371 protein-coding genes, 1 tRNA gene, 1 other RNA gene and 1 pseudogene (2 of these 374 running past the window's edge) are annotated in these 461,373 nt (G+C 35.4%); 201 read left to right on the forward strand and 173 right to left on the reverse strand.

Annotation, left to right across the window (positions count from 1 at the left end):
• Positions 1 to 23, forward strand: the 3' portion of a protein-coding gene (locus K6T82_RS02810; RefSeq protein WP_223704488.1) for a CAP domain-containing protein. The gene continues 481 nt to the left of window position 1, outside the view; the window shows 23 of its 504 coding nt (coding positions 482-504); its start codon lies beyond the left edge, outside the window; its stop codon occupies positions 21 to 23.
• Positions 24 to 146: 123 nt separating this feature from the next.
• Here the strand turns inward: K6T82_RS02810 and K6T82_RS02815 are convergent, their stop codons facing one another.
• The 4 genes from K6T82_RS02815 to K6T82_RS02830 form a co-directional block, all read right to left on the reverse strand.
• Positions 147 to 2,090, reverse strand: coding sequence for an OmpA family protein (locus K6T82_RS02815; protein ID WP_223704489.1), 1,944 nt, complete (start codon positions 2,088 to 2,090; stop codon positions 147 to 149).
• A gap of 12 nt (positions 2,091 to 2,102) precedes the next feature.
• On the reverse strand, positions 2,103 to 3,014 hold the full coding sequence (locus K6T82_RS02820) for a PorP/SprF family type IX secretion system membrane protein (protein WP_223704490.1): 912 nt from the start codon (positions 3,012 to 3,014) through the stop codon (positions 2,103 to 2,105).
• Between the two features lie 147 nt (positions 3,015 to 3,161).
• A complete protein-coding gene (locus K6T82_RS02825; protein ID WP_223704491.1) occupies positions 3,162 to 9,743 on the reverse strand; it encodes an HYR-like domain-containing protein in 6,582 nt (2,193 codons plus the stop codon).
• Positions 9,744 to 9,759: 16 nt separating this feature from the next.
• On the reverse strand, positions 9,760 to 10,161 hold the full coding sequence (locus K6T82_RS02830; protein WP_223704492.1) for a hypothetical protein: 402 nt from the start codon (positions 10,159 to 10,161) through the stop codon (positions 9,760 to 9,762).
• A 650-nt stretch (positions 10,162 to 10,811) separates the two neighbouring features.
• On the opposite strand from K6T82_RS02830, the gene K6T82_RS02835 reads away from it, so the two are divergent.
• The 5 genes from K6T82_RS02835 to K6T82_RS02855 all read left to right on the forward strand — a co-directional run bounded on the left by K6T82_RS02835 (position 10,812) and on the right by K6T82_RS02855 (position 15,605).
• The gene (locus K6T82_RS02835; protein ID WP_223704493.1) at positions 10,812 to 11,300 is read left to right on the forward strand and encodes a SixA phosphatase family protein; all 489 of its coding nucleotides are present in this window, start codon (positions 10,812 to 10,814) and stop codon (positions 11,298 to 11,300) included.
• 2 nt (positions 11,301 to 11,302) lie between these two features.
• Positions 11,303 to 13,381 carry a polyphosphate kinase 1 gene (gene ppk1, locus K6T82_RS02840; protein WP_223704494.1) on the forward strand — a complete coding sequence of 693 codons (2,079 nt, stop codon included), beginning with the start codon at positions 11,303 to 11,305 and terminating at the stop codon, positions 13,379 to 13,381.
• Between the two features lie 33 nt (positions 13,382 to 13,414).
• Positions 13,415 to 14,305, forward strand: coding sequence for a Ppx/GppA phosphatase family protein (locus tag K6T82_RS02845; RefSeq protein WP_223704495.1), 891 nt, complete (start codon positions 13,415 to 13,417; stop codon positions 14,303 to 14,305).
• A gap of 105 nt (positions 14,306 to 14,410) precedes the next feature.
• Positions 14,411 to 14,971: a Crp/Fnr family transcriptional regulator gene (locus K6T82_RS02850; protein ID WP_223704496.1), complete on the forward strand. Its 561-nt coding sequence runs from the start codon at positions 14,411 to 14,413 to the stop codon at positions 14,969 to 14,971.
• Between the two features lie 55 nt (positions 14,972 to 15,026).
• The gene (locus K6T82_RS02855; protein ID WP_223704497.1) at positions 15,027 to 15,605 is read left to right on the forward strand and encodes an NAD(P)H-dependent oxidoreductase; all 579 of its coding nucleotides are present in this window, start codon (positions 15,027 to 15,029) and stop codon (positions 15,603 to 15,605) included.
• A gap of 6 nt (positions 15,606 to 15,611) precedes the next feature.
• Here K6T82_RS02855 and K6T82_RS02860 read toward each other — a convergent pair whose 3' ends face one another.
• Together K6T82_RS02860 and dnaX are read right to left on the reverse strand one after the other, a co-directional pair.
• Positions 15,612 to 16,028, reverse strand: a complete 417-nt coding sequence (locus K6T82_RS02860) for a DNA polymerase III subunit gamma/tau (protein WP_223704498.1) — start codon at positions 16,026 to 16,028, stop codon at positions 15,612 to 15,614.
• A gap of 248 nt (positions 16,029 to 16,276) precedes the next feature.
• The gene (gene dnaX / locus K6T82_RS02865) at positions 16,277 to 17,362 is read right to left on the reverse strand and encodes a DNA polymerase III subunit gamma/tau (protein ID WP_223704499.1); all 1,086 of its coding nucleotides are present in this window, start codon (positions 17,360 to 17,362) and stop codon (positions 16,277 to 16,279) included.
• A gap of 187 nt (positions 17,363 to 17,549) precedes the next feature.
• Here dnaX and K6T82_RS02870 point away from each other — a divergent pair, with 187 nt between their 5' ends.
• The 4 genes from K6T82_RS02870 (at position 17,550) to K6T82_RS02885 (ending at position 19,622) form a co-directional block, all read left to right on the forward strand.
• Positions 17,550 to 18,149, forward strand: a complete 600-nt coding sequence (locus tag K6T82_RS02870; RefSeq protein WP_223704500.1) for a hypothetical protein — start codon at positions 17,550 to 17,552, stop codon at positions 18,147 to 18,149.
• Between the two features lie 18 nt (positions 18,150 to 18,167).
• Positions 18,168 to 18,650, forward strand: coding sequence for a hypothetical protein (locus K6T82_RS02875; RefSeq protein WP_223704501.1), 483 nt, complete (start codon positions 18,168 to 18,170; stop codon positions 18,648 to 18,650).
• Between the two features lie 113 nt (positions 18,651 to 18,763).
• Positions 18,764 to 19,243 carry a BON domain-containing protein gene (locus tag K6T82_RS02880; protein WP_223704502.1) on the forward strand — a complete coding sequence of 160 codons (480 nt, stop codon included), beginning with the start codon at positions 18,764 to 18,766 and terminating at the stop codon, positions 19,241 to 19,243.
• Between the two features lie 7 nt (positions 19,244 to 19,250).
• Positions 19,251 to 19,622 carry a LysM peptidoglycan-binding domain-containing protein gene (locus K6T82_RS02885; protein WP_223704503.1) on the forward strand — a complete coding sequence of 124 codons (372 nt, stop codon included), beginning with the start codon at positions 19,251 to 19,253 and terminating at the stop codon, positions 19,620 to 19,622.
• A gap of 98 nt (positions 19,623 to 19,720) precedes the next feature.
• Here the strand turns inward: K6T82_RS02885 and K6T82_RS02890 are convergent, their stop codons facing one another.
• Positions 19,721 to 20,014 (reverse strand): SH3 domain-containing protein, encoded by a 294-nt coding sequence (locus K6T82_RS02890; protein ID WP_223704504.1) that lies wholly within the window; start codon positions 20,012 to 20,014, stop codon positions 19,721 to 19,723.
• A 126-nt stretch (positions 20,015 to 20,140) separates the two neighbouring features.
• Here K6T82_RS02890 and rnpB point away from each other — a divergent pair.
• Together rnpB and K6T82_RS02900 are read left to right on the forward strand one after the other, a co-directional pair.
• Positions 20,141 to 20,473, forward strand: an RNA gene (gene rnpB, locus K6T82_RS02895) — RNase P RNA component class A.
• Positions 20,474 to 20,504: 31 nt separating this feature from the next.
• On the forward strand, positions 20,505 to 21,755 hold the full coding sequence (locus K6T82_RS02900; RefSeq protein ID WP_223704505.1) for a cation:dicarboxylate symporter family transporter: 1,251 nt from the start codon (positions 20,505 to 20,507) through the stop codon (positions 21,753 to 21,755).
• A gap of 120 nt (positions 21,756 to 21,875) precedes the next feature.
• Here the strand turns inward: K6T82_RS02900 and K6T82_RS02905 are convergent, their stop codons facing one another.
• Complete coding sequence (locus tag K6T82_RS02905) at positions 21,876 to 22,070, reverse strand: hypothetical protein (RefSeq protein WP_223704506.1); 195 nt, start codon at positions 22,068 to 22,070, stop codon at positions 21,876 to 21,878.
• Between the two features lie 202 nt (positions 22,071 to 22,272).
• On the opposite strand from K6T82_RS02905, the gene K6T82_RS02910 reads away from it, so the two are divergent.
• Positions 22,273 to 22,815, forward strand: coding sequence for a hypothetical protein (locus tag K6T82_RS02910; RefSeq protein WP_223704507.1), 543 nt, complete (start codon positions 22,273 to 22,275; stop codon positions 22,813 to 22,815).
• A 33-nt stretch (positions 22,816 to 22,848) separates the two neighbouring features.
• Here the strand turns inward: K6T82_RS02910 and K6T82_RS02915 are convergent, their stop codons facing one another.
• A complete protein-coding gene (locus K6T82_RS02915) occupies positions 22,849 to 23,538 on the reverse strand; it encodes a response regulator transcription factor (RefSeq protein WP_223704508.1) in 690 nt (229 codons plus the stop codon).
• A gap of 10 nt (positions 23,539 to 23,548) precedes the next feature.
• A complete protein-coding gene (locus tag K6T82_RS02920) occupies positions 23,549 to 24,907 on the reverse strand; it encodes a sensor histidine kinase (RefSeq protein ID WP_223704509.1) in 1,359 nt (452 codons plus the stop codon).
• A 137-nt stretch (positions 24,908 to 25,044) separates the two neighbouring features.
• Here K6T82_RS02920 and K6T82_RS02925 point away from each other — a divergent pair, with 137 nt between their 5' ends.
• Positions 25,045 to 27,159 (forward strand): outer membrane beta-barrel family protein, encoded by a 2,115-nt coding sequence (locus K6T82_RS02925; RefSeq protein WP_223704510.1) that lies wholly within the window; start codon positions 25,045 to 25,047, stop codon positions 27,157 to 27,159.
• A 74-nt stretch (positions 27,160 to 27,233) separates the two neighbouring features.
• Here the strand turns inward: K6T82_RS02925 and K6T82_RS02930 are convergent, their stop codons facing one another.
• A complete protein-coding gene (locus tag K6T82_RS02930) occupies positions 27,234 to 27,839 on the reverse strand; it encodes an RsmD family RNA methyltransferase (protein WP_223704511.1) in 606 nt (201 codons plus the stop codon).
• The gene (locus K6T82_RS02935; protein ID WP_223704512.1) at positions 27,836 to 28,657 is read right to left on the reverse strand and encodes a DUF3822 family protein; all 822 of its coding nucleotides are present in this window, start codon (positions 28,655 to 28,657) and stop codon (positions 27,836 to 27,838) included. The genes K6T82_RS02930 and K6T82_RS02935 overlap by 4 nt, the downstream gene beginning before the upstream one ends.
• A 550-nt stretch (positions 28,658 to 29,207) precedes the next feature.
• Between K6T82_RS02935 and K6T82_RS02940 the strand changes: the two genes are divergently transcribed.
• The 4 genes from K6T82_RS02940 (at position 29,208) to K6T82_RS02955 (ending at position 32,856) form a co-directional block, all read left to right on the forward strand.
• Entirely contained in the window at positions 29,208 to 30,617 is a 1,410-nt protein-coding gene (locus K6T82_RS02940) for an ATP-dependent DNA helicase (protein WP_223704513.1), read from the forward strand.
• A gap of 87 nt (positions 30,618 to 30,704) precedes the next feature.
• Complete coding sequence (ygiD, locus tag K6T82_RS02945; protein ID WP_223704514.1) at positions 30,705 to 31,535, forward strand: 4,5-DOPA-extradiol-dioxygenase; 831 nt, start codon at positions 30,705 to 30,707, stop codon at positions 31,533 to 31,535.
• A 52-nt stretch (positions 31,536 to 31,587) separates the two neighbouring features.
• Entirely contained in the window at positions 31,588 to 32,322 is a 735-nt protein-coding gene (gene kdsB, locus K6T82_RS02950; protein ID WP_223704515.1) for a 3-deoxy-manno-octulosonate cytidylyltransferase, read from the forward strand.
• 51 nt (positions 32,323 to 32,373) lie between these two features.
• A complete protein-coding gene (locus K6T82_RS02955; RefSeq protein ID WP_223704516.1) occupies positions 32,374 to 32,856 on the forward strand; it encodes a hypothetical protein in 483 nt (160 codons plus the stop codon).
• Positions 32,857 to 32,919: 63 nt separating this feature from the next.
• Here the strand turns inward: K6T82_RS02955 and K6T82_RS02960 are convergent, their stop codons facing one another.
• The 9 genes from K6T82_RS02960 to K6T82_RS03000 form a co-directional block, all read right to left on the reverse strand.
• A complete protein-coding gene (locus tag K6T82_RS02960; RefSeq protein WP_223704517.1) occupies positions 32,920 to 35,340 on the reverse strand; it encodes an alpha-ketoacid dehydrogenase subunit alpha/beta in 2,421 nt (806 codons plus the stop codon).
• A 188-nt stretch (positions 35,341 to 35,528) separates the two neighbouring features.
• The gene (locus tag K6T82_RS02965; RefSeq protein WP_223704518.1) at positions 35,529 to 38,276 is read right to left on the reverse strand and encodes a gluzincin family metallopeptidase; all 2,748 of its coding nucleotides are present in this window, start codon (positions 38,274 to 38,276) and stop codon (positions 35,529 to 35,531) included.
• Between the two features lie 300 nt (positions 38,277 to 38,576).
• Positions 38,577 to 39,305: an LOG family protein gene (locus tag K6T82_RS02970; RefSeq protein WP_223704519.1), complete on the reverse strand. Its 729-nt coding sequence runs from the start codon at positions 39,303 to 39,305 to the stop codon at positions 38,577 to 38,579.
• A 338-nt stretch (positions 39,306 to 39,643) separates the two neighbouring features.
• On the reverse strand, positions 39,644 to 40,552 hold the full coding sequence (locus tag K6T82_RS02975) for a hypothetical protein (protein ID WP_223704520.1): 909 nt from the start codon (positions 40,550 to 40,552) through the stop codon (positions 39,644 to 39,646).
• A 112-nt stretch (positions 40,553 to 40,664) separates the two neighbouring features.
• Positions 40,665 to 43,496 carry an excinuclease ABC subunit UvrA gene (gene uvrA / locus K6T82_RS02980; RefSeq protein ID WP_223704521.1) on the reverse strand — a complete coding sequence of 944 codons (2,832 nt, stop codon included), beginning with the start codon at positions 43,494 to 43,496 and terminating at the stop codon, positions 40,665 to 40,667.
• A 130-nt stretch (positions 43,497 to 43,626) separates the two neighbouring features.
• Entirely contained in the window at positions 43,627 to 44,595 is a 969-nt protein-coding gene (locus K6T82_RS02985) for a tetratricopeptide repeat protein (RefSeq protein WP_223704522.1), read from the reverse strand.
• Between the two features lie 104 nt (positions 44,596 to 44,699).
• Entirely contained in the window at positions 44,700 to 46,484 is a 1,785-nt protein-coding gene (locus K6T82_RS02990; protein ID WP_223704524.1) for a chloride channel protein, read from the reverse strand.
• A gap of 72 nt (positions 46,485 to 46,556) precedes the next feature.
• Positions 46,557 to 48,245 carry a gamma-glutamyltransferase gene (gene ggt, locus K6T82_RS02995; RefSeq protein WP_223704525.1) on the reverse strand — a complete coding sequence of 563 codons (1,689 nt, stop codon included), beginning with the start codon at positions 48,243 to 48,245 and terminating at the stop codon, positions 46,557 to 46,559.
• 33 nt (positions 48,246 to 48,278) lie between these two features.
• Positions 48,279 to 48,863, reverse strand: a complete 585-nt coding sequence (locus K6T82_RS03000; RefSeq protein WP_223704526.1) for an acyl carrier protein phosphodiesterase — start codon at positions 48,861 to 48,863, stop codon at positions 48,279 to 48,281.
• A 418-nt stretch (positions 48,864 to 49,281) separates the two neighbouring features.
• On the opposite strand from K6T82_RS03000, the gene glmM reads away from it, so the two are divergent.
• A complete protein-coding gene (gene glmM / locus K6T82_RS03005; protein ID WP_223704528.1) occupies positions 49,282 to 50,670 on the forward strand; it encodes a phosphoglucosamine mutase in 1,389 nt (462 codons plus the stop codon).
• A 70-nt stretch (positions 50,671 to 50,740) separates the two neighbouring features.
• Here glmM and K6T82_RS03010 read toward each other — a convergent pair whose 3' ends face one another.
• Both K6T82_RS03010 and K6T82_RS03015 read right to left on the reverse strand, forming a co-directional pair.
• A complete protein-coding gene (locus tag K6T82_RS03010) occupies positions 50,741 to 52,225 on the reverse strand; it encodes a glycosyl hydrolase (protein ID WP_223704530.1) in 1,485 nt (494 codons plus the stop codon).
• Positions 52,226 to 52,420: 195 nt separating this feature from the next.
• Positions 52,421 to 53,296, reverse strand: coding sequence for a lysophospholipid acyltransferase family protein (locus K6T82_RS03015; protein ID WP_223704532.1), 876 nt, complete (start codon positions 53,294 to 53,296; stop codon positions 52,421 to 52,423).
• A gap of 111 nt (positions 53,297 to 53,407) precedes the next feature.
• Between K6T82_RS03015 and K6T82_RS03020 the strand changes: the two genes are divergently transcribed.
• The 4 genes from K6T82_RS03020 (at position 53,408) to K6T82_RS03035 (ending at position 55,934) form a co-directional block, all read left to right on the forward strand.
• Positions 53,408 to 54,046: a rhomboid family intramembrane serine protease gene (locus K6T82_RS03020; RefSeq protein ID WP_223704534.1), complete on the forward strand. Its 639-nt coding sequence runs from the start codon at positions 53,408 to 53,410 to the stop codon at positions 54,044 to 54,046.
• Positions 54,047 to 54,097: 51 nt separating this feature from the next.
• Positions 54,098 to 54,787, forward strand: a complete 690-nt coding sequence (locus K6T82_RS03025) for an SIMPL domain-containing protein (RefSeq protein WP_223704535.1) — start codon at positions 54,098 to 54,100, stop codon at positions 54,785 to 54,787.
• A 112-nt stretch (positions 54,788 to 54,899) separates the two neighbouring features.
• Positions 54,900 to 55,469, forward strand: coding sequence for a Crp/Fnr family transcriptional regulator (locus K6T82_RS03030; protein ID WP_223704536.1), 570 nt, complete (start codon positions 54,900 to 54,902; stop codon positions 55,467 to 55,469).
• A 75-nt stretch (positions 55,470 to 55,544) separates the two neighbouring features.
• Complete coding sequence (locus K6T82_RS03035) at positions 55,545 to 55,934, forward strand: RidA family protein (protein ID WP_223704537.1); 390 nt, start codon at positions 55,545 to 55,547, stop codon at positions 55,932 to 55,934.
• 73 nt (positions 55,935 to 56,007) lie between these two features.
• On the opposite strand, the gene K6T82_RS03040 is transcribed toward K6T82_RS03035, so the two are convergent.
• Positions 56,008 to 57,246 carry a sensor histidine kinase gene (locus K6T82_RS03040; protein ID WP_223704538.1) on the reverse strand — a complete coding sequence of 413 codons (1,239 nt, stop codon included), beginning with the start codon at positions 57,244 to 57,246 and terminating at the stop codon, positions 56,008 to 56,010.
• 388 nt (positions 57,247 to 57,634) lie between these two features.
• Between K6T82_RS03040 and K6T82_RS03045 the strand changes: the two genes are divergently transcribed.
• The 5 genes from K6T82_RS03045 (at position 57,635) to K6T82_RS03065 (ending at position 70,271) form a co-directional block, all read left to right on the forward strand.
• Positions 57,635 to 61,333 (forward strand): two-component regulator propeller domain-containing protein, encoded by a 3,699-nt coding sequence (locus K6T82_RS03045; protein ID WP_223704539.1) that lies wholly within the window; start codon positions 57,635 to 57,637, stop codon positions 61,331 to 61,333.
• Positions 61,334 to 61,509: 176 nt separating this feature from the next.
• Positions 61,510 to 64,479 (forward strand): SusC/RagA family TonB-linked outer membrane protein, encoded by a 2,970-nt coding sequence (locus K6T82_RS03050; protein ID WP_223704540.1) that lies wholly within the window; start codon positions 61,510 to 61,512, stop codon positions 64,477 to 64,479.
• Positions 64,480 to 64,495: 16 nt separating this feature from the next.
• Positions 64,496 to 66,238 (forward strand): RagB/SusD family nutrient uptake outer membrane protein, encoded by a 1,743-nt coding sequence (locus K6T82_RS03055; RefSeq protein WP_223704541.1) that lies wholly within the window; start codon positions 64,496 to 64,498, stop codon positions 66,236 to 66,238.
• A 269-nt stretch (positions 66,239 to 66,507) separates the two neighbouring features.
• A complete protein-coding gene (locus K6T82_RS03060) occupies positions 66,508 to 68,301 on the forward strand; it encodes an alkaline phosphatase (RefSeq protein WP_223704542.1) in 1,794 nt (597 codons plus the stop codon).
• Between the two features lie 185 nt (positions 68,302 to 68,486).
• The gene (locus tag K6T82_RS03065) at positions 68,487 to 70,271 is read left to right on the forward strand and encodes a mechanosensitive ion channel family protein (RefSeq protein ID WP_223704543.1); all 1,785 of its coding nucleotides are present in this window, start codon (positions 68,487 to 68,489) and stop codon (positions 70,269 to 70,271) included.
• Between the two features lie 77 nt (positions 70,272 to 70,348).
• Here K6T82_RS03065 and K6T82_RS03070 read toward each other — a convergent pair whose 3' ends face one another.
• A complete protein-coding gene (locus K6T82_RS03070; RefSeq protein ID WP_223704544.1) occupies positions 70,349 to 71,749 on the reverse strand; it encodes an alkaline phosphatase in 1,401 nt (466 codons plus the stop codon).
• Between the two features lie 262 nt (positions 71,750 to 72,011).
• On the opposite strand from K6T82_RS03070, the gene K6T82_RS03075 reads away from it, so the two are divergent.
• From K6T82_RS03075 to K6T82_RS03105, 7 genes are all read left to right on the forward strand, one after another.
• Positions 72,012 to 74,750, forward strand: a complete 2,739-nt coding sequence (locus K6T82_RS03075) for a substrate-binding domain-containing protein (RefSeq protein ID WP_223704545.1) — start codon at positions 72,012 to 72,014, stop codon at positions 74,748 to 74,750.
• 229 nt (positions 74,751 to 74,979) lie between these two features.
• On the forward strand, positions 74,980 to 76,335 hold the full coding sequence (locus K6T82_RS03080; protein WP_223704546.1) for a sugar porter family MFS transporter: 1,356 nt from the start codon (positions 74,980 to 74,982) through the stop codon (positions 76,333 to 76,335).
• Complete coding sequence (locus K6T82_RS03085; protein WP_223704547.1) at positions 76,301 to 77,911, forward strand: glycoside hydrolase family 32 protein; 1,611 nt, start codon at positions 76,301 to 76,303, stop codon at positions 77,909 to 77,911. The genes K6T82_RS03080 and K6T82_RS03085 overlap by 35 nt, the downstream gene beginning before the upstream one ends.
• A 140-nt stretch (positions 77,912 to 78,051) precedes the next feature.
• The gene (locus tag K6T82_RS03090) at positions 78,052 to 79,668 is read left to right on the forward strand and encodes a glycoside hydrolase family 32 protein (protein WP_223704548.1); all 1,617 of its coding nucleotides are present in this window, start codon (positions 78,052 to 78,054) and stop codon (positions 79,666 to 79,668) included.
• Positions 79,669 to 79,671: 3 nt separating this feature from the next.
• Positions 79,672 to 82,776 (forward strand): SusC/RagA family TonB-linked outer membrane protein, encoded by a 3,105-nt coding sequence (locus K6T82_RS03095; protein WP_223704549.1) that lies wholly within the window; start codon positions 79,672 to 79,674, stop codon positions 82,774 to 82,776.
• 15 nt (positions 82,777 to 82,791) lie between these two features.
• A complete protein-coding gene (locus K6T82_RS03100; RefSeq protein ID WP_223704550.1) occupies positions 82,792 to 84,483 on the forward strand; it encodes a RagB/SusD family nutrient uptake outer membrane protein in 1,692 nt (563 codons plus the stop codon).
• Positions 84,484 to 84,531: 48 nt separating this feature from the next.
• Positions 84,532 to 85,434, forward strand: a complete 903-nt coding sequence (locus K6T82_RS03105; protein ID WP_223704551.1) for a carbohydrate kinase family protein — start codon at positions 84,532 to 84,534, stop codon at positions 85,432 to 85,434.
• 63 nt (positions 85,435 to 85,497) lie between these two features.
• Here K6T82_RS03105 and bioB read toward each other — a convergent pair whose 3' ends face one another.
• A complete protein-coding gene (bioB, locus tag K6T82_RS03110; RefSeq protein ID WP_223704552.1) occupies positions 85,498 to 86,487 on the reverse strand; it encodes a biotin synthase BioB in 990 nt (329 codons plus the stop codon).
• 340 nt (positions 86,488 to 86,827) lie between these two features.
• On the opposite strand from bioB, the gene K6T82_RS03115 reads away from it, so the two are divergent.
• The 4 genes from K6T82_RS03115 (at position 86,828) to K6T82_RS03130 (ending at position 92,891) form a co-directional block, all read left to right on the forward strand.
• Positions 86,828 to 89,551 carry an alpha-L-rhamnosidase gene (locus K6T82_RS03115; protein WP_223704553.1) on the forward strand — a complete coding sequence of 908 codons (2,724 nt, stop codon included), beginning with the start codon at positions 86,828 to 86,830 and terminating at the stop codon, positions 89,549 to 89,551.
• A gap of 580 nt (positions 89,552 to 90,131) precedes the next feature.
• Positions 90,132 to 91,256 carry a sensor histidine kinase gene (locus K6T82_RS03120; protein WP_223704554.1) on the forward strand — a complete coding sequence of 375 codons (1,125 nt, stop codon included), beginning with the start codon at positions 90,132 to 90,134 and terminating at the stop codon, positions 91,254 to 91,256.
• A 144-nt stretch (positions 91,257 to 91,400) separates the two neighbouring features.
• Positions 91,401 to 91,796, forward strand: a complete 396-nt coding sequence (locus K6T82_RS03125; protein ID WP_223704556.1) for a ribonuclease E inhibitor RraB — start codon at positions 91,401 to 91,403, stop codon at positions 91,794 to 91,796.
• A 282-nt stretch (positions 91,797 to 92,078) separates the two neighbouring features.
• On the forward strand, positions 92,079 to 92,891 hold the full coding sequence (locus tag K6T82_RS03130) for a formate/nitrite transporter family protein (RefSeq protein ID WP_223704557.1): 813 nt from the start codon (positions 92,079 to 92,081) through the stop codon (positions 92,889 to 92,891).
• A 42-nt stretch (positions 92,892 to 92,933) separates the two neighbouring features.
• Here the strand turns inward: K6T82_RS03130 and K6T82_RS03135 are convergent, their stop codons facing one another.
• Positions 92,934 to 93,455: a hypothetical protein gene (locus K6T82_RS03135; protein WP_223704558.1), complete on the reverse strand. Its 522-nt coding sequence runs from the start codon at positions 93,453 to 93,455 to the stop codon at positions 92,934 to 92,936.
• Between the two features lie 354 nt (positions 93,456 to 93,809).
• On the reverse strand, positions 93,810 to 95,072 hold the full coding sequence (locus K6T82_RS03140) for an MFS transporter (protein WP_223704559.1): 1,263 nt from the start codon (positions 95,070 to 95,072) through the stop codon (positions 93,810 to 93,812).
• A gap of 274 nt (positions 95,073 to 95,346) precedes the next feature.
• Between K6T82_RS03140 and K6T82_RS03145 the strand changes: the two genes are divergently transcribed.
• Complete coding sequence (locus K6T82_RS03145; protein WP_223704561.1) at positions 95,347 to 95,508, forward strand: hypothetical protein; 162 nt, start codon at positions 95,347 to 95,349, stop codon at positions 95,506 to 95,508.
• Positions 95,509 to 95,612: 104 nt separating this feature from the next.
• Here the strand turns inward: K6T82_RS03145 and K6T82_RS03150 are convergent, their stop codons facing one another.
• Together K6T82_RS03150 and K6T82_RS03155 are read right to left on the reverse strand one after the other, a co-directional pair.
• Entirely contained in the window at positions 95,613 to 96,212 is a 600-nt protein-coding gene (locus K6T82_RS03150; RefSeq protein ID WP_223704562.1) for a hypothetical protein, read from the reverse strand.
• 301 nt (positions 96,213 to 96,513) lie between these two features.
• Positions 96,514 to 96,975 carry an Lrp/AsnC family transcriptional regulator gene (locus K6T82_RS03155; RefSeq protein ID WP_223704563.1) on the reverse strand — a complete coding sequence of 154 codons (462 nt, stop codon included), beginning with the start codon at positions 96,973 to 96,975 and terminating at the stop codon, positions 96,514 to 96,516.
• 170 nt (positions 96,976 to 97,145) lie between these two features.
• Here K6T82_RS03155 and K6T82_RS03160 point away from each other — a divergent pair, with 170 nt between their 5' ends.
• Entirely contained in the window at positions 97,146 to 98,186 is a 1,041-nt protein-coding gene (locus tag K6T82_RS03160; protein WP_223704564.1) for a bile acid:sodium symporter family protein, read from the forward strand.
• A gap of 123 nt (positions 98,187 to 98,309) precedes the next feature.
• Here K6T82_RS03160 and K6T82_RS03165 read toward each other — a convergent pair whose 3' ends face one another.
• The 3 genes from K6T82_RS03165 to K6T82_RS03175 form a co-directional block, all read right to left on the reverse strand.
• Positions 98,310 to 99,392 carry an alkene reductase gene (locus K6T82_RS03165; protein WP_223704565.1) on the reverse strand — a complete coding sequence of 361 codons (1,083 nt, stop codon included), beginning with the start codon at positions 99,390 to 99,392 and terminating at the stop codon, positions 98,310 to 98,312.
• Between the two features lie 89 nt (positions 99,393 to 99,481).
• Complete coding sequence (locus K6T82_RS03170) at positions 99,482 to 100,528, reverse strand: methionine synthase (protein WP_223704566.1); 1,047 nt, start codon at positions 100,526 to 100,528, stop codon at positions 99,482 to 99,484.
• A 29-nt stretch (positions 100,529 to 100,557) separates the two neighbouring features.
• Positions 100,558 to 101,598: a DUF1852 domain-containing protein gene (locus K6T82_RS03175; RefSeq protein ID WP_223704567.1), complete on the reverse strand. Its 1,041-nt coding sequence runs from the start codon at positions 101,596 to 101,598 to the stop codon at positions 100,558 to 100,560.
• A 557-nt stretch (positions 101,599 to 102,155) separates the two neighbouring features.
• Between K6T82_RS03175 and K6T82_RS03180 the strand changes: the two genes are divergently transcribed.
• The 5 genes from K6T82_RS03180 (at position 102,156) to K6T82_RS03200 (ending at position 108,382) form a co-directional block, all read left to right on the forward strand.
• The gene (locus tag K6T82_RS03180) at positions 102,156 to 102,908 is read left to right on the forward strand and encodes a carbonic anhydrase family protein (RefSeq protein WP_223704568.1); all 753 of its coding nucleotides are present in this window, start codon (positions 102,156 to 102,158) and stop codon (positions 102,906 to 102,908) included.
• Between the two features lie 9 nt (positions 102,909 to 102,917).
• Positions 102,918 to 103,688 (forward strand): DUF2490 domain-containing protein, encoded by a 771-nt coding sequence (locus K6T82_RS03185; RefSeq protein ID WP_223704569.1) that lies wholly within the window; start codon positions 102,918 to 102,920, stop codon positions 103,686 to 103,688.
• Between the two features lie 571 nt (positions 103,689 to 104,259).
• Positions 104,260 to 105,441, forward strand: a complete 1,182-nt coding sequence (locus K6T82_RS03190; RefSeq protein WP_223704570.1) for an IS3 family transposase — start codon at positions 104,260 to 104,262, stop codon at positions 105,439 to 105,441.
• A complete protein-coding gene (locus tag K6T82_RS03195) occupies positions 105,438 to 105,890 on the forward strand; it encodes an IS3 family transposase (RefSeq protein WP_223704571.1) in 453 nt (150 codons plus the stop codon). The genes K6T82_RS03190 and K6T82_RS03195 overlap by 4 nt, the downstream gene beginning before the upstream one ends.
• An 887-nt stretch (positions 105,891 to 106,777) precedes the next feature.
• Complete coding sequence (locus K6T82_RS03200) at positions 106,778 to 108,382, forward strand: arylsulfatase (protein WP_223704572.1); 1,605 nt, start codon at positions 106,778 to 106,780, stop codon at positions 108,380 to 108,382.
• Positions 108,383 to 108,894: 512 nt separating this feature from the next.
• Here K6T82_RS03200 and hemH read toward each other — a convergent pair.
• From hemH to K6T82_RS03225, 5 genes are all read right to left on the reverse strand, one after another.
• A complete protein-coding gene (hemH, locus tag K6T82_RS03205) occupies positions 108,895 to 109,908 on the reverse strand; it encodes a ferrochelatase (protein WP_223704573.1) in 1,014 nt (337 codons plus the stop codon).
• 92 nt (positions 109,909 to 110,000) lie between these two features.
• A complete protein-coding gene (locus tag K6T82_RS03210) occupies positions 110,001 to 110,891 on the reverse strand; it encodes an AraC family transcriptional regulator (protein WP_223704574.1) in 891 nt (296 codons plus the stop codon).
• A 47-nt stretch (positions 110,892 to 110,938) separates the two neighbouring features.
• On the reverse strand, positions 110,939 to 111,490 hold the full coding sequence (locus K6T82_RS03215; protein WP_219071217.1) for a YceI family protein: 552 nt from the start codon (positions 111,488 to 111,490) through the stop codon (positions 110,939 to 110,941).
• A gap of 46 nt (positions 111,491 to 111,536) precedes the next feature.
• Positions 111,537 to 112,076, reverse strand: coding sequence for a YceI family protein (locus K6T82_RS03220; RefSeq protein WP_184160478.1), 540 nt, complete (start codon positions 112,074 to 112,076; stop codon positions 111,537 to 111,539).
• 14 nt (positions 112,077 to 112,090) lie between these two features.
• Positions 112,091 to 112,459, reverse strand: coding sequence for a hypothetical protein (locus K6T82_RS03225; RefSeq protein WP_184160480.1), 369 nt, complete (start codon positions 112,457 to 112,459; stop codon positions 112,091 to 112,093).
• Between the two features lie 171 nt (positions 112,460 to 112,630).
• Between K6T82_RS03225 and K6T82_RS03230 the strand changes: the two genes are divergently transcribed.
• The 5 genes from K6T82_RS03230 to hemA all read left to right on the forward strand — a co-directional run bounded on the left by K6T82_RS03230 (position 112,631) and on the right by hemA (position 116,589).
• Complete coding sequence (locus K6T82_RS03230; RefSeq protein WP_223704575.1) at positions 112,631 to 113,020, forward strand: OB-fold protein; 390 nt, start codon at positions 112,631 to 112,633, stop codon at positions 113,018 to 113,020.
• A 27-nt stretch (positions 113,021 to 113,047) separates the two neighbouring features.
• A complete protein-coding gene (locus K6T82_RS03235) occupies positions 113,048 to 113,887 on the forward strand; it encodes a DUF5777 family beta-barrel protein (protein WP_223704576.1) in 840 nt (279 codons plus the stop codon).
• A gap of 128 nt (positions 113,888 to 114,015) precedes the next feature.
• Entirely contained in the window at positions 114,016 to 114,450 is a 435-nt protein-coding gene (locus K6T82_RS03240) for a hypothetical protein (protein ID WP_111290880.1), read from the forward strand.
• A 20-nt stretch (positions 114,451 to 114,470) separates the two neighbouring features.
• Positions 114,471 to 115,061, forward strand: a complete 591-nt coding sequence (locus K6T82_RS03245; protein WP_095955078.1) for a globin family protein — start codon at positions 114,471 to 114,473, stop codon at positions 115,059 to 115,061.
• A 223-nt stretch (positions 115,062 to 115,284) separates the two neighbouring features.
• Entirely contained in the window at positions 115,285 to 116,589 is a 1,305-nt protein-coding gene (hemA, locus tag K6T82_RS03250) for a glutamyl-tRNA reductase (RefSeq protein WP_223704577.1), read from the forward strand.
• 858 nt (positions 116,590 to 117,447) lie between these two features.
• On the opposite strand, the gene K6T82_RS03255 is transcribed toward hemA, so the two are convergent.
• Positions 117,448 to 118,236, reverse strand: coding sequence for an anti-sigma factor (locus K6T82_RS03255; RefSeq protein WP_223704578.1), 789 nt, complete (start codon positions 118,234 to 118,236; stop codon positions 117,448 to 117,450).
• Positions 118,236 to 118,766, reverse strand: a complete 531-nt coding sequence (locus K6T82_RS03260) for an RNA polymerase sigma factor (RefSeq protein WP_223704579.1) — start codon at positions 118,764 to 118,766, stop codon at positions 118,236 to 118,238. The genes K6T82_RS03255 and K6T82_RS03260 overlap by 1 nt, the downstream gene beginning before the upstream one ends.
• Positions 118,767 to 119,213: 447 nt before the next feature.
• On the opposite strand from K6T82_RS03260, the gene nhaA reads away from it, so the two are divergent.
• Positions 119,214 to 120,407 (forward strand): Na+/H+ antiporter NhaA, encoded by a 1,194-nt coding sequence (gene nhaA / locus K6T82_RS03265; RefSeq protein WP_223704580.1) that lies wholly within the window; start codon positions 119,214 to 119,216, stop codon positions 120,405 to 120,407.
• On the opposite strand, the gene K6T82_RS03270 is transcribed toward nhaA, so the two are convergent.
• Entirely contained in the window at positions 120,404 to 121,714 is a 1,311-nt protein-coding gene (locus K6T82_RS03270) for a DUF389 domain-containing protein (RefSeq protein ID WP_223704581.1), read from the reverse strand. The genes nhaA and K6T82_RS03270 overlap by 4 nt on opposite strands.
• Before the next feature lie 125 nt (positions 121,715 to 121,839).
• A complete protein-coding gene (locus K6T82_RS03275) occupies positions 121,840 to 123,624 on the reverse strand; it encodes a chloride channel protein (RefSeq protein WP_223704990.1) in 1,785 nt (594 codons plus the stop codon).
• Between the two features lie 511 nt (positions 123,625 to 124,135).
• On the opposite strand from K6T82_RS03275, the gene K6T82_RS03280 reads away from it, so the two are divergent.
• Positions 124,136 to 124,690, forward strand: coding sequence for a fasciclin domain-containing protein (locus K6T82_RS03280; RefSeq protein WP_149207817.1), 555 nt, complete (start codon positions 124,136 to 124,138; stop codon positions 124,688 to 124,690).
• A 220-nt stretch (positions 124,691 to 124,910) separates the two neighbouring features.
• Here K6T82_RS03280 and K6T82_RS03285 read toward each other — a convergent pair whose 3' ends face one another.
• The 4 genes from K6T82_RS03285 to K6T82_RS03300 form a co-directional block, all read right to left on the reverse strand.
• Positions 124,911 to 126,125 (reverse strand): DUF6596 domain-containing protein, encoded by a 1,215-nt coding sequence (locus tag K6T82_RS03285; protein WP_223704582.1) that lies wholly within the window; start codon positions 126,123 to 126,125, stop codon positions 124,911 to 124,913.
• Positions 126,115 to 126,471: a YciI family protein gene (locus K6T82_RS03290; RefSeq protein ID WP_149207815.1), complete on the reverse strand. Its 357-nt coding sequence runs from the start codon at positions 126,469 to 126,471 to the stop codon at positions 126,115 to 126,117. Before K6T82_RS03290 ends, K6T82_RS03285 begins: the two co-directional genes overlap by 11 nt.
• Positions 126,472 to 126,941: 470 nt before the next feature.
• Positions 126,942 to 127,385: a response regulator gene (locus K6T82_RS03295; RefSeq protein ID WP_223704583.1), complete on the reverse strand. Its 444-nt coding sequence runs from the start codon at positions 127,383 to 127,385 to the stop codon at positions 126,942 to 126,944.
• Complete coding sequence (locus K6T82_RS03300; protein ID WP_223704584.1) at positions 127,375 to 130,737, reverse strand: PAS domain-containing sensor histidine kinase; 3,363 nt, start codon at positions 130,735 to 130,737, stop codon at positions 127,375 to 127,377. The genes K6T82_RS03295 and K6T82_RS03300 overlap by 11 nt, the downstream gene beginning before the upstream one ends.
• A 507-nt stretch (positions 130,738 to 131,244) precedes the next feature.
• On the opposite strand from K6T82_RS03300, the gene K6T82_RS03305 reads away from it, so the two are divergent.
• Positions 131,245 to 131,715 carry a DUF1016 N-terminal domain-containing protein gene (locus tag K6T82_RS03305; RefSeq protein WP_223704585.1) on the forward strand — a complete coding sequence of 157 codons (471 nt, stop codon included), beginning with the start codon at positions 131,245 to 131,247 and terminating at the stop codon, positions 131,713 to 131,715.
• A 325-nt stretch (positions 131,716 to 132,040) separates the two neighbouring features.
• Here the strand turns inward: K6T82_RS03305 and K6T82_RS03310 are convergent, their stop codons facing one another.
• Both K6T82_RS03310 and K6T82_RS03315 read right to left on the reverse strand, forming a co-directional pair.
• The gene (locus K6T82_RS03310; protein WP_338083343.1) at positions 132,041 to 133,051 is read right to left on the reverse strand and encodes an SDR family oxidoreductase; all 1,011 of its coding nucleotides are present in this window, start codon (positions 133,049 to 133,051) and stop codon (positions 132,041 to 132,043) included.
• A 231-nt stretch (positions 133,052 to 133,282) separates the two neighbouring features.
• Positions 133,283 to 134,233, reverse strand: a complete 951-nt coding sequence (locus tag K6T82_RS03315; RefSeq protein ID WP_223704586.1) for a hypothetical protein — start codon at positions 134,231 to 134,233, stop codon at positions 133,283 to 133,285.
• 284 nt (positions 134,234 to 134,517) lie between these two features.
• Between K6T82_RS03315 and K6T82_RS03320 the strand changes: the two genes are divergently transcribed.
• The gene (locus K6T82_RS03320) at positions 134,518 to 134,910 is read left to right on the forward strand and encodes a response regulator (protein ID WP_223704587.1); all 393 of its coding nucleotides are present in this window, start codon (positions 134,518 to 134,520) and stop codon (positions 134,908 to 134,910) included.
• 95 nt (positions 134,911 to 135,005) lie between these two features.
• Here K6T82_RS03320 and K6T82_RS03325 read toward each other — a convergent pair whose 3' ends face one another.
• Positions 135,006 to 135,431, reverse strand: a complete 426-nt coding sequence (locus K6T82_RS03325) for a response regulator (protein ID WP_179005243.1) — start codon at positions 135,429 to 135,431, stop codon at positions 135,006 to 135,008.
• A 273-nt stretch (positions 135,432 to 135,704) separates the two neighbouring features.
• On the opposite strand from K6T82_RS03325, the gene K6T82_RS03330 reads away from it, so the two are divergent.
• On the forward strand, positions 135,705 to 135,950 hold the full coding sequence (locus K6T82_RS03330) for a hypothetical protein (RefSeq protein WP_149207808.1): 246 nt from the start codon (positions 135,705 to 135,707) through the stop codon (positions 135,948 to 135,950).
• 92 nt (positions 135,951 to 136,042) lie between these two features.
• On the opposite strand, the gene K6T82_RS03335 is transcribed toward K6T82_RS03330, so the two are convergent.
• From K6T82_RS03335 to K6T82_RS03350, 4 genes are read right to left on the reverse strand one after another with little or no spacing between them, the layout of a single operon-like run.
• Positions 136,043 to 137,362, reverse strand: coding sequence for a PcfJ domain-containing protein (locus tag K6T82_RS03335; protein WP_223704588.1), 1,320 nt, complete (start codon positions 137,360 to 137,362; stop codon positions 136,043 to 136,045).
• Positions 137,359 to 137,748, reverse strand: a complete 390-nt coding sequence (locus K6T82_RS03340; RefSeq protein ID WP_223704589.1) for a PcfK-like family protein — start codon at positions 137,746 to 137,748, stop codon at positions 137,359 to 137,361. Before K6T82_RS03340 ends, K6T82_RS03335 begins: the two co-directional genes overlap by 4 nt.
• Before the next feature lie 27 nt (positions 137,749 to 137,775).
• The gene (locus tag K6T82_RS03345) at positions 137,776 to 138,135 is read right to left on the reverse strand and encodes a DUF7222 domain-containing protein (RefSeq protein WP_223704590.1); all 360 of its coding nucleotides are present in this window, start codon (positions 138,133 to 138,135) and stop codon (positions 137,776 to 137,778) included.
• 44 nt (positions 138,136 to 138,179) lie between these two features.
• Positions 138,180 to 138,566, reverse strand: coding sequence for a single-stranded DNA-binding protein (locus tag K6T82_RS03350; RefSeq protein WP_223704591.1), 387 nt, complete (start codon positions 138,564 to 138,566; stop codon positions 138,180 to 138,182).
• Between the two features lie 320 nt (positions 138,567 to 138,886).
• Between K6T82_RS03350 and xseA the strand changes: the two genes are divergently transcribed.
• Positions 138,887 to 140,323, forward strand: coding sequence for an exodeoxyribonuclease VII large subunit (xseA, locus tag K6T82_RS03355; RefSeq protein WP_223704592.1), 1,437 nt, complete (start codon positions 138,887 to 138,889; stop codon positions 140,321 to 140,323).
• The gene (gene xseB / locus K6T82_RS03360) at positions 140,298 to 140,507 is read left to right on the forward strand and encodes an exodeoxyribonuclease VII small subunit (protein ID WP_379786629.1); all 210 of its coding nucleotides are present in this window, start codon (positions 140,298 to 140,300) and stop codon (positions 140,505 to 140,507) included. Before xseA ends, xseB begins: the two co-directional genes overlap by 26 nt.
• A 214-nt stretch (positions 140,508 to 140,721) precedes the next feature.
• On the opposite strand, the gene K6T82_RS03365 is transcribed toward xseB, so the two are convergent.
• The 5 genes from K6T82_RS03365 to dinB (K6T82_RS03385) all read right to left on the reverse strand — a co-directional run bounded on the left by K6T82_RS03365 (position 140,722) and on the right by dinB (K6T82_RS03385) (position 148,697).
• On the reverse strand, positions 140,722 to 143,040 hold the full coding sequence (locus K6T82_RS03365) for an ATP-dependent helicase (protein WP_223704593.1): 2,319 nt from the start codon (positions 143,038 to 143,040) through the stop codon (positions 140,722 to 140,724).
• 291 nt (positions 143,041 to 143,331) lie between these two features.
• Positions 143,332 to 143,649: a DUF3606 domain-containing protein gene (locus K6T82_RS03370; protein WP_223704594.1), complete on the reverse strand. Its 318-nt coding sequence runs from the start codon at positions 143,647 to 143,649 to the stop codon at positions 143,332 to 143,334.
• Between the two features lie 124 nt (positions 143,650 to 143,773).
• Complete coding sequence (locus K6T82_RS03375) at positions 143,774 to 144,394, reverse strand: alpha-ketoglutarate-dependent dioxygenase AlkB family protein (RefSeq protein WP_223704595.1); 621 nt, start codon at positions 144,392 to 144,394, stop codon at positions 143,774 to 143,776.
• 61 nt (positions 144,395 to 144,455) lie between these two features.
• The gene (locus tag K6T82_RS03380; RefSeq protein ID WP_149207799.1) at positions 144,456 to 147,512 is read right to left on the reverse strand and encodes a DNA polymerase III subunit alpha; all 3,057 of its coding nucleotides are present in this window, start codon (positions 147,510 to 147,512) and stop codon (positions 144,456 to 144,458) included.
• A 3-nt stretch (positions 147,513 to 147,515) separates the two neighbouring features.
• A complete protein-coding gene (gene dinB, locus K6T82_RS03385) occupies positions 147,516 to 148,697 on the reverse strand; it encodes a DNA polymerase IV (RefSeq protein WP_149207798.1) in 1,182 nt (393 codons plus the stop codon).
• A gap of 398 nt (positions 148,698 to 149,095) precedes the next feature.
• On the opposite strand from dinB (K6T82_RS03385), the gene K6T82_RS03390 reads away from it, so the two are divergent.
• Positions 149,096 to 149,545 (forward strand): response regulator, encoded by a 450-nt coding sequence (locus tag K6T82_RS03390; protein ID WP_223704596.1) that lies wholly within the window; start codon positions 149,096 to 149,098, stop codon positions 149,543 to 149,545.
• A 75-nt stretch (positions 149,546 to 149,620) separates the two neighbouring features.
• Here the strand turns inward: K6T82_RS03390 and K6T82_RS03395 are convergent, their stop codons facing one another.
• On the reverse strand, positions 149,621 to 149,866 hold the full coding sequence (locus K6T82_RS03395; protein ID WP_219071282.1) for a DUF6965 family protein: 246 nt from the start codon (positions 149,864 to 149,866) through the stop codon (positions 149,621 to 149,623).
• Positions 149,867 to 150,594: 728 nt separating this feature from the next.
• Here K6T82_RS03395 and K6T82_RS03400 point away from each other — a divergent pair.
• The gene (locus K6T82_RS03400) at positions 150,595 to 151,050 is read left to right on the forward strand and encodes a hypothetical protein (protein WP_223704597.1); all 456 of its coding nucleotides are present in this window, start codon (positions 150,595 to 150,597) and stop codon (positions 151,048 to 151,050) included.
• A gap of 533 nt (positions 151,051 to 151,583) precedes the next feature.
• Complete coding sequence (locus K6T82_RS03405) at positions 151,584 to 151,793, forward strand: hypothetical protein (protein ID WP_044047735.1); 210 nt, start codon at positions 151,584 to 151,586, stop codon at positions 151,791 to 151,793.
• A 443-nt stretch (positions 151,794 to 152,236) separates the two neighbouring features.
• On the opposite strand, the gene K6T82_RS03410 is transcribed toward K6T82_RS03405, so the two are convergent.
• On the reverse strand, positions 152,237 to 152,995 hold the full coding sequence (locus tag K6T82_RS03410) for an SDR family oxidoreductase (RefSeq protein WP_219071280.1): 759 nt from the start codon (positions 152,993 to 152,995) through the stop codon (positions 152,237 to 152,239).
• 234 nt (positions 152,996 to 153,229) lie between these two features.
• Positions 153,230 to 155,413 carry a hypothetical protein gene (locus K6T82_RS03415; protein ID WP_223704598.1) on the reverse strand — a complete coding sequence of 728 codons (2,184 nt, stop codon included), beginning with the start codon at positions 155,411 to 155,413 and terminating at the stop codon, positions 153,230 to 153,232.
• Between the two features lie 605 nt (positions 155,414 to 156,018).
• Between K6T82_RS03415 and K6T82_RS03420 the strand changes: the two genes are divergently transcribed.
• The 7 genes from K6T82_RS03420 (at position 156,019) to K6T82_RS03450 (ending at position 162,774) form a co-directional block, all read left to right on the forward strand.
• The gene (locus tag K6T82_RS03420) at positions 156,019 to 157,185 is read left to right on the forward strand and encodes a zinc-dependent alcohol dehydrogenase (RefSeq protein WP_223704599.1); all 1,167 of its coding nucleotides are present in this window, start codon (positions 156,019 to 156,021) and stop codon (positions 157,183 to 157,185) included.
• Positions 157,186 to 157,364: 179 nt separating this feature from the next.
• A complete protein-coding gene (locus K6T82_RS03425; protein ID WP_219071278.1) occupies positions 157,365 to 157,652 on the forward strand; it encodes a hypothetical protein in 288 nt (95 codons plus the stop codon).
• Positions 157,653 to 158,066: 414 nt separating this feature from the next.
• The gene (locus K6T82_RS03430; protein ID WP_223704600.1) at positions 158,067 to 158,690 is read left to right on the forward strand and encodes a YciE/YciF ferroxidase family protein; all 624 of its coding nucleotides are present in this window, start codon (positions 158,067 to 158,069) and stop codon (positions 158,688 to 158,690) included.
• Between the two features lie 324 nt (positions 158,691 to 159,014).
• Positions 159,015 to 159,248 carry a hypothetical protein gene (locus K6T82_RS03435; RefSeq protein WP_149207790.1) on the forward strand — a complete coding sequence of 78 codons (234 nt, stop codon included), beginning with the start codon at positions 159,015 to 159,017 and terminating at the stop codon, positions 159,246 to 159,248.
• A 267-nt stretch (positions 159,249 to 159,515) separates the two neighbouring features.
• Entirely contained in the window at positions 159,516 to 160,682 is a 1,167-nt protein-coding gene (locus K6T82_RS03440) for a PQQ-dependent sugar dehydrogenase (RefSeq protein ID WP_219071277.1), read from the forward strand.
• 104 nt (positions 160,683 to 160,786) lie between these two features.
• On the forward strand, positions 160,787 to 161,644 hold the full coding sequence (locus K6T82_RS03445; RefSeq protein ID WP_223704601.1) for a beta-propeller domain-containing protein: 858 nt from the start codon (positions 160,787 to 160,789) through the stop codon (positions 161,642 to 161,644).
• A gap of 29 nt (positions 161,645 to 161,673) precedes the next feature.
• Positions 161,674 to 162,774 carry a catalase family protein gene (locus K6T82_RS03450; RefSeq protein WP_223704602.1) on the forward strand — a complete coding sequence of 367 codons (1,101 nt, stop codon included), beginning with the start codon at positions 161,674 to 161,676 and terminating at the stop codon, positions 162,772 to 162,774.
• A 96-nt stretch (positions 162,775 to 162,870) separates the two neighbouring features.
• On the opposite strand, the gene K6T82_RS03455 is transcribed toward K6T82_RS03450, so the two are convergent.
• The 3 genes from K6T82_RS03455 to K6T82_RS03465 all read right to left on the reverse strand — a co-directional run bounded on the left by K6T82_RS03455 (position 162,871) and on the right by K6T82_RS03465 (position 164,395).
• A complete protein-coding gene (locus K6T82_RS03455; RefSeq protein ID WP_012024726.1) occupies positions 162,871 to 163,095 on the reverse strand; it encodes a hypothetical protein in 225 nt (74 codons plus the stop codon).
• Positions 163,096 to 163,401: 306 nt separating this feature from the next.
• A complete protein-coding gene (locus K6T82_RS03460; RefSeq protein ID WP_223704603.1) occupies positions 163,402 to 163,557 on the reverse strand; it encodes a hypothetical protein in 156 nt (51 codons plus the stop codon).
• Positions 163,558 to 163,825: 268 nt separating this feature from the next.
• On the reverse strand, positions 163,826 to 164,395 hold the full coding sequence (locus tag K6T82_RS03465; RefSeq protein WP_219071273.1) for a hypothetical protein: 570 nt from the start codon (positions 164,393 to 164,395) through the stop codon (positions 163,826 to 163,828).
• 980 nt (positions 164,396 to 165,375) lie between these two features.
• Here K6T82_RS03465 and K6T82_RS03475 point away from each other — a divergent pair.
• The 5 genes from K6T82_RS03475 to K6T82_RS03495 all read left to right on the forward strand — a co-directional run bounded on the left by K6T82_RS03475 (position 165,376) and on the right by K6T82_RS03495 (position 169,734).
• Positions 165,376 to 165,978, forward strand: coding sequence for an HAD hydrolase-like protein (locus K6T82_RS03475; RefSeq protein WP_223704604.1), 603 nt, complete (start codon positions 165,376 to 165,378; stop codon positions 165,976 to 165,978).
• A 10-nt stretch (positions 165,979 to 165,988) separates the two neighbouring features.
• Positions 165,989 to 166,594, forward strand: a complete 606-nt coding sequence (locus tag K6T82_RS03480; protein WP_223704605.1) for a hypothetical protein — start codon at positions 165,989 to 165,991, stop codon at positions 166,592 to 166,594.
• Positions 166,595 to 166,627: 33 nt separating this feature from the next.
• Positions 166,628 to 167,629 (forward strand): DNA-processing protein DprA, encoded by a 1,002-nt coding sequence (locus K6T82_RS03485; RefSeq protein ID WP_223704606.1) that lies wholly within the window; start codon positions 166,628 to 166,630, stop codon positions 167,627 to 167,629.
• Positions 167,630 to 167,891: 262 nt separating this feature from the next.
• Entirely contained in the window at positions 167,892 to 169,025 is a 1,134-nt protein-coding gene (gene tcmP / locus K6T82_RS03490; RefSeq protein WP_223704607.1) for a three-Cys-motif partner protein TcmP, read from the forward strand.
• Positions 169,006 to 169,734 (forward strand): DUF5131 family protein, encoded by a 729-nt coding sequence (locus K6T82_RS03495; protein WP_223704608.1) that lies wholly within the window; start codon positions 169,006 to 169,008, stop codon positions 169,732 to 169,734. Before tcmP (K6T82_RS03490) ends, K6T82_RS03495 begins: the two co-directional genes overlap by 20 nt.
• A 14-nt stretch (positions 169,735 to 169,748) precedes the next feature.
• Here K6T82_RS03495 and tcmP (K6T82_RS03500) read toward each other — a convergent pair whose 3' ends face one another.
• Positions 169,749 to 170,879: a three-Cys-motif partner protein TcmP gene (tcmP, locus tag K6T82_RS03500; protein WP_223704609.1), complete on the reverse strand. Its 1,131-nt coding sequence runs from the start codon at positions 170,877 to 170,879 to the stop codon at positions 169,749 to 169,751.
• A 563-nt stretch (positions 170,880 to 171,442) separates the two neighbouring features.
• Between tcmP (K6T82_RS03500) and K6T82_RS03505 the strand changes: the two genes are divergently transcribed.
• The 4 genes from K6T82_RS03505 (at position 171,443) to K6T82_RS03520 (ending at position 177,943) form a co-directional block, all read left to right on the forward strand.
• Positions 171,443 to 172,333, forward strand: a complete 891-nt coding sequence (locus tag K6T82_RS03505; RefSeq protein WP_223704610.1) for a HamA C-terminal domain-containing protein — start codon at positions 171,443 to 171,445, stop codon at positions 172,331 to 172,333.
• The gene (locus K6T82_RS03510; protein ID WP_223704611.1) at positions 172,330 to 174,849 is read left to right on the forward strand and encodes a DEAD/DEAH box helicase; all 2,520 of its coding nucleotides are present in this window, start codon (positions 172,330 to 172,332) and stop codon (positions 174,847 to 174,849) included. The genes K6T82_RS03505 and K6T82_RS03510 overlap by 4 nt, the downstream gene beginning before the upstream one ends.
• A 332-nt stretch (positions 174,850 to 175,181) precedes the next feature.
• A complete protein-coding gene (locus K6T82_RS03515; RefSeq protein WP_223704612.1) occupies positions 175,182 to 177,290 on the forward strand; it encodes a DEAD/DEAH box helicase in 2,109 nt (702 codons plus the stop codon).
• Positions 177,287 to 177,943, forward strand: a complete 657-nt coding sequence (locus tag K6T82_RS03520) for a DUF2290 domain-containing protein (protein WP_223704613.1) — start codon at positions 177,287 to 177,289, stop codon at positions 177,941 to 177,943. Before K6T82_RS03515 ends, K6T82_RS03520 begins: the two co-directional genes overlap by 4 nt.
• A 194-nt stretch (positions 177,944 to 178,137) precedes the next feature.
• On the opposite strand, the gene mobC (K6T82_RS03525) is transcribed toward K6T82_RS03520, so the two are convergent.
• Genes mobC (K6T82_RS03525) through K6T82_RS03535 form a run of 3 tightly spaced genes read right to left on the reverse strand, consistent with a single transcriptional unit; the run spans position 178,138 to position 181,784 of the window.
• Complete coding sequence (mobC, locus tag K6T82_RS03525; RefSeq protein ID WP_223704614.1) at positions 178,138 to 180,126, reverse strand: conjugal transfer protein MobC; 1,989 nt, start codon at positions 180,124 to 180,126, stop codon at positions 178,138 to 178,140.
• 15 nt (positions 180,127 to 180,141) lie between these two features.
• A complete protein-coding gene (locus tag K6T82_RS03530; protein WP_223704615.1) occupies positions 180,142 to 181,407 on the reverse strand; it encodes a relaxase/mobilization nuclease domain-containing protein in 1,266 nt (421 codons plus the stop codon).
• The gene (locus K6T82_RS03535) at positions 181,392 to 181,784 is read right to left on the reverse strand and encodes a plasmid mobilization protein (protein WP_223704616.1); all 393 of its coding nucleotides are present in this window, start codon (positions 181,782 to 181,784) and stop codon (positions 181,392 to 181,394) included. The genes K6T82_RS03530 and K6T82_RS03535 overlap by 16 nt, the downstream gene beginning before the upstream one ends.
• Before the next feature lie 291 nt (positions 181,785 to 182,075).
• Here K6T82_RS03535 and K6T82_RS03540 point away from each other — a divergent pair, with 291 nt between their 5' ends.
• The 3 genes from K6T82_RS03540 (at position 182,076) to K6T82_RS03550 (ending at position 184,489) form a co-directional block, all read left to right on the forward strand.
• Positions 182,076 to 182,366: a hypothetical protein gene (locus tag K6T82_RS03540; protein ID WP_223704617.1), complete on the forward strand. Its 291-nt coding sequence runs from the start codon at positions 182,076 to 182,078 to the stop codon at positions 182,364 to 182,366.
• A gap of 217 nt (positions 182,367 to 182,583) precedes the next feature.
• The gene (locus K6T82_RS03545) at positions 182,584 to 184,104 is read left to right on the forward strand and encodes a DoxX family protein (protein ID WP_223704618.1); all 1,521 of its coding nucleotides are present in this window, start codon (positions 182,584 to 182,586) and stop codon (positions 184,102 to 184,104) included.
• 100 nt (positions 184,105 to 184,204) lie between these two features.
• On the forward strand, positions 184,205 to 184,489 hold the full coding sequence (locus tag K6T82_RS03550; protein ID WP_223704619.1) for a DUF6520 family protein: 285 nt from the start codon (positions 184,205 to 184,207) through the stop codon (positions 184,487 to 184,489).
• A gap of 60 nt (positions 184,490 to 184,549) precedes the next feature.
• Here K6T82_RS03550 and K6T82_RS03555 read toward each other — a convergent pair whose 3' ends face one another.
• From K6T82_RS03555 to K6T82_RS03565, 3 genes are all read right to left on the reverse strand, one after another.
• Positions 184,550 to 187,192, reverse strand: a complete 2,643-nt coding sequence (locus K6T82_RS03555) for a S9 family peptidase (RefSeq protein WP_223704620.1) — start codon at positions 187,190 to 187,192, stop codon at positions 184,550 to 184,552.
• Positions 187,193 to 187,223: 31 nt separating this feature from the next.
• The gene (locus K6T82_RS03560; protein WP_223704621.1) at positions 187,224 to 188,555 is read right to left on the reverse strand and encodes a RagB/SusD family nutrient uptake outer membrane protein; all 1,332 of its coding nucleotides are present in this window, start codon (positions 188,553 to 188,555) and stop codon (positions 187,224 to 187,226) included.
• 64 nt (positions 188,556 to 188,619) lie between these two features.
• A complete protein-coding gene (locus tag K6T82_RS03565; protein WP_223704622.1) occupies positions 188,620 to 191,589 on the reverse strand; it encodes a SusC/RagA family TonB-linked outer membrane protein in 2,970 nt (989 codons plus the stop codon).
• Between the two features lie 554 nt (positions 191,590 to 192,143).
• On the opposite strand from K6T82_RS03565, the gene K6T82_RS03570 reads away from it, so the two are divergent.
• Entirely contained in the window at positions 192,144 to 192,377 is a 234-nt protein-coding gene (locus K6T82_RS03570; protein ID WP_223704623.1) for a helix-turn-helix domain-containing protein, read from the forward strand.
• Positions 192,378 to 192,478: 101 nt separating this feature from the next.
• Here the strand turns inward: K6T82_RS03570 and K6T82_RS03575 are convergent, their stop codons facing one another.
• Together K6T82_RS03575 and K6T82_RS03580 are read right to left on the reverse strand one after the other, a co-directional pair.
• Entirely contained in the window at positions 192,479 to 192,655 is a 177-nt protein-coding gene (locus tag K6T82_RS03575) for a histone H1 (RefSeq protein WP_056253890.1), read from the reverse strand.
• A 71-nt stretch (positions 192,656 to 192,726) separates the two neighbouring features.
• A complete protein-coding gene (locus tag K6T82_RS03580) occupies positions 192,727 to 194,424 on the reverse strand; it encodes a helix-turn-helix domain-containing protein (protein WP_223704624.1) in 1,698 nt (565 codons plus the stop codon).
• A 315-nt stretch (positions 194,425 to 194,739) separates the two neighbouring features.
• Between K6T82_RS03580 and K6T82_RS03585 the strand changes: the two genes are divergently transcribed.
• The 21 genes from K6T82_RS03585 (at position 194,740) to K6T82_RS03685 (ending at position 212,037) form a co-directional block, all read left to right on the forward strand.
• Complete coding sequence (locus K6T82_RS03585; RefSeq protein WP_223704625.1) at positions 194,740 to 195,420, forward strand: hypothetical protein; 681 nt, start codon at positions 194,740 to 194,742, stop codon at positions 195,418 to 195,420.
• Between the two features lie 296 nt (positions 195,421 to 195,716).
• Positions 195,717 to 196,601 carry a helix-turn-helix domain-containing protein gene (locus K6T82_RS03590; RefSeq protein WP_223704626.1) on the forward strand — a complete coding sequence of 295 codons (885 nt, stop codon included), beginning with the start codon at positions 195,717 to 195,719 and terminating at the stop codon, positions 196,599 to 196,601.
• Positions 196,602 to 196,630: 29 nt separating this feature from the next.
• On the forward strand, positions 196,631 to 197,833 hold the full coding sequence (locus K6T82_RS03595; protein WP_223704627.1) for a hypothetical protein: 1,203 nt from the start codon (positions 196,631 to 196,633) through the stop codon (positions 197,831 to 197,833).
• Positions 197,834 to 197,849: 16 nt separating this feature from the next.
• Positions 197,850 to 198,416, forward strand: coding sequence for a hypothetical protein (locus K6T82_RS03600; protein ID WP_223704628.1), 567 nt, complete (start codon positions 197,850 to 197,852; stop codon positions 198,414 to 198,416).
• A gap of 344 nt (positions 198,417 to 198,760) precedes the next feature.
• Positions 198,761 to 199,144 (forward strand): hypothetical protein, encoded by a 384-nt coding sequence (locus K6T82_RS03605; protein ID WP_223704629.1) that lies wholly within the window; start codon positions 198,761 to 198,763, stop codon positions 199,142 to 199,144.
• A gap of 203 nt (positions 199,145 to 199,347) precedes the next feature.
• Complete coding sequence (locus K6T82_RS03610) at positions 199,348 to 199,611, forward strand: DUF4134 domain-containing protein (protein ID WP_281631635.1); 264 nt, start codon at positions 199,348 to 199,350, stop codon at positions 199,609 to 199,611.
• Positions 199,612 to 199,622: 11 nt separating this feature from the next.
• On the forward strand, positions 199,623 to 199,931 hold the full coding sequence (locus K6T82_RS03615; RefSeq protein WP_223704631.1) for a DUF4133 domain-containing protein: 309 nt from the start codon (positions 199,623 to 199,625) through the stop codon (positions 199,929 to 199,931).
• A gap of 34 nt (positions 199,932 to 199,965) precedes the next feature.
• Positions 199,966 to 200,616, forward strand: coding sequence for a DNA cytosine methyltransferase (locus K6T82_RS03620; RefSeq protein ID WP_223704632.1), 651 nt, complete (start codon positions 199,966 to 199,968; stop codon positions 200,614 to 200,616).
• Positions 200,597 to 203,065 carry a TraG family conjugative transposon ATPase gene (locus tag K6T82_RS03625; protein WP_223704633.1) on the forward strand — a complete coding sequence of 823 codons (2,469 nt, stop codon included), beginning with the start codon at positions 200,597 to 200,599 and terminating at the stop codon, positions 203,063 to 203,065. The genes K6T82_RS03620 and K6T82_RS03625 overlap by 20 nt, the downstream gene beginning before the upstream one ends.
• A 39-nt stretch (positions 203,066 to 203,104) precedes the next feature.
• The gene (locus K6T82_RS03630; RefSeq protein WP_476702580.1) at positions 203,105 to 203,761 is read left to right on the forward strand and encodes a conjugal transfer protein TraI; all 657 of its coding nucleotides are present in this window, start codon (positions 203,105 to 203,107) and stop codon (positions 203,759 to 203,761) included.
• Positions 203,762 to 203,776: 15 nt separating this feature from the next.
• Positions 203,777 to 204,394 (forward strand): hypothetical protein, encoded by a 618-nt coding sequence (locus K6T82_RS03635; RefSeq protein ID WP_223704635.1) that lies wholly within the window; start codon positions 203,777 to 203,779, stop codon positions 204,392 to 204,394.
• Between the two features lie 11 nt (positions 204,395 to 204,405).
• Positions 204,406 to 205,041 carry a TerB family tellurite resistance protein gene (locus tag K6T82_RS03640; RefSeq protein WP_223704636.1) on the forward strand — a complete coding sequence of 212 codons (636 nt, stop codon included), beginning with the start codon at positions 204,406 to 204,408 and terminating at the stop codon, positions 205,039 to 205,041.
• A gap of 55 nt (positions 205,042 to 205,096) precedes the next feature.
• The gene (traJ, locus tag K6T82_RS03645) at positions 205,097 to 206,254 is read left to right on the forward strand and encodes a conjugative transposon protein TraJ (RefSeq protein ID WP_223704992.1); all 1,158 of its coding nucleotides are present in this window, start codon (positions 205,097 to 205,099) and stop codon (positions 206,252 to 206,254) included.
• 24 nt (positions 206,255 to 206,278) lie between these two features.
• Entirely contained in the window at positions 206,279 to 206,890 is a 612-nt protein-coding gene (gene traK, locus K6T82_RS03650) for a conjugative transposon protein TraK (RefSeq protein WP_223704993.1), read from the forward strand.
• A gap of 80 nt (positions 206,891 to 206,970) precedes the next feature.
• Complete coding sequence (locus K6T82_RS03655; RefSeq protein ID WP_223704637.1) at positions 206,971 to 207,339, forward strand: hypothetical protein; 369 nt, start codon at positions 206,971 to 206,973, stop codon at positions 207,337 to 207,339.
• 4 nt (positions 207,340 to 207,343) lie between these two features.
• Positions 207,344 to 208,630 carry a conjugative transposon protein TraM gene (gene traM / locus K6T82_RS03660; RefSeq protein WP_223704638.1) on the forward strand — a complete coding sequence of 429 codons (1,287 nt, stop codon included), beginning with the start codon at positions 207,344 to 207,346 and terminating at the stop codon, positions 208,628 to 208,630.
• Positions 208,631 to 208,647: 17 nt separating this feature from the next.
• A complete protein-coding gene (traN, locus tag K6T82_RS03665; RefSeq protein ID WP_223704639.1) occupies positions 208,648 to 209,478 on the forward strand; it encodes a conjugative transposon protein TraN in 831 nt (276 codons plus the stop codon).
• Between the two features lie 27 nt (positions 209,479 to 209,505).
• On the forward strand, positions 209,506 to 210,309 hold the full coding sequence (locus K6T82_RS03670; protein WP_223704640.1) for a hypothetical protein: 804 nt from the start codon (positions 209,506 to 209,508) through the stop codon (positions 210,307 to 210,309).
• A gap of 27 nt (positions 210,310 to 210,336) precedes the next feature.
• Positions 210,337 to 211,368 carry a hypothetical protein gene (locus K6T82_RS03675; protein ID WP_223704641.1) on the forward strand — a complete coding sequence of 344 codons (1,032 nt, stop codon included), beginning with the start codon at positions 210,337 to 210,339 and terminating at the stop codon, positions 211,366 to 211,368.
• Between the two features lie 22 nt (positions 211,369 to 211,390).
• Positions 211,391 to 211,678: a hypothetical protein gene (locus tag K6T82_RS03680; protein WP_223704642.1), complete on the forward strand. Its 288-nt coding sequence runs from the start codon at positions 211,391 to 211,393 to the stop codon at positions 211,676 to 211,678.
• 83 nt (positions 211,679 to 211,761) lie between these two features.
• Positions 211,762 to 212,037, forward strand: a complete 276-nt coding sequence (locus K6T82_RS03685; RefSeq protein WP_223704643.1) for a DNA-binding protein — start codon at positions 211,762 to 211,764, stop codon at positions 212,035 to 212,037.
• 348 nt (positions 212,038 to 212,385) lie between these two features.
• On the opposite strand, the gene K6T82_RS03690 is transcribed toward K6T82_RS03685, so the two are convergent.
• Positions 212,386 to 213,693 carry a site-specific integrase gene (locus K6T82_RS03690; protein ID WP_223704644.1) on the reverse strand — a complete coding sequence of 436 codons (1,308 nt, stop codon included), beginning with the start codon at positions 213,691 to 213,693 and terminating at the stop codon, positions 212,386 to 212,388.
• Between the two features lie 188 nt (positions 213,694 to 213,881).
• Here K6T82_RS03690 and K6T82_RS03695 point away from each other — a divergent pair, with 188 nt between their 5' ends.
• On the forward strand, positions 213,882 to 214,106 hold the full coding sequence (locus K6T82_RS03695) for a hypothetical protein (RefSeq protein WP_223704645.1): 225 nt from the start codon (positions 213,882 to 213,884) through the stop codon (positions 214,104 to 214,106).
• A gap of 489 nt (positions 214,107 to 214,595) precedes the next feature.
• On the opposite strand, the gene K6T82_RS03700 is transcribed toward K6T82_RS03695, so the two are convergent.
• The 8 genes from K6T82_RS03700 to K6T82_RS03735 form a co-directional block, all read right to left on the reverse strand.
• Positions 214,596 to 214,868 (reverse strand): hypothetical protein, encoded by a 273-nt coding sequence (locus tag K6T82_RS03700; protein WP_144219267.1) that lies wholly within the window; start codon positions 214,866 to 214,868, stop codon positions 214,596 to 214,598.
• 124 nt (positions 214,869 to 214,992) lie between these two features.
• The gene (locus tag K6T82_RS03705) at positions 214,993 to 216,279 is read right to left on the reverse strand and encodes an Ig-like domain-containing protein (RefSeq protein ID WP_144219268.1); all 1,287 of its coding nucleotides are present in this window, start codon (positions 216,277 to 216,279) and stop codon (positions 214,993 to 214,995) included.
• Between the two features lie 269 nt (positions 216,280 to 216,548).
• Positions 216,549 to 217,286, reverse strand: a complete 738-nt coding sequence (locus tag K6T82_RS03710) for a T9SS type A sorting domain-containing protein (RefSeq protein ID WP_144219269.1) — start codon at positions 217,284 to 217,286, stop codon at positions 216,549 to 216,551.
• A 276-nt stretch (positions 217,287 to 217,562) separates the two neighbouring features.
• A complete protein-coding gene (locus tag K6T82_RS03715) occupies positions 217,563 to 219,743 on the reverse strand; it encodes a T9SS type A sorting domain-containing protein (RefSeq protein WP_144219270.1) in 2,181 nt (726 codons plus the stop codon).
• A gap of 118 nt (positions 219,744 to 219,861) precedes the next feature.
• Positions 219,862 to 221,442 carry a hypothetical protein gene (locus tag K6T82_RS03720; protein WP_144219271.1) on the reverse strand — a complete coding sequence of 527 codons (1,581 nt, stop codon included), beginning with the start codon at positions 221,440 to 221,442 and terminating at the stop codon, positions 219,862 to 219,864.
• Between the two features lie 19 nt (positions 221,443 to 221,461).
• Complete coding sequence (locus K6T82_RS03725) at positions 221,462 to 223,192, reverse strand: RagB/SusD family nutrient uptake outer membrane protein (protein ID WP_144219272.1); 1,731 nt, start codon at positions 223,190 to 223,192, stop codon at positions 221,462 to 221,464.
• A 20-nt stretch (positions 223,193 to 223,212) separates the two neighbouring features.
• Positions 223,213 to 226,260, reverse strand: a complete 3,048-nt coding sequence (locus K6T82_RS03730; protein WP_222104893.1) for a SusC/RagA family TonB-linked outer membrane protein — start codon at positions 226,258 to 226,260, stop codon at positions 223,213 to 223,215.
• 630 nt (positions 226,261 to 226,890) lie between these two features.
• Entirely contained in the window at positions 226,891 to 228,573 is a 1,683-nt protein-coding gene (locus tag K6T82_RS03735) for a tetratricopeptide repeat protein (protein WP_144219274.1), read from the reverse strand.
• A 492-nt stretch (positions 228,574 to 229,065) separates the two neighbouring features.
• On the opposite strand from K6T82_RS03735, the gene K6T82_RS03740 reads away from it, so the two are divergent.
• The 11 genes from K6T82_RS03740 (at position 229,066) to K6T82_RS03790 (ending at position 246,397) form a co-directional block, all read left to right on the forward strand.
• Entirely contained in the window at positions 229,066 to 231,609 is a 2,544-nt protein-coding gene (locus K6T82_RS03740; RefSeq protein WP_223704646.1) for a glycoside hydrolase family 2 TIM barrel-domain containing protein, read from the forward strand.
• Positions 231,610 to 231,632: 23 nt separating this feature from the next.
• Complete coding sequence (locus K6T82_RS03745; protein WP_223704647.1) at positions 231,633 to 232,883, forward strand: glycoside hydrolase family 117 protein; 1,251 nt, start codon at positions 231,633 to 231,635, stop codon at positions 232,881 to 232,883.
• Positions 232,884 to 232,907: 24 nt separating this feature from the next.
• Positions 232,908 to 233,924 carry a zinc-dependent alcohol dehydrogenase gene (locus K6T82_RS03750; protein ID WP_144219275.1) on the forward strand — a complete coding sequence of 339 codons (1,017 nt, stop codon included), beginning with the start codon at positions 232,908 to 232,910 and terminating at the stop codon, positions 233,922 to 233,924.
• A 120-nt stretch (positions 233,925 to 234,044) separates the two neighbouring features.
• Complete coding sequence (locus K6T82_RS03755) at positions 234,045 to 234,815, forward strand: SDR family NAD(P)-dependent oxidoreductase (protein ID WP_144219276.1); 771 nt, start codon at positions 234,045 to 234,047, stop codon at positions 234,813 to 234,815.
• 25 nt (positions 234,816 to 234,840) lie between these two features.
• Positions 234,841 to 236,295 (forward strand): aldehyde dehydrogenase, encoded by a 1,455-nt coding sequence (gene aldA, locus K6T82_RS03760; RefSeq protein ID WP_144219277.1) that lies wholly within the window; start codon positions 234,841 to 234,843, stop codon positions 236,293 to 236,295.
• A 16-nt stretch (positions 236,296 to 236,311) separates the two neighbouring features.
• The gene (locus tag K6T82_RS03765; protein ID WP_144219278.1) at positions 236,312 to 237,859 is read left to right on the forward strand and encodes a sulfatase family protein; all 1,548 of its coding nucleotides are present in this window, start codon (positions 236,312 to 236,314) and stop codon (positions 237,857 to 237,859) included.
• Between the two features lie 85 nt (positions 237,860 to 237,944).
• Positions 237,945 to 240,077, forward strand: coding sequence for a glycoside hydrolase family 3 C-terminal domain-containing protein (locus K6T82_RS03770; protein ID WP_223704648.1), 2,133 nt, complete (start codon positions 237,945 to 237,947; stop codon positions 240,075 to 240,077).
• Positions 240,078 to 240,093: 16 nt separating this feature from the next.
• Complete coding sequence (locus tag K6T82_RS03775; protein ID WP_144219280.1) at positions 240,094 to 241,185, forward strand: mandelate racemase/muconate lactonizing enzyme family protein; 1,092 nt, start codon at positions 240,094 to 240,096, stop codon at positions 241,183 to 241,185.
• A gap of 450 nt (positions 241,186 to 241,635) precedes the next feature.
• A complete protein-coding gene (locus K6T82_RS03780; protein WP_144219281.1) occupies positions 241,636 to 242,682 on the forward strand; it encodes an aldose epimerase family protein in 1,047 nt (348 codons plus the stop codon).
• Positions 242,683 to 242,714: 32 nt separating this feature from the next.
• Entirely contained in the window at positions 242,715 to 243,731 is a 1,017-nt protein-coding gene (locus K6T82_RS03785) for an L-rhamnose/proton symporter RhaT (protein ID WP_144219282.1), read from the forward strand.
• A gap of 113 nt (positions 243,732 to 243,844) precedes the next feature.
• Positions 243,845 to 246,397: a glycoside hydrolase family 2 protein gene (locus K6T82_RS03790; RefSeq protein ID WP_223704649.1), complete on the forward strand. Its 2,553-nt coding sequence runs from the start codon at positions 243,845 to 243,847 to the stop codon at positions 246,395 to 246,397.
• 268 nt (positions 246,398 to 246,665) lie between these two features.
• Here the strand turns inward: K6T82_RS03790 and K6T82_RS03795 are convergent, their stop codons facing one another.
• From K6T82_RS03795 to K6T82_RS03805, 3 genes are all read right to left on the reverse strand, one after another.
• Positions 246,666 to 247,157, reverse strand: coding sequence for a hypothetical protein (locus tag K6T82_RS03795; protein WP_223704650.1), 492 nt, complete (start codon positions 247,155 to 247,157; stop codon positions 246,666 to 246,668).
• 11 nt (positions 247,158 to 247,168) lie between these two features.
• The gene (locus K6T82_RS03800; protein WP_223704651.1) at positions 247,169 to 247,504 is read right to left on the reverse strand and encodes a hypothetical protein; all 336 of its coding nucleotides are present in this window, start codon (positions 247,502 to 247,504) and stop codon (positions 247,169 to 247,171) included.
• A 120-nt stretch (positions 247,505 to 247,624) separates the two neighbouring features.
• Complete coding sequence (locus K6T82_RS03805; RefSeq protein WP_144221583.1) at positions 247,625 to 248,503, reverse strand: AraC family transcriptional regulator; 879 nt, start codon at positions 248,501 to 248,503, stop codon at positions 247,625 to 247,627.
• A gap of 158 nt (positions 248,504 to 248,661) precedes the next feature.
• Between K6T82_RS03805 and K6T82_RS03810 the strand changes: the two genes are divergently transcribed.
• The 5 genes from K6T82_RS03810 (at position 248,662) to K6T82_RS03830 (ending at position 253,499) form a co-directional block, all read left to right on the forward strand.
• Positions 248,662 to 249,777 carry a Zn-dependent alcohol dehydrogenase gene (locus K6T82_RS03810; protein WP_144219286.1) on the forward strand — a complete coding sequence of 372 codons (1,116 nt, stop codon included), beginning with the start codon at positions 248,662 to 248,664 and terminating at the stop codon, positions 249,775 to 249,777.
• 11 nt (positions 249,778 to 249,788) lie between these two features.
• On the forward strand, positions 249,789 to 250,583 hold the full coding sequence (locus K6T82_RS03815; RefSeq protein WP_144219287.1) for an alpha/beta hydrolase: 795 nt from the start codon (positions 249,789 to 249,791) through the stop codon (positions 250,581 to 250,583).
• Between the two features lie 176 nt (positions 250,584 to 250,759).
• Entirely contained in the window at positions 250,760 to 251,911 is a 1,152-nt protein-coding gene (locus K6T82_RS03820) for a cytochrome P450 (protein WP_144219288.1), read from the forward strand.
• A gap of 17 nt (positions 251,912 to 251,928) precedes the next feature.
• Positions 251,929 to 252,237 carry a 2Fe-2S iron-sulfur cluster-binding protein gene (locus tag K6T82_RS03825; protein WP_144219289.1) on the forward strand — a complete coding sequence of 103 codons (309 nt, stop codon included), beginning with the start codon at positions 251,929 to 251,931 and terminating at the stop codon, positions 252,235 to 252,237.
• Between the two features lie 14 nt (positions 252,238 to 252,251).
• Positions 252,252 to 253,499 carry an NAD(P)/FAD-dependent oxidoreductase gene (locus K6T82_RS03830; protein WP_144219290.1) on the forward strand — a complete coding sequence of 416 codons (1,248 nt, stop codon included), beginning with the start codon at positions 252,252 to 252,254 and terminating at the stop codon, positions 253,497 to 253,499.
• 109 nt (positions 253,500 to 253,608) lie between these two features.
• Here the strand turns inward: K6T82_RS03830 and K6T82_RS03835 are convergent, their stop codons facing one another.
• From K6T82_RS03835 to K6T82_RS03895, 13 genes are all read right to left on the reverse strand, one after another.
• Positions 253,609 to 254,274, reverse strand: a complete 666-nt coding sequence (locus K6T82_RS03835) for a bifunctional 4-hydroxy-2-oxoglutarate aldolase/2-dehydro-3-deoxy-phosphogluconate aldolase (protein WP_144219291.1) — start codon at positions 254,272 to 254,274, stop codon at positions 253,609 to 253,611.
• Positions 254,275 to 254,281: 7 nt separating this feature from the next.
• Positions 254,282 to 255,304, reverse strand: a complete 1,023-nt coding sequence (locus K6T82_RS03840; protein ID WP_144219292.1) for a sugar kinase — start codon at positions 255,302 to 255,304, stop codon at positions 254,282 to 254,284.
• A gap of 17 nt (positions 255,305 to 255,321) precedes the next feature.
• Entirely contained in the window at positions 255,322 to 256,578 is a 1,257-nt protein-coding gene (locus tag K6T82_RS03845; protein WP_223704652.1) for a LamG domain-containing protein, read from the reverse strand.
• Positions 256,579 to 256,628: 50 nt separating this feature from the next.
• Positions 256,629 to 258,830, reverse strand: coding sequence for a CRTAC1 family protein (locus K6T82_RS03850; protein ID WP_223704653.1), 2,202 nt, complete (start codon positions 258,828 to 258,830; stop codon positions 256,629 to 256,631).
• A gap of 1 nt (position 258,831) precedes the next feature.
• Positions 258,832 to 260,082 (reverse strand): T9SS type A sorting domain-containing protein, encoded by a 1,251-nt coding sequence (locus K6T82_RS03855; protein WP_223704654.1) that lies wholly within the window; start codon positions 260,080 to 260,082, stop codon positions 258,832 to 258,834.
• A 467-nt stretch (positions 260,083 to 260,549) separates the two neighbouring features.
• Positions 260,550 to 261,575, reverse strand: coding sequence for a LacI family DNA-binding transcriptional regulator (locus K6T82_RS03860; protein WP_144219296.1), 1,026 nt, complete (start codon positions 261,573 to 261,575; stop codon positions 260,550 to 260,552).
• A 764-nt stretch (positions 261,576 to 262,339) separates the two neighbouring features.
• Positions 262,340 to 264,007, reverse strand: coding sequence for an RNA-directed DNA polymerase (locus K6T82_RS03865; protein ID WP_144219301.1), 1,668 nt, complete (start codon positions 264,005 to 264,007; stop codon positions 262,340 to 262,342).
• A gap of 29 nt (positions 264,008 to 264,036) precedes the next feature.
• On the reverse strand, positions 264,037 to 266,157 hold the full coding sequence (locus tag K6T82_RS03870) for an ATP-binding protein (protein WP_144219302.1): 2,121 nt from the start codon (positions 266,155 to 266,157) through the stop codon (positions 264,037 to 264,039).
• Positions 266,150 to 267,616 (reverse strand): SIR2 family protein, encoded by a 1,467-nt coding sequence (locus K6T82_RS03875; protein ID WP_222104894.1) that lies wholly within the window; start codon positions 267,614 to 267,616, stop codon positions 266,150 to 266,152. The genes K6T82_RS03870 and K6T82_RS03875 overlap by 8 nt, the downstream gene beginning before the upstream one ends.
• 175 nt (positions 267,617 to 267,791) lie before the next feature.
• On the reverse strand, positions 267,792 to 269,114 hold the full coding sequence (locus tag K6T82_RS03880) for a DUF2971 domain-containing protein (RefSeq protein ID WP_144219303.1): 1,323 nt from the start codon (positions 269,112 to 269,114) through the stop codon (positions 267,792 to 267,794).
• Between the two features lie 259 nt (positions 269,115 to 269,373).
• The gene (locus K6T82_RS03885) at positions 269,374 to 270,228 is read right to left on the reverse strand and encodes a restriction endonuclease (protein ID WP_144219304.1); all 855 of its coding nucleotides are present in this window, start codon (positions 270,226 to 270,228) and stop codon (positions 269,374 to 269,376) included.
• A gap of 275 nt (positions 270,229 to 270,503) precedes the next feature.
• Positions 270,504 to 272,855 (reverse strand): DEAD/DEAH box helicase, encoded by a 2,352-nt coding sequence (locus K6T82_RS03890; protein WP_144219305.1) that lies wholly within the window; start codon positions 272,853 to 272,855, stop codon positions 270,504 to 270,506.
• The gene (locus K6T82_RS03895; protein WP_144219306.1) at positions 272,852 to 273,547 is read right to left on the reverse strand and encodes a Hachiman antiphage defense system protein HamA; all 696 of its coding nucleotides are present in this window, start codon (positions 273,545 to 273,547) and stop codon (positions 272,852 to 272,854) included. Before K6T82_RS03895 ends, K6T82_RS03890 begins: the two co-directional genes overlap by 4 nt.
• Positions 273,548 to 273,777: 230 nt before the next feature.
• Here K6T82_RS03895 and K6T82_RS03900 point away from each other — a divergent pair, with 230 nt between their 5' ends.
• Together K6T82_RS03900 and K6T82_RS03905 are read left to right on the forward strand one after the other, a co-directional pair.
• Positions 273,778 to 274,248: a hypothetical protein gene (locus K6T82_RS03900; protein WP_223704655.1), complete on the forward strand. Its 471-nt coding sequence runs from the start codon at positions 273,778 to 273,780 to the stop codon at positions 274,246 to 274,248.
• Between the two features lie 61 nt (positions 274,249 to 274,309).
• On the forward strand, positions 274,310 to 274,699 hold the full coding sequence (locus K6T82_RS03905) for a hypothetical protein (protein ID WP_144219308.1): 390 nt from the start codon (positions 274,310 to 274,312) through the stop codon (positions 274,697 to 274,699).
• Between the two features lie 10 nt (positions 274,700 to 274,709).
• Here K6T82_RS03905 and K6T82_RS03910 read toward each other — a convergent pair whose 3' ends face one another.
• The 10 genes from K6T82_RS03910 to K6T82_RS03955 all read right to left on the reverse strand — a co-directional run bounded on the left by K6T82_RS03910 (position 274,710) and on the right by K6T82_RS03955 (position 284,019).
• Complete coding sequence (locus tag K6T82_RS03910; protein ID WP_144219309.1) at positions 274,710 to 275,135, reverse strand: hypothetical protein; 426 nt, start codon at positions 275,133 to 275,135, stop codon at positions 274,710 to 274,712.
• Positions 275,136 to 275,145: 10 nt separating this feature from the next.
• Positions 275,146 to 275,772, reverse strand: a complete 627-nt coding sequence (locus K6T82_RS03915; RefSeq protein WP_144219310.1) for an SOS response-associated peptidase — start codon at positions 275,770 to 275,772, stop codon at positions 275,146 to 275,148.
• Positions 275,773 to 276,063: 291 nt separating this feature from the next.
• Positions 276,064 to 279,117 carry a DNA polymerase III subunit alpha gene (locus tag K6T82_RS03920; protein WP_144219311.1) on the reverse strand — a complete coding sequence of 1,018 codons (3,054 nt, stop codon included), beginning with the start codon at positions 279,115 to 279,117 and terminating at the stop codon, positions 276,064 to 276,066.
• Positions 279,118 to 279,120: 3 nt separating this feature from the next.
• Positions 279,121 to 280,302, reverse strand: coding sequence for a DNA polymerase IV (dinB, locus tag K6T82_RS03925; protein ID WP_186296647.1), 1,182 nt, complete (start codon positions 280,300 to 280,302; stop codon positions 279,121 to 279,123).
• A 169-nt stretch (positions 280,303 to 280,471) separates the two neighbouring features.
• On the reverse strand, positions 280,472 to 280,711 hold the full coding sequence (locus K6T82_RS03930) for a DUF6965 family protein (RefSeq protein WP_144219313.1): 240 nt from the start codon (positions 280,709 to 280,711) through the stop codon (positions 280,472 to 280,474).
• 58 nt (positions 280,712 to 280,769) lie between these two features.
• Positions 280,770 to 281,240: a JAB domain-containing protein gene (locus tag K6T82_RS03935; RefSeq protein WP_144219314.1), complete on the reverse strand. Its 471-nt coding sequence runs from the start codon at positions 281,238 to 281,240 to the stop codon at positions 280,770 to 280,772.
• A 267-nt stretch (positions 281,241 to 281,507) separates the two neighbouring features.
• Positions 281,508 to 282,824: a PcfJ domain-containing protein gene (locus tag K6T82_RS03940; protein WP_144219315.1), complete on the reverse strand. Its 1,317-nt coding sequence runs from the start codon at positions 282,822 to 282,824 to the stop codon at positions 281,508 to 281,510.
• Positions 282,821 to 283,201: a Cas9 inhibitor AcrIIA9 family protein gene (locus K6T82_RS03945; protein WP_144219316.1), complete on the reverse strand. Its 381-nt coding sequence runs from the start codon at positions 283,199 to 283,201 to the stop codon at positions 282,821 to 282,823. Before K6T82_RS03945 ends, K6T82_RS03940 begins: the two co-directional genes overlap by 4 nt.
• Positions 283,202 to 283,225: 24 nt before the next feature.
• Positions 283,226 to 283,585, reverse strand: coding sequence for a DUF7222 domain-containing protein (locus K6T82_RS03950; RefSeq protein ID WP_144219317.1), 360 nt, complete (start codon positions 283,583 to 283,585; stop codon positions 283,226 to 283,228).
• Between the two features lie 44 nt (positions 283,586 to 283,629).
• A complete protein-coding gene (locus tag K6T82_RS03955) occupies positions 283,630 to 284,019 on the reverse strand; it encodes a single-stranded DNA-binding protein (RefSeq protein ID WP_144219318.1) in 390 nt (129 codons plus the stop codon).
• A gap of 316 nt (positions 284,020 to 284,335) precedes the next feature.
• On the opposite strand from K6T82_RS03955, the gene K6T82_RS03960 reads away from it, so the two are divergent.
• A complete protein-coding gene (locus K6T82_RS03960) occupies positions 284,336 to 284,770 on the forward strand; it encodes a DUF1810 domain-containing protein (RefSeq protein WP_144219319.1) in 435 nt (144 codons plus the stop codon).
• A gap of 473 nt (positions 284,771 to 285,243) precedes the next feature.
• Here K6T82_RS03960 and K6T82_RS03965 read toward each other — a convergent pair whose 3' ends face one another.
• The 9 genes from K6T82_RS03965 to K6T82_RS04005 all read right to left on the reverse strand — a co-directional run bounded on the left by K6T82_RS03965 (position 285,244) and on the right by K6T82_RS04005 (position 298,735).
• On the reverse strand, positions 285,244 to 286,962 hold the full coding sequence (locus K6T82_RS03965; protein WP_144219320.1) for a hypothetical protein: 1,719 nt from the start codon (positions 286,960 to 286,962) through the stop codon (positions 285,244 to 285,246).
• A gap of 52 nt (positions 286,963 to 287,014) precedes the next feature.
• Positions 287,015 to 289,993 (reverse strand): type I restriction enzyme HsdR N-terminal domain-containing protein, encoded by a 2,979-nt coding sequence (locus K6T82_RS03970; protein WP_223704656.1) that lies wholly within the window; start codon positions 289,991 to 289,993, stop codon positions 287,015 to 287,017.
• A gap of 319 nt (positions 289,994 to 290,312) precedes the next feature.
• Entirely contained in the window at positions 290,313 to 291,308 is a 996-nt protein-coding gene (locus K6T82_RS03975; protein ID WP_144219321.1) for a DUF4238 domain-containing protein, read from the reverse strand.
• A gap of 288 nt (positions 291,309 to 291,596) precedes the next feature.
• On the reverse strand, positions 291,597 to 292,415 hold the full coding sequence (locus K6T82_RS03980; protein WP_144219322.1) for a gasdermin: 819 nt from the start codon (positions 292,413 to 292,415) through the stop codon (positions 291,597 to 291,599).
• 11 nt (positions 292,416 to 292,426) lie between these two features.
• Positions 292,427 to 293,182, reverse strand: a complete 756-nt coding sequence (locus tag K6T82_RS03985; protein WP_144219323.1) for a CBS domain-containing protein — start codon at positions 293,180 to 293,182, stop codon at positions 292,427 to 292,429.
• Between the two features lie 490 nt (positions 293,183 to 293,672).
• Positions 293,673 to 294,785, reverse strand: coding sequence for a hypothetical protein (locus K6T82_RS03990; RefSeq protein WP_144221590.1), 1,113 nt, complete (start codon positions 294,783 to 294,785; stop codon positions 293,673 to 293,675).
• Between the two features lie 315 nt (positions 294,786 to 295,100).
• Positions 295,101 to 297,089, reverse strand: a complete 1,989-nt coding sequence (mobC, locus tag K6T82_RS03995; protein WP_144219326.1) for a conjugal transfer protein MobC — start codon at positions 297,087 to 297,089, stop codon at positions 295,101 to 295,103.
• An 18-nt stretch (positions 297,090 to 297,107) separates the two neighbouring features.
• Entirely contained in the window at positions 297,108 to 298,358 is a 1,251-nt protein-coding gene (locus K6T82_RS04000; protein ID WP_144219327.1) for a relaxase/mobilization nuclease domain-containing protein, read from the reverse strand.
• Positions 298,343 to 298,735: a plasmid mobilization protein gene (locus K6T82_RS04005; protein WP_144219328.1), complete on the reverse strand. Its 393-nt coding sequence runs from the start codon at positions 298,733 to 298,735 to the stop codon at positions 298,343 to 298,345. Before K6T82_RS04005 ends, K6T82_RS04000 begins: the two co-directional genes overlap by 16 nt.
• A gap of 400 nt (positions 298,736 to 299,135) precedes the next feature.
• On the opposite strand from K6T82_RS04005, the gene K6T82_RS04010 reads away from it, so the two are divergent.
• The 3 genes from K6T82_RS04010 (at position 299,136) to K6T82_RS04020 (ending at position 301,494) form a co-directional block, all read left to right on the forward strand.
• On the forward strand, positions 299,136 to 299,426 hold the full coding sequence (locus K6T82_RS04010; protein WP_099719111.1) for a hypothetical protein: 291 nt from the start codon (positions 299,136 to 299,138) through the stop codon (positions 299,424 to 299,426).
• 221 nt (positions 299,427 to 299,647) lie between these two features.
• Entirely contained in the window at positions 299,648 to 301,132 is a 1,485-nt protein-coding gene (locus tag K6T82_RS04015; protein WP_144219329.1) for a MauE/DoxX family redox-associated membrane protein, read from the forward strand.
• Between the two features lie 77 nt (positions 301,133 to 301,209).
• Positions 301,210 to 301,494 (forward strand): DUF6520 family protein, encoded by a 285-nt coding sequence (locus K6T82_RS04020; protein WP_144219330.1) that lies wholly within the window; start codon positions 301,210 to 301,212, stop codon positions 301,492 to 301,494.
• Positions 301,495 to 301,539: 45 nt separating this feature from the next.
• On the opposite strand, the gene K6T82_RS04025 is transcribed toward K6T82_RS04020, so the two are convergent.
• From K6T82_RS04025 to K6T82_RS04035, 3 genes are read right to left on the reverse strand one after another with little or no spacing between them, the layout of a single operon-like run.
• Positions 301,540 to 304,179, reverse strand: coding sequence for an alpha/beta hydrolase family protein (locus tag K6T82_RS04025; RefSeq protein WP_223704657.1), 2,640 nt, complete (start codon positions 304,177 to 304,179; stop codon positions 301,540 to 301,542).
• Positions 304,180 to 304,188: 9 nt separating this feature from the next.
• On the reverse strand, positions 304,189 to 305,571 hold the full coding sequence (locus K6T82_RS04030) for a RagB/SusD family nutrient uptake outer membrane protein (protein ID WP_144219333.1): 1,383 nt from the start codon (positions 305,569 to 305,571) through the stop codon (positions 304,189 to 304,191).
• Positions 305,572 to 305,581: 10 nt separating this feature from the next.
• On the reverse strand, positions 305,582 to 308,608 hold the full coding sequence (locus K6T82_RS04035; RefSeq protein WP_144219334.1) for a SusC/RagA family TonB-linked outer membrane protein: 3,027 nt from the start codon (positions 308,606 to 308,608) through the stop codon (positions 305,582 to 305,584).
• Between the two features lie 475 nt (positions 308,609 to 309,083).
• Between K6T82_RS04035 and K6T82_RS04040 the strand changes: the two genes are divergently transcribed.
• Entirely contained in the window at positions 309,084 to 309,461 is a 378-nt protein-coding gene (locus K6T82_RS04040) for a helix-turn-helix domain-containing protein (RefSeq protein ID WP_144219335.1), read from the forward strand.
• A gap of 44 nt (positions 309,462 to 309,505) precedes the next feature.
• On the opposite strand, the gene K6T82_RS04045 is transcribed toward K6T82_RS04040, so the two are convergent.
• Both K6T82_RS04045 and K6T82_RS04050 read right to left on the reverse strand, forming a co-directional pair.
• A complete protein-coding gene (locus K6T82_RS04045; RefSeq protein WP_144219336.1) occupies positions 309,506 to 309,682 on the reverse strand; it encodes a histone H1 in 177 nt (58 codons plus the stop codon).
• A 77-nt stretch (positions 309,683 to 309,759) separates the two neighbouring features.
• Positions 309,760 to 311,433: a helix-turn-helix domain-containing protein gene (locus K6T82_RS04050; RefSeq protein ID WP_144219337.1), complete on the reverse strand. Its 1,674-nt coding sequence runs from the start codon at positions 311,431 to 311,433 to the stop codon at positions 309,760 to 309,762.
• Between the two features lie 330 nt (positions 311,434 to 311,763).
• Here K6T82_RS04050 and K6T82_RS04055 point away from each other — a divergent pair, with 330 nt between their 5' ends.
• The 17 genes from K6T82_RS04055 to K6T82_RS04140 all read left to right on the forward strand — a co-directional run bounded on the left by K6T82_RS04055 (position 311,764) and on the right by K6T82_RS04140 (position 326,813).
• Positions 311,764 to 312,372, forward strand: a complete 609-nt coding sequence (locus tag K6T82_RS04055) for a hypothetical protein (RefSeq protein WP_144219338.1) — start codon at positions 311,764 to 311,766, stop codon at positions 312,370 to 312,372.
• Positions 312,373 to 312,706: 334 nt separating this feature from the next.
• A complete protein-coding gene (locus K6T82_RS04060; RefSeq protein ID WP_144219339.1) occupies positions 312,707 to 313,576 on the forward strand; it encodes a helix-turn-helix domain-containing protein in 870 nt (289 codons plus the stop codon).
• 56 nt (positions 313,577 to 313,632) lie between these two features.
• A complete protein-coding gene (locus tag K6T82_RS04065; RefSeq protein ID WP_144219340.1) occupies positions 313,633 to 314,826 on the forward strand; it encodes a hypothetical protein in 1,194 nt (397 codons plus the stop codon).
• Positions 314,827 to 315,023: 197 nt separating this feature from the next.
• The gene (locus K6T82_RS04070) at positions 315,024 to 315,485 is read left to right on the forward strand and encodes a hypothetical protein (RefSeq protein WP_144219341.1); all 462 of its coding nucleotides are present in this window, start codon (positions 315,024 to 315,026) and stop codon (positions 315,483 to 315,485) included.
• Between the two features lie 179 nt (positions 315,486 to 315,664).
• A complete protein-coding gene (locus K6T82_RS04075) occupies positions 315,665 to 315,949 on the forward strand; it encodes a DUF4134 domain-containing protein (RefSeq protein ID WP_223704658.1) in 285 nt (94 codons plus the stop codon).
• 12 nt (positions 315,950 to 315,961) lie between these two features.
• On the forward strand, positions 315,962 to 316,276 hold the full coding sequence (locus K6T82_RS04080; RefSeq protein WP_144219343.1) for a DUF4133 domain-containing protein: 315 nt from the start codon (positions 315,962 to 315,964) through the stop codon (positions 316,274 to 316,276).
• Positions 316,277 to 316,308: 32 nt separating this feature from the next.
• Complete coding sequence (locus K6T82_RS04085) at positions 316,309 to 318,780, forward strand: TraG family conjugative transposon ATPase (protein WP_223704659.1); 2,472 nt, start codon at positions 316,309 to 316,311, stop codon at positions 318,778 to 318,780.
• Positions 318,781 to 318,789: 9 nt separating this feature from the next.
• Complete coding sequence (locus K6T82_RS04090) at positions 318,790 to 319,473, forward strand: conjugal transfer protein TraI (RefSeq protein ID WP_144219345.1); 684 nt, start codon at positions 318,790 to 318,792, stop codon at positions 319,471 to 319,473.
• Positions 319,474 to 319,488: 15 nt separating this feature from the next.
• Positions 319,489 to 320,103, forward strand: a complete 615-nt coding sequence (locus K6T82_RS04095) for a hypothetical protein (protein WP_144219346.1) — start codon at positions 319,489 to 319,491, stop codon at positions 320,101 to 320,103.
• Between the two features lie 11 nt (positions 320,104 to 320,114).
• A complete protein-coding gene (locus K6T82_RS04100) occupies positions 320,115 to 320,750 on the forward strand; it encodes a TerB family tellurite resistance protein (RefSeq protein ID WP_144219347.1) in 636 nt (211 codons plus the stop codon).
• A gap of 3 nt (positions 320,751 to 320,753) precedes the next feature.
• A complete protein-coding gene (traJ, locus tag K6T82_RS04105; RefSeq protein ID WP_186296649.1) occupies positions 320,754 to 321,965 on the forward strand; it encodes a conjugative transposon protein TraJ in 1,212 nt (403 codons plus the stop codon).
• Between the two features lie 12 nt (positions 321,966 to 321,977).
• Positions 321,978 to 322,598 carry a conjugative transposon protein TraK gene (gene traK, locus K6T82_RS04110; protein ID WP_144219348.1) on the forward strand — a complete coding sequence of 207 codons (621 nt, stop codon included), beginning with the start codon at positions 321,978 to 321,980 and terminating at the stop codon, positions 322,596 to 322,598.
• A 6-nt stretch (positions 322,599 to 322,604) separates the two neighbouring features.
• On the forward strand, positions 322,605 to 322,853 hold the full coding sequence (locus tag K6T82_RS04115; protein ID WP_144219349.1) for a hypothetical protein: 249 nt from the start codon (positions 322,605 to 322,607) through the stop codon (positions 322,851 to 322,853).
• 4 nt (positions 322,854 to 322,857) lie between these two features.
• Positions 322,858 to 324,147, forward strand: coding sequence for a conjugative transposon protein TraM (gene traM / locus K6T82_RS04120; protein WP_144219350.1), 1,290 nt, complete (start codon positions 322,858 to 322,860; stop codon positions 324,145 to 324,147).
• An 11-nt stretch (positions 324,148 to 324,158) separates the two neighbouring features.
• A complete protein-coding gene (traN, locus tag K6T82_RS04125) occupies positions 324,159 to 325,025 on the forward strand; it encodes a conjugative transposon protein TraN (protein WP_144219351.1) in 867 nt (288 codons plus the stop codon).
• Positions 325,026 to 325,039: 14 nt separating this feature from the next.
• The gene (locus K6T82_RS04130; RefSeq protein WP_144219352.1) at positions 325,040 to 326,191 is read left to right on the forward strand and encodes a hypothetical protein; all 1,152 of its coding nucleotides are present in this window, start codon (positions 325,040 to 325,042) and stop codon (positions 326,189 to 326,191) included.
• Between the two features lie 343 nt (positions 326,192 to 326,534).
• A complete protein-coding gene (locus tag K6T82_RS04140) occupies positions 326,535 to 326,813 on the forward strand; it encodes a DNA-binding protein (protein ID WP_144219354.1) in 279 nt (92 codons plus the stop codon).
• Positions 326,814 to 327,155: 342 nt separating this feature from the next.
• On the opposite strand, the gene K6T82_RS04145 is transcribed toward K6T82_RS04140, so the two are convergent.
• From K6T82_RS04145 to K6T82_RS04170, 6 genes and pseudogenes are all read right to left on the reverse strand, one after another.
• The gene (locus K6T82_RS04145; RefSeq protein WP_144219355.1) at positions 327,156 to 328,463 is read right to left on the reverse strand and encodes a site-specific integrase; all 1,308 of its coding nucleotides are present in this window, start codon (positions 328,461 to 328,463) and stop codon (positions 327,156 to 327,158) included.
• A gap of 291 nt (positions 328,464 to 328,754) precedes the next feature.
• A tRNA-Tyr gene (locus K6T82_RS04150) sits at positions 328,755 to 328,835 on the reverse strand.
• A 487-nt stretch (positions 328,836 to 329,322) separates the two neighbouring features.
• Positions 329,323 to 329,709: pseudogene (locus K6T82_RS24660) on the reverse strand (TlpA family protein disulfide reductase); the annotation flags it as partial.
• Between the two features lie 18 nt (positions 329,710 to 329,727).
• Positions 329,728 to 330,489 (reverse strand): DUF4369 domain-containing protein, encoded by a 762-nt coding sequence (locus K6T82_RS04160; protein ID WP_223704660.1) that lies wholly within the window; start codon positions 330,487 to 330,489, stop codon positions 329,728 to 329,730.
• Between the two features lie 261 nt (positions 330,490 to 330,750).
• Entirely contained in the window at positions 330,751 to 331,191 is a 441-nt protein-coding gene (locus K6T82_RS04165; RefSeq protein WP_095931645.1) for a KTSC domain-containing protein, read from the reverse strand.
• Between the two features lie 428 nt (positions 331,192 to 331,619).
• Complete coding sequence (locus K6T82_RS04170; protein WP_223704661.1) at positions 331,620 to 331,865, reverse strand: hypothetical protein; 246 nt, start codon at positions 331,863 to 331,865, stop codon at positions 331,620 to 331,622.
• Positions 331,866 to 331,950: 85 nt separating this feature from the next.
• Between K6T82_RS04170 and K6T82_RS04175 the strand changes: the two genes are divergently transcribed.
• The 9 genes from K6T82_RS04175 to K6T82_RS04215 all read left to right on the forward strand — a co-directional run bounded on the left by K6T82_RS04175 (position 331,951) and on the right by K6T82_RS04215 (position 340,856).
• Positions 331,951 to 332,493, forward strand: a complete 543-nt coding sequence (locus K6T82_RS04175) for a hypothetical protein (protein WP_223704662.1) — start codon at positions 331,951 to 331,953, stop codon at positions 332,491 to 332,493.
• Positions 332,493 to 332,642 (forward strand): hypothetical protein, encoded by a 150-nt coding sequence (locus K6T82_RS04180; RefSeq protein ID WP_223704663.1) that lies wholly within the window; start codon positions 332,493 to 332,495, stop codon positions 332,640 to 332,642. The genes K6T82_RS04175 and K6T82_RS04180 overlap by 1 nt, the downstream gene beginning before the upstream one ends.
• Before the next feature lie 93 nt (positions 332,643 to 332,735).
• Entirely contained in the window at positions 332,736 to 332,969 is a 234-nt protein-coding gene (locus K6T82_RS04185) for a hypothetical protein (protein WP_223704664.1), read from the forward strand.
• Positions 332,941 to 333,339 carry a YchJ family protein gene (locus tag K6T82_RS04190; protein ID WP_223704665.1) on the forward strand — a complete coding sequence of 133 codons (399 nt, stop codon included), beginning with the start codon at positions 332,941 to 332,943 and terminating at the stop codon, positions 333,337 to 333,339. Before K6T82_RS04185 ends, K6T82_RS04190 begins: the two co-directional genes overlap by 29 nt.
• A 106-nt stretch (positions 333,340 to 333,445) precedes the next feature.
• A complete protein-coding gene (locus K6T82_RS04195) occupies positions 333,446 to 334,564 on the forward strand; it encodes a vWA domain-containing protein (RefSeq protein WP_223704666.1) in 1,119 nt (372 codons plus the stop codon).
• Positions 334,565 to 334,700: 136 nt separating this feature from the next.
• Positions 334,701 to 336,164, forward strand: a complete 1,464-nt coding sequence (locus tag K6T82_RS04200) for a MoxR family ATPase (RefSeq protein ID WP_223704667.1) — start codon at positions 334,701 to 334,703, stop codon at positions 336,162 to 336,164.
• A gap of 380 nt (positions 336,165 to 336,544) precedes the next feature.
• The gene (locus K6T82_RS04205) at positions 336,545 to 337,399 is read left to right on the forward strand and encodes an EamA family transporter (RefSeq protein ID WP_223704668.1); all 855 of its coding nucleotides are present in this window, start codon (positions 336,545 to 336,547) and stop codon (positions 337,397 to 337,399) included.
• A gap of 642 nt (positions 337,400 to 338,041) precedes the next feature.
• Positions 338,042 to 339,328, forward strand: coding sequence for a Glu/Leu/Phe/Val family dehydrogenase (locus K6T82_RS04210; protein WP_223704669.1), 1,287 nt, complete (start codon positions 338,042 to 338,044; stop codon positions 339,326 to 339,328).
• Between the two features lie 304 nt (positions 339,329 to 339,632).
• The gene (locus K6T82_RS04215) at positions 339,633 to 340,856 is read left to right on the forward strand and encodes a sterol desaturase family protein (protein ID WP_223704670.1); all 1,224 of its coding nucleotides are present in this window, start codon (positions 339,633 to 339,635) and stop codon (positions 340,854 to 340,856) included.
• A 119-nt stretch (positions 340,857 to 340,975) separates the two neighbouring features.
• Here the strand turns inward: K6T82_RS04215 and K6T82_RS04220 are convergent, their stop codons facing one another.
• A complete protein-coding gene (locus K6T82_RS04220) occupies positions 340,976 to 342,574 on the reverse strand; it encodes a DUF6377 domain-containing protein (RefSeq protein WP_223704671.1) in 1,599 nt (532 codons plus the stop codon).
• Between the two features lie 481 nt (positions 342,575 to 343,055).
• On the opposite strand from K6T82_RS04220, the gene K6T82_RS04225 reads away from it, so the two are divergent.
• The 6 genes from K6T82_RS04225 (at position 343,056) to K6T82_RS04250 (ending at position 352,793) form a co-directional block, all read left to right on the forward strand.
• Positions 343,056 to 343,577 (forward strand): DUF5004 domain-containing protein, encoded by a 522-nt coding sequence (locus K6T82_RS04225; RefSeq protein ID WP_223704672.1) that lies wholly within the window; start codon positions 343,056 to 343,058, stop codon positions 343,575 to 343,577.
• Positions 343,578 to 343,584: 7 nt separating this feature from the next.
• Complete coding sequence (locus K6T82_RS04230) at positions 343,585 to 344,667, forward strand: hypothetical protein (RefSeq protein ID WP_223704673.1); 1,083 nt, start codon at positions 343,585 to 343,587, stop codon at positions 344,665 to 344,667.
• A 29-nt stretch (positions 344,668 to 344,696) separates the two neighbouring features.
• A complete protein-coding gene (locus tag K6T82_RS04235) occupies positions 344,697 to 347,711 on the forward strand; it encodes a SusC/RagA family TonB-linked outer membrane protein (protein WP_223704674.1) in 3,015 nt (1,004 codons plus the stop codon).
• A 28-nt stretch (positions 347,712 to 347,739) separates the two neighbouring features.
• A complete protein-coding gene (locus tag K6T82_RS04240; RefSeq protein ID WP_223704675.1) occupies positions 347,740 to 349,242 on the forward strand; it encodes a RagB/SusD family nutrient uptake outer membrane protein in 1,503 nt (500 codons plus the stop codon).
• Between the two features lie 263 nt (positions 349,243 to 349,505).
• Positions 349,506 to 350,747, forward strand: coding sequence for a glycoside hydrolase family 99 protein (locus K6T82_RS04245; protein WP_223704676.1), 1,242 nt, complete (start codon positions 349,506 to 349,508; stop codon positions 350,745 to 350,747).
• Between the two features lie 27 nt (positions 350,748 to 350,774).
• On the forward strand, positions 350,775 to 352,793 hold the full coding sequence (locus K6T82_RS04250; RefSeq protein WP_223704677.1) for a glycoside hydrolase family 97 protein: 2,019 nt from the start codon (positions 350,775 to 350,777) through the stop codon (positions 352,791 to 352,793).
• Positions 352,794 to 353,119: 326 nt separating this feature from the next.
• Here the strand turns inward: K6T82_RS04250 and K6T82_RS04255 are convergent, their stop codons facing one another.
• Complete coding sequence (locus K6T82_RS04255; RefSeq protein WP_223704678.1) at positions 353,120 to 354,034, reverse strand: hypothetical protein; 915 nt, start codon at positions 354,032 to 354,034, stop codon at positions 353,120 to 353,122.
• 173 nt (positions 354,035 to 354,207) lie between these two features.
• On the opposite strand from K6T82_RS04255, the gene K6T82_RS04260 reads away from it, so the two are divergent.
• Positions 354,208 to 354,684: a MarR family winged helix-turn-helix transcriptional regulator gene (locus K6T82_RS04260; protein WP_223704679.1), complete on the forward strand. Its 477-nt coding sequence runs from the start codon at positions 354,208 to 354,210 to the stop codon at positions 354,682 to 354,684.
• A gap of 61 nt (positions 354,685 to 354,745) precedes the next feature.
• Positions 354,746 to 356,167, forward strand: coding sequence for an MATE family efflux transporter (locus K6T82_RS04265; RefSeq protein WP_223704680.1), 1,422 nt, complete (start codon positions 354,746 to 354,748; stop codon positions 356,165 to 356,167).
• A 401-nt stretch (positions 356,168 to 356,568) separates the two neighbouring features.
• Here the strand turns inward: K6T82_RS04265 and K6T82_RS04270 are convergent, their stop codons facing one another.
• A complete protein-coding gene (locus tag K6T82_RS04270) occupies positions 356,569 to 357,003 on the reverse strand; it encodes a DUF6526 family protein (RefSeq protein WP_223704681.1) in 435 nt (144 codons plus the stop codon).
• Between the two features lie 302 nt (positions 357,004 to 357,305).
• Positions 357,306 to 357,791 (reverse strand): DNA-deoxyinosine glycosylase, encoded by a 486-nt coding sequence (locus K6T82_RS04275; protein ID WP_223704682.1) that lies wholly within the window; start codon positions 357,789 to 357,791, stop codon positions 357,306 to 357,308.
• Between the two features lie 172 nt (positions 357,792 to 357,963).
• On the opposite strand from K6T82_RS04275, the gene K6T82_RS04280 reads away from it, so the two are divergent.
• Positions 357,964 to 358,989 carry a helix-turn-helix domain-containing protein gene (locus K6T82_RS04280; protein ID WP_223704683.1) on the forward strand — a complete coding sequence of 342 codons (1,026 nt, stop codon included), beginning with the start codon at positions 357,964 to 357,966 and terminating at the stop codon, positions 358,987 to 358,989.
• A 229-nt stretch (positions 358,990 to 359,218) separates the two neighbouring features.
• Positions 359,219 to 360,169 (forward strand): bifunctional helix-turn-helix transcriptional regulator/GNAT family N-acetyltransferase, encoded by a 951-nt coding sequence (locus K6T82_RS04285; protein ID WP_223704684.1) that lies wholly within the window; start codon positions 359,219 to 359,221, stop codon positions 360,167 to 360,169.
• A gap of 157 nt (positions 360,170 to 360,326) precedes the next feature.
• Here K6T82_RS04285 and K6T82_RS04290 read toward each other — a convergent pair whose 3' ends face one another.
• From K6T82_RS04290 to K6T82_RS04325, 8 genes are all read right to left on the reverse strand, one after another.
• Positions 360,327 to 361,526 carry an NAD(P)/FAD-dependent oxidoreductase gene (locus K6T82_RS04290; protein WP_223704685.1) on the reverse strand — a complete coding sequence of 400 codons (1,200 nt, stop codon included), beginning with the start codon at positions 361,524 to 361,526 and terminating at the stop codon, positions 360,327 to 360,329.
• Positions 361,527 to 361,567: 41 nt separating this feature from the next.
• Positions 361,568 to 362,023, reverse strand: a complete 456-nt coding sequence (locus K6T82_RS04295) for a low affinity iron permease family protein (protein WP_223704686.1) — start codon at positions 362,021 to 362,023, stop codon at positions 361,568 to 361,570.
• A gap of 2 nt (positions 362,024 to 362,025) precedes the next feature.
• The gene (locus tag K6T82_RS04300; RefSeq protein WP_223704687.1) at positions 362,026 to 364,848 is read right to left on the reverse strand and encodes an AsmA family protein; all 2,823 of its coding nucleotides are present in this window, start codon (positions 364,846 to 364,848) and stop codon (positions 362,026 to 362,028) included.
• Between the two features lie 158 nt (positions 364,849 to 365,006).
• Entirely contained in the window at positions 365,007 to 365,852 is an 846-nt protein-coding gene (locus K6T82_RS04305) for an MlaD family protein (RefSeq protein ID WP_223704688.1), read from the reverse strand.
• Positions 365,853 to 365,880: 28 nt separating this feature from the next.
• Positions 365,881 to 366,657 (reverse strand): ABC transporter ATP-binding protein, encoded by a 777-nt coding sequence (locus K6T82_RS04310; protein ID WP_420828325.1) that lies wholly within the window; start codon positions 366,655 to 366,657, stop codon positions 365,881 to 365,883.
• A gap of 5 nt (positions 366,658 to 366,662) precedes the next feature.
• Positions 366,663 to 367,421, reverse strand: coding sequence for an MlaE family ABC transporter permease (locus tag K6T82_RS04315; RefSeq protein WP_223704690.1), 759 nt, complete (start codon positions 367,419 to 367,421; stop codon positions 366,663 to 366,665).
• Between the two features lie 267 nt (positions 367,422 to 367,688).
• Entirely contained in the window at positions 367,689 to 369,959 is a 2,271-nt protein-coding gene (locus K6T82_RS04320) for a glycosyltransferase (protein ID WP_223704691.1), read from the reverse strand.
• Complete coding sequence (locus K6T82_RS04325; protein ID WP_223704692.1) at positions 369,940 to 370,998, reverse strand: glycoside hydrolase family 130 protein; 1,059 nt, start codon at positions 370,996 to 370,998, stop codon at positions 369,940 to 369,942. Before K6T82_RS04325 ends, K6T82_RS04320 begins: the two co-directional genes overlap by 20 nt.
• Positions 370,999 to 371,268: 270 nt before the next feature.
• On the opposite strand from K6T82_RS04325, the gene K6T82_RS04330 reads away from it, so the two are divergent.
• The gene (locus K6T82_RS04330) at positions 371,269 to 371,430 is read left to right on the forward strand and encodes a DUF1328 family protein (RefSeq protein ID WP_008467744.1); all 162 of its coding nucleotides are present in this window, start codon (positions 371,269 to 371,271) and stop codon (positions 371,428 to 371,430) included.
• 177 nt (positions 371,431 to 371,607) lie between these two features.
• Here the strand turns inward: K6T82_RS04330 and K6T82_RS04335 are convergent, their stop codons facing one another.
• The 13 genes from K6T82_RS04335 to K6T82_RS04395 form a co-directional block, all read right to left on the reverse strand.
• Positions 371,608 to 372,075, reverse strand: a complete 468-nt coding sequence (locus K6T82_RS04335) for a DUF1440 domain-containing protein (RefSeq protein WP_223704693.1) — start codon at positions 372,073 to 372,075, stop codon at positions 371,608 to 371,610.
• A 30-nt stretch (positions 372,076 to 372,105) separates the two neighbouring features.
• Positions 372,106 to 372,612 (reverse strand): DinB family protein, encoded by a 507-nt coding sequence (locus K6T82_RS04340; protein WP_223704694.1) that lies wholly within the window; start codon positions 372,610 to 372,612, stop codon positions 372,106 to 372,108.
• A gap of 179 nt (positions 372,613 to 372,791) precedes the next feature.
• Positions 372,792 to 373,001, reverse strand: a complete 210-nt coding sequence (locus K6T82_RS04345) for a hypothetical protein (RefSeq protein WP_223704695.1) — start codon at positions 372,999 to 373,001, stop codon at positions 372,792 to 372,794.
• 13 nt (positions 373,002 to 373,014) lie between these two features.
• Positions 373,015 to 373,395 (reverse strand): DoxX family protein, encoded by a 381-nt coding sequence (locus K6T82_RS04350; RefSeq protein ID WP_223704696.1) that lies wholly within the window; start codon positions 373,393 to 373,395, stop codon positions 373,015 to 373,017.
• A gap of 347 nt (positions 373,396 to 373,742) precedes the next feature.
• The gene (locus tag K6T82_RS04355; protein WP_223704697.1) at positions 373,743 to 374,471 is read right to left on the reverse strand and encodes a GNAT family N-acetyltransferase; all 729 of its coding nucleotides are present in this window, start codon (positions 374,469 to 374,471) and stop codon (positions 373,743 to 373,745) included.
• 70 nt (positions 374,472 to 374,541) lie between these two features.
• On the reverse strand, positions 374,542 to 375,147 hold the full coding sequence (locus tag K6T82_RS04360) for a Crp/Fnr family transcriptional regulator (protein ID WP_223704698.1): 606 nt from the start codon (positions 375,145 to 375,147) through the stop codon (positions 374,542 to 374,544).
• 388 nt (positions 375,148 to 375,535) lie between these two features.
• Entirely contained in the window at positions 375,536 to 376,954 is a 1,419-nt protein-coding gene (locus K6T82_RS04365; protein ID WP_223704699.1) for a TolC family protein, read from the reverse strand.
• 317 nt (positions 376,955 to 377,271) lie between these two features.
• Positions 377,272 to 380,436, reverse strand: a complete 3,165-nt coding sequence (locus tag K6T82_RS04370) for an efflux RND transporter permease subunit (RefSeq protein WP_223704700.1) — start codon at positions 380,434 to 380,436, stop codon at positions 377,272 to 377,274.
• A 12-nt stretch (positions 380,437 to 380,448) separates the two neighbouring features.
• Positions 380,449 to 381,666, reverse strand: a complete 1,218-nt coding sequence (locus K6T82_RS04375; RefSeq protein WP_223704701.1) for an efflux RND transporter periplasmic adaptor subunit — start codon at positions 381,664 to 381,666, stop codon at positions 380,449 to 380,451.
• Positions 381,667 to 381,913: 247 nt separating this feature from the next.
• Positions 381,914 to 382,507: a TetR/AcrR family transcriptional regulator gene (locus K6T82_RS04380; RefSeq protein ID WP_223704702.1), complete on the reverse strand. Its 594-nt coding sequence runs from the start codon at positions 382,505 to 382,507 to the stop codon at positions 381,914 to 381,916.
• 459 nt (positions 382,508 to 382,966) lie between these two features.
• Entirely contained in the window at positions 382,967 to 383,890 is a 924-nt protein-coding gene (locus K6T82_RS04385) for an SMP-30/gluconolactonase/LRE family protein (RefSeq protein WP_223704703.1), read from the reverse strand.
• Positions 383,891 to 384,146: 256 nt separating this feature from the next.
• Entirely contained in the window at positions 384,147 to 384,446 is a 300-nt protein-coding gene (locus K6T82_RS04390) for a type II toxin-antitoxin system RelE/ParE family toxin (protein ID WP_223704704.1), read from the reverse strand.
• On the reverse strand, positions 384,436 to 384,663 hold the full coding sequence (locus K6T82_RS04395) for a hypothetical protein (protein WP_223704705.1): 228 nt from the start codon (positions 384,661 to 384,663) through the stop codon (positions 384,436 to 384,438). The genes K6T82_RS04390 and K6T82_RS04395 overlap by 11 nt, the downstream gene beginning before the upstream one ends.
• A gap of 131 nt (positions 384,664 to 384,794) precedes the next feature.
• On the opposite strand from K6T82_RS04395, the gene K6T82_RS04400 reads away from it, so the two are divergent.
• The gene (locus K6T82_RS04400; protein ID WP_223704706.1) at positions 384,795 to 385,232 is read left to right on the forward strand and encodes a cupin domain-containing protein; all 438 of its coding nucleotides are present in this window, start codon (positions 384,795 to 384,797) and stop codon (positions 385,230 to 385,232) included.
• A gap of 232 nt (positions 385,233 to 385,464) precedes the next feature.
• On the opposite strand, the gene K6T82_RS04405 is transcribed toward K6T82_RS04400, so the two are convergent.
• The 5 genes from K6T82_RS04405 to K6T82_RS04425 all read right to left on the reverse strand — a co-directional run bounded on the left by K6T82_RS04405 (position 385,465) and on the right by K6T82_RS04425 (position 393,126).
• Positions 385,465 to 388,566 (reverse strand): efflux RND transporter permease subunit, encoded by a 3,102-nt coding sequence (locus K6T82_RS04405; RefSeq protein WP_223704707.1) that lies wholly within the window; start codon positions 388,564 to 388,566, stop codon positions 385,465 to 385,467.
• A 31-nt stretch (positions 388,567 to 388,597) separates the two neighbouring features.
• Positions 388,598 to 389,686 carry an efflux RND transporter periplasmic adaptor subunit gene (locus K6T82_RS04410; protein WP_223704708.1) on the reverse strand — a complete coding sequence of 363 codons (1,089 nt, stop codon included), beginning with the start codon at positions 389,684 to 389,686 and terminating at the stop codon, positions 388,598 to 388,600.
• A 30-nt stretch (positions 389,687 to 389,716) separates the two neighbouring features.
• Entirely contained in the window at positions 389,717 to 390,952 is a 1,236-nt protein-coding gene (locus K6T82_RS04415) for a TolC family protein (protein WP_223704709.1), read from the reverse strand.
• 144 nt (positions 390,953 to 391,096) lie between these two features.
• Positions 391,097 to 392,452 carry a sensor histidine kinase gene (locus K6T82_RS04420; protein ID WP_223704710.1) on the reverse strand — a complete coding sequence of 452 codons (1,356 nt, stop codon included), beginning with the start codon at positions 392,450 to 392,452 and terminating at the stop codon, positions 391,097 to 391,099.
• The gene (locus tag K6T82_RS04425) at positions 392,449 to 393,126 is read right to left on the reverse strand and encodes a response regulator transcription factor (RefSeq protein WP_223704711.1); all 678 of its coding nucleotides are present in this window, start codon (positions 393,124 to 393,126) and stop codon (positions 392,449 to 392,451) included. The genes K6T82_RS04420 and K6T82_RS04425 overlap by 4 nt, the downstream gene beginning before the upstream one ends.
• A 757-nt stretch (positions 393,127 to 393,883) precedes the next feature.
• On the opposite strand from K6T82_RS04425, the gene K6T82_RS04430 reads away from it, so the two are divergent.
• Positions 393,884 to 394,432 (forward strand): type 1 glutamine amidotransferase domain-containing protein, encoded by a 549-nt coding sequence (locus K6T82_RS04430; RefSeq protein ID WP_223704712.1) that lies wholly within the window; start codon positions 393,884 to 393,886, stop codon positions 394,430 to 394,432.
• Positions 394,433 to 394,879: 447 nt separating this feature from the next.
• Positions 394,880 to 395,113 (forward strand): hypothetical protein, encoded by a 234-nt coding sequence (locus K6T82_RS04435; RefSeq protein WP_223704713.1) that lies wholly within the window; start codon positions 394,880 to 394,882, stop codon positions 395,111 to 395,113.
• Positions 395,114 to 395,178: 65 nt separating this feature from the next.
• Here the strand turns inward: K6T82_RS04435 and K6T82_RS04440 are convergent, their stop codons facing one another.
• The 6 genes from K6T82_RS04440 to K6T82_RS04465 form a co-directional block, all read right to left on the reverse strand.
• Positions 395,179 to 395,868: a hypothetical protein gene (locus tag K6T82_RS04440; protein WP_223704714.1), complete on the reverse strand. Its 690-nt coding sequence runs from the start codon at positions 395,866 to 395,868 to the stop codon at positions 395,179 to 395,181.
• Between the two features lie 93 nt (positions 395,869 to 395,961).
• Complete coding sequence (locus K6T82_RS04445) at positions 395,962 to 396,648, reverse strand: hypothetical protein (protein ID WP_223704715.1); 687 nt, start codon at positions 396,646 to 396,648, stop codon at positions 395,962 to 395,964.
• A gap of 508 nt (positions 396,649 to 397,156) precedes the next feature.
• Positions 397,157 to 398,071 (reverse strand): DUF6731 family protein, encoded by a 915-nt coding sequence (locus tag K6T82_RS04450; protein WP_223704716.1) that lies wholly within the window; start codon positions 398,069 to 398,071, stop codon positions 397,157 to 397,159.
• A gap of 314 nt (positions 398,072 to 398,385) precedes the next feature.
• On the reverse strand, positions 398,386 to 399,474 hold the full coding sequence (locus K6T82_RS04455; RefSeq protein ID WP_223704717.1) for an efflux RND transporter periplasmic adaptor subunit: 1,089 nt from the start codon (positions 399,472 to 399,474) through the stop codon (positions 398,386 to 398,388).
• Between the two features lie 244 nt (positions 399,475 to 399,718).
• Positions 399,719 to 403,009, reverse strand: coding sequence for an efflux RND transporter permease subunit (locus K6T82_RS04460; RefSeq protein WP_223704718.1), 3,291 nt, complete (start codon positions 403,007 to 403,009; stop codon positions 399,719 to 399,721).
• Positions 403,010 to 403,021: 12 nt separating this feature from the next.
• Complete coding sequence (locus tag K6T82_RS04465; RefSeq protein WP_223704719.1) at positions 403,022 to 404,521, reverse strand: TolC family protein; 1,500 nt, start codon at positions 404,519 to 404,521, stop codon at positions 403,022 to 403,024.
• A 59-nt stretch (positions 404,522 to 404,580) separates the two neighbouring features.
• Here K6T82_RS04465 and K6T82_RS04470 point away from each other — a divergent pair, with 59 nt between their 5' ends.
• The 3 genes from K6T82_RS04470 (at position 404,581) to K6T82_RS04480 (ending at position 406,894) form a co-directional block, all read left to right on the forward strand.
• Positions 404,581 to 405,618, forward strand: coding sequence for a sensor histidine kinase (locus K6T82_RS04470; RefSeq protein WP_223704720.1), 1,038 nt, complete (start codon positions 404,581 to 404,583; stop codon positions 405,616 to 405,618).
• A complete protein-coding gene (locus K6T82_RS04475; protein ID WP_223704721.1) occupies positions 405,615 to 406,319 on the forward strand; it encodes a LytR/AlgR family response regulator transcription factor in 705 nt (234 codons plus the stop codon). The genes K6T82_RS04470 and K6T82_RS04475 overlap by 4 nt, the downstream gene beginning before the upstream one ends.
• Before the next feature lie 170 nt (positions 406,320 to 406,489).
• A complete protein-coding gene (locus K6T82_RS04480; protein ID WP_223704722.1) occupies positions 406,490 to 406,894 on the forward strand; it encodes a hypothetical protein in 405 nt (134 codons plus the stop codon).
• 313 nt (positions 406,895 to 407,207) lie between these two features.
• Here K6T82_RS04480 and K6T82_RS04485 read toward each other — a convergent pair whose 3' ends face one another.
• From K6T82_RS04485 to K6T82_RS04510, 6 genes are all read right to left on the reverse strand, one after another.
• Positions 407,208 to 407,972, reverse strand: coding sequence for an SDR family NAD(P)-dependent oxidoreductase (locus K6T82_RS04485; RefSeq protein WP_223704723.1), 765 nt, complete (start codon positions 407,970 to 407,972; stop codon positions 407,208 to 407,210).
• A gap of 98 nt (positions 407,973 to 408,070) precedes the next feature.
• The gene (locus K6T82_RS04490; protein WP_223704724.1) at positions 408,071 to 408,799 is read right to left on the reverse strand and encodes an SDR family oxidoreductase; all 729 of its coding nucleotides are present in this window, start codon (positions 408,797 to 408,799) and stop codon (positions 408,071 to 408,073) included.
• Positions 408,800 to 409,140: 341 nt separating this feature from the next.
• Positions 409,141 to 410,064, reverse strand: coding sequence for a helix-turn-helix domain-containing protein (locus K6T82_RS04495; RefSeq protein ID WP_223704725.1), 924 nt, complete (start codon positions 410,062 to 410,064; stop codon positions 409,141 to 409,143).
• A 289-nt stretch (positions 410,065 to 410,353) separates the two neighbouring features.
• Positions 410,354 to 410,914 carry a 2'-5' RNA ligase family protein gene (locus K6T82_RS04500; protein WP_223704726.1) on the reverse strand — a complete coding sequence of 187 codons (561 nt, stop codon included), beginning with the start codon at positions 410,912 to 410,914 and terminating at the stop codon, positions 410,354 to 410,356.
• A gap of 24 nt (positions 410,915 to 410,938) precedes the next feature.
• A complete protein-coding gene (locus tag K6T82_RS04505; protein ID WP_223704727.1) occupies positions 410,939 to 411,253 on the reverse strand; it encodes a hypothetical protein in 315 nt (104 codons plus the stop codon).
• Between the two features lie 492 nt (positions 411,254 to 411,745).
• Entirely contained in the window at positions 411,746 to 412,777 is a 1,032-nt protein-coding gene (locus K6T82_RS04510; RefSeq protein ID WP_223704728.1) for an AraC family transcriptional regulator, read from the reverse strand.
• Between the two features lie 107 nt (positions 412,778 to 412,884).
• Here K6T82_RS04510 and K6T82_RS04515 point away from each other — a divergent pair, with 107 nt between their 5' ends.
• The 3 genes from K6T82_RS04515 (at position 412,885) to K6T82_RS04525 (ending at position 418,071) form a co-directional block, all read left to right on the forward strand.
• Positions 412,885 to 415,278 (forward strand): TonB-dependent receptor, encoded by a 2,394-nt coding sequence (locus K6T82_RS04515; RefSeq protein WP_223704729.1) that lies wholly within the window; start codon positions 412,885 to 412,887, stop codon positions 415,276 to 415,278.
• A gap of 23 nt (positions 415,279 to 415,301) precedes the next feature.
• Positions 415,302 to 416,540, forward strand: a complete 1,239-nt coding sequence (locus K6T82_RS04520) for a DUF4374 domain-containing protein (RefSeq protein WP_223704730.1) — start codon at positions 415,302 to 415,304, stop codon at positions 416,538 to 416,540.
• A gap of 145 nt (positions 416,541 to 416,685) precedes the next feature.
• On the forward strand, positions 416,686 to 418,071 hold the full coding sequence (locus K6T82_RS04525) for a PepSY-associated TM helix domain-containing protein (protein WP_223704731.1): 1,386 nt from the start codon (positions 416,686 to 416,688) through the stop codon (positions 418,069 to 418,071).
• Between the two features lie 86 nt (positions 418,072 to 418,157).
• Here K6T82_RS04525 and K6T82_RS04530 read toward each other — a convergent pair whose 3' ends face one another.
• Positions 418,158 to 419,096, reverse strand: a complete 939-nt coding sequence (locus K6T82_RS04530; RefSeq protein ID WP_223704732.1) for an alpha/beta hydrolase — start codon at positions 419,094 to 419,096, stop codon at positions 418,158 to 418,160.
• A gap of 408 nt (positions 419,097 to 419,504) precedes the next feature.
• Between K6T82_RS04530 and K6T82_RS04535 the strand changes: the two genes are divergently transcribed.
• The 8 genes from K6T82_RS04535 to K6T82_RS04570 all read left to right on the forward strand — a co-directional run bounded on the left by K6T82_RS04535 (position 419,505) and on the right by K6T82_RS04570 (position 429,534).
• A complete protein-coding gene (locus tag K6T82_RS04535) occupies positions 419,505 to 420,971 on the forward strand; it encodes an MFS transporter (RefSeq protein WP_223704733.1) in 1,467 nt (488 codons plus the stop codon).
• 98 nt (positions 420,972 to 421,069) lie between these two features.
• Positions 421,070 to 421,909 (forward strand): 5-dehydro-4-deoxy-D-glucuronate isomerase, encoded by an 840-nt coding sequence (gene kduI, locus K6T82_RS04540; RefSeq protein ID WP_223704734.1) that lies wholly within the window; start codon positions 421,070 to 421,072, stop codon positions 421,907 to 421,909.
• A 1-nt stretch (position 421,910) separates the two neighbouring features.
• Positions 421,911 to 422,702 (forward strand): gluconate 5-dehydrogenase, encoded by a 792-nt coding sequence (locus K6T82_RS04545; RefSeq protein WP_223704735.1) that lies wholly within the window; start codon positions 421,911 to 421,913, stop codon positions 422,700 to 422,702.
• Between the two features lie 24 nt (positions 422,703 to 422,726).
• Complete coding sequence (uxaC, locus tag K6T82_RS04550; protein ID WP_223704736.1) at positions 422,727 to 424,127, forward strand: glucuronate isomerase; 1,401 nt, start codon at positions 422,727 to 422,729, stop codon at positions 424,125 to 424,127.
• Positions 424,128 to 424,321: 194 nt separating this feature from the next.
• Positions 424,322 to 425,344, forward strand: coding sequence for a sugar kinase (locus K6T82_RS04555; RefSeq protein ID WP_223704737.1), 1,023 nt, complete (start codon positions 424,322 to 424,324; stop codon positions 425,342 to 425,344).
• Positions 425,345 to 425,357: 13 nt separating this feature from the next.
• Entirely contained in the window at positions 425,358 to 426,026 is a 669-nt protein-coding gene (locus K6T82_RS04560) for a bifunctional 4-hydroxy-2-oxoglutarate aldolase/2-dehydro-3-deoxy-phosphogluconate aldolase (protein WP_223704738.1), read from the forward strand.
• A gap of 222 nt (positions 426,027 to 426,248) precedes the next feature.
• Positions 426,249 to 427,694 (forward strand): tagaturonate reductase, encoded by a 1,446-nt coding sequence (locus tag K6T82_RS04565; RefSeq protein WP_223704739.1) that lies wholly within the window; start codon positions 426,249 to 426,251, stop codon positions 427,692 to 427,694.
• A gap of 217 nt (positions 427,695 to 427,911) precedes the next feature.
• Positions 427,912 to 429,534 carry a UxaA family hydrolase gene (locus tag K6T82_RS04570; RefSeq protein WP_223704740.1) on the forward strand — a complete coding sequence of 541 codons (1,623 nt, stop codon included), beginning with the start codon at positions 427,912 to 427,914 and terminating at the stop codon, positions 429,532 to 429,534.
• A 277-nt stretch (positions 429,535 to 429,811) separates the two neighbouring features.
• On the opposite strand, the gene K6T82_RS04575 is transcribed toward K6T82_RS04570, so the two are convergent.
• Positions 429,812 to 430,840, reverse strand: a complete 1,029-nt coding sequence (locus tag K6T82_RS04575; RefSeq protein WP_223704741.1) for a LacI family DNA-binding transcriptional regulator — start codon at positions 430,838 to 430,840, stop codon at positions 429,812 to 429,814.
• Between the two features lie 301 nt (positions 430,841 to 431,141).
• Between K6T82_RS04575 and K6T82_RS04580 the strand changes: the two genes are divergently transcribed.
• The 13 genes from K6T82_RS04580 (at position 431,142) to K6T82_RS04640 (ending at position 449,486) form a co-directional block, all read left to right on the forward strand.
• Positions 431,142 to 432,575, forward strand: coding sequence for a glycoside hydrolase family 28 protein (locus K6T82_RS04580; protein ID WP_223704742.1), 1,434 nt, complete (start codon positions 431,142 to 431,144; stop codon positions 432,573 to 432,575).
• A 126-nt stretch (positions 432,576 to 432,701) separates the two neighbouring features.
• Positions 432,702 to 433,640, forward strand: coding sequence for an alpha/beta hydrolase (locus K6T82_RS04585; RefSeq protein ID WP_223704743.1), 939 nt, complete (start codon positions 432,702 to 432,704; stop codon positions 433,638 to 433,640).
• A gap of 51 nt (positions 433,641 to 433,691) precedes the next feature.
• Positions 433,692 to 434,915: a glycoside hydrolase family 88/105 protein gene (locus K6T82_RS04590; protein ID WP_223704744.1), complete on the forward strand. Its 1,224-nt coding sequence runs from the start codon at positions 433,692 to 433,694 to the stop codon at positions 434,913 to 434,915.
• Between the two features lie 22 nt (positions 434,916 to 434,937).
• Positions 434,938 to 436,164, forward strand: coding sequence for a glycoside hydrolase family 88/105 protein (locus K6T82_RS04595; RefSeq protein WP_223704745.1), 1,227 nt, complete (start codon positions 434,938 to 434,940; stop codon positions 436,162 to 436,164).
• Between the two features lie 226 nt (positions 436,165 to 436,390).
• Positions 436,391 to 437,980 (forward strand): glycoside hydrolase family 43 protein, encoded by a 1,590-nt coding sequence (locus K6T82_RS04600; RefSeq protein WP_223704746.1) that lies wholly within the window; start codon positions 436,391 to 436,393, stop codon positions 437,978 to 437,980.
• A gap of 238 nt (positions 437,981 to 438,218) precedes the next feature.
• Positions 438,219 to 440,219: a pectate lyase gene (gene pelA, locus K6T82_RS04605; protein WP_223704747.1), complete on the forward strand. Its 2,001-nt coding sequence runs from the start codon at positions 438,219 to 438,221 to the stop codon at positions 440,217 to 440,219.
• A gap of 61 nt (positions 440,220 to 440,280) precedes the next feature.
• Entirely contained in the window at positions 440,281 to 441,636 is a 1,356-nt protein-coding gene (locus K6T82_RS04610) for a glycoside hydrolase family 28 protein (protein ID WP_223704748.1), read from the forward strand.
• Between the two features lie 147 nt (positions 441,637 to 441,783).
• On the forward strand, positions 441,784 to 442,527 hold the full coding sequence (locus tag K6T82_RS04615; protein ID WP_223704749.1) for a rhamnogalacturonan acetylesterase: 744 nt from the start codon (positions 441,784 to 441,786) through the stop codon (positions 442,525 to 442,527).
• Positions 442,528 to 443,540: 1,013 nt separating this feature from the next.
• Positions 443,541 to 446,258: a collagen-like domain-containing protein gene (locus K6T82_RS04620; protein ID WP_223704750.1), complete on the forward strand. Its 2,718-nt coding sequence runs from the start codon at positions 443,541 to 443,543 to the stop codon at positions 446,256 to 446,258.
• A gap of 274 nt (positions 446,259 to 446,532) precedes the next feature.
• Positions 446,533 to 447,039, forward strand: coding sequence for a hypothetical protein (locus K6T82_RS04625; RefSeq protein WP_223704751.1), 507 nt, complete (start codon positions 446,533 to 446,535; stop codon positions 447,037 to 447,039).
• Between the two features lie 16 nt (positions 447,040 to 447,055).
• Positions 447,056 to 447,439 (forward strand): hypothetical protein, encoded by a 384-nt coding sequence (locus K6T82_RS04630; RefSeq protein ID WP_223704752.1) that lies wholly within the window; start codon positions 447,056 to 447,058, stop codon positions 447,437 to 447,439.
• A 187-nt stretch (positions 447,440 to 447,626) separates the two neighbouring features.
• Positions 447,627 to 448,916: a DUF4861 domain-containing protein gene (locus K6T82_RS04635; protein WP_223704753.1), complete on the forward strand. Its 1,290-nt coding sequence runs from the start codon at positions 447,627 to 447,629 to the stop codon at positions 448,914 to 448,916.
• 393 nt (positions 448,917 to 449,309) lie between these two features.
• Entirely contained in the window at positions 449,310 to 449,486 is a 177-nt protein-coding gene (locus K6T82_RS04640; protein WP_026729959.1) for a histone H1, read from the forward strand.
• Positions 449,487 to 449,590: 104 nt separating this feature from the next.
• On the opposite strand, the gene K6T82_RS04645 is transcribed toward K6T82_RS04640, so the two are convergent.
• A complete protein-coding gene (locus tag K6T82_RS04645) occupies positions 449,591 to 450,631 on the reverse strand; it encodes a GntR family transcriptional regulator (RefSeq protein WP_223704995.1) in 1,041 nt (346 codons plus the stop codon).
• Between the two features lie 384 nt (positions 450,632 to 451,015).
• Between K6T82_RS04645 and rhaT the strand changes: the two genes are divergently transcribed.
• From rhaT to K6T82_RS04685, 8 genes are all read left to right on the forward strand, one after another.
• Complete coding sequence (gene rhaT / locus K6T82_RS04650) at positions 451,016 to 452,065, forward strand: L-rhamnose/proton symporter RhaT (protein WP_223704754.1); 1,050 nt, start codon at positions 451,016 to 451,018, stop codon at positions 452,063 to 452,065.
• Between the two features lie 27 nt (positions 452,066 to 452,092).
• A complete protein-coding gene (locus K6T82_RS04655) occupies positions 452,093 to 454,234 on the forward strand; it encodes a bifunctional aldolase/short-chain dehydrogenase (RefSeq protein ID WP_223704755.1) in 2,142 nt (713 codons plus the stop codon).
• 385 nt (positions 454,235 to 454,619) lie between these two features.
• Positions 454,620 to 455,894, forward strand: coding sequence for a sugar isomerase (locus tag K6T82_RS04660; protein WP_223704756.1), 1,275 nt, complete (start codon positions 454,620 to 454,622; stop codon positions 455,892 to 455,894).
• A 97-nt stretch (positions 455,895 to 455,991) separates the two neighbouring features.
• Positions 455,992 to 457,353 (forward strand): FGGY-family carbohydrate kinase, encoded by a 1,362-nt coding sequence (locus K6T82_RS04665; protein ID WP_223704757.1) that lies wholly within the window; start codon positions 455,992 to 455,994, stop codon positions 457,351 to 457,353.
• A 95-nt stretch (positions 457,354 to 457,448) separates the two neighbouring features.
• The gene (locus K6T82_RS04670) at positions 457,449 to 458,189 is read left to right on the forward strand and encodes a (Fe-S)-binding protein (RefSeq protein WP_223704758.1); all 741 of its coding nucleotides are present in this window, start codon (positions 457,449 to 457,451) and stop codon (positions 458,187 to 458,189) included.
• 184 nt (positions 458,190 to 458,373) lie between these two features.
• A complete protein-coding gene (locus tag K6T82_RS04675) occupies positions 458,374 to 459,774 on the forward strand; it encodes a lactate utilization protein B (RefSeq protein ID WP_223704759.1) in 1,401 nt (466 codons plus the stop codon).
• Positions 459,767 to 460,354, forward strand: a complete 588-nt coding sequence (locus K6T82_RS04680; protein WP_223704760.1) for a LutC/YkgG family protein — start codon at positions 459,767 to 459,769, stop codon at positions 460,352 to 460,354. The genes K6T82_RS04675 and K6T82_RS04680 overlap by 8 nt, the downstream gene beginning before the upstream one ends.
• A 143-nt stretch (positions 460,355 to 460,497) precedes the next feature.
• On the forward strand, positions 460,498 to 461,373 hold the 5' portion of the coding sequence (locus tag K6T82_RS04685) for a two-component regulator propeller domain-containing protein (protein ID WP_223704761.1). Its footprint extends 3,153 nt past the window's final position; the window shows 876 of its 4,029 coding nt (coding positions 1-876); the start codon lies at positions 460,498 to 460,500; the stop codon falls past the right edge of the window.

Consider the following 461,373-nt stretch of genomic DNA (forward strand, 5'->3'; position numbering starts at 1 on the left):
CTAACATTTTTGCTAAGCTGTAAACGAAAAATTGAACTGGTTGTTTTTTAGAGATCGTCGTATTTTGCAAGAATTACGACGATTTTTTATATAAAAAAAGCTGCCCAGTTTAGACAGCTTTTAAAGATTGGTTGTGTTAGTAATGTCTACAAAGCAGTTATAATAAACTCACTTCGTCTATTTGCTTGATGTTCTTCTTCTGTACATGAAACGCCATCAGAACATTTGTTTACAAGTTGGGTTTCTCCATAACCTTTTCCTTTTAATCGGTTTGGAGCTATGCCATTTTTAATAAGCCATTTGATAGTAGATTTTGCTCTTCTGTCAGATAAAGCGGCATTGTACTGATGCGTTGCGCGACTATCTGTATGAGAACGAATATCTAATTTCATTGTTGGGTTTTCATTTAAAACGACTAATATTTTTTCTAAATCTACAGCGGCTTCAGTCCTAATATTAGATTTGTCTAAGTCGAAATAAATCATTTTGATTCCGAAACAAACTCCTAAATCGTCACCGATAGTAACTTTGCAACTTGATTTTTCCAATGCAATTGGCAGATTTGTTTTACCACTTGTTTTAGAAATGGTAACACTCACTTCTTTTGTATTGTATTCCGGTTTTTCTGCTCTCACAAAATAGATTTTTCCACATTCAACAGGAAAAACATATTTTCCCGATCCATCAGAAACAGTTGAATTTTTGATACTATTCTGGTCATCAAATAAAGTAATTTTTGTTCCTGCGAGAATACTTCCTGTTTCTGCGTCTGTAATAATTCCTTCTAACTGCTGTTCGCATTTTAGTTTTCTTGTTTCTAGGAATTTGTAAATATCATCAGAACCTTGACCTCCATCTTTATTTGACGTGAAATATCCTTTTCTGGAAACGGGGTCAATAATATATGCGAAATCGTCTTTAGGCGAATTTACATCACTACCAACATTTTGAATGTTACTAATTTTTCCATTTGAATCAATGTTTGCAACAAAAACATCTAAACCGCCTAGTCCTGGATATCCGTCTGATGAAAAGTATATTTCATTCTCGCTAGTTACAAAAGGGTATGTTTCCTTTCCTTCTGTATTGATATCTTTTCCAAGATTTTCAGGAGTTCCAAAATCACCGTTTGGATTTATACTCACTTTATACAAATCGGATTGACCAAGCGATCCAGGCATGTCCGAAGAAAAGTATAATGTTTTCTCATCAGGACTTAATGCAGGATGTGCCGTACTGTAATTGTCGCTGTTAAAAGGAAGTTGAGTGATATTGCCCCATTTATTGTCGGCACCTAAATTTGCTTTGTAAATTTTAATTAAAGTAATTCTGTTTTCATCTTTTCCTTTCTTACCGTTGATGTAGTTGTTTCTAGTAAAATATACTGTTTTACCATCTTTAGTGAAAACTGGAGATGCTTCATGAAATTTGGTATTGATAGCCGATTTGAATTTTTTTGCTTTTCCGGCAATCCCATTTTCAGGATTAAGATCGGCATTGTAAATATTAGTAAAATATTCTCCAGTCCATTGGTGTTTACGTTGCATAAAATTACCCGTGTCTCGTGCTGAAGCAAAATATATTTTGTTGTTATAAACAAATGATCCATAATCAGAATATTTGCTATTTATTCCTGCATCTTCAATTTTATATCTTCCAGAATTAGCTTTAATTTCATCCAAATAATTAACATCATCTTTGTACAATTTACCTCTAGTGTCACTTTTTGATTTGGAATAAAAATCATCAAGAAGTTTATTGGCTTTGACAACTTCACCGGTTGATTTTAATGACTGCGCATATCTATAATAGTATTCTGGTTCTACGGTTGTATTCATTGCAAATAATTCACCGTACCATTTTGCCGCACCCGAAAAGTCTGAATTAAAATAATAAGAATTACCTAGTTTTTTAAACATGTCTTCAGACTTGTAACCCTTATTGGCTACTTTTTCATATGTTTTTATAGCATCAACATAAGCATAACTATCATATTTTTTATCTCCGGAAGCTATTTTTGCCTTTTGTGCATAACTGCTAAATGAAAAAGCACTTATAATTGTTAAAAGAAGTAGTGTAAAGTTTTTCATGATGCAATGGTTTTAAAAGAAACGAGGGGTTGTCATTTTATTATTGTATTTGAAAAGTTCAAAACGAAGGAAGATTTCGTGCGAGCCAGAATTGTAGTTTTTCAATCTGGTTGTTTCATTATCATATCCATAACCAATAAACAAGCCTTCTGTAATTTGAAATCCTGCCATTGCACTTACTGCAGCATCCCATCTGTAAGCAGCACCAAGAGTTAGTTTTTCAAAGAATAAAAAGTTTGCAGATACATCAACCTGAAGAGGAGCGCCTTCAACCATTTTTGTCAAGACCGCTGGTTTGAATTTTATTTCTTGAGACAAATCGAATACATAACCTGCCATTAAATAATAATTGATTTTATCTTTATAAATGGCTACATCATTATCATCATAACGATTTGTTTGTATAAAGTTTGGAACCGATAATCCTACATATGCTTTTTTAGAATGTAAATAGATACCAGCACCAACATTGGGAGAAAAATCATTTTGTAGATTTTGAAATTGAGGGTCACCCGAATTTTCAGGATTAAGTTTCGTGATATCCAGATTAAAAATATCTGCCGTACCTTTTATACCAAATGAAAGCTTCCAGGATTCGGATGTTGGCACTGTATAAGAAAGGTCTACAGAAAATTGATTTTCAGTAGTAGGTCCAATTTTATCATTGACCAAAGATACACCCAGACCTATATTGCTATTGTTTATTGGTGTATTAATAGAAATTGCATTGGTTTTAGGAGCACCGTCAAGTCCTACCCACTGATCACGATGTAATGCAAAAACACTCAATGCACCACGAGAACCAGCATAAGCAGGGTTTATGTTTATCGTGTTGTACATATATTGTGTAAACTGCGCGTCTTGTTGAGCGTAGCCACTATAGGTAACTAACAGAATGACGAAGAAAAATAATTTTGTTCTCATAGTAAATGGATTATTTTTATTGTTGCTACTGATTTTTAAAGTATTGAAAATCAGCATGGATTTAGTGTAAAAGTGCATGTGTTTTTTACATAAAAGTGAGAATAATACGCTGTAAATTGCTATTTTACAGCATATTATGTTGTTTTGTTACTTTGATAGGTATAAATAACCGCTCAATTTGTTATCCTGAAGATTGTTATTACCATCTAACGACTTGTAATTAATGATATAAAAATATGTTCCAATAGGTAGTCCATCAGCTTGTTTTACGGTAGTTCTTCCTCTTGAAATTCCATCAAAAAAGTTTGTAGTATTGTTGTAGTTTTTAGTCTCAAAAACTAAAATACCCCAACGGTTATAGATTTCCACAGTATTCTCCGGATAACAGGTTACGTCGTCGATATTGTCAATTTTGAATGTATCATTGAAGTTGTCTCCATTTGGAGAGAACGCATTACGAGGTAAGACGTCTCCGCAAGCCAAAACTTTACAATCATCATTTACTTCCATGTTTAGTATAATACTTCTCGGACATTTTTCATCAGCAATTAAATATTCTAAAACATAATTGCCTAAGGCCAATCCAAACGGATTGAAGATATTTCCTTGGAGTGCATTTGTATTGCTTTTATCAACCCAGGTTCCGCTAGTCGGACTTCCTTCAGGAAGCAAACTAGTTAGGTTAAGAAGTGATGAATCGTCTGTACAAGCTGTACTGTTAAATTGAGTTGTACCATTTGGAACTACCGTAATGGTTACAATTGCAGTATCGCAATTTTCTGAACTTAATTTGTCACAAATTCTATAACTGTACGTGTAAGTTCCAGCCGGCGTCAAACTTGAAACAGTTACATTTCCAGTACTACTAATTATAATATTCGGATCTGTTTTACCATTGCTTTCGCTAAGTAGCGTAAAGTTTATCAGTTCTAATGTTACAGGAGTTGTTCCTTTCAAATCATTGCTGAAAACATTACCAACTATTCCGAAAGTATTACAGCCAATATTACTATAAGTGTCATCATTTGCAACAACCGGAGTTGGTGGAGCAGATGGAGTAGTAACAGTTATGGTTACTATAGCAGTATCGCAATTTCCAAAATCAGCTTTTTCGCAGATCTGATACGTTAATGTGTAAGTACCCGCAGGTGTGTTTGGTGCAATATTTATTGAACCATCAGGATTTAAAGTTAAAGCACCTTTTGGATCAGGAATAGTTGTCGTTAGCGTTACGTCGTTTATAGTAACAACTGCACCATTCAAAGTATCATTAGTTAAAACATTGATAATATTTGTTCCTCCTGTAGTTCCGTTTATTGGTCCCGCTGTATCGTCATTTGCGATGATTGTAAATGTTGGTCGAGAAGTACAATACGGATCCGAAGGTGGGTAATTTACCGTAATAATCTCCGTTGGATTTAATGAGATGATTAAATTAGCTGCTGGACGTAATTTTTCAAATCCATCATTACCCTGAATCCATTTATTATTTTCAAAAATCCATCCTGGCCAGTCGATTCCTTTTCCGGTTCCGTCTACTACCGCTCCAGACCATAGAATACGTCCGCTTAAAGGAAGATCATTTACGGTAGTAATTACATTATTAGCGCTATCAGACCACGCAATTGTTACACCATTTGCAGGAGTAAAATTTAAAGGAGTTACAACATAATCCAAATAAGGAACATCATTAACGCAGATTGGCGTTGCAGTAACTGTCATCGCAGGTGCTACAATTGTGATAGTAACAATTGCAGTGTCACAATTATCAGGATGCGCTGCCTCGCAAATTTGATATACCAAAGTCAATGTTCCCACTGGTGCATTAGCTAATACATCTATAGAACCATTTGGATTTAGTTGTAAAAAGTTATTCGGAGTTACTGTTGTTAAAATAACATCTGATGGAGTTATGCCGACACCATCAAGAGTATCATTTGAAAATATATTTAAAACATTTGTGGTCGCATGATTAACCCCCGCAATTGGTCCTGCTGTATCATCATTCGCAATAATAGGTTTTTTGCAGTTTACACTAAAAGTTTGTACCAATTCTGTTTTATTTCCGGCACAATCTGTTAAAGTATAAGTTCTAGTGATAACATAAACGTTACCGTCACATCCACTGTTTGTATCGGCTACAGTGATATTTACCGTCGCACTACAGTTATCAGCAGCATCTTTAATATCACTTGGATTTCCAGCAGGAATCAAATCAATACTTGCTAAATTAAGTACATTAGCAGGAGCAGTTCCAGTTGGAGCAGTTGTGTCTCTTACAGTAATAATTTGAGTATAAGAAGCTGTATTTCCTGCACAATCACTAGTTTTCCAATTTCTGGTTAACGTATAATTTGAAGCACATCCATTTTGTATATCTGATTTTGTTTCAGAAAATACTATTGGTAAATTTCCATTACAATTATCTGAGGCAGTCATTTCTGCAGGATCAGGAACAGCATCACATGAAACTGTAATATTCTGAGGAAGAATTCCAGTAAACGCTGGAGCAGTTGTATCCTGAATGGTGATCACTTGCGTGAAAGTGCCAGAAATATTTCCGCAGTCGTCTTTTACAGTCCAAGTATTCGTGTAAGTTCCTGCATTTCCGCAAGTGGCAGAAGCTGTAAACTGACCACTTACTTTTACGATATTTGTTACATCAGCATCGCAAGAATCTGTTGCTAGAGGAAATAACGCTTGAGCAGTTGCTAAACCAGCCGCATCACTGCATTCTATAGTTTTATCTAAAGTTCCGATTGGAGTTGTCCAAGTTGGCGCAGTACTATCCTGAATGGTAATCACTTGCGTGAAAGTGTCAGAGATATTTCCGCAGTCGTCTTTTACCGTCCAAGTATTCGTGTAAGTTCCTGCATTTCCGCATCCAGCAGAAGCCGTAAACTGACCGCTTACTTTTACGATATTGGTTACATCAGCATCGCAAGAATCTGTTGCTATAGGAAATAACGCTTGAGCATTTGCTAAACCAGCCGTATCGCTGCATTCTATAGTTTTGTCTAAAGTTCCGATTGGAGTTGTCCAAGTTGGTACAGTACTATCCTGAATGGTGATCACTTGTGTGAAAGTGTCAGAGATATTTCCGCAGTCGTCTTTTACCGTCCAAGTGTTTGTGTAAGTTCCTGCATTTCCGCATCCGGCAGAAGCCGTAAACTGACCACTCACTTTTACAATATTGGTTACATCAGTATCACAAGAATCTGTTGCCGTAGGAAATAACGCTTGAGCATTTGCTAAACCAGTCGTATCGCTGCATTCTATAGTTTTGTCTAAAGTTCCTATTTGAGTTGTCCAGGTTGGTGCAGAATTATCCTGTACAATTATGGATTGAGAAACAGGAAGTGAAACGTTTCCACAAGCATCTGTTGCAGTCCAGGTTCTGGTTTTTGTGTAAGATCCTGCGCAATTTCCAGGAATAATGCTGTCTACATAAGTTAATGCAGAAACTGTTCCGCTGTCATCTGTGGCTGTTGCTTGAGCAAAAACGGGCTCTTCCAGACAATTGATTGTGCTGGTTTGCGGTAAAGAAGTAACAATTGGTTTGACAGCATCGCCATCTAAAATTGTAAACGACTCATTTATTTCGCATCCGTTTGCATCTGTAATTTTAACACTGTAGTTTCCGGCAGTAAGATTATTGGCAGTTGCAGTTGTTTGTACAGGAACAGTGCTCCAAGCATATGAATACGATGAAGTTCCTCCAGAAACGGTTACTGTTGCAGAACCATTAGTTCCGTTGCCACAAGAAACATTTGTTTGAGATTTTATAGCACTTAATACAGCGGAAGGTCCTTCAATTATAACCGAATTAGAAATTGAAGAACAATCGTCAGTTACAGTTAAAGAGTATGTTCCGGCTGGCATGTTTGTAACATTTGCAAGAGTTGAAACTTCATTATTTAAACTGTTTTTCCAAGAGTAATTTACTGTTCCCACGCTATTTGTCACTAATCCGGCAGTCAGTGTTCCGGTACTTGTTCCAAAACAAGAAACATCGGTTTTAGAAGAGGCGGTCAAAGCAAGAGCTGCAGAAGGTTGTAAAATAGTAATTGTTAATGTTCCCTGACATCCATTTGCATCTGTTGCGGTTACTTCATAACTTCCAGATCCAAGATCTGTTAAAGTTTGAGAAGTACCTGCATATAAATAGCCATCCTTTTTCCATGAATAAGCATAAGGAGCGATTCCACCAGAGGCATTATTTATAGTAATTGCCCCCGTTGTTTTATTGTAGCATTTTACATCGATATGTGATGCTGTCACTTCTGTTAAGACGATTGTACTTTTGGTAACTACAACTGGTTTTATATCAAAACAATTAGAAGTATTTGTCCCTTTAATGTAATAAGTTCCAGGAACAGCAGCCGTAAAATTCGCTAAAGGAGTAGTTGCGGTTGCATCAGTCCAATAAGTATAAGTTAATCCTGATGAGCTTCCATCAGTTATACTTGCAGCAGTTAAATCCGAAGAAGTAGCTGGTGAGCAAACAGGAAGTGGATTGGTTATAGTAACAGTTGGTTTTTCATTTATATTAACCACTATCGCTTTTTTAGGACCAATGCAAGCATTTGTTTTTCCTTCCGCAACATAGTAAGTAAATTGCCCCGCAGTTGCAGTAGAAGGAGTCAATGATTGCTGACCTGTCGAATTCAAAGTTTCGTAGTAATATAATGTATATTCAGGTTTGGTTGGTACAGCGGTAAGTGCGACTGCAGTATCGCCAATGCAATAATTTATTGGACTTGTAACATTTGGTGTTGTGGTAATGCTTTCAATAGTAACTGTAAATTCAAAATAACATCCACTTGCTGCTCCCGGTGGAATTGCATAATAGGTTGAGGTTCCAACGGTTGCCGGAAATGGATTATTGATCGTGTATTGTGTTGTCGTTCCTGCCACTACTGGATAGGCACTATAAAATGTGGATCCTGTAGGGAATGAACCCGTTACATCTGTTACAGGAATCGAGGTCGCAGTATTACAAAACGTAAAAGAAATTACTGATGGAGTAGCCTGACAATTTGCAGTTGTATAGTTTGCAGAATCTATAGTAGTTTGAAGCGGTGCAGCTATTGAAGTTCCCATACAGCTTCCTGATGTTGTATAACCTAAAATTAAAGATTGATCATTTACTGCAACGGTTGAATTTGCACCTTTCCCACTTAATTTCCCATTTACCTGAATAACATTGCTACAATTTGAATTTTTCAGCAAAGCGCAATTCTCAGTCGCCTTCAATGTAAATGTTAATTCTCCTAAAACAGTATTCGGATCAGTAGGCAGTGGTAATGTTCCTAAATCCCAAACTATTGATCCGTTTGCTCCAATGGTTGGCTCGTAAGTCAATGCATTTGGAGTAGGACGGGGTGTGAAATTTATCGTTTTTGCTAAACTTCCGGTTACAAATGTAGCATTGTAAGGAATCGGAATAACAAGTTTACTGTTTTGAACAGCTTCAGTACCACGGTTTTTTATTTGAACTTTATAACCTAGTTCCTGACCAGGCATAACGGTATATGGTCCTGCACCAACAGCACTTCCATTGATTGTGGTAGCGCTCAAAACACCTTCAATTTCTGGTACGTAAGCATCAACAGCCATTACAATAGAAAAGATAACATAACTATCAACCGTAGAACCATATTTAAAAGAGGTCGATGTCTGATTGTTTCCAATAATATCCTTATTGTCATTTGGAAGTTTAAACATACTGATGTCCATTCCAGAATTATTGATCAAATTCGGATTTCGACTGTTTCCACCGGTATTGATGGATGAATTGAAGAAATTATTGACCGAATTTCCAGGTCGGCTCAAGCTTCTATAATTGCCGCTATTCAATTCTTCAATCTGAAAATAATCACCATCATAATTCACATCACCCTCACCGGCCATAATTCCAAGTTTTACATCAACCGGTCCTGATGTTACAGAGTTAAATCCGGAAACAGGAAATGTATGGTCTGCGGTTATGTTATTTTGTACAAAAGCATGACCATCAAAAACTGTAATATCTCTGTTTTTCATGGTAGAATTTTCATAAATTACAACCAAACCCCATCCAGCATATTTTCCAATATTACCACCGTCAGCTCCTTCAGTTGCTGCGATATTGGCTGCAAAATATTCTCCAACACCATTTGCTCTTACATAATTAGTAACTTCTGCGTAAGCAGTAAACATATTATTGTCAGAATTTGTTGGAAAGTAGATATCTGTTGCTGTAAATTCATCATAAGAACTGTTGTTCGGACCTTTGAATAAAATTTTTCTTTTATCTAAAGTCTGAGTTACGCCATTTTTTGTTACCGTAAATGAGTTTGGACTAAAAGCGTCATCAGAAACTCTTCCTGTCCAGTATAATCCTGCGTAAACTATATTGTAGCAGTTTGTCAATTTGGTACCACTGTCATTTAATAAATCTAAAGTTGCAGCAGATGAGTTAAGAGTTTGACTGTCATTGTCTTTGTCGATGTAAGCCATTGGAAATGATCCATTGGTTTCGTAATCGTCATAGTTTTGGGTAGACAAATTGGTATTTCCAATCATCGTAAAATCTCCTTTGATTTTGTAAATTGTTTTCGTCGGAGAGTAAGTAGATGTTCTTTCTTTAAATGGTACAATTACTTGGGCGTTTACTTCATTAATTCCCATAATAAGCATTACGAAGAAATAAAAAGCCGTTAAATGTTGAGAGTAGATTTTTTTCATAATAATAGCTTTTAAATTATCCGCCTATAGAGATTTTATAAAGTAAGACATATTTTGAAGTATCATTTTTAATCAAATTATTGATGACAGATGGACTAGTCTCAACTTTTGAAATAATGAAAATGTATTGTAATTTTTCAAAACCAGAGAAAGAATTCAAATCAATAGATTTGTTTAGATCTGCCGCATTGCTAATTTTAATGGTTACAATTTCAATGTCACTTTTTGATGATACTATGCTGTTAAGGCTGTTAATAGAATTAATATCTGCAAATATGGCTGTAGGCTGGTCTCCATAAACTTTTGTTCCTCCTTTAGAAGAGTATACAGCAGATTGTAAATCGTATAAAAGATGTTTGAGATGGCTAAGCTTAGAATTTTGTCCTGATTTTTCTAAGTTTGTTAAGTACGAATCCACATTTTCACTTTGAGCAAATGAAAAAGACGTCACCAAAAAAAACAATATGAAAAAAATGTTTTTTTGAAAGATATTCCTCTTTGAGAAAAAAATAAACTTACAATTTGTAATAAATTTTACTGCTTTTTCAAGAGTAGATTTAGTTTTCATAACTTATGATTTTGTTTAAAAGTATTTATGAAATTTTAACAGAATCAAAGTTATATTAGAGTTTTTCTAATTGATTTTTTTTATCTACAACTAACCTAAAAACTCGTTGAAATGTATTTTTTCTACAAAAAAAAGCGATAAAAAGATTATTTTTTAACATAAAAATGCAAAAAATGTAAGTCGTTTTTTTGCTTTTTTAGTGAAATTTTGAAGTTTTAAAATGTTTTAAATACTTAATAATCAGTTATTTGGTTAAAATTTTAAAAATTAAGAGAATCTCGATTAAGTACTAATTTCCTAGACGAAGTACACTAATTGTATTTTTTTTCGAATCTCATTTTTTTTGAGATTAAGATATTATGAATTATTATTTCTTGTTAAAATTTCATTATAATGTTAACAGAAATAAAAAATAGAAAAGGTTTAAAATTTCTTTTGTAAATTAGAACTTAATTAAAAAATAGTAATCTCCAAATCAGGTTTTTAAAATTTCACAGCTTATGAAAAATCTTATTTTAATACGTCATGCAAAATCAAGTTGGGAGGCGCCGTTGAAAGATTTCGACCGTCCTTTAATGAAAAGAGGAATTTTAGATGCGCATGATGTTTCCTTACATATTTCGAAATACCTTCCTAAAACATATATTATATGGAGTAGTACCGCAGCAAGAGCGTCGGAAACGGCTTTAATCTTTGCTCAGAATATTTCATATCCTATAGAAAGTATCGTTTACAAGGATGATTTGTATACTTTTGATGAAAAGCAACTCGAAAAAGTTATCAAATCGTGTGATAATAGTTTTGAAAGCGTTATTCTTTTCGGACATAACGAGGCTATTACAAATTTTGTTAATAAATTTGGGGATGTATTTATAGAAAATGTCCCAACTTCTGGTTTTGTATCATTACAATTTGATGCCGAAAGCTGGGATACGATAAATAAAGGTAAAACACATAAAACTATTTTCCCCAAAGATTTAAAATCATAACAGTGTACGAACAGAAATATATCGATAGAGAAAAAAGCTGGTTAGCGTTTAATGCGAGAGTACTTCAGGAAGCCGGAGATAATACGGTTCCACTTTTAGACAGACTCCGTTTTGTTGGAATTTTTTCAAACAATTTAGACGAATTTTTTAGAGTTCGGTATGCCGCAATTCGAAGATTAAGCCTTTCTGGTATATCTGGCGAAAAATATTTAGGCGGAATTTCTGCTCATCAATTAATTAAGGATATTACAGATATTGTAATTCAGCAACAATCTGAAAGTTTGCGTATTCTTGGAAATATAGAAGCGGAGCTGGAAGCTGAAAATATCTTTATTATTAATGAAACCCAGATTACACCAAAACAAGAGTGTTTTTTGAAGGACTTTTTTATGCAAAAATTAAGTCCTGAACTGGTTACCATTATTTTGAATGACCTTGCTGTATTTCCTGTTTTAAAAGATACTTTAGGATATCTGGCTGTTCGTTTAGAACTTGCTAATGATGAAATTCGTTATGCTTTAATCGAAATTCCTAAAAATATCAACAGATTTGTGGTTCTTCCTTCAGAAGGAGAGAGACAATATGTTATTTTGATTGACGATGTAATTCGATTTAAATTGAAAAATATCTTCAACATATTTGATTACAAAAGCGTTTCTGCCCATATGATCAAAATTACTCGTGATGCACAATTGGAGATTGATAGTGATTTGAGTAAAAGTATGTTGGAGAAAATTGCTTCATCTGTAAAAGATCGTAGAATTGGTGAACCTGTACGTTTTATTTACGATAGTTTAATAGAAGATGATACTTTACGTTTCTTCCTTGATAAAATGAAAATTGAAGAAACAGATAGTATCATTCCGGGAGGAAGATATCACAATCGTCGCGACTATATGGGATTCCCTAATTTAGGACGTTACGATTTATTATATAAACCCAATGAACCATTACCAGTTCCAGGATTGAGTTTGGATGGAAGTATTTTAGAAAAAATCAGTAAAAAAGATTATTTAGTAAATGCACCATATCAGTCTTTTTCTTATTTAACAAAATTTCTTCGTGAAGCAGCTTTAGACCCAAAAGTAACGAGTATCAAAATAACGTTGTATCGTCTGGCAAAGAATTCGCAAATTATCAGTTCGTTGATAAACGCGGCTAAAAACGGTAAAAGAGTGGTTGTTCAAATTGAACTTCAAGCACGTTTTGATGAGGCTTCTAACATTTCGTATGCAGAACAAATGCAGATGGAAGGAATTGAACTTATTTTTGGAATGAAAGGTCTTAAAGTACACAGTAAAATATGTGTTATAGAAAGATTGGAAGAGGGTAAAAATCGTCGTTATGGATTCGTTTCAACAGGAAATTTCAACGAATCTACAGCTAAAATTTATACAGACGTAACGCTTTTAACCTGTCATCAGGGAATTTTAAAAGATATTTCAAAAATATTTGAATTTTTTGATGTCAATTATAGAGTGCACCGATACAAACATTTGATTGTATCGCCACATTATACAAGAACCAAGTTCGTAAAACTGATAGATCGTGAAATTCTTCATGCTTTAGCAGGAAGAAAAACACATATCAAGCTTAAAATGAATAGTTTGTCAGATTTTAAAATGATCGATAAATTATATGAAGCAAGTAATGCAGGTGTGAAAATTCAGCTTCAAGTAAGAGGAATTTGCAGTTTGATTCCTGGAATTCCTGGAATGAGCGAAAATATTGAAGCAATAAGTATCGTAGATAATTATTTAGAACATTCGAGGGTCTACATTTTTGGAAATGCTGGTTTAACCGAAGTTTATATTTCATCTGCCGATTTCATGACTAGAAATCTTGATGCAAGGGTAGAAGTGACATGTCCAATTTATGATCTTGAAATTAAGAAAGAATTGATCGATAACTTCAATATAGGTTGGAAAGGAAATGTGAAAGTAAGATATCATTCTTATAAATTGGATAATAAATATAAGCCGAAAAATCATCATGCCCCATTTAGAGCCCAATTTGAAACCTATAAGTATTACCAAAATAAAGTGGCACTACTAGAAGAGGTTCCTCAAAAAGTAAATTAATAATAAAAACCAATTTCAAATCATAAAGTGAGCATGATTAATATAAGGAAGTTTGCAGCAATAGATATCGGTTCAAATGCCATGAGGCTTCTGATATCGAATGTTGTAGAACAAGACGGAAAAGAACCACAGTTTAACAAAAGTTCCCTTGTTCGTGTGCCAATTCGTCTAGGTCAGGATGCCTTTACCGTTGGTGAAATTTCGCCAGAAAATATAGATCGAATGGTTGATGCTATGAAAGCATTTAATCTCTTGATGAAAGTACATAAAGTAGAGCGTTATATGGCGTTTGCAACTTCTGCAATGCGTGAAGCCTATAATGCCAAAGAAGTTGTAGCTTTAATAAAAAAGAAAGCCGACATTAAAATCGAAATTATCGATGGTAAAAAAGAAGCCGCAATTATTGCTTCTACCGATTTACATCATTTAATTAAATCTGACGAAACCTACCTTTTTGTGGATGTTGGAGGTGGAAGTACAGAATTTACCTTATTTTCAGATGGAAAATTAATCAATTCAAGATCTTTCAAAGCAGGAACGGTTCGTTTATTGAATAATATGGTTCACGATGTAGTTTGGGATGAAATCGAAAAATGGATTAAAACCAATACTGCAGATTACGATGAGGTAACTCTAATAGGTTCTGGAGGGAATATCAATAAATTGTTTAAAATGTCAGGAAAACAGCAAGAGAAGCCGCTTTCTTATATTTACATCAATTCACAATATGCCTTTTTAAATTCATTGACTTACGAACAAAGAATTGCCGAATTAGGATTGAACTCTGACCGTGCCGACGTAATTATCCATGCCACAAGAATTTATCTTAATGCCATGAAATGGAGCGGAGCACGCCAGATTTATGTTCCTAAAATCGGACTTTCAGATGGTATCGTAAAAGCAATGTATTACGGTAAAATTTAATTTTTTTAGTCACGAATTACACGAATTTTCACGAATTACTTATTTTAGTTTAGCTAATAAATTAGTGTCAATTTGTGTAATTCGTGGCAAAAAGAAACAATAAATATGAAATCTGTTTTCCAATCCATTCAAGATTTTTCTGCGGATGAATTAAATCTTTTAGATGATTTAATTACTTTTCGTACGTTGAAAAAAGGCGAACTTTTATTGACGGAAAATCATGTTTGCAACGAAATAGTTTTTATAAAAAAAGGAATTCTCCGTTCTTTTTTTGTGAATCATAAAGGGGATGAAATCACCAATTGTTTTGCTTTTGAGAATGAATTTATGGCTTCTTTTGCCAGTTTTATTACGCAAGAAAAAGCAGAAGAAAATATCCAAGCTCTTACCGATACAGAATTACAGATTCTCGATCGCAAAGCTTTAGAAAAACTCTACAAATCGGGATTCAATTGGCAGGAAACTGGCCGAAAATTGACCGAATTAGAATTCGTAAATCTGCATAAAAGAATGGTTTCTTTTCAAAAACTTTCAGGTGCTGAACGTTACGAAGAATTATATCAGAATCATCAAAAATACATACAGTTAATTCCACTTCAATATTTAGCTTCTTATTTAGGAATTACACCAAGACATTTAAGCCGAATTCGTAAAGCTGTATTATAGGACATTTGTCTAGTGTAACAAATTGCACGAATAGTATTTTTGAAAAAACTTCGATATGAAAAAAATACTAATAATAAACGGCCATCCCAACGGTAAAAGCTTTAATTTCGGAATAGCAGAATCGTATAAAAATGGAGCAATTTCATCAGGCGCGCAAGTAGAAACTATTACAATTGCCGATTTAAAATTTAATCCAAATCTTCAATATGGGTATCAAAAACGAACAGAACTAGAAGCAGATCTTCTAGAAGCTTGGCGGAAAATACAAAATGCAGAGCACTTAGTTTGGATTCACCCTGTTTGGTGGGGTGGGCTTCCGGCTATAACTAAAGGTTTTATTGATCGTTTGTTTTTGCCTGGAATGGCATTTCAATATCGTGAAAATTCGGTTTGGTGGGACAAGTTGCTAAAAGGCAAAACAGCACATATTATTACAACTTTAGATCAGCCTAGCTGGTATTATAGATTTGTTTACGGCAGACCGAGTGTGAATCAATTAAAGAAATCTACTTTAGAATTTTGTGGTATAAAACCGGTAAAAGTAAGTTATATTGGAATTGTAAAAGGTTCGACTGAAGAACAAAGAAAAAAATGGCTTGAAAAAGTGTATAATTTTGGCTTCAGAAATAAATAAAAAATCTTAATCCTTTAAATCCAATCCAAATGTAGAACGCAAAAGTTCAATGTTTGGATTGATTTCAAGAAAACGATTGTATCGATCCTGATTATTGTAGCTTCGTTTTGTTTCGACTTGTTCGTTTACAATCACTTCAATAGTAATGTCGTGATTGTGCAAATGACCTTTTAAATGGCCTAATAAACCGTTAACCTGACTTTCAAATTCCAGTTTAGAACCTTCATTAGGCAACTCATAAAAAATTTTGGTTCCGTCCAAAACGGGATCGGTGATCAATAAGATCGACTCCATAATCTTTAAACCTTTTTGACCTAAACGTTCCGCATATTTGTTCCAATGTAAACGCATGTCGGTTTCGTTAAATTCTTCGGTAGGTAGAACAGAAGAAGGTTTAACATATGTTTTACTGTTTTCCTCCATTTCTTTTTTCTTGCGAATACTGGCAAGTGAAAAAGCAGAAACTTTTGGAGTGCCATCTGATTCTGTTCTTGGAGGTTGTGGAGTCTGAACTTTTGGTGCTTCAGCAACTTGTTCTGGTTGCGAAACAACAGTTTTAGTTTCAGTTGCAGTAGTTTGATTTTCGGCAGCTGAAGTGTTGTCAGTTTTAGGGTTTGAAGTTTGGACTTCAACAATAGAATATCCGCCGTTTTTAAAGTAAACGGGTGGAATTATGAATTGCTCAGCTTTTTTTTTTCTCCATCAAAGTTGATAGAGGCCAATTGCATCAAGCATAATTCAACTAAAAGACGTTGATTTTGACTTAATTTATACTTTAAATCACAGTCGTTTGCGATATCAATTCCTTTTAATAAAAATTCCTGAGAACACTTTTGAGATTGAGTATGATACATTTGTTGTGCTTGTTCTCCAACTTCTAATAGAGCAATTGTAGAAGGTGTTTTACTTACCAATAAATCTCTAAAGTGAGAAGCTAAACCAGCAATAAAATGATGTCCGTCAAAACCTTTTGCAAGAATGTCGTTATAAGCTAATAAAAGGTTTGGAATTTCATTTTCTAAAAGTAAATCTGTAATCGTGATATACGTTTCGTAATCTAAAACGTTTAGATTTTCGGTTACTGCCTGACGTGTTAAATTGGTTCCGCAATACGAAACCACACGGTCAAAAATAGACAATGCATCACGCATTGCACCATCTGCTTTTTGAGCAATAATGTGCAGTGCATCGTCTTCAAAATTGATTCCTTGACTTTCAGCAACGTCTGCCAAATGTTCTTTAGCGTCTTTTACCGTAATTCTTTTGAAATCGAATATCTGGCAACGAGATAAAATCGTTGGAAGAATTTTGTGTTTTTCTGTTGTTGCTAAAATAAAAATAGCGTGTTTTGGCGGTTCTTCTAGCGTTTTAAGAAAAGCATTAAAAGCGGCCGAAGACAACATGTGGACCTCGTCAATGATATATACTTTGTACTGTCCAGTTTGTGGCGGAATTCGAACCTGATCGATCAAGCTACGAATATCATCAACCGAGTTGTTTGAAGCAGCATCTAACTCAAAAACGTTAAAAGCAAAATCTTCAGTTGGATCGTCATATCCAGGCTGATTTATTTTTCGAGCTAAGATACGTGCACAAGTTGTTTTACCAACTCCACGTGGTCCTGTAAATAAAAGAGCCGAAGCCAAATGATTGGTTTCAATAGCATTCAACAAAGTGTTGGTAATGGCTTTCTGTCCCACAACATCCTTAAAGGTCTGCGGGCGATATTTACGAGCCGATACTACAAATTGTTCCATATTCTCTTTTTATTGGATAGCAAATATAGAGTATAATTTAATGATTTAAAAATTTAAAAATTGAAAGATTTTTAAGTGGTTGAATCATCGTTGTTTCCATATTCAAAATAAAATCATATTTTAATTTAATAGTATTTTTAATATTTTTACAAGGAAGAAAAAGTCTCTGATTTTAAAGTCTAATGAAATGAAAAAAACACTTGGTTTATTTTTGATGTTATTTTCCGTGTTGAATTATGCGCAGAATAATTCAACTTTGAAGAACCAAAAAATAGCTTTGAAAGAGGCTGAAAGATTCTTGAACAGGAATGACTTAGAAATGGCCGCTGATATTTTAAAATATACAATTGCATTAGATCCAAAAAGCAAAATAGGTGAACTTGCAGGTTCTAAATATGATTTAATAATTAAAAATAAGGTTCTAAAAGATATTCTAGGAAAATGGGTTTTATTTGAAAGAGGATCGAATTGGGGATTTACAGAAGAAAAGGATAATCTAAAAAGAAAAGTATTGATAATTACGGAAACTGAGTTTCAATTTTATGAGGAAAATATTCAGTCTAAAGAACTGAAAACTATCAAAACTGAAAAAATTATTCTTACAAAGCAAGAAGATGGGAGTCGTTCAAGTTTTGATTTTGTATTTTCCGATAAATCACTCTGGAGTTTCTTTTTTGATGAAAAGTTTGGTTTTTTAAGACAGTTTAATACAGGTGAAGAAACTAATGAAGGCAGAACTGAAATATTTTGCGGAAATAGTGAATTAAGATATAAAAGATATAATTAAAAGGATAATATTATTTTCATGCAGCAGTACCACTTTCAAAACAATACTTTACACTTAAAAGTAAAAAAATCACCATTTTTAGTTAGAGCAACAATGTTTGTAGTAGCTTTTTCATTTTTTATTTTTCCAGTAATTGGTTTAATTTTTTCTGTAATCGGTGGTTTCGGTTTGAATTTTAGCTATTTTATCGCAATCGGAATATTTTCTTTAATTGGATTTTATACACTTCGGGTTTCATTATGGAACACTTATGGCGAAGAAACGATTCAAATTTTTGAAAATAAAGTTATTTACGAAGCCAATTATAAATGGTTTAAAGACGCAAAAAAAGAAACACTAATTTCAAACCCGAATTTTTATGCGGCACCTGCCGGCTATGAAGAAGATAATGAAGGAGTTTTAATTATTGCTTCTGATGAAATTAAAATTGAATCTGTTGTTAAGATGAAAATGAACCAATTGGAAGATTTGATTTCAATTTTGAAAAATTCTAAAAGCTAATTTAATGCTCTCTTTTAACTGGAAAACATATAATAAACATAACATTATAATATAATCATTTGATAATTAATCTGTTTAATTTTAAAACAGTCAAATCATTAAAAGATTATATTATGAAAATGAAGTCAATTTTATTAGGAATGGCACTTGCTGTTTCTTTAGTTGCCTGCGCTCCAAAAGATGCAGACATAGAAAAAGCAATTAGCGAAAAACTTGCAGATACTCCCGGAATCCAAGTTACAGTTCATGATGGTGTTGCCACAATTACCGGAACTTGTGATGATGAAGCTTTCAAAAAGAACATTGAAAAAACAGTAAGAGCTACAAAAGGTGTAAAATCTGTTGTAAATACCTGCGAACTTGCCAGAGCCAACCAAGAACCTGCTGCTGCAGCGGTTGTCATTAATCCAGATACTGAATTGGATAAATCGGTACATAAAGTTGTAGATGCTTACGAAGGTGTAAGTGTTACTGTAGTTGGTGGTGTGGTTACACTTTCGGGTGAAATCAAAAAAGACAAATTACAGCCTTTAATGCAGAGTATTCAGGAATTGCGTCCTAAAAAAGTAGACAACAAATTAATCATAAAATAAAGATGTTATGAATTTACAAGATAAATACCAAGAAGTAGCAAATTTAGCATCTGAATTAGGAATTGAAAATTTGCAAATAAGAGAACAAGACAATGTACTATATATTGACGGAACAGCGAAATCTGCCGCAGACAAAGAAAAATTGTGGAATGCTTACGAAAAAATAGATCCAGAATACAGATCGGCAGATGTTGTTATGAATATTGATGTTAAAGAAAGTGTTTCGAGAGAATATACTGTTGAAAGAGGTGATTCTCTTTCTAAAATTGGAAAAGCTTACGGCGTTTCTTGGCAGGATATTTTTGAAGCCAATAAAGATATTATTTCAAATCCGGATTTAATTCAGCCGGGATGGAAATTGAAAATACCGACAACTTAAGAGTTGTAAATTCCAATAAAAAAAATCCAAATTCCAACTTTTATTTAATTGGAATTTGGATTTTTTATTTCCCAAGTTTAAAGATTGGGGTTTAAAATTTACCTTCCTCTAATGCTTAGATCAAATAAAAACTTTGAAGTTTCCTGATCTGAATCTGCTGAAAAACCAGCAACATAAACTCCTTTTTTTCCTGAAGTTGATCTAATTCCGTAAACAACTGCTTCATCTGCTGGGTCTGATTCCCCTTCGTATCGATACACATGAACAATTTCAAATTTGTCAGGATTTCTCTTAATCATTTCTGCATTTCGATTAAAATCGCATGTAAATCCTTTTTCATTCAATTGATCTAAAGCCTTTGAAACAGTTGCGTAATGATACATTCTTTTCATGATAAACTGAATTTAATAATTATATAATTTTAAAGATAACTATTTTAAAATTAAAAAGTTAAGATGGAAGTCATAAAATGGGAAATTTAAAATGATTATTGTTAGTTCTTAAATTGCTACTTTTGCACGGCAGACCGCCTTATCGTCGTTCCGATTTATCGGGAGGGAGGAAAGTCCGGACACCATAGAGAAGCATAGCGGGTAACGCCCGTCGGCTCCGATTTTATCGGAGTTAGGACAAGTGCAGCAGAAAGTATGTACAGGTAATGCTGTAGTGAAACCAGGTAAACTCTATGCGGTGAAATACCAAGTATATCGGCATTTAAGGGCTTCTCGTTCGTTGCCGAAGGGTAGGTAGATTGAGTCCATCAGTAATGGTGGATCTAGATAAATGATAAGGTATTGTTTTGTTGCAAAACGAGACAAGAACAGAATCCGGCTTACAGGTCTGCATTTTTTATATATTTGTGAAACTAACTAACCCAATTTCATGAATATTCCCTCTCCAAATTCTTCTTCAAATACCAAGAAAAGCCTTTTCAAAACAGTTGTAACCAATCTTACGTTTTGGGTTTTGATTTCGATTATCGTCGGCGTTGTACTGGGACATTTTTCTCCAGAAAATGGAGTAAAAATGGAAGTATTAGGCAAGAAGTTTATTCAGCTTATTTCTGTTTTTATCGGGCCAATTATTTTTCTCACGATTGTTTTAGGGATTTCTGGAATGGGAAACCTAAAAAAAGTGGGACGTATTGGTATAAAAGCATTAACCTATTTTGAAGTCGTTTCGACGGTAGCTTTAGCAATTGGTGTTACGGTGGCTTATGTCTTTAAACCAGGAAAAATAGACAAATCTAGTTTGACTTTTGGCGATGCAAGTCAATATACAAATGGGGCAGCGGAACATTTTTCATGGATGAAATTTTTCCTTTCCAATTTTACACTTCAGGTTTTATTAGCTGCGATTATCTGCGGAATCGCACTGAACTTTTATAAAAAAAGAGAACAGACTATCTTGGTTTTAGAACGTGCCTCAAAAGTGGTTTTCTTCGGTTTAAAATATGTTATGTATCTCGCTCCAATAGGTGCTTTTGGCGGAATGGCTTATACGATTGGTAAATTTGGTTTAGCGACCTTAATTCCGTTGGGGAAATTGATGCTTTGCGTTTATTTGACAATGGCTTTGTTTGTTTTTTTAATTCTGGGAAGTATGCTGAGATACTACAAAATCAGTATTCTTTCAATTTTGAAATACATAAAAGAAGAACTTTTATTGGTTTTAGGAACATCATCATCAGAAGCGGCTTTGCCAAGCATTATGGTAAAACTGGAAAGAATGGGGTGTAGTAAATCGGTTGTAGGATTGGTAATTCCGACGGGGTATTCTTTTAATTTGGATGGAACTTCTATTTATCTTTCGATGTCGGTTATCTTTATTGCGCAATTGTACGACGTTCATTTGAGTTTCTTCGAAATTATGACCGTAATCGGAATTTTGATGATTACTTCCAAAGGTGCAGCAGGAGTAACAGGAAGCGGTTTTATAGTTTTAGCATCGACTTTAACAGCATTGCATAAAATTCCGGTGGAAGGTTTGGCCTTTTTATTGGGAGTTGATAAATTTATGAGCGAGGCCAGAGCCATTACCAATTTGATCGGAAATACTGTAGCAACCATTATCATTTCAAAAACAGAAAGAGATTTTACAGAACTGAATTTGAATCCGGTTTTAGAAGAATAAAATTTTTCAGCTGCAAAGGCTCGAAGGTTTTAAGTTTTTATTTTAATCTCGCAAAGACGCAAAGTCGCAAAATATATTAATTCATTAAGCTCAGAAAAAACTTTGCGACTTTGCAATAAACTAAGATTCGTCTTTAGTTGCTTTAACCAAACTGATTCCCGACATAAAAAAGACAATTCCTAAAATCCCGTAAATGATCAAAGATTTAATATCTCTGGTTTCTCCAGATGTGCCAGCGAAAATTACCGCAGTATAAATAAGTCCTACAATTCCGAGGATTGTTAGTAATCCTCCGAAAAATCTTTTTAGGTTCATGATTTTTAAATTTAAAGTTCTCTAACAAATTTAAATTCAGAATCTTTAATTGCTGTTATACAATTGTTTGATGAAATTATATGATTTTAAGGGCTAAAACATGTTATTGTACTATGAGTATGTTTTGTAAGAAAATAATTTTAATTTGAGTAGTTTCCTATACTTTAAATACTATTTTTGCTTCACTAATTTATAACCATATATGAAGAAAAAATACTTGTTTCTGTTCTTATTTTTTAATGCATTTTATTTGATTCACGCGCAAGATGAAGCTCCAGTTTCTGTCAAGAATCAGTTTAAAATCAATATGCTTTTTCCATCTCTGGTATATGAACTTGCTCTTTCAGAAAAAAACACGCTTTATTCGGAAGCGGGTGTAGGACTAGGGTATCGTTATAATAGTTATTATGGTGAAGGAAATGTATATTTCTTTCCTTTAATAAACGAGCAATTTCGTCATTATTACAATTTGAAAAAAAGAGCCAATAAAGGAAAAAGAACAGCATTTAATTCAGGAAACTATCTTGCGGCAAATGCACTTTATAATTTTCGCTCGCTTTCTACAAATGATAAATACGGAAATTACTCAGAATCGTTTACCGTTGCAGCACTTTGGGGTCTGCAAAGAACTTATAAAGGAAGATTTAATTTAGAGTTTAATATTGGACCAGGAGTCAATTTTGATAAATATGATACAGAATTTGTACCTGTAGGAAACTTTACTTTAGGTTGGGTTATTAAATAATTATTCAGCATAAAGTAGAAAAACCTTGAGAAATCAAGGTTTTTCTATTTTAAATTCTAAGCCAATATTTCGAACGCTTTCAATCTTGATTTTCGGATCTGAATTGAAATATTTTCTAAGTCTGCTAATGAAAACATCCATACTTCTTCCAGAGAAATAATCATCTTTTTTCCAGACAGACATTAAAATCTGGTCTCTTTTTAATAATTGATTATGATTTAAATATAAATACTCAATAAGAGAAGCTTCCATTTCTGTAAGCTGTTGAACATGGTTTTTGTTGTTGAGAGTTAAACGTTCGTTGTCAAAAACATACGAACCGATTTCAATTATATTGTTTCCGTCTAAACTTCTTTTTTGTTCAATTCTTTTTAGGATATTTTGCAATCGCAGGACCAGCTCGTCGACTTCAAAAGGTTTTGCAATATAATCGTCTGCACCTAATTTTAAGCCAATAATCTTGTCTTCTTTTAACTTTCTTGCTGTTAGAAAAATAAAAGGAGTTTCGGGATTGATTGTAATTATTTTTTCTGCTAGAGAAAACCCGTCCAGTTTGGGCATCATTACATCAAAAATACAGATATCAAAAGTTTGGTTTTTAAAATAATCTAAAGCGATTTCGCCGTTTTCTGCCCAGATTACTTCGAAATCGTGCAATTCTAAATATTGTTTTAAAATCGCAGCAAAATCAAAATCGTCTTCGGCTAAAAGTAATCTTTTCAAAATAAGGGAATTAAACTTTTAATAAAATAGTAAACTGAGTTCCTTTTCCTAAATCGCTCATAACACTAACAGAACCCTGATGTGCTTTTACGATCTGATCCACATAATACAATCCTAAACCTAAACCTTTTGTGTTGTGCAGGTTTCCTTGTTCTACACGATAAAATTTCTCAAAAAGCAGCGATTGTTTATTTTTTGCAATTCCGATTCCATCATCTTCAAAACTCACAGAAAATTGATTGTCAACGATTCTTGTTTTTACTGTAATCGTATTAGAACCGTATTTTACAGCATTTTCTAAAACATTCAAAAAAGCGGTCGTTACATGAAATCTGTCCAGAACTAAAATGGTTTTCTGAGTCTGAAAATCGGTTTTTAGATTGATTTTTGGGAAAGTAATTTTAAAATCATTTACAATTGAAAGCAGAAATTCTTCGGTTTCAATTTTTTCTTTTTTTAATTCAATTTCATTTTCGGCCAATGAATTTGCCATAACCTGATCTATCAAATTCTGAAGACGATTGTTCTGTCTCGAAATCGTATTAACAATGGAATTGAAATTTTCATCGTTTTCACGAATATTTTTCTGTTCTAAAATTTTAGTAGAAATTCCTAAAGTGGCCAAAGGTGTTTTAAGTTCGTGTGTAATATTATTGATGAAATCTGTTTTTACATCGCTCACTTTTTTTTGTTTGATTAATGCTTTAATGGCAATTACAAACAAACTAATCAAGGTTAAAATAGAAAAGAAAGACAAAGCGAGAATGAATGTCATACGTCTCAGAATAATCATTTCCCAGTCTATAACAGAAACATACATCGAATCTTCTGTCAGTAATTTATAATCCTGATTTTCAAAAGTTCCGTTAGTGGTTCCTACATAACTTCTCACTAAAAAAGCATGATTTAAAGACAACAGATTTCCGTATAGTTTGTTTTGAATAAAAGGCTTTTGAGAAAAAATAGTATCTGCTTTCTGTCTGTTTTTATAGAGAATAAATTTATTCAACACAATTGCAAAATCAATTTTAAAATTGGGTAAATCTCTTTCGAATTTACGTTGTATTCTTTGCGTGACAGCGTTTTGATATTCAGCATTTAAAACCCCGTTTTTAATATCTGATCTGTTTTTTTTCCCTTTAATGTAATTTTCAGAAAGACTTTTGTAAAGTGCTTCTTTTCTGGAAACTATTGCCGAATCGATGTCACTGTAATTGTTTGAAATCTTTCCAATTTCGTTTTTAATCTGCGTATGAAATTCGGCTACTTTATAATCGTAAGCCGTTTTTACCAAATAACATTGTACGGTAGTCAAAACAATAAGGGCGACAACCGAAAAAGCTATTAATAAATTGATTCTTTGTTTCATAACACGTTTAAATCTGTATCAAAAATAATGCTTTTATGAGACAAAGTGCAGATTAACGCTCCATTAACCTTCAATTAACTTTCAGAACTACTTTTTCAGGTCATTTTTGCATCACTAATCGAAATTTATTTTAAGAAATGAATGTTTACCTGCCTTTAAAACTTCTTATTGCATTATTGCTATTTTGTCTTTCTGTAATTGCCAATGCTCAAAACGAAACTCCGAAAGATTCTATTTCTAAAGAGTTGAAGGAAGTTGTTATTATGCAAAATAAAAAAACGTTTACCAATTCAAACGGAAATATAAAAGTGGATGTGGCTAATTCAGTGTACGATGCAGTTCCTGATCCTGTCGAATTGCTTTCGAAACTTCCTTTGGTTCAGGTGAGTGCTGATCGTGAAAATATTTCAATTGTAGGAAAAGGAAATCCGTTGATTTACATTGACAATCAAAAAGTTGGAATGAACGATCTGAATGCATTAGCTGTTTCAGACATTAAAACAATTGAAGTCATTCAAAATCCTTCATCCAAATATGAAGCTGAAGGGCGCGCGGTTATCTTAATTACCAGAAAATTGAGTAAAAAAGATAGTTTTAAAACTGATATTACAGAAACGGCTTCGTTTAAAAAGAATTTCAATAATTATCTGGGTTTTAATTCGAGTTTTAAAAAAGGCAAATTGGAATGGAAAGCCAATTTTAATTACAATCGTCGTAATCCTTGGGAAAATCATAGTATAGAATATCAGATTCCTGAAGCAAATATTGTTTCAGATTATGATGTTACGGCGGTTTCAAAAGTAAAAGATTATATTTTTGGTGGAGGCTTATTTTATAAAATAAATGAGGAGGATTATATTTCTGTCAATATAAATGGGAAAATGCGTAATGATACTTTTGATATCAATACGTTTACTTTTAATCAAAATCAGAATGACATAAATAACGTTTTTACTTTTAGTGATAATTCTAGTGACAAGAATTTCATTAATTCATTTATAAATTATTCTAAGAAAATAAAAGCTATTGATACTAAATTATTTGTGGGTTTGCAAGGCTCTAACTTCAATCAGCATTTATGGAGTCTGGTGCAAAATAATTACAACAATACCGAACTCGAATTATCACAAAATCGAGATCAAAAATTTAATGTTGATGTTTTTTCTGGTAGAATTGATTTAGAGAAAAAGTTTAAAAACGAAATGATCTGGGAGTATGGCGGATTGTATTCTGGCGCAAAATCGAAATCGAATTATGATGTTTTTGATTATGATAAAAATGACAATACAATTTTCGATTATAATTTTAAAGAAGCCAATACAGCAGCTTATTCTCAACTTTCCGGCAAAATAAAAAAAGTCGATTTTTCAGTGGGACTAAGAATTGAAAACACCAATGTAACCGGAAAATACAGTACAGAAAACACCGCTTTAGTGGATAAAAATTACACCAATCTTTTTCCTAAAGCGCAGTTTTCTTTTTCTATAGACAGTACAAAAAACATCAATGTCGATTATTCCAAAAGTATTTCAAGACCGAATTATTCTTCGCTAAGTATGATTGCCACTTATATCAATCCGTATTTTATTTATGGAAGTAATATTAATTTGGGACCCACTTTTATAGACGTTATTTCGACTACTTTTCAATATCATGATAAATCTTTAAAACTGACTTTGTATCAAAATAAAAATCCCATTTATCAAGATTTTGTTTTTAATGATCAAACCAATGTGTTGACTTTTACAGAGAAAAATTTCCAAAAAGAATCAGGTTATAATATCGAATTTACGCTTCCATTTCAATATAAAATATGGACAAATACCAATTCTCTGGTTTTTGCAACAAACAAGATTGTAGATGAATCGGCATTATTTAATTCATCGAAAACCTATCTGTACTATTATTCCAATAATACTTTTAATCTGCCAAAAGATTTCACATTCGTTTTATCATTTTGGGGAGCCACGAAACAAAAAGAAGGTGTTTTTGAACGAAATGCCAAATTGATTTTTGATATGTCGCTGGCAAAAAAGTTAGGCAAAAACTGGAATTGTACTTTAAATTACAATGATGTTTTTAAAAACACGAGATATGTAGAACGATTTACCATTAACAGCATAGGTTCCAGAGCGAGATATTTGGTTGATGCCAATGAAATTTCGATTACACTTCGTTACTCTTTCGGAAAAATAAAAGATTCTGAATTTAAGCAAAAAAGTGTGAATGAAAGTGAAAACAGAATCAGATAAGATGAAAATTCCAAATCCCAATCTCGCGCAGAAATTTGAATTTGGAATTTAAAATATTGAATATTAAATAACAACTAACCTTCGTCGTCTTCTACTTCTTTTTTAATGCTATCATGAGGCAATTCTTCATCATCATCGGTAGAATTCAGTTCGAAGAAACTAAAGAAAGAACCGCCATAACTTTTCTGAAAAGAAAAATTACTCATATGATCCAGTTTGGTATATTTTGAATGTTCGATAATCATCATGCCATCGTCTTCCAATAATTCTTTTTCAAAAACCGTTAGAACAATTTTTTCAAAAGTGGCCTGATCTAATCCGTAAGGCGGATCGGCAAAAATGATATCATAAGTTGTTTTAGAATTTTCTAAAAATTTAAAAACATCACTTTTGGTTGCTGCGATATCAAAATCATATTCTGAGGAAACTTGTTTGATGAATTTTACACATCCGAAATCGCCGTCAACCGAAGTGATTGGAGCGCTTCCGCGTGAAGCAAATTCATAACTAATGTTTCCTGTTCCTGAAAAAAGATCTAAAACCTTTAAACTGTCAAAACTAAAATGATTATTCAAAACATTAAATAATGCTTCTTTACTCATATCAGTAGTGGGTCTTACAGGTAGATTTTTCGGCGGAAAAATTCTGCGTCCTTTGTATTTTCCTGAAATGATTCTCATGATTGAAATAAGATATAATGTTTTTGATTTTGAGCTGTTGTAAAGCTATTTTTTTCCTGAAGTTTTGATACGTCCATGAATGAAATATGGCGCACATATTTGTATGCAATCGCATAATACGGATCATTTTCTGTAATGGTTCCCAACAATTCCAATTTGAAACTTTCTGGGTTTAAACTCAATTGTTCCGCCGTAAATAAGATGTAATAAATAAAATCTTCCGGAGTATTATATTCAAATGAATTGAACAATAAAAGTTTCTGATTCTGAACTACGATGATTTCGAAATTATCAGGATTAAAATTCACGATCATTTTTTTATCGTCGTCATTACGCGAATTATCCAAAATCTTTTCTACCAAAATGCTATTTGCATGTTTGTAATCAAAAGAACCCACGTTGTCTATCAGGAAATTATTGATGTTTACATAAGGAATGTAAACCGAATTCATTTGGTAATTTGAAATTTGATCGAAAGTGAAAAAATCCGTTTCAAACACTTTTGTAGTGTATTGAAGGTAACTTCCCATGTAATTCTCATCAAACAAAGCAGTTGGAACAAAAGTCGAAAGATTGTTCGTGTGAATCACCATTACTTCGTCGTAAATGTCTTTTAATTCAGGATTATTCTTAAATGCAGTGGCAAAAGAATCTTCAATTTTTACGGTCTTATTAGAAGTGTCAAATTGAATTTCTTTAAATGAAGTAATTACATTATTTAAAGTATCAAAACAGCAATAAGAAAATCCCGTCAGCGAAACCTGAATCGAAAGTTTTTTATATTTTTTTGAAGTAATGTTAGTGTTTTGTAATGACATAGTTGATTTACAATTCGTTACCTGTTTTAAATCAAGAAAGAATTTAAGCGACCACAAACTTACAAATTTAAAAGGAACAATAATAATTGCAATTTCAAAAAACAATTTGAGTTAAAGTTTAAACGAAGGTTAAGAAAAAGTTTAGTTTGCTGTTTTTGAACCATATAAGTCATATAAGTTCATGTAAATATTAGTTTCTATGTTAAATGAACTTATATGACTTATATGGTTTTTAATTTATTTTTTTAAATTGATTTTGGCCATTGATTTTTGATATTGCTATTTGAAATTGAATTTTGATATTGAAATTGATTTTTGCCATTGATTTTTGATATTGCTATTTGAAGTTGAATTTTGATATTGAAATTGATTTTGGCCATTGATTTTTGATATTGCTATTTGAAATTGAATTTTGATATTGAAATTGATTTTTGCCATTGATTTTTGCCATTGATTTTTGATATTGCTATTTGAAATTGAATTTTGATATTGAAATTGATTTTTGCCATTGCCATTAAAAAAAGCGAACTTTGTATTTCAATATCACGTTATGAATTCTGCACAGTTTTACGGTACTTTACAAAAACGATTTCCATTTGCGCCAACCTACAAACAGGATATATTTTTTCAGAAAATTGCTATTTTTCTAACCGAACCTCAAAATGATACCATTTTTGTTTTGAAAGGTTACGCTGGAACGGGAAAAACTACCGTTATTTCTACGATTGTCAATAATTTAGGTGATATCAATAAAAAATATGTTTTATTGGCTCCAACGGGGCGTGCTGCAAAAGTGATTGCTAATTATTCTAATAATCCGGCATTTACCATTCATAAAAAAATCTATTTTCCGAAGAAATCGTCAGGCGGGGGAGTAGCTTTTACAAAACAAGTCAACAAGCACAAAAACACGATTTTTATCGTCGACGAAGCCTCGATGATTTCGGACAGTACTTTAGACAGCGATTCGCTTCTAGATGATTTGATTAATTATGTCTATTCTGGCAATAATTGCAAAATGATTCTTTTAGGAGATACTGCTCAGCTTCCTCCAGTAAATTTGGATATTAGTCCCGCACTAGATATTCAAACGCTTGGTGTTCATTATGATAAAGAAATTGAACATATCGAACTGGACGAAGTAATGCGTCAAGAAGAAAATTCTGGGATTTTATACAATGCTACGGAATTGCGAGAATTATTAAAAGAGAGTTTTATTACCGAATTCAGATTCAATGTAAAGAAGTTTAAAGACATTGTAAGATTGACAGATGGCTATGATATTCAGGATGCAATAAATATGGCTTACAGTAATTACAGTATTGAAGATACAGCCTTTATTGTGCGTTCTAATAAACGTGCCAATCAGTACAATGAACAAATTCGAAGCCGTATTTTATTTAAAGAAAGTGAACTTTCGGTTGGTGATTTTTTAATGGTGGTAAAAAACAATTATTTCTGGTTGAAAGAAACCGACGAAGCCGGATTTATTGCCAACGGAGATATTATTGAAGTTTTAGAACTTTTCGGAATCAGAGAATTATACGGATTCAAGTTTGCCAAAGTGAAAATCAGAATGGTCGATTATCCGGAACAAAAACCTTTCGAAACAGTTTTGATTTTAGATACCTTGACAAGTCAATCTCCTTCTTTAACGTACGAAGAATCAAATCGTTTGTACGAAGAAGTGATGAAAGATTATGAAGACGAACCAACCAAATACAAAAGATTTCAGAAGGTAAAAGAAAATGAATATTTTAATGGTTTACAGGTTAAGTTCTCCTACGCCATAACCTGTCATAAATCCCAAGGAGGGCAATGGAATACTGTTTTTATCGAACAACCTTATTTGCCTGACGGAATTGACCGCGATTATATCAGATGGCTTTATACGGCAATGACACGTGCTAAAAATAAGTTATATTTGATCGGATTTAAAGACGAAAGTTTTGAGGAATAAATTTTATTAGCCACGAATTCACGAATTAAATTAATGCGAATGTTTAAAAATAAAATTCGTGAATTCGTGGCGGAATTTTTTTTAAATATGACAACACTAAACGACTTACATTCGATTTCATCAACGTTTTCGAATACCGATAAAATGCCGGTTCTCTTTTTAGGACACGGTAGTCCAATGAATGCTATTGAAGAAAATCAGTTTGTGGCTGGATTTCGTGATTTGGCGAAGACTTTACCACAGCCCAACGCTATTTTATGTGTTTCGGCACATTGGTTTACTAAAGGAACAAAAGTAACTGCGATGGAAATGCCAAGAACTATTCATGATTTTGGAGGTTTTCCGCAAGCCCTTTTTGATGTGCAATATCCCGCAAAAGGAAGTCCAGAATTAGCAATTGAAACTAAGCAGATTTTAGATCCAGTTATGGTCGAATTAGACGAACATTGGGGATTGGATCACGGAGCTTGGAGTGTAATTAAGCATTTATATCCAAATGCAGATGTTCCGGTAATTCAGTTGAGTATCGATTATACAAAATCAGGACAATATCATTTTGAATTGGCTCAGAAATTACAAGCTTTACGTTACAAAGGGGTTTTAATTATCGGAAGTGGTAATATCGTTCACAATCTTAGAATGGTCGATTTCAGAAATTTTGATAAAGACAATTACGGTTACGATTGGGCGATTGAAGCGCGTCAAACGGTAAACAACTATTTATTAGATGGGAATTTTCAGCCTTTAATTGATTTTGAAAAATTAAATAAAGCTGTTCAATTGGCAGTTCCTACTCCGGAACATTATCTGCCGTTGCTTTATACTTTGGGATTAAAGGACAAAACCGATGAAATAGAACTTTTTAATGATAAATTGTTAGCCGGTTCTTTGAGTATGACTTCGGTAAAAATTATGTAATAAAAACTTAAAAGAGGAATGAAATTACTTCTTCCTCAAAATGATATAAAAAATGAAAATAATAGCAGTAATTCCGGCGCGATATGCTTCGACACGTTTTCCAGCAAAGCTAATGCAGGATTTGGGAGGCAAAACAATAATTTTAAGAACTTACGAAGCAGCACTTTCAACAAAATTGTTTGATGATGTTTTTGTAGTAACCGATTCAGATTTGATTTTTGAGGAAATTGTTTCCAATGGAGGAAAAGCAATTATGAGTATCAAAGAACACGAATCTGGAAGCGACCGAATTGCAGAGGCCGTTGCTAATCTTGATGTTGATATTGTAGTAAATGTACAAGGAGACGAACCTTTTACAGAAGCAGGTCCTTTAGAACAGGTTTTGTCGGTTTTTAAAAATGATCCAGATAAAAAGATTGATTTGGCTTCGTTAATGCGTGAAATCACAAATGAAGAAGAAATCGACAATCCGAATAATGTAAAAGTGGTTGTGGATCAATCGCAGTTTGCGTTGTATTTTTCTCGTTCTGTAATTCCGTATCCAAGAGAGAAAAATGTTGGTGTGAGGTATTTTCAGCATATCGGAATTTATGCTTTTAGAAAACAGGCATTATTAGACTTTTACAGCCTTCCAATGAAATCTTTAGAAGCTTCTGAGAAGTTGGAACAATTACGTTATTTAGAATTCGGAAAACGTATTAAAATGGTTGAAACGACTCACGTCGGCATCGGAATTGATACGACTGAAGATTTGGAAAGAGCGAGAGCTATTTTAGCTTCTAGATAGATTGCAAAATACAGAGAGAAGGAAATACATTTGAATGTTTAAATAGTTTTAATGAAAAAAAGCACAAAAAATTATGTCGTTAAAAAATTGAAATGGCCTCTTGGTTTTTTTTATTTCTATTCAGGAAATTTTGTTATCTTATCTATGCCTTGTGTGTTGATTTATTTAGGTACTACTAATTATGAAAAAGATGGGGCTTTTTTAATATTAACGGGATTTGTTTTTTTAATTGTTTTGATTTTAAGAATGGAGATGGAACGCCGATTTAAAGAGTTGACTTTGGTTAAAGATTATTCTACCGATGAGATTGGGAAATTATTACAAAAAAATAAATGGATTTTATCTGATCAAGGCGATGGAATTTTAGAATTTTATACAGGTTCAACTTTGTTTTCTTGGGGTCAAAAAGTTACCATAGTAAAAGTTTCGAAAGATAAAATATTAATTAATACTTTACCAAATGGAAGAGCTCTGTTTACTTTCTTTAAAGAGATACTGAATTATAAAATAATAAAGAAAATATTAGAAGAATAATTGAATTTTAAAATAAAAAACGCTCCATCAGGAGCGTTTTTTATTTATGTAAAAATCTAAAATCTAAAATCTCGTATACAAAGCAGGATATTTAGAAGGATTAACTTCATGCATCATATCATAAACTTTTTCGTAGATGTCTTCTGCTGAAGGTTTAGAGAAATAATCGCCATCAGTTCCGTAAGCTGGTCTGTGTGCTTTTGCGGCTAAAGTCTGTGGTTTGCTGTCTAAATATTTATAAGCGTCTTGCTCTTCCAAAATTTGTTGTAAAATGAAAGCTGAAGCTCCGCCAGGAACGTCTTCGTCGATTACTAAAAGACGATTTGTTTTGGCAATACTTTTTACGATATCCTTGCTAACATCAAACGGAAGCAAAGATTGAATATCGATAACTTCGCACTCAATTCCTTTTTCTGCTAATTCATTAGCTGCTTGCTGAACCAATCTTAATGTAGATCCGTAAGAAACTAGAGTAATATCAGAACCTTCTCTTAAAGTCTCTACGACTCCAATTGGGGTTTTAAATTCGCCAAAATTCAGCGGTGTTTTTTCTTTTAGACGATATCCGTTAAGGCATTCAATCACTAAAGCAGGTTCGTCGCATTCTAACAAAGTGTTGTAAAAACCAGCAGCTTGTGTCATATCTCTCGGAACCAAAACATGAATTCCGCGAATAGCATTGATAATCATTCCCATTGGAGAACCAGAATGCCAGATACCTTCTAAACGGTGACCACGAGTTCTAATAATTAACGGTGCTTTTTGTTTTCCAACTGTTCTATATTGTAAAGTAGCTAAATCGTCACTCATGATCTGAATAGCGTACAATAAATAATCTAAATATTGAATTTCAGCAATCGGGCGTAACCCTCTCAAAGCCATTCCAATTCCCTGACCAATAATGGTCGCTTCACGAATTCCAACATCAGCAACACGAAGTTCTCCGTATTTTTCCTGCATGCCTTCTAAACCTTGATTTACGTCTCCAATGTTTCCAACATCTTCACCAAAAATCAAAGTTTCAGGATATTTCGCAAATAAAGCGTCAAAGTTATCACGAAGAATCATTCTTCCGTCCAAATCTGGTTTTGCGTTTTCTGCATATTTTGGAAGCACTTTTTCTACTGAGAATACATTTTGAGCAGATTCTGAATGCTGATTACTGCTGAATTTTTCCTGAGTTTCATTCAGAAATTTTGTGATCCAGTTTGAAAGAATAACTTTGCTGTTTGGAACTTCAATAAAACGAAGAATCTTTCTGGCATAAACCAATAATTCCTTCTTTAAAGGCGCTTTAATTGCAGCCAATTCAGAAATTAATTTTTTGATTCTTTCTTTATGATTAATGCTTGCTTCAGCAATTTCTTCCAATAAAATAAGAAGATTTTTTTGATCCTCAATAATAGGATTGATGAAAGAATTCCAAGCCTCTTTTTTAGCATCAAGAACCTCTTTCTTTAATTGGAAATCTAGTTCTGCCAATTCTTCTGGAGAAGCAATATTAATGGCAATCATCCAAAGACGCATTTGACGAATACAATCAAAATCCTTTTCCCAAGCCAGTCTTTCTGCACTTTTGTAACGTTCGTGAGAACCAGAAGTTGAATGACCTTGTGGTTGTGTTAATTCGTTTACGTGAATTAAAACCGGAATATGTTCTTCACGTGCGATTGCTCCGGCTCTTTCGTAAGTCGAAACCAATTCGGCATAATCCCAACCTTTAACTCTAAAGATTTCGTAACCTTTAGCATCTTCATCACGTTGGTATCCTTTTAAAATCTCAGAGATATTTTCTTTTGTAGTTTGATGTTTAGCATGAACCGAAATTCCGTATTCGTCATCCCATACACTCATAACCATAGGAACCTGAAGAACTCCTGCAGCGTTTATCGTTTCAAAAAATAAACCCTCAGAGGTACTTGCATTACCAATAGTTCCCCAAGCTACTTCATTTCCGTCAACAGAAAATTTATCTTTAATAGTGATACCGTCAACTTCTCTGTAGATTTTAGAAGCTTGAGCCAAACCAAGTAATCTTGGCATTTGTCCTGCAGTTGGAGATATATCTGAGCTTGAATTTCTTTGTTTAGTAAGGTCTTTCCAGGAACCGTCTTCGTTTAAACTGTGCGTTACAAAGTGTCCGCCCATCTGTCTTCCCGCAGACATCGGATCAAAAGCTAAATCGGTATGACCGTATAGACCGGCAAAAAATTGTTTAGCATCCAATTCACCGATAGCCATCATAAAAGTTTGATCGCGATAGTATCCGGAACGGAAATCTCCGTTTTTAAAAGCTTTTGCCATTGCCAGCTGCGGAACTTCTTTTCCGTCGCCAAAAATTCCAAATTTAGCCTTTCCTGTTAATACTTCCTTTCGACCTAAAAGACTACATTCACGGCTAGTTACAGCAATTCTATAGTCATTCAATACCTCAGTTTTGAAATCTTCAAATGTCAGTGTAGTATTGTTTTTTTCTTTTATCATAATCTTGAAGGGTCATGTTTACGACGCGAAATTACTTAAAAACAATCAATAATCATAATTCTTTGAACTAAATATAATTTAATTATTTGTATTTAAATTCGAAAAACTACGTATTTTTTTTAAGTTATTTTGATGTAAAATTTAATTTTGTTGATAATTTCGCAAGTTTTTGTTTAATTTTTATTTGATTAAAACCATTTTCGGGTAAAAAGTGTGAGTAATGTTTTTGGTGAGAAAGTGATTATAAATCGTATTTTTTCATTGTATTTTGTTTGTGATATTTCCCAGCCATTATTAGAATAAACAGGGAAATAAAGTTCGAAGTAATCGGGTACTAGATTTAAACGAACTCCGGTATCATAAGCAAAATACTCTTTTTGATGTTTGTTTTTTAAGAAACCAATATCTCCGTAAAGCTCAACCCAGTTCCAAACCGCATAACTCGCATTTACGGTTGTCATCCACTGATTGGCATACGAAGGCTCTAATTGCGATTTAAAACCTCCCTCTGCAATTACATACTGTTGGCTAAAAATACCGGTGCTTTCAGATCTTCCAAACAAATTATAATCAAATAAATAATCGGTTGGACGGTCTAATCCAAAACTGAAATAATCGGAATTTGTTGTGTTGTACAAGAAACTTCCAGCGAATAATCTCAAATTAAGTTTTCTGTTGTTTTGAAATAATCTTCTGTATTCGATTTCTCCTGAAAATTTACCGAAACCTCCTGAAAATTGCAAATCGGTCATGAAATTCACATGATTAATAAGCTCTGTTTTTGTATTAGAGTAACGGACATTAAAAATAGAATAATTAGGCTCTGAATTGTCCGTAATGTATTCGCTCGCTTCTCGATTTACAATAACGTGACGAAGCAAGAAAAGCTGTTTTCTATTGTCTCTGAAATCTTTTTCGCGAATACGAAATTGTACCATGGGGTTCAATCTCAAATAAGTAGCGTCGGGAGCATAATGATAGTAATTTTGACTCAATGAATAACGTACATTATACAATGTGCTATTTCTATAATATTGATTCCATGAAAAAGCAGAAGAACCCGAAAGTGTTCCTGCATTGATGGAATAGGCCGGATTAATATCAAAGTTGAAAGGTTTGTCTAGAATAGTTTTGTTGTGAAAACGAATTCCAGGAGTAAGACCGTCATATAAATTATAGTTCAATGTCGGAATGTATAATATCTGATTGTAATTTGGATCTTCTAAATCTTTGGCAAAATTAAATTTGATAGGACGATTTAATGCAACTTGTTTCAGTGATTTCCAGTTATTTCTCTGATTGTATTCCGGAACTTCATTGTCAAAGTTGATTACGATTTTGTCTGCATTTTTTCTGGCAAATTCGTAAACAGAATCGTTCTTCACGGGTTCTATCCATTCTTTAAAAACAACAGTATTTTTTTTGGTTCCGTAAACGGGAATTGGAGCGTAAATACCGGTTTTGTTTTTTATAGAAAACCTAATGCTATCTGCGGTTCTTGAAACATTCGAAAATTTATAATCGATGATGTCTCTGGAATCAATTATTGTCTTGAAAAACCAATCTATATTTTTTGGACTTTTCTTGATTAATATTTTTTCAAAGTCGTAACGATTCGATTGGCCAATCTGATTGAGATTGTAAAATTCTTTGACACTTTCAGGAACGATATCATGATTTAAATAATCATCTAAATAACTTAAACTTAAACCTGCGCGATATTTACTCGCAATTTGTTCGTTGAATTTAATCAAAGTGTTTTTAGGGTCTCCCAACGGCTGATCTAAATTTTTACGAGCCATCAGCATATAATAATAACTATACTGCTCATTGAAAGTCAGATTAGTGATATTATAGCTTTTGAAAAGTTTCATGTTCGAAAGTCTTCCCAACATTTTTTGATCCTGATGATGTTCTTCCATGTATTTCATCATGGCATAAATCTGGATTCCATCGTAAACCCAATTGTCTTTTCTAGGGTCTAAACGAAGGCTATTTTTTAGATAATTGTTTAAAAATGTTTTCAAGAATTGTATCTCAAATATAAAATCATCTGAAAACGGACTAATAAACGAAGGAAGCTGATTTAAACCATAAAATGGATTTCTATCATAATCAATTTGAGAAACGGTAATTTTTTCGTGCGGATATTTACCAATAAAATGCTCTGCAAAAGTAGCAACCCTGTCAATGATTATTGCCTTTTGAATATCATCTATTTTTTTGCTTTTTAAATCAGTAAGAACCTCTATAGATTCGTTGGCATATGATTTAAATCCATTTTGCTTTTCAATGAAAAAACTAAAATCGGTTCTGTTTTTTCCCGAAAAAGAATAAATGCTGTAATCGTTGTTGGTTATGTCTTTGGAAACAGTGTTTAAATCGGTAGTAATCGAATATTGATTCGGGATCTTAACAGCAACCTCATAATCTGATACTGCGTTGGCGATATCATCTAAATTGAAGTTGTTGTAAGTTATAAAGCGATCATTTTCAAAACGGGCAGGAGTTATGAACCAGTTTTTTAAAGCCATACCGCCATTTTCATCGAAACCAAAACGAGTAAATCGATCGTTGGGTATTTTTGTGATGTAAGTAAGATGTAAATATAATTTTTCATTGGGAGCCAGTTTTTTGCTTAATCTCACCACAATGTAATCCGGATTTTTTTCAGTTCTTTCCCATTCCAAAGCTTTAAAATTCGTATCGGTAAGACTTAGAATTGTAGTAGCTCCGCGATCAACTGCTTTTGCTAAATGAAAGCCGCGATAAAATTCATCAGAAAAGCGTTTGGCTAAAGGAGTATTTTTACCAACAAAAGCATTGTTCCAGTCATTTAGGACAATTAGATTTAATGAATCAGAAGAAGTGTTGTAATACGCAATATCCTGTTTAATATTTAGAGTTTTAAGCTCAAGATTTACCGCCACTTCCATCTTAGACTGATGTTGTGCAGCTAGTTTTACTGATGTGGATAAAACTAAAAGGAGGCAAATAATTTTATAATGTGCTTTCAAATAGAGGCTTAAAAAATTATAGGTATATTTAATTTACGTACATATTGAAACTTCGGATTTTTGTAAAAATAGCATAAAAAAAGCTGTTTAAAAAAACAGCTTTCAATTTTTACGATATTTAATAAAATTTAACCATATAAGTCATGGAAGTTCATGTGAAATTAATACTTCAACCTCAAACCTGTAATTCTTTATATCTCTTATAAGGTTTGAAATTTTTTAGAAATTCGGACTCAAATCGTATTTTTTGTAGAATTTATCTAATACGTCAACCACTTCGTCTTCTGTATCAACGATTTTAAATAAATCTAAATCTTCTGGGCTTACAGTATGCATTTTTTCTACCAAAACAGTTTTGACCCATTCGATTAAACCAGACCAGAACTCTACACCAACCAGAATAATTGGGAATTTTCCAATTTTCTTAGTCTGGATCAAAGTAATTGCTTCAAACATTTCGTCTAAAGTTCCGAAACCACCTGGCATAACCACAAAACCTTGAGAATATTTAACGAACATAACTTTTCTCACAAAGAAATAATCGAAATTCAGGTTTTTATCGTGGTCGATATAAGGGTTAAAATGCTGCTCAAAAGGAAGTTCGATGTTTAAACCAACTGAAATTCCGCCTCCTAAATGCGCGCCTTTGTTTCCAGCTTCCATAATTCCGGGACCACCTCCTGTAATCACACCGTAACCTGCTTTACTGATTTTATAAGCGATTTTTTCAGCCAATTGGTAATACTTGTCATCTGGCTTTGTTCTTGCAGATCCAAAAATCGAAACGCAAGGACCAATACGTCCCATTGCTTCATAACCATTTACAAACTCAGACATAATCTTAAAAATTGCCCAGCTGTCATTGGTTCTAATTTCATTCCACGTTTTTTGTTTCAAACGGTCCTGAATTACTTTATCTTCATCATTATCAAAATCTTCTAATCTCATTTTAGGTATTTTAATTTATTATTATGTTTTTAATTTTATCGGAAGAAGGAGCTGGTTCCTGCTGTTCCTTCCAATCTTTTGTACCGAACCCCGGTACAAAAGGATTTTCCCTCCCATCAGGGCTAGGGCAGTTGTTTTCAAATAAACAATTGGTTTAATTGAAAGATCTTTCTTTAAAACTTGGAATTTTTCAGAAAAAGCGGATACTAAATTAACGCTTTTTTCTAGAATTGTTACAGAAAACACAAATTATAATCCAAAAGTAATCTTCTGATAATAATCAATTTGAGTTTTTTGATTCATTATCAGTTTGTTAGGTGAAGTAATTCCTTAGATAACTATTTTATATTTTCAATTGTTAAGGAACGATACGTATCACAATAAGTATTTTGTGGGTTTCCGTTCCTTTTTCCAGGAATTATTACTTGAGAAAACGACTGAATTACTCGATCGATTTCATCTTTTATGATTTGGTTTGGAGCTATAGAATTTACATGAACTATTTTTCCTTCTTCATTAATTGTAAAACGTGGATTAAAAATAACTTCACCTCGTAACTCTTGATTGTTAAGTGTTTTTAGCGAAAGGTTCTTAAGTATATGTTCATATAATTTGTCATAAAGACATTTGTTTATTTGCCAATACAGTTCAGCATTTTCGCAGTCTTTTAGAATTGGAGGTGTGTCTACTACAGCAAATTTATTAGCTTTTATAATGACATTTTTGTCTTCTTTAGCAAACAATTGTACGCTGATTTTTCCAAGTTTGTCACTTTCTTTTAATCCTAATTTTTCTAAAGGATATTTTTTGAAAATTTCGATAATTTTTCTGTCTCTCTCTTTGTTTCCAGTATTGATACGGCAATTAGTTGCTTTGTTTGTTTTGCTTATTTCAAATGTTAAACGAATGGTATAACTATAAGCGTTTTTTGAGGGATGTTTATAAAAAGAAGACCATCCAATAGTGGAAAAATCAATGTTTTGCAAAAGTTTTTTCTCCAGATATATCTTGAAATAATTGGCTAGATCACTGTCCTCAGTTGGTTGAGCCAAAGCTTGAAATGTAGTAACTTCTTTGGCATATCCCTCTCTTTTTTCTTCTTTGGTATAATAAGGATTGTCAGATTGGCTTTGTTTAATATCCTTAATTCGTTTTTGAACTACTTTATTAAGACTGTCTTTTTGCGATTGTGTAATCACAGTGAAATGAAATGATATTATCGTAACGAATAATAGGATCTGTTTCATATTTTGTCTTTTTTAAGCTAAAATATAAAATAATTACTATTAAATAATAAGAATCTTTGATGAAAATTTTGAAGGCAAACCCGACAGGTTTTTAAAACCTGTCAGATTTCGTTTACTCCAATTCTTTTTTCAAAAACTTCGCTGTATAACTTTTTTTGTTCTTTGCTACTTCCTCAGGAGTTCCTTTGGCAACCAATTGTCCACCGCCTTTTCCGCCTTCCGGACCGATATCGATAATATAATCTGCCAATTTTATAACATCCATATTATGTTCGATAACCAGAATTGTGTTTCCTTTATCTACTAGTTTATTGATTACTTCCATCAAAACACGAATGTCTTCAAAATGTAATCCTGTAGTAGGTTCGTCTAAAATATAAAAAGTATTTCCAGTATCTTTTTTGGATAATTCTCCCGCTAGTTTTATACGCTGTGCTTCACCACCAGAAAGTGTTGTACTTTGCTGTCCAAGTGTAATATAACCTAAACCAACATCTTGAATCGTTTTAATTTTTCTGTAGATTTTTGGAATATTTTCAAAAAATGGAACCGCTTCATCAACTGTCATATCCAAAACATCCGAAATAGATTTTCCTTTATATCTGATTTCTAAAGTTTCTCTGTTGAAACGTTTTCCCTGGCAAGTTTCGCATTCTACATAAACATCTGGTAAAAAGTTCATTTCGATCGTTCTAACACCTGAGCCTTCACAGGTTTCGCAACGTCCGCCTTTTACATTAAAACTGAAACGACCCGCTTTGTAACCGCGAATCATACTTTCAGAAGTCATGGTAAACAAGTTTCTGATTTCTGTGAAAACTTCTGTATACGTTGCCGGATTCGAACGAGGCGTTCTACCAATCGGACTTTGGTCAATATCAATTACTTTGTCGATATGTTCTAAACCTTCAATTTTTTTATAAGGCTGTGGTTTTTTTACGCCATTAAAATAATACGCATTAAGAATTGGATATAACGTTTCATTAATTAAAGTCGATTTTCCACTTCCAGAAACTCCAGTTACACATGTTAACTGACCTAAAGGAATTTCGATAGAAACATTTTTTAAGTTATTTCCAGTTGCTCCAGTTAATTTCAAGAATTTGCCATTTCCTTTTCTTCTCTCTTTTGGAATTTCCAATTTCATTTTACCGTTCAAATATTGAGCGGTAATGGTGTCTGAAGCCAAAGTTTCTTTCGGAGTTCCAATACTAATGATTTCTCCACCGTATTTTCCGGCTTTCGGGCCGATATCAATTACATAATCGGCAGTTTCGATCATGTCTTTGTCATGCTCCACAACAATTACAGAGTTTCCAATGTCTCGTAATTGTTCCAATGACTGAATCAGTTTTTCGTTATCTCTTTGATGTAAACCAATACTAGGCTCATCCAAAATATATAAAACCCCAACCAATTGCGAACCGATTTGTGTCGCTAAACGTATACGCTGTGCTTCACCACCAGAAAGTGATTTTGAACTTCGACTTAATGCCAGATAATTCAAACCAACATTCATCAGGAAGTTCAAACGATCTTTAATTTCTTTTACAACTTCAGAAGCAATTAAAAGCTGTTTGTCAGTCAAATGATTATTTAAATCTAAAAACCACGCTGTCAAATCTGAAATGTCCATATCACACAGTTCGGTGATGTTTTTTCCATTCACTCTAAAAAACTGCGCTTCTTTTTTAAGACGAGAGCCTTCGCAAACTGGGCAAGGAATTTCATCCATAAAATCTTTTGCCCAACGTTTTATGCTAGTTGTCGCACTTTCGTCGTATTGATTTTTTATAAAATTAGAGATTCCCTCAAAATCAATTTTATATTCTCTGGTTACGCCAAGATCTTTTGAATTGATGGCAAATTTATCCTTTCCACCATATAAAATCATGGTCATGGCTTCTTCGGGAATTTTTTCAATCGGATCAGTAATTTTAAATCCGAATTTTTCTCCGATAGTTTCCAATTGCTTGAAAATCCAAGACGATTTATAGTCGCCAAGCGGAGCAAAACCACCCGCTTTTATTGATAATTTCGGATTTGGGATGATTTTTTTAACATTGATTTCGTGAACAGTTCCCAATCCGTTACAATGCGGGCAAGCACCTTTTGGAGAGTTAAAAGAGAACAAGTTCGGTTCTGGATTTTGATAAGAAATTCCAGTTGTCGGACACATTAAATTTCTACTGAAATAACGTACTTCATTTGAATCCTGATCCAGAATCATCAAAACATTTTCACCATGATGCATGGCAGTATTAATGCTTTCAGCCAATCGTTTTTGTGTATCAGGATTGTCTTCGATAACCATTCTATCGACAACAATTTCAATATCGTGTGTTTTGTAACGGTCTAATTTCATTCCCGAAACCAAATCCTGAACATCGCCGTTTACACGAACTTTCAGAAATCCTTGTTTGGTAATTTGTTGAAATAATTCGGCATAATGTCCTTTTCTGGCTTTAATTACGGGCGCCAGAATATTGATACGTTTTCCTTTGTAATCCTGAATAATCAAATCTTTAATTTGTTCATCAGAATACGAAACCATTTTTTCGCCTGTATTGTAACTGTAAGCATCGGCACCACGAGCGTACAAAAGTCTTAGAAAATCGTATATTTCTGTAATGGTTCCAACCGTAGAACGCGGACTTTTACTGGTTGTTTTTTGTTCAATTGCAATTACAGGAGAAAGTCCATCAATTTTATCTACATCGGGACGTTCTAATCCTCCAAGAAATTGTCTAGCATATGCTGAAAAAGTTTCAACATAACGACGCTGACCTTCAGCATAAATGGTGTCAAATGCCAAAGAAGATTTTCCCGAACCTGATAAACCGGTAATTACAACCAATTTTTCACGCGGAATAGAAATGTCTATATTTTTAAGATTATGAACTCTTGCGCCAAGAACTTCAATAGTATTGTCTTTATCTAACATAATTTTGAGCAAAACGCAAAGTTACCACTTTGATTTGTTCTTTTTGTGCTCGATTGCAAAAGTTTATGTTACAAATAGTAACAAAAAACGCTGATTTAAAATCAGCGTTTTTAATTATTTCATTTAAAAATTAGTTAGAGCGAATATTATTGTCAGCTAATATTTTATTGAAAGTCTCTTCTTTTCCATCTTTTTTCATCTGTGCATAAATCATCTGAATTATTTTTTCAGCGTCTGTTCTGTATGGAGATTTTAGTTCGATATAGATATTATAGGCCTTGCACATATTTTCAAGTCCTTTTTCTTGATCATTTAAATGCAAAGCATACATTTGTCCGATACCATAAAATACCTCTGGATTATTGGGTTCAATTTGAGATAATTTCTCATACGTTTTAACTGCTTTTTTATATTCTTTTTTATACGAATAAACTACTGCAATGTTTTGGAGAGGCATAAGTCCGTTCGGATCTATTTTTAGTGATTTTTCGTAAGCGTCAATTGCTAAATCGTATTGTTCTAATCTTCTGTAGCAAATTCCCATATTGTCATAAGCAAAAGCAAAATTAGGATCTATTTTTACTGCTTTTTTATAAAACTCAATTGCTCCTTTATAATTTTGTTTTTTTGATTCATCAATTGCTAAATAATAATTTTTTAAAGCTTCTTCATTTTCAGAAATGGAATTCTTACTTAGTTTATCATTAGTTGCAATTTTTGTTTTTAAAGAACTACAATTTGCCATTAAATAGCGTTCTATTTTATAATAGGATTCTTTAAATTCGTTTGAATCAGGGTTAAAATTCATGTCAATATTGATTTCCTTTTTTCCTTCTGCATTTTGTGTAGCTTTAGATAAGTCTAGGTTAGCAAATTTTTCACTCATTTGATAAGCTCCGACTTTAACACTAATACACGAATGTATGTCGGCTGCTACAGAATCTCTTACTCTGTCTAGAGTCGGAATAGAATCAATACACTTACAGGCACCGTCTGCGATTTCTTTCAATAGTTTTTCGGTGTCAATTTTTGGGTTTTCTTGAGCCTGAACATTTTGAAATCCGATAAATAATAGAAAAAGAATACAATAGTTTTTCATCTCTAATGGTTTTGTTTTTGGTTGTCTTTTTGGGTTATAAAGCAAAACCAAATATAGTATATATTCTGTATGAATATATCTATTAATTTAAAACCTAGAAAAACTTATTCAATTGTCATAGAACGCAGTTTTGTTCTATATGCTTCAAGTGCAATCGACTTAGAAATGAAACCATGATATTTTCCGTCTCGCAAAACAGGAAGGAATGCCGATTTTGAAATTTCAAATTTCTTCATCACTATTTCCATGCTGTCAAGAGAAGAAATCGTAGTTAAAGGTGCTTTCATAACATCTTTAATCTGAGTGTATTTAACGCGATACGAATTGAAAATAATTTCACGAATATCATTAAAATGTACTACTCCAATTAGATCTTTATCATGATTGACAACTGCAAAAACAACTTGATTGGAATGTGAAATAAGATCAACCAGTTTGCCTAAATTTTCATCAGGATGAACCGTCAAATAATCACATTGAATGATGCTGTCAATATCTAAAGTAGATAAAATGTTAGAATCTTTATTGCTGGTAAAAGCGTGTCCTTTTTTAGCTAATCCTTTTACATCTAGCGAATATTTTTCGTAACGCTTAGAAATAGCAAAACTAATAGAGGAAACAATCATAAGTGGAATCATTAATCCGTAGCCACCGGTAATTTCGGCGATTAAGAAAATAGCAGTCAGTGGTGCATGAAACAAACCGCTTAAGATACCAGCCATTCCAACCATAGTGAAGTTTGTAATTGGAAGTTTGGATAAACCGATTAGCGTAACAAATTTTGAAAAGAAATAGCCCAAATACGAACCTAAAAATAGAGAAGGAGCAAAGTTTCCTCCGTTTCCGCCACTACCAATTGTTAACCCAGAAGCAAAAACCTTCACCATCATGGTTGCACCAATAAAAATAAGCAAAACCCATTGGTTGTTTCTAAAATCGGCAAACAAAGTATTGTCTAATAATTGTCCAGGATCTGCTTCTGAAAGTGTTTTAATACTTTCGTATCCTTCACCAAACAAAGTCGGAAAAATAAATATTAGTAGCGCTAAAAGTGAAGATCCAATTAAAGCTTTTTTGTACGGATTGATTTGTTGTTTAGCAAAATAATGTTCGACTTTTTGAAAATTTCGCGAATAATAAATAGCAACCAATCCAGTGAGAACACCTAAAATAACATAAAAAGGAATGTTGTGGTAATTGAATGCTTCCATTTTTTTGAAACTCAAAAGAATGCTCTCGTCCAAAACAATTGCAGCAACTAACGCACCAGTTGCTCCAGAAATCATTATCGGTGTAAAAGCAGAAATACTGACATCTACCAATAAAACCTCGATTGCAAAAAGAACTCCTGCAATTGGAGCATTGAAAGCCGCGGCAATTCCTGCAGCAACACCGCATCCAATTAATAAAGTTCTATCTTTATATTGTAATTTATAATTCTGAGCATAATTTGAACCAAATGCAGCTCCAGTCACCACAATCGGACTTTCAAGACCCGCAGAACCTCCTAAACCTACGGTAAGAGAGCTTGTGACAATTTGTGCATACATCTGCTTTCTTGGGATAATACTAGCCTTTTTTGCAACGGCATACAGTATTTGCGAAGTACCTTTTTGAATGCTTCCGTTAAGAACTCTTTTTACCACAAAAACCGTCAGCAGAATACCTACAATTGGCAGGATACTGTTAATGAAACTCAATTTCAGAATTCCGTTGATATAGGTAGCAAATGAGAATACGCTGTGCGCGAATGTTTTAAGGATGATAACAGCAAACGAACACGATATTCCTATTAAAACGCTTGATAAAAAAAGAAACTGCTTTGGAGTCATCAAGGATTGCGCCAGGGCAATTATACTTTCTAGTCTTCTGAAATATTTTTTTAGCATTGCGGTTTTAAAATTATCGGTCTTACAAAATTAGTTTATAATCTTAGATAAAAAAAGAAAAACAGCAATCGATTAAAAACCAACCGCAGTATCATCGCCTCTAAAATCGGCACCACCTTCCAATTTATTGTCCGGGAGAACTAGAATGGCGTCGACTTTTCCAATAATTGGAGTTGGTTTTTCGTTGATCAAATAATTTTTTGCTTTAAGCTTGTCAATTGTTTTACTTTCAAAAGTATTCGGTTCAAAAGTGATTAAGTCAGGCAGCCATTGATGATGAAAACGTGGAGCATTTACCGCTTGCTGCATGCTTAAATTGTATTCATAAACATTTAAAATCGTTTGTAAAACAGAAGTAATAATCGTTGATCCTCCTGGAGTTCCGACAACCATGAATAGTTTTCCGTCTTTTTCTACAATGGTTGGTGTCATCGAACTTAACATTCGTTTTTGTGGTGCAATGCTATTGGCTTCATTTCCAACTAATCCAAACATATTAGGCGTGCCAGGTTTAGCACTAAAATCGTCCATTTCGTTATTTAGGAAAAAGCCTAATTCTTCGCAGTAATATTTAGAACCATAACCATCATTTAAAGTCGTTGTAGCCGCAATTGCATTTCCAAACTGATCTACAATGGAATAATGGGTTGTTTCTGTGCTTTCGGCATAATTTACTTTTCCTTCCTTTATTTCAGAAGATAAAGATGCTTTCTCAGGATTAAAACTCGCCATTCGATCTCGTAAATATTTTTCATCCATTAATTCTTTCAGCGGAATTTTTACAAAATCCGGATCACCTAAAAAATAACTTCTGTCGGCGTAGGCTCTTCTTTCTGCTTCCACAATTACCTGAATGGCGTCTGCAGAATTATGTCCCATTTTGGCTAAATCATAAGGTTCCAGCATTTTTAGAATTTGTGCAAGACAGATTCCCCCGCTGCTTGGAGGCGACATAGATGTGATTTTTAGATTTTTATATGTAAACTGAAGCGGTTTTCTCCATTTTGCTTCATATTTGGCTAAATCGTTTAGGGTAATAATTCCGCCCTTTTCTTTGAGATAATTGACCAGAATTTTTGCTGTTTCACCTTTATAAAACTCATTTCTTCCTTTCTTTTGAATTCTTCTTAAAGTATTGGCAAGGGCCGGATATTTGATTGTGTCATTTTCTTTATAAGTCTTTGAAGCGGGAGAATTCTCCCCATTTATCTTGACAATTTTGTCGTGATAATCACTTAGGCTTTTTTCTTGTTTTTTGGTTACAATAACGCCTCTCTCTGCCAATGCAATTACGGGTTCTAAAATTTTGGCTATTGGCATTGTTCCGTATTTTTTATGCACCGCAAAAACGCCTGCAATAGTTCCAGGAACGCCAATTGCAAGTGCTGTTTCAGTACTTTTTCCTTTTATGACATTTCCTTCTTTATCTAAAAACATGTCTTTTGTAGCTGCCAATGGTGCTTTTTCTCTATAATCTAAAGATCCGACTTCGCCATTTGCTTTCCTGTAGACCATAAATCCGCCTCCACCGATATTTCCGGCAAACGGAAAAGCAACTGCCAATGCTAATTCGGTTCCGACCATGGCATCAAAAGCATTTCCACCTTTTTTCATAATATCTGCTCCGATTTTTGAAGCTTCTTCACGGGCAGAAACTACCATTGCTTTTGTGACCACTAAGCCTGTTGGATTTGAAGTGGATTGCTGCGCATTGCTGATTGTGATATATAAAAATGCTACTAAAAGCGAAATTTTTTTCATAGATAAATTAAATTAAAATTAAGAGTAAGAAATTTAAAGAGAAAGCAGTTTCACTTTAGCCTCTTTTTTTATTTCTTCAAAAAATAAGGTGAATTCCTCTTCAAATTCATCGTAAAACTCCCTTAATTCTTCGACTGCATATTGCATTTGTGAAATGTTCTTTGACCTTCGGTCCATTTGAGTCAGTATTTGATGAATTCCATCAACAGTGCGGTAACTCAAAAGCCAGTTTCGGCCAATCATATAAGGCATTAAATCCTGTGTTTTCTCGCTTAGAATTTCGTAATTGTCATGCAACGAATTATAAAATCGACTAATAAAGCTTTCTAACTTTTCATCAGAATAATTGCTCCAGTTTTTGGCTAGAAAATGATCATAAACAATATCTACAATGACACCAGAATAATGATGGTATCTTTCATGAAGACGTTTGGTGCTTTTTCTGAAAATATCGTGAGAATCTGTATAAGTATCAATAAACCGATGGAGTAAAATTCCTTTTTGAACATCGAGTGGAAAATGCTCGAATTGCTTTCCGCGAATTCCATCTGCCATAAAATTCCCGATTTTGATAAAATCATTCTCTCCAGAAAGGTATATATGGGCTAAGAAATTCATCTTTTTTAAGTTTCTAAGAATCTTAGTGGCTGAGATTCTAAGTTATTTAGTAAAAGTATAAAAACTTTTTTAAATCATTTTGTTATAAATACAACCTATTGAAAGTGGTTTCTTATAAGTTAAATTTAAAATCTTAGAAACTTAGTACTTTAGTAACTCGGTAACTTTTTTATTTAAAGTTTCTAAGTTTCTAAGATACTAAGATACTAAGTTTTTTGTATGAGTGCTATCTGTAGGGTTTGTACAATTAGTTTATTACCCTTTATATTCGTACAATTGTGATATATGTTTAATATCTGGTCATTTCAGTATGTTTTTTTTTGGCTTTTTCGCAATGATTGGAGAAACTTAGAACCTTAGCAACTTAGTATCTCAGCAACTTTTTTATATTTGTAAAAAATAACCCTAACTCATTAAAATGACTCTAATAAAATCTATTTCCGGAATTCGTGGAACTATCGGAGGAAAAGTAGGAGATAATCTAACTCCTGTTGATGCAGTGAAATTTGCATCGGCGTATGGAACTTTCTTAAAAAATAATATCAATAAAGATAAATTGACAGTTGTAATTGGCCGTGATGCAAGAATCTCTGGACCAATGATTCATAATTTGGTTGTAAATACATTGATTGGTTTAGGAATCGATGTTATCGATCTTGGACTTTCTACAACGCCAACTGTCGAAGTTGCAGTGCCTTTGGAAAAAGCAGATGGTGGAATTATTTTAACAGCATCTCACAATCCAAAACAATGGAATGCCTTAAAATTATTAAATGCAAAAGGAGAATTCTTAAGCGGTGCAGACGGTGCTAAAATTCTTGAAATTGCCGAAGCAGAAGCTTTTGATTTTTCTGATGTTGATAGTTTAGGCGAAATCATTACGAATGATGCTTATATGGATATTCATATTGATGAAGTTTTAAATCTTCCATTAGTTGATGTCGAAGCTGTTAAAGAAGCTAAATTTAAAGTTGTAGTAGATGGTGTAAACTCATCTGGTGGAATTATCATCCCTAAAATTTTAAAATTAATGGGAGTTGAAGTGGTAGAATTGTACTGCGAACCAAACGGACATTTCCCTCATAACCCAGAGCCATTGAAAGAACATTTAACTGATATTTCTGAATTGGTTGTAAAAGAAAAAGCTGATTTTGGTATTGTGGTGGATCCAGACGTAGATCGTTTGGCTTTTATCAGCGAAGACGGAGAAATGTTTGGTGAAGAATATACTTTGGTTGCCTGTGCAGATTATGTTTTGAGTAAAACTCCTGGAAATACGGTTTCTAATATGTCATCTTCTCGTGCTTTAAGAGACGTAACGAATACGCATGGCGGAAGCTACGAAGCAAGTGCAGTAGGAGAGGTGAATGTGGTAGAATTAATGAAGAAAAATAATGCTGTAATTGGCGGTGAAGGAAACGGTGGAATTATCTATCCTGAATTGCATTACGGACGTGATAGTTTGGTTGGAGTTGCTTTGTTTTTAACGCATTTAGCGAATAAAAAAATGTCGGTATCTGCCTTGAGAGCTTCTTATCCGGAATATTACATGAGCAAAAATAAAATTGAATTGACTCCGCAAATTGATGTTGATGCGATTTTGACTCAAATGACAGAGAAATATAAAAATGAAGATATTTCTACAATTGACGGTGTAAAAATCGATTTTGCTACAGAATGGGTTCATTTAAGAAAATCAAACACAGAACCAATTATTCGTATTTATACTGAAGCACCTTCTCAAGATGCTGCAGATAAATTAGCGCTTAGAATTATTGATGAAATAAAAGTAATTGCAGGAATCTAATTGCTGTTTTTAAATAAAAAAAAGCCTCTTTTGAAATTTCGAAAGAGGCTTTTTTATTTGATTAGAATTCTTAGTTCTTAATAATTTTAATCGATTTTTTAATGTTGCCATAAGTTGCATTTACAATGTAAACCCCTTTGGCAAGTTTTTCTCCAATCTTGATATCCTGATTTGTAGAATAATCAGAAGAAGAAAAACAAACATCTCCTTTCATATCAATTATTTTGATGGTTAAAGGTTCTGTTGTGTTCGATTTAATATGCAAAGTCGATTGATTTTTGACAGGATTAGGATAGATTGTAAAACTGTCTTTTTCTAAAACATCATCTTTAACTCCAAGATTTGCTACGGCAACATCAATATAATTAAAATTGAAATCATTTGATTTGAATTTAATTTTCAAATAAACTTCGCCTTTTGGTAAAGTAACTCCGTTTACAATTTTATCGGCATAGGTTTGCCAGTCGCCCGTTGCAGGAAATGTTTCGTTTGTTTTGACCACAACATCATTTACAAGAACATCAAATTTCCCTTCCAAAACAGGAGAAGCAACCCTGAAAGTTAAATTATAAGTACCAGCATCCACAACATTTAACATAAATTCGTTCCAATCTCCATCACTGATAAAACAAACATTCTGCCCTGTATTGGCATCGGTGGTTGCTTGTAAGCCAGTTCCTTTTCTTCTATAATGTTTATTGGCGATAACACGACCAGGAACCGTCATTTTTTTAGTAGTATAAGGAACATTGATATATTCTGTTCCGATTGGTCTAAGAACGCCGCTTTGTATTTCTAATAAAGGGTTTTCTGCCATATCTTTCCAGTTTCCATTGACTCTTCCAGAAAACCAAGAATAACGAAAAATATCTGGATCATCTTCATAATTGGTCAGGATTTGTTTCATAAATGCTATTTTATCGGCTGCACTTTGAATAACCCTGTTTGAAAATTCAGTAATCCAAAGCGGTTTATTGAATCGTTTTAAAAGCCCTGTAACACCAATTACCGAGCCTGCAGTATTATCATAAGTATGAAACGCAATAAAGTCTACTTTGCAATTTGGACATAGTTGAAAGAACTGATTGTGCCAAACAATCGGATCTGAGATTCCTCCGTAATTTTGAGGTCCGTTGTAAGCTGGTGAAGCGCTGACAATTTCAAGGTTTTTTGCAGCAGCAATTTTTTCGATATTGGGCCAGGCATTAACAGCTTCTTGTGGCGTCAATCTTGCACCATCATTAAAATTGGGTTCGTTAAAAGCAAGTAAATACTTTGCTCCAGGTTTAATTTTATTGATAAATGCTTGAACCTCTGCGTCGCTAATTTTCCCCCATGCCATTGGAACGAATTCGACACCTAAAGATTCATAATCTGCATTAACAGCAGCTTCTGGTTCTGGAGACCAGTTGTACCACCAAGAAAGTCCGGGTTTTAAAGCTAAAAGATCTTCTTTAGAATGTCCGCCGTAAGCAATACCTCGTTTTGGACTTTGAGCGGAGCTAGCAGCAAACAGAAAAAGCAATAAAATTGTAAAAGATAGTTTTTTGATCATGGTTAATGATTTTTTGGTTTTTTGTAGATAATTAGAGAATATCAAATTTAAAATGTTTCCTTTTTTTTGCCATTCAAAAAAATCATTACAAAAACACATCAAATCCATGTTTTGAGGCGTAAATTGATGTTTTGTACCACATTTAAAAGAAAAAGTCCGAAAACAAATTTTGTTTTCGGACTTTTATATTGCTGTTTATTTTGTAACGCGGTGTTTCCATCTTTTGTGTGTCCAGAGGTAAAATTCTGGAACTTCAAGAATTTGCTTTTCCACCTCTTTTAAATACATTTCCGTAATTTCGAAATCTTTAAATTCTTTAGGATCATCGGCAAGCGAAAGAAAAGTTGCTTCGTAAAATCCTCTTTTTACTTTTTTTACTTTCACCATAATAACAGCCAAATCGTATTTTTTAGCCAGCATTTCGGCACCCGTATGTACAGGAACTTCAACTCCCATAAACTCCATTGAATGAAAAATTCTGTCCAGTTTTGGAGATTGATCGCTTGCTAAACCATACATGCTCAAAACACCATCACGTTGATTTTGTGCCATTGTTGGAATTGCTTTTCTGGTTTCGATCATTTCGGTATTGTATTTCGAACGGATTTTTCGAACCAATTTATCAAAATAAGGATTTGCTAATTTTTTGTAGACCGCAACTCCCTGAAAACCAAGTTTTGGATTTATAGTTAAAAGCCATTCGTAACTTGCATAATGCGAAGCAACCAGAATAACACTTTTTCCTTTTTTAGCGTAATCTAGTACCAGATCAATATTCGTTACATGAAATCTCCTTTCCATTTCTTCTGGAGACATGCTCATTGTTTTAATCATTTCAAGAAACATATCGCACATATGTTTGTAAAACTTCTTTTCGATATTTTTTCTTTCGGCATCGCTTAAATGTGGAAGGGTAAGCGCCAGATTTTCACGAACTACTTTTTTACGATATCCAATAACTCTGTATACTAGAAAATACACAAAATCGGAGAATAAGTAAAATAAAGGAAATGGTAAAATAGAAATCAGCCAAAGTAAAGGATAGGCCAAAATATAAACGAGAAACTGCATGTAGCTTTTTTTTACAAAGATAAATTAAAAATGATTAAGGTTTGATAAAATGCTTTTTTACTAACTTATCTTTAAGAATTATTATATTTACCATTCACAAAATAATAATTTATGAATATCATTTTAGTAGGTATTATTGTTGCAAATGCTGTTATTAGTTATAAAGGTTTTAATGACCTTTATTTTTTTAGAAAGTACGAATTTCATGTAGGAAGTATTCGTTCAGGAGAACAGATTAGAATGTTGTCTTCTGGCTTTTTGCATGTTGATATGATGCATTTAATCTTTAATATGCTGACGCTTTATTTCTTTGCTCCTGTAGTTTTAAACTGGCTTGGAAATTTTTCTTTTGTTTTAATTTATTTTGGAAGTTTGATTTTTGGAAACCTTCTAACGATGTTATTTCACAAAAACGATTATAGTTATCGTGCCGTTGGAGCATCGGGAGCTGTAACAGGCGTTTTGTATTCGGCAATATTATTACAGCCAAATATGATGTTGGGTGTCTTTTTTGTCATTCCTATGCCAGCTTATATTTTTGGTATTGTGTATTTATTATACTCGATTTATGGAATGCGTGCTAAAAACGATAATATCGGACATACAGCGCATTTTGGAGGTGCTATAGGCGGTTATTTGATTACTTTGATAAAAGAACCATCTTTATTTGCAGATAATACTTTGATGGTAATCTTGCTTGCGATTCCAATTGTTATTCTTTTCGGAATGGCAAAATTGGGCAAATTATAATGCTGGCATAACTTTTGAAAAGCTTTTATTAAATATTAAAATTTAACAAAAATGAAAAAACTAGTATTATTTTTAACAATCATGTTTATGACTATGTCTTACGGCCAGGAAATCAAACAAATACCTCTAATTAATGTTAATGGAGAAGGAAAAGTAAAAGTAGCACCTGATCAGGTTTGTATTTCAGCTTCGGTTGAAACAAAAGGGAATAATGCTAAAGACGTTAAAAAACAAAACGACGAAAAGATGGATGCTGTTTTGAAATTCATCAAAAAAATGAATATTCCAACAGCTGATTTTAAAACGAAACAAGTTGCTCTTAATCCGCAATACGATTACGAGAAAAAGAAAACTTCTTACAACGCTACACAAACTGTAGAAATCGTAGTAAAAGATTTATCTAAATACGATGAATTGATGGAAGGTTTGGTTCAACAAGGAATCAACCGTATTGATCGAGTTTCTTTTGAGTCATCTAAATTAACGCAATATCAATCTGAAGCTAGAAAATTAGCAATGAAAGATGCAAAAGTAAAAGCTGAAGAATACGTTTCTGTTTTAGGACAAAAAGTAGGTAAAGCGTTTACAATTTCAGACAATTCTCAAGTATATCATCCACAGCCAATGTACGCGGCTATGAGAATGAAAGAAGCAGATGCTATGGGGTCTTCTAATGAAACTTTAGCAATTGGCGAAATCGAAATTACAGCAAATGTTAGCGTAAGTTTTGTATTAGACTAAGCGTTTATAAAATACCAATATTTAAAATCCAAATTCCAAATGAAAACTGGGATTTGGATTTTTTTATGTTTTAAAACTACATTACTTTAGCTTTGTTTTTCAAAAGAATTTTATGAATAATCCAGAGCAATTTCTTCGGGCACATATTGAAAAAGTGATTTCTTTAACAGACGAAGAAGCAGCTTTTATTATTTCGCATTTTCAATTAAAAACTTTTAGAAAAGGACAATTTATTATTGAGGTAGGAAATGATGTAAACGAAGTTTATTTTGTATTGTCGGGACTTGTAAAATTAGTTTATGAAGATCAGGATGCTAAACAGCATATTGTTTCTTTTGCAATGGAAGATTGGTGGGAAACCGATTTTCAGGCATTTTACACACAAAATAAAGCACAGCTGACTTTAGAATGTATCGAAGACACGTTGGCGTATGGTCTGTCATTTGATAACTTCGAAAAACTGTTTTCAGATTCTCGAAAAATGGAACGTTTTTTTCTTCGAAAATCTATTGCAGGTCATATTGGCTCTCAAACGCGAATCTTATCTTTTTTGACTTCCAATGCTCGCGAAAGGTATGAACAATTACTTTCTAAAAACCCTTCTTTGTTGCAACGCGTTCCCAAAAGCTCTTTGGCTTCTTACTTAGGCGTTTCTCGCGAAACACTCAGTCGTCTTTTTTAAATAGTGATATTTGTCACGGCATCAATTGGGAGAGTCTGTTGATTTTTGCATCATAAATATTTAAAATATAAAACGATGGAAAAAAAAGTCATTAATCCATGGAAATGGCAAGATGCAAGAAACTATGTTCAGGCTGTAGATGTAAGCAATGTAAAAGGAACTTTATACATTTCAGGTCAGACCGCTATTGATGAAAATGGTGTTTCGAGCAGTGCGGATATGCGAACTCAATTAATAGAAACTTTAGAAAATTTGGAAAAAGTAATTCATGATGCCGATTATGAATTAAAGAATATCGTGAGATTGAATGTTTACACGACGGATTCTGTTTCATTGTTTGAAAACTTCGATGTTTTTCAGGGATGGATTCAAAAGAACAACATTAAGCAGTCTAGTACTGTCTTGGAAGTAAAAAGTCTTTTCGAAACTTTAAAGGTTGAATTGGAAGCTACTGTGGTGAGATAGTCAATATTAAAAATTCCAAATTTTCAAATCCAATTTGCTATCCTTGAATTTGAAAATTTGGAATTTACCTTTTTTAAATAGTCTCTAATGGCAGAGTAAATTTGAAACTACTGCCTTCTCCAGGTTCGCTTTCTACCCAGATTTTACCGTTATGGATGTTGATAAATTCGCTGCAAAGCAATAAGCCGAGTCCGCTTCCGGTTTCATTTTCTGTACCTTTTTGTATCACTTTTTCGTTAATTCGGAACAAGTTTTCTTTTATCGAGTCAGGAACTCCAATGCCGTTATCGGTAATAGAAATTTTGGCTAGTTTACCGGTTTTAAGGAGTTTGATTTTAATTTCGCCGTTTTTCTCTGTAAATTTAATTGCATTGCTCAATAAATTGCGTAAAACAGTACCAATCATGTTTTTATCGACGTCGGCTTCAATAAGATCGGTCGATTCAAAAATGAGCTTTATATCTTTATGTAATGCAGCATTTTTACTTAATTCCAGGTTTTCTTGGATTAGGTTGTTCAGTAAAACATTTTGTGGAGAAAAGGTAATCATCCCGGTTTGTATGCGCGACCATTCCAAAAGATTTTCCAAAAGCTTGTAAATGTTTTTATTAGATTCGTGCTGCATTTCTGAAATCTCCCTGATTTCTTCGCGACTATAATCCTCGATATTCTCAAGAAAGAGTTCGGAAAGCGAAACAGATGATCCTAAAGGTCCTCTTAAATCATGCGATATGATGGAAAAAAACTGATTTTTATCGTCTAGAAGTTTCTGAATTTTAAGGTCTTGTTTTTCTTTTACCAATAGTAAAAATCCAACGATTCCGATAAGAGACAACAAAAACAAACAAATGCTGTATAAACTGTCCAAAGTACCGTAAGAAATAATTTGATCTTGCGGATAAAGGTATCTGTAAATGGTCCGGATTAATATTAAAACCTCAAAACCGCCATAACACAGGACATAAAAAGTTTTAAAAAAGCTTTTTTTCTTTTCTGTAAAATAGCTGATTGTTGGTAGTAAATATATAGCAAAAACACCTACGCCGCCAATAACTACGCGCATATTCATTGATGCTTCAAATATAGTTGCCACATTAAAAATTAAAATAGAAAGGATCGTAATTGCTATTTGAAACCTAAAATATTTTTTTGCTTTTGTTTTTATAAGAGCCAACATTGCAACCGATTCGTAGCAGCAAGCGGTAAAAATCATAGAATTGGCAATATTGATGGAGGTGAAATCGTTGATGATACCTCGTAAAAGAGCTAATACCCACGCAACTGTGAGTATTAATTTTCCTAAACCGTACAATTTTAATACTTTTTTGTTATCGCTAGTTGCGTAGGAAAAGGAATAACTAAAAATAAGTATACAAGTAAAAAAATTGCCCCAGAAGTATAGTAGAAAAATTGTTTTTGGATCTACAGGTAAAAGTTGAAACATTCTTGATTTGGGCTTTAATCTAATCTGCAAATATACGAATTATACAAAGAAACTGCAGAAATACAGGTATTAACATAAGATTACCATCTCAATATGTTTGTTTGATTTATTTAGCAATTACTTAAACAAATTGATTTAAGGTATCATTTAATAGCTTTCTGCGCTGCTATGAGATTTTTCGCTGGTTTTTAACTTAACATATAGTTTATGTTTAAGTTACTTTCTGATTGTATACTTGCGAGTTAAATTTTAAGCAATGATTAGGGCAATACAATTATTTTTTCTTTTTACACTGTGTGCATTTGGACAGCAGATTAAATTCGAAAATTTTACAACAAACCAAGGATTATCTAACAATTCGGTAGTAGATGTAGAAAGTGACAAAGATGGAGGTTTATGGATTGCCACTTGGGATGGTTTAAATTATTTTGATGGTTATATTTTTAAGATTTTTAAAAATAATTTCAATAATTCGAAAACCATTTCCAGTAATTATATCACCAAATTGAAGAGGGATAAAAGTGGAAAAATCTGGATCATGACCAAAGAGGGACACGTAAATTGTTATCTTGGTAATGAGGAATTTGAAGAATTTAAGTTTAAAACTACTCCCAAAAACCTGTACTTATCTCAGAAAGGAAATATTGTTGTCGAAACAGAAAAAGAGTATTATGAATATAAAAACAACTCTTTTGCAGAAACAACCCCAAACAATGTCAAAAAAACGGACTTTACTAGTTTAAAAAACATTCTACTTCGCAAGTATCCTAAGTTGATTATTAATGATGTTTTAAAAGATAAATCTGGAAATATTTGGTATGCGACCCGAGAAAATGGATTGTATATTATTACAAACGAAAATAAGATAGAACATCTTACAGCAGATTTATATGCGCCTTATTCTTTTAAAAATAATGAAATAGAAACATTTCATCTGGATGATTTCGGAAATATTTGGTTAGGACAGAAAGATGGTGGTTTGAGTATGGCCTTTACAGGTTCGGAAAAGATAAACGCTATCGTACCGCATCCTATAAAAGAACCGTATCTTCCTGATGAAACAATTCGAGCTATTACCAAAGATAATAAAGGAAAAATCTGGCTAGGATATTATACCAGAGGACTTTATTGCTACAACGATAAGAGTCACTTTTTTGAAAAATTTAAAATTGACAAAGCAAGTTCGCATCCTGATTGGGAACGTGTTAGAAGCTTGTTTACTTCAAGTGATGGAAATATCTGGGCAGGAACCTACAAAGGAATTGTAAGGATTTCGGGCAATACATGCACAACTTACGAAACTAGTGCCATGGACGGAGTTTCTATCAATAGGTGTTATTCTATTATTGAAGATCAAAATAAACAATTGTGGATGGGATGCTGGGGCGGTCTGGCTAAGTTTAATTTGTTGACAGGGAAATTTGAGAAATTTAAGGGACAGGAATTATTTAGTAAATATCACATTAGAAATGTTAAGAAAAACAATCAGAACCTTATTCTTTCTACCGAAAACAACGGTGTAATTGTATTTAACTTAACGACAAATACTTTAAAAAAAATCACAACCAAAGAAGGAATTTTAGGAAATAGTATTTATTCTGTTTTTGTAGACAATGAATTTGATAATTACTGGATTGCTTCTTTAGGAGGTGTAACTGTTTATAATAAAAAATCAGGAGTCGTAAAAAATATAACAGAGGCAGAAGGATTGCCAAGTCATATGGTTTATGGACTTATAGATACGGGAGATAAAGTCTGGATAAGCACTACAAAAGGAATTGCTGCTATTGATAAGAAAAAGTATACTGTTACTTCTTATAATCCGTATTATGGATGGCAGGCTCCCGAATTTTCTGAAGGAGCCTATTATCAGGATTCTAAAGGAAATTTATTTTTTGGAGGGGTAGAAGGAGTTAATTATTTTAATCCGGGGACTATTTATACCAACAATTCAAAAGCGAAAATAAAATTGAAAATTGATGGTGTCGAAAATTCTTCGGCTTCGATAGAGAAAAGTTTCAGCAAAAATGGGATGGAAATTGAAGTATTGCCAATTCATTTTCCAGGAAATAAAAAAAACAATATTTATTATAAACTGGAAGGTAGAGATGAAAAATGGATGCCTTTACCTGCAAACAATAAAATAGAATACAGGAATCTGTCTTCTGGAGATTACAGTTTTATAATTAAACAAGGCAAAGACGGAAAACCAGAACCAGTCTATTTTTCACTTCACATTGGTAAAGCATTTTACGAATCGATTTGGTTTTATATGCTTCTATCCGGTGTTATTCTTCTGATTTGTATTGTCGTAGTTTATGTTAAAAATAAAGCAGCTCAGGCGCAACAAAAATACTTGGAAGAACTTGTTGCAGCAAGAACTGCGGTTATCGAGAACCAGAAAAAAGAAATGGAAGAAGTGAACGCAGAACTGGATGAAAAGAATACTAAAATTCTGGAACAAAAAGAAAAACTGCTTATTCTTCATAGTAACTTGAAAAAGGAAAATTTTGAAATAGAAAAATTTAAAACTTTCATGCTGGCAGAATTTCAGGAACCCATTTCTAAAATTATTAAAATTTCGAGCGCCTTTAAAAAAGATACCGAAACGCATCGCGATTTAATAATGCAGTCAGGAAAATTGGTGAAACTTATTTCCGAATGGAATTATTTGGAACATGTAAAAGATTTGGGCCCTGTAAAGAAATCGGTTGCAAGCCTTTTTCCTGTTTTTAAGAATAATGTGGAAAAACTGAAAAAAGACTTACAGCTAAATGAAGTCAATTTTAATTGTGAAATTGATAATACAGATTGTTTTGCGACTGTCGATGTGTTGCGATTAAAATTGGCAATGCAGTACTTTTTTAATGATTTAAGTAAATATTCAGATAAAGACAGCACTGTAAATATTGCGATTACTTATGCGTTTGATGGTATTGAAATTAAAGCCACTTCGGATAGTGTTATTTTAAAAGAAAACTGGTACAACATCTCGCATTATAGTCCTTATTTTAAAGCGTTGCAGGTTTTGCTACAAGATTTAGAAGGAGAGCTGATTTCGTTTTCGCAAGAAGATTTTGCGTTGACATTACGAATTCCGATAGAAGTTGTTGATCCCGAGATTAATTTTAAGGAAACCATTTCGTGGAAAAACTTTAATTACCCTGATCAATTTTCGGCTGATAAAAAATGTCTTTTGGTTTTTGGAGATGCCTATAACAATCCAGCGGCCAGTCAGGTTTTGGAAAGCGAGAATTTTAACCTGATTTTTGAAAATTCTGTTTTCAATCTGAATTCGGTAATGAAACAAATTGATATTTCGGCTTTAGTCTTATATCAGACAGAGTTTTCAAAAAAGCTAATTGACTTTTTAAAACTGAATAAGGAAAATTCGAATATCAAAATACCGATGATTTATATTTCGGAAGATATCAACTACGAATTGAATGAACAATTATTAGAAATTGGTATCCAAACTCATATTCAGCTTCCTGCCAGCGCATCATTCGTCAGAAAAAAAATTGACAGTTTGATTAATCAGAATATAGAACCTTTGAGAGAACATAAAATTCAAGAAAAGATATTTGAGATTCTGACCGAAAATAACGAGCATGTAACGGCCAATGACAGGCTTTTAAGAAAGGCTTTGGAAATTATTAAACAACAATTGCACAACCCGTCTTTTAACGTAGAAATGTTAGGAGAAGAATTGGGTATTTCTAGAGTAAAATGTTATCGTGTATTTAAAGAAACATTAAACCAATCGCCATCAGATATATTAATGTCGCTTCGATTGCAAAAGGCAGAAGTTCTCTTAAAAACAAAAAGATTAAACATCTCAGAAATAAGTTTTGAATGCGGTTATAATGATCCAAAATACTTTGGACGCTCGTTTAAAAAGTATTTTGGGAAAACTCCTAAAGAATTCAAAGAGTTTAAAGAGTACTCGGTTTAGAATTTTTGTTAGCCCTGCATTTATAGAAAGTTAGGGCAATGTTAATGTGCAATTTTCACCTTTTTTGTTGTTAATACTATCCTAAATTGAATTAAAAGTCCTCTTTTGAAAAACAAAAATCCTCCCTTTGGAGGTTTCGTTAAAATACTTTTGGCAAAACAAAAAACGTATTTTAAATGAAAAAAATTTATGCATTATTAATTCTTGCTTTAGGATGTATGTCTTATTCCTATGCGCAGGTATCAGTATCAGGAGTTGTAGTTTCTGACGCAGAAAAAATACCCGTACCAGGGGTTTCTGTTTATGTGAAAGGAGAGCCTAAAGCAGGTGTTACTACAGATTTTGATGGAAATTTTGTAATTAAGGCAAAGATTAATCAAGGTGTTTTGGTTTTTTCTTATGTTGGATTTCAAACTAAAGAAGTCCCTTTTACTGGAAATCAGAAATTAAATGTTTCTCTTGCAGAAGAGGTTAGTTCTTTGAATGAAGTAGTAGTGGTAGGTTACGGTTCGCAAAAAAGATCGGATGTAACAGGAGCTATTGGTTCTGTAAAAAGCGAAAATTTCAATAAAGGAGTTGTGGCCAATGCAGGACAATTGATTCAGGGAAAAGTTGCGGGTGTAAATGTTGTTGCAGCAAGTGGTGAACCAGGAGCTAATCAGGACATCATTATTCGTGGAGCAGGAAGTTTGCGTTCAGGAACAACACCACTTTATGTAGTTGACGGATTTGCATTGGACAATTCAGGAACAGGTGTGGCTTCTAACCCAATGAACTTTATCAATCCACAAGATATAGAAAGTATTGAAGTGCTTAAAGATGCCTCTGCATCTGCAATTTATGGTTCTAGAGCGGCTAATGGAGTAATTGTAATTACGACTAAAAAAGGAGCAAAAGGACAAACTAAAATCAATCTTTCGATGACTACTGGTATGTCTACATTAGCTAATAAAGTAGATGTTTTCAGTGCAGATGAATTTAGAAGAGGAGTTGCTGCTGTAAATGGAACTTTAATTGACGGTGGAGCAAATACGGACTGGCAAGACGAATTAACTAGAACTGGAGTTTCTCAAAATCTTAATTTATCTATGAGCGGAGGAACAGATAAATCTACTTACTCTGCATCATTAGGTGTTGATGATCAACAAGGTGTTTTAAAAAACAGTGATTTGAAACGTTATACAGGACGTTTAAACTTAAATCAAAAAGCACTTAATGATAAATTTAATGTTGCTTTTAATTTGACAGCAACAAAACTTGAAAATTCAAGACCAGATGCAAGAGCTTTAGTTCAGAATATGTTGACAATGAACCCAACTGATGCGGTTTATGTTAACGGGCAACCAAATCTTAATTTAAGTAACGATATTTTAAATCCGCTGATCAGTCAGAGTTTATATTCTGATGAAACAACCAACAATCGTATTTTGGCAAATATTTCACCATCATACGAGTTTGTAAAAGGATTAACTTATAAATTCAATCTAGGAGTTGATTACTCGATGTCTGAAAGAGATATTCAGGTTTTACCTTACTCGTCGGCAACTAATACAACTTTAGGAACTTTAAATAATATTTCTACTTCGAACAATAACATTTTATACGAAAATACATTAACGTATAATTTGAATGCGGGAGCTCATAGTTTTACGGTTTTGGCAGGTCAGTCTTATCAAAAAATTCAGGTAAATCAAAAGAACTATAATTTTAGAGGTTTCCCTGATAATGGTGTAGAACCAAAAAATCAGATTGGAGCTGCTAGTGAGCTTTTAAGTAAATCTTCTTCTGCGGTAGAAAATGAACTTCAATCTTTCTTTGGAAGATTAAATTATGGATATGATAATAAATATCTTCTTACGGCTACGATGCGTGCCGATGGTTCTTCTAAATTTGGTGAAAACAACAGATACGGATATTTTCCATCTGTGGCTTTAGGATGGAACATTACAAAAGAAGATTTCTTGAATGACTCTGAAACAATCAATAATCTTAAATTAAGAGCAAGTTGGGGACAAACTGGTTCTCAAGAAATTCCTTCTAAAATTACAAAAGCAAGTTATACAGAAAGTAATTCAGGAAACAATACCTATCCTTTAGATCCATCTGCTGTAGATTTAGGAAGTTATCCATATGGAACAATCTTTACACGTTTGGCTAGTCCAGATATTCAGTGGGAGGTTTCTACACAGACAAACGTAGGTCTTGATTTTAGTTTGTTTAATAATAGATTATCAGGAACTGTTGATTATTTTAATAAAGTTTCAAGCAAACTATTACTTCAAATTGCACCAACAGATCCTATTCAGCCTGTACCAATGTATTATACCAATATTCCTAATATGGAAATTAAGAACAACGGTATTGAGGTTGCTTTAGATTACAGCAGTGATAAAAGTCGTGACTTCTCTTATAGCATTGGAGGAAACGTATCTTTTACAAAAAACAGAGTTGAAAATTCGGCTTATAAAATATTGACAACAGGAGGTGCACAAGGAGGTGGACAATCTGGAGCAACTATTAATGGAATTATTAACAATCAGCCAATTGGATCGTTTTATATGCTTGACTTTGTAGGTATTGGTGCTGACGGATTAAATCAATTTGCTGATACAAATGGAGATGGTCAGATTCTAGACGACGACCGTATCGTTGCAGGTAGCGCTTTACCAGATTACATCTATGCTTTCTACTTGAATTTGAGATATAAGAATTTTGATTTTGGAGCTAATTTTAATGGTGTAGGAGGTAATAAAATTTACAACCACGTAGCCATGACTTCATTCAACAGAGGAAGTTTAGCGAATTCTTTCAATACAACAGATAGAGCTACTCAATATTTAAATGAAGCTTCTACAAACTCTAATACAGTTTCTACAAGATATTTAGAAGATGGAAGTTTCTTAAGATTAAACAATGCTACTCTAGGATACAATTTAAGCCCAAAATTAATCGGACTTAGTGATGTAATGGATAATATCCGTCTTTCAGTAACAGGGCAAAATTTATTTGTAATCACAAAATATAGTGGTTATGATCCTGAAATTAACACAGGAAGTTCTCTTGGAGAAATTCAGTCTTTTGGAATTGATTACTTCAGTTACCCAAGAAGTAGAACAATTGTATTTGGTCTAAATGTAGCATTTTAAAAAAAAATAATATAACATGAAAAATAAAATAATAGTAGGAGCGCTGGCATTCGGTTTATTATTTACCTGGAGCTGTACCAGTTTGGAAGAAAATGTATTGGATGAATCTTTAAACGGAATCGGGCAAGCAGAGGCGGTTGCCGGAGCAATTGCTCCAGCGTATGGTCAATTAAAATCAACATGGATTCATACTAACAACTTTGGTCTGCAATTAATTGCAAGTGACGAAGGAATTTTGCCTTACAGAGGAGGAACAGACTGGTATGATGGAGGTAAATATTTAGCAGTTCACGCTCATACAACAACTCCAACAAATGATTTGGTTACGAGTACTTGGAATGAAGTTACCATAAACCTTTCTAGAACATTAACAGCAATTGAAGTATTGACTCCACTTGCTAAAGATGGAAATGCAGAGGCACAAGGTGCACTTTATGAAATGAAAGCCCTAAGAGCTTATTTGCATATGATGACCTTGGATAACTGGGGAATTGTATTTAAAAAAGAATCATCTACCATAAACTCAGAGATAATTCGCGGAGAAGAAGCTGTTTCTTATATCGAAAGTGAATTATTATCTGTTGCAGATGTTATCAATAAAGATAAAGGTCCAGGTAGAATGACGCAAGCTGCGGTTTGGGGACTTCTTTCAAGATTGTACCTGAACGCTGCCGTTTATCGTGATCCATACGGAACACCTTCATTTGCTCCGGCAGATATGGATAAAGTGATCAAGTACACAGATAACATTATCAATTCAGGAAAATTCAGTTTGTCTCCTGAATATTTTGACTTATTTGATGATAATAATAATTCAAATAAAGAAGTAATATTCGCATTAGATCAGCGTGGAGTTTTAAAAGAAGAGCACAATCGTTGGGCTTATTGGTCAATTCCTGGTTCAATGTTTCCAAGACCTGAAAAAATTGATGCTGACGGAACTGACGGACCAGCAATTACATCAGATTTCTACCAAACTTGGATTGATGCTTACGGTTCTGTAGATCCTGCTGAAGCTGACTCTAGATTTTATAAAAACAATGCAAAAGTACCTGCAAACTTAAAAGACCTTACTGGATTTACTCCGTTAAACGATGAGAATCATTACTACTGTGTTAAAGCAGAAGAATTTGAAATCGACAGAGGAATCATGAGAGGAATTCCATGGGCTGCTAGAAAAGATAATAACGGTGCTTTTTACAAATGCGATACCGGATATAGAATTTATCCTGTAAAACAAATTAAAGGAAATGGTCCTGATAAAAATGTTGGTTATGTTAACCTAACTCTTAAAGTTGATTTTACAAAAGAAGGAAGTATGCACTATTCTGGTTACAGAGTTTCTAAATATCAATTTAGCCATACTTCTCCAGACGGAAACAACTTCAGTAGTGTAGATATGGTTTTACTTAGATATGCTGAAATTTATATGATGCGTGCTGAAGCAAAATTAAGAAAAGGTGATAATGGCGGTGCTTTAGCAGATATGAATACAGTAAGAACTTCAAGAACAGCTCGTGCTCCAATTCCAGCTGCACTTCCAGCAATCGATTTAAATATTTTATACAGAGAGTATGGTTTTGAATTTTATTGGGAAGGTTTAAGAAGAAATACTCAAATTCGTTTCAGCCATTTTGAAGATAAATGGACAGAAAAAGCTGATACTGATGTAAACAAAAGGTTGTTCCCAATTCCACAAAAGGCAATTGATGGAGCTTCTAATACACCAGGATATTTAGTTCAGAATAAAGGATATTAATTAAGTAAGTTGTTTTTATTGTGTTAGTTTAAGAAGGCTGCTAATGCTTAAGCAGTCTTCTAACGCTTAGTTGTGAAAACAGGGTGGTTTTGAAAGATTTAAAACCACCTGTTTTTTAATTTTTTTCTAAGAACATTATTCGTAAAAAAATATTTCGGTTTTACTCTGTCTGCCCTTCAGAAAAAAGCGAAATTATTTTTAAATCATTCACCTTTTTTGCCTCAACCTACTGCTTTTATTTTTCCAATTTTCCATTAATTTATTATAAAATGAAAACATCATTTTTGTTCATTAGCTTGTTCCTGTCATTATTTGGAGCAAGAAACTTACTATATTCTCAGGAGCAGGTTAAAATACATTCTCATAACGACTATAACCAAACAATTCCATTTTGGGATGCTTATTCTAATGGAGCAACATCTATCGAAGCTGATATTTTTCTGAAAGATAACGACTTATATGTATCTCATGATTTTCAGGGTATTACCACTTCCAGAACTTTAGAAGATTTGTATTTAAAGCCTCTTGAAACGGCTTTAAAAATGAATTTTAAAAAAGAAAAACAATTGGTTTTGCTAATCGATATAAAAACCGAAGCTGAGCCAACTCTTAATAAATTGGTTGCTGTTTTAAATAAATATCAATCTATTACAACAAGTAAGGATATTAAAATTATTGTTTCAGGAAACAGACCCCAAGCAGAAACATATACAAAATATCCGAGCTTTATTTACTTTGATTTTCAGGAATTAGGAAAATCAATTTCAAAAGAAAGTTGGGAAAAAGTAGCCATGGTTAGCGCAGATTTTAAAAAATTTTCTGTCTGGAACGGACTAGGAAGGCTAACTCATGAAGACTATAATAAAGTTAGTGCAGTTATTGCAAAAGCTAAAGAAACCAATAAACCATTTCGTTTTTGGGGAGCTCCGGACACAAAAAGTGCATGGAAAGCATTTTTAGAATTAGGAGTAGATATCATCAACACCGATTCGCCCTATAATTGTGTCCAGTATATTCAGGCATTACCTAAAAGATTGATAACGGCTAGTAATTTTTCTACCGTATATAAACCAACTTATAAAACAGATCAAAAAGAACAACCGGTTAAAAATGTTATTCTTTTAATTGGAGACGGAAATGGTTTATCTCAAATTTCTTCTGCTGTTTTAGCCAATAATGGTGCCTTAACTGCTACTCAATTAAAAAGTATTGGTTTTATAAAAACACAGTCTGCAGATGATTTTACAACAGATTCGGCGGCTGCAGGTACAGCATTGGCAACAGGTCAGAAAACAAATAACAGAGCAATTGGAACAGATAGTTTAAGAAAGCCAATTGTAAATATTATGGAGGTTTTGCAAAAAAGAAAATACGCAACAGGCGTAATTACTACAGACGAAATCACAGGAGCAACTCCAGCTGCTTTTTACGCGCACACAGAAGAAAGATCGAATACAGATTTGATTGCTAAAGATTTAGAAAAAAGCAAATTGAATTTATTTATTGGAGGTGGTGCTTCTACTTTTAAAAATAAAAAATTGGACTTTAAATTTAAATTATTGAATTCGGTTAAAGAACTACAAAACGTGATCAATGATACTGTTGGTGTTTTTATTGCTGAAGGAAGAGTTCCATCGGTTTTAGAAGGGAGAGGAGAATTACTCGCAGATGCTACCAAATACGGTTTGGAGTTCTTAAACAAAAAGAAAAAGCCTTTTTTCCTAATGGTAGAAGGAGCTCAAATTGATAGTTTTGGACACGTTAACAACGTTGGCGGAATCGTATCTGAAACGATAGATTTTGATACCGCTATTACACAAGCTATTATGTTCGCAGACAAAAATGAAGGAACTTTGGTAATTGTTACTGCAGATCATGAAACTTCAGGATTTGCAATTCCGCAAGGAAATGTAAAAAAGCATAAAATTGAAGGTGATTTTATCACAAACGATCATACAGCGACAATGGTTCCTATTTTTTCTTACGGACCACATTCACAAGATTTTCAAGGCGTTTATGAAAACAATGAAGTGTTCGCTAAAATACTTTCATTACTGAAATAAAATCAAATTAAAAACAGCCCCCATCTGTTTATGAAGCCCGCTAATTATTTAGGTAATGGCGGGCTTCTAATTTTTTAAACCGAATTGATTTTTTGAAAAGAAACACTCTTTTTATTTTTCAAAGGTTTTATTTCTCTTTTAGATTTCTTATTTTTAGTAATGTAATTGCTAAAATAGAAAAAGCTATGATTTTAGGTGTTAAACGTTTACTGTCTTATATCGTACTTTTGCTGTTGTTCTTAATAACATCAAATACAGCAGAAGCCCAGTTATTAGGTTCGGCCAAAGCGACTACAGAAGAACCCGTAAAAACTCCGGAAGATTCTCTGGGAAGAAGAACACCGCAAGGAACGGTTAACGGATTTATCAAAGCAATTGGTGACCAAAATTACCTTCGCGCCAGCCAATATTTGGTATTAAGCAAGCGCTCGTACCGAAAAACATCCGAAAGAATTAGAATAGTAAAAACGTTTCAGCAATTATTAGATCAGGGCGGTAATTTGTCGCCATCTTCTATTATCAGTAATAAAGAAACCGGACGTGTAGACGATGATTTGGCAACTGGTGTTGATCTTGTTGGAAATATCTCCACAAACAAAACAGCCATCCATTTGTATGTAGAAAACCAGGAAGACGATAGTCAGCCTGCATTATGGCTTTTTTCTGCAGAAACTGTCGAAGCGATTATGGATGCTGATATTAGGGGAGAAAAAACTTTTTTAGACAGGGTTTTACCCAATATTTTAATAGAAAAAAAGCTGTGGAATGTTCCAATAGGACATTGGTTGGTAGTGGTGGTTATGACTGGTTTATCTTATCTGCTTTCCAGATTGTTAATTTTTGCACTTGTTTTTCTGCTTCAGAAAATATGGAAAAAAGCAGCTACCGAAAAAGGTGAAGCAATAATAGAAGCTTTTACATTACCGGTTCAAATGTATCTAACGGTTATTCTGTTTGTTGCATTTACACAACGAATGGGAATTTCCATTGTTGTGCGTCAACGTTTTAGTATCATTATCATTACTATAAGTATTGTAGCATTTTTAATTCTGCTTTGGCGAATGACCGATTTTGTCAGTATGTTCACCCGAAGCCGAATGAACAGACGTGGAAGAATCTCTGCCGTTTCTGCTATTTTGTTTTTAAGCAGAACCACAAAAGTTGCCATTGTTTTTATCGGAATTATTGCCATTCTCGGAATAATCGGTGTCGATGTAACAGCCGGACTGGCAGCGCTGGGTATTGGAGGTATTGCTTTAGCATTGGGAGCACAAAAAACCATAGAAAATTTTGTGGGAAGTGTGAGCCTTATTGCCGATCAGCCTTTACGAGTAGGCGATTATTGCAGAGTGGATGACATTAAAGGAACAGTAGAGTCAATCGGAATGCGTTCTACTATGCTTCGAACCGCTGCGCGTACCATTGTAACGATTCCAAACGGACAATTATCTGCCAGTAAAATAGAAAATTTTGCGCATCGTGACCGTTTTATCTTTAATCCGATTTTTAACTTTAGAATGGAAACCACTCCCGATCAGATGCGTTATCTGTTGGTAGAACTTAGAACTTTGTTGTACGCTCATCCTTCTGTACTAAATTCTTCTCCAGTGGTGCGTTTTACAGGTATTACAAATGATGCTTTTAAAGTTGAAATTACAGCCTATATTGAAGGATCAAGTTTTGAAAATTCTCAGGAAGTCCAAGAAGATTTATTATTAAGAATGATGGATATTATAGAAAAAAGCGGTACTTCTCTCGCATATCCGTCTCAAACACTTTATGTAGCAAGAGATACGCCTCCGTCAAGCGAAAAATCTGCTGAGGTTTCAGAAACAGTTAAAAAATGGAAAGAAAATAACGAATTGCAATTACCTAAATTCGATCCAAAACGTGTTGAAGAAATAAAAGGAAGTATCAAATATCCGGATGATGGAAGCTTTAAACCTGAAGACGATAATACCATTTTTTGAAACAAAATCTAAATAGAAAAAGAGTTTAAAAATGATTTTTTAAACTCTTTTTTTATGAAATAAAATGTTGAGATTTTTTAAACAGCCATTGCAGCTTCCAGCATTAAATAATGCATATCTGTATTTTTTACAAAAGGTTTTAGAAGTTCACTTCCAGGACCAAATGCTGCCAATTCAACATAATCTCCCGAATGATCCATGCTGATCCATCCCACATTATTGTGTTTTTTCTGTATTTCAGAATAAGCTTTGAATGGTAGTTTTTTGTAATTATATAATCCATCCTCAGATTTTTCTAAACCAGAATAAAAATCAAGTAAATGTTGAGCTTCCTGATCGCTTAAACTTATTTTGTTGGTTTGATAAATCCAGTCTTTTATCTGTTGCAGATTGAAATCGCTATGAATAGAATTTAAGATATATTCATTCGTGTATTTGTAATCGGCAATGCTGTTAAAATTTTTAGTTGCTTCTGAGCCGTAAATAAGTCCTGGATTCGCATTACCATGATCTGTAGTAATGATAACCAGTGTTTCTTTATCGTTTTCTGCAAAATCAATAGCGGTTTTAACTGCTTCATCAAATGCCAGCTGATCGTGTATTAAAGCAGCAATATCATTCGCATGGGCTGCCCAGTCTACTTTTCCTCCTTCAATCAGAAGTACAAAACCGTCTTTATGATCTTTCATCTGGTCAATAGCGGCTTTACTCATTTCAGCAAGTGTTGGTGTATGCTGCAAATCTGGAATATTAGCTCTGTCAATTGAATATGGCAATGCTCCAGTAGAAAAGACACCTAAAGTTTTAGTATTCTTTTTCAAATTCCCAAGCCCTGATTTGTCCTTTAAAATCTGATACCCTTTTTCCTCGTAGCTTTTATAAACGTCTTTTTTGTCTTTTCTTTTTGATGGATTAAAGAATTCGTCTCCTCCGCCCATTAAAACATCCATTCCCAATTGAGCGTACATTTCAGCGATCTCATTTTCGGCGTTTCTGCTGTCAGAGTTGACACAAAAACCTGCTGGAGTTGCATGTGTAATGGTAACCGTTGTAACACAGCCGGCTTTTTTTCCTGCATTTTTAAATTTTTGCCAGATCGGAAGGTATTTTTCCCCATTTGCACCCACATTCAAAACACCATTTTTGACACGATGACCACCACCGAAAGATGAACTTGCAGCAGCAGAATCTGTAACAGCCGAACTTGCAGATGCTGTATCCATAAGGGCTCTTGAAACTTTATTTTCGGCATACAAATTCATCCAATTGCCATTTTTATTTAAGATGTTTTGTGCGTATAAGTTTGCCATTTGGAGTGTTCCCGTGCTCATTCCATCAGAAATCATGAAAATTATATTTTTGGCTTTTTTGCTTTTCTTTGAAATGGATTCCAAATCATTTGAAAAAATGACTGTCGGACTCATTACGGCCAATCCGCTTAGTAAGGTAGAGCCTTTAAGAAATCTACGTCTATTCATTTTACGTCTTTTAAATTTTTGGGCAATTTAAATCAAAAATCATAATTAATGAAACATTGTTGCGTTAATTAATTGTCATTTTTTACGAAATTTTGAATTTTATTTATTCCAATTTCTCTTCAAATAAAATAAAAGTTTATTTTTACTTTTTGTAACATCCTTCTTGTTTGTCATTCCGATATAATCCTTCCTAATTATAGCGACAGACTGTTGGTTCAGAAGGCTGTTTTCTTAACTTACTATTTACCAAACCTCATACTTCATGTATCAATTTATAAAATATATTGTACTGTTTTTTGCAGTATCGTTAAGTTTAATTTCTTGTAAACAAAAACAGGGAGACAAAATTAAAGTCGGTTTTTCGCAGGCCATGACTACAGACGACTGGCGAAAACAAATGAACAGTTCTATTAAAATTGAAGCTTCTTTAAGACCAGAAGTCGATTTAACCATTAAAGATGCTAACAATAATGTAACGAAGCAAATAGAAGATATAGAACGCTTTATTTCTAACAAGGTAGATGTTATAATTGTATCGCCAATTCAATCTAAACCGTTAACGGCTGTGGTAGAAAAATCAATCAAAGCGGGAATTCCGGTTTTGGTTGTAGATCGAAAAATTGAGGGGGAGAATTATACCGCTTATTTAGGTGCCGATAATATTGAAATTGGCAGAATTGGTGCTCGTTACATCATTTCTCACAGTAAAGGATCTGGGAAAATCGTAGAAATTACGGGTGCTGCTGGATCTTCGCCTGCTTATGAAAGAACATTAGGTTTCAATCAGGTTATAAATGAAAATAAGCATTTTAGTATTGTAAAAACAATTCAGGGCGATTGGGAGAAAGAATCGGTAAAATCTCCTCTAAAAGCAATTTTACAGCAAAATCCTGACATCGAATATATTTTTGCACACAACGACCGAATGGCTTTAAGTGCTTGGGAAACAGCCAAAACATTAGGATTAGAAAACAAAATCAAATTTATTGGTGTCGACGCTTTAAACAGTGTAAATGGCGGAATCGAATTGGTAAAAAGCGGTGTTCTTGATGGAACTATTTTATATCCAACAGGAGGAAATGAAGCTTTAAAGTTAGCTTTGAAAATTTACAATAAAGAATCGGTTTCCAAAAATAACATTCTGAATACAATTGTTATAGATAAGAATAATGCTGAAATTATCGAAAATCAGATGGATAAAGTCGATCAGCAGCAATTGGTTATAGAATCACAGCAAGGTGCCATAAAAGTGCAGGAAAAAGAATATGCTTCACAGAATAATCTGGTTCGTTTGTTGAGCTTTTTTCTTGTAATCATCTTGAGTTTAACGATTTACAGTATTTATTCGACGATTTCTATTTCTAGAAAAAAGAAACAATTAGAAAGAATCAATCAAACGGTTATTGATCAGAATAATGAAATTCAGGAAATGGCTTCGCTGGCGGCAAAAAGTAACGAAGCAAAATTGGGCTTTTTCACCGGGCTTTCGCATGAATTTAAAACGCCAATAACTTTGATAATGAGTTATGTGGAATCTTTAATAGAAAATGAAAAAATCAAAGGAACGACGCTAATTGATGAAGTAAAATTAATCCATAAAAACTCCAATCGTTTGTTAAGATTGATCAATCAATTATTAGATTTTAGAAAAATTGAAGAACAAAAATTTACTTTAAGAGCTTCCAATACTAAGATTTATGATTTTACGAATGATGTTATGGCTAATTTTAAAGGAGAAGCCGCTCGCCGAAACATCGATTTTCAATTGATTTCAAAAAATAAAAATCTGGAACTTTTTATTGATCGAAGTTTAATGGATAAAGTGTATTTCAACCTATTATCCAACGCTTTCAAATTTACACCAGACAACGGAAAAATTACGATTTCAATCATAGAATCTTTGGACAATACAGTAAAAATTCATTTCAAGGATTCTGGTATCGGAATTCCTGAAAATGAACAATCTAATGTTTTTAGTCCGTTTTTTAAAGCATCCAATAACAATAAAAACAGTTCGGGAATTGGTCTGCATTTATCAAAAGAATTTGTGCTTTTACACAAGGGAAATATCGAATTAAAATCGAAACAAGGAACCGAATTTGTTCTTACATTATTGAAAGGGAATGAGCATTTGGGACATTCGGAAATCGTTCAAAAAGGAGAAAATCTAAATAATATTCAAAGTTTTGTAACTGATACTATAGATCTCGAATCAGAATTGAATGAGCTGCATACAGTGGCAGATTCAGAAAAGCATTCTCTATTAATTATAGAAGACAATAGCGATTTGGTAACGTTCTTAAAAGCCAAATTATCAAACGAATATATTGTGAATATTTCTGATGGAAGTGATGCAATTGAAAAAGCCTTAGAAATTATTCCCGATATTATTATTTGTGACATCAATCTAGTGGATAAAGACGGTTATGAAATCAGCAAAGAATTAAAGAAAGACTTACGTTCGTCTCATATCCCAATTATAATTTTAACGGCGCAAAGCAATAAAGAATCGGTTTTAAAAGGATTGCAAAGTGGTGTAGACCAATATTTGACAAAACCTTTTAGTCTTTCGATTTTAAGACAATCTATTTCGAGCTTACTTTTCAATCGTGAAAAACTACGTTATTATTACACCAATAACATTTATCGTGTAGAGCCAGAATCTAAATTCGGAAATCAGGAACAGAATTTCATTACCAAAATGAACAGTATTATTGTGTTGAATGTCGAAAATCCAAAATTCTCGGTAGAAGAATTGGCCGATAAATTGGGTGTTTCTAGAGTACAATTATACAGAAAAGTAAAAGCCATTATCGGAATCAACATCAGCGATCATATTAATAATGTCAAATTAGAAAAGGCAGCAGAGCTTTTAAAGTCAAACGAGATGAATATTTCTGAGATTGCATACTCACTTGGATTCTCTTCTCCGAACTATTTTTCGACTGCATTTAAGAATAAATTTGGAATTTCACCAAAAGAATACAAAGCATCCAACTAAAAATACTTTGAATAGGTTTCATTTTATGTATCAATTTTGAAACTTATGTAACACAATTGAAACTACAAGGTTTTCGTAAATAAAATTTTGACTACGTAAAACGTTGTAAATAAAGGTTTTGAGTTAAAAATATCAATGTTTTAATATTTCTCTAAATAAATTGTAACATCATTAAAAATAAGTTGATTTTTTTGCAGATATCTTAGCAACAAGTTTTAATACATGTACAATGAATAAGATATTGATTTGGTCTATTACTGCTGCACTGGCAGGTTTTCTTTTCGGTTTTGATACCGTAGTTATTTCTGGAGCTGATAAACAATTACAGCTTCTTTGGCATTCTTCTGATGCTTTTCATGGTTCTGTTGTTATGGCAATGGCTTTATGGGGAACTGTTGTTGGAGCTATTTTTGGAGGAATTCCAACCAATAAATTAGGACGTAAAAAAACATTGTTCTGGATTGGTATCTTATATTTTGTTTCTGCAATTGGAGCCGCTTTCGCAAATGATCCTTTTGTATTTGCCGCTTTTAGATTTATAGGTGGTTTGGGAGTTGGTGCTTCAACAATTGCTGCGCCGGCTTATGTCTCTGAAATTGCTCCAGCAGATAAACGCGGAAGATTGGTCGCTTTATATCAGTTTAATATTGTATTGGGTATTTTAATTGCTTTTATTTCAAACTACTTTTTAAAAGATATTGGAGAAAATGCCTGGAGATGGATGATTGGCGTTCAGGCAATTCCGTCTTTTATTTATATACTTTTCATTTTGGGTATTCCAGAAAGTCCACGTTGGTTGTTGTCTAAAAACCGTGACGAAGAAGCACGCAAAGTTTTAGCCAAAATTGATCCATCAGCTGATGTTAATGACTTAATGGATGATTCTCGTGAAAATGGCGTGGTGAAACACGAAAATATCTTTATGAAAAAATACCGTTTTCCTTTAATCCTAGCTTTTTTAATTGCCTTTTTTAATCAGTTTTCAGGAATTAATGCGTTTCTTTATTACGCGCCAAGAATTTTTGAAGAAGCAGGTTTAGGACAAAATACAGCCTTATTAAGCAGTATCGGAATTGGAGTTACAAATCTTATTTTCACCTTAATCGGTGTGGCATTAATTGACAAATTAGGAAGAAAGTTGTTAATGTACATTGGCTCAGTTGGATATATTATTTCGCTTGGTTTAGTTTCGGCTGCTTTTTATTACAATTGGGGCGGACTTTCGGTTCCTATTTTCCTTTTCTTGTTTATTGCTTCTCACGCTATTGGTCAAGGTGCCGTAATTTGGGTTTTCATTTCAGAAATTTTTCCAAATCACATTCGCGCATCGGGACAAGCATTTGGAAGTTCTGTGCATTGGGTTTTAGCGGCGATTATTCCGTCTTTGATTCCAATGTTGTTTTCGGAAATTGGACCAGAAGTCGTATTCCTGATTTTCACTTTGATGATGGTTTTGCAATTATTATTCGTAATTTTTCTAATGCCAGAAACCAAAGGAATTTCTCTGGAAGTATTAAGTGAAACATTAACTAAAAAAAATATCAGAAAAAATGAAATCAACGAAAATGTCGTTCGCTCTTTATAGTGCTTTAGTATTGTCGATTGCTGGCTGTAAACCATTTTCAGCATCGGCGCAGACAAAGGTTTTACTTTCGACTGCAATTGAAGAAAAAATGTATCGTCCAAATTTTCATTTTACACCAAAAAAAGGTTGGATGAATGATCCAAACGGAATGTTTTATGCCAACGGATATTATCATTTGTTTTACCAATATTATCCAGATAAAAGTGTTTGGGGACCAATGCACTGGGGGCATGCTACCAGCAGAGATTTGATAAAATGGGATGAACAACCGATCGCGATTTATCCTGATAAAGACAAATATATCTTTTCTGGAAGCGCTGTGGTGGATGTCAATAATACCTCTGGTCTGCAAATCGGGAACAATGCTCCGATTATTGCCATTTACACCTTGCATGATATGACAAAAGAAAGAGAAGGCAAAATAGATGTTGAACGACAAGATATTGCTTATTCTAATGATAATGGTTTTACATGGCAGAAATTTGAGGAAGGAAATCCTGTCGTGAAAAATCCTGGAATTCGTGATTTTCGTGATCCAAAAGTAACTTGGGATGAAACGCACAAACAATGGATTATGGTTTTGGCAGCGCAGGACCGCGCGCAGTTCTATAAATCTGCTAATCTTAAAAACTGGGAATTTTTATCTGAGTTTGGAAAAGATATTGGCGCTCACGGAGGCGTTTGGGAATGCCCAGATTTCTTTCCAATAAAGGTTGAAGGAACAAAAGAAACCAAATGGATTTTAATTCAAAACCTAAATCCGGGCGGACCAAACGGAGGTTCTGGTGTGCAATATTTTGTGGGAGATTTTGATGGAAAAACATTCAAACTCGATCCTGATTTTGCTAAAAGAGTCGATAAAGAAAAAGCTGTTTGGGCAGATTATGGAAAAGACAATTATGCAGGCGTAACATGGAATAATGTTCCAAGTGCAGACGGAAGAAGATTGTTTATCGGATGGATGTCGAATTGGGAATATGCACAGCAAGTTCCAACCAATTCATGGCGAAGCAGTACCACAATTGCCCGCGAATTGAAGTTGGTGAAAAAAGGAAATTATTACAATTTAATAAGTAATCCGGTTAGAGAATTGGATTATTATATTACAGAAACGAACAGAACAAAAACTTTAAAAGGAAAAGAGAATTATACTTTAGTCGAAAATGAAAAAGTAGATTTAACACAAGCCATTGTAAGTTTAGAATTTAAAAATTTAAAACAGGAAAATTACACTTTTGAGCTTTCCAATTCAGATGGAGAATCTTTGAAATTCGGACTAAACAACAAAGAAAATTACTTATTTGTGGATCGTTCTAAAGCCGGAAAAAATGATTTCTCGGATAAATTTGCAGCAACAACTAGCAAAGCTTTTTTAGATGGAAATCAGAAAGAAGCTGTTTTCAAAATTATTCTGGATAAAACTTCTATCGAAATATTTTATAATAATGGAGAAAAAGTAATGACGGAAATCTTTTTCTTAGAAAAACCATTTACAGCGCTTTCGGTTTCTTCTAAAGAAAAAATGGAAATTAATAATGTATTAATTCAAAAACTAGATGTTTTGAAAAAGAGTTAAAAGAAGCATCTAAATTATTTTCCTTTCGTTAGAAAATCATAAATCAGTCGCAATAACCACTAGAAAGTGTTACGCTTTCCGACCTTTTATGCTTTTTTCTGAAATAAAAAAACTTCTAATTATCAACCAATAAAAATCAAATGAAACTAAACCATTTACAATCGCTTGTTGTTTATACTGCTGCAGTATTTTTTATAACAAGCTTCGAATTTTCTGCTGTCATAGCACAAACTAAATCAGTTGAAACTACAGTTGCTAAAGAAGCAGAATTGTATCGTCCGAATTTTCATTTTACACCAAAAAAAGGCTGGATGAATGACCCGAACGGAATGTTTTATGCCGACGGTTATTACCATTTATATTTTCAGCATTATCCAGAAAAGAATGTTTGGGGTCCCATGCATTGGGGGCACGCCATAAGTAAAGACATGATCAAGTGGGAAGAACAGCCCATTGCGATTTATCCTGATAATGAAAAATATATTTTCTCTGGAAGTGCCGTTGTCGATACGCAAAATACTTCAGGTTTTGGTAGTAACGGAAAAGCGCCAATTGTTGCCATTTATACGTTGCACAATATGGAAAAAGGCAAAGAAAATAAACTCGATACAGAACAACAAGATATCGCGTATTCTACAGATGGCGGATTTACGTATAAAAAGTTTGATGAAGGAAATCCAGTCGTAAAAAATCCTGGAATCAGAGATTTCCGAGATCCAAAAGTCTCTTGGGATGATGTTCATAAAGAATGGATAATGGTTGTGGCGGCCTCAGATAGAGATCATTTTTACGGTTCTAAAGATTTAAAAACTTGGAAATTTTTATCTGATTTCGGTAAAGATTTAGGTGCACACGAAAGCGTTTGGGAATGCCCAGATTTCTTCCAAATTAAAGTAGAAGGAACCAATGAAAAGAAATGGGTTTTACTGCAAAGTTTAGGACAAGGCGCAGCAAACGGCGGATCTGGAACTCAATATTATGTGGGAGATTTTGACGGAACCAATTTTGTTGTAGATGCCAATTTCGAACAAAGAATAAAAAGAGAAAAAGCGGTTTGGATTGACTACGGAAAAGATAATTATGCAGGTGTAACGTGGAATAATATTCCGACTTCAGATGGAAGACGTTTGTTTATTGGATGGATGGTAAGTTTGGATTACGGAGGAAGCGTTCCAACAAATCAATGGAGAAGCAGCATGACAACGCCACGCGAAATGAAGCTAATCAAAAAAGGAAATGAATACAGTTTGATTAGTAATCCGGTAAAAGAACTGGATAAATATATTGCTAAATCTATTGAAAAGAAAACCCTGAAAGTAAAAGGCAAAACACCACTTTTTGAATCAGGAAAAATAGATTTAAGACAAGTGGTAATCAGTTTTGATTTAAAAAACTTAAAACAGGAAACCTACACTTTTACGCTTTCAAACAAATTAGGAGAGTCTTTAACTTTTGGATTGAATAACTCAGAAAACTATCTATTTGTCGATCGTTCGAAAGCAGGGAAAATAGATTTCTCAGACAAATTTGCTTCAATTGTTCATAAAGCCAAATTAGATCAGAATCAGAAAGAAGCGACTTTTAAAGTGGTTCTTGACAAAACTTCAATTGAAATATTTTACAACAATGGCGAAAAAGTTATGACCGAAATCTTTTTCCTAAACCAGCCATTTAACTCCATTTCGGCTTCTTCAAATGGAGGATTTGAACTTACTAACCTTTTAATTAACCAATTAAATATAAACCAAAACCAGTAATTTATGAAAAGTAAGATTATTTATTTTCTATTTTTCTTTTTTCCGATGTTTATACTAACGGCACAGGAAAACGGAATTAAAGGAACGGTAATTTCGTCTGATGACGGAATGCCTCTTCCTGGCGCGACTGTAACTGTTTCAGGAACGAACAACAGTACAGCAACCGATTTTGATGGAAATTTTTCCTTCTCAAATATTGATTCAAACGCTACAATTGTAGTTTCTTTTATTGGATATGCAGCTCAATCTATTCCGTTAAACGGACAAAAGACATTAAACATTACTTTGAAAGTAGACAACAATCAGTTGAATGAAGTGGTTGTTACCGGATATTCTAAACAAAAGAAAACAGATATTACGGGAGCTGTTGCTGTTGTGAGCATGAAGGAAGTCATGAAACAACCGGAACCAAATCCAATTAAGGCTTTGCAGGGAAGAATTGCCGGTGTAAAAGTTTCTTCTGATGGTTCTCCAAGTGGAGCCAATACAAAAGTGGTAATTCGTGGTGTTGGAACTTTAAACAATACCGATCCGCTTTACGTAATCGACGGAATGCCGACAAAATCAGGTTTACACGAATTAAACCCAAATGATATCGAATCGATTCAGGTTTTAAAAGATGCTTCGTCTGCGAGTATTTACGGTTCTAGAGCTTCAAATGGAGTAATTATCGTAACAACTAAAAAAGGAAAAGAAGGTAAAATGCGAATTAATTTCAGCACTTATACTTCGCTATCGAGTTATTCCAATAAATTGGATGTCATGAATGCCAATCAGTTTGGGCAAGCTTTATGGCAGGCAAATATTAATGATGGTTTAGATCCAAACAGTAATAATGTTCGTTATCAGTTCGACTGGAACACAGTTAATGGTAAAGCGCAGTTAAACAGAATTATAATTCCAGAATATTTGGATGCAGAACAAACATTAAAATCAGCAGATACCAATTGGTACGATGCGGTTTCTCAAACGGGAGTTGCTAATTCGTATGATTTATCGGTTTCTAATGCTTCAGACAAAGGAAGTTATGTTTTCTCTTTAGGATATTATGGAAATGAAGGTGTGGTAAAAACTACCGATTTTGAGAGAATTTCTGCCAGAATGAATGGTTCTTATAAATATTTTGATGGGAAATTAGTAATCGGTGAAAACTTCACTTTAAACAGAACAAATGAAGTTACAGATCCAGGCGTTTTAGATCCTGCGCTTCGTGCATTGCCAATTATTCCAATTCATACCGTAGACGGAATAGGCTGGGGAGGACCGGTTGGTGGAATGAACGACAGACAAAACCCAGTTCGTCTTTTAGAATATAATAAAGACAACAAATACGATTATCTACGTCTTTTTGGAAATGTTTATGCCGATTTAGAAATCATTAAAAATCTTCACATCAAAAGTAGTTTCGGTATTGATTACGGCTATTACAAAAAACGTACGCTACAAAGAAGTTATAAATCAGGATATCTACAAAACGATCAGACTTCTGTAACAATTGATCAATCAGTAAGCGATAGATGGACTTGGACAAACACTGCGATTTACAGTCTTAATTTCGGAAAAAGCAATTTGAATTTGATGGCTGGAACAGAAATGTACAAAGACACTTATGATACTACAACATTACGTAAAAATGACTTTTTGATCGAAACGCCAGACTATATGTATCCAGATGCAGGAACAGGAGAATCGTTTACAAGTGGAACTTCGACGGTTTATTCTTTGCTTTCGTATTTTGGAAAAGCAGATTATGAATTTGATAACCGTTATTTACTTTCGGCAACAATTCGTCGTGACGGTTCTTCTCGATTTGGTAAAAACAATCAGTTTGGTACTTTTCCAGCGGTTTCTGCAGGATGGAGAATCAGCAATGAAAGTTTTATAAAAGATAAAATTACCGCTATTTCCGATTTGAAATTGAGAGCAGGTTGGGGGCAAACAGGAAATCAGGAAATCAGTAATACTGCGGTTTATTCACTTTACTTGGCAACTTACGCAGGTGGAAGTCCGACTTGGGCAACTTCTTACGGAACGGCTTATGATATTGCTGGAAACGGAAATGGCTTGCTTCCTTCAGGATTCATCGCCACACAATCTGGAAATGATGATTTGAAATGGGAAACAACAACGCAAACCAACGTTGGTTTAGATTTCGGATTCTTCAAACAAAAATTAAGCGGATCGATTGATTATTACATCAAAAAAACAGATGATATTTTGGTTCTGCCAGCCTACTTAGGAGTAATTGGAGAAGGTGGAAATCGTTGGGTAAATGGTGCTTCTATGGAAAATAAAGGTTGGGAGTTTTCTTTAGGGTATCAGGATGAAACTTCTTTTGGATTAAAATATGATATTTCAGCCAATATTTCAGCCAATAAAAACAAAATTACACAATTGCCTGACGAAGTAAAAAACAATTATGGCGGAGACGGATTAAACGATAATATTTTAGGAAGACCAATTAATTCGATGTACGGATATGTTACAGACGGATTGTTCACGACTCAAGATCAGGTAAATAATTCGCCAATTCAGGAAGGAAAAGGTTTAGGAAGAATTCGTTACGTGGATCTTAATGGTGATGGTGAAATTACAGATAAAGACAGAACTTGGATCGGAAATCCAAACCCAGGATTTCAGTACGGTATCAATTTGAATCTATCTTATAAAAACTTCGATTTTACCACTTTTTGGGAAGGAACCGGAAATGTGGATGTTATTAACAACACCAAATACCAAACAGATTTCTGGAGTGTAGATGATGTGGGATCTAATAAAGGAACTCGTTTGCTAAACGCTTGGTCTGTAGACAATCCAAATTCTACAATTCCGGCTTTAACAACGGTAGATAGAAATGCAGAAAACAGATTTTCAACTTATTATGTAGAAAACGGAAGTTATCTGAAATTAAGAGTTTTGCAATTAGGATATAATCTTCCAAAAGATTTCCTGAAGAAAATAAACATGGAAAGTTTCAGATTGTATATCAGCGGACAAAATTTATTGATTCTGGATTCTAAGAACTTTACAGGAGTTGATCCGGAGAACGCAGGATTTGGATATCCGCAGCCAACCACCTTTACTGCTGGTCTTAATTTTACATTATAACAAAAGATTCAAAAAATGAAAAAAATACTATATACAGCAGGAATTTTAGCGATGGCTTTATTCGCTTCCTGTTCCGATTTTTTAGAAAATAATCCGCGAGGCGTTTTATCAGAAGATGATATTGTAACACCACAAAATATTGAAGGTTTTATGAATGCTGCTTATGCTCAGTTAGGAAACGATCATTACGATTCGCCATATAGTTTGTGGCCTTTCGGAAACGTTCGTTCAGATGATGCATACAAAGGCGGAAGTGGTACAAACGATATTCAGGTTTTTCACTTTTTTGAAGTTTCCAATAACATCAGACCTGATTTTGGGGAGTTGGATAATTTTTGGTACATCAGTTATGTTGGTGTCGGAAGAGCCAATAAAGCTTTGAAAGCCTTAGAACAAATTTCAGAAGCTGATTATCCTTTAAAGAAAACACGTATTGCAGAAATGCGTTTTTTACGAGCACACTTTTATTTCATGCTAAAAATCATGTTTAGAAATGTACCTTATATTACAGAAGATATTCCGGTTGAAGAATACAAAACCATTTCGAACGTAGCACTTTCAAACGAGGAACTTTGGAATAAAATCGCAGAAGATTTTCAGGCTGCAGCCGATGCTTTACCAGAAACGCAACCACAAGTTGGACGTGCAACTCAAAAAGCAGCTTATGCTTATTTGGCCAAAACACGCTTGTATCAGGCGTATACGCAAGATGATAATTTTAAAGTAACAGGAATCAATCAACAGCACATACAGGAAGTTATTGCGGCGACAGATAAAGTGATCGGAAAAGCTTCTTTGGAACCTGATTTTGCCAATAACTTTTTACCTGGAAGTTATGAAAATGGTCCAGAATCCATCTTTTCAATTCAGTTTTCGGATAACGACGGGACTTTGTATGGAAGATTAAATTTTTCAGATGTGCTTTCAACGCCACAAGGTTTAGGATGTTGTGATTTTCATAAACCAAGTCAAAACTTAGTAAATGCTTTTAAAACAGGAGCAGACGGTCTGCCTCAGTTTGATACGTACAACAATCAGGATTTTGATTATAAAAATAGAAATGCCAATACGGTAGATCCAAGATTGTATCATACGGTTGCAATGCCTGGTTTACCTTATAAATACGATCCAGAATATGTGTATGTAGAATCTTGGGTTCGTTCTCCAGGTACTTACGGTTATTTTGCTTCTTTAAAAGAAAACGTGGCACCAAGCTGTAGTTGTTTTGTAAACATTGATCCTTTTTACGGAAATTCAAAAAACAGAATTCAGATTCGTTACTCAGATGTGATTTTGATGCGTGCCGAAGCTTTAATCGAAGCAGGAAGACAAGCCGAAGCTTTACCACTAATTAACGAAATCCGCCAGAGAGCAGCTCAAAGTACAGGAAGATTACCTTATGCAACCAACTTTAATATTCAAACTTATGTTGATGGTGTAAATTGCAATTGGACACAAGATTTTGCCCGTAAAGCAATGCGTTGGGAACGAAGATTAGAATTGGCGATGGAAGGAAGCCGTTTCTTTGATTTGGTTCGTTGGGGCGTTACCGATCAGGTTTTGAATACTTTTTACGCTGGCGAAAAAACAAAACGTACGTATTATCAAGACGCTTCGTTTGATGCACAGAAAGAAGAATATTGTCCAATTCCTTTAAAACAAATTAATTTCAGTCAGGGACTTTACAAACAAAATCCTGGTTATTAATCAGTAACGGAATTACAATCCGAATAAATAATATTAAATAATTTTAGAATGAAGAACGGAAAAAGCCTTAAGGCGGCAGCTTATGGAGAGGTGCTTTGGGATGTTTTTGAGAATGAGAAAAAGATTGGCGGCGCACCGTTAAATGTGGCTTTGCGAATGAAAACATTAGGTTGCGAAGTGGCGATGATTAGTTGTGTTGGAAATGATGAAGATGGAAAAGCAATAATCAATCAAGTCAAAAGTTTGGGACTTGAAACAGATACAATAGTTGTTGCAGAAGATTTTCCGACAGGACTAGTCAATGTTACTTTAAACGAACGTGGTTCTGCTAGTTATGAAATCAATTATCCTTCAGCTTGGGATAAAATTGTTTTGAATGATTCGGCAAGAAAAACGGTTGAAGAAGTCGATGTATTGATTTATGGAAGCTTGGTTTGTCGAGATGTTATTTCTAGAAATGCCTTAGAAGAATTGCTAAAAATCAATGTTTACAAAGTTTTTGATGTCAATTTGAGAAAACCGCATTATTCGTATGAAATTCTAAACCAATTAATGCAATCGGCCAATTTTATCAAATTTAATGATGAAGAATTGCTGGAAATTGCATCTGCCCTGAATTCTCCTTTTGATACTCTGGAAGAAAACATGTATTTTATTCTTGAAAAAACAAAGGCAGAAGCCATGTGTGTGACCAAAGGAAAACACGGTGCATTATTGCTTTGGAAAGGTCAAATTTATGAAAATGAAGGATATCCAGTTAAAGTTGCAGATACCGTGGGGGCGGGAGATTCTTTTTTAGCGGCGTTGATTACTTCATTATTAAATGAAAACGAACCTCAAAAAGCAATAGATTTTGCCTGCGCAGTCGGAGCTTTAGTTGCTGAAGCACCAGGGGCAAATCCGAATATTTCTAATTCTAAAATAGAAGATTTGATGATGAAGAAAGTGTAAAAGCTCTTTGTTTCTTTTGTGAAAGCCTTAAACAGTTTTTTATTGTTTAAGGCTTTTTTTTATTTAGATTTTGGTACAAGCACTTTTACTTTTCTTCGTCAAAGGCTTCAATCCAAGATTTTGAAACATTTGCATGTCTTCTGATATTCCTGGATTTGGAGTTACTAGTAAGGTTTCGCGTTCTCCTGTAAAAATAGAATTGGCACCTGCCATAAAGCACCAAGCTTGTTCTTCTTCTGTCATTTCAATTCGTCCGGCACTAAGACGAACAATGGATGCAGGCATAACTATACGGGCTGTTGCAATCATTCTGACCATATCCCAAAGAGGTACTTTTGGATTGTTTTCTAATGGAGTACCTTTTACTCTTGCCAGCGCATTTACAGGAACAGATTCAGGATGAACAGGCATTGTAGCTAAGGTGAACAGCATAGAAACACGATCTATGGCAGATTCTCCCAAGCCAATAATGCCACCAGAGCAAACTGTAATTCCTGCCTTTCTCACATTATTAATGGTTTCAATACGCTGATCAAATTTACGTGTGCTTATGATCTCATCATAGTAACTTTCTGAAGTATCTAAATTATGATTATAAGCATATAAACCTGCTTCCTGTAGGCGTAATGCTTGTTCTTCTGTCAGCATTCCTAATGTACAGCAAACTTCTAGTCCGAGGTTGTTAACACCTTTTACCATTTCTATAACGCGGTCAAAATCCTTATTGTTTCGAACTTCTCGCCAAGCAGCCGCCATACAAAAACGTGAAGATCCATTTTCTTTTGCTTTTTGGGCATGTTCAATTACTTTTTCTGTCGGTAGAAGTGCCTGAACTTTAATGTCGGTATGGTAACGGGCTGCTTGTCCGCAGTAAGAGCAATCTTCTGGACAACCACCCGTTTTTACAGAAAGCAAAGTGCAGACTTGTATTTCTGAAGATTTATGCCAATCACGATGGACAGTCGCGGCCTCATAAACCAATTCTAGTAAAGGCTTATCATAAATGGACTGAATTTCTTCTTTGGTCCAGTCGTGTCTTATGGGTGTGTTCATTTTGTAACGTATTAAGATTGTTGTTTATGTAGGGTTTTGGAGTCAAAAGTACTTTCTTAATGTGTATTCAAAATGTACCGCTTTTTAAATTATAGATAGTCCGGTTAGTATTCCATTACCAAAATGCCGTATTTATAAGTTGTTGTACAAACCTTGTGTTTTTTATTGTTATAAAGTGATTTTTGAGATGATTCGTTGAAAAATAACACAATATGTAAATACAGGTAAAGCCTATCTTCTTTTATTTTGTATCAGACGACATACATAATTCCGACTTTATGTAAGTGATATTCTGAATAAGCAAACATAATTTTAGAATAAAATCAAATCAATCTCTACGATGAAAAAAATAATTTTTCTTTTCCTGTTTTTACAAATAATTGCGGTAAAAGCACAGACACAAGTAACCAATCTAACAACAGAGGGACTTACAAATCCATTAGGTATTGATAATCTAAAGCCAAATTTTAGTTGGCAATTAGTAGCCAAACAACGCAATACGATGCAAGTTGCTTACGAAATAAAAGTTGCAGAAAGTGAGACAGGATTCAGTAAAAATTTAGTGTGGACAACTGGTAAAGTGCTATCTGATCAATCGGTGCACATTCCTTATGGAGGTAAGTCTTTGGAAGCGGGAAAACGATATTATTGGCAAGTAAGAGTATGGGATAATAAAGGTAAAATCTCAGCTTGGAGCGGTACTTCTTACTGGCAGATGGGCTTATTAAAAGAAACAGACTGGGTAGCCCAATGGATATCTCCCGGTTATGAAGAAGACAGCCAGCGTGCTTCGCCTTTGTTAAGGAAAGAATTTGTTATTGGTAAAAAAGTAAAATCGGCAACAGCGTATATTACTGCACATGGACTTTATGAAGCGCAAATAAATGGAAAAAAAATTGGCGATAAATATTTTACCCCAGGATGGACAAGTTATAAAAAACGTCTTCAATATCAGGTATATGATGTTACCAATATGTTTAATACAGGAACTAATGCTATAGGCGTAATGCTTGGCAGTGGATGGTATCGTGGTTATTTTTCGCTCGGAAATTTCAAGGACATTTATGGGAGTGATATAAGCTTGTTGTTTCAGTTGCATATTACCTATACAGATGGCAGTACCGAAATTATCAACTCAGACAACACTTGGAAATCGTCAACGGGTGCCGTGCGCAGTTCAAACATATACGAAGGCGAAGTTATAGATGCCCGTTTGGAAAAAAACGGTTATGCGATGCCGGGTTATAATGATAAAGAATGGTCTGGAGTTGTAAAGCAGTCTTTTCCTAAAAATATATTAATAGGAACTTACAATGAGTCTGTTACCAGACATGAGAAATTTATTCCACAGAAAATCTTTAAGACTCCTAAAGGAGAGCAAGTATTAGATTTTGGTCAGAATCTTGTTGGATGGGTAACACTTAAGGTAAAAGGTGAAGCGGGACAAAAAATAACGGTATCGCATGCAGAAGTGTTAGATAAAGATGGTAATTTTTATACAGAAAACCTGCGAATTGCAAAAGCACAGGATATTTATATTTTAAAAGGAGGAAATCAGGAAACTTTTGAACCACATTTTACATGGCACGGCTTTCGTTATGTCAAAATCGAAGGATATCCAGGGGAACTTAAACCAGAAGATTTTGAGGCTTGTGCATTGTATTCCAACATGGAAAAAACAGGAAGTTTTACTACCAATAATGAACTTGTAAATCAATTGCAGCATAATATAGAGTGGGGGCTTCGTGGTAATTTTGTAGATGTGCCAACCGATTGCCCGCAACGTGATGAACGTCTTGGTTGGGTTGGAGATGCCCAGGTCTTTTTTCGTACGGCTTCTTTTTTAAGAGGAGTTAATAATTTCTTTGTTAAATGGATGAAAGATCTTGAAGCTGACCAGTTTCCAGATGGTAGTGTTACGCACGTAGTTCCAAATGTTTTGGCTGATTTTGAAAGAGGAAGCAGTGGCTGGGGAGATGCAGCAACTATAATTCCTTGGGATATGTATTTGGCTTATGGCGACAAACGTATCCTTGAAACGCAATATACAAGCATGAAAAACTGGGTAAATTATATCAAGTCACAGAGCAAAAATAATCTTTGGACCCAAGGCAGACAATTTGGCGATTGGTTATTTTATAATGTTCAAGACGATCTTTTTGGAGATTCTGCTATAACAAACAAATACCTTATAGCACAATGTTTTTATGCTCATTCGGTACAATTACTGATAAATACAGCAGAAATACTAGGAAAAACGAATGACGTAGCAGAATATAAAATTTTGCTTGGTGAAATTAAAAATGCCTTTTTAAATGAATATATCACTCCAAATGGTGCTACTGTATCAGATACTCAAACCTCTTATGTGTTGGCATTACAGTTTGACATGCTGCCTGAAAAACTTCGTCAGCAAGCCGCTGAGAGACTTGTAGCCAACATAAAACGATATGATACACATTTAACAACGGGCTTTTTAGGTACACCATATCTTTGCCATGTTTTAAGCCGTTATAATTATACAGATTTAGCATTCGAATTGCTGTTGCAAAAAACATATCCTTCTTGGTTGTATCCCGTTACAAAGGGTGCTACAACAATTTGGGAGCGTTGGGATGGTATTAAACCAGACGGTAGTTTTGAAAATGCTGATATGAATTCTTTCAATCATTATGCGTATGGTGCTATTGGTGACTGGATGTACAGAGTTGTAGCAGGTTTGGACATAGAAGGCGATGGAGTTGGGTATAAAAAAATACGTATTCATCCACATATAGGTGGTGATTTAACCAATGTTTCTGCCGATTATAAAACTCCTTATGGGAAACTTTCTTCGCACTGGGAAATAAAAAATGGCACATTGAGTTTAAAAACTGAAATTCCGGCCAATGCTACAGCTTTTATCCATATTCCTGCTAAATCATTAGATGGTATATCAGAAAATGGGAAGCCTTTGTCTGCAATTAAGGAAATTGAAATTATAGGTAACGAAGAAAACGGTATTGTAATTAAGGCAGGTTCTGGAGTTTATGATTTTCGAGTTCCATATTCTTCCAAGAAATGATTACTATTGAATAATTAAAGAATAAACAAGATGTTTTTAATTATAAAAATCTACGGAATCTGATTAGAAATTAAGTCTAAAAGAAATGTAAAGCGGAATGGAAAGTTCCGCTTTTTTTATTTATCGTTTTAAACTTCTTGTTTGTCAATTACTCGACTGGAATTTGGGCAGTACAAATCGAAACACAAGATTTCCTATAGCTTTCAAAATAGTTTATGGATCGACTTTGTACATGATAAAATTGACAATATGATAGCTTTGTAAAGTGTATCAAATTACGACAGCTAATATCATAAGGTAAATAGTGTTTTTTTTGTAAGACTACTTCTTTGTTTTGACATTGTTTTTCCTGAGGATAGCGTTTTTAGCGATTCTATTCCTGTTTGTAAAAACTTAACATTGAAATACATATAGAAATATATAGATTTGCGCGCAATTTATTAACACATAAATAATGACTAATTTAATGTTTTAGTTAAATGTAGGGGTTTGTGTTTATGATTTTGTTTTTATAGTTGTTTAATCATCAAGAATTATTTGGAAAAATAAAATAGTACTGAATGTCTATTAATTTACAGTTATGATGGATTTTATGTGTATTGAAGAAAGTTTTGAAGTTTCGACTTCTGAATTAAAAAAGCTTGTTGATCTGCTGCCGTATCCTATAATGATTTCTGAGGATATGCAAACTGAAAATGCCTGCTTGTTTTTCAATCAAAATTTTGTAAATAAAATCGGCTACCAATTGTCTGATGCTTCAAATACACAGAAACTTACTGAATTGCTATATCCAGAAGAAAACTATAGAAAAGATATCGAAGAACAATGGAAATTGAGACAGATAGCTGTAAAAGAAAAAGGGAAACGATTTGTAAAAATTAAAGCGCAACTCACTTGTAAATCAGGCGAGAAGAAATGGTATGAAATCAAAGAATCAATTATAAATGGATTGCATATTACCGCTTTTGTAAATATAAACAGTGATGTATTGCTGCAGGAAAAATTAAAAAGGACAAATGTCAACAACGACAGAATGTTATCTATTTTAGGTCATGATCTAAAAAGCCCTATTTCTAATCTTATTGCAATTTCCTTTCTGGCAGAACAATCTGAAATATCACAACAAGAATTTGTGTCGTTAATGGGGCGCGTTAAAGAACAATCGACAGAAGTTTTAAAATTGCTTGATACGACTTTTACTTGGGCGAGAATGAATTTTAATACGATGCAGCACAATGATTCAATTGTAGATATTAATTTAATACTAGAAAACGTCCTTAAAATTTACAAATCGGCCCTAGAAAGCAAGAATATCCAAATCTTCATAGAGGTAAATGAACTCGGGAATTTGTTTATCGATGCTGAAATTCTAACGATAATTGTTCGGAATTTAATTTCAAACTCAATTAAGTTTACACCAAAAGATGGGACAATCTTTATATCTGCCACAGCAAATAAATTGATTATTAAGGATAATGGTATTGGTATGACTCCTGAAATGATTGCGCTGATACTAGAGAATAATTATTTTACAAGAAGAGGAACAGCTAATGAGAAAGGAATTGGTGTTGGTCTGCAACTTGTTCAGAATTTAGCAGAAAAAATTAACTGCAAACTTCAAATAGAAAGCGAGGCAAACAGAGGAACTACGATAGCCATAATATTTGAGGACTGTATCGTAAACAAAAATTTAAATAAATCTTAATGTTTAAATTAAAAAAATTGACTTTCGCCAGCGCTGAGCATTCGCATATCTACTTCAATGTTAAGTTTTTATTACCAGCTTCGTTGTGATATGATAATTATATATGTTTGTTTAAAAAAGTAATCTAAAATAATACGCCATAAAATGAATATCTTAAGTTTTCTAAAACCTAAAAAGAAAAGAACGCTATCTGAAAATGATTTAAACGCAAATCTGGACAGACATTACAGAATTGCAACGGAATCTCTTGTAAGTCTTCGTGACATTGGTGTTGAAGAAGAAGATGAATTAAAAATTGATTATTTCTTTTTCTCAGATACTGTTGAAAAAGCACAGATTTTAGAAACAGAGATGAAGAATATGGATTTCATAGTAAATTACGGAACGGCTTCTCATGATAAAAGTCTTTTTGTAATCTCAGGGAGAACAAAAAAGATTAGAATGATGCATGAGTCTCTAAGTAAATGGGTTACAGATATGTGTCAGTTAGGTCATAAATACGACTGTACTTTCGACAGCTGGAAGATAGTTTCAAAATAGACAAGAGCAAAAAAGAGCAGCTTAAAACTGCTCTTTTTTTATAAATATCCTCTGAGAATATTTCTCAATGGGCGCAAATAAAAATGGCGATGTATAGTTTACATCGCCATTTTTATTTTAAAAAAGCTCAAAATAATTTAGTGTATTAATAGAGTACGTAATTAAAATATTAAAAAACATCTGTAAATACGTATTTTTATTAAGTATTAATACTTATATTTGTACGTATAGCTTTTTGAAGTTAAATCGGTAAATGAATAATTAATCTAAATTTTTAAAAATATGATGGACTATATAACACCTCATGAGGTTGCAGAAAATATGATGGCAACAGCAATCAATAAATCGAAATTAAGCATTAAGGATTTATTAATTAGAGGAGCACTATCGGGCGCTCTGCTAGCAATTTCTGTTGCTCTAGCCTTGATGGCGACGACACAAACTTCACTAAGTCTAATTGGTGCATTTGTGTTTCCTGTCGGATTTGTAATTATTGTTATCCTTGGTCTTGAATTAGTTACAGGAAGTTTTTCATTAGTACCGTTAGCTTGGCTTGAGGGTAAAATTTCGGGTTCTAAAATGCTTAAAAATCTAAGTTGGGTATTTATCGGTAATTTAATTGGAAGCTTATTGTTTGCCGTTTTGTTTTGGGCAGCTAGTACAGAGACAGGGCAGATAAAAGAATTAGGGTTAATTGAGCAGGCGATAATCAAAATCAGTGAGAAAAAAACTATTGGTTATGCGGGTCACGGAATGTTGGGACTCTTTTCTGCTTTTGTGAAAGCAATTCTCTGTAATTGGATGGTTTGTATGGGAGTAATTATGTCCATGACTTCAAAATCAACATTAGGAAAAATATTAGCAGCAGGTATTCCAATTTTTATCTTTTTTGCATTGGGGTATGAACATGCAGTTGTCAATATGTTTGTAATTCCGGCAGGGATGATGTTTGGCGCTAAAGTAAGTATTAGTGATTGGTGGTTTTATAATCAGCTGATAGTTACTGCCGGAAATATCGTTGGAGGCTTGCTTTTTACGGGTATGGCGATATATTATACCCATACCAATAAGACAAAATCTATTACTAATGAATAAATTAGGATATTGCAGAGAGGCATATGTAAAGAAATATTTTAACTAAAAGCTATTGGCCGTTTTAAAAGCTTCAGAAGCAGTATGAAGAAGAGCTTCTTTTTCATATACTGCATTATAAAGCGTTTTTTTCTGTCTTGCTAATGTTAACAGCTTGTCTTGAGCATTCTTTAGTTCATCATCTTTTAATGATCGAAGAAGTGCCTGCTGTTCTATTTCTTTTCTATCATATACATGAAGTTCTTTAAGTGATTGGTAATAGGCAAGCGAAGCAGTTTTTAATTGCTCTCCTTCAGGAATGCCGTCGGTAGAAAGTTTCTGGATATCAGCAATAAGTGAATCAAACTCTTTCGCCTGCTGATCTACGGTTTTTAAGGCATTTTTGTAATCGTCTTTTTCTAGATATTTCAGTTTCTTTTCACCAGAACCTTCTTTTCCGACAATAATCTCAAAGGCTCTGCGTTCGGCTCGAACGAGCGAATCATTAAAATCAGCTGCTTTAGATGACTTACAGGAGCTTATAGTTACGAATAGAAATGCTGTTAGAAAAAAAATACCAATCCTCATGATTATTATGTTTTATAGATTGTTTTTATAGAAAAAAAATATTCTCTAAATCTTAGGTCATTGATGCTGGTAAAATTAATTTTCACCAACTTTATTTACTAAGTTATATATTATAAAGGACTTATAAAAAAAAATAGAATTAGAATTCTAAATAAATATGTAAAAAAGTCCGTCTATAATTTTTTTAGACAGCCTTTTTTGGATACTTAATAGTAGTTAGGATTTTTTGCATTAAAAGTAGTTGAGCTTGTAAATTGCTAAAAAGAATACTAAAATTGAAGACAACTCCAGTCAGTTATACCTATAATCCCAGAAAATTCTCCGCTATGATTTAAACTTTATATTTCGGCAATCTCAAACTTCGTTTTCCTCAGTCATATCTATAGTTTTTGGACGCAAGATAAACAGTTGTAAAACAATGGCAGTAACCACCACAAATAAGAGTAGTATAAAAACGTGTCTCATTCCTCCATTATCAGCCGCTTTTCCTAAAAACTCGGTAATCACAGCTCCGGCAGAAATACCTACAAAATTCATAATTCCGTATCCGGTAGCCCTGTAGCGCGGCGCAACAAACTGACTTAGAATCGGCATATTGTTGGTGTCGTATATTCCAAAACCAAGTCCAAAAAGGATAGCGCCAAAAATAATAGCCTCTATATTGCAGCAATAGCCAAATAAAAATAATGCCGGAATGGTAAGAAACAACCCAATAGCACTGGTGTAAATTCGACCTTTAAGTTGTTTCATTACCCATCTGTCTGAAATCGCACCTCCAATTAAAACTCCAAAAAAGGAAGACATTGAAATAGTTACTGTTGCCATTGGTCCAGCTAGGGACATGTCTAAATTTAAAGTTTCGGTAAATAAGGTGGGTAACCAGTTTTTGGCCGCCCAACCCGGTAAACTTGGTGCAGCGAAATAAAAGAGTAAAACCCAAAACGAGATATTGCTGAACAATAATCCCAATCCTTTAAACATTTGCCTGAATTCAGATCTGATAGATGATTTTTTGGAAGGATCAAAAAAGTAGGCTTTCTTTTCCTGTAAAAAAAACAGGAGTACTAAACTATAAACTACTCCAAGTAACCCTACAGAGTGAAAGCTGAAATGCCAAGAAAAATGCTTAGAAATAGTGGCTCCAAAACCACCAAGTGCCTGTCCTAAATAAATTCCGGTTGTATGAATCGCAATTGCAAAAGAGCGTGTTTTTTCCTGATGATAATCTGTAATTAAGGATAATGCGGCAGGAATGTAAAAAGCTTCGCTGAAACCCATAATGCCACGCAAAATATAAATCTGATTGAAAGTTGTAGCATAACCCATCGCCATAGTAACTCCTGACCAGATAAAAAGACTTCCTATAATTATTCTTTTTCGGTTAAACCGGTCTGCTATAATTCCTGAAACTGGGCTCATAAGCGCATATATCCAAAGGAAAATAGCCATCAAAAGACCAAAATTTTCAGCTTTAGCCAATTCAGGAATATCATCCATCATTGCAGATTTCATAGTGGAGAGCATTTGTCGGTCTAAATAATTCAATAAAGCAACAAACCATAGGAAGGCAACAACAATCCAAGGATAGGATTTTTTTTCATTCAAATTTGCAATCATTCTCTTTTTTCAAAATAAAGGCCGAATATACGAATTCAAACCCAACAGGAAAGAATTGTTTTTCCATGTTGCTTTTTTTGTGATTTTTAAACTTCTGATTTATGATTTGTTAATGCTTGGAATTTTAAATAAAATCCTTTTATAAAGTAAAAGAATTGTAAATACTTGTAGTCTAATTATGAGTTTAATCTCTTCGATAAAGATTTTTATGTAATTATATTTTTTTAGTTGAATTTAGTGTAATTGTTGAGGTTTTTAACCAAATTTATTTTTTGTGGAAGAAAAAGTATCAAGTCCAAGTTTGATCTGCTACGATTCTGCTATAAAGATTTTGTACAGTTTTATAAAATCTGAAAATGCAGTAGAAGCAAAAACCTGCGGATCTTTCGATTTGCAGGTTTTTTATTTTAGAGGGAAGAGCAGGATTCGAACCTAAGGTTGGAAACCCATATATTTCCTGTATTTTTAATTTTTAAAATTAGCGTGACACGATTCTGCGTAAAACTTAAACAATTGAAGATGAAGAAAATTGATTTTTTTCTATGGATTGATGATGTCTTCATAGGGAAGGTTGAAGCTTCCTTCCGTAACTTCAATGGCTTTACCTGATTCCAGATTGCGGAGCTTTCCTGAAAAGGTACCTTTGATACCATTTTTACTGATGGATTCGATTTTTACCGTAAAAATATCATTAAATGCCTGTGTGCTATACACAATGGTGCCATTGGAAGTCTGTACAGCATAACGTGATACCATTTCGGGCTCTGTAGGAGTGGAATAGGTACCGGCTTTGATGTCGCCTCCCGTTCTCCAAATTTCAAAATCCACTGAGTTGGGAGCCGTGCCTTGTGCTGTTGGGTAATGGTCTTCAAATCCTGCGATTGTAATATGCGAAAAACGATTGTCATCGCCGCTGCCCTGAAAATTGACATTATAAAAAGTCATAGCTTGACCATTTAGAGAGGCTTTCAAATAATAGTCCGAATTATTGTTATCCGAACCGTTGTCATCACTTGAACAGGCTGAGAAGATTATGGCTATTAGGGAAATAGATAAAAGCTGTCTAACCAGACGGGCTGTTTTATGGATCAGAGATATTGTTTTTTTTGGATCATTGCTATTGTGGACTTTCTTTGTCATAGGATAGTTTTATTGGTTTACAGTAAAATTAACAATGTCCTATAAAGAAGACAATACCTGATTTCATTGATGTTTTGTGGTTGTTGATAGGTATATCACGGTAATTCTCGAAGCACAACTCAGCTGACTCGACATACAGTAGCAATATTATGATTCGATGATCTGGTGTATACAACAAGAACAGTTTTGCACATCCTTTCCAAAATCAAACTGCACGATTCAGCACAAAACGGAGATAGATTAAAAAACGATAAAATTAGCCTTAATTTTTTGTGGGAGAGATGATGTAAAGTCCACTTTTTTAGATGGAAATATTATGCAGATTTTTTATCTCCGACATTACAAAAGTACTCTGCGTACTGCCAATACTTGTAACAGATCCTAATTTATTGAAGACGAAATTCTGATAATGTTTCATGTCCTTGGCGAATACTTTCAAAATAAAATCATAATCACCTGAAATATTATAACATTCCACCACTTCATCGATTTTCATAATATCTTCTACAAAACTGTTACCGATATTGCGGTCATGCTGTTTGAGCTTTATATTACAGAAAACAATAAATCCATGACCAAATTTTTCATGGTCTATTAAGGCAATGTATTTTTTGATGTATCCGTTATTTTCCAGTCTTTTTACACGCTGCAAAACAGGAGTGGGAGACAAGTTTACTTGAGATGCAAGTTCCTTGATGGTATAGCTGGAATTGTTTCCCAATATTTTCAGTAAAAGTAAATCTGTAGTATCTAGTTCTTCCATAGTTTAAAAATCTATTTAAGTTTCAAAGATACATTCAAAAAAGTAAATTACACTTGTTTTGTGTTGTAAAACAGCTGAATTCTCTTAAGTGGGAATGTTGGTTAGCTTTTTTAGTTGTATAAGATAACTTTGCTTGGAGAATTAAGCTGAATAGAATTCAGTTTGTTTAAATGGAAGAATATATTAAAAGCACATTTACATTGAAGAAGTTATCAAATTTATTAAGTAAAGCAGGTTTCGACGGTTTCCTGTTAATGATTGGAACCATGATTCTGCTGGCTTATTTTTTGCCAAAGCCTGGCATGGTAAAAGAACCTGTATCTCTAGAAGAGATTGCCAATATAGGTGTATCGTTTATTTTCTTGTTTTATGGCGTGCGATTAAGTGTTGAGAAACTAAAAGCCGGACTTGCCAATTGGAAAATGCACATTGTCGTGCAGTTGACTACCTTTTTGTTTTTTCCGCTCATCGTTTTGGCATTTCGTCCTTTGTTGTTAAGCAACGGATTTGAGCTGCTATGGTTAGGTGTGTTTTTTCTGGCGGCTTTACCTTCCACAGTTTCTTCTTCCGTGGTCATGGTTTCCATTGCCAGAGGTAACATTTCTGCGGCGATTTTCAATGCAAGTATTTCCAGTTTGATAGGAGTAGTGGTGACACCGCTTTGGGTTGGGCTGTTTATCGCTTCTGCAACAGGTGGCTTTGATGCCACTGATATCTTCATAAAGCTGATTTTTCAAGTTTTACTGCCTGTTATCATCGGCATCAGCCTTAACTCGCGTTTTGGTGCAGTTGCCGAAAAATATAAGAAACAGCTTAAATATTTCGATCAGGGAATTATCCTGACCATTATTTACACGTCTTTTTGCAAGTCATTCTCTGAGCATCTTTTTGAAGGCTTTACTGGACTTGAACTTGCTGGACTAGCCGCAGGTATGATGGGCTTATTTTTTGCTGTATTCCTTTGTGTTGGACTATTCAGCCGCTTATTTGGTTTTTCAGATGAGGATCGTATTACGGTCTTATTTTGTGGATCTAAAAAGTCATTGGTACACGGTACCGTAATGTCAAAAGTGCTCTTTCAGCATAGTACCATCACCGGTATTGTATTACTGCCACTCATGCTTTATCATGCTTTTCAATTGATTGCTGCCAGTATCATTGCTCAGCGTATGGCTCGACGAAAAGAATCTCCAATAGCGGACCAGAGTTAAACGTTGTTGATAATTGACCTGTTGATGAAGCTGCTTCTCTCATCCTTTATACTGCAAGGATGAGAGAAGCATTATTTGTAATATTGCTTCAGTTTTAATTATCTTTTTAGATTATTTAGAATTTTATTCATTCAAAAGAGGATAATCAGTATAACCCTGTTTCCCGCCTCCATACATTGTTGTCCTGTCTGGCTCAGTAAGCGCAGCATTTTTTTCAAATCTTTCGGTCAGGTCAGGATTTGAGATGTATAATTTACCAAAGGAAATCAGCTTTGCAATACCTTTTTCAAGTTCTGCTTCGGCTGAAGCTTTGTCATATCCTGCATTAGCAATAACTGTCTGGCGAATCTTACTGCCAAATAATCCAATCTCACACTCAAAACCACAATTTTCAGGCAAAGCGAAATTGGGGTTTCGACGCATGAGTTCAACATAGGCAAAATCCAGTTTGTTCAGTTCTTCAATCAGATAAATATAGGTACTAACAGGATTATCCAGCGCTATATCTCCATAAGGATTGAAAGGAGATATTTTAATGCCCACCTTTTCACTTCCAACCGAACTGATTAATTCCTGCATTACCTCCAGTACAAAACGGGCATTTTTAGGAATACTGCCGCCATAATCATCCGTCCTTTGATTCGAACTTTCAGCTAAGAACTGGCTGGGTAAATATCCATTGGCAGCATGAAGCTGAACTCCATCAAACCCTGCCGCTATGGCATTTTTTGCAGCTTGGCCGAAGTCCTCTATAGTCTTTTTGATTTCCGGGATTGTCATTTCCTGTGGTATTTCATAATCCTTCATACCTTCAGAAGTAAAATGTCGCATTCCCTTGATAGGCACAGGTGATGGTGCAAAAGGGAGCTCGCCGTTTCTATCTGTAGAATGTCCCACGCGACCAGTGTGCCAAAGCTGGGCTATAATAATACCGCCTTTATCGTGTACCGCCGCGGTAACTTTTTTCCAAGCTTCTATTTGTTCACTCGTGAAAATACCTGGAGTGAGCGGACTGCCAGTAGCTTCTTCACTGATTCTGATCGATTCGGTAAACAGCAGTCCAGCGCTTGCCCTTTGGGAGTAGTATTCTACTGTAATATCGCCCACTAAGCCATTTATATCTGTGCGACCTCTGGTCATTGCTGCCATTGCCACTCTGTTTTTTAGGCTAATACCACCTAACTGCGTTTTTTCTAGAAGTTTCATATCGCTATTTGAGTACGTTGTTTTGCTGCGCCTCTTTTCTTTGGCACACAGAAACAGTAAGCAAGTGTTAAAAGAATATCATTTTCCAATTAATACGTTGGGGCTGTTACTCCAAGTTCTTTACGTATAATTTCTGCGCCAGCAGCTAAAGCATTTAACTTGCCTATTGCCACATTACGAGATAACGGAGCCATACCGCAGTTTGTCGAAGGGTAAAGATTTTCGGCATCTACAAACTCTAGAGTTTTACGCAGCGTATTGGCCACTTCTTCCGGTGATTCAATAGTGTTTGTTGCTACATCGATAGCTCCTACCATCACTTTTTTACCGCGAACGAGTTCAATTAGATTAAGAGGTACCTTAGAATTATGGCATTCTAAAGACACAATATCAATTTTAGACTTTTGAATTTTTGGGAAAATCTCTTCGTATTGTCGCCACTCTGATCCCAATGTCTTTTTCCAGTCATTATTAGCTTGTATTCCGTAACCGTAACATACATGTACTGCAGTTTGGCACTTTAAACCTTCAATGGCTTTTTCTAATGCTGCCATTCCCCAATCGTTGACTTCATCAAAGAACACATTAAATGCTGGTTCATCAAACTGGATAATATCTACACCTGCGTCTTGCAGTTCTCTTGCTTCTTCATTAAGTACTTTTGCAAATTCCCACGCCAATTTTTCTCGGCTTTTATAATGGTTGTCGTATAACGTATCTACCATTGTCATTGGGCCTGGTAAAGCCCATTTTATAGGTTTGTTAGTCTGTTTGCGTAAAAATTTGGCATCTTCGACAAAAACTGCTTTCTGGCGTGCAATCTGATCTACAACCATAGGAACACTTGCATCGTAACGGTCACGAATTCTTACCGTTTTACGATTTTCAAAATCTACACCACTAAGATGTTCTATAAAAGTGGTTACAAAATGCTGGCGTGTCTGCTCACCATCACTAATTATATCTACACCTGCCAATTGCTGTTCATGCAAAGAAATGCGCAAGGCATCCTGTTTCCCTTCAAGCAGCTGATCGCCTTCTAATTTCCAAGGAGACCAAAGTTTTTCGGGTGGTGCAAGCCAAGCTGGTTTAGGTAAACTTCCAACAATAGAGGTAGGCAATAATATTTTCTTCATAATAAAGTAATTATAATGTTTTGTATTAATTAAAGATTGAAATTAGCAGACCATTGTTCTAAGACATTTTTGTAAGGCTTAATGAAATGCTCTTCTGCATATTTACCCTGTTCAACGGCAAGTCGGCTGCGCTCTTCGCGGTCATAAACAACACGCGTAAGTGAATAATCTTCGTGCTTAAGGCTAGGCTGAAAGATTTTCCCAGCAGCTGAATTTGCATTGTAAATTTCAGGGCGATAAATCTTCTGGAAAGTCTCCATGGTACTGATTGAACTGATTAACCCAAGATCGGTATAATCAGCAAGCAGATCTCCGGAATGATAAAAAGCCATCGGTGCCACACTGTTCTCAGGCATGAAAAAACGAACTTTTAAGCCCATTTTAGAGAAATATTCATCTGTGATAGAATACTGATCCTGCACATATTCAAAACCTAGAACCGGATGCTGATATGCAGTGCGGGTATAAGTTTTGTTGCCCGATACACTAAGGCAAATAATCGGTGACATCTTAAAATGTTCTTTATAAGTAGCCGAATTCACGAAGCATTTGTAGAGTTTTCCGTGTAGATCGCCAAAATTTTCAGGAATACAAAAATTAGATTTATTTTTATTGTGCTCAATCAATAAAATGCTGAAATCGTAATCGCGTACGTAAGAAGAGAAATTATTTCCAGCAATACCCTCGATACGCTGGTTGGTTTTTCGGTCAAAAATATTCGTTTTTAAAACTTCAATCAACGGCATATCATTAATACCATTTTCATCATCAATACTCATTGTTACTGTGATGATTTCAAGTTCTACAAGATAACGATCTGCTTTTGGATTATCCAAATGAGCCAATGCATTAAATCGATTGTTAATCATATTTAAGGCATTGCGTAAGTTTTGCTGGCGGCTAGCACCTCTAGCCAGATTTGCAAAATTGGTTGTCAGACGCGTTTCACTTGAAGGATGGTAGTTTTCATCTAGACAAGTGCTCTTTAACGTGAACACAAAATCATTCTTGATTGTATTCTGAGTGTTTTCCATATGTTTCTTTCCGTTTATTCTTGAATCTTCCAACATGACCATTTTATTTAATTGTTTTAGTTGTTTTGTCTTGCAAATTTCAATATTAAAGATTAATAAATCAAAATTTAACTTTAAATAAGGTAATTATTCTGTTTAATTGTTGTTTTTTGGTTTATTAAGCTTTTTTGTAATGTAAGAATTATAGAAAATAGATTATTTATCTAGAGAGGACTGGTACCCTGTTTTTATTTTGCCTATGGTTCTGCTTGGTCATCTTGCCTCGATTAGATATCTGCTAAAACATTATAGGGAGGAATAACACTCTTAAAAGGAAAATTTTAAATTAGATCTGTCTTAACTTTTTATAGGGAAATAGCATTAATCGCAGATTGTACATAATGCTACGGGAAATTTGCAGAGAACTCCAATCTACTTTTTTTGATGTATGTGAAATTTCAATTACAGCAGTTTTTGTTGTTTTAATTTAGTTTAAGATATAAAAGCAAAATAAAATTTACTTAATTTGTAAATATTTGATTTTTAGTGGTTAATGTTTTATTTTGTAAGTTATTGTTTAGTATTTTTAACAGAAATAATAAACAATTATAACTATGAAAAAAATTATATTTTGCATGGTAATTTCCATGGTCTTATTTTCGTGTAAAGAGAAACCTGTAGAATCTGCAGAAGCAAACAAAAGCTCAGATAGTATTAAGCCTGTGTTGAGCCAGCCAGTACTTCGTGAAAAGGTTTTGACGGCTGCTGAACAGAGTGCGCTTAGTCCAGACGCTGTAATCACAGCTCTTAAAGATGGCAATAAACGTTTTACGAACAATGATCTTACTTTGCGAGACCATTCTTCTATGGTAAGAGATGCTACCGAAGGGCAGTTTCCAAAGGCTGTGGTGTTGTCATGTTTGGATAGCCGTATACCAGTAGAGGATGTATTTGACCGCGGTATTGGAGATATATTTGTTGCGAGGGTAGCAGGGAATTTTTCCAATACGGATATTTTGGGTAGTCTTGAATTTGGATGTAAGGTTTCTGGTGCAAAAGTCATACTTGTATTAGGGCATGAATCTTGCGGAGCTGTCAAAGGTGCAATAGATAATGTTCAGTTGGGCAATATTACTCCAATGCTGGCTAACATTAAACCGTCTATTGGCAGGGTAAAGGATTTTAAAGGAGAAAAATCATCAAAAGATGCCGATTTTGTTGAAGCGGTGGCAAAGGAGAACGTATTGAATACTATTGAAAATATTAAAGCGAAAAGCCCGATTCTTAAAGAAATGCAAGATAAGGGAGAGATAAAAATAATTGGAGGGTATTATGATCTCCATACTGGTATAGTTGAATTTTTATAAAAAGTTTATATGAGATGTTTTTTAGATGTTGATATATCTGGTTTGGTGCGTAGAAAAGCATTTTTGCTAATGTTGTTATTTTATAGTGTAATATTATCTGCCCAAACAGATGATACATTTACAGGATGGGGAGCCGTTTTTGCATCCTATAAACTAAATGATAAGCTCAGCGTTCATTTTGATGGACAGCTTAGAAGCACTGACGAAATAGAGCATTTACAAAGTTTTATAATACGACCTGGATTAAATTATCATGCTTCTAAAAATATTGTATTGACTATCGGATATGCTTATATCGGGAATAGACGAGTGATAGAGATGGTTTCAGATATGATACCCGAACATCGTGTCTGGGAGCAGTTTATCTACAATCAAAGATTTAAAGGCGGGCATTTTACGTCACTACAACATCGTGTCAGGTTAGAGGAGAGGTTTATTGGTAAAACTTATTTTGAAAATGGTGCAATAGTAAATGATGGTTCAGAGTTTTCTTTACGATTGCGTTATTTTCTTCGAACTCTTTTTCCATTGATAAAAACCGACAATTTCACTGATGGCGCCTTCGTATCGATTCAAGATGAGCTTTTTGTAAATCTAGACAATGCACCAACATTAACCAATGGAGGCTTTTTTGATCAGAACAGGGCTTATACATCGTTTGGATGGCGTTTTAATCCAAAATTTGATTTAGAATTAGGATATATGTATCAGTATATCAACGGTAGAAATGTCAATGTAAATAATAATATTGTTCAATTGGCCGCTTATTTAAGGCTTTAATCCTGTTTTTGATGCAAGGGTCTTATTAAGATGCTGAAGATCTAGAAATTGCACCTTAACTTTTTGTGATAGATTAAAGATAACTCCAAACTAATTTACCACCATTCGACCACAAAAAAAATTGTGCGTTTTAAAGATCTGAAAACTGCTTTAAAATAAAAAAACCTGCTAATCTTACGATTTGCAGGTTTTACTTTTTGGTGGGGAGAGCAGGATTCGAACTTAAGTCTGGAATCCCGCTTATTTGCTGCGTTATGTTTATTTTAAAACTGTTGTTGCCACGATTTTGCCATAAAAATAAAACTGTTAATTTATTTTGCTAATGTTTTGATTTTTAATGGTTTGTCCTGCTGTTTTGCTGCTGTAATTCTTTATGCTGTAAATATAAGTAATTTTTTATAAAATTGATTGTTTTGTCCTTTTTTTAAATTGTATAAAATGTCTAAATAAATTCAAATAAAAAAACTCTTAGCTTCTTGCGGCAAAATTAAAAGCAGCTCAAGATAAAGTATGATGTATTTTAGTAACTTAGTTTTCAACTGACCGGAAATCTGATAAAAATTTTTAAGTTATGGCAAAAATATATAAAAGATATGACCGCATTTTTAAAGAGAGAGCTGTTGGTTTAATCGATGAAAAAAATACGTTGCAAGCAGCAGCAGATGAACTTGGAATAAGATCCAGCATGCTGTGCAGATGGAGAAAAGAATATCAAAAATTCGGACAGGGAAGTTTTCCAGGTATAGGATATGACAGGTATCATCCCGATGATCATAAAGTTTTTAATTTAAAAAAGAAATTAAATGAAGCGGCCCTGAGATATGAAATTTTAAAAAAAGCATCACCATATCTTTATCAGGGAAATTTAATGATTTATGAGTTCATAAGAGAAAATGAGCGCAGTTATTCCATACTAAAAATGTGCAGCATTTTGGAGGTGGGTTACGGCAGATACCACAGGTGGAAGAAAAACGGCATTTCTTTAAAACAGCAGCAGACAGCTCTTTTTAAAGAAGATCTTAAATCAATTTTTTTTTATTTTAAAAAACATTACGGACGCAATAAAATTACAAAGGAACTTCATAAGCTTGGTTATGTTATATGTCAGGAAAGGGTTTCTTTCTACATGCGGGAGTTAGGCCTGCGCCGCATAAAAAAAAGAAAATTTAAGCCTACTACGGCTTCTAAACATACTTATTACACAGCTCCAAATATCCTGGACAGAAACTTTCAGGTGCATTCCCACTCCCAGGTATGGGCATCTGATATTACCTATCTTCAGACTACAAAAGGTTTTTTATATCTCACCATCATTATTGATCTGTATGACCGTAAAATAATAGGCTGGAACCTGGGCTCAAGTCTCGCCGGTAAAAATACTACTCTGCCGGCTCTCAAAATGGCGGCGGCAAACCGGACTGCAGCTGAGGGGCTCATCTTTCATTCTGACAGGGGTGTTCAGTACGCCAACAGAGCCTTTTCTAAGGAGCTGTCTTCCTATAAGTTTATAAAAAGCATGAGCCGTAAAGGATGCAGCTGTGACAATGCTGTATCGGAAAGCTTTTTCAGTTCGCTGAAAAGAGAGTTAATAGATCCGAGAAATAGCTTATTTACCCGCAGAAAGATGCGACAGGAAATATATGAATTTATTGAAAACTGGTATAATACAAAGAGAATTCACACCTCTCTGAATAATAAAACGATAGAGCAGTTTAATAACGATTATTACTTAGAAACAGGGATTAGAATATGAAGCAGGACAATAAAATAAGTGCTGCAGATCTTTATGCTGCCAGTCTGGAACTAGAGATTAAAAAAGCAGAACTGAAGTTTGAAATCTTGAAAAATGCCGGCAGCTGCATTTCGAAGAAGAAAGACGTGCTTTATGATTTTATCCTGCAGAATGAAAAGCGCTACTCCATCCGGTTAATGACCGAAGTTTTAGGAGCCAGCAGGTACTGGTATCATAAATGGAAAAAAAATCCGCTTAATGAAACAAAGCGCAGAAAGATCTTGATGCATCAGGAAATAACCAGACTCTTCTTTGCATTTGAAAGACGTTACGGGAGCGAAAGAATTGCTGTGGAACTAAGGCATGCCGGGCATAAGATATCTAGTAAAACGGTTAGAAATTATATGCGGGAACTGGGACTTTCAGCGAGAGGCAAAAAAGAATTAACCGGGGTGCGGATCCGCAGCTGATATTGTTTGCTGTTTTGAAGTGCCAGTATGATGGATATAAAAAATATGTAATTTAAAATCATAAACTGTAAGGAATCGAAGCAGCATTAGGGTAAATTTGTCCTATAGTAAGTAAGGTAAAAAAGCTTTTTTAATCAGGAAAAAAAAGAGGGAACTGGCTGGTTTCGTCTGAAGGCGGATGATGCTCATGGAGGACATGAGAATCTTAAATTCCGGTGTGCTTGTTTCTTGCCTTTTTCATAAACTATAAATTTAATTCTTTTTTTCCTTATAATTATAGTTTCAAAAAAACAAGCCATGAAATAACTCAATTTCTGGCATCGGTTGAACAACAAGAAATATATAAGACAGTAGGATGTTTTTAATACAGTTTCGAACCTAAAGCCGACAATCCTCGATTTTGCTGGATTTGTAGTTTACAAAATTATGAAGTGCCACGATTCTGCCACTTAACTTATCTCGATGAAAAAATTGACAAAATTCGCCTTAACATTCTGTGGCACTTTTGGAGGCAACTCCAAATTATCTGTGCCACGATTCTGCCATAAAACTTAAATTGGAGAACTATCTTTAAAATATCTTAGGTTTTATTGGACAAATTGAAAGCAACCATAAAAATCACTCTATTTTGATTACTCAATAGACTATTTTTTAAAATTTTTGCTTTTCAAATTTGATTTTTCAAGAATATAAAATTGGTTCCACTTTTCACTTTACTGTTTCAAATTATAAAATGCAACCATTTACTTTTTATCGGTATTGGCTCTTTATTTAAATTTATAGTTGCTTTAAATGTTGACTGCTTGAATAAAATTAATCAAAAGCAATTTTATAATTCCATGCAAGGAAAATCTTTTAATCTGTTGTATAACTTTAAATCTACTATTATGAAAAGAAGAAAGCATTTACTATTTATGTTGGTACTTTCGCTATTTACGTGCGTTTATATTAATGGTCAAACTGCGAAAAGCCCGAATATTATAATTTTATTATCAGATGATACTGGATGGGGAGATTTAGGACCTTATGGCGGTGGGGAGGCAAGGGGAGCAGCAACTCCTAATATTGACCGCATGGCTAATGAAGGAATGCAGTTTTGGTCCTTTTACGGACAGCCAAGCTGTACGCCCGGAAGAGCAGCATTAATAACAGGAAGAATTCCAAACCGTAGCGGTATGACAACCGTAGCTTTCCCTGGCGATGGCGGAGGTTTGCCAAAAGCCGAATGGACGTTGGCTTCTTTATTAAAACGTAAAAATTATAATACCTTTTTTGCCGGAAAATGGCATCTTGGCGAGGAAGATTATTCTATGCCAATTGCACAAGGTTTTGATGTGATGAAAAATGTAACATTATATCACTTAAATGCTTATACATATACAGATCCAGATTGGAATGCTGACATGCCAGATGATATTAGAGCGACATGGGTTAAAGGAACCAAAGGTGCTTTAGAAGGAGAAGCTGGAAAACCATATAGAGAAGTTAGAAAAATAGATGGAAAAGTGATTCCGTTTTTGGATCAGTATACAGAAGAAGAATCTCTAAAATGGCTGAAAGAAAATGCGAAAAAAGACAAGCCTTTTTTTATGGAAATTTCTTTTGCTAAAAACCACCAGCCTAATTTACCTCACCCAGAGTATGCTGGAAAATCTGCAGGTAAAAATAAATACGCCGATTGTATTGTTGAACTTGACGCAAGAATTGGCCATATTATGGATGAAGTTCGAAATCTTGGTATAGCCGAAAATACTTTAATCATTTATACAGTTGATAATGGTACATGGCAGGATGTTTATCCTGATTGTGGCTACACTCCGTTTAGAGGAACAAAAGGAACGGATCGCGAAGGAGGTAGCCGTATTCCAACTTTGGCATGGTGGCCTGGAAAAATTAAAGCAAATACTAAAAATAGTGACATTTTAGGAACACTTGATTTTATGGCAACATTTGCCGCTTTGTCTGGACAGGAATTGCCGGCGGTAGACAGAGAAGGAAAACCAACAATTTTTGATAGTTATGACATGTCTCCGGTTTTATTTGGAACGGGTAAATCAAAACGAACAATGTGGTTTTATTTTACAGAAGATGAATTATTGCCAGGAGCAATAAGAGTTGGAAAATTCAAAGCAGTCTTTAATTTACGTGGTGATAACGGACAAGCGACAGGAGGTTTAGCGGTAGATTCTAATTTAGGCTGGAAAGGGGCGGCGAGTTATGTAGCAACTGTACCACAAATATTTGACTTATGGGCAGATCCGCAAGAGCGCTATGATTTATTCATGAACAACTTTACAGAGAAAACATGGTTCTTGCCAACTATTCAGAACATTATTGGAGAATTTGCAAAAACCTATGAAAAATATCCACCTCATGTAGTACAAAGTAACTTATATCCTGGTCCAATTACTATTGATAATTATTTGAAGCTTAAAGAGGCACAAGAGAAATTAAAATCCATATCAACTGCTAAAAGAAGCGGTGGTGGATGATAAAATACAAAGTGAAGATTTAAAAATTATTACTTAGCTGATACTATGTCAGTGATTTGCTTTAAGAAGAGCTAGCTATACTTACAATTAAGTAACTGGCTCTTTTTTATGAGGTATCTATCTGAAAGAAGAATATAATCATACTATATAAAAAATATGCTCTTATTTATTAGATTATGCAGGCTCCGTAAATCTGTAAGTGAGTAAGGCAAGTTATTATTGAATCTAAAAGTTTCGAAACTAAACAGCTTAATCTTTGGTTTTGTTGACTATTTGGTTTTCAAAAGTGCTATGTGCCACAATTCTGCCACAAAACTTAGAATGGTAAAATATCTTTAAAAATCGCTTTAATCTTTTGTAGCAAAATTGAAAGCAGCTCCAGTCTGTATTTTGTAATATGATCTCTTTATTTTTTATAGGTTTAGGAATTAATCAGTTGTATAAAGCATATCAGAAATATTTCAAATCTCATCAGATTAATTTAATGGATTGATAGAAGTGCCCTTTGAGGATTATTCAGACCAGTCCCTAATCCATTTACTCACTGTCCGGCACCATTGGTCGTCGTCATTCAAACATGGAATTGCCAAAAACTCTTCTCCTCCATTTGCTTCAAAATCTTCTTTGGCACGCATCGCGATTTCTTCCAAAGTTTCTAAACAATCCGAAACGAAAGCTGGAGTTACAACTGCTAATTTCTTGATTCCTTTTGCTGGCATGTTATCAATTTCAACATCGGTATACGGTTCTAACCATTTATCTCCCGCCAAACGCGATTGAAATGTCAAACTGTATTTATCTTCTGGAAGCCCTAATAATTTTATGACTTGTTTTGTTGTTTCGTAACATTGATGACGGTAGCAGAATTCATGTGCCGGAGATGGCGTATTACAACAAGAACCATCAATTTTACAATGCGATTTAGTTACATCGGTTTTGCGAATGTGACGTTCTGGAATTCCGTGATACGAAAACAACAAATGATCGTAATCAAAACCAACTAAATGTTTTTGAATTGAATCGGCTAAATTCTTGATATAATCTGGTTTATTGTAAAATGCCGGAACATCTGTAAATTTCATGTGTGGGAATTTCCTCTTGCGAATTTCTTCTGCTTTTACTAAAATAGTCAAAGTCGAAGCCATTGCATATTGCGGATATAAAGGAAAAAGCATTACATCTGTAACTCCTTTATCACTCAATTCTTGAAGTCCTTTTTCGATTGTCATGCTTCCGTAACGCATTGCTAAGGAAACAGGAACATTTACCAAAGGCTGAACCTTTTTCTGCATTCTTTCTGACAGCACAACTAATGGTGAACCTTCTTCCCACCAGATTTTTGCGTAAGCATGGGCAGATTCTTCTGGTCTTTTTCTTAAAATAATGCCGCGAACTAGTAAAGCTCGTAATAAATACGGAACATCGATCACGTATTTATCCATTAAAAATTCATCTAAATACGGTTTGACATCTTTTGGCGCGGGACTTTCGGGAGATCCTAAATTTACTAATAATAATCCTTTCATTATCTTTTTTGTTTTAAGATTTGTTCTAATTTTTCCTCAAACTCAGTGCTTGCCGCTTCTTAGAAATCAATTAATATATTTTTATTTATGCTCTAATCTATAAAAGCGATACTGTTTTTATGATTGGTATTAATGGACATCAGATATCTTTTTGGGGTTGTGGAAAATTTTTTCTTGAATCCCGCAATAAAGTGGCTTCCGGTGCTATATCCTATTTTCAGGCCGACTTCATTTACATTGTAAGAACCGCTGTCCAATAGTTTTAGTGCAAAATCCATTTTGTAATCAAAGAGAAAACCATAAACCGTATCACCATAAATTTGTTTGAAGCCTATTTTTAATTTTTTCATATTCAGTCCAATTTCATCTGCCAGCTGCTGCAGTCCTGGCGGTTCGGCCATATTAGCGATAAGTATTTCTCTGGCTTTTTTGATTTTCATTACGTTATCTTCATCAATCAAAAATGGACATTGCACTGCGTTTGGATCTTCCATTTTATTGAAATACAAACTCAATAATTCATATCCTTTTCCTTTATAATAAAGGTTCTTTAGGGAAGGATGAAGGCTGTAATGAAACAGCTGGCTCAAAACAATAGCCATAGAAGGACAGATGGTTCCTTCGGCATAATACTTTTTTTTCTTCTTATCGGGGCTTAAAATAGAAATATAATCTGCTTGAATGGAAAATAACGAGTGAAATTTATTAATCGAAACAATAATAGAAATCACCCATGAATTTGGAGAAAGTTCTACCTTAAGCGATGACTGACGCTGCAGATTGCACAAAATCAGTGATTTTTCCTCTTTTAATTCTAAAGTGCAATGGTTCTGACTGGACAAAAAAAATGCATTGCCTTTTAGTCCGAAATGAAACTGTATCAGCCCGGCACCTATTTCGTGCTGTGCAGAAAAAGATTCTGAGCTGTCGTTCTGGAAACGGATAAGGGTAAGGTCTTCCTCAATTTGTATTTCTTCCTCCATTTTTTTTATATAAAAATTACTGACTTTTCAAGATAGTGTTCAGGAGATTATTGTCTATTGGTTTCTAAGACTGCGGCAACCTGGATATTTATTTTATTGGAAAGCTTGCTTTTAACCAAATTTGGGATTTCAATATTAAAATCACTGGCATTTACGCTGAAATTACATGAAATGCTGACACCTGATGGTGATCTGCTTATCTTTGCAGCAGTATTTATATCCCTGGATTTACCGTGAAGTTCTAATTTGCCTTTAATGATAAAATCTTTGGGATTTACTGTTAGGCTTTGAAGATCAAACCCTTGTATTTTTCCTTTAAATACGGCTTTTGGATATTGGTCACTTTCGATATAATTTTCATTAAAGTGTTCTTCCATTAAAGCAACCTTAAACTGGAAACCTTTCATCAGGGCTAAACTTGCAATCTCTCCTGTTGCTGGATTCAAAACAAAAGTAACATTCTGATTTACTGCTTTAACTTCTTCAAAAGAAGGAACGGAAGCTTCAAAAATGACTTTTGCCGATTTACTGATCATTTTTTCTTGTGATACGCCAATGGCGCAAACACACAGCATTGCAATAAGTATTGTTTTTTTCATTATTTTGCCTTTATTTTTTTATAAAATCATTCTGTTTTATGCAGTCTTATTTTAAAACTGCAATAATTTGAATTTTGACTTTATTATCCAGTTTATATTTAATAAGCGCTGGAATTGGAATGTTAAAATCACTCGCATTTACTTCAAAATCAGATATAAAGGTGACTCGGGAACCCGATCTTGTAATTTTTGCATCGGCACTTATATCCTTGGATTTTCCATGCACTTCTAATTTTCCTTTTACGGTGTAATCTTTATAATCTTCTGTAAGACTTTTAATATCGAATCCTTCTATTTGCCCTCTAAAAATAGCTTTCGGATATTTATCGGTTTCCATGTAATTTTCATTAAAATGTTCTTCCATTAATGCCATTTCAAATTCAAATCCTTTCATTAAAGCCAGACTTGCTACTTCTCCAGTTGCGGGATTCAAAACAAAAGTTACATTGCTGTTAGTTCCTGCAACCGGCTGAAAAGAAGGTACTGAAGCTTCCAGAGTTATTGTTGCAGATTTGGTTACTATTTTTTCTTGTGAAAAAACAATAAAAGAAGCCAATAGCATTGGCATTATTATGATTTTCTTCATGTTCTTGTTATAGATTATTTTTCTAATAATCCATCCTGATTCCATTTATTTATAATGTCAATAGTCGCTTGAGGCAATCTTGGGCCACCCTGTGGCATTAAGGAACTATCTCCATTTTCTAAAGAAATTCGTGTAAGCAGTCCACGATTTAAAACTGCATTTTTAACCTGTTCATAAGTAACTAAAGACATCGGCGCTCCATTTTTAGGAACTGCCGCATGGCATACAACACAGTTATTATCAATAATAGATTTTACATTTTGGTTGTATGTTGCCAAACCATTAATTGGTGTAGAGTCAATTAAAGTACTTGGATCATCGTTGGCACAGCTTACAAAAATTGAAGCTAATGATGAGATGGCCAGAAGGGTTTTTAAATTCATAAGATTGGTTTTTAGTTATAAATAAATGCATGATTTTTTTAAGGATCATCAGGCATTTCAAAATTATATACGTTGAAAAGAATAATACAGATTTGGCAAGAGGCATATTTAATGATTTAAATCCAATAGGTATTTTTTAACGTAGATAATTTGAAATACTAAAAACCAGTTATGAGAAAAAAAATACTAATTACAATTTTCCTTTTTATAATAATCGGAATTTCAGCGTACCTCTACCTCTACAAAGGACATAGAAATATAGAATCAGAAACTGCCGATTATGTTGTAACCGTTAATGAACTAGAAAGAGAGTTTACTTCAAACGACAGTCTGGCTTACATCAAATATCAGGACAAAACAATTGAACTATCTGCACGAGTAACAAGTATTGATAAAGCCAGTAATGGAATTGTTATGAGCGAAAAAGTATTTGTGACATTCAAAAACCGTTTGCCGCAAAATATTATATCTGGAAAAACCCTAAAAATTAAAGGGCGTTTTTTAGGATATGACGAATTGCTCCAGGAATTTAAAATAGACCAATCTTCAGTTGTACACTAATACAAATAACAATTTAAAACTAACCTCATGAAAAACTTTATTCTATTATTTTTTTTATTTCCGCTGTTAACCTTCTCCCAAACCGATTTATTGTCTGGAGTAGAAACTCCTTCTGCAAAAGAAAAAGTGACATCTGCATTCAAAGCCTTAAAAATCGTTAATCTCGAATCTACAAAATTGGCCGCAAAAGGCGATTTGTATTTTGTTGTTGCACACCGATTCGGCTCTATTAAAGATGGTTTTGAAGGTTTTTATGGACTCGATAATGCCAATACGCAGATTAAATTTATTTACGGTGTAACAAATGGACTTAATGTAAGTGCAGCCCGAAGTGAATTTGCTTATGACTTTGCAACAAAATATATGCTGTTTCCTCAAATAAAAGACGGCTTTCCTGTTACTATCGCCGGATTTAATAGTTTGTCTATTAATAACACATTAAAAGAAAGCCTGTATCCGAAACTTCAATTTAAAGACAGGCTGACTTATGTTGCGCAACTGCTGATTTCCAGAAAATTTTCTGAAAAGCTGTCTTTAGAAATTGTGCCGTCATTCTTTCATCAAAACTTTGTTGAAGATGTAGACCAAAGCAATTCCCAATATGCCATAGGATTTGGAGGAAGATATAAATTCGCTAAGCGCTGGTCCTTAAATATGGATTATGCGGCGCATTTAAACAGAGCGCCAAATTCACTTTATAAAAATCCGCTGTCTATAGGTTTTGATCTGGAAACCGGCGGACATGTTTTCCAAATGCATTTTACCAGTTCACAGGCAATTGATGAGGCTGGGTATCTGGGAAGAACCACTGGCGACTGGACAAAAGGAGATATATTTTTTGGATTTAATCTTGCCAGGGTTTTCTAGTATCTGCTTTATAATTAAATTATTAGGTAATTTCTGTATTTAAAATGATTCTAAATTGATTGTTTTTCTATTATTTCTAAAACCGCAGCGATGAAGTGCACGTAGATAATTTTAAAACCATAAAAATTATGAAAACTAATAAAATAATCAAAAAAGGACTTTTAATTCTCAGCGGAATATTTGTACTGTTTGCCGCGATTTTGCTTTTTCACATTATAACGGCCAAACCCCCAGTTTATGACACCCCAAATCTTCAGGTAAGCAGAATCGATTTTAAATCAGACATCGATTCTCTGCAGGCCAGAAAAATCTGTGCCGACCTGAGAAGCATAAAAGGCCTCACATCAGATTCTATCATCGTTAAAAGAAATGTTGTGGTGTACTTCCACAATAATAAAATTACAAACTCTGAGAAAGTTTTCAACGAGCTGATGGCTAAAGGACGTTACGATGCGCAGCGTTATATTTTACCGGCAAATTTAGCAGACAAAGAAGTCTGCCCAATGAATCAAAATAGTTTGAGCTATAGACTGTCTCAAAAGATAAATCGTTTTTTTAATTAACCCTTTAATACTTTAAATTTATGAAAGTTTATTCAAAACTTACACTTAGTGTACTAATTGCTGCATCGGCAGCTATGATTTCCTGCAGCAGTAATGACGATGAAACCCCAGCACCGGTTAAGGCTTCTATCTACGAGCGATTAGGCGGAACTAAAATGGTTTCTGATCCTGATAATTCCGGCCAGATGATCGAGCAGGGACGTTTGAGTTTCCGCAAAGTGGTAAATTCAACTATCGGATTGATTGTTGCTGATATCCAATCCAACGCGTCAGGTAATCTGCAGGCACATTTTGCCCCTTTATTAGCAGAAACTGGAACTACCCAGTCTACCAATATTGCTAAATTATCAGATAACCTTACTGATTTCTTTTCGTTTAATACGGGAGGAACAAATGCTGTAAATACATATTCTGGTTTGAGTATGTCGGCTGCGCATGATCCTGCAAAAAATCCTCGTATGGGAACAAAATCAAGCAGTGCAGATTATACAAAATTTGAAGGATATGTTGGAGCTGCGGCCAATGCGAATGGCGTTGCTTCAAATACAGAACTTTATACTGATATTGTTGCTGTTTTGGAATCATTGAGAACTCCTATAGTTCAAAAATAAATTTCTTCTCAAAACGCTGCCTGAAAAAGGCAGCGTTTTATATTTCAATACTATTTGAAGTATATAAATATTTTTCAAAACCTGTCAGCTTTATAATACCTGGAAATTATATAAAACCGCAGTTTAAATCCATTTATTCCATAGTGATGTAAAAAGCACTTCGGGCGCTGTTATATAAATTCTGCATGCAATAATTTTTGAACCTTTTAAGGAAACCATAAATATGGAAAATTTTAATATGTCCAGATCCACTACTTTTTATGCATTGGGGTTAAGCTACAAGAAAGCAGATGCAGTTATAAGAGGGAAATTTAGTCTAGATGCTAAAGCACAATCTGATTTATTGCTGCAGGCCAAGGCAGAAGGCATAGAATCATTGGTTGTTACTTCTACCTGCAATAGAACTGAAATTTATGGTTTTGCCCATCATCCTTATGAACTCATCAAACTGCTTTGCGAAAACAGCAATGGTTCTGTAGAAGAATTTCAGCAGGCTGCTTATATATATAAGAATGAAGAGGCTGTCAGCCACATGTTCCGGGTAGGGACAGGTTTAGACAGTCAGATTCTGGGTGATTTTGAAATCATCAGCCAGATTAAAACCGCCTTTAACAATAGTAAACGGGAAGGTTTGGTTAATACATTTCTGGACCGGTTGGTAAATACTGTTATCCAGGCGAGCAAAAAAGTTAAGACGGAGACGAAAATTTCTTCCGGTGCAACTTCAGTTTCTTTTGCATCAGTGCAGTATATTATGCGTAATGTGGCGGATATTGGAAACAAAAATATTTTGTTATTCGGAACGGGGAAAATAGGAAGAAATACGTGCGAAAACTTAGTAAAACATACTAAAAACAGCCATATTGCCCTTATAAACAGAACAAAAAACAAAGCCGAATTACTGGCTGGCAAGCTGAATGTTATTGTAAAAGATTATGCTGATTTAAAACAGGAACTGCAGCAGGCCGATGTGCTGGTTGTAGCTACAGGAGCACAAAATCCGACTATTGACAAAACATTGCTTGCGTTACAGAAACCCTTATTGATCTTGGATTTATCCATCCCGCGCAATGTAGATACCAATGTAGAAGAAATCCCCGGTGTAACTTTGATACATCTGGATGATTTATCTCAAATTACTGATGACACGCTGGAAAAGAGAAAACAGCATATTCCTGCTGCGGAAGCCATTATTGATGATCTAAAATTAGAACTGAATACCTGGGTGAACGGCCGAAAATGTGCTCCGACTATTCATGCCTTAAAATCCAAGCTAAATGATATTGTATCAGCAGAATTTGCTTTTCAAAAAAAGAAAACAACCCATTTTGATGATGCACAGATGGATTTAATCAGTTCAAGAATTATTCAAAAATTAACAAACCATTTTGCCAGCCATTTAAAAAATGAAAACACTTCAGTGGATCAAAGCATTGAATTCATTGAAAAAGTATTTCAGATAGGGCATCTTGCACCGAATAAGGCTTCTTCACCAATAGAAGAAAAATACAAAATCAATCTGTCATAACTGCTTAATCAGCTTCAGTTTGAAACCTACAGCAAAGTTCTGAGCAAGCTATACAAAAATAGAACCCGTCAGCTGCGCTGCACGCTGCGACGGGCTTGTCCATAAACATAATCTTCCAAAAAATGTTTACTTAATTCTGCATGGGAGTAATCAATTCCTCATTTGGTAAAGTTAGACTAATTAATTTAGTGATAATTAGATGATTATTAATTAATTTTATCGTTACCTTGTTTACTATAAATAATATGAGATCATTGATCCATATTATAAAAAAGGCAGGCCGGCGTGCCAGCTTGAGTAGTAAACTAATTTTCTGCCCCAGCTGAGCAATAATTGATAATAAGAGAATGAGAGCGGAAAATTCAATAAATGATAAATAGTTATTTAATGGGTTTTCATTATTTCAATTAAATAGAAATTTAAATAATAAGAGTATGGGTCTATTCTATTTTTGGCGTTCGAATCCTGTTAACTTTTAACTTACGCTAAGTTTAAATTTATCTTATTTTTCAAGTGAATTTGGAAGATTACTATTTGAAATTGTTGGTCAAAAACAGTTTATAAACATCCTCGAGGGTTAAACGCTAAAAAACGGTAAGCTTAAACTTTTTAATCAAATAAAGTATCAGTCGAAAGTATTTAATTATTGAAAGCATGCTTTAAAATTCTACTTTGGCTGCACAAATTTAAACTATTATCATGAGAAACTATTCAAATCAAAATTTGACGATGATTTTAGATTTTTTTACTATGGCTAAGGGGTTTGGTTAAAGTTCCGCCAGAGTGCAGTATTGAATCCCAAAAAGCGCATATTGAATAGTATCAATATGCGCTTTTTAGTTAGGACTTTTTATGGAATTAGACTTTTCCTAAAGTATAAAGCTGCTCCATTGTAGGTGTCGGGCTTCCCCCTGCAGGTTCCAGCGTGATGCCAAAAGCTTCAGCTGAATCGGTTTGGCTTACAGCGAAGATTTTTTGAGAGTTTTCTTCAAAATTATCCAGCAGACCAATACTTGTCGGTGTAAGCACCGGACTTAGTTTTAAAGACCAAACCTGGTAAACCATTCCTTTTGGAGGGTTTGGCAGACCTGCCGCGTCGATATAAGTCGTTTTTGCTTCTTTGTTCCAGTACACTTTTGCAAATGATGCCGGAGATACAGATTGTCCGCCCAGAGTAACGCTTGTATTTTTAATGTCTCTCACAATACTCAGATTTTTCTCAGTCTGTTTATTCTGCTGGTCTAAAAAAGCATATTCTCTTTCAATTTTATTTTTTTCGCCTCCAGCCTCAGAGACTGCCTGTTTGGATTTTGCCAGTTCTAAAGTCTGATATCCAAAACCTAGCAATAATAATACTGCAGCCGCCCAGCCGAAGTATTGCGGCAGGTTTGATGCTGGTTTTATATCGACAACTTTAGTATGTTTAAGCTCTAAACGCGCTTTTATTTTCTCGAAATTGGCAACCGAATGGAAAGGTGAGAAGCTTGATGATAAGGCTGAAACAGCTTTTTCTATAGCAATGATTTCACTTTCAACCTCAGGGGTTTTTCTGGCCAGTTCGGCAATTTCCAGGTTCTCTTTTTCTGTCAGCAGGCCGTAAACGTAAAGTTCTAAAATGCCTGATTCAATATATTCCTTATCTTCCATTATATCTTTAAATAATTTCTTAAATCGTTGATACAGTTTCTGTTTTGTGTTTTGATAGTGCCCAGCGGCATGGCAAGCTCTTCCGATGCTTCCTGCTGGGTATATCCTTTAAAGAATAGCAGATCAATAATCTCGATACATTTTGGTTTCAGTTTTTTTACGAATTCCTGAATTCCTATAGAATCAATTCTGTTTGTGAGCTTGTTGCTATCATCTAATAGATTTACGAAATTATCCGAGGAAAGGTTTTTTTGGGTGTTGTTGAAATTTTTGGATCGCAGCTTGTCAATAGATGTATTTCTTGCAATATTAAGGATCCAGGTGTAGAACCGGCCCTTGCTTTCGCTGTATGTATCGATGTTCTTCCAGATTTTTACAAAGACTTCCTGCAGGACATCTTCGGCTTCTTCCCGGTTTTTCACCAGAATATTTATGACCGAAAATAAGCTTTTTGAGTACATATCGTAGAGATGGGTGAAAGCTCTATCATCTTTTTTACGGATTAATACCAATAATTCTTCTTGGCTCATAGGATTGGATTTAAAGCTTAAATAAATTTTAATTTCTTATAAAGTGGTAATGCCGGATAAAGGTAATTTATTTTTTACGTAAATAGTCTAAAAGCAGAAATAAAGGGTATCACTTTCAAAATGCCAATTTTCGAGGGTGTATGCTGTGCTGCTGTTTTAATCTTGCAGAAATCGATAATTTTGCCTCTTTCTTAATGCCGGATGCAGAACTTTTTTCTTGTTTAGCCGCATCCATTTTTTTGCGGCTTCTTTCAGTAGAGAGTTACATTCCATTAGTGATTGATTTTTTTTCATGCAAATAGGATTATTGCTTTTAGAGATGCACAAAGGCATTGAACTGATCTCCTTCTTATATTTTGAGGACATCCTTTGAATTGCTGATTTTTTGAGTTGCTTGCGCTGCTTTTAGAGTTGGAATAACAGTTTTTAAGTTTTAAATTTGTAAATATGACAAAACTGATAAACTTAAAAATATTTATGCATTTTTTCCGCTCATCTTCGGCAGGCGGCATTTTTTTGATAATCTCGTTATTGGTATCACTGCTGATTGCCAATTCAGGCTGGTCGGAAGGTTTTAAAGAGATCCTTAACTTTAAATTGGGATTCAATGCTGCTTGGGTCCATTTACAATATCCTATTGTGCTCTGGATTAATGACGGTCTGATGGCGGTTTTCTTCCTGCTTGTCGGACTTGAGATTAAACGGGAGGTGATAGAAGGAGAGCTGTCATCATTCTCCCATGCAGCGCTTCCTGTCCTAGCGGCTGTCGGCGGTGTAGTGGTCCCCGCTTTTATCTACGCATTTTTTAACAGTGCAGATCCGGTTGCAGCTAAAGGCTGGGGCATACCCATGGCTACAGATATTGCTTTTGCACTTGGCATTTTATCTCTTTTAGGGAGCAGAGTGCCGTCAGGGCTTAAAATTTTTCTGGCTGCTCTGGCCATTGTCGATGATCTGATTGCTATTCTGGTGATAGCGCTGTTTTATTCCTCAGAGCTTAATTTCATCTATCTTGGATACGCGGGCGCATTGTTTGTTTTATTGATTGCCTTTAATCGGGCAGGAATTAAAAACCTGCTGTTTTATCTGCTTCCCGGGATTATAATCTGGTATTTTATCCATCATTCCGGGATCCATGCCACCATAGCGGGCGTATTGGTCGCGATGACCGTACCCACAAATGAAGATGATACTGAGTCACCGCTTGAAAAGCTGGAGCATTTCCTGACAAGGCCTGTTAATTTTTTCATTATGCCCATCTTTGCGCTTGCCAATACCAATATTACTTTTGAATCTGCCATGATAGAAGGGCTTGTCAGCAATCTGGGCCTTGGCATCATGCTGGGATTATTTCTTGGAAAACCGATTGGGATTTTTGCTATGTCCTGGCTTTCTGTAAAATTAAAGATAGCAGAGCTGCCGGAATCTGTCTCCTGGGCGCATGTTCTCGGGCTGGGCCTGCTGGGAGGAATCGGCTTTACGATGTCCATATTTATTGCACTATTGTCTTTTGAAGATCCGCTGCTGCAGAATGGAGCCAAATTTGCCATACTGGCAGCGTCAACGCTGGCAGGTATCCTCGGGTACTGCATTCTGAGCCTGTATAACAAAAGAAAAAGCAGGACTTTTCAGGAGCGTTAACGTTTCCTGAAGAGTTCAACGTTGTTTACCAATAATCTTTCGTTGAGCCATTTCTGTAATTTTTCAGCATCCGTTTTAGAAAGGTCTTTTTCTGCATCATAGATAACGGCCGTAACAGCAGTTATGCTGTCTTTTTGATTGATTAAAGCGGTTCTGCTTACCGATAATGAGGTGATGGCAGGATAAAGCGCTCTGGATTCTTTTAAGATCTGGCGGCTGTCAAATTTATTGCTGCTTAGTTCTTTCTCCAGCTGCATGATTTTAACATCCTTTAAATTCATTTCATTCTCGCTGCTTTTGATCTGGTTCAGGATGTCTCCCTTCAGGGCATTCATACGATCGGTGCTGTCCTGCCTGATAATCAGCCGGGTGTCTGAAAGGTATTTGTTCTGGTTGAGTCTCTTTTTGAGAGCTGTAATTTCTGCCTGGGAAAAACGTCTTGAAAGAAAAGCCAGCTCTAGTTTTCTGCTTTTGGGGCCGAAGTCGGTTTTTTTATAAACGATGGTATAGCCTTTATCGGTGAATTCCTTCTCAATGAAAAGATCTGCATTTTTTTTAAACTGCTGTTCCCTGTAAAGCGAGTACGCCAGATAGCTGCTGGGCAGCAGCATGACAGTGATCAGAAAAGCAATGATGTATTTTACGCGCTTCTGATGGGTTTCATCAATCTGTTTAACGGCAGGGTAATTCAGGTATTTTATGATTAAAAATGTGGCGATGCCTATAAAGACGCAGTTGATGCTGTAGAGGTAGAAGGCCCCGAGAAAAAATTTCCATTGTCCGGTTGCCAGTCCGTAGCCGGCGGTGCACAGCGGCGGCATGAGCGCTGTTGCAATGGCAACGCCGGGAATCGGGTTTCCTTTTTCAGATCGTGTGACGGCTATAACGCCGACCACGCCGCCAAAAAAAGCGATAAGGATATCATAGATATTGGGAGAAGTTCTGGCCAGCAGTTCAGACTGCACATCCTTGAAAGGGCTCAGGTAAAAATAAAGGGTGGAAACCGCCAGACTCACGACAGTTGCCGTAAGCAGGTTGTTTAGTGATTTTTTGAACAGTGAAAAATCGTAAATGCCCAATGCAAACCCGGCGCCTACTATTGGTCCCATCAGCGGGGAAATAAGCATTGCCCCGATAATCACGGCAGTGGAATTTACATTCAGGCCAACCGAAGCCACAATAATGGCACAGGCAAGGATCCAGAGGTTTGCGCCTTTAAAGGTTATGTTTTTCTTAACGGCTTCCAGCGTTCTGGCCCTGTCATCTTCTCCGTCTCGAAGATTGAGCAGATCAGTAATTTTTTCCATTGTCTTTAAAATTAGTGTGGTACAAAGTGCCTGTTCAGGACATGTACTGCTAAGATAAGACTATTTCGGCACATTCGGAAACAAGCCCGCACAGCATCCTGTCTGAATCAGTTTAAGAAAAGACTTTATTCAAAAATCATTGATTTGAGCCTGTTTCGGTAAGATTCCAGCACATCTGATTTGGTAATGAAGCCGTAGTATTTTCCATTTTTGAGCACGGGGAGATAAGCCCTGCCGCTTTTCTCAAATTTTTTCATAACGGTTTCCATGCTGTCAAACAGATGCGCAGTCTGCATCGGCTGGGCCATTATATCTCTGACCAGGATGTTTTTTGATTTTTGATTATCGAAAATCACTTCCCTTATATCATTAAAGTAAACCAGTCCTTCGAGTTCATTTTGATCATCGACGGCCGCAAAAATTACCTGATCCGAATGGGCTAACAGTCCTGCTACATCTTCAAGGTCCTGTCCGCTGCCGACAGTGAGATAATCTTTTCTGATAAGCTCTTCAATTTCCAGTGTGCAGAGAATATTAGCGTCCTTGTTGCTGGTAAAGGCATTTCCTTTTCTGGCCAGGTTCTTTACATCCAGGGAGTGCTTTTCAAAACGTTTGGAAACGGCAAAACTTACTGATGCCACTATCATCAGGGGGATCATCAAATCATAGCCGCCTGTTATTTCAGCGATAAGGAATATGGCAGTCAGCGGCGCATGAAAAAGACCGCTCAGTATTCCGGCCATGCCCACCAGGGTAAAATTGCCTACAGGCAGATCGGTCAGCCCGGTGAGGTTTAAAAATTTTGAAAAGAAATAGCCTGCATAAGAGCCCAGAAACAGGGAAGGTGCAAAGTTTCCGCCGTTCCCGCCGCTTCCCAGCGTAATTCCCGAGGCAAAAGCCTTGAGCAGCATTGAGGTGCCGACAAAGAGCAGCAGCACCCAGTCATTGGAAGCGAAATCTGAAAACAGCGTATTTTCCAGCAGTTTTCCGGGATCTTTATCGGCCAGGGTTTTGATGCTTTCATAGCCTTCGCCAAAAAGGGTGGGGAATATAAAAATCATCAGCCCCAGAATAGATGCGCCTATTACGGCTTTTTTATAGGGCCCGTATTTTAAGTGCGCAAAAGTGTGTTCTGTCTTTAAAAAATTACGGGCGTAGAACACGGCGGTAAAACCGGTAAAAAGCCCCATCAGTACGTAGAAGGGAATATTGTGGTAATCAAAGCTCTGCTTTTCGCGGAAAGCCAGCAGTATGTTTTCATTCAGTACAACGGCAGAAACCAGGGCGCCTGTGGCGGCAGCGATCATAATGGGGGTGAAAGCCGAAATGGTCACATCGACAAGCAGCACTTCTATGGCAAATAAAACCCCGGCAATCGGCGCATTAAAAGCGGCTGCGATACCCGCTGCGACCCCGCATCCGATCAGCAGCGTGCGTTCCTGGTAGCTCAGCCGGAACTGCTGGGCATAGTTGGATCCGAAAGCGGCGCCTGTGATTACAATAGGGCTTTCCAGTCCTGCAGATCCGCCAAGTCCGACTGTCAGTGAGCTTGTCATTATCTGGGCATACATCTGTTTTTTAGGGATAATGCTTGCCTTTCTGGCCACTGTATGTAAAATTTGGGAGGTTCCTTTTTCAAGGCTTCCTCCCAGTATTTTCTTTACTACCAAAACAGTCAGCAGAATGCCGATAACAGGCAGTATGCTGTTAATGAAACTTAATTTTAATGTTCCATTGATGTAGGTAGCAGATGAATAGACCCAGTGCGCGAAGGCTTTTAAAAAGATTACGGCAAAGGCCGCAGTAATTCCAATGAGTACGCTTGAGAGAAATATAAACTGTTTTCGGGACAGCTTCTGCTGGCCCAGCAGTAAAAGCTGTTTTGTTTTTAAAAATTGTTTTTTGAGCATTGTCCTGAATGGAATGGTGTGGAAATGCAAAGTTAAACCGCCAATGCGGTTCACTCTAGAATAAATTGTTAATATAATGCCAATTTTGAAAAACCTTTACAGGTATGCCGGCAGAACCACCGGCAGTTCAGCAATAAGCTGATGCATTTTCATAAAGTGCTCAAGGTGGCTGCAGGAAAGCAGTGCCCAGATTTATTGGATAAAAGCAGCCTGAGCCATATGAGGCTGCTTTTATAGAAAGGTAAGGCTTAAAGATATTAGCGGTATGGCCGGCCTTGAACATTCCAGCTAAATTTTAGAAAATGGGGTTTTTAATTTTTCGGGCCTTTTTCGAATATCAATATCGCCTGGAAAAATAGAAGAAAAATATTTTTTTTTATAAGCCTAAGGGGCAGTCTTTAAGGCTTTTGTGCTTTTTTATTTTATTTTTTTCAATATTCATTTTTTTTCATGAAAACCAGAAAGCAGTTTAAAGCGTAGATGACTTTATAACTTTATAAAAAATGTAATTATGAAAACTAGAAAATTTTTAGCTTTGGCAGTTTTAACATTGGGATTCGGATTTACGATGAACGCCCAGAAAACCGTGATGGTGGGAGGGGCAGCAATGTATCCAAATAAAAACATAATAGAAAATGCAGTCAACTCTAAGGACCATACCACACTTGTGGCGGCGGTAAAAGCGGCGGGACTGGTAGAGACGCTTCAGGGAAAAGGCCCTTTCACCGTATTTGCGCCGACAAATGAAGCCTTCGGCAAACTTCCTGCAGGAACAGTAGACAATTTACTGAAACCGGAAAACATGAAAATGCTGCAGACTATTCTGACCTACCATGTGGTTGCAGGAAAGATGAACAGTTCCGATATTGCAAAAGCGATAAAAGCAGGAAAAGGAAAAGCAGTGCTGAAAACAGTAAGCGGCGGTACGCTGACAGCCTGGATGGAGGGTAAGGATTTATATATCAGCGATGAGAACGGCAATAAGTCTAAAGTTAGCATAGCGGACGTAAACCAGTCAAACGGTGTAATCCATGTGGTTGATGCTGTCCTGCTTCCAAAGATGTAATACTGTAAAGAGATTGTATGTGATAAGCCCCTTTTTTAAAGGGGCTTTTTTATGCTTTTCAGTGTTTGAATTTCCCGGCGGAAAGAAGTGAAGACCGGCAGGCTTTAAATGATGCCGCTTTTTTAATTTTATGCAGTTCTAAAGCCTGCGGCTGGAGATCATGTTTCTTATCTGAAAAGGTAGAAATCAAAAAAGACATATCAATTGAAATATTTTTATTTTATAATCCGACTGACTCGTTTTCCAGCAGGTATTCTTTCCTTATTTTCTGGTTCATTTTACTTAGCACCGATGTAAACAGATCATCGGACTCTTCAGGTCTGGTTTCTTTTAGTATTTTAGCTTTTACCAGAGAAAAATAGATATGTTCGGCCGGAAGCTCTTTTTCAATCTGAGAAAGAATCTGCAGCGCCTGCTGCGTTTTTCCAATTTTAGCCAGACAAAAGCAATAGTTCAGTCTTGCAATAGGAGACAGGCAGACCTGCTGCATGATTTCATGTAATTTCACAATATCAAGCCAGTCATTTTGTGTTAGCTCCGCAATGGACATGTACCTGCTGATAATAACCGCTTCAAGATAAAAACGGTTTAAGGTTTTGGGTTTTTTAAGATAATGAAAGCCTAAAGCGATCAGTTCCGTATTCCATTTTTCGCGGTCCTGGCTGAAAAAAGAAATGAGCCTGCCATTCACAACCCGGGCTGCACTTCTTGCGGCATGAAAGCAGAAAAGGGCCAGCAGACTGCCTGTGGAGCCATATTTATAGCGGCCGTATAAAAGTTTAGTCAGAGCCATTGCGTCCAGGCATAAATCTTCATTGAAAACCCCTTGGGCCTTTTCATCAAAACAGTCGTAGCCTATATTAAAAACAGCGTAAAATATTTCTTCTGCCATGGCGATTTCTTCCCTGACGGCTGCTATTGAATCCAGTTCGACAGTTTTGCCCTTAAATTGGTACCTTATGTTTTTCTTTGTCCTGGCAATGCTTTTGTAAACGGCTTCTTTACCCATCAGGGTGCAGCTGCTTATTTCAGATATGCTTAGTCCAAAAATATCCTTAAGAGCAAAGAGTATTTTGGCTTGGCTGGAAATATTTTCTACAGCAGATATAAAGAGAACGGTCTGAAGCCGCAGGTCAGTCTGGCAGCTTTCCGCCGCATAACCTTCCATATGTTGCGCAGAAAAACTGTTTTTTTCTTTATCCTTTTTGATCTGGTTCAGCAGGTCATTTCGGGCAACGATGAAAAGCCAGTTTTCCATATTGTTCAGGATGGTATCCTGGCTGCGTATTTTTAAGGATTTTAATAAGGAATTATGAATGGCATCCTCAATTTCAGAAATATAATCTGCACCAAACTTATTTAATAACGCTGCAAACAGCTTTCCGTACAAGGCCCGGTAATTCCTTTCTTCCCCGAAAAACATTTCATTGCCCATAATCTTCCATTTCCATTATCTGGCGGATTTCGGTAGTGCCTCCGTAAAGATGCGTGGGACATTCCTTGGCCAGTTCGACAGCCGTTTTTAAATCCTCTGCCTGCAGTAAGTAATATCCCCCAATAATTTCTTTGGATTCCAGATGAGGCCCGTCTTTGATGATGCAGTCTTTCCCGCTGATCAAAACACTTTTTTCCTGCAGTCCGTCGCCTGAAATCAAATGTCCTGCCGCGGCTAATCTCTCTGCCCACCTCATATGCGCATCAGCCAGCTGCTGCATTTCTTTTGAAGAGAGCTCGTTTAGTTTTTCAATGTCTTCATGAAGTAATAATAGGAACTTTTTCATAATAAATTATTTTTAAAATTTCATTAAAGACATCTGGGTATTCCGGTTTTGGACATTTATTTGTTTTTTTTTCAAAATAAAAAGCCATTTGGCCCCTTGTGTGTGATGGATGTACAATTCCAGCTGTTACTGGGCTGCATTTGAATTCAAAAAAAACTAATAAAACTAAGGAGATTTTTTTAAATCTCCTTAGTTTTTATGCTTTAGTTATGAATCTGCTTTTAAATTTCTTTGAATCGGTAATCTCAATAGGATGGGATGAATTCTTGCTTTTGGGCCGCTGAAAAAACAGCTTTAACTTTTTGCCGCAAAGCTGAGAGAAGCTTTCCGCTGTTCGGCTTGCAGCAGAGAAGAGTCTGCATTTAATGAATTAAACCCCATGTGAAGAGTTCAAAATTTAAAAAAGGGCATGTTTTATAAAAAACAATCCCTTTTTAATAGTTGTAAGCAATGCGATGGAAATCTGCAGTTTAGAAATTCTTTATGGCTGCCATAATATCCTTTCGCTGCTGCTGCAGCGAATATTGTTTGGTCAGGAAAAAGGCGGCCTTGTTTTCCATGGCAAAATTCCTGTCCAGATCACTTGAGGATGTCGTATATATGATAACCGGTATATCCTTCAGGTCGGGATCCATTTTAATGTGCTGCAAGAAGGTACGCCCGTCCATTATGGGCATATTGAGGTCCAGAAAAATCAAATCCGGCTTTGTAAAGTTTTCTGATTTAAGTTTTTCAAAGGCATCTGCGCCATTTATGGCTTGCTGCAAAACAATTGAGGGATGGTCTTCGGCCAGCAGTTCAGCAAAGATTTCGCGGTCGTCTGGATCATCATCAATTAAAAAAATGGTCGTCATATGTATAATAATGGAGTGTAAATATACTATTTTCCCTCCTAATTTTTTATCATCCCCCATTTTTTTCGCGCAGTGCAGGCATAATAATAGTAAAAACAGTGCCTGAGCCTTCCTGCGATGCGGCAGTAATTTCACCATTGTGGTTCTGCATGATCTTGCGGCACATGGCAAGGCCGATTCCGGTGCCTGAATACTGGTCGTTTCCATGCAGGCGCTGGAAGATATTGAAAATCTGTTCGGCGTACTGCTGTGAGAATCCAATGCCGTTATCGCGCACTTCTATTTTGATATAGGGAAGTTCCAGATCCAGTGCATGCAGCCTGAGTTGAGCTTCTGGAACAGGCTGTGCGTTAATGCTGATTTCGGGCCTGTTGCCGGGCTTGGTATATTTCAGGGCATTGGAGAGCAGATTGCCGAAAAGCTGCGACATCTGAAGCGGTATGGCCTGCACGAGGGGAAGCTGCCCGATGCTTACCTGGGCATTTTTCTGTTCGATGACCAGGTCAAAATCTGCCATTATTTCGCTGAGCACTGTATTGAGGTTTACCGGTACAAATTGATGTGAAATATGGGTGAGCTTTGAAAACTGCAGCACATCCTTAATGAGGTTCTCCATCCTTCTGGAAGAAGAGCTGATCTTGTCGATATAAGTATTTACCTTCTCGGGGTTCTTTCCCAGATTGTTCTGCAGCAGATCGGTAAAAACGCTGATCTTTCTTATGGGTTCCTGCAGGTCGTGGGAGGCGATATAGGCAAACTGCGAAAGCTCGCGGTTGTTGGCCTCCAGTTCGGCATTTTTAGTCTGCAGCTCGGCGGTCTGTTCCTTTACCTTGAAGGTAAGCTCCTGCTGGAGTTCCTTTTCTTTGGTCACGTCCTGCGCCGTGCCGCTGAGTGATTTTACCACACCATCCTTGCCGTACTGCACCTGGGCGTTGGCATGGATAATGCGCTGCTGTCCTGTTATTTTGTTTACAATCTGAAATTCATAATCATAAAATTGTTCGGCCGAACCGCTGAGCGCCTCTTCCAGGGCCGCGGCAACTTTATGCCTGTAGGGTTCGCTGATGCGCTGCAGGAAATCTTCCCGGTCTGCGGTGCCGGCGCTTAAACCGAGCCACTCCTTGAAACGGTCCGAACAGGTAATGGTTTTAGTTTCGGCATCAAGCGTCCATGTGGAGAGTTCGGCCAGTTCAATAGCCCCTGCGAGCGCCATTCTTGTCTCTTCGAGTTTTTTGGTGGCGATGACCTGATCGGTAACGTCAATGGCAATGTCCATAACCCCGTAAATCGTGCCTTTGGAGTCGCGGATCGGGGTATAGGTAAACTCAAAGTAGTAGGTGCTGATTTTTCCGTCGAGCTTCAGGTCCGCCGGTACGGAATGGCCGTAATAGGTTTCGCCTGTGCGGTAGACCTGCTGCAGGATATCCATAAAAGGCTGCCCCCTTAATTCGGGAACGGCTTCTTCCATGGGCAGCCCTATCACGGAGCTGTCCTTGCCCCAGTATCCAATCATGATATCATTGGCAATTTCGATCTTCATATCCAGTCCTGTAAAGAGGCAGATCCCCACGGGGGACTGCTCGATCATCGAGGTGAGCTGGTTCTGGCTTTCAATAACGGCCTGGCGCACGGAAATTATTTCATCGATGTCCATGCAGAACCCGGCGTAGCCGCCGTACTGTCCGTCGGCATCATAAAAAGGGTCGCCGGCGGCGCGGCACCAGATCAGCTGCCCATTGTTTTTCCTTGCCCGAAAAAGCACATCGAAATGGCTTTTCTGCTCCAGGGCCTTAAGGTATGCTTCTTTGGTTTTTTTATAGTCCTGCTCAGCAATGACCCAGGTCCATTTTCCCTCCAGCAGTTCCTGGTAGGGAACCCCTGTGAAATCAATAAGGGTTTTGTTGAAATAGGTAAACATTCCCTGCGGATTGGAAAGCCATAACCCGGTAGGGGAGCTGTCGGTTACATTTGAAAAATGGCGGTCTGCCTCCCGCTTGGTCATTTCAAGTCGTGACTGTGCCTGCTCAAGAGCCAGACGGCTGTTTTCTTTTTCGGTGATGTCGGCGACCGTTCCGGAGAATATCGGTGCTTTTGCTTCGGAATTGATGATGCGTGCCGCTGATATGGCAATGTGGTGTATGCTGCCGTCGTCCCAAATAACCCTTGGGGCATAGTTAAAGGTGCCATTTTCTATACCGCTTTTGATGGCGCCGGTCCTCAGATGCAGGTCATCGGGATGCACGTATTTGAGGAAATCCTTCCTGCCCAGGCCGGGTTTAAAATTCCCGGTGAGGATCCTGCTGAATTCAGTGGAATACTCCAGGGTATCAGCGGCATAATCCACGCTGAAAAGTCCCAGACCCATGCTCTGTATGGTAAGATCGGTGAGCTGTCTTGATTTTTGAAGCTCTTGGGCTGCTTTGCGGTGCTCGGTGATATCCTGCAGGATGCCGTTAAAGCGGTATGCGGTTTTAGTATTGTCAAACCATGCCTTTCCAAGGGCATGCACAATCCGCGGTATTTTGGTAGTGGGGTGGATGATGGTATACTCAATATCGTATCGCCCGCCTGAATCGTATCGGAGTGCATAATTAATTGATTCAGTGACACGCTGACGGTCCTTCTCTGCGACTGCCCCCAGGGCATGTTCGAGTTTCACCTGCTGATCGGCTTTGAGCCCGAACCAGTCCTTGAGCCTTGCATTTGAAGAAAAGCGCCGTGTCCTTGGATCCAGATCATAAGTCCCAAATTCGGCTGCGTTGATGGCAAATTCCAGCTCGTCGCTGCTTTGCTGCAGATGAAGTCTGCTGTTTACTTTTTCAGTGGTTTCATTGCAGATTACCAATACACCCTTGATCTGGCGGCGGTCGTCCCTTATCGGGCTATAGCTGAAAGTCCAGTATACGTCTTCCATTTTGCCGTTTCGGAATATTGGCAGCAGCAGGTCGTCGTACCAGATGCTTTCTCCCGTTGACAGCACTTTTTGAATCAGCGGATGGATAAAATCCCATATTTCAGGCCAGCAGTCCACGGCTTTCTGTCCCATGGCTTTGGGATGTCTGCCCTCATTTCCGAAACTGGGACGATAGGCATCATTGTAGAACTGTATCAGCTGATCACCCCACCAGAGAAACATCGGAAATTTTGAGGACACGATTGTGGCAATGGTGTTTTTGAGGTTCTCCGGCCAGGTGTCCGGAGTGCCCAAAGTATGGCTTTCCCAGTCAATATTTTCAATTAGCTCGGCGGCTTCACCTCCATTTTGAAGAAAGTAAAAGTCTGAAGTATTTGGGTCTTGATTCAATTTTCTAGTTTTAGGAAGGGCTGCTGCATTCAGGATAACAGTTTTGGTTTTTGTAAAAGTAAGCAATTTTATTTTTTGTTGCGGTTCCGATGGAACGGACTTCTTCATCCGGTATGCTGTTTCTGCCTAACAGCCAGCGTAAAAAAATAGTTTTTGTCTTGCGTAAAATTAATTTTTCCGCTGTGGCAGCTTTTATACAATTTTTATGGAAAATTTTAAAATTGTCACTTTTAAGGCTTTAGTTTTTCAACTGCATTTGCGGCATAAAACTTTAGTTAAATAATGCCAAACACTACATCTGCATACTGCACTGGCATATTTAAGGTTTTGTCTGTGGGAAGCCGGAGCCGACTATTTTTTTAAACCATTTTTTTTAGATGTGTTAATTTAGAATCCTGGGTGTTTTTAAAACATTGATCCGCATCGCTTTTAAATAGTGTCTGATGTCTTACTGCTTATTTATTTCTAAAAAAACGCATGGCGGATGCTGTTAGATTTTTTATCTTTGAAATATTCAATTTTTATTTAGGCCTTTAGCTGAAACTTTTAATAAAAATTGTGATGATTTCAACTAAATTAGAAGCCCTGTAATTTGGTTAAGCATGATGGGATACTATGGCAGAAAATATAAATAATACAGCGTTTATTGAAGCGGATTTAATCAGCGAGTTATCCCGCCTTGCCGAGCAGACCCAGCAGCAGGCTAACAGTTCTTCAGTGCTGCTTTTTTGGGAAATTGGATTTAAAATTAATGAAACAATACTTGATAAAAAACTATCAGAAAACGCACGACAGATCGTGACTGCCTTGTCGTTGGAACTAAAAAATAAATTCGGCAGCAATTTTGAAGAAAAAAATCTTCGGACAATGATGCGGTTTGCTGATGAGTTTGCAGACAAAGAAATTGTCGCGAGACTGTCCCGGCAATTAACATGGTCCCACTTTTTAGCTATTCTGCCTATCAACAATACAGAAGCTAAACTCTTCTATGCCAATCAGATTAACGACCTGCTGATGAGCGTCAATGATTTAGGAGAGCAGATAGCCGCGAAAACTTTTAAACGTACTGAAACAGGAAAATATTAACAGAATCATCTCCATTTGATGGACAGTACTCTTTTAAAGAACCTCCTGGGATGTTTTTTAAAATATAGGAAATGTTTTTTTAGAAAAGATTTGTTACAGGAATACTTGGTTAGGTGAAAAATATGGAGAAAGATTTAATCTAGTTTACTTTTTATCATCGAAAATCAAATCGCCAGCAGATAGAATTGCAGTATCTCATTATCAGTCTCTGATAGCTTTTATAAAAAATAGAGTATTTTAAGGTAAATTTTATTACAGTCAATAAAAACCTCTGCAGACTGCTATTGCAGAGGTTTTGTACTTTATAAATCCTCTCTCTGATTGATTATGGATTGCCTTCACCGCCGCTTGAGCCATAAATCTGCCCAGTTGCATAGCTGGCATCTTCAGCGGCGAGCTGTACATAAATGGAAGCCAGTTCGGCCGGCTGTCCTGGTCTCCCCAAAGGAGTTTGGGATCCAAATTCTTTGAGTTTTTCCATACTGGCACCTCCGCTTACCTGCAATGCAGTCCACACTGGTCCTGGGGCTACACCGTTGACTCTGATTCCTTTTGGTGCCAGCTGTCTGGCCAGTGATTTGATGTAATTTGTAGTGGCGGCTTTTGTCTGGGCATAATCGTATAAATCTTCGGTGGGAGCATAGGCCTGCACAGAACTTGTTCCGATGATGGATGATCCCGGTTTCAGGTAAGGCAGCGCCGCTTTGATAATCCAGAAAGGAGCATAAATATTGGTTTTCATGGTCCAGTCAAATTCTTCTGAGGAAATATCTAAAATGGATTGGTGAGCCTGCTGTCTTGCCGCGTTGTTGACTACTATATCTAATCCGCCAAGGGCTTGGGCTGCCTGATCGACAAGAGATCTGCAGAACGTCTCATCGCGGAGATCCCCGGGAATGGCAGCAGCCTTTCTTCCTGCGGCTTCAATGAGCTGGATCACTTCCTTTGCATCTTCCTCCTCGGTAGGGTAATAGTTTATGGCAACATCAGCTCCTTCTCTTGCATAAGCAATTGCGGCGGCTCTTCCCAAACCGGAATCGCCTCCTGTAATAAGGGCCTTACGGCCTTTTAGCCGCCCTGTGCCTTTGTAGCTTTCTTCACCATGATCCGGTCTGGGATCCATTTTACTGACAAGACCAGGCCATGGCTGCGACTGCTCATTGAAGGGCGGTACTGCATATTTGGTGACAGGGTCTTGCATTTCAGCAGCATGGCTGTTTTGCTGTGCGGCTGGATTTAAGGTGTTTTCGCTGTGCAGCGCGCTTTCTCCAAGTGCAGGTGCCACACCGGTCTGCTCAGCATTCTGCGGTATATTGTTTTTGCTTTCCATAATCATTTATTTTTTGCATTTTTAAAAATCATCTTCTTTTTTCCTAAAAAAATGGAATCAAATTTAAAAAACGAACCCGCCTTCATTATTATAAGATTACAGCAATTTTTTGCAAGATATAGAGTATCGAATGGTAATCTGCGGTTTTCAGCTGTGCATTGCGATCTGGCGCTTCCTGGGAAGCTCAAAATTTAGATGGTCCTCTTTTACAGCGTTTTGTGTTTTTTGTCCCGCTTTTTAATTCTCTATCCGGGCAGCTTGGGCCACCATTCGAAACAGAGGTTCGTATTTTCTCAGCTGGTGATCCAGATTCTGGTACGCAGCAGCAGGGCCGATGCTGCCCTGCACGCAGTATAACTTGCCCCCGCTTGCCGCCATAAACTGGAGCATGCGCACTTTCATGTTTTTTTGGGGCTCGTCCAAAATTTCCTCTATTTCCGCCATTATGCCCGGCATATCATCGATGGTAACCGGCTCTGTGCGGATCAGCCTGCTTTGCGGGGGTATCATTTCCTGCATGGATTTTTCATTAAGTGCAAGGTTTTGGTATTCTTGGGGCAGATCATGAATTACGATCAGTATCTTTTCATTTCCTTTTCCCTCACAGCTGGTAAACTGCTGCACGGCTGCGGGCATTTGGACTTCCTGCGCCTCCCAGCTTTTGGGTATCAGCAGCACAACCACGCTTTGGTCTGCTTTGGGATGGCCCTTTGTGGAGAATTTTACCGTATGGCCGTCGATTATTTCCTGATGGGGCGCGTCATGGTAGGCAAAGGCGAGCAGGCCTTTGGGAAGAGGGGCAGCCGGGCTGAACCCTATTTTGTCTTTGACGGCCTGAAGAAATTTGGCTGCATATTCTTTCTTTTCAATAGGGTGCCGCAGCTGCTGGTTTATCAGGGAGTCAATGTGTTTTTGAAAGCTGCTGAACTGCGGATCAGCGAGCTGCTGCCGCAGAAAGAGTTCCGCATTTTTCTCTGCCCTTCCAAATACCGCCTGAGCCTTTTGCTGAAGTTCGGCCGCTTCTTTTGCAAAGGCAGGGAATTGGCTGGCGGCCTTTTTCAGGGCGGCGCCCTGTCCTTTCAAAAAAGCATAGGTTTCCATGGCAAGAAGCACTTTAGGATCATGGTGCTGCTGTGGATAACAGCCCCACACGCCCAGTGCACAAAAAAGGAACAGTAGGGTTCTCATAGTCTGCAGTTCTAATTTAAAACCAAAATAATACAGATAGGCAAGGATGAAAAATCCTATAAAAACGCAAAAATAATCTTCGCGGCAGCATTGTTTTTATATAATTCCAAAATAGAGTTGTAAAATTTCCACATCTGGCAGCCAGCGTCCATTTGCCGCAGAAAATCGCCGTACCTTTAAGGGCGGCTGTATAGGTGATTTATCTTTTTTTGCCTGCCGCGCCAAACCGCATCGGGCTAAAAACCGTATTTAACTGCAGCCGAGGAGCTTAAAATGTATGTGCCATGTTATATAGAAGTATTCTGCTTATCGATGATGACCGTGAAGATGCCGAGCTGTTTATGGAAGCGGTAGACCAGCTCAATAAAAACATACTGCTGCGATGGGAGAGCAGTCCGCAGACTGCCTTGGAAGAACTCAGGGGTTCTGATAAGCTGCCCGAACTGATTTTTCTAGATTTTAATATGCCCAGAATCAATGGGCTGGAGCTGCTGGTCTCTTTAAAAAATGACGCAAGGCTGAAGGATATTCCTGTAGTGATGATCTCGACCCCCTCGGCGGATTTCATGAAGAGCAAAATCGGGCAGCATAACATTCTTGCCTATATCAGCAAGCCCAACAGTTTTGGCGAGCTTCTTTCCCAGCTGGATTCGCTTTTGCAGCCAAAGCCATTTTGATGTTTCGAGCAAGAAAAAAAATAGAAAGCCGCAACAGATTTTACCTGAAGTTCAGCGGGCGGATTCGTACAATATAAATAAAGCAGAGGTGTTTTTTACAGTGCTGATCCCGGAGTAAGGCTTAGGCGCCAGTATTCCACAATGTTTTTTATCATGGCTTGATAGACTGAGAAGTCTTCTTCTTTCCTAAAGTATCCCTGTACTTGGCAGCGGTACGCCCTGAGCACATTTTCCGGGTTTTTCGAGGTGGAAAGAAAGATGTAAGGAGTACATTTCTCGCGGATTTCCGCCAGGGCAAGTATCTGTTCGCGGAGTTCAAAGCCATTAATCTTGGGCATATTGATATCTGACAAAATAAGGAAAGGCCTTACCTTCGAATTGGAAAGGTAAGAAAGGGCATCCATTGGGTCTTCAATGAATTTTATTTTGTTGGGATAGTCCAGGCTTTCAAAAATATCCTTAAGGAAGAGCCTGTCATCCTCGTCATCTTCGATTATTATTATTTCTCCGTTTCTTCTCATGTCTTAAAGATACGCTTTAAATTAAGTAATTTAACTTTGTCCAGTTTTGATTTTCCATTGTGAGGGCTAAACGTTTTTAAGATTCTGCCTCCCTAAAATTAAATCATTTTCTTATTTTTTTTCTTACAGTAAATTTTATTTTTCTTACTAAATTAACATGTGCGGTAAAATGCTGCTTGTCTTTTTTTAACAGTACCAGATGCTGCGGCTGCGGTCTTAATTGCTATATTTGATAGGAGAATTACAACTACCCTAACATACAGATCTTTCACAATGGAAAAAGCAATACAATTAAAGGTGAGAAAAGATTTGGACCCGCACCAGCAGCTCACTGTGATCAAGCTCAAAGGGAGCCTGATTTCGAAAGGCTATACCGAGATCATTCATATCCTGGACCAGGACGAGGAGTATCATCTCAATACCTTTGAAACGGATCTGGAGAAGCGCGGTGAAGCCCGGCAGTATATAACGGCCTTTATCGATCAGGAAAACCTTGCCGATGCGATTACCTTAAAGTAATGCTGCTTTGGCAGGCATTGGAATCCAGAGCCCGCCGGCTGTAAAGCCGGCGGGCTTATAGGAATCGCAAAAGCATAAAAAAAGCCGATCATTTATCGGCTTTCAGTTTTGGCAGCTTTTTTCTTTTTTTTCATTCGTTCGCTAATTTGGTAAAGATTCTGGCTTATCAGGCGCAGGATGTGCCCATGATGTTTGGAAGGGCGGTGTTTCTCCCCTGAGCATTGGAGCACCTGCATGCTGCTTAGTGAAACTTCGATAGTCTCTACAGACTGTCCGCCGATTTTAGCAGACAAGATAAGAGAATCTTTTTTAGCATAATATTCATTTGTAAAAATGCAGTGCCCTAAATCATCTCCCTGCCGCATAAAATCCTTAACGTTTTCAATTACGGAAATCGTCAGCTGCTTGTCCTGAAAAAGCAAACCAAAAAACCTCTGTTTATCACTTCGGTATCTTTTCTGTGCTTTTTCGATTTCAAGTCGGAGCTCATGGAGTTTTTTCTTGCGAAGCAAGTCCCTTTTCTTTTTTACTAAATGGTCGTGCGCTTCACTGAGGTTATCGGGGCATACATAGAGCGCACACGAAAGGTCTTTTTTGAAATACCGCAGCAGTTCGAGATAATCCTCCCAAACGGGCACATCTGAAATTTTGTAATGGTTTCGGATGACGGTCTTGACCGCCTGCCAGTTGCGGCGGATGTTCTGCCGTGATGCGCAGAGGTAATACTGCAACAGGTGCAGCTGTTTTGCCTTTAGCAGGGTCTCGGCGATGGGGTCGCTTAGAAGCGATGAAAACAATAAGTTCGGTGCAATGTCATATACCGAAGTCTTGAATCCGTTGCGTTTTAAAATCGGAAGCACTTTCATCTGCGGATAGACCTTGAAAGGATTGATATAGAATCGGGCGTTGCGGATGAAGTCCTTAGGCTTTATTTCAAGCGGGGAATAGAATTTCCATGCATCAAGGCTACTGGAAAACACATTGGTGCTGAGCGCAAGGGTGCGCACTTCCCCTTTGGGGTTTATCCAATGCTGCATGACTTCCTTATGGAAATAGGAGGGCAGGAAGTTCTTTTTCATGTGTTTATGAGATATGACCATGCGCACCACCTGATACCCTGCACATCTCTGCACTACAGCAAAATATTCGCTTTCTTTGAAATGCACCTGATTATAAGGCATCATTTTGAGTCTGCCTGCGCAGGCAGGGCAGGAAGTGAACTTGGCGCAGGTGCTTTGGCAGGAGGGCTTCCAAACGTGGGTGCAGTCCAGGCAGTAGAATCTGCTGCGGGACAACACACCCCATTTGAGAAAAATAGTCTGCTCTGCCCAAGTAAATACCTCTTCTCTGATAGGCGCAAGAGAGGCGCTCAGCGCCGTCAGCTGCTTTTCGATGATGGTTTTGGGTGTCATAGGTCAAAGAGTTTCAGGGCGGTCTGCGCCGCAGGTTTTACGTCTTTTTTTGCGGTTGGAACAGGTTCGGTTTTGACAGGCGCAGCAGGGATTTCGGGCTGCGTAAAAAGGTCGGCGGCGGCAGGGGTCTGCACTATGGCTTTGCAAGCCACAGATGCGGGCAAGCCGATGGAATCATCGGTGTAGTACTTGACTGCCATGTCGAAGATTTCCTGATTGTCAAAGGCGCACAAGCCTGTTTTTTTGACCTCCCCGAAAATGTAATTCAGACAGCTGTCCAAGTTTTTAGAAGCTTTGGCAAGCATAGGCGCAAAGGCGGTATCGCCCTGCGCCAAAGTGCTCAGATAGTTCCCTATGGCATTTTTAAAATTTTCAGAAGCTTTCATAAGAATAGATTTTAAGGTTGAAAATTTCTATTCAAAGAGCCTAGAATAGAGCTCATAACAATATTCCTCGAAGCAGAGCCAGCAGACAAAGGTGTAATGCGGGGCTTGAAATCGGTTTTCGATCGGCTCGCCGATAGCTTCTTCCAATTCAGTACGTATATTTTCAAGGTCATCGATATGTTCGATGTAAAACGCTTTGCAGTCCGTGTGGTAGATAAATTCTGAAATCATGCCGCTCACGCATCCTCCCTGCTGCAAATCAAGGAAAAAGGATTTGAGCTTTTCTCTGCGTTTTCCGCTGTAGGAAGTAATGCTTTTTAGGATAATTTCATTAAAGGCATCGCTTACACGGTACCCACTGTAATTTGATCTTTCTAAGGCTTTCATACTATTTCATTTAGGCGTGTATAAAAATTATAAGCGTGAATGGTTTAGAAAGGCAGGTCGTCAGGCTCGTCTGCTGTTTTATCCTGTTTAGCTGCGGCAGCGGCTTTTGTATTATCCGCCTGCGCAAATACCAGTATCTTGATATCCGAGGTGTGAAAGGTCAAAGCGCCGTGCGCGCGGGCGTCATTTCCGATATAGACATTCAGTCCGATGCGTCCGAAGAGTTGGACGAGCGTACCTTTTTTGAGCCACTGCACCAGTCCCGAGCTGAGCCAGTAAGAACAGTCGATATAGGTTACAATCTTTTTGACCTCTGTGCTTCCTTTGGGTTTATAGCTGTCGTTGACCGCTATGGAGAAGTTTACGACCTCACGGTTTTCTTTTACTTTAAAAACGGAGGCATCTTTTACAATTCGTCCTGTGATTTCCATGACAATAAAGTTTTAGTGAATACTCTTTTAAGTTTTCTTTTCCCCTGCTTCCCAAATGAAATTTTTCAAAAGAAAAAACGGGAAAAAAGAAAGCAGAAGAAAAGTGTCCGGATACCGAGCCGGAGTGCTATAAGTCCCGAAGGGCGGCCAGGGGCCGTTATGCGCATGCAGGTGAGGGCGGGCACTACTTTGGCTGCCCTTTTAACCCGTTTTGAATTGAAAATTAACCTCTCTTTTTTCTGTTTTTGAGATCCGCCTGAGAATAGCTATCTTAGCGGTGAAGAAGAAAAAACAAACAGCAGCAGACCCCTAAAAACAATATGGGACCAGACCAGTATATCAGACTCTCACAGCTCACCGGCCAGATCCAGGAGACGATCCATTCCCGCTTTAAGGGACAGACGTACTGGGTAGTGGCTGATATCACCAACCATTCCTTTAAGGCCGATAAAAAGATCCATTATTTTGAACTGGTGGAGAAATCAGAGAAAGGCAGTGTGATCACTGCTAAAATAATGGGCAAGAGCTGGGGAGCAGGAGCGCTGAAGATCCTTGATTTTGAAAACAGCACCGGACAGCGTTTTACCAACAACCTTCATGTTCTTGTTCAGGTGAGCGTGGATTTCCATCCGCTGTACGGTCTCTCGGTAAACCTTCTGGATATCGACAGCAATTTCATGCTCGGCATTCTGGAACAGCAGCGCAATGCCACACTGGCGAGACTTGTAAGGGATAATGATTTCATACACAAAGAAGGCGAGGGATACTCCACGCTGAACAGCCGTCTGAAGCTTCCTGCGATAATTCAGAGGGTTGCGGTAATCTCTTCGAGCAGTTCCGCCGGGAATGAGGATTTCCGCCATACGATGCAGCATAACGATTTTGGATATGTCTTCCAGATCGATGACTATCATACAGTCGTGCAGGGGGACAACAACGCCAAGCTGTTCCTAAACAAGCTTATCGAGGTCTACAATACAGGTATTCCCTACGATGCCGTTGTCATTGCAAGGGGAGGCGGGTCGCAGTCCGATTTCCTGATTTTCGACAACTACAATATCGGAAGGGCTGTCGCTAAATTCCCGATACCTGTCATAACCGGCATCGGGCACCAGAAAAATGTCAGCATTACCGATCTGATGGCCCATACCCATACCAAAACCCCCACCAAGGCGGCGGAGTTCATCATAGCGCACAACCGCAGTTTCGAGCAGCACATACTCTCCCTGCAAAGGACCATAGCCATCAAATCCCAGCAGCTTTTCCTCGGGCATTACAAGGAACTCAGCGAGATCAAAAATCTGGTCAGCCATAATGCATGGGAACTGATTGTCACGAAGAAAGAAGGGCTTATGCTGCAAAAGCAGCATATTTCGCAGGCTAGCCGAAACCTGCTGGCAGAAAAAAAGCAGCATCTGCTGTTGACTGCGCAAAAAGCACTGCAAAGGCCGCAGAGCATCATCCAGCAGGAAAACAGCAATCTTCAGCATTTAAAAACGAACCTGAAGATCTTTACCAGCCAGTACCTGCGAAGCCGCAGGCTCCAATTGGAGGACCACCATAAAACTATAAAGCTGCTCTCCCCGCAGAATGTGCTCAGCAGAGGATATGCCATGATCCGAAAAAACAATAAAATTGTAAACGGAGCAGGGAGCATAAAGGAAGGCGAAGAGATTGAAATAGTAACAAAAGATGCCGTAATGAAAAGTACGGTCAACGAAAAAATAGAATATGATGGAAAACACACTGACTTATGAGGCTGCAGCCAAAGAGCTGGCCCTGATCGCCAAAGAGATGGAAGACGAAACCATCTCTGTGGATGAACTGGCTGCCAAAGTAAAAAGGGCATCTGAACTGATAGAGTTCTGCCAGGCAAAACTAAAATCGACCGAAACTGAAGTGGCTAAAATTATCAGCGGCATGGAGAACAGCAAGGAGTAAAACAGGATGCTTCACACTAAAATACAGCTTTGCAGCGTTATAGTTTAAGTTACATTCAGATAACACCGCATGCATACCTTTTATGAAAAAGTTTCAGGTACTGCCTATTATACGCCGATACAAGACAAAGCCCATTGCTGTTTGAAACAATGGGCTTTTGTATAAAAAATGATTTAAGTACCGATACGGCAATACCGCTCTGATGAGCCGGTTTTTACCATTCTTCCTTTTTACTGTCTGTATTTTTATCATTAAAAATACGGCTATCTTCATTGTCAGCAAAGCCGTTCTGCTGCTCCTGGTCTGCAAATGGATCCGGCGCATTTTTTAAGTTTTCCTGGATATTCAAAAGTTCGGCAGGGGAAGAACTCTCAGGTTCAGCATCTGATCCGGCAGTTAGGAAACGAAACGAAAAGTCAATGGGTTTCTCTTTTCCCATTTCAAAAAAATGCACCGTGTACTGGTTTTTCTCCCTGTCCACAGCAAGCACTTTCCCTTTGTTCCAGACAGGATGCATTACAAGGTCCCCTTCAATGAACTCGGTATCTTCACTGTTTTTTGAGGCCGCTGCCGATGACTGTGCCGCCTGGAGGATTTCTGCTGACAGTTTTCCTTTACGCACATAAAATTCTTCCTTGATTTCAAAGAGGAACCTTGACGGGTATTTGTTGAGCCCTGTGGTGAAATTAAAGCCTTCCGAATCGGTCATATAAAACCTTTTCTCGGCTCTGGTAACGGCAACGTACATCAGTCTTCTTTCCTCCTCGATAGCCCGTTTTCTTCTTTCTTTTATGGAAAGGGCGCTTGGCAGCACCCCTTCGGTAAAACCGCATAGGAACACATAGGGAAATTCAAGCCCTTTGGAGATGTGGATGGTCATCAGGCGTACCTTATCCTGATTTTCCGTGTCTTTGTCCAGATCGGTATAGAGTGCAATTTCCTGCAGGTATTCGGCAATATTTACAGGGCCGTTGTTTTCTTTTTCCAGCAGCAGCATGGAGCTTACCAGCTCTTTTATATTTTCCAGCCTGTCCTCATCGCCGTCTTTTCGGTAGAGTTCGGACAGTCCGCTTTTATCGAGTATGATCTTGACCAGATCGGAAATGGAATTTGTCTGGGCATCTGTTTTCAGCTCTTCAACCAGAGCCAGGAAATCCGCAGCCCCTTTTTTATTGAGCTCTTTATCCTCAATATTATTTTGCAGGGCCTGAAATAGGGACAGGTTCTGTTCGCCCGCCAGAAGGCTGAGCCTTTCGAGGAACTTTTTCCCCAGCCCGCGGGAAGGGTGGTTGTGCATGCGCAGAAAAGAGAAATTATCGCCCTGCACGATAAGCCTTAAAAAGGAAAGGACATCTTTGATTTCCTTTCTTTCAAAGAAACGCACGCCGCCAAATATGGCGTAGGGAATATTTTCTTTGATCAGTGCCTGCTCGATATTTCTGGAGAGATGGTTGGAACGGTATAAAATGGTAATATCAGAGTAAGCGGCATTTTCCGATTTAAGGATTTCCTTGATTTCGGAAGCCACCCAGAAGGTTTCCTCAAAGTCATTTTTTCCATGGAAATGCACCACCTCAACCCCCTCGGGATTATCAGTCACCATATCCTTGTCCACCCTTACCTTGTTGTTTTTGATAATATGGTTGCCGACTTTGAGGATGTTTGGCGTAGAGCGGTAGTTCTGGTTCATGATAATGGTTTTCGTGTCAGGAAACATCCTGTCGAATTCCACCAGGTATTCGGGTTTCGCACCGCGCCACTCATAGATCGTCTGGTCGGGATCCCCTACCAGAAACAGGTTCTGGTGCACACGCGAGAGCATTTCCACCAGATGGAACTGGCTGTCGGAGCTGTCCTGCGCCTCATCGACCTGTATGTAATGCAGCATTTGCTGCCATTTTAAAAGCACATCAGGATTGCTGTCAAGTATGAAAGCCGTAAAATGGATCAGGTCATCGAAATCCAGCGCATAGTTGCGCTTCTGCTTGTCGAGGTATTTCTGATACACACGGCTGGAGAGCGATTCCTTCTCATCGGGCTCAAAGCTTTTATTTTCGAGCATGTATCCCAGATAATCGGAGGTGCTTTTCTGTTTGGAGATAAAGCGGAGCACCTGTTTGAAAGTGAGGTTTTTGGAATTGATGTCCAGTTCGGTGAACACCTCCCTTAAAATGGTTTTCTGGTCTTCGGCATCCAGTATGATAAAATTTTTCGGGTAATGGATTTTGTTGATTTCCTCACGCAGAAAACGTACGCAGAAACCGTGATAGGTTGTGATGAAGCTGACATCAAAAAGATCGCCAATAAGCGCCTTGACGCGCCTTTTCATTTCCTGCGCCGCTTTATTGGTAAAGGTCACGCAGAGGATATTGGAAGAATTGATGCCCAGCCTGTCCACAATGTAGGCAAAGCGGGAGGTAAGGGCCTTTGTTTTTCCTGATCCGGCGCCCGCAATAACACGCACGTAACCTTCTGTGGTTTTCACGGCTTGGAGCTGGCTGGGATTAAGGTTCTCTAGAATTGGATCGTTCATTTTTAAAACGGAATGTTTTTGATCTCTATTTATTTTTATAGCAGAGGGGCAGATCAAAGAGTCTGCAGCACAAATTTATGCAATTAACTCAAAAGAAGGGTAAGAAGCAATTGTTATATTTAGGATGCTTACCTATCGGTTAATGATACAGCGGTTATCTTAAAATAAAATCCTGAAGAGCATCATTTGACTGCCTAATCAAAAAAATGCCCTTCAGGATCTTTTCCATCTTCTTGTTTTTACTTTTTATAAAGCAATGATTAATAGGGATGCCGATACGTTTTTTGCAACTTAAAGCTGTGATAGTTTTGAAGGGTCTGTTGCCTCTTCAATGCTTTTCCCTTCCTGATTGTGATGTTCACTATTCTCCTTTTCATCATGCCAGGGACCATCTTTCAAACGGACGGTTTCTGAGGCGCTTTCTCTGGAAGGAGAATTATCATTCAAGTGCTCGGCTACTTCTTCCACAGTAGTGCCTGCTGCCCTTACGGCATCTTTTAGTATCTCCTCAGGGACATTTAACTTTTCAGCCCACTGCTGGATTTCAGCCTGCTGTGAAATATCAATATGAGCGTTCTGCTCTTGTCCGTTATTATGTAGATTTTCCATGATTTTTAAAATTTAATAGTGAATTCCAAAGTTAACATGACAGAAAAAAAAAGCTGTTATATTTTAAGCCCCTATTATTATAGGATTGCTATGGTTTTCAGTTGGTTAGAAAGGAGTCGTTATTTTATATTTCCCTGACCTGACGAAAGGTAAGGTTGATCCGGGGCAGTACGGGACGGGCTGTCTTAGGCACCTGGTGCTCCCAGTAGGTATTGGTGCTGCCTGCCATGAGAAGAAAGGTTCCGTGGTGCAGCGGAATTTCGATTGGCGCCATATTTTTGAGCACTTTATGACGCAGTCTGAACAGACGCGTTTCTCCGAAAGTCACAGAAGCGATGTTCATATTCTTATTGCTCGATGAGGTCTTGTCGCTGTGCCATCCCACACCATCGGTGCCATCTCTGTACAAATTGAGCAGTACGCCGTTAAAGTTTATGCGGGTTTCCTTTTCCACGCGCTCCCTGATCTGCAGCAGTTCCAAAGGCCAATCCGGATTGGATTTTCGCTCCGGCCTGCTGCTGTCCCCGTACCAGGAGATCATGCGGGGAGCTGTAACCACTTTGTCATACATGGGCATTTCATATTCCCTCCACCGTGTGCCGTGGTATAAAACATTGTAATAATGATCGGATTCGGTTTTGCTGAAGAAATTATCAATCAGCAGCAGGTCGGCATCAGGGACGTCAAATATTCTCCTGCCGCCGTTACCTGATGAAAAAATTTCGGTGTCATCAAAAAGCATCATTTTCTTTATTTTTTTAGTTCATACTCAGTGCAGGCTTAAAGCCTAAAGCCGAAGAAGCCTGTTAATTGCTCATTTTTAGCCTTGGAATATTGATTTCATGTTCCTGCGGATAGGGAGCGCGATGGGTCATGCTCACATCTTCGCGTATTCTCTGCTGCGCCCTGTATTTCCAGTCGTTCTCCTGTTCATAGCGCGGATCTGGTATAAAGGGCATTTTAGCCATCTTGGTAACCGTTATGGTGGGGAAATGGTAATCCACTTCCACACTGCCCAGCAGCAGGTAGCATCCTCCTCCCTGAAAAGGATACATGGCCAGGCTGTCGGTAAAATGCGCCGTATCAAAAAGCTGCCCTTCAGCATCTATCCAAGTGCCGAAATACATAGCGCCCATCTTTGTGGGCACATGCTTGCGGGAGATCAGATAAGCCAGCATTCGGACCTGTTTTTTATGATGGTCCAAAAGGTCTTTTGCCATGACACTGCCCCTGAAAGGAGTCTGAAGCAGATCAAAAGGGGAACAGGAGACCGGAAAGCCCAGCAGTTCAATCTCATCAAAGGCATCTTCAAAAGCAGAACGTTCCAGCTGGGGAAGAACAAATTCCTTTACAGGCTCCTGAAGCAGCATTGGTGCGCGGTTCTCGGGATTGAAGTTTACCAGAATTAGACGGGCAATGACCAGCAGCTGGTTTTTTGTTTTCCCGGTGAACCGGAATGCGCCGATGAAAATCAGAATCTGTATGGCTTCAATTCCAATGGGTATGCGGTTGATAAAATCTTCCAATGATTTGTAAAGCCCGTTTTTTTCCCGTTCCTGCTGGATCAAAACAGCTGTTTTGGATTCAAGGCTCTGCAGGTGCATGAACCCCAGATAGACATCAGAACCATACAAAGTGGTTTCCAACTGGCTTTTGTTCACGCAGGGATTGTGCACTGCCGCCCCTGACATCTTTGCTTCGTGGACATACACTTCGGTGCGGTAGAAACCGCCCTGATTGTTGATTACCGCCACCATAAATTCGATTGGATAATGCACTTTCAGATACAGGCTCTGGTAGCTTTCCACGGCATAGGAGGCTGAGTGTGCCTTGCAGAACGAATAGCCTGCAAAGGACTCGATCTGGCGGTATATTTCCTGGCTGAGCGCCAAGGGGTGCCCCTGGGCCGCGCAGGATGCAAAAAAATTGTCTTTTACTTTCTGCAATGCGGCTTTGGAGCGTCCTTTTCCAGACATGGCACGGCGCAGAATATCCCCGTCGGCTGCAGGAAGCCCGCCGTAATGCAGGGCAATTTTAATGACATCTTCCTGATATACCATAATGCCGTAGGTTTCCCCGAGCTGCTGCTCGAACACTGGATGGAAGTATTCAAACCTGTCGGGATGATTGTGCCTGAAGATATATTCCTTCATCATTCCCGATTGCGCGACCCCCGGGCGTATGATGGAGGAGGCCGCCACAAGGGTTTTATAATTGTCACATTTCAGACGCCGCAGCAGCCCTCTCATGGCAGGGCTCTCGATATAAAAGCAGCCTATGGTTTTTCCCATTGCAAGAAAGCTGTTGCAGCTGGCTTCATCTTTTGAAATGGTGGTGTCACGAATATTGAGCCTTATGCCGCGATTTTTCTCAATCAGTTTTACGCTGTCATCAATATGGCCGATCCCGCGCTGGCTTAGGATATCAAACTTTTCAAGCCCGATATCTTCGGCGGTATGCATGTCAAAAAGCACTATGGGAAAGCCCTTGGGAGGCATTTCCAGTACGGAATAGTTGGTGATGGGCTCTTCGGAAATCAGGATGCCGCAGGAATGCATGCTTCTCTGGTTGGGGTATTTCTCCAGCATCATGCCGTACTGCTGTACTTCACGGACCACTTCATTTGCAGGGTGCAGGGTCATCGGGTTTTTGGCAAGCGCATCGAGTTCTTCTTTTGGAAGCCCGAAAACCTTGCCTACTTCACGGAAAATAGAACGGTATTTGAATTCTACATTGGTGCCGCAGAATGCCACATGGTCATATCCGTAACGGGAGAAAATGTATTCCAGAATTATGTCACGTTCCTTCCAGCTCCAGTCAATGTCAAAATCGGGAGGACTTTTGCGGTTCAGGTTCAAAAAACGCTCAAAATACAGATCCAGTTCCAAAGGACATATATCGGTAATTCCGAGACAGTAGGCGATGATGCTGTTGGCACCGCTGCCTCGCCCAATATGCAGAAACCCCTGAGAATTGCTGAAACGGATGATATCCCAGGTAATTAAAAAATAGCCGCTGAATTCCAGCTGGTCTATTACCTTAAGCTCGCGGAACATCCTTGATTTTGCCTCTGCATTATGCTGCCCATAACGCCATTCGAGCCCCTGCTGGGCGAGGGTGCTGAGCAGCTGCAAGTCGTCCTTTTTGTTATTGGTGTAGTATTTCTTGTTTTTCGGCGTTTTGAAATCAAATTCAAAATGGCAGTCCGCTATTATTTTTTCCGTATTGGAAATGATCTGCGGGTATCCTTCATAACATTTCAGGATCCTGCCCAGATCCACCATTACTTCTGTCTTCCTGCAGTAATCGGTATTGCCGAGTCGTGAAAGAATTACATTCAGGTCAACGGCCCGCAGTATTTTATGCAGCTTGTATTCCGTTTTGGTGCGGAAGGTAACCGGCTGGAGCACGACCATCTTGTCTATTTGGTTCTTCCAGTCACTGAGAATCAGTACAGGGGTCTGTTCAGGACGAATCCCGATAAACTCATGTTCTTTTAAAACTGCGGGCACATTCTCCAGAGGATAAACCACAAAAACATTTTCAAAGTCCGGAGCGGACAAAGGAAGCGGGGCATTTTCAAAATTATGCCGGGTAAGAAAGCGGTTCATCTCAGCAAGGCCCGCCGCATTTTTTGCCAGCCCGATATAGCGCAGCTGATGCTCTGAGCGGAATTCTATTCCGACAATAGGCTTTATATTCACAGCCCGGCATCCCTTTACAAAGTCATAAATCCCTGTTACGGTATTAATATCAGTGAGTGCCATAGCCCTGACACCCAAGGCGGCTGCCTTGGATATCAGATCTTCGAGCGGTATGGTGCCATAACGCAGGGAGTGGAAGCAGTGGCAGTTGAGATACATGATTTATTTTTTACGTTTTAAGATTTCGTCTTTGGTATTGGGCTTAAAGGAAGCACCGGCGCAGCGCATCACCGCATCAAAACCGTAACGGTTTTTCATCCGGTCCATAGCCTGGTAGAGCGCCAGCATTTCCTGGGTATCGTTAAACAGGTCGATCTGATAGGTTCCCCGCACCAGTCCGCTGAAACGCACCCCAATCAAGCGCAGGCGCATCCGGCGCTGGTAGAGCCTGCCAAAAAGATCCATTGCGGTCTGGGTCAGGATATGATCTGCTGAGGTATACTGCACCCTGCACTGCTTTGTTTCTGTATCAAAGTTGGCATACCGGATCTTGACCGTAACCGTTGAGGTGAGCCACTGCTCGGAGCGCAGCTGATACGAAAGCTTCTCGACCATACCAAGGATAACCCTTCCCAGTTTATCCATGTCGATGGTATCCTGTGAAAAAGTATGCTCGGTGGAAATCGACTTTCTTTCGGTATACGGTTCCACGGGGTTGTTGTCAATGCCATTGGCTTTTTTCCAGAGTTCAATGCCGTTCTGGCCGATCATGCGCTGGAGCGCTTCGGCTGGCATTTCAGAAAGGGTCTTAATGGTACGTATGCCGATTCGGGATAAGAGCTGGAAGGTTTTATCGCCCACCATCGGTATTTTCCGCACTGAGAGCGGGTTTAAAAAAGACTGCACCAGATGCTCCGGGATCTCCAGGTTCTGTTTCTGTTTTCCTTCACCTGTTCCGATCTTCGATACCGTTTTATTGATGGAAAGGGCAAAGGTGAGGGGAAGGCCGGTTTCCTTTGTGATGCGCTGCGCCAGCTCATCGGTCCACTTGTAGCTTCCGTAGAATCTGTCCATTCCGGTGATGTCAAGATAAAATTCATCAATAGAGGCCTTTTCCACCACAGGGGCTTTCTCCTGAATGATTTCGGTAACGTCATGGGAGAGCCTTGAATAGAGTTCCATATCGCCTTTCATAACCTTGGCCTGCGGACATAACCTGAGCGCCATCTGGATGGGCATTGCCGAACGCACCCCGAAACGGCGCGCCTCATAGGAGCAGGAAGCCACAACGCCCCGCTCGCCCCCGCCGATAATCAGCGGAATCCCATTAAGCTCTGAATTGGTAAGCCTTTCGCAGGAGACGAAAAAGGTGTTCATGTCAATGTGTACAATAGCCCGGTTCATAATCTTTATCATTTATACCTGTCAAAATTAGCACAGATGATAACAATTTTTAAAAATATTATGTTCTAAATAATAACAAAAAATCAAAATACTGATTTTACGGGCGGTCTGGATTATGCTGCAATTAAGCAGAAAGACTTTATTCAGAATTTACGGCAGGTTTTTATTTTGGATTTTTTTAAACCGCCGCCGCCAGCATATTTGGATTTTTCCAAACAGGCATTTCAGCCCACAGGAATCATCTTTTTTTGAAAGTTTTTTCTTTTAGAAAAAAAGAATTATCTTTACAGTTACCACCAAAAAATGTAATTCTATTTTCAATAGTCTAAGACCTAAGTTTTTTTAACCACTGCGGCTTTCAGATCTATTTTTACCTGCCGCAATATAAATTTAAAACTATGTCACAAAAGCAGAATTGGGAGAAGATTATTTATCTGGCTGAAGATGACGAAGATGACAGACTGCTGTTTGCTGATGCAGTCGAAGAATTAAACCTGCCCATTTTGGTAGTGCAGACGGCAGACGGCTGCGAACTGCTGGAAGCCCTTGAAAAGGCGAAGCATCTTCCTGAAACGATATTTCTGGATATCAATATGCCCCGAAAAAACGGATTTGAATGCCTTAAAGAAATTCGAAACGGCGGCAGCGATTTCAAAAATATAAAGATTATCATGCTATCCACCAGCAGCAGTGCGATGCATATCCGGACCGCCTATAATCTAGGGGCGGATTATTATGCCGTAAAACCGCCTACCTTTATGGAATTGAAAGATCTTTTAAAAGGGATTTTGGACAGGGACCTTAAGAGCTTAAGAAAAGAGATGGAAAAAAAACTTCCAGCCTGCTAAAGATAAAAATAATGATGAGGGATCTGAATGCTTGCGGATCTTTAATCAGACAAGATCTTACAGGACAGGGCTTTATTATTCAGGGGCAGTTTCTTTTTCAGGGCTCCCTTGACTGGGCATGGTGCGTTTGATGTGCAGGTAAAAATCCTTGAGATGCCACCAGGCCGGGCATCTCTCTACAGGACCGTTGAAATTGCGTATGCCGATGTAGCAGCTCTTCAAAAAAAGCTGCGTATCTGTAATCTTTGCCCAGGGCTTCCATTCCACCTCAAGGGGAGGAGGAAACGCTTCAAAATGTCTTTTTATATCTTCGTAATTCATGCTGCAAAAATAATTCAAAACCATATATCAGACAAGGCCGGCATTGCTTTTACAGCCCGCCGGGCTTCTGTTTTCGATCAGGTTTTTCACTATTCTGGAGCCCAGCTGTTTGCCCGTATTTGACCTGTACTTTTTTGCCAGAATGATTTGGTTTTATATCGTTAAGGCCAAAGCGTGCTGCTTTTTTTTTTATAAAAAGGACGTATAAATACCATTTGTACGCCGCCAGATCCGGAGAATGATTAAATCAAATTGTCAAAAGAATGGGTTTAAGCCTTAAAAAGCTGTAATTCTAAAAGGATATACTGTAAGTGATCTGCCTTAGGTTTTGGTAAATTTGCTATATACTGGTAAAGGTAAACAGCAATTTAATCAGTCAGAAAAAAAACAGGGGACCGGCGGGGTTCGTCTGAAGGTTCTGTACAATGATTTAGTTAGTTACCGCATACCATTTCAGGCACCCGCCGGCTGCCAGAAAGCTCCTTGAATTTTGAGGGGCTTTTTTTGTCGGCGGACGTGCGCTGTAAACTTTATGCGCATCAGAGAAAATCAGAAAACTGCAATTCTTTCATTTTTTTTATTTTAGTATTGTATTTATTTCAATTGCAATTATTGGATTATCAGTGATTTAGTACTGTGTATTTTGTAAGAGCTGTATTTTAATTTTATAACGCAGCGGGGAAAAGCTGTGTTAAATTTGAAGTTTATACGAATAAAATTTAATTATTATGAAAACAGCATACTCATCCACTGTTCCTAAGGAATTAAGCAGCGGCCTGATCATTTTTGCAGGAGTTGCGCTTTTCTTTTTACTCATGGAGTTTTTGAATCTCTCCCATGTATTTTATCTGCGTTTATTGAATGTGTTTTTTATATTTTACGGCGTAAACAGGATTTTAAACATTAACCTTGCCCAAGGACAGAATAATTTTCTTTTGAATGCGGTATCAGCCATGATTACTTCGTTTATAGGCGTAGTGCTTAGTCTTGCTGCACTTATGATCTACAGTTATGCCCGGGGAGGCGACCATTACGTTGAATCCTTGTCCCAGACCTTTATGTTCGGAGCGGAACCTTCGGTTCCCATCTATATCCTTTGCCTTTTATTTGAAGGAAGCGCTTCGTGTATTGTGGTGACACTTGTTCTGATGCTCTGCAGAAACAGCAAGTTTAGAGCCGATTAAATATTTTGTTTTCAATTTTCGGCCTTTCATTGAAACAAGGATCTTTTTCTGCACATACGGAAGGATTTAATTTATTGATTTTTAATTATGTAAGCATTCTGTCAAAAAAAAATAGGGCTTTCTTTCCCAGCTGGCTATTTTATAAAACAGGAATGCAGGATGTTCCAATTATGAAAAACCTGATTTTAAAGCTGTAAGCTTTTTAAATCATGGTGCAGTATTTTTACGTTTTCTTTAAAATTATAAAATCACAGCGTAATGAAACTATTTAAAAGCAATAAAAAGCACATCATCGACCGTGCACAGCAATCACAGAAGAGAAAAGGAGCTATAATAAACGCAATGGTCATTTCAATAGTATTCTTTATTGCCGTGCTGCTGGTTTCAGTAATAGTGTAACGGCGTCTATTTAAAAAAAACTTGCTAATTTTTAGATTTTACCATAAAGTTTTGTAATAAAACACTGAAATTATGTAAGAATATAAGCAGGTTTTCTTTTAACTTGGGATTTCAAACTAATAAAATATATTGTTATGAAAATCAATTTTAAATCTGGGTTTGCAGTTCTGCTGGTGCTTGCAGGGCTTTCCATTTCGTGTAAAAAAAATGAGACAGTTCCTGCTGAAACCAATGATACTTATGCAGACAGCTCTGCTGTTGTGGCTGATACCATCAGTACGGTTCCAGCCGATACTGTTGGGACCGATACCTCTAAAACTATGACTCCGCCGCCAGCAAAGTAGGTTCTTAATTAAAATAAATGGTTATTATTAATTCAAAAAGCCTGCAGAAATATAATTTCTGCAGGCTTTTTAATTTTTTCCAGCTTAGCCACCGCCTTGTAAATATTTGTATAAGTTTCGACCTAAGCTTTTTAGCAATTGATTTTCCTGGATTCCTATTTTATGGAAAGGCAATGCGCCACGATTTTGCCACAAAACTTAGACCGGTGAAATATCTTTAAAAACCGATTTAACTTTTTGTGGCAAAATTGAAGGCAACTCCAAATCTGGAAATATTCGAAACCATATTTATTTAAACTTGATTTTGCCAAATTTAAGATTTCAAAAAGATTGTGCCAAGGTGATTGGGGGAAATTATTGAGAACGGATTAAAAAACTGTATCTATATCCATGAAATATATATTTACGGATCTTTATCAAAAGCCAGAATAAATGTGTTTCTATTAAATGATCTGCAGGTGCGGACGGATCTGCATCGTGACGATATCGCATCTTTTTGGCTGCGAGAGACAAAACAAAGTGCTCATTGCAATATCGTAAGCTTCCAGCATCTCCAGTTTCTCAACTTTCTCATGCTGCACTTTCTTCGGATCGGTCTGCATGTCACTTGTCACAGCGCCCGGTTCAATAAGGGAAACCTTGATCCCAAGAGGATTTAGTTCCTTGCGAAGTGAGGTGCTGAATCCGCGAATGGCTGTTTTTGTGGCTACATAAATGGTGCTTTCAGGCGTGCGGCTCTCCGCACTCATTGACCCGATATTGATGATATGTCCTGATTTGTGCTTTTTCATTCGTGCAGCAGCTGCCTGAGCAAAGGCAAGATAACCGGTAATGTTGGTATCGATCGCGTATTTGTAATCTTCATAAGTTTCCCCTGTTAGTCCCGGGGCTGCAACGGCCGCATTATTGATAAGGATGTCTATTCCACCGAGTTTGGTATCTGCTATTGACAGTATTTTGTCAATGTCCTCCTTTTTGGTAACATCTGCGGGAGTACCGTAAAGTTCGCTGTCCGGGAACTGCTTTTTTATATCTGCAACGGCTTTTTCAAAATCTTCCCTATCCCTTCCAAAAATAAGTACGCGCCCGCCAAGAGAAACCAAGACATCGGCAATTGCTTTTCCTATTCCGGTTGTTCCACCCGTTATAACTATTTTTTTATCCTTGATGTTCTGTCCAAAGTAATTTGTTAATTTTTCCATAAGTGTTTTTTTTTTTAAGTTATTATTATCTATTCTGTCCGGCATACTAAATTGAAATGTCACGGTAATACAGTGTCATAGTATGAAATTGGTGCGCAAATCTGGTTTTATCTATGCCATGTTACTATGTACAGATGCACATACTAAAAAAAAACCGTACTTGCGATCATTCTTTCCTGTAGATCTTTAGGTTCATTTTTCACATTCTGGGCCTTTAAACTGCAGGATCAAAAATTACCACTGAATTTTTACGGTGCCCCGGCCTGAAATTTTATACTCGTGTATATTCGCATTTGCTGTAAAAGGTTTTTGTGTTTGCTTATCCTGCAAGACCTCCATTTTAATGCTGCTGTTTTTAATTTTTATAATTTTTAAATTGCAGTTCAATTCTTTATCACCATCTAATTTTATGGTGACTGTATTTCCCCTTTTACTTTGATGAATAATGGGATAATCAACAAAAAGTAGAAACTCATCGCCAATTTTGATGTACTGCCTTGGCACGACACCAAAGGCCATTCCGGCGCCATAGACTTCCTGACCGACCTTGCCGCTTTTCTCCCAGCCGTTGTATAAATCTTCAAGTGGAATCCACAGATCAGCCTGAACTTCTCCGGTTTTAACTTCTTCAGAAATCATATCAAAAGGGAGCATAGCGGGATAGTAATAGGCAATCCTGCCGACAGCATATTTTATAAACTCGGGAATTAATGTTCTCAGTGCCGGAAGAATCTCAACATCTTCTGCCTGAACCATATATTCTGACAATGCTGCATAGACTTCCATCTCCTCATATGCGGCGGTATAAGGGGCATCATTCAAGGGAAAAATGGAGAAGAAATTGGTATAATTTTTACCAAATCCGTATCTGCAGTCATAAAGCTGAATATTTTTAAATAATCCCGTCAGGCATCTGTAACTTAAATCGAGGTAAAGTTTTTTATTGGTAATTTTGTATAATTCCAATAAAGCCCCGGCTGCAAAAGCAGTGTTATTGGCTTGATACAGAATGTTTAATCCGAGTCCTTCCAGTTTTTTTGCCGCTTTTTCTGCTTCGTTTAAGTATCGTTTTTCTTTAGTTATCTTAAAAAGCAGCAGCATCAAATGCGCGTATGCCCCTGGAACATCCCTTTCTCCTCCAGCGCCCGGTGCCGTTTCTTTTTTGATGACCTCAAGGGTTTCCATATTATAAAATACAGGCCACTCATAATTGAAATGGTGTGCCGTTCTTATAACATATTCTATCGAGTCAAGCACAAGTTTTTCTGAAGTTTTATCACCCCATAAGGCAAGTCTGGCCAGATTCATCAATGGATGATGCAGATACCAGGAATCCATCACCATTTCTTTTTTCTGCTCTTCGGACTGATCCAGTTTGTCAACCATCGAGGGAAGCCAGCGGTTTATGCAGTTTATTTTTTCATCATAAAATTCAGGTAATCCTTTAATTAAATCTTCGCAGATAGGCTCTTTTTCGCCGCCCCATTTTTCATATTCTTTAAAAGGAGCCAATACGGCAAGCTGGACCATACTTTCGGGCGGCGTTTCATAGTCGCATAAGTAGGCATTTAAATAGGGGTGTCCTAGCTTTTGTGTCCAGGAACCCTTATTAGTCGTTAAATCTGAAACCACTTTCTGAGCGATTTCCGGCCAGTTGTGATATTCGATCCGCGGCTGTTCAAGCAGTTTATATACCGTGACCAGATTATTTAAAAAATGCTCGCAGATTGTTGTTGTCTGATCAAATATCTCAGTATGAAAAACGACATAGGCATTCGAGATAGTGAAGGCTTTTCCCGCCGGAAGAGGCAGTTTATCAGTGGTAGGTAGTTGAAACCCGATTTCGGGCCAGCTTCCGCCTACTGTATTTTTGGATTCCGTTTCCGTAGCTTCACAATACTCGGATAGTGATGTAAGGTTTTGAAAATAAAAAAACGAACCTGTCTGCGGTTTTGTAATGCTCGCAAAAAGAAGTCCGGAGCGGGATCCTAACTGTTCCATGTGAATTGTTCCGGCAGTATTAGCAATATTCCCGCTTTGCGTCAGCGGAATTATGTCCCTCGGCCAAAATGGCATCAAGAGAGGAATATTAGCATTGAAGGATGTGGTGTAATGCAAAACTGGTGCTTCAGCAGAGGGAAATTCAATACGGACCTCATAATTGCCAAGTCTGGAATTGAGTACTACGATTACAATATCCTGGTCTTCAAAAAGATTGGTAACTTCAAAACAGCTGTTCATGGCAAATGCGGCACGAAAGGCTATTTTCCCAGTACCGGGCATTATAGCAACAATCCAAAGCGAATCGCCCGTATTATAAAATTGATACGTGGAAGAATGAATTTTTTTCTCCAAAAGTATTTCACTATTTTCAATATCTGCCTGGGCAGTTGCGCTCCATGGTGTAACTGTATGCATATTGATCATTTTTAGTTTATAAAAAGTGATATCCAGTGAATAGGGAATGAGAGATTCAGCCTGTATTTAGAAGCACATTAAAATTATTCCCAGTTAAAGAGAACAAAACCAGTCACAACCGCTCCTATAGAGAGCAGAAGGAAATAAGTTAATAGGCCGTAATTTCTAAAAAAGGCATCCATCATCCAATTGGTTTATATCAAATTTCGGCATATCATTAATTTTTCTTCTTACATAATTTGTACTAGTTCTTACAAGATTTTCCAAAGATGAGAATTGGTCATAGTAATTGATTACTCTCCTGAAATGGCTTTGGACCAAAGCTGGTCTCCAGAAAAAGAACGGAGACAGTAAAATAAAAAGCTTGTAGAAAGAAAATTGGAAGCATACTATGCCTATTGGGCTTTCTTGCGCGTGCCAATGACGAACCCTCTAGGCTCATTCACTAACATAAAATTGTCTGCAGGTTATTGCCAAGATGTGATGCGGAGCGGGGATCATACCTGAACAACAGTGTTTTATCTGTAAGAATTTAAGATGATCCTGTAAAATTAATGCCTTAAATTATAGTTACTTAGCTATCACTTAATTTTAAAAAGGACATCATGAAAGCAGCAGTTATTCACGGACCTGGTTCGATTAAATATGATACGGTAGAAGATCCAAAAATCATAGCACAGGATGATATTATTCTAAAAGTTACTTCCACGGCAATATGCGGATCGGATCTGCATATTTATTCTGGTGCCATGCCAACAACTCCCATGGTGCTTGGCCATGAATTTATGGGTATTGTGGAGGAAACGGGCTCGGCTGTCACCCACCTGAAAAGAGGGGACCGAGTTGTGGTTCCTTTCCCGATTGCCTGCGGGAATTGTTTTTTCTGCAATCACGATGTTCCGGGCAACTGTGAGCACAGCAACCCCGAACATTACGGTCCTGAGGGTGGAATTCTCACAGAGAAAGGCGGGGCACTTTTCGGTTATACAGACCTCTATGGCGGGTATGACGGAGGTCAAGCACAGTATGTGCGCGTACCATATGCCAATTACGGACCCAGAGTTGTTCCTGAAGATCTAAGTGATGAGCAGCTTCTTTTTCTAACCGACATATTCCCGACAGGCTATACCGGGGTGGACTGGGGGGAAGTCAAGGGCGGGGAAACCGTAGCGATATTTGGTTCGGGACCTGTTGGTATCATGGCGGCCAAAAGCGCCTGGCTTAGAGGCGCGGCGCAGGTCATTGTAGTTGACACACTTCGGTTTAGACTCGATAAAGCTAAAGCTACAGCGGGCTGTACCACAATTCTATGGCAGAATGGGCCTAAAGATGTTGTTGAACAGATCCGTTCTCTTACAAATGGCCGCGGCGCAGATGTCTGCATTGACGCGGTTGGATTTGAACCGGACCGTAATTTAGCTGACCGTATTAAGGCAACCATCAATTTCGAAAAAGGATCAACAAAAGTTTTAGAAGCCTGCATGAGCGCCGTAAGAAGAAGCGGAATTGTTTCTGTTTTGGGTGTTTATCCTGTCAACTATGATAATTTTCCGATAGGACAGTTTTTTGATAAAGGGATAATCCTAAAAGGAGGGCAGGCTCCGGCTCACAAACACATTGATAAACTTTTAGAATATGTGGTTCAGGGAAAGGTGAAGCTAGAAGACATTATAACGCACAGACTGCCGTTGAGTGAGATTTCACATGCTTACGATATTTTCAAAAAACGTGAAGACGGATGTGTAAAAGTAGTACTTGATCCGTGGAAATAGAAATAATTCTTCAACGCGTCATGCTTATTATATCTAAAAACCGATTGCGTTAAATATAATTATCGCTCTGGTTATTAATTGTTTAAAGTACTAAATCTGTAAATACTTCATTTAATGATATAACGATCTCAACTTTTAAGATATTAACTTTGAGGTTATTGAAACTAAAATAGGACATTATGAAAACAATATTAAAAACTTCATTCCTTACACTGATCTTTACCCTGGTGCTATCTTGTAAAAACAATCAGAATTCCAGCACAGATCCATACGCAGATGAAACAGATTCAACGCAGGCAGCTGTTGACAGCATTGGAGCTGACTCGGATACGACCCGTACAAGTACAAATGGAACAACTGGTGCTACCGGCGAGGGTTCGACTGGTTCTGGTTCGGATGGAACTACGCAAAAAGGGACTACAACCATAAACAAAGATTCAACATCTAACAGTAAAGGCAGTAAATAGCTGCCAAGGTTGATTATTTATATTTCTATTTAAACCTGCATCCTGTTTGGATGCAGGTTTTTTTGTGTGCACAATCCTTCTATCTTTTGGAATTTAAACGTTTAAAAAAATCGTGCATCCATGGTGCTTGCTGCCACATTTTATGCTTCTTATAGTTTTTCTCACACATAGTAAGCGCGACGGCGGTTTCAAGTAAAGTGGTTCTTCAAAATACTAGCAGCCTTTAGTGTTTTTTAAGTGTAATAGGTTCGAATAATTATTGGCAGCTTTTGTTTCCGATGTATTAGTTCGCGTCTGTAACCTGCTGATTTATATTGCTATGAGGTTTGAATACTGTAAGATATAACGGATCATTATGTAAGGCTCTCTGTTGATGGCTTTGTAAATTTGGATATAATATTAAATTAAAAAATTATGGCAACTACAGCAAAAAAAACTACGGCGGATAAAGCAAAAAGTACGGCATCCAAAAGTACTGCATCAAGAAATACTGCAAAAACAGCATCTAAGAGCGCAGACGGAAAAGTAAAAGCAAAATCGACTGCTGCCGATGGACTAAGAGAACTATTTGTAGATTCATTGAAAGATATTTACTGGGCAGAAAAAGCCCTGACTAAAGCATTGCCAAAAATGGCTAAGAACTCCACTTCCGAGAACCTGGTAACTGCTATCAACGATCATCTTAGCGTTACAGAAGAACAGGTTAAAAGACTGGAGCAGGTTTTTTCTTTAATTGGCGAGAAGGCTGCGGCCAAGAAATGCGACGCAATGGAAGGACTTATCAAGGAAGGAGAAAGCATTATGGAAGAAACCGAAGCAGGACCTGTTCGTGACGCAGGAATCATAGCAGCGTCTCAGAAAATAGAGCATTACGAGATTGCAACATACGGTACATTGGCAGCTTTTGCTACTACACTTGGCGAAGATGATGCGGTACTGCTGCTGGAGAAAACATTGGCGGAGGAAAAAGAAGCAGATACACTGCTTACCGAGGCAGCCTATAATACCATTAATTTTGATGCAAACGAGGAAGATTAGGCCTAGGAATAATATAAAAGTTGGCCTGTACTGTGAGTACGGGCCTTTTTTATAAGCGTTACTAGTATGCAGATTACCTAAAGTTCAGATCAGGTATTGTAATCCGGTTAATAAATACAAATACAGTACCTCGCAGGTTATATAATCTACAGCTCATCGAAAGGAAGGTGAAATTTACAGGTCAGGCCTGCAGTCAGCTTATATTATTTGTATTAAGAACTTATAAGAGATGGCCAGCTGATGCAAGTTTTGGAGTACTGTTTTTTTTCATATATGATATTATATTTATTTTTATTATGCAACATTTAAAAATTACAAGAATAAATGAAAGATTTATTAGAGAAATTTGAAAACGATTTGAAAATACATCTCGAAAGTACTTTTGCTTCGTCCAATCAGGAAGATCCGATCAGAAAGTTGGACGAAACAGAAAAGACTGTCTTTGATTACGTCGACAATTACCTTTTGGAATCTTCCCTTATCGCCAAAGATGTAGAAAGATCTGTACAGCTGATTTTGGACGAATTTGCTAAATCAAAGATTAAATACATCCAATAACCGACGAGGAAATTTAGTTTATAAAAATTTTCGTCCTGTCTCACTATCTAGTACTGCCGCTGAGAACTCAATTCTGCCTGCCAGACCCATTTTACCCATTCCAATCCTACTTGAATTTTCCCATCTGCTGTAAATCCTATAAGTATTAGAGCATATCTTGTAATTGATTACTATTTATTGGTAATACTTTTGGATATGCAAATCAAGACTAATATTCTCATTTTAAAGTATTTGAGCAGCTATTGATAACTAATTAATTTACGCTATATGAAAACGAAATACCAGTTTACTGCATTTCTATGTGTGATGGGGCTGCTTTCCTACGGCCAGAAAGGCATACCTCCTAAAGAAGATACCAAGAAAGTGACCATTACCAATTTCCCTACCCATCTTGAGTACAGTTCCTCACTCGCATCGGGCCTTAAAACGGCAAATGGCTGGCAGGCGACCCCTGCCGCGATGGGACTTGGAAAACCAAGGATGCTGTATATCGGCAAAAAAGGCCAGCTCTATGTTACAAGACGCGATGCGGGAGATGTGCTGATGCTGACCGATACCAACAACGACGGCAGGTTTGACGATATGACACGTGTAGCTGATTTTCCAGGAGTACACGGCATTACGGCCAAAGATGATTTTATGTACCTGTGCAATAACAACAAAGTACTTAGATATGCATTAAATGCTGATGGAACTTTGGGCAAGGCCGCCGATACGCTGATTAAAGATCTGCCGAGCGGCGGGCAGCATGCGAACCGCACGATGGATTTCGGGCCTGACGGCAAATTGTATATCTCAGTGGGAAGCGTCTGCAACGACTGTAAGGAAAGCGATAAGGAAACTGCCGCCATGCTGCAGGTGGACCCGCAGACTTGGAAAAGAACGCTTTATGCGTCAGGGCTTCGAAATACCATCGGTTTTGACTGGCAGCCTCAGACCAAAGAAATGTGGGGTGTGGACAATGGCGGAGACACTAAAGGAGACGACTGGCCTCCCGAAGAATTAAATAAGATTATTATGGGAGGCAATTACGGATTTCCTTTCGCCTACGGCAAGAAGGAAGTGGATCAGAGCAGGGAAGACCCTGTGGGCAATACCAAGGAGGGCTGGGTCAAACCTACTCAGGCATCTATACTGGATTTCCCGGCGCACAGCGCCCCTATTGCTTTTGCATTTTTCGACAGCGGTAAAAATAAAGGAGATGCACTGGTGTGCTGGCACGGCTCATGGAACAGACAAAATCCGAGCGGTTACAAAGTGGAACGCATCAAATTTGACAGCAAGGGCAATCCCACAGGGTCTGAAGATTTCTTAACGGGATTTTTAATCGGCAGCGAACGGTTCGGCAGACCCGCAGGACTGGCGATCGGTTCTGATGTGGTTTATATATCAGATGATGCAAATGGTATTATTTATGCACTCAAACAAAAATAAAGATGAAAAAATATATTATACTACTGTTAGCAGCCCAGTTAACGTGGGCTCAGCAGCCAACAAAACGCATTGAATTTGAAGCGCCTGAAAGTTATCCCGAGGGAGTGGCTTTCGATAAGGCTGCCAATGTGTTTTATGTATCCTCGGCAAGATTGGGTACCGTTGGAAAAGTTACCAAAGAGGGCAGGTATTCGGAATTTTATGCCGATAAAACCCTTAAATCAACCTACGGGCTGAAGGTGCATCCCGACGGAAAAAGGCTTTTTGTCTGTGCAGGCGATGCCAACTATAGCAAATTCAGCACGCCTGATACCAAAAAGAAAATGGCAAGGCTTCTTATCCTTGACCTTAAAACAGGTAAGAAATTAAATGATATTGATCTGGGCGGGTTTATTGCTGGAGAACATTTTCCTAATGACCTGGCTTTTGACAAAGAAGGGAATGCTTATATCACGGATAGTTATGCATACGCTGTGTATAAAGTGGATGCAAAAGGAACAGCGTCAGTATTCAGCACAAACGAACTGCTTAAAACAGCAGGAGTTGGACCCAATGGAATTGTTTATCATCCGGAAGGTTTTCTGCTGGTAGCAAACAATGGGAAAGGAGCACTTATAAAATTGCCGATTTCAAATCCCAATAGCGGGACAAAGGTAAAAATAGAGCAGTTCTTTCCAAGCGCAGACGGTATGCTTTTAAATGACAATTCCACTTTGACACTAGTGCAGAATGGAGGAGTAAACAAAATATTCAAGATTAAAAGCATCGATAATTGGACTACGGCAGAGGTTTCGGAATCCACTTCTGTAGAAGACCGTTTTGCCTTTCCTTCTACTGCGGCTGTTTCGGGCAGTGAAACCTGGATCATGAATGCGAATTTCAGCGAACTTACTGAAGGTAATAACGTACCATCAAAAAAGTTTTCCCTGCAGCAGGCCGTGTTTGCTCCTGTAAAAAAATAAAAGATTAAAAAAACAATAATATACCATACATGATAAAGTATATTCCTTACAGTGATTCGATCGAAGTTATACAGCCCGACGAACAGGAGATCAGCCAGAAAATTATAGATTCGATGGCAAGGGTTAACCGCCTGATGTACGAGAAATACCGACATGCCATACGCGATGCGCATGCCAAAAGCCATGCTGTATTGAAAGGCGAGCTTAAGGTATATGATAACCTGCCCGAACATCTGGCACAGGGGTTGTTTGCCAAGGCCAGAACCTATCCAGTAATTGTGCGCTTATCAACGGCGCAGGGCTCCATCGTACCCGATAAAATGTCAGCATTCAGGGGTATGGCCATAAAAGTAATCGGAGTGGAAGGAGAAAAGCTGCTGCCAGAACTCTCAGACGCCGTGACCCAGGACTTCCTTATGGTAAATTATCCTGTCATTCCAACCGGAACGATAAAGGAATACCTCAAGATGCAGGAGGGGCTGGAAAAGCAGGCCGACAGCGGGGAGCTCTTTCAGGAAATCGCGCAGAAGGCCGCTGTCGGGGTGCAGAATGTACTTGCCGCAGTAGGTCTTGCTGATGATACCAATCAATTGAGCGCACCGGGACCGCATATCCTTGGGGATACTTATTTCAGTATGGCAGCACTGCGTTTTGGGGATTATGTGGCCAAAATAAATGTTAAGCCGCTTTCGGATAATGTAAAGGAATTAGCGGGGAAGAAAATTGATAAGGATATTATCGACGCAGATGAGCACGCTTTTTTAACAAAAATTGTTGCTGATTTTTTCCAGTCTGCTACAGCGGAATATGAAATCGGCGCACAGCTCTGCACCGATTTGGAAATCATGCCCGTGGAAGACGGATCCGTGCAGTGGCCCGAGGACCAGAGTCCTTATCAGCCTGTTGGTAAAATTACTTTTCATCCGCAGCAAACTTTCAGTCCCGAGCGCCGTGTGTATGCAGACGACACGTTGAGTTTTAATCCGTTTCACAGTCTGGCTGATCACCGTCCGCTGGGCAATATTATGCGAGTGAGACAACTGGCCTATGAAACTTCAAGCCGCTACAGGCACCATATGAATGCTAAGGCAAGGATAGAACCAGTCAGCATTGACCAGCTGCCAGATTAATTGCCGCCCTGTAAAATAATAGATTAAAAAAGCCTGCGAGATGATTACATTACGCAGGCTTATATACTTTGGTCATCCTCGGAAAAAGTAATATCTTTAATCCTCATCATCTTCATCTGCCTCAGATTCATCTAAAGTTCTTCTGTCGGCATCGTCATGATCCAGTTCGGTAGGCTGGTGGTCGGCAGACCTTTCGTCTTTATAATGCTGGTTCACGCCAGGATCGGTATGTTCCATGGTTTCGGACTGGATGGATTCTTCCCCCATATGATACAGACTGTCGTCCTGACGGTAAGTATCGTAGTTTTCTTGTGGTATCATAATGTTAAAATTAGATAGTTAATAAATGCTACTTTATCTGCAGTCTTTTCTTTTCTTGTAATTTAAAGAGCAGTAAAGTTACGGTAGAAAGAGCCGGACTATATTACAGTCTGTATCTGTTTAATTACATTATTTTCAGATTATTATTGTTTTTACTGTCAGCCAATTAAATGCAAAGGTCATTCCTGTGCGCACTGTAGCACGCATCCTGATGGGGAAAGGACGTATTAAAAGGATGCAATACAAGAATGCAGACTCAGAAACTGTTATAAGGCGACTGAGAGCTGCCAAGCTTTCCTGCATTCATTAATTTTTTGAAACAGCAAGTGAGTCGTTTTTGATTATATAATTTTCTTTGCTGTTCGAGGCATCATTTTCATCTTCGCATAGTGCTTCACAGCTGATGTGCAGCGCCGCCATTAAAACCGATAGTATCACAACTTTGGAAAATAGTGCTTTCATAAACATTTGTTTTTTGGTTAGCTTAAAATGTACTTGACTCAATAAAAATAAAGTACGCTCAAAATCCTGTTCTTACATTTTTTTTGCCCTTTGTTATATAATTTTAAGCAGCTAGGATGTATGTGATAATTCAGCAATATAGGCTGATTGGCAATAGGCAGATTATTAAATGGATGGAGTACCCGGCTGTCTGATGCGGTTATAAAAGGAAATCACATAAAAAAAACCGTTATTGGTAACGGTTTTATATGGAAAAAAAATAAGAGTATTAAAATTTTCGCTGGGATGGTCTGTAATTGTGGACTGCACCATTATCTGTTTCATCTCGGACGCGTTCATCTTCTTTAAGCTCCTCGTTGCCAAGTTCCCCAATTTCAAATTCCTTGTTTACGGGATTATCGTGATCGGGTTCAATGGTTTCAAAGCCGCCGTTTTGAGTTTCATCACTCTGGGGCGCATCAATGTCAGTTTCAAAACCTTCAGAAGGATCATTATTTATAAGATCCTCTTCAATGTCCTTCTCGGTTATATCTTTGGATCCGCTGTCGGATTCATTATCAAGATTTTCTGAATCGTATGGATTACTGTCTTTATCACTGTCCTGCACGTCTGAATTGCGGACTTTTAATTTCTGCTGCTCCGCGTCTGAAGGTTTTTGTTGATCGGAACTGCTGCCGATCTCTTCCGTGCTCAGATCATCTGCATAATCGGGTTCGGCATTCTCTGTAAACGGGTGGGCGTCAGGGGAGGCAGTTTTCTGCTGTCCCTGCTTGCCTAATGCTGTATTTTGGAAATTTTTGTCATCCTGACGCTCATTTTCCTTTGTATCTGTTTTCATCACATTATATTTTTAAATTAATTTTTTGCTGTCGTCTGTCGCTAAGAGATTGTCCCGCAGGGAGGATCGTTGCGGCCGTGTAATTCTTTCTTACCAAAATTATAGCGGAGAGGTACAATTTTCTTTACAGAATAATGAATTCCAGTTATAAAATAGCTATCAGACAAGCAGGCAGATCCAATATCATACGGGTAAATGCTTCAAATACTGATATGCAGCATAGCTGCTGCATCAAGCTGCTTTGCTGCAAACAATAATTCTCTCGAAAAGAACATTTGTGACAGGGAAAATCATCCAGCCGAATGTTGCCGCAGCGCAGGGAATGATAGGCGTGGCAGTTGAGAAACATGATTTATTTTTTGCGTTTTAAAATTTCGTCTTTATTGTTAGGTTTGAAAGAGACGCATGCGCATCTCCTCACGGCGTCAAATCCGTAGTGGGTTTTCATCCTGTCCATTGCCTGATAGAGCGACAGCATTTCTTCAGTATCTTTGAACAGGACAATCTGATAGGTTTCCCTGACCAGTCCGCTGAGTACAACTGTGTAATTGATGTGGGTATACAGTTTCGAACCTAAGCTTTGTAGACCTTGATTTTACTATGTTTATAATTTCCTAAAATCGCAAGTGCCACGATTCTGCCACAAAAATTAAATTGTCAATTTTATAAATGTTTTTCAAAGTGAATTTTAGAGGAAAAATTTATGACTGCGAAAGCGATGTTTTGTGAACGATGTAATGATTTCAAAATTGTCAATACAGGTTAGTGTCCTTTCTTAAATGGGGGTATAGGACAAAATAAAAGAAAGACCAAAGTATATTATGTCTCTTTTTTTGCTTATAAATCAGGTATTTATACGGTATTCAATTAATTATAAAAAAACTATTTTGCTAACGAAATTATTGTATTAAAACAGTTAGCATTGATAAAACTTTTAAAGTTTGAAAAGATCTAAAAAATCTGTATGAAATTACTTGAATATGGAATTGAATAATTGGACTACTAATAATTTAATAGAAACCATCAATAAGATTACTGCTGAAAGTACTTTGTTTTTTGATATGGATGGAACTTTGATCAATACTAATTATTCTAACTTTCTTTCTTATAAGAGTGCAATATTATCTGTTACCGAAACAGAGTTCAACTTAACTTATAATCCTAATATACGTTTTAATAGAAGTACGCTTGAGCAAACTTGTAATTTAAGTGAAGAAGATTATTATAAAATAATCAAAGAAAAAGAAGAATGCTATATAAATTTTTTGCATGAAACTCTACTAAATCAAGAAGTTGTAGATATTCTTTATAAATACATGAAAACAAATAAAACTGTTTTAGTTTCAAATTGTCGTGAAGAGAGAGCAATTATGACATTGAATTACCACGGCTTACATGACAAGTTCAGCAATTTATTTTTCAGGCAATTAGAGCAGAATAATAAAAAAATAAACAAATATGAATATGCAATAAAAGTTTTAAACATATCACCGAATTCTGTACTAATATTCGAAAATGAAATAAGTGAAATTGAAGATGCAATTCAGGCAGGTATAAATCCATACAATGTAATCAAACTTTAAAATTAAATAGATGAAAGGCTTAGAATTAGAAGTAAACGATTATTTACAGCATGAAATACCAGCATACTATCATGGTTATCATAAAGGATGGAATAATACAGAAGTTGGATATATTAATACTCTTAAAAATGACCAAGGGACTTTTAATAATAATCAAAAAGATTTTGGGTACACCTTATCTGGTGCTCAAGATGCATTATATAAGGCTTTGGAAAAAGATCTGCCTAATATTGCAAAATCCTGTACTAATAAATTAACAATTTGTGTCGTACCAAGGTCAAAATGTAATGCAAGTTATAAATCGTCGCAATTATTATTTATTGATACAATTAAGAAATATGTATTAAATAATAAGACTTTATTTAATGATGGGACAGATTATATTTTAAGAATTAAAGATACTCCAACAACTCATACAACACAAGATTATAATTCCGTAAAAGTTGGAATTACAAAAAGTACTTGCAATATTTCAAATAAGATTGCGGGAACTGATGTTTTATTAATTGATGATATATATACAAAACATGTAAACATAGATGAGGATGCTATTCAAGCAATTTACGATAGTGGAGCTAATAAAGTAATTTTTTATGCTCTTGGTAATACTTTATAAAGCTAAATATTTATAAATTAGTAAAAAATAAAAATGAAGTACACATCAAATTCACTTAATATATTAACAGCCAAATCCTATAAGGGCATAGGAAATGCATGGATAGTAAAAAAAATAAGAGGAAATGAAAGTATAGAAGTCATTGTCTCTTTGCTAAATAATGCTATCAAGGGCGATCCAACAACTGTAGACGAGTTTACACGGTTAAAAAAAGATTTTGAAATAAAACTTCAAGAAAAACTTCAAGATTTTTGTGATGGTTTTGTAGCGTTAGGAGATCCTCATTTTCCACAATATCGAGGAAATGTAAAAGATAGTGAAAAACCTATTTTTCTTTATTATAAGGGTAATATTGATTTGCTAAGTATTGAAAACAAAAACATCTCTGTTATTGGATTATTGAATCCAGAAGGAACTATAGAAGAGAGAGAACGAAAAATTGTTGACGATTTTGTAAAAAAGGGTGCAACGATATTAAGCGGGTTGGCGATTGGTTGTGACAGTATTTCACATATACAATCTTTAGAATCTCATGGGAAAACAGTAGCTATTTTACCGAGTCCTCTAAATAATATATTACCTAAAAAAAATAAAGATTTGGCATTTAAGATCGTAGAAGAGGGAGGTTTACTCGTAACGGAATATGGAAATGATTTTAAAAGTCCGATGGAGTTAAGTAGTCGATATAAAGAACGTGATCGTTTGCAAGCCTTGTTTTGCGATACAATAGTTCTTGCGGCAAGTTATGCTCAAAATTCCGCAGAGCGTTGGAAAATGATTGGTCAGAAGCTCGATAGTGGAGCCCGCTTAGCAATGGGATTTGCAAGAGAGTATGGTATTTCTCGCGCAGTGATGTATGATAAAAGTCTGGATGAACAAAATCCGATGTTTGATTTAAATAGAGATCTTATCCAGGAAGAAAAAGATATTGTAATAATCAATCAGGAAAATCTTTCTCAAACCGTCTCCCAAATAATACAAAAGAAGACTATAAATAAAAATGTTACGGTCGTACAGAAAAATTTATTCGACTAAAAAAAGTTATTTTCATCGAACTTTTCGTAAAATAAATAATGTGTGAATGTCCTTGACTTCGCGCATTTTGTTTTTTTGTAGTAAATTCTAAATATTAAAATAACGCACTACATTTTAAAGCGAATGTAACTTGGGCACTGAAATCCTTTAAAGAAATAGAAGACAATCTTTTCAGGCAAAAAGAAGAGTCAATATTAACAGCGTAAGCAAAATACCACTAAATAAATCTCGACCAATATTCATTGAAATTAATTTTACTAATATGAAAGATTCACAAATAAATCCTTATGAACACTCAGATATTAAAGTTAAATTATTAAGACTTTATTTAGAGAAATATATTAATATACTTGCTTTAGCAAAAGGTGTACATACTGTTGAAGTATATGATTTATTTTGTGGAGAAGGTATTTATAATAATGGAAAAGAAGGGAGTCCGGTAATTATTTTAAGACTAATAAAAGAGATATATTACAAGTCTAGAAAAAATTCTGAGGTTATATTTAATTGTAATTTCAATGATTATAATCAGGAAAAGACAATTAAACTTTCGAATTATATCGCCCAAAAAAAATTGCATTATCCAGAGATGGGGTCATTAAAATTTTTTAATGAAGATTATCAGGTAATCAAAGATCGAATAATACAGCAAACAAATATAAAAGGCGTAAAACGATTTGTTTTTATAGATCCTTATGGCTATAAAAACATTAGTGTAGGTCATATAGAAAATTTATTATCCGATAGAAATACGGAGGTTTTATTATTTTTGCCTACACAATTTATGTATAGATTTGAAAAAAAATCTACGCCAGAAAGCTTATACAACTTTTTAATTGAAGTAATGCCTGAGGAAGAAAAGAGCATGAGTAGTTCAGGAGTTGATTTTATACATAAATTGAGAGATGGTTTTGGAGATAAGTTAAAAGGAAAACATTATGTAGATTCTTTTATCATCACAAGAAATGTAAATGAATTTTTTGCGCTTTTCTTCTTTACAAGTCATTTGTATGGATTTGAAAAATTTTTAGAAGCAAAGTGGAGTATTGATGAAGAAGAAGGACGTGGTTGGAGTCCAAAATTTGAAGAAGTCGATTTATTCTCAAATATTGGAGTTGAAGCGAGAACAGATAAATTTGAAGAAAAATTAATAACTTTTTTATCACAATTGCGTTCTAATATAGAATTGCATCATTTTACTATTGAAAATAGGCATCTTACGACTCATGCAGTGCAAATTTTGAAGAAAATACAGAACTCGAATAATTTGATTGTAAATAATGTGGATAATAGTAAACCAAGAAAAGGTGCTTTCTATATTGGTTGGAATGAGGTTAAGACAAATATGATTAAATGTTATTTTAAATACGAAAACAATGGCACAATCAAGTATTGAATGGACAGAAATGACATGGAACCCAACAACAGGGTGTACCAAAATATCTGCGGGCTGTAAGTTTTGTTATGCAGAGGTAATGTCAAAACGGCTAAAAGCAATGGGGGTCGAGAAATACAAAGACAATTTTAAAGTTAGAGTCCATGAACCATCATTAAAAATACCTTATACATGGAAATCTTCAAAAGTTGTATTTGTTAACTCAATGAGTGATCTGTTTCATGAAGATATACCTTTAGAATATATTCAAAAAGTTTTTAAAGTTATGAACGATAATCCACAGCATGTATTTCAAGTTCTAACAAAGAGAGCACAGCGTCTGTCTGAAGTTCATAAAAAATTGAATTGGACACATAATATTTGGATGGGGGTTTCAGTTGAAGACGAAAGGGTTGTAGATCGTATAGATTTCTTAAGGAATACTAAAGCGCATACTAAATTTTTGTCTTTAGAACCCTTGATAGGACCTTTGTCAAATTTAAATTTAAAAAAGATAAATTGGGTAATTGTAGGTGGAGAAAGTGGTCCAAAAGCAAGACCAATGGATGAAGATTGGGTACTTGATATCTATGATCAATGTAAAAAAGCAAAAGTTTCTTTCTTTTTTAAGCAATGGGGAGGTAAAAATAAAAAGGCATCCGGAAGAATTCTTAATGGTAGAACTTATGATGAAATGCCTAGAATTTTAGAGGTCGAAAGTAAAGAATAAATTTGATTAAGATATTATTTAATGCAAAATTCATACAAATCATTTGATGTGAATTTGTGAATACTGGTAACTTTTTTGTTAAATGTACCTTTTGTTATTTTAATTTTACCTTTATCAATAAGGCTAAGTATTGTTTCTAAATAAATTTTTGTTTGGATTCCATATTTTAATGCGAATTTTAGGCCTTCGATATTTGAAACGATTTCTTTATTACATATTTTATTGTAAATGTCTTCTTTAAATCTTTCAATTTTATTACTAAACTCTTCTGTGTAAAAAAGAGTTCCTTCAGCAAAATCATTATTGATATCAAAATTTGCTTCCCCAGCCATTTTATCTTGATTCCAACATACTTTTAAAAATTTTTCCATACCAAGAGAGTGACTTGTTCCAAAGATCAAGCCGTAATAATTTGTTCCTTTTTTTATAGAGAACTGATGAAGGTAATAATCTTTGTTTTTTGGAATTAGGTTTTTAAAATATTGAGAAATTAATTTATGACAATGTTTAGGTTCCGATTTTTTAAACTCAATTTTTTCTGTTTCAATATATTTTCTAATTGAGGCATGTTTTTGGAACCTATTAATAAATGAAGAAGAAATAAAAAAAATGAAATCGGTTTTGGGAAAATTTATTAGTCTATTGAAAATATCAGAATCTACCTCTTTAAAGCCGTATTGATCTAATAGGACAAACTTACCATACTTTTTGTTATTCATTATTTCAAGAACATTGGGCCTATTGAAAGCTTCTTTGAAATTATAATTGCCAACATGATGTTCATAAACGCATTTTTGTCTACCACAATTTTGCAGACATTTATGAAGGAAGTCAGTAACGTTATTTTCTAATTCTTTGCTTTTCGTTTTCAATTTTTCATTAAAAGCAAATACAATTTTTTTGCCATCTGATTTACTACAATGCATTAAATCAGTTCCTTTGGCTTCTTCCAATAGAATTAACGGACTGCCATAATTCAAATCAGAATCCATCCCGCTACCTGCAAAAAAGTCATAGATATATCTTTTTTCAACATATTTGTTATGTATAAATATCGGTAGCCATTCTTTAAAAGATTCTCTGAATATATCAAGCTTTATTTTTGTTGCTTGGTCAAAAGTAGACTTATTAATATCCCTTGCCATTTATTTTATTTCAAACAATTTTTATAGTAATTATTATTAGTGAATCTACTTCTTAGGTAACTCTCGATTTTAGTATTTTGAATAATTATTTCTCTTAAACAAATTAATTTTCTGATAGTGAAATTTACATCGATTCAATTTTTTTTGTTTTTGTTATCCAGTTAGTTATCAAAAATATAAATTAATTTATATAAATGTGTTCTTGTTAAAAAAATATTGTTTAAGTTGATCTGCTTACTATGATAATTAAATAAAATTAACATTGCTAATCTTTTTTCGAATTAAGTTTTGATAAAGGTTGATGAAAAAAACAGGTAATTATACCCGTTTGATTTAAGTTTAAAAAAATTATTTTTCAATTTAGAAATTCAATATGGAAAACCGTAAATAAAGTAATATTGTAATGGGTACATTTACTTAAAATAATCACATTTTGTTCAACAGCACAGTATTCATATTAAGCATTAACTATTTGCAGAGTTTATAAAAAGTCTTAATAAGAAAATAATAAACATTTATATAGAACTTGATTTTGTCAAATTATAAAATACTCCTTAAATTATATGGATAAATATCTCACTGATACAAAGAAACTTGTAAATCATATTTTTTGGTTCTACGAAGATTTGGAAATCCTCCCTCAAGGCGATCATTATGGTTTATCTATAAATTTTTCAGATATAAAAGAAAGAAAGGACGATTTTTTGTCAGAACTTGTTAATACTGTTGTAAGCTGGGTTTATAATGGAAAAAAAGCAAAAGATCTTTTTGATAAGCGGTATGATGAAACTAATGATTTTGGAAATGCTTTAAGTTTTGTTACTAATCAGGCATATAAGAAATTTAGGAAGGGATATCCACAAGGGCAGTTTGGTGAGCTGTTACTCTTTAATTTGATTCAGCATTATTACAAAGCTGTTCCAGTATTAAGAAAACAAAGAATCACAACCTCGGTGGGGCATGAAAGGTTTGGAGCTGATGCAATACATTATAAACAAGATAAGGACCAAAATATTTTCATACTGGGTGAATCAAAATGCTATGAAAGTAAATATTCATTTAATGCTGCGTTTGAAAAATCACTTTCAAGCATTGTAAATTCAATTAATGTTCTGGATAAAGAACTTGATTTGTATTTATATGAAGATTTTTTGGAACCTGAGTTAGAAAACTTAGTAAAATTATATAAAGATGGTGAACTTGCAAATGTACATTTTGAATTGGTATGTATGGTTGTTTACAATGAAACAAATAAAATTACTGGTTACGATGAAAATTCTATTAAAGCAAATATAAAAGAAATTATTAAGACACGCTGTAAGGACTTTGATAAAGAGAAATTTAAAGGAGTAAATAAATCCGTTCTAAGCCGAATAAATTATATAGTTTTTCCGATATGGGAGCTAGATAAATTATTAGATGATTTTCAATCCAAAGTAGGATCAACATTATGATACTAGATAAACATAAAGCTATAGTTAAATATCTTTTAAATATAGAGCTTCAAGCGACTGCTGTTAAATTGCAATTAATTCACAAGTCTGAAACTATTATAAGTGATGAGAAATTGTATCAGGCTGTAGGCGTTATCGATCACTATTCCAGAAATAGAGATGAAGTGTCCAAACAACTGGTTATTGTTCTCTCGTCGATATTATACTCGTACAAACAACAGCACTGGACAGGACTCAGTGAGTTTCTGGTTGTTGTATTATCAAGAATTGGTTATGCGCCGTCAGCAATAATGATTGATGAAAATTTTGATAAAGAGTCTAATACATTTGGCCCACTGAATAGTTTAATCAGTCAGATTAGCACAACATTGAATCATTTGAAAAATGAAATTAGTGTAAATGGAAGAGTTTTTTTGCTAACTGATTTTCAAAAAAATGTTTGGAATAAAAGTGCCGAATCTAAGTTTTTAGGTATTTCTGCTCCGACGTCTGCTGGAAAATCTTTTGTAATTCTTTTAAAATGTATTAAAAATATTCTCGAAAGAGGAGGCAATATCGTGTATGTTGTTCCAACATTAAGTTTGATTAATCAGGTTGTCAATGATTTCCATGAAAAACTTAAGGAGTTTGATATTGATAATTATGAAATACATACAAGTTATATCAAGGGTAAAAGCAACAATATTATTTATGTCCTGACACCAGAAAGAGCGATATCGGCATATAATGACAAAAGTAAGCCTTTTGGTGATGTGGATTCATTTATAGTTGATGAAATACAGAATATTGAACGTATTGAAAATAAAGAAGATGAGCGAGCAAAAATTCTATTTGACAGTTTAATTGAACTTAGTTTCAGTTACGAACCAAATCTTATTATTTTCAGCGGCCCAAGAGTATCAGGTCTTAAAAATATGGGATTTGAAATTTTTCAAGAGGAGAATTCAAATGAGATTAGTACCGTATCATCACCTGTGACCAACTTCACTTATAGTATTGGAAAAAAAGGAAAAAAGTATTTTTTAAAACAATATTCACAAATTGATCCGGAATACTCAGTGATAGAAGTTACCAATAGTGAACATTTGAAAATAGGAGGGAAACAATATGATGATAAATATCTTAAATATCTAAGTACCTTTATAAATTTGCTAGGAGCTGATACCAAAAATATTATTTTTTCACCAACTTCATCTACTGCACGGAAAATAGCAGTTTATTTGACAGATCACGGGTTGCCAGTTAAGAAAAGCAATTCTGATAGTTTGATTGCATATATTGCTGAAACTGTACATCCAAATTATGATCTATGTAAGACTTTAGAACTCAATATCGCATATCATCACGGCAAGGTTCCTTCACATATAAGAAATGTATTGGAGTATGCTATTAAGGAAAAGATAATTGAAAATACAGTATGTACAACAACATTAATGCAGGGAGTTAACCTGCCTGCGCAGAATGTTATTATGAGAAATGGATATCTCTCAACTAAGACTATAAATGGTTCAATGCCGGAATTGACAAATTATGAAATTTCAAATCTTAGAGGTCGTGCTGGCAGGCTCTTAAAAGATTTAATTGGAAGGACATTTGTACTGGATGAGAATGCTTTTGATTCTAATTCAGATAAACAGGCTGATTTGTTTAAAGATGAAAATAAAAACCTTAAAACAGGATATGGTAATATTTTTACAAATAATGAGACAGCAATTTCTAAGGCAGTTTTTGAAAATAAAAACATCGAGGAAATAACTGAGCTTGGAAAGGAAGAAATATTTTTAGTAACTTACATAAGGTATAATGTGTTAAAGCATGGCTTGGATTGCATGGAACGGCTAAGTTCAGTTGGTATAAATTATGATCTGGAGGATATAGAAACTATAAAAAATGAGTTGGAAAAAGAATTGAGAGTCCCTGTAGCAATTTGTTTAAAGAATAGATATGTAGATCCTCTACTAATAAATGATATATATTTAAATATTAAAGATTTTACAATTCCGACAGACATAAACTCTAGTAATTTGTCTAATGCTCTGTATAAGTTAGTGAGTAGAATTAGACTGAATTATCCCAAATACTACAGTAGATTCTTTAATAGAGAATTGCCTGAAACTTATTTCTATACTGTTGTAAGCTGGATGAAAGAGAAGACGCTTCGGGAAATTTTGAATGGCGATTATTTTAATAATTCAGATAATATTGATAAAAAAATTGATGATATACAAAAGGGTATTTGTTTTGATCTGACATCGCTTTTAAGGCCTTTTTACTCTATTAAAAGTCCGGAATCCAGTATAGTAAGCTGCATGGAAATGGGAGGGTATAAATCTTTAACTCTTCAGCTGATAGCTTTGAATATTCCAAGAGAAGTGGCACTCATTTTATGCAAAACAGTTTTTGCAAAAGTTGAGATAAATAAAGTTCTTGAAGATTGGCAAGTTAAAGAAGTACTTAGACAGAATATGGAAGAAATAAGATTTTGGGATCGAATTCAACTGCAACATTTAGATTAGACAATCGCGTCAAAAAAAATATTTTATTGAAGAAATCATAGATAGCCTTTTGCTTGTGAGCAAAAAATACTGTTTATAGTACATAAAAGTGAGCCAAGAAGAGGTTTTTAATGTTATAATAGGAAGAATATTTGAAGATCTTATTATCTTTTAAAATTGAAAGTCACTTAGGGATACCATGAATTTTAGTAAGTTTCTTTATCGTAATGCGTTAGAAGATGTTATGTGATTTCAGGATTAATAAATGTCTAAAATTATTTGTATTTCGTTTCAATACTATACTTTTGTGTTAATAAATGTTTTTGCAGAATAATCAATTTTTTTGAGTACTGATGAGTGAATTTAATATAGTTAGAGGAGATTTAAAGAATAAACCAGAATCATCGAAACAACTTGCTTCATTTTTTGAAGCAAAAAAAGATAGACTAACAGGCACTTTGTATGTCGGTTATCCAATTATTGGAACTTCGGATGGAGGTTTTCAAGTTGACGCACTTTTAATTACTAAGGAACTGGGTTTGATTGTATTTAATTTAGTAGAAGGAGTTGATGCCGGAGGTTATCAAGATATTCAAGACGAAAATTATACGAAAGTAAAATCAAAATTGTTCCAACATAAAAATTTAACTATTAAAAGAGAGCTTGCGTTTGACATTAATACAGTCACATATGCCCCAGCTCTTCAAAATAGCCAGAAAAATGACGATTATGTATGTTTAAATGATAGTGATTTAGACAGTCACCTTTCAGAAATCGGGGAGCCCATTGATTCCTTTTTCGAACCCTTACTTTCTGTGATACAGTCTATAACTTCTATACGCAAAAATAGATCTAGAGAATATGTTGTTAAAGAGAATTCAAAAGGAGCTATATTAAAAAAATTAGAAGACTCAATTGCTAATTTAGATAGACAGCAAAGTGCAGCCGTTATTGAAACTGTCGATGGGGTTCAACGAATAAGAGGATTAGCAGGTTCTGGGAAAACTATTATTCTTGCTTTAAAAGTTGCGTACTTACATGCTAAGAATCCAGAATGGAAAATTGCGGTAACTTTCAACACAAGATCATTAAAAGACCAATTTTACAAGTATATAAGAATGTTCAGCTATGAACATATTAATGAAGAACCTAATTGGAAAAATATAGAAATTATTCATGCCTGGGGAACATCTTCATCAGAGGGGATTTATTACAATATTTGTAAAGAACATAACATTGAGTATATTGATTTTAATGGAGCCAAAGGATTAACAGCCATTTATGGGAAAGAGTTTGATAAGGTATGTGAAAAGGCTATTCATGATATAAAAGAGTTTAAGGAAAAGTATGATCTTATTGTTGTTGACGAAGCTCAGGATTTCTCAAAAGAGTTTTTAAGGATGTGTTATCACATTTTGAAAAGCCCAAAGAGATTAGTATATGCTTACGATGAACTGCAGAGCTTGAATATAAAAACGATGGATTCACCTGAAGAATTATTCGGCAATGATAGTAAGGGGAATCCTTATGTACAGCTAGTCAACAACGAAAACCAGCCTAAGCAAGACATTATCCTTTATAAATGTTATAGAAACTCTTTAGAAATTTTAACAAGTGCACATGCATTAGGGTTTGGAATTTATAAAGACAGTATGGTCCAGATGTTTGACAATTCAAATCTGTGGAATGATGTTGGATATAAAGTGATAAAAGGAGAATTAGAAGAAGGAAAAAATGTTGTCTTAAAAAGAACATCTGATACGAGCCCTGATTTTTTATCTAATCATTCCCATAAAGATGAGCTTTTAGCATTTAAAACTTTTGATGATAATAATGAGCAAGTAGCTTTCATAGTGAGCCAAATTGAAAAAAATTTGGAGGAGGATGAATTAACACTTGATGATATTATGGTCATTAATCCGGATCCTCTTAGTACTAAAAAAGTTGTAGGAGCGTTTAGGCAACAGCTGTACGATAAAGGTATAGATTCTAGTGTAGCAGGAGTTACTGCATCGCCAGACATATTTTATGACCATGATACAATAACTTTTACAGGAATTTACAGAGCGAAAGGTAATGAAGCTGCGATGGTGTATGTAATTAATGCCCAGTATTGTTATGACGGTGTAGAATTAGCAAAAAAAAGAAATATTTTATTTACCGCCATGACTAGAAGTAAGGCGTGGGTTAGAGTTTGTGGTTATGGTGAAAACATGAAAAAGCTAGAGGAGGAATTTGAAAAGGTTAAAGAAAATGATTTTACTTTGAGTTTTAAATATCCTACATCCGAAGAACGCAAACACATGAACGTTGTAAACAGGGATATGTCTGAACAAGAAAAAACTAGTATTAAGAAGAACCAAAAGAATCTGGTAGAATTAATAAAAGATCTTCAAGAAGGAAAAATTCAAAAAGAAGATTTACCAAGAGATTTAATACTTCAGATACAAAAACTTATATGACAATCGAGTTGGTTTTGCATCAAATAAATGATGTGACTTCTAAATTAATTGGCGCTAGTCTTTGTGAAGAGCAAAATTTTCCTTCAGAAAAAGATGGGGCAATATATATATCAGGGAGTCATGATCAGTCCATAGCTTTGAAGAACTTGCCTTACAGCGATATTTACGCGACGTTGGAGAAGGAAAAGAATTATAACATCAAAATGATTGATGGAGCACTTATTCAATTGATGTATAATTTTGATAGATCAGATGGGACCTTAAAAAAGTATAGATTAGCTTTTTTCCCTTCGCCCAGTTTAGAAGAATTTCAGAATAACAGCGAAGTTTATGAATTAGATGAAATTTATGCAGATGTGGTTAGTAAAAATATTGTAACTAGTCCTATAAGGTTTGATTATGATCCTAAAAATCACATTTTAACTGAACATCCAAAATCACACATGACTATTGGCCAGTACAAAAATTGCAGAATCCCCATGGCTTTACCACTAACACCAAATATGTTTATTGATTTTATTCTTAGAAACTTTTATAATACTGCCCATAAAAAATTTAGCGATAAGCTGGCTTTTAGTCTAAAAGAGTCATTTGAAGAGTGCATACATGATGAAGAAAAGAAGATACTACATTTCGGCATTGTCTGCAGATAGTTTAAAGTAATATCTTTTTTCTTAGCTCTTCAGATTAATGTAGGTTTATTGAAATAATAGAAAATAGACTTGAAAATCTTTTACCTTATTGACCATTGAGTCATTTTCAAAATCGGGCTTTAAATCTTTGCAATTCTTGAAATAAAATTAAAAAAAAGGATTACGTGGTTAGGGAAAATAGGGGTATGCAATGATTATTTTTTCTTTTTGATAACTAAATGTGACAAGGCAGGATCATGGATAAGACGTTCCATTTCTGAATTAACTATTTCAGATATATCCTTTTTTATCTGGAGATAATTTCGTTCAATCATGGAATTGTTAATAATACGCACTGGACTGATTCCCTGATATGAGTTTGATTCTTTTTTAAGGTGCTCGTGATCATTGATTATTTCGGAATGAAACGTTTTCAGCTCAATTTTACAATCGGGATTATCGGCTGTAATGCCGACAAATTCACCAGAGCTCAAACAGGAAATCTTCGAGCCAGGCACGGCAGCTTCCAATTGTTTTGATCTGCTTATTGACGTATCCGAGCTGTTTATGGAAATGCTCTCACGGTCCTGCATTATTTTTCCAAAACGTTCGGAGAGATGTTTTGCAGTATCGCCGTTTACCTGTCCGCTTATAATATTTCCTGTGATGTTGAGTATGACATCCGCCTGCTCGCGGCCGTAATCTTTACGGAGCTGGCTGAAGTCTTGAATTCCGAGACAAGTACTTACTTTATTGCTTCTGGCCGTGGCTATCAGGCTGTCCATATTATTGAGATAGATAGTCGGGAATTCATCAAATATGAGACTGCTTTTGATTCTCTCTTTCTGGTTCACCTGCTTGATGAGCCTGCTTACATAAAGCGAGAGAACGGCGCCATAGGTCTGGATTTTCAGCGGGTTGTTTCCCATGCAAACTATCTTTGGGTCTTCAGGATTATTAATGTCGAGTGTGAAGTCATTTCCAGAGAGCACGTAATAAAGCTGCGCACTAGATAGCCTTGCCATTGATATCTTAGCAGATGCTATCTGTCCCTCCAGCTGCTCCATGACATTCTGAAGGTAGGCACTGACAAATGGATCTATCAGAATCTCTATTTCTTTTTCAGTTCTCAGCAACGTAAAAAGGCTGTTATATTCAACTTGCATGAGTTCAATTACATGAGGCAGGGTGCAGAATTCACCGTTATTGAATTTACGCAGGTACCATATAACGGCAGAGAGAAAATTGATAGGAGATTCGACGAAAAAGTCTCCCTGCTTTTTTATCCATTCCCTGTTTAATCCCAGAAGAATGGTGCGTGCTGATTCAGTCGCATCTGTTATGTCTTCCATTGATTTTGGATCAAGGGGATTGCATCTGTGCGTACGGCTCAGGTCGTCAAAATTAATGACATAGAATTTGGGTTCAACCTTGTATAAATGCTTATTCTTAAGCCAGGTGTTATAGGCTATTATGCTGAGGTCATCAAACTTAAAATCATATACAAACATTGAGAAGCCTTTGCGTATGTGCTGGGTTATGATATGGCGGATCACAAAATAGGATTTTCCAGAGCCCGGAGTACCTGCAACCAAGATTCCGCGGAATGGGTTTATGATATTGATCCAGCTTTTTCGGACTTTGTTTTTTAATCTGTAAATTGCCGGCAGGTTAATGGAATATTCATTTTCAAGGAGTCTTTCTTCCTGTGGGAACGTTTCATTTTCAATGTTGAAAATATCTTTAGCGCTGAGATTTCTTCTTATGATTCTTGACAAGAGTGTTCCGCCAGAAAGCAAAAGCAGATATCCCAAGACAGTACAGCACATATAAAGTGCCATTTTTTTTTCAGGAGTGGCTGGAATAATTAGAAAAAAATAACCCAAAAAATAAGTAAAGATTCCCAAAGCAATATAAAAGAACGCAGTTTTGAAGTGCAGCTTTTCATTTTTTCTGCCCTTTGCACCAAGCAAGGAAATGCATAAAAATCCCAAAGAAAACAGTTTGGATAAATTGAAGTAATCAAAGAGTCCGGTACGGAAAATATTCCCCATCAACTGATCCCCAAAACTGCCTGCAAATCCCCAAGTTTTAAATACATTATATCCGTAATAATAGAAATGAAGACATAATAATATTATGCTGATAAGCCTTGTCATATCCAAAATTTTTCTAAGTGCCTGTTCATTTTCACCTGTCTGCATAGTCTTACTTTTTAGTTAGTAATCTGAATGTCCTTTTCCTTTTTTTCGTTTCTTTTTTCTTTTCAGCTGAGAGGGAACAAAATCAATTGAAAACTCGGGCTGGAGCACCGAATCAATTATCTTCTGCAGCTCGCCAGCACAAATAAAAGAGGATTGTGATGGCTTATTGTTTAATATATTATCCTCACTTATTAAAGTGGCCGCACTGCCGGTGATGAAACTTTTGATACCGCAGCGTTCTTCTATTCCTGAAGCTGAGTAAGGCTTTCCTAGAGCGCTTCCGTTAAAAACGCATTTTGTTTTATGGTCTATATAGGCTAAGCCATACAGAATTCCCTGTTCGTTTCTTCGTTCAGCAGTCTTGATTCCATCCTGAATCAGAATTCTATCAAGATCAGAAACTGAGTTTATCCTGTTCTGCATAAAGGTGAGATCAACTGCATTTTTTAATCTCTTTAAATGGGGATTTCGATCTGTCTTATTTGCAGCAAATTTTATTTCGAGATAGGCAAGGGTAGGTTTCATGTAAAAGCTGCTTGCCTTTAATGGAATACCCACAGGCTGTTTTTTATTGTTGAGAATTTGGTAAGCCAGACCTTTTTGGAGAAACATTCTTGAATCTTTGTTGCCCTGCACAGCGGTCACGTTATAAAGATTCAGTACTGCATTTAATTCTCCAACTGTTGTGTATTTATAATTTGGAATTACTGCGTTTAATACAGCAGTGATTGCTTTTTTAGTCTCAGTTGTTCCATACTCAACAACACTATTTTTGACAGGTTTTATATTTAGTATTTTTTCATTTTGTCTGCTCTGTGCAGGAACCAGATTGAATGCATTTTCAATTTCCTTGCGGGCTGTTTCAGATTGGTTTCTACCTATGTTCTGCATGTCAATTCTCTTTCCGTCTGACTTCACCTTTACAGTTACAATATGGATGTGCGGATGACCAGCATCATGATGCTGGTATACCAGATATGGCTGGGATCCAAATCCGATTTTATCCATATATGAATGCGCAATTTCCATCAGCTTTTCCTTTGAAATATTGCTTTCATTGGAATCGAAATTGAGCGATATGTGTACGCTACCCCGTGTGACATTTGTATTTAATTCGAGCTGTTGTAAAAGAAGTTTCAACCTTAAGTCTTTACGAAGCTCGGAGGCTGCAACAGGATAATTTCCTTCTCCTATAAGTTCTGCTTTTCCTACTTCAATTTTATTTTCATTATAATTGAAAATGCTTCTGACTGATGATCCTGTGTTTATGACTGCAACCATTTTTCAGCAAGAGTTCGGATAGTCATTCTGATATCTTCAATTGAATTGAAGAGTATTTTTTTATCTGTTTCAAAACTCAGAATCCACATTTTAAACTCAGAAATCTGCGAAAGTGAATGCAGCTTTTTCACTACCTGATTAAAGTTGTTTCCGATAGGATTCAGCTCTGATGTTAGCCTCGTTAATTCAGATATTAAATCATCAAGCGATTGGTTTCTATATTTTAAAACAACAGGTTTTTGGAGAAGATTTTTTCTTGCAAAATCACTCAGTTTTGGGCAGAGAGACTCCGCGAAATATTTCTGAAGGATTTTATATTCCTGTTCAGTGAGCCTGAGATGGAGCCATCTTGTTCTGTTTTTTTTCTCGTCTTTCATCATTTTTCCTTTTCATTCGACATTACAAATCTTCCAGTTTTCACTGCCAGCGAGTTCCGAGCAGAGAGGCAGCAAGATATCGGTTGTGATACAACCGGACATCTTGCAGATTGCAGGAACGTGGCAATGTTTAAGAGTCTGTGTAAAATACTCAGACTTCTTTCAAATATTCAGACGAATTTATAAAGGAAAAATGGATACATCCTATCATAGGTAAATTTTGCTTATGATGCTTTAAATTGTCATGACTAACTTTAGACTTTAATTTATTAATTTAAAAAAGCTGAAATTATGAGTACAAAGAATTATGCAGCTAAGGTGTTCGATACTGTATTGAGCATCCCTGGCATGAGTGAGCCAGTGAAGATTGATCTAAAAATTTCACGCAAAAATGTACTGCTTTTATCCCATTTTATAGAAAGAGGACTATTGCTGGAAAAAGATGAAGGCAGCCTTATGGGAAGCATAGCTAAGGATGAACTTACCGAACTAAAAAACATTTCGCAGGAATGTCTTCAAAAGGCTGGGCTTGTAGAACTCAATCAAAAGCTTTTGACCTTTATTGATGATGACAAGTCTTAAATAAATGAGTTTTTACCAAAAGGAAATGCTTTGCAGATTTTAATTTGTAAAGCATTTTTATTTTATGAATTTGAAACAATTAATTGGCGTGTTTTTGATGTTTTTTGGCGTGTTTTTGATGTGTTTGCTTTCAATTGACTGATTTACATTTGTATAAGATAATCATCTTAATAATATGTGATTTTTAAAAATAAGATAAACTTAAAATCTTCAGATTATGAATTCACAGCGATCTCGTAAAAATCTTGTAATACAGTTAGTTTCTTATTTATTTGTTTTATTGTTTGTATATGCGGCAATAAGCAAACTGCTTGATTTTCAAAACTTTCATGTACAGTTGTCACAATCTCCTCTATTAAGTGTTTTTTCATCATGGATAGCTGTATTGGTTCCAATAGCTGAACTTTTTACAGCCATATTATTAATAGTGCCAAGCTTTAGATTATGGGGATTTTATTTTTCTCTTATACTGATGGGAATGTTTACGGTTTACATTTATATTATTCTACATTTTAGTTCTTTTATTCCTTGTTCGTGCGGTGGTGTATTAGAAAAAATGAGCTGGAATGTCCACTTGCTTTTCAATTTAATATTTATTGTTCTAGCCATTTGGGCGATTTTATTATGCTCAAAAGGCAATGAAAGCAATAATTTCATTGGAAGGCATCTGAAGCATATTAAAATAATCTGTTTTTGCTTAGTATTTAGTGCTGTTAGTATTACAATGCTTTTTCTTTCTTCAGAGAATATAATGCATTATAACAATCCATTTATCAGAAGTTATCCTGTGCATGCAGCAGAATTTATTTACGAGATTGATTTGAAATTCAATTCATATTATTTTGCTGGTTCCGATGAGAAAAAAGTATATCTCGGTAATTACACCAATCCTTCACAGGTTTTAGTAATTGATAATAAAAGCAGACAGATTAAAAAGGTTAGAATATTGTTTAATCCAGACAAGATTCTATTTAAAAACGTTACCATATCAGTTCGTGATTCTTCGTTTTATTTATTTGATGGCAGTGTCCCCAAATATTTTCAGGGAAGCCTGAAAAATTGGAAAATTAATAATGAATTTAATGGATTTCCTTATTTCACAAAAGCAGTTCCACTCGATGATGTTAGTGCTGTATTTCGTTCTAATAATGCAAAGAATTCAGCAAACGTACTTGGAATTTACAACGCTTCAGATGAATCTGGAAAGATCAGATATAAAAGAGATTTATTAGAACGGCAGACAGACGGTATTTTTGATACCGATGGGATGTTAATGTACAGTTCAAAGCTGGAAAAAATTGTTTATCTCTATTATTACCGGAACGAATTTATAATAGCTGATAAACTTGGAAGTTTGTCTTACAGAGGGCATACAATCGATACCATAAAGAATGTAAAGATAAAAACAGCGTCTTTAAAAAATGATACAGAGAGAACTATTTCTTCACCTGTTTATATTGTAAATGCACATTCTGCTATTTATAAAAATCTGCTTTTTGTGAATTCAAAAATTAGAGGAAGAAATGAAATTGATAAACTTTGGGAACGTTCCTCTATTATTGATTTGTATGATATTAAAACTAACAAATACCTCCTGAGCTTTCCAGTTTATCATATAGGAAAAAAAGGATTACGTTCTTTAACTATAACTGAAGAAAATTTATATGCTTTGATTGGCAAAACTCTTGTTGTATATAAGTTTAGTGATATCATTAAAAAGGAAATCTTATCACATTAAATATTTTATCAAAACATTAAGATATACCGGCCGGTATCAGGATTAAGATCGAAAACCTGTAGAAAAAAGTAGATCACACTATAATTTAAAAATTAAAATCATGAAAACTTTAAGTTTAAAAAATCTGCTGCCAGCAGGAGTTATCGCTTTGGCAGTCTGTGGTGCATTTGCAACCACTTCGATGCAGAGCGCTTCGAAAAAAACAACCTCTCTGCAACAAGGCTATAATGCCTTGTCAAATAACAAATGTGGTAACGTGTCAGTAGATTGCGACAACATTCCGAGTGATAATTTCTGTCATATTTCTGGTGACTCGGGACCGTTGGCCTATGAGAAAACAACAAACAGTAATTGTCTAACGCCTTTATATCGTTATGACAATTGAATCCATTATTAAAATGACAATGCAGTTCGTAATTAGAACTGCATTGTTTTTTCTAATTTATTATTTAGTACCCTTTTCGACCCAAAGAGCAGATTGATCATTTTTTAAAAAATAACGAAACCAATCCATAGTACGTTCGGTAACGTCTTTTTGATTTAAAGGTTTTATTAATAGGTGTGCCTCATCGGGATACTGAAGCATGATACACTTTTTACCAAGTCTGCGAAGCGCAAGATAAAATTCAAAACTTTGGTGCGTATCTACCTGTGAGTCGACTTTACCTGTCCATAACAATACAGGTGTATTTACATTCTTTACGTGGGCAATAGGTGAGTTTGACCAGTATGATTCTGGTGCTTCATAAGGTGTTGCCTGCATTGTCCACTGTTCAATTCCAAATCTCCACATATCAGGTTTTCCAGATTTACTGTTTATAGTATGGTAGTAACTGTTCAGATCCGTAATTGCACCACTAGCGATTGCAGCAGAAAACAGCTGAGTTTGAGTAATAATGAAAGAAGATTCAAAACCTCCGTAAGAATGTCCCACCAGACCAATTTTCGAGGAATCAACTATTCCTGTTTCCACTACCTCGTTTACTGCTGATATGACACAGGATAATGCAGAGACCCCTGGATTTTTAGCTTCCAATAATAAATCTGGTTTCAAAACAAAGTAGTTTTCAGAGGTAAAAAGAGTTGTATTAAAACCGTTTACATTTTCATAAGTTGGATTTTCAAATTTATGCAATTGATTAGACTGCCTGTCATAAATTTTTACAATCATAGGGTATTTTATTTTTGGGTCATACTGTGCAGGGTAATATAGAACAGCTTTCAATGAATGTCCTGTGATGCTGTAGTTAATTAATTCGGATTTACCCCAAAAGAACTTTTCCTGCTTAGGATTACTTTTTAAAATTGTTATCGATTCTTTATTTTTTTCCTTCAGAACAAGTTGTGGAGATATATCAAATTTCTGCTCTCTGAAATAAAAATTCTTCTTTTCAACACCATAATTTAATTGATCAATAAAACTGTTCTTATATACTATTGGTTTTAAGGAACCATCTGGATTCCATCTGAAATATCCTGTTTTTCCATCTTCTCCTTCGGCCTGAAGTATTAGGTCTTTTCGGATATCGATTTCTCGGCCTATTAGTCCGTCATAAATATAATTATCAATATTTTTATTAGCCATATCGGCAATGCGGAATCTGATTTTTTCTTCTTTACCACGTGTTAATCTTCTTGCTTCATTACCTGAGGTTGAAAGCACCCAGATATCATAGTTATCATAGGTTACAAGCTCATTATCGTCAACAGTCCATCCCGGACTGCCGCATATTGATTCTATTCGAAGGTCATGTAACTTTGCAGTGAATTTTACCCCAAGAGATGCGGTCAAATTGATGTGTTTTTTTTCTTCAAAATTGTAAACCCACCAATTGTTTTCACTAAAGTAAGCTAAGCTTTTTCCTTTTGGCGAAGCAATCAGGTTTTTATGATCATAGGACTGTCTTTGTAATAAAAGACTCCTTTGAAAAGTAGTGAGATTTAAAAGATAATAATCTCTAGGACCGTTGAAATCAAATTGCGGTTCATACTGCTTAGGATTAGAAACTATGGCATATTTATAATTACCGCTGAGTATTACTTTTGGATATTCATTTGAGGTAACTATTGTAAAATTAGTTGTTTTAGGAATCCACATTACTGTTTTAGGGCCATTTTCAAAATCACCAAAGTTTTTTTCCTGTAAATAGGTCCATTTGTCATTCCCATTCCATATTTCTACATCCGAATGATGTTTGCCAGTGATAATCTCATCTTGATTTTTAACTGAAAAGAATACTTTTTCACCATCATCAGAAATAAAAATTCCATTTAGATTTTCATAAATGATATTCATATTTTTTGGGAAGCTAACAGCACTAGAACTGTCGAGTTTATACAATTTGTCTTCTTTTGGCAAATAATATAATAAAGCATTAATCTTCATATTTCGATCCTGCTGGTAGAAGGCTAGCGCATTGCCGATTTTATTCCATGTTAGCCCCATGAAATGGTCTTTTTTATTTAAAACAATAAGCTTAGAATAATTTTCCGTTTTAAGGTTAATTTGAGATACAAAAGATGTGTTTTTATCTTTGCTGAAATAAGCAAGCTGAGTGCCAGATGGACAGAGACTAAAATCGGTCACGTCTTCAATTTCTCTTACTTTGCTATTTTTTAAAGAGCGTATTACAAGTTTCTTTTTTGCTTCTTTGGAAGCAAGAAGAAAAATTAACTGATCTGTCTGCTGACTGTAGGAATAACGATCGGTATTGGAAAGATTTTCTCTTACAGCTGTTTTTAAGTCTACAATAGCAATATCCTTATCTATCTGACAAATAAATTTACTTCCGGCAAAAAAACCGTTTCTGCCTTTGGGAAAACTGTATAATTTATGCGAAAAATTATTACGGATAAAAAGGGTGTCATTGCCTTTTTCATATTCCATTTTATAACAAACCCATTTCTCATCAGAAGAGACTTTATCTATAATTAATTTTCCCCATCCATAATAATCCGATGAAACCAATTGCTTTTTTTTTTGCACCACCTGCCCCCATAAGGGACAGGCTACTAATGGCAAAATAAAAAATAAAAATAAAAAAAATCTTAGTTGAGTTAGTCTTTTAATGTAATTTCCGATTAACATACTCATGTTTAGTGTAGACATAATAAAGTATTTAGTATCCTGTATTTTGAGGCCTTAAGTTTGGATTAGCGGTCAGTTCTGTTTGTGGCAGCGGAAATAAAGCATCGCTGCTGTTCCAGCCAGGCTTAATTCCGTTTAGTGAAGAATCTAATTTACCTGATCGCTTAAGATCGAAAAAGCGATGTCCATATTCTGTAAAGAGTTCCCATCGACGCTCTAAATGAATTGCATCTAAAATTTCCTGCTGTGTCACAGCAGTGGTATTGTTTAGTCCTGCGCGATTTCTAATTTTGTTTAGATCTTCTTTTGCCCCAATTAAGTCACCTTGGTAGGCTCTGGCTTCTGCCCTGATAAGATATTGTTCAGCAAGTCTCAGTACTACTGCATACTCTTTAGATGGCGCAGTAAAATCTTTTTCTTTATACTTATAAGAATGAAAATAGGTTTGGCTTCCTTTTGTAACGGATTTAATCCAGTTTGTTTTTCGTAGATCAGCTGAGTTGAATGAACCTACCAGCTGACTATCCAATGATACAGAGGGTGGTGGTATTGATGTGAAAATAAAAAAAGCTCCATCGGCTGTGTTTTGTCCTGTTAATTCAGATTGTAACCGCCAAATGGTCTCGGATGAAGAAATTAAAAATACATTTGAAACATTTTCTAATTTATACTCGCTGCTCTGATTTAAAACTGCAGATGCGCTATTTGAAGCTTCCGGATAAGCTTTTAGATAAAGATAGACTCTTGAAAGCAATGCCTGAGCAGCACTCACACTCGGCTGTACACGAGCAGAATCGTCATCTTTACTGCGTAAAAGTAAGGAAGCGTGCTGTAGATCAGTAACAACTAAACGATATACTTGGTCTACTGAAGTTTTAGAAATAATGCTGTTTTGTTTGTAATCGGTCTGTGTAGCATATGGAATATCTCCGAATATATTTGTGAGATAAAAATGAAGTAAAGCACGAATAAATAATGCTTCTCCTTCGAGTTGATTTTTTTGCTGAACAGTTAGATTTTTACTAGACTTGGTACCCTGAATTACAAGGTTAGCGGCATAAATTTGATTATAGGAGGCATTCCAATATCCAGTAACATATGTATTTGTCGGTAATAAAGAATTACGATAAAAATTATAGCTCGCTTTTGAAGGATTGTCCACACAGGTGATCTCATCGGCGTAATTTCCGAGCTGATTTGAAATTCCAAGCTGGCCACCTGTTAAAATACCTTTATCTCTAATACTTGTGTAAATATTAGTTAAGGCTGCTTCTGCGGTATTGTAATCCTCAAATACACTTTCTGTGGTCAATTGTGACTTTGGCAGATCAACCTCAACAAATGACTGGCATGATGATACCAAACTAATAATCAATAAGTAAAATATTATTGGAATTATGAAATATGTTGTTTTCATCTTAGATAATTTAGAATGTTAATTGAATTCCTGTATTAATTACTTTTAATGGTGGCAAATAACCGTAAGAAATAAATTCAGGATCTCCGTCCTTATATTTTGTAAAAGTCAACAGGTTTTGACCCTGCAGCATAATTTTACATTTAAGACCTTTTAGACTTAATGGGAGATCATAGGTGAGAGATATATTTTTTAATCTAATAAAAGATGCGTCTGTTATAGCGCCTGTACTTTGTGAGTAGAGGGAATCTGCATTTAGTGCATCATTATTATATCCAGTGGTATATATCTGATGGAATGAATTATCTCCCGGCTGCATCCAACTGTCAGTAAGTCTGTCTATCTGATTTAGCATCTGACCGGCACCGCTTACAGGGTAAGATCTGTTTTTCTGTTTTGAAAACTGGAACAGGAAATCCAGATTTAAATTTTTATAGCTGATTTGATTTTGTATCCCCCCATAATATTTTGGATTTAAATCTACTACAGCCTGTCTATCATCGGGAAAGGTGATTCTGCCATCATCATTTAGATCTTCAAATTCATAAATTCCAGTCTGCGGATTGACTCCCTTAAAATTGTAAAGCAGATTAATATTTAATGGCTGGCCTATACGATACTGCTGACTATAGGTTGAAGTTTGCAGACTAGGAAAATCTACCAGCTTATTTTTAGCAAATGTCAAATTGAGATTTGTAGACCAGTTAAAGCTTTTCCCACTAATATTTACTGTTCGCAAGGTTAATTCAAGTCCAGTGTTTTCTACTACAGCATCTAAATTAGACTGCAATGAAGTAAAGCCGGTTGTTGCTGGGAGCGGAATACCAACCAGTTGATTTGAAGAGCGGTTTTTATAAATGGCTCCTGTAACATATATTCTATCATGCAAGAAACCTAGTTCAAGAGCCAGTTCAATTTTTTTATTAGTTTCCCATCCAAAATCTCTATTAAAGAGGCGGGTGGGCTGAACTCCTGTTACTCCATTGTATATTTTACCTGAAGTTGTGTAAGTGTCAAGAAACATATAATCGCCAATTTGATCACTACCTGTTATTCCATAGCTCGATCTTATTTTTCCATAGCTCAGCCATCGATTATTCTCCAGAAAAGTTTCCTTAGAGAATATCCATGCGATACCGGCAGCTCCAAAATTTGCAAATTGATTTCTTGGTCCAAATCTGCTTGAACCATCACGACGGCCGGTAAGATTAACAATATATCGCTGTTTCCAATTGTAATTTAATCGACCAAAGAATGCTTGATATTTATATAGTGTCTCATCATCGGTATATATTCTAATATTTTTTGCGGCAGCAATATTATAGATCAAACTATTAGAGGTAAATCCAATTCCTGATAGATTAATTCTCTCTGTTTTCTGGCTCTGAAAAGTAGCTCCAGCCAAAATATCTATTTTGCCAGCTCCCAGATTTTTTGACCAGTTTATCTGCGGTTCGATAATCCATGAGCTTCGTTTGGTATCGTTTAAAAATATTGCTGAATCATCGCTCGTTGCTTCATATGCAGGATCAGCCATAGTTGAAGGTATAATTCGGGTTTCTTTAGTATCCAGACTTGTAAAACCAAAACTGCTTTTTATTGTAAGATCCTTCCATATTTCATATGATATCAACGTATTTGCCAGAAGATCGTTAGTCTTTGACTCGTATTTGCTTTCAAGATTTCTAAGAGGATTTTCCCATGTTGAATTCTCCCAGTTTAATTGCCCATCTGAAGTATAAACTGCAGGTGCATTTGGTGCGAGATATCTCGCTTCATTAGTAAAATCAAAAGAAGGCTGGTTGTTGTCCTGAACATTATATGACCCTGAAAATGATATCTTAAATTTATTATCGTCTGAATGATGATTAAGGTTAATGTGACCACCGCCTCTTTTGTAAAAGAATTCACCCGGAAAAACGGTTGTTTCCCTGTGAAAATTTCCGCTTATAAGAAATTGTGTATTTTCAGAGCCTCCATTAACTGTTCCCTGAAAATCCGATGTTTGGGATGTGCGTCCAAGAAGTTCCTTTTGCCAGTCGGTGTAGCGGTTCTGATCCCATGTCCCGTTAACATCATAATCATAAGGACCATACTCAGTTAATCCGTCATTTATAAATGCCTGTTTTCTCATTTTAATATATTGCTCTGTATTCATCAGTTTTGGAAGTTTTGTAACATTTCCAAAACCAGTAGATGCCAGTAAATTGAAGGATGTTTTTCCTTTTTTTCCTTTTTTGGTTGTGATGAGCACGACACCATTAGCTCCTCTGGAACCGTATATTGATGTCGCATCGGCATCTTTGAGAACTTCAATGCTTTCAATATTATCTGGATTAATATTGTTAAGAGGATTCACACCGGAAGGAAAAGCGGTAGCGGTTAGACTTGAACTAATGATATCTGAGGAATAGGGAACACCATCTATAATATACAGCGGTGAATTACCATCTGCCCGTATACTGTTCTGTCCCCTGATTTTTATATCAAAACTACCCCCGGGAATACCTGTTCGCTGAGTAATATTTACACCAGCCATTCGACCCTGCATAGTAGCCATCACATTTGTAACAGGCTGATTTTCGATTTCCTTAGAGGTGATTCTAGCAATACTGCCTGTTCTTTCACTTTCTTTTACGGAGTAATACCCTGCATTTACACGAACTTCCTGAAGAACAGTTGTATCGTATTGCAGTATGATGTTTAAGAGAGTTCGTCCTTTTACAGTAATTAATGCAGTTTTGAAGCCTATAAAAGATACAATAAGTGTATCAGAAGGCGAAGCTGTAATCGAATACTGCCCGTTGTAGTCTGAAATAACTGCTGAATTCAGTTTGTTTTTTACAGAAATTGTAACACCGGGCAGAGGACTAGTGCCGTCTGTTACGGCTCCATGAATGGCATGCTGCTGAAAAAGTGAAGACGAAAGGCAAGTGTTTTTTTTGGCATAAATAGGGGAGATACACGATATTATTCCCATAAAAATTAGGCAATAAAGCTCTTTCCCACCCTTGTAGAATGAAAAATAATTCATAATATTGGAATTGGTTAGTTAAAAGGTTTTTGATTAGCTAAGGTCCTCTGCTCTAGTTTGGTCGCTGCAGCTGAGGGCCATTTTTTATGCATTAAGTAAACGGCTTAACGAACATAAAGTGATTTTTTGTTTAATACACAGGCAATGATTAATTAAAAAGTTCAACTTCTCGAAAGTTGCGAAACTTGAAATGAAAACAAAACCGCTAAGAATAGAAAGGGAGTTTTAACAAAAAAGACGTGGAACTCATCTTACTGCGTTAGAGGCACTGGTATACCGTTGCAACAATAAGTGAGCCCACGCCAAAGGACGTGAGCATCTTACTTATCATCTCGTTGCAAAAATTACCAGTTTCCTAACGCGAGATTCAAAGCGAGTGCTTCAAATATTTTTCTGAAGAATCGCAAATATATGTAATAGAATACAAATATAATAAAAAATAACAAATATGGACTATAGTCCATTGAAATTTAACAAATAATGTTGGCTATTTGTATATTATGAATGACAAATTATCCGAAATAGAAAATTATATAATTGATAGGGTAAGAACCATCCGCAAGGAAAAGGGTTTTACCCAAGAGCAATTATCTCTAAAATTGGATAAGGGTGTGGGGTTTATTGGGGATATTGAATCTTCAAAAAAAGCAAAATATAATGTTCAGCACTTAAATGACATTGCAAAAATTTTTAATTGTTCCCCAAAAGATTTTTGGCCAGATAAAGGTCTGTGAATATTATTTTCTTTAACTATTTTGTATTTAGAAACTACTTAGAATAACTATAAAAAAAAGCCCTTCAGATTTATTTGAAGGGTTTTCCAATTAAAGTCGAATTATTTTTTAGATTCTTCAATAGAAACTTTTCTAAACTCTTTTAAAAGTTTTTCAATTTCCAAAGAAGATTTACGAGCTCTAGCTCCTGCAGCTTTTACACCTTTCTCAGATAAAGAGTCTGATTCTGTTTTGAATGTTTCAATCTCAGCATTAATTTTTGCGATTAGATCTTTCATATTGTCAATTTTTTAATTACGGCAGCAAATGTAAAATATTAAATGCAATGCATTGTAGAAATACCTATTAATTAAGAAGTGGTCTTTTTAATCTGGTCAATAAAATAATTTACAGGCATTCCTGCTCTTGCCAGGAAAGCGTTTGCAAATCGTTGTGTAGAACTGAATCCGGCTTCTTGGGCCAAAGCAGCGTAAGTGTATTTTCTATAAATTGGTTTGGTCCTAAGCAAATTTATGATGTATTCTATACGCAGTCCGTTTATATACTCATGTATGCGCATATCTCTATAATAATTTAGTATAGAAGCTAAATATTTAGTATTTGAATTGAATGCAGCTGATAAGGTAACTAAATTCCAATCTTTTTCTAGAAATTTTTTTTCTTTTTCAAACTTCTCCAGCTGTTTTAGAATTAAAGCTATAGTTTCACTACTGATATCTTTTATAGGTTCTTTTTCAACTTTATTTCTAGGTTTATTTTTAACTCCATCAAGTTCATCCATTAGAAGTTTATAATTTTTTTCATAAACTTTTCTTTTTCTGTAATGACGACGCGTCTGCCAAAATATAAAAATGAATAATAAAAAGATTATCACAACAAATATTACATCATAGTATTTTTCCTTTTTCAAGTCATTTGCGATTTCTTGTTTTTCTACCAATATCTTTTCCTTTTCCGAAATCAGCTCTTTTGTATCATACTGTTTGTGAATTTTACTTATTATATACTTATTATTCTCTACTAGAAGTGTATCAGCCTTGAGAAGCTCCTCTATATAGTACAATTGTTTATCTAAATTATTAATTGTTTTATAATAGTTGATCAAGAGTTCAAAAGTCTGCCTTAGATCTGGCCTAAGATATTTTTTTTCTTTAAAGATGTTGTCAACGATTTGAAAATGCTCCACGGCTTTTTGTTTCTTGTTAAGTGACCAATAGCTTTTACCTATATAAAAGTTTCCGATTGCAACATTTGCAAAATCCTTATTTTCAATTATTGCTTCCAATGAAGATTCTATTTTATTTATCGATTCAAAGTAATTTTTTCTAAAGTAGTCGTTGATTCCTTCTGAATGATTGAAATAAGGTATCATCACAGTTGATTTTAATCTTTTGCTTTCGGAAATTCCTAAAGCATTCATTTGTGTACATAAACCATAGTTTCCAAGTTTATTGTAACAAAGTCCCAGCATATGAATTGAATTGAGGTAAGGTCTGGATTCTACATTTTTGTAAAAATCCACGCATTCTCGTAAAAGAGAAACTGCTTCATCATAAAATCCAATGTAAAACTTAGTAAGAGCTATGCAGTATTTTACTTTATGTATCTGATATTTGTCATTTGTTTTAGAAAGATAGCTATTGGCGGTTAAATAATTATCCATTGCCAGTTTCTGCTGTTTAAGTCCATAGAAATAAGTTCCTTTACTAAGGTATGCGGAACCAATCAACGCATTGGATTTTGACTTCTTGGCTGTATATAAAATGCTATCAATATATATACTTCTAATTCGGTCAGGTGATATCAGCATTAAATTTTGATATCCATTCATGATTTCTTTTGGATTTTTTTCAAGTTTAGCTTTATTAAGAAAAGCATAAGCATATAATGATGCGAGTGTGCTGTCATTTTTTAGAGTATAAAGCCTATCATCTAAATACTCATAACTTTTTTTCTTTAAGGAATCAGGGATAATAAATGAAGTTTTTTGAGCTGATCCATAATTAAATACCATTAGGTAAAATAAAATTAGGTTTAGTCTATTCATATGATTAAGTATTTATTTAGGCATTGATAGTCATATAGAATGATGTAATATTAATTTTACATTTTATTATTATAAAAATAATACAAACATTTGAATTACAGTAGTTTGTTCGATGAAAAGCACTATGGATTTCGTGGAAATCCATAGTGGATTTGCCGAAAACCCACACATATTGGCTTGCGCAAGATAAATAAGCAAAATAGTTTTGTCTTGAATTCAAAAGCAAAAATGTTCAGCAAGGTGCTGAATAAAAGTTCTGCTTATCCGGATGAAAAGGACTGAGAAATCATCTCATTCATTTCAAACATCAAAATCATGAAAACTTTTTTATTATGTATTATTACATCATTTTTATTCATTTCATGCTCGGCTGATTCCGATATTGAAAATTCACAAAGTGCTTTAGATTCTTCAAATTTTTATGAATCTTCTACCAACAATGTTAACCCTTTTGATTCAAAAGGGCAAAAAGTATACGAGGCACTGAGAACATATTATCTAAGTAATCAACGACCAAGTTCTGTTTCAGAGCTTGCAGAACAGATTAGATTTGTATCTCAAAGCCTCCAGAAAAAAAATCTTTTTACAAACAGACTGATTCTCTTTACTGATGAAATTGTAGAAGCTATCATGTCAGACCCGGATAATAGTATGATTCTTATTGTTCAGAATAGCACTTTACACACTTATGCAAAAAATAATCTGATCAATTTCCTTCAGAACCTAATTGATAGAAGACAAGAGGAATTTAATATTACAAACAATTACATTTTAGGTTATGAAGCAGAGGTTCTTACTAATACTGTTTTTACTTCTGAAGAAACAGAGACACTTTTAACTGTGGCATCTATTTCAAGATATTCTCTTTATTCAGAGGAGGAACGAAAGGATAAGGACTGGGATATTTTGGTAGGTAGTAAACATGCTAAAGCCTTCTTAAAGAAAAATGAACTTTCACTTGTGCTTGTAATCGTATTGCTTGAAAAGCTGCTTTAACATCCGACATGCTTTAACTTAAATCTGCTAAATATGAAACTTCGCAACATTCTAAATATTCTTATGGTTGTAACCAATGTAGTGTGCCTAATTATTATTCTAGGCTTTCTATTTGACTATCATTTGGCAGATTATTATAAAAATCCAGAAATTACAGCATATATACCTTTTCGTTTTAAGATATATGTGCTGTATATCACATGCTTATTCAACCTATATTTTATTTTCTATCTATTGATTAAAAAAAGATTTAAAATTTAATAAAATGGTCGAACAGATATTTAAAGAAGGAAATTATGATAAAAAATCTAATTAATTCCAATTTACTTGATCTTTCAACTCCAGGTTTCGATATTCATATTATAAAGAAATATGATAACAGTTACCAGGTTGAGCCTTTTATAACAGAAAATTTGGCAGTACTAATGATAAGATCCGGAGGCGTGAAAATTAAACTTCAGGAAATGATTCAAAACTTATCAGCACGTGATCTAATAGTGATTCCAAAGGAAACAACATTCACTGTTTTTGAAGTTCGGAATAAACTTCAGCTGTATTTGATTATTTTCTCTTCAGAATTTGCCGTAAAAAACTGTCTTAAGAGAGAACTAGTTGATTCATTTTATTTATTTATAAGGAAAGAGCCTTTAAAAGCATCACTTGAAGAGAAAGAATATCAGGTGCTTTCTCTAATTTATAAGCTCATACATTATATTAATTTGGAAGTGCAAAGGACTGACATTGATTATGAACTTTACAGGATAAGTTTAAACTTATTTCTTTATGAACTTAAATTAATTTATGCGAAGTATTCATCTAATGCGCTAGTTAACTTTACAAGGAAGGAAAATTTGGTCATCCAGTTCTTAACGATATTATCAATACATTATAAAAAACAGCATCACGCTAAATTTTATGCAGGAGAACTTTTTATAACCAGCAAATATTTAAGTAAAGTAGTAAAAGAGGTGACAGGAAGTTCGGTAAAAGCATTAATTATCGAAGCTATTATCAGCGAAGCAAAAATTTTATTGGAAGATACTCAAAATACTTTTGCAGAGATCGCTGAGGAAATGGAATTTGCGAGTGTTTCAATCTTTGGAATTTTCTTCAAAAAACATACATCATATTCGCCTTCAGAATATCGTGCGATTTATATTGACAGATATAAGGATCAATAGTTTCGTTTGTTTCATTTTAAAATCTAAAGATGATGAACGGTAAATATCAATTAGAATGGTTTGATTCTTTGATACTGCAGACTTTTGATCCAGTAAGCACGAATATTGATAGTTTGACTGATAGTGAAATAAAAGTTATTACCGACAATATTTCCAAGGAATCTATAAAAATACAGGTGCATATAAAAAATGAAGTTTTTTCATTAAAAAAGAAGCGACATATACGCGTCACAGTCCGACAGTATCATTCCACACTAATTTTTCTGCTGGACTGTATAATGGAAAATCGATCGGAAAAGGTTATTCAATCTGAAAAAATAAGGAAGCTTGCTGATCTTATCATTTCAAGCCTGGATTATCTGATATCTTTCATCGAGGATAGATTTTCTTACTATCTAAGTCTGGACGAAAGAGTACCGGTAACTTACTTAATAGTATGCAGAAAAGAGCTATCATTAAAACTGCAGAGAATCAACAAAAGAACTTTCAACTCCATGCAAGATAAAATGACAATTAAAGCTGTAGTGAAATTACTTCAGAATGCAATTGAAGCAGATAATGGAAAAAAACTTACTTATCGTCGGATCCTTTACTTCCGGGAGCTTTTAAAGCTTCTTGAGGAGCATAATGACGAACTAGAAAATCCTTCCATTTTCACTCCGCTTGACGAACTTTTAATCGACCATAACTTTAATTCGGTGCAATACATTTCGATCCTGACAGAAAGAATGACCGAACAGATTTACAATGTTGAAAAACAAAATGGAAAGCTCAACCTGCTTCTGCTATTTTTCAAGGATTTTAAACAGCTTCACTCAAATGTGAAAATAACGTTCGATTCCAGCCATCAGAACATCAAGGACGTTTTGGAAAACTGGTTTGTATCTGAGATCAGTTTTCTTCAAAACAAAGACGAAATTGAAGCACAAGATATTTCAACTCCCATAAAAAAAGGAAATCCCTCGCATCCCGCTGATGAAAATAAAATCCAGTGTACACTTTCTTCTGATCAAATGGGACTGATTTTGAGAGCAACCGATGAAACAAGAATATTGAAAGCAAGATCAATGAGCCTGATTTTTAAAACGATTGTTCCGTATCTGTCAACACCATTTAAAAGAAATTTATCATATCAATCAGTTAGAAGTAAGTCTTATAATCCTGAGGAAAAGGATAAAGAATTTGTGATTAAAACATTAGAGAAAATTATCAAACATATAAAAGAATATTAATTTAATTTTTGAGATTATGAAAACATTATTAAAAATAGCACTAGTAGTTCTGCTTCTTTTTATCTCGTGCCAGAAAAAAGAACTGGATTCTAAAACTGCAGAAAACATGATTATTAAAAAATACAAATATCCATCTCCTGTAGATTTTGAAGTATTCTGCAGTGATCCTATTCATGCACGAAGAATGCTGGATTCAGGGCTGGAGCAAAAAGGCCTTGTCAAGATAATGAAGACAAGAGAATTTAAAGATCGTGATAAGCCTTTGATCGAATTTACAGCCTTATCAAAAAACTTCTTGCTTGAAACAACCTCAGAGGAAAGAGAATTTAAAATTCAGAAGGTGAAGATCGGCACAAAAAATTTTGATAAAATTATCAGCATTACTGCGGAAACTAATGACAACAGAATAGAGGTAGCCGAGTACAACGTAAAATATGACATGAATGAGTTTGGAGTATTATGGCCAGGCCTTCCTGCTGAAAAAAAAGAAAAAGCATATTTTATATTCTCTAAAAATGGCTGGCAGCTTATTGAGAAGAAAGATGCCGAACTTATGCTGCTTAAGAAAATTATGGAAAAATAAGTATCTAAAAACATCAAAAAACAGCCTCCTATTAAGGAGGTTTTTTTATGCATTTAAATTAATGTCCTGTGCTTAGCCCGCAATATCATTGAGAGGTACAAGGGTACAGCTGGGGTACAGAAAAAGTTGTACTTGTAGAAGTTTTATTTCCGGAGTTACTTTGGAATGTAAAATAAACCATAATTGTTCTTACTGGTTTATTCATAGTATGAGATGATGTTGAATGATAAATGAAAAATGCTATGTTAAATTCTATTTCATGGAACAGTTACCTAGTGGCTGTTGTTACTCTATTAGTTTTGTGGTATCTGTATACAGGGTTCCGCTATTATTCTTCAGAAATAATGCAGATTCTCTCGGGCAGAAAGAAAATTGGTTTTCCATCATTAGGGAAAAAAACAATTAATGATTCGTTATCTTCTCCTCATAAGCACGATGGTAATCCTGCAAATCTCAATGAAGCTTTTCAAGAATCTTTTGCTACACTTGATGAGGTTAAAGAACTGTCAGCACGACTGACTGGAGCCGTTTCAGAAAGCGCCGAACTAGACCGTCCAAAGCAGGAATTTGAAAATTATATCAGATTGATACTCTCTGAATATCCTTATGTGAAGATTTCTTCTTTACGCAGCAATGTGAATAATCTGCTTGCTTACGAAACGAAAAAGCACCCCGAACTGCTTCTCACTTCTACTGAGGCAGACGAACTATGGGAGGAAAATAATTAAATGACAGCAGAGGAACTTTCCCCGTCCGCTCTAGTGCGGTATGGTAAAATGTGACAAGGAGAATAGATGATGCGACGGCGCTGTTCCTCTGCTTTTTGAATTAGTATTAATCTTTAAAATGATGAACGATGTTGAACGATGGAATAAAGTTAAAGCGATTTTTAAAAACAAATAAGGTACTAATAAGCACTATTCTTTTGGTTATGATAATCAATGGGAATGGATATGCCCAGGATGGTGTTGCCGGAATCAATGAGGCCAATCAAAAGGTGAGAAGCTATTTTGATGCCGGCACAGAACTTATGTATGCAGTAGGAGCAATACTCGGACTCATAGGAGCGGTGAAAGTATATCAGAAGTGGAATGCAGGCGATCCCGACACAGGTAAAGTGGCAGCAGCATGGTTTGGCAGCTGCGTCTTTCTGGTAGTGGTTGCCACTGTGATCAAATCTTTCTTTGGAGTCTAAGCAGCTTTAAAATGAGCAGTGTTTATCAAATTAACAAAGGAATCAATCAGTCAATTGAATTTAAAGGCCTGAAAGCCCAGTACATATGGTATCTGGGCGGAGGTGTCGTGGGACTGATGATTGTTTTTGCAGTGCTTTTCATAGTCGGCATTCCCTCTCTTGTCTGTGTGGCTTTAATTGGTACGGCAGGTACTGTGATGGTGATTAAGATCTATAAAATGAGCAGGCAGTATGGTGAATTCGGCATGATGAAAGCTTTAGCTGCAAGGCAGATTCCTAAATGTGTTAAGGTGCGCAGCAGGGCAGTTTTTATTAAGTGATAGTTAAAGAACGTTAAATAGATGGAGATGGATTATGAAGGTCTTAAACTTATATGCCGGAATTGGCGGAAACAGAAAAAACTGGCATGACGTATCCGTTACGGCAGTTGAGCTGGACCCTGCACTGGCAGCTTTGTACGCGCAGAACTTTCCAAATGATAAAGTGATTGTAGGCGATGCACACCAGTATCTTTTGGATCATTATAAAGAATTTGATTTTATCTGGTCATCACCGCCATGCCAGTCACATTCCTCTTTCCGGCAGAATATCTGCGTGAGATACCGAGGAACTCCTGCTGTATTTCCCGACATGAGACTGTATCAGGAAATTTTATTTCTGAAGCATAATGCTGAGTGTTTATGGGCCGTTGAAAATGTCAAACCTTATTATACTGTGCTTATCGAACCTGATGCTGTTCTGCAGCGTCATCTTTTCTGGTCCAATTTTCCGATTCCAGAATCTGATTCACAGACGGTGATTAAAATACGTTACGCACAGATTCCTGAACTTGAAGAGTCGTTAGGTTTCTGCTTAAAGGGATCCAATATTAGAAACAAAAGGCAGGTGCTTCGCAACTGTGTGGATCCAAATCTTGGGCTCCATATTTTAAATACCGCCAGAAGTCTCTATATGAAAACTATGAAGATTAGTAAAACTAAGAAAAATGGAAAAGGAGTTAGATGATGTTTTACCTATTATGGACGTGCAGCATGACTGCATTTTATCAAAGCAGGGTGATTTAACAGTGGTTTTTAAGGCGGATCTGCCGGAAATTTTTACAATGTCGGACCAGGAATATGAGGCGTTTCACCAGTCATGGATAAAGGCGATAAAAATTCTGCCGAAGTTCACAGTTTTTCATAAACAGGACTGGTTTTTAGAAAGCAGCTATAAAGCAGATTTTGATAATGAAGACAGCAGTTTTTTAACCAGAAGCAGTGAGCGTTTTTTTAATGAGAGAGCCTTTCTTGATCATTCCTGTTATATCATGATTACCAAGAAACCAGCAGGAAGGAAAAATTCCAGTTCGTTATTTTCTAATCTTATAAGAAATAATCTTGTACCTGATGAAACACTCACTATGCAGTTCCTTCAGGACTTCATTGACAGTACAGGCCAGTTTAAAAGAATCATGGAAGACAGCGGGTTCATAAGGCTGAGAAGACTTCGAAATGATGAGTTGAAAAGCCAGAGCAGAAACACAGGCCTTATTGAAAAGTATTGTTTTCTTTCTGAAAATGAAAATTCGTATATCTATAATGATCTCAAGTTTTCGGACGGGATGCAGATAGGGGATAAGCACAGCCAGCTTTTTACGCTTGGAGATGCCGCTGATCTGCCGGCGCTCTGCGGTTCTAGAATCAATTTTGACCGTTACTCAACTGATAAGACAAAGTTCAGCATCGGATTTGCTTCAACACTCGGCCAGCTGCTGTCCTGCAATCATATATACAACCAGTATATTTTCATTGAAGATGCACAGAAGACAATCCAAAAACTGGAGAGTAAAAGATTGCGGCTTCAGTCACTTTCAGCATACAGCAGGGAAAATATGATTGCAAGGGACGCAACTAACGATTTTTTGAACGAAGCTATCGCACAGCAGCGCCTGCCTGTGAAAGCGCATTTTAATGTTCTTGCGTGGACATCCGAAAAAGAAGAACTCAAAGACATAAAAAACAAAGTGTCATCTGCTCTCGCGCAGATGGACGCGGCGGCTAAACAGGAGACAGTTGGAGCTCCGCAGATTTACTGGGCGGGAATTCCCGGAAACGCAGCAGATTTTCCGATGAATGATGCTTTTGACACTTTTACCGAGCAGGCTGTGTGTTTTCTGAATATGGAGACCGGTTACCGATCCTCACTGAGTCCCTGCGGAATACGTCTTGGAGACCGCCTTACGGGAAAGCCTGTTCACGTGGATATCAGCGATGAGCCAGTGAAAATGGGAATTTGTACTAACCGAAACAAGTTTGTCTTAGGGCCTTCTGGAAGCGGGAAATCCTTCTTTACCAATCATATGGTCAGAAGCTATTACGAACAGGGAACTCATATTGTCTTGGTGGATGTTGGGCACAGCTATAAAGGCTTATGCGATATGGTAAACGGCTATTATTTTACCTATGACGAGAAGAACCCGATTCGTTTCAATCCATTTTATATCGGGGAAGGAGACAGTCTTGATACCGAGAAAAAGGAAAGCATCAAAACGCTTTTGCTGGCTTTGTGGAAGAAAGATGATGAAACGTTTAACAGAAGCGAATATGTGGCGCTTTCCAATGCCCTGCAGCTGTATTTCGAAAAACTGGATAAGGATGAATCCATCTTTCCTTGTTTCAATACTTTTTATGAGTTTTTAAAACAGGAGTTTGTAACAGTTCTTCAGGGTGATAATGTAAAAGATAAGGATTTTGATGTGAATAATTTCCTTTATGTGCTTCGCCCTTATTACAGCGGCGGAGAATTTGACTATCTGCTCAATGCAACTGAAAATCTTGATCTGCTAAAAGAGCGCTTTATTGTATTTGAATTGGATAACATCAAAGACCATCCGATTCTTTTTCCTGTAGTGACCATCATCATCATGGAAGTATTTATCAGCAAGATGAGAAAACTGAAAGGCATACGAAAAATGATTCTAATTGAAGAAGCATGGAAAGCTATTACAAAGGAAGGAATGTCAGAATATATCAAGTATCTTTTTAAAACTGTGCGTAAGTTCTTTGGCGAGGCAATAGTGGTGACACAGGAGGTTGAAGACATTATCTCTTCACCCGTAGTGAAGCAGGCAATCATCAACAACAGCGACTGCAAAATTCTGCTGGACCAGAGCAAGTATCAGAATAAGTTTGACCAGATTCAGGAACTGCTTGGGCTGACTGACAAGGAAAAAGCTTTGGTGCTTTCGGTGAATAAAGCAAATGATCCTTCCAAAAAATACAAGGAGGTTTTTATTTCTCTCGGAGGAATGCTGTCTAAGGTTTACAGGACAGAAGTATCTCTGGAGGAATATCTTGCCTACACTACAGAGGAAAGCGAGAAAGTAAAAATGAATGCCTACGCCCAGAAATTTGGAGGAGACATCAAAAAAGGTATTGCCGCTATGGCGCAGGAATTAAGACGCGGAACTTAAATTAGTAGAAAAATGAAAATTAAAACTCTTACATTTTTAATGTGCTTCTTTTTAGTAAGCATGCCTGCAAGACCTGCAGAAAAGACAGCAGCCCTGCCGATATTGGAGATTGTAAAAGCAGTAACCAAGAAAGTAATAAAGGCAATTGATCTGGGGATCCAGAGAATGCAGAATAAGACCATCTGGCTTCAGAATGCACAGAAGCAGATTGAAAACACGCTTTCAAAACTGAAACTCGATGAGATTTCGGACTGGACAAAAAAACAGCGTGATCTTTATAAGGATTATTACGACGAACTGCAGAAGGTAAAATCTATTATAACCTATTATCAGAGAATTAAAGAAATTTCAGAAAAACAGACCCGCCTGATTGCCGAATATGAAAAGGCCTGGAATCTTTTTAAAAGAGACGACCATTTCATGATCTCCGAACTTGAATACATGGAAAAAGTGTATGACGGAATTCTTGGAGAAAGCATGAAGAATATCGACCAGATATTTTTAATCATCGAATCTTTCACAACGCAGATGAGCGATCTGAAAAGAATCGAAATTATAAATATAGCAGCGGATCAGATAGATTCAAATTACAATGATCTGAGACTTTTTAACCAGCAGAATGTTCTGCTCAGCTTACAGAGGGCAAAAACGGACGCTGATGTAAATAAAGTGAAACAATTTTACGGAATTCCGTAATCAACTCTTAAACTAATGAAAAAGATAATAATGCTTCTTGTGTCTGTATTTTTATCTGCATGCCAGCTTCAGGCTCAGCAGGCAAAACAGAGAAGGATGCTGCTGCTTCAGATAGCAGCCCTGAGAACTTATGTGGATTATGCGGCAAAAGGTTATAAGGCAGTTAAAAGCGGACTTAACTTTATATCAGATGTAAAGAAGGGAGAAGTGAACCTGCACAACGATTATTTCATATCACTGGTATCGGTTAATCCCAAAGTAAAAAAATATGGCAGGGTGGCTGAAATAATCACTCTTCAGATTGAAATTTTTAAGATATATAAAAATACTTTAGCAAGCCTCCCTCAGGATGATCTGTTTCACGGAAATGAACTTGAATACTTTGAAAGGACTTTCAGGCGTCTGGTGGACAGCTGTGATGACAATCTTGATTTGCTGCTTCTTATCACAACCAGTACATCACTTGAAATGAAAGATGATGAACGCATTGAACGCATTGATAAGCTTTATGAAGCTGCGCGGGAAGATTATGCTTTCTGTAAAAAATTCAGCGGTGAGATTAAACTTCTGGCATTATCAAAGGCTAGAGAAAAAAATGATGTCAAACAAGCCGAAGTTCTGCTTGGCTTATAAAATAACAAATCATGAAAAAGATACTTATATTTTTTGCAATGCTATTTCTGTTTTTTATGCCTTTTACAGGAAAGGCACAGTCAGCTGAAATCCAGCAGCTTATTTTAAATATCGAAAAGCTGTCGCAGTTTAAAAAGATATTAAGCGACATGAAAAAAGGATATGATATTCTCAGCGGAGGGTATAAGGCCGTCACAGATATATCAGAGGGAAATTTTTCACTTCATAAGGCTTTCCTGGATGCCCTGATGCAGGTCAGCCCAGTTGTAAAGAATTACAAAAGAGTCGGGAATATAATCGACTATCAGTTTACACTTATGAGGGAAAGCAGAAAAGGGATAGACCGTATCATTAAAAATGAAAAGTTCAGCCGTCAGGAAATCCAGTATTTTGAAAAAGTGTATTCTAATTTAAGCAGGGAAAGCCTCAGAAATTTAGACGAACTGACTTCCATCGTAACAGCTGATAAACTCAGAATGAGTGATGACGAAAGGCTTGCAGCTATAGATAAGATATATGAAGATATGCAGCTGAAGGTGCTGTTTCTAAATGATTTTAACGGATCAACTTCAGTGCTTGCGCTGCAGCGTTCTAAGGAAGCTAATGATGTGAATGCGATGCGGAACAGTTATCAGTTTAAAAATTAACTCTGGCCTTATGATAAATATTTTCAAATCAGCCGTATTAGTTTTAATACTCTTTATGTTCCCTGAAGCAGTTTCTGCACAGGGACTCGGAGATAATATTGGCAGTCTTCATATAGTTCTGGAACAGCTTTACGATGAGATGATGCCGCTTTGCAGCAATCTGATTGGAGTGGGGCAGGGATTCGCAGGTTTTGCTGCAGTCTTCTACATCGCTTCTAGAGTCTGGCGTCATATTGCCAATGCGGAACCGATTGATTTTTATCCGCTATTCAGACCGTTTGTAATCGGTTTCTGCATAATGATTTTTCCTTCCGTTCTATCGCTTATAAACGGGGTCATGAAACCAACAGTTACGGCTACTGCTTCAATGGTCGATGGATCAAACAAAGCAATCGAGGTGCTGCTGAAAGAAAAAGAAAAAGCAGTCAAAGAAAGTGCGCCGTGGAAAATGTATGTCGGAGTGCTGGGCACAGGCGACCGTGACCGATGGTATAAATATACCCATGACGGTGCAGATCCTTCTGATGAAGGACTTATGGAAGGGATAGGAAATGATGTAAAATTTGCAATGGAGAAAGCTTCTTACAGTTTCAGGAATTCTGTAAAGGAATGGCTGAGCGAAATTCTGAGAATTCTCTTCGAAGCTTCTTCATTGTGTATTGATACTCTCAGAACATTCCAGCTTGTGGTGCTGTCCATCTTAGGACCTTTGGTATTTGGTATCGCAGTCTTTGACGGATTCCAGCATACCCTGACGGTCTGGCTTGCCAGGTATATAAATATTTATCTCTGGCTTCCCGTTGCCAACATTTTCGGCAGTATTATCGGAAAGGTTCAAGAACAGATGCTCAGGCTGGATATCTCTCAGATTAATACTTCGGGAGATACTTTTTTCAGCAGGACCGATATCGGATACTTAATTTTCATGATTATTGGAATTGTGGGGTATTTTACTGTTCCCTCCGTGGCCAATTATATCGTGCACGCATCTGGAGGAAGCGCATTGGGACAGAAAGTGACAAGTTTGTTTGGCGGATCGACTTCCTCAGTGATAGGTGGTGCTGCCACTGGAGCAGGAATGGTAATGGATTCAATGGGAAATGCAGCAGGCAGAGTGAGCCAGAGCATGTCATCTTCAGCAGCTGCGTCGCCTTATTTTGAGGAAAAAGGAAATTACATGAGTGACAAGCTCAAGGGAAACTCTAAAAATTAAAAGCACTCGATTATGTTTAGTAAAATGAAAAATATAGATACTGCTTTTCGTCATATAAGAGGATTTACAATGCTTGTTATCCTTTGCTGCGCTGCCATAACTTCTTATTCTATTTATAAAAGTTTCAGTTCCGTCGCTTTGATGCAGGACAAGGTTTATATCCTCGCAAATGGAAAGGCGCTTGAGGCATTTGCATCAGACCGTAAGGATAATGTACCTGTTGAAGCAAGGGATCATGTCAGGACATTCCATCAGTTTTTCTTCAGCCTTGACCCAGATGATAAAGTAATTAAAGCCAATGTTACCAAGGCCTTGTATCTGGCCGATAATTCTGTTAAACGCATATATGATGATTTAAAAGAAAACGGTTATTATTCGGGAATTATATCAGGAAATATAAGCCAGACTGTTATTGTAGACAGCGTCTGCATTGATATTAATGAATATCCCTACCGCTTTAAATGCTATGCCCGGCAGAACATCATAAGGACAACAAGCATATTGAACAGAAATCTGATTACAGAAGGAACGCTGCGAAATGTTTCAAGGAGCGATAACAATCCGCATGGTTTTCTGATTGAACGCTTCAATACTCTTGAGAACAAAGATCTTGGAACAGTAAACCGAAAGCCATGAGAAGTCTGATACGAAAACAAAGACAAAATGTAAAGTCTTCAAGGTCATATATGATAATGAGATTCTGGTGGGTAACAAAAATGAATAGGCTGACTAGAGACCTTTCAAATTCACAGCTTAAGTTTTCAGTAATCATTTTTGCGGCCCTTGGAACGATTTTATGTGTTTATAACGCATTGAGCGGTTTTCTGTCAGAAAGTCAAAAATCAATGAACATTGATGCAGTAAAAGTGCTTAAGCCTGCTTATAGTCATGAGGGAGGCCCTATGCATTCTCTGGATCTGTCATTTAACAAATATGCTGAGAGATCCAATATCAGCAGATATATTGACAGTGTGATAAATACAGCAGACTTAACCGATTTGTCTAAAAATCAAAATTCCATCGCTGAAGATTTTAGCATCAGTCCGAAGCTCAAGTCAACTAATTCATCTAACTATAAAAAATAAGATTATGGAACATAAAACACTTTCAGCCAGAGAGAAAAAGAATCGCAGTATGATGCTGGTTCTTCCACTGCTTGTTCTTCCATTTATAACCATGCTTTTCTGGGTGCTTGGAGGAGGCAAAGGAACAGAAAATCCAATTTCAGGAACTGAAAAAAAAGGATTTAATATGCTGCTTCCAAATCCAAAACTAAAGGAAGATTCCAGTTTGGATAAAATGAGCTATTATGACCAAGCATCAATTGATTCGATAAAACTGCAGGAACAAAAAAAGAAAGATCCTAATTATTCGGTTGGTGCGCAAGATAATGATAATCTTGAATCAAAACGTTTTTTTGATACGGATGAGGTTGCATGGAATGATAAACAAAACGGACTGAAAACAGACTATCTAAAACCAGAGAATGAAAAGAAGATGTACCAGAAACTTGAAGCGCTCCAGAAAGCTATTGCGGAGCCTCCAAAAGAATATCAGAGCGGTCAGGATATGAGGGAATTTCAGTACCAGAAAATGCCTCACGGTGAATCAGCCGAGTTGAAAAATCTTGAACAGCTCATGGCAGCCATGAGTGCGCCTTCTGAGCCTGATCCTGAACTTGCCCAGCTTGGCGGCATGCTGGAAAATATTCTGGATATCCAGCACCCAGAACGTGTACAGGAAAAACTGCGTCAGAACTCAAAGCTTCAAAAAGGAAAAGTTTTTTCAGTGAACAGAAAAGCTGAAGAGCAAAACCTGAGCTCTCTTCAGACCAACAAAGTAAATTATGAGCAGTCAGCAAATTCATTTTATTCGCTTGATGGTGAAATCAACGATGAACAAAATCAGAACGCAGTTGAGGCAGCGGTCCATGAAACGCAGACGATTGTCAACGGTTCTATTGTAAAAATCAGACTTGCAAGTGACGTTTTTATCAATGGTGTACTAATTCCAAAAAACAGTTTCGTTTTTGGGACAGCGTCACTTAAGGGAGAAAGGCTTGAAATAAAGATCAATACCATAAAATACCAGAATTCCATTTTCCCGGTTGAACTATCCGTCTTTGATATAGACGGCATTAAAGGCATTTACATTCCTGGAACCATAAACAGGGATGTAGCAAAAGCATCCGCTGACAGGTCCATGCAGAGTATTGGACTGGCAGGAGTCAGTGATTCTTGGGGAGCTCAGGCGGCAGGAATGGGAGTGGAGGCAGCCAAATCACTTTTAAGCAGGAAAGTTAAGCTGATAAAAGTAGCAGTCAAGGCAGGTTACAAAGTGCTTCTCTACGATGAAAAAGAAAAGAATGAACAATAACTTTAAACTAAAAGAAAATGAAAATTTTAAAGACACTAATTATCACATTTATTTTTCTGGCTGGTTTTTCAGTTTCTGCACAGTATGATGCTAAAGCCGAATTTAATAATATACAGCTTAGCTATTCAAAAACCACCAGCATTTTATTTCCGTATGCGGTAAAAAGCCTGGATGTCGGAAGCCGTGATGTTCTGGTGCAGAAAGCTAAAGGAGTGGAAAATATACTACTTCTTAAAGCTGGAAAGCAGAATTTTCCGCAGACTAACCTGACTGTTGTAACATCTGACGGCAATCTTTACAGTTTCATTTTAAATTTTGATGATCTGTGTCCAACATTAAATGTGGATGCACGATTACGAATTGGCGAGGATAAATCGCTGCTGTTTTCCCTTGAGAACGAAAACCAGAAAGAAATAAAAGAATATGCCCTGCTTGCTCTATCCAAGAAAAATAAGGTAAGCGGACTGGGCTCAAAAAATGCAGAAATTGAGTTTAAGGTTGACGGCATTTTTATTCATCAAGACGTGATGTATTTCAGATTGGTTTTAGGGAATGATTCCAGAATTAATTACGATGTGGACCAGCTTCGTTTTTTTATCCGAGACCAGAAAAAATCCAAAAGAACTGCAGCTCAGGAAATAGAACTGACACCGCTTTTATGCACCGGAGAATTTAGCAGGATTTCCGACAAATCAGAAACTACAGTAGTATTTGCGATATCTAAATTTACGATACCGGAAAAGAAGAAATTCACAATGCAGGTCTTTGAGAAAAATGGAGACAGGAATCTTGAACTTAATATAAAAAACAGGCACCTGGTAAATCTTGAAATACTGGGTAACTTATAATCAGTACTAATTTTAAATGTGAATATCATGAACGAGAAAAATGTACAGTATCTGAAAGACCAGTTAAAATATACTGGATTCGGAGAAACTTTTGATGCTGAATTAAGAGAGAATATCCAGAAAGGGGATAAGGACTTTAAATTGATGCATACCGGTATTATGAACAATGGTGTCCCTAACAAAGATACAGTAACCGTTGAACTGAATTTTAAAAAGTCCGACCAGAGCGATATGTATTTTTTCAATAGCTATCAGGTTAATCTCCAGAAAGAGGATAATAAGCCGGGATTGGAACAGACTTTTTATATTAATAATGATAATACCAGCATCACTCTCAAAGAGGCGTATAATTTGATGGAGGGCAGATCGGTCAATAAGGATTTAAAGAATAAGGACGGTGAAGCCTATAATTGCTGGATTCGTATGGACTTCAAAGAAAGTGACGACCGTGGAAATTTCAAACTTCAGCATTATCATCAGAACTATGGATATGATCTGGAAGCTTCGCTGGAAAAGCATTCGATAAAAGAACTTCTGACACCTCAGTACAAGGAAGATCTGATGAACTCTCTGAAAAAAGGCAATCTGCAGTCCGTAACTTTTGTGGTGGGAGGAGAGGAGAGAAAACAGTTTGTGGAAGCTAATCCCCAGTTTAAGACTATTAAGGTTTATGATTCTTCTCTGCAGAGAATAAATGACCGTGAAAGCAAGAACGAGAAGCAGTCGCAGTCCAAAGGAAAGAGCGCAGACCTGGCTGACAATTCCGATGAGACCTCTCAGAAAGAAAAAAAAAGTAATTCCCGTTCAAAAAAAGCGGGCAGATCGGTTTAAGGTGCTTAAATAAATTAAAACTGAGTTATGTCTTCTGAAAACAATCGAGTAGAAAATGAGATAAAAGTCTGGCAGTCCAAGGAAGAAAAATTAAAATTTTTATTTCAGAACAGCCCGCAGATAGAACGCTCTTTTGGCATAGAGAAACTGAAATTTTTTAAGATGCTCCTTTTTAAATATAAAAAGACGAAAGGCGTAGATGAAAAAATAACTTTAAGGTTTCTTAAGCATGAATTTAATAAATTGAAGCATCAAGTCTATCCTAATATCATTGTCCGGCTTTTAAATGAAGTGCTTAGTTCTGTTGTTTTTGAAAGGATAGATAAACAGGATTATCTTAAAGATTTGGAATTAAACAAGAAAACTTTAGAGGAACAGCTTATAAAAAGCGGTTTTCATGTGGCTTATGGCAAAGTATTGGAGCATATGCAGGAGCAGCAGTTAAATTTTTCTATTCCTGTTTCTTATCACATCTCAGAGAATGAAAGACTTGAACATTCACTTCAATTTGTAAAAGATTCGCAGGGAGCTTACCAGTTTGATGGATTCAGGTCAATACTTCACAATGATTCATCACCGTCCAGCCGAAGTACGCATTATTTCAAGAATGAAAAAACTGAGAGTTTTAATGCGGCAGAGGCATATGAAATGCTGGCAGGAAGAGCAGTGCTTAAAAGCGGGACTTGGAAACAATTTAACTTTAATGATAAAGACCTTAATGAAAATTATCTAATGCATGAATTTCCACAGGCATATGGCTACAATGTTAGCAATGCTTTAAGAACAGTTCCTCTTAAAAATGATGATTACGAAACATTCGAATCCCTGGCCGATTCTTTGAAAAAGGGGAGGAGGGAAGAAGTTCTTCTTATGATACAAGGGAGAGAAATGAAGGTTTTTTTGGAAGCAAATCCACGCTTTAAAACCTTGAATTTTTATAACGACAGGATGCAGAAACTTAGTCTGGCGGAAATTAAAAACGGCTGTAAAATTAGTCCGCTGCTAAAGCCGCAGCAAAATATTGAGTTGCAGACCGCAAAAAAATCTCATCATATGTGATGTTTATTTATCTTATACAGTTATGGAAAATCTTAATCTTTTATCGGGATTTTTTCAGGCAATCGAAAATGACTTCAGAATCAGCACAACTCACATTGCTATTTTTGCCGCCTTGCTTCAATTTCGTGCAAGCAAAGATTTTGTAAATCCTATTCAGGCTTACAGCATAGAAATCCAGAGTATTTCTAAGATCATGTCTCACAAAACCTATCAAAAATGTATGCGTGAATTGGATGAGTACGGTTATTTGATTTATGTGCCTACAAAGAATAAGAACAGAAGGAGCAGTATTTATTTTCACTTGGAATAAGTTGTACTGAAAAAATTGAAAGTAGACAGAGTTTTGTTTTAAAGTAGATGATCAAATATTATAATGAGTAAAACCAGAATTTTATGGAAGAATTTATAACGAAAGATGATTTAAGACAGTTCGGGCTTTTCATGACCGATACAGTGCGTACTGCTGTTGCGGAAGCATTTCAGCCAAAAAATTTTGAGCGGGAATCTGAGTGGCTGAAAAGTAAAGCTGTCCGTAGGCTGCTTGATATTTCTGCAGGCTCGGTGCAGAATCTTAGAACCTCGCAAAAAGTACGTTTTAAAAAGGTGCTTGGATCTTATTATTATAACAGGGAAGATATTCAAAAACTCTTTAGCGATGACAAAGATTAATAGATTAAAAGAAAGCCATATAATGAGCTTTTTGTGTATGTACGCTAATGATCCCAAACTAAATGTTTGGCACCTGTCAATTTTGACAGCTATACTAGGGTTAGGATACAGGCAGGGGCAGAGGAGGAGAATAAAAGTAAGTCGCAGTAAAATTATGGAGTTATCCCATGTGAACACTCTGCCAACTTATCATAAGTATTTTAAACAACTTCAGGATCTAGGATACGTTAAGTATACCCCTTCGTATCATCCTGGCTATAGGAGCGAAGTAAAACTATGTAAAAAGAGGCTATCTCAAAATATTTGAGATAGCCTCTTTTAAGTTTGAATATGTCTTAAAAATATTTATCAAGAAGAAATGTTGTATTTCTTTTTGATTGCCTGGATTTCTTTTTCCAGTCTACTGAGAACTGCCAAGTCCGGCTTAGACATTTTAGGCTCAGTTTTATTGAGTTTTTTATTTAGAATTGACATTTCACGGCCGATTGTTGCCTGTTCAGTTATGGCGTATGCTTCAGTCTGTTTTACTGATGCGTGGCCCAGTAGTTCTTTAACTACATTTATAGGAACATTATTGTTTAATGTAACGGTGCTTCCAAAAGTGCGGCGCGCGATGTGAGTATTTAAAGTAAATGGAAATCCGCATAAAACTGCCACTTCTTTCAAGTACTCATTCATTTTCTGATTGGATGAGACAGGCAGTACAGTTCCGCGCTGAATGCATAGCTTATGTTCTTTATATTTCTCAATGATTTTAAGTGCCTGAGGGAGCAGCGGGACATTGGTTGTTGAGTTTGTTTTCTGTCTTTCGGACATAATCCAAAGATTTCCGTCAATGCCTTCTTTGATATCACTTTTCTTTAATTGGTAAGCATCTATGTAAGCCAGTCCAGTGTAACATTGGAATACAAATACGTCCCTGACAACATTAAGCCTGTCAGTAGTAAAATAATGCCTTTCCAGTTCATACAGTTCCTGAGTGGTAAGCGGTTTCTTTACCAGTTTTGTTTTTCGCCCCTTAAAGTTCTTAAAAGGATCCTTTGTGATTAATTCCTTATCAATCGCGCGGATTACAATCTTTTTGAAATTTGCAATGTATTTTAGTGTAGTGTTATTGCTGCAGTCTCGCACTGTTCTAAGATAAAACTCAAAGTCTTTAACAAATTCGAGATTCAAATCCGCAAATTCAACATCCTCTTTTTTAAACTTGAATTTAATAAAAGCAGTTAAATGGTTTTTAGTAATGGTAAACCTGTCAAGAGTGCCTTTTGCATATCCTTTTCCTAGAAGAGCCTTCATTTCGTCATTATGCTTTTGAAATTCTTCCAGAACCTTGATTTTTGGTGCTGTTCTTCCAAGAATTTGATCCATGATTTTTTCAGCAGTTATATGTTTTCCGCTGTAGAGCATTTCAGTTTTGATTTCATTGATTTTAATTGTCAGTGAATCAAGAAAGAAGTTTAAAGACTTTGCATCTTCTTTAGAGCCAACCGCTCGTTCGGTTTTTTGGTCCCATCTTGAATACTCCCATTTGCGTTTGGTTGATGCTTCTTTAGGGATGCTGTCTACGGTTATTCTAAAGTAAACCGTTCTAATTCTTTTGTCATTACTGGTTATTTTCATAAAGAAAACTAACCCAAAACTGTTTTCTAACATAATTCAGTCTTTTTAGATTAATAAATGTAGAATTATAGCGTCAAAAAAGCAAGTCGTTAACCTCGTTAACCCCTTTGTTTATAAGGGATTTATTCAATTTCTGTGGCAGTTTTTCGTGGAAACCAAAAGTGCCACGATTCTGCCATAGAGATTTTGAGCGGTTTTAAAAAATATGAAAAGCAGCATAAATGAAAAAAGCCTGCGAATCTTACGATTTGCAGGCTTTACCACGTTTTTTAGGGGTTTTTGAAAAGATTGAAAAACTTTCGTTTCGGCTTCTTTTACCCTTTTGGTGGGGAGAGCAGGATTCGAACTTTAAGCTTGAAACCGCTGTCAATGCCACTTTTATTTATGTCTTGAACCTCTGTGCACCGATTTTGCACCAAATTCAATTTTTACTATTTCAATATTAAATCATGCACAAAACTTTAAAAATTAACGAATTAACATGCAGTTCTATTATTCTTTGTGTTTAACAAATATATTATAAATTTTTTAAATACAGGGCTGCCATAAATTTTGGCTTTTTGAAGACTTTTGAAAAGTTTCCTTTTAAGTCAACCGCGGTGAAAGAGGGATTCGAACAAAAATTCTGCGTCCCGCTTTTATACTGCATTTCTAATATTTTTTCTGTTTTGCGCCACGATTCTGCCACGGACTTTTTATGCGTTTTTATGCATTTTGAAAAGTTCCGGAGCAAATTATCCGTTTAAATTTAAGTTGTAATTCTTAATTGATTCTAATACAAAAGTAAACCTTTTTATTACAAACTGCGACAAATATTTTATTACCTTTTAAGTAATTTAAATAGAATTGAATTATATTGGCTTTTTGTGTCAGAAAGAAGATTCATTTCAGTTCAAGTAGATAATTCGTTTTTCTTAATTTTCATTGAGGCCACCTTAACTTTTTGTCGCAGAAATAGTATCAAGTCCAGTAAAGGTTTTTCCAGATTTGTCTACACCTACCACCACTCTACCAGCAGGCTCACCATCTAAATGGAACTGAATATTTTTGGAATCTTTCCACCATACTCCAAACGTATGGTAATCTTCATTCCAATTTACATCTTTCAACGGATTTACGTCTAGTAAACCACTTTGATTGAAGTTTCCATAATTTCTAATTTCTCCTGGCGTTTTTCCCGAATCAGCATGAAAATATTGTGGATTCATTTGGGTGGGAAAATTGGGTTGATAACCGCATGATGGTTTTGAATTATTCTCAATAATGTCTGTTAGATAAATTAGGCAATATGGTTGACTTTCTTTTGACAAGAAAAAGACAAAGAATGAGCGCTCAGTCTTTTTCAAGTTTCCAAGTTCTAACCCAATCCACTTTCATGGTATTGATACTATTATCATTCAGATCTGATTTTGAAGCTAATCCGCCTAACCACGTTTCATCAGCCGTCCATAAATCAAAAATGATTTCTAAATCTCTAGTAAACTCGCGATCGGTATAGGTTTTTCCAGATTTGTCTACACCTACCACCACGCTACCAGCAGGCTCACCATCTAAATAGAACTGAATATTTTTGGAATCTTTCCACCATACTCCAAACGTATGGTAATCTTCATTCCATTTTACATCTTTCAACGGATTTACGTCTAGTAAACCACTTTGATTGAAGTTTCCATAATTTCTAATTTCTCCTGGCGTTTTTCCCGAATCAGCATGAAAATATTGTGAATTCATTTGGGTGGGAAAATTGGGTTGACAACCGCATGATGGTTTTGAATTATTCTCAATAATGTCGATTTCATTCCTATTATAAGAGTCTCCATTGTTTAACCAATAGGTATTATATGCAGAAATATGAGCCGATTTTATTCTTGCTTCAGTATACATTGGATAGCTAATTTTAGTTCTTGAATGTATTCTAGCAGTTTGAAACCATCTTCCATCAGGATTACTCTCGTTTAAAGTTGCTTTTATCCATAAATTACCATCAGTAACACCAGAGTTGCTATTTGATGTTGACATGAAAACGGGTATACCGTAATTCCATGTAGATTTATACCATTTTGTAGCATCCCAAGCTGTAAATTCATCAGACATGTCTTCCTGCTTCACCCATTTCATGTCAGATGGAGTTGTATTTGTAATTGAAACAAATGAAGGATAATTTGGATCTATGTTTTTGAAATCTTCTGCAGTGGGGCCTTTAATTAGGGTATTAATCGTTATGTTTACTTTTGCAGTTGCTTTGTCTCCATTTTTATCTGTTAAGGTATACGAAAAACTATCGGATCCGTAAAAATTTATTTTTGGAACATATTCAAAAATACCGTCTTTAACTTCTATTACAGTACCGTTGCTAGCAGTAGATAATAGGCTATAATCATCTCCTTTACCTCCATCTTGACCGATATTATCATTTAAAGAAACATTTACCTGATTGGAAGTTCCAGTGCTGCTGTTTTCATCAACAACAAGGACATCGTCTTGAGCTGTAGGTTTGGAGTAATCAGGAATAATGTCTGACTCAGAACTATTGCTGCTACAACTACATAGATACACTAGAGATGTTATAGCTATAAGTAAAAATTTTGTTTTTTCTGTAAGGGCGTGTTTAAAAATCATTTTATTTAATTTAACTAATTAATCCTAAAAGGATATTTTTTTATTGTTGAAAATATAAGAATTTCGCTTCGTATTTTAGGATTATTATATTTATAGTTTAGTAGTACAAAATTGGTTTTGTTAATTTTAAGCACTTTTTGACAAATGAATGAAGTGCTATTTTTTAAGTAGTTTAGAATTTCGCTATTTTATTTTAAAACCAAATTGTCTTTAACCTCTTAGTTCTAATTACCGAATCAGAGCTATGTGGTTAAAGACCAATTTAGAAATTATTCTTTTATTAATTTTCCAGAACCTGCATCTGTAGCGATGATATAGGTTCCTTTAGATAAATCCGATACATTTAATGAACTAGTTGCTGCTGTTTCTTTTACTAGGGCACCTGACATACTTAAGACTTTATAAGTTTTAGTTTCTAAGTCAGCATTAAAAGTAACTACTTCAGTAGCTGGATTTGGGTAAAAAGCGACAGTGTTTCTGTTTGTTTTTTTTGTACTTAAAGTTTCCGTTACACCTACTACGTAATTTACATAATTTTGATCGGTTGAAGGATTAGATCCAACAATTTGCAGAATATAATTATATCCTTGTACATAGCCAGGAGTTTCAGCTATAGGTAATGTGCCAGTAGGTAAACTGATAACAACAGTTGCGGCTCCATTGGTAAAGTCTGCTGCGGATAAAGTTTTTAAAACAGTTAAATTATCTGAACCCCAACCCAATGGTGCTATTCCGAAACCAGATCTAGAGAAATTTATATATATAGTATTACCAACTGAAGGATTAGTAGCGTCAAAATTAGTAATTTCAATAGTTATTGTTTTGGCAGTTGTATTATCAAAAGTATAGTTAGGAATTCCGCCCCAGGCATAACCAGCAAAGCTACCTGGCATAGAAACATAGGTATTGCCTCCGTTCATTGTTGTAGAATAATAAACTTGTGCAGTCAAATTTGTAGTGCTTATACTTAAGCCAAACATAATTAATAATAATGTAATTTTTTTCATGGTTTTTTTGTTTTAGTTGTTAATATTTTGAGAAAAGCATGGCGTATATGCTTTTATTCTTTCGTAAGATTATTGTTTAAATTTTCTTTTAAGTAAATTTGTTACTCGACAAAAACTAGACTATAATGAAAGTAAACTACTATTTATATAAACATTTCCCATGAATTATAAGTTTTTTTATTATACTCGTTAAACGCTTGAAAAAATCATGCAAATAGTTCTTAGTTAAGGGGAAGGGGATAACTAAATGGTTCTGGACAGAAAGTATTGAGTGTTTTACTTTTTAATAAACTTTGCTGCCCCTATTTTCTTGTTTTCTTTTAAAAAAACGATATAATAAATCCCTTCTGAAAGTGAACTCACATTAATTCTAGCACTACTAAGGATTTCTTTTTTTACTAATTTCCCAGCACCATCATATATCATTGCAGTCGAGTTTGATTCGTTTGCATACGTATTTTTGATTGTTAGGGTGTCAATAACTGGATTAGGATAAATTGTTATTGTATTGTCGTTTTCGAAAGTTTTTGGATCTACTGATAACAGATTAGTACTAAAATTATATACTTGTAATGCTACTGAACTCACATGACCACCTGTGTCAGGTAATTGTACTGCTATTTGATTATTTGCAGTAACAAGATTATAAGGCACTGGAATTTCTAGAACGCCAAAAAATCGATCTCTTTCTGCTTGGTCATAACCGCGGAAGTTAGTTGGCACAGGGATAATAGTATTGTTCACTTTGACAATCGGACTTAAAGATTGTCCATGATCTCTTCCTAAACCAATTCTTAATACGGCATCTCCATAAGTGCTTTTCTGAACGCCATTTACACTAAAATTAATAGGCTGATTTGCGCTAATAGGTTGCAAATAGGTCGTTGCAAAATATTTAGTTTCGTCGCAAGTTTCATTAATTGTTATGGCATTGGCAAAGGTATACTCTAAAATAATAGTTGATTCGGCACCTAGTGTAACTGATGTTAGTGGTGATGGCACAGTACTTTCTTCTAGTGTAGCGAAGTTATTTATAAGAGTTAATTGTTTTTTGTTAATGCTTGTAATGGCAGTATTGTTGATGTTAAAAAGGTTTAAGTTTACTTTAGTTGCTTGGAAGTTTAAATTGTTTAGAATCACATAAGCCTTATTACCATCGATATAGGTATTGGTTAAAACATCTAAATTATCCGTCTTACTATATACTCGTGTACCTTTAACATTTTTCCATAATTGATAAAATTTTACCAAGTCCGTATAAACCCATTGTCCGGTATAACTCGCTGGTTCATTTGCTTTTCGCATCAAACGATGAGAATATGGAACTCCATTATACATTCCCCATTCCGCTTTGGTAACTACAAATGGAATAGCAAAATCAATAGTATTGGGTCTTTCAAGAAAAGCCATTAATTGGGAATTCATGGCTTTTAAAATCAACCAATCTCTATAAGAACTCCATTGACTGTTATTGTAATCATGAGTTTGAGCTCCGTATTCTGAGATTACATAGGGTTTAGTAACACCAAATTTCATTACGCTATACTGGTCCATCATATCAAAAGTAGCCTCAATATTGCTCCCGGAACGCAATTGTTTTTTTCCGTTATTGATCGATGAAAAATCATAAAGGTGTAAAGACCAAAAATCCATTTTGCTTCCGGCAACGTCCATAAATAATTTATCGCGATTGTTCCAACGCTGAAAATTTCCTACTTCAAATTCAGGAAAGGCATTGGTGTAACCCCCGATTTTAGCGTTTGGGACCTGTACTCTAATGGCATCAGCAACACCATTATGAAAGTCGGCTATATCTTTTATCGATTTAGTGTATTCTTTTAATCCTCCTAAAAGGTCATAATCAGGTTCGTTTATTACTTCAACATAAGTGGGTTTCTTTTGCCCTGTAATTCCATCACCACTAAATGCGTTGATGTAACGCCCCATATATTCACCCGTTGCAGTGGCATTGGCTAAATACCAGCCAGAATTAGTGGGTTGATGATCTGTTCCAGTCCAAAACGGATGCAATTGAGCACATAAAACTAAACTCTTTCTATTTTCGTATTGATGAAGGTTGGTTTTTTGGGCATATTGACTTTTACTGTAATTTCCTAGAGAAGTGATTTGAGTAGGATTCGCAAAACCAGGTCTGGCAGGATCTTGATTTAATTGATTTTTTAATACATAAGTAATTCCTCCTGTATCTCTTCCTAGGTACACATCTAGGCCATTTAAAAATTCATTTCTTAAATCGGGCGAAACATTATCGCCATCCCATTCAGTTTCTGTTTGATTGGCATGCGTTGTTATGAATTTTGAACGATCAAAAGTAGAGATGCCTCCTACGGAATGTTTCACGTTAAGTTTTAGATTTACATTTACTTGCGCATAAGTAGGAAAGGCACACGCTAGTAGTATGGCGTAACGAAACACTATTCGTTTGTTTCTTTTCATGGTATTTTGAGAGTATAAAAATAGCTTGTATTAGAAAGTCTGTTTGAAAGCAAGGGCAGTAAATAGGTAAATTATTTACTGCCCCTTGCACTTATTTGTTTAAAATTATCATTACTAGTTACGGTCTTAATTTAGCTTCACTAACAGTAATGTCATCGATATAGAATTTTAAAGCAGAGGAGTTACCTTGGTTGTCACTTCTAAGCATAAAACTATAATCAGCAGTTGTATTGATTTTTACTAGTGCAGAACTGTAAACCCATTTTCCAACTGCAAAATCTGCTGAGAATCCAGGGTTTGGACCTATTCCCCAGTCTGTATTTGGAGTAAAGTATAATCTTAGATCAGGAACAGAGGCTTTGTCACCTAAGCTTTCTACATAAACCCATGATCCCATAGAATAGGTTTTGCCAGCAGTAAGTCTAAAAGTTCCTTTATCGCCACCATGATTATAACCTAAAATCATACCGCCACGAGCATCTATTTGAACGGACAAGCTTTTTTTGCCGCCATGTGCTTTTGTACTTGTAACCGCCGATGTAAATTTGTTCCACGGAGCTCCCCAGCCAAGATATACCCAGTCAGCACTAGTTGAAGTTTCAAAACCATAATCAAAAGTAGTTGAAGCTAAAATATTAACGGATTTGAAAGATACAGCAACATCTGTAAATGAACTAGCAAAAACAGCATCTGCAGTGGTTAACGATCCTTTTGTGTATGATACAGTAATAATGTCGTCGTTGTACAAGGTTTGCCCAGCTAATTTTAAAAGAACAATATTACCTTCAGTTGGGCTTATTGTCGCACTAGAAATAGTTACAGGTAGCGTAGCACCAGATTTGTTTTTTAATGTAACAGAAAAATCAGATGCTTTTAATGTTTCAGCATTCATTTCTCTACTGTAATTCAGAGCTATATTTCCTTGATCGTCTATTACTTGAGCGTCATCCATGGTAACTGGGTCAGTCGATGGAATTACGTTGATAAAATCTTTAAGCATTACTGTTGCTTCACCAAATGGGCGAGGGGTATTGGCTTTGATAGTAAATCCAAATGTTCCTAGTTTTTTATATCTTACATCTACTGTTTTAGTATCAGTTGTTGATGTCGCAGGATCTCCTCCGTCGATAGTCCAAAGATAGGCTTCTGGTTCCCCTTCAGTAATCAAAGTATATCTAATCGTTCTTCCTGCTAGTACTTCATTTTTTGCACCATTAACTACATTTAGTTCTGCTCCTAAAGTACCGTCTGTATTTAAATAATTTGCTTTAACAACAATGCTTATTGGAGCTAAAACGGTTACTACTATCGTAGTATCTAATGCTTTGGCAACAGGATTTGTGCTTCCTGTAGTATAAGCTTCTCCTTTAAAAACTTGATGTAATTTTACTTCATGTTTTCCAACAACGTTAAATATAGCTTTAACATTCTGTTCCGTTGAAGTAACGTCATTGTCAGAATCTACAATGTCAACAACGCCTTCTGGAAAAGTCCAAAGTCTTGACTCAACCCCCGCTGAAATATCTCCAAAGGTTTCGTGGCTACCTACCCTAATTTTATTTCCATAGTCCATTTGTGAACTAACAATAATTCTGCTGTTGGCCGCATTCAAATCGATAGAATCATAAATGTCACTACATGAATATAACCCTATTGCAACAAGAAATAGTGCAATTACTATTTTAAGTTTTGTTTTCATAATTTAAGTGGTATTGAAATTAGTTGTTTAATTGACTATTTGTTTGTCTCTCAACCGATGGTATAGGGAAATAATCATTTTTAGCTGGAGTATAAGTTACAGCAGCATTCTTGAAATCATCCCTGATTCTTTCTATAATATACAATGGTGCTTTGTTAGCTATAGTTGTAAAATTTTTCACTCTCCAATTTTCATCTGCAAGTAATTCAGTGAAAACAGATTTTGCAATTCCCCATCGTACTAAGTCTTTCCATCTATGACCTTCAAAAGCCAATTCAAGCGGTCTTTCTACTCTATGAATATGTGTTAAAACATTTTCTTTTGTAGGAGGTACTAAAGGTTGATTACCATGTACTTCTTTGCTTATATGTAATTGTGGAAACGTATTACTATTTGTTGCTAAATATTGTTTTAATGTAATTACACCCGCACGAGTTCTAACAAAATCAATATACTTAATAGCTTCATTTACATCGCCAGTGCTGTTAAGAACTGCTTCAGCATACATTAAATAAATATCTGCCAATCTAATTTGCCTGCAGTTAATTCCGCTTCTAGAGTTTCCGTCCTCGTTAGCCAAATGATACCAGTTAGTATATTTCTTAACATAGGCACTTTGACCATAACCCCAACCTTTTAATTCAGCTACATTTCTTAAATAATATTGTCCTTCAAGATTTTTTGGGGCAATAGTAGCAGTAAGACGTTTAGACTGTAAATTAGTAGTGTTTATTGGATTTGTGACATCTACCGCATCATTAATGTATAATTCGTGTAAGAAATAAGAAGGCAATATCGTATTAAATCCACCATAATTTAATTGCGCTAGCCCTACAGCTAAATTTGAAGCTTCTGCTCCAGCTGCATAAGGTGTGTCGTCAACATTACTTCCGTTAGCACCTGGATTTTCAGTTGCACTATAGGCAACTTCAAGAATTGACTCACTATTAAATTCGTGCTCTTCATCAAAATTATCCATGATATTCGCAGTCAGGCTATAAACACCTGAATCAATTACACTTTTAAATTCAGTCGCAGCTGGTCCCCATTGTTTGTCAAATAAATATACTTTTCCAAGTATAGAAGTAGCGGTACCCCAAGTAACTCTACCTAAGTCTTTACCAGACCATGTTTCTGGCAGATTGGCTTTAGCAAATTCCAAATCAGGAATGATAATTTGGCTATTAACCTCTGCGATTGAGCTAAATTTTACATTAAAATCTGCTTTTGTTTGCGGAACTTCTGTATGAATAACAGCTCCTCCATAAGTATTAGCTACTAAGAAATAGAAGAAAGCTCTTAAGGTACGGGCTTGGCCTTCAATACTTTCTTTTTCACCGGCAGCAAAAATACTTGGGTCAGCAGATTGAATTTTTTCTATTACTTGATTGGCTCTAAATATTCCAGTGTACAAATTTGCCCATTTGTTAGTAACCGCTTCACTGGCATCGTTAAAAGTGAAATTTCTGTAAGCATAGGGTCTGTACCAAGATTCAGTACCCCCTAAGTCTGCCATAATTTCATCTTCAATTAGGCCATTACCGCTTATTGATTGAAATTGTAAAGCCCCATAAACTGTAGTTAAGGCTGACTGAAAATCTTTTGTAGTTTTCCAAAAAGTTTGATTTGTAATTGTATTTGGATTTACCTGAGTCAAAAAATCCTCATCATTACAACCTGAAGTAAGTAAAACAGTGCATATCGCTAATGATGCTAGTTTTACTTTTATATTTATTTTTCTATGTATCATTTTAATTTAATTTTAAGTTGTTAAAATTTAACCTGTAAACCAAGCACAAATCTTCTCGAAACAGGATAACTACCGCTATCTACACCACGTGTACTGATTCCATTTCCACCAACTTCAGGATCGTAACCAGTATATTTTGTAAAAGTGAAAGGGTTCATACCTGTAACATACAATCTTATTTTACTTATTCCGTACTGAGTCATAAGCAATTCAGGTAATGAATAACCTAAAGTTAAATTACGAATTCTGAAGTAGGTACCATCTTCTAACCAATAATCAGAACTTGCTCTAACGTTATTGTGATAAGCATTTCCTCTGTCTGAAGGCACATCAGAAGTAGGGTTCTCAGGAGACCACATAGAATATTGGTCTAAATGTCTCCCTTGTGTGTATGCAAAATATCTTGAACCATTGAATAATTTAGCTCCGTAAGAAAAATAAGTCTGAATTCCAAAATCGAAACTTTTGTACGTTAGATCTAAATTCAACCCTGATTCAAATTTTGCCTGACCAGAACCCGCATATACACGGTCATCGTCAGTGATTTTATTGTCACCATTTTGATCAATGTAGCGCATATCACCCAAAATTGCACTTGGTTCTATTTTTTTGTACTCAAGTAAAGTTGCGTCGTCTTTTATAACACCTGCATTTTCTAGTAAAAAGTAAGCGCCAGCTTCATGACCTACTGCAAAGAATGTAGTAAAATCTACAGCATTCCCTAATGAATTGGTAGGACGTCCGTTACCATAACCTCTTTCAATGCCATCAAGGTTAGTTATTTCATTTACGTTTTTAGTAAAAGTTCCAGAAATATTATATTTGAGACCATTTCCCATTTGGTTTTTATAGCTCATTGCTAGCTCAATACCTTTGTTAGTCATATTTCCAGCATTGACAATGATTGGGCTATACACATCGACTGCGTTGGGATTGTACGTACCACCAGACGCAGGAGTTTGCTGAGGCAATAACATATCTTTTTTGTCATTCTTGTAGATATCAGCAGTAAAAGTTAACTTGTTTTGAAACATAGCTAAATCCAATCCAATATTATTTGAAATACTTGTTTCCCATTTTACATCTGGATTAGAGAAACGTCTTTGTATAGCTCCATTTGCTAATGACTGATCTGAACCAAATAAGTAATTTACACCTGACTCAATTTGACCCGCATACGTATATGGAGGGATACTTTGGTTACCTAACTGAGCATAACTTGCCCTTAATTTTAAGCTGTTTACTACTTTGTTGATAGCACCATCCTTGAAAAATTTTTCTTCAGATATATTCCAACCAGCAGAAACACCCGGGAAAGTACCGTACCTGTTATCAGGTCCAAAGTTTGAGGAACCATCTCGTCTAATACTAGCTGATATTAAATAACGATCATTGTAGTTATATTGTACTCTACCTAATAAACCACTAATGCTATTTGTGTAATCATAACTTGTTGGTTTTGTTCCTGCCTGACCTGAACCTAAAGAAGGCGTTTCATTGCTTAATAAACCAATTACACCTACACCAACTTGTTTCGAATTGTATTCTTCGCGTGAGGCTACTCCAGTAAAGTTCAAAGAATGTTTACCTAAATTTAATTTATAATCCAGGATGTTTTCTATAGTAGATCTGTCTGTAAAAGTGTAATCTTCGTTCAATAATGCATCCGCTCTTGAGGCAGTTGCATTATATGAGCCATCAAGACCATATACCAATACTTGTGGACGGAAAAAAGACCTTCTATAATCCCAATTACTTTTACCTATATTTAATTTATAGGTTAAGTTTTTTACTATTTCATATTGTAAATTAACGGCAATATTGCTTGATGTAACTTTTCTTTTGTCAACATTTTGTAATTCTCTTGCCAAATAGCCATAATAAATAGCATTTTCTACAGGATAATCAACACTAGACCCGGATCCCTGTACATCGCTTAATGGAATTTGCCATGGTCTTTGTCCAATAGCATATTCATATAAAGACCATGGTTCTTGCGTTCTATTTTCTACAGTCATCCCCATACTTACAAACGCTTTGAATTTACCTTTTGTAAATTGACCATTAATGCGGTTACTTAATCTATCAAAATCAGAGTTAATTAAAACTCCTTCTTGGTTATAATAATTTGAATTAAAATTCAATGTTAAATCCTGTGTTCCACCAGAAACACCTAGTCCGTAATTAGTAATTAAAGCATTGTTGTTTTGTACGTCGCCAACGTAGTCACTATCATAGTCTAAAAGTTCTGGTGTTGTAATAAAAAAAGTTGGTAACTGGCTAGACAACATTGCCTTTGTTGTATAATCCTCAAACAATTGCTGCTGAGTATTCATTAAAGGTGTACCTGAAGTAATATTTTGGATACCCGAATAAGCATTGAAATCTATACTAATTTTTCCCTTTTTACCTCTTTTAGTAGTAATCAAGATAACACCATTTGAGGCTCTAGTACCATAAACGGAGGCAGCAGCACCATCTTTTAATACGTCTAATGATTCAATTTGATCAGGTGAGATATTTGGGTTGCTTTGATAAGGAATTCCATCCACTACATACAATGGTTCTAATGAACCTGTCAATGAACCAACTCCTCTAATTTGGATATTAGTTGCTTCACCAGGACGCCCACTAGCAGCCTGAACGTTAACCCCAGCAATTTGGCCTTGTAATGATTCTCCAACATCTGCTACTGGAGCTTTCGCAATAAGGTCTGCCTTTACGGTAGCAACAGCACCTGTAACCTCTTTTTTCTTTTGAGTTCCATAACCTACGACCACAACTTCATTTAAAATTTGCGTATCAGGCTGCATCTGAATGTCTAACTTTTTAGTAGTGCCAACAGTTCTTGTGAGTGTTCTGTATCCCATAAATGAGAAAACTAAGGTTTGTTTTTCACTCACCTCCATTTCATAGCTTCCATCCATATCTGTAGAGGTACTAGTTGTAGATCCCTGGATTTTAATTGTTACCCCTGGTATTGGTAGCCCACTTTCATCTTTTACTTTTCCAGTAAGTTTGTTTTGTGCACTCACATCGAATGCACAAAGAAACAAGAGAAAAAACATTATAAGGAATGTCTTTTTCCAAAAGTTATACTCTTTTTTCATAAAGTTTTGGTAGTTAAATTAATTGACGGTTAGTTTTTTTTTTTTTTTTTTTTTTTTTGATAATGAAATTTTAGTCCGGATTTTTTATTGATTTCGTATTTTATCGATTGCTAAATTACTTAAATGACATTATCAATGGTTTTTTTTAAACTAGATATAAACTGAACAGACATGCATTTTTTTTAGTAAAATAAGGCGTTTAACAACTGAACTAACTAAACTAGACACAACTATATCTTGACAAAACTCAATTTTTGATAAAATACTGCTTATATAGTACTATTTTGTCTGGATTTTTTCAGTTAAAGAATAACTAAAAATAAACTCGTAAAATTAAATTTGGTTTTTATATAAATCTTTGATGAATTCAGGTTAATTTTCAGAATTGAGGTTGTTTTATAGTTATTAGTATTAAGTTTATATGCGTTTTGCAGTTGATTTTGGATTTTATTTTTATGCCAAGATTCTGCGTTAGATTATTTCCTCATATAGTTGACGCACATTAAAAAGATTTTAATTGCTAAAAGGTAAAAAGACAGTATATATCAGTTTAATTTGGATTATTTGTCTCCTATTGTGTAGTATGGATTAAAGTGAAGCAATAAAATCGGCTAAATTTTCATTTCTATCCAGCTTAAACTTTTTGCGTAAACGGTATCTTGAGGTGTGTACGCTTTCGAAAGAGATACCTAATAGAGAGGACATATCCTTGCTGGAAAAATTAAGCTTTACCAAAGCACATATTTTGAGATCAGTTTGCCCCAGATCTGGATATTTCTCTTTAAGGTTTTTATAAAAACTTTGGTTCACGGCAGTAAATCGGGCTTCGAATTCTTTCCAGTTACTTGCAGAAGAACCTTGAATAGTTTTTAGCATATTGTTTATAGAGGTGCTGTCAATATTCTCTTTGTTTTCGGTAATGCTTTTCTTTAGTTTTTCTATAAATTCCTCTTTTTCAATTAGCTGTAAGGCAGATGACGTGAGTTCCTTATTTTTTAATTCTAAAATCTCACTATTTTTTATCAGCTCTAACTCCTGTTTTTTTGCTAATAATTCTTTTTCGGCAAGATGCTTTCTGCGAATGTTTTTAAACAGCTGATGCCCGTAGATTATTAAAAATAGAATTACAATTATCATGATTGTCGATTTGAGAAACCAAATATTTTCTTCGCTTTCCAGTTCTTTTATATGCTGTTCTTTTAATAGTTCTTTTTCCTTTTGCTTTTGAATGCGGTATTTGTCATTTATTTCAAATAAGTGCTGATTGTTCTTGCTTTTTCGGCCAAATATTTTATTATTCAATGTCATAGCTTCATTTGCATGAAAATAAGCAAGTTTGTACTTGTTGCTTTTAGAGTAAACTGTGGCCAGAGCAGTATGATCCATTAATTTATAATTCGCATGGCTTTTGTATATTTTGGATAAGGCTAATGATTTTTCTAAATAAATTTCGCTCTGAGTATAATCTCCTTTCATTTTATATACATTTCCTAATAAAGAATTGATAATAATAAGGTAGGATTTGTCGTTTTTTTCAAAATAATTTTTTGCCTCTAGTAATTTTGAAATAGCGGCATCAAACTTTTTATCAGTAGCGGCAAGAAAACCAGCTTCGGCCTCGATATAGCCATTGTTGGCTTTGTTTTTTGTTTTTTGTTTGGAGATATAGCAGCTATCAAGGTAAATTTTGGCCATTTTGTAATTCCCATTTACACGATAAAAATTTACTAATGCAAAATAATCGCTCACAATGTATCCGTTATCCATTTCATTTGCAGCAACGAGTTTTTCTTTTAATTTATGAGAAAGGGTAAAATATTTTAAGGCTTCATCATCCCGTTGGTAAAAACTATAAAGCCAGCCCAAAGCATGGTATATAGTGGCTTTGGAGAAATCGTCTTTAGATTGGTCAGCAAGTAATAATGCTTTCCAGTACAAATCGTAGGAATTTCCATAATCGACACTATGTCCGTATAAATCGGCAAGTTCGCTTATGCTGTGTATTAAGTTGAAAGTGTCTTTTTCTATCTTATATTTTTCAATACTTTTTTTGTAATAATAAATGGCTTTTTTCGAGTCAATATATTTTATGGCTTTGGCTTTTCGGAGGTACTCATTTTCTTTATATGTTTTCTGGGCGGTTGTCGAAAATGAAAAAAAGAGTACAATAAGTAGAGTAAAATACTTTTTTAAATTCAAAGAATGAATGAATTCAAATTTCTTTGGTTTTTTTCTTTTTACGGGTGCTTGTCGGTTAAATAGGAATTTCATAAATCTTGATGATTAAATTTATATGAAAAAAATGTAAGTTAATGGGGTTTGCTTATAGTATTGTACTTAATAACAAGTGCAATATAAAAATTGTCTAGTTTATTTTGTGTGCAATACCTCTCGATTTTAGCAATGTTCAGTTTATGTCTAGTTGCTTATATGTTACTATATCTCTTATTATCACCATATTTGCTAATGCTGTTTATTCATAAAAAATAAAAGGTTTTTATATGTATTGTGCTATTTAAATCTATTTAAATTATGATATATATAATTTTATATTAAAAGACAAATTTGTTGCGAAATGAATTTGTGAAATAAATATACTAACGATCATTGTTGCTTAATGTAATCCGATACTTAATTTTTTATTTGGATTGTCTATTTGATTATTCTGTCATGTTCAGAATAAAAGAATAATGAAACTCAATAAAAAAACACAAATAGTTAAAAGAGAAACAATCTCTTTATAGTTAATTAAAAAAACATAGAGTGAAAAAGAATTTAAAAAAGAAGAGGTATAATGTACTGAAAAAGATTTCTTACGGAAGTATATTGTGTATGGCTTTATATGGTTGTACAGCTTCAAAAACAGACGGGACTAGTTCTGATTTTAATTTTGACTGGAGGTTTAAATTGGAAAGAGCAGAACAGGCGGGTGTGAATAACTGGGAAGAAATTAATTTACCGCATGATTGGAGTGCCACTTTTAGTTTTGACTCTATTAAAGGAGAAGGAGCTACTGGATATAAAGTAGGTGGAATTGGTTTGTATGAAAAAGATTTTTCACTAGGTAAAGAATCCAATACCTTACATTATATTCTTTTTGATGGAATTTATAATAACAGCGAAGTTTGGTTAAATGATCAAAAGCTGGGTGAGCATCCTTATGGATATTCTCCATTTTATTATGACATCACTCCTTATATAGGTGATAATAAAAATACGGTGAAAGTAAAGGTAGATCATTCAAGATACGCTGACAGCCGCTGGTATACAGGTTCGGGAATTTATAGAAATGTAAAATTAATTGCCAAAAACAAATTGCACGTTCCTATTTGGGGTACTTATATCACAACTCCTGCAGTTACAAAAGAAAAAAGTGAAGTAAATGTAGAAGTTAAAGTAAAGAATGCTTTTGATACGACTCAGGATTTTGAAGTAGTTGCCGAAATTCTAGACGCTACTAATAAGAAGGTAGCAGAAGAAACGACGAAACTTAGCTTGAATGCAGGAAAAGAAAAAGAACTAGCGCTAAGAACAACTATTGCAAATCCTGCTTTATGGGATGTGAATTCTCCCAACCTTTATCATGCAAAAATCACGATTCGACAAAATGGACGATCGGTTGATGAAACGATTACGACTTTTGGTGTGCGTACTATAAAGTTTGATGTTAACACTGGTTTTTATTTGAATGGCAAAAACATGAAAATAAAAGGAGTGTGTTTGCATCATGATGGAGGATTGGTTGGTGCTGCTGTGCCTAAGGATGTTTGGAGAAGACGTTTTGTGAAGTTGAAAGAAGCAGGAGTAAACGCGATTCGTATTTCTCATAATCCAGGATCGGCAGAATTTATCGATTTGTGTGACGAGATGGGATTTCTGGTTCAAGATGAGTTTTTTGACGAATGGGATAATCCAAAAGACAAACGCTTGAATATGAAAGAGAAGTCGGTAGATTACATTACACGTGGTTATGGCGAACATTTTCAGGACTGGGCAGAACGTGATTTAAAAAACACGATGTTACGCGACCGAAATCATGCTTCAATTTTTCAGTGGAGCATTGGTAACGAAATAGAGTGGACATATCAAAGATCAGTTGATGCAACGGGTTTCTTTAATATGAATTGGGATGGTAATTATTTCTGGTCTATTCCACCTATTGGTCCAGAAGAAATTAAGAGAAGGTATGAAACCAGTCCAAAAGAAAAATACAATATTGGTGAAACAGCTCATAAATTGGCAAAATGGACGAGAGAAATGGATACAACCCGATATGTTATTGCAAATTCCATATTGCCATCGGTTAGTCATATAAACGGTTTTGGAGATGCAGTAGATATTTTGGGCTACAGTTACCGTCGCGTAATGTATGACTACGGACATAAAAACTATCCAAATAAAATTATAATGGGTACTGAGAATTTGGTACAATGGCATGAATGGAAAGCCATATTGGATCGTCCGTTTGTATCTGGAACTTTTTTATGGACTGGAATTGACTATTTGGGAGAATCTAACAAAAGATGGCCAAAAAAAGGAACTGACAGCGGTATGCTTGATTTTGCGGGATTTGAAAAGCCTTCTTACCACATGATGAAGTCGCTATGGAATGATGCACCTGAATTATACATTGCTACCCAAACAGAAGAAAAATCAAATTATAAAGTTGATGAAAAAACAGGGCAGCCTGTTGAAAAGAAAAAAGGTGCCTGGGAAACAGCGCTATGGGTTTGGCAAGATGTAAATGAACATTGGGAGTATGCAAACGGTACTAGAACAATAGTAGAAATTTATTCCAATTGTGATGAAGTAGAATTGTTTTTGAATGAAGTGTCTCTTGGGAAGAAAAAATTGGCAGATTTTGAAGATCATATTTACAAGTGGTCTGTTCCGTATCAGAAAGGTACACTTTACGCTAAAGGCACTCATAAAGGAAAAACTGTTCAAACGAAATTAATAACGCCTTCAAAACCCCATGCTATTAAGTTGACAACGGATAGAACATTGATAAATGCAGACGGTTATCAAGTGGCTCACATTGTAGCTCAAGTTGTTGATGCTGATGGTAATCCAATAAAAACTTTTAATCCTGAGATTAGCTTTACGGTTGAAGGAAAAGCTAAAGTTCTAGGGATTGATAATGGAGCTGTGGGTAATGTACAGGATTTTCAGTCTAATAAAATTGTCTTGAGTCAAGGAAGATGCCTATTTATTATACAATCCAAAAAAGACCAATCTTCAAACATTAGTATAAAAGCTAAAACAAGCAATCTAGAAAGCAATACAATAAAAATTACTCAAAAATAAACTAATTAAAAAAAACGATACGTATGAATACTACAACAAGAACAGTAATGATGGGCATGCTCTCTTTAGGGTTGGCATTTACATCGGCTACAGCTCAGTCTAAAAAAGAGGAGAAAGAGCTTAGAGAATTGGCTATAAAATATCAAGACAAATATGGTATTAAAGATGTTGATCATTTAAGTGCGGCTACTAAAAGAGCCTTAAAATGGGATCAATCTTTAGGAAACGAATGGTTTATTGAATTTGGTGAACCACAAACCTTAAAAGGTGATTTGGCTTATGAAGAGGGAGTAGTGCGTCGTGATCCAAGTGGAATTATCCAGGAAAACGGCAAGTATTATGTGTGGTATTCTAAAAGCACCGGACCTACTGAAGGTTTTGGTGGGGATATGGAAAATAAAAAAGTATTTCCGTGGGATCGATGTGATATTTGGTACGCTACTTCTACAGATGGTTGGACTTGGAAAGAAGAAGGCATAGCAGTGGCAAGAGGGAAAAAAGGTTCTTACGATGATCGTTCGGTTTTTACTGTTGAAATCATGAAATGGGATGGAAAATATTATTTATGCTACCAAACTGTCGAAGGAATATACAATGTACGTGTAAAAGAAAAAGTAGGTATGGCTTGGTCAACTTCGCCAGATGGTCCTTGGACAAAATTGGATGCTCCAGTGTTGGCCCCAGCTGAAAATGGTATATGGAAAGGTACGGAAGACAACCGTTTTCTGGTAGAGAAAAAAGGGGATTTTGATAGTCATAAAACACACGACCCTTGTATTTTGCCTTATAAAGGAAAATTCTATTTGTATTACAAAGGGGAACAAATGGGAGAAGAAATGACTTTCGGTGGTCGTCAAATTCGTCATGGGGTTGCTATAGCAGATAATCCTCTTGGCCCTTATGTAAAATCACCTTATAACCCAATTAGTAATAGTGGTCACGAAATTTGTGTATGGCCTTATAATGGCGGAATTGCTTCCTTAATCACGACCGATGGACCTGAAAAAAACACGATACAGTGGTCACCTGACGGAATCAATTTTGAAATCAAAGCTTCTATAAAAGATGCTCCACATGCCATTGGTATAAACAGAACTGCCGATAATGAAAAAGAGCCAACCGAAGCTTTGCGTTGGGGACTCACTCATAAATACAACAACTGGAATTATCAAAGTATCATGCGTTTCTCATCGGAAAGAAAAACAACTCACGTGGCTCCAGGTGAAAAATCAGTTAAAGGAAAAGAAGAGAAAGCTGAAAACATGCATAAATAATAATAATATTAAAATAAAAATAAATTGAAAGCAACTAGATATGAAGGTAATAAAACCTTTTCAGTAATTGATAAAGAAATTGTAGCACCTGCTGAAGGTGAAGTACGAATTAAAGTTGCCTATGTAGGAGTATGTGGAACCGATGTACACATTTACCACGGAATGATGGACAAACGCGTAAGTATTCCAGAAACAATCGGGCATGAAATGTCAGGTGTGGTAGATGCAGTTGGAGAAGGCGTTACGGATTTTGAGGTGGGAGACAAAATTGTAGTGCGTCCTTTAGATGATAGAAAAGTAAAAGCATCTGATAAAGGTTTCAATCACATTTGTGAAGAGTTGAAGTTTATCGGAATTGATAGTGAAGGTGCGATGCAACAATATTGGAATGTGCCCACTTTCGTCCTTCATAAATTAAAAGCTTCTACAGATTTAAAATTAGCGGCACTAATTGAACCGCTTTCTGTAGCAACACACGATGTTCGCAGAAGTGGATTGGTAAGAGGAGAAACAGCAGTCGTTTTAGGAGGAGGCCCAATCGGACTATTAGTAGCCATGGTAGCTAAAGAAGTAGGGGCGCAGGTTATTATTTCAGAAGTAAATCCAAATCGTATTGCAAAAGCAAAAGAACTTGGTTTTGACGCTGTAAGTCCAATTGAGGTCGATTTAGTTGAATATGTAAAGAGCAAAACGGAAAACCGCAGAGCTGATGTTGTATTTGAAGTAGCTGGTGTACAGCCCGCTTTAGATATCATGTGTGAGGTAGCTGGTATTCGTGGGCGAATTGTAATGGTAGCTATACACGGGGTTAAAAAAGAAGTGGATTTGTTTAAATTTTTCTGGAAAGAATTAAACTTAATCGGAGCGCGTGTTTACGAGAAAGAAGATTATGAAAAGTCAATTGAATTGATCACTGCCAACGAATTGCCTTTTGAACAAATGATTACCGATGTACAACCGTTAAGTAATATTCAACAGGTTTTTGAAAACATCGACAAAAATCCAGAAGGATTAAAAGTATTGATGGACTGCCAATTGTAATCCGTTAGTGTAATTATTAAAAACGTCTGTTCGAGTGTTTTTTGTGGAGTGAAAAGGAGCAAGAAATGTATCGGGAATCGTTTTTAATACTAAGAATAAATAATTTTAAAAAAAAAGATAATGAGTGTTTTAGATACATTTAGTTTAAAAGGAAAAGTAGCCTTGGTAACAGGTTGCAAAAGAGGAATTGGAAAAGCAATGGCTATTGGTTTAGCGCAAGCTGGTGCTGACGTGATTGGAGTAAGTGCTTCATTAGAAACAGAAGGAAGTGCAGTTGAAAAAGAAGTAACTGCTTTAGGAAGAAAGTTTAAAGGATACGCTTGTGACTTTAGTAATAGAGAGTCTTTGTATGCCTTTATTGAAGCTGTCAAAGCTGACTTTCCTCAGATTGATATTTTAGTAAACAATGCAGGAACTATTCTTAGAGCGCCAGCAGCAGAGCACCCAGATGAAATGTGGGACAAAGTAGTCGAAGTAAATCAAAATGCACAATTTATCTTGACTAGAGAAATTGGTAAAGATATGGTTGGTCGAGGAAGTGGCAAAGTAGTATTTACAGCTTCTTTATTAACATTCCAAGGTGGAATTACAGTTCCAGGATACGCTGCCAGTAAAGGAGCTATCGGTCAATTAACAATGGCTTTTGCTAACGAATGGGCAGGTAAAGGTGTAAATGTAAACGCTATTGCTCCAGGATATATTGATACTGATAATACAGAAGCCTTGCGTAATGACCCAATTCGTTCTGCATCTATTTTATCAAGAATACCAGCAGGTCGTTGGGGTAAACCAGAAGATTTTGCTGGACCAACTGTTTTCTTATGCTCTGAAGCAGCGTCTTACATGCACGGTACAACGATGCTTGTTGATGGTGGCTGGATGGGACGTTAATATTAATATTTAAAATTGGAGTAAAATGGCTGAAATTAAAGAATACCAATTATTTATAAACGGAGAGTGGAGAACTTCTACTTCTGGAGAAACAATTGACGTTTTAAGTCCCGCAACTGAAGAAGTGGTGGCAAGAGTACAAAACGGTACTGCTGAAGAAGCTTTAGAAACTTTAGCTTTTGCAGATAAAGCTCAAAAAGAGTGGAAGAAAAAACCTGCCAGAGAAAGAGCAGAGTTACTATATAAATTCTCGAACGAAATTAAAGCAAATGCTGAATACCTAGCACAATTAATTGTAAAAGAGCAAGGTAAATTATTAAAGGTAGCTCGTTTTGAAGTAGCGGTAGCTTCATCTTTTATCGAGTATGCTTGTGAAGGCGCTCGTAGAATCGAAGGAGATATTATTCCTTCTGATAATGCCAATGAGCAAATTTGGATTCAGAAAGTGCCTCGTGGCGTAATCGTTGCCATCACGGCTTGGAACTTTCCTTTTGCTTTAGCGGCTCGTAAATTAGGACCGGCTTTGATTGCAGGAAACAGTATTGTTATTAAACCAACTTCTGAAACTCCTTTGTCTACTTTAGAGTTAGGAAATATTGCCAATAAAGTAGGTATTCCTGCGGGGGTTATCAACATTCTTACAGGTCCAGGTAGAGCTATGGGGAATGCTTTGGTAAAAAGCCCAATCACTAAAATGGTTACCATGACAGGTTCTACACCTGTAGGTCAGGATATTGCTCGTAATGCAGCAGATAACTTAACGCACGTTCAATTAGAATTAGGAGGAAAAGCACCTTTTATCGTTTTTGCTGATGCTGATATCGATGCGGCTGTAGATGCTGCCTTACATTCGCGTTTTGACAACTGTGGTCAAGTGTGTACTTGTAACGAACGTATGTATTTGCACGAGGATATCTATGATGTTTTTATGGAAAAATTCATTCCAAAAGTAAAAGCGTTAAAAGTAGGTGATCCAATGTTGGAAGAAACAGATATGGGACCAAAAGTAAACGCTGCGGAATTGAAAGCAATGGAACATTTAGTTGCTGTGAGTGTCAAAGAAGGAGCAACCGTTGCCACTGGTGGAAACAAACCAACGGGTGCTGGATTTGAAAAGGGATATTGGTTTGAACCAACTGTTTTGACCAATGTTACGCAAGACATGACTATTGTTCACGAAGAGTCTTTTGGACCAATTTTACCTGTTTTAAAATTCAAAACTTTTGAAGAAGTTATTGGTTTTGCCAATGATTGTGAATATGGTTTGGCTGCGATGGTTTTTACCAATGACATGAACACGATTATGAAATGTAATGACGAATTAGAGTACGGAGAAATTTATGTAAACCGTGGTCATGGTGAGCAGCACCAAGGCTTCCACAACGGATATAAATTATCTGGTTCTGGTGGTGAAGATGGTAAATATGGTTTTGAACAATATTTAGAAAAGAAAACATTTTACATTAGACATAAAGCTTAGTTAATACACAATTATTATGAAAATTACCCCCTATTTAAAACTTGCAACGTTTCTTTGTTTAACAATCGCTACAACTTGCTTGGCTCAGACTAAGGTTACTAAAACAACTCGCCCCAACGTAGTTTTAATTTACCTTGATGATTTGGGTTATGGAGACTTAAGCTGTTATGGTGCTACTGCATTGCAAACACCAAATATTGATAAGTTGGCCAATGGGGGGATACTTTTCAAAAATGGTTACGCGACCTCTGCTACTTGTACTCCAAGTAGGTATGGAATCTTAACAGGGGTGTATCCTTGGCGTAATAAAGATGCCAAAATTTTACCAGGAACAGCTCCTTTGTTGATTTCTACCGAGCAAGAAACAATTGCAAAGGTTTTTCAGTCAAAAGGATATGAAACTGCCGTTATCGGAAAATGGCATTTAGGTTTAGGAACAGGAAATGTGAACTGGAATGCACACATTTCTCCTGGACCCAATGAAGTAGGTTTTGATTATTCACATATTATGGCGGCAACGCAAGATCGAGTGCCTACGGTTTATATTGAGAATGGAAATGTGGTTGGCTTAGATCCTAAAGATCCAATTGAAGTTAATTACCATAAGAATTTCCCAGGAGAACCTACAGCAATTGAAAATCCTGAATTACTAAAAATGAAATGGCACCATGGACATAACAATAGTATTGTCAATGGAATTCCTAGAATTGGTTTTATGAAAGGGGGACAATCTGCAAAATGGTCAGACGTAGATATGGCGGATCATTTTTTAGCAAAAGCGACCACTTATGTAAAAGAACACAAAAACAAACCTTTCTTTTTGTACTATGCTTTACAAGAACCTCATGTTCCTAGAACACCGCATCCTCGTTTTGTAGGTAAATCGGGTATGGGACCACGTGGCGATGTAATCCTTGAGGCCGATTGGATAATTGGTCAATTTGTAGCAAGTTTAGAAGCAGAAGGAATGTTAGAGAATACTTTGATTGTTTTTTCTAGTGATAATGGACCAGTTTTAAATGATGGATATGAAGATGATGCGGTTGAAAAATTAGGAAATCATGACCCCAAAGGAGGTTTAAGAGGAGGCAAATACAGTCTGTTAGATGCGGGTGCTCATGTTCCTTTCATCACGTATTGGAAAGGAACGATTAAGCCAAAAGTATCCGATGCCTTAGTGTGTCAAATGGATTTGATGGCTTCATTGGCAACCTTAATTGATGCAAAGGCAAGTCCAACGGATAGTCAAGATATTTTGCCTGTTTTTTTAGGAAAAAGTGATAAAGGAAGAACTTCTTTGATACTTGAAGCGAATACAAAAACATTACTGAGAAAGGGAGATTGGTTGATGATTCCACCTTATGAAGGTCCCGCTGTAATAGCCGACGTTCAGATTGAAACTGGAATGGAAAAAAGTTATCAATTATACAATGTAAAAAAAGATCGCGCTCAGAAAAATAATGTAGCAAAATCAAATCCGAAGAAATTATCAGAAATGGTGAAGGATTTTGAAAAAATGCGGGGCGATGCTTATTCTGGTGTTCAACAACTTGAGTTAAAGTAGCGCATAATTATAAAAATAGATGAAGTTTTTTAGTAAATACATTTCGAATATAATCCTTTGCGCTTGTTTAATAGCAGCATCAACGGTGAAAAGTCAGCACCAAAAATGGTTTGACGAATCATTGTCTTTTGAAAAAAGGGTTGATTTGTTGCTGAATGCAATGACTATTGATGAGAAATGTGGTCAATTTACTTCAGATACCCCTGCAATTCCTCGTTTAGGAGTTCCTGAATACAATTGGTGGAACGAAGCACTTCACGGTGTTGCCCGAAATGGAAAAGCCACTATTTTTCCGCAAGGTATTGCGATGGGCGCTACTTTTAATCCTAGTTTGATTAAAGAAGTGGCGAACGCTATTTCGGATGAAGCAAGAGCCAAGTTTCAAGTTTCAAAATCAATTGGAAATAGGGGTATTTATGCGGGATTGACTTTTTGGTCGCCCAATATCAATATTTTCAGAGACCCTCGTTGGGGTCGAGGTCAAGAAACCTATGGTGAAGATCCTTTTTTGACTTCCAAAATTGGAGTTGCTTTTGTAGAAGGTTTACAAGGTAAGGATCCTAAGTATTTTAAAACCACCGCTTGCGCAAAACATTTTGCCGTACACTCTGGACCGGAAGCATTGCGTCATAGTTTTAATGCCAATCCTTCCAAATTAGATTTGTACGAAACTTATTTACCAGCCTTTAAGTCATTGGTACAAGAAGGGAAAGTACAAGGAATCATGGGGGCTTACAATGCTGTTTATGGTGATCCTGCCAATGCAAGCAAGCTTTTGATGGATGACATCTTAAAAAAGCAATGGGGATTTGAGGGTTATATCGTATCTGATTGTGGTGCTCTAGTGGACATTATGAAAGGACACAAAAAAGTAAAAACTGTGGAGGAAGCCGCTGCACTTGCTTTAAAAACAGGAGTGAATTTGAACTGTGGTTGGGTCTATAAAAATATAAAATCGGCGCTGGATAAAGGATTAATTACCGAAGAGTTGATTAATGAGCGTTTGAAAAAACTGTTTTTAATTCGTTTTCAATTAGGTTTTTTTGACAAAGACGAAAGCAATCCATACAATACCATTGGTATTGAAGTAATCAACTCCGATGCGCATAAAGCAGTTGCCAGAAAAGCATCGCAGCAATCCATTGTACTGTTGAAAAATAAGGACAATGTATTGCCTTTGGATAAAAATATTAAAACCTTATATGTTACAGGTTCGTTCGCGGCTTCAACAGATATATTGTTGGCCAATTATTATGGATCTGCGCCCAATATGGTGACCGTTTTAGAAGGAATTACCGAGAAGGTATCTTTAGGAACTTCTGTAGAATATCGTTTGGGAGTATTGCCTTTTCAAAATAATTTAAACCCATTGAACTGGGCGGTGCAAGTGCCCAAAACAGTTGATGCAACAGTATTAGTAGCGGGTATTTCAAACGAAATGGAAGGAGAAGAAGTGGATGCTATTGCTTCGGAACACAAAGGAGACCGTAAAGATTTAAAATTACCGCAAAGTCAAATTGATTATATAAAAGCAGTAAGTAAAAACAAAAAAGGACCGCTTATCTTGGTTTTAGGAACAGGAAGTCCCGTTTCATTAGACGAAGTAGAACCTTATGTTGATGCTATTGTTTTGATGTGGTATCCAGGTGAACAAGGAGGAAATGCCGTGGCTGATGTCATTTTTGGCGATGTAGCACCTTCTGGTCACTTGCCAATTACCTTTCCAAAAAATGTGGAGCAGCTGCCTCCTTTTGATGATTATAGCATGAAAGGCAGAACCTATAAATACATGACCGAAGAACCGATGTATCCGTTTGGTTTTGGACTTTCGTACAGCACTTTAGAAATTAAAAATCCTAGCTCCTCAGAGACAATTATCAAAAAAGGAAAAAGGATTTCAGTGTCTGTAGATGTAAAAAATAGTGGGGACAAAGATTATGAAGATGTGATTCAAATGTACTTAGTACCCGAAGACACCAAAGACTTTTTGCCTTTTTATGCCTTAAAAAGTTTCCAAAGAGTACCATTAAATAAAGGAGAAACTAAAAAGCTAACATTTAACCTGACTGAAGAAGATTTAAAACAAACCAATTTAGAGGGTGAAAAAACATGGATCAAAGGAAATTATAAATTGCTAATTTCGAATGCATTACCAAGTCACAGAAGCGCCAATTTAGGAGCTGCAAAACCAGCAGAAATAAAGATAAAATTAAAATAACAAATTTAAGTAACAGATGAATACTGCAATTAAAAATGTAAAAGTGCAATTATTTAAGGTGCCGTTACCTGAAATTTTAAATGATGCAAAACACGGAGATCATTCTCATTTTGAATTGGTTACCACTACAATTACACTTGAAGATGGTTCAGAAGGTACAGGATATACCTATACTGGCGGTAAAGGTGGTTACGCGATCAAAGCAATGGTAGAGCATGATTTTGCTTCGGTATTGGTGGGAAAAGATGGAACTGATATTGATGGAATTTACGACTTCATGGAATGGCACGTACATTATGTAGGTCGTGGCGGTATTGCTTCATTTGCTATTTCAACGATTGATATTGCGCTTTGGGACATTAAATGTAAAAAAGCAGGCCAGCCACTTTGGAAAATGGCAGGTGGTGAAGGCAATACGTGTAAAGCGTATTGTGGTGGAATCGATTTGCAATTTCCAATTGAAAAGCTTTTGCGCAACATGCAAGGCTACATGGATGCTGGATTTAGAGCGGTGAAAATTAAAATTGGACGTGAGAATCTTGAAGAGGATCTACAACGTATCAAAGCAGTGCGTGAATTTGTTGGTCCGGACGTAACTTTTATGGTCGATGCTAATTATTCCATGTCTAAAGAAAAAGCAATTCGCGCCATTGAAGGTTTCAAACAATACGATATTACTTGGTTTGAAGAACCAATCATCCCAGACGATTACAAAGGCTACGGCGAAATCGTTGATAAAACTGGATTTCCTTTAGCAATGGGCGAAAACTTACACACCATTCACGAATTTGAATACGCTTTTGACCAAGCAAAATTGTCTTTTATTCAGCCTGATGCTTCCAATTGTGGTGGAATTACAGGATGGTTAGCAGCGGCTAGATTAGCCGATAAACACAATATTCCTGCTTGCTCTCACGGAATGCAAGAACTACATGTAAGTTTGGTTTCTTCGCAACCCAATTCAGGTTGGTTAGAAGTACACAGTTTCCCTATAGACGAATATACTACACGTCCTTTGGTGGTAGAAAATCACAGAGCAGTAGCACCGGATTATCCCGGCACGGGTGTGATATTCAATTGGGAGAAATTAGCACCTTATAAAATGTAAATAATGTGAAGCCTAAAACGAAAGTAGACAGTCATCTTATGTTTTCATCAACTAGGAATCGGATTAAATAAAGAAAGTCGTTCGAACTTGACAGAGAGTTGCTAACTTTTGATCATAAAAACTGAATTCAATTGCCTTTAGCTTTAGCTAAAGGTTCAATTTAATTAATTAAAATGGCTTTAGCCGAAATTAGATTTTGATTAAACCCTCAATATTATCATGCAATTGAGAATAGTGTTTAAAAAGTCATCCTCAAAAATCTAATATAAATAAACTAAAAGGAAGTTAGATAAAATCGTTTCGATTAAAAAGATTTGTTATCGAAATGTTTATTAAATCGATTTTAATCTTTGAATCAGTGGCAAAACAAAATAGTAGCTTAATTGAAAGTATAATATTGACTAGCAACTACTATTTGTAATAAAGTATTTGTATAAAAAAAAATAAAAAATGGAAGTAACTAAATCAAAATTCGGAACGCATCATAACAATGAAGTAACGCAATATACTTTGTCCAATGACAACGGAATGGTTGTAAAAATAATGGATTTTGGAGCGACAATAACTTCAATTACAGTGCCTAACAGCGATGGAAGTCATGACGAACTGGTATGTGGTTTTGAGAAGTTTGAAAGTTATTTTTCAGAAGAATACAAGAATAATGCACCTTATTTTGGATCAGTTGTCGGAAGATATTCATCGCAAATTAAGGATTCTAAATTTACTTTAAACGGAAAAGAATATTTGTTAGCCGCTAATTGTGGTAACAACAATTTACATGGAGGTGCAGTAGGTTTTGATAAGAAAATGTGGGAAAGCGAAATCCAAATGAACGGAGACAAAGTAGGGGTGAAAATGTCCCTATTAAGTACTGATTTAGAAGAAGGTTTTCCCGGAAATGTTAAAGTTTTTTGTTTTTATAGTTTGGACAATGACAATGTGTTGAGTGTCCGTTATCTAGCAAGTACAGATGCGGACACACCATTGTCGCTTACCAACCACACGTATTTTAATTTATCGGGTTTTACCAATTCGATTGAAAATCATACTGTGACTGTGGAGGCTGCAAAGAAGTTAGAAATAGACCATACCGGTGCTGCAACGGGTAAAGTAGTAGACTTAGAAGGGCAAGTAGATGATTTAAGATTTACACAAAAAATTGTTGACTTACATGCTAAAATGAATGATGGTTTTGAACATTACTTCATTTTTGATAAAAATAATTTTGAACTTGAACAAGTGGCTGAATTTCAATGTGCAGAAAAGAATCGTTCTTTAACCGTATTTACTTCAGAACCAGGAATGCTTTTTTATACAGGAAAATACACTTCGGATGCATTGCAGCGCGAGACTGGCGAGCAGTACGGAAAATATAGAGGTTTTTGTTGTGAAACACATCGTTATCCAAACGGTATGAACATCAGTAATTCACCAAAATCAATTACCAAAAAGGAAGAAGATTTTCAAAGTGAAACGATTTTTAAATTTTCCTTTTAAAAATTTAATTAACAACCAAAAAAAATAAATACATGACTGAAGGAATGTTTTTGGCAATTTTCGCCGGATTGATGTTAGGGCTTTATGCGCTACCAGAAAAATTTACAAAAGATTTTAAATATGAGAACACCTGGAGTTTATTCTTCTTGTTGACCATGTTTGTAGTTCCCATTATTGCCTCTGCATCGCTAATTACGGGTTTTTCGGAAATCTTTTTGAACATGCCAACTGAAATTTTGGTCAAAATGGCTCTAGCTAGTTTCTTATGGGGAACAGGAGTAATGATGTGGGGAAAAGCCATTAATCACATTGGTTTGTCTTTAGGTTTTTCTTTGTTTATCGGAACGATTATTTTGGTAGGATCCTTATTGCCTTTCGTTGTAGAGGGATTGCCCCCAACAAATAAATTAACACTTATTCTATCAGGACTTTTTGTAGTACTGATTGGGGTTTTTGCCAATGGTCAAGCAGGTCTTATTAGAGAAAAATTTGAAAAATCAACTGGAAAAGACGGCGCTCCTGAAAAAGGATCTATGGCTACTGGTATTATAATCGCTGTTGTAGGAGGATTATTGGCTACTGGATTTAGTTATGCCAATGCTGTCGGAAGACCTTATTTACATGAAGCTTGTCAAGCACATGGAAATGCCGAATGGATTACCGCTGTTGCAGTAATGTTTCCCATTTTCATTAGTGGAGGTGTAGTAATGACCGCTTATTTTATCGGACAATTGTCTACTAAAAAAGCGTGGGTAAATTTTAAAACTCCTGCTTTCTCTCAAAACTTCATATTAATTTTAGTAATGGCTGTTTTTCACTATGCAGCTTCAGCATTGTTTGCGTATGCCGCTTTTAAATTAGGAAGTAGCGGGAATACTGTTGGTTATGCCATATTCAATACCTCATGTGTGGTTACCGCTATTATGAGTGGTATTGTAACAGGAGAGTGGCGTAATGCCTCAGACAAAGCGAGAAATTTTTTGTATGTGGGTTTGGCTTGTATGGTAATCGGAATTGTGATTGTTGCTTTTGGAAATGGCGTAGCATAATTTAAGAGAAGCAATCATCAATGTAATTAACAGATTTTGATATTCAAAACGAAGTGTTTTTATCTCTTTTTTTGAAAATCAGTTTTATGAATTTGTTTTAATACTGTAAAGCAATGGAAAGAAAGTTAGTGAAATGTATTACTTTTTTTATAAGTTTATTTTGGATTTTAGGCAGTTACGCACAACCCAATACGACTTTGTCACTTGAAGATTCAAGTCAGCAAATGCTTGATTTAAGTGGTTATAAATGGCGATTTAAAATGATGGCACCCGGTGAAGGTGTGAAAAAAGGGCTTCATAAGTTACCTGCAGAAGATATTGAAACCTTAGTATGGAACAACGCCAAAGTGCCAGGAGATGTCTATACTGATTTATGGAAAGCAGGAGTAATTGAGGATCCGCATTTTGGAAGAAATAGTGTCAAAGCCCAATGGGTACAACAATATGAGTGGTGGTATGCTTTGCAATTCAGTATAACAGAAGGTATCGAAAACCAGATGGTAGATCTTGTTTTTGAAAGTGTTGATTACAGTTGTGAAGTCTGGCTAAATGGTCATTACTTAGGAAAGCATGAAGGGGTATTTTCTCCATTTTCTTTCAATGTCAACGACTACTTAAGAATTCATAAATGGGATTTCCTCAAAGGACGAAATATGTTGGTCGTAAAACTGGATACACCTCCTCAAGTGAATGCTTTTGTAGCGGGTAAAAAAACACCTTGGTTTGGCGATTATTGGAGAGATATTACTCCAATCGGAATTGTAGGGCCCGTAAAATTGATACGTACGGGTAAGATTCGTTTTAAAGATGTGTATGCCAATAATAAAATTAATAAAGATGGCTCAGCAGATGTAAGTCTTGAAATTACGGTGGAAAATACCAATCCAGTAGCCAAAGAATGTTCTTTTGAAGCAGTGCTGAATGGTAAAAACTTTAAAATGAAGGAAGAGAAAGTTGTTTTAAAAAAAACGATTTCCCCTGGAACGCATAAAGTAATTCAAAAAATACATCTAAAGGATGCTAAGTTATGGTGGCCTTGGGATTTAGGAGATCAAAATTTATATATCGCAAAAATAGCCATTAAAGATGGTAAACTAAATCAGGATGTTAACGAAACTACTTTTGGCATTCGTGACGTGACTTCCAAATGGAATCCTGGTTTTGTAAAGGATGTCGATGTTAGTTTTCCGCGTTCGACTTATATAAATGGAAAGTTTCATTTCATTCGTTCGGCTTGTTGGGGTGGACCGCCAAATATTTTTGTGGGTCGCACAGAAATAAGCGATTACAAAGAGTTGATTCGTTTGGCTAAAGAAATGAATATGAATAACATTCGGATTTTCGGATGGCATCCTCCAGAAATTCCTGAGTTTTATCGATATTGTGATGAAATGGGTATGACCGTTTGGCAAGACATCATTCCGCTAGGAACAGGTAATATTCCATCGGATGAGAAAAACTTAGCTGAAATTTTTAACGAAGGAGTGAAGGTCGTTGTGGCTCGTAGAAATCATCCTTCATTAATCATGATGGAAGGTGGAGAAGAAATGATGTTCCGTACCCGTGATCCAAAATTCGGGCGACAGTTTTTGGAGCGTTTAGGTGATTCCTTGCAAGCTCATGTGAACTTGCCGTATGTCCCCGATTCACCAATGACGGATCATGTAGGACAACAAGCGGGATTTAAACCAAAAGAAGCGGTTCATGCTTTGCGTTATTTTTATGAAATGGGACGATGGTTGCACGAAGATTGGTACCAAACAAATGCAAACGGATTTCCAATTGTTCCTGAATTTGCTATTACCTCTGTGCCATCGGTAGAGAGTTTGAAAAAATTTATTCCTGAAAATGAAATGTGGCCTCCGGGATTGAGCTGGGGTCACCACTGGGCCGATTTGACGCATTTGCGTATGCAAAACTGGGATGTCTTTAATAGTGAAATGAAAGGTTCGTTGGAAGAGTTTGTCAATGCAACGCAAGATGCACAAGGAATTATTTTCCAAAACGGAATCGAACATTTCCGACGTGACAAACCAAGTTTAAGTGGTATTGCATTGTGCCATTATATCACTTATGGTCCTGATATGAAATGGGCGATTGTAGATAATTACAGAAAACCAAAAAACTCCTATTATTTTGTTCAAAAGGCTTATCAGCCCTTATTGGTAAATTTTGAATTCAAAAAACGCCGTTGGGATACTAAAGAAGCTTTTATTGGAAATATTTGGATCATTAATGATTTTTATAAAGAATATAAAGACTGTAAGGTGAAGTTTGAAATGAAAGATGACTCGGGTGCGGTGATTTCAACCAAAAATTTTGAAGTGTCAAAAATTGAGGAAAATAGTGCCAAATCGTTTTTTCCTATAAATGAAAAAGTACTGAAAACGGTAAAGTCAAAGTTCTTTGTCAATCTGGAACTGACTGATAAATTAGGAAAAGTAATCTCTAAAAATGATTATTTCTTTTTAATAGGCGACCAAAAAGAAGCCACAAAATATTTCAATGAATGGCAAAAACTGCGTTTAAAAGAAGAAAATGATAATGGAAGTTATGGTTCTTACTATCATTATTTCAAAGAGTTTACAGGCGAAGATGGAAAGAGATATGAAAGTCAAATTCAAAACCCTAGAGCTACTGGTTTTGAGAATGATAAAAATAATTAAGACTAACGATTTCCACTTTATAATATTATGAATAGAAAATTGCTTCAAGAAAAGATGAAATCTAAAAGGAGCACTCAGATTGAATTTAAAAGTAAATATAGTTGAAAAAACAAAAACGCTGACAGAGGAACTTTAAAATCCTACTATAAGCGTTTTTTTATAAGCTAGAAAAAAGATGCTAATCAAAACGAGCGAAATTTTTCAGCTTTCTTATGTATTTTTTATAATGCTTTTTTCGGTTTTAATCCACAGCTAACTTAGGACCTCGTTACCCCATATCTACTGGAATTTCTCCCGCTGCAGGTTCATATTTTCCATCAACATTTACTTCGTTCCATTCAAAGCTATTGTTTATAGAAAATGAAATAGTAATCGTTACATCTTTTGTCTCATTTACTGTAATAGCTAAAGCTTTATCAAATTTACTTGTCAGGACGCAAGAACCTTCTGGAATTGGAGAAGTTTGGTAAATTGGGTTTGGAACCGTTATGGCTCCTGCTGGTGCTTGACCATCAATAACAGTCCATAAAGCTTCAAAACCCCAATAACATTGTAGTTTATTAGCTTTTATAACTACGTTTTTACCATTTATGGTATAATTATCAATATAAGTGTTATAACCTAAAAAGCTTGTCAATATTGCATCGTATTCGGCATCATTGTAAAGTGCTTTTACTTTTCCATTTTGATAAGAAGCAGATATACGAAGCCACTCATAATTTCCCTTTTTAATATCTTTTAAAGGGATTTTTAAAAACATTTCTTCGTCTTTCACAAAATTTTCTTTGCTAAAATCAATAGCTTTTTCACCTCCTTGGTTGTTTCTTCACCTTTGTAAATAACTTCACCTTGTCCTATTAAAGTATTCGCAGTAGGGGATAGTTCTAAATAGTGAGCACTCATTTCATTCATTATAGGTGTTTGTGCCGCATTTCCTTGTGCTATAACCGAAGGGTTTCCTAAGTTGTCTAATCGAACCTGATTTTCATCAAATTTTAATTTTACAATCAAGTTGGCATTTGTTTCTGCAGTAGCATCATCTGACGAACTGCAAGAGGTAAGCGCCAGTAAAAAGGATGCAAAAAGTAGTAGGTTAATTTTTTTCATTTTTTTGATTTTGGGATTAATCGATAAAGATATTTTTTTAAAAAACTTCTAGCAAACTTTCCTGAAATTTTTCGAAATAAAATCTATGTTTCTATATGTTATAATCTTTTTTTATATTTTCTATATTTCAATAGTAGTGCCGACATCCTCTAGATGGTATTTTTTTCTAAATACTAAAGGCGAGCATTTCATGAATTTTTGAAACTGACGATAAAAAAAAGGCAAACTTTCATACCCACATTCATAGGCAATTTCGCTTACCTGTTTTTTGGTTTCAATTAGTTGTTTGCAAATTAAATTGATGCGGTACTCATTCACGAAAGTGAAAAATGACTTTCCTAAGTTTTTTTTGAAAAAGCGACAAAAGGTTTCTTCATTCATGTGCACTAAATCGGCAATTTCATTCAGACGAATTTTCTGATTGTAATTTTCTTGTATATAATTATAAATCAGATTTATTCGGTCATTTGCTTTACTGTTTAGATTAGGTACAAAACCGTCTGAACTAAGGGTTTCCACCTCTTTTATTTTGCTTAGTTCTTCTAAAAGTAGAAGTAAGGCAAGTAGTTTTTCTAGTGGTTTTTGGGTAATGATTTTTTGCAGCCGCTCGAGAATCACATCGTTTTCAATAGTGCGGAAAGAGAGTCCTTTTGAAGCATCTGATAATATCCTTTTTATAGAATGAAATTCTTTTTTCTCCAACCAATTTTCGCCCAAAACGCTATCGTCCCATTGCAATACAATCGATTGAACTCCGCCTTTTAGGTTATCATGATTTTTCCAATAATGCGGCAAATTTGTACCTAACAATACAAAATCCCTTTTTTTAAACTCCTGAACGCTATTACCAACAAAACGGGTACCTTCTCCTTTTACAATATAAGTAAGTTCATATTCAGGATGAAAATGCCAAGGTGTTTCAAAATTTTCAGCCTCATATACAAATGCGTTAAAAGAACTTTCTACCGAAGAGGGTACTTTTTCAAATAGTGCTTTCATTTTTTTTCTTCAAATATATTCAATATTGATTAGTAAAAGAAGCTTATTTAAAATTTTAGGTCAATATAAGGTATTAATTGTGCAATATTGGTACTGTGACTAATGACTATAGTATATACTTTTAACTTTTATAAAAAGATAAACTTTAAAAGTATTCTATGAGCATCAATTGTAAAGCAGCTATTGCAAAAGGAGATGGAACATTTTCTATAGAGACCATTACAGTAAATGATCCGCAAGGGGATGAGGTGATAGTAGCCATTAAAGCGGCAGGTTTGTGTCATACCGATTATGACTCCTTAAATTGGGGAAAACCAATTGTAATGGGGCATGAAGGAGCAGGAATTGTTACTGCAGTTGGGACAAATGTAAAAAGTGTACAAGTAGGTGATGCAGTGATTTTGAATTGGGCAACTCCTTGTGGAAAATGCTTTCAATGCGAGCATGAGAATGAACACATTTGCGAAAATAATTCGCCTGTAGTAGCAGGAGGAAATGGGTACACCCCCGGACATGCCCATTTGGAAGGAACAACTCTGAATGGAGTGCCAATCATTCGCTCCTTTAATATAGGAACGCTTGCTGAATATACTCTGGTAAAAGAATCGGCAGTAGTTAAAAATCCAATTCAAAACATGTCTTTTTCGGCAGCAAGTATCGTAAGTTGTGGCGTTATGACGGGTTTTGGATCTGCTGTAAATACGGCTCAGGTTACCGAAAATTCATCAGCTGTTGTGCTTGGAACAGGAGGAGTTGGTTTGAATGTAATTCAAGGATTAAAAGTGTCGAAAGCTTGTAAAATCATTGCGATTGATATCAATCAAGAGCGATTGAATATGGCGGTTGAATTTGGTGCGACTCATACCATTTTGGCCGATAAGAATGACAAAGGACTGTTACAAGCGGCTCAAAAGGTAAAAGAAATGACAGCTGGTCGTGGTGCCGATTACGCTTTTGAGTGTACTGCAATTCCAGCTTTGGGCGCTGCACCGTTGGCAATGGTTCGAAATGCTGGCACTGCTGTTCAAGTTAGCGGAATCGAACAAGAGGTTTTGATTGATATGGCCTTATTCGAATGGGATAAAAAATACATCAATCCGTTGTACGGAAAATGCAATCCGCAAAAAGATTTCCCTAAAATTATCGAACATTATCGAAAAGGAGAAATCAAATTAGACGAGATGATTACTAAAACGTATCCTCTGGAAGAATTGCAACAAGCCTTAGACGATATGTTGGCTGGAAAAAATGCAAAAGGTGTAATTACTTTTTAATTTTAGAAATGATGTCAAAATTTAGAACAACCGAAATATCCAATCCAGAATTTGAGAGCAATAACCTTCGATTCATTACGGTTAAAACCCCTAATCTGAATGGGCGAGGTGACATCTGTGTTTTTGTACCGCCTTTTGAAGATTTAAAAGACCTTCCTATTGTAACGCTAATGCATGGGGTGTATGGTAGTGCTTGGATTTGGGCGCACAAAGCAGGAGTACATTTTACAGCTTTAAAAATGATGGAAGAAGGATTGATAAAACCGATGGTAATTGCGATGCCTTCGGATGGATTATGGGGAGACGGTTCGGCATATTTACCGCACAACAATGCCCATTATGAAAAATGGATTGTCGAAGATGTGATTGATGCCGTGAGAGAAAACATCGATTGCACCAGCGAAAAATCCAAATTGTTTATCTCGGGGCTTTCGATGGGCGGGTATGGCGCTTTGCGTTTGGGAGCCAAATTTCCAGAGCGTTACCAAGCCATTACGGGACATTCTTCGATGACCAATAAAAATCAAATGCATCTTTTTGTTGAAGAAAACGAGAGCAATTTCAATCAATTTGACCCCATTAACGAAGACGTTTTAAGTTTGATTATAAAAAATAAAAAGCAATTGCCACCCATACGTTTTGATTGTGGCAAAGAGGATTTACTCATCGAATACAATCGGAATCTGCATAAAGGTTTAACAGATGCCAATATAAACCATCAATACCAAGAATTTGAAGGCGCACACGAATGGCCATACTGGCAAGAACACATCAAAGACAGTTTGTTGTTTTTTAATGGGTTCTAAAAACTGAAAATAGACTTAAGAAGCTGAGTTTAATGATCAGTATGAAAAGTTTAGTACTAATAAATAATGTTAGTTAATGTTCCTGCAAGGTCTTTTTCGAGACGTTGTAGGTGTGTTGTCATCAGCATTTAAAACGTACCAGGTTGAAAAAAAAGATACTAATAAAAATATAAAAGATGAAAAATAGTGAGTTTAACGATCCATTTGAAGAAGCACGTGTAAACCAAGGTTTTGGAGAAATGGACGATCAAAATGATCCTGTAACCATGCTATTGCGTCACAAAGATGTGCGCAAAGGAGCTCACGACTGGAAAACCTTTCAATCAGGGGCGGTACCAGGTCGTATTGTGATTCCTTCAGAAGTGAACATCAGAACAACACGTCAGATTCCGTTTGAAGTAGATCCGCCGCAACATAAAGACTTTAGAGCTATTTTGGATCCTTGGTTCAAAAGACCTTTAGAGGAAGAATACCAAGCCAAATTAAAAGAGCAAATTAGTGCTTTAGTTGATGAGGTTTTAGCCAAAGATTCGGTAGATGTAATCAGTGAATTTTCATTAAAACTACAGTCAAGAGCCTTGACTTTATTACTAAATACGCCTTATGAAGAAGCTGACTTATGGATTTCATGGGGAACTCACGTTTTTCGTAGTGAAGGAGAAGCCTTAGATGGTGCTAAAGCGGCTATTTTGTATGATTATATCGATGGCCGAATTGATGAAGCCATTGCCAAGCCTGGAGAAGATTTGTATTCAGTATTACTGAATGCTGTAGTTGATGGCAAAAAATTAACAAAAGAAGAAGTGAAAGGCGTGATGATTTTGACGTTTGCAGGTGGCCGTGATACGGTAATCAATGCGGTGTCAAATTCCATTGCTTATTTTGCAGAGCACCCAAAGTCATTAGATCGTTTGCGTGTAGAACCCGAAATAAGAAACAAAGCTATTGAAGAGTTGATTCGCTATTTTGCGCCATTAACTCAGATGGGAAGAGTAGCCAAAACTGATTCTGCTGTTTGTGAACATGCTATAAAAGCAGATACAAGAGCTTCTTTGTGTTGGGCGTCTGCAAATCGAGATGCCACTGTTTTTGAAAATCCAAATGAAGTGGTTTTAGATCGTAAAATGAACCCGCATTTGAGCTTCGGATTCGGGACACACAACTGTTTGGGAGCAACCCACGCTCGTACAATTATGAAAATAGCGGTGGAAGTATTAACGGAAAAAGTGAGCACTATGGAAATTGTGAGTGCCGAAGAAAATATCGAAGATTTAGGTGATTTCAAACGTAAAGTTGGCTTTCACCGCTTACAAGTAAAATTTAATTAATTAAAAAAATAAAGAAAATGGCAAAAATAACTTTTATCACTAGCGATGATGAAACAATAACTTTAGAAGGAACATCGGGTAGCGTAATGGCACTTGCAGTTGACAATGGTATCAAAGGAATCGATGGTGATTGCGGAGGGGTATGTTCGTGTGCTACTTGTCACGTACATGTTTTACCAGAACATGTTTCAAAAACGGGAACCGCTAGCGAAATTGAAACGGATATGCTAGAATTAGATGATGATGCGGATGAATTCAGCCGTTTGTGTTGTCAATTAGAAATTACCGAAGCGTTGGACGGAGTAGTGCTTCGTGTGGCTAAATAATTAAAAAATGTTGTATGTCTGAAACTAAGAAACCAATTTGTGTGATTATAGGAGCGAGCCATGGCGGCGTAAATTGTGCTACGGCTTTACGAAAAGAAGGCTGGGAAGGCGACATATTGCTTTTTGATGCCGATCCTGTGTTGCCATACCATCGCCCACCCTTGTCTAAGGCCTATTTGACAAGTGATGATGGTATTGATAAGAATGTTTTAAAATCAGCAGAAAGCTACCAAAAAGAAGACATCACCTTGAATTTGGGGGTAAAGGTGGTCGCAATACATGCAAAAGAGCAAACCATTACTTTGGAAGACGGAACGCAACAGTCTTATGATCAATTGGTTTTGGCTACGGGAGCAAGACCAATTGTACCGCCAATTGAAGGATTAGCAACTGCTCAAAATGTATTTCCTTTGCGTACCGCTGCGCACGTTGCTTCTATCAAAAAGGGCATCAATGCGAGCGCTACCAAACGTGTTGTTGTGATTGGTGGAGGTTATATCGGACTAGAAACGGCTGCTTCCTTAAAAAAATTAGGTGCTCAGGTGGTGGTATTGGAACGTGAATCTCGAATTTTAGCACGAGTGACTGCTCCAGAAATGTCTAGTTTTTTTCATGAGTTGCATCATCAAAATGGGGTAGAAGTGCTTACGGCTAAAAATGTAAGCGCAATTGAAAATAATGACGCTTCAAACGTAGTGGTTTGTACCGATGGTTCTCGTTATCCAGCGGATATGATTATTGTGGGTGTAGGTATTTTGGTAAATAAAGAATTGGCAGAACAAGCAGGAATCAAAATTGAAAATGGGATAATAGTCAATGAAAAGGCGCAAACCAGTGAGGCCAATATTTATGCAATTGGTGATTGTACGTATCATTTTAACCCGCATTACAACCGCTTTATCCGTTTAGAATCGGTTCAAAATGCCGTAGATCAGTCCAAAATCGCGGCTGCTGCAATATGTGGAGGTGCTTCGGTTTACGACACCATTCCATGGTTTTGGTCGGATCAGTACGATCTCAAATTACAAATGGTTGGTCTGTCACAAGGCTATACCGAGGTCGTGGTTAGAAAAGAAGATAAGCCCAATAGTTTTTCAGTTTGGTACTTTAATGAAGATACTTTATTGTCCGTAGATGCGGTTAATAATGCCAAGGCTTATGTATTAGGTACAAAAGCTATTAAGCAGAAAATTAAAATTGATAAATGGAAATTATTTGATAGTACCTCTATTTTAAAGTTAGATACTATTGTAGCGGACTAGATTGGAACTAAAAAAGCGAATATTCAAAAAAATAAAACGAGTTATAAAGTAGAAAAGAGACTGTGAATAAAATAATTTTATCACAATCTCTTTTTATATTTAGATATAATTATTTTAACTTCGAAATAATTTCAATAACTTCTTTAACTTTTTCAGTTAATCCCTTAAAATCTTTATTTGCCACAATCTCTTTAGTTATTAATTGGGATCCCATTCCTACACAAGTTACTCCAGCGTTAAACCATGAAGTCAGATTTTCAGCTGTTGGATGTACTCCTCCAGTTGGCATAATAGATGTCCAAGGTTGTGGACCTTTAATTCCTTTTATAAATTCAGGTCCATAAATATCGCCCGGAAAAAGTTTAACGATTTCGCAACCTAATTCTTCTGCTTTTGTTATTTCTGTAAGTGTTCCGCACCCAGGAGACCATAAAACTTTGCGTCGGTTACAAACTATTACAATATCCTCACGTAATACTGGAGTTACAATAAAATTTGCGCCAAGTTGCATGTATAACGAGGCAGCTGCAGCATCGGTTACGGAGCCAACCCCCATTATCATTCCAGGTAATTCTTTAATTGCATACTTGGTAAGTTCGCCAAAAATTTCGTGCGCAAAATCGCCACGAGCTGTAAATTCCAGCAAACGTGCACCACCATCATAACACGCTTTTAAAATATTCTTACTTAATTCGATATCATTACTGAAAAATAGTGGAATCATTCCAGTATTTTTCATCGCTTGAGCTACTTCAATTCGGGTATATTGTGCCATATTTATATTATCTTGATACTTTTCCTGTAAAATCACCTCCAATTAATTTTTCAACTTCTTCAAGTGTTACTAAGTTATAGTCGCCTGCAATAGTATGTTTCAGACAGCAGGCTGCTACAGCAAAATTAAGGGCTCTTTGTTTGTTTAGTGGTTCTTCATTTAATCCATAAATTAAGCCTCCCATAAAAGCATCACCACTTCCAACACGATCTACAACCGGAGTTACATCTTGAACGTCTGCATCATAAATTGTATTTCCATCGTATAAAATTCCTCCTATACGTTGATGAGAAGCACTTACAGAATAGCGCAATGTGGTTGCCATAAATTTTAACGACGGAATTAGTTTAAAAATGGTATCATACAGCACGGGCAGTGATTCCTGATTTTGATAATCCGGATTCATTTGTGGTAGGCCCAGCATGAAATTTGCAGTGTCTAGATCTCCTAAAATTACGTTGCAATATTGCAGAATTTTAGGCATAACTTCTTTTGGATGTTTACCATATTTCCAAAGTTTTGATCTGTAGTTTAAATCACAAGAAATTGTTAAGCCCATATCTTTTGCAATTTCCAAAGCCTCAACACAAGCCTCAGCGGCACTTTCAGATAGGGAAGGAGTAATGCCACTCCAGTGAAACCAAGTGGCATCTTTTAGAATTTCTTTCCAGTCAATCATTCCTTTTTTTAAAGTTGACATTCCACTATTTTCGCGATCGTAAACAATATTACTGGCTCTTGTACTAGTTCCTGTTTCTAGAAAATAAATCCCAATTCGATCACCATCCAAGAGCACATTCTGACAGCCGACATTAAGTTTTCTCATCTCTTTTAGTGCACAATTACCTAATTCATTATTTGGTAATCGTGTAATATATTCTGTATTCAGACCATAATTTGCCAGAGATACAGAAACATTAAATTCTCCACCGCCATAAGTAGCTTTATACGATTCTGCTTGTGAGAACCTTAAATGTCTTTCCGTTGAAAGACGCAGTAAAATTTCACCGAAAGTGACTATTTTTGTCATTTTAATTTATAGTTTAATTATTTGCTTTTTAAATTAATAATCAATGTACTAGAATCAATATCAACAGGATCTTTAGTGTTCAATGGTCGAATTATAGCCAATAATGAATATCCAGATTTTGGTTCAAGTTTTTTATCTATTCTCATATCGTATTCTAAATTAGCATAACCAGTGTAGGCAATGAATTTAGTTTCTTTAATTAGTTTTCCTTCAGGATCGGATAGTTTTAGTAGTATTTCACGATCTTCAATGGCCTTATATTGTATTGGGATTTTTAAAATTGTTTTAGAAACTAAGTTTATAATAGCCACGTGAAAAAGAATTTGTTCATTAAAAAGAGGGATAACCGGTTCGTTGTTAGAAGACGGAATTGGCATATTAGCCTCTACCAATTTATAAGCGCGTACCCAATCATAATAAACGGTATTTTTTGTTGGATCTGCTAATTCAGCATCATTTGGCAACTCAATCCAAGGAAAAGGGTAGGTTTCTGATACCAGACGCATGTGCATTGGTCTGTCAAACGGTTTTTTGTTTATTTCGGAATAAAATTTTTGATGTTTTGGTTCACCATTATTGTAGTAATAACTTGCTGTTTGTTCATCGCGCCACCATCCACCATACACATTAAAATTTTCAGAAGATAATTCCGCATTTTGAAAAACAACTTGAGGAGCGCGGTAATCATGAACCTCTCCATTGCAGTCTGTGTACCAATAATGAGAGTTAGAATGCATTCCATTGGCAAAATAACTGCCTTCAAAAGGTCCATTTCTGCCAATAGATTCATGAATATCCCATTCTAAACTGTATTTGTCACACTCTTTTAGACTTTTCGTTTTTCCATTGGTAGAAAACCAAAAAGTAGCCGACATAGTGGTAGCCGCAGCCTTAATTCGGGATTCATAGTACCCAAATAACACTGTTTTTTTGGAGACAACCGCTCCGCCTGCGATAGTAAATTTTTCTTCCCCGTTGGCGTTTTTGATAAGGGTGTCTTTTTTCATTTTTTCCCCTTTAATTTGTAAAAAACCATCTTTTACGGAAACCTGAGAAGCCAGAAACAAGCCAGGAACTCTGCCTTTCCATTGCGGATGGTAATCAAACCATTTGGTTGTATCAATTTGCGTTCCGTTAAACTCATCTGAAAGCTCGGGATTTAGAACCCATCTTTTCCCCAAGGGCGGTTCTGGAGGACCAGATGTTATCGTTTGAGATTGAACCCAATGTAAATTAGCAAACGCCAATAGTATCATTATTCTTTTTATAGACATCATTTATATTTTTAGGATAATTGTGTTTTTTAATCTAGTTGTTAAATGATTCACGGAGTAGTATAAACTTGGTTTACCTTTAAATTTTTTGCAGTATAAGTCTCGCCATTTCTCCATCGAACGGTGATGCTTTTAATTGTTTCGTCATCACCTAGACCAAAATGTACGGTATTCAATAAACTTTGCGAAAATACTTCTCCTGATGATCCTACTCTTTTGGTATAGCTTTTAGAGGGTGTAGTGACCGTTACAGTAGCAGACATCGGATCAATATGATGCAAATCGGAATAATTTACGCGAACTAGCACATAGTTTTTATTCTGGATCAAACTATTGTCATACAGATACCATTTTCCATAATTATCGCTTCCGTTTAGTAAATCGATATTTCCGTCAAGGTTAAAATCAAAAGCTTGCCCCATATCCCCATGTCCAGGATCATTAGGGTCATGAGCATTATGAAGCGTTGTAGTTTCAAATTGCCCCTTTCCGTTATTTAGCAAAAGCCAATCACTCACGCTCGATTTCAAAAAGCCAAACCTATATACGAACAAATCAATATGACTGTCATTATTAAAATCGGCTGCAACCACCCCTTGATTATTTCCTCCCAAAGGTACATTCCACTTGGTGGTAACATCGGTAAAATGATTATTGTCGTTTCTAAATAATACATCCTGAACATTTCTGTTTTGCGGTGTCCATTCTGGATGTACAGATTGAACTCCATCAATAGATATTCTAATTTCCCAATAGATATTGCCGTTTCTAACAGATTCCAATCGCCATTTGTTGTTGCCTAAATAACCAAGATACCAACCATTTTCTTTTCTTTCATTCGGCCATCCTTTGGCCATTTCTGGGGTTACTTTTATGGTGTCCTTTTCCTGAACGTCCAGGATCTCTTTTTTGGAAGCGCCTAAGTGCAAAGGAAATCCATCATTATACATACGATACCATAAAAATATACCCGATAAGGTAATGTGACCCGGAGCCTCAAAGTCGATGCTGGTAATGCCTTTGTTGCCTTCGTCTCGCATATCCATACGTTTGGTAATAGGGTTGTAATCCAAAGATTTATTGGCTATTTCGTAGCTAGGTTTTCCTCTACTTAAATAAATATCCATGTCTCCATCATTGTCAATATCTATTTCGCATGCCCCGGTAATCAAATCTGTTTTTTGAAGATTTTCGGGTACCCATTGCTTGGTAACATCAGTAAAGGTTAAATCGCCATTGCCAACCCAAACCGATATAGGCGAAAACAGAATTAAGTCGTCTTTTTGATCTCCATTAATATCCGTCACTAAAACGCGTTCGGCATTGGCACCTTCAATTGCTTTACTATGTGCAATCTTGAAATGACCATTTCCTATGTTTGTGTATATAATTTGTTGACTTCCGGAACTACTATTAATTCCTTCGGCATTGATAAGTAATAAATCCAAATCGCCATCCAAATCCATATCGATCCATCGAACTGCTCTACCGCGTGAGCCGTGTGTAATTCCGGCTTCGATCGAAACTTCTGTAAATTTTCCATTGTCATTGCGTAGTAAATGAGGCGGTTGTGGGTCAGTTCCATTACCACCGCCTTGTGCAATAATAATATCCACATCGCCATCATTGTCATAGTCGCCGACTGCAGAACCGTGTATGTCCCATTGCTTGAGTATTTCGGAATGTTCTTGAACTTTGTTGTTTCCGAGATTCCAAAAAAGTTTGGCAGGCACTTTGTCGTGGTTGTTTAAAACAAAATCATACAAACCATCATTATTCAAATCACCCACCGATGGACCGCCGTATTTCCAAGTATATTCTGTCTTTAATCCAGATTCATCCGAAATGTCTTTAAATTGCGGGATAGCTGGAATGTCTGTAGCGTTAAATTTTATATCCAAAAGGGTGATCTCACCACCTTGTTTGAGTATTTTAATTTTCTTTTCTCCCTCTGTTTTAAAATCGACTAATGCGTTTACAGTAACAATACCAGCGTTCGGAATATCAATATTGTCTACCAAAATTTGGCTATCACAAACTAAGGATAAGTTAGAATAGTTATTTTTGGAATCTACTTTCAGGTGGACTATCCGTTCCGTTTTTCCTTCTACTGTATATTGGATTTCTACCGGTTCGTTATGAACAGCTATAGGAGTTTTTAATGTTTGATTAGTGGTACTCGAGCAGCTATTTAATAAAAGTGAAAGAGTTAGGGTCAGGAGTGTTTGGTGGGTTAGATTGATGAATTTCATTTTATTCTTTAATAATTTTTTGAGTAACAGAAGTGCCATCTTCCCAATTGATTTGTGCAAAATACATTCCAGCGCTTAAGTTTTTGGTAGCAATAGTAGCATTGGTATTATTGATTTTTTCAACCAACAATTTAGTTCCGCTCAAACTGTAAATTTGAACAGTGCTTATGTTTTTTTCTGATTTTACTTGAATAGAATCTTTAAAAGGATTTGGAAATAGCATCAATTTTTTTTCTTCAATCTTGGCATCTTGTTTCCCTAAATTTGGATCGGTCACAGGTTTGTAAATTCGAATCCAATCGATATTGAAATTATGATTGTCAAAATTTGTAATTTCTTCATCAGTAGGAGTACGTCCTTTACAGGCATTCCAGTTTTGATCTTCCATATTAATAATGATATCCATTTCTTTTACCAGTCCCGTGCGTGTAGCGGCAGTTCTTGGAGTAGCTGTTGAGGTATAGTTTAATGGGTCTATTCCGTCTTTGCCGTTCACAGTATCTAGATTGTCCATTACCTTGACTAATTGACCATCCAAGTAGTATTCTAACCGAGTTGGACTAGCCCAGTACACACCAAGACGAATCCATTTGTCTGTCCAATAGGTTTTTGTAGCTCCCGTGTACCATGTGCTGGCATCGGTAGGCTGATAATCCAAAAACGGACTTCTAATAAATACATGGTGACTTAAATGCAAACGTTGTGCTAGCCAATCATTTCTAGTTGCTTTTCCGCCGTATGCTTCCAGGATATCGATTTCTTGGGTGTCATCTGGACTAAGCATCCAAATATCAGAAGCCATAACTGCATTTGCGATTTTAAAACGCGCTTCTACATATACAGGGTACTTTACCCTTGTTTTCGATGTAATGCAGCCCGCTCTTGTAGCCGCCATAGTCCAGCTTTCGGCAATATTATCTCCATCACAATCTACAGTAAAAGTCTTAGTTTCATTTGCCTGTCTAGTTGCAAAAACATGCAGATTTCCTCCGCTAACGGTAGTATTCTCATACCTCCATTTTGTAGGCCCTGGACCATCCCAAGTGTTGTGATAAAAGTTAGTCCACTTTCCGCCAATCGTTGCTTGATTAGTGGACGCTTCATAGGTGTAATTAAAATCATCAGACTGTGGCTGAATTTTCCAAATTTTTCCTGTTCCAGCATTTGCAGGAACGGGAATGCCATTCCAATCTTGACTGTATAAAAACGGAGACATACATAAAGTAAGCAGTACAATTAATTTTAGTTTCATTATTCTTTGTTTAAATAATTATAATCTTTTTTTGGTCCCGCAATTTACTTTTTCAAAGTGTAGGTCAATGTTTAGGGGACTAGATATAAACTGAACAATAGGAATAATTTGTACAAAATGAATTAAAGGTTTTCAGTGTAAAACTGGATTGCTACTGGTTACCTTGCCATAGAGGAATTTTATATCTTTAGAGTTAGTAGCTTATAATAAGTCTTTATTTAAAATCAATAGTATTCTAAACACCTATACTTTTAATGTAATATAATAAGATTAAAAAAATTAGTTGTCGCAATAGTGATGAAGTACTGAAGATTTGACGGTATAGGCAAGTTGTTGTTTTTATGAAAGAAATAATTGCAGAAATAATGTTAAAAACAATTGGATCAAGAATAGCTCCAGCTTCTTCATGCAAAATATTTAATAGCTAATAATTTATCACATTGCTAAAATTTATAAAATGACTTTCGTCACTTCAATGAAGTGATTTTTAGAGAAGAAGCACGTATATTTAATTGCCCATTTAAGGTAATGCTTTTAGGCTGGAAACCTTTCTTTGTTTCAATTTGTTCAATAAGTATTTTAGCAGCTTCTTCACCAATTTCCCTTGCAGGTTGCGAAACAGAAGTCAGTGGAGGCTCAATTATAGTTGCCATTTGTGAATCGGTAAAACCAACAAAAGCAATGTCATTTGGTATAGAAAATCCATTTTTCTTAAAAACTTGCATGGCTCCAATAGTTACCGGATCATTTGCTCCAAAGATAGCGTCAGGAATATTTCCTGAGTCTATTATATTTTGCGCCGCTTTTTGACCATCGGCTAATGTGAATCCCGTAGCTACAATTTGATTTTTATTATAGCTCAATTGGTATTTTTGGTGAGCGTCTAAAAACCCTCTTAGACGCTCATTTGTCAATGAAACGCCATCCCTACCTTTGAGATGTACAATATTCTTGCAACCTTGATTAATCAAATGCTCGGTGGCAAAAAAGGCCCATTTGTAATCGTTAAAAACAACTTTAGAACAATTGAGTTGATTGTTTACCCTATTGAAAAGCACGATTGGAAAGCCCGACGCAATTAAATTTTGATAATAATCGGTATTATTGCTTTCACTTGATAATGAAACAATCAAGCCATCAACCATGCTATCTTCTAAGGTTTTGATATTTTTTAATTCAGTTTCAAAACATTCGCTAGACTGAGCAATTAGCACTTGATATCCATTTTCAAACAAAATTTCTTGAACCCCTATGATGACCTCAGGAAAAAATGCATTGATAAACTCAGGTACAATAATACCAATAGTAAAAGAACGCTGTTGCATTAACTTTTTAGCAATAGGATTAGGACGATATCCTAATGCTTTGGCCGTTTTTAAAACCAATGCTTTGGTTTCAGGATTGATATCAGCCTTGTCGTTGAAGGCTCTTGAAACCGTAGAAACTGAAGTGTTCAATTGTTTAGCAATGTCTTTGATGGTAATATATTTCATGCGAATTAAACAACTTGAAAAGATTAGTTTACAAATGAAAATGATTAATAGGTTATAAAAGTACAATAATTTTCGGTAACGTTCTCGAAAGATTTAACAAGCTTCGGTAGCAACAGTACAATACGCTCCAAACGATGACGGACTATATGATGTGGAGGATCTTTTTATTCGCCGATCAATACTTCACTCGTTATATGATGGGAACAAGTGGAAAAGATGGAATGAGGTCTATTGCCATCACGTCAATTTTAGATGTGTGAAGCTGTAATTATAACATTTTCATGAAAGTTATCTGCTTTCTAGATTTAATCTCTTGTTCGAAATAGATACAGTGAATATGCTGCTATTCGCGAGATGCTTTTAAATAAAGTAATGTATAATAGTTTTGAATCTAAACTTGTTAGCACTTGATTTTGCTTACTTTCTATTTTCCAAAAAATCATGTGCCATCATTTTGCTGCAATTCTAAAACGAGTGATTGCTATAATATTTTTGATGTTTAGTAATGTTTCGAACTTAAGGCTTCAAGTGGTTGTCTAACAGTTTTTTAAATTTGTTCGTAAAAATTATGCACCGATTCTGCACCCATATTTATAATAATGCTAATTAAATTTTTCCAGCTATCTAAACCCTTCTTTAATAGTTTCGAACCCAAACTCGTCAACAATTGATTTTACTGAACTGATAGTTTTTCAAAATTGACTTTGCCACGATTTTGCCACAAAACAGTAACGATCACTATATTTAACTTGCATTTATTTAATTTAGTAATCAATGTCTCCCCCGCTACCAACAGTAGACAGCCTATTTTGTTTTTTTACAATCTTTTCTTTAGTTTCAACTTTTGGAGTTGATACAGTTTTAGTCGCATAAGGGTCAACTAGTTTAAAAGGAATTATCTTTTTTGTATTGTCGTAAAATTTTACTTTATGTTTTTTGAGAATCTCAAAATATTCATTTTCCAAAATTGGGTTCACTTTAGGAGATTTTATCCAACCCTGAACAATTGCTTCATATGTTAGAAGCCATTTTTCATCCATTAAAGTTTCGGGAGTCATTTCTTGTCTTATCAATGAAGTACTCACTTGTTTATTTATAAAGCCATTTTTTTTCAAATCTAATGCTATTAATATTGAAGTTGCATCGGTAGATTCAAAAACTAGTTTTGCAATGTTATTAGGCAATTTTATTTCAAATTCTTTGCAAATCCATAAAGCCCATGATACTTCAAAATGATGACCTTTAGGAGTGTGTTCTTTTATTATATTTTCTACAACATTTTTCACCTTTAATTTTTCTACTTTGTTCCCATGAGACACTAATATTTGCGCAACCGTTGGTAAAGTTACAGGTTCCGATAAAGCAATTTTTAATATTAATGATTGATATAAGTTCCAACTTTCATTGAAAAGAGCGATTCTTTTTAAAACTGTAATTGCAAAATTTAAAACGGAATCTTTTGGATTGTTTTTTGCATGTTTAAAAGCAATACTAACAAATCTTTCAATATCAGTTTGTTGGGATTGTGGATGCTTCCTAAATGTAAATGAACCCAATTCAATTGACCAATCAGGTTCATAAGGAAATGGAAATTTTGAGATTTTTGTCTTTTCTTCATTAATATCTAGTTGAAATTCAGTAAATATACTTTGAACGTACTTAAAAACTTTTTCAGAATCTGCTTGATTTTCACAGTAGATATAATAATCATCAATATATCTGAAGCCTTTAATTGCCGAAGTATTAAATTTTTTCTGTATCATTTCATCCAGTGTGCATCCAATAATTTCTGCTATCACAAGTGATGTATCAGGACCAATTGGAATACCTAAAGTCTGCCCTGAGTTACTTTCTCGTAAGTTTTTATCTAACAAGTTCCCTAATAGGGTATTGTCTTTTCGATTTGTTTTAGCTATACTTTTAGTATGTATAATCCAAGGTATGATATGGGTGTATATTGTTCCATAATACCTAGAAACATCTGTTCGAACTTCATAAATTTTATCATATGAATTAATTAGACATTCTTTGCGAAATTGTCCAAAACTGTTTATTGATTTTAATGCTCTTTTGCCAGTTTCATCTTTAATAGGTTTACTATTTGAAATTTTAGATTTATTGAAAATTTTTTCAATTTCAGCCCAATTATTAGTTATAGACTTGGCAAGTATTGATTGGTGATATGGATTTGGAATGCCTAAAAGACGTCTTGAAAAGCCAACTTTTGGAAGTGAATGTATAACCCACTTTGATTCCCAAAATTTATCTTTAAAAGCTTCCTTTATTGATTTTTGGGATCTATTAATATTAACATTAACTGTAGTCCAATCATTTTCAATAACACTTAACTTATCTGCGAATATTTTAGTTTGAAAAGGTGGAGGCAATTCTTTTGGAAAATATCCATTTTCTAAAAGTTCTTTTTGTGTCATGTGTTAATTTTGATATTGGTAAATTTTTGTTAGTTTTCTGGTTCAGCCGTTGAAATGAAATTTGTTCCCTTTTCCCATGAATCAGCAATTCCTTTATAATTTGGGAAATTCTCTGGCAATTCTTTTATCCAATTTTGTATGAATTTAGGGTTATTACTATTAGGTCTCGGATTTGCTGTATTCATTTTTGCTTGTACGGGTGTTCTTACAGCATCCCCCATGATCACTACATGTTGCTGTGGCAAAATTGGTAATTGTTGAAGTATATCTTCATTCGCGGCTGAGACCAATTGGCGTACATATTTCTGGTCTTCAGGGTTTTGAAGTCTGTGGATAATAAATGAGTTGCATTGCGATAATACTGTTTTTGATAATTCAGAAGGTCGCTGGCTAGAAACTAGTAATGAAATTCCATATTTACGTCCTTCTCTTGCAATTCGTTCAAACACTTTTTTTGCTATTGATTCTCTGTCACCTCGGTTTTTTTCTGGAATGTAATTTTGAGCTTCTTCAAGAGCTATAACCATGGGGAGATTGCCTCTATCGTTTTCTGGAAAACGAGAAGCAAATTCTAATATTAGTCGGCCAATTAGACCAGTAATTGTTTCCAATACTTCAAATGGTAGTAATGACATATCAATTATGGTAATTTGGCTCGGTTTATTTTCAACTAACTTTTCAATGTCAGTTTTTGCTAGTTGTTCCTTATAAAATTCCGTAAATATATCCGAATCTTCAGTTTTATATACTTTACAAAAATCTCCTAGGATAAAGGAAATGAATTTAGCTAATGCATCAGTTATTTCTGCTGTATGATTAAGAAGTAAAGGTTGTGAGATTCTTTCATCTCCTAAATATGATTGTAGACGTAATCTTAATGTTGAAACAAATTCTCTTAATCTGTTACCAGAATTATCTTGTTCATTAATTGCTTCATCAAAAAATCTAGTTATGAGGTCTTGAAAATTGAACCAGATAGGTAAATCAATATTTTTTTCGATTGCAATTTGTTCAACATTTTCTGAACTTGAATATTCTAAGTACTTGCTTTGCAAATGTCCTAAAGCATTTTTTTCTTCAATAAGAGTATTATCTGCACCAAGTATTAAGAGCGTATTTTGAATTTCGGCTAACAGTTGATTGCCATTTGGGGTGATTGTATTTCCCAAACCAATTATTTCGTTGTCTACTTTATATCTCCAGTTGCCAAATTCATTAAATTTTTTCTTTCTCTTTATGTCATCTGGAGATGCATCAAATAAACTCAAAATTCCTCTTTCTGTAAATTTATCAATGATTGGTTTATCTGTAATAGTTTTTTGATTTTTTGCTAAGCCTAAAGCTCTTTTAAATACAGGGGCTTGTGTTCCTGAAGTTGGTTCAAATAGAAAATCAAAATCAGCAAAATTCATAAACCAAAAAGGCACTTTCATTCCACTCTTATCTATATGAAAAGCATTAACTTCCTGTAAATTCTTATATGGATTTTCGTTTGTTCCTTGGAAAGCTTGCTTATATTCTCCATTTGTATCAAATATTATAATGTGAGCATTCTGCAATTTTTTACCGTTATATTCAAATTCAAACATACTTTGAATTATTGAGGCGAACGTACACGATTTCCCTGAACCAGTATTTCCTAGTATTGCTGCATGTTTACCAAAAAACTTATCTGGATTAATTTTTATTTGATAATCAGAAAAAGATGGAGAGGTACCAACTGGTAAATAGTAGTCGGCTTCAAAATCTATTTCTGTTTTTTCCTTTTGGTCAAAAATATTATCTAAATCTTGTCTTGTAACATACCAAACTGGATTATCTAAAATGGGATAATTGTAAACACCTTGAATATATTTTCCATTATTTTCGATTGTTCCAATCATAGTTGCAACTAAATATCTGGCAGATTTAGTCAAAAATATTGCTTCTTTATTTTTTCCTATTTCTGTTTCATCGATTGATTTAACACTAGTAACCATTGCGACAATCCTCTCTGCTCCAATAGGAATAATTACATAAGAATTTATTCTTGCTACTTCGTATATATCTTCATACCCGCTTTTATAAAGACTTTTTAAATCATCATCTAATCTGATGTATGCTCTAAAACTATCTACAGAAATGACTTTGCCAATGCTTCTTTCACTCATCTTCTAAATCGTTAATAGGTTCGTGTACAGGATTTTTATCGCTAAATATTTCATTTAAAGTAGTTGCGACTCTGTCGTAATTGTCAACACTGTTAAAATTTGGCATGAGGGTATCAGAAAAACTTAAAAAATCACCAAAGAAAGCTCCTTCAAGAATTATAATTCTAGGGTCATTTAGTTCTTTCAGATTATTGATATAATCATTTTTTGTGCCTTGAAAATCAACTACAATCAGGGTAAATGTAGGATTTGATAATGCTTGAAAAATAATATCATTAAAATGGTCGTCACCAAATGAATAGCCGACAGTGATAAGTACAGATTGTGATTGCGTTATGGTTGATGCAAATTGACGAAATAATTCAGAATATGGTAAGTCAAGTGTATATGATTTTTTAACAGCTGAAGGATAAATTATTATTTCTCCTTTTTTGCTTAAAGATTCTATCAGCTCTAAGGACTTTTCTTCAATACCATATAGATTATTTGCATCCCTCGATTCAGAATTAACCCAAGATAATGATCCATGTAGTTTGAAATACCTTACAACTTTTTCAATTCGTTGAACTTTTCCTGAGGTTGTTGAACCAGGATAAAAAATATCATATTCAAAAGTCTCAGGTTTAAAAAAACGTTTGTGAAAACCAGAAAAACCATCGATGTAATGTACTCCAAGTTTATCAAAGGCATATTCAAAAGCTAAATCGTAATTTGCAGTGAAGATATTCGACCTTCTTAGGTTTAAAGGTCTTTGGAGTAAAGCTTTGATGAATTTTTCGTGAAAAATATATTTGCTTCGGGTTTCTAAAAGAACACCCTGTTCTTTTTCTTTTTCAAATTTACTAGCTTTTTTTCTGTCAATAATAGTCTGAGAGACTGACCTTTTTTCTAAATTACAAACATTGAATAAACCTTCCTTTATTGCAACTATTAGTTGAGCACATTTATCATTTCTTTTTTTACTTTTATCCTTGTCTAAAACAAAATCTTTAGCAATTAGATAATTAAGCACAGCCTCATATTCCAGAACAATTTCAGCAGAATCGGAATCTCGTACAAAATCATCTTCTATGTAAAATTTCCAGCCTCTAACGTCAGTAAAGGATTCATCAGAATCTGCATCGAGATTTTTTTTACCATATTCCAAAAACTCACTTTGTAATGCTTTAATTGTATCAACAAATTCGTCATGTATTCCTTCAAAATCAGATTCATTGTTTTTTTCAACAATATATTTTTCAACCTCATATGGAAAATTTCGAATTGCTACAGCTCCTAAATGAATGGAAGTGCCTGAGCCAAATAAGAAGCTAACATTATCTAGTTCGAGGTAATTTTTGAGCATTAATTTTATTTTGTCAATAATTTTAGCTTGTTCAATACCTTCACTTGTCCAATCAGCTAGTTTATCAGTACTGCCGAATAGGATTTTGTTTTTGCTAGAGTCGAAATATTCCATAATATCCTTATTTCTGTTTATTATAAAATTGTAACATTTAATAAATTATATCTAACTTAATAACTCAATTCATTTTGCTATTGGCACACTCTCATTTTTTAGAATTCCATATTAAAAAAGTAAATATCAATTTCTAATTAATAACAATATTACGGAAAACCATAATTTGGATCTTTCATGAGTGAAATCCTTCATTATGTCGTTCTATCAAAATTGTTTTGTCATTTATTTTAGTTAAGCTAATTCTTTCTGAACTGCGTTTAAAAGCTTTGGCTTCTTCATATTCTCCGCACAGAAATATTTTATCACCTAATTTTTCAATTAGAAAATTTACAAATTTTAAATCTTCAGAGTCTTTCATTTTAAAAGTAAGAGGAGCAATATGTTGTTCAACATTCAATCCATTAAAAAATTGTTTTCCTAAAGTAATTGATTTAATAGCACCTAGAGGATAAAATACTTTGCGTTCTTGTGAGCTAGGTATATCTGGTAGGGGGGATAATAACGAATCAGGAACTCCATAACCATTTGCATAAGTTACTAATCTCCATTCGTTTTCATAATTCCAATCCTGTCTTTTGACTCCAATAGAATATAGAAAAGGAACATCAGGGGAATTGCAGTTTGAAAGGAAAAAATCAATGCTTTCTAAATTTTCAACATATTGAATTGGAAAGAATGCATAGTTATTTATATTTTCATTTAACGCAGGTAGTTCATCTTTTATAGTTTCCCAATCCAATTCTATCATAAATCCCTTTTCAGTTGCATAATGTGACCACATCAAAGTGTGCAATGGCTCTGTTGTTAAAGAAATAATTCCAGAGCCATTCGTAATCATATCATAAAAGAGTTGCTTTATTTGTATAAAACCATTCTTTTTTTCCTCTTCATAATTTACTTCAAAATGGTTATTAAAATTATATTGATTATAAAATTTGAGGAATAAAGGTTCAGATAATTTTGAAAAATCCCAAAGCAGATTGGAGGAGTCCATAGAGTCATTTAAATGGTAAGGATGACTACAAAATAAATATTGATTTGTTACTGCATTTTTTCCATTCGTATTATTTGCATAATATTTGAAAACTGATTTTGGAGTTTCTTTCGGTGATTCAACTTCATGATTTCCGTTTTCAAGTTTATATAGCCATTCTCCGTACTTAAATGAATTTGGCTTCAAATTATCAAAAGGTATAATTTCAGTCACAGAATGCTTGCCTGTTAGCATTGGTTCACCTCCAGTTATCCCTCTTTTAGGAGTGCACACCAAGAACATACTGTCAGTCTCTAAAATAGCAAAAATAACTTCTCCATTTGTAGAACTGACAGTATCTACTGTGTCAGTTATCTGTTTGCCATTATGACTGAAAGTAATACTATATATTTTTCTGTCTTTTAGAACTTTGTATCCTTGTTGCTCTATAAAAGGAATAATAGTCTTGTTTAAAAAAGCTTCTGCTTCTATAGGCGACATAGTTGGGATGAAAAAGTTCATACATGTTTTCTTAATTACGGACTATTTATTTAATCGACATTTAGAGATACTTCTCTTTCTTTCAAACATAGAAAATAAATACTAATTACTATTAGGTATTTGTACGTGTTTTATTTGATGATGATTTTTTGATTCTAAAAAATGCTACTTACGATGACTATGTCATAAATCTTTTGCTGATTTGTTGCTGAAAGTTTTTGATGTAGAGAATAATCTGCAATCCAGATATAGTATTGACCAAAAAATAATAAACCTTGTCTTATTGTTTATTGTCCAAATTTTGGACAATTATTCCACTTTGCGATATAATAAATATTTGCTCCTCAAAAAGTTTTTCCATGATCAGCCATACCTTATCCACAATCGAAAAAGTAGTATTCTGATTTTTATCCTGTACATTCAATAGGCCAGTGAAAGTGATTCTTTTTATTTTTTGCGTGCTGTTTTGCAGTCGCAAAATAGAATCTTGAAACTCATAGGTTTTAGTTACAGTTTTAAAGGGTCTTTGCTTGTTAAGATATTCTTTGAATATCATTATTTCATCAAAAAGCGTTGTTTTTCTTCCATTAGGCTTATTAACATAAATATGATATTGGTTCTTTTCGTCAAGGTTTATAATTTTATCATCGATATCCAGAGCGATTATCTCTGTAACTTCGGGACGTTTAATATTTATTTTTATGTTTAGAACAATGTCAAAAAAATGCATTTGTTTTGGTGGTCCTTTTGTTTCTTTTTTGGCTTCCCTAAGCTGAACAATTAAAATTTTATTATGTTTTGCGAATTGATAAGCGTCGGGAGTATAACCGCTTTTTGAAACTATAATTCCTCGTTTTACATCTGTATCATTAATGATAGCTAAAAGCTTCATTACTATGTCTTTGTTAACTTTTTTATTCAAGTATTTACATTCTATCGCAGTTCTATATCTGCCGCTTTGATCAGTTTCTGAAGTTAGGACATCAATTTGATGCTGAACTCCTGAATGCCCTATAATTTTACAGTTACGCCCATATCCTTCAATATTAATATTGTATTGTTGTCCTAGAGTTTCATAAATATATTTTGTAATTAACTCATAAGTCTGCCAGTCAAGTTTATTATGGTCTTTCATTTATTTATTTTAGAATTTATATTCACCTGATTCTACAATTACTTCGGGCATATTTGACTAAAGTCTAATTTATAATAAATAATTAATTTGGAGTTGTGTTTATTTTTTAAATATTTTTAAAGTAGGTGTTTATGTCTGCGGTGGTTTTTCTTTAAAACAATTAATTTTCTTGAAGTTGTTGATAATGCATTAGTTTATTGTGGCAAAGATGTAGGTAACTCAACTGTTTTTTTAACTCAACGGAATTTGCAATTTAGTTTAATAATTGACAGTTTTTATTCCGTATACAAATAACGCTCAATTAATTGAAGATTATCTTCATCTAAAATATACTCGCTTATAGATTCTTTAAATGTAATTTCAGTTTCATCGATAGTCATAATGTGTTGTTTTAGCTCCTCAATTTCATCAAATGTAAAGCCATATTTTAGCATCCATATTTCTGTTTCATCATTAGTGCCATATTTTATATAATTGCTCAATATACTAGCTCTTTGGTCTGCAGTCTTTTGAAAATATAGAATAAAGACGCTGGAAACGGGATCTTTAATAGATAGCGATAAAACTTTATCGATATAATCATAAGTATCGTATACAACTTTGTCAAAATCAACTTCTAGCAAGTGAGTCTTGGTAGAGAAAAGGGGAACTCCTTTTTTAAAGTTAATATCGGGCAGTGAGTTAGCTATACATGAATATCTAACTTTTTTGTCATTAAGCAGTTTTCGAAACTCTTTTAAAGTTATTTCACTTTTAGTTAACTGACTTCGTAATTTTCTTCTAAAATCCTTTTCCGAAAGGAAAGCATAACGGAGTGAAATAATTTCTGCAAATGATTTCCCTTGAATTAACCACAGTAGCACCGGTATCGATGTACTCAAAACTTGTTTTTCTCCGTTTGTGAGTTCTTGTCTTCGAAGATGAACTTTGTAGATGTTTTCAAATGATTTTTTTAAGTTTTTTCTCCTTGATTCTTTTAGGTGATAATATTCTTTTGCAGTAAGCGGCTTATTTTCTGCATTTAGAAAATTATCTAAAATGAATTTAATATCCTCGTCAATGTCTGAATCGTTTATTCTAGCAATTTGGGATTCAGTTAGGTGAAGGTCAGTGTTAAAAGTGTCATTTTTAATTGCATCAACTATATCAGCAAAATCTTCATTATTACTATTTCCTTCCTCATCAAGTTCGGATGTTTCGGAGATTGAAGATTCTTTATTTAATCTAGAGACAAACAATTTTTTATTTTTTCTTTCAATTACTACATATCCATAATCAAAATAATTATTCTCTAAAGTTGTTCGTCCTGCTCTTCCTATTAAATTTTTAAGATTTAATGTTTTTTGGTCTTCATTTCCATTAAAAGTAAAGTTATTAATCCAAACCAAATCAAAAGGCATATTAATACCTTGAATAAGCGTAGAAGTAGAAAAACAAATTCTGGCATGCTTGTTATTGACAAAATCTTCAATTATTAATCTTGCTTTGAGCGGAATAGAGCCATGATGTATTACAATTCCTTTTCGCATTAAAAATATTAGTAGTGACTGCTTTTCGTTGTCATTCGTCGTGCCAAAAAAATCTTCTAATTTATTAATGTACCTTAAAGCATCTTTATTCTCGATATTTTCACATAGATCTACATATTCTGAATAGGTATCCATGAAGCTCCCATCATATATTTTGGATTTGGAAATAAAAATCAAGGCAGTGCCATTTTTTTGAATAATTTCTTTAATTAAATTTCCCTCAACATTTCTACCTCCAATTTTATCCTCAAATGGTGAAAAATACTTGAACTTATTGTTATAGTGTTCGATATAAATTTTTCCAACAGTTTTTTGATTGTATGTTTCAGAGTCTGTATTGTTTGTAATATTGTGTTTTAAAAATTGAGCTTCAGGATTTACAATAAAAGGGTGGGTAAAAACTTTCTTAACATTATTTAATTTTTGCTCTATTCTTCGAACAAAAGAATCAAATTTCATTCCTCGAATTCCTTCTTCTGAAAGTTGTGCCTCATCAAGTAAAATCAGTTCAATATTTAACTTGTCTAAGTTTTTAAATAATTCTTCTCCTCTTTCTGGTGTGATTATAAATATTCTATTTTTTGTTCTTTTAGTGTTTACGATCTCAATAAATGCAAGGACAAGTGTTTCTTTTGAAACAAGTTTTTTAACTTTTATTAGGTATTCAGAAAGTAATGCTCGAGATGGGATTACAATTATAATGTCTCCGTTTGATTCCTTTATTATTTCCTGAAATAAAAAAGATTTTCCAGCACTGGTGGGAGCTGAGAAGGAGAAATTTGTAAACTTTTTAATTGAATTGTAGGCATCCGCCTGTACTGGACTAAAATTATGACCTGTATCATCCAATATTGCTTGAGCATACGAACTGTATACGGCCTCAAAAAAAGTGTTAGGTTCAGCTGTTTTATAAAAGAGGCCCATAAGAAACATCAGTTTCGGCTCATATTTTTTGAATGTTTCGGGCTTTAATTTCTTATAATAAGCTAAAGTTTCTAAATGGCTTTGATTGACTGGGCCGTATTTATGAAAATCGAAAAGAATTTCATCTATTATTTCCTGATGAAACTGCGGCTGAAAAATCTCATCATTTATCATATTTCGACAGCTATTAAATAAAGTTCTTTATGTTTTATAATTTCTTTTATGGCATCTGATTCCAAAGCATTGCTGAAAATGGTAAGTACATTATTTCCATTAAAGGAAAAAGCTGCAGTGTAGCCTTTATGTCCATTGGTTATGTGCGTAATGGTATCACTATGTAAAAATGGTTGCAGCCATAGTAATTCTGCGTGGTCTCTATCATCAATGAACTCGTTGATCTGATTTAATGCTCGTGCTCTAGGAGTGCCATCTAGGCTAAATTTGGCCTCTCCAAAAATTAAGTACATATTAGAGCTAACTGAATGAAAATCAAAACCTGGATTTCCTGATATTTTCTCTTTAAGTAATTCCGCCAGTGGAATTTTAGTATGATTGAACTTGAGCTCCAATGCATGCTGTGCGGCATATGAGACGATGTATTCTCCTATATCAACAGTTAGGCTACTAGTTACTTTGGCTATGATATCATTTACAATTTTATCAATGGTTTTTTGTGCATTAGCTTTAAAGGCTAGCTTTGATAATTCGTCAAGTGAATTTATCCAACTTGTATCGGAAATCTGCTTTTCAAATTCCGTAATAATAGGTTTGTAATCACTGATCTTTATGTGAATACAGTTAATCTCGCAACTGCAGAGCGATGAAAGATCTGGATATTCTGTTTTCTTGATTACATCTATTTTCATATTGAAGTTGGTTAGTTGCGAATATATGTATCTTTTGGAAGGAAAAATTACGGATTTCCGTACTGTAGCAAAAATCACCTTTTAAAATTAAAAACAAGTCCGTAAAAACACCTGATTTTGGATACTAAGGAAAATCAAACAGTGTATCGTTAAGCTTTTTAATTTAATACCATATTTTCCGTTTACTGCTTTAAAAAAAATACTATATTTATTTGTAAATAAGTTATTGTATGAATATTGATTATCAAGACACTAATATTTTTGAAGTTGATTACACATATAGAATTCAAATTTTTGAAAAGTACCTAGAGAATCAGAATTGTTCACAGGAACACTATGCGAACTATAAAGCTGGACTTATACCCAACATCTTTTACGAGAACAATATGTCCAAAATTCTTGAATTGTTTAGAAAAGAATTTCTTGAAGTAAAATCTGGAATCGAAAGGTATGAAATGGATAACAATAATGATTTTCCGATGCTCAAATCATATGTAAATACCGAAAGGGATTTGCGTAAAATATTTGATGAAAGCCAGTTAAAGGATTATACAGCATTGCTAGAAAGATCTTTTGACAATCAGAAGCTGGACGAAAAAGCTGCGGCAATAAGCCGGTTTTTCCTTCCAACTCCGATTTTGAAAAGTTATATATTTCAGGTGGAGAAGATATTTGGAAAAGGTATTATGGACCTACGTTGATAGTTTCTTGATATGAATTGTTAATAGGTAAGGTTTTGTTTGGGTAATTAATTATTTTTTTATGGAACTGCATTTTGAAGATGTTGCTTTAACGATCAGGGCTGGCGATCTGGATGTTCCTTTTGGTTTAAAGGATGAGGCTTTGTTTTTGACAGTTCGTTACCATTTGCTAGAATTGCTTTGCAGCAAGACTGAAATTTTCTGCTTTGGAATGGCGCCTGACAATACAGCCGATGGGCAGGATGAGCTGCTGCAAAATGGCATATTCTATCGCATTATCGGATATGAAAAGAATTTAGGAATCGATTTAGAAAATTCTGCAGAAGAAGTTCTTAGTGCTTTTCATTATTTGGTTGAAAATTTCCAGCCGAGATGGACTACAATCTTTGTTGAAGAGGGGCGAGACAAAAAAGAGGTAACAATTGAACTCCTGTATCAGGAAGTATTTTGAAAGTAATATTTTAAGAATTGAATAATGATCTTATATATTTCCAAAGTCTGCAAAACCATCTATAGAATATAAATCTCTGGTCGCATTCTGGTTCAGGTTCAATATATTTAACCGAAACCTTTTCAATATAATCTTCGATTGACGATCCTTTAAGCTGGTTGATTTCTTCTCTTTTCTGCTGAACCATTTCTTCAATCTGCTTCTCGGTTAATACTGTTCCTGCTTCTTCCGATGCGGTGCGAATTAATTCTCTTATAAAATTTCTTTCCTCGGCAATACACTGTGTTATATGGTTTCCGTACTCCTGTTCGGGATCGAAAAAATCATCAGGATCATTATACTGGATGAATTCTGTCTTGGAGTACAGCTTCTGCATAAATCTCTGATGCAGGTCTTCGGTGCTCATTCCGATGAAATAATCGATATCTTGTTTCATAAATCTGTTATTAATTTGAAGGAAGTGCAATTAAGTTTCCTTCGTAGGGAAAGGCAAATTCGGTAATAGCCACAGACTGGTCCAGCCAAGCTGTTTCATCCTGCTTTTTGAGCATGATGGGCATTCTGTGTTTATGGTTGTGCACAAAGTCCATTAGTTTGTTGGCTTTTGTGGTCACCATGGTATAGGTGTTTTTAATCTCATCTGTATCGGGATCCGTCCAAGAGGAATACAAACCTGCGAAAGTGAAGATCTCATCATCCTGCGAGTTGATCTGGTATCTGTCCTTGCTTTTTCCTTTTTCGTCGTTCCAGTGCCATTCGTAATAGGCAGATGCAATAATCAGGCATCGGTTGTGGGTTATATTTTTGAACGATGCTTTCTCGTCAATGGATTCAATGCGGGCATTAAGCGTATTCTTCCTAAACTCAATGTCTTTTGCCCAGGAAGGCAGCAGTCCCCAGGTGTAATCCGTTGTGATTAGATGCGGAGAGGAATTCAGTATTACAGGAATGTTGGGATGGGAGAACCCGTTTATAAAATCCGATTGCAGGTAAGTCTCTTCATTGTCGAGTTCCGCATTAAAGCGTCTTTTGAGATTTTCTATTGAAGCATTCTGCTGGGTGTAATAACACATAATTTTCCGTTTTATGGCTGTTTTAAAAATGTCTTATCCTGATACTAATTTGCCCTTTTAAGGGCTTTTGTCTTTTTCATACCGCCTAAGTTTGAATAAACGATCTTATGGAATTATACCCAATAGACATTAAACGCATCGAAAGACTTATAAAAGAAAATGAAAAGCGAAAACAAAAGCTTAGAAAAAGAAACAGCAGAAAACTGATGTACGGCATGCTTATTTTCCTCTTTCTGTTTTTGCTTCTCTATCAAAATTAATTCATTATTAGGACATTGCATAGCTAAATAGTCAAAATTTCATTCTGTGGCGAGGCAGATTAATTTCATGATCCTGCGGATAAGGCTGCCTATGGGTGCTGCTGACATCCTGTTTGATATTATGCTGGGTGGTATACCTTTTTTCCGAGTCCGAATATCTTGGGTCAGGAATGAAAGGCATTTTCGCCATTCTGGAAATGGTGATCGTCGGGAAATGATAGTCAATTTCCACAGTCCCCAAAAGCAGGTAGCAGCCCCCTCCCTGAAACGGGTTATTTACCAGACTGTCCGGAAAATGCGCCGTATCAAAATAGGCTCCCTCATGATCGATCCACGTCCCGAAATACATATTTCCCCTTTTGGTGGGCACCTGCTTGGTCGAGATCAGGTAAGCCAGCATGCGGACCTGCTTTTTATGATATTTTAATAAATCCCGCACCATCACGTCCCCGCGGTGTCTGGTCTGAAGCAGATCAAAAACGGTGCAGGATACCGGGAAATTCAGAAGCTCAATTTCATCAAAGGCATCCTCAAATACCGAGCGCTCCAGAACAGGCAGCTTAAATTCTTTGGCGGGCTGCTCAATAAGCATAAGCCCGCGGTTTTCAGGCTTGAAATTATTCATCAAAAGACTTACCTGTACCAGAAGCTGGTTTTTGGTTTTTCCGGTAAAGCGGAAAGCGCCGATGAAAATAAGCACTTTTATATTCTCAATGCCCATGGGTACCCTGTTTATGAAATCTTCGAGTGATTTATAAATGCCGTTTCTCTCGCGCTCAAAAGCGATGAACTGCGAGAGCTTTGAATCCAGACCCTGCAGGTGCATAAAGCCCAGATAGATATCGCTGCCGTAAAGCGAAGTTTCATATTGGCTTTTATTCACGCAGGGAGTATGGATAACAGCGCCGGCCATTCGAGCCTCATGCACATATATTTCCGTGCGGTAAAATCCTCCCTGATTATTGATGACAGCAACCATAAATTCAACAGGATAGTGCACTTTCAGATATAGGCTCTGATAGCTTTCCACGGCATAGGAGGCAGAATGCGCCTTGCAGAAGGAATAACCTGCAAAGGATTCGATCTGTCGGTAGATTTCCTGGCTCAGCTGTTCGGGATGCCCTTTTGCGGCAGCTGAAATAAAGAAATCATCCTTTACTTTCTGAAGCGCCGCTTTTGAGCGTCCCTTACCCGACATGGCACGTCTTAAGATATCGCCGTCAGCAGCTGAGAGCCCGCCGTAATGCAGGGCAATTTTGATCACGTCCTCCTGATACACCATAATTCCGTAGGTTTCTCCAAGCTCCTTTTCAAAGACTGGATGAAAATATTCAAATTTCGTAGGGTTGTTGTGGCGGAATATGTATTCTTTCATCATTCCAGACTGCGCCACTCCCGGGCGGATAATGGAAGAGGCTGCCACAAGCGTTTTGTAGTTGTCACATTTCAGACGGCGCAAGAGTCCGCGCATAGCTGGGCTTTCGATGTAAAAACATCCTATGGTGCGTCCCTCTGCAAGATAGATGTTTGCGGACTGTTCGTTTTTTGAGATTCCCGTGTCGCGGATATTGATGCGAATGCCTCTGTTCTGCTCAATTATTTTCACGGTATCATCAATATGCCCGATACCTCTCTGGCTGAGGATGTCAAATTTATCAAAACCGATATCCTCTGCCGTATGCATATCAAACAAGACAATGGGAAAACCTTTCGGCGGCATTTCCAGCGGCGTGTAATTGGTCAGCGGTTCTTCCGAGATCAGGATTCCGCAGGAATGCATGCTGCGCATATTAGGATATTTTTCGAGCATCATGCCGTATTCCTGCACCAATTTAACTATGGAGTTGGTCTGGTGGAGCTTCATGGGATTTTTGGCAAGCATATCCAGCTCGTCTTTGGGAAGTCCGAATACCTTGCCGACCTCGCGGAAAATAGATCGGTATTTGAATTCCACATTGGTGCCGCAGAAAGCCACATTCTCATAGCCGTAGCGGTCGAAGATGTATTTCAGAATCACATCACGCTCTTTCCATGACCAGTCTATATCAAAATCGGGAGGGCTCTTGCGGTTTTCATTCAGAAAGCGCTCGAAATACAGGTCAAGCTCCAAAGGGCAGATGTCCGTTATTCCAAGACAGTAGGCAATAATGCTGTTGGCGCCCGAGCCCCTTCCGATATGCAGGAAACCCCGGCTGTTGCTGTAACGGATAATATCCCAGGTAATGAGAAAATAACCGCTGAATTCAAGGTCATTGATTACTTTTAACTCTTTCTCCACGCGCGCTTTTGCTTTAGCATTATGGCGTCCGTATCGCCAAACCAGACCTTCTTCGGCGAGGGTGGTCAGAAGGGCAATGTCCCCTTTTTTATTTTTGGTATAATGCTTTTTGTTTTTCGGGCTTTCGAAATCATACTGAAAATTACAGTGCTCGATGATGTATCGTGTATTCTGGATAATCTCTGGATAATCTTTATACAGGCCGATAAGTTCCGTTTCGGGAATCATCAAATCAGATTTTCTGCAGCAGTCATCAGGCCCAAGTTTTGACAGAAGTTCATTGAGGTCGACTGCACGCAATATCCTGTGCAGGTTGTATTCCCTTTTGGTTCGGAATACCACAGGCTGGAGGATAACCATTTTGGAAATCCTCTTTTTAAGCTCAGGCATAAAAAGCCTGCCGAGCTGGTCAGGCTGGATGCCGATATATTCATTTTCGCCGAGCACTGCCGGTGCATTTTCCAGCGCATAGATAAAATAAGCCGATTCAAAAGCCGGAGCCTTTTGCGGAAGAGGAGCGCCGCTGAAATTATGATCGGTCAGAAAACGGTTCATCTGGGCAAGCCCTGCAGCATTTTTGGCGAGGCCGATATAGCGAAATTTATGCCTGCAGCGGAATTCTATCCCGACAAGGGGTTTTATGCCTAAAGCTTCGCAGCCTTTTATAAAATCATAAATCCCTGTTACGGTATTAATGTCGGTCAAGGCTGCCGCCATGACACCGCAATCCGCTGCCTGTCTGATCAGATCATCCAGCGGAATGGTGCCGTAGCGCAGCGAATGAAAAGAGTGGCAGTTGAGAAACATGATTTATTTTTTGCGTTTTAAAATTTCGTTTTTATTATTGGGTTTGAAAGAGGCGCCTGCGCATCTCATCACGGCATCAAAGCCGTAACGGGTCTTCATCCTGTCCATAGCCTGATACAGGGCAAGCATTTCCTCGGTATCATTGAAAAGGTCAATCTGATAGGTTCCCCTGACCAGTCCGCTGAAGCGGACTCCGATAAGGCGCAGCCTCATTCGGCGCTGGTAGAGCTTGGTAAAGAGATCAGTGACGGTCTGGGTCAGAATATGATCCGCTGAGGTGTACGGAACTCTAGATTGTTTGGTCTCGGTATCAAAATTGGCATATCTGATTTTAACGGTCACCGTTGAGGCGAGCCACTCTTCTGCGCGTAGCTGGTAGGCGAGTTTCTCCACCATGCCCTGCAGGATTCTGTTCAATTTTAGTACATCAATGGTGTCCTGGGAAAAGGTATGTTCGGTTGAAATTGACTTTCTTTCCGTGTAGGGTTCCACAGGAGTATTGTCTATACCATTGGCTTTTTTCCAAAGTTCGGTTCCGTTCTTGCCGATCATCTGCTGCAGGGATTCGGCAGGCATTTCAGAGAGTGTCTGGATGGTGCGGATGCCGATTCGGGAAAGGAGTTCAAAGGTTTTCTGGCCGACCATCGGGATTTTTCGGACGGAGAGCGGATTTAAAAAGGACTGCACCAGATGCTCGGGAATTTCCAGGTTCTGCTTTTGCTTGCCCTCGCCGGTTCCGATCTTCGAAACGGTTTTGTTGACCGAAAGCGCAAAGGTGAGGGGAAGTCCCGTCTCTTTGGTAATACGCTGGGCGAGTTCATCTGTCCATCTGTAGCTTCCGTAAAATTTATCCATGCCGGTAATGTCCAGATAAAATTCATCGATGCTGGCTTTTTCCACCACGGGCGCTTTTTCCTGAATGATTTCGGTAATGTCGTGGGAAAGCCTGGAGTAGAGTTCCATGTCTCCTTTCATAATTTTTGCCTGAGGGCAGAGTTTCATGGCCATGTGGATAGGCATGGCAGAACGCACGCCGAATTTTCTGGCTTCATAAGAGCACGAAGCCACAACGCCTCTGTCACCGCCGCCGATGATAAGCGGTATGCCGTTAAGTTCTGAATTTGTCAGCCTTTCGCAGGATACGAAAAACGTGTTCATGTCGATGTGTACAATAGCCCGGCTCATAATCTTAATCATTTTATACAGATCAAAATTAGTACAGATAGCAACAATTCTTAAAAATAAAATGTTCTAAATAATAACAAAATCTAAAAAACCTTATTTTTCAGGGCATAAAAAAAGCACCCATATCGGTGCTTTTTTCCTTTATTAAGAATTTACGGAAGGATCAAAATTATTCAGCAGGACTTTCTTCGTTGGTCGGCTGGGATGCTGTTTTTTTCATAAGCAGGTAAAAATCCCTTAAATGCCACCATGCCGGGCATCGGTCTATGGGGCCGTTAAAATTTCTGATGGTGGTATAGCAGCTGTTGAGGAAAACCTGCGAGTTGGTGATCTTTGCCCAAGGAGTCCACTCCACTTCCTTGGGCGGCGGATTGTTTTCAAAATGGCGTTTTATTTCTTCATGATTCATAGGGCAAAATTACTTAAAAAACCAGAACAGATCAAGGGCATGAAAGATGAAAACGCCCTTATAGGGCGCCTTCATCTGCAAAAGAGTAATAGGTATAAGGAGTCACGATGATGTGGTCAAGCAGCGGTATGTCCAGCAGTTTTCCCGCTTCATGGATTTTTCGGGTCATGTTTCTGTCGGCCTCGGAAGGCGCTGTTTTTCCTGAGGGATGGTTGTGGGTGATGATGATCCCGACGGCGGCTGCTTTCAGGGCTGCCGCGAAAAGCAGGCGCATATCAACCGCAGTCCCCGCAATGCCTCCTGAGGAGACCTCGTAGATTCCCAGAACCCTGTTGGACTGGTTGAGCAAAAGCACTTTGAACTGTTCAAAGAATTCTATTTTGCCGTGATCCCAGCTGTCGAGCAGAATTCGGTAAGCATCTTTGGAAGAGCTGATATAGGGTCTGTCAGCACTTTTTACTTTGGTTTTATAGATCAGTTCGATTTCTGATACTTTCTGCCAGTCTGTGTTTTGATTTTGATTTTTCATAGCCGCTGTAGTTTTAAGATTAATTACAGCACCGTTGCCCGGGCAGGGCTGAGCGAACGCAGAAAGCAACGCAATAAAGCAGGAGTGCAGCCCTGCATTTATGGGGGAATTTTTTGCGGAGAACCGAAAGCCGTGTCCGAACTTTGTGATGAAATTGACTTAACATACGCAATAGCCCCTAAACCAGGACTGCCCCGTTCGCCTTAAAGTGTCTGCGCGCCGAAAATAAACCGCAGTACAAGTCTGCGGCGTAAATAGTAAAATGGTTTAAGCGGAAGCGGTCTGCTTTTTCTGTTTTTTCAACCGTTTGGCAATCTCAGGCAGGTTTCTGCGGATAATCCTCAGAATCCTGCTGTGGTGTTTAGTGGCTTTATTTCGATGCCCTCTGCATTGGATGATTTCCATTTTGGAAAGGGAAATTTCAATGGTTTCCACAGGTCTGTTTTCAATCTGCGCAGAAAGGATAAGAGAATCTTTCTTTTTATAATATTCATTGGTAAATACGCAGTGGTGGAGCGTGTCGCCCTCTTCAAGAAAGTCCTGCACACGGTCAAGTACTTTTACGGTAAGGTCTTTATCGGTAAAACAAAGTCCGAAGAACTGTTTTTTGTCCTGCATGTAAATCGGCTCTGCTTTCTGTATTTCAGCACGCAGCTGCGCAAGATGTTTTCGGCGCTGCATATCCCTTTTTTTGGCTACAAGCCTGTCATGCGCGTCGTCCAAATTTTCGGGGCAGACAAGCGCAGGGGAGCTGAGGTCTTTTTTAAACCATCGGAGCAGGGCAATATAATCCTCCCAAATTTTGATGTCCTGAATTTGATAGCGGTGTTTCAGGCAGGTTTTTACAGCCTGCCAGTTTTCAAGCAGATGCTGTTCGTGGGAAGTAAGGAAATGTTTCAGCAGGGAGTTCTGCGACGATTTTAAAAGGGTTTCCGCAATGGGGTCTTTCAAAAGTGCGGTAAAGAGTATCTGTGGTGCAATGCCATGCATAGAGGTCTTGAAACCGTTTCTTTTCAAAAGCGGAATCACATTAAGCTTTGGATAAACCTTGTAGGGATTGATGCGGTACTTTGGGGATTTCTGAAACTCCTTAGGGCGGATTTCCAAAGGGGAATAGTATTTCCATGCATCATAGGCTTGGGAAAAAACATTCGTGCCTCGTGAGATGGTGCGCACTTCCCCTTTGGAACTAATCCAGTGCTGCATGACTTCGCTGTGGGAATAGTCGGGAAGAACATTCTTTTTCATGATCTTGTGCGAACAGATGATTCGCACCACCTGATACCCTTGGCAGGTATCAGTAACGGCGAAGTATTCGATTTCCTTGAAATGCACCTGATTGTACTTATGCATATTAAGCTTCCCCTTACAGGCTGTGCAATTGATATACTTTTGGCACGACTGGCTTTCGCTGTCGGGTTTCCACGAGTGGGTGCATTCCAGACAATTGAATTTTCCTCTTGAGAGCACAGTCCATTTCAGGAAAATATTTTTTTCCGCCCAAGACTGCATTTGTGAAGTAATGGGTTTCAGGGTACTGCTTAATTCAGTAATCTGTTTCTCGATGATGGTTTTCGGTGTCATAGGTCAAAGAGGGTTAAGGTTTGGGCAGCAGGTTTTACAGGTTTTGGCTGTTCGGTTTTCTGAATTGGAGTTTCAGAAACTGCGGGAGCAGTTGAGAATAAGTCTGCCTTGACAGGCGGGCTTACTGCAACTCTGCAATGAACAGGGGCGGGTGTTCCAATGGTGTCGTCTGTGTAGTACTTTACCGCCATGTCAAAGATTTCCTGATTGTCAAAAGCGCATTCCCCTGTTTTTTTGACCTCGCCGAAAATGTAGTGGAAACAGCTTTCAAGGTTTTTGGACTGCTTGGCAAGGGCAGGCGCAAAAGCAGTATCTTTCTGTGCTTTTTCGGTCAGGTAGCTTTCTATGGCGGTCTTAAATTTTTCGGATGCTTTCATAAGAAAAGATTTTAGATTGAACTGTTATTCAAAAAGCCTTGAATAAAGGTCATAGCAGTATTCTTCAAAGCAGAGCCAGCATACAAAAGTGTAGTGAGGGGCTTGGAGTCGGTTTTCAATCGCTTCGCCAATTGCCTCTTCGAGTTGGGTTCTGATATTTTCAAGGTCATCGATATGCTTGATATAAAATTCTTTGCAGTCTGCGTGGTAGATAAATTCGGAAATCATACCGCTCACGCAACCGCCTTGCTGCAGGTCAAGAAAGAATGATTTCAGCTGTTCTCTTTTTTTTCCGTTATAGGAAGTGATGCTTTTGAGGATTATCTCATTAAAAGCATCGGCTACTCGGTATTCGCTGTAGTTGGATTTTGATAAGGCTTGCATAATATTGTCTTTAGGCGTGTAAAAAAAAATAAATGGTGAATGATTTAGAAAGGCAGATCGTCAGGTTCGTCTTTAGCCGTGCTTTTCTTCTGAACTGCGAGAACAGCTGAGGCATTTTCTGTTTTAGGGAAAACCAGTATTTTAATGTTACTGGTGTGAAAGGTCAGCGAACCGAGTGCCTTGCCATCGGCATTGGTGTAGACATTCAGACCGATGCGCCCGAAGAGTTCGACCATAGTGCCTTTCTTGAGCCACTGCGCCATTTTGGAACCCATCCAATAGGAGCAGTCGATGTAGGTCACAATCTTTTTAAGTTCGCTAGCCCCTTTAGGTCTGTAGCTGTCGTTTACTGCGATGGAGAAATTTACCACCTCTCTGTCATTTGAAACTTTTGCCGTTACGGCATCCTTTGTGATTCGTCCTAAGATTTCCATGATTCAATAATTTTAAGTGAATGTTTATCTGTTTTTTCTCAAGCCCCGCATGAAATTTTTCAAAAGAAAAACGGGAAAAAAGAAAGCACAAAATCAAGCATCCGATAAAGGATCCGGAGTGCTATAAGTCCCGAAGGGCGGCAAGGCCGTTATGCGCATGCAGGAGCCTGCGGGTGCTATTTTCGCGGCTCTTTTAATCCGTTTTCATTGAAAATTTCGTTATCAATCTTTACAGCAGACAGAATCAATTTCGGACGCCTGTTTTGGAAACGGCATCGAATTATTTTGTAATTTCAGGAGAGAAAAAAGCACTGCAATGGAAAAGCAATATGATCTGGATCGTTTTTTACAGGCTCAGCGGGAAACGTACGGCAATGCACTGAAAGAAATCAGAGCGGGCGGCAAACAGACCCACTGGATGTGGTTTGTTTTTCCGCAGATTAGAGGGCTGGGCTTCACGGATTATAATATTTTTTACGGCATTGAAGACCTGCAGGAAGCCTCACAGTATCTTAACCATCCGATTCTGGGCAGACGGCTTGTGGAAATTACCCGGGCAATACTTCAAATCGAAAACAAAACGGCGCATGAAATCCTTGGTAGGCCAGATGAGAGAAAACTAAAATCCTGCATGACCCTTTTCAGCCAGCTAGCTGATGCGCCTGACTGTTTTAGACAGGTGCTTGAGAAGTATTACAATAAAGAACAGGACGAAAAGACAATGCAGATTTTAAAGTCATCTGCCAGCTAAAAAGCATTTTTCATTTCACTGCCTCAAGACAACACTTATATATGAGGAGTAGAGATAGATTTTAACAGCAGACAGTAATGGTGATTACAGTAGTAATGTTTCTAACCTAAAGCTGTAAAGTCTTGATTTTGCAGGTTTTTTATTTTTGAAATACCGATGTTTCACGATTCTGCCATAAAAGTTAAACGTCATTTTTTTTAATATCTATAAGGTGGTTATTTGTTAAGAAATACGTCCCACAAATTGGAGTCCACGGGTCTGCAGTCGAACACTTAACTCCCATTATAATGTTCATTGATAAGCTTGGAACAAAGCCGTAAAAGGTCTTTTAGTCGATTATTTTGAAAGTTTATGATGTCAGTTTCAAATCCAATTTTCTGCTTAAAAAGCGAAAAAACTAAAATGAGGTAAATAAATGATTTTGGTAAAAATTTGAAAAGTAGAATCCCGAAGGATCGCAAAAAAAATCTTAATTAGTCTTTGAGTTTATCTATTAGCTCAATGAAATTCAAGTCGCTGTTATTTATCATTGAATGGAGTAAAGTTTCTCTACACCTCATAGCAAGTTCGGGAAGTTTTATACCAATTGAAATCATTGCCCTTTCGTTTTGTTCGTTGTTGTGCATCATTGAATTTCTCTGAGAATAACATTCCCATAATAAACGTGAGTAAAATGATTTTAAATATAATTTATTAGTTGGTTTATTTCTTTTTTTTATCAAATGATTTAGTAAAGGATGATTTATACTTTTAATGATTTCATCAACATCATTAAGTCCTGTATTACGAATTTTATAATACTCGTTTCGAGTAAGATTAAATTGTTCTGGTATTGCATTTGAAAATGAATTTATTATATAAATTTCAATCAACTGTTTTTCAATCCGATTTGAAGAGAGCCACATAATATTTGTAATTATGTCAATCATATTTCCGGTTGATTCATTGCATACCTTGAAAAGAGTTTCAAAGTAATGCCAATAATCTTCGGCATTTCCAGATTGCTGTGCTTTGATAAACAAGTATTCGTAATTTAGGAAATGCTCTGCGCAAATTTTATTTGCAACTTTTAAAAGTAAGAATGGATTTTTTTCAAAAAACTTTTTACTATTTTCTGAAATAGAAACAGCATTCTCCTTTGTACTCCACTTAGAATGGAAATCCTTAAAATTGACCGTAGTTATATATGAGAAAGGCTCAAGTAAAGTATTTGCATTGTATTTGAAGTTTAAAAATGCTAGTTCTTTTCTTATGGTATTAATTGCTGTATATTCGCCCATTTTTTTGCTTTTGGCATGCACTTTGACAACAGCGAGAATCATATTTTCGTCTTTGAAGAAATTTTTTGAAAAACCGGATTCTTCAATTTTTAGCTTTAGATATTTAAATTTGAGATTATTTTTGTCGTAAAATGTAACTTTATTATATTTAAATTTGAACCCTTTAAAGGCGTTAATATTAAGTATTCGATATATGTAATATTCATTTTTGTAAGGTGAACGCAAATAATTTAAAATGCCTTCAAACTGTTTATCAAAAGTCATATTTTCGAAGTGTTCTACTTTAGCTTTCGCAAGGTTGCTTTTGTTTTTTTTAACAAACGACTCCGAAAATGGGAACTCATTAATTTGTGCAGTTATAATTTTGGTAAATGTTTCAATAATGTCCTCTTTTGTCCATTCTGTGTTTAAAAATTCAGTTACAAGAATATTTGTATGATGTATTATATCGTCCTTGTGGTAAGGCAAACTGTGACTGCATTTCAGAAACATTATTATTGATTTTAGAGATTTCCTGAACATAAATTTCTTTAATTCTATTCTAAACTTAACAAGTGTTAATTTGAAAATTGGATTTTCTTTGATCCATTTAATCTTAGCTTGTGGTTTGCCGGAGTTTTTATAAATTTCAAAAAGGTCTACAATTTCACCATAATTTTTGAATTGTTTAAAATATTTATTTTCTTTTTGTAGTAGAGGATGAGTTAAGTAACTGTCGATATACTTATTGCAATTATCGGTATTAGTCTTAATTTGAAATATAATTTTTTCTATTAGAGAAAGATAGTTTTCAGTATCTATTGAATCGATTTTTTCGATCTGAGATGCAGCATAATTATAATAATCAGCAAAAAAGTTGACTTTTTCCTGAGTTAAATTGTCGGGATGGCTTATGTAGTTAAGGAACTGCATTATCAGTTAATATTTGTTGTAAGAATAATTAAGAAAAAGATGAAATAGTAATTTATTTATCATTCTCTTTAAATAATTTTTCCATGTCATTTTCAAGGAGTTTGTAAACCCAATTTCTCAAAACTGTATATCTATTTGCATTATAAGTATTGATTCTGTATACAATAGGAACTGGAAAATGTCTTGCATCTAAATTGTGAAGAATGATATCTAATGAAAAATGTCTCGCTATTTTAATTGAATCCCTTTTAAAAGCATTTTTGTACTCATTCCTATCCATGAAATAAATCTCTAATTTACCAGTTTGCGAAGGCCGATACCCAAAAGATCCAGAAGTTAAATTGTCTGCATCTAAGGCATAGATGAAATATTCGTGAGGTATGGTCGTGAAAAATTCAAGCTGATTTTTAAAAGTTGGAAAACAACTTTCGACGAATTCCTTATAACAAGTTTCAAGATGATTAAAAAATTGGGTTATATATAAGCGAGCCTGTGTTTCACTGTATTGAATTGTTCTTACCAGATGATAATTTTTTGGATTTTGACGGTAATATTCTTTTGCGTAATTTATCGACCGGTCAGGAGCTGGTAAATGATGGTTTTCAATTTCTGTAATACCGATGCTTAAAAGTTTGTTCACAATAGTATATAATAAATCAAAAGGAGGACTGCTTCCAAAAGTGTTTAGGTCAGGAATTGGTAGTTTTTCATTCAATGCGTTTTCGACAAAATCAGATATTGACATACTTTCATTTATTACTTTATTCAGTTTGTAATAATTTTTTGCACGAAACCTTTCAAGTCTGTTTTTTAAGTCTTTTACATCTATCGGATAAATTGTTTCAAATCTTGGTAAATTATAGTCAATTGTTTTAATATCATAGTCTAATTCTTTAAAATAATTATACAGTATGACGGAAAGAAGCTCCCTATTTAAAATCATAGAGTCAAAGTCGTAAAACATTCCTCTTTCAAGAGCCTTTTTAAGATCTTTAAATATATTTTTTCTTATAATTGTAGACTGGTCTGCTACAAGAAATGGAATATTACTGCCGTATAATGACTTAGCTCCCTTTTCTTCAAAAAGTGTGTATAGGTCTTCATCGCTGGCATCATGGCTTAAATTGACCAACTCCAATTTGCTCTTTGAATTTTCCTTTAGCGGAAAAAGTGCATAACCGTTATCTTTAATAGAATTTAGGGGCATTATAATTCCAATCTCATTTTCTGTATTTGGGTCAAATAGCTTTTTAAAATTCCTGAAATTATCCTCTAAATAAATATTATATCCCTCCACATATTCTAAAGCCTTGTCATTTTTATATTTGATCAAAGTCTCTTGATGCTCTAGTGTCGAATTCTCAATGTAAAACTTAATGGCGCTTTGTCCTATATAATTCTGATAAATCTCATTTAGTACATTATAAAATTCTTCATTGTCAAGCTTATCCAACCTATAGGAATGATAACATATTATATAATCACGGATTTTGGAGTAATAGAATGTGACGTTAGAAGTGGCATTGTTATTTGATTTTAGTAGAATGTTCCGTGAAAATAATTCTTCCGGCAAATTTTCAGAAAAATTAAAATTCAATTCATCATATAATTTTTCCACATCAACACCCTCATCCTGATGTTCTTCCAAAAAGGAAAATTTATAGTTTACAAGTATTTTACCAATTTGTCCTAGAATACCCATTGCAAGTCGATTCTCAAGACTAGTTTTTTCAATGGACTGTTTTAAATACTTTTGAATTAAATCTTTGTCATTAATGATTGATGGTATCTGTCTTCCGCTGTATACCTCGCTGAATATCCTAAGAAAAAAACCATTTTTTAAGGTATTTTGAAGTTCGACGGAAATTTCCCCTCTAAAATCAAATGCCTTTTGATAAGCGGGAAGTATCTCATCAATCTCAGTCTGATCAAAGTCTTCTAGAAAAAAACCGGGACAGTTGTCTAATAAGGGATTTGGAATATGCGATTTTTTTAATTCCTCATACAAATGAGTCGGAGTATCACCTTGAAATAAGAAGCTTTTCCAGATATTTGACTTGCAGCTAATACAAAGTTTTATATTCTTAAATTGTCTGATAGTAAGAGCTAGATCACTTAGCTCGAGATTAAGGTTTGGATCTACCGATTCGTCAATTGCATCGATAAAAATAATTACGTTTTTTTTTAAATAACTTCCGATTTCATCCAGTTTTTTAAGGACTGTTCCGCTTTCAACTTTGTTGGAAAAAACGCCGTTTAAGTCTTGTGACATAAGTTCCAGGGGTGATGTTCGCATTAAGGAACCATTGAAAAAGAATACAAAATCACTTTCTACATTTTGTAACGCTAGAGAGCATATTGTACTTGTTTTACCAACACCCGCAGGACCGGCAATGCCAAAAACGGATTTGTCTGTTTTAAGAAAATTCATGAATTCGTCTTGAAGCTTCAATCTTTTGTGATGAAGTTCTTTGGAATATTTAACTGAAGGGTCATTAAATTCGCCAATAATTGTTCCCATCCTTCCTGTTACCTGATTCAGACAAAATTGTCTCAAATTTTCATCAGAAAAAGAAATAAAATTCTTTAAGGCAAGGTATCGTATATTTAAATCTTCGCTGGCTGAAAGAGTGCAATCATTGCGCCAAAAGGCAGACTGTTCTGAAATTTTTTTTCCTGTAAGTTCAACTCTTGAGATTGAGTCAAAGATTTTGGTAGACCGCCCATTTGATATTATTGTAAAAGGCGCAATATTGCCTGATAGCAGTCTTGCATATGAGATACCTTGTGCAATATCTTGTTCGGTTATTGAAATTGAATCTTTTTTTAACTCAATAATAAAGAGATTTTTACCAAATCTTTTACATAAAATATCAGAACGACCTCTGATTGTTTTTTCTGTTTTTCCAAGTCTGATTGTGAACGATTTTTCTATGGAAATTTCAGTATCATCAAAACCTAAATCCTTTAAAAAAGGAAGTAGCAATTTACCTCTAATTTCTTCTTCATTTATAAGTACATTATCGGACATAAAAAGGGTTTTAATAATATTTTACGAAATAAAGTAATTTTAATTTTAATGACATTAAGAAATTTGATTGTTGTTTTTAGCCCAGAACCTTTAAATAATAAAAATACAATTTAATTGCATTAGAAATGTCTAATTAGTAGATATAACTAAAGTTTTTAGAACAAAAAATAGTCTTCTTAAAGGAATTTAAAATAAGCTGAAGTACTTATATATAGAGATAAATGTAATTCCAATATTTAGTTTTAAGAAGTTAAAAGACTTTGAAACAACAGTTTTTTACGCTTATTGTAGATATATCAATAATTTAATAAAGTGCATTTTAAAGCATTCCCAATTCTTTTAGCTTTCTGTCAAGTTCCGCATCCTTTTTGTCAAATTTTATCTTTTCTTCAGGAGTAATTTCTCTTTCAGTTTCTTTTTTATCATTAAGGTAGGTTTTTAAACCTTTATCAGTTCCTAAAATGAATCTTTCAGAATTTCCAAATTGTAAAAAATTTGAAACAACTTTGGATTGAAAGCTTGCTTCATCTAATCTTTCACTTCTGGTAATACTTAATTTATTAGTCTCATCACCGTAAGGCATTAATAAGAGAAGATGCTTGGAATCAAGTGGAAGTTTTAAAATATTAGATGCGTCAAAGGGCGATACCAATTTTCCTTTTCTGTTTTGATATACGACAGGATTGTCACTTGTTATGTATTCGGCTTCATCTGTAATCCTTACAACCATTATTGTATTTTTTTCAAGTCTCCACTTGATTAAGTTTAATGCAACTTCAAGTTGTGTAATTACTTGTGAGGCACGTTCTTCTTTTTTATATTCCTTTTGAAGCTGTTCAAGAGTTTTATCTGCAAAGGAAATTTTCTGATCCTCGTACATGAAATAATCAAATCCTTTACTTATTGCCAAATTGTACGCATTTTCCAAAATTCTGTCAAAGAAGCTGTTGTGCTGGCTGATCCACTTTGTAGTCCTGTAGAGCATGGTTACGACAGTTGAAATAATTAATTCTCTTTCCTCCTCAGTTATAGTTTTTTTATTTGGATTTGTTAGAATATCATAAACATCTTTATAATGTTTTTCATAATTCTCAGAATAAAATTTTTCAATCAACATTCTTTGCTCTTCTGTTTCTCCTGGAAGGGTATATAAATCAGTTTGAACACACACGTTTGAAATTGCAATTTCATATATTTTTTCTTGAGCAGTGCTATTTTTTGGTAGAGCTTTAATGAAAAAATTGTCACCTCGCTGTTCAGAAAAGTTTTTCAAGTAGGTGCGTGGAACGTAGTGCTGTCTTTTTACATCAGGCATATCTATTACGATTAAATTTAATGTCTAATAAAACTAAAATTAGTCTTAAAGGTAAAGAAAGTTTCTTTGATCAAATTAAAAATATTAGTAGAAAAACAAAAACGGAAAGATACGTTTAAGTTTTCTTTCCGTATATTCAGGACGAACAATCGAGCAGATGAAACGTGATTGTTTTATCTATGTATAATAGATTAGCTTCACAAACTGCAAAACTTTTTATTAAATTACATTTTAATGGAATTTGATCTATTATCAGTTTTAAGCTTTATGTTTAATTTTTTCTTAACGTTAAAATTTGATTTCGCTAAGACCAAAAGCATTTTCAATAAAGTATTCCGGTTCAATGAATTCTGTGTCATTATCCTCAGGTGTATTTGTAAGAAAAGATTCGTCCGACTCAGTGCTATAAGATACATTACCATCAATATCGATTTCTAAAATGGCCGCAGTATATGCAAATGCTAATTGTTTTTGCCCTTTAAATGAGATTTCTAATTTGCTTGATGAGCTTGCTTCAATTTTATTTTCCGAACCCAAAGAACTGTTAATCGCATTGATATTGAAGTCAATATTGGTGCCATTTTGCTCTTCTTTTTTCATTGAAAAATTATTGCTTGTAATTACGCTTGTTATCACATGACATTTTGCTTTTTCTTCGATAAATGCTTTTACAATTGGGTCTTTAGGATCAAATTTTCTGTTTTTTAGATTTTTGGTTAAAGCTGTTACATCTACATAGTATCTATGAACATTTTGAAACGAAAATGACACTTGCTTAGTATCATTAAATGATGATTTAATAGCTCCGGATCCAACACCAAACCCTTTTAAAAAACCATCCATAATTTGCAATCCAATATTTACTTTTACGCTTTTTGAACTTGTTCCCGAAACGTTTGCCATTACTGAGTCTTTGATTTCAATTTTTACCAATTCACCATTTTCTATCAAATCGTTAATTGGTCCCAGATATGTCGTTGAATTTGTCCTTGATAATACTACTAAAGGTTTAATCCTTTCCTCGGGTACGGTAATAGGGTTGGCAGAGAAAGTTTCTCTTAATGTTTTCAATAATTTGTCATCACTGCAAAGTTTAATAAAGCTCATAGTTATATTATTTAAAATGGTTTAGTTTCTATCTCTAAAACAGATCTGTACTTTGAAATATTTATTGCATAAATTAGGTTTTTGCTTTTAATGCCGTAGGACACTAGTCCAATTAAGTTGTTGTCTTGATCAATAACTGGCGCACCACTACATCCCCGATAATTGTCATGGGAGCCATATTTATGTGAAAGCTCAAAAACAAAATATTGGCCTTCCTCACCAACATAGGTGAGGTCTTCCTCAAGCCTGTCTTCGAAAATAATTTGTTGATCCTTTACTCCACCAAATCTCACTTTTCCGTAAAATCCGTATTTTTTATTTTTACTAGGGCTTATATCGAAATTAGCTTTTAGAACAGCTCGCTCGAATCCTACTATTGTGTTATTTTCAGGATCATTAAGAACCTGGAAGGAACTTATGCTGGGCTTAAGCATACGATACGTAAAGTCGACCATTTTTGGATCTGTAACGTTGTTTTTCTCAAAATAAAACTCAGTTAGAAATCCCATTTCTAAAGGTTGTAATTTTGTGCGCCATTGACCTTCTTCGACCTGCTCGGCACTATGAACCTCCATGTGCCAAATTGAACTGGCTATAGTGGCGTGAGCAATACTTAATACAAAACGACAGTTCATGTATTCAACTATACAGGCTGAAGCAACTGCAATGGGTTCTCCATTTTTATATTTCCAAAGAGGAACACTAGCTTTTACTATTTGCTTTCTCCATTCATTATCTTTGATTTGATCCCACAGATATTTTTGCATATTTTTTTTCTCGGTTTTTTATTCATCCCATCGATTTCGTTGTATAATCATGTGATGAAAAATAAAAAAGATAATTATTAGAAAGGCAAATATATAGATTGTGTTTTTTATTTGAATAAGGGAAAATACCTGTTTGCTTAATTATTGCGAACAAGAGTAAGGCTTGTTTCTATGTCAAAAAACTAGATTTCAATTTCTTCAAATAAGGAAATATAATTTATAATGAATGTATTTATCTAGCATTCCGTTCATCCGGATCAACTTTCAAATTTTGAACATAGGTTGAAGGGCTCTGATTAAACTGCTTTTAGAAATCTTGTGAAAAGTTTGAAGCAGAACTGTATCCAATCATTAGGGCAACTTCCTTAATCTTGTAATTTGTGTGTAAAAAGCATGCAGTCTATTAGCTACTTCGATACGATTCTTTATGTAAAATTAACTATAGGACGAGCGGTAAAATTTGGGCTATTTTTTATGAAAAAGAACATTGCTAACTGATAATTTTTTCGTCAAATTTTTCCATAATTTTCGCAAGTGCATCGAGCGATTTGTTATATCTCGAAATCAATTCCGTCATGTTGTCCAGCACGTAATCTTTTTCCGAATTCACGGCACGCAGATCAGTGTACAAAATGGAAATGGATGATGCAGTCTGTAGTATGCGATTATCCTTTGTAAGCTTTCCCAATTCCATCATTGCGGGATCTAAAAAATCCACCCGCATTCTGTGCATATTATAATTAGGATTTTGATTTAGATGTGAAATAAATCGAAAGTATAAATCGAAAAAAGGTTTATACTGTTCATTGGTGTATAATTTCTGAGTATCATTTGCAATCAGATATTTTAAACTGTTGATATGATTATTTAATGTATCCAGATCCTGATTTAATTTCTTTGAAGTTGCAGAGATGCCGTCCTGAAACTCGTCCCATTTATTATTCAGGTGCTGAAAGTTATGGCTCAGCACATCAATAAAGCCGTGTATGTGATTTGAAATCTTTGCAGCTTTATTGTACTGCTCCTGAATTCGATCTTCACTGCTGAAGAGCTGTTTATACCAGGGAAATTTTGTCTTATTCTCCAAATAATCCATGAGATCATTTTTATCCAACGAGGAGAATCGCTCGCTGTTGATCGTGGTCATTAAATCCAGAGGATCGTAGCTCCATTCTCTTTTGGCAACGCTCAGCTTAAAATCTTCTATAGAGCTAATCTGATGCTTTATCGGCTCCTCTAATGTTTTTAGTTCAATTTTCCATCTCTTTCCGCTTTTTTTGATTTTCTTTCTGTTGCTGTACCATTCGTAAAATCTGTTTAGAAAAAAACCCACAACCAAACCGGTTAATGTGGAGATCAGAGGAAGTATGCTGGCGAAATTGCTGGCAGGTTCTTTTTCTTTCAAGATAACAATTTGTGCAGCTGGATTAATAGTTTTCGGCGAATTGCACAATTCAATCTTAACAGTATCTATGCGTTTTCTCTGCGGAATGCTTTTGGTAATCGTTGAAGCCTTCGATTTTGAGGAATCGTTCCTGTAGTTTTGTGCGGGTAGAGCGACAATTGATGCGAAGATCAAGATAGGAATGTGTAATTGCTTCATATAGATATTAGTTTATGTTAATGCCCGAAAAAATTTATATTATAAGGATTTGTCAGATAACTGTTGGGAATATAGGAAAAGTGATGCTAAATGTTTTTTTTGAAATCAAAAAACAATCTCAAACTTATCGATTACCTTTCACAAAAACGTACGTATAAATACTTGTTTTAACATTCTCAAGCAGGGTTATTTTAAGTGTTTAATTATTGAAATACGATTTTAATATTTCTAAATTAGAGAATCACGGTATTAACGCTTTAATTTTTTGAATGTTTACCATAGTTCATGGGCTATTATCTTTTATTACTTCAAAGATTACTTCTCTTTTTTGAGAACCAGAGCGGAAAGCGACGGATTTTTAATTATCCTTTCCATCTCGCTGTGTATTATTTCTTGGATCTCAATTTTGATCTGCAGATAATTTTTCTGAACGATCACGTTCTCAATGGTCCGAATGATCGGAATTTCTTTATAATTATCCATCTCTTTTTTTATTTTTTCATGATCATTGACGATCTCGCAGTGAAAGGTTTTAAGCTCAATGCGACAGTCTGGATTATCGGCTGTCATCCCTACAAATTCCCCTGAACTCAGCGAAGAAATCTTCGAGGGCGGCACTGCGGATTCGAGTTGTCTTGAACGGCTGATGGAAGTGTCACTGCTGTTGATCGAGAGGCTTTCGCGGTCCTGCATTATCTTTCCGAAACGCTCTGAGAGCTGTTTTGCCGTATCCCCGCTGACCTGTCCTGAGATAATATTTCCAACGATGTTGACAATCACGTCAGCCTGCTCGCGGCCGTAGTCCTTACGGAGCTGGCTGAAGTCCTGAATTCCAAGGCAGGTGCTCACTCTGTTGCTTCTTGCAGTTGCAATCAGACTGTCGATATTGTTGAGATAGATCGTTGGGAACTCATCAAAAATAAGGCTGCTTTTGAGTTTTTCCTTCTGGTTTACCTGTTTGATAAGACGGCTGACAAAAAGGGAAAGTACTGCACCGTAAGTCTGTATTTTCTGCGGATTGTTTCCCATTGAAACAATTTTCGGATCAGATGGATTATTAATATCGAGGGTAAAATCACTGCCCGAAAGCACATAATAAAGCTGGGGCGAAGAGAGTTTAGCCAGCGAGATTTTAGCCGAAGCAATCTGCCCCTCCAGCTGGTCGACTGCCTCGTTCAGGAACGCACTTACAAAGGGATTGATCAGCACTTCGATTTCTTTTTCGGTTCTCAGAAGAGTGAAAAGACTTTCGTAATCGGTCTGGATCATTTCAATGACATGGGGCAGGGTGCAGTACTCGCCATCGCTGTATTTTCTAAGGTACCAGATGACCGCCGTCAGGAAATTTATTGGAGATTCCACAAAGAAATCTCCCTGTTTTTTCATCCATTCCCGATTGAGCCCCATAAGGATAGTGCGTGCCGATTCAGCAGCATCGGTAATGTCGGTCATTGCCGCTGGGTCCAGAGGATTGCACCTGTGGGTTCTGGATAGGTCATCGAAATTTATGATGTAAAATTTGGGCTCCACGGCATAAAGATGACGGAATTTCAGCCAGGCATTATAAGCAATAATAGTGAGGTCGTCGAACTTAAAATCATAGATGAACATGGAAAAACCTTTAGCGATGTGCTGGGTAATTACATGGCGGATTACGAAGTATGATTTTCCAGATCCGGGAGTTCCTGGAACCAGAATCCCGCGGAAGGGATTTATGATGTTAATCCAGCTGCTGCGCACTTTGTTTTTGAGGTGATAGCGGGCAGGTAGATTAACGGAATACTCATTTTCGATAAGCCTTTCCTCTTGAGGGAAAGTTTCATTTTCCTTATTGAAAATATCTGCTGAGGAGAGCTTTCTGCGGATAATGCGAGAGAGCAGGGTGCCGCCGGAAAGCGACAGCAGATAACCCAGAGAACACAAGGAAATATACATTACAGAACATACTTCAGTATCCGCAAATATTATAAAAGCGATATAAGAACCAAAGTAAAAAATCAGTCCAAGGCCGATATAATAAAACGCGGTTTTAAAATGCAGTTTTTCATCTTTTCTTCCTCTGGCGCCCATAAGGGAAATAACCAGCAGTCCAAGGACAAAAAGCTTTGATTTATGGAAGCTCTCCAGAAGGCCGGTTCGATGGATATTCTCCAGAATTCTGCAGGCAAAATCAGGCGCAAGGTTCCACTGCCTGAACGAATCGAAGCAGTAAAAATAAAAATGGATGAGCAACACTGCGATGCCCATCAGTCTTGTCATGTCTAAAATCTTTCTAAGCGCCTGTTCATTTTCTCCTGTCTGCATGCTCATGATTTCTGCCTGTTAATTGTTATCGGAAGGTCCTTTTCTTTTTCTTTTTTTTCGCTTGTTTTTAAGCTGTTTGGGAACGTAATCTGACGGTGTTCCTGCATACAGCACATCATCAATAATCCGCTGCACCTCGGCTGCGGAAATAAAAGATCCCTGACTCTTAGCTGTTCTGTCTAAAACAGCCGACTGTTTTCCAAATTCAGAAGATCCGCCAATACGCTCAAGGAGTCCTTTGGCTGCATAAGCAGGTCCCAGACTGCTTCCGTTGAATACGCATCTTGTGTTATGATCTATGTAGGTCATGCCGTAGATCAAACCGTTCTCATTTTTTCTGGCTACAGCGGTGATACCCTGATTAGCCAGCCGGGTTTCAAGCTGCGAGAGCGTGATGGAAGGGTTTTTCAAGAGCAGCAGATCCACGGCATTTCGCGTTCTTTTCATGTTTACCACACGCGAAGTTTTGGACGCAGCAAAATTAATTTCAAGCTGGGAAAGGGTAGGCTTGGAATAAAAACTGCTGGCTTTTATCGGAACCCCGACAGCCTTTTTATTCCCGTCCAGAATCTGATAGACCAGCCCTTTATTCTGAAACATTTTTGAATTTTCCTTTCCCTTTTCTGCTTTTACATTATAAAGGTTTAATACTGCGTTGAGCTCACCCAGCGTGGTGTATTTGTAATGGGGAATGACTGCATTTAGTACACTGCTGATGGCTCTTTTGGAATCTATTGCCCCGTATTTTATTTTTTCCGCATCGATGGCATTAATTTGCCTTGGATCCTGTTTTTTTCTTGAATCTGCGCGTACCAGATTAAAATCAATCTCTAATTCTTTCCGAGCTGTTTCGGATTGGTTTCTACCAATGTTATGCATGTTGATCCTTGATCCGTCTGCTCTAACATTTATCGAAGCAATATGGATGTGCGGATGCCCAGCATCGTGATGCTGGTAGACCAAATAAGGTTGCGATCCGAATCCAATTTTGTCCATATAGGAAGAAGCAATCTGCATGAGTTTTTCTTTGGATAAATCCGTGTCGGAGCGGTCAAAATTCAGTGATATATGCACTGCGGAACGCATTACATTTTCATTAAGCTGGAGCTGTTTTAAAAATACGCCGAGCTTAAAATTTTCTGACATTTTTTCAAGATCCATTGGATAATTTCCCTCGCCAATGCATACCGCCTTTCCCTCAGAAACTTTATTCTCATTATAGATGAATATGCCTCTTATCGAGCGTCCCGTATTTATGACTGCAACCATTTTTGGGCAAGATTTTCAATGTGTTTTTTAATTTCATCTACCAGAGAAAAATATCTGTCCCTGTCCGAATCAAAAGCCATAACCCATACTCTTAAATCGGAAATTTCAAAAAGGGTATGGAGTTTTTTAACGCTCTGATTGAAATTGTTTCCCATGAAATTTAGTTCGGTCCGCAGCTGTATGAGCTCCTGCAAAAGTTTATCAAGCGACTCATTTCTATACTTCATTACAATGGGTTTGCGCAGCAGATTTCTGCGCACAAAATCACTGCGTTTACGACAGGCTGATGCCTTGAAATTTTTGTCAATCTGATTGAATTCTTCTTTGTTCAGCCGGATGTGCAGCCATCTGTTTCTGCCGCTGTTTTGCTCTTCCATAATCTTTTCTTTTTCATTATATCCATTTCATTAAATCTGAAAGTTTCACTGCCAGCGAGTTCCGAGCAGAGGGGCAGCAAGATTTTTGGTTGTGATACAACCAGACATCTTGCTGACTGCAGAAAACCGCAGTCTGAAAGCTTCTAAAAGTCTTTTTTCAGCTGTAGCAATCAGCTAAGAAAAAGCTGTCATCCCTATTAAAAATTAAAGGGAATCCATTTCAGAATCTGCTTTAAAAATCTAAAATGCACCAATTGAACAGGTTCTAGGGATTTACCTGAGAGCTAAATTAGAAAAGGCGTTCAAGCCCTGCAATCCTCCCCAAATTTTGAGTAGGGTAAATAGGGATGATACTTTATAATTTTACGGTAAGTGAAATATTAATTAAAAATGATGAAGTATGATTACAGCAAATGATGCGGCCAAGGTTTTTGATACGGTGCTGAGTATCCCTGGCATGAATGAGCCGGTGAAAATGGATTTGAAAATTTCACGAAAAAATGTGCTGCTTTTAAGCCATTTGATACAGGACGGGCTGAAGATAAGAGAAGGATCTTCGGTACTATTGGAGAGCATAAGTGAGCAGGGAAGGACAGAACTGGAGAGTCTCTCTCAAGAGTGCCTGCAAAAAGCAGGGCTTATAGAGTTGCATGAAAAACTTGCCGGAATCAGCGCCTCGATAAAAGGCTGATTTCAAAAACAATTACAATGATTTAATGCCTGCGCGATTCTTACAAAGTGCAGGCATTTATTTTTTATGCCATCTCAAATGTAAAGCTGCCTGATTTTCAAAGTTTTTGGCTTGATTTTTAAAGTATTTATGCGAAATTTCGTATTTACATTTGCAATGGATAATCAGGTAAATGATCTCTTGTCTTACGATCATAGCATAATTGATAAAACTTTCAGAACATGAATTCAAGAAGCCGTTTTAAAAATTATTTCATTGAGGCAGTCAGTCTTTTTTACATACTGCTTTTTGTATATGCTGCAATCAGTAAAGTATTGGAATTTGAAAACTTTCAGGCACAGCTTGGTCAGTCTTCTATAATAGGCGCATACGCGGGAATTGTTTCCTATAGCATAATTATCATTGAGCTTCTGGTATCAGTTATGCTGGTGATTCCAAGTTTTAAATTAAGGGGTCTATTTAGTTCATTTATTTTAATGTCTCTTTTCACTGTCTACATTTTTATCATTTTGAATTTCACTTCCAATATTCCCTGTTCCTGCGGAGGAATACTGGAAAAAATGACTTGGAAAGTGCATCTGATTTTTAATATTATTTCGCTTATTCTTGCAGGACTGGCACTATTATTTTTCGATCAAAATGGCAGAAGAACCAAATTGAGACTGGGCGCAATTTTTGTATCAGCTGCCGTCATACTTTCAGTGTTAAATATATCGTCGCAGTATTTTATACATAAAGAAAATCCGTTTATAAGGAAATTTGTGCATATGTCCTGCAATAAAGTATCTACTGCAGTTTTATACAACAAGAATCTATATTTTGCCGGCAGCGATAAGAAGACAATATATCTTGCAGACCGTCTTGCCCCTCTCTATATAACCGCCTATGATACTGCTCTTAAGATTAAGAAAAATTTTAAGATCGAGCTAAAGGATGATAAATATCCATTCCGATCCGTACAGGTGAAAATAGTGCCACCATATTTTTTAGTTCTTGATGGAACAATACCAATTATATACAGAGGAAAGATTTCTGACTGGAAAGCAGATATTCTGATGAAAGAAAGCGGCTATTATTTTTCAAATGCGGCAGTAATTGATTCTGTCCATATCGCATTCAGAACGCAAAATGAAAAATCAGGAGAAAATATACTGGGAATATTTTCTTTTAAAAACGGTCTTCAGAGCAGCCTTAATGACAGCCTTCTTGAAAAACAGATTGATGGCTTTTTCGATACTGACGGAATGATGAATTACAGCGTGGATAACAAAATTTTTATCTACCTGTACTATTATCGAAACGAATTTGTTGTTACCGATGACAAACTGCAGTTAAGGTTCAGAGGCAATACTATTGATACCAATAAAATAGCCAAATTAAAGCCGGTGTTCATTAAAGAAATAGGAAGGCGAAAACTGGCTTCACCAGATTATATAGTCAATAGGTTAAGTACTGTCAGAAGAGATCAATTATTTGTAAACTCAATGCTTTCTGGAAGGTATGAGGATAAGCAGATGTGGAAGACTACTTCCATAGTTGACGTCTATGATTTATCAAGTAAAACATACATTTCCAGCTTTTACATTTACAATGCCAATGATGGCAGAATGAGAGATATGCTGGTAGTGGATAATAATGTTTATGTGATTGCCGGAACGGAACTCTGCAGATATACACTTCAAAAGAATTTAAAAATAAAATTATAATAATTTATCGGGCCGATAGCAGGAGTAACGATTGAAAACCTGTATAAAAGAGTAGATCAAACCTAAATTATTTTATTATGAACACAATTGTAAAAATGATTCTGCCGGCAGCAGTATTTGTACTTGCCAGCGCAGGTGCTGTGGGCACCAAGGTAGAGAGAGACAATGCTTCTAAGAAAGCATTGACAACCGAGTGGATCCAGATCAATAACAATCCAAATGATTGTGAGGAAAGAGAGGTCAGCTGTACACCAGAAAACATTGCACCAATCTGTACGGCAGACAGCGATAATAAGCAGGTTTTCCGCAAAAACGCTGCTGGACAATGTAGCGTCCAGCTCTATAAATTAGATGATAATTAACTCTAAAAAATATGCGGTCTTTTTTAAAAAACGACCGCATATTTATTAAGGATTCAGATTACTTTTTTTTTCGCTTGAAGATGTTAACCATTCTTTGGGATATTCACCTTTTAAATAATAATCAAACCATTCCATTACCTTACTGTTTAGATCTTCCTGCGCATTTAAAGATAATAAAGTGTGCCCTTCATTTGGATACTGAAGCATAATGCTTTTTTTGTTCAATCTTCTAAGTGCAAGAAAAAAAGCAGTTGACTGCTCCGGTTTTACATTATTATCATTTTTGCCAGTCCATATAAGAATAGGTGTGTTTACTTTATCTGCATTGAAGACAGGTGAATTTCGCAAATAGGATTCTTTATCTTCGTAAAAAGACCCATTCATTCTGTACTGCTGATTTTCAAATCGCCAGATTTCTGCATTATTAAATTCGCTATTGACTGTAAAATAACCACGGATGTTGTCCGAAACTCCGGCACCGCTAACGGCTGCGGCAAACATACTGCTTTTGGTGATTATAATATTGGTCTCATATGCTCCGAAGGAATGTCCCATAATTCCAACTTTAGACGGATCGGCAATTCCTTTTTCAATTACATTTTTTACTGCACCTTCCACACATTGGACAGCAGATATTCCAGTATCGCCTTTCTCATAATAAATATCAGGCAAAAGCACAAAATAGCCCTTTGAAGTAAGATGTGTTATGTTAAAGCCTTGTGTACTATGGATGCTGGGAATAACATAATTATGCAGTTTATAGGAAAGCTTCTCATAGATGTAAACGATTAAAGGATACTTAAACTGCGGATTGTAATTGGCCGGATAGAATAAGGCTGCGTTAAGGGTATCTTTCTGCGCATTTTCGAAGTGAATCATCTCTGAATGTCCCCAATAAAAATTTTTCTGCTGAGCATTTGTTTGTATTACAGTTTTTGTTTCCGGTGCATTTTCTGATTTTAAAAGAAGGGAAGCTGATTTGTCAAATCTTTCAAATTCAAAACAGTATGAATCGCGATTTGCTGCTTTTCTAATATTAGAAATTCTGGCATCAGCAAATAGTAAAGGCTGAAGACCTTTTTCAGGATGCAGAATAAAATATCCAGAGGATCCTTTCTTAGTGTCATACGCTTCCAGAATATTTTTTTCTTTCAAATTAATAACAAGGCTCTTTGTGGTGGAATAGTTAAATTTGCTTTTGTTTTGCCGTAAAGGAGCGAACCTATATCTGATTAAATTTTCCTTTCCGTTAGTGAGCCTTAAAGGCTGCTTTCCATCAGTAAAAAAAAGCCAGATATCATACTTATCATATAGTAAAAGTGACCTGCCGTTGAAAGACCAGGCAAAAAATTCGAATGATTTTTTTTTTCTGTTAACAGGATCTTCCAAGCTATTCCAAGAAAAGGAAGTCTTGGGCGTAAGACTGGTGTGTTTCTTTTTTTTGATATCATATAGATACCAGATATCGTCCTTATAATAACAAATATAATTACCATTGGAAGAAAAATGCATGTATTGGTTATAGCCTGTCTGATTACTTACCAACAGCTCTTTTTCTCCCTTTGATACTTCCATAATATAATAATCTAACGGTGCAAAAAGATCGTATTGGGGCTCATGCTGCAGCATGTCTGCAACGACGGCATATTTCTGATTGCCTGTTAATGCTGCCCATGAATATTTTTCGGTGCTCAACGGATGCGCCAGCTTACTTTTAGGATACCAGACAGCCAGCAAAGGTTTGTTGTAGTTCTGTATCAGTGCTAAATTAGGATATATGTATTTATCATCATTTTTCCATATTTCTGCTACAGGATTCTGGAAACTGTTCTGCACAGCATTTTTATAGGCAAAAAATACAGAGCTGTTGTCATCAGCTATTTTCAGAGGTATACTACTGTCAGCTGTTATTATTTTATTGTTAAAGAAAGCCTGGGGAAGTGCCTTTAAAGATGAAAGCCTTTGAGAGCGACAGTCATAAAAATATAGGCAGATATTAGTGCTGTTTTCGGTATGAAAAGCTGCTGTATTTCCGTCCTTTGACCAAGTCAAGCTTTTAATTTCTGCGACAGAGTTATCAAGTATTTTTCTTTTGATAATATTTTGTTTCAAATTGATAACACCAGCCTCATAATAGCTGTTTTTTCCTAAAGAATATAAAAGAGCATTTCTTGAATTATTCATTTCAAAAACATTGGCATTTTCTATGCCCTGCAGCTTTCGTCCATTTTTATCGCGAATGACAAGTATCATAGATTTATTTAGATTGAACTCTATAGTTATTAGAAAAGAGCCATCTGATGAAAATTCATATTGTTTAACCCCAGAAATAGAAGTCACCTTTCTTTTATTTAGATTAACCAACTGGAGATTTTGCTTATTATCAAGACAAGCAAATAGCTCTTCTGAGGAAAATTTGCCCTCTAAAGATCCTGCAAATGCATACTGCTGACCTGTAAGAGTGCTTTTTACAAAAAGTGTATCCAAATGTGATTCATATCTAAGCGCATAACTTATCCATCCGGCTTTGTCCGATATTTTATCAGTGGTAAGCTTGCTCCATAGTTTATAATCATTGGTGTCGAGATGTCTTTGGATCAGATCCTGTCCCGAAGCGGGACAGGTTACTAATCCAAGTATGAGTACAGTAAAAAATCTGTACACAAGTTTTATATACTGTTTCATTTTATGGTTTTAATATCCAGGATTCTGAGGTTTCAAGAATGGGTTTGCCAAAAGTTCTTTTTCAGGAATTGGCCATAGGCTGTCCGTGCTATCCCAACCAGGTTTTATCAGTTCGAGTGCTGGATCAAGCTGGCTGGTTCTTTTAAGATCAAAGAAACGCTGGCCATATTCGCAGAAAAATTCAGATCTTCTCTCTTTTTGGACTGCAGTTACAATTTCCTCGGCAGTAATCGCATTAGTATTGGAAAGTCCTGCGTTTTGGCGTATTTTATTCAGATCTTCTTTTGCTCCTATTAGATCTCCCTGCATGGCTCGTGCTTCTGCCCGTATAAGATACTGTTCTGCAATTCTCAGTACGATGGAGTATTCTACGCTCGTCCCGGTATTTGCATTCCGTTTATATTTATAAGCATGGTACCAGACTCCTGATGGATTACTGATTGTTCTGATCCAACTTGTTCTTCGTAGATCTCCATTCTCAAATGAATTAACAAGGCTACTGCTTAATGCTCGGGTGGAGGGAGGCCCGGAATTAAAAATGAATGAGGCACCTTCATCTGCATTGTTTCCGGCTCTTTTTGGCATAAACTGCCAAATTGTAGTGGTACTGCCTTTAAGAAATATTTGGTTTAAGTTGCTCTCCCAAACGTAAATCGGATTATTGAGCACTGCTGAAGCTGCATTGGAAGCTTCTGCCCATTTCCCCTGATAAAGAAAAGTTCTGGCGAGAACGGCATAAGCTGCTGATCGATTTGGACGAACGCGTTCGGCAGAAATATATTCCATAGGAAGAAAACCGACGGCCTTATTGAGATCATTGGCAATATTTTCATATACTTTTTCGGATGGCAATCTGCCCACCTGTCTGTTTATTTCATAATTTGTTCCTGTGATGTACGGGATATCGCCGTACATGTTGAGAAGATAAAGGTGAATAAGTCCGCGTACGAAAAGAGCTTCTCCCTGTAATTTTTTCTTCTCGGCATCAGTCAGGGAAGAAGATTTCTCTGTGCCTTCTATAACCGCATTGCAGCAGTAAATCTGATGATAGCTTTCATTCCAGTAAGTTGATACAATGGCGCTTGTAGGTTCCAGACTGTTGGCATAGGGAAGTCCTGGCACGACATCCGACCCGTAATAGACCAGTTCATCGGCGTACATTCCAAGATTGGAGGATATCCCTCCTGAGAGACCGGTGAGGATTCCCGTATCACGCATTTTTGAATAAATATCGGTCATGGCGGCATTAGCTGTTGCCGGGTCTTCAAAAACTTTTGTTCCTGTCAGCTGCGAGTCCGGGAGTTCCACATCCACGAAATTCTCGCAGCCTGTAATCAGGAACGCAAACATGAACAAGGTAAAAAAGGCTATTGATGTGATTAGAATTTTCATGCTGTATGATTTAAAAAGTTAACTGTATTCCTACTGTATAGGTTTTTAGAGGAGGAAGATAGCCTGCTAGCTTAAATTCTGGATCTCCACCTTTGTAAGGGGAGAAAGTAAGCAGGTTTTGTCCCTGAAAATATATTCTGCTTTTTACGTTTTTTGAAAACGAACCTGGAATATCATAAGAAAGCGAAATGCTTTTCAGTCTAATAAATGAGGCATCCTCAAGAGCAGCATCACTGGTTTTGAACCTAGTATAAGCAGTATTTAATACGCTGTTTGTTCCAGTAGTTAATTTTTGATAATCGGCAGGGACATCTGCCGTCTGCCAGAAGTTATCCAAAGATCCCAGCTGGTTTGTGAAGCTGCCCGGCACAGCCGGCAGATAGGCAAAGGCCTGCTGCTTTACGAATTGGAAAAGGAAGTCGACCTGCAGGTTCTTATAGCGTATGTCATTCTGTATGCCACCGAAAAAATTTGGATTTAAATCAACTAAGGACTGCCTGTCGTCAATTGATGTAATCTGCCCGTCATTATTAAAGTCATAAAAGTTATATGCGCCGTTCTGCGGGTTTATGCCTACATAGTTATAAAGCTTATTAATATTTATGGAATGCCCAATTACATAACGGTTAGCATTGGAGGAACTCTCAAGGCCAGGGTATGAAAGCAGTTTGTTTTTATTGGCTGATATATTGAAAGTTGTAGTCCATTCAAAATTTTTGGACTGCATATTCACAGACCTAAAAGTAAACTCAAGACCTTTATTCTGAACCGACGCATCAAGATTTGCTGTCAGGGAAGTAAAACCTGCAGTTCCGGGGAGCGGAAGTCCGACCAGCTGGTTGGAGGAGATATTCAGATAAAGTGCCCCTGTGAGAAAAAGACGATCATTCAATAGTCCTATTTCAAGCGCTGCTTCAAATTTCCTGTTGGTTTCCCACCCAAAGTCTGCATTAAAAAGCCGGCTGGGCTGCAGGCCAGTAATTCCCTGATAAGTGTTTGCTGTTGAGGTGTACGTGTCTATGAACTGATAGTCTCCAATCTGATCATTTCCAGTTGTTCCGTAGCTGAGGCGCAGCTTTCCAAAACTTAAGATACTGCTGTTTTTTAAAAATGCTTCATTTGAGAAAACCCATGCGACGCCGGCTGCCCCAAACGATGCAAACTGTTTTCCCGATCCAAAACGGCTTGATCCGTCTCTTCTGGCAGTTAAATTTAGTATGTAGCGTCCTTCAAAATTATAATTCACGCGTGCGAACAAAGCCTGATATTTATAAATTGTCTCATCGCTGAGATCGACAACTTTCAGTGTTGCCGATGCAAGATTGTAAATGAGGCTGTTGCTTGAGAAGCCAAAGCCTGATTCAAAGCGCCTGTTGGTATTCTGGCTTTGAAATGTCGAACCTATAAGCGTCTCTACTTTTGCTCTTCCGGCATTAAAGTTCCATGTAATCTGTGGTTCAGCAATCCATGAACTTCGGAGAGTCAGATTAGTGTTCAGTACAGAACTTTTGCTATCAAGACCCAATGAAGGATTGTACATTGTTGAAGGCTGGGTAAGGGTTTCATAATTTCTAAGATCGGTATAGCCAAAATTAGCCTTTGCCACTAAATTTGCAGTAAGATTATAAGATAGTAAAGCATTGGCGGTCAGGTCATTTATTTGGGAGTGAAATTTTGACTCGTAATTGGCAAGCGGATTCTGCCATGTATTATTTTCCCAGTTAAGGTTACCGCTCTGATCAAATAATGCTGGAGCATTAGGTGCAAGCGTTCTAGAAATTCGAGTAAGGTCTGCCGCAGGCTGATAGTTTTTCTGGCTGGTGTACCCTGCTGAAAAATTGAGTCTGAATTTTTCGTCTTCCGAAATGTGGTTGTAGCTAAAATGTACAGTTCCTCTGTTGTATTTGAAATCGTCAGGAAATACGGTCGTCTCGCTTCGTGTATTTCCGCTTAGCAGAAACTGGTTTTTTTCAGATCCGCCGCTTAGGGATGCCTGCAGGTTCAGGATCTGTGCAGTTCCTCCAATGAGTTGTTTCTGCCAGTCAGTGTATCGGTTCTGGTCCCATGTTCCATTTACATCGTAGGCATTGGCAGGATAATTGGCTATTCCGTCATTAGCGAATGCCATGCGTCTCATATCCAGATACTGATCAGTATGCATTAGATCCAGCATTTTTGTGACCTTCCCAATTCCCGTTGAGGAATTTATCACTAGTTTTGTTTTTCCTGCCCGTCCTTTTTTAGTGGAGATTAATACCACACCGTTAGCTCCTCTGGAACCGTAAATCGCTGTTGCATCCCCGTCTTTTAAGACTTCAATGCTTTCGATATCTGTTGGATTTATCGAATTTAGAGGACTGGTCATTGTTGGCGACCCTCCGGATGTAAGTGTTGCTCCGAGTGTTTCCGATGAATAGGGAACACCGTCTATTATGTAAAGTGGCTGGTTGGCATCAGAGCGCAGGCTGTTCTGTCCGCGGATTTTGATTTGGAAAGCCCCACCGGGAGAACCGCTGTCTTGGATAATTTCCACGCCTGCCATTCTTCCCTGCATTGCTCCGAGAACATTTGGCGAAGACTGTTTCTCAATATCCTTTGATGTAATTTTGGCAATACTTCCGGTGCGTTCGCTTTCCTTAACTGAATAATATCCTGCATTGACGCGAACTTCCTGAAGCGTAGTGGCATCATACTGCATTCGTATATCAATAGTATTTCTTCCGTTTACAGAAGCGAAGTAAGTCTTAAATCCTATGAAGGATACAATAAGCGTATCCTTCGGAGAAGCTGCAATGGAATAATGCCCATTGTAATCTGTGATTACAACTGTATTCTTATTGCTTTTAAGGGTGATTGTAACTCCCGGGAGAGGAGAAGAACCGTCACTTACGATACCTTGAACCACATTCTGTTGATATGGGATCAATTTGGAATTTCGAAAATCTCTGGAATAAACGGTGGAAAAAGACAACAGAATGCCAGCAAAAAATAGGCAATATAGAGATCTTCCACCCTTGTAAAATGAAAAATAATTCATAATATTGGGATTGGTTAGTTAAATGGTATTTAATTGGCTAAGGTCCTCTGCTCTAGTTTGGTCGCTGCAGCTGAGGGCCATTTTTTATGCTTAATAGATAAGATTCATAGGCATTATTACATATTTAGACAGTGATGAAACGCGATTATTTCAAATAAAAAGAAGATGGCTAAGAATATAAGAGAGTAAAATAAAAAAGGCATGGAACTCATCTTACTGCCTTTGAGGTACTGGTATACCGGGGAACAATAAGTGAGCCCACGCCAATAGACGTGAGCATCTTACTTATCATCTCGTCCCCGTTAAAAATTACCAGTTTTCAAAAGCGAGATTCAAAGCGAATGCTTCAAATATTTTAATGAAGAGTCGCAAATTTACATCATTAGATGTATTGATTGTGACAAATATAACAAAATTATATATTCAATACAAATTTGTATCGAATAAATAAATCTTTTTTCCCAAATTTTACTTTATGGGAAAATCTAGTAAAATAGAGTTAAATTTAATTAATCTGCAAATCGGCTGTATTCTTCGATTAGCTAGATTAAAGCAAAATTTATCCCAGGACAAACTTGGTGGTAGAATAGATTACAGTTCAACAATGATAGGTCGTGTAGAACGTGCAGAAAGCGTAAGTGGATGGGACAAAATCTACACTATTAGCAAATATTTGAATATTAGTTTTAATTCTTTATTTATATTGAAAGATAAGGATACTTTAATTTCGATTGTTGAAGAGTCCTTTAACTTAGAAGTAAAATTGACGCAAGAAAAAATTGATTACTATAACTTTCTGAAAAAAACTTTAATAAATCAGTTCATCTTATTAGAAAAGGAACGAATAAAATAACAAAAAGCTTTCAGGAAGATGAAAGCTTTTTTTCGAAATATATTTTATTTCTTTGACTCCTCAATAGAAACTTTTCTAAACTCTTTTAAAAGTTTTTCAATTTCCAAAGATGATTTACGAGCTCTAGCTCCGGCAGCTTTAACTCCTTTTTCAGCTACTGCTTCTGATTCTGCTTTAAATGTTTCGATTTCAGCGTTGATTTTTGCAACAAGGTCTTTCATTATACAATTTTTTTAAATTAAGTGTGCAAAAGTAAAATTTTGCCATAAATGAAAACGGAATTGCTAACAAAATATTTTTACGAATTCTCTTTTTTCAATTCCTTAAGGAAATAACTGACCGAAATTCCTGTTCTGGAGTGGAATGCATTGGTGAATCGGGGAGTGGAAGTAAAACCGGCCTCCTCCGCCAGTGAGCCTATGGAGTAATTTCTATGTATGCTTGAGTTTCGCAGCAGTTCTACCAGATAATCAATTTTTAGGTCATTGATATAATCGGCAAAACGCTTGCCGCTGCGATGGTATATCACTTTTGAGAGATATTTGCTGTTAGTATTAAACCGTACAGTTAAAGTGGCTAGTGTTGCCTCTTTGTGCAGGAATTTTTTATCCCTTTCAAATTTTTCAAGGTGTTTTATTATCTGCTGTACAGTTTCCTGCGAAATATCGGTTATTTCGAATTTATCGGGTGCCTGTTTCTGTAAGCTGCTCTGTTCATTTTTTTTCAGAAGCAGATCAAATTTGATCTTATTGCGCTTTTTAGTTTCAAAGTGGTTATAGGTCCCGTAAATGACGGCAGAGAACAGAACGACAACTACGCTGATCAAAATAACATCATAATATTTCTCTTTTACAAGCTGCTGCTGTATTTTTTCTTTTTCAAGGAGAATTTCTTTTGTGTCATATTCCTTGTGAATTTTGCCCATTAGGTACTTATTGGTATCTGTTAGTACAGAATCTGCTTTTAAAAGCTGGTCTATATAATACAACTGGGATTTCAGGTTATTTTCTTTCTTGTAATATTTAATCATTAATTCAAAAACTTCTCTTAAATCCGGACGAATATAACCTTTCTCAATAAATGCTTTTTCCACCTTTTTGAAGTAAGGAACTGCTTTTGAAGGATGATGCAGTTTCCAATAATTTTTTCCAATGTAAAAATTAGCAATTGATTCATTTGCGAATTCTGTGATTCCGTTTAACTGCGGCAAGACTTCCTGAAGCAATTGTATAGATGTGTGATAATTATTTAGAAAGTACTGGTTGATTCCCTCTGAGTGCTTAAAAAATAATTCCATCTCCGGAATCTTAAGGCGCTCACATTCTTTAATTCCCATTGAATTAGTTTGGGAGCATTTACTGTAATCTCCAATCTTGTTGTAACAAACACTAAGTGAATGCAGTGAATTTAAGTAGGGGCGGGGCTGATTTTTTTTAAAATATTCAATGCAGTCATTAAAAAGAGAAATGGCCTCGTCATAAAAACCGAGATAATATTTAATCTGAGCAATATGATATTTGGTTTTGTAGATCAGGTAATCATTTTCGGTTTTGGAAATGCTTGCATTTGCCTTAATGTAATAATCATATGCTTTCACATAATTTTTCTGGCTGTAATAGACGATCCCTTTTGATAAGTCAGCTGAGCCGATCAGCTCATCGCTTTTTGATTTTGCAGCTGCGATCACCATACTGTCAGCATATTTCAAGCGAAGATTCATTGGCGACTGATGCAGTAAGTTCTGATATGCATTAACAGTCTCTTCATAATTCTTCTCCTTTTTTGCCTTATTTAAATAAGCATATAAATAAGGTGCTGCTTTCAGGCTGTCATCTTTGTATTCATAAATCCTATCATCCAGATAGCTATAACTTTTAAAAATAAGGGAATCAGGAATTCTGTTTGGAATATTCTGGGCATTTAAAGAACTAATTAGGAGTAGAAGCAGCAGTACTTGTAAATGACATTTCATAATGCATAAAAATTTTGACTTATACTCTTCTAAAGCATAAATCTGATTAATAAAAAAAATGAAGAGGTCGTTAGAGAGCAACTTTCAAAAATACTGTAAATATTTGGATTAAAACTAAATAATGTAAGAAAAATACATTATTGATTTCATGGAAATCGACAGTGGATTTTCCGAAAATCCACATACATGTTCTTGATTTATGATTTTTTGCAATTTAGATTTGCTTTGAATTCAACAGCAAAAGATTCAGTAAAGTACTGAGCAAAAGTTCTGCTGGCCCGGGTAAAATGGACTGAGACAAGTTCTCAATTAACCAAACCATTTTGCATTATGAAAAATTTACTAATAACTGGTTTAATTATTTTTTTAGGTTCATGTTCAAATGAAGATTTTGACAATTCTGATTTAAGATTGGTTTCCAGCCAAGCAATCAGCAAAGAGAAAACTGCAGATTTTAAAAATGGGTCTGCTTTAGAGGAAAATTTTAAGGAAGTTCAAGCAGGAGATTACCTACTTCTGGTTCCTGCCCAATTAGAAGAAAAGATCATTTCAGTATTAAAAACCCAACCTGGGCGAAATGAACTAAAGACTTTTGAGAAAAGCAGTTCTGTTTTAGATACAATTTCTTCTACGGAGGATCCTGTCTCAACATTATTTATAATTGTTGATGAAAGTGCACTGGGGTCATTATTGAAACTTGATTTGAAGGGGTATATAGTCAATCTCGGAAATCTTCGCGGCCAGCAGTACCACATCGTGGATGATTTTATAATTCAATACGAGATTTCAAAAAGACAGGATTCAACACTTCTAACAGATGAAAAGGAATCCATTTTATCTATTTCCTCAATTTCGGAAGCAGTTTTATTTAGTGAAAAGGACAGAAAGGACAGAGATTGGGAGACATCCACCACCAGTAGGAGTACGGGACATCAATGATGTAACGACGTGATTGAAGTTGAATCACTTCCTACTTTAATATAGTTGATTAATAATTTTCTAATCTATCTGATTTATGAAAAAGAGAGCTTTGTTTTATATTTTATTGTTCCTTTTTAATCTTTGCAGCCTTTATTTTATAATGAAGCTTTTCGCTGCTGATCAGCTGGTTCAGTACGTACTTTACGAGGACAATATAATTGAGAGTCCGAGATTAACAGCGTATATTTTATACGTCTGCTGTTTGTCTAATTTATATTTCCAGTTTTTTACATGGATGGAATATTTTTTCAAGGATGAAATCTAAATGTAGATCTAAACTAAAAGAACAAAAATGATTAGAGAAATCTTAAATACTGAGATTAAAAGCATTGAAAATGATGGTATTGATGTAATATACATTACAGACTATAGGGCAAAAAATATTGTACCGGTCCCATTTTCCATTTCAAATTTTTCAGTGCTTTTAATCAAAAGTGGTAAAATGAATATCAGATTTCATGACGAAACTAATATAGTTAATCGGAAAGATTTATTGGTAATCCCATTTAATTCCATATGCACCAAGCTTGAAGCCACGGATAATATCCAGCTATATCTTATAAGGACAAATTTTGATTTTGCATTTAATAATTGTTATGAGAAAGAGCTTTCGGATGCTTTTAGTTTTCTAATGTTAAAATCAGATCGTAAGATTAGTCTTCAGGAAACGGATTTTAAAGTTTTGTCACTTATTTATAAATTAATGTATGTATTGCAGAACAGCAATGACAAACCGGAAGTAATTACTAAGCTGCGTCGGATATGCTTTAATTTATTTATATATGAACTCAAGTTTATACATTCGAAATATAAACCCGACTTAAATCTTGACTTTTCAAGAAGGGAAAGCATTGTAATACAATTCCTGACTCTATTATCAATACATTTGAGAAAACAGCATCATGTTCAGTTTTATGCAGGAGCATTATTTATCACTCCAGGACATTTGAATAAGATGGTAAAAGAAAGCACAGGTAAAACAGCTAAAGCATTTATAATTGAAGCTCTTATCAATGTTTCAAAAAATCTTCTTACGGACTCAAGCTATTCCGTGGCTAATATTGCCGATGAATTAGAATTCAGCAGCGCTGAAAACTTTGGCGTATTTTTTAAAAGACATACCGGTATGCTGCCAACCGAATTTCGTTCTAATAAAAAGTAAGCTGCCAAAATAGCTCCTTATTCTGCCAAAGATTGTTTAATTAAAACGATAAGACGATGATTAAAATGTATCCTTTGGAATGGTTTGATTCGTTGATTATAAATTCATTTGATGCTGATAATTCTTCTGTAAAAGTATCGGAATACGAATTGGAGAATTTGAGTAAAACAATATTATCTGAATCAAAAAAAATTAAAATTCATATTAAATATTCTTTTTTCGAGCTGAAAAGTAAAAGGCAGATTAGACTTCTTATAAGAAAATATCATTCTTCATTGGTTTTTTTAATAGACAGGGTAGTAGAAATAAGAAAAATCGAAAAATTCAATTCTCCTGAATTTTTTAGAATATTTGACCTGATTGTTAGTTCCCTGGACGATTTGCTGTCATTTGTAGAAATCAGATATTCGTCCTTTATGAGTTTGGACCAAAGAGTGTCTTACAGCTATTTTTCGATTTGGAAAAAAGAAACACTTGAGGTTTTAAAGAATCTGATTAAAAAAAAAGAAAATGCCGGGGAGAATGATCCAGAATTGGAATTTGTTGTCAATCTTCTTGCTGCGCCGCTTCAAAACAGCAGAAAGAGCAAGTATACCTATCGCCAGATTTTGTATTATAGAGAAATAATCATCGAACTTGAAAAATTAAATTATCCATTTACGGAATCTGAAAGTTTTTCAAATCTTGATCTTATGCTCATAAGAATGAATTTTAATTCCAGAGAATATACCGAGAGACTGGTTAATAGAATAGGCAGGTATTTAGAAGGTTTTGAGAATTTATCTGAAAGACTTGAAAAGCTGCTATACTTCTGCAAGAAACTGTCTCAAATAAATGCGGATTTAAAATTAACCTTTAATCCATCCCAGCAGAATCTTATCTCATTTTTGGAATACTGGTTCTCCAGCGAAATCAGATTTGCTGAAAAAAAGGCTGCAATTCTAATACAGGAACAGATTGACGCTTCTGTCGGAAGTGAATTTGTGGAGAAGGCAGATTCAAAACTTGAATGTATACTTTCAGGAGATCAGATTGGACTTATTTTAAGGGCGACAGATGAGGCGAGAATTATTAAGGCTAAGTCTATGAACTACATCTTCAAAAGCATAGTACCTTACCTATCTACTCCAGTAAAGCGGAATCTTTCCTACCAGTCAGTAAGAAGCAAATCATATAATGCGGAAGAGCGCGATAAGGAAATTGCGATTGAAAGTCTTGAAAAAATAATCCGAAAGATAAAAACGTATTAAATTTCACTGTCACCTTAAATTAAAAACCCTTTAAATTCAGGCACTTTGAAAGGGTACAAAAAGGGTACAGAAAAGTTGTACTTGTAGAAAACTCATACTAATTGTTCCTTTGACTTGTAGAATAAATCCCATCAACATTTAACTGGTGGTGATTTTCATAGAGGAGGATAAAATGTTGAACGATAAAATGAGGAGCTATGTTTACAAATATTTCATGGGGCAGTTATCTGACCGCGGCTGGTATTGCTATAATTTTCTGGTATCTAATAATCTTACTGAAATTTCACAGTAGTGATTTTAAAAAAATCTTATCAGGTGAAAAGAAGCTACAAATACCATTTCTAAAAAAAACTTCTAAAAATTTACAGGATATAAAATCGATATCCGATTCATTTCCGAAATCTTTTGATACCCTTGAAGATGCGGAAAATCTATCGCAGCGTATCAAAGAAGCGGTTAAAGAAAGTGCAGAAAAACGACTAACAAAACAGCAGTTTCAAAACTACCTGCGAATTCTTCTGGATGAATATCCTTATATCAAAATTTCCTCACTCAGAGAAAACATTAACCAACTAATGGTCTTTGAATCTCAAAAGCATCCCAATCTGCTTTTAACGCTCAGCGAAGCAGACAGTCTCTGGGAAGGACCGGTATTTTAAAAAATTCAGAGGAGGAATATTCCCCGTTCTCTCTGGTGCGGTATGGCTTTATGTGACAGGAAAAATAGAGCAGCAACGGCGGTATTCCTCTTCTTTTTATTAAAGAATAACTTTAAAAATGATTTGTGATGAAAAAATGGAGATGGAAATTTAAAAGTCTTTTGAGACGATTTAGAGCTATGGGATCGTCGCTCCTGATGATTCTGGTTAGTAATGTTATTTACAGCCAGGATGGTGTGGCGGGAATCAATGAAGCCAACCAGAAAGTGAGAAGTTACTTTGATGCCGGCACTGAGTTAATGTATGCAGTAGGAGCGATCCTCGGGCTGATAGGAGCAGTAAAAGTATACCAGAAATGGAATGCCGGAGATCCTGATACCGGAAAAGTCGCAGCAGCCTGGTTTGGAAGCTGTGTGTTTTTGGTGGTAGTCGCTACTGTAATTAAATCCTTTTTCGGGGTTTAAACGATAGAGAAGATGAGTAACAGTGTTTATTCTATCAATAAAGGAATCAATCAGAGTATAGAATTTAAGGGACTTAAAGCGCAGTATATCTGGTATTTGGGTGGAGGTATTGTAGGTCTTATGATTCTGTTTGCTGCCCTGTATATAATTGGAGTGCCTTCCTTGATATGCATTGGTTTTATTGGAACGGCGGGAGGTTTTCTTGTTTTTAAAATATACAGAATGAGTAATACCTACGGAGAATACGGCATGATGAAGGCTCTGGCTAAAAAACAGATTCCAAAGTGGATTAAAGTCTACAGCAGAGAGGTCTTTATGAAGATATAGTTACAGGACGTTAATGACATAATGAAGAAAGAATGGAGAAGAGGATGGAAGAGCAGCTGCCGGTTATGGCAGTGGAGCATGATTGTATTTTATCAAAACAGGGCGATGTAACTATAGTTTTTAAGGCAGAACTGCCTGAAATTTTTACGCTGTCAGACCAGGAGTATGAAGCTTTCCACCAGTCATGGATAAAGGCGTTAAAGGTGCTGCCGAAGTTTTGTGTTTTTCATAAACAGGACTGGTTTTTGGAAAGTGCTTATAAAGCTGATTTTTTAAGTGAAGACAGCAGTTTTCTCACCAGAAGCAGTGAGCGTTTCTTTAATGAAAGACCATTTCTGGATCATTCCTGCTATATCATGCTGACCAAGAAACCGGCGGGAAGAAGAAATGCAACCTCATTGTTTTCTAATCTGCTTAGAAGTTCCATAGTACCCGAGGAAACCTTAAAACCGCAGCTTCTGCAGGATTTTGCAGATACCTGCGGCCAGTTTAAGAGAATTATGGAAGACAGCGGATTTATAAAGCTGGTGCGTCTGCAAAATGAATCGCTAAGAAGCAAGAGCAGGAGAATCGGGCTGGTAGAAAAGTATTGTTTTTTATCAGAGCAGGACGAATCATTCGTTTATAAAGATCTCAGGTTTGACGAAGGATTAGCGGTAGGGGATAAACACTGTCAGCTCTTTACTCTTGGTGATGCAGCTGATCTTCCTGGATTATGCGGATCGAGAATCAATTTTGACCGCTATTCAACCGATAAGACCAAATTCAGTATTGGTTTTGCGTCAACCCTCGGCCAGCTCTTATCCTGTAATCATATTTACAATCAGTATATCTTCATTGAGGATTCACAGAAAACCATCCAAAAGCTGGAAAGTAAGCGACTCAGGCTGCAGTCACTCTCTGCCTACAGCCGGGAGAATATGATTGCCAGGGATGCGACGAATGATTTCCTGAACGAGGCAGTATCACAGCAGAGACTTCCGGTTAAAGCTCACTTTAATATACTGGCCTGGAGCACTGATAAGGAAGACTTGAAAGAGATTAAAAATAAAGTGTCATCAGCTCTTGCGCAGATGGATGCGGCAGCAAAGCAGGAAACTGTCGGAGCTCCTCAGATCTATTGGGCTGGAATGGCGGGAAATGCTGCGGACTTTCCCATGAATGACACCTTCGACACCTTTACTGAACAGGCGGTATGCTTTCTGAATATGGAAACGGGATATAAATCTTCGCTGAGTCCCTGCGGTATTAGGCTGGGAGACAGGCTGACAGGAAAACCAGTTCATGTTGATATCAGCGATGAGCCTGTTAAGATGGGAATCTGCACCAATCGCAATAAGTTTATATTGGGACCTTCGGGCAGCGGCAAGTCCTTTTTTACCAATCATATGGTGAGAAGCTATTACGAGCAGGGAACGCATATTGTACTGGTGGATGTTGGGCACAGCTATAAAGGGCTCTGCGATATGGTAAACGGTTATTATTTCACTTACGATGAAAAGAATCCTATCCGTTTTAACCCATTTTATATTTCAGAAGGAGACAGTCTGGATACGGAGAAAAAAGAGAGCATTAAAACGCTTCTGCTTGCACTATGGAAAAAAGACGACGAAACCTTTAACCGGAGCGAGTATGTAGCACTCTCAAATGCCCTGCAGCTGTATTACGAGAAATTGGATATTAATGCAGAGATATTTCCCTGTTTCAATAGCTTCTATGATTTCCTGAAGGTGGATTTTATTTCAATTTTGGAAGGCGATAAAGTAAAGGAGAAGGACTTTGACGTGAATAATTTTCTTTATGTACTCAGGCCTTATTACGAGGGAGGCGAGTTTGATTATCTGCTGAATGCTACAGAAAATCTGGATCTTCTAAAAGAAAGGTTTATTGTCTTCGAGCTGGATAATATCAAAGACCATCCGATTCTTTTTTCAGTAGTGACCATCATAATAATGGAAGTTTTTATAAACAAGATGAGAAAACTTAAGGGTATCCGAAAAATGATACTTATTGAGGAAGCATGGAAAGCACTGATGAAGGAAGGTTTTGCAGATTACATTAAGTATCTTTTTAAGACCGTGCGTAAATTCTTCGGGGAAGCGATAGTGGTAACTCAGGAGGTGGAGGATATTATTTCTTCACCAGTGGTCAAGCAGGCCATTATCAACAACAGCGACTGCAAGATCCTTCTGGACCAGAGCAAATATCAAAATAAGTTTGACCAGATTCAGGAGCTTCTGGGACTTACAGACAAAGAAAAGGCACTTGTACTTTCTGTAAATAAAGCCAATGATCCAGCCAGGAAATACAAAGAAGTGTTTATCTCCCTGGGAGGGATGCTTTCAAAGGTCTATAGAACCGAAGTTTCGCTGGAGGAATACTTAGCTTATACAACAGAGGAAAGCGAGAAAGTGAAAATGAATGCCTATGCGAAGAAGTTTGGCGGGGACATAAAGAAAGGAATAGCCGCAATGGCTCAGGATATGAGAAATGGAATTAAATGAAAAGGAATAATGAAAAAGAAATTAATTGTCGGTTTAGTCTGCCTGCTGCTGGTAAGCACCTCGGCAAGACCTGCTGAAAAAGTTGCGGTATTGCCGATACTGGAAATTGTAAAAGCTGTTACGAAAAAGGTGATTAAAGCCATTGACCTGAGAATCCAGCGGCTACAGAATAAAACGATCTGGCTTCAGAATGCACAGAAGCAGGTGGAAAATGTACTTTCCAAATTGAAGCTCGATGAGATCTCCGACTGGACTCAGAAACAGAAAGATCTTTACAAAGGTTACTATGAAGAACTCGCAAAAGTAAAGTCAATTATTACCTACTATCAGAGGATAAGAGAGATTACCAGAAAGCAGACACAGCTTGTTCAGGAATATGAAAGAGCCTGGAATCTTTTTAAACAGGATACCCATTTTAAAGACAGTGAAATCCAGTATATGGAGCGCGTTTATACAGGAATTCTCGAGGAAAGTATGAAGAATATCGACCAGATTTTTTTGATTCTGGATTCTTTTGCCACACAGATGAGCGATCTCAAACGTCTTGAAATCATCAATAAGGCTGCTGATCAGATTGATGAGAACTACGATGACCTTACAATGTTTAACCAGCAGAACATACTGCTGAGTCTTCAGAGGGCCAAAACAGAAGCTGATGTTAAACAAGTGAAACAATTTTACGGAATTCCATAATTCAATAAAAAAAACATGAAAAAGATAGCTGTACTACTAATAACGCTCTGTGTTTTTAATCAAAGTATGAGCGGGCAGGCAAAGCAGAGGAAGGAACTTTTACTGCAGATAGCCGCGCTTCAGGTTTATATCGACTACGCAAAGAAAGGATATTCGGCAGTATCAAAGGGGCTTAATTTTATAGGTGATGCTAGAAAAGGAGAGCTAAACCTGCACGGTGATTATTTTACCTCACTTTTAAAAATCAATCCAAAGGTTAGGAATTATTATAAAACTGTTGAGATCATTTCCATGCAGTTTAAAATAATGAAACTCTGTAGAAAGACTTTGGCAGATCTTAAGACTGTTGATTTGTTTCATGGTAATGAACTGGACTATATAGAGAGGTCTTTTGAGAAACTTCTTCAGAACTGCAGCCAGACTCTCGACCAGGTGCTTGTTATTACCACCGATGCAGAACTGGAACTAAAAGATGACCAGAGGCTTGAGCGCATTGATCTCCTGCACAAAACTATGCTGGAGGATTATAATTTTTGTCTTTCTTTCTGCAGCGATGCCAGACTGCTGTCGATTTCAAAATCTGCAGATAAAAAGGATTCTAAGAATGTTGATGAATTATATGGATTATAAATTAAGCTACTATGAAAAAGATTTTGATTTTGACAATATTGATCACTTTGTTAATGATTCCAGTTAAATCAATGGGGCAGTCAGCAGAAATTCAGCAGCTGATTTTGAATATCGAAAAGCTATCCCAGTTCAAGAAAATTCTCAGTGATATGAAAAAGGGATATGAGCTGCTTTCAGGTGGATACAAAACGGTGAAAGATATGACTGAAGGAAACTTCAGCCTGCATAAAACTTTTCTAGATGCACTTATGCAGGTAAGTCCAGCGGTAAAGAATTACAAAAGGGTAGCAGAGATAGTAGAATATCAGATTTCAATAGTCAAGGAAAGCCGCAACGGAATGAACCGATTTATAAAAAGCGGAAATTTCAGCGGACAGGAAATAAATTACTTTGAGAAAGTTTACGGAAACCTGCTTAATCAGAGCCTGCGAAATCTTGATGAACTTACTATGGTCATAACAGCTGATAAGCTCAGGATGTCGGACGACGAAAGACTAAAGGCAGTTGACGATATCTATGAGCAGATGCAGGATAAACTGCTTTTTCTCAGAAACTTTAATACCACATCGAACGTGCTGGCTCTTCAGAGATCAAAAGAGAAAAATGATGTTTATGTCTCAAAGAGTTTTCAGGAATTTAAAGAGTAGAGTATGAAATGTTTATTAAACAAAAAAGCAGTTTGTGTGATGCTTATCATATTACTGCTTCCTTACAGAATAATAGCGCAGGGACTTGGTGATGATATGAGTAGTCTTCATGGGGTCTTAGACCAGCTTTATGATGAAATGATGCCATTGTGTTCTAACCTAATTGCTGTAGGGCAGGGAATAGCAGGCTTTGGAACTATATGGTATATAGCTTCAAGAGTTTGGAGGCATATTGCAAGTGCAGAACCTATCGATTTTTATCCGCTCTTCCGTCCCTTTGTAATAGGATTCTGCATTATGATTTTTCCGTCGGTCCTGGCACTTATTAACGGAGTTATGAAACCAACTGTTACAGCTACTGCAGCTATGGTAACAGGCTCTAACAATGCAGTTGCTGTTCTGCTTAAAGAGAAAGAAAAAGCAATTAAAGAAACCGATCCATGGAAGATGTATGTCGGGACTGCAGGAACGGGTGATCGTGACAGATGGTATAAGTATACGCATGACGGTGCTGATCCATCTGATGAGAGCATGCTCGCAGGCATAGGCAATGATGTAAAATTTGCCATGGAAAAAGCTTCTTACAGTTTTCGGAATTCGGTCAAGGAATGGCTGAGCGAGGTGCTGAGGGTTTTGTTTGAGGCCGCGGCCTTATGCATTGACACCCTTCGCACATTTCAGCTGGTGGTGCTTTCTATTTTAGGGCCACTGGTGTTTGGAATCGCAGTATTTGACGGTTTCCAGCATACGCTGACTGTCTGGCTTGCCCGATATATCAATATTTATCTGTGGCTTCCCGTGGCCAATATTTTCGGGAGCATAATCGGAAAAATTCAGGAGCTGATGCTTAAACTGGACCTTTCGCAGGTGCAGACAACAGGCGACACTTTTTTCAGCAGGACCGATATGGCATATTTAATTTTTATGATAATTGGAATCATAGGCTATTTTACTGTGCCTTCTGTGGCCAATTACATTGTTCATGCAGGCGGAGGAGGAGCTCTGGGGCATAAAGTGACAAGCATGTTTGGCAATTCAGCTAATTCTGTTGTGAGGACTTCTTCAAATGCTGCGGGAATGGCCGCCGATGCGATGGGAGATGCGGATCGGAGAATGACCAGCAGCATGGCTGCGACAGCGGGAAGCAGTCCATATTTCCAAGATAAAGGAAATTATATGAATGACAGGCTAAAAGGAAATTCCAAACAGACTTAAAACCAACATCTCATGTTTACGAAAATGAAGAATATAGATACCGCTTTCAGATATGTAAGGGGTTTCACAATGCTTGTAATTGCTGGCTGCATCATAATAAGCTGTTACGCTGTCTACAAAAGTTTTCAGACAGTCAGCCTGATGCAGGATAAAGTATACATTCTGGCAAACGGAAAAGCGCTGGAGGCTTATGCTTCGGAAAGAAAAGACAATATTCCTGTGGAAGCCAAGGATCATGTAAAGACCTTTCACAAGTTTTTCTTTACCCTTGATCCTGATGATAAGGTAATCAAAACCAATATTACAAAAGCGCTTTATCTGGCTGATGACAGTGCCAAACGGATTTATGATGACCTGAAGGAAAACAATTTTTATTCCGGCATCATATCGGGGAATGTAAGCCAGACCATCCAGATCGACAGCGTGAGTATTGATATCCGTGAGTATCCCTACCGCTTTAGGTGTTATGCCCAGCAGAGTATTATCCGCACTACCAGCATTATGAAAAGAAGCCTGCTTACCGAAGGTGCGCTCCGCAACGTATCAAGAAGCGACAATAATCCGCACGGTTTTCTTATCGAACGCTTCAATACTATTGAAAATAAGGATATCTCGGCTGAAACCAGAAAATAAAAATGTATGAAATCCTTATTTAAAAAACGGACTGAGCCTTTTGTGTATCACAAGTATTATCTGCTGCTGCAGAAAAGATGGGCAGAAAAAATGCAGAGAGCCACAGCTGGGCGCTCTAAAAGGAAACTGACTTGGGGACTTATGTTCTTTACGGTTCTGGCATCGGGTTATTTAATTTATAACCTGTACAGGACCTTTAAAGAATCCGGGGTTCCAGCAGTTTCAAAAATTAAGATAATCAACTTAAAGAAATAAAATTATGCAAGAGAAAATAGTATCTCCAAAGGAATCTAAAAAAAGAAAGATGCTTTTAATGCTGCCTCTTATAACATTTCCGTTTCTGACATTCCTATTCTATACCTTAGGCGGAGGACGGATTGAAGCTAAAACAGCAGAGAGCGCTGAAAAGAAGGGATTTAATTTTAACCTGCCCCTTCCTAAATTTAAAGAAGACTCGGCACTGGATAAGATGAGCTATTACGACCAGGCGGCAGCTGATTCGATAAAACTGCGGGAGCTGATAAAAAAAGATCCCAACTATTTTGATAATAAAGCCTCGGAAGAAAAAGCAGATTCTTTTTCTACAGGCGATTTTGAATCCCGAATGCTTCCAAAAAACAGATCGGCTTTTAATTCGCAGTCTTTTCAGGACCGCAATGAACAGAAGGTTTATGAGAAGCTCAGGGCTCTTGAAAAAGTAATCAGCCAGCCTTCTGTTCCGACTTACGGTCAGGACATGAGGGAATTTGAGAATTACGGCACTTCTAAGGGTGAATCAGAAGAAATCAGGAAGCTGGAAGGGCTTATGTCAGCGATGAGCGCACCGCAGGAAGCTGACCCGGAACTTCAGCAGCTAGGCGGTATGCTCGAAAATATTTTGGATATACAGCATCCGCAGCGCGTGCAGGAAAGACTTAAGCAGACATCTGACAGCAAAAAAGGAAAAGTATATTCAGTACAGAAAAAAGCAGCAGAGAATAACATAAGCTCACTCCAGCGCAATGCCGATTCGCAGTCCTTATTGAAAACAAATGCATTTTATTCTCTGGATGAAGCGCCGCCTGCTGAAGAAATGCAAAACTCCATTGAAGCGGTTGTGAATCAGACCCAGACCATTGTCAATGGCTCAGTGGTTAAATTAAGGCTTATGAATGATATTTTCCTGCAGGGAACAATTATACCCAAGAATACTTTTCTGTATGGGATGGCGGCTTTAAAAGGGGAGAGGCTGGAGGTAAAGATCACAAACATCCAGTACAATAATTCAATATTTCCTGTCGATCTGGCTGTATATGATATGGACGGCATTGACGGCATCTATATTCCCGGAACGATCAGCAGGGATGTTGCCAAATCTTCGGCCTACCGATCCATTCAGACTCTAGGTATTAGCGGTATATCTGATTCATGGGGAGCGCAGGCAGCAGGTATGGGCATCGAAGCGGCCAAAAGTCTAATGAGCAAAAAGGTAAAGCTTATAAAAGTAGTGGTTAAGGCCGGTTATCGTGTGCTGCTGTATGATGAAAAACAAAAGAATTTAAAACCTTAAAAAAGCGAAAAATGAAAAGAGCGGATTATTTGTTTTTAATAAGCTGGATGCTGATCTGCGTTTCGGTGTATCCTCAGGCAAACGGAAAAAAAGGAAATATCTTTTACGAAGACCAATATTCGAATCTGCAGATTGGCTTTTCCAAAACAACAAGCATCGTTTTTCCTTATGCAATAAAGAGCATTGATAAAGGGAGCGCAGACGTGCTGGTTCAGAAAGCAAAAGGCGTTGAGAATATAGTGCTTGTCAAAGCGGCAAGGCAATATTTTATCCAGACCAATCTGACAGCTGTCACCTCTGACGGCCGATTGTATGTGTTTGTGCTAAACTATAATGATGAGTGCCCGGATCTAAACATTAATGCTGAAAATGCATTGGCGGCAAGCAGGGATGTGCTGTTTTCTGTAGAGAACGACAATCAGAAAAAAACTGAAAAGTGTGCTTTACTCGCGTTATCCAAAAAGAAAAAGACCAGCGGATTAAGAAAATCCAAATATCAGATCAGACTGGAGGTAAACGGCATCTTTATACATCAGGACGTTTTATATCTGCGTGTTGTTTTTGAAAACAAATCAAAGATTAACTACGATATTGATCAGTTTCGTTTTTTTATCAGAGACCAGAAGAAGTCAAAACGCACCGCATCGCAGGAAATAGAACTGCAGCCCTTGTATGCAACTTCATCTTCTTCTGTAATTCCTTATAAGTCTGAAATAATAAAAGTTTATGCGCTGGAGAAATTTACCATCCCGGAGAATAAGTATCTGACGCTTCAGATGATTGAAAAAAACGGCGGAAGACATTTGGAAGTGGATATTAATAATAATCTGGCTGATAAGGTAATTCCGATTACAGAATTCAGTATCGACACTTTTTAAGCTTTAAATAATTTATGATAATCAATCTAGCCGATACTGAAATGATGCTGTCGTTTGCCGAGGAAATGGCTTATAACGGGCATCGGTTTGCTGCCTTTAATACCGATGAGGTGACTGATACCGACACAATTGAGTTTTTTAGAAATCCCTTGGATGCGAAGGAGTACTGTCTGATTATGAACAATGATGCGAATTATTTTCAGAGCCTGCCGATTGAATCAGTTATCGACGACTTGCGGGCAGTTTTGAATAGCGGGGCAGATACTTCCGAAAATGAAGCAATAGAACTTACTGGATTTGCCAAAAGGGAAATAGATAGGAGAGAAATTTTAGAAAATAATTTAAATGAAAACGCAATGAATGAGAAAAATTTAGAATACCTGAAAGACCAGTTAAAATATACTGGATTTGGAGAAACGTTCGATGCTGAACTGCGAGAGAACATAATGACGGGAGATAAGGATTTTAAAATCATGCACACCGGCATTATGAACAATGGTCTGCCAAATAAGGATACCTTAACTGTAGAGTTAAACTTCAAAAGGTCTGAGCAGACAGATATGTACTTTTTTAATTCCTATCACGTCAATCTTCAGAAAGAAGAAAACAAACCTGGTCTGGAACAGACCTTCTACATCAACAAAGACAGCGCCAGCATAACAATGAAGGAGGCTTATAATTTGATGGAAGGCAGATCTGTCAATAAAGATCTTAAAAACAAAGAAGGGGAGAGCTATAATTGCTGGCTTAAAATTGATTTTAAACAATCGGAAAATGGTAATTTTAAGCTGAACCAGTACCATCAGAACTACGGCTATGATCTGGAAGCAAGTCTGGCAAAGCATTCAATCAAGGAACTGAATACTCCGCAGTATAAAGAGGATCTTTTGAATTCGCTTAAGAAAGGAAATATTCAGTCGGCGACTTTTGTTGTCGGCGGTGTTGAAAGCAAAATGTATGTGGAGGCAAATCCCCAGTTTAAGACAGTCAATGTCTATGATGCAAACTTCCAGCGAATCAACCATCGAGAGAGCAAGGAAGAAAAAAAGGCCGAATCTCAAAAAGAATCAGTTTCTAAAGATCGCAAACAGAGTACAGATTCAGATGAAGGGGATTCAGGGAAGAAGGATTATAAAGTAAAGAAAAGAAAATCTCCTTCACTTTAAAATTATGGATACTTTAAAGCCTTTATCGGATTTTTTCACCGCAATAAAGAATGATTACCGGATCAGTCCAATGCATATTGCCATTTATGCGGCTTTACTGCAGTTCAGATCCGTTAAGGGCTTTATTAATCCAATTTTTGTATTCAGCTCGGATATTATAGTTATTGCCAAAGTTTCATCTGCAAATACATATCATAAATGTGTCCAAGAGCTTCACCAATATGGATACTTAAAGTATAAACCCTCTTTTAAGAAAACACGAGGGAGTGAAATATATTTTTTGTTTTCAGCCGATGCGGACATCTAAAGGTTCTGCAATTAATAACTTTTATATAATCAAAGGATGAATGAATTTGTGACAAAGGAAGACTTAAAAGAGTTTGGTATTCTTCTGCTTGGTAAAATACAGGCCATAATTAAAGATAAGGATTCTGGGCTGAAAGAAAATTTGGAGTCAGAGTGGATTAGAAGCAAGTCTGTGAGAAAACTGCTTGATATTTCAGCAGGCTCTGTACAGAATCTTAGAATAAGCCAAAAAGTCCGTTTCAAAAAAGTGTTTGGCTCGTATTACTACAATAAGGAAGATCTTCAAAAACTATTTGATGATGAAACAAAACAATAGATTAAAAGAAAGAAATATTATGGATTACATCTCATTGTATATTGATGATCCTAAACTGAATGTCTGGCATCTGTCGATTTTAATAGCAATATTAGGATTAGGGTACAGGCAGGGGCAGAGAAGAAGGATTAAAGTCAGCCGCAGCAAGATTATGGAACTTTCACATGTGAATACGCTGCCCACTTATCATAAATATTTTAAACAGCTCCAGGATTTAGGATACATAAAGTACACGCCATCGTATCATCCGGGTTATAAGAGCGAAGTTAAACTATATAGAAAGAGGCTATCTCAAAATTGTTGAGATAGCCTCTTTTCTGTTGAATATATTTAAATTATTGATCAAGAAGAAATGTTATATTTCTGTTTTATAGCTTGTATTTCTTTTTCCAGTCTTGTGAGAACGGCAAGGTCTGGTTTAGATATTTTGGACTCATTCTTGTTTAGCTTTTTATTCAGAATAGACATTTCACGTCCAATAGTCGCCTGCTCTGTGATAGCGTATGCTTCGGTCTGCTTCACTGATGCATGGCCGAGCAGTTCTTTAACTACGTTTATCGGAACATTGTTATTGAGGGTTACTGTGCTTCCGAAAGTCCGGCGGGCCATGTGTGTGTTGAGCGTAAAAGGAAAACCGCACAATACAGCAATTTCTTTCAGGTACTCATTCATTTTTTGGTTGGATGAAACAGGAAGCACGGTTCCACGCTGCATACATAGGGGGTGCTCTTTATATTTTTCAACTATTTTCAGTGCGTGGGGAAGAAGGGGGACATTAAATGATGAGTTTGTTTTCTGTCTTTCGGACATAATCCATAGATTGCCGTCAATGCCTTCTTTGATATCCGTTTTCTTTAATTGATAAGCGTCTATGTAAGCAAGTCCGGTGTAGCATTGGAAGACAAATACATCCCTTACGACATTCAGCCTGTCAGTTGTGAAATAATGGCTTTCAAGTTCGTATAATTCCTGTGCGGTGAGCGGTTTTTTCACCAGTTTTGTTTTGCGTCCCTTAAAGTTCCTGAATGGATCCTTGGAAATTATTTCCCTATCGATGGCGCGGATTACAATCTTTTTGAAATTTGCAATATACTTGAGGGTGGTGTTGTTGCTGCAGTCGCGTACAGTTCTAAGGTAAAACTCAAAGTCCTTTACAAACTCAAGGTTCAAATCCGCAAATTCAAGATCATCCTTTTTAAGCTTGAACTTTATAAATGCAGTCAAATGGTTTTTGGTAATGGTAAACCGGTCAAGGGTGCCTTTCGCATAGCCTTTTCCAAGAAGCGCCTCCATTTCATCATTATGTTTCTGGAATTCTTCCAGCACCTTAATTTTTGGGGCTGTCCTTCCCAGGATCTCGTCCATAATTTTCTCAGCGGTTATGGTTTTGCCGCTGTACATCATTTCGGTTTTGATTTCATTGATTTTTAAAGTCAGTGAATCCAAAAAAAAGTTCAGCGACTTTGCATCTTCCTTTGAGCCGACCGCTCTTTCGAACCTTTGATCCCATCGCGTATTATCCCATCTTCTCTTAGTTGAACTTTCCCTGCGGATACCGTCAACAGTTATCCTGAAATACACAATCCATTCTCTACTTTCTATTCTGGGTCTTTTTAAAAAGAATCCCAAACCAAAACTGCTTTCCAACATAATCCTACTTTTTAAATTAATAAATGTAGAATAATATCACTGCCAAATCAAGTCGTTAATCTCGTTAACCCCTGTAATATAAGGGATTTTTGCTGTTTCTGGTGCACTTTTCTGTGCACCGGAAAGTGCACCGATTTTGCACCTTTAATTTTGTGGATATTTATAAATATTGAAAATAGGCCTAAAACGAAAAAAACCTGCAAATCCTTGAATTTGCAGGTCTTCAGACATTTTTTGCGCCATTTTGAAAAGATTGAAAACTTTAAATTTTCAGGCTTTTCGGCCTTTCCGTGGGGAGAGCAGGATTCGAACCTGCGAAGTTCACACAGCAGATTTACAGTCTGCCCTCGTTGGCCGCTTGAGTATCTCCCCGATCTCAGCTTGTTGTGCTATGTTGTTCTTAGCGGTGGCAAAGATAGGAACTCTTTCTACATTTCCAAACAAAAAAATGACTTAATTTTAAGTTATTTTTAAGTTATTTTTTAATTCGCTGGATTTGAATAAAATAAAAACTGCTAATTTGAACTTTTTTTTAATTAATTTAAAAAAGAAAGAGTATTCGTACGTTGTTTTTGGTGGTTTTGCTCTCAATTTATTTTTTAGTAAAGTCGTTAAGTACCGCTTTTATTGATAAATTAAATGAATTTCGATAAAAAATAATCCCTTGAAATTAATTACTATTGGACTTTTTCTCAAATTTTAAAACTGTAATATTGATATTTGGGTCAATATTCTAATAATATTTTAAAATATAGTTTTAATTACTTTTGTGTAAAGTGACTTTTTTTTAAAATTTTCGATACGGTATAAAACAAAAAAATCTCCACGAGGGAGATTTTTTTAATTATTTATAGGATGATTATTTTGCTAATAATTCTAAAACTTTAGCCTTTAATTCATCACCTCTTAAATCTTGAGCTACCACTTTTCCTGATGCATCAAGAATAAAAGTTGCAGGAATAGATTCAACATGATATTGTTTTGCAATTGGCTCGTCCCAAAATTTCAGATTAGAAACATGAGTCCAAGTTAAGCCATCTTTTGCGATAGCTTCTTTCCATTTTGCAGCGTCTTTGTCTAAAGAGACTCCAATAATATTTAATCCTTTAGCGTGAAGCTCTTTGTATAAAGCTACTACATGAGGATTTTCTTGTCTGCATGGTCCACACCATGAAGCCCAGAAATCGACAATTGTTACTTTGCCTAAACTCTCTTTAAGAGAGATAACATTTCCTTCTGGATTAGGTGCTGAAAAATCTGCTCTTCAGTTAGCGCTGCCTGGAGCTGGAGCTGTAGCACCAACCGATGGCATTTTTGCTTGACCAAATCTAGTTTTGATTTCTTTTCCTGGAGCAGTATTTTTTACAGACTCATCTAGAGAGTTGTAAAGACCTTCTAATTTTTTCATATCTGCTGCAGGATCGTTCAACATACTTTGAACAATTAAAACAGTAATGAATGATTTAGGGTGAGTTTCAGCATACTTTAAATATTTAGTTTTGCTAGTCTCTTGAACCTCTTTTTGAATAGTCATGTATTGTTTCATCAAACTATTGATAACTGCAGTATCTTGAGCTTGTTGAGCTTGTTGCATTTTTTGATTGTTCTTTTTCTGAAAATCAATTAAGTTTTTTTGAGTTTTTGTCATGTCTTCTGTAAAAGCAACATACTCATCGTTGTTGTAAGTTCCAGAAACTTTTGACTTGTGGATACTATCTTTATCAATAGTAACTTTAATTTCTCCTGTTTCAAGGATTAATGGGATAGGTCCGTTAGCTCCTTGTAAAATTAAAGTATGAAAAGCTGGCTCAGTTACTTTTCCTTTTATTTCAAATTTTCCGTTTTCAACTTTTACTGTATCTAAAGAAATTGGCATTCTTGTAGCTGGATCAGCACCTTGCAAAATGATTGTTTTTCCGTTTTCAATTCCTGTAGCAGTACCTGTAATAAGGTATTCTCCATCTTTAACTTTGCTGCAAGAAATGATAGCTGCAGAAGCTGTAAGTACAAAAAGTATTTTTTTCATTATAAAAAATTAATTAGTTAATTGATTTGTGCAACAAAAGTATCTAAAATTATAGAACATACAGAATTTTGTAACCTAAAATTTTGTTATAGTTTTTTTTAGGTTAAAATGCATTAAATCAACGTGTTTGTTGGCTTTTTTTAATGCAAAACTAGCATTAAGAAACTTATTTGAAATGATTATATTCAATTTTTAAATTTTTAATCATAAAAAAAGCACTCGTTTAACGGAGTGCTTTTTTCTAATATTTAGTGTTTAAACTTATTCTTGGTTTGTTTTCTTTCTCCAAGTAAAAGAGTTTAAAATGTGTCTTTTTGCAAATCTCGCAGGAGAATCAGCATTTACCATTTTCACGTAAGTTGCTTTAGGAACACTGATGTATTCGTAAACACTTCCGTTAGAAAAATCAATAATTAAACGACCTTCGACAAATTTATAATCTGTGATAGAACAAGTTGAAATTGTTTCTGTATACTCAGGTAAATTTAATTTGATAGTATCAGGGTGAATACTTACTAAAAAGTGGTAAGCTTCGATAATCGTTTTACTTTTTTCTTCTGCTTCTTTTAAACCAGCTTCATTTCCCACAAATTTATCAGGATGAGATTCTTTCATCGCATTACGATAAATTGTCTTTAAATCTTTTAACTCTGCAGTTTTTTCTACGTTTAGTAACTTGCGGTATTCAACTATTTTTTTCATAAATAAAAGGTAACTACTTGTCTATTAGTTTGAAATCGTTTTGTTTTAGTTCAAATCGACAAATTTTTTGCAAAGGTACACTTTTTTTTAACTTTTTAGTTTTGATGTAAAAAATATTCAGCAAAGTTGGTTTATTAAAATGTTAAGTTGTTTTTCTTAACCGCAAAGTACGCAAAGAATTACGCAAAGTTCGCAAAGTTTTGTTTTAACGCAGAGAGCACAAAGTTTTTTTTTGAGAATCATTAAAATGAAAAGTTCGCAAAGCTTTGTCGACACAGAGCTTTACGAACTTAATATTTAGATCATGTTTAGTTTCTTAATTTAAAAAACTTAGCGTGCTTTGCGTAATTCTTTGCGTACTTTGCGGTTAAAAATACGTTCCAACAAACAACTTGAAACAAGAAAAACATGAAACCTGAAACAAATAATTATTCCGGTTTATGATTCGCTTTATCGAAGTTTCTTGATTTTTTAGGATATTGTTTGTAGCTCATGTCGCTTGGATTTTCGATAACAGATTTTATTGTAATCCAATCGCCGACTTTAAATTTGGCTTCAACCATTTTATAGTCTAAAAGATATACACCACAGAAATAATTATTATTTTCATCTTTTTCGATAATACCGGTAAAAACTCCTTTTTGCGGCATTTTTTTTTCTAAATCTTTAGACATGATTTTTTTGTTTTGAATTAAAGCACAAAAGTAAGCAATTAATGTTTGGTTTAGGGAGTTCGCCGTAATCTGAGTATATTTGCACATGCAGAAAAATTTTAAACCACATCCTAATTCTTTTAAAAATACTTTTTGTGCTTTTAATGAAGTTCTTCCAGATGCAATTCAAGGATTGAAAAAGCAATTTGAAAGTAAAGCAGGAAGTACTTATTATTATACAGAAGAAGGAATGTACCGCGTTTCGAATCATTGGGGAAGGTTGGCCAACAGCAAATGGCGCTTAATTGCCCGAAATCCAGAAACCGAATCGAAAACTAAAATTGGTTTTGCTAAATGGGAGGAGTTTTATCCAGATAATGCCGAAGAAAAACTGTACTATATAAAAGCAGATTTCGAGAATAATTTGGCTAATTACGAACATAAAAATAATCCGGAATATGATGGAAAAGCGATTTTAAGAACGAGTTTTGAAACCACAAAAAGATTAAAACAAGTTCGTAATCTGCAGCAATTAACTTCATGGGCGAAATATTTCGATTATGATGATATTGATGAATTGAGAAAACAAATTATCAACGAATTGATTTTCACCGAAAAAACGTTAGAACAAATTAAAAGAGAGGTGTAATGGGAAGAAATAACGAAAGAAACATCAAAAAGCACAACGATAAATTGCACAAAGCTCAAGCGAAAGCCAAACAAGCCGAAATTTCACGCAAAGAAAAGTTGAAGGAAATAATGAAAAAATTCAACGAAAGTAAAAACGAAGAGGAATAAAAATGGTTTCAAGTTTCAGGTTTCACGTTCCAAGTTAACCTGAAACCTGAAACTTGAAACTTGAAACTTGAAACAAAAACAACAAAAGAACACATGAATAGTAAATTCGATGAATTAAAAGCAAACGTACAGGAAATCATTGATTTGATTGCTGCGAAAAACGACAGAGAAGCAAACAATAAATTATTGGAAGTAAGCGAAACATTAGACGAAATGATTGATTTTGCTGAAGAAGATGAAGAAGTTCGCGAAATAACGCGTTACCAAGTTTTATTGAATCAGCTTCACGTTAAAATTAATGGAGAAGAACCGGTTGATGGAGAGTAAAAAATGCTACTGCGACACAGGACTGCTTTTTGAAGATTGCTGTGGATTATATCTGAATAACAATCAAAAAGCACCTTCAGCATTAACTTTAATGCGATCAAGATATTCTGCGTATGCGACTCATAATGCCGATTATTTGATGGGAACCACTTATGTTTCGGAGCGAAAATATTATTCAAAATCAGAAATTTTAAGATGGGCGGTATCGAATAAATGGCAGAAATTAGAGATTTTGAGTTCTTCTGAAAACACTGTAGAATTCAAAGCTTACTTTTTAGATTCAGCTAATAAACCTCAAGTGCATTACGAATTCTCTATTTTTAAATTCGAAAATGGTGCTTGGTATTATTTGGACGCAAAGTTTGAATAATTATTATATCTAACACTGTTAGTCCTGATTTTTGGTTAAATATTTTAACTAAAAATTAATAAACTATTCGTTTTTCATAATTCCAAAAAGATGTAATTTTAGAATTATGAAAAACGAATTTAAAAAAGGCTTTTATTTTAAGACTTACGAAGCTCCTTTTCAGTCTCCGTTTGACAAACTTTTTACGATTTTTAAAGAGTTAATCACCCATACTTCGGGCGATTTTGATGAAGCAATTAGCTGGCTTCGGGAACTGGATGTCGAATACAAACTTACCGACGAAAATTATACTATTGACGATTTTATCGAAGACCTAAAGAAAAAAGGATACATCAGAGATGAAGTAAAAGGTGATGGAAGTAATGGTTTTGGAATAACTGCCAAAACAGAAAGAGCAATTAGACAACAAGCTTTAGATCAGATTTTCGGAAACTTGAAAAGATCTGGAAGCGGAAATCATAAAACAAAACATGCCGGAAATGGCGATGAACATACTGGAGAATTCCGTGAATTTAATTTTGGCGATAGTTTAGAAAGAATTTCGTTAACTGAAAGTCTTCGAAACGCCCAAATTAATAATGGTGTTGATGCTTTTAAACTAACAGAAAACGATTTGGTTGTCGAAGAAGCACAGTACAAAGCACAAATGAGTACGGTTTTGATGATTGACATTAGTCACAGTATGATTTTGTACGGAGAGGATAGAATTACGCCTGCTAAAAAAGTTGCAATGGCTTTAGCGGAATTAATCACAACAAGATACCCTAAAGATACGTTAGATATTTTAGTTTTTGGAAATGATGCCTGGACGATTCCGATTAAGGATTTGCCTTATTTGCAAGTTGGACCTTATCATACCAATACCGTTGCGGGTTTGCAATTGGCGATGGATATTCTTCGCAGAAAGCGAAATACCAACAAACAAATTTTTATGATTACCGACGGAAAACCAAGCTGCGTTCGCGAACGTGATGGTTCTTATTATATGAACAGTAATGGTTTGGATGAATATATTGTCGATAAATGTTACACGCAAGCACAACAAGCTAGAAAACTTCATATTCCGATTACGACTTTTATGATCGCTCGAGATCCGTATTTACAGCGTTTTGTGAATCAGTTTACCGAAGCCAATCAAGGAAAAGCATTTTATACCGGATTGAAAGGTTTGGGTGAAATGATTTTTGAGGATTATGAAGCGAATAGGAAGAAGAGAGTTAAATAAAGGTGCTAAGTTGCTAAGACTCTAAGTTTCTGAGTGACAAAGTAACAAAGTAACAAAGGTTTCTTTTGAGGGCGAATAAACGCAACGCTCATTTCTTTAAAAACAAAACAATAATAAAAATTTACATTTCAACACAATGGAAATAAATACTATAAAGACTTTAGGTCAATTAAAAGCCGCTGGATATAAAACTACAAGCATAAAAGACGAATTGCGTAATAATCTTCGCGAGAAAATTAAATCGGGGAAACCTGTTTTTGAAGGTGTTCACGGATTTGAAAATACCGTAATTCCAGAATTGGAACGTGCGATTTTGTCTCGTCATAATATTAATTTATTAGGACTTCGCGGTCAGGCAAAAACGCGTTTGGCGCGTAAAATGATTGAATTATTAGACGAATATATTCCGTTTGTGGAAGGTTCGGAAATTAACGATGATCCCCTAAATCCGATTTCTCGTTTTGCAAAGGATTTAATTGCAGAAAAAGGAGATGAAACGCCAATTTCTTGGTTGCACAGAAGTGAACGCTTTTTCGAAAAACTGGCAACTCCAGACGTAACAGTAGCCGATTTAATTGGAGATGTTGACCCAATTAAAGCGGCTAATTTAAAACTATCTTACGCAGATGATCGTGTAATTCACTTCGGAATGATTCCGAGAGCGAATCGTTGTATTTTTGTAATTAATGAGTTACCCGATTTACAAGCTAGAATTCAAGTTGCTTTATTCAATATTTTGCAGGAAGGCGATATTCAAATTAGAGGTTTCAAATTGAGAATGCCTTTGGATATGCAATTTGTTTTCACGGCAAATCCAGAAGATTATACCAATAGAGGAAGTATTGTAACGCCTTTAAAAGATAGAATTGGTTCGCAGATTTTAACGCATTATCCAGAAAGTATCGAGATTGCGAGAACGATTACGGAACAAGAATCAAAATTAGATCAAAATCAAACCGATGTTGTTTATGTTCCAAGTTTGGCTAGAGATATTTTAGAGCAAATTAGTTTTGAAGCTCGCGAAAGCGAATACATCGACAATAAAAGTGGTGTAAGTGCGAGAATGAGTATTACGGCATTCGAAAACTTAATTAGTACAGCAGAACGACGTGCTTTGATTTCTGGTGTTGATAAAACGTCATTACGTTTGTCAGATTTTGTTGGAATCATTCCAGCAATCACAGGAAAAGTAGAATTGGTTTACGAAGGAGAGCAGGAGGGAGCCGATGTTGTAGCGGAAAGTCTGATTGGTTCTGCCATTAGAACTTTATTCCCAGAATATTTCCCTAAAATTGAAAAATTAGAAAAGCCAGACGAAAAAACGCCATATTCTGATGTTGTAGAATGGTTTTTCGCGGAAAGCGGATTCGAATTATTAGATGATGCTTCAGACAAGGAATACAAAAGTATTTTAGACGAAGTAACTCCGCTTGACGAATTATTAAAAAAATACCAGCCTCAATTGGCAAAAGAAGATGTTTATTTCATGAAAGAATTCATTCTTTGGGGATTGGTTGAATATAAAAAACTGAGCAAAGACCGTTTTGCAAAAGGAAATCAGTTTAGAGATATTTACGGAAGTTATATTAGTAAATTCTAAAATTATATTTAATAATATACTTAAACCCAATAGATGTTGAAATCTGTTGGGTTTATTTTTTTTAAACATAGAAACATAGAATTTTAGATTTGTAAAAGGTAATTGAAAGAAACTAGTTTCTAACACATAGATTCATTCCTATTGTCATCCTGAGCGAAGTCGAAGGACACGCTAGAAGCTCTACAAAGATTGGCGAATTTCTATGAGGAGTTACTTTGTGTCCTTCGACTTCGCTCAGGATGACAAAAAGATAAAAACTTGAAATTGCTAAGTCAATTTATACAAGTAAAAAATAATTTCTATCTGGTCTATCTTGTTTTTCAAAACTGGTTGAATCTTTATCGTTACTAATAATTACTTTTACAATCCAAAAAAAAATTATGTTATTCCTTATATTAAGTATTCTTTGCAGTGTTGTTGTTGGCGTTATATTCAAGGTTTCTAGAAAGTATAATGCTAATCCGTCACAAATTATTTCATTCAATTATATCGCTGCGATTACGCTTTGTTACTTTACTTTTACGCCAGATCTTAACGCTTTAGATGATAAAGCGCCATTAGAAATTTATACTTCCATTGGAATTTTACTTCCAATATTATTTCTTTTTTTAGCACTTTCTATAAAATATATGGGAATTGCAAAAACAGATGCAGCGCAGAGATTATCTCTTTTTATTCCGATTTTGGCGGCTTGGCTGTTGTTTAATGAAGGATTTAATACTTATAAAGTTATAGGAGTTTTGGTAGGTTTTGCAGCGCTTTTATTCATTTTGAAAAAGCCATCAGACAATACAGAAAACAAATGGATTTATCCCTCAACAGTTTTACTTGGTTTTGGAGTTATTGATATTCTTTTCAAGAAAATCGCTTTATATACGGTTGTTCCTTATACAACCTCTTTATTTTTTGTTTTTCTAATTGCTTTTGCGGTTTCTATTCTTATTGTGATATATAAGTTATTTGTAGCGAAAGAAAATTTTGTTCTAAAAAGCATTCCTTTCGGAATATTGGTTGGAATTTTCAACTTTGGTAATATATTATTCTACTTAAAAGCACATAAAGCATTTGCTGAAAATCCGTCAACTGTTTTTGCAGGAATGAACATGGGGGTAATTATTTTAGGAACACTTATAGGTGCTTTTTTCTTCAAAGAAAAACTATCTAAAATCAATATTTTGGGATTGGTTTTGGCTTTAGTTGCTGTAGTTTTTATCTTTTTGTCACAATTGCAGTAATTTTTTTTAAACGATAATCCTTTGATTTTTAAATGATTTTATGTTGTGTTTTTAATTAATTGAATTTAATTCTACTAATTCTATAGAATTTATAAATATAATTTTGTAGCTTTGTCTCAACAATGAAAAACTATAGCCGAAATATTATGACGTCTTTCAAATGCAGCTTTGCGATGTGCTGCATGATGAATCACGTTTTGAAATGGCGTTAATAGAGAAAGTACTTGTTAGTTATTTTTTTTTTAGCCTTTCATTGCACCATGAAAGGCTTTTTTTTGAATCATTAAAAAATCTAAATATGAGAACGAATAGAAATATGAAAATTTTGATGCGCCGATGCTTGATAAAGATTCCGTGTTGCATCTAATAGGAATAAGAAAGGAATGAATTTTCGACGAAGAAAATGAAATGAATAACCCGTTCGAGGAAATAAAATTTAAACACATAGAGACATAGGTTTTATTGTTTCGTTTAAGAGTAAAGAAAAAGCAAGCTTTAACACATAGCCATACTATGTGTTTTGAAATTAGTGAAACGCCTTTTTTAAGTTTACAAAAGCTATGTCTCTATGTGTTAAAATTAATTTCACTCAGCGATTTAATAATCATAAAAAAGATAACCCAAACCTAAAAACTATAAATTATGAGTTCAGAAATTATAAAACATAATCCGTTTCAATCGATGATTGATCGCTTTAATATCGCTGCAGACATTTTAAACTTAGATAATTCTATCAGACAAAAATTGCAGCGTCCAGAAAAACAAATCACGGTAAACTTCTCCATCACTTTGGATAATGGAAACGTTCAGAATTTTGAAGGATATCGTGTAATTCACAACACAGCTTTAGGACCTTCAAAAGGCGGAATTCGTTACGATACCGCAGTGAATATTGATGAAGTAAAAGCACTTGCCGCCTGGATGACTTGGAAATCTGCTGTAACTGGAATTCCCTTTGGTGGTGCAAAAGGCGGCATTATTTGCGATCCGAGAAATCATTCTAAAACAGAATTAGAAAAAATTACAAGAGCATATACGAAAGCTTTAGCCGATATTTTCGGACCAGAAAAAGATGTTCCCGCTCCAGACATGGGAACAGGACCAGATGAAATGGGTTGGCTAATGGATGAATTTTCATTATTACACGGAAGACCAATTCATGCCGTAGTAACAGGAAAACATCTGCATTCTGGCGGATCTTTGGGTAGAGTTGAAGCAACAGGAAGAGGAGTGAGCATTGTTACACTTTTGGCACTTCAAAAACTAAAAATCAGACCAGCAAGAGCTACAGCAGCCATTCAAGGATTTGGAAATGTTGGATTACATTCTGCTTTATTTCTTCATGAAAAAGGAGTGAAAGTTGTTGCAGTGAGCGATGTTTCAGAAGCATTTTACAACCCAAACGGGATTAATATTCCAGAGCTGATTTTGTATTATAATTTGAATAATAAAACCATAAAAGGGTATCCAAATTCGGTTGCCATAAAACATGAAGATTTATTGCTTTTAGATGTCGATGTTTTGATTCCGGCTGCGAAAGAAGATGTAATTACACAGAAAAATGCAAAAGACATTCAAGCAAGAATTATTATTGAAGCAGCAAACGGACCCGTTTCTTCAGATGCAGATCAGATTTTGCATGATAAAAATATATTAGTTGTTCCTGATATTTTGGCCAATGCCGGTGGTGTTACGGTTTCTTATTTCGAATGGCTTCAGAATTCACTTTTGGAGTCTTGGAGAATTCACCAGATTAATAAACGTCTGGAAGATATATTAGAAAAAGGTTTTGATACTGTTTTTAGAGTGGCAGTAAAACATGATGTAACGCCTCGCATTGCTGCTTATATTATTGCTTTGAAAAAAGTAGCCGAAACACAGTCGGTTAAGGAAGTTGCTTTGGAAGCTCCTTTATTTAAGCAGAATTAAATCAGGTTAATTCGTAAAAGATCATTTTCGTTGATTACGTTTTTGTCTCTCCTAAAAGAACGTAATTGATGGAAATGTCTTTTTCGTTTGACTTATTAAAACGTTGGGTAGAATTATTAAACACATAGGAACATAGTTTTTAGAGGTCTATAGTGGGCGTTTGACTAGTTTAAATGCACATAGCTATGTGTTAAAGCTTGCTTTTTTTGTAATCTCAAACAGAAGTAATAAAATCTATGTTTTTATGTGTTTAAAATTAAATTACCTCAATACATAATTTTAGAATAGAAAAATATCATACAAAATGAAAAATATCAATTTTCTAGCATTTGCCATGCCGGCCTTTTTTCTTTTTTTGTTTTTAGAATATAAGCTTGCTCAACGCAGAAAAAAGCCTGAAATTTTTAATTATGAAAGTTCTGTTTCTAACATTTCCATCGGAATTGCAGAGCGTTTGATTAATTTATTTGTCGCCGCCAGTTTTTACCAATTGTATTATTTGATTTATGATGATTATAGAATATTTGAGATTCCGAGTAATGCTTTAGTTTGGTTTGCTTTAATTCTTGCAACCGATTTTGTCTGGTATTGGTATCATAGACTTGGGCATGAAGTCAATTTTTTCTGGGCAGCGCATATTGTGCATCATCATAGCGAAGAATTTAATTTTACTGCCGCAGCTAGAATTACAACATTTCAAGCGATTATTCGAACGGGATTTTGGTGCATTTTGCCTTTCATTGGTTTTCATCCCACAATGGTCATTACAATGCTGATTGTTCACGGCGCTTATTCTTTCTTTACCCATACGCAACTTATCGGAAAAATAAAATGGCTGGAATATGTATTTGTAACGCCTTCTGTTCATGGTGTTCATCATGCTTCTGATGAAAAATATCTGGACAAAAATTACGGCGATATGTTCACGTTTTGGGATCGACTTTTTGGAACTTTCCAAACTGAAGAAGAAAAACCAAAATACGGATTAACGCATCCGCTAAAAAGTTATAGTTTCTTGTGGCAACATTTTCATTATTACTTTGAAATCTACGAATTATGGAAACGCTCCAACGGATTCAAAGCAAGGTGGAAAGCCGTTTTCGGAAGTCCAGCCGATATGGATCAAGATATTCGTCCAACTCTTGAAAAGCGTTTTCTGCAGGATAAAGCAGCGCCAAATCAACGACTTCGATTCAAAAATTACCTTTATATTCAGTTGGGAATTTGTACTCTTATCTTAACCGTTTTTACTTATTATTTTGATTATTTAGAAAGTTATGATAAGATATTTGTGCTTTCGTTAGTCATTATAACTTTAATCAATTGTGGCGCTTTACTAGAACAACGCAAATGGATTTATTACCTAGAATATGCTCGTCTCGCCATGATTTCGACTTATTTTTTATATGAAGAAGATTTGCTGATGTTTTTCTTTGTGCCAATTGCGATTATGATTTTTGTAGAGCAATTGTTTTCGTTGAGTAAGATTTATCAGAATACTATTTTGCAATTGGAAAGTGTTGAGTGAAAATTTTTCCGCCACGAATTCACGAATTTTTATTTAAAATGATACGTGAAATTTGTGCGCAATAATTACACGAACTGATTGGAAAAAATAAAATTCGTGAATTCGTGGCGAAAAAAAAATTAAATCGTTTTTATCTCCATAATCTTCTGCTCAAAAGTATCCTTGAAATCAGATTTGCTTTTAATTCGGGTTTTGTAAGTATAAATTGTAGCTACAGAAAGTTCCAGGAATTCTGCCATTTGATTGCTGTCTTGAATTCCTAATCGATACAAAGCAAAAATTCGTAATTCTGTATTTAATAACTCCCCTTTTTTGACAATGCATTTATGATCATTCGGGAATAACTTATTGAAATCTGTTACAAATGTCGGGAACAGTTTTAAGAAGATTTCGTCAAATTGATGGAATAAATTTTCTCGTTCTTCCTTCACGTTATAACGCTTTAAACTCGCAATAACTTCATCTGTTTTTTTAGTGATGATTTTATGCAAAGTACTTTTCTGAATGTGATCTATTTTATTAATGAAAGCCGAAGTGGCTTTAATGAAATACGTAATATATTCTTCTTTAATGGCATTGGCTTCGCTTAAACTCACATTCATTTCTTGTAATTTCAAATAAGAATCTGCCATGATTTTTCTGGCTTTGTTCTTTTCTTTTAATTGTTTGAAAATGATACCAAGAAAAACAAAAATAATAACAGTGAGAATTGTCAACAGAATAATGATTTTTTCCAGTTTATCATTTTTATCTTTTACATTGTTTAATTGTGCTTTTTCTATAATAGGAAGGATCGACGAAATTTCAATTTTTCGATGTCTGGCATTATAAAAAGTAGCATCATCCATTGCAATGTTGATGTATTCATTGGCTTTATCCAAATAACCCATTTTAAAGAGTTCGTTGGCTAAATTTCGAAGCGCTACGGTTTCTTTGGTTGCATTTTTAACGTCGGCAACGGCTGCCATGGCTAAATATTGAATGGCTTTTTTAGTATAACCTCGTTCGGAATATATGTAACCGAGACTCGAAGTAGCAATTCCGTAATATTCTGGAGGAAGATTATAGTTGTTAATCCAATAACTGAAAGCGAATTCGGCTCCACGCCAATCTTGCTGTTTCAAGCGTTTTAAACTTTCTGCAGCCCAATATTCATTGGTATTGGTTCCGATTAACTCCAAGGCTTTTTTCAAGAAATGATTTCCTTGTTGGATATAATGAATGTTAAAACGCTGATCACGATTATAATCGGCTAAATCATAATAGGCGCGGGCTTTGATGTTGTAATATTCGAATTTGTTTCTTTGATCCAGTTTGCTATCATCAATTACATTTAGTGTATCAATTGCTTCTTTAAAAAGTCCTGAAGACAAAAGTACAAAACCCTCTTTGATTCGGCTTTTAGACAAAAATTTGGGATCTTTTAAAATTTTGGCTTTGATTTTTGATTGTTCCAAATAATAATAAGCCGAGTCGTATTTGAAAGATTTGTACTCGTCAAACAAAGCCATGTAACAATTGTATAGATCTTCATTGTTTTGGCTTAGCGTAAACTTAGATACGTTTTTCTTTAAGGCTTCAATTTTTCGATATTTCTGTTTCAGGTAAACATCTTTTTTTAAGAGTACCTGATCTAATTCTTCTAAATATGGATTTGTCTCTTTCGCAGTTAAAGAAAATCCTGAAATGAAGAAAAACAGTATGAATATTCTTCGCATGATTTAGGTTTGGTTTAGGGTAAGGTTGGTTTTTTGTATAGTTAGTTAATTCGTTTTAAGATTAAAATGAGCTTGAAATTAATTGAAAATCTGGCTTTCAGGAATTTTGTAATTCGTTTAATAACATCGCTTTAAAAGATGATTTTTGAAGGGAAAACTAGCGGTAAATGTTAAAAACGGTCAATTTATTTGCAATTATACAATAAAAAGAGGTTATATAAATGCATAGTGAAAAAAATATACTAAATATTTTGCATATTGTCATTTTTACCATTAAAAAAACACTGTTTTTTATCTAAACAAGACCTTGATTTTTTATTTGTAAAAATAATTATAAATTATTGACTTTTAGTTGTTTATGGTTTAAAATGTCTGAATTATATCTTGATTTTTCTCAGATATTTTTTTTAGGATTTATTTAACTTCTAGCTTCGCTGTATCCTTTTGAAGGGGATAACAAACTAACAAAAACCAAAATTTTATGAAATGTAAAAGTCTTTATTGGATAGCTTTTATGATGTGTTTTTTTGCCATTGGCTGCGATAACACAGAAGACGGAAGCTACGTAGATCCGATTACCCTTTATGAAAAAGTAAATGGGAATTGGGCATTAACAAATCTCAAAATGGTCGACGAAGTTGCCAAGGCAAATAAGATCGAACCAAATGAAGAAAACTTGAGCACTTATTTCAATTACGAAGATTTCAAAATCAAATTCAACGTAGACGAAAAAAACCAGCCAACAAGTTACGAAGTTACTGGAAATGTCCCTCCGTTATTCGCTCCAAAGGGCTACTGGGCATTAAGTTCAGATTTTCAACCAACAAATGGTGGTGCAAACAAAATCTATTTGTACAGTGATGCACAGAAAACAACCAAAACAGATGAACTTAGATTAATTTCTGTTCCTGGAAAAAATGAAGAAATGCAGATTCAGTTAACCCGTACCTCAGGCGGAGTAGATTTTGTGTCTTATGTATTTAAATTAACTGCTATTAATTAAAAGTAATATGAAAAAGTTTATATATACAATTTTCCTTGCCTTGTTAATGGCTCCTAATTTTATTCAGGCGCAGGAAACAGCAGGTGCAGTAGGACCAATGTCATCATTTCCTGTTGTGTACAAATACGATGAAAAAGTGACGTGGTATTTTGATCTTTCGGGAACCACATTTGCAGAAACAGAAGATCTTTATATCTGGATTTGGTCACCTTCTGAGCCAGATGCAGGACATTGGGAAAACTCTTCAGATTTTGCAAAACTAAAATATGAAGGAAATAAAATTTGGAGTTTTACTTTAACGCCAACCGTTTATTTTACTAAAACTCCGGCAGAAATTGCAGCAAGTGCAGGATTTTGGTTTCGTTTAAAAAACAAAAACGGATCGAAACAAAGTGAAGTAGCAAATATGCCTTACACGGATTTCACTTCTTTTTATACTTCAAATGAGTTAATTAGATCATATCCTTCAAAACCTTTAATCGATAAACCAGTTAGTATTTTATTCAATGCAAATCTAAAAGAGGGTTTTGCAGGTGTTGAAAGTGTTCATTTTCATAGTGGCTTAAACAATTGGGCTGTTTTACAAGAATATCAGGCGTGGCTTCCAGATGTTTCTGAAAAAACAAAATTGAAAGATTTAGGAAATGGTTTCTATAGAATGGATTTGATTCCGCAGCAATACTACAATCCGCCAGCAGGTTTTGTTATGGAAAACATCACTTTCTTGATGGTAGCAAAAGATTGGACAACAAATTCGGGTGACCAGATTATTTATGCAGGAGAATTTATTCCGCCGCCACCGCCAAGTTTCAGCTTTTTTCCATTGCAAATCAGTCAAAAAGATTTTCTGGGAATGTCAAGAAAAAACAATGAAGTAGGCGTAAATAAATTGATTTACACGATTACAGCGGGCACAAAAACGATTTCTGGTGAGTTTACTGGAGGAACTACAGAAATTAAGGGTTTTGTCAATCTGGTAACAGAATTAAACGGACTTCCGAATTTGAACGAAATTCATGTTTTGGTTAAAGACAACAAAGACAAAACGATTTCGGATACGATGATTCCGCTAAAAACTCTAGACAAATAATTCACTATTAAATTAAAACACCAATTCTAATGAATAGTAAAAATATAAAAAGCGTCCTGCATGAAATGTGGACTGCTAAAGGAGCGGTATTGATGATTTTTATGCTTTTTCTTTCTGCCGGTGCATTCGCGCAGACGAAAAAACAAATCACAGGGACCGTTTATGACAATACAGGAACGGTATTGCCAGGAGCTTCTATCATTGAAGTAGGAACAAAAAACGGAACTACAACAGATTTTGATGGAAAATTCAGCCTTCAGGTAGCCGCAGGAAGTGCAATTGAGATTTCGTTTATCGGAGCTACAACACAGAAAGTTCAGATTACTGGAAATAATAATTATGAGGTCCGTCTGCAAAATGATGGTTATGCATTGGCAGAAGTTCAAGTTGTTTCTGTAGGGTATGGAAAAGTAAAAAAATCAGATTTGACTGGAGCCATTTCTACAGTTGGAGCAGATGATTTGGTAAAAGGAACGATTTCTTCTACAGAACAAGTTTTGCAAGGAAAAGTAGCGGGATTGAATATTATTCGACCTTCTGGAGATCCTGCCGCAGGTTCTACAATTCGTCTTCGCGGAGGAACTTCTTTAACAGCAAGTAATAGTCCGCTTATTGTGGTAGATGGAATTGCAGGCGTTGATATCAATGTTGTTCAACCTTCAGATATTAAATCGGTTGACGTTTTGAAAGACGCTTCTGCAACTGCAATTTATGGTTCTCGTGGAGCAAACGGAGTAATTATGATTACTACAAAATCTGGAACAAAAGGCGTTTCTGTTGTTTATAACGGACAAACTAGTTTCGGTTATGTGAATGATAATTTAGATCTTCTTTCAGCAAATCAATGGAGAGGTTATGTTCGTCAAAACGGACTAGCAGATGCAGTAGATTATGGCGGAAATACCAATTGGCAAAAAGCAATTGAACAAACTGCTATTTCTCAAACACATACTTTAAGTATCAATTCTGGAAAAGCAGACAGCGGTTTTAGAACTTCACTTTCGTACTTAAACAACGAAGGAGTTATTAAAAAATCTGGTTTAGAAAGATTAAGCGGAAATGTTAGTGCTTACCAATTTCTTGGAGACAATAAAGAAGTAAAATTCGATATGGGATTATTTGCCAATATCGACAAATGGCACCCGATTGATTATAGAATTTTTGAAAGAGCGTATAACTTAAATCCAACGATTCCGGTTTACGATTCAAATGGAAATTTCAGCGAAGTAACAGGAAATATTTATCAAAATCCGGTTGAGATTTTAACCAACAGAACATTTGATAGCGAAAGACACAGACTTTTAGGATATTTTAAAACAGATGTAAAATTCCTTAATGATTTTACCGCTACAGCTAATATTTCGTTAGAACATAATGCAGTGAAAGGTGCAACATATAAACCATCTTATGCCGTTATGGAAGGTCAGACTGAAGGGGGTTTTGCACAAAGAAATTATGGAGAATACACCAATGCGCAAGGTGAATTGTATGTGAATTACAGCAAAATTATCGACAAACATAATATAGGTGCATTAGCTGGATATTCATATCTGGAAAATATCTATCAAGGTTTTGGAGCACAAAGAGGTGGTTTTGTAACAGATGCTTTTAGTTATAACAACTTGGGCGCTGGATATAATTATCGTTTGAGCGATGTGTATTCATACAAAGGAAAATCAAATTTAGTTTCTTTCTATGCTCGTGCGAATTACAGTTATGATGGGAAATATTTACTAACAGCAACGGTAAGACGTGATGGATCAAGCCGTTTTGGAGAAAATAATAAATGGGGAACTTTTCCTTCTGCCTCTGCAGCGTGGAGAATTTCTAATGAAGAATTTATGGAATCTTCAAAAGGTTGGTTGGACAACTTAAAAGTGAGAGTCGGTTATGGAGTAACTGGAAATCAGGACGGAATTGGAGAGTATAAATCACTTTCAATTTTAGGAGTTGGAAATGACAGTTACTATGATCCGGTTACTAAAACTTGGAGTTTGGCTTATTCTCCAAAACAAAACCCAAACCCTGATTTGAAATGGGAATCTACAGAGCAACTTAATATTGGTTTTGATTTCGGACTTTTTAATAGAATTTCAGGATCTTTTGAATATTATTCTAAAACAACAAAAGATTTATTATACACTTATGAAGTGCCTCAACCTCCATATTTAGTGGGTACAATGTTGGCAAACGTTGGTGAAATGTCTAATAAAGGAGTAGAATTAACTTTAAATGCTGATATCGTTAAAGGAGATAAATTCAACTGGAATGCTAATTTGACATTGGGACATAACGTTCAAAAAATCGAAAAGCTTTCTAATCCAACTTATAAAACAGACGTTATTTACAGCGGATCGCTTCATGGATTGGCTGGTATGTCAGGACAATATTCTCAAATTATTGCTGAAGGATATCCGGTTGGAACTTTCTGGGGATTCAAAAACGCTGGTTTAGATGCTGATGGAAAAATTCAGTACTACAATGCTGCTAACGAGGTGGTGGCAGAAAGCGCTTTGGTGGATGCAGATAAAAGAGATTTAGGAAATATTCAGCCAGATTTGACTTTAGGAATTGGAATGAATTTTACTTACGGAAACTTTGATCTTGGAATTTCAGGATACGGAATGTTTGGTCAAAAAGCATTAAATGCAACCAATATGATGTTGAACGATCCGAACAGATTACCAGCGTTTAATGTTCCAGACGATTTCTTAAACAGCGGAATCACGTCGGCTCCAAAATATTCAGATTACTGGATTGAAGATGCTTCATTCTTCAGATTGCAAACCTTATCTCTTGGTTACACTTTACCATTAAAATACAAAAAATCTAAAGTTAGAATGTATGTAATGGGAGAAAATCTATTTGTAATTACAGGTTATAAAGGAGTAGATCCAGAGATTGGCTTAAATGCTCAAGACGGAATTAATCAAACTGGAGTTATGGATCAAACTGGTTTGGCAGCTCCTGGAATAGACCGATATAATAATTATCCTCGACCAACTACGATTTCTGTTGGACTAAATTTTACGCTGAATAATTAAGCGAATTGATAACCATAAAATACTAAAAATGAAAATCAAAATAATAGCACCAATACTTTTAAGTATGCTTTTTACGGTATCATGTACTGATCTAAACGAACAGTTATATGATCAGGTTGAAGATGGACAGTTCGGAAACACAACCAAAGAAATTGATGCGCTTGTTGGTGGAGCATATTCTTCGTTAAGAGGATTTGCCGATCCGATTTCAAATAACTATCCGACTTGCGAATATGTTTTCTTTTTGAATGAAACAGTTTCAGACGAAGCTACGATTCCAACGAGAGGAACCAACTGGTACGATGGAGGACAATATCAAGATGCTCAAAAACATACATGGAAAGCAGACAATAGAATGATTCTTTCGGCTTGGCGTTACAATTATACCGGAATTGCAAAGATCAACGCCATCATTTATCAGATCAATAAATCGTCTTTAACAGAGCAGGCAAAAGCCCCCATTTTTGCTGAACTAAAAGCAGTTAGAGCCTATTACTATTACAATCTTTTGGATTTATTCGGAAATGTGCCAATCGTAACCAATTTTGAAGATACAGATCTTCCATCGAATTCAACAAGAAAGCAGGTTTATGATTTTGTCGAAAAAGAACTGACAGATGCGATTCCGTATCTAAATGGAAATGTGGTGTATTCTAAATTAACAAAAAACGTAGCCTATTCGATTTTAGCAAGATTATATCTTAATTCAGAAGCTTTTATTGGTGTAGCACGTTGGCAAGATTGTATTGATATGTGCCAGAAAGTTTCAGGATATACTTTAACAACTGATTTCTTTGCCAATTTTGCTACAGAAAATCAGACTTCTAGCGAAATTATTTTTGCGATTCCTTACGATTCAAAAGCAGGAACAGTTGGAAATTATATGAATTCAATGTCTGCTCATTACAATCAAAAACTGGCGATTTCTGCAACAGGAAATTACCCTTGGAGCGCCAACGGAATGTGTGCGCAGCCTGGAGTTTATTCTGCTTTTGCGGATACCGATAAACGAAAAAAATGTATGCTGCACGGAGATCAGATCAATCTGGCTACTGGTTCTGTTATTATGATGGATAACGGAGAACCGTTGACGTACACAGAAAACTTAACAAGTTTGACAGATGCCAAAGAAAATGAAGGTGTTCGTCTAGCGAAATATGAAATGAAAGACGGAGAACAGTGGGAGCGTGATCACGATTTCGTTTTAATTCGTTATGCAGAAATCTTAATGATGCAAGCAGAATGTTACGTTCGTTTAGGATCGCCAGAGGCAGCAAGACCGTTTTTACAACAAGTGGTTACGCGTGCTGGTGAAGAAATGCCAACTACAATTGACCTTGCCTTTGTTGATCAGGAATTGTTGAAAGAATTTACATTCGAAGGAAGAAGAAGAACTGATAATATTCGTTTTGGAACATTTTTCTTGCCTTGGTGGGAAAAAGGTACAACAGAGAAATATAGAGCAATCTTCCCAATTCCAAGTTCCGTATTAACAACTAATAAAAACCTGAAACAGAATCCTGGGTATTAGGTTATTGAGTGTCAGTCTTCCATGTTGGTTAGTCGTGGAAGGCTGACCTATTTTTAAAGATTGCATTAAATAGATCTACAATGCTTAAAATATTTTTAACACATAGAAACATAGATTTTTATGTGTAAAAAGGAGAGGGAAAGAAACTAGTTTCTCACACATAGCTATGTGTATGTATGCGAGTGAAACGCCTTTTTCTAAGTTTCTAAAGCTATGTTTCTATGTGTTTAAATTATTAAGTATAAATAAAATAGTGTATCAATATGAAAAGATATATCACATCACTGGTTTTTGGTTTAATGAATATTGTGATGGTTGCTGGCTGCAGCAGCGATGACAAAGGTTCAGATACGCCAACAGAACCAGAAAAAACAGCACCTGTTGCGATTGAGAAAACCAACAGTACCAAGATTTATATGCATTACATGCCGTGGTTTGAAACCAATGAAAGCAGTGCCGATAAAAAGTGGGGGTATCATTGGACGATGGCAAATAAAAATCCGAACAATGTAAATGCAAGCGGACGTAGAGAAATAGCATCTTATTATTATCCGCTGATTGGACCGTATCACTCAGGCGATAAAAATGTGATTGAAAATCATTTATTGTTGATGAAATATTCAGGAATTGATGGTATTCTAATCGATTGGTATGGCACTTACGATGTTAATGATTATAGAATGGTCAAAGAAAATACAGAGCAGTTAATAGAAATGCTGGATAAAGTTGGTTTAGAATATGCCATTGTTTATGAAGACCGATTTTTGACGAATGTAGTAAATGCAGGAAAAGCAATTTCGGTAACCAGCGCCGCAAAAACAGATTTGGCTTATGTACAAAATAATTATTTTACTGATGCTAATTATATCAAAATTAATGGCAAACCGTTGTTGATGAATTTTGGACCAATTGTTTTGCAAACGCCTGCAGAATGGACCAATGTCTTCAATACCTTAACGACAAAACCAACTTTTCTAACACTTTGGGATCATTCGGTAAAAGCAGGAGAAAATGCTTCTGGTGAATATGCTTGGGTTTATAAAGACAACAGTTTCCTGACGAATTTCTACACAAACACAAAACCAAAATTGGCTCTTGCAATGGGAAGCGCTTATCCTGGGTTTAAAGATTTTTATGCCGAAGGTGGTGGCGGAGCAGCAATTGGCTGGACAATCGATCATAAAAACGGAGTGACATTAGACGAAACACTTACACTGGCTAAAAATGCTAATGTGAACTACATTCAGATGATTACGTGGAATGATTTCGGAGAAGGAACCATGATTGAACCAACAGTAGAATTTGGTTATTCTTTCATTGAAAAAATAAAAACTTTTGCGGGAGTAAAAAATACAGAAAGTATATTTCCAGATATCAGTAAATTGTATGATTTACGTATTGCGAAAAAAGGAAATGCTGCTGCCCAGAAAAAACTAGATCAGGCATTTAATTATTTTGTTTCGATGCAGCCTGCAAAAGCAAAACAAATAATGAGCGAAATATAAAAGAGCTGTAATTAATACAATTAAATAATGAAAAACAGAAAATATAGATACTGTCTAATAGCTTTTGCCTCGATGCTTGTTATGGCTTGCAGTACTAAAAAAACGTATAAAATCAGTTCTCCTGAAAAGATCTCTGAATTAACTTTTGAATTAACTCCAACAGGTCAGCCGCAATATAGTTTTTCTTCTAACGGAAAATCGGTTATTGAGCCTTCTCTCATGGGATTTGAATTTCAAGGTTTAACCAAAATGACCGATGGTTTTGAAGTGGTTTCGACAGAAGAAAAATCGGCAGATGAAACTTGGGAACAGCCTTGGGGCGAATTCAAAAAAGTGAGAGATCATCATAACGAATTGATTGTTCATTTAAAAGAAGCAAAAGGCGAGGAGCGTTTGGTTGATATTATCTTCAGAGTTTTTGATGATGGTGTCGGATTTCGCTATGAATTTCCAAAGCAACCAAATTTAGGAAAAGTCAAAATTTCTAATGAAGTTACTCAGTTTACTTTTAAAGACAATAACGAAGTTTGGTGGATTCCGGTGCATCGTGAAAACAGTTATTATGAAAGTGAATATCGTAAAACTTTAATGAGCAAAACCGATACAATCAATACGCCAGCAACTTTTGAAACAAAAGATAAATTGTATGTTGCGATTCACGAAGCGAACTTGACAGATTTTGCTTCTATGACGCTTTTAAAAACAACTGACAAACAATACAAAAGCGATTTAGTGCCTTGGGCAGATGGAGTAAAAGTGTACGCAGAAACGCCATTTAAAACGCCTTGGAGAACAATCGTGGTTGGAAAAAATCCTGGAGAAGTGGCAACTTCGACTATTATGCTTAATCTGAACGAACCATCAAAGATTGAAGATTTATCGTGGATTACGCCTTCAAAATATATCGGAATTTGGTGGGGAATGCATCTAGAAAAATATACTTGGGGACAAGGACCAAAACATGGCGCAACCACAAAGAATACGAAAGAGTATATTGATTTTGCAGCGAAAAATGGTTTTGATGGTGTTTTGGTTGAAGGTTGGAATGAAGGTTGGGACGGCGACTGGACAGCAGATGGTTCTGCATTTAGTTTTGTAAAACCTTATCCAGATTTTAATTTGGAAGAAATCACAAAATACGCAGCCATGAAAAATGTTCGTTTAATTGGGCATCATGAAACGGCTGGAGCGACTAAAAACTACGAAAGTCAGCTAGAAGAAGCCTTCAAACTGTATCAAAAAATGGGTGTGAATTCTGTTAAAACAGGCTACGTAAACAAATTTTTGGATAAAAAAGAATGGCATGATAGTCAGTACGGAGCCCGTCATTACAGAAAAGTAATCGAAACGGCTGCTAAATATCATATTATGATCGACAACCACGAACCAATGAAAGGAACTGGTTTGCAACGTACTTATCCGAACTTTATGTCGCAAGAAGGCGGACGCGGACAAGAATATAATGCATGGTCTGTAGATGGAGGAAATACGCCAGAACATTTAACTACTTTGCCTTTTACGAGAATGTTATCAGGACCTTTTGATTACACTCCGGGTAATTTCAATTTTGCTTACAAAACACCTTCAGGTGCAAAAGTGCAGACGACTTTGGCCAATCAATTGGCGTTGTATGTGATTATTTTCAGTCCATTGCAAATGGCTTCAGATTTACCTGAAAATTACGAAGGAAAACCAGAATTTCAATTCGTGAAAGATGTGCCTTGCACTTGGTCTGACACCAAAGTCTTAGATTCGAAAATTGGAGAATACACCACAATTGCCCGTAAAGACTGGGATGGGAAAAACTGGTATTTAGGCGCTATCACTAACAGAAATGCAAGAGATCTAAAAGTGACACTTTCATTTTTAGATAAAAACAAAGAATATGAAGCGGAAATATACGCAGATGGAGCGGGAGCAAATTATAAAACTAATCCGTATCCCGTTACAATCTCTAAACAAGCAGTAAACAACAAAACCGTGTTAAACCTAAAACTGGCCGCTGGCGGAGGAACAGCGATAAAATTCACTCCAATCGAGAAATGATTTTTTTAGGTTCTAAGGTGCTGAGGAACTTAGGTTCTAAGGTATTGAGATTCTAAGTTTTATTTTGAGTTAAGTAGTTTAAGTTTGGAATAAACCCGATAGCTGTGAAGTTGTCGGGTTTGTTTTTTATGATAGATTTTAACCGCAAAGCACACAAAGGTTTACGCAAAGTTCGCAAAGATTTATTCATAAAGCTTTGCGAACTTTACGTTTGTAAGCATACCGCTTAGAAAAAAACTTGCGTGCTTTGCGGTTAAATTATAGTTTCAAGTTGATTAACCTTGAGCATAATTACTGGTTAAACCTGAAACCTGAAACAAAGAAAACTAGTGTTTATAAAGCTTCACATGATTTCCAAAACTATACGTTGCAGTTAGAGTTGGTCCGTTGTAGCCCCATTTGAAGAATCCGTTTAGTCTTTCTTTTTCCATGTCGACTCTAACGTTTAATCCCGTATATCCTGCCATTAGGCTGAAATTTTCGTAGACATTATATAAAAGAGATAAATTGTAACTCAAAAGTCTTCCATCAAAATCATTAATTTTAATGGCAAAATAATTGAAATTAGCATATAAACCGAGCTTCCTTCCTAATACAAATTCACCCCAAACCCCAATGTCTGGAAGGGGAGCTGTAAAATCAAAATTATCTCGGTATTCGGTTTCAATTGTTGCACCTTCCAATCTCATTCCTACATCGGTAAACAAAACGTGAGCGCCAATAAGAGCCCCGATTTCATATTTTGGTTTAGATATAAAGGCATAGCTATAGGTAATTCTACCAATATGATTATTCATAAAAGCAGAAACTGTAGCATTAACAGGATAAACATGGTCTCTAAATTCAATTTCCTTTTCTAGTGTTTTACTTGAATTTCGACCTAAATAATAGTATTCTGATCCAAGTCTAGATCTTCTGGAAATTCTCCACTCAAAAGCTCCAAAAAAGGAAACAGTACTTTTATTAAAGCCGAGATCTTTTTCAAAATCTATCAAGTTTCCAAAAGTGCCATTATTGCTTCCAACTTGGACTTCTGTATTATTGATCGGAAAAAAAGCACCTGCAGTAACTTTAAATCTTCTCGCATGCCAAGGAAGATCGTCGGCATAACTATCCTGAAACTCATCGCTCTCAGTTTTGGAGGTATTCAAACTTTCACTTACATTATTTTCAACAACAACCTGCGCATGTAATGAAATCCAAAAGAACATCATTACTAAAAAGGTAAATAATTTTTTCATCAGCTTTAGTTTTTATTTGATTAAGGAGAATTTTAACAATAAAGTTAGTAAAAATTATCGTGCAAATTTGGTTTTTGATTTGGAAAAATTTAATTAAATATATTGGTTATCAGTGAAATAAATATTTTCGAATGAATTAGTTGACATGTCATCCTTTTTTGTAAATTTGCCTCATGAAAAATACAAATTTGGATAAAAGGGAACTTTCTAACTTTTGGAAAGAAGAAATAGCAGACAGTTTTTTCTTTCAGATTCATCGAATGAAAAGGGCGATTTTTAGGAGAACAAATGCGTTAATGACAGAATCCGGAATTACATTACAGCTGGAGCAATTGCCCTTATTGATGATTTTACGTCATAAAGGACTTTCGCAAAGAGAATTGTCAGACAAAACAATGCGAGACAAATCGTCTATTTTAAGAAGCATAACCGCTCTTGAAAAAAAGAATTTGGTTGAGGTTGTAAAGGATAAAATCGATAAAAGAAAAAATATCGTAAGTCTAACGGACGAAGGCCTTGCAATGGCAAAAGAGATTCGTTCTCTTATGAAAAGAGCAGAAGATGAAGTGATGTCTGTTTTTTCTCCAAAAGAGAGAATTGAAGCCTTAGAAATTGTAAAATCGTATGCAGACAAGTTAGAAACGCTTTAATTTTTTTTAGACTTTAAAAGTTGATATGTCAACTTATTTTTAAATAATTATTTTTGAATAAATGAAAAAAAACGAATTATTAGAAGGACCAATTTTTTCTTCATTATTAAAATTGGCGGTTCCTATTATGATTGCCAATTTATTACAGGCAGCGTACCAATTAGTGGATGCCTTTTGGGTTGGTCGATTAGGAGGAGATGCTGTTGCAGCCGTTTCTATAAGCACGCCTGTAATCTTTTTAACCATAGCTTTAGGAACCGGACTTGCTATTGCTGGTTCTATATTGATTGCGCAATATTTTGGTGCAGGAAACCAAGAAATGGTCAATCATGTGGCGGCGCAGACTTTGTCGATGGTCATTATCGTTTCGGTTGTATTGTCGATTATAGGTTATATTTTAAGTCCCTATTTTTTATATCTGCTAAAGGTAGAGCCAGGGGTTTATGTTGATGCGTTAGGATTTATGCGTGTGGCGTTTGTTGGGTTGGTTTTTAGTTTCGGATTTATGATTTTCCAATCGATTATGCGTGGAGTTGGACGCGTAACTTTACCAGTGTATATTGTTTTAGGAACAGTGATTTTGAATTTCGCGCTTGATCCTTTGTTTATTTACGGATGGAATTTTATTCCGCCAATGGGCGTAAAAGGTGCCGCTTTGGCGACGTTGTCTACACAACTTTTAGCGATTATAATTGGTTTTGCAATCTTGTTTAGAGGTAAGCATGGAATTCATCTTCGTATTTCAGATTTTAAACCAGATTACAAACACATTAAAAGAGCTTTCGAAATCGGATTTCCATCTTCAATTGAACAGTCTATGCGTGCATTGGGAATGATGGCGATTACGTTTTTGATCGTTCGATTCGGAACTTTAACCGTTGCCTCTTACGGTGCCGGATCCAACTTGATTCAGTTGATTTTAATTCCAGCTTTGGGATTATCGATGGCAATAGCCACTTTGGTCGGACAAAATATTGGCGCGGGAAATGTTGATCGTGCAGCAGAAATTTCCAAACTCGGTGGGTATTTAGGTTTCGGGTTATTGACCGGACTTGGTATTATTGCTTTTATTTGTGCACCTTATTTGATTGCTTTTTTCGTTCCAAACGATCAAGCTGTTATTGAAGGTGGAACAGAATTTTTAAGAATTTCATGTCTTTCTTGGGGATTTTTAGGTTTGCAATTGTGTTTAACCGGCGTTTTTCGTGCCGTAGGAAATACAAAATTGCCTATGGTTCTTACTTTGGTTTCGCAATGGGTTTTACAGTTTCCGCTGGCTTTTATTTTATCACATAACACTTCTTTAGGTAAAATTGGTATTTGGTGGGCATTTCCTATTTCTACCGTTATAACGGCTTTGATTACTTTGATTTTATATATAAAAGGAGATTGGAAAAAAGAAAGACTTACAGGAAAAACCAATAAATTAATTGACAAAGTAGAAAGCGAAATTGTAAAAGAAGGATTTGATTTGACGAAATAAGTTCAATGACAAAAATCAATATCAATTTCAATTTCAATTTCAATATCAATATCAATTTCAATTTCAATTTCAATAACAATTTCAATAACAATTTCAAGTTCGATAAAAAAAGCTCAATTTGAGAATTTCAAATTGAGCTTTTTTATTTTTAATTGACATTGATTTTTGTCATTGATTTTTGTCATTGATTTTTGTCATTGATTTTTGTCATTGATTTTTGTCATTGATTTTTGTCATTGATTTTTGACATTGATTTTTGACATTGATTTTTGACATTGATTTTTGACATTGATTTTTGACATTGATTTTTGTCATTGATTTTTGTCATTGATTTTTGACATTGATTTTTGACATTGATTTTTGTCATTGATTTTTGTCATTGATTTTTGACATTGATTTTTTTAAACCCTATGATAATCTGCTTTCCAGTGTACGATTGCTTTTTTGATGGCATCTCCTGTCAGGTTATTTTTTAAAACATCTTCCAGAAGCGGAATAAACTCGTTGTCTGGTGCAAAACGTAATGCAAATATCTGGTCGTCTGTAAGTTTGTATTCGATTTCTTCGAAACGCTTGCCTGTTAAGGTGAAATAACGATATCGAATTTCTAAACGTACAATTCTATTTTGCAGCGTAAGTGCATAATGCTGGCGAAGCATAAAAGCCAAGGCAAATAAGAATGCAAATCCTACGCTTATAAATGCCCAAATAAGATGATCGTCTGTTGTAATACTCAGATAAATGCTGGCAATTAAAAATAGTATTAAAAGAGGATAATATATAAAATGATGCGGTGTATAGAATCGTATATGGTTGTAATAAGTTTGAATTTTCATACGCTTTTTATTTAAGTAGGTGTGGTATAAAAACAAAGCTACTCTATATTTCTATAGAGTAGCTTTTTCCCAAAAATAAACTAACATAACCAATGTTCTCTTTATAGTCAAAACTTTTTACAGTTTGCTTTTTCAATTTTAATAAGAATAAAGCCTTTTCATTTCGTTTTTCAAATCTTCGCTATAGCTTGTTTTTCTTAGATGTAAAATTAGTTCAGAAGTGGTTGCATTTTGTTATACTTTAAAAGGAAAAAGTTACATGATTCCAATATTTGCATTTTAATTATATAAAATCAAACGCTCTATAATAAGGTCTGAATGACTTTCCATTCATCCAATTTACTTTGAAAAGTCTTGCTGGCATTGGCCGGACTTGTAGAAGGTAGTGTGAAAGTTTTATATTCTTTATTTAAATGAATATATTTTTTGAAAAATGCTGCTGCTTTCTGTCCATTAAATAAAATTGTATCTATTTGAAGATGCGATGCCAAAAAAGATTCAAAGTCATTTGCTATTTCGTTTTTTATGGCGCTGTCCAGACTTCCAATACGGTCACAAAATTGTAAGACATCCCATAATGCGATATGATTTTTAATTAACAGCTTTTTTCTTTCTTCGTAGATATTTGAGAATTCTTCGTTAAGGATTTCGAACATAAATTTCCAAAAATTGTTCTGATTATGACCGTAATATTGATTCAATTCTAACGACTTTGTTCCAGGCATTGTACCTAAAATTAATATTTTGGAAGTGGGCGAACTTATTGGGGCAAAAGAGAAACTTTTCATACTTATATATTAACGATTTTCATCTTATGTTAAAATAAGCATTTATAAGGAATTATAAAACAAAACAGAAAAATTATATAACAAGTTTGGTGTGTCTTTAAACGAACTTTGAATCTCAGATTTTTCGCAAAATTAATCTGTTTACAAATTATAGAATTTAAATCCGACGACCATGAAAATAGTTACTATAAATACAGAAAAAACTCAAAATATATTTGATGAACTTCATACTCATTTTGGTGGAAAGGTAATTTTTGATCTAGATGAATATACGCTGGAGGTTGAAAATAGTTTTGCAGAAGGTTCTATTATTGGAGCTTCTTTCAATGACAATATTTCGTACGTTCAGTTTGATATGACATTTTCAACTGATGTTCGATTGGATATTTTGAATGTAAAATCGTCTCCTATTTATTTTGCATATTGTTCTAAAGGAAATCTTTCGCATAGTTTCGGATTGAATGGGGAAGAGCGAAAACTAAAAACCTTTCAGACAGCCATTGTAACTTCAAAAGAGAATCAGGATAATGTTTTATTTTTTGAAAAAGGAAAAAAAACAAAATTAACGTTGATTATTGTCGGAACTCAAAACGACGTAAAGGAGCAAGCGCATTCTTTAAATCAAAAAGTTAGAGATACTTTCTTTGAGAACAATTTGGTTCAGGATTTCTTTTATATCGGATCTTATAATTTGCAAATTGCCGAAAAAATCGAACAGCTTAATTCGATTACACAAACCGGAATTGTTCGTAATCTTTTGAAAGAAGGAATTATGAGAATTATTCTTGCGATGGAAATTCAGCAACATTCTGACGATTTACACGCTTTCGCAAATGAATCAAACGGGTTGACTTTGAGAGAAATGGAAGAAATAAAAGAACTTTCAGAATTTATCAAATCAAGTCCTGAAGAAGCATTTTCAATCAAATCTTTGAGTAAAAAATCAGGACTTTCTCCAAACAAACTCCAAGAAGGTTTCAAAATGATTCACAACCGCACGGTAAACGATTATATAACTCATATGCGAGTTTTGAAAGCAGAAATTTTAATTAGAACTTCCGATCTAAATATCTCAGAAATTGTGTACTGCATCGGTTTTACCAGCAGAAGTTATTTCTCTAAAATCTTCAAACAAAAATACAACTGCAGCCCAAAAGAGTATAAATTTAATTTGAATTCTCTTGCTATTACTGCGTAATAGAGTGACAAAGGTTCAGAGTTACAAAGTGACAAAGTGTTTTACTTTATTTAAAGTCGTTAGCTATAAAGCATGATATATACAAGTTGCAGAGGTTCAAAGTAACAGAGTAACAAAGGTCTAAATCTTTGTCTCTTTGTAACTTTGAACCTTTGTCCCTAAAAAAAATCTTTGCAAAAAGATTTTTTTTATACATTTGCATAACTGGTTATATAATTAATTATTTGTTATGGAATTTTTTGATAAAGTTGGAAAAGCGGCACTAGGAAGTCGTTTGCGTTTAATGACAGCTGCGGTTACAGATGACGCTGCTAAAATATATGAGTTGTACGGAGTAGATTTTGTACCGAAATGGTTTCCGGTTTTTTATACTCTTGCAGAAGAACGTGAAATCACAATTACAGAAATTGCAAACGAAATCGGTCATTCTCAACCATCAGTTAGTAAAATTATTCAAGAAATGATTGCTGCGGGATTAGTTGAAGAAAGTTCTAAAACTGAAGACAAACGAAAGAATAATGTTGTTTTAAGCGAAAAAGGAATTGCAATTTCACAGATTGTAAAACAACAATTGGAAGATATCGATGTTGCGATTGAAAGCTTAATTTCTGAAGCCAAACATAATCTTTGGGCAGCGCTGGAAGAATGGGAATTTTTATTAGAACAAAAATCACTAATAAAAAGAGTCAGCGAACAGAAAAAACAAAGAGAAAGTAAAGACGTTAAAATTGTTGCGTATACAGCCGAATATCAAGATGCGTTTAAAGCCTTAAATGTAGAATGGATTTCAACGTATTTCGAAATGGAAGAAGCCGATTACAAAGCCTTAGATAATCCGGAAGATTATATTTTAAAGAAAGGCGGAAAAATCCTGGTTGCATTGTACGAAAATGAACCTGTTGGTGTATGTGCGCTTATCAAAATGAACAATCCGGAATATGATTTTGAAATGGCAAAAATGGCCGTTTCGCCAAAAGCACAAGGAAAAAATATCGGTTGGCTTTTAGGAAAAGAAATTGTACGCACAGCAAAAGAATTAGGGGCAAAAAAGATTTATTTAGAAAGCAATACGATTTTAAAACCCGCCATAAATCTCTATTACAAATTAGGTTTCGAAAAAGTGTTTGGACTTGAAACACCTTATAAAAGATGTAATATTCAGATGGAGTTGGTTCTTTAAAGTTGCAAAGTTACAAAGTTACAAAGTTACAAAGTTACAAAGGCACAAAGTTACAAAGGGACAAAGTAACAAAGGGACACAGTGACACAGTGACAAAGTTTTGAACCTTTGTCCCTTTGTTACTTTGTCCCTCTGTAACTAAAAAGCAAAGCTTTTTTCAACGCCCGAAGCGGTAATACTCTAAATCTGTATTTTTTTTATTTTGAAGAGAATCCAGAATTGAATTCATTCCGAGGACGCTGAAAGTGATTCCGTTTCCACCGAAACCTAGAATGTAATGTTCGTTTCTTCTCGAATTGGGTTTTCCAAAATACGGAAGTCCGTCTTTGGTTTCACCAAAAGTTCCCGCCCAGGAATAATCAATTTTAAAATCTAAATCTGGAAATCTACGGAGAAACTGTTTCAAAAGATATTTTTCCTTTTTGGGAAGCAGTTTATCGCGTTTATTGGCATCTTTAAATTCCTCATCGCCGCCACCCATAATAATTCGGTTATCATCTGTGGTTCTGATGTAATGATAAGGAGCTGCCGTATCCCAAAATATAGCGTGTTTGAAATTTTCCGGAAGATCGGGCTGACTTTCAGATGCAATTACAAAAGTACTTTTCAAATCGACTACTTTTTCTTGCAGTGTTTCGGTACTTTCATAACCTGTACAATGTATAATATGGTCTGCTTTTATAGTGCATTTATTATCTACAGTAGCAATGATTCTACCTTTTTGATGTTGAATATTGGCAATATTGGTTCGATCAAAAATCTGCATTCCTTTTTCATGGCAATAAAATAATAAATCACTTGCTAATTTGAAAGGATCCATAACAGCAGCTGTTTTAGATTCGATACCCGCAATAGCATTTAAACCCATTTTTTGCAATTCTGATCGACTTAACCAGCTTACTTCAAAGCCATGTTGTTTTCGGGCTTTAAATTCATTTTTTAAAAAGGGAAGGTCTTTCTTTAAAGTGGTAAAATAAATACTTTTTTTAAACTCAAAACCACAATCGCACCCCACAGTATCAATAATATTTCGAAGATCAAAAATGGCTTTTTTCCCATTTTGATAACTTTCGACGGCACATTTTGTACCCCTAAGTTTGATAAGCTGATGCAACGGAACATCAATTTCATACTGTAATAAAGCAGTGCTGCCAGAAGTGCTTCCTCCGCAGACATCTCTTCGGTCTACGAGAACAATTTTTTTGCCTTGGTTTACTAATTTGTAGGCCATTAGAGCTCCTGTGATTCCGCCGCCAATAATTAATATGTCGGTTGTAATATCAGAATCTACAGAAGGATAACTGTGTTTCATGGCATTTTTTAAAGGCCAGTAGGTTTCGGTAGAGCTCAATTTCATTTATTTGGTTATTTAAAGTTAAGTTTTTGGTTGAATTGGTTTTATTTTTTATGTTTTCGATTGTGAAGTTCTTGAGCTTCATCAATGGAATGTGACGATTTTATGCTTTTTTCTTTTTTAGCTAACTGGCTTAATTTTTTATAATATTTTTCGATAATAATCATTTCTTCTTCAGTCATATCTTCAATATCTACTAGACTATTACTAGATAATTCGTTGGAAGCAACAAGCTCATTTAGTTTTAATTGAATGGCAAGCGAATCTTTGTTTTGCGCTTTTTGAATAAGAAAAACCATTAAAAATGTGATAATCGTAGTTCCTGTATTGATAACCAGTTGCCAGGTTTCTGAATAATTGAAAATTGGTCCCGAAGCTGCCCATAAAACCACCAGTGCAAAAGCACTGATAAAAGCAGTTGTGCTCCCAGTCGCTTTTGTCACTTTGGAAGCAAATTGTTCAAAAAATCCATTTTTGTTTGGCTGCTCTTTCTTTTTCATCATCATTTCGTTTTAGAGGTGCTAACTTTTTCTTTTTTGATTACTTTATTTCGTTTTTTATCATAAACGGCAGGATCGATTTCTTGACCCGTTTTACTAAAAATTTTAATTTTTGGATCTTCATGCGTTCCTGTAATTACAATTGGAAATCCGATAAGACCGAATAGGGGAAGACCTAAACGCATTCTCAGATCCAGAAGTCCGTCAAAGCTTGTAGTTCCTTTAATTGTAGGTCTAAATCCGGCAACACTAAAGGTAAATGGCTCAACATTAATAAGATTTTTGTCAATAGTCGATTTGATTTCAATGCCTTTCATGTCAGGATTATTCAAACCATCTTGACCTGTTTTAGAACTAATTCCGTCAAATAGTTTTAGGCCTTTAACTTTGACATCACGCAGATTTATAGTTCCGCCTCCATTAAGAGAAGCATAAATTGGTCCCATGTTTCCATCTAAATCACCTTTAACTTTATAGTCAACAGAAATTATTCCGTGCGCTTTTTCTGCTGCAGAAACCATATCATGGAACATCGGAATTTCTTTATAAGCCCTTTGTACATCAAAATCTTTTGCAGTAAAATGTGCGTCGAAATTTGCAGCTGTTGGAGATTCATCTTTGTAAAAAGCATTAATTCCAACAATGCAATCAATGATGTTAAAGTTAATATTTTCTAAGTAAAATCCTTCTTTTTTAATACCGGTTTTTCCGTTAAGTTTATTGATAACCAATCCGTTATATTCTACTTTGTCTGCATTGGCATTCAAACTCACATTCAGGTTTTTAGGTATAATAACCACACCGCTCATTTTTGGATGGTCTTCCTTGGCATATTCAACGGCAATAGTTCGGTCTTTGTTTTCTCCTTTTTCAAGCGCCATGAACTCATCAACATTAATTAATTTTGATTTTAAGTTGAAATTTCCACTCAAAGTCCCGTTTGATTCTAAGAAATAATTGATGGTATTCAGTAGATAACCGTTAATGTCAAAATCAGATTTTCCGTAAGAAGCGTTAAATTTTTCGAACCACATTTTCTCATTTTGAAATCGGAAATTTCCTTGTTTGATAAAGAAAGCTTTGGGAAATAATTCTGATGTAGCTTTTATATTTTTTAGAATTAAAGTTCCTTTATTGTCTAATTTATCATATTGTCCCGTTGTGGCGTAACTTTGTTTTCCTTTTAATGAAAGATCAGCTTTAGCATAACCTGTCAAATCAAGACCTTTTTGTGAGAAAACCTGATAAATTCTACCCACATTCAATTCGCCTTTGATTTTTGCATTATAAGCCAAATCACTAAAATCAGATAAGGTCGCATTTACGTAAACTGGATTTCCTTCAAAAGTGAAAGAAGCTGGAGCAACAGCGACAATTAAATCCTGGAAAGTTCCTGCTTTATTCAGCATATTAGCCACAAAAGTGATATTCGTAATTGGATTCGGATAATAGGAAGTTTTCAGCCATCCGTTTCGCAGTGAAATTCCGCCAATAGTTTTAGGAAACAATTTTTTTGAAGTACTAAAAAGTCCTTTTGCCTGAAGATCGGTTTTTAAAATTCCTTTTACATCAAAATCACTTAATCCTAAAGCGGCATCTACAACAGCTAAATCTAGAGCGCCTTTTATACTTGCGTCAATGGTCATTTCGCTCAAACCTTTACTGTGTAAATAAGCATTGAAATAATCTTTTTCTCCAACTTTAAATTTTAAAGTTCTAAGATTAACCAACAATTGTTCTGTATCTAAAGACGGAAGTATAGCATTCAAATCCATTTGAAAATCTTTTAATGGAACGGGCGCATCTTTATGATTTACCGAACCTTCGTTGATTTTTAAGTTGAAAGCCAAATTTGGTTTTTGTTTTTTAGAAACATTATAATCGCCTTTAAAAGTCAATAACAAATCACTTTTTCCTGATATTTCTGTCTTTTCTAACCAAGTCAAATATTCAGGAGGCATTACAGACAATAAATCTTTTACGGTGGTATTTTCTGAAAGCGCTTTAATATTAATTTTATATCCGTCTCGTAAAATGGTAAATAAACCAGTAAATTTTAGCGGTAATTTATTGATTCGTAATTCATTTTTTTGAAGAATAAAAGAAAGCGAATTGGTATTGATTCGGGTAATTAAATCGGCACGGACTTCTTTTTTTCGGATATAACCAGTTCTGTCGTAGAAGAAATCAAGATTTTCAATTCTTGCATCGGTGGCAAGATCAAAGATGTCTTCGCTCAGATTTCCCTTTCCAACATAATTGAAGCCTTTTGCATCAACCAAAATTTTTGCAGAGCGATCATTATATTTTACATGACAATTTTCTAAATCAATTCTTTCCAATCGAATAGCAGTTCCTTCCTCAGGTGCATTCGGATCTTTTTTTTCGTCTTTTCTGTCTTCTGGAGCAACATAAATGTTATAATTGGCTTGACCTTTTTCATTGACCATCACATTAATCAATGCATCAGAAACATAAAGTTTGTTGATTTTGACTTCATTATCAAAAAACAGTTTTTTAATATCAATTCCAAAACCTACTTGTTCGGCGCTCAATAAAGTATCATTACTAAAAGGCTTAGAACCCGTAAGCGATAAATTGTCTAAAGAGACCGTCAATGATGGGAAGTGCGTAAAAAATGATAGTTTCGATTTTGTGAAGTCCAATTTGGTGTCCAGACGTTCATTGGCAATTTTCTTCACCTCCGAAGCAATTTTTCCAGGAAAAAGCAACGGAATAATAAACAACAAAAACAAAATCACCGCAATCGAAATTCCGGTAATTTTTAAAACTTTTAAGGCGGTATGTTTGAATGTATTAGGCATATATGTAAGTTTTTCTTGTTAGAAATTTTTACAGTAAAAAGTTAAATGTAAAAAGTGAAAAGCTTTGAACTGTAAGTTGTAATGTAGGAGTAGAAGTTGTAATTGATTACCGTTTCCAAACAAGTCTTCCCTCTTGCTTCTTTCCTATTAATCTAGGATTACTTCTTAGCCTCTTCTTGTTTCTTCTTTTCTTCTTTCTCTTTCTGTTCTTGAAGCTCTTTTTCTTTTTTCTCCTTTTCTTTAGTGGCTTCTTTGGCAGCTTTTTCTTTTTCTTCTTGCTGCTTTTCTATCGCTTCTTCTTTTTTCTCTTTTGCTTCTTCAATTTTTTTAGCTTTTTGCTTTTCTTTTTTCTTGTAGTAGCCTCTCAACAGAAAATTACTTTTTGCAGCTTCCATATTTTCACTGAAACCTTTGGTTCCAGATTCCAGATTCTCAAGTGTATTCGAAACGCTGTTTGCCATTTTATCATCTTTAACCAATCTTGCCAATGCACCATTTCCGTTGTTCATGCTGTGACTAAAAATGGCAATTTCGTCTGAAATCACGCCGATATTATCAACGCTTTTCTTCACGCTTTTCATAATGTCGTGCATTTCGATTCCGTCTACAGAAGCAAGTTGGCCATTGTTTCCAATAATAGTTTGCGATTTTAGACCAGGAGAAATGGTTAAAACTTTATCTCCCATTAATCCATCTGAACCAATACTTGTAGTAGCATCGGTTTTAATAAATTTTCGAACTTCTTCTTTCATAACCAAGACAACAATAACAGTCGAGTCATTTTTTAACTGAATTTGTTCTACTGTTCCGACATTGATTCCGGAGAAACGAACATTGTTTCCTACTTCCAAACCACTTACTGTTTTAAATTGAGAAGTGATGTGAAAGGTTGATCCAAAAAGGTTTTTTTGTTTTCCAATAAAATACACGGCCATTATAAAAAGCAGTAAGCCTATTGTTACAAACATTCCTAATTTCCAAGTATATCCAGATTGCTTTTCCATGATTTCTATTTATTATTTTGCTTTATTTTTATTGAAAAAATGAGCGAACCCATTCGTCTTCGTCTTTTTCTAGTTCTTCGTATGTTCCTTCGGCATGAATGACGCCATCTTTTAAAACAATAATTCTGTCGGCAGTCATTTTTGCACAAGCCATATCATGTGTAATTATGATCGACGATGTTTTTTGTTTGTTTTTAATATCCAAAATCAATTCGCTGATTTCTCTTGACGTGATGGTATCCAAACCTGTTGTTGGTTCGTCGTACAATATGATTTCTGGTTTTAAAATCAATGTTCTTGCTAAACCTATTCTTTTTCTCATACCTCCCGAAAGTTCAGATGGCATTTTGTCTACGGCTTCGGCTAAACCAACATTTTCAAGTGCTTCCATGACTTCTTTTTCAATTTCATCTTCAGTCAAATCACGTTTGTGTTTGCTTAAAGTAAAAGCGAGATTTTCTCTAACTGACATCGAATCGTAAAGTGCTCCGCTTTGGAACAAAAATCCGATGCGGACTCTAATCGCATTCAGCTCGCTTTTTGATATGTTAAGAACGTTTTCGTCAAAGACTTTTATTTCTCCTTTATCAGGTTCAATCAATCCTACAATGCATTTTATAGTAACTGATTTTCCTGATCCTGAACGACCTAAAACGACTAGGTTTTCATCTTTATTTAAAATCAGATTTACACCTTTTAGAATCGTATTATCATGTCCAAAAGTTTTATGCAGATCTTTAATCTCAATAATTGGAGCTTGATCTTTTACTTTTTTCTTAGGTTCTTTATGTAATTTTTCTTCCATCATTTTTAAAAGAATAAATCGGTTATTTGAACTGCAACCATGTCAATAATAAAAATGCTTAATGAAGCTGTTACAACGGCTGAATTTGCAGCTTGACCCACACTTTCAGTTCCGTTAGAAGCGGTAAAGCCTTTGTAACATCCAATCATTCCGATTACAAATCCAAAAAAGAATGTTTTTATAGTAGCTGGAAACAAGTCTAAAAATTCTAAGGATTGAATAATTTGAGTTAAAAATCGATAGAAATTGACGTCTCCGTGAATGTTAATTCCCATGTAGCCGCCTATAATTCCAACTGCATCAGCAAAAAACACTAAAATGGGAACCATTAAAGTACATGCCAGAACTCTCGTTACGACCAAATAGTTATACGGATTAACAGCCGAAACCTCCATTGCGTCAATCTGTTCTGTTACTTTCATTGATCCTAATTCGGCACCAATTCCTGATGAAATTTTCCCTGCACAAATCAAAGCGGTAATTACGGGAGCAATTTCTCTTATCAGCGAAAGAGCCACCATTCCAGGAAGCCAAGATTCTGCACCAAATTTGACTAATGTTGGACGAGATTGAAGCGTTAAAACCAATCCCATAATAAAACCTGTAATCGCAACTAAAGGCAAAGACTTATAGCCGATAACGTAACATTGTTTTAAAAACTCTTTGGTCTCATAAGGCGGAATAAATACCTCCTTAAAAAACTTCTTGGCGAATATCGTCGTCTCTCCAATTTCGGTGAATATATTTTTTAAATTGAGAATCAAGATGTTATGTTTTTTAGGTGAATGATTAAAATAAAAACCGGAACAGTTTAAGAACACTTCCGATTTCTATAGGAAAGTTACTTTTTTTATGAGTAAAAAATCTTACACAACTTTTTTCGATCTTTATATAATTTTCATCGTAGTGAACACAATAAAAAATCCAAACCTACGTTAGGGAATTTCTCAAAACAAAAAATCCCTTTCATTAAAAAAGGGATTTTCAGGGTTAAAATGAAGTTATTGGTTAGCTTCAATATTTTATCTTTTTTAAGAATTAATAGCAATTCCAGTTCGGGATTTCATTATGGGAATAACTTTAGATTGTGATAAAGCCAGTTTTTCCATCAATAATCTCGCGGTTAAGAAACATACGGTTGATTCTGCACCTTGATTTAAGTTCACATTGTGTTTTTCTAATCCGTCGTAACCGCCACCACTTACCGGATTGTACATAATTTGTCCTAAATGATTTTTACCTAAAAACCAATTGAAGGCAGCTTTCATTTTCTTTTTGTATTGTGGCGTTTTAAATTCATTATAAAATGCATTTAAAGTCATAATGGTATAAGTAACATCAATTGGCTGTTCTCCATATTCATGTGGTTCAGAACCTTTGTGGTACCAGCTTCTGTTAGAAATCGCTTTGAAATTTCCTTTTACAAATGTTTTAGAAATTAGGAAATCTAATGAATCTAAAGCGACTTTTTTGTAAACCGGTTTGTTGGTAATTAAATAAGCATACAACATCGATTCTGGTAGAATTCCGTTTCCGTATGTTAGATAATTTTCAAACCATTGCCAGTCTTCTGTTGCTGTATCTTCGTAATTAGCCAATAGTTTAGCATTCAATTTGTTGATGATTGCGGCCACATATAAATTTGGAACGGTAGAATGATATAAATATAATCCTTTTGTTGCAAAACCAATCGAACGTGGCGATTGAATGTTTTCTGCCCATTTTAAAGAATGCAATAAACATTTTGCCGCTTTTTTGGTGATGGCTTCTGGAAGAATATCAGACATCGAAACTACAGTTCCTAAAGCCCAAATTGCTCTTGCGTTAGAATCTTCTAAATTCACTTCGGCATTTTGTTCTACATGTTCACGATTTTCCTGATCAACATAATTAATGAAATCTCCTTTTGGCTGTTGACAACGAAGAATAAAGTCTAAATAGATTAAAATGTAAGCCAAATCTTCTTTGTCTTGAGACAGTTTGTAATGCATGCAGAAAGCAATCAAAGCTCGTGCATTGTCGTCTAATGTATAACCTGAATCTAAATCTGGAATCGAAATTTTACTAAACTGAACGATTCCTAAATCTGTAGTCAGTTTTTTGATGTGTTTTAGTTGAATATTGGGATAACTGAATTTAATTTCTGCCGGATTATCGATTAGTTTTTTATACGTATTCATTTGCGTGATTCCAACATTTTCCCAAGAAGAAGCTCGCATTTTAGTAAAGGAACTAATTCCCATTTCATGTCTTAAGTTTTGATCTTCAATCAATTTAATCGCTGCAGCTGCAAATTGATCTGAAGCTCCAATATCACATAAAATTCCATCATCTTTTGTTAAAACTTCTTTTGTATGCGGAATTTTAGAAGCCACAATCGGACAAGCGCAACTCATCGCATATGAGAAAGTTCCACTCACTGCCTGATTCGGATCTTTAGAAGTAAACATGTAAATATCCGTCGCTTTCAAATATTCTAAAAGTTCATTGGTATCTAAATACTGATTGATGAAACGAACATTATTTTGCAGGTTTAATTCCGCTACAATGCCTTCCAATTTATCTCTGTAAGCATCGACACCATCTCTAATTAAGTTTGGATGTGTTTTGCCAATAATTAGATATAAAGCATTTGGCGCTTTTTCTATAATTTTTGGTAAAGCCTGTAAACCAGTTTCTATATTTTTTCCTTCGCCTAAAAGTCCGAAAGTAGAAAGTACTAATCTGTCCTGAATTCCTAATTTTTCTTTTGCTTGTTCTGGAGTTTCGTATATTACAATATGAGTTCCATGAGGTACGCAAGTAATTATTTCTTCATTGATATCGTAGTCGTTAATTAGTATTTCTTTGGATTTATTTGTCATTACAAAAACCGAATTGCTATAGCTCAATAACAATTTTACGAATGTTCTCAATTCGTCATTCGGATTTGGAATTACACTGTGAAAAGTAAAAGTAACCGGTACTTTAATAGCATTCAAAAAATCTAAAAGATGGTCTCCGTAATTTCCAGAAAACAAACCAAATTCGTGCTGAATATGAACTAATTTCACGGCTTCATCGGCATTGATTTCTTCAGCTACTTTAGCATATTCTTCGCGATTTTTTGTGTTTAAGGTATAGGCTTGTGTTGGTTCTTCTTTGGGTTTATCAACAAGTTCACAGATTTCGCACTGAATAGATTTACCATAAACATCTACGATACCTTTAATTGTATCCTGAGTATAGGTTGCTATGCCGCATTGCGTTGGCGGAAAAGTAGATAAAAAAACTATTTTTGATTTATTTGATATTGTTTTCATGAGGATGCAGTTTTAATTCGGTTAATAACTCGTTAAGGTTCAAAGAAGCCACCGCAATTTTATCATCAGCGGCACCATAATAAATATATAATTGGTCATCGAAAATGGCAGTTCCTGTCGGGAAGACTACATAATTTACGTAACCATGACGTTCGTAATGTTCTGAAGGTGTGATAATCGGTTTGGGTAACCTCGCAATTACTTTAGAAGGATCTTCTAAATCCAGTAAAACAGCCGCGGCATGATAAACCAATCCTTTTTCTCTCTTTTCAGCAGCATGATAAATTAAAAGCCAACCGTCTGCTGTTTCGATTGGCGGAGCTCCAGGACCAATATGACTCGTTTCATGTTCATATTTGGGCTCTAGAACAATGTAATCAGGAATATTTTTTAAATAAGTCTTCCAGAAATCTTCGGTTAAATCCGATTTCTTCTCAAACGAAAAAATCTGAATCGACGGAAAAAGACGATGCAAGGCAACAAATTTTCCGTTTATTTTCTTTGGAAAAAGAACTACGTTTTTGTCCCAAACAAATAAGTTTTCTTTTATGGTTTCGGTCAGCGGATAATTTCTTTCCGTATTAAAAGCCAAAATCTTTGCAACGCTCGGATTCTGTAAATGGTTTTTAATTAGGTTTTTAAAATCATGAAGAATAAACTTAGGCGTCAAGATTCCTTTTTTCTTAAAGGTTTTAAAGTCTTTAGAGACAGCTAATGCACCACAAGCGTTAATTCCATCATAAGTTACATAAGTCATATACAACTTGTTGTCTATTTTGTTAATTCTCGGGTCTTCGACACCATGAATTTCATAGATATATTCTGGAGTAAAAACAGGCTGTGTGTTTCTTTCTACTAAAGTGGTCGGTCCTTCAAAACGGCAATATCCTATTGTGGAAAAATTTCCTTTCTTGGCCGCTCTGTAAAACATATGAACATTATTTCCTTCTTGATAAATTGCAGGATTTAAAACACCTAATTCTTCAAAAGCTCTATCGGTTTTTTCTAAAATAATACCGTGCTTTTTCGCCTCTTTCATCACTCTTCTAATTTTACTCAAAATTACCCTGAGAGTATAGCGACGATTAATCCAATCCATTAAAAAATTAACTCAAAAGAGTAAAGGTGGTAATTGTGTAAGAATAAAAAATAATAGTGAAAATGCTTGATACAATGCTGTTTTTTAACGGATTGAGTTAATTTAAAAAAGTTTTTGAGTTAACAAGATTTGTAGGAATAAAAGAACTTTGAGTAACAAACAAAACAGGCTATCAAATAGTCTTATTTAAGAACTTAAAAATCTAATATTATGTTACGTTGGACTGTTATCTTCATAATTCTTGCCATTATAGCAGGAATCTTTGGTTTTGGTGGTATTGCCGCTGGAGCCGCAAGTATTGCAAAAGTTTTATTCTTTATCTTTTTAGTGTTATTTATTATTTCACTAATTACAGGAAGAAGAAAAGTTTAATTTTTAGGGACAAAGGGGCAGAGTGACAGAGGGACAAAGTTTTTGCTCTGAACGTTGTTTTTTGTTCTCTTAAAATACATTAAGGTTCAAAGTGAGAAAGGTTTAAAGATTTAGCCTTTGTCACTTTGAACCTTTGTTACTTTGTCACTCTGTAACTCTGTAACTTTGTCCCTTTCCTCAAAACCATTTCGCATAGTATTTCCTTGTAATAAAAGCAATCGGCATTCCGACGCATAAAATGACGATCAATATAGAAAGCAAAAGGGGAAAGTCTAAATTCTTTTCAGGTAAAACCGGAAACACGATTGGAAGCACAATGAGATTCATCACTATCCAAATAAAAAATCCATAGCAGAATCCAGATAAAAAAGTATTGATTCTGAAAAAAGGGATATAAGGGAAAATTTTAAAGTAAAACCAGGCAAATATAAAAGCAATTAAGAAATGAAAACCCAAACCTGCAAAGGTCATTTCTGTTCCCGCTGTATATGCTTCTTTTTTGAAAACACCGCTTGCAATAGACTGCAGGATTTTTTCGGCTGTTGTTTTATGAAGAATCACCGAGTAGATTAAAATAGCGGCAGTAATATCTAAAGTTCCTGCAACTAAACCAGATGAAACAATGGTTCTTACTTTTGATCTCATAAAAAATAAATTAAATTAAATCCAGATTTATTACTTAATAATATGTTCATGAATCGATTTTAACTGTTGCGTATGTCTTTGTGTGTGAACAATCGCAAAATGAAGCCATTCGTAAATAGTAAAATTTTCAAATCCTGGAATTTTAGCTTCAAGACATATTAAAGTTAAATCGTAAGTTTCAGCAGCTTCAAACAAATCAGTTTGTATTTTTTTTATTGATGCTAATAATGTGTTTTTATCGTACTCAATAAAGGCAGGTTTTATATTTTCAGGCGATTGGTATTTGGTATTAAAATCTAGAAATATTGCATCTAATTGTTTAACGTTTTCGTCAGGTTCACGACTTGATTTTTCAGTTTTTCCTGCAAATAATTGCGTTAAACCAGAGCAAGCTAGAATAATATGCTGAACGGTTTGTCCTCCTGTCCAACTTCCTTCAAACGGTACAATATTGATTTCTTCTTGAGAAAATGAAGAAAGAATATCGCTCAGTTTAGTGTAGGTTTCTAATATCGTATTTTGAATAGCACTTTTCATTTTTATAAATTTTAGAAATTAGTTATTCAACAGCAATGCCAGCTGAAGGGTTTTAATAAACCCACAGTACATTTTCTGTTAAAGTAAATAGTTTAGAATTAGGGGAAATGATGGTCTTTCAAATATACGATAAAAATTAATAAGATCTTAAATATCAGTATTTTGAAAGTTGTTAATTTTTATGGAAGCACTTCGCAGGAGTATCCATGAAAATTTAAAACGTCAATAATTTTTGCATTCGAAATGGTAGGCGCGTGAATGCGGAGTATTTTATCACAATCTTCTAAATCGAAGTTGATCGAACTGTTTGGAAAATGCTCAAGAAGAGTTTCAATGATTATTTTACATTGCCATTCTTCCTGAACATTTGTTTTAAAAACTTCAATCATAAAGTTTTGGTTTTTAGAGCGCTATATTTTTATAACGCTGTATTTTATGATATGTTACGTATGAAACAATCAAAATCGCTAGAACAATCAAAGGGAAGAAAGATTGACCATTTATTCCGTCAACAGCAAAATGACTTATTGAAGCAAAAATGAAATCGAAAGCAAATCCGGCATAAGCCCATTCTTTAATACGTCCCGGAACTTGAGGAATAATCAACGCTAGAACTCCCAGAATTTTAAACACAACTAAAGCGTTTCCAAAATATTCAGGATAACCTAGATGTCTGATTCCTTCTTTAGCCATTTCAGATTGTGAATACATAGCGGGCATAACGCCTTCAAATAGAAAAATAAAAATAGTAGTAGTCCAAAAAAGAATTTTTGTTGTTTTCATTAGGTAATTTTTAAAAGGTTATTAGTTAATGTATTACAAATCTAATAATGTTTTCCTTTTAATGAAATACACATTTACGACTATTTTCGGGGCATTTTGGACAATTGTTAGTTGTTAGTTGTTAGTTGTTAGTTGTTAGTTGTGATGGACTTACTTTCCTCTTTGTCATCCCGAGGGACGAGGGATCTCCACAAGTAGCTCGCCAAAGATTAGCAACAAAGTAACCACAACAGTTTGTCATTGCGAGGAACGAAGCAACCACGCTAACATTTTACTTAATTTTGCAAATGCGGTTGCTTCGTTCCTCGCAATGACCGAAAATGTGGCGAATTGGAATTTGGAATTTTTCACAAAAAGTAATTCGTAATTACAAACAAATCCTCAAAACCTAATCTCGTATAAATTCCTTTTCCTAAAGGAGAAGCTTGTAAATGAGCATATTCGCAATTAGCATCAATGGCTTCATTAATTGCAAATTTCATGATTTCTTCGGCGTAACCTTTTTTACGCATTTCTGGAATTACGCCAACGCCGTGAATTCCCATAACATTTCCCGTTTGAAAAAGCGTAAGTGTTCCAATTGGTTTTTCATTCAAATGAACCAAATAAAACTTCACATCTTCATAATTATGAACCAGAGTTTCTTTACTTATTACATAACTAAAAGATAACGGATAAATATCGGACCAGGTTTTGGCATCTTCTTCATTCAGAACTCTTTTAAAAGTAAGATTGTTTTCAATTAGAAATTTTTCACCCAATTTCAAAGCCATAGCGACAAGCTGAACTCGTATTTGAAATTCGTTTTTCTCGAAAATTTCATTAGAATTGCTTCCAAAAATATCCCAATACGGAATGATCAAACCTGGATTTTTTTCTATGATTTCAAGAATTTGTGGCAGATTTTCTTCTGAAATATCTTCTCGAAACCATAATCTATTTGGCCAGCCCGAATTTTTTATTTTACTGTATTGAAACGGATCGTTTTTATGATAAGAAAGTAGAGGAGTGGCAACCGTTTTCCAAAGAGAAGTAAGGTTGTCGATATTGTCTTTTACTAGGTCTATATTTTTCATTTCAGATATAAAATTAAATCTAAAGCAAAGATAAAATTAGCATTCCAGAAAAGCCTTTACATATGTTGATTTACAAATCTTTTTCGAGACTTTTTCTAATTCGGCTTAACTGCGTTGGTGTAATGCCTAAATGTGAGGCAATATGTAATAACGGAACGCGGTCTGCAATATCTGGATGGTTTTTAAGAAGTTGTAAGTATCTTTCAGTTGCGTTTTGCATCACCAAAGCAATTTCTCTTTGTTCTTTTTCAATAATCCAATTTTTTTCAATGTTGGCGATATAGTAGTTTTTGAGATCGTCATTTTGATTAATCAACTCGATATATTTCTTGTAATTGAGATTAATTAAAATGCAATCTTCCAAAGCTTCAATTGTAAAGTTGGACGGAGTTTGTAGCATTGATGAAACTTTAGAGCAGGCGAGTGTATTTTCTAAAAAAAGGTTTTTGTTGTAGAAATTTCCTTGTTCATCGGTAATAAAAGTGCGCAGAATTCCTTTTGCTATAAAATAAAGGTTTTTGCAGATTTCTCCGTTCTCTAGCAATGTTTCTCCTTTTTTTATAGTTTGAAATTCAATACTATTTTCAATTAGTTTCCAAGATTTTTCAGAAATAGGAGCATAACTTTCGAAATATAGTTTGAAGTTGTTGAGATAGGTTTCTTTATTGAAAGTCATTTGTTTTGGAGTTTTGCCACTAAGGCGCTAAGGCACAAAGTTTTTTTTCAAAAATAAAGAAATAAGTTCAAGTTTGTCATTTCGAGGAAGGAGAAATCGCACTAGAAACTCCACAAAGATTTGTCCTCCTGAGCGGAGTCGAAGGACGCGTACAGTGAGACGTACTGGATGGATTCAGCATGCGATCCTTCGACTTCGCTCAGGAAGACATAAAATGAGAATAAATTTGCTTAATCTGTAATCCCGATAACTATCGGGAGCGAGATAAATTGAATTAAACTTCGCGTCTTAGCGCCTTAGTGGCAAAACCTTAAAACAAAAAACGCCATGAAACCAAAGTCTCACAGCGTTTTCCTCTCAAAAAATAAATAATTAACGGGTACGGGTATTATTTCCAGCCGCCTCCAAGGGCACGATACAAATCGGTATTGGCTGTTAGTTGTTGTCTTTTAAGATCTGCTAATTCTAATTCGCTTTGCAATAAATTGGCTTGAGCAGTTAAAACTTCAAGATATTCCGCCAATCCGTTTTGGAATAACAAATTGGCATTTTTGATTGCTTGTTGCAGCGTTTTTACTTTTTCTTTTAAGAAGGTTTCTTGCTGTTGTAATTTTTCTACTTTAACCAAAGCATCAGAAACTTCACTCACGGCAACCAAAACCTGTTGTCTAAAAGCTAAAACCGCTTTTTCTCTTTCCGCTACAGCGATATTATATTGCGTTCTTACTCTTTTGTTGTTCAGAATAGGTTGCGTTAAACCACCTGCCACAGTTCCGAATAGAGAAGCTGGAATATTGAACCAGCTGCTCGTTTCGAAAGAGTTCAAACCGCCTTGAGCCGTAATTCTAAGAGCTGGGTATAAATCCGCTTTTGTGATACCGACATTGGCGTTTGCTGCTTTAAGCGCTAATTCAGCGCTTTTTACATCTGGTCTTCTGCTTACTAATGCAGACGGAATTCCAATTGCATTATTGTTTTTTACTTCTAAAGCACTTAAACGAATCGATCTTTCTTTCGCACCCGGAAAAGAACCTGTTAAAACGCTTAAAGCATTTTCCTGAATCGCAATATTTTGTTCCAATAACGGAATCAATTGTTCTGAGTTTAACTTCTGTGCTTCAGATTGTTGAATTGCTAGATTGGTTACCTGACCAGCATCGTATTTTAATTTGATAATATTCGTTGTACTATCATTTAATCTTAGATTTTGTCTGGCAATATCCAATTGAGCATCCAACATCAAAAGATTGTAATAGCCTCTGGAAACATTGGCTACAATTGTTGTTTGCAATGCTTTCTTTACTTCTTCAGATTGAAGATATCCTGCGTAAGCCCCTTTCTTTTGGTTTCTAATCTTTCCCCAAATATCAGCCTCCCAAGAAAGTGAAGCTCCGGCAGAATAATCGTCAATATGTTTTTGTCCTAATGCTTGTCCCAAGTTCATTCCGGTAAAACTATTATCAGAAGGATTGCTGGTACTTGCATTTACAAATAAATTAACCTGAGGAACATTTCCCCATTTGGACTGCGTAAATCTGTATTGTGCGATTTCAATATTTTTTTCTGCAATAAGCAAATCATTGTTTCTCGCTACAGCGCTGTCTATTAGTTTGATAATATCTTTTTCAGTGTAGAAGTTTTTCCACTCCACATCGGCAATACTGGTTGTATCACTCGAAACCGATGCATTCCTGAAATTCTCAGGAAATGCATCTTTTGGAGTTTCAATATCCTTAGAGACTGAACAGGATATTAGAGTCGTGATCAGAATGGCGAAGGTCACGATTTTGGTTATATAATTTTTCATTGTCTTTTTATTAGATTTCTGTACCCTTTGGTTTTGGGTAGATTTTTTTTAAACACATAGAAACATAGTCTTTGTAAACTTTAAAAGAGGCGTTTCACTAATTTAAATGCACATAGTTTAGCTATGTGTGTAAACTAGTTTCTTTTATTCTCTTTTTTATGAGATAAAAATCTATGTCTCTATGTGTTTAAATTTATTTTTTAAATCTCTGTACAAATATCTTTTTTGGTTTCAAGATCTTTCGAGATTCTGTATGATATATATCCAATGCCTGCTATTATGGCAACAAGGATTGTCGTTATATAGTTTTCCATATTTTATTTTTCTTCGTTATGAACTACAGCGATTGGTTTTCCGCTGAATTTTTCTTGTAAATATTGGAATACGATGAACAATACAGGAATAATAAATAATCCTAAAATTACTCCTGAAATCATTCCTCCCGCAGCTCCAATACTGATGGAGTGATTTCCTTGAGCCGATGGTCCTTTGGCGCTCATCATTGGAACTAAACCAACAATAAAGGCTAATGACGTCATGATAATTGGTCTTAGACGAAGTTTCGCAGCATCTATAGAAGCTTTTACTAACGCCATACCTGATTTTCGTTTTTGTACCGCAAATTCCACAATCAAAATGGCATTTTTGGCGAGCAGTCCAATCAGCATGACAAGTGCAACTTGTACATAAATGTTGTTTTCGATTCCTGTTAAACCAATTGCCACAAATACTCCAAAAATACCTGCAGGGATTGACAAGATTACAGCTAAAGGCAGAATATAACTCTCATACTGTGCAGCAAGTAAGAAATAGATAAAAATCAAACACAGTAAGAAAATTGTAGCCGACTGCCCTCCAGAAGAAATCTCTTCACGCGTTTGGCCCGAGAATTCAAACCCGTAACCTGCAGGCAATTGTTGTTTGGCAACTTCTTCAATTGCTTTAATGGCATCTCCAGAACTAAATCCAGGTTTCGGAATCGCATTAATAGAAATTGAGTTAAACAAATTATATCGAGAAGCGGTTTCAGAACCATAAATACGAGTTAGTTTTACTAAAGTATTTATCGGCACCATTTCGCCAGTTTTATTTTTTACGAATACACGGTCAATGGCTGTTGGATCTGCTCTGTCTGCAATATCAGCCTGAACAACCACACGGTAATATTTACCAAATCGGTTAAAGTCTGATGCCTGCGCACTACCAAAATAAGCCTGCATCGTTTGTAAAATGTCTTTTACATTTACACCTAATTGATTCGCTTTTTCGTCGTTGATATCCAATTGTAATTGAGGATAATCAGCTTTGAAACTTGTAAAGGCAACCGCAATTTCTGGACGTTTCATTAATTCGCCAATGAAGTTTTGAGAGATTCCACTGAACTTATCCAGTTTTCCTCCAGTTTTATCCTGAAGAACCAAATCCAAAGCCTCAACGTTACTAAATCCCGGAACGGTTGGGAAACTGAATACGAAGAAACTTCCACCAGAAATAGCGCCCAATTTACCACGAACTTGATTCATGATTTCGTCGATGTTTTTAACTTCTCCACGTTCTTCGTTTGGTTTCAACAATACGAAAACAACCGCAGAAGATGGACTAGTAGAATTCGTCAATAAGTTGAATCCTGAAATCGCTGTTACAAATCGAGAAGCATCCAAACTTCTTAATGTATTTTCAGCCTCAGTCATTACTTTTTGAGTTCCGTCAAGAGATGTTCCAGAAGGTGTATTTACTGCAATCGCAATAAATCCTTGATCTTCTGTTGGGATAAATCCTGCTGGGGTTGTTTTTACTAATAAAACAGTTGCCAAAGTAATTAAAGCCAATCCGCCTAAACTCAACCATTTTTTTCTGATTAAGAATTTCAATCCGCCAACATACCGATTTGTTAATGATTCAAAACTGCTGTTAAAAGCAGAGAAGAATTTCTCTTTAAATCCTTTTTTCTCATAAGGTGCATTTGCATCATGAGCACCATGATTGTCTTTCAAAAATAATGCAGCAAGCGCAGGACTCAAAGTCAAGGCATTAACAGCCGAAATTACAATTGCAATGGCCATCGTAAAGGCAAACTGACGATAGAAAACTCCTGTTGAGCCTTCCATAAAACCAACCGGCAGGAATACAGCAGCCATTACCAACGTAATCGAGATAATAGCACCCGTTATTTCGTGCATTGCTTCATGCGTGGCTACTTTTGGAGACAGATGTTTGTGCTCCATTTTCGCATGCACGGCCTCGACGACCACAATCGCGTCATCTACCACAATACCAATCGCCAGAATTAATGCGAAAAGCGTTAGAAGGTTGATCGAGAATCCGAATAACTGCATGAAGAAGAACGTTCCTAAAATTGCTACAGGTACAGCAATAGCCGGAATTAATGTTGATCTAAAATCTTGCAGGAAGATAAATACCACAACGAAAACCAAAATAAAAGCTTCCAATAAGGTATGTTCAACCTGTTCGATTGATTGGTCTAAAGATACTTTTGTACTATAGAATATATTGTGTTTAATGCCTGTTGGAAAATCTTTAGAAGCTTTTTCCATCATTTTATTGATCGCAATCTGAATATCATTTGAGTTCGATCCAGCTAACTGAATAACTCCAATTACAATTCCTTTTTTACCATTTAAACGAGTTAAACTGTTGTAAGAGTAAGCACCTAATTCAACTCTCGCTACATCTTTCAAGCGAAGAACAGATCCATCAGGATTAGAACGAATCGCAATGTTTTGATAATCTTCAGGTTTGGTAAGTTTTCCTTTGTATTTAATAACATATTCAAAAACTTCTTTACTTCTTTCACCAAATTTACCCGGCGCCGCTTCCAAACTTTTGTCCTGAATCGCTGCCATCACTTCATTTGGCGTTACTTTGTAAGTTGACATTTGTGTCGGATTCAACCAAACACGCATAGAGTAATCTTTTACACCACCAAAAATACTGGCAGAACCAACTCCAGGAATACGTTTTAATTCCGGAATAATATTAATCTGTGCATAGTTGGCCACAAAAGTCTGATCGTATTTAGCTTCATCCTCCGTGTACATACCAATCGCCATGATGAAACTGTTTTGCTGTTTCGCCGTGATAATACCTTGTTGTACAACTTCGGCAGGCAATTGACTTGTCGCTTGAGCCACTCTGTTTTGTACGTTTACCGCAGCCTGGTCGGCATCTGTTCCTAATTTAAAGAACACCGTAATCGCCAAACTACCATCGTTACTCGCGGTAGAACTCATGTAAGTCATGTTTTCTACACCATTTATGGACTCTTCGATAGAAGGTGCCACAGAACGTAAAACCGTTTCTGCATTCGCTCCAGGATATACCGCCGTTACCAAAACCGATGGAGGCGCAATATCAGGAAACTGTTGTAAAGGCAGTTTAGTTAAACCAAGCACACCCAGAATCACCAATAAAATGGAAATTACAGTTGCCAGTACTGGTCTTTGTATAAATATTTTGAACATTATTTCTTTTGATTATTTTTTGTTAGTTACTTCGGCAACTTTAGTTGATTTTTCAGGCTGAATCGCTTGTCCGTCCTGCAATTTGTCAATACCGCTCATCACGATTTGATCACCCGTTTTTACGCCTTCTTTAATTAAATAATTCGTACCGCTTTTCCCTTCAACGGTAATTGGCATTTTAGTTACTTTGTTGTCTTTTCCAACTACGAAAACAAATATTTTGTCCTGCATTTCAACAGTAGCCGCTTGCGGAACCAAAATCGCAGCATCGTGGTTTAATCCTAAACGAATTCTTCCTGTGTTTCCAGAACGTAAGATTCCGTTAGCATTTGGGAAAGTTGCTCTAATCGTGATAGCTCCGGTTGTTTTATCAAACTGACCATCTACCATATCTATTTTTCCTGTTTTCGGATAAGCATTATTATCAGCCAAAATCAAAGTTACAGGAGGTAATTTTTTGATTTTATCGCCTAATGAACTTCCAGCGTATTGCTCTTTGAAGTTGATGAAATCTGTTTCACCTAATGAGAAATAAGCAAATACTTCGTGAACATCAGATAGAGTAGTAAGAGCCTCAATATCAGATGCAGAAACTAAACTTCCTTGTTTTTTAGGCAATCTACCGATGTAACCGCTTACTGGAGCCGTAACATTTGTATATCCTAAATTAATTTTAGCAGAACCCACCAATGCTTTTGCCTGCTCAATATTTGCAGCAGCAATTTTTTGTGAAGCTTTAGCCGTTTTTAACTGATAATCAGAAACTACTTTATTTTGAACTAAGGGAGTTAATTTATCAACTTCTAAGTTCGCGTTGATCAAAGCCGCTTCAGCCGCATGAAGACTTGCCAAAGCATTATTTAACTGCTCACGAAACGGACGTTCATTGATTTTGAATAACGTTTGTCCTTTGTTTACATAAGCACCTTCATCAACAAAAATTCTGTCAAGGTTTCCGCTTACTTGTGGACGAATTTCAACGTCTACAGTTCCTTGGATAGAAGCAGGATATTCAGAGTCAGTGATGGTGTTTGCACTTGTGATCGTCAACACTGGTAAAACCGGTGGAGGTGGAGCAGTAGGAGCCTGATTTTTATCTCCACAACTGCTTAAAACTAATGCCAGAATAAAACTGGTTATAATTACATTTTTCATTTTCATTTTGGTTTTAATTGGTTGAACATTTTCTCGGGTAAAAATTGTTGGAATTCTAGAATTCTCGGGATTCATATTTAATTGAATTAAATTATCTAACATTGTTAAGTAAATGAGCACAAACTTCCATACTTTAATCATTTTCAACTGTGTCCTTAAATCGGTATTAAATTATCTAACGTTGTTAAGTAAAAGTCTAAAAAAAGAGTTTTATTACCTCGATTAAATTTTCTAACAGTGTTAAGTGAAGGTTATAAAAAAAAGGATTTTATATTATCCGATTAAATCATTTTACACCGTTAAGTAAAAATTGAAAAAAATATTATTGTATTGATTTGATGATACCGCCAATGGCATCCTTCAAAATTTGGGCATTAATTGTTTCTAAAATGTCACTTTTGTTAATGATGTTGATGGCGATTAAACCATGAATAACAGAAAAGAAAGTGAAGTACTTTTGTTTTATAATATCTTGACTCGGATTGCTGTCTTTCATTACTTCAGCAATCACCTGAGTAAATAATTTGTAAGGTCCCTCTTGAGCCGAACATCGTTGTGCACAGCACGTCATTTGAACACCAAACATCAGCTGATACATTTCAGTATTAGTAAAAGCGAAGTCCCAATAAGTCATCCACATGGCTTCTAATTGATCTTCGGGTTTTTCAAACTTATCGATTGCAGTTTGCAATTCTTTAGTTAATTTGACGAAACCTTTGCCAGTCAGTTCTTCTAATATTGCTTCTTTATTCGAGAAATACTCATAAATAATAGGAGCAGTATATTCAATTCTGTCGGCAATTTTACGCATACTCAAACCATTCCAGCCTTCTTCTTTTACGATATCATAAGCAGCGCCAAGAATATTATTTCTTGTCTCTTCTTTTTGTCTTAAAATTCGATCTTTGCTAGCCATTGTATTCGAGTATTAAATCGTTTAACACTGTTAGGCAAATGTATGGCGGTTTTTTGAATTTCAAAATATTTTTATCATAATATTTTCTTATCGTACGATAAGAATTTTTAAAAATACTTGTGAAGCCTTTATTTTATTGAGAATTTTATTTTTAAAATACTTTTTTGAAGCAGAACATTTTTCGTTTTTCAAGACGTTTTGTCCCGCTCTACACTATATCTTTTGTGTTGAACCCCAACACAAAAGGATGCCGTTTCGATCGGGGCTAGGCGAGAACGAATCATTTTCATAATTTTTCTCTAGAAAGACGAATAAAAAAACCATGCTCAACTGGACTGAAGTCCAGCTCTACAATATGAATAGAGCCTCTGGCTCTTTTTTACGGGATGAATAAGAAAAATTCCGTAGGAATGCCTCATATTGTAGGGCTGGACTTCAGTCCAGTTAAAAATATATCGATTATTTCATTCCCCGAACGTTCATTTCTATTGTATAAACGCTTTTACCGGCAGTAATAAATAATGTTTTGAATTTTTTTCCTCCAAAACAAACATTAGCTGTCCATGGTTCCGGAATATCAATATGGGCTATTTTCTCTCCCTGTGGATTGAATACGGTAACTCCTTTTCCGGTTAAGTAAATGTTTCCAAACTCGTCTATTGTCATTCCATCTGAACCTGATTCAGTAAACAGCTTTTTTTTGCCTAAAGAGCCATTAGTTTCAATTGTATAAGAGTACGTTTTATTTGCTCCTATATCAGCTACATACAAGGTTTTTCCATCCGAAGTTCCAATAATGCCATTAGGTTTTACAAGATCATTATCAACGTTCGTAATTTTGGATTTATCTGGAGATAAATAGTAAACACATTCTTTTTCTATTTCTTTAGAGGTATGTGTCCAGTAATCTCTTTGATAAAAAGGATCTGTAAAATAGATTCCGCCTTTTGGGTCAACCCAAAGATCATTAGGACCATTCAGCCTTTTTCCTTCGAAATTGTTGATTAATACACTATAACTTTTGTTTTGGTCTATTTTCCAAAGCTCATTTTTTTCATCCGCGCAAGCCAAAAGGTTGCCTGTGCGATCAAAATACAAACCGTTGGCTCTTCCTGCATTTTCCATAAAAACAGAAAGCTCACCATTAACCGACCATTTCATGATTCTATTATTAGGCTGATCCGTAAAATAAATATTTCCTTTCTTATCAACAGCAGGCCCTTCTGTGAAACTGAATTGATCTGATAGTTTTGTGAGAACTGCGCCTTTTGCTATTAAGTCCTGACTTTTTTCTTTTGATGTTTGAGCGTATATAAAGTTTGTAAAAGTTAAAACAATAACAATTAAAAGGTGTGATTTTATTTTAAATTGGAATGAGGGCATAATAAAAATTTTAAAAGTGCTTTAGCGCGTTTTTAAAAGTAGTTTTTATTTCTGATATCCTGCAAAGTTGGATTTAAATTTGTTGCTTAAATTAATCTTGCAAATTTCCGAAGGCGCAAAGTTTGCCCTCAATTTTGTCATTCTGAGGAACGAAGAATCTTCGAAAGTAGCTCTAAAGACTAGATGTTATTTTAATAAAGTGAAATAGATAAAACGTTGCGTCCCGCTGAAACTTATATAAACTACAATTTAACGGTTATCTAACAGGATATTTTTCTTGATTTTGCGAAGTATGAAAAACAGCATTTAAAAATACCGTCTTTGATAATTCATCAACAATGAAAAATGCGATGTAAGGAAATTTTTTAAAAGGGAGATAGCGATAGTTATTATCGTGAATTTGATAAAAAGGGTTTATTTGAAGTGCTTTATAAACTTTTTTATAATCATTCAAAAAATCTAAAGCTATTTTTTTATTAGCTTTAAAAATATAATATTCAATGGCTTCTTCAATATTTTTTAATGCAATTGGAGAAACAATAACCTTATAACTCATACTTCTTTTTTAAATCAGTATAAACAGATTCAGCATCAGTGTAAAGTTTTTTATCCGAAGTTACTTGTTCATTTAAGATATGTTGTTGTTCTTCTGACAATTCGTAAGGTTTTACATTTACAATTTCAAATTTTATCTTTAGTGATTTCATAAAAGCTTTTACAGCTTCGATTTGGGATGCATCTTCTGTATACGCCGTTATATTAATTGCTTGCATGATTTTTAAAATTTACTAAAGTTGATAAACAAAGTTATGACAAAAGTCTAATTTTCATGTTAATGATAACATTTTATTTTCTTGTATTATTTATGAACGTCAATTTTTTCGTAACATTACAATAAAAACAAATGAAAACACTAACCACCCTAAAAACCACATTTGTAGTTTTATTTTTCCAACAAATAAGCTTTGCACAAGAAACCAAAAAAGAAACCGCATCGCCACAATACACAATCGAAAATTGTGTCAATCATTTTGAATTAGACAAAGCCACGAAAACAAAAGTAGGCTATCAATATTGGTTTGGCGATAAAAACTTCACTCATGAAAATACTTTAAAAATGAGTATTGTCGAACCAGGAAAATCAACACACGCACCACACCATCATCCCGAAGAAGAATTCTTTTATATTTTGGAAGGCTCAGCTTCTTTTTTCTTAGATGGAAAAACAGTTGTTGTTGGACCAAATACAAGTTTGTACTGCCCGCCAAATGCAGAACACGGAATAAGTAATGCTGGAAATACGGATTTGAAATATTTGGTTATTAAAATGGATTTGAGGTAGTCGTTATCAATTTTACGCCTAGTTTGTCATTTCGACCGAAGGGAGAAATCACACTCGCTGATCGACAAAGATTGGACATACTTTGCGGAGTTTCTAGTGTGATTTCTCCCTTCGGTCGAAATGACAAAAACATGATAGATGTTTGAAATCATTTTTTTCATAAACAAAAAAACACCTCCAAACTTTTAAAAAGTTCAAAGGTGCTTTCAGAATAAATAATTACAATTACAAACTACGAATCGGTATTCGTATCTTTTTTACGGTAAACCAAATAGAAAACCTGTGGTAAAACCGTCAGTGAAAGAATCATACAAGTTATCAAACCTCCAACAATCATAATCGCAAGTGGTTTTTGAACTTCAGAACCCATTCCTGTTGATAATGCAGCAGGTAATAATCCTAAAGATCCCATTAAAGCAATCATAACAATTGGACGAATACGGCTGTAAATTCCGTGCGAAATGGCATCTTTTAAATGCATTCCCGCGCGCATATTTTCGCGAATCATTCCGATGAGGACAATACTGTCAATTGCACTCACTCCAAATAGAATGATAAACCCAATTCCTGCCGAGATTCCGAAAACGGTTCCTGTTGCCCAAAGGGATAAAAATCCGCCAATAAAGGCGTATGGCATGGCACTAATCGCTACCAAAGTATCTTTGAAATTACCAAAGTTGAAATACAACAGACATAAAATCAGAATCAAAACAACAGGAACAATCATCGCTAATTGTTTTGAAGCTCTTTCTTTACTTTCAAATTCTCCTGCCCATTTCATGACATTTTCTTTTGGAAGTTTAACTTCTGCAGCCACTTTTTTCTGTGCTTCTTCGATCGTACTTCCTAAATCGCGTCCTTCAATACTAAATCCTACGGCAATATAACGGCTGTTTCCTTCACGATAAATAAAAGTCGGTCCGGTTTTGTATTCTACCGTTGCAATTTCTTTTAAAGGCACTTTTTTACCATTCATAGTCGGAATCAAAATACCTTCTATTTTTTCTTTAGAATCACGGTATTCTTTTTCAAAACGAAGTGTAATGTCAAATATCTTTTCGTCGTCATAGAATTTTGTAGCAGCTTGTCCACCAATTGTCATTCTAATAACCGCCTGCGCATCGGCAGTGGTTACGGCATAACGCGCCATTTTTTCATCTTCAAGCTGAATTCTCAATTCTGGTAATCCAATGTTTTTATAAACGTTGATATCTTCAATTCCTTTTACATCTTTAATGGAATTAGCAACTTTTGCTGCCATTTCTTCCATTTGAAAAAGATCACTTCCAAAAATCTTAATCGCCAGCGGACTTTTAACTCCCGCTACATATTCTTCCACATTATCCTGAATGGGTTGACTAAAACCAAATGCAACTCCTGGATAAACATCGAGTATTTTTTTGATTTCGGCAATCAGTTCTTCTTTGCTGATATCGTGTTTCCATTCGTCTTTATGTTTTAATTCAATATGGAATTCGATATTAAAAAATCCTGTTGGGTCGGTTCCGTCATTTGGTCTTCCCGTTTGCGAAAGCACAAATTTTACCTCTTCAAACTTCCTGATTTTGGCTTTCATTTCCTTTGTCAATCGAACCGATTCATCCAAATTAATACTATTAGGAAGCGTTGCTCTCACATAAATCGCACCTTCATTCAACTTCGGAATAAATTCTGATCCGTAAAATGCAAATCGTACGCAACAAACTGCTAATAAAGCCAAGAAAGCATAAATCGTAGCTTTACGATGTTTGGTGCTCCATTTGAAAAGATTGTACAAATTGGTTCTAAAGAAACGTGAAATCATGTTTTCTTTTTCGACAATGTTTTTCTTCAGCATCACTTTACACATCGCTGGAACGTAAGTAAGTGATAAAATCAGTGAACCTAATAAAGCGTAACCTAAAGTAAAGGCTAGGGGAGAGAACATTTTTCCTTCCACTTTCGTGAAAGAGAAAATTGGCATTAGCGCCACAATCAAAATAATCAAGGCAAAGAAAATATAGGTTGCCACGCTTCCCACACTTTTCTTGATTAATCCCATTTTGCTCATGTTGTTAAAGCGTTCCATTCCTACTTTATGGGCTTTCTTTTCGAGAGAAACAAACACATTTTCCACGATAACCAACGTTCCTTCAAGTAGTAACCCGAAATCGAGCGCTCCCATCGAAATCAAGTTCGCAGGAAGTCCCTGAATTCGTAACATTACAATGGCAAACAAAAATGAAAGCGGAATCACAGTCGCCACAATTAACGAAGTACGCCAATTGTAAAGGAAAATAAACACGATTAATGAAACCAGTAAAACGCCTTCAATTAAGTTTTTGGTAACTGTTTTTACAGTTGTATTAACCAATTCTGTACGGTCGATAAACGGAACAATTTTGACATTATCCGGTAAAACTCTTTCGTTTAATTCGGCCAAACGTTCTTTCAATCTGCCAATAACTTCGCCTGGATTTTCACCACGAAGCATAATTACGATTCCTTCTACAACATCATCGTCGCCATCTAAACCAACCTGCCCCAGACGCGGTTTGGCCGAAATCGTAACCTCTGCAACGTGTTTTACTAAAACTGGTGCTCCGCCTTTGGTTTCAATTAAAATATTTCCAATATCTTCGACTTTATTCACTAATCCAACTCCACGTACGACATAAGCCTGATCGCCACGTTGTATAACATCCCCACCCACATTGATATTACTTTTTGAAACGGCTTCGTAAACATCCAATGCCGATAAATTGTAATTTTCAAGTTCCGTTGGATTAATTTTGATTTCGAACATTTTTTCTTCTCCACCAAAACTTACCACATCGGCAACTCCGGGAACGGCAACCAATTCTCTTTCGATAACCCAATCCTGAATCGCCTGAACTTCTTTAATAGGCAGATCACTTTTAATAACATATCTAAAGATTTCACCCGTTGCTCCAGACGGCGGATCGATTTCAACATCGGCACCTTCTGGAAGATCCAATCCGTTTAATCGGTTTGAGGCGTATTGCTGTGCGTAAAAATCCTCAACTCCATCATCAAATAAAACCGTAACTACCGATAATCCGAAAAGGGAAATAGAACGAACTTCTGCCTTTTTCGGGATCGTATTCATTTGTTTCGAAATAGGAAGTGTGATGAATTTCTCTACTTCTTCGGCACTTCGTCCGGGCCATTGTGTAATAATTCTGGCTCTTGTATTGGTTACGTCAGGAAATGCTTCTATGGGTGTATGAATATAACTCACGATTCCCGCCACCAATAAAACGGCAGTCAGGAAAAACACAATGAGTGAGTTTTTCAAGGAGAAAGCCACCAGACCTTGTACAAATTTTTTCATGTCTTGTATTTTTTATCCGTTTTTAAGGATCTTAGTTTTTTAATCTTTCGTGAATCAACAATTGGTTTTTGGTAATCACCTTTTCGCCTTCGTTAACGCCTTTGTCAAAATAAAGCCAGCTGTTGTTTTTCAGTTTCGGACTTATTTCTCTGGTTTCAATTGTACAATCGTCTTTATAGATTAAAATATAATCGCGGTTATTGTCAAAAATGGCTGCTTTTGCAGGAACCGAAACCAATTCTTCGCCACCAATACTTTTATCGATAGTAATATCAGCGGTCATTCCTGGTTTTAATTTCAGGTTTCGGTTGTCCATTACAATTCGAGCTTTTAAAACGTGTTCTTCTGCATCAAAAACCTTTGACATCATATTGATTTTTCCTTTAAAGATTTCTCCCGGATAAGCTGGTGTTGTAACATCAACAGCCATATTTTCGCTAATGTTTTTTAGGTTACTAGTGTAAACATTGACCAAAACCCAAATTTCTTTTAAATCAGAAATCGTGAATAATGGATCACTTTCGCTTGTAATCTGAGTTCCTGTGCTGATGTTTTTAGCAACAATATAACCTTCAGTTGGCGCTTTGATTAAGAAGACAGATCGATCACTGCTTGCACTGAACATGGCTAAATTGGCCCTTACATTTTCTAAAGAAGATTTTAAAACGTCCAATTCGCTTTGCGCTTGAAGCAAATCTTTTTGAGAAGAAATTCCATCTTCAAACATAGATTTGGTTGCCTGCAATTGACGTTGCGCCACTGTAATCTGAGATTGTAATGATCTGCTTTCGGACTGCATGCTGTTCAATTCTGTACTTTTAATCTCTGCCAGAACTTGTCCTTTTTTTACATAATCGCCTAATGAGAAAGTTGTTTTAGTAATAATTCCTTCCACAAGACTGTTAAACTGAACTACGTGATCTCCGTTATAAGTAATATTTCCTGTAAGATTGATCGATTCGCTTACGGCACGTTTTTGTGCTGGTTCAATCGTAATTTTTTCTTTTAAATCTTTATCAATACAGAATTTTTCATCCTGTGCTTTTTTAACTTCTTCTTTCTTGCCACATCCGTAAACGAGCATTAACCCAAGCATTGGGATTACAATAAGTTTCTTCATTATCTTTTTATATTTTGAGTAAGTGATGTATTAATTAATTTCCTGCCCCGTGATGTAGCGCAGTTCTTCCAGATTTTTGTTCAGGTCTTTTTTAGAATTCAGCAGTATTGATTTGTTGTCTAAATATGCATCGACAAAATCCAGATATTCTAACATGCTGGTATTTCTTTGCATGAAATTTTTACGATAGCTTTCTAAAAGTTTATCCAAATCGCCTTCAAAACTGGCATCGGCACTTTCGTATAATTTTTTGGTGGTGATGAAATCCTGATACGCATTTAAAACCTCAGATTGGACACTTAAAGTTTTTTCTTCCGTAAGCAGTTTTCCTTGATCAATCGCGATTTTAGCGGCTTTAATATTTCCCTGATTTCGATTAAAAAACGGAAGATCAAGCGAGAATCCAATTCCAACAAAATCATTCATTAAACTCGCTCCACGGTCGTAACTTACACCAAGTGTCACGTCTGGCGTACGCATGGCTCTTTCGTATTTGTATTTGTTGTCGTTGTATTCGTTTCCAAGTTTCAGCACTTTCATATCAGGACGATTTTCAATTGCCGATTCCATAAGATTCGCCAAATTGATTTCTTCGATATTTTTATTCATAGGAACAAAACCTTCATCAGTCAATTTGATGAAACTTGTAGCAGGAAGATTCATTAGAACTTTCAATTCTTTTTGTAAAGAATTGTTCTCTTTTTGTAAATCATTAATTTCTTTTAAAAACTGAAGTTCTGTAGCTTTCAAACGAACATATTCGCCTTTACCAACATTTCCTTGCGCAACCTGATTTTTATACGCTTTCAATAAAGTCTGCATCGAAGAAAGCTGGTTTTGATACACTTCTTCTTGTGCTTGATTGTATTGTAAATCGGTTAGGTTTTCTCTAAATTCGATTTTTAAATTGCGTAAAAAAGTCTTGAAATATTCCTTAGCGATTTCAGCGCTTACTTTTTCCATCGCAATCATTTTTTTACGTTTTCCTGCCGTCTGAATCAATTGCTCTAATTCGGCATTGACTTGTTGCGTTCTTCCGTAATTTCCCCATAATACGGGCAATTGTTGCGCTGTAGCATTTTTCCAAAGATTGATTTCTCCAACAGTCAAGGTTGGATTTGGCCATAATTTTGCCTGAATAACTTGTGCGTCAGCAATGTCGATATTCAGTTTTTCGGAAATAAGAGAAATGTTCTTTTCCAGAAATATAGCCTCGGCTTGATTTCGAGAAAGAGTAATTGTATCTGTAATGGCAATTTGTGCCATACTTTTGAGCGATACAATTAAAAACAAGGTTAAAAATAGACGTTTCAAATTGAGTAGATTTAATAAGTTGCAAAGCTATTTGCTACATATTAAGCCCTAATTTGATGTCTATTAGAAACCAGTAAGAGTTGGATTAGAAAACGATTAGAGTTTTGGAAAAACAAGTGTTACCGTGGTTCCAACCGCTTTTTTAGAAGTTATGGTAAACTCAATATTATTTTGTTTGAAGATCACATTAGCTAAAGTCAAACCAATGCCGCTTCCTTTTATATCGCTTACATTTTTGCCTCTGTAAAAGGTTTGTTTGATAAATTGAAGATCGTCTTCACTAATGCCTTTTCCTTGATCTTCAACAACAATTTTTAGTTGCTGATTTTGTTCCAATAAACTAATTTTTATCGGATTTCCATCTGAATATTTAACGGCATTTTCGATGATATTAAATAAAGCGATTTTGATTTCGTTAGAATTTCCGTGAATCGAAAGCAGTTTGTCATTTGAAACTTCTAAAGCAATTTGAATTTGTCCTTTTAAGTGATAACTCGCAGACAATTGATCGTTGATGTCCCAAACCAATTCGTCGACCCTGAAAATTTCATTGAGTTCCATATTCTCGCGAAGACCAGAAAGCATCATCAAAGTATTCATGGTATCTTCGATTTGATAGACGTTTTCTAACACTTTCTGAGACATTTCTTTGTATTCGGCACTGGTTCGATCTTTTTGAGCAAAAACTTCTAGGTTTCCTGAAATAGCGGTTAAAGGCGTTTTAAACTCGTGCGAAACATAATTGATGAAGTTTTTCTGAATGATAAAAGTATCCGAAAGTCGTTTCAGCAGATTGTTGTACGTTTCTATCAATTCCTGAATATCATCTTTGGTATTGGAAGAAACAATTTGTTTATCTAGAGAAGAAGCCTGAATCTCATTAACTTGATTGATAATGTTTTTGATTGGAGTATAAGCCAAATTAGAAAGCAGTCGGCTGGCGAGATAAATTGTGACCAATCCTGATATTAAAACCAAAATCATAATGATCAATAATCTATCGGTCATGGTTTTGAAATCGGTATCATTTTTTTTGACGAAAACCACAAAATCTCCTTGATTGTCATGGTAATAACTCCCGAAATAAAAATGATGTTTGGATTTGAAACTTAATTTTCGGTTTTTTCTAATGTAATCTAGTTTTGATGCATTTATATTATGATCCGAAGTTTTATCACCATACACAATTTGGTTTTTCTCGTTGTAAACACGTGTCACAATTTCAAGTGAATTTTCACGGAATTGCTGTCCGATAATTAAATGCTGATTTTCTGGAAGTTCGTCTTTTTCTAAATAGAAAATCCCAGTCAATAAACAGGTTTTCTGCAATTCGTTATACACGATTTTTTCAGAATAACTGTAGAAAGAAAAATACGTGATCAGTGAAGCAATGACAAACACGACGCTGAATGTCAAAGAAGAAATTAAGGTAAAACGATTACGGATTTTCATAAGTCTTCTTTTAGCATGTAACCGATTCCTTTTATGGTGTGAATGAACTTATGATTGTGTTCGATTTTGTTTCTTAAATACGAAATATACACATCGACAACATTGGTGTTATTGTCGTAATTAATTCCCCAAACCGCAGTTAAAATCTGCGTTCGAGACATGACTTTATTTCGGTTTTCTAATAAATACAAAAGCAGTTTGTATTCTCTTGGCGAAAGATCGATCAGTTCGTTGTTTTCTGTGACTTTATGCTCGTCTGGGTTGATGGTTAAAGTTCCGCAGGTATATAAAGTTTCGGGTTCGTTGTAATTGAATTTCGTTCTTCGGGTAAGTGCATTTACTCTAGAAATCAATTCTTTAAAATGAAAAGGTTTTACGAGATAATCATCGGCGCCAGAATCTAGTGCGGTAACTTTATCATCGGTATTACTCAAAGCGCTGAGCATTAAAATTGGAGTATGAATCTTTTTAAAACGCATTAATTTCGTCAGTTGAATTCCGTCGATTCCCGGAAGCATAATATCCATCAAGATAATATCCCAAGTGTTTTCCTGAACAAGGTCGCGCGCCATTTCGCCCGTTTCGGCAAGATGCACGGTAAAGTTATTTTCTTCTAAACCTTTTATAATAAATTCGCTGATGCGTTTATCATCTTCAATGAGTAAAACATTCATAAATGCTATGTTAAGTGTTGCTGTTTGGATAAAAACCGAAATGTTTAAACCCAATAATCTGATAAAGTGCTTTTGAAAGAGTAACAAAAATAACATTTATTTTTTGAAAGACATCTAAATATGAAGTTTGGAATATTTTTGAACCATATAAGAACAGGTAAGTTATTTAAGTTTTTATGAATTGCCTCTGCTTTGGCTGGAGGAAAATAAAAGGTCATATAATAAGATGGCTTTAGCCAAATGCGCGATTTAGGCTAAAGCCATTTCTATCCTTAATTTTTTAACCTCCATCTAAAGATGGAGGCAATTGATTTTTTTCAGTTGCCCCTAGTTTCAACTAGGGGGATTTTGAGATGATATAAGAAAAAGGCTTTAGCCAAATTAACATGCAGTTTATCATTTCGTATCTTCTTGTGTCGAAATGAGATCAGGAACGAATTTCCACAATCTTGTCATTTCGAGGAACGAGAAATCTCCGCAAGTAGCTCCACAATCTAAATCGCCAATCTTTGTCGAGTTTCTCGCGGAGATTTCTCGTTCCTCGAAATGACAAAAAACACGAGATAAACCACTATAAAATAATAATCCCAATTAACCCCAATCTTACATAATTCCCGTTTAATTTTTAATAAAAATCTGTAATTCAATTAATTAACTTTTATTAAAGAAAGCTTTAACATCGTCTGTTTTCCTTGGCTGTTTGAAATAACTAATTTTAGGTAAATCAAAATTAATCACATTTTAAAAATTAGAAATTATGAAAAAGAATATCGCCATATTAGCCACAAACGGTTTTGAAGAATCAGAATTAGCATCTCCAAAAGCCTATCTGGAAGAGCAAGGATGGAATGCAGATATCGTCAGTTTGAAATCTGGAACGATCAAATCTTGGAAAGACGGAAATTGGAGTACCGAATATAATGTTGATGTCGTTTTAGATCAGGCAAATGAAGCCGATTACGATGCTTTGGTTCTGCCAGGAGGAGTTATAAATCCTGATTTATTAAGAAGAGAAGAAGCTGCAGTAAATTTTGTACGTTCGTTTTTTGAAAGTAAAAAACCAGTAGCTGCGATTTGTCACGGACCACAAATTCTGGTAGATGCAGATGTTTTAGACGGTCGAAAAGTAACTTCGTTTTTCTCTGTCAAAAACGATTTGATAAATGCCGGAGCACAATGGGAAGACTCAGAAGTTGTCGTAGACCACGGATTAGTAACCAGCCGAAACCCAAATGATTTGCCAGCTTTTAATAAAAAAATGGTGGAAGAAATTAAAGAAGGAATACACGAGCGTCAGAGAGTCTAAAAAGATATTTTTAGATTTATGAAACTATAAAAATGCAAGATCAATTTTGGTCTTGCATTTTTTTGTTTGTAATATCGGGTTCGACTATTCCCACAATCTTGTCATTCCGAGGAACGAGGAATCTCCGCAAGTAGCTCGAAAAAGATTGGGTTCTTGTTGCGGAGTTTCTCGCGAAGATTTCTCCTCCGTCGAAATGACAAAAATGCGATAAATACATCCCAAAATATAGATTTAGTATATTTGTTAAAGAACATAAAGTAGTTGTAAGAAAAAGAATATAAAATAAAGATTTTTCCTATATTTGGCGTTCCTATAATTACGACTTTACGGCTAAAGAAATTTGCCCTTGTATGATGTGTGCGGTATCGGAAACGACCGTAAAGCGCTGTCGTAGGCGTTAGGAACACTTAGATACAAGGGTTTTTATATTCCTAATACTACGACATTATGAGTACAAACACCCTTTCCAAAGAAGCCGAAACAAGGCTGATTGATTTTTTTAACCATATTATCGATCCCGAAGATATGGCTAAAATATTAAGACAAGTAAACTGCATTTTAGCTCTCGGCGTAATGCGGCAACACGAAACCCTCCAAATTGGACTAACAAATTTCGAAGACAATTATTATTGGGTCAATGAATTGGCAGAGATTTTGAATCCTTATTTGAGTGAGGATTAAGGTTTATAAAATGGAAAAACCTCGATTTTTTAGGATCGAGGTTTTTAATTTAATAATTAAAATGCTTATATTTTATGAGCAGTTTTTACAAAAAAAACTTCTGTATTTTGTTCATAATAAAATACTAATCTCAATTTTTCATTATTAATCTGTACTTCGGAATACGACGTAAATTTATCTACAACTGTTACATTGCCTTGAAAAAAAGCAGTAATTATTTTAAAAATAAGCACCGAAGGATATTTAATATCATTTATTTCTTTACTTGTTGATAATGGATTTCCTTCATAACTAAAATGTTTATAGCAATGAAATACACCACCTATAAAGTCAAAGCCTCCATTTTTATTTTCTTTGATATCACGATATAAATCGATTCGGAGTAGTTTCTCATTAATAACTCCATTTTTTACTTCTACTACGTAACAGAATTGCTCAGTTTTTAAAATTTCATTGAATCTATTTAAATCAAACCACGGCTCTAAGTCATATATGGCCTTAATAACGTCATTTGCATTGCCTGTTCCAAATTGATTTGGATATTTTGCACTTGCAATTCCAAGATATCTATCTACTATAGCTGTAAATAAATTAGTTGGAATTAAATAGTATGTTTTTCCATTAATTTCAATTGTTCTGTAATTATTTATTGCGATTCCAGTTCTTGCATGATTCTTCTTTTCATGATCCATTAATAACAAAGATTTCTTCTTTATAAAGTCTCGTATTATTATATATTCATCAATTTTTAACATGCTATTTAAAAATTTCGATTACAACTAATTAATTTTTATATTTTTTAAACCTTAAGGAGTGCTAATGATATTTTGATCATCTACATATCTAGTTTATATTTCATCTAATTCCTCTCTCATCAAAGCAATTAATTCATCATTATATTTTTTAACTAGCTTCCCTGATTCTTCTAATTGCTTTTGATTCTGATTTATACTGTGATCATCACCATTCATTATTAATGAAGGCAAATCATTCAACGTTTTATTGCTATCTGCTAGTGTTTTGTCAAAAGCTAAATTTAACATATCAAGTTTTTGAATTACTTTTTCACTAGCAATTAATCTAATGGTATTAGTTTCCTGTTTAACCCTAATTAAATCTTTATTGGCTTCAAATGTTAACTTCTGCATCTCATTACTCATAGTCGTTATCGCCTTCATTTGATGTTCATGTTCTTGAGTATTTAAAAAATTAGTCATAAAATCATTTATGATTAATGCCATTTTCTCTTGAGATTTAGTAGTGTTGTCTTTTGTGAATTGATCTAAAAACTGGAAAAAAGAAACGTATTGATCTCTTTTGCTTTCGTATTTATATCTTCTTTTAGAGATCTCCAATTGATGTTCTTTTTTGAGTTCTTCTAATTCTTTACTGTATTTTGATTTTATTTTTTCTGTTTGATCAATTAACTTTTTATTTTCTGATTTTAATGCGTCTATTTTTGCTTTCTCTTGGATATAAGTTTTTATATATAAAGCTGATATAGCTATTATAACTCCAATTAAATATAATTCCATTTAGTTTATTTAAATTGTTTATTATTATTAGCGATAATTATAATGTTCTAAATTATATTGCAATTTTTACAAATGAACTAATAAAACGATAGCAACTGATAAGTGACCATGTTGTAATGAAAAAAATTATAATTTCATAAAAGTCTTTGGTAGGAAAGATGCATGTAGAAAAAATGAATATATACAAAACTCCAATTATTATTGTAAAAAATGAAAGCCAAATAGCATTGATTAAATAATTTTTGAAAAGATTAAATGTTTCAGAATCTTCTTTAATTGCTCTGATGTATTGATTATCCAATGAATTAATTATTGTCAAAACCGTAATTAAAAAACCAATTAATATTCCAAAAAGTGACATGTTCACTTCTACTAAACCAATAAAATTAAATTTTATACTGCTACCTATTAAAAGAAAAAACAATAACAATATAGTTGAAATTATAATTGGATAATTCATTTCCCATCTGGCGATGAGTGTATATTTTTTTTTACATTCCATATTAAATTATAGTCTATATGCTTTATCTAATTTAGGTTTTCTTTTCAAATAAAAACCTTCAATTTGAGTGATTTTTTCTTTAATTGAAAATTTAGTTATAGTAGTAACTTGTTCAACCTGTATGTAATCAAAAATTCGATTAGTTATTAAATCAATAGGTTCAATTTTACCAGAATCTAAATCTACAATATCTACTTTAAACTTTGTTACTTCATGCTTGAATCCTACAGATGAAATTGCAAAATTTGCCAATTGTTTTATCGCTTTAAAATTTAAGAATTTATTTCGATCGGTTCCAGCTGCAATTTTTACGTCTATATATGATCCGTCAATTGTGTCAACTAAATCTTTTGTTTCCATTACTCCTTTAATTTTAGATTTTTTTTCTGGAACATTATCTAAACTGAGCATTTTTATTTCTAAATTTCTAACTCCCTTAGAGTTTAAGAATTTTTCATAATCATTTGTTGAAGTAACTACAATTATTTCAAAACTTGGCAGATTGAAATTTTGTCTTAATAAATTACAAAATGATTCTAGTGTTGGACCAGGTACTTTACTTTCAATAGCAATAATCATATTCTCAGAGTCATAAAAAAATGCAGCATCATATCCTAATCCATTAAAGCCATTAATATTTATGGCTTCGAGCTTTTTATTTTCCTGATTCCATTTTGGAGGAATATTTTTTTCTTGGGTGTATACCAAAGCGCCACCTAAATATCTAATATTTATTTCTCTTGATTCTATAGCTGAAACAGTACCATCTCCTTGATCTATAAACTGAACTTTTAAGTTTTTAAAACTAATTGCTTTCTTAAATTTTGATTTTACATCCTTAATTTTTTGAGTTGAAGCATTTTTTAGGTTTACTTTTATCTGATAGTAGTTTATTTTTGTTTTTTTGTATTTTTTTGCCATTACTTCTTATTATTAAAGTTACTTTATTTCTTTTAAAAAACTAAACTTTTTGATTTATAGGTTTTTACATGTTTTGTGAAATTAAACATAAAAAACAGGGTATGATTATGGAAAACCATAATCTATAAAAATTAAAATAACAAGTGTATGAATAAATATAGATGTGTTAGTAAGTATTTATACCTAATTTGTATTAAAAAAAAGGACAGCTCCCCACAAATCAGAGGGAACTGTCCTAAGGCAAATTTTAGATTTGCACTCCGAAGAATGCGTACAGTAATTGGTAATCTACTAAAAAGAAGACTAAACGCAGGTTATTCGTTTATGATATCGCCTTCTTTAGTTTCTTCGCTGGCGATTTTTACCAGTTTATCTTGAGGGTTCAAGTCACCGAAAATTTCGATTTTATCTTCGATTTCTCTTCCTTTTTTAATGTCAACTCTTGTTGCTTTGTGGTTTACAACTTTTACCACATAAATTCCTTCTGCAGAACTTACTACTGCCGATTTTGGAACTACATACGTACTGTCTTTCGCGTTAAGCGGTAAAAGAACTTCGGCAACCATTCCAGGTAATAAGTTTCCTTTGGTGTTGTGAACATCCATTTCAACTCTTTCAGAACGAAGTTTTAAATCTAAAGCGCCAGACATTCTGGTAATTTTAGCTGAGAAAGTATCTGGCAGAGATTTTACATTAAAACTCATTTCGTCTCCTGCATGTAAATATCCTGTGTACAATTCTGGAACAGAAACCGCCAAACGTAATTTAGATTGCTCTTGAATCGTTAATAAAGGCAAATCTGAACCTTTTCCTGCCGGACCAACAAATGTTCCTAAATTCACATTTCTAGCCGCTACAACACCGTCAAATGGAGCACGGATTTCTAAATAACCTCTCATAATCGAGATTTCTTTGTGAGCAGCGATTGCAGCTTGGTATTGTGCGTAATCAGAATTTTTCTTTCCGTTCGCCATTTCTAAATCGTTTTTAGAAATTGTTCCTTCCACTTTGCTCGTTTCGTACAAACGGTTGTATGTGCTTTTGCTGGTTGCGTAAATCGCTTCCATAGATTTCAATCTAGATTCGGCAGCAGCCAATTGTGAACTGATTTCAGGCGCTTCTAATACAATTAAAAGCTGTCCTTTTTTTACTTTAGTTCCAATATCAACTTTTAAAGTTTTTACGAAACTGCTCACTTTTGCATACAAATCAACTTGTTGGAAACCTGTTAATTCAGCTGGTAAACGCAATTCAGTTGTTAGTTTTTCTTTCGATAAAAGGAAAGTTTCAACTTTAGGTTCGATTTCTGGTTTTGCAGTTTCTTCTTTTTTCTTTTCGCAACCGCTTAATACAACTAATGCTGTAAATAATAATGCAGATGATTTTATAATGTTACTTTTCATTTTTTGGTTTTATATAATGAATATGTTTTAAGCTTTTGAAAGTGAATAAAATTTAATTTAACACATAGAATCATAGCTCTTCTTTATGAATAAAGGCGTTTCACTTGTTTCAATGCACATAGCTATGTGTGAAAACTAGTTTTTTCTTTTACCTTTTTTTATTTAAAACTAAAATCTATGTTTCTATGTGTTTAAAAAAAATTACATCCAACGAGTTCGACTTTCGACTTTATGACTTTCGACTTTATGACTTTCCAACTTTCGACTTACTGATTGATGAGATATAATGGATGCTTTCTTCGTCCTCAGGATCTAAAGAAACAGATTGTGTCGATGTTTTTTCTTGTGCCCATGCAAATATTTGCGGCAAGATCAATAATACGGCAAAAGTAGAAAATAATAATCCACCGATAACCGCTCTTCCTAACGGAGAAACTTGATCGCCTCCTTCGCCATGTCCGATTGCCATTGGCAACATACCCATAATCATCGCAACAGAAGTCATGATAATTGGACGAAGACGCAACGCTGCTGCTTCACGAGCCGATTCTAAGGCATTTCCATTTATTTTACGCAATTGTTCGGCATTGGTCACCAAAAGTACGGCGTTGGCAATAGAAACCCCAACCGACATGATGATTCCCATGTATGATTGTAAGTTCAATGTTGAACCAGTTAATGTCAGCATTAATAATGATCCTAAAACTACCGCAGGAACCGTTGTTAAGATTACCAACGAAACTTTGAACGATTGGAAGTTAGCGGCCAACATTAAGAAGATTACGAATACGGCAACCAATAACCCCGTTTGTAAACTGCTTAATGTTTCAGTCAATACAGTACTTAGTCCGATTGGCGTGATAAATAAACCACGAGGTAATTCGCCCAATGAACTAATTGTTTTGCTCACATCTTTTGATGCCGTACCTAAATCGGTTTGGTAGATGTTGGCCGTAACGGTAATGTATGGCATGGCCCCTAAGTTGTCATTTTCACCACTTACAAAGCCTGGTGTAATTTTGGCAACGTCACTTAAAACAGGACGAAGCGAGTTTTTTAATACTGGAATTTCTCCAATATCAGTTTTGCTTTTCATTTTGTTTAAAGGCACTTGAACCTGAACAGAATATGATAATCCCGCTCTTTCATCAACCCAGTTATTTTTTTCGGTATAACGTGAAGATGAGGTCGAAGCTACAAGCGAACGAGAAATATCATTCATATCTACTCCTAATTCAGCGGCACGAGTTCTGTCAATGTCAATATTCATTGCTGGATAATGAATTGGCTGACCAATTTGCACGTCTCTGAAATACGAAATCGCTTTTAATTTGTCTACAATTTGAGTCGCGTACAATTCGTTTTTCTTTTTGTCTTTTCCGGCAACTCGAATCTCGATTGGAGTAGGAGAACCTTGACTTAAAACTTTATCTGTCAATTCGATTGGCTCGAAAGAAAGTTTAGTGTCAGGCAATACTTTTTTCAATCTTGCTCTAAACTCGTCTTTAAAGTCATCCATGTCTGCTTCATAGTCCTTTAAACTCACTTGGAAAACCGCTTCGTGAGAACCTGCCATGAACAAATAAATTGGGTTGATCGAGAATAGAGAAGGGTGCTGCCCCACATATACAGATGTAATTCCGATATGCTCTTTTCCAACCATTTTTTCTAATTCTTTCAAAACAACTCTAGCTTGTTCTTCTGTTCTTTCCAAACGTGTTCCATCAACCGCACGCATTCTTAATTGAAACTGACTTGAATTGGTTCTTGGGAAAACATCTTTTCCGATGAAATTAATAAACAAAACAGCCAGAAGAATAGATCCCGTTAGATAAATAATTGTCGTTGCCTTTTTATGAACAAACAAACGATCTAAAGTTCGCATGAAACGATTTCTGAATTTTTCGAAACCAGAAACTTTTCCATCATTGTTGAAATCTTCTCTTTCAACCAAATCCTTTTTCTGACCAATTAAATTTTGCTCCGATTCAGGTGTTAATCCGCAGGCGTTAAATTCTGCTTCGTCGTCTGTAATATTTGGTTCGTGTGCATGTTTTTCATGTCCTTTCATCATCCAGTTCGCCATTACAGGCACGAAAGTCTGAGACAATAAGAACGAAATAACCATTGAGAAACCAATTGCTAAAGCCAAAGGCAAAAACAACGCTCCAGGAATACCAACCATGGTAAATGCTGGTGCAAATACGGCTAGAATACAAAGTAAGATCAATAATTTAGGTAAAGCGATTTCCTGACAGGCATCCCAAATGGCGAGCGCTTTTGGTTTTCCCATGTCGAGATGCTGGTGAATATTTTCGATGGTAACGGTACTTTCGTCCACCAAAATACCAATCGCAAGAGCTAATCCTGATAAAGACATCAAGTTGATCGTTTGTCCGAATAATTTCAGGAATAAAACTCCAGAAATAATAGAAATTGGAATCGTCATAATTACGATTAACGCTGCACGACGGTCACCCAAGAATAACAATACCATTAATCCCGTTAAAACCGCACCAATAATTCCTTCAGTAATCAAACTTTTTACGGAGTTGATTACATAAACCGATTGGTCAAATTCGTACGTAATGTTTACGTCTTCAGGAAGTGTACTTTGAATTTTAGGCAATTCTTTTTTCAATTTTTGAACCACATCCCAAGTCGAAGCATCTCCCGCTTTTGCAATACTAATGTAAACCGAACGTTTTCCGTTTACTAACGCATAACCTGCTGTGATATCGGCACCATCTTTTACAGAGGCAACATCACCTAATTTTAAGTTTTGAACACCGCCTTTGAATAACGGAATCTGCTCAAAATCTTTAACTTCTTTAATGGTATTATTGGTTGGCGTAATATAGTTTTTGTCGCCCATACGCACGTTTCCAGATGGAGCAGTTTGGTTGTTCAAACGAATCGCATCTACGATTTGGTCTGGCGTCATATTATGAGAACGCAATAAATCTGGGTCTACGTTAACCTCAATTGTTCTCGGGCTTCCTCCAAAAGGCGCAGGAGATAATAAACCAGGAATTGCGGTAAACGAAGCACGAACATAAACGTTGGCTAAATCCTGTAATTCGTTGTTTGATCTAATCTTACTGCTCAAAACCAATTGTCCGATTGGAAGAGAAGAAGCATCAAAACGAATGATAAACGGTGGCTGAGTTCCCGGAGGAAAAGCCGCCTGGATTCTGTTCGAAAGTGCACTTAACTCGGCAGCTGCCTGAGCCATGTTCGTTCCTTCGTAATAGGTTAATTTCATAATCATTAACCCCTGAATATTTTTAGTTTCTACCGATTTGATACCGTTCGAGAAAGGTAAAACGTTTACGTAGTTTTTGGCAAAATAAGCTTCCATTTGGTCTGGCGTATAACCTCCAAACGGGTGCGCGATATAGATAACCGGCAAATTCATTTTTGGTAAAATATCTACCTTAATGTCTTTGATGGCACCAATTCCGAAGAAAAATAGACCCGCAACCAATACTAAAATGGAAATGGGTTTGCGGAGTGCAAAACGTATTAAATTCATTAGGATTTATAATTAAAATTCATTTATAAATAAGTCAAAATTTCCTGTTGCAGCGACTTTTAATAAGTACGACTGCCACACATTATTGTTGACAATATCTCGATCGATTTCAGCACGATTTAAAACATACATCGTTTGTGTTAAATCAGTCAAATCAGTTAAACCGTTTTTGTATAAAGTTGATTTTTGAATGTATGCTCTTTTTGCAGCATCAACCTGAATTGGAGCTTCGGCAAAGTTTTCAAGCGTAATTCTGATTTTATCTTCGGCAAAATTCAATTGCGATTTTAATTCTCTGTCTGCTTGGTTGTATTCTTCCTGCATGGCCTGAGAAACAAATTTCTGAGCGCTAACTTGTTTGCTTGAACGGAATGGAGTGGTTAAATTCCACGTAATTCCAACTCCAATTAAGTAATTGGTACGATCTGGATTTACGCCATCCCAATAGTTTCTCGTAAAAGCATTTTGATTGGTTGCATACGTATTATCAAATCCCGAAGCTCTGGTTTGTAAAACTCCAAAAGCGCTCATCGTTGGATAATAAAATCTCTTATACAATTTAACCTGCTGGTTGCTGTAATCGATTTTCGTTTTATAGAATTGTAATAAAGGGTGAAGACTGTCTGCAGCAGTTTCTTTCGTTACTAACTCTTTCGGAATCTGTGTTACAAATAAAGTATCTGTAACGAAATCCTGAGGTGCAACGCCCATTAAATCGACTAATTTGTTGTTTTGTTCTTTAACGAAGTTCTTAGCCAAGTTTAAAGCGATTTTAGCTTTAGAAACTTCGGCTGTAGCCAATGTAGAATCGACTCCTGCTAATAATCCGTTTTTAACTCTTGCGGCAGCAGTCTTTTTGAAAACTTCTGCGCGAGCAAGATTTTTTTGCTGTGAAATCAGTAATCTTTGGCTTGCTAAAAGATTTAAATAAGCAGCCGAAATTTTGATTTCCTGCTGGAATTTTTCCTGTTGCAAATCTTTTTCTTTAGCCTGAACATCCATTTTTGATAGATTGATTTTTTCTTTCGCTTTTCCGAAAGTGAAAAAATCCCAGTTCATGTTGACTAAATAAAGCGCTCCAAACGCTGAATTCCAGTTTTGTTCAGGAAGAGGTAAACCTGATGAAGCAACTCCTAAACCTCCAAAACCGTAAAGCGGTCCGTTTTGTCCGTTTACAGTTCCGTAATCTTGTTGTGCCGATAAATTTAAGTTCGGCAGGTAATCACGGCGAGATTGTTTCAGAGTCTCTTTTGATGCATTGGTGTAATTGTTTTTTGCTCGGATAGAACCGTAGTTTTCAAGACCTATCTTTATTGCTTCTTTTAAAGACAGGGTTTGAGCATAACCAGTTGAGGCAAAAATCAATAAAAATAAAATGGTAATTTTTTTGAAATACATAAACTCAAGGTGATATAAAGGTGTTTTTGATGAAACAAATTTATTTCTCTTATGCTGATAAAAGTCAGGTTTAGTGATGTACTGCACTAGTAAATGACGAATTGAATTGGTCATTTATTAAAAAAAATAATTAAATATTTGTTCGTACTTTGTAAACTATTTCAAAATGAAGAATGAACAAAAAGATTGATAACATATTGGATAACAAATGGTGGCAAGAAGTCGCTGTTGTCCTTTTCTCCTTTACGATTTATACCTTAAAAAATGACTGGATGTTATTTAGTTCATTCATTTCTATTTTAATGGGGGTATTTTTCTATTGTATTTTATACATGCATGCTCAGTTTAATCGTTTCTTTTTACTTCCCATATTATTTAAAGGAAATAAACCTTTTACTTATATCATTTTAACGCTGTTTGGAGTTTTTGTGTTTTCGGTCGTCTTGTACGAAATCACAATGTTGGATATGTTTGCCAAATGCCATTTGTACCAAAACTCACATCAGAGAAGTTATGCGTATCAACTGGCGAGTGTTTTGGGAACTTTGGTCTGCATTCTGAGTCCAATTATTGTGTTTAAATTTTATCGTATTCACAGAAAACAAACCGATGCGGCTTTATTGTTCAATCAAATGCAATTGAATTCATTGAAAGGACAATTAAATCCGCATTTTTTGTTCAATACATTTAATACGCTTTACGGAATAAGTTTAGAATTTCCGGACAGAACGCCCGATTTGATCATGAAAGTTTCGCAGTTAATGCGTTATCAATTGGAAAGCAACAGCAAACAATGTGTTTCTCTGGAAGACGAATTGGAGTTTATAAACAGTTATGTTCAATTGGAAAAAGAACGTGTTGGTTATCGTTGTGACATTAGTTTTGAAAGTACAGTTGATAAAGATTATACGTATAAAATTTCTCCAATGCTTTTAATTGCATTTATTGAAAATGCCTTTAAACACGGAACTTGTGCAATTGAAAAGTGTTTTGTGAAAATTAATATCACAGTAGAGAATGGATTGTTGCATCTTCATGTAGCCAATTCAATTCCGAAGAAAACGGATGTTATTTCGACGAAAATCGGTTTAAAAAACACAATTGAACGTTTGAAACTAATTTATGGAAAAGACTATAAATTAGATATTCAGGATGACAAACAAATCTATGTTGTAGATTTGGAAATACAACTTAAAAAGTTTGTCGGATGAGAGAAACAAAAAAATGTATTATTGTAGATGATGAACCCGCTGCACATTATGTTTTGGCCAATTATATCAAACAGAATCCGCAGTTAGAATTGGTTTTTCAAGGTTACAATGGTATCGAAGCAATGAATTTTCTTCGAGAAAATACAGTCGATTTAATGTTTCTGGATATCAATATGCCTGAGATTTCTGGAATGGAACTTCTTAAAATTCTTCCAACACATCCCAAAACGATCCTTACAACTGCTTATTCTGAATTTGCCCTAGAAAGTTATGATTATGGTGTGATTGATTATCTTTTAAAACCCATTTATTTTCCAAGATTTTTAAAAGCAATTGATCGATTTTTTGCTACAGAAAGCGTTAAGCAAAAGGTAGAAGAAACCGTTAATTCTGTGAGTGTCAAAGTAGATGGTTATTTAATGGATATTGAATTAGATCAGTTGCTGTTTGCTCAGAGTTATGGTAATTACGTAAAACTGCATACGATTAAAAGAACATATTTGGCATCTATTACAACAACTGAGTTTGAGAAATGTCTTCCAGAAAAGAATTTTATGCGAATTCATAAATCGTATATTGTTGCTCTTGATAAGATTGATGCTACGGAAAAAGATTTTGTCGTCATTAAAAGCGAAAGAATCCCAATCGGAATTACGTATAAAAGAGAGCTTACAGATCGATTGAAAAAATTAGAATTATAAACTAGATCGATTTTAAAAAATATTTCACCACTTCATTTATTCTTCATAAAAAAGTAGTAATTTTAGTACGTTGTTTAGTGTTTAATTTTAAAAATGAAGTCATGAAAAACGTGTTTTTAACTTTTGCTTTCTTATGCAGTGGCTTTTTGATCGCCCAGGAAGGTACAAATATGAAAAAAGTTATCACACCGCCCGAAGTGGTCAAAATAGCTTTTGAAAGAGAATATCCAGGAAAAGTAGCAGTTTGGTCTGAAGAATATGTAGGCGATGATGAAGATGAAATTCGATTTGAAGCAAAATATAATATAACCAATACAACCAAAGCGGTTGCGATTTACGATAATTTAGGAAACATGAAAGCATATGAATTGCAGATTCCTTTTAGTCAGTTGCCACCAAGATCACAAGCCTATTTAAAAAAGAACTATGCGCCAAAAGCGATCAGAGAAATTGCAATGGTTGTTGATGATAAAAAGAAAACAACTTATGAAGTAGGCGTGTCAAAAGATGCCAAATTTTACGACGTTGTTTTTGATAAAGATGGAGGTTTTGATGTCTCTATCGAAAAAAATTAAAGGCCTTACTAATTCAAATATATTTGAAAAGACAAACCCGATGAGTTTTAATGCTTATCGGGTTTTGTTTTTTTTGTTTCAAGTTTCAAGTTTCAAGTTTGACGTTTCAAGTTGATATTCTTTGTGTTTTTAACCGCAAAGAGCGCAAGTTCTTTTAACTATACGTATAGAAATGCAAAGTTCGCAAAGCTTTATGTAAAAAACTTTGCGAACCTTGCGTAAACCTTAGCGTTCTCTGCGGTTAAACCTGAAACATGAAACTTAAAACGTGAAACGTGAAACCTGAAACCTGAAACCTGAAACTTGAAACCCTTTAAAGCATCATTCCGCCAGAAACTTCGATTCTTTGTGCATTTATCCAACGAGAATCTTCTGTACATAAAAAGGCAACTACACCACCGATATCGTCAGGAAGACCAACTCTTCCTAAAGCGGTTACAGAAGCAATCTGCTGATTCATTTGTTCATTATCACGAACGACTCCGCCTCCAAAATCTGTTTCTATTGCGCCTGGAGCAACAATATTTACTCTGATTTTTCTTGCTCCTAATTCTTTTGCTTGGTATTTTGTTAAAGTTTCCATTGCACCTTTCATAGAAGCATACGCCGCATAACCTGGGAATGAAAATCTTGCTAAACCAGTAGAAATATTTACAATTCCGCCACCGTCGTTCATTACGTTAAGTCCTTTTTGAGTCAAGAAAAACGGACCTTTGAATTGAATATTAGTCAATTGATCAAATTCTGCTTCGGTTGTTCCGATGAAAGAATTGTGGATTCCGATTCCGGCGTTGTTTACCAAAAAGTCAAATTTGTCTGTTTTAAAAGTGTCTTTCAAAACCAATTTTATTTGTTCGTAGAAAGCATCGAAAGTTCCAGATTCTGCAACATTTAATTGTAACGCAGCCGCTTTTTGACCTAAACTTTCAATTTCTGAAACTACAGCGTCAGCTTCGTCTTTTTTGCTGTTGTATGTAATAATTACATCCAATCCTTTTTTTGCAATTGCAATTGCCATATTTTTTCCTAAACCTCTGCTACCACCTGTAACTAGAGCTATTTTTGTATTTACTGCCATCTTTTTTAATTGTTAATTGATAGTTGATAATTGATAATTGATAATTGATAATTGATAATTGATTAAGTTGTTAATTATCAATTATCCATTGTTAATTTTTAATTGCTCTCATGCATTGCATTAAAATGATTTCTCAAATCTTCTGCGCTTGCGTTTAATCTGGTTTCGCTTGTACCGAAAGTCAGTTCTTGTTTTCCTTCTTTTAATTGGTCGAAAATAGATTCGATAAAACTGCTTACGCTCGGATGTGCATCGTGAAGTCCAATTCCGCCTAAATCTGTGTTTAAAGCTGGTGGAATAATCTCTATTACTTCAATGTTTTTCTCTTTTAATAAATGACGAAGAGAAATCGTAAACGAACGGAAAAATGCTTTTGTAGCCGAATAAACAGGAACTTTTGCAAAAGGCGAAAAGGCCAATCCAGAAGTAGTATTCATTACCGTTTTAAGAGATGGTAACTGGATAAATAATGAAGTTAAATGTAAAGGAGCTTCAATATTGGTAGTAAGCTCATTTTTCATGTTTTCATAAAAATCAGCATCTGTTATTGTCATCCAGTTTTGAATTCCGGCATTGTTGACTAAAACATTTAAGTCTGGATGATTTGCTGCCGTCCATTCGTAAAGTGCAATACGATCTTCTTCTAAAGATAAATCACATACTTTGGTAATAATACTTGGAAATTTTGCTTTTACTTCATCTAAAAGAGCAGCTCTTCTTCCGCAGATAATTACCGTATTATTTTCTTGAATGAATCTTTCGGCAAGTCCAAGTCCGATACCACTTGCACCGCCTGTTATTAAAATTTTGTTGTTTGATAAATTCATTTTTTCGATCTTTTAATTTGATGAGACAAAGTTAGAAACGAAGCAGTGCTATAGAATTGTAAATATCAAACCGATGTTTGCAAAATTCAAATAAGATGTAAAAATTCCTCCCGATAGCAATCGGGACCAAATTCCAATTCTCATTTTATGTCATTGCGAGGAACGAAGCAACCATACTACAAAACTCTAAATTTTAATTCTCATTTTATGTCCTCCTGAGCGAAGTCGAAGGATCTCATGCTAAATCCGCACTGTGCGTGTCCTTCGACTTCGCTCAGGAAGACAAGCTTTGTGCGAGCTCTTTCGGAAAAAATCTAAAATCTAAAATCTGCAATCTAAAATTATGAACGGAAAGCTAACGGCGTATAAGTAGTTTGTTTTTTAAAGAAATTAGAGAAATGAGCTAATTCTTCAAAACCGAGAGAATAGGCAATTTCAGAGATATTCCAGTCTGTCTGCTTCAATAATATTTTGGCTTCGTTTGTTAGACGATTGCTAATTAATTCGGTGGTGGTTTTTCCGGTGTTTTCCTTTAAAACCTTGTTTAAATGATTGACATGCACAGATAAACGTTCAGCAAAATCTTTGGCAGTTCTCAATTCCAATCGCTGGTTTGGTGATTCAATTGGGAATTGTCTTTCCAACAATTCAGCAAATAAAGAAGAAACTCTCGCTGCAGAATTGTGTTTTGAGTATAATGCAGTTATAGGCTGTAATTTTTGTCCGAAGTGAATTAACTCTGCCACATAATTTCGGATTAAATCGTACTTGTAGATATAATCGGAGTTGATTTCTTTTTGTATTTTCTTGAAAATCAAAGCAACTTCTTCTACTTCTTCATCAGAAAGTTGAAAAATGGGATAACCGTCTGAAGCAAAAATCGGAAGTTCATCTAGATCGATTCCGCTTTTGCTTTTCGATAAAAATTCACTCGTAAAAACACAAAATTGTCCACCTTGATTGGTGTCTTGCGGTAAATAATTGTACGGTATTTTAGGTGTTGCAAATAACAATCCCTGTTTTTCGATTTCGATTACTTTATCGGCATATTCGGCTTTATTATGGCCTCTAATCAAACTTATTTTGTAATACGCTCTGCGATCATAAGGCATTCCGGGCTTGTCTTTTAGGCGTTCCAAAAGTTCTTTTATATCGAAAACATTAAAATGTCCAATCTCTTTCTGAATGTCGCTTGGAAGTAAAGAATTAGGTTCAACAGTTGAGCCTTCGGTGATGTCTTTGTAAAAGGAATCTAGAGATTTCATATCGTAGTGAATTGTAAAATTCAAATATACGAAAAAAAACAGGATTAGTTTTTTGGTGTTTCAGGTTTAAAGTTTCAGGTTGGGTTTAACCGCAAAGAGCGCAAAGTTTTTTCGCAAGGTTAGCAAGAACTATTATCGACAATTTATGTCTTCCTGAGCGAAGTCGAAGGATCTCTTGCTAAATCCATATTGTATGTCCTTCGACTTCGCTCAGGAGGACAAACAGTGTGGATAAATGAAAAATCTTTGCGAACTTTACGAAACCCTTGCGTCTTTGCGGTTAAAAAAGCTAAAACAAACTTCCCTGCACAAACTCAGGTTCTGGATTGCTTCCAAACCCAATCGAATCAAGTACAAAAAACTGCTTTTTCACTGGATCAAATTCTCTTAAAACAATTTCATTACACAGAAAATCAATATTAATAGTAGTAAAAAGCTGAGAAGCTATTTTAAGATTTTCAGGAGTTAATCTTCGTGCGATTGACATATGCGGGTCGTCGCTTTTTTTGAGATTTAAAGATTTCAGGGTTTCATGAATCTTTTTCATTATAGGTTTTAGATTGTTTTTGGTTTCTTCGTTTGGAGCTATAAAAAAAGCTCCTGCATTATCATAAGAACCAAAATGATCTAAATATGCTTGAGAAGGTGTAAAAGTGTCGCAGATTTTAATAAGCTTCTGCTTAACAGAATCGATTTGAGATTCGTCTATTTTGAATTCGCAAATCGTAATATGCGCTTCCGAATTGCAGCTGTTGTACCAGTTAATTTTGCTTTTCAAAAGGTCTTTCATTTCTTTGACAGTATCGACAACTGGTTTTGAGTAGAATACTATAGAATACGTTTTCTCCATTTTTTTAGGCTTTGAAATACAAATTTAGAGCTTTCCCTTCAAATGCAATCTATGTAAAATTTCAGATTTCAATAAACCGCTGCCGCCACCAAAATGTTCAATAACTTCAACATCTGGCTGGTGTTTGATGCAAAAAGAAGTAAACTCTTTTTCGACATGATTTTCGATTGCAGAACTCAAAAGAACGATGTCTATTTTGTGGTTTAAAAAGTATTCTTGGGCTTCTTTTTCATTGTTAAAAGACACACCATTCCAGTTTTCATCTGCATTTACAAGACGAAGTAAAATAGCTAGAATAGCTTCGTTTTTTCCGAGTAACAAAAATTCAAGAGTTTTCATAACATTTGATTTATTGTGAAATATACATATTTGTAGCTGATAATTTCCTTTACAAAAATAAAATTCAGGAAAACAAACCAACTTAATCTAGGATAAGAAATAGCATTTTTTTGAATGATTTCATCTCTTCTTGTAATTTTTGTAATTTTTATTTTGAGAATATTTTGTTAAAGTTGAAAAGCTAAATATTTGTAAAACAAAAAAATAACGTTTTTAAGAACATTTTTTTCCTAAAGATGAGGAAAACCGTAAGGTAATAGCTTGTTAGGATTTTAATTTTGCCCTGTAGAAATTTAAAAACGATGGCATTCTTTGCCTTTTTAGATGCCATCTTAAATTTTTATACTGTTTTTGGAGAAACATTTTTTTAGAATTGAATTTGACATATTCATTTGATCGTGGGTAATTGTATAACGTTTGCTATACATTAATGTCTAAATTTTTAAAGGTTTTAAGATTAAGTCGACGGACCTAATTTTAAAACCTTTTTTTTTAGAATAGAAGTGTAAGTCCAATTAACCAAAATTTTATGATGTCGGTGTTGAGTTTGAATTTTTGTGGAGAAAAACCATAAAAACTTTTAAAGGCCGCCGAAAAGTGTGAAACATCTTTATAGCCACATTTGTACGCCGCTTCGGTTACAGTCGCTTTTTTGTTTTGAAACAATTCTTTAGCATGTTCCATTCTTAATTTTATGATGTAGCTTTTGACCGTTGTGCCAAAGCAAGCTTTAAATCCTTTTTTTAATTTGAATTCATTTAGTGAAATAAGTCTTGAAAGTTCTGGTAGAGTAGGTGTGTTTCGATAATCTTTGTCTAGTATTTTTTTTGCTTCTAATAATTTGTTGTAATCCTCTTCATCAATTTTTTCTTCTAACGGTGGTTTGAGATTTATCGCTTCCAACTGATAGATTAAAAGTTCCTTGATTTTACTTTCAATGTAAATTCGTTTTAATGCACCTTGTCGTGTACAGCTTTTAATTTCGTGTGTAACCCATTGAATGGCTGGAGTAAAAGGAAGGTATTTTGATGTTAGATAGCTGGATTGTTTGTTTAAAATATTTTTTGAAAATTTTTCATGTAATTGCCAGTCTTCATTTATAATGTTATAATAAAACTCTTTTGAAAGAATTATGGATAGATAGTTAATTTGGGTAAAAGCAGGGACATTAAAAGTAGCTTTAAAATTGTCAGTGTAAAAAATATTATGCGTATTTTCTTTAGAATATTTGTCTCCTTCCAATTGATCGATCTTTGTTTCTACATTGCCGCTGTATGTAAAATTCATTATTACAGATTCCTCATCAATTTCAAAAATAATAGTTTTTGGGGTTGAGTAATACATCTGAGTTTCCAATACAACCAAGCCTTCTGTAATTAAATGTCGGCTGGTTATCTTTTCTGAATCTGCGTTTTCAATCTTTATATTTTCTTCTGTTAGAATACTTTTTGGGTAATATTTATCTCCAATTTTGATTTTAATTATTGGCGTTTCTGGCGTTAAAAGTGTGGCTTCGATTTTCAAAATTTAATCCGTTTTTACAAAATAATAATCCGTTTTTCCCTATCTTTTTTATAATGGTTGATGGTACTTTTGCGGCAAAGTTATTTATAATTAGTCTAATTAAAGATATGTCAGCTCAAAAATTTTTAAATTTTATTTTATTTTTCTTCTTTACGTTCTTATCATTTTCTCAGCAAAATCAAGGGGTTACGGTCACTGGGCAAGTCATCGAAAAATCTGGTCAGACGGTTCCGTTTGCAACAGTAGTAATAGAAAAAACCGACTTAAGTATGATTTCTGACGAAAACGGAAAGTTTATTTTCAGAAATGTTAAACCAGGAAAACATACAATCAAAGTTTCTGCAATTGGTTTTTCTGGCTTTAAAAAAAGCATTGAAGTTTCAGGAACTAGTGTAAATATTCCAATTCAATTAAACAGCGAATTGCAGGAATTAGAAAATGTATCGGTAATGGGGCGTTCGGCTGTTGATAAGGTCAATAAACAAGCTTATAACGTAACAGCTGTCGATGCAAAAAAACTGCATAACTCCACTTTAGATCTGGCACATGCATTAGATAGGGTATCAGGTGTACGTTTTCGTGAAGCCGGAGGTGTAGGGTCTCGATCAGAATTATCGATTAATGGATTTTCGGGGAACCAAATTAAAATTTTTATTGACGGTGTACCGATGGATAATTTTGGTTCGTCTTTTCAAATCAATAATATTCCAATTAACCTAGCTGATCGTGTAGAGGTTTATAAGGGTGTTGTACCAATTTGGCTGGGCGGAGATGCCTTAGGAGGAGCTGTTAATATTGTAACGAATAGCAAACCTCGTACCTATGTGGATGCTTCTTATTCCTTTGGATCATTCAATACGTTTAAAACTGCCATAAATGCTAGCTACACTTCAAAAAGTGGTTTTACCACGGAGATTAATGCATTTCAAAATTATTCGGATAATAATTACTGGGTAAATGTTGAAACTAATGATTTGGAAACTGGTAAATATTATCCAGAAACTAGAGTGCGAAGATTTCATGATAATTACCACAATGAAACTGTAATCTTTAATATCGGAATTACGGGTAAAAAATATGCCGATAAATTAATGATTGGTTTTACAGCCGGACAAAATAAGGCCGATATTCAAACCGGAGCTAGAATGGTTGCAGTATTTGGTGAAAGGTATAGACGTGGAAATACTTTAATGCCTACTTTAAAATACCAAGTAAAAGATTTGTTTACAAAAGGCTTGAATGTAGATGTAACAGGAAATTTTAATTTTGGTTATGAACAAACTGTCGATACTGTAAACAGACGATACAATTGGTTTGGGCAATATACACAAAACGCTGGACCAGGTGGAGAAGCCGGAAGATCTCTCTATAAATTTAAAAACAATAATGGAATAGCCACTTTCAACGCTACTTATGCCATAGGTGAACATCATTCGTTGTTAGTAAACAATACATTTAACACATTTGACCGCAAAGGAAGTGATGAACTTTATCCTGAGTCCGTAACGTATCAGCAGCCTGAAAAGCTACAAAAGAATATTTTGGCAGTTGGCTATAAGTTTGACTACAATCAAAAATGGAGTACCTCATTATTCTTAAAAAATTATGATTTAAATACTACTCTTACTAGAAGTTATAATCCTTCTGGAAACTGGGGAGATGTTGCCTATATGGAGTTAAATAATAAATCATCTTCTTTAGGTTATGGAGGAGCAAGCAGTTATTATTTAAAACAAAATTTACAACTAAAAGCTTCTTACGAAAAAACCTATAGGTTACCTACACCGAATGAGATTTTTGGTAATCCCAATGATAATTTACAAGGTAATAATAATTTAAAACCGGAATCGAGTAACAATATCAATGTAGGTCTTAGTTATCAAACTAGTTTTAATGATATTAATGCCTTAACATTTGATGTTAATGGTATATATCGAGACGCTACTGATTTTATTCGTACTGAATTTAATAATAATCAGAACAAAACTGTAACTGTTAATCAAGGAAGTGTAAAAACAAAAGGTATCGATGGAGAAATTCGATACTCTTACAAAAAGCGATTTACCTCTGGTATTAATATGACGTATCAAGATATACGTAATATGACCAAATATGAGCCAGAGCAAAATTATGTTTCCTACTACTATAAGGACAGAGTGCCTAATATTCCTTATTTATTCGGTAATCTGGACGGAACAGTTTTTTTTAATGATGTTTTTAAAAAAGGAAATAATTTGTCTGCGGGCTATAATCTTCTTTATGTACATGCTTACTATCTGTATTGGCCAAGTAGAGGAGGATCAAATGGTAAACACGATATTCCTACACAGCTTAAGCATGATTTAAACTTGGTTTACACAATGGCCAATGGAAAGTATAACATTGCTTTAGAGTGTCAAAACTTATTGGATAATGAACTTATGGATAATTTTTCACTTCAAAAACCTAGTCGTGCTTTTTATCTAAAGTTTAGATACTTCTTTAACAAATCGAACAAATAATCTTAATATAAATTTAAATACTTATGAAAACAATTACCAAATTACCTTTACTGTTAGCAGCATTTGCTTTCACTTTTGCTTCATGTGAGAGTAATGACGATAAAAATGAAGGAGCTAGTGGAGAAACAGGAAAATCAAAATATATAGTTACCGTTTCTACAGGAGCAACAGGAGTAGCAGATTATTTATTAACTGCTGACGACGTTACAAAGGGATCAATTACCACAGCAGGAAACGGATTAGAACAAGACGGTACTTATCGTTATTATTTAGCAACGCAAAACAAATTTTTTAGTTTCCTTTACGGTCAAGGAAATCCGGGAGCTGTTACTACTTATGGATTAACTGCGAATGGAGATTTAACTAAAACTTCAAATTTCCAAGCAGAGACCGTACAAGTTTTTGCACCAGTTAACAAAGATATTTTAATGGTAAAAGTACCTAGAAGTGGTGCTTCCATTTCTTATATGTATAAAGTGGATACCGATCAGTCCGTACTTACAGGAACTGTATCACAAGATACTAGACTTTTAGTTGGAAATAAAAATCCAGATTTAGCTGAAAGAGCTCATTTTACTTGGGCGACTCAGGTGGGAGATAAAGTATTTATGCCATATATGAAAATTAATGGTATTGCTCCAGATACTTTTGGATCAAGACATCCTGATAGTACTTGGGTAGCTGTATATAGTTATCCTGATTTAAAATTAGAAAAAGTAATCAAAGATAACCGTACAAGTTACTTAGGAGCTTATTTTACTAATGGATTGTTTCAAGATGAAAAAGGAGATGCTTATGGGTTTTCTGGAGCTATCGGAACTGCTAATAACGTAGTAACTTCTACAAAACCTTCGGCTGTTGTTAGAATTAATAAAGGTACTACAGAATTTGATAAATCGTACTTCTTTAATGTTCAGGAAAAATCAGGAGGTTACAAAATTTCTTCAACAAGTTATATCTCAAATGGTAAGTTCTTATTGTTAATGTACGGAACTCCAGGAACTAATTCCGGAGCTGTTAAATTAGCTGTTGCTGATGTGTACAACCAAACCTTTAAATGGGTTACTGGTATGCCAGAAGTATTAACAAGTGCTACTACTCGTTATAATATTGCAACAGAAGACGGAAATTCAGCTGTTCTTGGTGTAAATACTCCAAATGGAAACTGGATTTACACTATCAACGGTTCAACTGCTGCAGCGATACAAGGTATGAAAGTTGAAGGTGGTCAAATTACGGCTATCCAGAAATTAAAATACTAATATTTTTTTGCCGTAAGTCCTTTTTTATAGGGACTTACGGTTTTCTTATTTATCCTATTTATCTATTCCAATTATGTTTTCTTTTTCAAAACCAAAACCTAATACCCCAAAGAAAAAAAGTAAAAAGTCGCTTTTTAAGCGAGTTATGGCCTGGCTGCATTTATGGCTAGGTTTAGCCTCTGGAATTATTGTAGTAATTGTCAGTTTAACAGGCTGCATTTATGTTTTCGAAAATGAAATTAAAGATTTTATTGAAGACTGGCGTTTTGTAAAACCTCAGGAAAAAGCATTTTTATTGCCATCGCAATTGGTTTCGATTGCTGATAAAAAAATGAAAGACAAAAAAGCTACAAGCGTGACTTTTGGTGCAAAAGATGAAGCGGCGATTGTAGGGTATTTTGTGGAGAAAAAAGAAGGCGGTGAAAAAGGCGGTAGAGGAGAAAAAGGCGGAAACAAAAGAAGTGAAAGAAAAAAGGATTTCGCTAAAAATGATGGTGAAAAGGCAAAATCAGAAGTAAAATCTCAAGGAAAACCCGGACAAAAAGGAAAGGGGAAAGGAAAAGAAGAGAAACGCAAGGGCGGAAGAAGATCTGGAACTTTTATAAGTGTTTACATGAATCCGTATACGGGAGAAATATTGAACGTAAAAACTTTTTCAAGAGGAGATTCGCCAGATTTTTTCAGATGGATATTGAATGGACACCGTGCTTTGTGGCTTCCTTATGATATTGGAAGACCAATCGTAGGAGTTGCAGTACTGATTTTTGTTGTCTTGTTGATTTCAGGTATCGTTTTATGGTGGCCAACAAAATGGATTAAATCTATTATTGATAAAAGTTTTAAAATTAAATGGGATGCCAGTTTTAAACGTGTTAATTATGATATGCATAATGTATTTGGTTTTTACAGCTGTATATTCTTGTTTTTTATAGCTGTAACAGGCTTAGTGTGGAGTTTTGGATGGTGGAGTAAATCATTGTATTGGGTAACATCTGGAGGAAAACCGCTGACTGAGAATCGCGAATCTCCAAAATCGGATACAACTAATGTTAAGGAATTCAATATTACTACAGCAGATAAAGTTTTATTGAATTTAAGAAAAGAAAATCCGCAGGCATCTGGAATTTTAATTAGTATTCCCGGAAAACCTGCAGATCCAATAGGTGCTTTTGTTTATAAACAAAAACACACCTTTTACAATATGGATCGATATAGTTATGATCAGCAGAGTCTGAAAGAAATCTCAATCAAAACACCTTTTTCAGGAAAATATATCGAAGCCAATATTCCGGACAAAATCCGTCGTATGAATTATGATATTCATGTAGGAAGTGTTTTGGGACTAACAGGAAAAATTATTGCATTTTTTGCCAGTTTAATTTCAGCAAGTTTGCCAATTACAGGATTCATTATCTGGTGGGGAAAACAGAAATTTGGTAAAAAGAAACCTGCTGCAAAGCCAAAAGTAGCAAGTAAAGCAATTCCTGTTTCTAAATTGAAAAACATAGCAGAACAAGAAGTTACTGCTTAAAAATAGTAAACTGGTTTTTAATTCCTTTTCGTTTTTTTTTTTTTTGATCAAAAGGCAAAACTTTTTCAAGTTTTGCCTTCTTTTTTTTAATTGTAGCCGTTTGCTTTAAGCCATTCGATGCAATCTCTTGTCCAGAATTTACTCGTATCATTTACACCCAAACCAAAACCGTGACCTCCTTTTTCATATAAATGTAACTCGGCTGTAACTCCATTTTTCTTTAAAGCCAAATAGTAATTGATGCTATTTTCAGGTATAACAACAGTATCATCCGTGGCATGAATTAAAAAGGTTGGTGGTGTTTGAGATGTAACTTTCTTTTCGTTTGAAAATGAATTTATTAACTCTTGCGAAGGATTGTTTCCTAATAAATTAGTTTGTGAGCCTTTATGAGTGATATTGTTTTCCATTGAAATTACAGGATAAATCAAAAGCGAAAAATCGGGTCTAGCGCTTACTTTATAAGCAGATTCATAGACTTTATCATCATAATGCGTTGATGCCGTCGCAGCTAAATGACCTCCTGCTGAAAATCCTAGAATTCCAATTTTTTTCGGATCAATATTCCATTTTGAAGCATTTTGTCTGACATAACGAATAGCTTCCTGTGCATCTTGTAACGGACCAACATTTTTATTTTTCATTGTAATGTCAGTTGGCATACGGTATTTCAACACAAAAGCAGTAATTCCTAAACTGTTAAACCACTCTGCTACTTTTGTTCCTTCCTTATCAAAAGCTAAATGAGTATAACCTCCACCAGGACATATAATTACAGCAGTCTGATTGGGTTTGTTATCTTTTGGAATGTGAATGCTTAAAGTGGGTACAGAAACTTGACTGGTACTTTGTACTTTCCCATCTTTTAATTCTGGTTTTTCATTATAATTGGAAGCTTTAATTTCGTCAGGAATTTTGTTCCAAAGCGGAACTGTTTGATTTTGTGCATTTACACTGAATATTCCTGAAAAAAGAAGAAAACTCAATGTTATTCTTCTGTAAAATTCTTTTTTGTTATTTTTCAATTTGATATTTAATTAGTTGTTTTACAATGGTTTATTTTTACTTGTTGTAATAAATGTAACTGGGTTTAACGAGAATTAAAAATACTCGGAATTGCATTAAAAAATTAATGTTTTAAGTACAATTTTACCCCATAAAAAGGATGAATTTCACCTATAACCTTTTAACAAATATATTGTTTAATGTGTAATTTTGTATTCTTTTTTTTATGTAATCTATTAATTTAAATAGTTAAAATAATTTTTTATATAATTAATTTGGATTGTAGAGATTAAAAACTATATTTGTGCAATCGATTACATTGTTTCTGTTTGAAGGTGTTAATTTGTTGATTTTAATATTTTTAAACAGAGTCAATTGTTTTTTATTAGTATTACCAAAAATTACAAAACTATAATACCAAACTTACTATGAATCAAACCGAAACAGTTGCTGCAAATCAAAGCATCAAAACCACAGGAAAATACCGTTGGAGTATTTGCGCGTTATTATTTTTTGCAACAACAATCAATTACCTTGACAGACAAGTACTTTCTTTAACCTGGAGCGATTTTATTGCACCAGAATTCCACTGGACAAATAACGATTACGGAAATATTACAGCTCTGTTTTCTATTTTTTATGCTGTTTCTTTATTGTTTGCAGGAAGATTTGTTGACTGGTTAGATACTAAAAAAGGATTTCTTTGGGCAATCGGAATTTGGTCTATTGGAGCATGTCTTCATGCATTTTGCGGAATTGCAACTTCAGGAATTATTACAGGAGAATGGTTTGTTGGATTTCACGGTTCAAAAGAAATAATAAGTACAGTTAGCGATACAGCATTGGTAATCAATGTGAGTGTGGCGCTATTTATTTTTGCACGTTTTGTTTTAGCAGTTGGAGAAGCAGGAAACTTTCCGGCGGCAATTAAAACAACAGCAGAATATTTTCCTAAAAAAGATAGAGCTTTTGCAACAAGTATTTTTAATGCAGGAGCAACAGTTGGAGCTTTAGCTGCGCCAATTACAATTCCGTTTATTGCAAAATCTTTTGGCTGGGAAATGTCATTTATTATTATTGGAGCACTAGGTTTTGTATGGATGGGATTCTGGATGTTTATGTACGATAAACCAGAAAGACATTCAAAAGTTACTCCAGAAGAATTGGCTTATATTCAGCAAGATGATATTGAAGATAGTAAGGTAGGTTTCAAACCTGAAGCTAAAGGAAAAGTGTCTTTGGCTGATTGTTTTAAATACAAACAAACATGGGCATTTGCTTTTGGTAAATTTATGACAGATGGTGTTTGGTGGTTCTTTTTATTCTGGACCCCAGCGTATTTGAGTTCTGTTTACGGAATGGATTCTACAGAAGCGGCGTTCCCATTATTTGTACTTTATTTAATTACATTATTGTCAATTATTGGTGGATGGCTTCCAACATATTTCGTAGAGAAAAAAGGAATGAATCCGTACGAAGGAAGAATGAGAGCTATGTTGATTTTTGCCTTTTTTCCTTTATTGGCTTTAGTTGCACAACCATTAGGTTATATTAGTTACTGGGTTCCGGTAATTATTATCGGAATTGCAGGAGCAGCGCACCAATCTTGGTCTGCAAATATCTTTACTACAGTTGGAGATATGTTTCCTAAAAAAGCAATTGCAACCATTACAGGAATTGGTGGTTTAGCTGGTGGAATTGGTTCAACGGTAATCAATAAAGGATCAGGAGTTTTGTTTGATTATGCAAAAGAATCTGAAATGGTTTTTATGGGCTTTAAAGGTATTGAAGCTGGATATTTTATCATTTTTTCTATTTGTGCTGTTTGTTACTTAACTGGTTGGATTGTAATGAAATCACTAGTTCCAAAATATGCTCCAATCACTGATCTATAAAGAAAAATTAGCATAATTGAAATAATTTTTTCGTTTCAATTATGCTATTTAAATATAAAAATATAATTTTGTGCAATCGATTACATTAATTTAAAATTATGACAAAATATAGTTCAAGATACGCGTCAAGTCCAGAAGCAGTTAAAAAATATGATACACAACAATTGAGAGAAGAATTCTTAATTGATGATCTAATGCAAGAGGATGAAGTAGTGTTAGTTTATTCTCATTACGACAGATACATTGCAGGTTCTGCGGTTCCTGTAAAAGGGGATTTGGCTTTAGAAACTATTGATCCGCTTAAAGCTCCGTATTTTTTAGAAAGAAGAGAGTTGGGAATTATCAATGTTGGAGGAAGTGGTTCTGTAGTTGTTGAAGGAACTTCTTATGAGTTAGGTTTTAAAGATGCTTTGTATATCGGAGCTGGAAATAAAGAAGTGGTTTTTAAAAGTGATGACAGCAATAATCCTGCTAAATTCTATTTAAACTCAGCGCCAGCACATACAACTTACCCAACTAAAAAAGTAAGTTTAGCTGAAGCTAATAAATTACAGTTGGGAACAATGGAAACAGCTAATCACAGGACAGTTAATCAAATGATTATTGGAAGCGTGGTTACAACTTGCCAATTGCAAATGGGAATGACAGAATTAAAACCGGGAAGTGTTTGGAATACCATGCCGGCTCACGTTCACGATCGTAGAATGGAAGTTTATTTCTATTTGGATATTCCGCAAGATCAGGCAGTTTGCCACTTTATGGGACAACCACAAGAAACAAGACATATCTGGATGAACAATCATCAAGCAGTTATTTCTCCGCCTTGGTCTATTCACTCAGGTTCAGGAACTAGTAACTACACTTTTATCTGGGGAATGGCTGGTGAAAACTTAGATTATGGAGATATGGATGTTTGTAAAATCACTGATTTAAGATAAGATGACAAATTTATTTGATATAAAAGGAAAAGTTGCCCTTATCACAGGAAGTACACACGGACTGGGAATGGCAATGGCAAAAGGATTAGGTCAGGCAGGTGCAACAATTGTTGTAAACGGAAATTCTTCTCAAGAAAAAATTGATACTGCTGTAGCAGAATTAAAAGCTGAAGGAATTAATGCTGTTGGTTACAAATTTAATGTAACAGAAGAACAAGAAGTAAAAGCAGCGGTTCAGAAAATTGAAAGTGAAGTTGGGCCAATCGATATCTTGATTAATAACGCTGGAATTATCAAAAGAATTCCGCTTTTGGATATGGAAGTTTCAGATTTCAGAGAAGTAGTTGATATTGATTTGGTAAGTCCGTTTATCGTTTCTAAGCACGTTGCGAAAGGAATGATCGACAGAAGACAAGGAAAAATCATCAATATCTGTTCTATGATGAGTGAGTTGGGTAGAAACACTGTTTCTGCTTATGCTGCTGCAAAAGGCGGTTTAAAAATGCTTACGAAAAACATGGCAACAGAATGGGCAAAATACAATGTTCAGATCAACGGAATTGGTCCTGGATATTTTGCTACAGAACAGACAAAACCAATTAGAGTTGACGGGCATCCGTTTAATGATTTTATCATTAGCAGAACGCCAGCGGCTAAATGGGGAGATCCAAGTGATTTAGCCGGAGCAGCGATATTTTTATCATCCAAAGCAAGTGATTTTGTAAACGGTCACATTTTGTATGTTGATGGAGGAATTCTTGCAACAATCGGAAAACCTTCAAACGAAGAATAATTTTCAAATTATATTTAAAAAGACATGAGCAAGACATTCATAAACGATAATTTTTTATTAGAAAATAAATATGCTGAAGAGTTATACCACAATTACTCTAAAAATCAGCCAATCATAGATTACCACAATCACTTAAACCCACAGTTTATTGCTGAGGATAAAATCTTTGAAAATATTACTCAAGTTTGGATTAACGGAGATCACTACAAATGGCGTGCAATGCGTACTTTGGGAATCAACGAGCAGTTTGTAACTGGAAACGGATCTGATAAAGATAAGTTCTTAAACTGGGGAAAAACGGTTCCGTACACAATGCGTAATCCATTGTACCACTGGACACATTTAGAACTAGCTCGCTATTTTGATATTTATGATTTATTGAATGAAAAGTCGGCTGAGAAAATTTATTTAGAAACATCTGAGAAAATCAATTCTCCAGCGTACTGCACGCAAAACCTTCTTAAAAAAGTAAACGCTGAATTAGTTTGTACTACAGAAGACCCAATTGATACGTTAGAATTTCACCAAAAATTCGCAAACAACTCAACTGGAATTAAGATGAGTACGGCTTTCAGACCTGATAAAGCCATCTTAATTGCTAATGATGGTTATAATGCATATCTGGACACATTAGGGGATGTGTCCGGTATTGCAATTAACACATACGCTGATTTGCAGTCTGCTTTAAGAAAAAGAATTGAATTCTTTAATGCAAACGGATGTAAATTAAGTGATCACGGATTAAATCAAATTGATTTTGAAAACTTTACTGAGAGTGAAGTCAATGCTATTTTCAAAAAGAAAAGAGAAAACGGCGAATTGTCTCCAGAAGAAGTTTTAAAATTCCATAGTGCAATTTTGGTTTTCTTGTCTGAGACTTATCATGAGTTTGGATGGGTACAGCAATTTCACTTAGGTGCATTGCGTAACAACAATGCTCGTATGCACAGAATTTTAGGTCCAGATACAGGATGGGATTCTATTGGAGATTATCCTCAAGCACAAAAACTATCTGCTTTCTTAAATGCATTAGACAGTAAAGATAAATTGACTAAAACTATTATTTACAACTTGAATCCTGCTGATAACGAGGTTATGGCAACAATGATTGGAAACTTCAACGACGGAAGTGTTCGCGGAAAAGTACAATTTGGTTCAGGATGGTGGTTCTTAGATCAGAAAGACGGAATGACAAAACAATTGAATGCGCTTTCTAACATGGGCTTAATTAGCTGTTTTGTTGGAATGTTGACAGATTCTAGAAGTTTCTTATCATTCCCAAGACACGAATATTTCAGACGTATTTTATGTAATCTTCTTGGAGACGAAATCAAAAGAGGAGAGCTTCCAAATGATATGGAATGGATCGGAAAATTAGTTTCTGATATTTCATATAACAATGCAAAAGAATATTTCAAATTTTAATTTTTTTAACCATTAAGGCATTAAGATTATTTTTTTTCCTTGTGTTTAAGTTAGAAACTGAAAGATAATTAAGTGATTAGGCTTAATAAACTTAATCTTTAAAAGTAAAGAAAACATACAGTTAAGTTAATCATCTTAATCTCTTAATGGTAAAAATAAAAAATACCTTAATGGTAAAATATAAATAACATACTATGAGTAGAGTAGTTGCATTTGGAGAAATCATGCTTCGTCTTTCAACAGAGAGACACTTACGTTTTTCACAATCTACGGCATTTGGTGCTACATACGGAGGTGGAGAATTTAATGTGTGCGTTTCTTTGGCAAATTATGGCATCAACGCTGAATTTGTATCGAGATTACCTGAAAACGAAATTGGTTTTTCAGCATTGAAAGAAATGCGAAAAATGAATGTCGAATCTAAAAACATGGTTTATGGAGGAGAACGTTTAGGTATCTATTTCTTAGAGACTGGTGCAGGAACCCGCGGAAGTAATGTAGTTTACGACCGTGCGCACAGTGCCATGTCAACCATCCAAAAAGGAATGGTGGATTGGGAAAAAGTTCTGGAAGGAGCCGAATGGTTTCACTGGAGCGGAATTACACCAGCCATTTCAGAAAGTGCAGCAGAAGCTTGTTTAGAAGCAATTAAAGTCGCTCATAAATTGGGAGTTAAAATCTCATGCGATTTAAACTATAGATCAAAACTTTGGCAATACGGAAAAACGCCAAGCGAAGTAATGCCAGAAATGCTAAAATACAGCAATGTAATTTTAGGAGATATCGATACGGCTTATTTCATGTTGGGAATTCCAAAAGTAAATCCGAATTATCAGGACGAAAAATCGCTTCCAGCAGTTTACGATAAATTGTTTGAATTGATTCCGAATTTGAAAATTGCAGCAACAACACTTCGTTATTCTGTAAGTGCTTCTCACCAAAGAATTGGAGGGATTTTATATGACGGAAAAGCAATTCATAGTGCAGCTGTTAAAGAAGTAACGCCAGTTGTTGACAGAGTAGGAAGTGGAGATGCTTTCATGGGCGGACTAATTTATGGATTATTAGAATATTCAAATAATAACCAAAGAGCTTTGGATTTTGCAGTAGCAGCTTGTTGTTTAAAACATACTATTGCTGGAGATTACAACTTGGTTACACTAAAAGAAGTTGAGAATATGATTGATGGTGATGGTTCTGCATTAGTATCAAGATAATTTTAAAAAGAAAATGGCAAGATATTCAAGAATTGAAGTAGCTCAAACAATGAAAGATAACGGAATGGTTCCATTGTTTTTTCATTCGGATATTGAGTTAAGTAAAAAAGTTTTAAAAGCATGTTATGACGGAGGTTCCAGATTAATGGAATTTACAAGTAGAGGTGATTTTGCTCATGAAGTTTTTGGAGCTTTAAATAAATATGCTTTGGCAGAACTTCCAGGAATGATCCTTGGAGTTGGTTCTATAACAGATGCGGCTTCGGCTTCTTTGTACATGAGTTTAGGAGCAAATTTTATTGTAACACCCGTTTTTAGAGAAGATATAGCTATAGCTTGTAATCGTAGAAAAGTACTTTGGTCACCTGGTTGTGGTACTTTGACAGAAATTGCGAGAGCAGAAGAGTTAGGTTGCGAAATTGTAAAATTATTTCCAGCTGATACTTACGGTCCAGAATTTATAAAAGCGATAAAAGGACCTTGCCCTTGGACAAACATCATGCCTACTGGAGGTGTTTATCCAACGGTTGAAAGTTTGAGTTCATGGTTGAATGCTGGAGCAACTTGTGTTGGTTTAGGTTCGCAATTAATCTCAAAAGATATATTGGACAATAAAGATTTCGACGGACTTACTTCAAAAGTGAAACAAGTTCTTGATATTATAAAAGATATAAGAAAATAAATTAAGGGGTAATCATGCCAAACTCCTTATTTTATAAGTTTTTTTTAGATTTTTAGAGATTGTAATTGAACATTACGCTTGAAAAATTTAGTCTGCCATTCCTCACAGCGGACTTTATTTTACTCAATCGGGTGTAATGTTTCATTTACAATTTAAAAGGCAGAAATGAAGAAATAAGGTTTATAAATGGTTATTTATAACACAACTAACTTAGAATTCAAAATGAAAAAATTAAATAGAATAAATACAGGATTAGAAAAGTTACAGCCAATTAAGGTAGTGCAATTTGGAGAAGGTAACTTTTTGAGAGCTTTTGTTGATTATGCTTTTTACAGACTAAATAAAGAAGTTGATTTTAATGCCGGTATTGCAATAGTTCAACCTTTGAAAGACGGTATGGTAAATATGATTAATGATCAGGATGGTCTTTATACCTTGTTTATGAACGGAATCAAAAAAGGTGAAAAGATACAAGATATTGAGTTAATTGATAATATTGTAAAGACTGTAAACCCATATACTGAATTTACAAATTATTTAACTTTAGCTAAAGAAGAAGAACTTCAGTTTATTGTTTCTAATACTACAGAAGCTGGAATTGAATTTATTGAAAGTGATACTCCAGAAATGCAGCCGCCAGTGTCATTTCCTGCAAAATTGACGGTTTTATTATATGAAAGATTTAAACATTTTAATGGAGATCCTTCTAAAGGGCTTGCAATAATCCCTTGTGAATTAATTGATTATAACTCTGAGACACTTAAAAAATATATTTTACAATATGTTGATTTATGGAAATTAGAAGATGCATTTAAAACTTGGGTATCAGATGCTTGTACCTATCATAGTACTTTGGTTGACAGAATTGTTCCTGGATATCCAAGAGCTGAAATTGAAGAGTACAATAATAAATTAGATTATCAGGACAATTTAATTGTTGCAGCAGAACCTTTTTTCCTTTGGGCTATTGAAGGAGGAGATGATTTAAAAGCAAAATTGCCTTTTCATAAAACAGATTTGAATGTAAAAATCGTTGATGATATACGTCCTTTTAAAATGATTAAAGTTCGTATTTTAAACGGTGCCCATACGGCAATGGTTCCTTTTTCACTTTTGCATGGTAATAAGTTAGTAATGGAAACTGTTAAGGGAGATTTTACAGGAAAATTTGTAAATAGTGTTATTGGTGAAATTAGTGAAACTCTTGATATGGACAAAAATGAAATTACGGCCTATTGTGAGGAAGTAATGGACAGATTTAAAAATCCATTTATCAAACATGCACTTGCTGATATTGCATTAAATTCTGTATCGAAATTCAAAGTAAGAGTTTTGCCTAGTTTATTAGGATATATTAAGGTTAATAAAAAACTACCTGTTAATTTGACTTTTTCATTTGCGAGTTTAATTCGTTTCTACAAAGGAACTTGGAATGGTGAAAGTCTACCGGTTAAAGATGGCGAAGATATTACAACATTTTTTAACGGACTTTGGAAATCTGATGATTACGAGAAAATCGCTCGTTTAACATTACAAAACAAATCTTTCTGGGATCAAGATTTAACTGAAATTCCAGGATTAACAAGAGCAATTACAATTGCTTTAGAAGAAATAGATTCAAACGGAATTGAAGCTGGTTTCGATAAGTTTCAAGAACGATTAAAATAAATCTGTTAGATCAAAAATCTAATTTGATCTGCTTAAATCTTTTTTTAAATCTGCGTGAAATATTTTTAAGAATCGATTTTTTCACGCAGATTTATACAGATTAAAGCGGATTTACACAGATTTTAATCTAAGAGTTTGAGTTAGATCGAAAAAAATGATATTCGATCAACTGATAAAATAAAAGAAAAACAAAAAGAACAAAGAACAAAGGTTAATTATGGCAACGCAGAAAAAATTAATAAAAGTTCATCCTACAGATAACGTAGCGGTGGCTTTGGTAAATCTGTCAGCTGGCGAAGTGATTGATTTTGAAGGACAATCAATTGCTGTTGAGTCTGATGTGAAAATGAAACATAAGATTGCAATGGTTCCTTTTAATGTAGGAGACAGAATCATTATGTATGGTGTTTTGGTTGGTAAGGCGAGTGCAAGAATCGAAAAAGGAGGATTGCTTTCTACTTCTAACGTTAAACACGAAAGTGATAAAGTTACGGGTAAAACTGAAACTATTGGCTGGACAGCTCCAAATGTGGATAAATGGAAAGACAGAACGTGGCAGGGCTATCATAGAGAAGATGGACAAGTTGGAACAGAAAATGTTTGGTTGTTTTTTCCTTTGGTTTTTTGTGAAAACAGAAACATCGAAATCTTAAAAGATATTTTTGAGAAAGAATTGATGAAACCTAAAGAAAACGATTATCAGTTATTGTTACGTTCTTTAGTGAAATCTGAAACAGGTGGAGCAGGAAACCAAGAAGCTTCAAACGATGCTAACTTGTTCAATAATATTGAAGTTAAATTCATTACGCACCAAGGTGGTTGCGGTGGAATTCGTCAGGATTCACACAGTTTAGCTAAACTTTTGGCTGGTTATGTGAACAATCCAAACGTAGCTGGAGCAACGGTTTTGAGTTTAGGATGTCAAAATCTTCAAATTTCGATTTTCAAAGATGCTTTAGATGCGATCAATCCAAACAGTAAAAAGCCTGTTTTAATTTACGATCAGCAATCTATCGGAACTATTGAAACGATGTTGAGCAGTGTTGTAAAAGATACTTTTGAAGCAATCAAAAAAGCAAACGACATTAAGAGAGAGCCAGCTCCATTATCGAAATTAAGAATTGGTTTGGAATGTGGTGGATCTGACGGATTCTCGGGAATTTCTGCTAATCCAACTTTGGGAGTATTGTCTGATAAATTGGCAGCATTAGGAGGAACAACAATTCTTTCTGAGTTCCCAGAATTATGCGGAGTAGAGCAGGAATTGGTAAACCGTTGTGTTGATGACGAAGACGGAAAACGTTTCTTAGATTTGATGAAATGGTACGAAAAAACAGTTGTTGATGCAGGTTCAGGATTTGATATGAATCCTTCTCCAGGAAATATCAAAGACGGTTTGATTACTGATGCTATGAAATCTGCAGGAGCTGCTAAAAAAGGAGGAACATCTCCAATTGCAGGTGTTTTTGACTACGGTGAGTATATCAATGAGCCAGGATTGACATTGTTATGTACGCCAGGAAACGATGTGGAGTGTACAACAGCAATGGTAGGTTCAGGAGCAAATATGGTATTGTTTACAACAGGTTTAGGAACTCCTACAGGAAATCCGATTGCACCGGTTGTAAAAATATCTTCTAACTCAGAGTTGGCTGCAAAAATGTCTGATATTATCGATATTGACACTGGAGGAATTATCAAAGGTGAAAAGTCTATCGAAGAAATGGCTGATGAAATGCTTGAAACTATTATTGATATCGCTAGTGGTACTGTAAAAACGAAAGCTGCGATATTAAATCAAAACGATTTTATTCCTTGGAAAAGAGGGGTTTCACTTTAATTTTTTAAGTTACAAAGTTGCAGAGAGACAAAGTAACAAAGGTTTATAGGAAGACGCACAAGTAGTGCGTCTTTTTTTATTTTTTTACCATATAAGTTATATAAGTTCATTTCAAAGTCCTAGTAAATCACATTAGTCAGAGCTAAAATTATCTTATATGGCTTATATTGTTTAAAATAGTTTTTGGCAAAAGAAAAACCATATAGATCATAGTTTAGACAAAGCTTAAATTGTCTTATATGACTATATGGTTTAAAATTTAACGTGCTTTCGTTGGCTAGAAATTGGTTCTTGTAGAAGATTTACGAATATGTAATTCTGGAGCAAGGACTACTTTCTTTTCTATTTTGATGGTATCTGTTTTGTCAACTTGTTCTAAGAAAACACGTGCTGACATTTTTCCCATTTCAAGCGGTGATTGGTCTACTGAAGTAATGGATAATTCCATAAATTTAGTAAACGGCTCATTACTAAAACCAGCTACACAAAAATCATTAGGAATGCTATAATTTCTTGCTTGTAATTCCTGAATAGCTCCTAAAGCTGCAAAATCACTTGAAGAGAATATGGCGTCAGGTGGTGTTTGTAAACCTAATAAAGTTGTTGTTGCTTCTTTTCCGGCTTCAACACTACTTTTTACATGGATCACATGTTCTTCGTTAAAAGTTAATCCACTGTCAAGTAAAGCTTGCTTGTATCCTAAAAACCTGTTATTAAAGATGTCTAAAGAACGGTCTCCAGATAAATGGGCGATTTGTCTGCAGCCCTCATCAATTAAATGTTTAGTAGCTAAATAACCTCCCTTAAAGTCATTTATGGTCACAGAACTTACGCCATCAATATGTTTGCTTCTGTCGAAAAATATTAGAGGTACATTTTTTTCTAATACATTTCTGAAAGCACTATCATTTTCATTTGAAATACCAGTAACAGACATCATAATCCCATCAACCTGCGCATCTACCAACGTGTGAAGATTTTCATTTTCTCGTTTGATGCTTTCATGTGTTTGACAGATGATTACCTGATATCCATGGGGATAAAGTTCTTCTTCAATTCCACGAATAACCGAAGCAAAGAAATTACTGTCAATACGAGGTACAATAACTCCGATATTATTACTACGACCGCTTTTTAATGCTAAAGCTAGCTTGTTTTGCTTATAGTTCATCTCAGAAGCAGTTTTAATAACTAACTCTCTGGTGGCTTCTTTGATTTTCGGATTGTTATTTAACGCCCTAGAAACTGTTGCAGCCGTGATGTTCAATTTTTCAGCAATATCGTAAATAGTTACTTTTTCACTCATTCAAAAAAAGTTTATCGAATTATTTTATTAGACAAAAGTACATTTTTTTTTATTATATGATATAAATTGTTATCGATTACCAGATTTAAGAATTCAAACGTTTTAGAATCTATAACGATAATAATTTATCTAATTTTTTGCGTTAAATGTAATTAAATTTTATAATAAAAATTAAATATATAATTTTTTTCTAAATTAATTTGGTCTCTAAGAACAATTTTTCTATTTTCGTGTAATCGATTACATAATTTTTACTGTTTTTGATTTTAAACAAGAAAATACTGCGCAAATGAGTGTAAAAATGAGTATAATATCTAAAATGATTTTATTTTTAACCACTATAAGTGTGTTAGTTACATCTTGTGCGGAAAAAAATACTGTAGTTTCATCTAGTGCGCAGAATAATCCATGGAAAAAGATGGATTTAGTCGTTAAAAGTATCCCTGAAACTAAGTTTTCAAATAAGATCTATAACATTAACGATTTTGGTGCCATTGCAGATGGTAAAACATTAAATACTATGGCTTTTCAAAAAGCGATAAAAGAATGTGCTGCAAATGGAGGAGGTCAGGTTTTTGTTCCGAACGGAAAATATTTAACTGGAGCCATTCACTTAGAAAGTAATGTAAATCTGCATTTAGATGATAATGCAGAAATTCTTTTTAGTTTGAGTCCTAAAGATTATCCAATAGTTCATACTTCATGGGAAGGAACTGAAGTAATGAATTATTCACCGCTGATTTATGCGAAAAATAAAACGAATATCGCAGTTACAGGAAAAGGAACTTTAAATGGTCAAGCTGACAGTACTAATTGGTGGATTTGGTCTGGTGGAAAAAATTACGGTTGGAAAAAAGGAATTCCTTCTCAAAATGATCCTAATAATCGAGAAGTTTTGGTAGATATGGCCGAAAAAGGAATTCCGGTTTCAGAAAGAGTTTTCGGTGATGGTCGTTATTTAAGACCGAATTTTATTGAATTTTTTGAATGTAACACGGCTCTAATAAAAGACGTCAAAATTATCAATTCTCCTTTTTGGATTTTGCATCCTATTAAAACAAATAATATGATTATTGATGGTGTGACGGTAAATAGTCACGGTCCAAATAATGACGGTTGCGATCCAGAGTATTCTCAAAACATTTTAATCAAAAACTGTACTTTCAATACTGGCGATGATTGCATTGCTATCAAAGCTGGGCGAGATGGTGATGGAAGAAGAGTAGCAATTCCAAGTAAAAACATCATTGTACAAAATTGTAAAATGATTGACGGCCATGGTGGAGTAGTAATCGGAAGCGAAATTTCAGCCGGAGTTAATAATGTTTTCGTTGAAAATTGTGTAATGGATAGTCCAAATCTAGATCGTGCCATTCGTATAAAAACCAACTCAAAAAGAGGTGGAGTTATCGAAGATATTTTTGTTCGTAATCTGGAAGTGGGTACCGTAAAAGAATGTGTTTTAAAACTGAATATGTTTTATAACGTATACGGATCTCAAACAGGAAATTTTATTCCGACAATTAGAAATGTCAGTTTAGAAAATGTCAATGTGAAAAACGGAGGAAAATATAGTGTTTGGGCTGAGGGGTACAAGGAGTCGCCAGTTGAAAACATCACATTGACAAATGTCAAAATTCAAAAAGTAGATTCGCTCTATTTATTGAAAAATGTAAAAAATATAAAGTTTATAGATAGCTACGTAAATAATAAGAAAGTAGAATCTGTTAAGTAATAATAGCTCTCGAAATGTTGGTAATTAGTAATTTGTTAATTTTTGAGATTATTGTTTTTTGAAGGAGTTAAAAAGGAGTTTAGCAATGGTTGAACTCCTTTCTTAACTGGAAAAATTAAAAGTAAGATGCGAAAAACGACTTTAATTTTATTGTTTTTTTTGAATGTGATTGCGGCTCAAAGTCAGCAATATCAAATTGATACATCTTATACTATTAAGAGCACTTTTACGAAATTAGTTAAGAAATATCCTTTCATTACAATTCCGGAGATAAAAACAAATCCTAATGTTAAGGAAAGTTTTGACGTCGTTTACAATCAAGATCAAAACCGAGTTTTACATTTTGACGCTTTTGTAAATACAAAAAAGAAAAAAAATCCTGCTGTAATCCTAATTCATGGTGGAGGCTGGAGATCTGGAAATAAGAACCAAATGCAATTTATAGGAAAAGAAATTGCTGCAAATGGTTATTCTTGTTTTTCGATTGAATATAGATTATCGTTAGAAGCGAAATATCCGACTGGGGTTATTGATGTAAAAAATGCAATTAAATTTATAAAAGGCAATGCATCAAAATTCAATGTAGATGTCAATAAAATTGCAGTTTTAGGTTGTTCGTCTGGAGGTCAAATGGCAGCTTTAATTGGAACAACCAATAATAATCCGCTTTTTGAAGATGCCGGTTTTAAAAGTAAATTTTCGTCAAAAGTAGATGCGATAATTGATGTGGATGGAGTTTTGGCGTTTAAGCACCCGGAATCTTCAGAAGGAGATATGGCTGCTTTTTGGTTGGGAGGAAAATCAAATGAAATTCCTGAAAATTGGAAAAATGCTTCAGCATTGACACATACAGATCAAAATACGCCGCCGGTTTTATTTATCTGTAGCAGTATTCCAAGATTTCATGCAGGAAGAGATGATATGGTTAAAATTTTGGACGAAAATAAAATCTATAGTGAAGTGCAGACTATTGCTGATTCTCCTCATTCATTTTGGTTTTATGATCCTTGGTTTAAGCAAACAATTTCTTACACAACGCGATTTTTAGATAAAATTTTTAAATAAATTAGATCAAAATTAGAAACACTAATTAGAAAAGATAAAAGGTATATTTTTATGAGTAAATCTCTTTTTACAACGGTTGATTTTACAAAAGTTATTTTGCTGTTGCTATTGGTTTTTAATAATCCAATAAAAGCACAGAATCAATCTAATTCTGAAAGTTCGGTGATTTCGTATGATTTAAAGTGGTCAGAACGAACTGCTCTTTCTATTTTAAATAAATACCCGCAAGCTTGGCAACTTGATGGAAACGACAGACCAAAATGGGATTATAAAATGGGGTTTGTGTTGTCTGGTTTTGAAAAATTATATCAGAAAACTAACGATAAAAAATACCTGAACTACATTAAAAACTATGTTGATGGAATGATTGACAGTACTGGAAACATCAAAAAATACGATATTAAAGAATACAATATCGATTATTTAAATCCAGGAAAATTGCTGTTTAATCTTTACGATATTACAAAAGATTCACGCTATTTTGAGCTTCTCGGGAAGTTAAGAAATCAATTAGAAACTCAGCCCAGAACAGCAAGTGGTGGATTTTGGCACAAACAAATTTATCCCAATCAAATGTGGATTGATGGTTTGTATATGGCCGAACCCTTTTATACACAATTTACAGTAAAATATGAAAAGGGAAAAAATCTGGACGATGTTGCGAAACAGTTTGAATTGGTTCAAAAGCATTTTGTAGATAAGAAAACAGGTATAGTATATCAGGCTTGGGATGAATCTAAAGAAATTGGATGGGCAGACAAACAAACCGGCACTTCGCCAACTAAATGGGGACGTGGTATCGGGTGGTATATGGTTGCTTTGGTAGAAACTTTAGATTATTTTCCGAAATCGCACCCAAAATATAAAGCTTTGGTTGGGTATTTGAACCAGATTTCGAAAAGCGTAAATCAATATAAAAGTGAATCTGGATTATGGTATCAGGTGGCTGATAAAACAGAATTATACGGTAATTATGTAGAGCCATCTGCTTCAGGTATGATAATTTATGCTTTTGCAAAAGGAGCTAATAAGGGATATTTACCATCGAGCTATAAAGCAACAGCAAAAAAATCTTTTGACAGTTTTGTAAAAGAGTTTGTAAAAGTAGATAAAAAAGGAGAAATCAATATTCTGAATGTTTCTTCGAATGTCGGTTTAGGTGGAAAACCCTTTCGTGATGGAACAAATGCCTATTATCTTAGTGCAAAACCAAAAGAAAATGGCGCAATAGGTTTAGGAGCCTTTTTGTTGGCAGCAATTGAATTAGAAAAATAATAGAATTTAAATATATTTTGAAATGAAAAACAGTAGAAAGCAAAGTTATTTGATGTCGGTTTTAATGATTTGCGTTATGACGATTACAAGTTGTAAAGTAACTTCTCAAGAACCTGAAAAGAAAGATATCGTAATCGGAAAGAATCTGAAATGGTCGGATAAAATGGCTTTAACCTTGATGAAACGCCATACAGAATCTTATATGCTGGATGATGCTAAGAAACCAAAATGGGATTACGTTCATGCTTTAGTTTTACATTCGATAGAAGAGTTATACAAAAAAAATCCAGATCCAAGATACAAAGCTTATGTAAGAGGTTATGTAGATAATTTGGTTCAGGCTGATGGAAGCATCAATACGTATGAGTTTGATAAATTCAATATTGATTTGGTTTTGCCTGGACGTTTACTATTTGACGTTTATGCGTACTCAAAAGAAGAAAAATATTTAAAAGCCTTACAATTAATTCGTAAACAGCTTTCAGAACAACCAAGAACACAAAGCGGCGGATTTTGGCATAAACAAATTTATCCAAATCAAATGTGGTTAGACGGTTTATATATGGGAGAACCTTTCTATGCAGAGTATACAGCAAAATTCGAAAATGGAAAAAGCTTTGACGATATCGCAAAACAATTTGAATTGATTCAATCAAAAGCAACAGATCCGAAAACAGGATTATTATACCACGGATGGGACGAAAGCAAACAGATGCCTTGGGCAAATAAAGAAACTGGAAATTCGCCAAACTTCTGGTCTAGATCACTGGGTTGGTATGTAATGGCTTTGGTTGATGTTTTAGATTACATGCCAAAAGATCATCCAAAAAGAAAAGAGTTGATTAAATATTTAAACAACGCTTCTGAATCAATACTTAAATTCCAGGATAAATCATCAGGTTTGTGGTATCAGGTTACTGATAAAGCAGATGGAAAAGATAATTATTTAGAAGCTTCAGGATCTGCAATGTTTTCATACGCTTTTGCAAAAGGAGCTAACAAAGGATATTTGCCAGCTAAATTTAAAAAAGCAGCCAACAAGGCTTTTGACGGTTTAACGACAGTGTTAATCAAAAAAGTAGATCAAGATGGCGGAATCACACTAACAAACTGCTGTCAAGTTGCTGGTTTAGGTGGAAATCCATACCGTGACGGATCTTATGAGTATTACGTAAACGAAAGAAAAAAAGACAACGATCCTAAAGCAACAGGACCATTTATTTTGGCTGCTATAGAATTGAATCGTTAATGGTTGATGGTTGATGGTTAATTGTTAATTGTTAATTGTTAATGGTTTATTGTTGATGGTTTATTGTTGATGGTTTATTGTTGATGGTTGACTTGTGGAGCTGTCTTCCTGAGCGAAGTTGAAGGACCACAAAGCAATTCTACAAAGAAAAATGAACTTGTAATAAGTATAAAACCCGACAGGTTTTTAAAACCTGTCGGGTTTACTAAAGTAATTCGTTTCAAAAATGAAAAATATAAAAATCATCCTTTTTCTCCTTTGCATTTTTTGTTTTGAGAAGAATATTGCTCAAGTCTGGATATCTGATAACGGAGATGGAACCTACACCAATCCGATTTTGCATGCCGATTATTCAGATCCGGATGTTGTTCGCGTAGGCGATGATTATTATATGACAGCTTCTTCTTTTAACTGTATTCCAGGTCTTCCTATTTTGCATTCTAAAGATTTGGTAAACTGGAAAATTATCGGTCATGCTTTGGTAAAACAACCGCCATTTGAAACGTACGATAGAGTACAGCACGGAAATGGGGTTTGGGCACCTAGTATTACTTTTCATAAAAATGAATTTTATATTTATTATCCTGATCCTGATTTCGGAATTTACATGATTAAATCTAAAAAAGCTGAGGGACCATGGTCTCAACCACTTTTAGTAAAAGCAGGAAAAGGATTGATTGATCCTAGTCCGCTTTGGGATACTGATGGTAAAGCTTATTTAACTCACGCTTTTGCTGGAAGTCGTGCACAGATTAAAAGTTTATTGGTAGTCTGTACCATGAATGCAGAAGGTACTGTTGTCAATAGTGATGAAGTTATGGTAATTGATGGACATAAAGAGGAAGAGACTATTGAAGGACCTAAATTTTATAAACGAAATGGCTATTATTACATTTTTGCTCCTGCAGGTGGCGTTCCAACAGGATGGCAGACTATTTTGAGATCGAAGAATGTTTTTGGACCTTATGAAAAGAAAAAGGTTCTGGAACAAGGTTCGACCGCTATAAATGGTCCGCATCAAGGTGCTTGGGTTACTACTCAGACAGGCGAAGATTGGTTTTTCCATTTTCAGGATAAAGGCGCTTATGGACGAATTGTACATCTACAGCCAATGAAGTGGGTAAACGATTGGCCAGTAATGGGAGAAGATTTTGATAAAAATGGAATTGGCGAACCTGTTACAACCTATAAGAAACCAAATGTTGGTAAAAAGTATCCAATAGAAACTCCATCAGAATCAGACGAATTTAATGAACCGAAATTAGGTTTGCAATGGCAATGGCAAGCAAACAGACAAATCAATTGGGGATTTCCGACAAGTTTAGGTTATTTGAATTTGTTTTGCAATACTGCTTCTAAGAACATCTTTAATGCTCCAAATTTATTACTGCAAAAATTCCCAGCAGAAGAGTTTACTGCGACAACAAAGCTAACCTTCAATCCGAGATTAAATCTTGAATCTACAGGTTTAATTGTAATGGGATTAGATTATAGCTTTTTAAGTTTTAAAAATAATAGTGGAAAATTATATCTAAGTCAAAAAACAGGAACATTTGACAAAACTGTTTCAGAAACTGAAACAACACCGATACTAATAGAAAACAATACAATTTATTTGAGAGTGAAAATTAGCAGGGGCGGAATATGTAATTTCTTTTATAGCCTAGACGATAAAAATTATCAAAAAGTTGGAAACGACTTTAAAGCGAAAGAAGGAAAATGGATTGGTGCCAAAGTCGGACTTTTCGCTTTAGGCGAAGAAATAAAAAATGATTCTGGAAATGTAGAAGTAGATTGGTTCCGAATCACGAAATAAAAAGTGTAAAATATAGAAAAACGTAATTTTTTTAATTGTTTTAAAAAAAACGGCTTTCATAATTTGATTTTGGTAAACGAAATAAAAAAAGCGATATCAAAATACATTACGTGAAAAAAGATAGTTTAAATGTGTGTTTAAATGATTTTTCTTACAAATAATCAAAATAAAACTTATTTTTTGACTATTGAAGATAAAAATAAGCGACTCCAAAAACAAAGCATTAAATAGATTTAAAATGATGCAATTAAAAAAAATAGCATTAATGCTTATCGTATTTTTAAGCATTGGGCTTCATGCTCAAACCTCATACAAAAGATGGTCTGAGATTATTCGTAAAAGCGATGCAGCTTGGTTTGCTTCGGCGGAAGCCAAAAAAATAGCAGAAAATGTATTATTGTATCAAAGAGACATTGGAGGTTGGCCAAAGAATATTCAGATGCAGGACGAACTGACTGAAAAGCAGAGAAAAGATTTAATTGCACTCAAAAAAACAGCGGTAGAAACTACAACAGACAATGGAGCAACCTGTCAAGAAATGCTTTTTATGTCTAGAATGTATACGCAGGTAAAAGACGACCGTTACAAAGAATCTTTTCTGAAAGGATTAAATTATCTTTTAGAAGCTCAATATGCTAACGGTGGATGGCCACAGTTTTATCCGTTAAAAAAAGGCTATTATACCCATATTACTTATAATGATGATTCGATGGTTAACATCATGAATGTTATAAGAGCCGTTGCAGACCAAACCGATTATTACAGCATAAAACCTTCAGTGGAGATTGTCGAAAAATGTAAAAAAGCATTCGATAAAGGTATCGACTGCATTTTGAAAACACAATACAAGCAAAACGGAGTTTTAACCGCATGGTGCGCACAACATGATGAAGTTACGCTGGCTCCAGCAAACGCAAGAGCTTTTGAACTAGCCTCTTTAAGCGGTTACGAATCTGCAAAAATCACTTTACTTTTAATGTCAATTGACAAGCCTTCAAGAGAAATTGTGATTGCTGTTAAAAGTGCGGCAGCATGGTTTGAAAAAACTAAAATTACCAATTTAGAAGAGAAACGAGTTCTAAACGATGCTGGAAAAGTGACAGACAAAAAGATGATTCCTGCCGTAAATGCTAAGCCAATTTGGGCAAGATTTATGGATTTAGAAACCAACGAACCTTTCTTTTGTGATCGTGACGGAATAAAAAAGAAGTCTATTGACCAGATTGGAGCAGAGAGAAGAAATGGCTATTCTTGGTACTCAGATGCACCTGAAGAAGTTTTGAAAAAATATGCTGATTGGGCAGTTAAAAACGGAACCAAAGTAGGAACAGCAGAAAAGAAAAATGTAAACTACATTACAGTAGCACAAGACGGTTCTGGTGATTATACCAAAATTCAAGATGCAGTTTATGCAACTCCGGCATTTCCGTATGAGAAAGTAACCATATTTGTGAAAAACGGAATATATAATGAAAAAGTAAGAGTTCCAGAATGGAACACTAACGTAGTTTTGCAAGGAGAAAGCAAAGAAAATACAATTATTACTTATGATGATAATTTCTCTAAAATAGGTTTAGGAAGAAATAGTACTTTTTATACTTATACACTTTTGGTAGAAGGAGATGATTTTTCTGCATCAAATCTTACGATAAAAAATACTTCAGGAGAACGCGGACAAGCTATCGCATTATCTGTTGTGGCAAACCGAGCTAAAATTATTAATTGCAATCTTTTAGGGAATCAAGACACTTTGTACTTATCTGGAAAAGACGCCAAACAATATTTTAAAGACTGTTATATAGAAGGAACAACAGATTTTATTTTTGGAGGTGCAACCGCTTTATTTGAAAACTGCATCATTCATAGTATAAAAAGTTCCTATATTACAGCAGCATCAACGCCAGAAGGAACTCCTTTTGGATTTGTTTTTAAAAACTGTAAGCTTACCGCAAATTCAGAGGCAAAAGATGTTTATTTAGGTAGGCCATGGCGTATTTATGCCAAGACGGTTTTTGTAAATTGTGAAATGGGAAAACAAATTAAACCAGAAGGCTGGGAAAATTGGTCGAAACCAGAAGCAGAAAAGAATGCCTTTTATGCTGAATACAATTGCAAAGGAGAAGGATTTCAGCCTTCAAAAAGAGTAAAATGGTCACATCAATTAAGTAAAAAAGAAGCCTCAAAATATTCGATAGAAAATATTCTTAAAGACAAGATTGTTAATTGGTATTCTTTTTAGTCTCAGTCACAGTTTTCAGTCTCAGTCTACACTGAACATGGAATAAATAAAATAAAAAATCATGAATTTCAAATACCTTTTAATAATATTCCTTTCTTGGGCTTCATTTGCACAGAATAACGATTTTCCTACGGCGAAAGTTGATTCGATCGTAAAGAGAATTCAGCTTCCTGTAATTCCTTCTTATCAAATCAATATATTAAAATTAGGCGCAAAAGGAGATTCTGTTACAGATAACAAAAAGGTTTTTGATAAAGCGATGGTTTTGTGTAAAAAGAATAATGGAGGAACGATTATAGTTCCAAAAGGCATTTATAAAATCAACGGACCAATTCATTTTGTAAGCAATGTAAACCTTAAAATAGAAAAAGGAGTAAAAATAAAGTTCAGCGATAATCCGAAAGATTATTTGCCAATGGTTTTAACAAGTTGGGAAGGAACCATGCTGTACAATTACAGTCCGCTTATTTATGCCAATAACTGCACGAACATTGTGATTTCTGGCGAAGGAACGATTGATGGAGAAGGAGGAACGACTTGGAAAACTTTTAAAGAAAAAGAAAACGAAGGTAAAAACAGAAGCCGTGAGATGAACCATAATAATACTCCATTAAGCGAAAGAAAATTTGGAGAGGATTACTTTTTAAGACCTCAGATGATTCAGTTTTTAAATTGTAAAAATATATTAGTAGAGAATGTTAGAATAGAAAATTCGCCGTTTTGGTGTCTACATCTTTTAAAATCTCAAAGTATTACAATTAGAGGAATAAGTTACAAATCGTTAAATCACAATAATGACGGAATCGATCCAGAATATACAAAGGATGTTTTAATTGAAAATGTCACTTTTGATAATGGAGATGATAATGTAGCCATAAAAGCAGGAAGAGACCATGAAGGAAGAGCCAATACCGATACGCCAAGCCAAAATATCGTGATTAGAAATTGTAATTTTAAAGGCTTGCATGGAGTTGTAATTGGAAGTGAAATGTCGGCAGGCGTACAGAATGTTTTTGTAGAAAATTGCAAAACAGTAGGGTATTTAAAGAGAGGGATTTATCTAAAAACCAATGCTGACAGAGGAGGTTTTATTAAAAATATTTTTGTTAGAAATATTCAATTAGATGAAGTAGAAGATTGTATTTATATCACTTCAAATTATCATGGAGAAGGAAAAGGATATCAATCTGATATATCAAATGTATATTTTTCAAATATTACTTGTAATAAAGCATCAGAATCAGGAATTGTAATTCAAGGATTTCCAGACAAAAAAATCAAAAACATAACCCTAAAAAACATAGAAATTAAACAAGCGAAAAATGCTTTGTCAAATGAAAATGCAGAAAATGTTTTAATGACAGATGTTTTTATCGGACAAAGAGCAAGCGTGCCTACAGCGGTCTCGAAACAGTAAAAAGTTTACCGCAAAGTTCGCAAAGAAGTGCGTAAAAGTTTAACAAAAAACAAAATTAAAATCTGCCTAATCTGCAAGAGTAAAATTTTTCACTCAGATTTAAAAAGTTCAAAGCAGAATCTGCGTGAAACAAAAAAACAAAAAAAAATGAAAAAATACATTCTTTTAACGCTACTAATCACGTCATTCGGTTTTGCACAGAAAACGACTTTATACTGTATTGGCGATTCTACAATGGCTAACAAAAAAGATCCTGAAAAAAATCCGGAACATGGCTGGGCGCAAGTTTTACAACCTTTCTTTAAAGATAATGTAGTTGTGGTCAATAAAGCAGTTAACGGAAGAAGTACCAGAAGTTTTATAAACGAAAAACGTTGGGATTCTATTTGTAATAAACTTAAAAAAGGAGATTATGTTTTTATTGAATTTGGACATAATGACCAAAAAATTGAAGACCCAAGCCGTTATACAAATCCACACACAGCTTACCGATATAATCTTATAAGATTTGTAAAAGAAAGTCGTGAAAAAGGAGCAATTCCGGTTTTATTAACGTCAATTTCTAGACGTAATTTCAATGAAAAAGGAGTTTTAGTACCAACACATGGCGATTATCCTTTGGAAACCCGTTTAGTAGCGCAAGAATATAATGTACCTTTTATTGATTTAGAATACTATACAGAATTATTGGAACAATCCTTTGGTCCTGAAAGATCTAAGCAATTGCACTTGCATTTTAAAGCAGGCGAGAATCCGTATTACGACAAAGACAAGGCAGATGATACGCATTTATCTTTGTTAGGAGCGACTAGTATTGCCCAAATTGCAATTAACCAAATAAAAGAGTCAAAAGAGTCTTCTTTAAAAACATTGCAAAAAGAAATCAAATAAACAAAACAAGAAAATGTCTTAAATTAATAGTATAAAACCCTTTTAGGGATATATAGAAGTTGTAAATGCGGTACATTTGCCAAACATAATTCTATTAGATACTACTTGGTTGTTGATGTTTATGGAATTGTAATAGATAATTCATCTTTGAAAAGAGAAAACGAGAGTTTTCTCTTTTTTTTGTCAAGACTTAATTTTACCTAATTCATTACTATAAGAAATTATCCCAATTCCAATGTTTTACGACTATCTCTATCATATAGTAAGCTCCACAATATCGATTAAAGTTTGTGACGCAAGACGAATCAACATATGAAAACTGCTAAATGATAGAATTAAAAATTACCGTTTCTTCGATTGCAGAAGTTTCACTGGAGATTATAATTTTACTCCATTTATTATTAAATCAATATAGTATCAGAGTGTAAGATCCGTTACACTAACTTTATTGAACATCAAAAGACTTTCAACATTCTCGTTTGTTATTGCATTGCTATCTGATGAACAATTTAAATTAATTTACGGAATTAAAAGACCTTTATTGTAGATGCAATTCTTTGTTGCGAAGAAGCGTTAGTGGATGAAGTGTCAAAACCAATCTGCGAATATAGAAACAGAGATTAGTTTTTATTCTATAGCAAATAATTGAATTCTCTTAACAAGGATTTGAGATTAGAAATATAGACTTAGGAGTAAAACTAATAAAATATCTAATAATCAAGGTGTTGTTTTTATACGTTTAATCTTTAATGATAAAAAAATAAGCTCTTTTTGATTTTATAACTACTTATGGATTTGGCTTGTGATTATTTAAAAAAGAAAAACCTTCTTGATTCTATTGATAACATTTTAGTAGCATAGTTTAAATATTAAACCCTAATCTACAAGTTTAAAAACTTTTACAGGTAAGAAAAAGTTGAATTTCCCATGAAATTTGCACTTTCAAATTGAGGTCTTAAATAACTGATTTTTGATGGATGTAAATAAGTATTAATATTAATGGGTTAGATAAAATGAAGAATAAATTACTTCCTTTAATTTTTATTTTAGGTTCTTACTATGGATATTCACAAGTAAGTATTGGTAAGCAGGTGCCTAATGCTTCTGCGCAGTTAGAGGTTTTCTCTAGTGACAAAGGGGTATTAATTCCCAATGTTGAATTAACAAGTACAGTAGATAGTTCAACCATTAAAAATGGAAACGTTGTAAGTTTATTGGTTTTTAATACTCAAACTATTGCTGATGTAGTACCGGGATACTACTACTGGTACAATAACAAATGGAATAAATTTGTAGTTTCAGGCGAGTCAAATGGCATTGTTGCGGGTAATGGAGAACCAGGTAAAAAAGGAGAGCCAGGATATCCAGGTGAAAACGTAACGCTTTACACGGACAAATCAAGTGGTACTGTATATGTTCAAAATGAAGATGGAACTTGGACAGCAATAAATGGTAAAAACGGTATCGATGGTAAGAATGGAATTGCTGGAGATAAAGGTCTTCCAGGAGATAAAGGTCTAGATGCTACGGTTCAGATGTATATTGATTATGATACTGGAATTGTTTATGTTAGAGACCCAAAAAATCCTGAAAAGTGGATTCCTGTAAGTGGCCTTGACGGTATTGCAGGAGCGACGGGAGCACCTGGAACGGCAGGTTCTATTACTACTCTTGATGCCATTGTTAAAGATCCAAGTGGTAATATTTATGCTTACGTTGGAGACGATAAAACAGTTGCAGGCCGTGACAAAGATTGGGCGGATAAATCGCCAAACTGGGTTAAGATCAATGGTCTTGACGGAAGAGATGGAAAAGATGGTATTGTAGGGGGTAACGGAGCGCCTGGAGACAAAGGAGAAGTAGGTTATCCTGGAGATAATGTTGCCATGTATATTGACAACACTACAGGAACTGTTTATGTTCGTGATCCAAAAAATCCTGATAAATGGATTCCTTTAACGGGTAAAAACGGAATCGACGGTATTGCCGGAGCAACGGGAGCGCCAGGAACAGCTGGTTCAATCACAACTCTAGATGCAATTGTCAAAGATCCAGAGGGCAATATCTATGCTTATGTTGGAGATGACAAAACAGTTGAAGGACGTGACAAAGAATGGGCAGATAAATCGCCAAACTGGGTTAAGATCAATGGACTTAACGGTGCCAATGGAATCGCCGGAGCAACGGGAGCGCCAGGAACAGCTGGTTCAATCACAACTCTAGATGCCATTGTTAAAGATCCTTCAGGAGATATCTATGCTTACGTTGGAGACGATAAAACAGTTGCAGGACGTGACAAAGAATGGGCAGATAAATCGCCAAACTGGGTTAAGATCAATGGACTTAACGGTGCCAATGGAATTGCCGGAGCAACAGGAGCGCCAGGAACAGCTGGTTCAATCACGACTCTTGATGCCATTGTTAAAGATCCTGCTGGTAATATCTATGCTTACGTTGGAGACGATAAAACAGTTGCAGGCCGTGACAAAGAATGGGCTGATAAATCGCCAAGCTGGGTTAAGATCAATGGTCTTGACGGAAGAGATGGAAAAGATGGTATTGTAGGAGGTAACGGAGCACCTGGAAACAAAGGAGAAGCTGGTTATCCTGGAGATAATGTTGCCATGTATATTGACAACACTACTGGAACAGTTTACGTTCGTGATCCAAAAAATCCTGATAAATGGATTCCATTAACAGGTAAAAACGGTATCGACGGCAAGAATGGAATTGCAGGAGATAAAGGTCTTCCAGGAGATAAAGGTTTAGATGCTTCAATCGAGATGTATATTGATTATGAAACAGGAACTGTTTATGTAAGAGATCCGAAAGATTCTACCAAATGGATTCCTGCAAATAAAGAAACGGTAACGTCATTAAAAGATGTAGTTACTCAGAAAGAAGATGAGCAGGGGCAACAATATGATGTACACACATTAACATATACCGATGAGAATGGGACGGCAAATCCTATTGATATGTCAATATTAGTAAAAGGAACAGAAACATTGACAACCCTTCAATATGATCCTGCTACTGGAGAATTAAATTATAAAGATGAAAAAGGTGAAGTTTCGAATTTCAAATTAACAGATTTAGTTGGTGACGCAGAGACTTTGACAAAATTAGAAGTTAATAATAATGATGGAACATTAGATTATACAGATGAAGGTAAGAATGTTCATCATTTAGATTTGACTGATGTGGTTAAAGAGCCTTGGTTTGCGGTAGCTTCAAACAAAGCAGCAGTATCTAATACGGATGATCTTTACACTCAGGGCTGGGTTGGAATCGGTTTTGATAAAAAATCGGATGCTCCAAATGAGAAACTGAGAGTAAACGGAGCAATCACAACTGTCAATTCTTATTATGCCGATTATGTATTTGAGGATTATTTTAAAGGGTTCTCTGATATAAAATCAGATTATAAATTTAAAAAACTGGAAGAAGTGGATGCTTTTATTAAAAAGAACAAACACCTTCCTGGAATTACACCAATCAATGAATTGGTAAAAACAAAAGAAGGATATTCATTTAATATGTCAGAACTATCAATTCAGTTATTAGAAAAAACAGAAGAGATGTATCTTCATATTATTGAGCAGAACAAAATAAACGAAGCTCAAAGTAAAGAAATTGAAGCAAAAGAACAGGAAATTAAAGAACTGAAAAAAGCTTCAGAAGCTATGAATTTACGATTGGAAAAATTAGAGAAATTATTAGCTAAGTAATAGAATAGATTAAAAGAAAAACCCAACTATCTCAGTTGGGTTTTTTATTTAAATCATGGTTTAATTACTGCATTAAAAATGTCTTAAACTATGATTTTAAAAACTTTTCGTGGTAAACTTAGATTGGAATTACTCTGACCTTTGTGGCTTCAAACAAATTTGTAGGATCAGTTATTATTGGATGATAAAATAAAAGACAATGCTTGTTTTTCTATTTATAAGTCTATTTGATAATGTTTTAAAATTTTTAATAACCCATTAATGATTAAATCATATGAAGAATAAATTACTTCCTTTACTTTTTGTCTTAGGTAGTTATTCTGCCTACTCACAAGTAGTGATAGGAAAACAAGAAGTTACACCTTCTGCTCAATTAGAGGTTTTTGCTAGTGATAAAGGGATGTTGATTCCTCGTGTTCAATTGACAAGTACTACGGATAAAACAACTATTAAAAGTGGCAATGTAGAAAGTTTGTTGGTATTTAATACTCAGACAATTTCAGATATTGTGCCTGGTTACTATTACTGGTATAACAATAAATGGAATAAATTTATTATTTCTGGCGAATCCAATGGTGTTGTTGCTGGTGAAGGTGCGCCTGGTAAAAAAGGAGATCCTGGATATCCTGGTGAAAATGTAACATTGTATACTGATAAAGGAACAGGTACTGTATATGTCCAAAACGAAGATGGAACATGGACATCTATAAACGGTAAAAATGGATTGGACGGCAAAAACGGTATTTCTGGAGGCAAAGGGCTTCCAGGAGATAGACGATAAGGGAATCTTCTTAAAAATGTTTAGAAGAAAATTAAAAGCTGATTTTGATGTTTTTGAAAAATCATTTTTCGATACTAATGAAGATAAAAACAAACAATATGATCGTACGATATATGTAGTGTATGAAAAGAAAGAATTACTTAGTATTCTGCAAGAAAATATAAATGCAAATGCATTGGTTTGTTTATTTGATAAACAGTTTTATACAAGCTTATCATTATTAGAAATAATGAATAATGTGATACTATTTGATGATTGTAAAACAAGCCGAGAACTTTTTAGCGAAATGAAGACTTTTTTTAAAAAGAAATTCGACTTAAAAAACAAAAAGATATCAATGAAAAAGACTTTTAGTGTCATGTCTCCAGAATATCACAAAGCGATGTACTATTTAATGTGATTTTTTTATTTGGTATAACTATTTAATAGTATACCATCAATTGATTGCAGGATAAGCTTGGTCTCTTATTCTGCAATCTCGTTTTAATACTATATTTTAAGCTGTCAAATAAAGTTTTTTCTAATAAGTGTTGTTATAACAATTAATTCTCTTAAATTGTTCTGATAAAAAATAATTGACAGCAAGAATGAAAAAACAGACTTTATTTTATATTTCTACAACTTTGGTTGCAACTCTATTAACAAGTTGTAAAGTTTCTCAAAACGTTTCAGGAAAAACTATTGTTTTAAAGAATAAGGGTACGATAGCTTTATCTCAAAAAGCGGTTTCCATAAAAAGAGAAGATTTAAAAGAATATAAAAATAAAGGAAGTTTTCCAATACTACTTTTTAAAACAGATACAATTCCGGCACAAACCAATGATCTTAATGGAGATGGGAAATGGGATGAACTATTTTTTACTACCAATTTTTTGCCAAGCGAAGAAAAGATTGTCACATTAGAATGGTCAGAAGTTGATCCGAAATTTACTGTAAAAACAAGCGTTCGATTTGGGAAAAGAGAAGGGAAGAATTTACCAGTTCATCCCGATACTCAAGAAGTTTTAATGGCTGACCAAGTTTATAAAAAATTAGGTTATCAAAAATATCAAACAGACGGGCCAACTTGGGAAAATGATAAAGTAGGTTTTAGACATTATTTGGATGGAAGAAACTGCAAAGATGTTTTTGGAAAAAAAATACCTGGAATAACTCCCGAAAATGTTGGAATTAATAACGAAGGTGCTGTTGAAGATAATTATCATGTAATGCACGACTGGGGAAGAGATATTTTTCCGGTTGGAAATTCTGCTGGCTTAGGAGGTTATGCGTTGTCTGTTGACAATAAAATTAACAGGCTTGGAATTTTACTTAATGATACCATTAATAATGTAGAAAAAACGACTTTCAAAATTGTTAGTGAAGGTCCGGTGAATTCAGTTTTGAGTTATCACTATCAAAATTGGAAAGCATCTAATAATATGTATCAAGTGCAAGAAACAACTTCTATCTGGCCTGGAATGTATGGTTATAAAAATACGGTAGCAATAAACGGGATTAAAGGGAAGGAAACTTTTCTGGCTGCAATTTCTAATTTGAATAATAAAAAACCGTTGCAGGTTATTGAATCTGGTGATTGGATTTGTTTAATACAGCATGATTATTTGACCTACGAACGTCAATGGATTTTAGGAACTGCTATTTTAGTTCCGAAGAATATTTATGAGGGTTATATTGAAGCTCCAAAAACGGGACAACTGACAGATTCGTATTTGGCAAAACTAAAGATTGAAAACAATAAAGAAATTAGTTATTATGCCATTGCTGCTTGGGAATTAAGTGCTGATAAAGGATTTGAAGATTCTACATTTTTCACCAATTATGTAACGAATTTAGCAAAACAGCTTTCTGTAAAAATAGATATTTTAATCAAGTAGAAGTCGTTGATTTGAATAGCCGTTAAGATGACTTTGACACTTGAATGTCTAAAATTGTCCATGAAAATAAGAGACTAATTGAGTAATTTTTTCCTTTTTTGAGTAATTTTTCCATTGATAAACCCACAAATGAGAGTGCTTTCAGACGATATTAAATAAAAAAAATCAATGTATCAGATACTTCATATAAAGCTTTAATTATAGTAATTGGATATAATTTAAAAATAAGTATTTGATTTCTAGATTATTGTAGTTTTTGAATGTTTTGACAAACGTACAGGTCAATTTATTGTAAAGAAAATGAATGAAAAACTGCATTAAATTTAACAGCAAATTTGTTGTAACTATCACACAAACTTCTATTTTTGTGGCTTAATTTAACAATATATAAGCATGAAAGATTTATTAGTAAAAATCAACGCCGAAATTGACACATTTAAAGCAGAAGCTGAATCTTTAACTGAAAAAGGAATTAAAGCTGCAGGTCCAAGAGCACGTAAAGCTACTTTAGAAATTGAAAAACTTTTAAAAGAGTTCAGAAAAGTTTCTATCGAAGAATCAAAAAAATAATTTTCTTTAGAGAAAGTAAAAACCTCGCTGAAAAGCGAGGTTTTTTTATTTAATTCGTGAATTCGTGGCGGAAAACCTTTCAACATAACTATGAACTTTGGCCCTTAGATCGAATTTCTATCAATAAAATTGAAAGGCACTTTTACCTGACCTTTTTCTTTATTTAAAATCATGCGAGCGGCAGTTTCTCCCATGATATTAAAATCTGTAGACATTACTGTAATTCCTAATAATTCTTTCAGAGGTGTATCATTATAAGATATTACTCCAATCTCTTTTCCTAAAACGTATTCTTCATCGCGAATCTGTTTCACTAGATTTACCAGATCAGATTCTTCAATAGTGATAAATAAATCTCCTTTTTTAAGAATCATATCATCGTAAACTTCGCTTAGAATCTCAAAATTGATTTCGTGTTCAACGCAGAATTTTCTAAATCCGTGTAGAATTCTTCTAGGATAAGGATAAACGGCTTTGTCGGGATAAACTAATATAAGTCGCTTGTATTTTGCTATTTTAGAAAGACCTTCTTTTAAAGCATTATAAATATCATTTTCAAAATCCTGATAAATTTTAATTACTTCATCACCGGTACCTAATTTGATATTATCTAGAACAACAAGTTTTTCTTGTGGAATATTTTTAATCGCATTTACCACTTCGTCTGTAAAACTAAGATGTTTTAACTCGTCTGTTTTAAAATGTGTTGTAATGACATAATAGTCGTATGCGCCTTCAAACTTATCTAAGATATTTAAAAATAACGTTTCGTCGCAGTGATAGATTTGAAGATCAACATGTGCATTTGCTCCTAAAGTATCAATAAAAGAACTATAAGTTTTCATTTTATAAGAACTCAACTTATTCGTTAGAAACAAAATATTGACTTTAGACTCCAGTTTAGTTCTGGTAATATAATAACCTTTACCTCTAATAGAAGAAATGATTTTTCTTTCCTTTAAAATGTTATACGCCTTTTCGACTGTATCTCGAGACATATAAAATTCTTCACTAAAACTATTTATGGAAGGAATTTTTTGATTGATTTTCAAATTTCCATTAGCGATGTTCTGAAGAATAGAGTCAACAATTTGTTTGTACTTAGGAACCCTTGAGTCTTCGTCTATTTTAATAAGTTTGATCATGTTCATTTGAGGAAATTTGTCCCGTATTTCAACGAAACCCTTTTTTAATTCTAAATTTTATCAAAAAAAACTTTTTAAGTATAATATTTTTCGATTTACTCATTATGCTACTCAAAAGAGAATTCAATAACACTTGTAATCTTTTTTTTATAATTTCTAAATTTTAACCCGAATGCAGATTCAATAATTACGAAATCGATTGCTAAAATAGCCATTTTAAATTTATTTACCCAATAATTACAAAGTGTTATTTGTAATAATCTTTAGATTTAACAAAAAAAGCAAAATCTATAAAGGATAGTACAGGACAGTTTTGTTTTTTACATTCTATTATTTTACAAAACCAAATTACTATCTACCTAACCAAAAACTAAAATTTATTAAATGGAATCATTATTAGGAATCATTTTTCATTCTATCGGAGGATTTTCTTCAGGTAGTTTTTATATGCCTTTTAAAAAAGTAAAAGACTGGGCTTGGGAAAGCTATTGGCTTGTAGGAGGGTTTTTCTCTTGGCTGATTGTACCACCAATCGCAGCTTACTTAACAATTCCTCATTTTGGTGAAATTATCGCTGCCGCTTCTCCATCAATAAAAGCCTTTACGTTTACAATGGGTCTTGTGTGGGGAATAGGAGGTTTAACTTATGGTTTAGGTGTTCGCTATTTAGGAATGTCTTTAGGAAATTCGATTACGCTTGGGTTCTGCTCTGCATTTGGTGCTTTGGTTCCTTCAATTTATTACGATTTATATCCAACAGAAGGTAAAATCTCTTTCACGGATATGCTTGCAAGTTCTGGTGGACAATTGGTTTTATTAGGAACTGCAGTGTGTCTTTTAGGAATTGCAATTTCAGGAAAAGCAGGAATGCTTAAAGAAAAAGATTTTGCCACAGGTCACGAAGATAAAGACAAAGATTTCAGTTTAGTAAAAGGTTTAACCGTTGCTGTTATTTCGGGTATTTTGAGCTCTTTTTTTAATTACGGAATTGAAGCTGGAAAACCAATGGCAGAACAAGCCGTAATTAACGGTTGCAATCCTTTGTTTCAAAACAATGTAACGTATATCGTTTTGCTTTGGGGAGGTCTTACAACCAACTTTATCTGGTGTCTTTATCTGAATTTTAAAAATAAAACTATTGGTGATTATACCAATAAATCTACTCCGATAACTAAAAACGTTTTGTTTTCTGCTCTTGCTGGAACTATGTGGTTTTTACAGTTTTTCTTCTACGGAATGGGAGAAAGTAAATTAGGAAATGGGGCAAGTTCATGGATTTTGCACATGGCAACTATTATCCTGACAGCAAACTTTTGGGGATTTTATTTAAAAGAATGGACGGGAGTTTCTAAAAAGACATTTAGAACTTTCATCTGGGGAATCGGGCTAATTATGCTTTCGATTGTTTTGGTAGGAATTGGTAACTCATTATAAATAATACAAGAATTAATATAAACGTATATGTCGAATACAAACACAATTAATACAAATTTTAAGCATGTAAGCTACCTTTGGGATGATGCTAAAGCCGCAGCATTGGCGGGTGACGAAGTAGCGCTGTTTATTTATCGTTCTAACTTGTTAGGAGCTGATTTAAGATTGACCAACTACGGAGGTGGAAACACGTCTGTGAAAATTACAGACAAAGATCCTTTAACTGGAGAATCTTCTGAAGTAATGTGGATTAAAGGTTCTGGTGGAGATATTGGAACATTGACTAAATCAGGTTGTGCTGCTTTGTATTTAGACAGACTTCGTAATTTGGAGAATGTTTACAGAGGAATCGAATTTGAAGACGAAATGGTAGAATTATTCAACCACTGTATTTTCGATTTATCATCAAAAGCGCCTTCAATCGATACGCCATTACACGGTTTTCTTCCATTCAAACATATCGATCACTTACATCCAGATGCTGCAATTGCTATCGCTGCAGCGAAAGATGGAAAGAAAATTACTGAAGAATTATTCAACGGAGAAATCGGTTGGGTTGGCTGGCAACGTCCAGGATTTGATCTTGGTCTTCAGTTAAGAGCTTGTTTAGAAGAAGCAGCTCAAAACGGAAAACAACTACGCGGAATCATGTTAGGTTCTCACGGTTTGTTTACTTGGGGAGATACTGCCTTTGAAAGTTATATGAACACATTAGAAGTAATCGAAAAATGTGCTGAATATTTGGAAAGCAACTACGGAAAATCTCGTCCAGTTTTTGGAGGAAAGAAAATTGACAGTCTTCCAGAAGCAGATCGTAAATTGAAAGCAGCAAAAGTTGCTCCAATCTTAAGAGGTTTCTGTTCTTCAGAGCGTCAAATGATCGGACATTATACAGACGATGCAAGAGTTTTGGAATTCATCAATTCTAATGATCTTTCAAAATTAGCTCCATTAGGAACTTCTTGCCCAGATCACTTTTTAAGAACTAAAATCAGTCCATTGGTTTTAGAATTAGATCCAAACGAAGATTTATCTGATATCGATGCAGTTAAAGCAAAATTAACTCCTGCTTTTGAAGCATACCGTGCAATGTACAAAGACTATTACAATGCATGTAAAAAATCAAATTCACCAGCAATGCGTGACCCGAACCCAGTTGTAATTTTGTATCCTGGAGTTGGTATGTTCACATTTGCTAAAGATAAAACAATGGCACGTTTGGCATCTGAATATTACATCAATGCAGTAAACGTAATGAAAGGCGCAGAAGCAGTTTCAGAATATACTTCTTTACCACACCAAGAAGCTTTTGATATTGAATATTGGTTGTTGGAAGAAGCTAAATTACAGCGTATGCCAAAACCAAAAGCATTATCTGGGAGAGTAGCTCTTATTACAGGTTCTGCGGGAGGAATTGGAAAAGCTATCGCTAAAAAATTCGCTCAAGAAGGTGCTTGTGTGGTAATTAATGATATCAACGAAGAGCGTTTAGAAGGAGCAACGGCTGAGTTTATTAAATCTTTTGGTAAAGATGCAGTTTCAAGCACTTTATTGAATGTTACTGACGAAGTAAGTACAGAAAAAGCATTAGACGAAGCTTCTTTAGCTTTTGGAGGTGTTGATATTGTGGTGAATAATGCTGGAATCAGTATTTCTAAATCTATCGCAGAACATACTTTAGAAGAGTGGGATAGATTATATGATATTTTGGTAAAAGGGCAATTCATTGTTTCTAAAGCCGGAATCGAAGTAATGCGTAAGCAAGGTTTTGGAGGAGATATTGTAAATATCGTTTCTAAAAATGCTGTTGTAGCTGGTCCAAACAATCCTGGATACGGTTCTGCAAAAGCGGCTCAAGCGCACTTAACACGTTTAATGGCAGCAGAACTTGGTGCAGATAAAATTCGTGTTAACACAGTAAATCCTGATGCTGTAATTTCAGACTCAAACATTTGGTCTGGAGGATGGGCAGAAGGTCGTGCAAAAGCATACGGAGTTACAGTTGAAGAACTTCCGGCTTACTATGCAAAACGTACGTTATTAAATGAAATCATATTGCCAGATGATATTGCCAATGCTTGTTATGCTTTTGTTGGAGGTTTACTAGGTAAATCTACAGGGAACGCATTAAACGTAGACGGCGGCGTTGCCATGGGCTTTTATAGATAAAGATTGTTTAGGTTTTTTATATAAGTTTGTTTAAGCAAAAGTGGTTTTTTGTGGTCTAGCGTTCGAATTCTTTCGAACGTTAGATTTTTTTAGACTATATCAATTTGTTTTAAACAGAGAAAACTTAACAAAAAAGTGAAGTAAAACCAGAGTTTAGTTTTTATAGAATTTTTAAGTTGAAAAATATTTAAACACATAGAAACATAGATCAAAATTTAAGCGAAGAAGGTTTCAGAAAATCAAGATTTTACACATAGCTATATGTGTTAATAGGAGTGAAATGCCTTTGAATACAACGATGAGCCTATGATTATTCTTTATGTTAAAAAAAATATACTAACGTATAAAATCTATATATTGTAAACTCTATTAAAATATAATAACTATGTTAATCGGATCAAACCACATCGAATCTCATAACGAGGATTTATTAAAAAAACACCAGAACAAATTAGTTTTCACTGCATCAGAAATTAATGATTCAGAAGCGATTATTCAAAAATTAATCGACTTTCAAATTGCGATTCCATCTTGGGCTTTAGGAACAGGAGGAACAAGATTTGGACGTTTTGCTGGAGGAGGAGAACCTCGTTCTATTGAAGAGAAAATCGAAGACGTTGGTTTGCTTCATAAATTAAATAATGCTTCTGGAGCTATTTCACTTCATATTCCGTGGGATATTCCAACCAATTACAATTCTATTAGAGAACTTGCAGCGCAACACGGATTGAAATTTGATGCCATGAACTCGAATACTTTTCAAGATCAAGCAGATTCGGCACATTCATACCGTTATGGTTCTTTACAAAACGTAAATAAAGCGGTTCGTAAACAAGCAATTGCTCATAATATTGAAGTAATTCAACACGGAATCGAATTAGGATCTGAGTCGTTAACCATTTGGTTGGCTGATGGTTCTAACTTTCCTGGACAATTAAACTTCAGAAAAGCATACCAAAATACATTAGAAAGTTTAGAAGAAATCTACGATGCATTGCCTTCAAACTGGAAATTATTTTTAGAATATAAATGTGCAGAACCTAACTTTTATTCTACAACAGTTGCAGATTGGGGACAATCTTATTCTTACGTTCAAAAATTAGGAGACAAAGCAAAAACACTTGTTGATTTAGGACATCATTTACCAAACGCAAACATCGAACAAATTGTTTCTATTTTATTGATGGACAACAAATTAGGTGGTTTCCACTTTAACGATTCAAAATACGGTGATGACGATTTAACAGCTGGAGCATTAAAACCATATCAATTATTCTTGATTTTCAATGAATTGGTTGAAGGAATGGATGCAAGAGGAATGAATCACGCCAAAGATTTAGGTTGGATGATCGATGCTTCTCACAATATCAAAGATCCATTAGAAGATTTATTACAGTCTGTTGAAGCAATTATGATTGCTTACGCTCAGGCACTTTCTGTAGATAGAAAAGCATTAGAACAGGCGCAAGAAGAAAATGATGTGGTAAAAGCACAAGAAATTCTTCAAAATGCATTCCGTACAGATGTTCGCGCATTAGTAGCAGAAGCTCGTCTTCGTTCTGGAGCGGCATTAAATCCAGTAGCATTATATCGTTCACTTCAGGTTAGAGAAAACCTAATTGACGAAAGAGGTTTAAAAACAATGGCCACTGGGTTGTAATTATAAATTATGAATAATGAGTTGTAAGTTGATAAAAGACCTATAACTCATTATATTAAAATTTATAATTTACAATTTACAATTTACAATTAAAGAAATGAATGTAGTTGCGATTTTTGATATTGGTAAAACAAACAAAAAGGTTTTTTTATTTAACGAAAATTATAAAATTGTCTGGGAGAAATCGGTAAATCTGGATGAAACCACAGACGAAGATGGATTTCCGTGTGAAGATATCGAAGTACTGAAAAATTGGATTTTAGATCGATTATCTGAAATAAAAGAACTGAAGGATTATGTTTTAAAAGCAATCAATTTCAGCACTTACGGAGCCAGTTTTGTTTATATTGATGAAAACGGAAAAGTTTTAACTCCTCTGTATAATTATCTAAAAGATTATCCAGAGGATTTAAAATCTAATTTCTACGAAAAATACAAAGGAGAAAAAAAGTTTGCTGTAAAAACAGCTTCTCCGGTTTTAGGCAGTTTAAATTCTGGAATGCAGATTTATCGCCTGAAAGAAGAAAAACCTGAAATCTTCGAAAAAGTAAAATACTGTCTGCATTTGCCGCAGTTTTTAAGTTTTCTTTTAACGAATGAAGCCTACGCTGATATTACAAGCATTGGCTGTCATACGAATATGTGGAATTTCAAAAAAATGAAATACCACAGATGGCTAAAAGAAGAAAATATTGAAGAAAAAATACCGCCGATACATTTTGGAAAAGATGTAATCATGACGCGTGAAAACATTGCAATCGGAGTAGGTCTTCACGATAGTTCATCGGCGATTATTCCATACACAATCAACTTTACAGAACCTTTCGTATTGTTGTCTACAGGAACTTGGAGTATTTCTTTGAATCCATTCAACAATAAACCGCTAACTTTTGACGAATCGCAAAACGATTGTCTTTGTTATTTGCAATACACAGAAAAGCCTGTAAAAGCGGCGCGTTTATTTGCAGGAAACGAACACGAAGTTCAGACGAAACGTTTGGCAGAGCATTTTAATGTTCCGGTTGATACGTACAAAGAAGTATATTTTGATAAAAAGATAGTCGCTAATTTGAGAGCGCTTAACTTTCAGATTATCTATCCGAAAAAATACAATTTTGATATCTTGAATGAATGTCCTTTTCAAAAAAGAGATCTTTCCAATTATAAAGATTACGAAACAGCGTATCATCAATTGATGCTGGATTTGGTAGAACAACAGGTTTTTTCTACCAATTTGGTAATTCATAATAGTCCGGTAAAAAAGATTTTTGTGGATGGCGGTTTCAGTAAAAATTCGATTTATATGAATTTATTGGCAGAAGCTTTTCCAGATGTAGAAGTTTATGCGGCTTCGATGGCTCAGGCGAGTGCTTTGGGCGCGGCGTTGGCGATACATCAAAACTGGAATCCGAAACCAATTCAGAACGATTTAATTGACTTGAAATTCTATAAACATTAGGTAAAAACGGTCTGTATGTTGTAAATTTGCTGAGAAACGTATTTTTTACATTTTTACTTTACACGCCAAATGAACAACACACTAAATACTACAACATGAAAATTGGACTTTTTATACCTTGTTATGTCGACCAATTTTATCCAAAAGTAGGAATCGCAACCTACGAATTACTACAAAAATTAGGTTGTGACGTCGAGTTTCCGATGGGACAAACCTGCTGCGGACAACCAATGGCCAATAGCGGTTATGCGCATTTAACAAAAGGATGCGACACCAATTTTATTGCCAATTTTTCTGGATTTGATTACATCGTCTGTCCTTCCGGAAGTTGTGTTTTGCATGTAAAAGACCATTTACACGACGAAAAACAAGAAGAGAAAGCGACAGCAATTCGAAATACAGTTTACGAACTGACAGAATTTATAACCGACGTTTTAAAAATTGACCATATAGACGGAAGATTTCCGTATAAAGTCGGAATGCACGTAAGCTGTCACGGTCAACGCGGATTAAAGCTTTCGCAAATGACAGAATTAAACGCACCATTTTTCTCAAAACCAGGTCAATTATTGCATAGCATTAAAGATCTTGATTTAGTTGAATTAACTAGAAAAGACGAATGTTGTGGTTTTGGAGGAACGTTTTGCGTAACCGAAGAAGCTATTTCTGTAAAAATGGGTCAAGATCGTATTAAAGATCATGAAAGTCATAATGTGGATTATATTACTGGTGGAGATATGTCTTGCTTAATGCATTTGGATGGAATTCTAAAAAGACAAAAAAGTAGGATCAAAACCATTCACATTGCTGAAATATTAAACTCACTCGAAAATTAATTTTTTTTTCTACCATTAAGATATTAAGTGAATTAAGTTTAGCTTGAAATATTTAATGGTTAATAAATAAGAGATTTAAGTGATTTTAAAGCAAGCTTAATTTGCTTTTAATCATTTAGAAATTAAGGTTATAAAGTTTAGCTTAATTTACTTAATGCCTTAATGGTAAAAACAATTTTTACAGATGTCATCAGAAAAAGTAATACCGCACAGCGAAGCCGCAGCAAAGTTTAACAAAGACGTAGAGCGTGTCAATTGGCATGACGAAACGCTTTGGTTTGTGCGTGCCAAAAGAGATAAATCAGCGCATCAAATTGAAGATTGGGAACTGCTTCGCGAAACAGCTTCCAAAATCAAATTTAATGTGCTTTCTAATATTCACGATTATTTAGTTGAATTTGAAGCCAATGCCCAACGAAACGGAATAATTGTACATTGGGCAGCCGATGCCAAAGAACACAACGAAATTGTGCATTCTATCATGGCCAAACATGAGGTAAAGCAAATGGTGAAATCCAAATCTATGCTTACAGAAGAATGCCATTTAAATGATTATTTAGCCGAAAAAGGAATAGAAGTAATCGACTCTGATTTAGGTGAATATATCGTTCAGCTTCGAAAAGAACCGCCAAGCCATATTGTACTTCCGGCGATTCACTTAAAGAAAGAAGATGTAAGTGAAACTTTCCATGAACATTTAGGTACAGAAAAAGGAAATTTCAATCCGCAGTATTTGACAGAATCGGCTCGTCAGAGTTTGAGAAATACGTTCTTAACAAGAAAAGTAGCTTTAACCGGAGTCAATTTTGCTGTTGCAGAAACAGGAGAAATTGTGGTTTGTACCAACGAAGGAAATGCCGATATGGGCGCGCATTTAGCAGACGTTCATATTGCTTGTATGGGATTTGAGAAATTGATTCCGAAAAGAGAACATTTAGGTGTTTTCTTGAGATTATTGGCTAGAAGTGCCACAGGACAACCTATTACGACTTTTTCTAGCCATTTCAAGAAACCAAGAGACGGGAAAGAAATGCACATCGTAATTGTAGACAACGGAAGAAGTACACAATTAGGAAGAGAAGAATTTAGAAATTCATTAAAATGTATTCGTTGTGGTGCGTGTATGAACACTTGCCCAGTTTACAGACGAAGCGGCGGACACAGTTATCACAATGCAGTTGCGGGACCAATTGGTTCTATTTTAGCGCCAAATTTGGATATGAGCAAAAATGCCGATCTGCCTTTTGCAAGTACACTTTGTGGTTCATGTACGAATGTTTGTCCGGTAAAAATTGATATTCACGATCAATTGTACAAATGGCGTCAGGTTTTAGTTAAAGAAGGACATACGCCAACTGCGAAAACAGTTGCGATGAAAACAATGGCAAAAGTATTGGCGAATCCGACGGTTTTTAATATCGCTGGAAAATCAGGACGATTTGTAATGAAAAACGTTCCTGCAATGGTCAATAATAAGATGAATAAATGGTACGATCAGCGCGAAATGCCAGACGTTCCTGAAGAATCTTTTAGAGAATGGTACAAGAAAAATTCAAAAGAATCTAAAGATAAAAAGAATGAGTAGTAAAGGCGATATTTTAAAAAGAATAAAATTGAACCAGCCAACTGAGGCTGCAGAATTGCCAGATCTAAATCTTTTAGGTTCAGAACAATTTGATGTATTAGAAACCTATAAAACGGTTTTAAAAGGTATTGGAGGAGATCCTGTTGAAGTTGCTGATTACAACGAAATCATTAATTATATTAAATCGAATTATAATTTAGATAAAAGAGTAATCACAACGCTGCCTGAACTTTCTGAAATTGCTTCTTTAGATTGGAAAACAGTAGATCCGCATTCGCTTCAAGATGTCGAGTTAACAGTTGTAAAAGCTCATTTTGGAGTGGCAGAAAACAGCGGACTTTGGGTAACCGATGATATTTTAGGACAACGCGTTGCGCCTTTTATTGCGCAATATTTAGCAATTATAGTGCATAAAAAAGATCTTGTGCGTACGATGCAACAAGCGTATCAAAGAATCGGAAACATGGAATACGGTTTCGGAACTTTCATTGCTGGACCTTCAAAAACGGCAGATATTGAACAATCATTGGTTTTGGGAGCACATGGCGCCAGAGGATTGATTGTGTTTTTATTAGATTAAAAATAAGTTGAAGTAAAAAACATTTAAAAAATAAAATATTTAATCAGGATGCAGAAGTTTTGTTATTTCTGCATCCTTTTTTGTAAAATATAGCTAAAATAGCTTATAATTGTACTTTTTACAAGAACATAAAAAAGTATATTTTGAAGCGTTTTGTTCTATATATTCTACTCTTATTCGGATTTTCTTCCGCAATCTATTCACAAGATTATCCAGTCAAATTTCTTGACATCTCAGACGGTTTGTCCAACAATTCAATTATTACCATTTATCAGGATAATGAAGGTTATATGTGGTTTGGAACTTATGATGGTCTGAACCGATATGACGGCTATAATTTTAAAGTTTTCAGAAATCGTATCAACGATAAGAAATCACTTTTATTTAATACTATCTACAATATTGAAGGCGATTCCAAAAACAATATTTGGGTTGGAGGAACGAGTGGAATTTCCATTTATAATAAAACAAAAGCGACATTTCATACGGTAAAATATCTCTCTGATAAAAAGGTAAAAGTACTTCAGGACATCATTCATCAAATGCGTTCGGTATCCAATAATTTAGTTTTGGTTGCTTCTCAAAAATTAGGTTTATTGGCTTTTGAAAATGGTTCTTTTACAGGAAAACTTGTTCCGTTAAAAGCATTAGGAAATAAAATAAACATCAATGATTATGATGCTGTAGCAATTCAGGAAAATAAAGAAAAATCAGGATGTTGGGTGTACGTTAGAAATGTTGGCGTTTGCAATTACAATTATAAAACAAAAGATCTAAAAATCGTTTTTCCACTTACAATCGGAGTAAAAGCCATGAAACTTTCCTCTGATGGAAATCTTTTACTGGGAACTGATGAAGGTCTGTTTTTAATGAACACCAAAACAGGATTTATTTCGCAAAATTATTTTACAAACAAATGTAGTGTTACGGATGTTTTGGTAGATAAAAAAGGAAAAACCTGGGTAACAACCGATGGATGTGGAATTTTCTACATCAATAAAAACGAGAAAAAGCTTCTT

Source organism: Flavobacterium potami (assembly GCF_020026915.1).
Classification (GTDB): domain Bacteria; phylum Bacteroidota; class Bacteroidia; order Flavobacteriales; family Flavobacteriaceae; genus Flavobacterium; species Flavobacterium potami.

Bases quoted from the DNA above. Each gene is read 5' to 3' on its own strand.
- K6T82_RS04460 (WP_223704718.1), bottom strand. From the start codon at position 403,009: ATGAATTTAATACGTTTTGCACTCCGCAAACCCATTTCCATTTTAGTA.
- K6T82_RS03985 (WP_144219323.1), bottom strand. From the start codon at position 293,182: ATGCAAAAATATCTGTGGGATCAAATCAAAGATAATGAATGGAGAAAG.
- K6T82_RS03315 (WP_223704586.1), bottom strand. From the start codon at position 134,233: ATGAGAACCCTACTGTTCCTTTTTTGTGCACTGGGCGTGTGGGGCTGT.
- hemH (WP_223704573.1), bottom strand. From the start codon at position 109,908: ATGAAAGGATTATTATTAGTAAATTTAGGATCTCCCGAAAGTCCCGCG.
- K6T82_RS04275 (WP_223704682.1), bottom strand. From the start codon at position 357,791: ATGAAAAGTTTCTCTTTTGCCCCAATAAGTTCGCCCACTTCCAAAATA.
- K6T82_RS03880 (WP_144219303.1), bottom strand. From the start codon at position 269,114: ATGAACTTTTTCATCCCAACTATGTCGCCTATAGAAGCAGAAGCTTTT.
- K6T82_RS03420 (WP_223704599.1), top strand. From the start codon at position 156,019: ATGAAAGCAGCAGTTATTCACGGACCTGGTTCGATTAAATATGATACG.
- K6T82_RS03320 (WP_223704587.1), top strand. From the start codon at position 134,518: ATGTTATATAGAAGTATTCTGCTTATCGATGATGACCGTGAAGATGCC.
- K6T82_RS03020 (WP_223704534.1), top strand. From the start codon at position 53,408: ATGAATATCATTTTAGTAGGTATTATTGTTGCAAATGCTGTTATTAGT.
- K6T82_RS03000 (WP_223704526.1), bottom strand. From the start codon at position 48,863: ATGAATTTCTTAGCCCATATATACCTTTCTGGAGAGAATGATTTTATC.
- K6T82_RS03990 (WP_144221590.1), bottom strand. From the start codon at position 294,785: ATGAAGCAATTACACATTCCTATCTTGATCTTCGCATCAATTGTCGCT.
- K6T82_RS04355 (WP_223704697.1), bottom strand. From the start codon at position 374,471: ATGAAAAATATAGACCTAGTAAAAGACAATATCGACAACCTTACTTCT.
- K6T82_RS04145 (WP_144219355.1), bottom strand. From the start codon at position 328,463: ATGTTGGAAAGCAGTTTTGGTTTGGGATTCTTTTTAAAAAGACCCAGA.
- K6T82_RS02970 (WP_223704519.1), bottom strand. From the start codon at position 39,305: ATGAGATTAGAAGATTTTGATAATGATGAAGATAAAGTAATTCAGGAC.
- K6T82_RS03540 (WP_223704617.1), top strand. From the start codon at position 182,076: ATGAGTACAAAGAATTATGCAGCTAAGGTGTTCGATACTGTATTGAGC.
- K6T82_RS04225 (WP_223704672.1), top strand. From the start codon at position 343,056: ATGAAATGTAAAAGTCTTTATTGGATAGCTTTTATGATGTGTTTTTTT.
- K6T82_RS03370 (WP_223704594.1), bottom strand. From the start codon at position 143,649: ATGGAAAATCTACATAATAACGGACAAGAGCAGAACGCTCATATTGAT.
- K6T82_RS03155 (WP_223704563.1), bottom strand. From the start codon at position 96,975: ATGGAAGAACTAGATACTACAGATTTACTTTTACTGAAAATATTGGGA.
- K6T82_RS03705 (WP_144219268.1), bottom strand. From the start codon at position 216,279: ATGATTTTTAAACACGCCCTTACAGAAAAAACAAAATTTTTACTTATA.
- K6T82_RS03555 (WP_223704620.1), bottom strand. From the start codon at position 187,192: ATGTTAATCGGAAATTACATTAAAAGACTAACTCAACTAAGATTTTTT.
- K6T82_RS03270 (WP_223704581.1), bottom strand. From the start codon at position 121,714: ATGGAAAAAATTACTGATCTGCTCAATCTTCGAGACGGAGAAGATGAC.
- K6T82_RS02825 (WP_223704491.1), bottom strand. From the start codon at position 9,743: ATGAAAAAAATCTACTCTCAACATTTAACGGCTTTTTATTTCTTCGTA.
- rhaT (WP_223704754.1), top strand. From the start codon at position 451,016: ATGGAATCATTATTAGGAATCATTTTTCATTCTATCGGAGGATTTTCT.
- K6T82_RS03400 (WP_223704597.1), top strand. From the start codon at position 150,595: ATGAAAACAGCATACTCATCCACTGTTCCTAAGGAATTAAGCAGCGGC.
- K6T82_RS04670 (WP_223704758.1), top strand. From the start codon at position 457,449: ATGAAAATTGGACTTTTTATACCTTGTTATGTCGACCAATTTTATCCA.
- K6T82_RS04440 (WP_223704714.1), bottom strand. From the start codon at position 395,868: ATGTTAAAAATTGATGAATATATAATAATACGAGACTTTATAAAGAAG.
- K6T82_RS04525 (WP_223704731.1), top strand. From the start codon at position 416,686: ATGGCCTGGCTGCATTTATGGCTAGGTTTAGCCTCTGGAATTATTGTA.
- K6T82_RS02875 (WP_223704501.1), top strand. From the start codon at position 18,168: ATGCAGCAGTACCACTTTCAAAACAATACTTTACACTTAAAAGTAAAA.
- K6T82_RS03300 (WP_223704584.1), bottom strand. From the start codon at position 130,737: ATGAAGAAGTCCGTTCCATCGGAACCGCAACAAAAAATAAAATTGCTT.
- K6T82_RS04580 (WP_223704742.1), top strand. From the start codon at position 431,142: ATGAGTATAATATCTAAAATGATTTTATTTTTAACCACTATAAGTGTG.
- K6T82_RS04090 (WP_144219345.1), top strand. From the start codon at position 318,790: ATGAAAAAGAAATTAATTGTCGGTTTAGTCTGCCTGCTGCTGGTAAGC.
- K6T82_RS04635 (WP_223704753.1), top strand. From the start codon at position 447,627: ATGAAAAAACAGACTTTATTTTATATTTCTACAACTTTGGTTGCAACT.
- K6T82_RS03405 (WP_044047735.1), top strand. From the start codon at position 151,584: ATGAAAATCAATTTTAAATCTGGGTTTGCAGTTCTGCTGGTGCTTGCA.
- K6T82_RS03330 (WP_149207808.1), top strand. From the start codon at position 135,705: ATGGAAAAAGCAATACAATTAAAGGTGAGAAAAGATTTGGACCCGCAC.
- K6T82_RS03195 (WP_223704571.1), top strand. From the start codon at position 105,438: ATGAAGCAGGACAATAAAATAAGTGCTGCAGATCTTTATGCTGCCAGT.
- K6T82_RS03585 (WP_223704625.1), top strand. From the start codon at position 194,740: ATGAAAACTTTTTTATTATGTATTATTACATCATTTTTATTCATTTCA.
- K6T82_RS04010 (WP_099719111.1), top strand. From the start codon at position 299,136: ATGATTACAGCAAATGATGCGGCCAAGGTTTTTGATACGGTGCTGAGT.
- K6T82_RS03035 (WP_223704537.1), top strand. From the start codon at position 55,545: ATGGAAAAAAAAGTCATTAATCCATGGAAATGGCAAGATGCAAGAAAC.
- ggt (WP_223704525.1), bottom strand. From the start codon at position 48,245: ATGAAAAAAATTTCGCTTTTAGTAGCATTTTTATATATCACAATCAGC.
- K6T82_RS02920 (WP_223704509.1), bottom strand. From the start codon at position 24,907: ATGAAACAAAGAATCAATTTATTAATAGCTTTTTCGGTTGTCGCCCTT.
- K6T82_RS03480 (WP_223704605.1), top strand. From the start codon at position 165,989: ATGAAAGGCTTAGAATTAGAAGTAAACGATTATTTACAGCATGAAATA.
- K6T82_RS04645 (WP_223704995.1), bottom strand. From the start codon at position 450,631: ATGATCAAACTTATTAAAATAGACGAAGACTCAAGGGTTCCTAAGTAC.
- traN (WP_223704639.1), top strand. From the start codon at position 208,648: ATGAAAATTTTAAAGACACTAATTATCACATTTATTTTTCTGGCTGGT.
- K6T82_RS04230 (WP_223704673.1), top strand. From the start codon at position 343,585: ATGAAAAAGTTTATATATACAATTTTCCTTGCCTTGTTAATGGCTCCT.
- K6T82_RS03140 (WP_223704559.1), bottom strand. From the start codon at position 95,072: ATGATTGCAAATTTGAATGAAAAAAAATCCTATCCTTGGATTGTTGTT.
- K6T82_RS03625 (WP_223704633.1), top strand. From the start codon at position 200,597: ATGGAAAAGGAGTTAGATGATGTTTTACCTATTATGGACGTGCAGCAT.
- K6T82_RS03015 (WP_223704532.1), bottom strand. From the start codon at position 53,296: ATGCAGTTTCTCGTTTATATTTTGGCCTATCCTTTACTTTGGCTGATT.
- K6T82_RS04085 (WP_223704659.1), top strand. From the start codon at position 316,309: ATGGAGAAGAGGATGGAAGAGCAGCTGCCGGTTATGGCAGTGGAGCAT.
- K6T82_RS04620 (WP_223704750.1), top strand. From the start codon at position 443,541: ATGAAGAATAAATTACTTCCTTTAATTTTTATTTTAGGTTCTTACTAT.
- K6T82_RS03435 (WP_149207790.1), top strand. From the start codon at position 159,015: ATGAAAGATTTATTAGAGAAATTTGAAAACGATTTGAAAATACATCTC.
- K6T82_RS04390 (WP_223704704.1), bottom strand. From the start codon at position 384,446: ATGAGTTATAAGGTTATTGTTTCTCCAATTGCATTAAAAAATATTGAA.
- K6T82_RS04595 (WP_223704745.1), top strand. From the start codon at position 434,938: ATGAAAAACAGTAGAAAGCAAAGTTATTTGATGTCGGTTTTAATGATT.
- K6T82_RS02960 (WP_223704517.1), bottom strand. From the start codon at position 35,340: ATGATAAAAGAAAAAAACAATACTACACTGACATTTGAAGATTTCAAA.
- K6T82_RS03160 (WP_223704564.1), top strand. From the start codon at position 97,146: ATGGAAGAATATATTAAAAGCACATTTACATTGAAGAAGTTATCAAAT.
- K6T82_RS04345 (WP_223704695.1), bottom strand. From the start codon at position 373,001: ATGATTGAAGTTTTTAAAACAAATGTTCAGGAAGAATGGCAATGTAAA.
- K6T82_RS03575 (WP_056253890.1), bottom strand. From the start codon at position 192,655: ATGAAAGATCTAATCGCAAAAATTAATGCTGAGATTGAAACATTCAAA.
- K6T82_RS03495 (WP_223704608.1), top strand. From the start codon at position 169,006: ATGGCACAATCAAGTATTGAATGGACAGAAATGACATGGAACCCAACA.
- K6T82_RS04000 (WP_144219327.1), bottom strand. From the start codon at position 298,358: ATGGTTGCAGTCATAAATACGGGACGCTCGATAAGAGGCATATTCATC.
- K6T82_RS03620 (WP_223704632.1), top strand. From the start codon at position 199,966: ATGAAGGTCTTAAACTTATATGCCGGAATTGGCGGAAACAGAAAAAAC.
- K6T82_RS04565 (WP_223704739.1), top strand. From the start codon at position 426,249: ATGAAAAAATTAAATAGAATAAATACAGGATTAGAAAAGTTACAGCCA.
- K6T82_RS04310 (WP_420828325.1), bottom strand. From the start codon at position 366,657: ATGGAAGAAAAATTACATAAAGAACCTAAGAAAAAAGTAAAAGATCAA.
- K6T82_RS03230 (WP_223704575.1), top strand. From the start codon at position 112,631: ATGAGAAAAAAAATACTAATTACAATTTTCCTTTTTATAATAATCGGA.
- K6T82_RS03430 (WP_223704600.1), top strand. From the start codon at position 158,067: ATGGCAACTACAGCAAAAAAAACTACGGCGGATAAAGCAAAAAGTACG.
- K6T82_RS03755 (WP_144219276.1), top strand. From the start codon at position 234,045: ATGAGTGTTTTAGATACATTTAGTTTAAAAGGAAAAGTAGCCTTGGTA.
- K6T82_RS04675 (WP_223704759.1), top strand. From the start codon at position 458,374: ATGTCATCAGAAAAAGTAATACCGCACAGCGAAGCCGCAGCAAAGTTT.
- K6T82_RS04405 (WP_223704707.1), bottom strand. From the start codon at position 388,566: ATGAAAAAATTTGTACAAGGTCTGGTGGCTTTCTCCTTGAAAAACTCA.
- K6T82_RS04615 (WP_223704749.1), top strand. From the start codon at position 441,784: ATGAAAAAATACATTCTTTTAACGCTACTAATCACGTCATTCGGTTTT.
- K6T82_RS02850 (WP_223704496.1), top strand. From the start codon at position 14,411: ATGAAATCTGTTTTCCAATCCATTCAAGATTTTTCTGCGGATGAATTA.
- K6T82_RS03920 (WP_144219311.1), bottom strand. From the start codon at position 279,117: ATGTTTCTCAACTGCCACTCTTTTCATTCGCTGCGCTACGGCACCATT.
- K6T82_RS02930 (WP_223704511.1), bottom strand. From the start codon at position 27,839: ATGAGAATCATTTCAGGAAAATACAAAGGACGCAGAATTTTTCCGCCG.
- K6T82_RS04380 (WP_223704702.1), bottom strand. From the start codon at position 382,507: ATGGCTAGCAAAGATCGAATTTTAAGACAAAAAGAAGAGACAAGAAAT.
- tcmP (WP_223704609.1), bottom strand. From the start codon at position 170,879: ATGGCAAGGGATATTAATAAGTCTACTTTTGACCAAGCAACAAAAATA.
- K6T82_RS04235 (WP_223704674.1), top strand. From the start codon at position 344,697: ATGAATAGTAAAAATATAAAAAGCGTCCTGCATGAAATGTGGACTGCT.
- K6T82_RS03275 (WP_223704990.1), bottom strand. From the start codon at position 123,624: ATGCTCAAAAAACAATTTTTAAAAACAAAACAGCTTTTACTGCTGGGC.
- K6T82_RS04325 (WP_223704692.1), bottom strand. From the start codon at position 370,998: ATGAAAGAGGCGAAAAAGCACGGTATTATTTTAGAAAAAACCGATAGA.
- K6T82_RS03570 (WP_223704623.1), top strand. From the start codon at position 192,144: ATGAATGACAAATTATCCGAAATAGAAAATTATATAATTGATAGGGTA.
- traK (WP_144219348.1), top strand. From the start codon at position 321,978: ATGTTTACGAAAATGAAGAATATAGATACCGCTTTCAGATATGTAAGG.
- K6T82_RS03805 (WP_144221583.1), bottom strand. From the start codon at position 248,503: ATGAAAGCACTATTTGAAAAAGTACCCTCTTCGGTAGAAAGTTCTTTT.
- K6T82_RS02925 (WP_223704510.1), top strand. From the start codon at position 25,045: ATGAATGTTTACCTGCCTTTAAAACTTCTTATTGCATTATTGCTATTT.
- K6T82_RS03790 (WP_223704649.1), top strand. From the start codon at position 243,845: ATGGAAAGAAAGTTAGTGAAATGTATTACTTTTTTTATAAGTTTATTT.
- K6T82_RS03225 (WP_184160480.1), bottom strand. From the start codon at position 112,459: ATGAATTTAAAAACCCTTCTGGCCATCTCATCATTAGCTTCAATTTTT.
- K6T82_RS03030 (WP_223704536.1), top strand. From the start codon at position 54,900: ATGAATAATCCAGAGCAATTTCTTCGGGCACATATTGAAAAAGTGATT.
- K6T82_RS04015 (WP_144219329.1), top strand. From the start codon at position 299,648: ATGAATTCAAGAAGCCGTTTTAAAAATTATTTCATTGAGGCAGTCAGT.
- K6T82_RS03670 (WP_223704640.1), top strand. From the start codon at position 209,506: ATGAACGAGAAAAATGTACAGTATCTGAAAGACCAGTTAAAATATACT.
- K6T82_RS03675 (WP_223704641.1), top strand. From the start codon at position 210,337: ATGTCTTCTGAAAACAATCGAGTAGAAAATGAGATAAAAGTCTGGCAG.
- K6T82_RS02900 (WP_223704505.1), top strand. From the start codon at position 20,505: ATGAATATTCCCTCTCCAAATTCTTCTTCAAATACCAAGAAAAGCCTT.
- K6T82_RS03090 (WP_223704548.1), top strand. From the start codon at position 78,052: ATGAAACTAAACCATTTACAATCGCTTGTTGTTTATACTGCTGCAGTA.
- K6T82_RS02975 (WP_223704520.1), bottom strand. From the start codon at position 40,552: ATGAAACAGATCCTATTATTCGTTACGATAATATCATTTCATTTCACT.
- K6T82_RS04430 (WP_223704712.1), top strand. From the start codon at position 393,884: ATGAAAAAGAATATCGCCATATTAGCCACAAACGGTTTTGAAGAATCA.
- K6T82_RS03960 (WP_144219319.1), top strand. From the start codon at position 284,336: ATGGAAAAGCAATATGATCTGGATCGTTTTTTACAGGCTCAGCGGGAA.
- K6T82_RS04485 (WP_223704723.1), bottom strand. From the start codon at position 407,972: ATGGCAGTAAATACAAAAATAGCTCTAGTTACAGGTGGTAGCAGAGGT.
- K6T82_RS03075 (WP_223704545.1), top strand. From the start codon at position 72,012: ATGTATCAATTTATAAAATATATTGTACTGTTTTTTGCAGTATCGTTA.
- K6T82_RS04265 (WP_223704680.1), top strand. From the start codon at position 354,746: ATGAAAAAAAACGAATTATTAGAAGGACCAATTTTTTCTTCATTATTA.
- traM (WP_144219350.1), top strand. From the start codon at position 322,858: ATGCAAGAGAAAATAGTATCTCCAAAGGAATCTAAAAAAAGAAAGATG.
- K6T82_RS03900 (WP_223704655.1), top strand. From the start codon at position 273,778: ATGAATATTGATTATCAAGACACTAATATTTTTGAAGTTGATTACACA.
- K6T82_RS03640 (WP_223704636.1), top strand. From the start codon at position 204,406: ATGAAAAAGATACTTATATTTTTTGCAATGCTATTTCTGTTTTTTATG.
- K6T82_RS03780 (WP_144219281.1), top strand. From the start codon at position 241,636: ATGGAAGTAACTAAATCAAAATTCGGAACGCATCATAACAATGAAGTA.
- K6T82_RS04295 (WP_223704686.1), bottom strand. From the start codon at position 362,023: ATGAAAAAGAAAGAGCAGCCAAACAAAAATGGATTTTTTGAACAATTT.
- K6T82_RS03820 (WP_144219288.1), top strand. From the start codon at position 250,760: ATGAAAAATAGTGAGTTTAACGATCCATTTGAAGAAGCACGTGTAAAC.
- kdsB (WP_223704515.1), top strand. From the start codon at position 31,588: ATGAAAATAATAGCAGTAATTCCGGCGCGATATGCTTCGACACGTTTT.
- K6T82_RS03895 (WP_144219306.1), bottom strand. From the start codon at position 273,547: ATGAAAATAGATGTAATCAAGAAAACAGAATATCCAGATCTTTCATCG.
- K6T82_RS03945 (WP_144219316.1), bottom strand. From the start codon at position 283,201: ATGAAAGCATCCGAAAAATTTAAGACCGCCATAGAAAGCTACCTGACC.
- K6T82_RS03785 (WP_144219282.1), top strand. From the start codon at position 242,715: ATGACTGAAGGAATGTTTTTGGCAATTTTCGCCGGATTGATGTTAGGG.
- K6T82_RS03690 (WP_223704644.1), bottom strand. From the start codon at position 213,693: ATGTTAGAAAACAGTTTTGGGTTAGTTTTCTTTATGAAAATAACCAGT.
- K6T82_RS03295 (WP_223704583.1), bottom strand. From the start codon at position 127,385: ATGGGGGATGATAAAAAATTAGGAGGGAAAATAGTATATTTACACTCC.
- K6T82_RS04195 (WP_223704666.1), top strand. From the start codon at position 333,446: ATGAAAAACGAATTTAAAAAAGGCTTTTATTTTAAGACTTACGAAGCT.
- K6T82_RS02965 (WP_223704518.1), bottom strand. From the start codon at position 38,276: ATGGAAGTGGCGGTAAATCTTGAGCTTAAAACTCTAAATATTAAACAG.
- K6T82_RS03815 (WP_144219287.1), top strand. From the start codon at position 249,789: ATGTCAAAATTTAGAACAACCGAAATATCCAATCCAGAATTTGAGAGC.
- K6T82_RS04170 (WP_223704661.1), bottom strand. From the start codon at position 331,865: ATGTCTAAAGATTTAGAAAAAAAAATGCCGCAAAAAGGAGTTTTTACC.
- K6T82_RS04185 (WP_223704664.1), top strand. From the start codon at position 332,736: ATGAATAGTAAATTCGATGAATTAAAAGCAAACGTACAGGAAATCATT.
- K6T82_RS04070 (WP_144219341.1), top strand. From the start codon at position 315,024: ATGTTTACAAATATTTCATGGGGCAGTTATCTGACCGCGGCTGGTATT.
- K6T82_RS02870 (WP_223704500.1), top strand. From the start codon at position 17,550: ATGAAAAAAACACTTGGTTTATTTTTGATGTTATTTTCCGTGTTGAAT.
- K6T82_RS04080 (WP_144219343.1), top strand. From the start codon at position 315,962: ATGAGTAACAGTGTTTATTCTATCAATAAAGGAATCAATCAGAGTATA.
- K6T82_RS03810 (WP_144219286.1), top strand. From the start codon at position 248,662: ATGAGCATCAATTGTAAAGCAGCTATTGCAAAAGGAGATGGAACATTT.
- K6T82_RS02935 (WP_223704512.1), bottom strand. From the start codon at position 28,657: ATGTCATTACAAAACACTAACATTACTTCAAAAAAATATAAAAAACTT.
- K6T82_RS03305 (WP_223704585.1), top strand. From the start codon at position 131,245: ATGGCAGAAAATATAAATAATACAGCGTTTATTGAAGCGGATTTAATC.
- xseB (WP_379786629.1), top strand. From the start codon at position 140,298: ATGATGGAAAACACACTGACTTATGAGGCTGCAGCCAAAGAGCTGGCC.
- K6T82_RS04270 (WP_223704681.1), bottom strand. From the start codon at position 357,003: ATGAAAATTCAAACTTATTACAACCATATACGATTCTATACACCGCAT.
- K6T82_RS03745 (WP_223704647.1), top strand. From the start codon at position 231,633: ATGAATACTACAACAAGAACAGTAATGATGGGCATGCTCTCTTTAGGG.
- traN (WP_144219351.1), top strand. From the start codon at position 324,159: ATGAAAAGAGCGGATTATTTGTTTTTAATAAGCTGGATGCTGATCTGC.
- K6T82_RS03475 (WP_223704604.1), top strand. From the start codon at position 165,376: ATGGAATTGAATAATTGGACTACTAATAATTTAATAGAAACCATCAAT.
- K6T82_RS03345 (WP_223704590.1), bottom strand. From the start codon at position 138,135: ATGAAAGCCTTAGAAAGATCAAATTACAGTGGGTACCGTGTAAGCGAT.
- K6T82_RS04420 (WP_223704710.1), bottom strand. From the start codon at position 392,452: ATGAAAATCCGTAATCGTTTTACCTTAATTTCTTCTTTGACATTCAGC.
- K6T82_RS02985 (WP_223704522.1), bottom strand. From the start codon at position 44,595: ATGAAAAACTATTGTATTCTTTTTCTATTATTTATCGGATTTCAAAAT.
- K6T82_RS02990 (WP_223704524.1), bottom strand. From the start codon at position 46,484: ATGCTAAAAAAATATTTCAGAAGACTAGAAAGTATAATTGCCCTGGCG.
- K6T82_RS04250 (WP_223704677.1), top strand. From the start codon at position 350,775: ATGAAAAACAGAAAATATAGATACTGTCTAATAGCTTTTGCCTCGATG.
- K6T82_RS04130 (WP_144219352.1), top strand. From the start codon at position 325,040: ATGATAATCAATCTAGCCGATACTGAAATGATGCTGTCGTTTGCCGAG.
- K6T82_RS03915 (WP_144219310.1), bottom strand. From the start codon at position 275,772: ATGTGTTATTACACCCAGCAGAATGCTTCAATAGAAAATCTCAAAAGA.
- K6T82_RS03310 (WP_338083343.1), bottom strand. From the start codon at position 133,051: ATGATTATGGAAAGCAAAAACAATATACCGCAGAATGCTGAGCAGACC.
- K6T82_RS04625 (WP_223704751.1), top strand. From the start codon at position 446,533: ATGAAGAATAAATTACTTCCTTTACTTTTTGTCTTAGGTAGTTATTCT.
- K6T82_RS04590 (WP_223704744.1), top strand. From the start codon at position 433,692: ATGAGTAAATCTCTTTTTACAACGGTTGATTTTACAAAAGTTATTTTG.
- K6T82_RS04370 (WP_223704700.1), bottom strand. From the start codon at position 380,436: ATGTTCAAAATATTTATACAAAGACCAGTACTGGCAACTGTAATTTCC.
- K6T82_RS03950 (WP_144219317.1), bottom strand. From the start codon at position 283,585: ATGCAAGCCTTATCAAAATCCAACTACAGCGAATACCGAGTAGCCGAT.
- K6T82_RS03260 (WP_223704579.1), bottom strand. From the start codon at position 118,766: ATGAGCCAAGAAGAATTATTGGTATTAATCCGTAAAAAAGATGATAGA.
- traJ (WP_186296649.1), top strand. From the start codon at position 320,754: ATGAAATGTTTATTAAACAAAAAAGCAGTTTGTGTGATGCTTATCATA.
- K6T82_RS03375 (WP_223704595.1), bottom strand. From the start codon at position 144,394: ATGATGCTTTTTGATGACACCGAAATTTTTTCATCAGGTAACGGCGGC.
- traJ (WP_223704992.1), top strand. From the start codon at position 205,097: ATGTTCCCTGAAGCAGTTTCTGCACAGGGACTCGGAGATAATATTGGC.
- K6T82_RS03715 (WP_144219270.1), bottom strand. From the start codon at position 219,743: ATGAAAAGAAACAAACGAATAGTGTTTCGTTACGCCATACTACTAGCG.
- K6T82_RS04190 (WP_223704665.1), top strand. From the start codon at position 332,941: ATGGAGAAGAACCGGTTGATGGAGAGTAAAAAATGCTACTGCGACACA.
- dinB (WP_149207798.1), bottom strand. From the start codon at position 148,697: ATGAACCGGGCTATTGTACACATTGACATGAACACCTTTTTCGTCTCC.
- K6T82_RS04280 (WP_223704683.1), top strand. From the start codon at position 357,964: ATGAAAATAGTTACTATAAATACAGAAAAAACTCAAAATATATTTGAT.
- K6T82_RS04035 (WP_144219334.1), bottom strand. From the start codon at position 308,608: ATGAATTATTTTTCATTTTACAAGGGTGGAAGATCTCTATATTGCCTA.
- K6T82_RS04365 (WP_223704699.1), bottom strand. From the start codon at position 376,954: ATGAAAAATTATATAACCAAAATCGTGACCTTCGCCATTCTGATCACG.
- K6T82_RS04320 (WP_223704691.1), bottom strand. From the start codon at position 369,959: ATGAAAACAATATCAAATAAATCAAAAATAGTTTTTTTATCTACTTTT.
- K6T82_RS03215 (WP_219071217.1), bottom strand. From the start codon at position 111,490: ATGAAAAAAACAATACTTATTGCAATGCTGTGTGTTTGCGCCATTGGC.
- K6T82_RS03410 (WP_219071280.1), bottom strand. From the start codon at position 152,995: ATGGAAAAATTAACAAATTACTTTGGACAGAACATCAAGGATAAAAAA.
- K6T82_RS04560 (WP_223704738.1), top strand. From the start codon at position 425,358: ATGGCAAGATATTCAAGAATTGAAGTAGCTCAAACAATGAAAGATAAC.
- K6T82_RS03885 (WP_144219304.1), bottom strand. From the start codon at position 270,228: ATGAAAGACCATAATAAACTTGACTGGCAGACTTATGAGTTAATTACA.
- K6T82_RS04200 (WP_223704667.1), top strand. From the start codon at position 334,701: ATGGAAATAAATACTATAAAGACTTTAGGTCAATTAAAAGCCGCTGGA.
- K6T82_RS04660 (WP_223704756.1), top strand. From the start codon at position 454,620: ATGTTAATCGGATCAAACCACATCGAATCTCATAACGAGGATTTATTA.
- K6T82_RS03025 (WP_223704535.1), top strand. From the start codon at position 54,098: ATGAAAAAACTAGTATTATTTTTAACAATCATGTTTATGACTATGTCT.
- K6T82_RS03165 (WP_223704565.1), bottom strand. From the start codon at position 99,392: ATGAAACTTCTAGAAAAAACGCAGTTAGGTGGTATTAGCCTAAAAAAC.
- aldA (WP_144219277.1), top strand. From the start codon at position 234,841: ATGGCTGAAATTAAAGAATACCAATTATTTATAAACGGAGAGTGGAGA.
- K6T82_RS04285 (WP_223704684.1), top strand. From the start codon at position 359,219: ATGGAATTTTTTGATAAAGTTGGAAAAGCGGCACTAGGAAGTCGTTTG.
- K6T82_RS03725 (WP_144219272.1), bottom strand. From the start codon at position 223,192: ATGATACATAGAAAAATAAATATAAAAGTAAAACTAGCATCATTAGCG.
- K6T82_RS04340 (WP_223704694.1), bottom strand. From the start codon at position 372,612: ATGAAAAGTGCTATTCAAAATACGATATTAGAAACCTACACTAAACTG.
- K6T82_RS04445 (WP_223704715.1), bottom strand. From the start codon at position 396,648: ATGGAATTATATTTAATTGGAGTTATAATAGCTATATCAGCTTTATAT.
- K6T82_RS02940 (WP_223704513.1), top strand. From the start codon at position 29,208: ATGAATTCTGCACAGTTTTACGGTACTTTACAAAAACGATTTCCATTT.
- K6T82_RS04665 (WP_223704757.1), top strand. From the start codon at position 455,992: ATGAATGTAGTTGCGATTTTTGATATTGGTAAAACAAACAAAAAGGTT.
- K6T82_RS03380 (WP_149207799.1), bottom strand. From the start codon at position 147,512: ATGTATCTCAACTGCCACTGCTTCCACTCCCTGCGTTATGGCACCATA.
- K6T82_RS03045 (WP_223704539.1), top strand. From the start codon at position 57,635: ATGATTAGGGCAATACAATTATTTTTTCTTTTTACACTGTGTGCATTT.
- uxaC (WP_223704736.1), top strand. From the start codon at position 422,727: ATGAGCAAGACATTCATAAACGATAATTTTTTATTAGAAAATAAATAT.
- K6T82_RS03125 (WP_223704556.1), top strand. From the start codon at position 91,401: ATGAATATCTTAAGTTTTCTAAAACCTAAAAAGAAAAGAACGCTATCT.
- K6T82_RS03185 (WP_223704569.1), top strand. From the start codon at position 102,918: ATGAGATGTTTTTTAGATGTTGATATATCTGGTTTGGTGCGTAGAAAA.
- K6T82_RS03595 (WP_223704627.1), top strand. From the start codon at position 196,631: ATGATGAACGGTAAATATCAATTAGAATGGTTTGATTCTTTGATACTG.
- K6T82_RS03285 (WP_223704582.1), bottom strand. From the start codon at position 126,125: ATGGGCAATGAAATGTTTTTCGGGGAAGAAAGGAATTACCGGGCCTTG.
- K6T82_RS03535 (WP_223704616.1), bottom strand. From the start codon at position 181,784: ATGAAAGACGAGAAAAAAAACAGAACAAGATGGCTCCATCTCAGGCTC.
- K6T82_RS03135 (WP_223704558.1), bottom strand. From the start codon at position 93,455: ATGAGGATTGGTATTTTTTTTCTAACAGCATTTCTATTCGTAACTATA.
- dinB (WP_186296647.1), bottom strand. From the start codon at position 280,302: ATGAGCCGGGCTATTGTACACATCGACATGAACACGTTTTTCGTATCC.
- K6T82_RS03340 (WP_223704589.1), bottom strand. From the start codon at position 137,748: ATGAAAGCTTCTGAAAATTTTAAAAATGCCATAGGGAACTATCTGAGC.
- K6T82_RS03150 (WP_223704562.1), bottom strand. From the start codon at position 96,212: ATGACAAAGAAAGTCCACAATAGCAATGATCCAAAAAAAACAATATCT.
- K6T82_RS03955 (WP_144219318.1), bottom strand. From the start codon at position 284,019: ATGGAAATCTTAGGACGAATCACAAAGGATGCCGTAACGGCAAAAGTT.
- K6T82_RS04515 (WP_223704729.1), top strand. From the start codon at position 412,885: ATGTCAGCTCAAAAATTTTTAAATTTTATTTTATTTTTCTTCTTTACG.
- traK (WP_223704993.1), top strand. From the start codon at position 206,279: ATGAAAAATATAGATACTGCTTTTCGTCATATAAGAGGATTTACAATG.
- K6T82_RS04115 (WP_144219349.1), top strand. From the start codon at position 322,605: ATGAAATCCTTATTTAAAAAACGGACTGAGCCTTTTGTGTATCACAAG.
- K6T82_RS03580 (WP_223704624.1), bottom strand. From the start codon at position 194,424: ATGAATAGACTAAACCTAATTTTATTTTACCTAATGGTATTTAATTAT.
- K6T82_RS04245 (WP_223704676.1), top strand. From the start codon at position 349,506: ATGAAAAGATATATCACATCACTGGTTTTTGGTTTAATGAATATTGTG.
- K6T82_RS04475 (WP_223704721.1), top strand. From the start codon at position 405,615: ATGAGAGAAACAAAAAAATGTATTATTGTAGATGATGAACCCGCTGCA.
- K6T82_RS03105 (WP_223704551.1), top strand. From the start codon at position 84,532: ATGAAGAACGGAAAAAGCCTTAAGGCGGCAGCTTATGGAGAGGTGCTT.
- mobC (WP_223704614.1), bottom strand. From the start codon at position 180,126: ATGCAGACAGGTGAAAATGAACAGGCACTTAGAAAAATTTTGGATATG.
- K6T82_RS03465 (WP_219071273.1), bottom strand. From the start codon at position 164,395: ATGAAAACAGATACAAAGGAAAATGAGCGTCAGGATGACAAAAATTTC.
- K6T82_RS04585 (WP_223704743.1), top strand. From the start codon at position 432,702: ATGCGAAAAACGACTTTAATTTTATTGTTTTTTTTGAATGTGATTGCG.
- K6T82_RS04140 (WP_144219354.1), top strand. From the start codon at position 326,535: ATGAATGAATTTGTGACAAAGGAAGACTTAAAAGAGTTTGGTATTCTT.
- K6T82_RS03095 (WP_223704549.1), top strand. From the start codon at position 79,672: ATGAAAAGTAAGATTATTTATTTTCTATTTTTCTTTTTTCCGATGTTT.
- K6T82_RS03600 (WP_223704628.1), top strand. From the start codon at position 197,850: ATGAAAACATTATTAAAAATAGCACTAGTAGTTCTGCTTCTTTTTATC.
- K6T82_RS03245 (WP_095955078.1), top strand. From the start codon at position 114,471: ATGAAAGTTTATTCAAAACTTACACTTAGTGTACTAATTGCTGCATCG.
- K6T82_RS04545 (WP_223704735.1), top strand. From the start codon at position 421,911: ATGACAAATTTATTTGATATAAAAGGAAAAGTTGCCCTTATCACAGGA.
- K6T82_RS04385 (WP_223704703.1), bottom strand. From the start codon at position 383,890: ATGCCCTCATTCCAATTTAAAATAAAATCACACCTTTTAATTGTTATT.
- K6T82_RS04435 (WP_223704713.1), top strand. From the start codon at position 394,880: ATGAGTACAAACACCCTTTCCAAAGAAGCCGAAACAAGGCTGATTGAT.
- K6T82_RS04490 (WP_223704724.1), bottom strand. From the start codon at position 408,799: ATGAATTTATCAAACAACAAAATTTTAATAACAGGCGGTGCAAGTGGT.
- K6T82_RS02820 (WP_223704490.1), bottom strand. From the start codon at position 3,014: ATGAGAACAAAATTATTTTTCTTCGTCATTCTGTTAGTTACCTATAGT.
- uvrA (WP_223704521.1), bottom strand. From the start codon at position 43,496: ATGTTAGATAAAGACAATACTATTGAAGTTCTTGGCGCAAGAGTTCAT.
- K6T82_RS03775 (WP_144219280.1), top strand. From the start codon at position 240,094: ATGAATACTGCAATTAAAAATGTAAAAGTGCAATTATTTAAGGTGCCG.
- K6T82_RS04205 (WP_223704668.1), top strand. From the start codon at position 336,545: ATGTTATTCCTTATATTAAGTATTCTTTGCAGTGTTGTTGTTGGCGTT.
- K6T82_RS03605 (WP_223704629.1), top strand. From the start codon at position 198,761: ATGCAGATTCTCTCGGGCAGAAAGAAAATTGGTTTTCCATCATTAGGG.
- K6T82_RS03115 (WP_223704553.1), top strand. From the start codon at position 86,828: ATGAAAAAAATAATTTTTCTTTTCCTGTTTTTACAAATAATTGCGGTA.
- K6T82_RS04520 (WP_223704730.1), top strand. From the start codon at position 415,302: ATGAAAACAATTACCAAATTACCTTTACTGTTAGCAGCATTTGCTTTC.
- K6T82_RS04075 (WP_223704658.1), top strand. From the start codon at position 315,665: ATGGGATCGTCGCTCCTGATGATTCTGGTTAGTAATGTTATTTACAGC.
- K6T82_RS03010 (WP_223704530.1), bottom strand. From the start codon at position 52,225: ATGATCAAAAAACTATCTTTTACAATTTTATTGCTTTTTCTGTTTGCT.
- K6T82_RS04005 (WP_144219328.1), bottom strand. From the start codon at position 298,735: ATGGAAGAGCAAAACAGCGGCAGAAACAGATGGCTGCACATCCGGCTG.
- K6T82_RS04680 (WP_223704760.1), top strand. From the start codon at position 459,767: ATGAGTAGTAAAGGCGATATTTTAAAAAGAATAAAATTGAACCAGCCA.
- K6T82_RS04180 (WP_223704663.1), top strand. From the start codon at position 332,493: ATGGGAAGAAATAACGAAAGAAACATCAAAAAGCACAACGATAAATTG.
- K6T82_RS03860 (WP_144219296.1), bottom strand. From the start codon at position 261,575: ATGAAATATATTACCATCAAAGACATTGCTAAACAATTGAACACTTCA.
- K6T82_RS03630 (WP_476702580.1), top strand. From the start codon at position 203,105: ATGTGCTTCTTTTTAGTAAGCATGCCTGCAAGACCTGCAGAAAAGACA.
- K6T82_RS04655 (WP_223704755.1), top strand. From the start codon at position 452,093: ATGTCGAATACAAACACAATTAATACAAATTTTAAGCATGTAAGCTAC.
- K6T82_RS04215 (WP_223704670.1), top strand. From the start codon at position 339,633: ATGAAAAATATCAATTTTCTAGCATTTGCCATGCCGGCCTTTTTTCTT.
- K6T82_RS04260 (WP_223704679.1), top strand. From the start codon at position 354,208: ATGAAAAATACAAATTTGGATAAAAGGGAACTTTCTAACTTTTGGAAA.
- K6T82_RS03395 (WP_219071282.1), bottom strand. From the start codon at position 149,866: ATGAATTACGAAGATATAAAAAGACATTTTGAAGCGTTTCCTCCTCCC.
- K6T82_RS03280 (WP_149207817.1), top strand. From the start codon at position 124,136: ATGAAAACTAGAAAATTTTTAGCTTTGGCAGTTTTAACATTGGGATTC.
- K6T82_RS03565 (WP_223704622.1), bottom strand. From the start codon at position 191,589: ATGGGAATAATATCGTGTATCTCCCCTATTTATGCCAAAAAAAACACT.
- K6T82_RS03695 (WP_223704645.1), top strand. From the start codon at position 213,882: ATGAAAAAAGCCTGCGAATCTTACGATTTGCAGGCTTTACCACGTTTT.
- K6T82_RS04450 (WP_223704716.1), bottom strand. From the start codon at position 398,071: ATGGCAAAAAAATACAAAAAAACAAAAATAAACTACTATCAGATAAAA.
- K6T82_RS03680 (WP_223704642.1), top strand. From the start codon at position 211,391: ATGGAAAATCTTAATCTTTTATCGGGATTTTTTCAGGCAATCGAAAAT.
- K6T82_RS03350 (WP_223704591.1), bottom strand. From the start codon at position 138,566: ATGGAAATCACAGGACGAATTGTAAAAGATGCCTCCGTTTTTAAAGTA.
- K6T82_RS03415 (WP_223704598.1), bottom strand. From the start codon at position 155,413: ATGCATACAGTTACACCATGGAGCGCAACTGCCCAGGCAGATATTGAA.
- K6T82_RS04290 (WP_223704685.1), bottom strand. From the start codon at position 361,526: ATGAAATTGAGCTCTACCGAAACCTACTGGCCTTTAAAAAATGCCATG.
- K6T82_RS03335 (WP_223704588.1), bottom strand. From the start codon at position 137,362: ATGACACCCAAAACCATCATCGAAAAGCAGCTGACGGCGCTGAGCGCC.
- K6T82_RS04240 (WP_223704675.1), top strand. From the start codon at position 347,740: ATGAAAATCAAAATAATAGCACCAATACTTTTAAGTATGCTTTTTACG.
- K6T82_RS03455 (WP_012024726.1), bottom strand. From the start codon at position 163,095: ATGATACCACAAGAAAACTACGATACTTACCGTCAGGACGACAGTCTG.
- K6T82_RS04050 (WP_144219337.1), bottom strand. From the start codon at position 311,433: ATGAAATGTCATTTACAAGTACTGCTGCTTCTACTCCTAATTAGTTCT.
- pelA (WP_223704747.1), top strand. From the start codon at position 438,219: ATGATGCAATTAAAAAAAATAGCATTAATGCTTATCGTATTTTTAAGC.
- K6T82_RS04500 (WP_223704726.1), bottom strand. From the start codon at position 410,914: ATGGAGAAAACGTATTCTATAGTATTCTACTCAAAACCAGTTGTCGAT.
- K6T82_RS03910 (WP_144219309.1), bottom strand. From the start codon at position 275,135: ATGAAACAAGATATCGATTATTTCATCGGAATGAGCACCGAAGACCTG.
- K6T82_RS03835 (WP_144219291.1), bottom strand. From the start codon at position 254,274: ATGGCACAATATACCCGAATTGAAGTAGCTCAAGCGATGAAAAATACT.
- K6T82_RS04330 (WP_008467744.1), top strand. From the start codon at position 371,269: ATGTTACGTTGGACTGTTATCTTCATAATTCTTGCCATTATAGCAGGA.
- K6T82_RS04100 (WP_144219347.1), top strand. From the start codon at position 320,115: ATGAAAAAGATTTTGATTTTGACAATATTGATCACTTTGTTAATGATT.
- K6T82_RS03210 (WP_223704574.1), bottom strand. From the start codon at position 110,891: ATGGAGGAAGAAATACAAATTGAGGAAGACCTTACCCTTATCCGTTTC.
- K6T82_RS04640 (WP_026729959.1), top strand. From the start codon at position 449,310: ATGAAAGATTTATTAGTAAAAATCAACGCCGAAATTGACACATTTAAA.
- K6T82_RS04400 (WP_223704706.1), top strand. From the start codon at position 384,795: ATGAAAACACTAACCACCCTAAAAACCACATTTGTAGTTTTATTTTTC.
- K6T82_RS03200 (WP_223704572.1), top strand. From the start codon at position 106,778: ATGAAAAGAAGAAAGCATTTACTATTTATGTTGGTACTTTCGCTATTT.
- K6T82_RS03510 (WP_223704611.1), top strand. From the start codon at position 172,330: ATGATACTAGATAAACATAAAGCTATAGTTAAATATCTTTTAAATATA.
- K6T82_RS03060 (WP_223704542.1), top strand. From the start codon at position 66,508: ATGAAAACATCATTTTTGTTCATTAGCTTGTTCCTGTCATTATTTGGA.
- K6T82_RS04335 (WP_223704693.1), bottom strand. From the start codon at position 372,075: ATGAGATCAAAAGTAAGAACCATTGTTTCATCTGGTTTAGTTGCAGGA.
- K6T82_RS03850 (WP_223704653.1), bottom strand. From the start codon at position 258,830: ATGAAATTCATCAATCTAACCCACCAAACACTCCTGACCCTAACTCTT.
- K6T82_RS03065 (WP_223704543.1), top strand. From the start codon at position 68,487: ATGATTTTAGGTGTTAAACGTTTACTGTCTTATATCGTACTTTTGCTG.
- K6T82_RS03635 (WP_223704635.1), top strand. From the start codon at position 203,777: ATGAAAAAGATAATAATGCTTCTTGTGTCTGTATTTTTATCTGCATGC.
- K6T82_RS04210 (WP_223704669.1), top strand. From the start codon at position 338,042: ATGAGTTCAGAAATTATAAAACATAATCCGTTTCAATCGATGATTGAT.
- K6T82_RS03845 (WP_223704652.1), bottom strand. From the start codon at position 256,578: ATGTCTATAAAAAGAATAATGATACTATTGGCGTTTGCTAATTTACAT.
- K6T82_RS02910 (WP_223704507.1), top strand. From the start codon at position 22,273: ATGAAGAAAAAATACTTGTTTCTGTTCTTATTTTTTAATGCATTTTAT.
- K6T82_RS03865 (WP_144219301.1), bottom strand. From the start codon at position 264,007: ATGACACAAAAAGAACTTTTAGAAAATGGATATTTTCCAAAAGAATTG.
- K6T82_RS03120 (WP_223704554.1), top strand. From the start codon at position 90,132: ATGATGGATTTTATGTGTATTGAAGAAAGTTTTGAAGTTTCGACTTCT.
- K6T82_RS04165 (WP_095931645.1), bottom strand. From the start codon at position 331,191: ATGAAAAAAATAGTTGAATACCGCAAGTTACTAAACGTAGAAAAAACT.
- K6T82_RS04095 (WP_144219346.1), top strand. From the start codon at position 319,489: ATGAAAAAGATAGCTGTACTACTAATAACGCTCTGTGTTTTTAATCAA.
- K6T82_RS04030 (WP_144219333.1), bottom strand. From the start codon at position 305,571: ATGAAAATTCTAATCACATCAATAGCCTTTTTTACCTTGTTCATGTTT.
- K6T82_RS03825 (WP_144219289.1), top strand. From the start codon at position 251,929: ATGGCAAAAATAACTTTTATCACTAGCGATGATGAAACAATAACTTTA.
- K6T82_RS04465 (WP_223704719.1), bottom strand. From the start codon at position 404,521: ATGACCAATTCAATTCGTCATTTACTAGTGCAGTACATCACTAAACCT.
- K6T82_RS04415 (WP_223704709.1), bottom strand. From the start codon at position 390,952: ATGGCACAAATTGCCATTACAGATACAATTACTCTTTCTCGAAATCAA.
- K6T82_RS03875 (WP_222104894.1), bottom strand. From the start codon at position 267,616: ATGGAATATTTCGACTCTAGCAAAAACAAAATCCTATTCGGCAGTACT.
- dnaX (WP_223704499.1), bottom strand. From the start codon at position 17,362: ATGGAACAATTTGTAGTATCGGCTCGTAAATATCGCCCGCAGACCTTT.
- K6T82_RS03365 (WP_223704593.1), bottom strand. From the start codon at position 143,040: ATGAACGATCCAATTCTAGAGAACCTTAATCCCAGCCAGCTCCAAGCC.
- K6T82_RS02885 (WP_223704503.1), top strand. From the start codon at position 19,251: ATGAATTTACAAGATAAATACCAAGAAGTAGCAAATTTAGCATCTGAA.
- K6T82_RS04575 (WP_223704741.1), bottom strand. From the start codon at position 430,840: ATGAGTGAAAAAGTAACTATTTACGATATTGCTGAAAAATTGAACATC.
- K6T82_RS04570 (WP_223704740.1), top strand. From the start codon at position 427,912: ATGGCAACGCAGAAAAAATTAATAAAAGTTCATCCTACAGATAACGTA.
- K6T82_RS03700 (WP_144219267.1), bottom strand. From the start codon at position 214,868: ATGAATCCACAATATTTTCATGCTGATTCGGGAAAAACGCCAGGAGAA.
- traM (WP_223704638.1), top strand. From the start codon at position 207,344: ATGGAACATAAAACACTTTCAGCCAGAGAGAAAAAGAATCGCAGTATG.
- K6T82_RS04360 (WP_223704698.1), bottom strand. From the start codon at position 375,147: ATGACTTTCAATAAAGAAACCTATCTCAACAACTTCAAACTATATTTC.
- K6T82_RS02905 (WP_223704506.1), bottom strand. From the start codon at position 22,070: ATGAACCTAAAAAGATTTTTCGGAGGATTACTAACAATCCTCGGAATT.
- K6T82_RS03710 (WP_144219269.1), bottom strand. From the start codon at position 217,286: ATGAAAAAAATTACATTATTATTAATTATGTTTGGCTTAAGTATAAGC.
- K6T82_RS03970 (WP_223704656.1), bottom strand. From the start codon at position 289,993: ATGTCCGATAATGTACTTATAAATGAAGAAGAAATTAGAGGTAAATTG.
- K6T82_RS03515 (WP_223704612.1), top strand. From the start codon at position 175,182: ATGAGTGAATTTAATATAGTTAGAGGAGATTTAAAGAATAAACCAGAA.
- K6T82_RS03590 (WP_223704626.1), top strand. From the start codon at position 195,717: ATGATAAAAAATCTAATTAATTCCAATTTACTTGATCTTTCAACTCCA.
- K6T82_RS04025 (WP_223704657.1), bottom strand. From the start codon at position 304,179: ATGAAACAGTATATAAAACTTGTGTACAGATTTTTTACTGTACTCATA.
- K6T82_RS03685 (WP_223704643.1), top strand. From the start codon at position 211,762: ATGGAAGAATTTATAACGAAAGATGATTTAAGACAGTTCGGGCTTTTC.
- K6T82_RS03170 (WP_223704566.1), bottom strand. From the start codon at position 100,528: ATGAAGAAAATATTATTGCCTACCTCTATTGTTGGAAGTTTACCTAAA.
- K6T82_RS04630 (WP_223704752.1), top strand. From the start codon at position 447,056: ATGTTTAGAAGAAAATTAAAAGCTGATTTTGATGTTTTTGAAAAATCA.
- K6T82_RS02855 (WP_223704497.1), top strand. From the start codon at position 15,027: ATGAAAAAAATACTAATAATAAACGGCCATCCCAACGGTAAAAGCTTT.
- K6T82_RS04535 (WP_223704733.1), top strand. From the start codon at position 419,505: ATGAATCAAACCGAAACAGTTGCTGCAAATCAAAGCATCAAAACCACA.
- K6T82_RS03720 (WP_144219271.1), bottom strand. From the start codon at position 221,442: ATGAAAACAAAACTTAAAATAGTAATTGCACTATTTCTTGTTGCAATA.
- K6T82_RS04160 (WP_223704660.1), bottom strand. From the start codon at position 330,489: ATGAAAAAAATACTTTTTGTACTTACAGCTTCTGCAGCTATCATTTCT.
- K6T82_RS03050 (WP_223704540.1), top strand. From the start codon at position 61,510: ATGAAAAAAATTTATGCATTATTAATTCTTGCTTTAGGATGTATGTCT.
- K6T82_RS04045 (WP_144219336.1), bottom strand. From the start codon at position 309,682: ATGAAAGACCTTGTTGCAAAAATCAACGCTGAAATCGAAACATTTAAA.
- K6T82_RS03800 (WP_223704651.1), bottom strand. From the start codon at position 247,504: ATGAAAAAAATTAACCTACTACTTTTTGCATCCTTTTTACTGGCGCTT.
- K6T82_RS03975 (WP_144219321.1), bottom strand. From the start codon at position 291,308: ATGCCTGATGTAAAAAGACAGCACTACGTTCCACGCACCTACTTGAAA.
- bioB (WP_223704552.1), bottom strand. From the start codon at position 86,487: ATGAACACACCCATAAGACACGACTGGACCAAAGAAGAAATTCAGTCC.
- K6T82_RS03180 (WP_223704568.1), top strand. From the start codon at position 102,156: ATGAAAAAAATTATATTTTGCATGGTAATTTCCATGGTCTTATTTTCG.
- K6T82_RS03485 (WP_223704606.1), top strand. From the start codon at position 166,628: ATGAAGTACACATCAAATTCACTTAATATATTAACAGCCAAATCCTAT.
- K6T82_RS04020 (WP_144219330.1), top strand. From the start codon at position 301,210: ATGAACACAATTGTAAAAATGATTCTGCCGGCAGCAGTATTTGTACTT.
- K6T82_RS04470 (WP_223704720.1), top strand. From the start codon at position 404,581: ATGAACAAAAAGATTGATAACATATTGGATAACAAATGGTGGCAAGAA.
- K6T82_RS03655 (WP_223704637.1), top strand. From the start codon at position 206,971: ATGAATAGGCTGACTAGAGACCTTTCAAATTCACAGCTTAAGTTTTCA.
- K6T82_RS02860 (WP_223704498.1), bottom strand. From the start codon at position 16,028: ATGGAGGAAAACAGTAAAACATATGTTAAACCTTCTTCTGTTCTACCT.
- K6T82_RS03530 (WP_223704615.1), bottom strand. From the start codon at position 181,407: ATGGTTGCAGTCATAAACACAGGATCATCAGTCAGAAGCATTTTCAAT.
- K6T82_RS04305 (WP_223704688.1), bottom strand. From the start codon at position 365,852: ATGGAAAAGCAATCTGGATATACTTGGAAATTAGGAATGTTTGTAACA.
- K6T82_RS03460 (WP_223704603.1), bottom strand. From the start codon at position 163,557: ATGAAAGCACTATTTTCCAAAGTTGTGATACTATCGGTTTTAATGGCG.
- K6T82_RS03890 (WP_144219305.1), bottom strand. From the start codon at position 272,855: ATGATAAATGATGAGATTTTTCAGCCGCAGTTTCATCAGGAAATAATA.
- K6T82_RS03765 (WP_144219278.1), top strand. From the start codon at position 236,312: ATGAAAATTACCCCCTATTTAAAACTTGCAACGTTTCTTTGTTTAACA.
- K6T82_RS02845 (WP_223704495.1), top strand. From the start codon at position 13,415: ATGATTAATATAAGGAAGTTTGCAGCAATAGATATCGGTTCAAATGCC.
- K6T82_RS04055 (WP_144219338.1), top strand. From the start codon at position 311,764: ATGAAAAATTTACTAATAACTGGTTTAATTATTTTTTTAGGTTCATGT.
- K6T82_RS03255 (WP_223704578.1), bottom strand. From the start codon at position 118,236: ATGGAAGATAAGGAATATATTGAATCAGGCATTTTAGAACTTTACGTT.
- K6T82_RS04455 (WP_223704717.1), bottom strand. From the start codon at position 399,474: ATGAAAAGTAACATTATAAAATCATCTGCATTATTATTTACAGCATTA.
- K6T82_RS04375 (WP_223704701.1), bottom strand. From the start codon at position 381,666: ATGAATCCCGAGAATTCTAGAATTCCAACAATTTTTACCCGAGAAAAT.
- K6T82_RS04065 (WP_144219340.1), top strand. From the start codon at position 313,633: ATGATTAAAATGTATCCTTTGGAATGGTTTGATTCGTTGATTATAAAT.
- K6T82_RS04175 (WP_223704662.1), top strand. From the start codon at position 331,951: ATGCAGAAAAATTTTAAACCACATCCTAATTCTTTTAAAAATACTTTT.
- K6T82_RS02890 (WP_223704504.1), bottom strand. From the start codon at position 20,014: ATGAAAAGAATGTATCATTACGCAACTGTTTCAAAGGCTTTAGATCAA.
- K6T82_RS04040 (WP_144219335.1), top strand. From the start codon at position 309,084: ATGGGAAAATCTAGTAAAATAGAGTTAAATTTAATTAATCTGCAAATC.
- K6T82_RS03130 (WP_223704557.1), top strand. From the start codon at position 92,079: ATGATGGACTATATAACACCTCATGAGGTTGCAGAAAATATGATGGCA.
- K6T82_RS03855 (WP_223704654.1), bottom strand. From the start codon at position 260,082: ATGAAACTAAAATTAATTGTACTGCTTACTTTATGTATGTCTCCGTTT.
- K6T82_RS03390 (WP_223704596.1), top strand. From the start codon at position 149,096: ATGTCACAAAAGCAGAATTGGGAGAAGATTATTTATCTGGCTGAAGAT.
- K6T82_RS03795 (WP_223704650.1), bottom strand. From the start codon at position 247,157: ATGTTTTTAAAAATCCCTTTAAAAGATATTAAAAAGGGAAATTATGAG.
- K6T82_RS03220 (WP_184160478.1), bottom strand. From the start codon at position 112,076: ATGAAGAAAATCATAATAATGCCAATGCTATTGGCTTCTTTTATTGTT.
- glmM (WP_223704528.1), top strand. From the start codon at position 49,282: ATGACTCTAATAAAATCTATTTCCGGAATTCGTGGAACTATCGGAGGA.
- K6T82_RS03290 (WP_149207815.1), bottom strand. From the start codon at position 126,471: ATGAAAAAGTTCCTATTATTACTTCATGAAGACATTGAAAAACTAAAC.
- K6T82_RS03190 (WP_223704570.1), top strand. From the start codon at position 104,260: ATGGCAAAAATATATAAAAGATATGACCGCATTTTTAAAGAGAGAGCT.
- K6T82_RS03085 (WP_223704547.1), top strand. From the start codon at position 76,301: ATGAAATCAACGAAAATGTCGTTCGCTCTTTATAGTGCTTTAGTATTG.
- K6T82_RS03980 (WP_144219322.1), bottom strand. From the start codon at position 292,415: ATGAGCTTTATTAAACTTTGCAGTGATGACAAATTATTGAAAACATTA.
- K6T82_RS03930 (WP_144219313.1), bottom strand. From the start codon at position 280,711: ATGAATCATGAAGAAATAAAACGCCATTTTGAAAACAATCCGCCGCCC.
- K6T82_RS04410 (WP_223704708.1), bottom strand. From the start codon at position 389,686: ATGAAGAAACTTATTGTAATCCCAATGCTTGGGTTAATGCTCGTTTAC.
- K6T82_RS04220 (WP_223704671.1), bottom strand. From the start codon at position 342,574: ATGCGAAGAATATTCATACTGTTTTTCTTCATTTCAGGATTTTCTTTA.
- K6T82_RS04350 (WP_223704696.1), bottom strand. From the start codon at position 373,395: ATGAAAACAACAAAAATTCTTTTTTGGACTACTACTATTTTTATTTTT.
- K6T82_RS03940 (WP_144219315.1), bottom strand. From the start codon at position 282,824: ATGACACCGAAAACCATCATCGAGAAACAGATTACTGAATTAAGCAGT.
- hemA (WP_223704577.1), top strand. From the start codon at position 115,285: ATGGAAAATTTTAATATGTCCAGATCCACTACTTTTTATGCATTGGGG.
- ygiD (WP_223704514.1), top strand. From the start codon at position 30,705: ATGACAACACTAAACGACTTACATTCGATTTCATCAACGTTTTCGAAT.
- K6T82_RS03520 (WP_223704613.1), top strand. From the start codon at position 177,287: ATGACAATCGAGTTGGTTTTGCATCAAATAAATGATGTGACTTCTAAA.
- K6T82_RS04555 (WP_223704737.1), top strand. From the start codon at position 424,322: ATGAGTAGAGTAGTTGCATTTGGAGAAATCATGCTTCGTCTTTCAACA.
- K6T82_RS03440 (WP_219071277.1), top strand. From the start codon at position 159,516: ATGAAAACGAAATACCAGTTTACTGCATTTCTATGTGTGATGGGGCTG.
- K6T82_RS03100 (WP_223704550.1), top strand. From the start codon at position 82,792: ATGAAAAAAATACTATATACAGCAGGAATTTTAGCGATGGCTTTATTC.
- K6T82_RS03175 (WP_223704567.1), bottom strand. From the start codon at position 101,598: ATGTTGGAAGATTCAAGAATAAACGGAAAGAAACATATGGAAAACACT.
- xseA (WP_223704592.1), top strand. From the start codon at position 138,887: ATGGGACCAGACCAGTATATCAGACTCTCACAGCTCACCGGCCAGATC.
- K6T82_RS04425 (WP_223704711.1), bottom strand. From the start codon at position 393,126: ATGAATGTTTTACTCATTGAAGATGATAAACGCATCAGCGAATTTATT.
- tcmP (WP_223704607.1), top strand. From the start codon at position 167,892: ATGAAAGATTCACAAATAAATCCTTATGAACACTCAGATATTAAAGTT.
- K6T82_RS03905 (WP_144219308.1), top strand. From the start codon at position 274,310: ATGGAACTGCATTTTGAAGATGTTGCTTTAACGATCAGGGCTGGCGAT.
- K6T82_RS03550 (WP_223704619.1), top strand. From the start codon at position 184,205: ATGAAAACTTTAAGTTTAAAAAATCTGCTGCCAGCAGGAGTTATCGCT.
- K6T82_RS02815 (WP_223704489.1), bottom strand. From the start codon at position 2,090: ATGAAAAACTTTACACTACTTCTTTTAACAATTATAAGTGCTTTTTCA.
- K6T82_RS03615 (WP_223704631.1), top strand. From the start codon at position 199,623: ATGAGCAGTGTTTATCAAATTAACAAAGGAATCAATCAGTCAATTGAA.
- K6T82_RS03730 (WP_222104893.1), bottom strand. From the start codon at position 226,260: ATGTTTTTTCTCTTGTTTCTTTGTGCATTCGATGTGAGTGCACAAAAC.
- K6T82_RS04610 (WP_223704748.1), top strand. From the start codon at position 440,281: ATGAATTTCAAATACCTTTTAATAATATTCCTTTCTTGGGCTTCATTT.
- K6T82_RS04600 (WP_223704746.1), top strand. From the start codon at position 436,391: ATGAAAAATATAAAAATCATCCTTTTTCTCCTTTGCATTTTTTGTTTT.
- K6T82_RS03735 (WP_144219274.1), bottom strand. From the start codon at position 228,573: ATGAAATTCCTATTTAACCGACAAGCACCCGTAAAAAGAAAAAAACCA.
- K6T82_RS03610 (WP_281631635.1), top strand. From the start codon at position 199,348: ATGATAATCAATGGGAATGGATATGCCCAGGATGGTGTTGCCGGAATC.
- kduI (WP_223704734.1), top strand. From the start codon at position 421,070: ATGACAAAATATAGTTCAAGATACGCGTCAAGTCCAGAAGCAGTTAAA.
- K6T82_RS03935 (WP_144219314.1), bottom strand. From the start codon at position 281,240: ATGAAAAATCAAAATCAAAACACAGACTGGCAGAAAGTATCAGAAATC.
- K6T82_RS03240 (WP_111290880.1), top strand. From the start codon at position 114,016: ATGAAAACTAATAAAATAATCAAAAAAGGACTTTTAATTCTCAGCGGA.
- K6T82_RS03505 (WP_223704610.1), top strand. From the start codon at position 171,443: ATGGATAAATATCTCACTGATACAAAGAAACTTGTAAATCATATTTTT.
- K6T82_RS03830 (WP_144219290.1), top strand. From the start codon at position 252,252: ATGTCTGAAACTAAGAAACCAATTTGTGTGATTATAGGAGCGAGCCAT.
- K6T82_RS02835 (WP_223704493.1), top strand. From the start codon at position 10,812: ATGAAAAATCTTATTTTAATACGTCATGCAAAATCAAGTTGGGAGGCG.
- K6T82_RS04300 (WP_223704687.1), bottom strand. From the start codon at position 364,848: ATGCCTAATACATTCAAACATACCGCCTTAAAAGTTTTAAAAATTACC.
- K6T82_RS04505 (WP_223704727.1), bottom strand. From the start codon at position 411,253: ATGAAAACTCTTGAATTTTTGTTACTCGGAAAAAACGAAGCTATTCTA.
- K6T82_RS03425 (WP_219071278.1), top strand. From the start codon at position 157,365: ATGAAAACAATATTAAAAACTTCATTCCTTACACTGATCTTTACCCTG.
- K6T82_RS03080 (WP_223704546.1), top strand. From the start codon at position 74,980: ATGAATAAGATATTGATTTGGTCTATTACTGCTGCACTGGCAGGTTTT.
- K6T82_RS04395 (WP_223704705.1), bottom strand. From the start codon at position 384,663: ATGCAAGCAATTAATATAACGGCGTATACAGAAGATGCATCCCAAATC.
- K6T82_RS04060 (WP_144219339.1), top strand. From the start codon at position 312,707: ATGATTAGAGAAATCTTAAATACTGAGATTAAAAGCATTGAAAATGAT.
- K6T82_RS03055 (WP_223704541.1), top strand. From the start codon at position 64,496: ATGAAAAATAAAATAATAGTAGGAGCGCTGGCATTCGGTTTATTATTT.
- K6T82_RS03840 (WP_144219292.1), bottom strand. From the start codon at position 255,304: ATGACAAAAATAGTCACTTTCGGTGAAATTTTACTGCGTCTTTCAACG.
- mobC (WP_144219326.1), bottom strand. From the start codon at position 297,089: ATGCAGACAGGAGAAAATGAACAGGCGCTTAGAAAGATTTTAGACATG.
- K6T82_RS04495 (WP_223704725.1), bottom strand. From the start codon at position 410,064: ATGAAATCTCTAGATTCCTTTTACAAAGACATCACCGAAGGCTCAACT.
- K6T82_RS03070 (WP_223704544.1), bottom strand. From the start codon at position 71,749: ATGAATAGACGTAGATTTCTTAAAGGCTCTACCTTACTAAGCGGATTG.
- K6T82_RS03965 (WP_144219320.1), bottom strand. From the start codon at position 286,962: ATGCAGTTCCTTAACTACATAAGCCATCCCGACAATTTAACTCAGGAA.
- K6T82_RS04255 (WP_223704678.1), bottom strand. From the start codon at position 354,034: ATGAAAAAATTATTTACCTTTTTAGTAATGATGTTCTTTTGGATTTCA.
- K6T82_RS03325 (WP_179005243.1), bottom strand. From the start codon at position 135,431: ATGAGAAGAAACGGAGAAATAATAATAATCGAAGATGACGAGGATGAC.
- K6T82_RS03870 (WP_144219302.1), bottom strand. From the start codon at position 266,157: ATGAGTGAAAGAAGCATTGGCAAAGTCATTTCTGTAGATAGTTTTAGA.
- K6T82_RS02955 (WP_223704516.1), top strand. From the start codon at position 32,374: ATGAAAAAAAGCACAAAAAATTATGTCGTTAAAAAATTGAAATGGCCT.
- K6T82_RS04480 (WP_223704722.1), top strand. From the start codon at position 406,490: ATGAAAAAAGTTATCACACCGCCCGAAGTGGTCAAAATAGCTTTTGAA.
- K6T82_RS03235 (WP_223704576.1), top strand. From the start codon at position 113,048: ATGAAAAACTTTATTCTATTATTTTTTTTATTTCCGCTGTTAACCTTC.
- K6T82_RS03450 (WP_223704602.1), top strand. From the start codon at position 161,674: ATGATAAAGTATATTCCTTACAGTGATTCGATCGAAGTTATACAGCCC.
- K6T82_RS03545 (WP_223704618.1), top strand. From the start codon at position 182,584: ATGAATTCACAGCGATCTCGTAAAAATCTTGTAATACAGTTAGTTTCT.
- nhaA (WP_223704580.1), top strand. From the start codon at position 119,214: ATGACAAAACTGATAAACTTAAAAATATTTATGCATTTTTTCCGCTCA.
- K6T82_RS02880 (WP_223704502.1), top strand. From the start codon at position 18,764: ATGAAAATGAAGTCAATTTTATTAGGAATGGCACTTGCTGTTTCTTTA.